The sequence below is a fragment of the Stenotrophomonas sp. 22LJNL06-5-1 genome (assembly GCF_056861455.1).
Genome location: NZ_JBSPUE010000002.1, coordinates 170,693 through 535,579, shown reverse-complemented (window position 1 = coordinate 535,579; position 364,887 = coordinate 170,693). Strand labels below are relative to the sequence as shown.

Annotated in this window: 321 protein-coding genes and 2 tRNA genes (1 of these 323 running past the window's edge); 156 read left to right on the top strand and 167 right to left on the bottom strand. The window is 67.2% G+C overall.

Annotation, left to right across the window (positions count from 1 at the left end):
• Positions 1-247: 247 nt before the first annotated feature.
• The 3 genes from AC13GF_RS08045 to AC13GF_RS08035 all read right to left on the bottom strand — a co-directional run bounded on the left by AC13GF_RS08045 (position 248) and on the right by AC13GF_RS08035 (position 949).
• Positions 248-323 (bottom strand) — tRNA-Glu (locus AC13GF_RS08045).
• 47 nt (positions 324-370) lie between these two features.
• A tRNA-Ala gene (locus tag AC13GF_RS08040) sits at positions 371-446 on the bottom strand.
• An 89-nt stretch (positions 447-535) separates the two neighbouring features.
• Positions 536-949: a heavy metal-responsive transcriptional regulator gene (locus AC13GF_RS08035; RefSeq protein ID WP_483004253.1), complete on the bottom strand. Its 414-nt coding sequence runs from the start codon at positions 947-949 to the stop codon at positions 536-538.
• A 186-nt stretch (positions 950-1,135) separates the two neighbouring features.
• Between AC13GF_RS08035 and AC13GF_RS08030 the strand changes: the two genes are divergently transcribed.
• The 8 genes from AC13GF_RS08030 (at position 1,136) to AC13GF_RS07995 (ending at position 11,192) form a co-directional block, all read left to right on the top strand.
• The gene (locus AC13GF_RS08030; protein ID WP_019336511.1) at positions 1,136-2,203 is read left to right on the top strand and encodes a GlxA family transcriptional regulator; all 1,068 of its coding nucleotides are present in this window, start codon (positions 1,136-1,138) and stop codon (positions 2,201-2,203) included.
• Positions 2,204-2,283: 80 nt separating this feature from the next.
• Positions 2,284-3,087 (top strand): redoxin family protein, encoded by an 804-nt coding sequence (locus tag AC13GF_RS08025; protein ID WP_483004252.1) that lies wholly within the window; start codon positions 2,284-2,286, stop codon positions 3,085-3,087.
• Between the two features lie 30 nt (positions 3,088-3,117).
• Positions 3,118-3,960, top strand: a complete 843-nt coding sequence (dsbG, locus tag AC13GF_RS08020; protein WP_483004251.1) for a thiol:disulfide interchange protein DsbG — start codon at positions 3,118-3,120, stop codon at positions 3,958-3,960.
• 514 nt (positions 3,961-4,474) lie between these two features.
• On the top strand, positions 4,475-5,908 hold the full coding sequence (locus AC13GF_RS08015; RefSeq protein ID WP_483004250.1) for a DcaP family trimeric outer membrane transporter: 1,434 nt from the start codon (positions 4,475-4,477) through the stop codon (positions 5,906-5,908).
• A gap of 76 nt (positions 5,909-5,984) precedes the next feature.
• The gene (adiC, locus tag AC13GF_RS08010; protein WP_012511406.1) at positions 5,985-7,337 is read left to right on the top strand and encodes an arginine/agmatine antiporter; all 1,353 of its coding nucleotides are present in this window, start codon (positions 5,985-5,987) and stop codon (positions 7,335-7,337) included.
• Between the two features lie 20 nt (positions 7,338-7,357).
• A complete protein-coding gene (locus tag AC13GF_RS08005) occupies positions 7,358-9,646 on the top strand; it encodes an Orn/Lys/Arg family decarboxylase (protein WP_483004249.1) in 2,289 nt (762 codons plus the stop codon).
• A 28-nt stretch (positions 9,647-9,674) separates the two neighbouring features.
• A complete protein-coding gene (locus tag AC13GF_RS08000; RefSeq protein ID WP_483004248.1) occupies positions 9,675-10,577 on the top strand; it encodes a cation diffusion facilitator family transporter in 903 nt (300 codons plus the stop codon).
• A 180-nt stretch (positions 10,578-10,757) separates the two neighbouring features.
• On the top strand, positions 10,758-11,192 hold the full coding sequence (locus AC13GF_RS07995; protein WP_483004247.1) for a RidA family protein: 435 nt from the start codon (positions 10,758-10,760) through the stop codon (positions 11,190-11,192).
• Here AC13GF_RS07995 and AC13GF_RS07990 read toward each other — a convergent pair.
• From AC13GF_RS07990 to AC13GF_RS07950, 9 genes are all read right to left on the bottom strand, one after another.
• Positions 11,189-11,902 (bottom strand): energy transducer TonB family protein, encoded by a 714-nt coding sequence (locus AC13GF_RS07990; RefSeq protein ID WP_483004246.1) that lies wholly within the window; start codon positions 11,900-11,902, stop codon positions 11,189-11,191. The two genes, AC13GF_RS07995 and AC13GF_RS07990, sit on opposite strands and share 4 nt — an antisense overlap.
• A complete protein-coding gene (locus AC13GF_RS07985) occupies positions 11,895-12,695 on the bottom strand; it encodes a ChaN family lipoprotein (RefSeq protein WP_483004296.1) in 801 nt (266 codons plus the stop codon). The genes AC13GF_RS07990 and AC13GF_RS07985 overlap by 8 nt, the downstream gene beginning before the upstream one ends.
• Positions 12,682-15,153 (bottom strand): TonB-dependent receptor, encoded by a 2,472-nt coding sequence (locus tag AC13GF_RS07980; protein ID WP_483004245.1) that lies wholly within the window; start codon positions 15,151-15,153, stop codon positions 12,682-12,684. Before AC13GF_RS07980 ends, AC13GF_RS07985 begins: the two co-directional genes overlap by 14 nt.
• Before the next feature lie 64 nt (positions 15,154-15,217).
• Entirely contained in the window at positions 15,218-16,144 is a 927-nt protein-coding gene (locus tag AC13GF_RS07975; protein WP_483004244.1) for a FecR family protein, read from the bottom strand.
• Entirely contained in the window at positions 16,141-16,650 is a 510-nt protein-coding gene (locus AC13GF_RS07970; RefSeq protein ID WP_033833924.1) for an RNA polymerase sigma factor, read from the bottom strand. The genes AC13GF_RS07975 and AC13GF_RS07970 overlap by 4 nt, the downstream gene beginning before the upstream one ends.
• A gap of 124 nt (positions 16,651-16,774) precedes the next feature.
• Positions 16,775-17,281, bottom strand: a complete 507-nt coding sequence (locus AC13GF_RS07965) for a hypothetical protein (RefSeq protein ID WP_483004243.1) — start codon at positions 17,279-17,281, stop codon at positions 16,775-16,777.
• Positions 17,282-17,378: 97 nt separating this feature from the next.
• Positions 17,379-17,603: a hypothetical protein gene (locus AC13GF_RS07960; protein ID WP_483004242.1), complete on the bottom strand. Its 225-nt coding sequence runs from the start codon at positions 17,601-17,603 to the stop codon at positions 17,379-17,381.
• The gene (locus AC13GF_RS07955) at positions 17,600-18,301 is read right to left on the bottom strand and encodes a glutamine amidotransferase (RefSeq protein ID WP_483004241.1); all 702 of its coding nucleotides are present in this window, start codon (positions 18,299-18,301) and stop codon (positions 17,600-17,602) included. Before AC13GF_RS07955 ends, AC13GF_RS07960 begins: the two co-directional genes overlap by 4 nt.
• On the bottom strand, positions 18,298-19,071 hold the full coding sequence (locus tag AC13GF_RS07950) for a YggS family pyridoxal phosphate-dependent enzyme (RefSeq protein WP_483004240.1): 774 nt from the start codon (positions 19,069-19,071) through the stop codon (positions 18,298-18,300). Before AC13GF_RS07950 ends, AC13GF_RS07955 begins: the two co-directional genes overlap by 4 nt.
• A gap of 76 nt (positions 19,072-19,147) precedes the next feature.
• Here AC13GF_RS07950 and ptsJ point away from each other — a divergent pair, with 76 nt between their 5' ends.
• Positions 19,148-20,434, top strand: coding sequence for a MocR-like B6 salvage transcription factor PtsJ (gene ptsJ, locus AC13GF_RS07945; protein WP_483004239.1), 1,287 nt, complete (start codon positions 19,148-19,150; stop codon positions 20,432-20,434).
• Between the two features lie 102 nt (positions 20,435-20,536).
• On the opposite strand, the gene AC13GF_RS07940 is transcribed toward ptsJ, so the two are convergent.
• From AC13GF_RS07940 to AC13GF_RS07910, 7 genes are all read right to left on the bottom strand, one after another.
• Positions 20,537-21,043: a hypothetical protein gene (locus AC13GF_RS07940; protein WP_483004238.1), complete on the bottom strand. Its 507-nt coding sequence runs from the start codon at positions 21,041-21,043 to the stop codon at positions 20,537-20,539.
• Positions 21,044-21,124: 81 nt separating this feature from the next.
• Positions 21,125-24,235, bottom strand: a complete 3,111-nt coding sequence (locus tag AC13GF_RS07935; protein ID WP_483004237.1) for an error-prone DNA polymerase — start codon at positions 24,233-24,235, stop codon at positions 21,125-21,127.
• Positions 24,236-24,241: 6 nt separating this feature from the next.
• Complete coding sequence (locus tag AC13GF_RS07930; protein ID WP_483004236.1) at positions 24,242-25,651, bottom strand: Y-family DNA polymerase; 1,410 nt, start codon at positions 25,649-25,651, stop codon at positions 24,242-24,244.
• 9 nt (positions 25,652-25,660) lie between these two features.
• Positions 25,661-26,275 carry a translesion DNA synthesis-associated protein ImuA gene (gene imuA / locus AC13GF_RS07925; protein WP_483004235.1) on the bottom strand — a complete coding sequence of 205 codons (615 nt, stop codon included), beginning with the start codon at positions 26,273-26,275 and terminating at the stop codon, positions 25,661-25,663.
• A gap of 391 nt (positions 26,276-26,666) precedes the next feature.
• Positions 26,667-27,674, bottom strand: a complete 1,008-nt coding sequence (locus AC13GF_RS07920) for a cyclase family protein (protein ID WP_005410050.1) — start codon at positions 27,672-27,674, stop codon at positions 26,667-26,669.
• Between the two features lie 35 nt (positions 27,675-27,709).
• The gene (locus tag AC13GF_RS07915) at positions 27,710-28,360 is read right to left on the bottom strand and encodes a DsbA family oxidoreductase (protein ID WP_483004234.1); all 651 of its coding nucleotides are present in this window, start codon (positions 28,358-28,360) and stop codon (positions 27,710-27,712) included.
• A gap of 92 nt (positions 28,361-28,452) precedes the next feature.
• Entirely contained in the window at positions 28,453-29,403 is a 951-nt protein-coding gene (locus tag AC13GF_RS07910; RefSeq protein ID WP_483004233.1) for a LysR family transcriptional regulator, read from the bottom strand.
• 142 nt (positions 29,404-29,545) lie between these two features.
• Between AC13GF_RS07910 and AC13GF_RS07905 the strand changes: the two genes are divergently transcribed.
• On the top strand, positions 29,546-30,424 hold the full coding sequence (locus AC13GF_RS07905; protein ID WP_483004232.1) for a sterol desaturase family protein: 879 nt from the start codon (positions 29,546-29,548) through the stop codon (positions 30,422-30,424).
• 9 nt (positions 30,425-30,433) lie between these two features.
• Here the strand turns inward: AC13GF_RS07905 and AC13GF_RS07900 are convergent, their stop codons facing one another.
• Both AC13GF_RS07900 and AC13GF_RS07895 read right to left on the bottom strand, forming a co-directional pair.
• Positions 30,434-31,138 carry a helix-turn-helix transcriptional regulator gene (locus tag AC13GF_RS07900; RefSeq protein WP_483004231.1) on the bottom strand — a complete coding sequence of 235 codons (705 nt, stop codon included), beginning with the start codon at positions 31,136-31,138 and terminating at the stop codon, positions 30,434-30,436.
• Positions 31,139-31,442: 304 nt separating this feature from the next.
• Positions 31,443-31,877 (bottom strand): VOC family protein, encoded by a 435-nt coding sequence (locus tag AC13GF_RS07895; RefSeq protein ID WP_021204492.1) that lies wholly within the window; start codon positions 31,875-31,877, stop codon positions 31,443-31,445.
• Positions 31,878-32,214: 337 nt separating this feature from the next.
• Here AC13GF_RS07895 and AC13GF_RS07890 point away from each other — a divergent pair, with 337 nt between their 5' ends.
• Positions 32,215-35,010, top strand: coding sequence for a beta-glucosidase family protein (locus tag AC13GF_RS07890; RefSeq protein WP_483004230.1), 2,796 nt, complete (start codon positions 32,215-32,217; stop codon positions 35,008-35,010).
• 100 nt (positions 35,011-35,110) lie between these two features.
• Here the strand turns inward: AC13GF_RS07890 and AC13GF_RS07885 are convergent, their stop codons facing one another.
• Positions 35,111-36,007: a LysR family transcriptional regulator gene (locus AC13GF_RS07885; protein WP_483004229.1), complete on the bottom strand. Its 897-nt coding sequence runs from the start codon at positions 36,005-36,007 to the stop codon at positions 35,111-35,113.
• Positions 36,008-36,112: 105 nt separating this feature from the next.
• Between AC13GF_RS07885 and AC13GF_RS07880 the strand changes: the two genes are divergently transcribed.
• The 3 genes from AC13GF_RS07880 (at position 36,113) to AC13GF_RS07870 (ending at position 39,988) form a co-directional block, all read left to right on the top strand.
• Positions 36,113-37,471 carry an MFS transporter gene (locus AC13GF_RS07880; protein ID WP_483004228.1) on the top strand — a complete coding sequence of 453 codons (1,359 nt, stop codon included), beginning with the start codon at positions 36,113-36,115 and terminating at the stop codon, positions 37,469-37,471.
• Positions 37,471-37,857 (top strand): DUF4440 domain-containing protein, encoded by a 387-nt coding sequence (locus AC13GF_RS07875; protein ID WP_483004227.1) that lies wholly within the window; start codon positions 37,471-37,473, stop codon positions 37,855-37,857. The genes AC13GF_RS07880 and AC13GF_RS07875 overlap by 1 nt, the downstream gene beginning before the upstream one ends.
• Positions 37,858-38,077: 220 nt before the next feature.
• Positions 38,078-39,988, top strand: a complete 1,911-nt coding sequence (locus AC13GF_RS07870; protein WP_483004226.1) for a CocE/NonD family hydrolase — start codon at positions 38,078-38,080, stop codon at positions 39,986-39,988.
• Between the two features lie 535 nt (positions 39,989-40,523).
• Here AC13GF_RS07870 and AC13GF_RS07865 read toward each other — a convergent pair.
• Positions 40,524-41,477: a helix-turn-helix transcriptional regulator gene (locus tag AC13GF_RS07865; protein WP_483004225.1), complete on the bottom strand. Its 954-nt coding sequence runs from the start codon at positions 41,475-41,477 to the stop codon at positions 40,524-40,526.
• Between the two features lie 448 nt (positions 41,478-41,925).
• Here AC13GF_RS07865 and AC13GF_RS07860 point away from each other — a divergent pair, with 448 nt between their 5' ends.
• From AC13GF_RS07860 to AC13GF_RS07830, 7 genes are all read left to right on the top strand, one after another.
• Entirely contained in the window at positions 41,926-42,684 is a 759-nt protein-coding gene (locus AC13GF_RS07860; RefSeq protein ID WP_126929522.1) for an SDR family NAD(P)-dependent oxidoreductase, read from the top strand.
• A gap of 126 nt (positions 42,685-42,810) precedes the next feature.
• Positions 42,811-43,263 (top strand): MgtC/SapB family protein, encoded by a 453-nt coding sequence (locus AC13GF_RS07855; RefSeq protein WP_005410036.1) that lies wholly within the window; start codon positions 42,811-42,813, stop codon positions 43,261-43,263.
• Between the two features lie 224 nt (positions 43,264-43,487).
• Positions 43,488-45,146, top strand: coding sequence for an L-lactate permease (gene lldP / locus AC13GF_RS07850; RefSeq protein WP_483004224.1), 1,659 nt, complete (start codon positions 43,488-43,490; stop codon positions 45,144-45,146).
• 53 nt (positions 45,147-45,199) lie between these two features.
• Positions 45,200-45,964 carry a transcriptional regulator LldR gene (gene lldR / locus AC13GF_RS07845; RefSeq protein ID WP_483004223.1) on the top strand — a complete coding sequence of 255 codons (765 nt, stop codon included), beginning with the start codon at positions 45,200-45,202 and terminating at the stop codon, positions 45,962-45,964.
• Positions 45,965-45,968: 4 nt separating this feature from the next.
• Entirely contained in the window at positions 45,969-47,108 is a 1,140-nt protein-coding gene (lldD, locus tag AC13GF_RS07840) for an FMN-dependent L-lactate dehydrogenase LldD (RefSeq protein WP_010485059.1), read from the top strand.
• Complete coding sequence (dld, locus tag AC13GF_RS07835) at positions 47,105-48,811, top strand: D-lactate dehydrogenase (protein WP_483004222.1); 1,707 nt, start codon at positions 47,105-47,107, stop codon at positions 48,809-48,811. The genes lldD and dld overlap by 4 nt, the downstream gene beginning before the upstream one ends.
• A gap of 162 nt (positions 48,812-48,973) precedes the next feature.
• On the top strand, positions 48,974-49,858 hold the full coding sequence (locus AC13GF_RS07830) for a hypothetical protein (protein WP_483004221.1): 885 nt from the start codon (positions 48,974-48,976) through the stop codon (positions 49,856-49,858).
• A 117-nt stretch (positions 49,859-49,975) separates the two neighbouring features.
• Here the strand turns inward: AC13GF_RS07830 and AC13GF_RS07825 are convergent, their stop codons facing one another.
• Positions 49,976-50,272 carry a hypothetical protein gene (locus AC13GF_RS07825; RefSeq protein WP_005413768.1) on the bottom strand — a complete coding sequence of 99 codons (297 nt, stop codon included), beginning with the start codon at positions 50,270-50,272 and terminating at the stop codon, positions 49,976-49,978.
• Positions 50,273-50,443: 171 nt separating this feature from the next.
• Here AC13GF_RS07825 and AC13GF_RS07820 point away from each other — a divergent pair, with 171 nt between their 5' ends.
• Both AC13GF_RS07820 and AC13GF_RS07815 read left to right on the top strand, forming a co-directional pair.
• Positions 50,444-51,100, top strand: a complete 657-nt coding sequence (locus tag AC13GF_RS07820; RefSeq protein ID WP_111150824.1) for a decarboxylase — start codon at positions 50,444-50,446, stop codon at positions 51,098-51,100.
• Positions 51,101-51,168: 68 nt separating this feature from the next.
• Entirely contained in the window at positions 51,169-51,945 is a 777-nt protein-coding gene (locus tag AC13GF_RS07815) for a CDP-diacylglycerol diphosphatase (protein ID WP_483004220.1), read from the top strand.
• Here the strand turns inward: AC13GF_RS07815 and AC13GF_RS07810 are convergent.
• Complete coding sequence (locus tag AC13GF_RS07810; protein WP_126929517.1) at positions 51,942-52,541, bottom strand: GNAT family N-acetyltransferase; 600 nt, start codon at positions 52,539-52,541, stop codon at positions 51,942-51,944. The two genes, AC13GF_RS07815 and AC13GF_RS07810, sit on opposite strands and share 4 nt — an antisense overlap.
• A 217-nt stretch (positions 52,542-52,758) precedes the next feature.
• On the opposite strand from AC13GF_RS07810, the gene AC13GF_RS07805 reads away from it, so the two are divergent.
• Both AC13GF_RS07805 and AC13GF_RS07800 read left to right on the top strand, forming a co-directional pair.
• On the top strand, positions 52,759-55,485 hold the full coding sequence (locus AC13GF_RS07805) for a TonB-dependent receptor plug domain-containing protein (protein ID WP_483004219.1): 2,727 nt from the start codon (positions 52,759-52,761) through the stop codon (positions 55,483-55,485).
• 110 nt (positions 55,486-55,595) lie between these two features.
• A complete protein-coding gene (locus AC13GF_RS07800) occupies positions 55,596-56,237 on the top strand; it encodes a hypothetical protein (RefSeq protein ID WP_483004218.1) in 642 nt (213 codons plus the stop codon).
• Between the two features lie 9 nt (positions 56,238-56,246).
• Here AC13GF_RS07800 and AC13GF_RS07795 read toward each other — a convergent pair whose 3' ends face one another.
• Positions 56,247-56,888, bottom strand: a complete 642-nt coding sequence (locus AC13GF_RS07795; protein ID WP_483004217.1) for a hypothetical protein — start codon at positions 56,886-56,888, stop codon at positions 56,247-56,249.
• Positions 56,889-57,071: 183 nt separating this feature from the next.
• On the opposite strand from AC13GF_RS07795, the gene AC13GF_RS07790 reads away from it, so the two are divergent.
• Positions 57,072-58,232: an amidohydrolase family protein gene (locus AC13GF_RS07790; protein ID WP_483004216.1), complete on the top strand. Its 1,161-nt coding sequence runs from the start codon at positions 57,072-57,074 to the stop codon at positions 58,230-58,232.
• A gap of 77 nt (positions 58,233-58,309) precedes the next feature.
• Here the strand turns inward: AC13GF_RS07790 and AC13GF_RS07785 are convergent, their stop codons facing one another.
• Both AC13GF_RS07785 and AC13GF_RS07780 read right to left on the bottom strand, forming a co-directional pair.
• Positions 58,310-58,747, bottom strand: a complete 438-nt coding sequence (locus tag AC13GF_RS07785; RefSeq protein ID WP_483004215.1) for a DUF3806 domain-containing protein — start codon at positions 58,745-58,747, stop codon at positions 58,310-58,312.
• A gap of 131 nt (positions 58,748-58,878) precedes the next feature.
• Positions 58,879-59,760 carry a LysR substrate-binding domain-containing protein gene (locus AC13GF_RS07780; protein ID WP_024957553.1) on the bottom strand — a complete coding sequence of 294 codons (882 nt, stop codon included), beginning with the start codon at positions 59,758-59,760 and terminating at the stop codon, positions 58,879-58,881.
• Positions 59,761-59,882: 122 nt separating this feature from the next.
• On the opposite strand from AC13GF_RS07780, the gene AC13GF_RS07775 reads away from it, so the two are divergent.
• Positions 59,883-60,584 carry an ankyrin repeat domain-containing protein gene (locus tag AC13GF_RS07775; RefSeq protein WP_483004295.1) on the top strand — a complete coding sequence of 234 codons (702 nt, stop codon included), beginning with the start codon at positions 59,883-59,885 and terminating at the stop codon, positions 60,582-60,584.
• 51 nt (positions 60,585-60,635) lie between these two features.
• Positions 60,636-62,093, top strand: a complete 1,458-nt coding sequence (locus AC13GF_RS07770; RefSeq protein WP_483004214.1) for an amidohydrolase family protein — start codon at positions 60,636-60,638, stop codon at positions 62,091-62,093.
• Between the two features lie 90 nt (positions 62,094-62,183).
• Here AC13GF_RS07770 and AC13GF_RS07765 read toward each other — a convergent pair whose 3' ends face one another.
• Positions 62,184-63,113, bottom strand: a complete 930-nt coding sequence (locus AC13GF_RS07765) for a LysR family transcriptional regulator (RefSeq protein ID WP_483004213.1) — start codon at positions 63,111-63,113, stop codon at positions 62,184-62,186.
• Positions 63,114-63,206: 93 nt separating this feature from the next.
• Between AC13GF_RS07765 and AC13GF_RS07760 the strand changes: the two genes are divergently transcribed.
• On the top strand, positions 63,207-64,409 hold the full coding sequence (locus tag AC13GF_RS07760; RefSeq protein WP_483004212.1) for an MFS transporter: 1,203 nt from the start codon (positions 63,207-63,209) through the stop codon (positions 64,407-64,409).
• 536 nt (positions 64,410-64,945) lie between these two features.
• On the opposite strand, the gene AC13GF_RS07755 is transcribed toward AC13GF_RS07760, so the two are convergent.
• A complete protein-coding gene (locus tag AC13GF_RS07755; protein WP_483004211.1) occupies positions 64,946-65,599 on the bottom strand; it encodes a response regulator in 654 nt (217 codons plus the stop codon).
• On the bottom strand, positions 65,592-68,621 hold the full coding sequence (locus AC13GF_RS07750) for a sensor histidine kinase (RefSeq protein ID WP_483004210.1): 3,030 nt from the start codon (positions 68,619-68,621) through the stop codon (positions 65,592-65,594). Before AC13GF_RS07750 ends, AC13GF_RS07755 begins: the two co-directional genes overlap by 8 nt.
• A gap of 96 nt (positions 68,622-68,717) precedes the next feature.
• On the opposite strand from AC13GF_RS07750, the gene AC13GF_RS07745 reads away from it, so the two are divergent.
• The 7 genes from AC13GF_RS07745 (at position 68,718) to AC13GF_RS07715 (ending at position 75,497) form a co-directional block, all read left to right on the top strand.
• Positions 68,718-69,050, top strand: a complete 333-nt coding sequence (locus AC13GF_RS07745; RefSeq protein WP_024956237.1) for a hypothetical protein — start codon at positions 68,718-68,720, stop codon at positions 69,048-69,050.
• 50 nt (positions 69,051-69,100) lie between these two features.
• Positions 69,101-69,544, top strand: a complete 444-nt coding sequence (locus tag AC13GF_RS07740; protein WP_050426933.1) for a helix-turn-helix transcriptional regulator — start codon at positions 69,101-69,103, stop codon at positions 69,542-69,544.
• Positions 69,541-70,197 carry a hydrolase gene (locus AC13GF_RS07735; protein WP_483004209.1) on the top strand — a complete coding sequence of 219 codons (657 nt, stop codon included), beginning with the start codon at positions 69,541-69,543 and terminating at the stop codon, positions 70,195-70,197. Before AC13GF_RS07740 ends, AC13GF_RS07735 begins: the two co-directional genes overlap by 4 nt.
• 2 nt (positions 70,198-70,199) lie before the next feature.
• Complete coding sequence (locus AC13GF_RS07730; protein ID WP_483004208.1) at positions 70,200-70,625, top strand: DoxX family protein; 426 nt, start codon at positions 70,200-70,202, stop codon at positions 70,623-70,625.
• Positions 70,626-70,744: 119 nt separating this feature from the next.
• Positions 70,745-72,592 carry an amidohydrolase gene (locus AC13GF_RS07725; RefSeq protein WP_483004294.1) on the top strand — a complete coding sequence of 616 codons (1,848 nt, stop codon included), beginning with the start codon at positions 70,745-70,747 and terminating at the stop codon, positions 72,590-72,592.
• Entirely contained in the window at positions 72,571-73,854 is a 1,284-nt protein-coding gene (locus AC13GF_RS07720; RefSeq protein ID WP_483004207.1) for an alginate export family protein, read from the top strand. The genes AC13GF_RS07725 and AC13GF_RS07720 overlap by 22 nt, the downstream gene beginning before the upstream one ends.
• On the top strand, positions 73,848-75,497 hold the full coding sequence (locus AC13GF_RS07715) for an MFS transporter (protein ID WP_483004206.1): 1,650 nt from the start codon (positions 73,848-73,850) through the stop codon (positions 75,495-75,497). The genes AC13GF_RS07720 and AC13GF_RS07715 overlap by 7 nt, the downstream gene beginning before the upstream one ends.
• 113 nt (positions 75,498-75,610) lie before the next feature.
• Here AC13GF_RS07715 and AC13GF_RS07710 read toward each other — a convergent pair whose 3' ends face one another.
• On the bottom strand, positions 75,611-76,435 hold the full coding sequence (locus AC13GF_RS07710) for an alpha/beta fold hydrolase (RefSeq protein WP_483004205.1): 825 nt from the start codon (positions 76,433-76,435) through the stop codon (positions 75,611-75,613).
• Positions 76,436-76,621: 186 nt separating this feature from the next.
• On the opposite strand from AC13GF_RS07710, the gene AC13GF_RS07705 reads away from it, so the two are divergent.
• The gene (locus AC13GF_RS07705; RefSeq protein WP_483004204.1) at positions 76,622-77,008 is read left to right on the top strand and encodes a hypothetical protein; all 387 of its coding nucleotides are present in this window, start codon (positions 76,622-76,624) and stop codon (positions 77,006-77,008) included.
• A 69-nt stretch (positions 77,009-77,077) separates the two neighbouring features.
• On the opposite strand, the gene AC13GF_RS07700 is transcribed toward AC13GF_RS07705, so the two are convergent.
• From AC13GF_RS07700 to AC13GF_RS07640, 13 genes are all read right to left on the bottom strand, one after another.
• Positions 77,078-77,791: a DUF2968 domain-containing protein gene (locus AC13GF_RS07700; RefSeq protein WP_483004203.1), complete on the bottom strand. Its 714-nt coding sequence runs from the start codon at positions 77,789-77,791 to the stop codon at positions 77,078-77,080.
• A 99-nt stretch (positions 77,792-77,890) separates the two neighbouring features.
• Complete coding sequence (locus AC13GF_RS07695) at positions 77,891-80,056, bottom strand: TadG family pilus assembly protein (protein ID WP_483004202.1); 2,166 nt, start codon at positions 80,054-80,056, stop codon at positions 77,891-77,893.
• A gap of 8 nt (positions 80,057-80,064) precedes the next feature.
• The gene (locus AC13GF_RS07690; protein ID WP_483004201.1) at positions 80,065-80,523 is read right to left on the bottom strand and encodes a DUF3613 domain-containing protein; all 459 of its coding nucleotides are present in this window, start codon (positions 80,521-80,523) and stop codon (positions 80,065-80,067) included.
• Positions 80,520-81,416 carry a tetratricopeptide repeat protein gene (locus AC13GF_RS07685; protein WP_483004200.1) on the bottom strand — a complete coding sequence of 299 codons (897 nt, stop codon included), beginning with the start codon at positions 81,414-81,416 and terminating at the stop codon, positions 80,520-80,522. The genes AC13GF_RS07690 and AC13GF_RS07685 overlap by 4 nt, the downstream gene beginning before the upstream one ends.
• On the bottom strand, positions 81,416-82,351 hold the full coding sequence (locus AC13GF_RS07680; RefSeq protein WP_483004199.1) for a type II secretion system F family protein: 936 nt from the start codon (positions 82,349-82,351) through the stop codon (positions 81,416-81,418). Before AC13GF_RS07680 ends, AC13GF_RS07685 begins: the two co-directional genes overlap by 1 nt.
• A 28-nt stretch (positions 82,352-82,379) precedes the next feature.
• Positions 82,380-83,336: a type II secretion system F family protein gene (locus tag AC13GF_RS07675; RefSeq protein WP_483004198.1), complete on the bottom strand. Its 957-nt coding sequence runs from the start codon at positions 83,334-83,336 to the stop codon at positions 82,380-82,382.
• Positions 83,337-83,338: 2 nt separating this feature from the next.
• Positions 83,339-84,688, bottom strand: a complete 1,350-nt coding sequence (locus AC13GF_RS07670; protein ID WP_483004197.1) for a TadA family conjugal transfer-associated ATPase — start codon at positions 84,686-84,688, stop codon at positions 83,339-83,341.
• On the bottom strand, positions 84,673-85,929 hold the full coding sequence (locus AC13GF_RS07665; RefSeq protein WP_483004196.1) for a CpaE/TadZ family protein: 1,257 nt from the start codon (positions 85,927-85,929) through the stop codon (positions 84,673-84,675). The genes AC13GF_RS07670 and AC13GF_RS07665 overlap by 16 nt, the downstream gene beginning before the upstream one ends.
• 27 nt (positions 85,930-85,956) lie before the next feature.
• Complete coding sequence (locus AC13GF_RS07660; RefSeq protein ID WP_483004195.1) at positions 85,957-87,315, bottom strand: type II and III secretion system protein family protein; 1,359 nt, start codon at positions 87,313-87,315, stop codon at positions 85,957-85,959.
• Between the two features lie 18 nt (positions 87,316-87,333).
• Complete coding sequence (gene cpaB / locus AC13GF_RS07655; RefSeq protein ID WP_483004194.1) at positions 87,334-88,371, bottom strand: Flp pilus assembly protein CpaB; 1,038 nt, start codon at positions 88,369-88,371, stop codon at positions 87,334-87,336.
• Positions 88,372-88,394: 23 nt separating this feature from the next.
• Positions 88,395-88,871, bottom strand: a complete 477-nt coding sequence (locus AC13GF_RS07650) for a TadE/TadG family type IV pilus assembly protein (protein WP_483004193.1) — start codon at positions 88,869-88,871, stop codon at positions 88,395-88,397.
• Positions 88,868-89,413, bottom strand: a complete 546-nt coding sequence (locus AC13GF_RS07645) for an A24 family peptidase (RefSeq protein WP_483004192.1) — start codon at positions 89,411-89,413, stop codon at positions 88,868-88,870. Before AC13GF_RS07645 ends, AC13GF_RS07650 begins: the two co-directional genes overlap by 4 nt.
• A gap of 66 nt (positions 89,414-89,479) precedes the next feature.
• Positions 89,480-89,671: a Flp family type IVb pilin gene (locus AC13GF_RS07640; RefSeq protein ID WP_010485145.1), complete on the bottom strand. Its 192-nt coding sequence runs from the start codon at positions 89,669-89,671 to the stop codon at positions 89,480-89,482.
• 685 nt (positions 89,672-90,356) lie between these two features.
• Between AC13GF_RS07640 and AC13GF_RS07635 the strand changes: the two genes are divergently transcribed.
• From AC13GF_RS07635 to AC13GF_RS07620, 4 genes are all read left to right on the top strand, one after another.
• Complete coding sequence (locus AC13GF_RS07635) at positions 90,357-91,337, top strand: AraC family transcriptional regulator (RefSeq protein WP_483004191.1); 981 nt, start codon at positions 90,357-90,359, stop codon at positions 91,335-91,337.
• A gap of 235 nt (positions 91,338-91,572) precedes the next feature.
• Positions 91,573-96,723, top strand: a complete 5,151-nt coding sequence (locus AC13GF_RS07630; protein WP_483004190.1) for an ESPR-type extended signal peptide-containing protein — start codon at positions 91,573-91,575, stop codon at positions 96,721-96,723.
• 61 nt (positions 96,724-96,784) lie between these two features.
• Positions 96,785-97,621, top strand: a complete 837-nt coding sequence (locus tag AC13GF_RS07625; protein ID WP_483004189.1) for an outer membrane protein assembly factor BamE — start codon at positions 96,785-96,787, stop codon at positions 97,619-97,621.
• Positions 97,622-97,769: 148 nt separating this feature from the next.
• A complete protein-coding gene (locus AC13GF_RS07620) occupies positions 97,770-98,033 on the top strand; it encodes a DUF6959 family protein (RefSeq protein WP_006450485.1) in 264 nt (87 codons plus the stop codon).
• A 79-nt stretch (positions 98,034-98,112) separates the two neighbouring features.
• Here AC13GF_RS07620 and AC13GF_RS07615 read toward each other — a convergent pair whose 3' ends face one another.
• Positions 98,113-98,940 (bottom strand): class I SAM-dependent methyltransferase, encoded by an 828-nt coding sequence (locus tag AC13GF_RS07615; RefSeq protein WP_483004188.1) that lies wholly within the window; start codon positions 98,938-98,940, stop codon positions 98,113-98,115.
• 63 nt (positions 98,941-99,003) lie between these two features.
• On the opposite strand from AC13GF_RS07615, the gene AC13GF_RS07610 reads away from it, so the two are divergent.
• A complete protein-coding gene (locus tag AC13GF_RS07610) occupies positions 99,004-99,411 on the top strand; it encodes a MerR family transcriptional regulator (protein WP_049437693.1) in 408 nt (135 codons plus the stop codon).
• A 31-nt stretch (positions 99,412-99,442) separates the two neighbouring features.
• Here AC13GF_RS07610 and AC13GF_RS07605 read toward each other — a convergent pair whose 3' ends face one another.
• The 3 genes from AC13GF_RS07605 to AC13GF_RS07595 all read right to left on the bottom strand — a co-directional run bounded on the left by AC13GF_RS07605 (position 99,443) and on the right by AC13GF_RS07595 (position 104,177).
• The gene (locus AC13GF_RS07605; RefSeq protein WP_483004187.1) at positions 99,443-100,159 is read right to left on the bottom strand and encodes an MgtC/SapB family protein; all 717 of its coding nucleotides are present in this window, start codon (positions 100,157-100,159) and stop codon (positions 99,443-99,445) included.
• A gap of 101 nt (positions 100,160-100,260) precedes the next feature.
• Positions 100,261-102,033, bottom strand: a complete 1,773-nt coding sequence (locus AC13GF_RS07600; RefSeq protein WP_483004186.1) for a chloride channel protein — start codon at positions 102,031-102,033, stop codon at positions 100,261-100,263.
• Positions 102,034-102,095: 62 nt separating this feature from the next.
• Entirely contained in the window at positions 102,096-104,177 is a 2,082-nt protein-coding gene (locus AC13GF_RS07595; protein WP_483004185.1) for a TonB-dependent receptor family protein, read from the bottom strand.
• Positions 104,178-104,308: 131 nt separating this feature from the next.
• Between AC13GF_RS07595 and AC13GF_RS07590 the strand changes: the two genes are divergently transcribed.
• Entirely contained in the window at positions 104,309-105,229 is a 921-nt protein-coding gene (locus AC13GF_RS07590; protein ID WP_483004184.1) for a M14 family metallopeptidase, read from the top strand.
• A 73-nt stretch (positions 105,230-105,302) separates the two neighbouring features.
• Here AC13GF_RS07590 and AC13GF_RS07585 read toward each other — a convergent pair whose 3' ends face one another.
• A complete protein-coding gene (locus AC13GF_RS07585; RefSeq protein ID WP_111189340.1) occupies positions 105,303-106,154 on the bottom strand; it encodes a LysR family transcriptional regulator in 852 nt (283 codons plus the stop codon).
• Positions 106,155-106,314: 160 nt separating this feature from the next.
• Here AC13GF_RS07585 and AC13GF_RS07580 point away from each other — a divergent pair, with 160 nt between their 5' ends.
• Positions 106,315-106,668 (top strand): SMR family transporter, encoded by a 354-nt coding sequence (locus tag AC13GF_RS07580; RefSeq protein ID WP_010485170.1) that lies wholly within the window; start codon positions 106,315-106,317, stop codon positions 106,666-106,668.
• Positions 106,668-106,991: a DMT family transporter gene (locus AC13GF_RS07575; RefSeq protein ID WP_053494475.1), complete on the top strand. Its 324-nt coding sequence runs from the start codon at positions 106,668-106,670 to the stop codon at positions 106,989-106,991. Before AC13GF_RS07580 ends, AC13GF_RS07575 begins: the two co-directional genes overlap by 1 nt.
• Before the next feature lie 175 nt (positions 106,992-107,166).
• Here AC13GF_RS07575 and AC13GF_RS07570 read toward each other — a convergent pair whose 3' ends face one another.
• The 3 genes from AC13GF_RS07570 to AC13GF_RS07560 all read right to left on the bottom strand — a co-directional run bounded on the left by AC13GF_RS07570 (position 107,167) and on the right by AC13GF_RS07560 (position 111,641).
• Entirely contained in the window at positions 107,167-110,112 is a 2,946-nt protein-coding gene (locus AC13GF_RS07570; RefSeq protein ID WP_483004183.1) for a TonB-dependent receptor, read from the bottom strand.
• A 69-nt stretch (positions 110,113-110,181) separates the two neighbouring features.
• The gene (locus AC13GF_RS07565) at positions 110,182-111,126 is read right to left on the bottom strand and encodes a FecR family protein (protein WP_483004182.1); all 945 of its coding nucleotides are present in this window, start codon (positions 111,124-111,126) and stop codon (positions 110,182-110,184) included.
• Positions 111,123-111,641 carry a sigma-70 family RNA polymerase sigma factor gene (locus AC13GF_RS07560; RefSeq protein WP_014037503.1) on the bottom strand — a complete coding sequence of 173 codons (519 nt, stop codon included), beginning with the start codon at positions 111,639-111,641 and terminating at the stop codon, positions 111,123-111,125. The genes AC13GF_RS07565 and AC13GF_RS07560 overlap by 4 nt, the downstream gene beginning before the upstream one ends.
• Before the next feature lie 150 nt (positions 111,642-111,791).
• Between AC13GF_RS07560 and AC13GF_RS07555 the strand changes: the two genes are divergently transcribed.
• Positions 111,792-112,172 carry a VOC family protein gene (locus AC13GF_RS07555; protein ID WP_099523683.1) on the top strand — a complete coding sequence of 127 codons (381 nt, stop codon included), beginning with the start codon at positions 111,792-111,794 and terminating at the stop codon, positions 112,170-112,172.
• A 196-nt stretch (positions 112,173-112,368) separates the two neighbouring features.
• Positions 112,369-114,348: a choline BCCT transporter BetT gene (gene betT, locus AC13GF_RS07550; protein ID WP_099589195.1), complete on the top strand. Its 1,980-nt coding sequence runs from the start codon at positions 112,369-112,371 to the stop codon at positions 114,346-114,348.
• 73 nt (positions 114,349-114,421) lie between these two features.
• Here the strand turns inward: betT and AC13GF_RS07545 are convergent, their stop codons facing one another.
• Both AC13GF_RS07545 and AC13GF_RS07540 read right to left on the bottom strand, forming a co-directional pair.
• A complete protein-coding gene (locus AC13GF_RS07545; RefSeq protein ID WP_483004181.1) occupies positions 114,422-117,049 on the bottom strand; it encodes a TonB-dependent receptor in 2,628 nt (875 codons plus the stop codon).
• A 242-nt stretch (positions 117,050-117,291) separates the two neighbouring features.
• Positions 117,292-118,269, bottom strand: coding sequence for a zinc-binding dehydrogenase (locus AC13GF_RS07540; RefSeq protein WP_483004180.1), 978 nt, complete (start codon positions 118,267-118,269; stop codon positions 117,292-117,294).
• A 430-nt stretch (positions 118,270-118,699) separates the two neighbouring features.
• On the opposite strand from AC13GF_RS07540, the gene AC13GF_RS07535 reads away from it, so the two are divergent.
• From AC13GF_RS07535 to AC13GF_RS07520, 4 genes are all read left to right on the top strand, one after another.
• Positions 118,700-121,063, top strand: a complete 2,364-nt coding sequence (locus AC13GF_RS07535) for a ribonucleoside-diphosphate reductase subunit alpha (protein WP_126927970.1) — start codon at positions 118,700-118,702, stop codon at positions 121,061-121,063.
• A 109-nt stretch (positions 121,064-121,172) separates the two neighbouring features.
• Positions 121,173-122,213, top strand: coding sequence for a ribonucleotide-diphosphate reductase subunit beta (locus tag AC13GF_RS07530; RefSeq protein ID WP_005413719.1), 1,041 nt, complete (start codon positions 121,173-121,175; stop codon positions 122,211-122,213).
• A 25-nt stretch (positions 122,214-122,238) separates the two neighbouring features.
• Positions 122,239-122,706, top strand: a complete 468-nt coding sequence (locus tag AC13GF_RS07525; protein ID WP_483004179.1) for a flavodoxin — start codon at positions 122,239-122,241, stop codon at positions 122,704-122,706.
• Positions 122,678-123,004, top strand: a complete 327-nt coding sequence (locus AC13GF_RS07520) for a thioredoxin family protein (RefSeq protein WP_005409967.1) — start codon at positions 122,678-122,680, stop codon at positions 123,002-123,004. The genes AC13GF_RS07525 and AC13GF_RS07520 overlap by 29 nt, the downstream gene beginning before the upstream one ends.
• A 98-nt stretch (positions 123,005-123,102) precedes the next feature.
• Here AC13GF_RS07520 and AC13GF_RS07515 read toward each other — a convergent pair whose 3' ends face one another.
• Complete coding sequence (locus AC13GF_RS07515; RefSeq protein ID WP_483004178.1) at positions 123,103-124,434, bottom strand: Nramp family divalent metal transporter; 1,332 nt, start codon at positions 124,432-124,434, stop codon at positions 123,103-123,105.
• 117 nt (positions 124,435-124,551) lie between these two features.
• Here AC13GF_RS07515 and mntR point away from each other — a divergent pair, with 117 nt between their 5' ends.
• Positions 124,552-125,016 (top strand): manganese-binding transcriptional regulator MntR, encoded by a 465-nt coding sequence (mntR, locus tag AC13GF_RS07510; protein ID WP_019659934.1) that lies wholly within the window; start codon positions 124,552-124,554, stop codon positions 125,014-125,016.
• 22 nt (positions 125,017-125,038) lie between these two features.
• Here the strand turns inward: mntR and AC13GF_RS07505 are convergent, their stop codons facing one another.
• The 3 genes from AC13GF_RS07505 to fabR form a co-directional block, all read right to left on the bottom strand.
• On the bottom strand, positions 125,039-125,587 hold the full coding sequence (locus tag AC13GF_RS07505; RefSeq protein WP_483004177.1) for a thioredoxin-like domain-containing protein: 549 nt from the start codon (positions 125,585-125,587) through the stop codon (positions 125,039-125,041).
• Complete coding sequence (locus AC13GF_RS07500) at positions 125,577-127,736, bottom strand: TonB-dependent receptor plug domain-containing protein (protein ID WP_483004176.1); 2,160 nt, start codon at positions 127,734-127,736, stop codon at positions 125,577-125,579. The genes AC13GF_RS07505 and AC13GF_RS07500 overlap by 11 nt, the downstream gene beginning before the upstream one ends.
• A 277-nt stretch (positions 127,737-128,013) precedes the next feature.
• Positions 128,014-128,670 (bottom strand): HTH-type transcriptional repressor FabR, encoded by a 657-nt coding sequence (gene fabR, locus AC13GF_RS07495; protein WP_005409961.1) that lies wholly within the window; start codon positions 128,668-128,670, stop codon positions 128,014-128,016.
• Between the two features lie 92 nt (positions 128,671-128,762).
• Here fabR and AC13GF_RS07490 point away from each other — a divergent pair, with 92 nt between their 5' ends.
• Complete coding sequence (locus tag AC13GF_RS07490) at positions 128,763-129,833, top strand: ferredoxin reductase (protein ID WP_483004175.1); 1,071 nt, start codon at positions 128,763-128,765, stop codon at positions 129,831-129,833.
• Between the two features lie 11 nt (positions 129,834-129,844).
• Complete coding sequence (locus AC13GF_RS07485; RefSeq protein ID WP_005413710.1) at positions 129,845-130,993, top strand: fatty acid desaturase family protein; 1,149 nt, start codon at positions 129,845-129,847, stop codon at positions 130,991-130,993.
• Between the two features lie 5 nt (positions 130,994-130,998).
• On the opposite strand, the gene AC13GF_RS07480 is transcribed toward AC13GF_RS07485, so the two are convergent.
• From AC13GF_RS07480 to AC13GF_RS07460, 5 genes are all read right to left on the bottom strand, one after another.
• Entirely contained in the window at positions 130,999-131,334 is a 336-nt protein-coding gene (locus AC13GF_RS07480; protein WP_005409958.1) for a tetratricopeptide repeat protein, read from the bottom strand.
• Positions 131,334-131,909: a flavin reductase family protein gene (locus tag AC13GF_RS07475; RefSeq protein ID WP_483004174.1), complete on the bottom strand. Its 576-nt coding sequence runs from the start codon at positions 131,907-131,909 to the stop codon at positions 131,334-131,336. The genes AC13GF_RS07480 and AC13GF_RS07475 overlap by 1 nt, the downstream gene beginning before the upstream one ends.
• Positions 131,906-132,535 (bottom strand): superoxide dismutase, encoded by a 630-nt coding sequence (locus tag AC13GF_RS07470; protein ID WP_049451607.1) that lies wholly within the window; start codon positions 132,533-132,535, stop codon positions 131,906-131,908. The genes AC13GF_RS07475 and AC13GF_RS07470 overlap by 4 nt, the downstream gene beginning before the upstream one ends.
• A 247-nt stretch (positions 132,536-132,782) precedes the next feature.
• Positions 132,783-134,303, bottom strand: coding sequence for a thioredoxin family protein (locus tag AC13GF_RS07465; protein WP_483004173.1), 1,521 nt, complete (start codon positions 134,301-134,303; stop codon positions 132,783-132,785).
• 129 nt (positions 134,304-134,432) lie between these two features.
• On the bottom strand, positions 134,433-134,882 hold the full coding sequence (locus AC13GF_RS07460; protein ID WP_126927961.1) for a GNAT family N-acetyltransferase: 450 nt from the start codon (positions 134,880-134,882) through the stop codon (positions 134,433-134,435).
• Between the two features lie 66 nt (positions 134,883-134,948).
• Here AC13GF_RS07460 and AC13GF_RS07455 point away from each other — a divergent pair, with 66 nt between their 5' ends.
• From AC13GF_RS07455 to AC13GF_RS07410, 10 genes are all read left to right on the top strand, one after another.
• Positions 134,949-135,884 carry a TIGR03571 family LLM class oxidoreductase gene (locus AC13GF_RS07455; RefSeq protein WP_483004172.1) on the top strand — a complete coding sequence of 312 codons (936 nt, stop codon included), beginning with the start codon at positions 134,949-134,951 and terminating at the stop codon, positions 135,882-135,884.
• Between the two features lie 125 nt (positions 135,885-136,009).
• Positions 136,010-136,321 (top strand): DUF3817 domain-containing protein, encoded by a 312-nt coding sequence (locus tag AC13GF_RS07450; protein ID WP_049403974.1) that lies wholly within the window; start codon positions 136,010-136,012, stop codon positions 136,319-136,321.
• Positions 136,322-136,474: 153 nt separating this feature from the next.
• Entirely contained in the window at positions 136,475-137,671 is a 1,197-nt protein-coding gene (locus AC13GF_RS07445; protein WP_483004171.1) for an MFS transporter, read from the top strand.
• Positions 137,668-138,861 (top strand): isochorismate synthase, encoded by a 1,194-nt coding sequence (locus AC13GF_RS07440; protein ID WP_483004170.1) that lies wholly within the window; start codon positions 137,668-137,670, stop codon positions 138,859-138,861. The genes AC13GF_RS07445 and AC13GF_RS07440 overlap by 4 nt, the downstream gene beginning before the upstream one ends.
• On the top strand, positions 138,858-140,510 hold the full coding sequence (locus AC13GF_RS07435; protein ID WP_483004169.1) for a (2,3-dihydroxybenzoyl)adenylate synthase: 1,653 nt from the start codon (positions 138,858-138,860) through the stop codon (positions 140,508-140,510). The genes AC13GF_RS07440 and AC13GF_RS07435 overlap by 4 nt, the downstream gene beginning before the upstream one ends.
• Positions 140,510-141,142, top strand: coding sequence for an isochorismatase family protein (locus AC13GF_RS07430; RefSeq protein WP_483004168.1), 633 nt, complete (start codon positions 140,510-140,512; stop codon positions 141,140-141,142). Before AC13GF_RS07435 ends, AC13GF_RS07430 begins: the two co-directional genes overlap by 1 nt.
• Positions 141,142-141,399 carry a phosphopantetheine-binding protein gene (locus tag AC13GF_RS07425; RefSeq protein WP_046986169.1) on the top strand — a complete coding sequence of 86 codons (258 nt, stop codon included), beginning with the start codon at positions 141,142-141,144 and terminating at the stop codon, positions 141,397-141,399. The genes AC13GF_RS07430 and AC13GF_RS07425 overlap by 1 nt, the downstream gene beginning before the upstream one ends.
• Positions 141,396-145,286: an amino acid adenylation domain-containing protein gene (locus tag AC13GF_RS07420; RefSeq protein WP_483004167.1), complete on the top strand. Its 3,891-nt coding sequence runs from the start codon at positions 141,396-141,398 to the stop codon at positions 145,284-145,286. Before AC13GF_RS07425 ends, AC13GF_RS07420 begins: the two co-directional genes overlap by 4 nt.
• Positions 145,277-146,035, top strand: a complete 759-nt coding sequence (locus AC13GF_RS07415) for a 2,3-dihydro-2,3-dihydroxybenzoate dehydrogenase (RefSeq protein ID WP_483004166.1) — start codon at positions 145,277-145,279, stop codon at positions 146,033-146,035. The genes AC13GF_RS07420 and AC13GF_RS07415 overlap by 10 nt, the downstream gene beginning before the upstream one ends.
• A 144-nt stretch (positions 146,036-146,179) precedes the next feature.
• Positions 146,180-146,626, top strand: a complete 447-nt coding sequence (locus AC13GF_RS07410) for an REP-associated tyrosine transposase (protein ID WP_483004165.1) — start codon at positions 146,180-146,182, stop codon at positions 146,624-146,626.
• 32 nt (positions 146,627-146,658) lie between these two features.
• On the opposite strand, the gene AC13GF_RS07405 is transcribed toward AC13GF_RS07410, so the two are convergent.
• From AC13GF_RS07405 to AC13GF_RS07380, 6 genes are all read right to left on the bottom strand, one after another.
• Positions 146,659-148,116, bottom strand: coding sequence for an esterase-like activity of phytase family protein (locus AC13GF_RS07405; RefSeq protein WP_483004164.1), 1,458 nt, complete (start codon positions 148,114-148,116; stop codon positions 146,659-146,661).
• A 21-nt stretch (positions 148,117-148,137) separates the two neighbouring features.
• A complete protein-coding gene (locus tag AC13GF_RS07400; RefSeq protein WP_483004163.1) occupies positions 148,138-150,456 on the bottom strand; it encodes a TonB-dependent receptor in 2,319 nt (772 codons plus the stop codon).
• Between the two features lie 225 nt (positions 150,457-150,681).
• Complete coding sequence (locus AC13GF_RS07395; RefSeq protein ID WP_483004162.1) at positions 150,682-151,137, bottom strand: DUF2894 domain-containing protein; 456 nt, start codon at positions 151,135-151,137, stop codon at positions 150,682-150,684.
• Positions 151,055-151,693, bottom strand: coding sequence for an OmpA family protein (locus tag AC13GF_RS07390; RefSeq protein ID WP_006449800.1), 639 nt, complete (start codon positions 151,691-151,693; stop codon positions 151,055-151,057). The genes AC13GF_RS07395 and AC13GF_RS07390 overlap by 83 nt, the downstream gene beginning before the upstream one ends.
• Positions 151,690-153,954 carry a DUF802 domain-containing protein gene (locus AC13GF_RS07385; protein WP_483004161.1) on the bottom strand — a complete coding sequence of 755 codons (2,265 nt, stop codon included), beginning with the start codon at positions 153,952-153,954 and terminating at the stop codon, positions 151,690-151,692. Before AC13GF_RS07385 ends, AC13GF_RS07390 begins: the two co-directional genes overlap by 4 nt.
• Before the next feature lie 10 nt (positions 153,955-153,964).
• Positions 153,965-154,618 (bottom strand): DUF3348 family protein, encoded by a 654-nt coding sequence (locus tag AC13GF_RS07380; protein WP_483004160.1) that lies wholly within the window; start codon positions 154,616-154,618, stop codon positions 153,965-153,967.
• Between the two features lie 144 nt (positions 154,619-154,762).
• Between AC13GF_RS07380 and AC13GF_RS07375 the strand changes: the two genes are divergently transcribed.
• The gene (locus AC13GF_RS07375) at positions 154,763-155,683 is read left to right on the top strand and encodes a M14 family metallopeptidase (protein ID WP_483004159.1); all 921 of its coding nucleotides are present in this window, start codon (positions 154,763-154,765) and stop codon (positions 155,681-155,683) included.
• A gap of 50 nt (positions 155,684-155,733) precedes the next feature.
• Here AC13GF_RS07375 and AC13GF_RS07370 read toward each other — a convergent pair whose 3' ends face one another.
• The 11 genes from AC13GF_RS07370 to AC13GF_RS07320 form a co-directional block, all read right to left on the bottom strand.
• Positions 155,734-156,126, bottom strand: coding sequence for a diacylglycerol kinase (locus AC13GF_RS07370; protein WP_171954415.1), 393 nt, complete (start codon positions 156,124-156,126; stop codon positions 155,734-155,736).
• 82 nt (positions 156,127-156,208) lie between these two features.
• Positions 156,209-156,835 (bottom strand): hypothetical protein, encoded by a 627-nt coding sequence (locus AC13GF_RS07365; RefSeq protein WP_483004158.1) that lies wholly within the window; start codon positions 156,833-156,835, stop codon positions 156,209-156,211.
• 145 nt (positions 156,836-156,980) lie between these two features.
• Positions 156,981-158,204: a multidrug effflux MFS transporter gene (locus AC13GF_RS07360; RefSeq protein ID WP_483004157.1), complete on the bottom strand. Its 1,224-nt coding sequence runs from the start codon at positions 158,202-158,204 to the stop codon at positions 156,981-156,983.
• Positions 158,201-158,800, bottom strand: coding sequence for a TetR/AcrR family transcriptional regulator (locus tag AC13GF_RS07355; protein WP_483004156.1), 600 nt, complete (start codon positions 158,798-158,800; stop codon positions 158,201-158,203). Before AC13GF_RS07355 ends, AC13GF_RS07360 begins: the two co-directional genes overlap by 4 nt.
• 48 nt (positions 158,801-158,848) lie before the next feature.
• Complete coding sequence (locus AC13GF_RS07350; protein ID WP_483004155.1) at positions 158,849-159,583, bottom strand: siderophore-interacting protein; 735 nt, start codon at positions 159,581-159,583, stop codon at positions 158,849-158,851.
• A gap of 141 nt (positions 159,584-159,724) precedes the next feature.
• Complete coding sequence (locus AC13GF_RS07345) at positions 159,725-160,255, bottom strand: Cif family virulence factor (RefSeq protein ID WP_483004154.1); 531 nt, start codon at positions 160,253-160,255, stop codon at positions 159,725-159,727.
• Between the two features lie 94 nt (positions 160,256-160,349).
• The gene (locus AC13GF_RS07340) at positions 160,350-160,931 is read right to left on the bottom strand and encodes a hypothetical protein (protein WP_483004153.1); all 582 of its coding nucleotides are present in this window, start codon (positions 160,929-160,931) and stop codon (positions 160,350-160,352) included.
• A gap of 203 nt (positions 160,932-161,134) precedes the next feature.
• Complete coding sequence (locus AC13GF_RS07335) at positions 161,135-162,571, bottom strand: efflux transporter outer membrane subunit (protein ID WP_483004152.1); 1,437 nt, start codon at positions 162,569-162,571, stop codon at positions 161,135-161,137.
• Complete coding sequence (locus AC13GF_RS07330) at positions 162,568-163,452, bottom strand: HlyD family secretion protein (RefSeq protein ID WP_483004151.1); 885 nt, start codon at positions 163,450-163,452, stop codon at positions 162,568-162,570. Before AC13GF_RS07330 ends, AC13GF_RS07335 begins: the two co-directional genes overlap by 4 nt.
• A gap of 1 nt (position 163,453) precedes the next feature.
• A complete protein-coding gene (locus AC13GF_RS07325) occupies positions 163,454-163,663 on the bottom strand; it encodes a DUF1656 domain-containing protein (protein ID WP_483004150.1) in 210 nt (69 codons plus the stop codon).
• Positions 163,664-163,667: 4 nt separating this feature from the next.
• Positions 163,668-165,542 carry an FUSC family protein gene (locus tag AC13GF_RS07320; RefSeq protein ID WP_483004149.1) on the bottom strand — a complete coding sequence of 625 codons (1,875 nt, stop codon included), beginning with the start codon at positions 165,540-165,542 and terminating at the stop codon, positions 163,668-163,670.
• Positions 165,543-165,708: 166 nt separating this feature from the next.
• On the opposite strand from AC13GF_RS07320, the gene AC13GF_RS07315 reads away from it, so the two are divergent.
• A complete protein-coding gene (locus AC13GF_RS07315) occupies positions 165,709-166,503 on the top strand; it encodes an AraC family transcriptional regulator (protein WP_483004293.1) in 795 nt (264 codons plus the stop codon).
• A gap of 35 nt (positions 166,504-166,538) precedes the next feature.
• Here AC13GF_RS07315 and AC13GF_RS07310 read toward each other — a convergent pair whose 3' ends face one another.
• A complete protein-coding gene (locus tag AC13GF_RS07310) occupies positions 166,539-167,360 on the bottom strand; it encodes an alpha/beta fold hydrolase (RefSeq protein ID WP_483004148.1) in 822 nt (273 codons plus the stop codon).
• Positions 167,361-167,717: 357 nt separating this feature from the next.
• On the opposite strand from AC13GF_RS07310, the gene AC13GF_RS07305 reads away from it, so the two are divergent.
• Positions 167,718-172,442 (top strand): RHS repeat-associated core domain-containing protein, encoded by a 4,725-nt coding sequence (locus tag AC13GF_RS07305; RefSeq protein ID WP_483004147.1) that lies wholly within the window; start codon positions 167,718-167,720, stop codon positions 172,440-172,442.
• A gap of 89 nt (positions 172,443-172,531) precedes the next feature.
• Positions 172,532-172,927 (top strand): hypothetical protein, encoded by a 396-nt coding sequence (locus tag AC13GF_RS07300; RefSeq protein ID WP_111173959.1) that lies wholly within the window; start codon positions 172,532-172,534, stop codon positions 172,925-172,927.
• Between the two features lie 49 nt (positions 172,928-172,976).
• Here the strand turns inward: AC13GF_RS07300 and AC13GF_RS07295 are convergent, their stop codons facing one another.
• A complete protein-coding gene (locus AC13GF_RS07295) occupies positions 172,977-173,351 on the bottom strand; it encodes a hypothetical protein (RefSeq protein ID WP_483004146.1) in 375 nt (124 codons plus the stop codon).
• Positions 173,352-173,923: 572 nt separating this feature from the next.
• Between AC13GF_RS07295 and AC13GF_RS07290 the strand changes: the two genes are divergently transcribed.
• Complete coding sequence (locus AC13GF_RS07290) at positions 173,924-174,253, top strand: hypothetical protein (RefSeq protein WP_005416862.1); 330 nt, start codon at positions 173,924-173,926, stop codon at positions 174,251-174,253.
• Here the strand turns inward: AC13GF_RS07290 and AC13GF_RS07285 are convergent.
• Positions 174,247-174,651 (bottom strand): ribonucleotide reductase subunit alpha, encoded by a 405-nt coding sequence (locus tag AC13GF_RS07285; RefSeq protein WP_111173957.1) that lies wholly within the window; start codon positions 174,649-174,651, stop codon positions 174,247-174,249. The two genes, AC13GF_RS07290 and AC13GF_RS07285, sit on opposite strands and share 7 nt — an antisense overlap.
• A gap of 194 nt (positions 174,652-174,845) precedes the next feature.
• On the opposite strand from AC13GF_RS07285, the gene moaA reads away from it, so the two are divergent.
• From moaA to AC13GF_RS07190, 19 genes are all read left to right on the top strand, one after another.
• Positions 174,846-175,826, top strand: a complete 981-nt coding sequence (gene moaA / locus AC13GF_RS07280) for a GTP 3',8-cyclase MoaA (RefSeq protein WP_054171909.1) — start codon at positions 174,846-174,848, stop codon at positions 175,824-175,826.
• An 8-nt stretch (positions 175,827-175,834) separates the two neighbouring features.
• Positions 175,835-176,830 carry a bifunctional molybdenum cofactor biosynthesis protein MoaC/MoaB gene (gene moaCB, locus AC13GF_RS07275; protein ID WP_483004145.1) on the top strand — a complete coding sequence of 332 codons (996 nt, stop codon included), beginning with the start codon at positions 175,835-175,837 and terminating at the stop codon, positions 176,828-176,830.
• Positions 176,830-178,083, top strand: a complete 1,254-nt coding sequence (locus AC13GF_RS07270) for a molybdopterin molybdotransferase MoeA (protein WP_483004144.1) — start codon at positions 176,830-176,832, stop codon at positions 178,081-178,083. Before moaCB ends, AC13GF_RS07270 begins: the two co-directional genes overlap by 1 nt.
• Complete coding sequence (locus AC13GF_RS07265; protein WP_017354494.1) at positions 178,083-178,343, top strand: MoaD/ThiS family protein; 261 nt, start codon at positions 178,083-178,085, stop codon at positions 178,341-178,343. Before AC13GF_RS07270 ends, AC13GF_RS07265 begins: the two co-directional genes overlap by 1 nt.
• A gap of 3 nt (positions 178,344-178,346) precedes the next feature.
• Positions 178,347-178,847 carry a molybdenum cofactor biosynthesis protein MoaE gene (locus AC13GF_RS07260; protein WP_075677996.1) on the top strand — a complete coding sequence of 167 codons (501 nt, stop codon included), beginning with the start codon at positions 178,347-178,349 and terminating at the stop codon, positions 178,845-178,847.
• Positions 178,848-179,270: 423 nt separating this feature from the next.
• On the top strand, positions 179,271-179,825 hold the full coding sequence (mobA, locus tag AC13GF_RS07255; protein ID WP_483004143.1) for a molybdenum cofactor guanylyltransferase: 555 nt from the start codon (positions 179,271-179,273) through the stop codon (positions 179,823-179,825).
• Entirely contained in the window at positions 179,822-180,187 is a 366-nt protein-coding gene (locus tag AC13GF_RS07250; RefSeq protein WP_423159155.1) for a hypothetical protein, read from the top strand. Before mobA ends, AC13GF_RS07250 begins: the two co-directional genes overlap by 4 nt.
• Positions 180,188-180,332: 145 nt before the next feature.
• The gene (locus tag AC13GF_RS07245; protein WP_012480472.1) at positions 180,333-181,751 is read left to right on the top strand and encodes a NarK family nitrate/nitrite MFS transporter; all 1,419 of its coding nucleotides are present in this window, start codon (positions 180,333-180,335) and stop codon (positions 181,749-181,751) included.
• A gap of 72 nt (positions 181,752-181,823) precedes the next feature.
• Positions 181,824-185,579 carry a nitrate reductase subunit alpha gene (locus AC13GF_RS07240; protein WP_483004142.1) on the top strand — a complete coding sequence of 1,252 codons (3,756 nt, stop codon included), beginning with the start codon at positions 181,824-181,826 and terminating at the stop codon, positions 185,577-185,579.
• Complete coding sequence (gene narH, locus AC13GF_RS07235) at positions 185,579-187,123, top strand: nitrate reductase subunit beta (protein ID WP_032959969.1); 1,545 nt, start codon at positions 185,579-185,581, stop codon at positions 187,121-187,123. The genes AC13GF_RS07240 and narH overlap by 1 nt, the downstream gene beginning before the upstream one ends.
• The gene (gene narJ / locus AC13GF_RS07230; RefSeq protein WP_483004141.1) at positions 187,123-187,803 is read left to right on the top strand and encodes a nitrate reductase molybdenum cofactor assembly chaperone; all 681 of its coding nucleotides are present in this window, start codon (positions 187,123-187,125) and stop codon (positions 187,801-187,803) included. The genes narH and narJ overlap by 1 nt, the downstream gene beginning before the upstream one ends.
• The gene (gene narI / locus AC13GF_RS07225; protein ID WP_010485313.1) at positions 187,800-188,507 is read left to right on the top strand and encodes a respiratory nitrate reductase subunit gamma; all 708 of its coding nucleotides are present in this window, start codon (positions 187,800-187,802) and stop codon (positions 188,505-188,507) included. Before narJ ends, narI begins: the two co-directional genes overlap by 4 nt.
• Positions 188,508-188,510: 3 nt before the next feature.
• The gene (locus tag AC13GF_RS07220; RefSeq protein WP_100445927.1) at positions 188,511-189,410 is read left to right on the top strand and encodes a peptidylprolyl isomerase; all 900 of its coding nucleotides are present in this window, start codon (positions 188,511-188,513) and stop codon (positions 189,408-189,410) included.
• Between the two features lie 23 nt (positions 189,411-189,433).
• Positions 189,434-190,765 (top strand): MFS transporter, encoded by a 1,332-nt coding sequence (locus AC13GF_RS07215; protein ID WP_012480466.1) that lies wholly within the window; start codon positions 189,434-189,436, stop codon positions 190,763-190,765.
• A 142-nt stretch (positions 190,766-190,907) separates the two neighbouring features.
• The gene (locus AC13GF_RS07210) at positions 190,908-192,122 is read left to right on the top strand and encodes an oxygen-independent coproporphyrinogen III oxidase (protein WP_483004140.1); all 1,215 of its coding nucleotides are present in this window, start codon (positions 190,908-190,910) and stop codon (positions 192,120-192,122) included.
• Between the two features lie 11 nt (positions 192,123-192,133).
• Positions 192,134-192,910: a helix-turn-helix domain-containing protein gene (locus tag AC13GF_RS07205; RefSeq protein WP_010485317.1), complete on the top strand. Its 777-nt coding sequence runs from the start codon at positions 192,134-192,136 to the stop codon at positions 192,908-192,910.
• A 19-nt stretch (positions 192,911-192,929) separates the two neighbouring features.
• Positions 192,930-193,673 carry a molybdate ABC transporter substrate-binding protein gene (modA, locus tag AC13GF_RS07200; protein ID WP_483004139.1) on the top strand — a complete coding sequence of 248 codons (744 nt, stop codon included), beginning with the start codon at positions 192,930-192,932 and terminating at the stop codon, positions 193,671-193,673.
• Positions 193,674-193,676: 3 nt separating this feature from the next.
• Positions 193,677-194,360: a molybdate ABC transporter permease subunit gene (gene modB, locus AC13GF_RS07195; protein ID WP_005413347.1), complete on the top strand. Its 684-nt coding sequence runs from the start codon at positions 193,677-193,679 to the stop codon at positions 194,358-194,360.
• Positions 194,350-195,018: a sulfate/molybdate ABC transporter ATP-binding protein gene (locus AC13GF_RS07190; protein ID WP_483004138.1), complete on the top strand. Its 669-nt coding sequence runs from the start codon at positions 194,350-194,352 to the stop codon at positions 195,016-195,018. The genes modB and AC13GF_RS07190 overlap by 11 nt, the downstream gene beginning before the upstream one ends.
• 94 nt (positions 195,019-195,112) lie before the next feature.
• Here AC13GF_RS07190 and AC13GF_RS07185 read toward each other — a convergent pair whose 3' ends face one another.
• The 6 genes from AC13GF_RS07185 to AC13GF_RS07160 are packed head-to-tail and all read right to left on the bottom strand — an operon-like array spanning position 195,113 to position 201,263.
• Positions 195,113-195,913 carry a class I SAM-dependent methyltransferase gene (locus AC13GF_RS07185; protein ID WP_483004137.1) on the bottom strand — a complete coding sequence of 267 codons (801 nt, stop codon included), beginning with the start codon at positions 195,911-195,913 and terminating at the stop codon, positions 195,113-195,115.
• Complete coding sequence (locus AC13GF_RS07180) at positions 195,910-196,686, bottom strand: ABC transporter ATP-binding protein (protein ID WP_483004136.1); 777 nt, start codon at positions 196,684-196,686, stop codon at positions 195,910-195,912. Before AC13GF_RS07180 ends, AC13GF_RS07185 begins: the two co-directional genes overlap by 4 nt.
• Entirely contained in the window at positions 196,683-197,696 is a 1,014-nt protein-coding gene (locus tag AC13GF_RS07175) for a FecCD family ABC transporter permease (protein ID WP_483004135.1), read from the bottom strand. Before AC13GF_RS07175 ends, AC13GF_RS07180 begins: the two co-directional genes overlap by 4 nt.
• Before the next feature lie 2 nt (positions 197,697-197,698).
• The gene (locus AC13GF_RS07170) at positions 197,699-198,736 is read right to left on the bottom strand and encodes an ABC transporter substrate-binding protein (protein ID WP_483004134.1); all 1,038 of its coding nucleotides are present in this window, start codon (positions 198,734-198,736) and stop codon (positions 197,699-197,701) included.
• Entirely contained in the window at positions 198,733-199,275 is a 543-nt protein-coding gene (locus AC13GF_RS07165; protein ID WP_483004133.1) for a DUF2478 domain-containing protein, read from the bottom strand. The genes AC13GF_RS07170 and AC13GF_RS07165 overlap by 4 nt, the downstream gene beginning before the upstream one ends.
• A 2-nt stretch (positions 199,276-199,277) precedes the next feature.
• Positions 199,278-201,263 carry a TonB-dependent receptor plug domain-containing protein gene (locus tag AC13GF_RS07160; protein ID WP_483004132.1) on the bottom strand — a complete coding sequence of 662 codons (1,986 nt, stop codon included), beginning with the start codon at positions 201,261-201,263 and terminating at the stop codon, positions 199,278-199,280.
• 183 nt (positions 201,264-201,446) lie between these two features.
• Here AC13GF_RS07160 and AC13GF_RS07155 point away from each other — a divergent pair, with 183 nt between their 5' ends.
• Complete coding sequence (locus AC13GF_RS07155; protein WP_483004131.1) at positions 201,447-202,253, top strand: TOBE domain-containing protein; 807 nt, start codon at positions 201,447-201,449, stop codon at positions 202,251-202,253.
• Between the two features lie 87 nt (positions 202,254-202,340).
• Here the strand turns inward: AC13GF_RS07155 and AC13GF_RS07150 are convergent, their stop codons facing one another.
• The 4 genes from AC13GF_RS07150 to AC13GF_RS07135 form a co-directional block, all read right to left on the bottom strand.
• A complete protein-coding gene (locus AC13GF_RS07150) occupies positions 202,341-203,870 on the bottom strand; it encodes a diflavin oxidoreductase (protein WP_483004130.1) in 1,530 nt (509 codons plus the stop codon).
• A complete protein-coding gene (locus tag AC13GF_RS07145; RefSeq protein ID WP_032128130.1) occupies positions 203,867-204,295 on the bottom strand; it encodes a PAS domain-containing protein in 429 nt (142 codons plus the stop codon). The genes AC13GF_RS07150 and AC13GF_RS07145 overlap by 4 nt, the downstream gene beginning before the upstream one ends.
• Before the next feature lie 151 nt (positions 204,296-204,446).
• The gene (locus AC13GF_RS07140) at positions 204,447-204,761 is read right to left on the bottom strand and encodes an AzlD family protein (RefSeq protein WP_483004129.1); all 315 of its coding nucleotides are present in this window, start codon (positions 204,759-204,761) and stop codon (positions 204,447-204,449) included.
• On the bottom strand, positions 204,758-205,489 hold the full coding sequence (locus tag AC13GF_RS07135; RefSeq protein ID WP_065177662.1) for an AzlC family ABC transporter permease: 732 nt from the start codon (positions 205,487-205,489) through the stop codon (positions 204,758-204,760). Before AC13GF_RS07135 ends, AC13GF_RS07140 begins: the two co-directional genes overlap by 4 nt.
• Before the next feature lie 127 nt (positions 205,490-205,616).
• On the opposite strand from AC13GF_RS07135, the gene AC13GF_RS07130 reads away from it, so the two are divergent.
• From AC13GF_RS07130 to AC13GF_RS07060, 15 genes are all read left to right on the top strand, one after another.
• On the top strand, positions 205,617-206,081 hold the full coding sequence (locus tag AC13GF_RS07130) for an Lrp/AsnC family transcriptional regulator (RefSeq protein WP_483004128.1): 465 nt from the start codon (positions 205,617-205,619) through the stop codon (positions 206,079-206,081).
• Between the two features lie 619 nt (positions 206,082-206,700).
• Entirely contained in the window at positions 206,701-207,381 is a 681-nt protein-coding gene (locus AC13GF_RS07125; protein WP_483004127.1) for an STN domain-containing protein, read from the top strand.
• A 16-nt stretch (positions 207,382-207,397) separates the two neighbouring features.
• The gene (locus AC13GF_RS07120; protein WP_019337777.1) at positions 207,398-207,928 is read left to right on the top strand and encodes an RNA polymerase sigma factor; all 531 of its coding nucleotides are present in this window, start codon (positions 207,398-207,400) and stop codon (positions 207,926-207,928) included.
• A gap of 69 nt (positions 207,929-207,997) precedes the next feature.
• Complete coding sequence (locus AC13GF_RS07115) at positions 207,998-208,978, top strand: FecR family protein (RefSeq protein WP_483004126.1); 981 nt, start codon at positions 207,998-208,000, stop codon at positions 208,976-208,978.
• Positions 208,979-209,036: 58 nt separating this feature from the next.
• A complete protein-coding gene (locus AC13GF_RS07110) occupies positions 209,037-209,588 on the top strand; it encodes a hypothetical protein (protein ID WP_483004125.1) in 552 nt (183 codons plus the stop codon).
• 144 nt (positions 209,589-209,732) lie between these two features.
• Entirely contained in the window at positions 209,733-210,293 is a 561-nt protein-coding gene (locus AC13GF_RS07105; protein ID WP_483004124.1) for a hypothetical protein, read from the top strand.
• A 57-nt stretch (positions 210,294-210,350) separates the two neighbouring features.
• Complete coding sequence (gene gspG / locus AC13GF_RS07100) at positions 210,351-210,788, top strand: type II secretion system major pseudopilin GspG (protein ID WP_483004123.1); 438 nt, start codon at positions 210,351-210,353, stop codon at positions 210,786-210,788.
• A gap of 9 nt (positions 210,789-210,797) precedes the next feature.
• The gene (gspK, locus tag AC13GF_RS07095; protein ID WP_483004122.1) at positions 210,798-211,703 is read left to right on the top strand and encodes a type II secretion system minor pseudopilin GspK; all 906 of its coding nucleotides are present in this window, start codon (positions 210,798-210,800) and stop codon (positions 211,701-211,703) included.
• A complete protein-coding gene (gene gspL / locus AC13GF_RS07090) occupies positions 211,700-212,863 on the top strand; it encodes a type II secretion system protein GspL (RefSeq protein ID WP_483004121.1) in 1,164 nt (387 codons plus the stop codon). The genes gspK and gspL overlap by 4 nt, the downstream gene beginning before the upstream one ends.
• Positions 212,860-213,387 (top strand): type II secretion system protein GspM, encoded by a 528-nt coding sequence (gspM, locus tag AC13GF_RS07085; RefSeq protein WP_483004120.1) that lies wholly within the window; start codon positions 212,860-212,862, stop codon positions 213,385-213,387. Before gspL ends, gspM begins: the two co-directional genes overlap by 4 nt.
• Positions 213,384-215,765 carry a type II secretion system secretin GspD gene (gene gspD / locus AC13GF_RS07080; protein ID WP_483004119.1) on the top strand — a complete coding sequence of 794 codons (2,382 nt, stop codon included), beginning with the start codon at positions 213,384-213,386 and terminating at the stop codon, positions 215,763-215,765. The genes gspM and gspD overlap by 4 nt, the downstream gene beginning before the upstream one ends.
• On the top strand, positions 215,762-217,195 hold the full coding sequence (gspE, locus tag AC13GF_RS07075) for a type II secretion system ATPase GspE (RefSeq protein WP_483004118.1): 1,434 nt from the start codon (positions 215,762-215,764) through the stop codon (positions 217,193-217,195). Before gspD ends, gspE begins: the two co-directional genes overlap by 4 nt.
• 7 nt (positions 217,196-217,202) lie before the next feature.
• Complete coding sequence (gene gspF / locus AC13GF_RS07070) at positions 217,203-218,402, top strand: type II secretion system inner membrane protein GspF (RefSeq protein ID WP_483004117.1); 1,200 nt, start codon at positions 217,203-217,205, stop codon at positions 218,400-218,402.
• A 271-nt stretch (positions 218,403-218,673) separates the two neighbouring features.
• Complete coding sequence (locus AC13GF_RS07065; RefSeq protein ID WP_483004116.1) at positions 218,674-219,864, top strand: substrate-binding domain-containing protein; 1,191 nt, start codon at positions 218,674-218,676, stop codon at positions 219,862-219,864.
• Between the two features lie 206 nt (positions 219,865-220,070).
• Positions 220,071-232,463 (top strand): filamentous haemagglutinin family protein, encoded by a 12,393-nt coding sequence (locus AC13GF_RS07060; RefSeq protein WP_483004115.1) that lies wholly within the window; start codon positions 220,071-220,073, stop codon positions 232,461-232,463.
• A gap of 460 nt (positions 232,464-232,923) precedes the next feature.
• On the opposite strand, the gene AC13GF_RS07055 is transcribed toward AC13GF_RS07060, so the two are convergent.
• From AC13GF_RS07055 to gspH, 3 genes are read right to left on the bottom strand one after another with little or no spacing between them, the layout of a single operon-like run.
• Complete coding sequence (locus tag AC13GF_RS07055; RefSeq protein ID WP_483004114.1) at positions 232,924-233,538, bottom strand: prepilin-type N-terminal cleavage/methylation domain-containing protein; 615 nt, start codon at positions 233,536-233,538, stop codon at positions 232,924-232,926.
• A complete protein-coding gene (gspI, locus tag AC13GF_RS07050; RefSeq protein ID WP_483004113.1) occupies positions 233,535-233,897 on the bottom strand; it encodes a type II secretion system minor pseudopilin GspI in 363 nt (120 codons plus the stop codon). The genes AC13GF_RS07055 and gspI overlap by 4 nt, the downstream gene beginning before the upstream one ends.
• Entirely contained in the window at positions 233,894-234,340 is a 447-nt protein-coding gene (gspH, locus tag AC13GF_RS07045; RefSeq protein ID WP_461291993.1) for a type II secretion system minor pseudopilin GspH, read from the bottom strand. The genes gspI and gspH overlap by 4 nt, the downstream gene beginning before the upstream one ends.
• Positions 234,341-234,455: 115 nt before the next feature.
• Between gspH and AC13GF_RS07040 the strand changes: the two genes are divergently transcribed.
• Positions 234,456-234,905 (top strand): hypothetical protein, encoded by a 450-nt coding sequence (locus tag AC13GF_RS07040; protein WP_483004112.1) that lies wholly within the window; start codon positions 234,456-234,458, stop codon positions 234,903-234,905.
• Between the two features lie 43 nt (positions 234,906-234,948).
• Here AC13GF_RS07040 and AC13GF_RS07035 read toward each other — a convergent pair whose 3' ends face one another.
• A complete protein-coding gene (locus tag AC13GF_RS07035; RefSeq protein WP_483004111.1) occupies positions 234,949-235,284 on the bottom strand; it encodes a hypothetical protein in 336 nt (111 codons plus the stop codon).
• Positions 235,285-235,485: 201 nt separating this feature from the next.
• Between AC13GF_RS07035 and AC13GF_RS07030 the strand changes: the two genes are divergently transcribed.
• The 6 genes from AC13GF_RS07030 (at position 235,486) to AC13GF_RS07005 (ending at position 242,269) form a co-directional block, all read left to right on the top strand.
• Positions 235,486-237,102, top strand: coding sequence for a ShlB/FhaC/HecB family hemolysin secretion/activation protein (locus AC13GF_RS07030; RefSeq protein ID WP_483004110.1), 1,617 nt, complete (start codon positions 235,486-235,488; stop codon positions 237,100-237,102).
• A 38-nt stretch (positions 237,103-237,140) separates the two neighbouring features.
• Positions 237,141-238,925 (top strand): DUF2341 domain-containing protein, encoded by a 1,785-nt coding sequence (locus AC13GF_RS07025; RefSeq protein WP_483004109.1) that lies wholly within the window; start codon positions 237,141-237,143, stop codon positions 238,923-238,925.
• Between the two features lie 10 nt (positions 238,926-238,935).
• Positions 238,936-239,349, top strand: coding sequence for an ExbD/TolR family protein (locus AC13GF_RS07020; protein ID WP_005409874.1), 414 nt, complete (start codon positions 238,936-238,938; stop codon positions 239,347-239,349).
• 39 nt (positions 239,350-239,388) lie between these two features.
• Positions 239,389-240,054 carry a TonB family protein gene (locus tag AC13GF_RS07015; protein WP_483004108.1) on the top strand — a complete coding sequence of 222 codons (666 nt, stop codon included), beginning with the start codon at positions 239,389-239,391 and terminating at the stop codon, positions 240,052-240,054.
• A gap of 42 nt (positions 240,055-240,096) precedes the next feature.
• Positions 240,097-241,842 carry a putative porin gene (locus AC13GF_RS07010; protein ID WP_483004107.1) on the top strand — a complete coding sequence of 582 codons (1,746 nt, stop codon included), beginning with the start codon at positions 240,097-240,099 and terminating at the stop codon, positions 241,840-241,842.
• Between the two features lie 97 nt (positions 241,843-241,939).
• The gene (locus tag AC13GF_RS07005; protein ID WP_005409871.1) at positions 241,940-242,269 is read left to right on the top strand and encodes a hypothetical protein; all 330 of its coding nucleotides are present in this window, start codon (positions 241,940-241,942) and stop codon (positions 242,267-242,269) included.
• Positions 242,270-242,324: 55 nt separating this feature from the next.
• Here the strand turns inward: AC13GF_RS07005 and AC13GF_RS07000 are convergent, their stop codons facing one another.
• The 6 genes from AC13GF_RS07000 to AC13GF_RS06975 form a co-directional block, all read right to left on the bottom strand.
• Positions 242,325-242,723 carry an OsmC family protein gene (locus AC13GF_RS07000; protein WP_483004292.1) on the bottom strand — a complete coding sequence of 133 codons (399 nt, stop codon included), beginning with the start codon at positions 242,721-242,723 and terminating at the stop codon, positions 242,325-242,327.
• Positions 242,724-242,807: 84 nt separating this feature from the next.
• Positions 242,808-243,449 carry a hydrolase gene (locus AC13GF_RS06995; RefSeq protein WP_483004106.1) on the bottom strand — a complete coding sequence of 214 codons (642 nt, stop codon included), beginning with the start codon at positions 243,447-243,449 and terminating at the stop codon, positions 242,808-242,810.
• 136 nt (positions 243,450-243,585) lie between these two features.
• Complete coding sequence (locus tag AC13GF_RS06990) at positions 243,586-245,247, bottom strand: amidohydrolase (protein WP_483004104.1); 1,662 nt, start codon at positions 245,245-245,247, stop codon at positions 243,586-243,588.
• A 31-nt stretch (positions 245,248-245,278) separates the two neighbouring features.
• Positions 245,279-246,700 (bottom strand): alginate export family protein, encoded by a 1,422-nt coding sequence (locus tag AC13GF_RS06985; protein ID WP_483004102.1) that lies wholly within the window; start codon positions 246,698-246,700, stop codon positions 245,279-245,281.
• 77 nt (positions 246,701-246,777) lie between these two features.
• A complete protein-coding gene (locus AC13GF_RS06980; RefSeq protein WP_142806106.1) occupies positions 246,778-247,458 on the bottom strand; it encodes a hydrolase in 681 nt (226 codons plus the stop codon).
• Between the two features lie 72 nt (positions 247,459-247,530).
• Positions 247,531-248,397 carry a pirin family protein gene (locus AC13GF_RS06975; RefSeq protein ID WP_483004100.1) on the bottom strand — a complete coding sequence of 289 codons (867 nt, stop codon included), beginning with the start codon at positions 248,395-248,397 and terminating at the stop codon, positions 247,531-247,533.
• 150 nt (positions 248,398-248,547) lie between these two features.
• Between AC13GF_RS06975 and AC13GF_RS06970 the strand changes: the two genes are divergently transcribed.
• On the top strand, positions 248,548-249,474 hold the full coding sequence (locus tag AC13GF_RS06970; RefSeq protein WP_483004098.1) for a LysR family transcriptional regulator: 927 nt from the start codon (positions 248,548-248,550) through the stop codon (positions 249,472-249,474).
• A 26-nt stretch (positions 249,475-249,500) separates the two neighbouring features.
• On the opposite strand, the gene AC13GF_RS06965 is transcribed toward AC13GF_RS06970, so the two are convergent.
• Genes AC13GF_RS06965 through AC13GF_RS06950 form a run of 4 tightly spaced genes read right to left on the bottom strand, consistent with a single transcriptional unit; the run spans position 249,501 to position 256,151 of the window.
• On the bottom strand, positions 249,501-249,824 hold the full coding sequence (locus AC13GF_RS06965; RefSeq protein ID WP_049437532.1) for a DUF2149 domain-containing protein: 324 nt from the start codon (positions 249,822-249,824) through the stop codon (positions 249,501-249,503).
• Positions 249,824-250,300 (bottom strand): MotA/TolQ/ExbB proton channel family protein, encoded by a 477-nt coding sequence (locus AC13GF_RS06960; protein WP_483004096.1) that lies wholly within the window; start codon positions 250,298-250,300, stop codon positions 249,824-249,826. The genes AC13GF_RS06965 and AC13GF_RS06960 overlap by 1 nt, the downstream gene beginning before the upstream one ends.
• On the bottom strand, positions 250,297-254,205 hold the full coding sequence (cobN, locus tag AC13GF_RS06955; protein ID WP_483004094.1) for a cobaltochelatase subunit CobN: 3,909 nt from the start codon (positions 254,203-254,205) through the stop codon (positions 250,297-250,299). The genes AC13GF_RS06960 and cobN overlap by 4 nt, the downstream gene beginning before the upstream one ends.
• Positions 254,206-254,207: 2 nt before the next feature.
• Positions 254,208-256,151, bottom strand: a complete 1,944-nt coding sequence (locus tag AC13GF_RS06950) for a TonB-dependent receptor domain-containing protein (protein WP_483004092.1) — start codon at positions 256,149-256,151, stop codon at positions 254,208-254,210.
• A 185-nt stretch (positions 256,152-256,336) separates the two neighbouring features.
• Between AC13GF_RS06950 and AC13GF_RS06945 the strand changes: the two genes are divergently transcribed.
• From AC13GF_RS06945 to AC13GF_RS06905, 9 genes are all read left to right on the top strand, one after another.
• A complete protein-coding gene (locus tag AC13GF_RS06945; protein WP_483004090.1) occupies positions 256,337-256,840 on the top strand; it encodes an RNA polymerase sigma factor in 504 nt (167 codons plus the stop codon).
• Positions 256,841-256,922: 82 nt separating this feature from the next.
• Positions 256,923-257,882, top strand: a complete 960-nt coding sequence (locus AC13GF_RS06940) for a FecR family protein (RefSeq protein WP_483004088.1) — start codon at positions 256,923-256,925, stop codon at positions 257,880-257,882.
• Positions 257,883-258,064: 182 nt separating this feature from the next.
• Complete coding sequence (locus tag AC13GF_RS06935; protein WP_483004086.1) at positions 258,065-261,187, top strand: TonB-dependent receptor; 3,123 nt, start codon at positions 258,065-258,067, stop codon at positions 261,185-261,187.
• 53 nt (positions 261,188-261,240) lie between these two features.
• Positions 261,241-262,005 (top strand): Slam-dependent surface lipoprotein, encoded by a 765-nt coding sequence (locus AC13GF_RS06930; RefSeq protein ID WP_483004084.1) that lies wholly within the window; start codon positions 261,241-261,243, stop codon positions 262,003-262,005.
• Between the two features lie 90 nt (positions 262,006-262,095).
• Entirely contained in the window at positions 262,096-263,550 is a 1,455-nt protein-coding gene (locus tag AC13GF_RS06925) for a surface lipoprotein assembly modifier (RefSeq protein ID WP_483004082.1), read from the top strand.
• Between the two features lie 136 nt (positions 263,551-263,686).
• Positions 263,687-264,091 (top strand): response regulator, encoded by a 405-nt coding sequence (locus AC13GF_RS06920; protein ID WP_019337750.1) that lies wholly within the window; start codon positions 263,687-263,689, stop codon positions 264,089-264,091.
• 9 nt (positions 264,092-264,100) lie between these two features.
• Positions 264,101-265,696 (top strand): sensor histidine kinase, encoded by a 1,596-nt coding sequence (locus AC13GF_RS06915; RefSeq protein ID WP_483004080.1) that lies wholly within the window; start codon positions 264,101-264,103, stop codon positions 265,694-265,696.
• Between the two features lie 70 nt (positions 265,697-265,766).
• Positions 265,767-266,108 carry a type II toxin-antitoxin system prevent-host-death family antitoxin gene (locus AC13GF_RS06910; protein WP_005413623.1) on the top strand — a complete coding sequence of 114 codons (342 nt, stop codon included), beginning with the start codon at positions 265,767-265,769 and terminating at the stop codon, positions 266,106-266,108.
• A 3-nt stretch (positions 266,109-266,111) separates the two neighbouring features.
• Entirely contained in the window at positions 266,112-266,771 is a 660-nt protein-coding gene (locus AC13GF_RS06905; protein WP_483004078.1) for an ATPase, read from the top strand.
• Positions 266,772-266,807: 36 nt separating this feature from the next.
• On the opposite strand, the gene proP is transcribed toward AC13GF_RS06905, so the two are convergent.
• From proP to AC13GF_RS06890, 3 genes are all read right to left on the bottom strand, one after another.
• Complete coding sequence (gene proP, locus AC13GF_RS06900) at positions 266,808-268,295, bottom strand: glycine betaine/L-proline transporter ProP (protein WP_483004076.1); 1,488 nt, start codon at positions 268,293-268,295, stop codon at positions 266,808-266,810.
• Positions 268,296-268,557: 262 nt separating this feature from the next.
• On the bottom strand, positions 268,558-268,686 hold the full coding sequence (locus AC13GF_RS06895; RefSeq protein ID WP_254919678.1) for a hypothetical protein: 129 nt from the start codon (positions 268,684-268,686) through the stop codon (positions 268,558-268,560).
• An 85-nt stretch (positions 268,687-268,771) separates the two neighbouring features.
• Entirely contained in the window at positions 268,772-268,999 is a 228-nt protein-coding gene (locus tag AC13GF_RS06890) for a hypothetical protein (RefSeq protein WP_097047700.1), read from the bottom strand.
• 162 nt (positions 269,000-269,161) lie between these two features.
• Between AC13GF_RS06890 and AC13GF_RS06885 the strand changes: the two genes are divergently transcribed.
• From AC13GF_RS06885 to AC13GF_RS06875, 3 genes are all read left to right on the top strand, one after another.
• Positions 269,162-269,578: a baeRF12 domain-containing protein gene (locus tag AC13GF_RS06885; RefSeq protein WP_483004074.1), complete on the top strand. Its 417-nt coding sequence runs from the start codon at positions 269,162-269,164 to the stop codon at positions 269,576-269,578.
• Between the two features lie 5 nt (positions 269,579-269,583).
• Positions 269,584-269,907 (top strand): thioredoxin family protein, encoded by a 324-nt coding sequence (locus tag AC13GF_RS06880; RefSeq protein WP_483004072.1) that lies wholly within the window; start codon positions 269,584-269,586, stop codon positions 269,905-269,907.
• 96 nt (positions 269,908-270,003) lie between these two features.
• Positions 270,004-272,355: a GH92 family glycosyl hydrolase gene (locus AC13GF_RS06875; protein ID WP_483004070.1), complete on the top strand. Its 2,352-nt coding sequence runs from the start codon at positions 270,004-270,006 to the stop codon at positions 272,353-272,355.
• A gap of 148 nt (positions 272,356-272,503) precedes the next feature.
• Here the strand turns inward: AC13GF_RS06875 and AC13GF_RS06870 are convergent, their stop codons facing one another.
• Both AC13GF_RS06870 and AC13GF_RS06865 read right to left on the bottom strand, forming a co-directional pair.
• Entirely contained in the window at positions 272,504-273,886 is a 1,383-nt protein-coding gene (locus AC13GF_RS06870; RefSeq protein ID WP_483004068.1) for a sensor histidine kinase, read from the bottom strand.
• Positions 273,879-274,553 carry a response regulator gene (locus AC13GF_RS06865; protein ID WP_005413615.1) on the bottom strand — a complete coding sequence of 225 codons (675 nt, stop codon included), beginning with the start codon at positions 274,551-274,553 and terminating at the stop codon, positions 273,879-273,881. The genes AC13GF_RS06870 and AC13GF_RS06865 overlap by 8 nt, the downstream gene beginning before the upstream one ends.
• A gap of 62 nt (positions 274,554-274,615) precedes the next feature.
• Here AC13GF_RS06865 and AC13GF_RS06860 point away from each other — a divergent pair, with 62 nt between their 5' ends.
• The 3 genes from AC13GF_RS06860 to AC13GF_RS06850 are packed head-to-tail and all read left to right on the top strand — an operon-like array spanning position 274,616 to position 280,106.
• The gene (locus AC13GF_RS06860; protein ID WP_483004066.1) at positions 274,616-275,863 is read left to right on the top strand and encodes a TolC family protein; all 1,248 of its coding nucleotides are present in this window, start codon (positions 274,616-274,618) and stop codon (positions 275,861-275,863) included.
• Positions 275,860-277,032, top strand: a complete 1,173-nt coding sequence (locus AC13GF_RS06855) for an efflux RND transporter periplasmic adaptor subunit (RefSeq protein WP_483004064.1) — start codon at positions 275,860-275,862, stop codon at positions 277,030-277,032. Before AC13GF_RS06860 ends, AC13GF_RS06855 begins: the two co-directional genes overlap by 4 nt.
• A complete protein-coding gene (locus tag AC13GF_RS06850) occupies positions 277,029-280,106 on the top strand; it encodes an efflux RND transporter permease subunit (protein WP_483004062.1) in 3,078 nt (1,025 codons plus the stop codon). The genes AC13GF_RS06855 and AC13GF_RS06850 overlap by 4 nt, the downstream gene beginning before the upstream one ends.
• Positions 280,107-280,225: 119 nt before the next feature.
• On the opposite strand, the gene AC13GF_RS06845 is transcribed toward AC13GF_RS06850, so the two are convergent.
• Positions 280,226-280,573 (bottom strand): hypothetical protein, encoded by a 348-nt coding sequence (locus AC13GF_RS06845; protein WP_483004060.1) that lies wholly within the window; start codon positions 280,571-280,573, stop codon positions 280,226-280,228.
• Between the two features lie 46 nt (positions 280,574-280,619).
• Positions 280,620-281,363: an SDR family oxidoreductase gene (locus tag AC13GF_RS06840; protein ID WP_483004058.1), complete on the bottom strand. Its 744-nt coding sequence runs from the start codon at positions 281,361-281,363 to the stop codon at positions 280,620-280,622.
• 106 nt (positions 281,364-281,469) lie between these two features.
• Here AC13GF_RS06840 and AC13GF_RS06835 point away from each other — a divergent pair, with 106 nt between their 5' ends.
• Entirely contained in the window at positions 281,470-282,402 is a 933-nt protein-coding gene (locus tag AC13GF_RS06835) for a LysR family transcriptional regulator (protein ID WP_483004056.1), read from the top strand.
• Positions 282,403-282,422: 20 nt separating this feature from the next.
• On the opposite strand, the gene AC13GF_RS06830 is transcribed toward AC13GF_RS06835, so the two are convergent.
• From AC13GF_RS06830 to dkgB, 8 genes are all read right to left on the bottom strand, one after another.
• Positions 282,423-283,790 carry a heavy metal sensor histidine kinase gene (locus AC13GF_RS06830; protein ID WP_483004054.1) on the bottom strand — a complete coding sequence of 456 codons (1,368 nt, stop codon included), beginning with the start codon at positions 283,788-283,790 and terminating at the stop codon, positions 282,423-282,425.
• Entirely contained in the window at positions 283,787-284,485 is a 699-nt protein-coding gene (locus AC13GF_RS06825; protein ID WP_483004052.1) for a heavy metal response regulator transcription factor, read from the bottom strand. The genes AC13GF_RS06830 and AC13GF_RS06825 overlap by 4 nt, the downstream gene beginning before the upstream one ends.
• 45 nt (positions 284,486-284,530) lie before the next feature.
• Complete coding sequence (gene copD, locus AC13GF_RS06820; protein ID WP_483004050.1) at positions 284,531-285,415, bottom strand: copper homeostasis membrane protein CopD; 885 nt, start codon at positions 285,413-285,415, stop codon at positions 284,531-284,533.
• Positions 285,416-285,425: 10 nt separating this feature from the next.
• On the bottom strand, positions 285,426-285,803 hold the full coding sequence (gene copC, locus AC13GF_RS06815; RefSeq protein ID WP_483004048.1) for a copper homeostasis periplasmic binding protein CopC: 378 nt from the start codon (positions 285,801-285,803) through the stop codon (positions 285,426-285,428).
• Positions 285,804-285,929: 126 nt separating this feature from the next.
• Positions 285,930-286,253, bottom strand: a complete 324-nt coding sequence (locus tag AC13GF_RS06810; protein ID WP_126928965.1) for a MoaF-related domain-containing protein — start codon at positions 286,251-286,253, stop codon at positions 285,930-285,932.
• Entirely contained in the window at positions 286,250-287,188 is a 939-nt protein-coding gene (locus AC13GF_RS06805; RefSeq protein ID WP_483004046.1) for a cyclase family protein, read from the bottom strand. The genes AC13GF_RS06810 and AC13GF_RS06805 overlap by 4 nt, the downstream gene beginning before the upstream one ends.
• Before the next feature lie 19 nt (positions 287,189-287,207).
• Positions 287,208-288,182 carry a TIGR03571 family LLM class oxidoreductase gene (locus AC13GF_RS06800; RefSeq protein WP_483004044.1) on the bottom strand — a complete coding sequence of 325 codons (975 nt, stop codon included), beginning with the start codon at positions 288,180-288,182 and terminating at the stop codon, positions 287,208-287,210.
• An 11-nt stretch (positions 288,183-288,193) separates the two neighbouring features.
• Complete coding sequence (gene dkgB, locus AC13GF_RS06795; RefSeq protein WP_483004042.1) at positions 288,194-288,997, bottom strand: 2,5-didehydrogluconate reductase DkgB; 804 nt, start codon at positions 288,995-288,997, stop codon at positions 288,194-288,196.
• A 118-nt stretch (positions 288,998-289,115) separates the two neighbouring features.
• Between dkgB and AC13GF_RS06790 the strand changes: the two genes are divergently transcribed.
• Positions 289,116-290,018 carry a LysR substrate-binding domain-containing protein gene (locus AC13GF_RS06790; protein WP_483004040.1) on the top strand — a complete coding sequence of 301 codons (903 nt, stop codon included), beginning with the start codon at positions 289,116-289,118 and terminating at the stop codon, positions 290,016-290,018.
• Between the two features lie 30 nt (positions 290,019-290,048).
• Here the strand turns inward: AC13GF_RS06790 and AC13GF_RS06785 are convergent, their stop codons facing one another.
• Positions 290,049-290,924 (bottom strand): helix-turn-helix domain-containing protein, encoded by an 876-nt coding sequence (locus AC13GF_RS06785; protein ID WP_483004039.1) that lies wholly within the window; start codon positions 290,922-290,924, stop codon positions 290,049-290,051.
• A 128-nt stretch (positions 290,925-291,052) separates the two neighbouring features.
• Here AC13GF_RS06785 and AC13GF_RS06780 point away from each other — a divergent pair, with 128 nt between their 5' ends.
• Entirely contained in the window at positions 291,053-293,242 is a 2,190-nt protein-coding gene (locus AC13GF_RS06780) for a TonB-dependent receptor (protein ID WP_483004037.1), read from the top strand.
• Between the two features lie 31 nt (positions 293,243-293,273).
• Here the strand turns inward: AC13GF_RS06780 and AC13GF_RS06775 are convergent, their stop codons facing one another.
• Positions 293,274-293,750, bottom strand: coding sequence for a MerC domain-containing protein (locus AC13GF_RS06775; protein WP_483004036.1), 477 nt, complete (start codon positions 293,748-293,750; stop codon positions 293,274-293,276).
• 33 nt (positions 293,751-293,783) lie between these two features.
• On the opposite strand from AC13GF_RS06775, the gene AC13GF_RS06770 reads away from it, so the two are divergent.
• From AC13GF_RS06770 to AC13GF_RS06735, 8 genes are all read left to right on the top strand, one after another.
• On the top strand, positions 293,784-294,317 hold the full coding sequence (locus AC13GF_RS06770; protein WP_171953028.1) for a ZrgA family zinc uptake protein: 534 nt from the start codon (positions 293,784-293,786) through the stop codon (positions 294,315-294,317).
• Positions 294,314-295,009: an ATP-binding cassette domain-containing protein gene (locus AC13GF_RS06765; protein ID WP_483004034.1), complete on the top strand. Its 696-nt coding sequence runs from the start codon at positions 294,314-294,316 to the stop codon at positions 295,007-295,009. Before AC13GF_RS06770 ends, AC13GF_RS06765 begins: the two co-directional genes overlap by 4 nt.
• Positions 295,002-296,255, top strand: coding sequence for an ABC transporter permease (locus AC13GF_RS06760; RefSeq protein WP_483004032.1), 1,254 nt, complete (start codon positions 295,002-295,004; stop codon positions 296,253-296,255). The genes AC13GF_RS06765 and AC13GF_RS06760 overlap by 8 nt, the downstream gene beginning before the upstream one ends.
• A gap of 2 nt (positions 296,256-296,257) precedes the next feature.
• The gene (locus AC13GF_RS06755; protein ID WP_476714004.1) at positions 296,258-296,809 is read left to right on the top strand and encodes a DUF3299 domain-containing protein; all 552 of its coding nucleotides are present in this window, start codon (positions 296,258-296,260) and stop codon (positions 296,807-296,809) included.
• Complete coding sequence (locus AC13GF_RS06750; RefSeq protein WP_483004030.1) at positions 296,799-297,419, top strand: DUF3299 domain-containing protein; 621 nt, start codon at positions 296,799-296,801, stop codon at positions 297,417-297,419. The genes AC13GF_RS06755 and AC13GF_RS06750 overlap by 11 nt, the downstream gene beginning before the upstream one ends.
• Entirely contained in the window at positions 297,419-298,165 is a 747-nt protein-coding gene (locus AC13GF_RS06745) for a hypothetical protein (protein ID WP_483004029.1), read from the top strand. The genes AC13GF_RS06750 and AC13GF_RS06745 overlap by 1 nt, the downstream gene beginning before the upstream one ends.
• A gap of 212 nt (positions 298,166-298,377) precedes the next feature.
• On the top strand, positions 298,378-299,910 hold the full coding sequence (locus AC13GF_RS06740; protein WP_483004027.1) for an MFS transporter: 1,533 nt from the start codon (positions 298,378-298,380) through the stop codon (positions 299,908-299,910).
• A 4-nt stretch (positions 299,911-299,914) separates the two neighbouring features.
• Positions 299,915-300,475: a TetR/AcrR family transcriptional regulator gene (locus AC13GF_RS06735; protein ID WP_483004026.1), complete on the top strand. Its 561-nt coding sequence runs from the start codon at positions 299,915-299,917 to the stop codon at positions 300,473-300,475.
• A gap of 129 nt (positions 300,476-300,604) precedes the next feature.
• Here AC13GF_RS06735 and AC13GF_RS06730 read toward each other — a convergent pair whose 3' ends face one another.
• Positions 300,605-301,480: an AraC family transcriptional regulator gene (locus AC13GF_RS06730; RefSeq protein ID WP_483004024.1), complete on the bottom strand. Its 876-nt coding sequence runs from the start codon at positions 301,478-301,480 to the stop codon at positions 300,605-300,607.
• Positions 301,481-301,592: 112 nt separating this feature from the next.
• Here AC13GF_RS06730 and AC13GF_RS06725 point away from each other — a divergent pair, with 112 nt between their 5' ends.
• Complete coding sequence (locus tag AC13GF_RS06725) at positions 301,593-302,129, top strand: carboxymuconolactone decarboxylase family protein (protein ID WP_049396107.1); 537 nt, start codon at positions 301,593-301,595, stop codon at positions 302,127-302,129.
• Positions 302,130-302,200: 71 nt separating this feature from the next.
• Here AC13GF_RS06725 and fdhD read toward each other — a convergent pair whose 3' ends face one another.
• Complete coding sequence (gene fdhD / locus AC13GF_RS06720) at positions 302,201-303,040, bottom strand: formate dehydrogenase accessory sulfurtransferase FdhD (RefSeq protein WP_483004022.1); 840 nt, start codon at positions 303,038-303,040, stop codon at positions 302,201-302,203.
• Positions 303,041-303,284: 244 nt separating this feature from the next.
• Here fdhD and AC13GF_RS06715 point away from each other — a divergent pair, with 244 nt between their 5' ends.
• The gene (locus AC13GF_RS06715) at positions 303,285-305,570 is read left to right on the top strand and encodes an FdhF/YdeP family oxidoreductase (RefSeq protein WP_483004020.1); all 2,286 of its coding nucleotides are present in this window, start codon (positions 303,285-303,287) and stop codon (positions 305,568-305,570) included.
• Positions 305,571-306,052: 482 nt separating this feature from the next.
• Entirely contained in the window at positions 306,053-306,589 is a 537-nt protein-coding gene (locus AC13GF_RS06710; RefSeq protein ID WP_483004018.1) for a DUF411 domain-containing protein, read from the top strand.
• Between the two features lie 120 nt (positions 306,590-306,709).
• Here AC13GF_RS06710 and blaL1 read toward each other — a convergent pair whose 3' ends face one another.
• The 4 genes from blaL1 to AC13GF_RS06690 form a co-directional block, all read right to left on the bottom strand.
• The gene (gene blaL1 / locus AC13GF_RS06705; protein ID WP_483004017.1) at positions 306,710-307,582 is read right to left on the bottom strand and encodes a L1 family subclass B3 metallo-beta-lactamase; all 873 of its coding nucleotides are present in this window, start codon (positions 307,580-307,582) and stop codon (positions 306,710-306,712) included.
• Positions 307,583-307,677: 95 nt separating this feature from the next.
• A complete protein-coding gene (locus tag AC13GF_RS06700) occupies positions 307,678-310,107 on the bottom strand; it encodes a TonB-dependent receptor (protein ID WP_483004016.1) in 2,430 nt (809 codons plus the stop codon).
• Between the two features lie 71 nt (positions 310,108-310,178).
• A complete protein-coding gene (locus tag AC13GF_RS06695) occupies positions 310,179-311,015 on the bottom strand; it encodes a FecR family protein (RefSeq protein ID WP_483004015.1) in 837 nt (278 codons plus the stop codon).
• The gene (locus AC13GF_RS06690; RefSeq protein WP_049450831.1) at positions 311,012-311,536 is read right to left on the bottom strand and encodes an RNA polymerase sigma factor; all 525 of its coding nucleotides are present in this window, start codon (positions 311,534-311,536) and stop codon (positions 311,012-311,014) included. The genes AC13GF_RS06695 and AC13GF_RS06690 overlap by 4 nt, the downstream gene beginning before the upstream one ends.
• A 202-nt stretch (positions 311,537-311,738) precedes the next feature.
• Here AC13GF_RS06690 and AC13GF_RS06685 point away from each other — a divergent pair, with 202 nt between their 5' ends.
• Both AC13GF_RS06685 and AC13GF_RS06680 read left to right on the top strand, forming a co-directional pair.
• Positions 311,739-312,005: a hypothetical protein gene (locus AC13GF_RS06685; RefSeq protein ID WP_483004013.1), complete on the top strand. Its 267-nt coding sequence runs from the start codon at positions 311,739-311,741 to the stop codon at positions 312,003-312,005.
• 9 nt (positions 312,006-312,014) lie between these two features.
• Positions 312,015-313,193, top strand: a complete 1,179-nt coding sequence (locus tag AC13GF_RS06680; protein WP_483004012.1) for a low temperature requirement protein A — start codon at positions 312,015-312,017, stop codon at positions 313,191-313,193.
• On the opposite strand, the gene AC13GF_RS06675 is transcribed toward AC13GF_RS06680, so the two are convergent.
• Genes AC13GF_RS06675 through AC13GF_RS06665 form a run of 3 tightly spaced genes read right to left on the bottom strand, consistent with a single transcriptional unit; the run spans position 313,190 to position 317,337 of the window.
• Positions 313,190-314,623 (bottom strand): hypothetical protein, encoded by a 1,434-nt coding sequence (locus AC13GF_RS06675; protein ID WP_483004010.1) that lies wholly within the window; start codon positions 314,621-314,623, stop codon positions 313,190-313,192. The two genes, AC13GF_RS06680 and AC13GF_RS06675, sit on opposite strands and share 4 nt — an antisense overlap.
• A gap of 16 nt (positions 314,624-314,639) precedes the next feature.
• Positions 314,640-316,127, bottom strand: coding sequence for a DUF6384 family protein (locus AC13GF_RS06670; RefSeq protein WP_483004008.1), 1,488 nt, complete (start codon positions 316,125-316,127; stop codon positions 314,640-314,642).
• Between the two features lie 13 nt (positions 316,128-316,140).
• Positions 316,141-317,337: a cell surface protein gene (locus tag AC13GF_RS06665; protein WP_483004006.1), complete on the bottom strand. Its 1,197-nt coding sequence runs from the start codon at positions 317,335-317,337 to the stop codon at positions 316,141-316,143.
• Positions 317,338-317,639: 302 nt separating this feature from the next.
• On the opposite strand from AC13GF_RS06665, the gene AC13GF_RS06660 reads away from it, so the two are divergent.
• Positions 317,640-318,074: an EamA family transporter gene (locus tag AC13GF_RS06660; RefSeq protein ID WP_049450824.1), complete on the top strand. Its 435-nt coding sequence runs from the start codon at positions 317,640-317,642 to the stop codon at positions 318,072-318,074.
• Positions 318,075-318,107: 33 nt separating this feature from the next.
• Complete coding sequence (locus AC13GF_RS06655; protein WP_483004004.1) at positions 318,108-318,500, top strand: DUF3224 domain-containing protein; 393 nt, start codon at positions 318,108-318,110, stop codon at positions 318,498-318,500.
• A gap of 13 nt (positions 318,501-318,513) precedes the next feature.
• On the opposite strand, the gene AC13GF_RS06650 is transcribed toward AC13GF_RS06655, so the two are convergent.
• From AC13GF_RS06650 to pip, 7 genes are all read right to left on the bottom strand, one after another.
• A complete protein-coding gene (locus AC13GF_RS06650) occupies positions 318,514-319,155 on the bottom strand; it encodes a response regulator transcription factor (RefSeq protein ID WP_483004002.1) in 642 nt (213 codons plus the stop codon).
• The gene (locus AC13GF_RS06645) at positions 319,148-320,203 is read right to left on the bottom strand and encodes a sensor histidine kinase (RefSeq protein ID WP_483004000.1); all 1,056 of its coding nucleotides are present in this window, start codon (positions 320,201-320,203) and stop codon (positions 319,148-319,150) included. The genes AC13GF_RS06650 and AC13GF_RS06645 overlap by 8 nt, the downstream gene beginning before the upstream one ends.
• A 295-nt stretch (positions 320,204-320,498) precedes the next feature.
• The gene (locus AC13GF_RS06640) at positions 320,499-321,236 is read right to left on the bottom strand and encodes an MgtC/SapB family protein (RefSeq protein ID WP_483003998.1); all 738 of its coding nucleotides are present in this window, start codon (positions 321,234-321,236) and stop codon (positions 320,499-320,501) included.
• A gap of 31 nt (positions 321,237-321,267) precedes the next feature.
• Positions 321,268-324,027 (bottom strand): magnesium-translocating P-type ATPase, encoded by a 2,760-nt coding sequence (mgtA, locus tag AC13GF_RS06635; protein WP_483003997.1) that lies wholly within the window; start codon positions 324,025-324,027, stop codon positions 321,268-321,270.
• A gap of 63 nt (positions 324,028-324,090) precedes the next feature.
• Entirely contained in the window at positions 324,091-324,390 is a 300-nt protein-coding gene (locus AC13GF_RS06630) for a hypothetical protein (protein WP_483003996.1), read from the bottom strand.
• Between the two features lie 293 nt (positions 324,391-324,683).
• Positions 324,684-324,995: an EF-hand domain-containing protein gene (locus AC13GF_RS06625; RefSeq protein WP_483003995.1), complete on the bottom strand. Its 312-nt coding sequence runs from the start codon at positions 324,993-324,995 to the stop codon at positions 324,684-324,686.
• Between the two features lie 208 nt (positions 324,996-325,203).
• Positions 325,204-326,151, bottom strand: coding sequence for a prolyl aminopeptidase (pip, locus tag AC13GF_RS06620; protein WP_483003994.1), 948 nt, complete (start codon positions 326,149-326,151; stop codon positions 325,204-325,206).
• Between the two features lie 114 nt (positions 326,152-326,265).
• Between pip and AC13GF_RS06615 the strand changes: the two genes are divergently transcribed.
• Both AC13GF_RS06615 and AC13GF_RS06610 read left to right on the top strand, forming a co-directional pair.
• Entirely contained in the window at positions 326,266-326,931 is a 666-nt protein-coding gene (locus AC13GF_RS06615) for a TraX family protein (protein ID WP_483003993.1), read from the top strand.
• A gap of 463 nt (positions 326,932-327,394) precedes the next feature.
• The gene (locus tag AC13GF_RS06610; RefSeq protein WP_483003991.1) at positions 327,395-327,751 is read left to right on the top strand and encodes a hypothetical protein; all 357 of its coding nucleotides are present in this window, start codon (positions 327,395-327,397) and stop codon (positions 327,749-327,751) included.
• A gap of 120 nt (positions 327,752-327,871) precedes the next feature.
• Here the strand turns inward: AC13GF_RS06610 and AC13GF_RS06605 are convergent, their stop codons facing one another.
• Positions 327,872-330,067, bottom strand: coding sequence for a TonB-dependent receptor (locus tag AC13GF_RS06605; RefSeq protein ID WP_483003990.1), 2,196 nt, complete (start codon positions 330,065-330,067; stop codon positions 327,872-327,874).
• Between the two features lie 229 nt (positions 330,068-330,296).
• On the opposite strand from AC13GF_RS06605, the gene AC13GF_RS06600 reads away from it, so the two are divergent.
• From AC13GF_RS06600 to AC13GF_RS06590, 3 genes are all read left to right on the top strand, one after another.
• Positions 330,297-330,881, top strand: coding sequence for a TetR/AcrR family transcriptional regulator (locus AC13GF_RS06600; RefSeq protein ID WP_483003989.1), 585 nt, complete (start codon positions 330,297-330,299; stop codon positions 330,879-330,881).
• Positions 330,882-330,934: 53 nt separating this feature from the next.
• A complete protein-coding gene (locus tag AC13GF_RS06595; RefSeq protein ID WP_483003987.1) occupies positions 330,935-332,047 on the top strand; it encodes a DNA glycosylase AlkZ-like family protein in 1,113 nt (370 codons plus the stop codon).
• Between the two features lie 211 nt (positions 332,048-332,258).
• A complete protein-coding gene (locus tag AC13GF_RS06590) occupies positions 332,259-332,936 on the top strand; it encodes an alanyl-tRNA editing protein (RefSeq protein WP_483003985.1) in 678 nt (225 codons plus the stop codon).
• Positions 332,937-332,988: 52 nt separating this feature from the next.
• Here the strand turns inward: AC13GF_RS06590 and AC13GF_RS06585 are convergent, their stop codons facing one another.
• The 5 genes from AC13GF_RS06585 to AC13GF_RS06565 all read right to left on the bottom strand — a co-directional run bounded on the left by AC13GF_RS06585 (position 332,989) and on the right by AC13GF_RS06565 (position 338,429).
• The gene (locus tag AC13GF_RS06585) at positions 332,989-333,267 is read right to left on the bottom strand and encodes a DUF3325 domain-containing protein (protein WP_483003983.1); all 279 of its coding nucleotides are present in this window, start codon (positions 333,265-333,267) and stop codon (positions 332,989-332,991) included.
• Positions 333,264-334,874 (bottom strand): PepSY-associated TM helix domain-containing protein, encoded by a 1,611-nt coding sequence (locus AC13GF_RS06580; protein ID WP_483003981.1) that lies wholly within the window; start codon positions 334,872-334,874, stop codon positions 333,264-333,266. The genes AC13GF_RS06585 and AC13GF_RS06580 overlap by 4 nt, the downstream gene beginning before the upstream one ends.
• Positions 334,871-335,170: a DUF3649 domain-containing protein gene (locus tag AC13GF_RS06575; RefSeq protein ID WP_483003979.1), complete on the bottom strand. Its 300-nt coding sequence runs from the start codon at positions 335,168-335,170 to the stop codon at positions 334,871-334,873. The genes AC13GF_RS06580 and AC13GF_RS06575 overlap by 4 nt, the downstream gene beginning before the upstream one ends.
• A 52-nt stretch (positions 335,171-335,222) precedes the next feature.
• Complete coding sequence (locus AC13GF_RS06570) at positions 335,223-337,400, bottom strand: TonB-dependent receptor (RefSeq protein WP_483003977.1); 2,178 nt, start codon at positions 337,398-337,400, stop codon at positions 335,223-335,225.
• A 192-nt stretch (positions 337,401-337,592) separates the two neighbouring features.
• Positions 337,593-338,429, bottom strand: a complete 837-nt coding sequence (locus AC13GF_RS06565; RefSeq protein WP_483003975.1) for a siderophore-interacting protein — start codon at positions 338,427-338,429, stop codon at positions 337,593-337,595.
• A gap of 169 nt (positions 338,430-338,598) precedes the next feature.
• Here AC13GF_RS06565 and AC13GF_RS06560 point away from each other — a divergent pair, with 169 nt between their 5' ends.
• Positions 338,599-339,213 carry a TetR/AcrR family transcriptional regulator gene (locus AC13GF_RS06560; RefSeq protein WP_483004291.1) on the top strand — a complete coding sequence of 205 codons (615 nt, stop codon included), beginning with the start codon at positions 338,599-338,601 and terminating at the stop codon, positions 339,211-339,213.
• Positions 339,214-339,272: 59 nt separating this feature from the next.
• On the opposite strand, the gene AC13GF_RS06555 is transcribed toward AC13GF_RS06560, so the two are convergent.
• From AC13GF_RS06555 to AC13GF_RS06540, 4 genes are all read right to left on the bottom strand, one after another.
• Positions 339,273-340,199 carry an ABC transporter six-transmembrane domain-containing protein gene (locus AC13GF_RS06555; RefSeq protein ID WP_483003974.1) on the bottom strand — a complete coding sequence of 309 codons (927 nt, stop codon included), beginning with the start codon at positions 340,197-340,199 and terminating at the stop codon, positions 339,273-339,275.
• A 209-nt stretch (positions 340,200-340,408) separates the two neighbouring features.
• The gene (locus tag AC13GF_RS06550; protein WP_483003972.1) at positions 340,409-341,485 is read right to left on the bottom strand and encodes an ATP-binding protein; all 1,077 of its coding nucleotides are present in this window, start codon (positions 341,483-341,485) and stop codon (positions 340,409-340,411) included.
• A 4-nt stretch (positions 341,486-341,489) separates the two neighbouring features.
• A complete protein-coding gene (locus AC13GF_RS06545; RefSeq protein ID WP_483003970.1) occupies positions 341,490-342,206 on the bottom strand; it encodes a response regulator in 717 nt (238 codons plus the stop codon).
• A 47-nt stretch (positions 342,207-342,253) separates the two neighbouring features.
• Positions 342,254-342,811, bottom strand: coding sequence for a hypothetical protein (locus AC13GF_RS06540; RefSeq protein WP_483003969.1), 558 nt, complete (start codon positions 342,809-342,811; stop codon positions 342,254-342,256).
• Between the two features lie 236 nt (positions 342,812-343,047).
• Between AC13GF_RS06540 and AC13GF_RS06535 the strand changes: the two genes are divergently transcribed.
• Together AC13GF_RS06535 and AC13GF_RS06530 are read left to right on the top strand one after the other, a co-directional pair.
• On the top strand, positions 343,048-344,229 hold the full coding sequence (locus tag AC13GF_RS06535; protein ID WP_483003967.1) for an efflux RND transporter periplasmic adaptor subunit: 1,182 nt from the start codon (positions 343,048-343,050) through the stop codon (positions 344,227-344,229).
• Positions 344,230-344,231: 2 nt separating this feature from the next.
• A complete protein-coding gene (locus AC13GF_RS06530; RefSeq protein WP_483003966.1) occupies positions 344,232-346,175 on the top strand; it encodes a MacB family efflux pump subunit in 1,944 nt (647 codons plus the stop codon).
• Positions 346,176-346,200: 25 nt separating this feature from the next.
• On the opposite strand, the gene AC13GF_RS06525 is transcribed toward AC13GF_RS06530, so the two are convergent.
• The 4 genes from AC13GF_RS06525 to AC13GF_RS06510 form a co-directional block, all read right to left on the bottom strand.
• Complete coding sequence (locus AC13GF_RS06525; RefSeq protein WP_483003964.1) at positions 346,201-347,910, bottom strand: sensor domain-containing diguanylate cyclase; 1,710 nt, start codon at positions 347,908-347,910, stop codon at positions 346,201-346,203.
• Between the two features lie 210 nt (positions 347,911-348,120).
• Entirely contained in the window at positions 348,121-349,305 is a 1,185-nt protein-coding gene (locus AC13GF_RS06520; RefSeq protein WP_483003962.1) for a M23 family metallopeptidase, read from the bottom strand.
• 1 nt (position 349,306) lies between these two features.
• Positions 349,307-349,891 (bottom strand): AprI/Inh family metalloprotease inhibitor, encoded by a 585-nt coding sequence (locus tag AC13GF_RS06515; RefSeq protein WP_483003961.1) that lies wholly within the window; start codon positions 349,889-349,891, stop codon positions 349,307-349,309.
• Positions 349,892-349,961: 70 nt separating this feature from the next.
• Positions 349,962-350,606, bottom strand: coding sequence for a TetR/AcrR family transcriptional regulator (locus AC13GF_RS06510; RefSeq protein ID WP_483003959.1), 645 nt, complete (start codon positions 350,604-350,606; stop codon positions 349,962-349,964).
• 114 nt (positions 350,607-350,720) lie between these two features.
• Between AC13GF_RS06510 and AC13GF_RS06505 the strand changes: the two genes are divergently transcribed.
• Together AC13GF_RS06505 and AC13GF_RS06500 are read left to right on the top strand one after the other, a co-directional pair.
• Positions 350,721-353,018, top strand: a complete 2,298-nt coding sequence (locus AC13GF_RS06505) for a TonB-dependent receptor (RefSeq protein WP_483003958.1) — start codon at positions 350,721-350,723, stop codon at positions 353,016-353,018.
• Between the two features lie 17 nt (positions 353,019-353,035).
• Complete coding sequence (locus AC13GF_RS06500) at positions 353,036-353,932, top strand: tyrosine-protein phosphatase (protein WP_483003957.1); 897 nt, start codon at positions 353,036-353,038, stop codon at positions 353,930-353,932.
• 53 nt (positions 353,933-353,985) lie between these two features.
• On the opposite strand, the gene AC13GF_RS06495 is transcribed toward AC13GF_RS06500, so the two are convergent.
• The 5 genes from AC13GF_RS06495 to AC13GF_RS06475 all read right to left on the bottom strand — a co-directional run bounded on the left by AC13GF_RS06495 (position 353,986) and on the right by AC13GF_RS06475 (position 359,716).
• A complete protein-coding gene (locus tag AC13GF_RS06495; protein ID WP_483003955.1) occupies positions 353,986-355,650 on the bottom strand; it encodes a tyrosinase family protein in 1,665 nt (554 codons plus the stop codon).
• A 312-nt stretch (positions 355,651-355,962) separates the two neighbouring features.
• Positions 355,963-356,220, bottom strand: coding sequence for a hypothetical protein (locus AC13GF_RS06490; RefSeq protein WP_049409605.1), 258 nt, complete (start codon positions 356,218-356,220; stop codon positions 355,963-355,965).
• A complete protein-coding gene (locus tag AC13GF_RS06485) occupies positions 356,217-357,569 on the bottom strand; it encodes a hypothetical protein (protein WP_100445822.1) in 1,353 nt (450 codons plus the stop codon). The genes AC13GF_RS06490 and AC13GF_RS06485 overlap by 4 nt, the downstream gene beginning before the upstream one ends.
• 21 nt (positions 357,570-357,590) lie before the next feature.
• Positions 357,591-358,730 carry an SPFH domain-containing protein gene (locus AC13GF_RS06480; RefSeq protein ID WP_483003954.1) on the bottom strand — a complete coding sequence of 380 codons (1,140 nt, stop codon included), beginning with the start codon at positions 358,728-358,730 and terminating at the stop codon, positions 357,591-357,593.
• 101 nt (positions 358,731-358,831) lie between these two features.
• A complete protein-coding gene (locus AC13GF_RS06475) occupies positions 358,832-359,716 on the bottom strand; it encodes an NAD(P)-dependent oxidoreductase (protein ID WP_483003952.1) in 885 nt (294 codons plus the stop codon).
• Between the two features lie 416 nt (positions 359,717-360,132).
• On the opposite strand from AC13GF_RS06475, the gene AC13GF_RS06470 reads away from it, so the two are divergent.
• On the top strand, positions 360,133-361,626 hold the full coding sequence (locus tag AC13GF_RS06470; protein WP_483003950.1) for a helix-turn-helix domain-containing protein: 1,494 nt from the start codon (positions 360,133-360,135) through the stop codon (positions 361,624-361,626).
• 59 nt (positions 361,627-361,685) lie between these two features.
• On the opposite strand, the gene AC13GF_RS06465 is transcribed toward AC13GF_RS06470, so the two are convergent.
• The 7 genes from AC13GF_RS06465 to AC13GF_RS06435 all read right to left on the bottom strand — a co-directional run.
• A complete protein-coding gene (locus tag AC13GF_RS06465; RefSeq protein ID WP_483003949.1) occupies positions 361,686-362,132 on the bottom strand; it encodes a hypothetical protein in 447 nt (148 codons plus the stop codon).
• Positions 362,129-363,208 (bottom strand): hypothetical protein, encoded by a 1,080-nt coding sequence (locus AC13GF_RS06460; RefSeq protein ID WP_483003947.1) that lies wholly within the window; start codon positions 363,206-363,208, stop codon positions 362,129-362,131. The genes AC13GF_RS06465 and AC13GF_RS06460 overlap by 4 nt, the downstream gene beginning before the upstream one ends.
• Positions 363,209-363,228: 20 nt before the next feature.
• The gene (locus tag AC13GF_RS06455; RefSeq protein WP_014037265.1) at positions 363,229-363,576 is read right to left on the bottom strand and encodes a hypothetical protein; all 348 of its coding nucleotides are present in this window, start codon (positions 363,574-363,576) and stop codon (positions 363,229-363,231) included.
• Positions 363,577-363,623: 47 nt separating this feature from the next.
• On the bottom strand, positions 363,624-364,208 hold the full coding sequence (locus tag AC13GF_RS06450; protein WP_483003945.1) for a RebB family R body protein: 585 nt from the start codon (positions 364,206-364,208) through the stop codon (positions 363,624-363,626).
• Positions 364,205-364,441, bottom strand: a complete 237-nt coding sequence (locus AC13GF_RS06445) for a RebB family R body protein (protein WP_483003944.1) — start codon at positions 364,439-364,441, stop codon at positions 364,205-364,207. The genes AC13GF_RS06450 and AC13GF_RS06445 overlap by 4 nt, the downstream gene beginning before the upstream one ends.
• 70 nt (positions 364,442-364,511) lie before the next feature.
• Positions 364,512-364,784 carry a RebB family R body protein gene (locus AC13GF_RS06440; RefSeq protein ID WP_005416651.1) on the bottom strand — a complete coding sequence of 91 codons (273 nt, stop codon included), beginning with the start codon at positions 364,782-364,784 and terminating at the stop codon, positions 364,512-364,514.
• Positions 364,785-364,844: 60 nt separating this feature from the next.
• Positions 364,845-364,887: the 3' portion of a RebB family R body protein gene (locus AC13GF_RS06435; RefSeq protein WP_006446865.1), read on the bottom strand. It continues 224 nt past the right edge of the window; only the last 43 of its 267 coding nucleotides appear in the window; its start codon lies beyond the right edge, outside the window — the gene reads right to left on this strand; the stop codon is at positions 364,845-364,847.

Genomic DNA, 364,887 nt, shown 5'->3' with positions numbered 1-364,887 from the left:
CGGGATCGAACCGCTGACCTCCTGCATGCCATGCAGGCGCTCTCCCAGCTGAGCTATGGCCCCGTGTTACCGAGCCGCCTATCATACCTGCGTGTTCACGTTTGTGGAAGCTTTTTTTGAGCTTTTTTCGTTCCGGTTCAACCGCGACCACGAGGGCAGGGGAACCGCAACGCCACAACCTGAATGCCGGTAGGCGGTGAACAAAAAAGACCCGGTTATCGGCCGGGTCCTCGTTGTTCGTGATGAGTGGCGTCCCCACGGGGATTCGAACCCCGGTCGCCACCGTGAAAGGGTGATGTCCTAGGCCTCTAGACGATGGGGACGCACGAAAACTTCAAGTTGTAGATTCTTCGACGGCCTAATGTCGAAGTGGTGGAGCCAAGCGGGATCGAACCGCTGACCTCCTGCATGCCATGCAGGCGCTCTCCCAGCTGAGCTATGGCCCCACGTCGCTGAGGAGCGAAATAATAGCCTTGCCCCAGGGGGTTGGCAAGCATTTGTTGCACTTTTCTTCACGTGCGTTGCGAAGCCGATGTCAGTCGCCGTTCGCCTGTGCAGCGTCGTCGGTCAGTGCCGCCAGGATCGGGCACTGGTCCAGCGTGCCGTGACCGGGGCAGGCGTCGACCAGCTGCGAAAGTGCGGTGTGCATGCGCTGCAGTTCCGCCATCCGTTGTGCGATGTCCTGCAGGCGCGCCTGCGCGGTGTCGCGCACGCTACCCATGTCCTGCGAGTGGCAATCGCTCAGTGCGAGCAGCTCGCTGATCTCTTCCAGGCTGAAGCCCAGCGCCTTGGCGCGGCGGATGAATCGCAGCCGGCGCAGATCCTGCTCGCCGAAGATGCGGTAACCACCCGCCGAGCGGGCCGCGGTCGGCAGCAGCTGCTGTCGTTCGTAGTAGCGCACCGTATCGATCGGCACGCCCGCCTGGCGGGCCAGTTGTCCAATGTTCATGGCGGATTCCTGCGGATGCTGCCGGCCATTGTGAAGCCTGGAGTCTGGTCGAGAGTCAAGGCTTGGCCCGGGTGCGCGCATTCAGCGCACTTTGCAACTTTCTTCATAGCCCCGCCGATGGGCCAGTTCCTACCCTTCGCCTGAACCGGCCGTTCGATGGCCTGCAACGAACCGAGGAGGTGGTCTGTGGAAGGATTCAGGAACGAAGGATTCGTCGAGATCGCGGTGGTCGAGTACCCGGGAGGTGATCCGTCTGCCGCCTCGGTGCTGGCCGAAATGGCGCACGTTGCCAATCGCCTTGCCCAGCAGCAGCGTCGGCCGTTCAAGCGGGTGCTGGTCACCCGCTGGATCGTGCCGGCCAGCCAGACCGGTGTGCATCGTATTGCGGGTGCGGAAATGCTCGATGCGGCCATCCCGGCTGTGATTGCCGTTCCGGGCCAGATCAGTGCCGGTGCGTGCCTGCGCGCGGATGAGGTCCTGCTGGACTGGCTGCGCGCGCACTATGACGGTGGCAGCCTGCTGGCCGCCGCCAGTGATGGCGTCAGTGTGCTCGCACGGGCCGGATTGCTGGCCGGACGTACGGTCAGTGGCCCCGATCTCGGGCGCCATCCAGGCCTGCAGGCGCAGGCCGCGAGCTGGGTGCCGAGCGAGCGGGCACTGGTGGATGACGGTGACCTGCTGACGGTCGGCGGGGGCCAGGCCTGGCGCTTCCTGGGCCTGCGGCTGCTGTACCGGCTGCATGGGCAGGGCGTGGCCAGTGCGGTCGCGCAGCAACTGGGCATCACCGTGCCCGCCACGATCCAGCAGGATCTGGAGCGCTTCAGTGCCAACTTCGCACATGGCGATCGTGATGTGTTGAAGGCGCAGCGCTGGTTGCACACCACGGCGGCACGCGGCGCCACCCTTGCCGCGATCTGCGAAGTCTCCGGGCTGGAGCCGCGCACACTGCAGCGGCGGTTCCTCAAGGCCACCGGCCTGCGGCCGATCGAATACTGCCAACGGCTGCGCATCGCCAAGGCGCAGACCCTGTTGCAGCAGGGGGCGGGTATCGATGAGGTCGCCTGGGGCGTCGGCTACGCTGATCAGAGTGCATTTCGCCGGTTGTTCCTGCGCATCGTTGGCATGACGCCGGCCAACTATCGGCGTCACGTCAGCAGCAAGCGCCGCGAGCGGCCCTTGATGCCGTCGGTGGCGGGCAGCCTGCGCGGGCTGCAATCGCCTTCGGTGATGCAACTGGGGCGCAGCGCGGCCTGATGCGGGCAACATCGGTGCGCTTGCAACCGGAGCGCGACACTTCGACCATGCAGTCAGTGGACGATTGAACAGGTGGTCTGATGTCGAGTGTTGGGCCGGTGCCGATGCCGGTGATGTTGATTCTCGTGTGCGTAGTGCTGGCGATGGCCGTGGCGCGTCTGTGGCCACGCAGGAAGGACGGCATGCCGCTGCCTTCTGCACCCAGCATGGTTCTGGACATGCTGCTGGTGGGCCTGCTGTGTGGTCGCATCAGCTTCGTGGCCTTGAACTTCGCGCTGTATCGCGAGGCGCCGTGGAGCATTCTGCAGATTGCCGATGGTGGCTACCACCTGGTGGTGGTCCTGGTTGCGGGATTGGCATGGGGACTGTGGCGGTTGCGCCCATGGCGGGCGTTGCGCGCCCCGGTGCTGGGCGCGGCGTTGGCAGGTGTGCTGCTATGGGCGGGCGGCAGTCAGATGCTGTCCGCCTGGCAGGAGCGGCAGATGCCCTTGCCGGTACTGCAGGTTGCCGATCTGCAAGGGGGCAGGGTGGATCTGCAGCAGTTCCGTGGCAAGCCACTGGTGCTGAACCTGTGGGCCAGCTGGTGCGGGCCCTGCCGGCGCGAGATGCCGGTCTTGGCAGCGGCGCAGCAGGCACATGCGGATGTGCAGTTCGTGTTCCTCAACCAGGGTGAAACCCTTGAGGAAGTCCAGGGTTTTGTTGCGCGCGAACGACTCCTGCTGGGCAACGTATTGCTGGACGATGACGCTGCGGCATCCACGGTGCTGGGCGTGCAGGCCTATCCCTCGACCCTGTTCTTCGACGCCGAAGGGCGCCTGCGTGAACTGCACCTCGGCGAACTGACGGCAGCCGGTCTTGAACACAAACTGCGCCGGCTGCGGTAGCCTGCGCGGGCATCTCACTACGGAGTTCCCATGTTGTCGACTTCCCTGCGCACCGCCCCGGCGGTGCTGTTGCTGCCGGTCCTGCTGGCATTGGCCGCCTGCAGCCAGGCACAGACGCCGCCGGGCAAGACCGCCGCGGCACCGGCAGCGAGCGCCACAGCCGCTGCCAACAAGGGCGATCGCCCTGCGGTGCTGAAGGGCATCGAGAAGCATGGGTTCGAGGTCGTCGCCGAATTCGATGCTCCCGGTGGCCTGCGAGGCTTCGCCGGCGTGGTCGGCGGCCAGCAGCCGGCAGCGGCCTATGTCACTGCTGATGGTAAGAACGTACTGGTCGGCAGCCTGTTCGATGCGGAGGGCAACGATGTAGCCGCTGAGGCCGTTGAGAAGCTGGTGGCCTCGCCGATGTCGGCCAAGATGTGGACCAAACTGGAAGCCAGCGCCTGGGTGCGTGACGGCAAGGCCGATGCGCCGCGCGTGGTCTATACCTTCAGCGATGCCAACTGCCCCTACTGCCACAAGTTTTGGGAAGCCGCGCGTCCGTGGGTGGATGCCGGCAAGGTGCAGCTGCGTCACATCATGGTCGGCGTCATCCGTGAGGACAGCCCGGCCAAAGCGGCGGCCATCCTCGCTGCCCGTGACCCGAGCGCGGCGCTGCTGCAGAACGAGCACGACTTTGATCGCGGTGGCATCAAGGCGCTGCCGAACATCAGCCGCGAGATTGCGGGCAAGCTCGATGCCAATCAGGTACTGATGATCGAAATGGGCTTCCAGGGCACCCCGGGCATCCTGTTCCAGGACGCACAGGGGCAGGTACAGCGTCGTGCAGGCCTGCCGCAGGGTGCCGATCTGCAGACGGTGCTTGGCCCACGCTGAGTAGCGCCAGCCTCATGAAACACTGCACAGGCCCGCATGGCAGCATGCGGGCCTGTCGCATTCTGCGGTGAGCCTTCCGATTGCAGGCCTGCGCAACGTTGGATCATCGTCACGTCTGAATCGTGACTGACATCAAGCATCGTGCCTTGATTCCAATCAAGGCCAAAAACGACAGGCGGATTAGCCTGTGACGCATGGAATACAGCGTCAATGCGCGATGGATGCCGCGCTCGCCACGCCCTGATCAGGGTCGGCCGGCACAGCCATTCACGACACTCTCACTCCGTGCTTGTTACCCAGACCGCTGCGGTCGCCACCTCTCTGGCAGCGCGGCCTTGATGGAGTCGGCATCGGTGCGGGCAGGGCAATGTCATCGTCCTGTTGCCTGCAATGCGCAGGCTGGCCGCTGCCGTCGACGCAGTATCCGCATTTCCAGCAACGGCAACGTGGGGCCGGAGCCGCGCATGCGTGCGTTCGGCCTGCGCGATGAACATGGACGTCCAGGGAGGATGCAATGCGCGTGGCGGTACTGAGTCTGGCCTGTTTGACCGCATTGGCGATCACGCCGGCATATGCACAGGCTGATGACAAGGAGGACGCGCAGGCGCTGCGCCGTGAGATCGCGGCCATGCGTCAGGCACTGGAAGGAATGCAGCAGCGCCTGGATCGGCTTGAGCAGCGCGATGGCGCGGTTGCGCCTGCCATCGCCCAGGCACCTGCGCCCGCGATCGCACCTGTGGGCAATACCCCTATGCTGCATCCCACCCAGGTGCCGGGCGTGGCACAACCGGTGCTGCCGCAGCGTGAATCGGTGGCCGATCCATCCACCGCGGCATCGCGACCGGACAGTGCGGCCGGCCCAACCGACCCGGATCTGAAGGGTTTCTTCGCCATTCCCGGCACCGATACGGTGATCCGCATCGGCGGCTACGCCAAGCTCGATGCCATCGCCGATTCGCGCGCGGCGGGCGATGAGGATCAGTTCATTCCTTCGTCGATGCCGGTGGGCGGCCGCCATCGTGACGTGTCCAATTTCAACATCCATGCCAAGCAGACCCGCTTCAGTTTCGAGGCGCGGCGCCCGACCACGCACGGCAACCTGCGCTTCTACCTGGAGAACGACTTCTTCGGCAGCAGCGATGGCTACGAATTCCGCCTGCGCCATGCCTATGGCCAGCTTGGCAATACCTATGCCGGCTACGGCTATTCCAGTTTCATGGATCCGGACAGCCTGCCCGACACCTTGGACTTCGCTGGCCCCGGTGGCGCCGGTTACCTGCTGGTGGCCGGCATCCACCACAGCTTTGCGATGGGCAAGGGCAACACCCTGACCGTCGCCGCCGAAGATCCGAAGACCGAACTTGCCGGTGCCAGCGATGAGCGCGCCGCAGTGAACCGGCTGCCGGATGTGACGGTGACGGCGCGCATGGAGCGCGACTGGGGTCACGTGCAACTGGGCGCGGTGGCACGCAGCTTGGCCTATGACGGCGACGATGAGCGCGACCGGCGCATGGCCGGTGGCCTGCAGTTGAGCGGCTCGGCCTCGGTGGGCGAGCGCGACCTGTTGCTGTTCGGTGCGCTGGGTGGCCGCGGCCTCAGCCGTTACACCGCCGACCTGACCGGCTCCGGACTGGACGCGGTGGTCGGTGCCGACGGCCGTCTCGACGCGCTGGACCTGCACGGCGGCTTCGTGGGCTACACGCATTACTGGTCCGAGCTGTGGCGATCGAACCTGATCTTCGGCCAGCTGACTCTGGAGCGGAATGCTGCACTGGCGGCCGACGCATTCCGTCTGAGCCGCTACGGCGTGTTCAACCTGATCTGGAGCCCGGCACCGTCGTGGACGATGGGCATGGAGCTGCTGTACGGCCGCCTGGAACAGCAGGGTGGCGCGCGTGGCGACACCGTCCGGGTGCAGGGCAGCCTGCAATACAACTTCATCAGATAGGCGCCAGCGGTCGTACGCCAGCGTAACCGTCCCCACGCCCGGTTGCACCGGGCTCATGCCAGTACAGGAGATTGTCATGGCAGAAGCAAAGAAAATCGGGGTGGTCGGAGCCACCTTCCTCGTCGCCGGCAACATGATGGGCTCAGGCGTGTTCCTGCTGCCCTCCAGCCTGGCCAAGATTGGTACCGCCTCGATCTGGGGCTGGCTGATCACTACCGCGGGCGCGCTGCTGCTGGCCTTCGTGTTCGCCAAGCTGGGCAAACTGGCGCCCAAGGCGGGCGGCCCCTATGCCTATGCACGTGACTGGTTCGGGCCCTATATGGGCTTCCAGACCAATACCATCTACTGGTTCGCCAACTGGATCGGCAACGTCGCCATCCCGATCGCGGCGGTCGGTTATTTCAGCTACTTCTTCCCGATCCTGTCCGAGCCGCTGGTGCGCTGCATCGCGGTGCTGATCCTGGTGTGGGCGCTGAGCTTCGCCAACATGATCGGCCCGGCCTTTGTCAGCCGCGTGCAGACGGTCACCACCAGTTTCGCGCTGGTGCCGATCCTGGGCATCGCCATCTTCGGCTGGTTCTTCTTCGATGCCGACATCTTCAAGGGCGCCTACAACGTGTCCGGTGAGTCCAACTTCGGCGCGATCTCCAGCGCTGCGGCACTGACCCTGTGGGCCTTCATCGGTGTCGAATCCGCTTCGGTCACGGCGGGCGTGGTCGAGAACCCGGAAAAGAACGTGGCCCGCGCCACCCTGGCCGGTGTGTTCCTGGCCGCCATCGCCTACATCGCCAGTTCCTCGGTGATCATGGGCATGGTGCCCAATGGCGAGCTGCAGACCTCCGATGCGCCGTTTGCGCTGGCCGCTGCCAAGGCCGTCGGTGGCTGGGGTGGTGCACTGGTCAGCCTGTGCGCCTTCATCGGCGCTGCCGGTTCGCTGGGCGGTTGGATCCTGCTGACTGCACAGAGTGCCAAGGCAGCCTCCGATGATGGCCTGTTCCCGAGCATCTTCAGCAAGACCAACAAGGATGACGTGCCGGTCAAGGGCGTGCTGATCGTGGCGGTGCTGATGACCCTGGCGGTGCTGGTCACCTCCACCTCGGAAACCGCGTCGGCACAGTTCGACGTCATCACGTCGGCCGCCGTGGTACTGACCCTGCTGCCCTACATCTACTCATGCGTGGCCTGCTACTTCGTGGTCGAGCGTTCGCACACCCTGGTCCACACCGGTGCGTTCTGGACCCTGACCAGCCTGACCGTCGTGTACTGCCTGTGGGCGATCTACGGCTCGTCGGGAACCATCGTGCAGTACGCCTTCCTGTTCGTTCTGTTCATCACCGTGTTCTATCCCTTCTTCAGCGAGGAGCGCCGCCAGCAGCGGCAGCGCGCCCGCGAGGCATCGGCGATCAGTGCCGGCGCCCAGCGTTCCTGAGTTAGACAAGGAGAATCAACGTGTACTTCAAGTCCCTGGACTATCCGGTCATTGTCATCGACAACGACTACGAGTCGCCGCGCATCGGCGGCATCCTGATCCGTGCCCTGGTGGAAGAGCTGCGCAGCAACGACCAGCGCGTGCTGTGCGGCCTGAACCTGGATGATGCCCGCGCCGGTGCCCGCACCTACGTGGCGGCTTCGGCAGTGCTGATCTCGATCGACGGCAGCGAAGAGGTGGATGGCGAGTTCCAGCGCCTGACTGCCTTCCTGCGCGAGCAGAGTGCTCGCCGTGCCAATCTGCCGGTGTTCCTGTACGGCGAGCGCCGCACCATCGAGAAGGTGCCGAGCAAGCTGCTCAAGTACATCCACGGCTTCATCTTCCTGTTTGAAGACACCAAGAGCTTCATCTCGCGACAGGTGATGCGCGCGGCCGAAGACTACATGAAGAACCTGCTGCCGCCGTTCTTCAAGGCGCTGATCCATCATGCGGCCGAGTCGAACTATTCCTGGCATACGCCTGGCCATGCCGGCGGCGTGGCGTTCACCAAGTCGCCGGTCGGCCGTGCGTTCCATCAGTTCTACGGCGAGAACACTCTGCGCAGCGATCTGTCGATCTCGGTGCCGGAGCTGGGTTCGCTGCTTGACCATACCGGTCCGATCAAGGACGCCGAGAACGAGGCCGCACGCAACTTCGGTGCCGACCATACCTTCTTCGTCACCAACGGTACGTCCACCGCCAACAAGATCGTCTGGCACGGCACGGTGGCGCGCGGCGACGTGGTGTTCGTCGACCGCAACTGCCACAAGTCGCTGCTGCATGCGCTGATCATGACCGGTGCGGTGCCGGTGTACTTCACCCCCAGCCGCAACGCGCACGGCATCATCGGCCCGATCAGCCTGGATCAGTTCACGCCGGAGTCGCTGCAGCAGCGCATTGCCGCAAATCCGCTGGCCAGCCAGGCCTACAAGGCCGGTTCCAAGCCGCGCATCGCGGTGGTCACCAACTCAACCTACGACGGCCTCTGCTACAACGCCGAGAAGATCGCCGACGAGATCGGAAGTGCGGTCGATTTCCTGCACTTTGACGAAGCGTGGTACGCCTACGCGGCGTTCCACCCGTTCTACGAGAACCACTACGGCATGGCCAAGGGCAAGCCGCGCGAGCAGGATGCGATCATCTTCACCACGCATTCGACCCACAAGCTGCTGGCGGCGTTCTCGCAGGCGTCGATGATCCACGTGCGCAACTCGGCACAGCGCAATCTGGATGCCGAGCGTTTCAATGAGTCGTTCATGATGCACACCTCGACCAGCCCGCATTACGGGGTGATCGCGGCCTGTGACGTGGCCTCGAAGATGATGGAAGGCGATGCCGGCCGCTCGCTGGTGCAGGAAATGCATGACGAGGCCATCGCCTTCCGCCGAGCGATGCTGCACGTCCGCGACGACCTGGGCCGCGACGACTGGTGGTTCAGCGTGTGGCAGCCGACCCAGGTCGAGCGCAGCCTGGACAAGGGAGATACGCCGGCACCGCTGGTGGCCAAGCGCGAGGAGTGGTACCTGCAGCCGGACGCCCACTGGCACGGCTTCGAGAACCTGGTTGACGACTATGTACTGATCGATCCGATCAAGGTGACCCTGCTGACTCCGGGCCTGGCGATGGACGGCAGCATGGGCAAGCTGGGCATCCCGGCGGCGGTGCTGAGCAAGTTCCTGTGGGGCCGCGGCATTACCGTGGAAAAGACCAACCTGTACTCGGTGCTGTTCCTGTTCTCGATGGGCATCACCAAGGGCAAGTGGAGCACCCTGGTCACCGAGCTGATGGCATTCAAGGAGCTGTACGACCGCAACGCGCCGTTGAGCCAGGCACTGCCGACGCTGGCCGCCGATTATCCGAACGCCTATGCCGGCTGGGGCCTGCGTGACCTGTGTGACGCGCTGCATGCGTTCAACCAGGAATTCGCGGTGGCCAAGGTGATGCGCGAGATGTACGTGGATCTGCCGACCCCGGTGATGACTCCGGCCGATGCCTACAACCATCTGGTGAAGGGCGAGATCGAGCGGGTCGACATCGAGCAGATCAGTGGCCGCATCGCTGCGACCATGCTGGTGCCGTACCCGCCGGGCATTCCGACCATCATGCCGGGCGAGCGTTTCGGCGACAGCGACGAGCCGATCATCCAGTCGCTGCGCATCGCCCGCGAGCAGAATGCCCGTTTCCCGGGCTTTGAATCGGACGTGCATGGGCTCATCATCGAGCACGATGGCGATGTGCCGTCGTACAAGGTGGAGGTGCTGAAGGCCTGACCGGCAACGGTCGGCCCTTCGGCGAACGATGGATACCGCGCGCGAGCAACGCATCCTGAAGTTCTCGATCGGGGTCACCATCGCGGTGAGCGCGGTCGGCTTCAGCGGTGGCCTGCTGGTGGGATCGCAGGCCATCCTGTTCGACGGCGTGTACAGCCTGGTCGACGTCGCGTTGACCCTGGTGTCGTTGTCGGTGCTGCGGCTGGTGGCGCGGGAACAGAGCCCGCGCTTCCAGTACGGCTACTGGCACCTGGAGCCGATGGTCGAGGCACTCGGTGGGGTGATCCTGTCGCTGGCCTGCGTGTATGCGCTGGCCAACGCGGTGATTGGTTTGACCACGGGCGGGCACGAAGTGAAATTCGGGCCCGCGCTGTGGTGGGCGGCGCTGCTGAGTGGCAGCAACCTGGCGATGGCGGCGTTTGTCGCCCAGCGGGCGCGGCATCTGCGCTCGGCGCTGCTGTGGCTGGATGTGCGCGGCTGGCTGCTGGGTGGATTGATGAGCCTGGCGGTGGTGCTGGCCTTCGTGCTGGCGCTGGTCCTGCACGGTGGTGAGTGGCACCACTGGGTGCCGTACCTGGATTCGATCGTGCTGGCGTTGATCAGCCTGGCGGTGTTGCCGGTGCCCGCGCGCAGTGCGTGGAAGGCCATGCGCGAAGTACTGCAGGTGGCGCCAGACGATCTGGACCGGCGCGTGCAGCAGGTGATGCAGGCGTTCGTGGCCGAGCGTGGCTATGCCGGTTTCACCAGTCACGTGGCGAAGATGGGGCGGATGCGCTTCATCGAGATCCATGTACTGGCCGACCCGGCCATGCCGCTGGGCTCGGTGGGTGAAGTCGATGCGATGCGCGACGAGATCGCGGTGCGGCTGGATGCGCGCGGCAGCACGTTCTGGCTGACCATCGATTTCACGGCGGATCCGGCGTGGACGTGACCACGCTTCTGTAGAGTCGAGCTTGCTCGACTGCTTTTCGTCAGCGGAAGTCGAGCAGGCTCGAGTCCACGGGAACGCGTGATCGTTGCGCGTGGCAGACCGGTCTGTTGCACCGGATCCGTTTGACCTCAACCCGGGTTGAGGTCACAGACTGCCGGCAACCCCCACGAGGCGCGCGGCATGAACCTGCTGACCACACCGGACCTCAGCCATGGCCTGCTGGAGCTGTTCAATCCACCGGGCCTCTACGATCCTTCGGCCAACGGCTACTCACACGTGGCGGTGGTGCGCCTGCCAGCACGGGTGATCCACGTGGCCGGGCAGGGCGGTGAAGATGCGCAGGGCCGTCTCTCGCCCAGCTTCGAAGACCAGGTCGGGCAGGCGCTGGACAACCTGCAGACCGCGCTGCGCTCGGCACACGCAAGCCTGGCCGACGTGGCGCGGTTGCGCATCCTGGTGGTCGGCCACGATGAGGACCGGCTGGGCATCATTGCCCACCAGGTGCGGCGGCGCTGGCCGAACCGCGCGGCGCCCACCTGCACGCTGATCCCGGTGCCGCGGCTGGCGCTGGACGGCATGTTGTTCGAGATCGAGGCGGAGGCCTATGCCGCCTAGCGCAGGTAGTACTCCACCGGCACCACCAGCTCCTGCGGTGCCTTCATTTCCATGGGAATGGGCGGTAGCGGTTGTGCACGACGGAAGGTCTGCAGCGCTGCGTCATTCAGCATCGGCTGGCCACTTGACTGCTCCAACCGCAGGGCCAGCAGGCGGCCCTCACGGTCGATGCTGGCCCTGACCCAGGCGGTGCCCTGCTGCCGGCGCGAGCGCGCGGCGGCAGGGTAATAGCGATAGCGCTCCAGCCGCGCCATCAGGCGGGCTTCCCACTGGTCGCTGGCGGCGCCGGCCTGGAAGTCTGCCGGTGGCGCGTCTGGAGCGGGCGGCGCGGCCGTGATCGATGCCGGTGCGGGACTTGCATCGGTCGCGGCCGCGGGCGGGGCGACCGGCAGTGGCTTTCGACCCGTCCCGCCCGTTTCGCTGGCGGCCAACTCGCCCTCGCGCGCGGCGGTGGGCTTCGGTGGCGGGGGCGACTTTGTCGGTTGCGATGCGCGCGCCTGCTGCGCCTGGCTGGGGGTGTCGGCCTGGTGCTCCTCTACGGGCTGTGGCGGCGTGGCCGGTGCCAGCAGGCGCAGGCTGATGCGCACGTCCTGCTCCGGCGGCGGCAGCATCGGCGGCACAGCGACCCAGTGCACCAACAGCAGCAGGGGCAGCAGGTGCAGGACGACGGTGATCGCGATCGCCTGCCAGTGTTGGCCGCGTTCACTCATCGCCCGGCACCCACAGCAGATCGGCATCCGCCGCATCGACGGTTTCACCCGGCGAAGCCAATGCGATCACCAGCGCAGGCGTAGCCGGTGACAGGTAGCCCGGTACCCCGGTACCGCGCAGTACATGCCAGCGACCCGCGACCAGCAGCGCCGGCGCGGGCGCATCAAACAGCACCTGCGCCATGCGCGTGTCGCGGGCCCGCTGCACGGCCAGCATCCCTTCCAGCATGGGGGCCGCGTCTGCGTGCTGGGCCAGCACTACCGCCGACAGGCGCTGGCGGGCAGCGGCCACCGGGAACCGCACCGCCTCGCTCGAGGCGAGCAGCGCGTTGACCTCGGCACGCGACAGATTGCCGCCGAACAACGGCGTGCCTGCATCGGCAGCATCCCGTACCAGCCCGCCATACGCGGCCCACGGCCAGCGCGTATCCCAGTCCAGCAGTTCCTGCAGGCGTGCACCTTCGGCCTGGTTGCCCTTGGCCAGCCAGCGCTGCACCCGCTGCAGGCGTGGCTGGCGCTCACTGGCGATCATTTCCAGCACCAGTGAACCCTGCGGGCGCCGCCGCTGCAGGGCCTGCAGCAGCCAGCGCTGGGCGGCATGGTCTCCGGGGAGATCATGCCGTTCACCCAGCAGCAGTCGCTGGGCGTCCGCCGCACGCGTCACGAATGCGGCTTCGTCCAGGCGCTGGCCGTTGGCCAGGTCGATCACCGTGCCAGGCATCGGCTGCGCGCTGGCCACGCCCGCCAGGGCCAGCAGGCACAGCGGCAGCCAGCGACGGCTAGAACGCCATATTGACGCCCATCGAGACGGTACGGCCACGGCCGTTGCCGCGGTCCAGGATCGGGCTGAAGATGCTGTCGATCGAGGCATTGTTGTCATAGGCCTTGTTCTGCAGGTTTTCGATGTTCAGCCACAGCGTAGTGTTGGCCTGGGGCTTGAAGCTCGCGTAGAAGTCCAGCAGCACGCCGGTGCCGCCGGTCTTGCGGGTCTGGAAGAAGTCGTAGCCTTCCTCGGTCGGGCCGGAGTACTCGGCGCGCAGGCCGGCCTGCACGCGCTGCTGCCACCAGCGGCCGCCCACGTCCAGCGTCCAGTAGCGGTCGGGCAGGGCGGTGATGTCTTCCAGGTTGACGAACTCGATGGCCGGCGCACTGGTGCGCGAGCGGGTCCAGCTCAGTGTGGCGTGGTAGTGCTCGCTGGCGTAATGCGCTTCCAGCTCGATGCCACGCATGCGCACCACGCCGGGGTGATTCATCCAGCGCGTGGTGGCACTGAAGTCGTCGGCGTCCAGCACATCGGTCCAGCCAGTGAGCTGCGGATCGCTGTCGATCGGCACCACGAACGGCTCTACTTCCGGCGGATGCACGATCAGCAGGTACTGCGGCTTGATGTAGTCGCGGATGCGGTTGTCGAAGCGGGTGACCCGCAGCTGGACCAGGTCACCGTCGACCAGCAGCGAATCGGTGCTGAGGTTGGCGCCGAACTGCAGGTTGCGCGAGCGCTCGCGACGCAGGAACGGATTGGCACCGATGCCGTCGGCGATGCTGGCGTCCTCCAGCGGGATCTTCTCGAAGAACATCTCCTGTACGCGTGGTGGCCGGGAGGTACGCGAAACCTCGGCGAACAGCTGCAGCCAGTCGGTGGCCTGCAATGAAACCGCCAGGCTCGGACTGAGTGCGCGCTCGGTGCGACGCACGTCGATGTCGCCGCCATTTATCTCGGTGCACTGGCCCGGCACGTCCGAGCACACCGGGATGTGGCCACGGATGCCGAAGCGATCCTGGCGCAGACCGGCGGTCAGGGCGTAGATGTCGTACTGCAGCTCCAGCGTGCTGAACACGCTGTCCAGCTGGCTGCGACCCTGCGGGTTGGCACCGCGCAGAATGGGCGTATCGGCCACATAGATGTCCGATTGGTGCTTGATGCCGGTGTTCCAGCGCGCCTGCAGCGCGCCGATATCGAAGCGGCTGGTGTTGTCCACGGTCCAGCTGCTCAGGCTGCTGTGGGTGCGGCGGCCGATGTAGCTGGACGCCTCCACCGGCGGATAGAACAGCCGGGTCTTGTTGCTGGCAAAGGTCGCGCGCAGGTCGATCCACGGCGAATAGGGCGTGTAGTGGTAACTGGCGCGCTGGTTGCGCGCGGAAATCTGCCACGGATAGTTGTGGTAGAAGTCGTTTTCGTAACGCATGTGGCTCAGGTCCAGCCGGTGCTGGTCGCTGGGCTGCAGGCGTGCTTTCAACAGCCAGCTGCTGGGCTGCTGGCTGCCCGGGTCGGCGTTGTTCTTCTGCCCGCGCGCGGTCGCGTACTCGCTGCTGCGGCTGCTGCTGGCAGCGGCCAGCAGGCCGAACTGGCGGTCGCCACCCTCTTCGCTGTGGCGCCAGGCACCGGCGAAGGTGCGGCCACTGCCGTAGCCGTTGTTGCCGTGGCGGTAGCCCGCGCGCAGGCCCCAGTCGCGCCCCTCACCGAGCAGGTCGTCGATATCCAGCGTGCGGAAGTTGGCACTGCCGGCCAGCGTGCCGGCGCCATCGCCACCGGCGACTGCACCGCGCTGCACGTCCACGCCGGCCAGCAGGAAGGGGTCGACATAGGCGAACGGGCCGCCCGAGCCATGCCCGGCATTGTTGCGGAAGGTCTGGGTGACACCGTCGATCATGGTGTTGACCCGGCCGGCACCCGTCATGCCGCGGATGTTGACCTGCAGGCCCGGCTGGCTGCGCGAATGGAAGCTGTGGGTGCCGGGCATCGAGCGCAGCAGGCTGTTGCCGTCCTGGCGTTCGGCCATCGCCACGCGCTCGCTGCCGACCGAGGGCGCAAAGCCATCGCGGGTGGCCGGTACATATTGGCTGGCGCCGGCACCCGGTGCCTGGCCGTGTGCGGTAGTACCCTGCACCCGCAGCGGGCCGGTGCGGCGGCTGCCATCGGCGCGTTCGGCCGGCGCCGGTTCCAGGGCGGCACGACGCGCATCCACGAAGCGCGGGCGCAGGCCGCTGCCTGCCAGCAGGCGCGTCAGGGCCTGCGCATCGTCGAAGTCACCGCGCAGCGCAGGCGCCGAATGACCTGGGGGCAGGGCCGCGCCGATCACCAGATCGACTCCGGTCAGCCGGCTGTAGGCGTCCAGCGCGGCCGCCAGTGGCTGGGCGGGCAGATCGTAGCTTCGAGTGGCGGCCTGCGCGTGGGCGCTGTTTGGCAGCAGTGGAACGGTGCTGGCACAGGCCAGCGACAGGGCGAGGACAAGGGGGCGGGGGCACAGCATCGGGGGCTCCAGGGGCTGACGCAGAGCGTCGTCATCCTGGGTAGACGCAGCCGCAGGCCGGATGTCAGGGTCCATCACGCTGTTCCCTGCGTGGCGGCAGCCACACCTGTATGCCGGCGCCGAGGCGCAGCACGCGCACCTGCAACTGAGTGGCCAACTGGTCGCGGTTGCTGGCTGCACCGTCGGCACTGCCAAGCAGGGTGACCGGCTGCTGGCGCAGCTGCTCGCCGACGACCCACGTGTGCCCACCGTGCCAGCGGTCCAGGCCCTGCGTGACGTCGGCCAGCGGGGCCGAGACCCAGTGCAGGCGCCGCTCGCGCCAGGCCAGTGTTCCGGGTGCGGCGGTTGTTGCATGGGTTGTTGCCTGCCCATCGAAGCGCAGCTGCTCGCCGTCGTTGGCCAGCATGCTGACGTTGCCGCTGTCCACGCGCACGCGATGCTCGGTAACGGTGACCACGCTGCTGTTGCCCTGCACGGCAAGATCGAATGCGGTCCCCAGTGCAGTAACGGTGCCCTGTGGGGTGTGTACCTGGAAGGGCCGGTCGGCATCGGCGGCGACCTGGAACCAGGCCTGGCCACGCTGCAGCTGGAGCTGGCGGCGCTGCCCATCGATGCGCACCTTCACTTCACTGCCGGGTGACAGCAGGACATGCGAGCCATCCGCAAGGGTCTCCTCGCGGATCTCGCCAGCGGCCGTACGCAGTACCTGCGCCACCGGCGGCGAGGCATGGCGGCTGTAGAGACCCAGCACGCACAGCAACAGAACCGCAATGCCAGCTTCGCGCAGGCGACGGCGTTGCCTGCGCTGCTGTTGCCGCTGCAGGCTGGGCAGCGTCGCGCCTGCCTGCCACAGGTGCTGCAGATGCTGGTACTGCGCGGCATGGCGGGGGTCGGCCTGGTACCACTGGTCGAACGCATTCTCGTCGCGGTCACCGTCGTGCCCGTCCAGCCACCAGCGTGCGGCTTCGCGCGCGATCGCGTCCTGGCTCATGCGCCGGGCACCTGCTGCAGGGCGACGAGGGCGCGCAGCAGATGGCCGTGCGCGGTCTGCCGGCTGATGCCGAGCTGGCGCCCGATCTCGGCCAGCGCCAATTGTTCAACCCGCGCCAGCAGGAACACCTGGCGCGAGCGTGGTGGCAGCGCGGCGATGATCGCGTCGAGGTGGCGCAGCTGTTCGGCGTCGAGCAGTCGCTGCTCGGGCAGTGGTGCAGGATCGGCGATGGCCTGCAACTGCGTGTCATCCAGTACCTCTTCGCGACGGCGCTGGCGCTGCCGGTAGTGATCCGCGATCAGGTTGTGGGCGACGCGGTACAGATAGGCGCGGCCATTGCTCAGCAGGCCACTGGCGGCGACTTTGACGACACGCAGCCAGGTTTCCTGGACGACGTCATCGGCGTCGCTGCGTTGCGGGAGTTTGCGGCGGACATGGGCGTGCAGCGGCCGGTAATGGGCCGCGCACAGCTGCGCGACATCCGTCGGTTCGACAGGCGTGGACACGGGGCGGGCGACAACTGGGAAAGGGAACAGCCCGCGGCGGCAAGGGCAGCGGCTGCACCTTACAGCAAAAGAGAATCATTTGCATCTATGGCGCAAGGCACAGCACGCATGGGTCACCGCGGCGTCAGCGCGGGCGATAGTCGCAGTGGATCTGCAGGGCTTCGGTGGCGTTGTGATGCAGCTCGAAGCCGCAGTGCTGCAGGCTGCGCTTCACCCGCGTGACCGCTTCGGCATGGTGGGCGACGCGACGATCCTGCCAGCGTGGTGGGGTGAACACGCCCAGGGGCAGCAGCCGCAGCCGCTTGCCGTGCAGTACCAGTGAAACATCGATATGACGGCCATCGATGTCGTGGCCGTTGGCACCGAAGATGGCATCGATCTCATCGCGGCGCTGTGGATAGCAGGTGCGGAATACTGCAATACCGAGCCATCGCACCGCGCGGCGGAAACCACCGAGGCGGCTGTGGCTGGGTTCGAAGCCACGGGTAAGCAGCAGGCGCAGCCCGGCAGGCAGCATTGCCTGCGCGTCGAGCAGGCGTTGCAGTACCTCTTCTTCCAGTTGGATGCGGGTGGAGGGCCAGCGCGGGGCGATGAGCAGTCCGTGGTGGTTGCCGCGTTGCAGGGTCAGCATGGTGGAAGATTGGCATGCCGGAATACCGTCGGGTAGTGCCGGCCGCTGGCCGGCAGATCCGGATGCCGGCCTGCGGCCGGCACTACCGTGACGATCGTCAGATGTCGCGGTACTGGACCTGCGAGGCCAGTACCCGCAGGCCATCGGCATTGCTGGACAGGATGCGCTCTTCGCCGACACCTTTCTGCCGCTTCAACTGGAAGCCCTGATCGGCAGGCAGCTGTGCGGCAATGGCGTCCATGCGTTGCAGGGCATCGGGGCCGCTGCAGTCGAAGTGGCCCCAGTGGGCGCCATCGCGGTGGATCTGCAATCGGTAGTTCATTGCGGTGTCTCCGGCAGGTCCTGCAGCCAATGGTCGAACATCGCGGTGGCGGCCGCAGCCAGCGGTGCGCCATAGCGACGCGCCTGCGCACGCAGTTCGTTGGGATCGATGCCGGCCTGGGCCAGCTCCAGCGTGTGGCCGATCAGCCAGCGCTCGAACTGGCGGGCGTCCAGTTCCGGATGGCATTGCAGGGCCAGTGCGTGGCTGCCGATGGCGAACGCCTGGTGACGGCAGGCCGGCGTACTGGCCAGGCGGCGTGCACCGGCCGGAAGTTCGAACGTCTCACCATGCCAATGCAGTACCGGAATGCCCTGCAGGGACTGCAGCGGCGAACGCTGGCCTTCATCGGTCAGCAGCAGTGGCGCAAAGCCGATTTCCTTGCCGCCACTGGGAGCAACGCTGGCACCGAGTGCCCGCGCCATCAGCTGTGCACCCAGGCAGATGCCGAGGGTCGGCCGCTGCTGCTGCAGCCGGCGCTGCAGCAGGGTGATGCTGTCGTTGACGAAGGGATAGGTCCCTGTGTCATTGGCACTGATGGGACCGCCCAGCACGACCAGCAGGTCGGCGGTTTCGGCCGGATCGAGCACATCGACGCCGGCCTGCAGCAGCTGCAGCTGCCAGCCTTGCGCCAACAGCAGTGGCTGCAGGGTGCCAAGGTCTTCAAAGCCAACGTGTTGCAGGACAACCGCGTGCTTCATGCCGGGGCTCCGCTGTTCGGCCAGTAGAAGCTGTCCGGGGTGGCGCGGGCGCCGAAAATGGCCTGGCCGACGCGGACCACGGTGGCACCTTCCTCGATGGCCACTTCGAAATCACCGGACATGCCCATCGACAGCTGCGACAGGTCCAGGCCGGGCGGGGCGGTGCGTTGCAGCTGGTCGCGCAGTTCGCGCAGGCGCACGAAGCAGGCGCGCACGCGCTCGACGTCGGGGGTGAAGATGGCCAGGGTCATCAGGCCGCGCACGCGCAGGCGATCGAACGCGGGCAGCTGCTGCACGAAGGCCTCGACCGCGTCGGGTTCCAGTCCGTACTTGCTGGGTTCGGCCGAGGTGTTGACCTGCACGAACACATCCAGCGTGCGCTCTTCCAGTTGCAGGCGCTGCTGCAGGGCCTCGGCCACGCGCAGGCTGTCCAGTGCCTGGAACTCGCTGGCAAAGCGCGCCACGTAGCGCGCCTTGTTGGTCTGCAGATGGCCGATCACCGACCAGTGCACGCCCAGGTCGGCCATCGTTTCGGCCTTGCGCTGCGCTTCCTGCACCTTGTTCTCGCCCAGTTCGTGGCAGCCTGCGGCCACCGCCATGCGGATGCGGGCGTCATCGACGGTCTTGCTGACCGGCAGCAGGCGCACGCTGGCCGGGTCCCGGCCGACGCGGGCGCAGGCATCGGCGATGCGTTGGCGCACCGTGACCAGGTTGGCGGCGATCTGTTCTACGGACTGGGCAACGGGCCAGTCGGCAGCGGCAAGGGGCATGCGGGCACCTCCAATGCAGGGCGGCCAGGGTGGGATACACTGGCACAGGACAAGAGATATTTTGGCATAGGACAAAATGAAAATCACCGGGCATAGCGCCGAGTCGATCTTCGACAGCATCCGCGACGGCATTGGCAAGGGCCGCCTGCCGGCCGGCAGCGTGCTGCCGCCGGTGCGTGAACTGGCCGAGCAGCTGGGGGTGAACCGCAACACCGTGGCCGCTGCCTACAAGCGCCTGGACGCGGCGGGCCTGGCCAGTACGGCCGGTCGCCGCGGCACGGTGGTGCGTGGCCTGCCGCCGACGCTGGCGCGCGAGGGCAGTACGCCCGGGCTTGCCCTGCAGGATCTGGCCGGTGGCAACCCGGATCCGCGCCTGCTGCCGAACCTGCGCCTGGTCCCGGCTGCACCACGGCTGTATGGCGTGGGCACGGTCGACCCGAGATTGCAGGCGCTGGCGCGCGCCTCGCTGGATGCGGACTGCCCGGAGGGCTATGCGCTGGAGCTGACCCATGGCGCGGTCGATGGCATCGAGCGCCTGCTGGCGGCGTGGCTGCTGCCGGGGGATCGCATCGCGGTGGAGGACCCGTGCTTCCTCGGCAGCCTCAACGTGCTCAATGCCGTGGGCCACGCGCCGTTGCCGGTGGCGGTGGACGCGCATGGCATGCAGGTCGAGTCGCTGCGGCAGGCACTGGAGGCCGGCGCACGTGCGGTGTTGCTGACGCCGCGGGCACACAACCCGACCGGGGCCAGTCTGGATGCGAAGCGGGCGCGGGCGTTGCGGCAGTTGCTGGCGGCCTACCCGCAGGTGGCGGTGCTGGTCGACGACCATTACGCGCTGCTTTCGCAGCAGGCCTATCACTCGGTGCTGCCGCTGGATGGCCGGCGCTGGGCGTTGCTGCGTTCGTTGTCCAAACCGCTCGGCCCGGACCTGCGGCTGGCCTGGCTGGCCTGCGATGAAGAAACCGCGATGCGGTTGCGGCTGCGATTGGCGTCCGGTACCGGCTGGGTCAGTCACCTGCTGCAGGATGCGGCGACCTCGGTGCTGGCGTCGGCAACGCAGCGGGCGAAGATCGCCTCGGCAGGTGAGCGTTACCAGCAGCGCCTGCAGTCGCTGCAGGAGCTGCTGCGGGCGCGTGGCATGCCGACGCCGCAGCCGATGGAGGGGTTGAACCTGTGGCTGCCGTTGCAGGCCGACAGCCATCCGCAGGTGCTGGCGCTGGCTTCGCGCGGATGGCATGTGCGTGCAGGCGAGGTGTTCGCGGTGGCTGCACCGGGGCATGGCCTGCGCATCACCTGCGCGGCACTGGGGCCGGCGCAACTGCGGCAGCTGGCCGATGACCTGGCGGCGGTGTGCGGTCTGTAGCGTTGAGCCATGCTCGACTTTGCTTCGCCTTTGTAGAGCCGAGCCATGCTCGGCTGCTGTTGGTAGATGCAGTCGAGCATGGCTCGACGCTACAGAAGCAGATCAGGGCGCGGCAGTGGCGCCGGGGCGCACGTAGTAGGACTGGCCGCTGTCATCGACGAACATCAGCTCTGGCTTGCCCTGCCAGGAGGTGAGCATGGCGCCGGTGTTGTTCTGGTGCTTGACCATCAGGCTGGCGCCGCGGTCCGGGTTGGCGACGACCTTGAATACTTCCGTGGTGCCGGTGGCATCGTCGAGGGTGAGCAGGGCTTCGCCACCACGGTCGCTGGTAGCGTAACCGCCGCGTTCGGTGCCATCCGGGCCGAGCAGGATCAGGCCGGACAGGGCGGTGGCGCGCGGCCCCTGGGTGCGGCCCTGGCTGAGCGGATCGGGAACCGGTGCGCCGAGGATCACCCGCGGCTGGCCGCTTGCATCGTGGATGACCAGCCCGCGTGCCTCGATGATGCGCTGTGGCGATTGGCTGCGATGCAGGCTCCAGGCGGTCCAGCCGGAAACAAGCAGGGCGAGGGTCGAGACCACCAGGGTGGTCAGCAGCAGCGCACGGGACATCGGGTCGTCCTTCCTTGGATCTGCCGACGATAGCGGATGCGGACCGGCAATGGCCAGTTCGTTGTGTGACGTTGTGTATCGTCAGTGGAAATCGCGACTGTGGCTGCGCAGTCCCTGCAGCAGTTCATCCAGGCAGTGCATGCGCTGCACGATGACGTGCTGCACGCCATCGACGCGTTCCAGGCGGCCATCGATCTGCATCAGCTGGGTATCGACCAGCACCCGGTGCTGGCGATCTGCCAGGTGCCGCCAGACCACGGCGTTGACCATGCCGGTCTCGTCTTCAAGGGTGAGGAAGGTGACCCCACTGGCGGTCTGCGGGCGCTGGCGCATGCGCACCAGGCCGGCGATGCGCACGCGACGGCCATGGCCATGCCCGGCCAGTTGTGCAGCGTCCAGACAGCCGCGGCTGCGCAGCTGCACGCGCAGGAACGAGATCGGGTGGCGGCCGAGGGTGGTGCCGGTGCTGCGGTAATCGGCCTGCATGTCCTCCCAGACGCTGGGCAGGGGCAACGGCACGCGGGCTTCGGCGGTGGCACGGGCCTGGTCGAACAGTGGCAGCCGGTTTTCCACGCCAGAGATATCCCAGCGTGCACGATGGCGATGGCCGCTGAGCCCACGCAGTGCACCGGCATCGGCCAGCAGGCCCTGTTGGCGGCGGTCCAGAGCGGTGCGCTGGCACAGGTCACCCACATCGTCGAACGGGCGCCGCGCACGTTCGCGCATGATGGCCTGAACGGCCGCTTCGTTGCAGCCATCGACCAGGCGCAGGCCGAGCCGGATCGCCGCCGCGCCCTTGCTGTAATCCAGCGTGCAGTCCCAGTCGCTGTGGCGCACGTCCACCGGCAGCACGCGGATGCCGTGCCGGCGCGCGTCCTGAAGGAGCTGGTCGGGGCTGTAGAAGCCCAGTGGCTGGCTGTTGATCAGGCTGGCGGTGAACGCGGCCGGGTGATGGCACTTCAGCCAGCAGCTGGCATAGGTCAGCAGGGCGAAACTGGCAGCATGGCTTTCCGGGAAGCCGTAATCGCCGAATCCCTTGATCTGCTCGAACAGATGCTCGCCGTATTCGCGGCTGAAGTTGTTTCTCAGCATGCCGGACAGCAGCTTCTCGCGGTGCGGCTCCAGACCGCCGCGGCGCTTCCAGGCCGCCATCGAACGGCGCAGGGCATCGGCCTCGCCGGGGGTGTAGCCGGCTGCATCCACCGCCAGCTGCATCACCTGTTCCTGGAACAGCGGCACGCCCAGGGTGCGCGCGAACACGCGCTCCAGCTGCGGCGGGTACAGTGGCTCCTCCAGGTTGTCCAACGCCTCTGGACCCTGTTCGCGCAGCAGCCGGCGTCGCTCCAGGTAGGGGTGCACCATGTCGCCCTGGATCGGGCCGGGGCGCACGATCGCGACTTCGATCACCAGATCGTAGAAATTGCGCGGCTGCATGCGGGGCAGCATCGCCATCTGTGCGCGCGACTCGATCTGGAACACGCCGATGGTATCGGCGGCGCTGATCATGTCGTAGGTCGGGGTGTCCTCGTCGGGGATCGCATCCATGCGCCCGCTGTGCAGGCCATGTTGCTGCAGCATGGCCAGGCACTTGCGGATGGCGGTGAGCATGCCCAGCGCCAGGCAGTCGACCTTCATCAGGCCGGTGGCATCGAGATCGTCCTTGTCCCATTGGATGACGGTGCGATCGGCCATCGCCGCGTTTTCCACCGGTACCAGCGTCGATAGCGGGTGCTCGGAGATCACGAAACCGCCCGGGTGCTGCGACAGGTGGCGCGGGAAGTCGATCAACTCGGCGGTCAGCGCCAGCAACCGCCGCATCAGCGGTGTTTCCGGATCGAAGCCGCGCTCGCGCAGGGTCTCCGGCAGTGGTACGTGCCCGCCCCAGTGGTCCATTGCCGCGCCCAGTTCGTTGATCTGGTCCATCGGCAGGCCGAGTGCACGGGCCACATCGCGGATCGCGCTGCGGCCACGGTAACTGATTGCCACCGCAGTCAAGGCGGCGCGTTCGCGGCCATAGCGCTTGAACACGTACTGCAGTACTTCTTCGCGGCGCTCGTGCTCGAAATCGATGTCGATATCCGGTGGTTCATCGCGCTCAGCGGAGATGAAGCGCTCGAACAGCAGGTTGCTGCGTGCCGGGTCGATCTCGGTTACGCCCAGCACGAAGCACACCGCGGAGTTGGCCGCCGAGCCGCGGCCCTGGCAGAGGATGTCCTGGCTGCGCGCGAAGCGCACGATGTCCTGCACGGTGAGGAAGTAGGAGGCGTAGTTCTTCTGCCGGATCAGCGCCAGTTCGTGTTCGATCTGCGTGCGCTGCGCTGGTTCGATGCCGCCTTTCCAGCGCCACGGGATGCCGCGCTCGACCAGCACGCGCAGCCAGCTGTCCGGATCGTGGCCCTCCGGCACCAGCTCGCGCGGATAGGTGTACTGCAGCTGCTCCAGGGTGAAATGGCAGCGCTCGGCGATGTGCAGGGTCTCGGCCAGCAGTTCGGCGGGATACAGCTGGGCCAGTGCGGTGCGCGGGCGCAGGTGGCGCTCGCCGTTGGGAAACAGGCGCCAGCCGGCTTCGGCCACGCTGCAACGGTGGCGGATCGCGGTCAGCGTGTCCTGCAGGGCGCGACGGCGTCGCACGTGCATGTGCACATCGCCACTGGCGACCAGCGGCAGGCGATGGCGTTCACCGAACGCCTGCAGCTGCTGCAGGCGGCGTGCGTCGTCGTGTTCGTGGTGCAGTTCCACCGCCAGCCACAGGCGATCGCCGAAGCCGGCGCGCAGCAGTTCCAGATCGGTGGCCGCCGGTTGCCGGTCCAGCCACAGGCACAGCAGGCCGTCGGGCAGGCCGAGCAGGTCCTCGCGCAGGCAGCGGTACTCGCCCTTGGCCGCGCGCCGCCGGCAGGTGGTGATCAACTGGCAGAGCCCCGCATAGGCGGCCTGGTCGGTGCACAGCAGGGCCAGCTTGGGTCCGTCCTCGACCTGGAATTCGGCGCCGACGATCAGCGCCACGCCATGCGTCTTCGCCGCCTGCCAGGCACGCACGATGCCGGCCAGCGAGCATTCGTCGGTGATCGCCAATGCGCGGTAGCCCTGGCCGGCGGCGCGCGCGAACAGTTCTTCGGCGATCGAAGCACCGCGCTGGAAACTGAAGGCCGACAGGCAGTGCAGTTCGGCGTAGCCGGGCAGTTCGCTGTGCATGGTGGCTCAGCCGAACCAGCCGTGCAGCATCCACGGCGCATGCGGGTCGTTGCGGTCACGGAAAGCCCAGCCGCGCTGGCCGTGTGCGGTTTCCACCACGTAGTAGTCGCGGCGCGCGTCGGCCTGGTCCCACCAGCCCGATTCGATCCGCTCCGGTCCGGTGACGATGCGCAGCCGTGGATCACGCAGCGGTTGCGGGGTGCCCAGCAGCCAGCCGGGGCGCAGCGGCCAGTACGACGGAGGCTTGGCCGGTGGCTGGATGCCACTGGCGCGTTCGGGGCGATGGTCGGCCTGCACTGCCAGCGGCTGCACGGCGTCATCGCCCAGCCGCGCGCGCAGGCGCTCGCGCAGCTGGTTCCAGGGCATCGCCTGCGCCGGCCGGGTATCGAACAGGTCACGCGCGGCGGGCACGAACGGTGGCAGCTGCTCGGCCTGCAGGCGCAGTGCACGGCTGCCGGCGGGCAGGGCGAAGGCTTCCATGCGGTTGCGTGCGATCTCGAACAGCAGCGCGGGATCGCGTTCAGGCGCCAGCAGGCCGATGGTCAGCACGCTGGCCGGCAGCAGGTCGTGCTCGAAATGCAGGTCGAAACGCTGCACGCCGCCATCGCGCGAACACAGGAACGCGGCCAGGTCCAGCAGCAGGCGGCGCAGCGGGAACAGCAGGGCCTGGCTGGATTCGATCTCGTACTCGAATTCGATGCGTGCATCGAAACGGTCCGGTGGCTGGTAGTAGCGCAGTGGCGCGGTAGGTAGCCCACGCAGCGCATCCAGCTGCTGCAGTACCTCCGGTGCGAAGCGCCGGGCCAGGCTGTCGCGAGGGAGTTCGAGCACCGCACCCAGTGTGCGCAGGCCGGAACGGCCGAGCACGGTCACCGCGTCGCTGGGCAGGCCACAGCGTGGCAACGGCAGCTGCGCCAGTGCCGCTGGCAGCTGCTGCGCATCGATGCCAAGGCCGTCGTGGACGTTGGCCAGCACGCGCGCGGCATGCGCGGTGGGCGCGGCCACCAGGCGATGGCGGAAACCGAGCTCATGCAGTTCGTTGCGCAGGCGCTTTTCGATCGTCAGCCAGTCACCGAACAGGGCACGGCTGGCGCCGATCTCCATGACCAGCGCGTGCGGAAAATCGAGGCTGACCTGCGAGCTGTAGGCGTAGGCCCAGCTGGCCAGCAGCTGCCGGGTCTGCTGTTCGGCGTCCGGGTCGTAGTCGTGCAGGTGCATGTCCTGCACCAGTACCTGCGCAGCCGACAGCAGCATGCCCGGGCGCAGCCCCGCTGCGCGTGCCGACGGGCTGACCGCACGCAGTACGCGACGCTGTGCTGGCCCCTGCAGCAGCACCAGTGGCCGCTGCGGATCCGGCTGCAGGCGCAGCACGCTGTCCAGCGCCAGCTGCGGCAACAACAGGCAGGCCCAGTGCATGGCGCGGCCTCAGTGGGCGATGGCCAGCGGCAACGGTTGCGCCGGCGGCAGGCCGCCACGGCACTTCAGTACCCGCACCTGGCCGTGGTCGAGCTGCAGGCGCAGGCTGGCCGGAGAGGGATTACGCGCCGCCTGCGCCTCGCGGAACACGAAGCCCAGGCACTGGCCACTGTCGGCAGCCACCTGCAGCCGACGCAGGGCGCGGTCGTCGGCCTGGTGTGGCCAGCACAGCACCGCGGCACAGGCCGCAGAACGCAGGCATTGTTCGGTGGCCCACAGCGCCTGTTTTGGTGCGGCGTGGATGATCTGCAGCTGGGCCAGGTCCAGCCCGGCGGCCGCCCAGGCCGGGGCATGCGGGCGATAGGGCGGGGCGACCAGCACGATCGGCCGGCCGCGCTGGCTCAGCTTGGCCAGTGCCGGCCAGACCAGCGCCAGCTCACCCACCCCTGGCGCCGCCTGCAGTACCTCGCACAGCCCGCTGGCCGGCCAGCCACCGCCGGGCAGGCGCGCGTCCAGTGCCGGGTGGCCGCTGGCCAGGTGGTCGCTGGCCGGCCCCTGGCGGGCCGGGCCGCGCCACAGCTGGCGCCCGTCCAGCAGCCGGTCGAGGGCGACGACGGCACCCATCAGCCGGTCCTCCAGGGGAGGCGCCGGGTGGGCTGGAAGCGGCAGGAATGGGCGGAAACGGCGGGCATGGCGCGAGTATCGACGGGCCGGTATCAGGGGCTGAGACCGGACATGCTACTCGCGTTGTGAGTAGAATTACTAATGAAATCGCAGGGTCGGGTTTCAGGTTGCTGAAGGGGTAAAGCATCCACGCATGGCGTGGATCTACTGAAGAGAGCCCCGGCAAATCCATGCCGCAGCCTGGTAGATCCACGCCATGCGTGGATAGCGGTAAAGCGCGGTGCCGACCAAGGTCGGCACCCACCCGGCATGGGACGGAATGCCGACCCAGGTCGGCACCCACCCGGCATGGGACGGAATGCCGACCCAGGTCGGCACCCACAGGCCCCGGTTAGGGGCGGACCGGCAACGCCACCGGGCGCAGCGGCGCGGCATCGCCACCGCGGATCTTCAGCGGGCCGCCGATGAAAGCGAACTCGTAGACCTTGTCGCGGGCCAGTTCGTCCAGCGCCACCAGCTCGATGATCGGCGCGCCCTGCTGGGCCAGCAGGTAGGTGTGCAGCGGCACGTAGTCGTCGGACACCTCCGAGGGGAAGGTCTCGAAGCTCAGGTTGTCGGCGCCGACGATCATCGCGCCGCTGTCCTCAACCAGGAAGCGCGCCGCGTCCAGGCCCATGCCCGGCGGGTTGGCCATGTAGGCCTTGGGCTGTTCGAACAGGCGCATGCGGCCGGTGCGGATCAGCACCACGTCGCCCTGCTGCAGTTTCACCTTCTGGCGTGCCAGCGCATCCTTCAGGTCCTGGCGGGTGACGCGGTAGCTGTCCGGCAGCATGTCCACGCCCTTGGCGGCGGCCACGTCGATCAGCACGCCACGCGCGATCAACGGCGGGAACTTCTCGATGCCGGTGACATTCCAGCCACGGTCGCCGAGGTGCTTGTCGGCCTCGAAGCCGTTCCAGATCTTTCCATGGATGCCGAAGTGGTTCAGCGCATCGATGTGGGTGCCGGTGTGGCTGTACATCGAGAACGCGGTGCCGGTGTAGCTGCGGGTGAGGTTCATGGTTTCGCCCACGCCCATCGGATCATCCATCACCGTGCCGCGCGGGGTGTGGGTCATCCAGAACTGGTAGTGCGGGTCGCCGGCATCCTGCCAGCTGGGCATGCCGACGTAGTATTCGGTGGCCAGGTCATAGGCCTTGCCGCCGCTGACCCGCGACAGGATCGCCGCACGCGAGGCCTCGGTGATCAGGTTGAGGCGACCGATCTCGTCCTTCGGCCCCCAGGGGCTGGTGCCGACCTGCTGGCCGGAGGGAACGCGTTCGTGCGCGGACACGGTGGTGGAAGCGGCGGTGCCGGCCAGCAGCAGGGCCAGCGCGGTGGCCAGGGTACGTGGGGTCATGGGAAATCTCCTTGCAGGGTGGGGGATGGTGCGGCTCAGGCCGCGACCAGGTGCGCCAGGGCCTGGCGCAGTTGCGGCAGCGGCAGGGTCTGCAGGCGCAGGCCGTTGCCGCCGATCACGGTGGGTATGGAACGAATGCCGAGGGCAGCGGCTTCGGCACGATCGGCCTGCACGTGCTGGCGTACCGCGTCGCTGCGCATGTGGTCAGCGAAGGCGCCACGTGGATGGCCCAGCGATTCGGCGATATCCAGCAGTACTTCGGCATCGCCGATGTTGCGGTGCTGGTGCAGGTGCGCCCACTGCACGGCATCGAACATCGCGCCATGGGCGTCGTTGCCATCAAGCATGCCGGCGGCCTGGCAGGCCAGTGCGCCGAGCCAACCGGATGGATACTCGAAGTCCTGTGCGCGCATGCCTTCGATATCGATGCGCGCGGTGTCTTCATGCGCGGCGCAGTCGGTCCAGTGGCGCAGGATGATCGCCTTGGCGCGCTCCATCGAGCCGAACACCTCGACCATCTGCGCGCGCGAGTCCTGCAGCACGAAGCTGCGGTGGCGCACCTGGATGCCGAGTTCGGCCGAGACCTGCTGCAGGCGCGGGGCCAGCACGAAGCACCAGCCGCAGACCACGTCGTGGAAGAAATCGACCACCGGCGCTGCGGTGGCGGGGGAAGGAACGGAAGACATCTGCCTGCCATCGGTGAGAGGGGAGGCGGCAGATTAGGCAGCGCGGCGTGGCCGAAACAGCACGCCGCGGGCAGCTCAGTTTTCGCTGGCGGTTACGAATCCAGGCCAGCGCAGCCGGGCAGCTCGGCGTGCAGGAAATCGATGAAGGCACGCACCTTGGGCTGCAGGTGGCGCGACGTGGGGTAGACCGCATGCACGAAGCGTGGCGGATAGCGGTGGTCGGGCAGCACCTGCTGCAGTTCGCCACGGGCCAGCGCCGGTGCCGCCAGGAACGAGGGCAGGGCGCCGATGCCCATGCCCGCCACCAGCAGGTCGCGCAGCAGCAGGCTGTTGTTGACGGTGACGCGCGCCGGCAGGGTGATCGTTACCTGGCCATCGGGGCCGAGCAGCGGCCAGCTGCCGGGCGAGTCGGACAGGCTGTAGGCCAGCACGCTGTGCGCCTGCAGGTCATCCACCGCCTGCGGTGCCGGATGCTGCTGCAGGTAGGATGGCGCTGCGCACAGCACCTGCTGCAGCGAGGCCAGGCGCCGTGCCACCAGCCGCGAGTCATCCAGTTCGGCACGCAGCCGCAGCGATACATCGAAACCTTCGCCGACCGCATCGAGCAGGCGGTCTTCCATCACCAGGTCCAACGACAGCTGCGGATGCTGCTGCAGGAAGCGTGGCAACAGCGGTGACAGCGTGCTCAGCGCGAACGACTGCGGTGCATTCACGCGCAGGCGTCCGGCCACGTCGCCGCGCTGTTCGGCGATGCCGCGTTCCAGCGCGTCCAGCTCGTCGAGCAGGCGGCAGCATTCGCGGTAATAGGCGTGGCCGGTCTCGGTCAGGCTCATGCGCCGCGTGGTCCGCTGCAGCAGTACCACGCCCAGATGCGCTTCCAGCGTGCGCAGCTGTTTGCTGAGCCCGGCGGGCGACATGCCCAGGTCTTCGGCAGCGCGGGCCAGCCCGCCGCGTTCGACGATGCGGCGGAAGGCACGCATCAGGTTGAAGGAATCCATGCCGGCCCCGGGCGCGATGAGGGCGCCATTGTAGATCCACGCCATGCGCGGATGTGGGAAACGCGGCGCCGATCAAGGTCGGCGTCTACCAGGTGCGCGCGGGTTGCGCCGTTTGTTCAAGCCAGCACCCCATACGCGGCGCCAGCATGCAGGCCCCTCACTTCCCGGGTTGCCCATGAAGCACTGGATGCTCCGCCTGTATGCCCCGCTGTTCCTGCTTGGTTTCGTCTCTGCCGCCATCGTCTGGGTGGGGCACCGCCACGGTGATCCGTTGTGGCTGCTGGCCTTGCTGGCGGCTGCCATCGCGGTCTCGTTCGCCGCCGAGCGTGCCTGGCCGTACGACCCCGCGTTCAACCACGACCACGGCGACAGCCTGCGTGACACCCTGCATGCACTGGTCAACGAAAGCCTGAACCTGCTGTCGATCGCCGCGGTGCCGCTGCTGGCGGCAATCATTCCGTGGCAGGCCTGGCCCGTGCAGTGGCCGTTCGCGTTGCAGGTGCTGCTGGCCATCGTCTGCGCCGATCTCGGCATCACCCTGGTGCACTACGCCAGCCATCGCATCGGCTGGCTATGGCGCCTGCATGCCGTGCATCACAGCGTCACCCGCATGTACGGTTTCAACGGCCTGATGAAACATCCGTTGCACCAGGCGGCCGAAGCAGTGGGCGGCGTACTGCCGCTGCTGCTGCTGGGCCTGCCGATACCGGTGGCCGCGGTGTTGGCCTTCGCCATTGCCATCCAGCTGCTGCTGCAGCATTCCAACGTGGACATGCGTCCCGGCGTGCTGGGCCGGGTGATGGCCTGGGCGCCGCTGCACCGCTTCCACCACATGCGCTACGGCACCGCCGGCGACGTCAACTTCGGCCTGTTCCTGACCGTCTGGGATCACCTGCTGGGGACCGCCTTCGATGCGCCGGACTATCGCCTGGGGACGCGTGACCTGGGTATCGGCAGCCAGCCGGAGTATCCGCGCGACTATGCGGGACAGCTGCTGGCGCCGTTCCGCGAACTGCCACATGGCGAGGTGCCGGAGCTCCCGGAAGGTCTGCGCAGGCGCGGGTGATCGGCCGTGTCAGGCCGCGTGCAGCTGCAGGCCCTGCAGCTGCGCCGCACCGATGCCGAACATGCGGCGCAGGCTGCGCGACAGATGGGCCAGATCGGCGAATCCAGCGGCATGCGCACTGTCGGTCAGGTTGTGCCCGCGCAGATGATGCATGAGCGCGTTGCGCAGCCGCTGCCACAGCACCCAGCCGCGCAGGGTGACCGCCAGCTCGGACTGGAAACGCCGGTGCAGCTGGCTGGTCGACAGATGCGCGGCTGCGGCAATGTCGGCAGCCGGCACCGGGCCAGGCAAGTGCTGGGCGATACGGGCCAACGCCGCCTGCACGCGGCGGTCCAGCGGTTGCGGGCGGCTCAGTCGTGGAAGCCAGTCGTGCAGTTCCAGCACGTTGCCCGGCAGCGCGTGCAGGTGCTGCTGGATCTGTGCGGGATCGGCATGCGTCGGCTCGAGGAACACCGTGCAGCCCGCTTCCGGCGCGGACCGGATCGCATGCGTCTGGAAGGAGGGCAGCCACAGCCGTTGGCCCTGCTGCTGCACGCCATCGACCTCGACCTGCCAGGGGGCGCCGTCGCTGAGCAGCAGTTGATGGGCGTAGTGCGCATGCGAGGCGCTGTCACCGGCATGACCGTGAAGCACGGCGGCGTGCGCATCCAGCAGCAACGTGCCATTCCAGGGCAGGGCGGGAGAGGACATGGAGGGATTGTAGATCCACGTCATGCGTGGATGAATCTCCATCGAAATCGATTAATTCGACGATTGATCGAAGAGCATCCACGCCTGGCGTGGATCTACTGCAGATTGCGGCGAATTGTCGAAGGCGGGGTGGGTCCGGTTGCGGGGGCGTGAGCGCCATGGATGGCGCGACCGAGCCTCCAGGGACGGATTCACGGCGTCCCCCGCAACCGGACCCACCCCGCCATCCCACAGGAAGCCCGCTTTTGCTTCGGCTGTTGCTTCTGAGGTTGCCGGCCAGCGGCCGGCACTACCGCGGGTGCCGTGCGCAGCCCGGCCGTGCGCACTCTCACCGCCCGTGCGGGTCGGGCCGGTGATGCACGTACTCGACCACCGTCCCATCGGGATGTACCGCGTTGAACGCCGCCCCGGTCGGTACCACCTGCAACGGGAAGATGATCTCGGCGCCAGCCGCGACCAGTTTGTCGTGATAGGGCCGAACGTCATCAACCAGCAGCGTCCCCGTGGTCGAAGTGAACGGCGCCAGCGCCGCCTCGCTGCCCTCGATCAACAGGAACGCCCCGACCATCGCCAGACGCAGCCCGGCCTCCGGAAACGGGAACCCCGCATCGGCCACCACGCCCTGCAGCTGCTCGTAGAAGGCCACGCTGCGCTCCAGCTCACCGGGGGCCACGAACACCCGGATCAGCACGCGCGGCGCGCGCTGGCTGGACGTATCGCAGCGGTCACGCCAGAGATGGTCGAAGTCGCGGTGGACGGTCATGGGCTCGGTTCGTGGCCAGGGATCTCCATTATCAGCAGCCCCGCGCGGCGCACTGATGACCGCCGGTGATGGCCTGATAACCGCTGGCCGGGTTGCCCCTGTGACTTAGGTCCTGTTGACAGGTGTGAACGCCCTCGCACAATCTTCACATGATTGGGCCGCCCTGCGCGGCCCGGACAGGCAGGTTGTCACGCCGGGAGGAGGGTCCCAGGCGCAGACCGGCCCGTCCTTCGGCCTGCGGGACGTTGCCTGGCAACCCCTGCGCGGCATGAACGCTGCACCCTTCGGCGGCACTTTCCCTGGACCGATTGCCTTGGCAACGGAATTACGCCTGCCGATGAAAACGTTTACAAAGCCGTTTGCACTGTCCCTGGCCCTGTCTGCCGCACTGGCCGCCCCGGCCTGGGCCGACCCCGCCGCGTTCACTGTGCTGACCCTGGAACAGGCCCCGACCGCCGAGGCGATGCCGGCCCTGGCCGCCCAGCTGAAGACCCTGCAGGTGGACGCGGTGAGCGTGCGCCAGGTGCAGCGTGGCATCGGCCAGGTCGATCCGCTGCAGGTGCTGGCCGATGGCCTGGGCTACGCGTACCGCTTCATTGCTGCCGGCAAGGACGATGGCCAGACCCAGCGCGGCCAGGCCGTGCTGACCCGGCTGCCGATCGCCGCTGAATCCGGCCCCGACCAGCCGGGCCTGAACTACCTGCGCCTGGACGACGGCCGCCACACCGTGGCGGTCTATACCGATGCCGGTGCAGGTGCCGCGCAGCTGCCGGCGCTGGTCACCCGTTCGCGGCTGGGTGCACCGGCGGTGCTGCTCGGCGCGGTGGCCGGTGAATCGGCCAAGGCCGCAGGCTTCGATCCGGCGCGTGTGGCGCTGGAAGCGGATGCCAGCTATTTCAGCGACGGCTTCCAGGCCGCCAGCAGTGCGCCGTTCAAGGTGGAAGGCAGCACCCTGCGCGCCACCCTGCTGACTCTGGCCTATGCCGCCGACAAGCACGGCGACACGCCGTGGATGGACACCACCCTCAACGCCGATGCACGCGCTGCGCTGCTGCTGAAGGCGATGACCGAGGATGAGAAGTTCCAGATGCTGCACAGCTACTTCGGGCTGGGTAAGGACGGTGGCCCGTTGCCGGAAGGCGCGGTCGGTTCGGCCGGTTTCGTGCCGGGCGTGGCGCGGCTGGGCATTCCGTCGCAGCAGTCGGCCGATGCCGGCGTCGGCGTGACCAATCCGGGCGGCATCCGCCCGGGCGATTTCGCCACGGCGATGCCCTCGGGCCCGTCCACCGCATCGAGCTGGAACCGTGAAGTCGCCTTCGCCGGTGGCGCGACCATGGGCCGCGAGGCGTGGCAGCAGCGCTTCAACATCCTGCTGTCGGGCAGCGTCAACCTGCAGCGCGACCCGCGCAACGGCCGTAATTTTGAATACGCCGGTGAAGATCCGCTGCTGGCCGGTTCGATGGTCGGCGCGCTGATCCAGGGCGTGCAGAGCCAGCACGTGATCTCCTCGATGAAGCACTTCGCGCTGAACGACATGGAGACCCGTCGCAACTTCCACGACGTGCGCATCGGCGAACAGGCCATGCACGAATCGGACCTGCTGGCCTTCGAGATCGCGCTGGACGCCGGCCGCCCGGGTGTGGCGATGTGCTCGTACAACAAGATCAACGGCACCTACGGCTGCGAGAACGGCTACCTGATGAACCAGGTGCTGAAGCAGGAATGGAAGTTCCCCGGTTTCGTGATGTCCGACTGGGGTGGTGTGCACAGTGGTTCTAAGGCGGCGCTGGCCGGCCTCGATCAGCAGTCGGCCGGTGAAGTGTTCGACGCGGCAGTGTTCTTCGACGAACCGCTGCGCCTGGCCGTGCACGGCGGCGTAGTGCCGCAGGCACGCCTGAACGACATGGTGGCGCGGATCCTGCGCACGATGTTCCTGCATGGCAACTTCGACAACCCGCCGCAGCACCAGAAGGTGGATGCCGAGGCCGGCTTCGCCGTTGCCCAGCGCACGGTGGAAGAGGGCAGCGTGCTGCTGCGCAATGAAGGCAACCTGCTGCCGCTGGCCGACAGCGTGAAGCGCATCGTCATCATCGGCGGCCATGCCGACAAGGGCGTGATCGGCGGCGGTGGTTCGTCGATGGTGGGCGTGACCGCCAAGGGCACCAACGCGGTGCCGGGCGTGATGCCGACCACCTGGCCGGGCCCGGTGATCTTCCACCCGTCCTCGCCGCTGGAATCGCTGCGCGCCGCGCGCCCGGACGCGACCATCGAGTACGTGGACGGTACCAACGCCGCCGCTGCGGCCAAGGCGGCAGCACAGGCGGATGTGGCCATCGTGTTTGCCACGCAGTGGGCCGCCGAATCGGTGGACCTGCCGGACATGCAGCTGCCGGACAATCAGGATGCCCTGATCTCGGCAGTGGCCAAGGCCAACCCGAAGACGGTGCTGGTGCTGGAAACCAACGGCCCGGTGCGCACGCCGTGGCTGGCGCAGGTGCCGGCGATGCTGCAGGCCTGGTACCCGGGCATCCGCGGTGGCGAAGGCATTGCCGCGCTGCTGACCGGCCAGGTCAATCCGTCCGGCCGCCTGCCGGTGACCTGGGTGTCGGACGAATCGCAGCTGCCGCGCCCGCACATCGATGGCCTCGGCTTCAAGCCGGCCAAGCCGTTCGGTGATGTGTTCGATTTCGATATCGAAGGCGCCAACGTCGGCTACAAGTGGATGGCGGCCAAGGGCCTGACCCCGACCTTCGCCTTCGGCCACGGCCTGTCCTACACCTCGTTCGCCTATGAGAACCTGAAGGTGAGCGTGGAGGGTTCGCGTCTGGTCGCCAGCGTGGACATCCGCAATACCGGCAAGCGCGCCGGTGCCGACGTGGCCCAGTTGTACCTGAAGCTGCCGGCCGGCAGCACCACGCCGATCCGCCTGATCGGCTATGACAAGGTGAACCTGCAGCCGGGCGAGCAGCGCCGCATCCGCATCGAAGCCGAGCCGAAGACCCTGGCCCACTACGATGCACAGGCGCGTCAGTGGAAGATCGACGGCGGCACCTACCAGGTGCAGCTGTCGCGCAATGCCGCCGAGCCTCTGCAGACGGTGGACGTGCAGCTGGTGGAGCAGGTGCTGCGCTGATGCCTGAAGACACGGCCCGCACAGGGCCGTGTCGGGAAAAGGGGACGGAGGGGATTAAGTCGTTTATGCACAAACGACTTAATCCCCTCCGTCCCCTTTTTCATTTGCCAAACCACCCGCGCAGGAAATCAATCAGCTGCCGTACCTTTGGCGAGGGCTGCGTGCTGTGTGGGTAGACCGCGTAAACGCTCTGCTGCGGGAAGCGGTGCTGGCGCAGTACCGGTCGCAGCCGACCCTGGGCCAGATCGTCCTCGATCAGCCAACGTGGCAGCACGGTGACCCCGGCGCCGGCCACAGCGAAAGCGCGCAGGCTGCTGGCACCATCTACGCGCACCACCGCATTGCCCGGGTTGGTGGCAAACAAGGCGTCGCTGCCATCCGGTGCCACCACTGGCACATCGGCCAGACGCGGGTAGCCCAGGCGGGGCAGGGTTGCCAGCTGTACAGGATCATCGGCCGCCTCGGCGGAGGGCAGGCGTGCGAGCAGGGATGGAGCCGCCACCGCGCACAGTGGGTGGCGCTCCAGTTCGCTGGCATGCAGGCCCGAGTCCGGCAAGCGGCCGAGGCGGATCGCCAGGTCGAAGCGCTCGGGAATCAGGTCGGCCGGTGCCGGTGAGGTCGACAGGTGCAGCTGCAGGGCCGGGTGCCGCGCACGGAACGCCTCCAACGCAGGAATCAAGCGTAGCTGGGCGTACTCCGGCGTGGTGGTCAGGCGCAGCACGCCCTGCAGCTGGTGCTGGTCGCGGCGCGCGGCATCGATCGCTGCCTGTGCGGCGTCCAGCGCCTGCACGCAGTGCTGCAGGAACTGTTCGCCGGCCTCGGTCAGGGCCAGGTGGCGGGTACTGCGCAACAGCAGGGTCACGCCCAGCTCCTGCTCCAGCCGCTTCAGGTTGAAGCTGACCACCGCGCGGCTGAGGCCGAGGCGATCGGCGGCAGCGGTCAGGCTGCCGGCCTCGACCACGGAACGGAAGATATCGAAGCGATCGAGGCTGACCATGGCAGTTCATTGTCAAAGCAAATTTGACAGTGTTGCAGTTGCTGTCGTGTTTTTCCAACAAGGCCCGCACGGCATGCTGGCCGCTTCCCTGCTGGAGCGCCGCCGATGCCGTCCCCCCGCCTGCGCCATGAGGCCATCTTCCTGCTGGTGTTCGCCCTGGATCTGGTCAACATGTTCATCGCCACGGTGGCCTATCCGGCATTGGCAGCGGAACTGCACGCCGATATCAGCACCCTGGCCTGGGTCGGCACCGCCTACATGCTGGGCCTGAGCGTGGTGATTCCGCTGGCACCCTGGCTGGCCGCGCGCTGCGGCGAGTGTCGCCTGCTGCTGATGGCGTTGTTGTTGTTCGCGGTTGCCGCTGCGCTGGCCGGTACCGCACCGGGGATCGGCTGGCTGCTGGGCTGGCGCCTGCTGCAGGGGCTGGCCGGCGGCCTGCTGATTCCGGTGGCGCAGGCGGCGGCCTACCGTCAGTGCACGCCCGAGCAGCGTGGCGCGCTGACCCGGCGCATCCTGCTGGTGGCGCTGCTGGTGCCGGCATTGGCGCCCGCGTTGGGCGGGCTGCTGGTGCAGTGGTTGTCCTGGCGCGGCGTGCTCTGGGCCAGCCTGCCACTGGCCGTGGTGGCGATTGGACTGGTGCTGGCGTGGATGCCGGCCGATGGCGGGCGTAGTGCGCCACGCCTGCAGGGCTATGCGCTGTCCACCGCGATGCTGGCGCTGGGCGCGCTGCTGCTGGCGCTGACCTGGCTGGGCGAGTCTGGACATCGCGGCGCAGGTGCCGTGTTGCTGCTGGTCGCACTGCTGCTGGCGGCGGCCCACCTGCGGCATGCACGTCGGCAGGTGCAGCCACTGCTGCGCTGGTCGCTGTTGTCCCACCGTGGACTGAGGCTGGCGATGCTGGTGTATCTGGCAGTGCCGGGCGTATTCATCGGCAGTCAGCTGGTCAGTACCCTGCAGCTGCACCAGGCCGGTTACAGCGCGGCACGCATCGGCGCGTTGATGCTGCCCTGGGCGCTGGCCTCGGCCATTGCGATCACGGCCAGCAAGCGCCTGCTGGCCCGCTTGGGCCCGGCCACGGTACTGCGCGCCGGCATGCTGCTGCAGGCCAGCGGCCTGCTGCTGATGGCGCTGTTGCCGCAGCCGGCCTTCACCTTGGCCGCGCTGTTGTTCGCGCTGATGGGCGCCGGCGGCAGCCTGTGCAGCAGCACGGCGCAGACGCTCGCCTTCCATGGCGTGGAAGGTGAGGCGCTGGGCGATGCCAGCGCTCTCTGGAATCTCAATCGCCAGCTCAGTTTCTGCCTTGGCACTGCCGCCATTGCGCTGCTGCTGGCGCTAGCCATGCAATGGCTGCCGGCAAACGCTACCCGCGTGGCGCTGGGGTTGGCCGCCGTACTGACCCTGTTGCCGATGGCGTTGCTGCGTCGGCCGCAGAGGATCACCCTTTCGCAACCGGAGAACGCTTGATGGCTACCACCGCAGAACATGAAATCCACCACCTGCATGACAAACTACAGGCCTGGTTCCGGGCCGAGGTGGGTGCGGATGCGCTGGATGATCTGATGGCGCATTTCTGCGCGGACTTCAGCATGGTCGGCATCGCCGGGCGCCGGTTGGATCGGCTGGCTGTGCAGGCGCTGTTCGAGGGCGGCCATGGCGCGCGTCCGGGGCTGCTGATTTCCATCGAGGCCGTGCAGGCGGTCCAGGCGCCGTCACCGCTGGCGGTACTGCGCTATCGCGAAGGGCATTCGGTCGATGGCGGCCAGCCCACATGGCGCGAATCGTTGGCCGTGCTGCGGCAGGAAGAGGGTCGCTGGCGCTGGCTGGCGTTGCATGAAGTGCCGGTGGCCTGACCGGTAGCGCCGGCCGCTGGCCGACAACCGCGTAACGCGCCCAAGGATCATGAAGTTGCCGGCCAGCGGCCGGCACTACCGGTCGTCGGCGAGCGCAGCGGCACCGGGGCACATGTGCCATCAGTCCTGCCCGCATCCACCGCAGAATGCAAAGCCCGCACACACCTCACGGCTCAAGGCAGGAGTAGGCTTGAGGCTTTCCTGCCGGGAGGGGTTGTCCATGCGTGTGCGTGCCGTCGCTGTAGCCATTGCCCTTTGCCTGCCCAGCACCGTGCTGGCCGCCGATACCCCGCCGATGACCCCGGACATCAGCGGAAAGCCCTTCGTTGCCCCCGATGTTGGTCGTGACTACGACAAGCGCGTGGTGATGGTGCCGATGCGTGATGGCACCAAGCTGTATACGGTGATCGTGGTGCCCAAGGGCGCCCGCAACGCACCGATCCTGCTGACCCGCACGCCTTACGACGCTGCTGGTCGCGCCAGCCGCAGTGATTCGCCGCGCATGCGCGACCTGCTGCCGCAGGGCGACGAGGTGTTCGTCGACGGCGGTTACATCCGCGTGTTCCAGGACATCCGTGGCAAGTACGGCTCCGAAGGCGATTACGTGATGACCCGGCCGCTGCGCGGACCGTTGAACAACACCAAGGTAGACCACTCCACCGATGCCTGGGACACCATCGACTGGCTGGTGAAGAACGTGGCCGAGAGCAATGGCAAGGTCGGCATGCTCGGTTCGTCGTACGAGGGCTTCACCGTGGTGATGGCGCTGACCGACCCGCATCCGGCACTGAAAGTGGCCGCACCGCAGAGCCCGATGGTCGATGGCTGGATGGGTGACGACTGGCTCAACTATGGTGCGTTCCGCCAGGTCAACTTCAACTATTTCGCGATGCAGACCGAGAAGCGCGGCAAGGGTACGCCGCTGCCCAGCCTTGGCTACGACGACTACAGCACTTTCCTGCGCATCGGTTCGGCTGGCGACTACGCGCGCTTCACCGGCGTGGACCAGCTGACCTGGTGGAAGAAGCTGGTCGAGCATCCGGCCTATGACGGCTTCTGGCAGGGCCAGGCGCTGGACGCGGTGATGGCGAAGACACCGTTGAAGGTGCCGACCATGTGGCTGCAGGGCCTGTGGGACCAGGAGGACATGTGGGGTGCCAACCACGCCTATCAGGCGATGGAAGGGCGCGACAGTGGCAACAACCGCAATTACCTGGTGATGGGCCCGTGGCGGCACAGCCAGGTGAACTACAGCGGCAGCGAACTGGGCGCGCTGAAGTTCGATGGCGATACCGCGCTGCAGTTCCGCCGCGATGTGCTCAAACCGTTCTTCGACCAGTATTTGGTGGACGGTGCGCCGAAGGCCGACACGCCGCCGGTGCTGATCTACAACACCGGCGAGAACCACTGGGATCGCCTGAAGGGTTGGCCGCGCAGCTGCGACAAGGGCTGTGCTGCCAGTAGCAAGCCACTGTACCTGCGCGCCGGCGGCAAGCTGGCATTCCAGGCGCCGGCGGCGGGCGAGGGTGACTTCGAGGAATACGTGTCCGACCCGGCCAAGCCGGTGCCGTTCGTGCCGCGCCCGGTCCGCTTCGGTGACCGCGACATGTGGACCACCTGGCTGGTCAAGGACCAGCGCTTTGTCGATGGTCGTCCGGACGTGCTGACCTTCATCACCGAACCGCTGACCGCGCCGTTGCGCATCGGCGGCGCGCCGGTGGTGCACCTGCAGGCTTCGACCAGTGGCACCGACAGCGACTGGGTGGTGAAGCTGATCGACGTGTATCCGGACCAGGAAGCGTCGACGCCGGAGATGGGGGGCTACGAGCTGCCGGTGTCGCTGGCGATCTTCCGTGGCCGCTACCGCGAAAGCTTCAGCGATCCGAAGCCGCTGGCGGCGAACCAGGTGCTGCCGTACCGCTTCGACCTGCCCAACGCCAACCACACTTTCCAGAAAGGTCACCGGGTGATGGTGCAGGTGCAGTCCAGCCTGTTCCCGCTGTACGACCGCAACCCGCAGACCTACGTGCCTAACGTCTACCTGGCCAAGCCGGGCGATTACCAGAAGGCTACGCAGCGGGTCTGGCACAGTGCCGCGCAGGCCAGCTACATCGATCTGCCGGTGTATTGAAGCGGAGAGGATGATGCCGGGCATAGCCCGGCAGCACGTGGTAGTGCCGGCCGCTGGCCGGCATCCGCGATGGCGCGAGAGCGTGTCGACCAAGGTCGACACCTACCAAGGCTGGGTCATGGCAGGTCGATTCCAGCGGGTGTGGTAGTGCCGGCCGCTGGCCGGCATCCGCGATGGCGCGAGAGCGTGTCGACCAAGGTCGACACCTACCAAGGCTGGGTCATGGCAGGTCGATTCCAGCGGGTGTGGTAGTGCCGGCCGCTGGCCGGCATCCGCGATGGCGCGAGAGCGTGTCGACCAAGGTCGACACCTACCAGGGCGGGGCCATGGCATGTCGCTCAGGCGGGGGCGGTAGTGCCGGCCGCTGGCCGGCATTCGCGATGGCGTAAGAGCGTGTCGACCAAGGTCGACACCTACCAGAGCTGGGTCATGGCAGGTCGATTCCAGCGGGTGTGGTAGTGCCGGCCGCTGGCCGGCAGCCGCGATGGCGCGAGAGCGTGTCGACCAAGGTCGACACCTACCGGAGCGGGGATCCTCATCCCACCTTCGAGGGGCCCGTACGCCAGCGGCTGGGGACCAGGCCGAAGCGCTTGCGGAACGCGGCGGCGAAGTTGCTGGGGTGGCGGTAGCCGCTGGCGGCGGCGGCCTGCTCAACCGTCCAGCCGTCTTCGCGCAGGCCCTGTTCGGCATGGCGCATGCGCTGTTCGTGCAGGTAGTCGAATACCGAGCAGCCGTACTGCTGGGCGAAATGGCGGCGCAGCGAGCTCGGGCTCATGCAGGCCAGCTGGGCCAGTTCGATCAGGCTGTGGGCGTGGCTGGGGTCGTCATGCAGGTAGGCACGCACGCGCTCCAGGCGCTCGCGCTGGCCGGCCCGCAGCGTTCGTACATGGTCGGTCTGCAGATCCTCGGCCTTCAGGCCAACGGCCAGCAGCTGCAGTGCGACGCCTTCGCGCCACAACGCGTCGATGCCGTCCTCCCATGGGCTGTCGAACAACTGGCCCAGCACCGGCAGCAGGGTATGCGGAATGGCCCAGTGGCGGCATTCCAGGTGGGTGTTGAGCGCGGTCTCCAGCTGCGGCAGATGGAACAGGTCCGGATCGATCTGGCCGGGCACCATCACACTGACGCCGCGCATGCGCGTTTCGCCGGGATGCGCACCGGTCATCTCGACCTGCTCGCGGTGGTGCGCGGTCATCGCCGTGCCAGCACGCAGGGTGAACCCCCCACGTCGCGGAATGCGCACATCGACCTGGCCCTGCAGCATCACGCGGATGGCCAGGCCGGGACTCTGCTGGGCCGTGGCGACATAAGGAAAGCGATTATGGACGTCGGAGGCGATCAGGCTCATGCCGCCGCGCAGGAACTGCTCGTTGACCTCGCCATGGCCGGCCCACTGGTCGTCGCGCAGGTGTTCCGGGTCGGCGCGGTAATCGAAGCCATGACGGTGGCCGAAGCGGCGGTAATCAGCAAAAGTGAAGTATCGGGACATCGCTCGGCACGTGCTTTGGAGGTGGACGCTGGCATTACCTCGCCCACGCACTCTGCAACGCAGATGCAGATCCGGTCGTTACCCGCGCAGGCATGCTGGGAAGCAGTGGCGTGGGCACTCTGGATGGCTGGGGAAACGCCAGGTTGAATGGAATGTGTCGAAGAAACTGGAAACGTTTCCCATTGTCGCCTCGATTCGCGCGCTTTTGATTTCAATATGGTCAAAACGATTGATGATTACGGCCAAAGTGAAAATGCCGCCGAACATACGCCAGCGTTTTGCATGCATATCCGTACGCAATTCCATACATCAACTTGAGTTGAGGTTTCATGGCTGGAACGATCGCCCATGGACGCGGATGTCAGCCAAGCCATCACGGCTGCGCGCGTAGGGTGGGGCGGTTGGCTGTTGCAGGCCACTTCGATACCCCCACTGATGGAGAACACAGATGATTGACTACCAGCTCACCGGCAAGACCGCGATCGTGACCGGCGGCGTGTCCGGTATCGGCCTGGCCGTGGCGCAGACCCTGGCGGCGTCCGGTGCGCGGATCTCGGTCTGGGACCTGAAGCAGGATGCGGTCGATGCCACCGTGGCGCAGTTGCGCGGTGCGGGCGCGCAGGCCATTGGCATCGCGCTGGACGTCACCGACGCTGCTGCGGTGGAGGCGGCAGTGCAGCGCACGATCAAGGAACTCGATGGCCTGCATGTGGCGGTCAACAACGCCGGTATCGGCGGGCCGGCCGCCAGCAGCGGTGACTATCCGATCGATGGCTGGCAGCGCGTGATCGACGTCAACCTCACCAGCGTGTTCCTGTGCCAGCGGGCGCAGATCCAGGCGATGCGAGCCGCTGGAACCGGCGGCAGCATCATCAACATGGCCTCGATCCTGGGCCAGGTGGGCTATGCAGGATCCACTGCGTACGTGGCGGCCAAGCACGGTGTGGTCGGGCTGACCCAGACCGCCGCCTGGGAGCATGCGGCCGACGGCATCCGTGTCAACGCGGTCGGCCCGGGCTTCATCAGTACACCGTTGCTGGAGAAGATGGACCCGAAGGTGCGTGCCACGCTGGAAGGTCGCCACGCGTTGAAGCGGCTGGGCACGGCCGAGGAAGTGGCGGCGCTGGTGGCCTGGCTGGCCAGCGACGATGCCTCGTTCGCGACCGGCGCGTACTACGCCATCGATGGAGGCTACCTCGCGCAGTGAGCGTATGTGGTCAGTAGATCCACGCCATGCGTGGATGAAAGCGTGCGGTGAAGAAGGCGTGCCATCGCCTTCACCCCCGTCCCACGATCGCCACGCGACGCTCCGGGAAACTACCGGAGCTTTCCCATGGAACTCACCCAGGATGTCTCGATCCTGCTGCGCGTGGCCGCAGCCATGTTGTTCGGCGGCGTGCTCGGCGTCGAGCGCGAGATGGGCAAGCACGCTGCCGGCCTGCGCACGCACATGCTGATCGCGGGGGCTGCGGCGTTGATCGTTGGCCTCGGCGATTCGGTGGCCGAACATTTCCAGCAGGAGCGCTACCGCGACCTGCTGCAGGTCGATCCGGTGCGCCTGATCGAAGCGGTGGTGGCCTGTGTCGGCTTTGTTGCCGCCGGCACCATCCTGCGTGGGTCACGCGAGGACCAGGTCAGCGGATTGACCACCGCAAGCTCGCTGATCATGGCGGCGGCCATTGGCATCGCCGTGGGCATCGGCAAGTACGTGATTGCGATCGGCGTCAGCGTGCTGTGCGTGCTGGTGCTGGCGGTGATGCGGCGGTTGGAGAAGCGGATTTCGTAGGGAATCTCGAGTTGCCGGCCAGCGGCCGGCACTACCATGACGATCTTAATGGTCGGACCAATACCGCATCTAGCCCTATGGTCTAATAGGCTCTTCGCCCGAGTGGCGGTTAAATCCGCTGCAAGTGGTCTGATCGAAATCATTATTGGTACGACCAATAATCGATGGCCACGGCGATCCACCGCCTGCGGTGGGGCACCTTCCGCATCCAGTCGAGAGTCTTCATGCAGCCCTGGCAACACCTGTACGACCCCGCCGGCAACCTGTGGCTGTCCAGCCTGATCGCGCTGCTGCCGATCGCGTTCTTCTTCATTGCCCTGGCCGTGCTGCGCATGAAGGGCTGGCTGGCCGGCACGATCACCGTGGCCATCGCGCTTGGCGTGGCCCTGCTGTTCTACCGCATGCCGCTGAGCCAGGCGCTGGGTGCGGCCGGCTTCGGCTTCGTCTACGGCCTGTGGCCGATCGCCTGGATCATCATCGGCGCGGTGTTCCTCTACAAGGTCTCGGTCAAGACCGGGCAGTTCGACATCATCCGCGCTTCGATCCTGTCGGTGACCGAAGACCAGCGCCTGCAGATGCTGATGGTCGGCTTCGCCTTCGGTGCCTTCCTGGAGGGCGCGGCCGGTTTCGGTGCGCCGGTGGCGATCACCGCGGCACTGCTGGTCGGGCTGGGCTTCAAGCCGCTGTATGCCGCCGGCCTGTGCCTGATCGTCAACACTGCGCCGGTGGCGTTCGGTGCAATGGGCATTCCGATCATCGTGGCCGGGCAGGTCACTGGCCTGGATGCGTTCGAGATCGGCCAGATGGCCGGTCGCCAGCTGCCGTTCCTGACCATCATCGTGCTGTTCTGGATCATGGCGATCATGGATGGCTGGCGCGGCATCAAGGAAACCTGGCCGGCGGTGCTGGTTGCGGGTGGCTCGTTCGCCATCGCGCAATACCTGACGTCCAACTTCATCGGCCCGGAGCTGCCGGACATCACCGCGTCGCTGGCGTCGCTGGTGTGCCTGACCCTGTTCCTGCGCCGCTGGAAGCCGGTACGGATCTTCCGCTTCGATACCGAAACCAGCGCCGAGGCGGCCGCACAGGCACTGGAGGCACCACGCTACAGCGTCGGCCAGATCGCCAAGGCGTGGTCGCCGTTCCTGATCCTCACCGCGATGGTCACGCTGTGGAGCATCAAGCCGTTCAAGTCGCTGTTCGCGGCGGGCGGCCCGCTGGAAAACTGGGTGCTGAAGCTCCCGGTGCCGGGCCTGGACCAGATGGTGCAGAAGATGCCGCCGATCGTGGACGCGCCGCTCAGCTACGAGGCGGTCTACAAGTTCGACTGGTTCTCGGCCACCGGCACCTCGATCATCCTCGCGGCGGTGATTGCGATCATCGCGCTGCGCATGCCGGCCCGGTCGGCGCTGCAGACCTTCGGCGAAACCGTGCGTGAGCTGCGCATGCCGATCTACTCGATCGGCATGGTGCTCGCCTTTGCCTTCATCGCCAACTATTCGGGTCTGTCGGCAACGCTGGCGCTGGCATTGGCGCACACCGGCGACGCGTTCCCGTTCTTCTCGCCGTTCCTGGGCTGGCTGGGCGTGTTCCTGACCGGCTCGGATACTTCGTCCAATGCACTGTTCTCGGCGCTGCAGGCGACCACCGCACAGCAGATCGGCGTGTCCGACGTGCTGCTGGTGGCGGCCAACACCACCGGCGGTGTCACCGGCAAGATGATCTCGCCGCAGTCGATCGCCATTGCCTGTGCGGCGGTTGGCCTGGCCGGCAAGGAATCGGACCTGTTCCGCTTCACGGTCAAGCACAGCCTGATCTTCACCACCATGGTCGGCCTGATCACCCTGGCCCAGGCTTACTGGCTGACCTGGATGATTCCCTGAGCCATGCTGCGTGGCCTGACCCTCTGTTACGCGCTTCGGGCCACAATGGCGCCATGAGCACGCAACGTATTTCGGACAAGGTGGCCGCGCAGCTGCGCAGCCTGGTGCAGGAACAGCGGCTGCAGCCGGGCGACCGGCTGCCGGCCGAGCGCGCCCTGGCGGTGCAGCTGGGGGTCTCGCGCACGGCGTTGCGTGAAGCCATCGCGCAGCTGGCCAGCCAGGGCCTGCTGACCGCACGCGTCGGTGGCGGCACCTACGTAGCCGAACCCGCAGCCCGCGCGCGGCAGGCGCTGGATGAACCGCTGGCGCCGTACCTGCCGCTGTTCCAGGGCGACCCGGAATATCGCTTCGACGTGCTGGAGATCCGTCACGCGCTGGAAGGCGCTACCGCCTGGCATGCGGCGCTGCGTGCCACCGACGAGGACCGCACGCGCATCGCGCAGGCCTTCCAGACCATGATGGACGCGCACGGCAAGGACGACCCCACCGGTGAAGCGGAGGCTGACGCGGCCTTCCATCTGTCCATCGCCGAGGCCTCGCACAACCTGGTGCTGCTGCAGGTGATGCGCGGCCTGTTCGAACTGCTGCAGACCAACATCTCGCAGAGCCGCGAAAAGCTCTACACCTCGGCGAGGACCTTCTCGCCATTGTCCGACCAGCACCGCGAGATGATGGACGCGGTGCTGGCAGGCGACCCCGAACGCGCGCGCGCCGCCGCGCATGCCCACCTCGAGTTCGTGCACACCACGCTGCGCACCCTCGATGACAACGAAGCCCGGCGTGCGCGGGCCTCGCGTCTACCTTCCCCACACGGTTGACCCCATGATCATCTCCGCCTCCACCGATTACCGTGCCGCAGCGCAACGCCGGCTGCCGCCGTTCCTGTTCCACTACATCGATGGCGGCGCGTATGCCGAGCACACGCTGAAGCGCAACGTTTCCGACCTGTCCGACATCGCGCTGCGCCAGCGCATCCTGCGCAACATGTCCGACCTGAGCCTGGAAACCGAGCTGTTCGGCGAAAAACTGGCGATGCCGGTGGCGCTGGCGCCGGTCGGCCTGACCGGCATGTATGCCCGGCGCGGTGAAGTACAGGCGGCGCGCGCGGCCGACAGCCGCGGCATCCCGTTCACGCTGTCAACCGTATCGGTGTGCCCGATCGAGGAAGTGGCACCGGCCATCCAGCGGCCGATGTGGTTCCAGCTGTACGTGCTGCGCGACCGTGGCTTCATGCGCAACGCGCTGGAGCGGGCGCAGGCCGCTGGTGTGACCACGCTGGTGTTCACCGTTGACATGCCGGTGCCGGGCGCGCGCTACCGCGATGCACACTCCGGCATGAGCGGCCCGAATGCCTCGCTGCGCCGTATCGGCCAGGCCATCACCCATCCGCACTGGGCCTGGGACGTGGGCCTGTTCGGCCGCCCGCATGATCTGGGCAACATCTCCACCTACCGTGGCAACCCGACCGGGCTGGAGGATTACATCGGCTGGCTGGGCAGCAACTTCGATCCCTCCATTTCGTGGAAGGACCTGGAGTGGATCCGCGAATTCTGGAAGGGCCCGATGGTGATCAAGGGCATCCTCGACCCGGATGACGCGCGTGATGCGGTCAAGTTCGGCGCCGATGGCATCGTGGTCTCCAACCACGGTGGCCGCCAGCTGGATGGCGTGCTGTCCACCGCACGCGCACTGCCGGCGATTGCCGATGCGGTACAGGGCGACCTGAAGATCCTCGCCGATTCCGGCATCCGCACCGGCCTGGACGTGGTGCGCATGCTGGCACTGGGTGCCGATACCGTGCTGCTGGGCCGTGCCTTCGTCTATGCGCTGGCCGCGCAGGGCGAGGCCGGCGTGGCCAACCTGCTGGACCTGATCGCCAAGGAAATGCGCGTGGCGATGACACTGACCGGCGCGCGTCGCATCGCTGACATCGGCCGCGATTCGCTGGTCAGCCTGCCATGAGCGGCCACGATGCGGTGCTGGCACAGTTTCGCGATGCGGTCGGCAGCCACCATGTACTGACCGGCGACAAGGCCACGCGCCGCTTCCGCCGTGGCTACCGATTCGGCGACGGCCCGGTGCTGGCGGTGGTGCGCCCGGGTACCTTGCTGGAACTGTGGCGCGTGCTGCAGGCAGCGGTGCAGGGTGGGGCGGCGATCATCCTGCAGGCGGCCAATACCGGCCTGACCGGCGGCTCGACCCCGGATGGCAACGACTATGGGCGGCCGATCGTGCTTGTCAGCACGCTGCGCCTGACCGGCATCCAGCTGTTGAACGAAGGCCGCCAGGTGCTGTGCCTGCCCGGCGCCACGCTCGACCGACTGGAGCAGACGCTGGCACCGCTGGGCCGCGAACCGCATTCGGTGATCGGCTCGTCCTGCATCGGCGCCTCGGTGCTGGGCGGCATCTGCAACAACTCCGGCGGCGCGCTGGTGCGCCGTGGCCCGGCCTACACCGAGCTGGCGCTGTACGCGCAGGTCGATGCGCAGGGCCAGTTGCAGCTGGTCAACCATCTGGGCATCGCGCTGGGTGATACACCCGAGCAGATCCTGCAGCGCCTGCAGGCCGGCAACTATGCTGCTGGCGACGTGGGTGACGGTGATGGCCGCGCCGCCTCCGATCCACGCTATGCCGAAGAAGTGCGCCGGATCGACGCCGATACCCCGGCGCGCTTCAACGCTGACCCCAGCCGCCACTACGAAGCCGCCGGTTCGGCCGGCAAGCTGGCGGTGTTCGCGGTGCGCCTGGATACCTTCGAAAAGGAGGCCGCAGAAGTCTTCTACATCGGCAGCAACCGCACCGACAGCCTCACGGCGATCCGGCGCCAGCTGCTGACCGGCTTCGAGCGCCTGCCGATTGCCGGTGAGTACATCCACCGCGATGCCTATGACATCGGCGAGCGCTACGGCAAGGACAGCTTCCTGCTGATCGACCGCCTCGGCACTTCCCGTGTGCCCGCGGCGTTCGCACTGAAGAGCCGTGTCGATGGCTGGTTTGAACGGCTGGGCCTGCGTGGGGTGACCGACCGGGTGATGCAGGTGCTGACCGGCCTGCTGCCCTCGCACCTGCCCAAGCGCATGGGCGAGTTCCGCCAGCGCTACGAGCATCATCTGTTGCTGAAGGTCTCCGCGCAGGACGCAGCAGAAACCGAGGCCTGGCTGCGCGGCTTCTTCGCCGGGCACGAAGGCGGCTTTTTCCACTGCACGGCGGAGGAGGGGCGCAAGGCGTTCCTGCATCGCTTCGCCGTGGCCGGTGCCGCGGTGCGCTACCGCGAAGTGCATCGCGAGCAGGTGCAGGACATCGTGGCGCTGGACATTGCCCTGCGCCGAGATGATGCCGATTGGTTCGAGCAGTTGCCGGCCGATATCGACGACCGCCTGCTGCACAAGCTGTATTACGGGCACTTCCTGTGCCACGTGTTCCACCAGGACTACATCGCGCGCAAGGGCGAAGACCCGATGGCGATCGAGCATGCGATGTGGGCACTGTTGGACCAGCGCGGCGCCGAGTATCCGGCCGAGCACAACGTCGGCCACCTGTACCCGGCCAAGCCGGCGCTGGCCGGGTTCTACAAGCAGCTGGATCCGAGCAATACGTTCAACCCCGGTATCGGCCAGACGTCGAAGGCGAAGGAGTGGGGTGGCTGCGACTGCAGTGGGCATTGACGGATACAACGCGTCTTTACTGTAGAGCCGAGCCTATGCTCGGCTGCTCTTCCCGACAGACAGCAGTCGAGCATGGCTCGACGCTACAAAGGCAAATGTCGAGCAGGCTCGCCGCCGCCCGGGCAACGGTTACCATCGGAAGCCCAGCCACAGGAGCCATCCATGCCCATCGCTGCCGCTCGTGCCACCCTGTGCGTAGTAGTGCTGGCAACCCCGCTGCTGGTGCTGGCCCAAGGCTCGATCCTGCCGCAGCAGCGCGACGCCGCCGGCAACGTGATGGAGCCGCTGGGACAGGTGCTGATCGCGAGTGAGACTGGACCGTCGGGGCTTTATGACTGCACGCGGGACGGAAACTGGTGCGTGCGCGTGCAGCCGGTCGCCGAGGAGGGGGACCGGCCGACCGTGCTGGAAGTGCTTGAGAAGGCACCGGGCCAGGGCAAGCCGCACACCTACCACGTGAGCATCGACGTGCCGCAGGAAAGCGAGCTGTCGCTGTGGCCATGGATCGTGCGGCTGGCCCCTGGCGTGGGCAGCGATGGACCAGTGACCGACCCGCAGCAGCGCGCCCGCCAGAATGTGCTGGTGGGCGGCATCGTCAAGTTCAGCGCCATGTACTCCGGTGGAGGGGCCGACGCGTCCACGCTGCAGCTGGCACGCATACGTCACCTGCAGGACGACATCCAGGTGGACGACGACGTGCTGACCGTGCCATGGCTGGGCAATGCGATGATCCGCGCTTGTTTCAGCGAGCAGGACATCAAGCAGCGCGCAGGTGCCTGCCACGACGAATACGGCTTCTCGGCGAAGCTGGCGCTGGGTACGGCTGCCGTGGGCATGCCGGTGCTGCGCTACCAGACCGTGGCGACCCGGTTCCCGGCCGGCGTTTCACGCTTCGAGGATTCGCTGGCCAAAGGCCCGCTGAAGAAGAAGGATCTGCGCAGCGAGCAGGACCCGGCGTGCACCTACACGCGGCTGTTCCGCTTCGGGGAGGGGATGTTCCATCCTGACCAGGCGCTGCCGGACTGTGCCGGCTATACCGAACCCTGAGCCCTGTAGAGTCGAGCCATGCTCGACTCGCGTTTTCTACAGAGCCGAGCCCACGCTCGGCTGCCACGGAAGAGCAGCCGAGCGTGGGTTCGGCTCTACAGAAGCCTGTGGCGGTGCTTACTCGCAGCGGGTGGACGTGATGATGTTGTCCTTGTCCACGAACACGCGCAGGCGGTCCTGGCGGATGTCCTTGGTGGTGATGGTGCTGGGGCCGATCGGGTTGACCAGGCCCGCACCGCTCTCGCGGGACAGGCGGCGGATGTTGGGCTCATTGGCCGGCTGGCCGATCGCCCAGCCCAGCTGGCTGGCGTCGCAGCGGCCGCTGCCTTTGACTTCCGGGCCAGGGGTGCTGACACAGGCCGACAGCAGCAGGGCAGAGGCCGGCAGCAACAGGGACAGACGGAATGCAGACATGCGAGCGCTCCTGCGCAGGGGAAGATGGCGGGAACGATAGCACCGAGCGTGCGAAAGGCGTCAGCGCCCCGGTCATTGCCGGCACAGCGTGGTCATTGCATAGTGGGAGGAATGGCTGGCAGTACGCCAGCGGGCAGTCCGGGCCTTTCCGGCGCAGGTGTTGGATACGGTATGACGGCAGGCAGTTTCCGCGGCAAGGACAAGACGATGACGGCGCTGGTGTTGTCGTTGCTGGGCGTGGCGTTTGCCGCCTCCGCTGCCGATCCGGAACCCGCGCCGGTCGAAACCCCGGTATTCGGCGCCTGGCGCAACCTGCAGACCGAATCCGGCTACGCGCCGGCCCAGCGTAACCTGGCCTTCGCCATGCTGCCGCAGGCGGCCACCCGCGGTGACCGTTTCGCCATCCTCGACCGTGAGGGCAAGCGGGCGGTGTGCTGCCTGCAGGTGGCCAGTCCCTCGCTGGGCGTGGCCGCGCTGCGCGAGCAGTACCACCTGCCGCAGGCCTGGGTGACCGACCTGAGCAATGGCCGCAGCCCCGCACGTCCCTATGTACCGCACGTCTATGCGATGCAGCGGGTGGACGAGCTGGCCGACTACAGCTTTGCCGATGTTCCTGGCGCGTACAGCGACCTGGGCGGGCTGCTGATTCCGGAAGGCGCCGCGCTGGAGGCCGACGGCAGCGCCGTGCGCCTGGGGGACACCCGCTACCCGCTGCATTTCCAGCGCCAGCCGCACGCCGATGACGACGGCGCGCTGGACCGCTACAGCCTGCAGGCCGGCGAGGGTGCCGCCCCGATCGTGGTTGAAGTGCCGTTCGGCACCTACTGATTGCCGCATTGCACTGGCTAGAATGCAGCGCGGCGCTGTCTGCCGTGCCTGCTCCGTGAGTCGTTTCCGTGTCCTTGCGCCCCTTCCTGCTGTCGTCCCTGCTGCTGTTGTCCGCCTGTGCCAGCGCGCCACCGCCGCCGGCCCATTCCGATGCGTTGTGGCGATTGATCGAACGTGACTGCCGGGGCGCCGAAGGCCCACGCGGCGACTGCCTGCGCGTGGAGACGGCCGCGGACCGCCGCGATGTGCTGGTCAAGGACGCGCACGGCGACTACCAGTTCCTGCTGATGCCGCTGGACAAGGTCAGCGGTATCGAGAACCGCAGCCTGTACCAGCGCGGTGCACCGAACTACTTCGCTGCGGCCTGGCAGGCGCGCAGCCACACCGAACAGGCCTTGCGGCAACCGCTGCCGCGCAACGTCGCGAGCCTGGCATTGAACTCGCCGCACGGCCGTTCGCAGCACCAGCTGCATATCCATGTGGATTGCCTGCGTGCCGACGTGCTGCAGGCGCTGGACACGCATGCTGCCGCCCTCGGCAGCCGCTGGGCACCGTTGCCGGTGCTGCTGCGCGGCCATCAGTACCAGGCCCGCCTGCTGCCGGGTGCGGAACTGACCGCCAATCCGCTCAATCTGCTGGCCTATGACCTCGCTGGCGTGGACGACGTGGGCCAGTGGAGCCTGGTCGTGGCCGGCCGGGACGCCGTGCAGGGCGGCCCGGGCTTCATTCTGCTGGCGACCCGTGTGGACGCCGGCACCGGCAACGAGGCCAGCGCCGAAGAGCTGCAGGACCACGCCTGCTCGGTGTTGACCGGCGCAGGCGACTCGCTGGAGCGGGTCCGCTAACCCTGGGGCTGCTGGCGGCTGCGCCAGACCGGTGCGGTCAGCGCCAGCAACTGGCGATCCTGCCAGCCATCCAGATCCAGATGATGGTCGCGCAGCAGGCCTTCGTGCTCGAAGCCGAAGGCGTGCAGCGCAGTTGCGAACGGGTCACTGCAGTCCGGTGGCAGCATCACGAACAGGCGGTGCACGCCCACATCCTCGAACAGGAACGGGCACAGCGCGCGCAGCGCTGCATCCACGTGCGGGTGCCAATGCTGCAGCGACAGCAGCTCGGCGCAGCGCGTATGCAGGGACTGCAGGCGGACATGCAGCTGGTCCAGGACAGTGCCGTGCTCGTCATCGAATACACCCAGCAGCAGCTGGTCGTTGTCCTGCTCCAGCCGCGAGCGATGCATGTGGGCAAGGAAGCGGGCTTCTTCGTCGATACCGGCCGGATGGCGGCGGCCGCGTCGGCGGCGGTCATCGAACAGGCGCCAGCGCGGCAGGTCGGTACGCTGGAACGGGCGCAGGGTGACCGGTGCGGCCTGCAGCTGCAGCAGGTGACGGCGCAGCACCGGGCGCAACGGGGGGAGGAGGGAGGTGGGATACGGGGTCATCATCCCCGGCACGATGGCCGTGCCCGCAGCGCCACACCATTCAAAACATTGCAAAAGTGTGGCGAATGGCACTGCGGGTCTGATTCGGTTCAGGCATAAGGCCATCAGGCCTGGTCATTTCCGTTGAAACCCCCCATTCAGGACACTTTCGTTACGGGATCGTTATGTGCCGCTCAGGCCGCTGCCCCGTACCACCACCCGCCCAATTCCCAGGAAGCCCATGTCCGCCTCCCACAAGGCGCTGCGCCCGCGTCCGCTGGTGCTCGCACTGTCGTCCCTGATGCTGGTCTCGCTGCCGGCCTTCGCGCAGGAAAGCGCACCCACCACATTGCAGGAAGTAAAGGTCACCGGCTCGCGTATTCCGCGTGCCAGTGTCGAGGGGCCCTCGCCGGTGACGGTGATCAGCCGCGAGCAGATCGATGCGCAGGGCTACCGCAATGCCTTCGATGCGCTGAGCGCGCTGACCGAGAACACCGGCAACGTGCAGGGCGAGGACTTCGGCAACACCTTCACCCCGGCCGCCAACACCATCAACCTGCGCGGGCTGGGCCCGAACCGCACGCTGGTGCTGGTCAACGGCCGCCGCCAGGCCGATTACCCGCTGGCCTACGAGGGCTCGGTGAACGTGGTCAACCTGGCCAACATTCCCAGTGCGCTGATCGAGCGCATCGAGGTCCTGGCGGCCGGTGCGTCGGCGGTGTATGGCTCCGACGCCATCGCCGGTGTGGTCAACATCATCCTCAAGGACCGCTTTGAGGGTGTGGACGTGAACGTGCGTGCCGGCGGCACCCAGCAGGGCGGTGGCGACAGCCAGCGCGCGCAGGTGGTTGGTGGCAGTTCCGGCGAGCGCTGGGACGCGCTGTTCGGCTTCGAGTTCGATGTACGCAAGGCGATCCACGCGCGCCAGCGCGACTTCATGGACTCGCTCGATGATGACCCGGCCGGCAAGGCGCCGCAGGCGACCGCGATCGCCTATCGCCGCAATGCTGCTACCGGCCGCAACATCGATCCGGGCGTCAACGGCTGCGACGGGGCGTCTGACATCTATGGCGGCAGCGTGTTCCGCGCCTTCAACCCGCGCCAGGGCTGGTACTGCGGCAGCAACGAGGCAGCGGCCAGCTACTGGACCGTGCAGACCCAGAAGCGCAACCTCAATGGCTATGGCCTGCTGACCTTCCACGTCAACGAGACCACCGACCTGTTCGCCGATCTGGCCGTGGGCAGCGCGCGCATCTACAACAACACGCGTGCACCGACCTGGACCTCGGCCCGCAACTACTTCTACAACCAGACCACCGGCAACCTGGAAAGCTGGTACCGCCGCTTCGCGCCGGAGGAAATCGGCGGCCTGCCGCGCAATGCCAACCGCTTCCTGGAAAACTCGTGGTCGTTCAACGTCGGTGCACGTGGCCAGATCGGCGACAGTGGCTGGGACTATGAGGCGGTCTACAGCCGCTCGCGTTACGAGAACCGCACCCGCCGCCCGGTGCTGCTGGCCGGCATCAACGAATACCTGCTCGGCCCGAAGCTGGGCGTACGCAATGGCGTGGAGGTCTACGCGCCCGACCCGGCACGCCTGTTCAAACCGTTGACCCCGAACGAATACGAGGGCCTGTCCGACTACCAGGAAAGCCGCAATGCGGCATGGCTGCAGACCTTCAGCGCCAGCGTCAATGGCCGCCTGTTCGCATTGCCTGGCGGCGATGCGGCGTTGGCGGCGGTGGTCGAGGCCGGCAGCCAGGGCTATCGCAACCGGCCGGACCCGCGCCTGGGCAGTGGCGAGTTCTGGAATACCAGTGCAGGCGTCGGTGCCGGTGGCGAGCGTGACCGCTACGCCGCAGGTGTGGAGCTGCAGTTGCCGCTGCTGCAGTCGCTGACCACCACGCTGGCCGGCCGTTACGATCAGTACCGTGCGGGTGGCGAGCACATCGGCAAGGCGACCTGGAGCTTCGGCGTCGAGTTCCGCCCGATTGAGAGCCTGCTGATCCGCGGTACGGCGGCGACCAGTTTCCGGGCGCCGGACATGAACTACGTGTTCGCCACCGAAACCCGCGGCTACAACCCGGGCATGACCGATTACTGGCGCTGCCGCACGGCGGGCCAGTCGTACGACAACTGCGACTACAACGGCCTGTCGATCGATTACAGCAACCGCGCCAATGCACAGCTGCAGCCGGAATCTGCCAAGTCGTATGGCTTCGGCGTGGTCTGGTCGCCGCTGTCCGGCCTGGATTTCAGCGCCGACTACTACGACATCCGCATCGACAACGAGGTGACCAGCCTCGATACCAGCCGCATCCTGCGTGATGAGGCCGATTGCCGCCTGGGCCGGACGCTGGGTGGCGAAGCGCGCGATATCGGTTCGCCGCTGTGCCAGGACGCGCTGTCGCGGGTGATCCGCAACCCGTCCAATGCAACCGTGCAGCCGGACCAGGTGACCCGCGTGCTGATCAATCCGATCAACGCGGCCTCCGAATCGGTTCGCGGGCTGGACCTGAAGGGCAACTGGCGTTTCGATGCCGGCCGCTACGGCCGCTTCACCACGCGCCTGGCCTATACCGTGGTGCTGGAACACAAATACCGGCAGTTCTCCGATGATCCGGAGCGTGACATCCGCAATTCGCTGGACGACTACCAGTGGCGCAGCAAGGCCAACGGCAGCATCACCTGGAACCAGGGTGACTGGACCACCACGCTGTACGGCAACCGCTTCGGCTCGCTGCCGAAGACCGACGGCAGTGGCCGCATCGCGCCGTACATGACGTACAACGCCAGCGTGTTCCGCCAGTTCGGCGAGAACCTGTCGGTGGGTGTGATCGTCAACAACCTGCGTGACAGCCGCCCGCCAGCGGACAAGAACGGTGGCGGCTGGCCGTTCTACCCGGTCGGCAACTACGACCCGTATGGCCGCCAGTACTGGGTGCAGCTGGACTACCGGTTCCGCTGATCCGGCAGGCGAACGAAAGGCCCGGCATTGCCGGGCTTTTCTTTGTGCAGCGCATCCGTGCTGCCGTCGCGCACGTGGCATGCTGTGGCGATACATGGAGGAGGATGCGCATGGATGTCAGGATATGGAGTGTGATTGCCGTACTGGCCGTTGCCGGTTGCAGCAGCGAGCGGGCGGCCAGCGTGGACGAGGCTGCGGACGCGACCAGTGCCGCGCCCGTGCCGTCCCAGCTCAACGCAACAGCCGATGCGGGCTCAACGCACGGGCAAACGGCATCGATGCGGGTGGCGCCCAAGCAGGGGCCTGCGGATGCGGAGGGTCACTTCCTCGAGGGCGAGCGCATGCTGTTGACCGAAGGCGCACTGTCCGCAGAAAAGAGCGACGTGATACTTGGCTCGGACAAGGCCTTTGCGCAGGCGATCAGCCAGTTCGAGCGGGGTGCGGTGGGCCACCCGGAAGTGCAGGACCTGACCCGGCTTTACAGGACGGCCGCGACCCGGCTCATCGGCAGCGACGGCACGCTGGTGTCTTTTGCCTGTGGCTACAGCCTGTGTGTCGGCGAGATACGAAGCCGTACCGATGAGGATTTCAGTGCCTGGTCCGAGGCGATCGGCATGGACAAGGCGGCCCCGGTCTACAGCCTGGCCACTGCGCCGATGACGTGGGGCAGGGACCAGCATGGTGGGCGCTTCGTATTCTCGGTGGATCCGGCATCCAACAGCATTACCGCGCAGTGGGGCCCTGACCGGTGACACATGCAGCTAGGGCAGCGCCTGTTGCAGGTACGACTCGATGACGTAGCTGAAAGGCTGCTGCTGGCGGTCGCGGAGCAGGGCCCGAACTTCCAGGATGACGCCCTGGTCGCCTTCACCGCGTGGCGGCCAGAAGGTCTGATCGGCCAGCGTCTGGCGCTTGAAGCCGAGCGGGCCGACCACCCGGCCGAAGGGTTCATCGGTGGTATCGAGCACCTGGTTCATGGCCGGACTGAGGTGGTCGGGCAGGTACCAGTTATCGGCTTCTGACAGCACGCGGCTGCCACAGGCCAACTGCACGCGGCGGTAGCGCAGGGGCGTGCCCGGTTCTGCGGCCAGCGCCTGCAGCACTTCGGTCGGGGCCGGTTTGTCGGTATCGCGCACGCGCACGGCGCGGACCCGGGCCTGCTCAGCCAGGCCATGTTCGGCGCACCAGGTTTCGAGCGTGGCGGTGGCGCTCTGGCCGGCCAGCACGCGCTGATGCAGCATTTCCACCAGGGCGGCCGAGGCGATGCGTTGCTGGCCCGGTGGCGCCTGCGGCGGGGTGCTGGCCCCGGCATCGGTGGCGGACAGGCTGGCGATCGGGGCGGCGGCAAGCAGGGAGGCGGCCTGCCAGCGGCGGAGACGATCGTGGCGGTCGGACGGGCCCATGCGGCATCACAGCGTAAACAGGCGCCCATGTTACCCGTTCAGGGGTGTGCACGGCGTGCCTGCGACCGGTTGTCGCAGGGGTAATCATCTCTCTGGTGAATGCGTGCCATCCAGATATTTCGTTGGCCGATGGCTGTGGCGAGGCGCACGATGGCGCCATTCTTGGCTTTCCGGGAGTTCCCGATGACCCTCCAGTTCGTCCATGGCGGTGTCGACCGCGACGGTGCGCCACTGCATTTCCATATCCGTGATGGCCGCATCAGCGGGCTCAATGGCGAGACCGCGCCGGCCGAAGGGGCGGAATGCGTCGACCTGCAGGGCTTCGCGGTGCTGCCCGGGCTGGTCGACGGCCACATTCACCTCGACAAGAGCTTCGTCGGCGACCATTGGCACCCGCACCAGCCGGTGAACAGCCTGCGTGAGCGGCTGGCGGTGGAGAAGGCGGCGGTGGCGGGTGCGGCACCGATGGTGGACCGTGCCGAGGCGCTGATCCGCCAGTGCAGTGCGTTCGGTACGGTGGCGATGCGCTGCCATGTCGATATCGACGCCAGCACCGGTCTCGGCCATCTCGAAGCGGTGCGCGAGGCGGCGCTGCGCTGCGCCGACATCATGCGGATCCAGCTGGTGGCGTTTCCGCAGGCCGGGGTGATGTCCTGTCCCGGCACCGCCGCCGTACTGGAGCAGGCGCTTGCCGCGGGCGTGGAAGTGCTCGGCGGCATCGATCCCACCACGCTCGATGGTGATCCCGAAGGCCAGCTGGCGCTGCTGTTCGCGCTGGCCGAGCGCTATGGCGTGCAGCTGGACATCCATCTGCATGAGCCCGGCGAAACCGGCCTGGCGCAGCTGCTGCGCATCGCTGCGCGTACCCGGGCCGCCGGCCTGCAGGGGCGGGTTGCGGTCAGCCATGCCTATGCGCTGGGCGAGGTGCCGCTGGCGCGTGCGCTGCAGGTGGGCGAGGCGCTGGCCACGGCGGGTGTGGCGATCATGAGCAACGCGCCGGGCGATCATCCATTTCCGCCGCTGCGCGCGCTGCATGATGCCGGCGTGCGCGTGTTCGCAGGCAATGACAACATCCGCGACTGCTGGTGGCCATATGGCAATGGCGACCTGCTGCAACGGGCGATGTTGCTGGGCTACCGTTCCGGCTTCTACACCGACGCCGATCTGATGCTGGCGCTGGACATGGTCACCACCCATGCCGCGCAGGTGATCGGCCTGCCGCAGCATGGCATTGCCGAAGGCCGGCCGGCGACGTTCGTGGCCGTGCGTGCCGACCACGGCCCGGCCGCTGTGGCGGGGGTGCCGGTGGAGCGCCGGGTGGTGGTCGACGGCCGCTGGCTGTAGATCCACGTCATGCCTGGCTGGCACCATCGCGTGGTCTCATTCATCCACGCATGGCGTGGATCTCCCCCGATGTGCCGTCAGGCGTAATCGTCGGCACGGGTGGCGACGAATTCCTCAAGCCACGCAAGCAGGTGGGCAATGTCGATGATCTCGCCCTGCTCGACGCGCTTGAGCAGGAGCGTGCTGGCGCCGATCTGCAGGCTGCTGTCGGCATAGCGCAGCACCGCGTCGATGCCCCAGGCATCGGTGACCTGTATCCAGGCCAGGCCCGGCACGCGCTGGGCCAGGGTGTCACCGAACGCCACGCCCAGCGCTTCCCAGCCATCGCAGTCGTCACGGTCGATCAGCTCGGCATCGACCACGCGCTGCAGCGTGGTGGCCGCCAGCGGCCACTGCACCGGCAGCGTCGGGAAGCCGGCGGCCACGCGCGCGGCGATCAGCGAACGCTGGTGCTGCAGATGCGTCTGCAGGGCAGCGGGCAGGGGATCGAAGCGGGTGGGGATTTCGTCGGACATGGCAAGGCGCCGTGGAGCACGGAAACAACAGGCACTCTACGAGGCGATGTTGCCCGCCGTACGGCCGGAGTGACCATGTTTCGATGCGTGATGCGCGAAAGGCATCCACGCATGGCGTGGATCTACTGTGGTCAATCCGGTTCGCGCTGCACCTGACGCCACAGCTCGCTGGCCAGCGCACGCACCGCATCGTCGGCATCGGCACGGTGCAGCAGGCCGATTTCGTAGTTGTCGATCACCGGCAGCTCACGCTCGCCATCGATGATGCGGTGCTCGCGGCTGACCGCGCGGCGCGGCAGCAGGCTGATGCCGATGCCATCGGCCACCGCGCCCTGGATGCCGCTCAGCGACGAACTGGTGAAGGCGATGCGCCAGCGCAGGCCCAGCGCTTCCACGGCGTGGATCATCTCGTCGCGGTACAGCCCCCGCGGCGGGAAGGTGACCAGCGGCAGCGGGTCCTGCTGCAGGCAGCTGCTGCGCAGGCTGTCGATCCAGTGCATCGGCTCGCGCCGGCAATGCACCGCCTGGCGGCTGTTGCGGCGCTGCTTGACCAGCACCAGGTCCAGCTCGCCGTGGTCGAAGCCCTGCGCCAGGTCGCGGCTGAGGCCGCTGCTGATCTCCAGCTTCACCTGCGGGTGGCGGCGGCTGAAGGCGGCCAGCATGCGCGTGGTCTGCGGGTTGACGAAGTCCTCGGGAACACCGATGCGGACCGCGGTCTCCACCGTCGCACCGGCCAGCGCCTGGGCCATTTCCTCGTTCAGGTCGAGCATGCGCCGCGCGTAGCCGAGCAGGGTGTGGCCGGCGTCGGTGGGGTGCACGTCGCGGTGGCCGCGTTCGAGCAGGCGATGCCCGGCCAGTTCCTCCAGCCGGCGTACCTTCTGGCTGACCGTGGACTGGGTCGAATGCAGGCGCGTGGCCGCCGTAGTGAAGCTGCCGCAGTCGGCCACCATCACCAGCGCCCGCAGCAGGTCCAGTTCGAACAGGGTTCTATTCGATTTGGCACTGTCTTGCATTTGAACATTTCACTTCTGGATACCCAGGCCGACTTCTACCATGCAGGGCAGGGGCCGGCAATGCCCGGCTGTTGCTACCGTCGCACGGCGTTCCGTGGCGACGGACATGAGGAGACACTGTCATACGCGTCCATCATTCCCCTGGCTGGCCTGCGCCGTTCGCGCGCGTGCTGCTGTTGTGCCTGCTGGCCATGGTCACCCCGGCCTGCACGGCAACGTCCAAAGCCGACGTCGATGGCCGCCTGCGTGATGCCGCCAGCCGCGGCGACGCCGATGCGGTGCGACAGGCGATCGAGGATGGGGCCACGCTGGAGGCGCGCGATGGCCAGGGCCGCACCGCGCTGCTGCTGGCCACGCACGGCAACAACGTGGATGCCGCGCGTGAGCTGATCGAAGCCGGCGCCGACGTCAATGCCAAGGATGCGTTGCAGGACAGCGCCTACCTGTATGCCGGTGCGCGCGGCCTGGACGAGATCCTGGCGATGACCCTGGCGCATGGCGCCGATCTGCGCAGCACCAACCGCTATGGCGGCACCGCGCTGATTCCGGCCGCCGAGCGCGGCCACGTCGCCACCGTGCGCACGCTGCTGCGGGCCGGTGTGGCGGTGGACCATGTCAACCGGCTGCACTGGACCGCGCTGCTGGAAGCGATCCTGCTCGGCGATGGCGGTGCGCGTCACGTGCAGATCGTGCAGCTGCTGCTGGAGGCCGGCGCCGACCCGGAGCTGGCCGACGGCGACGGCGTGACGCCGCTGGCGCACGCGCGCCAGCGCGGCTATACCGGAATTGAAACCCTGCTGCGCCAGCACGGCGCGGTGCGCTGAATGCAAACCTCTTCCACCCGCACGCTGGGCGTGCCCACCAGGATGCTGTCCATGTTCCGTTCCCGTCCTTTGTCCCTTGCCATCCTCCTTGCGGTAGCACCTCTGTCGGCGTCTGCCACCGAGCGCGCCGACCTGCTGATCCGCAATGCCACCGTGGTCGATGTCGAGCACGCCAGCACCCTGGCCGGGCAGAGCGTGGTGATCCGTGGCGAGGACATCGTCGCCGTCGGCCCGGACGCACAGCTGCGCAGCCAGTGGAGTGCGGCCCGCCAGATCGATGCCAAGGGCAAGTACCTGATCCCGGGCCTGTGGGACATGCACGTGCACTTCGGTGGTGGCCCGGCGCTGATCGAAGAGAACAAGGCGCTGCTGCCGCTGTACATCGCGCATGGCATCACCACGGTGCGTGACTGTTCCGGCGATCTGCCCGAGCAGGTGCTGCAGTGGCGGGGCGAGATCTCCAAGGGCACCCTGTTCGGCCCACGCCTGCTCAGTTCGGGCGCGAAGATCGAAGGCATCAAGCCGGTCTGGAAGGGCACGATCGAAGTGGGCAGCGAGGCCGACGCCGACAAGGCGATCGCCCGCCTGCAGCACGACAAGGTTGATTTCGTGAAGATCACCGACAGCACGCTGAAGCCGGAGCTGTTCCTGTACTCGGCCAGTGCTGCGCGCAAGGCCGGCTTCAAGGCCTCGGGCCACATTCCGATGGCGCTGACCGTGGAGCAGGCGGTCGATGCCGGCCTGGCTTCGATCGAGCACCTGGACTACGCATTCAAGGCCGGCAGCAAGGACGAAGCGAAGATCGCCGCCGACTTCGGTGCCGGCCGCATCGACCGCGCCGAAGCCAACCGCCGCCTCGACGCCAGCTTCGACCGTGACACTGCGATGCACGCCTACCGTGATTTCGCCAAGCGCGGCGTATTCGTAACCCCGACCCTCAACGGTGGCCGCATCCTCGACTTCCTTGACCAGGATGACCACGCCAACGACCCGTACCTGGCCTACATCGGCCCTGGCCTGCGTGCGACCTACCAGTGGCGCGTGGACCGCGCGGCGAAGGCCACGCCGGCGCAGATCGAAGCGCGCCACGCGCAGTTCCACCAGGTCGCTGCAGTGCTGCCGATGCTGCAGGAGGCCGGCGTGACGATCATCGCCGGTACCGATGCGGGCTTCCTCAACTCGTTCAACTTCCCGGGCATCGCCCTGCACCAGGAGCTGCAGCTGTTCGTGAAGGAGGGCCTGAGCGCACCGCAGGCGCTGTCGGCCGCAACCCGTTCCGGCCCGGCCTGGTTCGGCCAGATGGACCGTTACGGTGGTGTTGCACAAGGCAAGGCGGCCGATCTGGTGCTGCTGACCGCCAACCCATTGCAGGACATTGCCGCCACCGAAAAGATCGACAGCGTGATCCTGCGTGGCAACGTGTATGACCGCGCCGCGCTGGACAAGATGCTGGCCGACACCAAGGCTAAGGTGGCGGCGTGGAATGCAGAGGCGGGCAAGTCCAACTGATTGCCGGGTCGGGGCGGAATCCACGCATGGCGTGGATCTACCCGTACCCTCAGTAGATCCACGCCATGCGTGGATGATGCGGCCGATGACCTAACGCGGCGCCGGCCGCATTCCATGCAATTGCGGCAGCGCGGCCTTCATCGCATCGATGAAGGCGCGCAGCCGCGGCGGCTGCTGGCGCGCGGCGGGAAACACCATGTGTACCGGTAGTGCCGGCGCCTGCCAGTCCGGCAGCAGCTGCACCAGCCGACCCTGTGCGAGGTCCTCGGCTACCAGCCAGGCAGAGACCACCGCTGCACCCAGCCCCGCACATGCGGCCTGTTGCACGACGAACAGGTTGTCGCTGAGCAGGCGCGGGCTGATCGACAGCGTATGCGCGCGGCCCTGCGCGTCATGCAGCAGCAGGCGTTCGCGGTAATAGGTGACCAGCGAGATCCACGGCAGTGACTGCGCCTGTTCCGGCGTACTGACTGCCGTGGCGTCCACCAGCGAGGGCGCCGCCACGACGATGCGCGGCACTTCGGCGAGCGGCAGTGCGACCATGCGCGGTTCGTCGACCGGTCCCACCCGCACCGCGCAGTCGATGCCTTCCGCGATGAAATCCGGGCGCCGATCTTCCAGGATCCACTCCAGGCTCAGCTGCGGATGCTGGGCGAGGAATGCCAGCATGGTCGGCAGCAGCTGCGCCTGGCCGAACGCGTGCGGCACCATCACCCGCAGGCGTCCGCGCAGCGTTTCCGGTTCGCCGTGCAGTTCGGCCTGCAGCGACTCCCATTCGTCGACCACGCGTTGCGCATGGCGCTGGCAGCGCAGGCCGTCTTCGGTCAGCTGCAACCCATGGGTGGAGCGCTGCAGCAGGCGCAGGCCGAGCTGCCGCTCCAGTGCCTGCAGGCGACGACTGACCGTCGGCTGGGTGGTGCCCAGCTGCACGGCAGCAGCAGACAGGCTGCCGGCATCGACGATGCGCAGGAAGGTGCGCAGCAGATCCAGGCGATCCGCACCGGTAGCGAGGTCATTCATGCGTAATGCGTATGAAGGATATGTAATGAAGCCTACTACAGACGTTTGGCGAATACCGGCAGGATACGCCCACTTCCTCTACCGGACTCCCCGATGTCTACCCCCTCGCTGTCTGTCGCCGCCGCACCCGCGACCGCACCCTCCACGCCGCTGGTGCTGGCAATGGCGGCTGGCGCCGGCTTCTCGGTCGCCTCGCTGTACTACAGCCAGCCGATGCTGGGCCTGATCGCCCAGGACCTTGGCGCCGGTGAGCGCGCCGCCGGCCTGGTACCGACCTTGACCCAGCTCGGCTATGCGCTGGGCATCCTGCTGCTGGCGCCGTTGGGCGACCGGTTCGACCGCCGCAACCTGATCCTGTTGAAGTCCGCGTTGCTGGCATTGGCACTGGGCGCCGCAGCGATGGCCGGGCACCTGCCGGGCCTGCTGATGGCCAGCCTGCTGGTCGGGCTGATGGCTACGCTGGCGCAGGACATCGTGCCGGCAGCTGCGGTGCTGGCGCCGGATGCACAACGCGGACAGATCGTCGGCCGGGTGATGACCGGCCTGCTGCTCGGCATCCTGCTGTCGCGCGTGGTCAGTGGCGTGGTGGCTGAAGCATGGGGTTGGCGCACCCAGTTCGTGCTGGCCGCGGTATCGGTGGCGGCGATGGGCGCGGTGATGGCGCGTGCGCTGCCGCGTTTCGCACCGACCAGCACGCTGCGCTATCCGGCGTTGTTGGGTTCGTTGCTGGCGTTGTGGCGCGAGCAGCCGCAGCTGCGCCGTGCGGTGGCCAGCCAGTCGTTGCTGGCGGTCGGCTTCAGCGCGTTCTGGTCGACGCTGGCGCTGATGCTGCATGCACGTCTGGGCCTGGGCAGTGCGGCGGCGGGGGCGTTCGGTATTGCCGGTGCAGCCGGTGCAGCCGGTGCGCTGGCCGCGCCTTTCGCCGGCCGTTTCGCCGATCGGCTGGGATGCCATGCAGTGGCGCGGCTGGCGATCGCGGTGGCACTGCTGGGCTTCGGTCTGCTGCTGGCTGAAGCCTGGTTGCCGGCCGCTGCGCTGCTGCCGCTGCTGGTGGTGAGCGCGCTGCTGTTCGACTTCGGTTTCCAGTCGGCGCTGGTGGCGCACCAGACGCTGGTCTACGGCCTGGTGCCGCCAGCACGCAGCCGGCTCAATGCATTGCTGTTCACGGGCATGTTCATCGGCATGGCCGCCGGTGGTGCGCTGGGCAGCCTGGCGCTGGCGCAGTGGGGGTGGCACGGCGTGGCCTGGCTGGCGGTGGTGTGTGCGGGCGGCAGCCTGCTGCTGCGATTGAAGTAAGGGGGGTGTTCGGCAGGGCTTGCAGCCCTGCACCCACGGTAGTGCCGGCCGCTGGCCGGCAACAGCACAAACAGCGGGTTTCCTGTAGGCAGACGGGGTGGGTCCGGTTGCGGGGGACGCCGTAAACCCCGCTCCGCGGTCCGGCCCACCCGCCTTCGACAGATTTCCGCGATCTGCAGTAGATCCACGCCATGCGTGGATGAATCTCCATCGGAATCGAATATTTCGAATTGGAATCCAAAAGCATCCACGCATGGCGTGGATCTACCGTGTCGACCAAGGTCGACACCTACCAACAGCCGCCGGAATCTGTCATAGGCGGGGCGGTGTCGGAGTGCGGGGTGTCAGCCGCATGGATGCGGCTGCCAAGCTTACAGGGACGTACTTGCAGCGTCCCCGCACTCCGACACCGCCCCGCCATCCCACGGAATCCATGCTGTTGTTGTTGCCGTTGCCGTTGCCGTTGCTGTTGAGGTTGCCGGCCAGCGGCCAGCACTACCGTGGGTGCAGGGCTGCAAGCCCTGCCGAACAACCCCCTAATCGTGACCGCTGTCGTCCAGGCTGATGATGCCGCGCCGCAGCGCCTGGGTCACCGCATGCGTGCGATCGCCCACGCCCAGCTTGTCCATCAGGCTCTTCATGTGCGCCTTCACCGTCTGCTCGGAAATCTGCATGCACTCGCCGATGCGCTTGTTCGACAGACCCCCGGCCACGTGCCGCAGCACTTCGGTTTCGCGCGGCGACAAGCGGTCTTCCACCACATGTGCGGCGATGCTCGCCGCCACTGCCGGGGGAATCGGTGCGCGGCGGCCGCCAGCGACCATGCGGATCGTGTCGACCAGCTCGTGGCGCAGCATGTCCTTCAGCAGATAGGCGCTGGCGCCGGCCTGCAGCGCCCGCACCGCACGTACGTCACCGCGGTAGGTGGTCAGCACGATGATGCGCGCGCGCGGATCCATCGCGCGGATCCGCACGATGGCTTCCACACCATCCAGGCGGGGCATCTGCAGGTCCATCAGCACTACGTCCGGCTGCAGCTGCTGGTAGCGCGCGATGGCTTCCTCGCCATCGGCGGCCTCGCCGAGTAGGCGCAGGTCGGGTTGCGCGCCCAGCAGGGCGGCCAGGCCGTCACGCAGCAGCGGGTGATCATCGACCACCAGTACGCCGATCGCGGCAGGGGATTCAGTCATGGCTCGTTCTACTCCAGGGCCAGCGCCAACGCGATGGCCGGCGGTGATACAGGCGCCGCGCGGGGACCGCCAGCGCGACTTCGGTGCCCAGCCCGGCACGGGTCCACAGCTGCAGTTCCGCACCGAGGCGCTGCGCGCGTTCGCGCATGCCCTGCAGGCCCCAATGGCCGTTGCCGGCATTCTCGTCGGCGATGCCGACGCCATCGTCGCGCACGTGCAGCAGGAAACACCGCGTGCCGTACGACAGCTCCACTTCGATGGCACTGGCATTGGCATGACGCAACGCATTGCGGATTGCCTCACGACCTATCAGGAACACCTCTTCGGCTGCGTCGGCCTGCAGCGGTGGCGTCGCGCCTTCCACGGTCAGGCGCAGTGGGTTCGTGCCGTGACCGGCGTACTCGGCGTGCACATCGGCCAGTGCCGAAGCGAGGTCGCGGCCAGCAAACGGTCCCTCACGCAGGGCATTGACCCGCTCGCGGCCCTCGGCCAGGTTGCGCTCGGCCAATTGCATCGCTGACTCCAGCTGGCCGCGTACCGGCTCCGGGGTCTGGGGTGACTGGCTGATTGCGTGCAGGCGCAGGATCAGGCCCTGGCTGCCCTGCAGCAGGGTGTCGTGCAGGTCGCGTGCGATGCGTTCGCGTTCGCCATTGCGTTCCTGCAGGCGAGCACGGAACAGCGCAGCCAGCTGCCCGCTGCGGATGCGCACTGCCAGCACCAGCAGCGCGAGTATCGCGGCTGCGCACAGCAACTTGAACCACACGGTCTGCATGAAGGTGGGGGCGATGCGGAAGCTGCGGCTGGCCGGTGCGGTGCTCCAGATACCGTCTTCGTTGGCGGCTTCCACTTCGAACCGGTAGTTGCCCGGCGCCAGGTTGGTGTAATACGCGCGGGTGCTGCTGCCTGCGTCCTGCCAGCCATCGTCGACGCCGGAGAGGCGATAGCGGTAGCGGTTGCGCTCCGGGCGCGCCAGCGACAGCGCTACGTAGTCGATCTGCAGCTGGCTGGTGCCGGCGGGAAGGCGCAGTCCATCGCGTAGCGGCTCGTGCTTGCTGCCATACAGCACCTCGCCGATGCGCACGCTGGGGGCCATCGAATTGACATGGGAGCGGGTGGTGTCCAGCCAGGCCAGGCCCTGGTTGGTGGCCAGCCATAGCAGGCCGTCGTCGGCCAGTGTCGCGGTTGCGATTGGTCCACTCTGCAGGGCAATGCCAGGCATGCCGTCGATCGCGTCGAACAGGCGTGGCGTGACCGGTAGTCCGCTGCGCAGGGCTCGGCGCAGCTGCCCGCTTTCCATCCGCACCAGGCCACGGCTGCCATTGAACCAGATGTGTCCGTTCGGATCGGCGACCATCCCGGTGATGCCTTCCAGGACACCGGCCATGTCGGTGCGCACCGGGGCGAAACGACCGTTACCAACGCGCGCAGCCAGCCCGGCTTCGCCGGCGACCAGCAGCAGGTCCTGGTGATGCAGCATTGCGGTGATCGGCCCCACCGACAGGCCCTGGCTGGCATCGAAGCTCTCGATGCGGTTCGCACTCTTCCGGCGCAGGCGGCCGTCGGCATAGCCAAGCAGCAGCTGGCCTTGGGCATCCAGCGCCAGCGACGAGCAGGCCTGCTCGGGCAGGCGGACCTCGCGCTGCCACTGGCCGTGCTGGTGGTGCAGGACGCCGCGTTCGCCGGTGCACACCCAGGCCTGCGCGTCGTCGGGGAACAGCAGCGCATGCAGCGGTTGCCCGGTGAACGGGGCCGGCAGCGGGATCAACGAGGTGTGGCCGGCGACCGTGCGCGCAAGATTGACCCAGTCGAACTGCCAGATTGGCGTGGGTGCCTGGCGTGCGGCGGACTGCAACTGCGTGGCGCTGCCATCCAGCAGCGTGCGCCGCAGATCGTAGGGCTTGAGGTCTTCGCCATAGCCATATACGCGGCCATCGCTGGCACGCACCAGCGAGCGGTAGGGATCGCTCGGGCCGACCAGCAGGGTGTGCACGCTGCGCGCGCGGAAGCGGTTGAGGCCGAGATTGGTACCGACCCAGAGATTGCCTTCGCGATCGACGATGATCGGCACCGCCGAGGTGGCGGTCAGTCCGTGCGGCGAATCGAAGCGCTCCATGCGTACGGCCCGGGTGCCGTCGAAGGTGATACGGGCAACGCCGCCGTGCGGGCTCATCGTGGCCCACAGCGCGCCATCGGCAGTGAACTGCAGGCGCGCAGCAACCAGTTCCGGAAGACGCCGCGCTTCACGTTCGCTGGCCGCCAACAGGCCCTGCGCGTTGGCCAGGGGCAAGGTGCCGCGCACCCGGTCGGCCAGCCACACTTCGCCCTGCGGGCTTTCGGCCAGCGTCGCCATCTGCGAGACCGCGATGCCGGTGTCTTCGAACGCGGCCTGGCCGGCCGCACGCATCCAGACCTTCAGATCGGCCAGGACCCAGAACGTGTCCCGGCTGTCGTGCAGCAGCCACTGCACACGGCGCTCCGGCAGCCCTGCATTGGCCGGCAGTGACTGCCAGCGTTGTCCATCAAAGCGGCGCAGCCCGCCATTGATCGCCGCCCACAGCTGGCCCCCGCGATCCTGGCTGAAGTGCGGGACCACACCGACCGGCACTCCCTGTTCGCGGCCATAGCTGTGCAGCCGCCCCTGCGCGAACCGGCTGATGCCGGCCTGGAAGTAGCCGATCCACAGGGCGCCATCGCGGCCCTGTGCCAGCGTGACCATGTTGGTGGACGGGAACTGGCTGCCGACGGGCGCCGCCTGCCGTTCGAAACGACGGCCATCGAAGCGGTACAGGCCCGAGCCCGTGGCCAGCCACAACAGGCCGTCGCGGTCCTGGGCAATGTCCCAGATATCGCCGGGCGCGCCCTGGCCGACCCGCCAGGCAGTGTGCTCGAAATCGGGCAACCCGCCGCTCACCGGCGGGCGCTGCACGGCAAGGGCGGGCAGGGCGGTCAACAACAGCAGGCACGTCAGCAGCGTCGGCAAGCGACACAGGAACGGGAAGGGGCGGCCTCGCATGGCGCGCATTCTGGCAGGTGTGGGGCAGCCCGGGGTGACCCGAACGGGGTAGGCGGCATGCGCCGACGTCGGCTATCACGCCGGCATGTCCCCTGGAGCCCCGCCATGCAGCGCCTGTTCGTGATGTTCCCCGACCGCGGTCCGGGCATCGGCCTGCTGTGGCTGCGGCTGTGCCTGGCCGCCGCGCTGTGCACCTCTGGCCCGCATGCGGGCGGGTGGTCGGCGCTGTGCCTGCTGGCGGCGGCCATGCTCATGCTGGGCGTGTTGACGCCACTGGCAGTGCTGCTGGCGGCCGTGGGCATGTTCGCGCAGCAGGCACCTTGGCCGCTGGTGGCGTTGCCGCCGGCGCTGCTGATGGTGGGGCCGGGGGCCTATTCACTGGATGCGCGCTTGTTCGGGCGCCGCCTGCTTGGCCGTCGGCCTCCCCCATTCGGGTAGGTGCTGGCCTCGACCGACGGGGGTAGGGCATCGCGCAGCGGCCACGCACCATGGGGCACCCCCTCGCGGCGTCCCGCATGGCCACCGTTTTCCCGCCTGATCCGCCCGCCGCATCACTGGCACCGCAGCAGGCTGCCGCGTTGCAGCGCGCCCTGCGCTATGTCGATGCGCACCTGTCGCAACCGCTGCGGGTGACCGAACTGGCGGCAGCCGCCTGCGTCAGCCGCTTCCATCTGGTGCGCCTGTTCCGCACCGGTACCGGCGCCAGCCCGCTGCGCTATGTGCGCCGGCGCCGCATCGAGCGTGCGCGCCAGTTGCTGCCGGGTGCGCAGCTGCCGATGGCCTGCCTGGCCCAGCAGTTGGGCTTCTTCGACCAGAGCCACTTCGTCCGCAGCTTCCGCGCGGAGACCGGCTGCAGCCCCGGCCAGTACCTTGCCGGCGATGCGGCCCTGTTGCTTCCCCTTGATCGTGTTTCCAACGGAGTCCACCCATGAGCCTTGCCACCGCTACTCCCGCCCCGGCGCTGCTGTCGCCGACCGACCATGCCCTGGTGCTGATCGACTTCCAGTCGCAGATGGCGTTTGCCACCCACACCATCGACATCTCTGCGCTGCGCAACAACGTGTCGCTGATCAGCAAGGGTGCCAAGGGCTTCAACGTGCCGGTGGTGCTGACCACCGTCGCCGAAACGTCGTTCTCCGGCCCGATGTTCCCCGAACTGCCGCAGATTTTCCCGGGCCAGACGGTGTTCGACCGCACCTCGATGAACACCTGGGAAGACCAGCCGGTGATCGATGAGATCAACCGCATCGGCAGGCGTCGTCTGGTTGTTGCTGGCCTGTGGACCAGCGTCTGCATCGTCGGGCCGGCGCTGTCGGCGTTGGCGCAGGGCTTCGAGGTGTATGTGATTACCGATGCCTGTGGCGATGTCAGCGAAGAGGCGCACGAGCGTGCGATCACCCGCATGGTGCAGGCCGGCGCGGTGCCGATGACCAGCGTGCAGTACCTGCTTGAGCTGCAGCGCGACTGGGCACGCGGTGAAACCTACGATCTGACCACTGGCATCGCCCGCGACCATGCCGGCGGCTACGGCATCGGCATCCAGTACGCCAAGAGCATGTTCGGCGCGCAGGAAGGCGGGCACTGAGCATGCTGGCTGGCCATGGCCTCGACCTGGCCCTGCTGATGCTGCGCGTGGCGGCAGGAGGCTTCCTGCTGCCGCACGCGCTGGGCAAGCTGTTCGGCTGGTTCGGTGGGCCGGGGCTGTCCGGTTTCGCTACCGAGCTGCGCAGCTTCGGGCTGCCAGCGGTGGCACCGTTGCCGCTGTTGCTGGCCCTGCTGCAGGTGCTGTCCGGGATGGCTGTGCTGCTGGGATGGCAGACCCGCATCGCCGCGCTTGCAGCGGCCGCTTTCATCGGCTTCACCGTCCTGTTGGCCCTGCCCAAGGGCTGGTTCTGGATGCGCGGTGGCAGTGAGTACTCGTTGATGTGGACCACGGTACTGCTGGTCATCGCGCTGGCCGGGCCCGGCACCTGGGCACTGGACGTCCACCGTCTTCCGGGAGACCTCGCATGAGTCACGATCCACTCGATCACGGCCGCCGCAACGTGGTGCTGGCCAGCGGCGCTGCCGTAGCGCTCGGCCTGGCCGGCCGCGCCGGTGCCGCACTCGATTCCACTTCCAAGGAGCGTCGCATGAGCACGCTGGTCATCCGCAATGCCCGCATCACCACGCTCGACCCGCAGCAGCCGCATGCGCAGGCGCTGGTCGTGCAGGAAGGACGCATCGTTGCCGTCGGCAGCGATGAGGAGATCATGCGCGGCTGGGGCAATGAAGCGACCCTGATCGACGCCCAGGGGCGGCGCCTGCTGCCCGGCCTCAACGACAGCCATACCCACCTGATCCGTGGTGGCCTGAACTACAACCTGGAGCTGCGCTGGGACGGCCTGCGATCGCTCGGCGACGCGCTGGACATGCTGAAGGCCCAGGTCGACCGCACGCCCGCACCGCAGTGGGTACGCGTGGTCGGTGGCTTCACTGCCGCGCAGTTCAACGAGAAGCGCCTGCCGACGCTGCAGGAGCTCAACGACATCGCGCCGGATACGCCGGTGTTCCTGCTGCACCTGTACGACCGCGCGCTGCTCAACCGTGCCGCGCTGCGCGCCTGCGGCTACACCAAGGACACGCCGGATCCGCCGGGCGGGCAGATCGTGCGTGATTCGCTGGGCAACCCGACCGGACTGCTGCTGGCCAAGCCGAATGCGCTGATCCTCTACGCGACGCTGGCCAAGGGCCCGCGCCTGCCGATCGAGTATCAGGCCAACTCGACGCGTCACTTCATGCGTGAACTGAACCGTCTCGGCATCACCTCGGTGATCGATGCCGGCGGTGGCTTCCAGAACTATCCTGAGGACTACCAGGTCATCGAGCAGTTGCATCGCGATGACCAGCTGACAGTGCGCATTGCCTACAACCTGTTCACCCAGAACAAGGGCAGGGAAGTGGACGACTTCCGTGGCTGGAGCGAGATCCTGCAGCCGCGCCAGGGCGATGACCTGCTGCGCCACAACGGTGCCGGCGAGATGCTGGTGTTCTCAGCGGCCGACTTTGAACTGTTCAACGAGCCACGTCCGGAACTGCCGCCGGAGCTTGAGCCCGAACTGCGCGACGTGGTGAAGCTGCTGGTCGAGAAGCGCTGGCCGTTCCGCATCCACGCCACCTACGACGAGAGCATCACGCGCATTCTCGATGTCTACGAACAGGTCAACCGCGAGGTGCCGTTCGATGGCCTGCACTGGTTCATCGATCACGCCGAGACCATCACCCCACGCAACATCGAGCGCATCCGTGCGCTGGGCGGCGGCATCGCCGTGCAGCACCGCATGGCCTACCAGGGCGAAGCCTTTGTCGAGCGCTATGGCGTGCAGGCCGCGCGGCATACACCGCCGGTCAAGCGCATGCTGGCCGAAGGCGTGCCGGTCGGTGCCGGTACCGACGCCACCCGCGTGGCCAGCTACAACCCGTGGGTGGCGTTGTCCTGGCTGGTGACCGGGCGCACCGTGGGCGGGCTGGCCCTGTATGGCGATGAGAACCTGCTCGAACGCGAGCAGGCGCTGCGCCTGTGGACCCAGGGCAGCGCCTGGTTCTCCGGCGACGAAGCGGTGAAGGGCACGCTGAAAGCCGGTCAGCTGGCTGATTTCATCCTGCTTTCGGCCGACTTCTTCCGCGTGGATGACGCGCAGATCGCCGACATCACCAGCGTGCTGACCGTGGTCGGCGGGCGCATCGTGCATGCAGATGCCGACTATGCAGGGCTCGCGCCGCAGCTGCCGCCGGCGATGCCGGACTGGTCGCCGGTCAACCGGTTCGGTGGCTACCACGTCGGCGGTGCTGCTACCGGATTGGCCGCCGCCCATCGCCACCATCACGGTGTGGCCTGCAGTACGCATGGCGCTCACGGTCATGCCGCGCAGCATGCGGCGCCCACCGATGACCTGACCGCGTTCTGGGGCGCGATGGGATGCTCGTGCTTCGCGTTCTGAGCCTGGCGCTGCTGGCCATGCCCTCGCTGGCGCTGGCCTGCGATGGGGGCCGCTGCAGTGATGCTGGCAACGGTCAGCTGCAGCTGGACGCGTCGCTGCGCCTACGTGGCCTGTACTACGACCCGACCCGGTTCGGCATCGGTGGCAGTGAAGATGGCTACGGCCTGCTGCGCGCGCTGGCCTCGGCCACCTATGCGGAGGACAGCTGGCAGGCGAAGCTGCAGCTGGGCGTGCATGCCGAGAATGGCAAGGCAGGCGGCCCGGGCCGCACCGACCGTGGCGCGTTGGACGTGCAGCAGGCGTACTGGCGCTGGCAGCGCAGCGGCTTCCACCTGCAACTCGGTCGGCAGGAAGCCGGCTACGGAAGCTCACGGCTGTTGTCGGTGCGCGATGGGCCGAACATCCGCCTGGCCTTCGACGGTGTGCGCCTGGGCTGGAAGAGCCGCCTCGGCACGCTTGATCTGATGGCACTGCGACCGGTGGAGAACCGGCCGGGTGCCTTTGATGATCGCGGCGAACACGGTGCCCACCTGTGGGGTGCCTATGCCACCACGGCACGCGGGCAGGGCGCGGGACAGTGGGATCTGTATCTGCTGGACTACCGCCGCGAAGGCGCACGCTTCGCGGCAGGTTCCGGCACCGAGAGGCGGCAGACCGTGGGTGCACGCTGGTTCGGCCAGGCCGGTGCACTGGACTGGAACAGCGAGCTGGTGGCGCAGGGCGGTGAACTGCGAACGGCCGTCGACACGCTCGATATCCGCGCCTGGACGCTGGCCACCGATACGGGTTGGCGCTGGACGGACCTGCCGTTGCAACCGCGGTTGGGGCTGAAGGCGGACATCGCCAGTGGCGATGGCAATCCGCGAGACGGCCGCCTGGGGACCTTCAATGCACTGTTCCCGAAATCGGCCTATTTCAGCGAGGCCAGCCTGCTGGCCCCGGCCAACCTGATGGACATCCAGCCCACCCTGACCCTGCGCCTGCACGACGCGGTGACGACGGAGCTGGGCGTACAGATGGCGTGGAAGCATCGGCGTGCCGATGCGGTCTACACCACGCCGGCACCGCTGGTGGCATTGCCGGGCAGCGCCGGTGGCGCGCGCCGCATTGGTAATCAGTACAAATCCGAAACCCGCTGGCAGGCCAGCGAACACTGGCAATGGCAGCTGCAGCTGGCCTGGGTCGACGCAGGTCCTGCACTGAAGCAGGCCGGTGGCCAGGACACGCTGTTCGCCTCGATCGTTGGAGCATGGCAATGGTGAACGCAACCGCGTCGCAACCCCCCGCACAGGCCGCAGGTGCCTGGTCCCCGCTGAAGATCCGGATGTTCCGTTCGATCTGGCTGGCGATCCTGGCCAGCAACATCGGCACCTGGGTCAACGACGTGGCCGCCGCCTGGGTGATGGCCGAGCGTACCGGCTCGCCGTTGATGGTGGCCCTGGTGCAGTCGGCCACCACCGTGCCGATCGTGCTGCTGGCGCTGGCCGCAGGCACGCTGGCCGACATCGTTGATCGCCGCAGGTACCTGTTGGCGACCCAGGGCTGGATGCTGCTGGTCGCCGCCGTGATGGCGACGCTGACCGCGAAGGACCTGCTGACCCCGCAGCTGCTGGTACTGCTGATCTTCTGCATGGGCTGCGGTGCAGCGATGGCGATGCCGGCGCAGGCCGCGATCGTGTCCGAGCTGGTGCCGCAGCCGATGCTGGCTTCGGCGGTGGCGCTGAACTCGATCGGCATCAACATCGCCCGCTCGATCGGCCCTGCCATCGGCGGTGTGATCGTCGCCCAGCTCGGTGCGGTCTGGGCGTTCGGCTTCAACGCCATCACGTTCGCCGCGATGCTGTTCGTGGTGTGGGGCTGGAAGCGCGACCCGAAGCAGTCCAGCCTGCCGCCGGAAGGCTTCGGCGCCGGCCTGAAGGCGGGCCTGCGCTATGCCAGCCGTGCCGGGCGGCTGCAGGCCGTGCTGATCAAGTCGGTGGGCTTCTTCTTCTTTGCTGCGGCGATGAATGCACTGCTGCCGGTGGTGGTACGCGGCCAGATGCAGGGTGGGGCGGGGCAGTACGGCATGCTGCTGGGCTGCATCGGTATCGGTGCAGTGGGCGGGGCCTTGCTGCTGCCGAAGCTGCGCGCGCAGTTGGATCGCGACCTGCTGGTGCTGCTGGCCACGCTGTCGCTGGCGCTCAGCCTGGTCGGGCTGGCGCTGACCCGCAGCTGGTACGTGCTGCCATTGGTGATGCTGATCAACGGTTTTGCGTGGATCACCGTGCTGTCGTCGCTGCAGATTGCGGCGCAGACCGCAGTGCCAGCGTGGGTACGCGCGCGTGCACTGGCGCTTTACATCATGGTGTTCTCTGCCGGCATGGCGGCCGGTGGCCTGAGCTGGGGCGCGCTGGCACAGCGCACCTCGCCGGAGCTGGCGTTGCTGGTGGCTGCCGCAGGCGCGGTGATCGGGGGGCTGCTGGTGTGGCGCGTGCGCATTGCTGGCACCGAGGATCTGAACCTGCAACCAGCCGGGCACTGGCCGGCGCCGGAGCTGTCGGTGCCGGTGTCGAACGATCGCGGCCCGGTGCTGGTCACCATCGAGTACCGAATCGACGATGCTGATCGTGCCGCGTTCCAGGCGCAGGTGCGCGCGCTGGGCACGATCCGCCGCCGCGATGGCGCGGTGGTCTGGGGCGTGGTCGAGGACGTGGCCAGCCCAGGCATCCACCTGGAGTATTTCGTGACCCCGTCGTGGCTGGAGCACTTGCGCCAACACGAGCGCATCACCGCCGACGACAAGGCGATCCAGGAAGTGCTGCGGGAGCTGCATCGCGGTGAGCGTGCACCGGTGGTACGCCACTTCGTGGGTGGGCATGACCCGCTGCCGAAGGCCGGGGTCCCGCACCACCACAGCGACATCTGACAAAAAAGGGGACGGAGGGGATTAAGTCGTTTGTGCACAAGCGACTTAATCCCCTCCGTCCCCTTTTTGCGACCGAAGGGGCGGCGGCACCGTTACGGCGCCGCCGCGGCACATCAGCTTCGTGCGAACGCGAGCAGGTCGGCGTTGAACTGGTCGGCGTGGGTGACGGTCAGGCCGTGCGGCGCACCGGGGTACACCTTCAACTCGGCGTCCTTGATGATCTGCGAGGACAGCCTGGCTGAGGCATCGAACGGCACGATCTGGTCGTCATCACCGTGCACGACCAGCGCCGGGACGTCGATCTTCTTCAGGTCCTCGGTGTAGTCCACTTCCGAGAACTCGTGCACGCAGTCGTACTGGCCCTTGACGCCACCGAGCATGCCCTGCAGCCAGAACGAATCACGCATGCCCTGGGTAACGGTGTTGCCGTCGCGGTTCGCACCGAAGAACGGTGTGGTCAGGTCCTTGAAGAACTGCGAACGGTCGCCGCCGGTACCGTTGCGGATACCGTCGAAGACCTCCAGCGGGGTGCCGGCCGGGTTGCCGGCGGTCTTCAGCATCAGCGGCGGAACGGCGCCGACCAGCACCACCTTGGACACGCGCTTGCTGCCGTGGCGGCCGATGTAATGGGCCACTTCGCCGCCGCCGGTGGAATGGCCGACCAGGATCGCGTCCTTCAGGTCCAGCGTCTCGATCATCGCGGCCAGGTCATCGGCGTAGGTGTCCATGTTGTTGCCGTCCCAGGTCTGGCTGGAGCGGCCGTGGCTGCGACGGTCGTGAGCGATCACGCGGAAGCCGTTCTGGCCCATGAACAGCATCTGCGGGTCCCAGGCATCGGACGACAGCGGCCAGCCGTGGGCGAACACGATCGGCTGGCCGGTACCCCAATCCTTGTAGAAGATGCGGGCGCCGTCGGCGACGGTGACGAAGTTGCTCATTGCGGTTTCCTTGGCGGAAGGGAGGGAAGGCACTGGCGTGGATGCCGGTGCCGCCGGCAGTACAGCGCAGCGCCAGACCGGCGACTTGCACGGGTGTGCTGGATTACGTCGGATGTGACGCGTATCGCTCTGGCACGAAGCCGTTCCGGCATTGAGGATGGAGGTAGCCCTGCCGAGGAGCCTGCAATGTCGAATGCGTGTTGGAGTGTGTTGTTGTGCCTGCTGCTGGCCACGGGGGCCAACGCTCAGACCAACGTCTACAAATGCGTGGACGGGGCGCATCCGGTCTATCAGCAGACGCCGTGCCAGGGGCGTGCCGAATGGCGCTGGGAGGTGCCGGCGGAGCTGCCCTCAACAGGTGCGACCGCGGCCAAGGCAGCGAGCCCGGCCTCAAGCCGTCCGCGTGTGGTGCAGCAGGGCCGTGCGCGGGCTGCACTGATACCGATCAGCGCGGATCCCGCCGCCTGTGAGCGTGCGCGGCAGCAACGCGGGAAGGTGCTGGCCAATGGCAAGCGCATGGACTTCGTGCAGCGCCGGCAACTGGACGATGCCGTGCACGAGGCGTGCCGTTGAAATGGAATGGTGCCGGAAACGACAACGGCGCCCGTGGGCGCCGTTGGACAGGATGCAAGGTGCTGGACCTCAGCGACCGTCGCTGGCCGCCGCCGGTGCCGGCGAGGGCACGCTGTCCGGCTTGGGCAGGCTCAGTTCCGGGTTGCCCTGTTCGGCCTGCAGTATCTGGATGCGGCGCTGCAGGGAATCCAGCTGGCTGTTGGTGCTCTGCACGTCGCTGCTCAGGCTGACCGCCTGCTGCTGGGCCTGCTGCAGGGCAGCGCTGACCTGGGCCGACTGTGCCTGCTGCTGTTCCATTTCCTGCTGCAGGGTGCGCAGGCGTTCCTCGTTGTAGGCCACCAGGCGCTCGGTATAGCGCTTGCCGGCTTCCAGGCGGGTGGTGTCGATGTAGACCTGGGCCAGTTGCTCGGACTGCTGCGCGAAGGTGCGGTAGACACGCTCGGCGTTGTCGACGGCATCGGTCTTGATCACCCGCCAGAAGTTCTTCTCCTGGAACAGGGCGACGTAGTAGGTCAGGGTGCTGGCATTGAACAGCAGGCTGGCGCCGTAGTTGCCGTTGTAGGTGGTGCGCAGCTCGGTCAGCTGGCGGGCATCCATCAGCTGCTTGAGCTCGTCAACGGTGTTGCGCACCACCGGTGCGGTACGTGCGGCCGGCTCTGCGGCTGCCTCGCGGTCGCCACGGGCAGCCATTGCCGCCGGTGCCACCAGCATCATGGCCACGGCCAGCAGTGCCGCGCCGCGCGCGTGCCGGGCGAAGACCGCGCCCCCTGAAGTTTCTCGCATGTCTAGACCATCCACGGATGAGTGTGGGTTGAGATGAAGGTGGTTCCCCGCCGGGAGTCTAGCATGTGCACGGGCGCCGCCAAGGGCGCCCGTCACGGGTCAGTAGACCAGTTGTGCGGGCGTGCACTGGATGGACTGGACATGCACATCCGTACGGCCCAGTTCCAGGCCCAGCACCTGGGCCAGCAGCGAGCGCAGCAGCGAGCCGACGCTGTTGAGCAGTGGCTTCAGGACATCCAGGGCGGGCTTCAGCAGGAAGCACAGCAGTCCCGAACAGCTGACCGGGCCATTGCCGGGGGCGGTGACGCCGTCGCCGGCGAACTGGTCCAGGAAGCCGTCCTGGGCGGTCTGCAGGTAAGACGCGAGGTTCTGCGTCATGCAGTTGTTGTAGGCCTGGTCGCTCAAGGAAATCAGCAGGCTTGCACAACGGTTGACGGTCAGTCCGCCGAGCAGGCTACCCAGCAGTGCCGGCAGCACGCCCAGCCCTTCGCCAGTCACGGCCGTGCGATAGCCTTTCCAGACCGAGCCATCCTCCCAGCATGTGAGCAGGCCCACCAGGCAGGGTTTTGGAACACCCTTGGGTACATTCCACGCGCCCAATGGCTTCAGCCCCCGTGTCTGGTCGCCAAGTTCCAGCAGCTTGATCGACGCATCGACGTCATAGCGATTGCGACCAACGTTGGCTGCTTTCAGGTAGCGATCGGCCAACTGCGCTGCGGTCGAGCCCTGGCTCATGCCATCGTCGCGCGGATCGAGCACGCCGGACAGTACGCGCAGCAGTTCGCTGACCAGTTCGGACACGGCGGTGCCCACCTCCAGGGAGTTGACCTGGGTTGAACCGGTCGCGCCGGCGGGGAGGGTGAGGCTTTGAGTGTCGGTCAGCGTATTGACCTTGATGCTGTCATTGATCAACGGAGCGCCGAGCAGCGTCAGCATCTGTTCCTTCTGCAGGGTGTCGCCACAGACATTCTGCTTGGAGAACCGCTCGCTGTCGGCCACCTTGCCGACGCAGGCGCGCAGTACGGAGGACTCGACCTTGATCGTCGCGGTGGGAGGCGTGCTGCCACATTGGAGGCTGGTCAGGGTCGCCATTGCATTGGTCACGTCTGCATGGACCGGCAGCTTCAGGCGGATGCCCAGCAGTGAAAGCACGCCGCCTGCAACGGGAATGTTGTTGGTGTCGATGTCGAGGAAGACGCGGATCTGCGCGTTGTAGGCGCGCGAGCCAATGCCACCGATGGCGATCGACGGCGGTTCCACCACGGCGGCTTTCGCATTGACCAGGCCCAGCAGGTTGAGTTCATTGACCGAAACTGCACGGCCGCCATTGGCGATGCTGATGCTGGTGCCGATCAGGTCCAGCACATTGACATCGGCCTGCAGCGCGCTGGAAATCGTTCCATCCGGCGCGACCACGCGTGCGAACAAGCCGCCGCCGCTGTCATCGGAGCCGAGTTTCACCTCCAGCTGCTTGAGGTCGATGCCCTTCACGACCAGGGCATTCTCCAGTGCACTCAGGTCCACGTGGGCAACGCCCTGCTGGCTCAGCAGGTCAACGGTCGCCTGAAGGATCTTGCCCAGCTTGACCGTGCGGCCAGCCAGCAGATTGTTGAACTCCGCCACGCCCATGTTGACGTCGATCGGAATGCCCAGTGCCTGCAGCAAGCCATTCGGGGTGATGTGCGCCTGTGCAAGGCCGTCGTAGCCGAGCAGGGTGGTCTTGTCGAGGTCGGCACCCACCAGTTTCAGGACATTTCCCAGTGGCGTGTTGCCGTTGATGCGCAGCAGTTGCGAGCCGACACTGAAAGCTGCCGTAGGCTCTGCACGGCGCGCCACGGCCTGCGCGGTCACGGTCGGCAGGCTGCTGTTCTGCCCGAAGAAGGGAAGCACCGCGCGGCGGGTGATGACACGGACGGCGTTGCGTTGATTCGCTGCATCGACGACCGGACTGAAGTGCCCCTCGGTGGCCCGGGTCACGTTCCAGTTTCCGCAACGGATTTCCAGGCTTCCGGCGAACTTGTTCTGGGTGAGTGCACTCTGCCGCGCAGCACTGTTGTCGCTGTTGTCCGAGGTGCACAGCTCCAGTCGTTGCGCTCCAGCCAGTGCGGCCAGATCAGCGGCTTTCTGCGCATCGCGCTTGGCCCAGAACAGGTAACCGATCTCGATCAGGCCCAGCATCGCCAGCAACGCCAGCATGACCAGCATCATGGTGATCGACATGCCGCCCCGTGGGCGGCTGAAACTGAACTGGCGTGGGCGTTTCATGGCCTACCTCAGCGTCCGGATGAGGATGATCCCTTGGACTTGGCGACATCGGTTTCAAAGAAGTCCGGGATCTCGTGTTCGAAGCTCTTCATGTAGCGGGCGTAGCTCAGCGTCGCCTGGTCGCCAAGGATCGGCAGGTGCTGCCCGGCCTGTTGCCCCGATGCCTGCAGGCGGAACAGGTTGCGCGTGGTATCGCCGATCTGGCTGCGGCCGGGTCGCGCGGCCGCAGCGCTGCCGTCGGTGATGGCCACCGCTGCAGGCGCCGCCTGCGGCACCGGTGCTGGCGGGGTCGCCAGGTCCACGGTGGCCAGTGATTCGGACTGCAGCGGTTGCGAAGCCGGCGCAGCCGGCGTGCTGCCGCCAAGCATCTGCCCGGTCAGCGGCTGTTGCTGCGCCTGCACGGCGGCGGCCGGTAACAGGCAGATCAGAACGGGCAGCAGGCGTCGGGTCAGGGGCGTCGCGGTCATGGTGTGTTCCCGTTCGGGTGGTCGGAGGCGCTGAAGCGTTCCAGCATCGAGGGCGGCAGGCGCTGCGGATCGCGCTCATCGTGGCTGTCGCGGCGTGGTTCCGCCGCCAATCGCGTGGCGCCGGGCGGGTTGCTGGCGGCATCGCTGGCGGGAGCACGCGCAAGGGCCGGCACGACTGCGGCAGCTGCCGCTGCGGCCTGGCGCTGCTGCAGGCGGGCACGGATCTGTGCCGCCTGCTGCTGGATGCTGAGCCGGGTGTCCTCATTGAGGTTGGCCTGCTGGGCGAGGCGTTCGGCGGTGGCGGTGTCGCCACGCAGCACCGCCCACAGGGCGAGGTTGGCGGTGGCCTTGGCATTGCCTGGCGACAGCTCCAGCGCCTTGGCCAAGGGTTCGCGTGCGCGCTCGAACTGCCCGGCGCGCAGCCGCGCATAGCCGAGGTCACCGAGATAGCTTGTATTCAAGGGCTGCAGTTCGGTCGCCCGCGCCAGTGCCTGCTCACTGCCGGCGTCGTCGTCGCGGCGCGCGGCAATCAGGCCCAGGCCATGGGCGGCCGCGGCGGCCTGGGGGCCACCGGAAAGATCGCGGTACAGGGGGATCGCCGCATCGGCCTGGCCGGTCTCGCGTAGCGCGTCGGCCTGCAGCAGGCGCAATGCCGGCGGATCGCCGTAGCGCTGGCGGAAGGCGTCGACGTGAGCGAGCGAGGCATACCATGCGCCTTGCTGCTGCATGCGCTCGATCAGTTCCAGGTAGGCATTGCGGCTGTCCTGTGGCGCCGGTTCGGGCGCGGCCAGGCTGGGCGCGCGCAGGTACTTCGGCGTGGTCGATGCACAGCCGCTGGCGCCGGCAACGGCGGCCAGGGCAACAATCAGGCAGGAAGTGCGCAGGGCAGGCATCAGGGGGACCCCATCTTGGACATGGTGGTGGCCAGCGCGACCAGCGCCGGGCCGGCAAGGACCAGCATCAGCGCTGGCAGCAGGGTCAGCATCATCACCACGGTCATCTTCACCGAGAGCTTGCCGACCTTTTCCTTCAGCGTGTTGCGACGCTGTTCGCGCAGGCGGACGCTGAACTGCCGCAGCGGCTCCTGTACCGCGCCGCCATGGGCGTGCACCTGCAGGATCAGCTGCATCAGACTGGTCAGGTCATCGTCGGCATAGACCTCGCTCAGCCGGCGCAGCGACTGCGCGCGCGTGCGGCCATGGGTATAGGCGACGTTGGCCTCCTGCAGCTCGCCGCCGAGGACCGGCAATGCATCGCGCAGCTTGTCGCCGAGCGTCTGCAGGCTCTGGTCCATGCTGAAACCCACGCCCTGCAGCAGGCGCAGCAGGTCGATCAGCAGCGGCAGCTCGTTGTCGACCGCGCGCCGGCGCCGCTTCACCCAGGAGGAGAGAATGAACTTGGGCAGCAGCAGGCCGGCGGCCAGGGCGCCGATGATCACCATGATCCTGGCCAGACCCGTGACGCTGCTGAATGTCAGCACCAGTGCCAGCACCAGCACGGCCAGCAGCAGGCGCAGGCCGAGGTAGATGGCCGTACCGCGGCGGGTGTTCCACCCGGCCAGATCCAACAGCAGTCGGTCTTCGTTGGCCAGCAATGCCGTTTCCAGGCGGCCGCCGCTCAGGGCACGGCCGAAGCGTTCGAGCCAGCCCAGTGAATCGTGCCGTGCAGGTTCGGTGTCACGGGACTCCTCGCGCGGCTGCAGGGCGGTCTTCAAGGTGGCCGTTGTACGCTGCTCACGATGGCTGCGTACCCAGCCGCCGATACCGAGCAGGGCGATACCGGCAGCCAGCACGAGCAGGGAGAGGGCGAACCAGGCGCTGGCGCTCATCGGTCATCTCCGGCGGGGCGGGGGTGGCTCATAGTGATTTGGCCAGGCGATACAGCAGGAAGCCACCGACAAGCTCCATGCCCAGTGCAAGCAGCAGGATCTTGTGGCCGAGCGGATCGTGCAGCACCGGCTGGAAGAAATCCGGGCTGGCGATCGCCATCAATACCGCGCAGGCCGGGGGCAACAGGCCCAGCACCCACGCTGACATCCGCGTCTCCGAGGTCGTCGCTGCAAGCTCCTGCTGGGCCTGTTCCAGATCGCGCATGAAATCGCCCATGCGCTGCAGGATCTGGTCGGAGCGGCCGCCGATGCGCACGCTGACACCGATCACCACCGACAATACCTTCAGTACATCCATGCGATAGGGATGCGAGGACTGTGCGAGTGCACGGTCCAGCTCCATGCCGCTGCGCGCAAAGCGCACCGTGGTGTCCAGCAGCCCGCGCAACGGCGCACTGGTCTGCATCGATGCAACCTGGAACGCAGCCTGCAGGCTGTTGCCCAGTGCAGTCAGCCGCACAAGGTTGTCGAGGAAGTCCGGCAGTTGATGCAGCAGTTGCGCACGCAGCTTCGTGGTCCGCCGCATCACCCACAGCCAGCAGCCAAGCAGGTACAGCAGCAGGGTCAGAGGAAACATCCACGCGGTGCCCAGCCGCAGCATCGCGACCACCGACAGTACCAGCCCCGGCACCAGCAGCATGATCGGAATTTTCCAGCCGGTCTGCAGGCCGGCGCGCTGCAGCAGGCCATCCAGCGGCAGCACGCGGCGCCCGCCGCCGGCAGGCCGTGCCGGGTCGTTGGCCGCGGTGACGGACGGCCCGGCGGGTGCTCCGCCCGTGGCGCTTCCACGCGAAAGCTGCTGCTCGGCGTGGCGCAATGAAACCTGTCGTTGTTCACGGCTGCTGGCCGTGCCCCACAGCCACGCCGCCAGCGCCAGCAGCACCGCGATGATGCTCAACACGCCCAGCAGCGCGCCGGTGCCCATGCTCAGAAGTCTCCGTAAAGCGATTCACGCAGCTGCTGGCGGAACGGCTCCAGCTTGTGCGAGTGCGGGTGGAAGCCCAGCCCGATCCAGCGATCGGTTTCCTTGCCGTTGCCGTCGATCTGCAGTTCGTGGCGGAACATTTCCTGGGTGGTGATCAGGTTGTCGCTGACACCGGTGATCTCGGTGATCGAGACCAGCACGCGGCGGCCGCTGCCCAGGCGCGAGATCTGCACGATGAAGTCGATGGCACTGGCGATCTGCCGGCGCAGGCTGTCCTCGCTGCCCTGGAAGCCGGCAAAGCCGGCCAGCATCTCGATCCGGTACAGGCAGTCGCGCGGTGAGTTGGCGTGGATGGTCGCCATCGAGCCGTCGTGGCCGGTGTTCATCGCCTGCAGCATTTCCAGCACCTCGGCGCCGCGCACCTCGCCGACCACGATGCGGTCGGGGCGCATGCGCAGGCTGTTGCGGACCAGATCGCGGATGCTGACCGCACCGTGGCCTTCGGCGCCACCGATACGGCTTTCCAGACGAACCACATGCGGGTGGTTGAGCGAGAGTTCGGCGGTGTCCTCGACGGTGATCACGCGCTCGTTCGCGGGGACGTAGCTGGCCAGGGCGTTCAGCAGCGAGGTCTTGCCCGAGCTGGTGCCGCCGGACACCAGGATGTTGCAGCGGCCCAGCACCATCGCCTTCAGCAGGGCCTGCATCGGCGCATCGAAGGTGCCCTTGGCCAGCAGTTCATCGGGCGTGAACGGATCCTTGCGGAACTTGCGGATGGACACCATCGGTCCGTCCACCGCCAGTGGCGAGATGATCGCGTTGAGGCGGCCGCCGTTGGGCAGGCGCGCATCGACCATCGGATTGGAATCATCCAGCCGGCGCCCAAGCGGGGCGAGGATGCGGCGCAGGATGCGCAGCAGATGCGTATCGTCGGTGAAGCGCTGGGTGGCCCGCTTGAGCTGGCCGCCCTGGGACACGTGCACATCCTTGAAACCGTTGATCAGGATGTCTTCGATGGACGGGTCGTGCAGCAGGTCGTCCAGCGGGCCGAAGCCGGTCAGCTCCTTGACCAGGCCGTCGGCGACCACCTGCATTTCCTCTTCGTTGATCGGGATGCGCCACTCCTGGATGAAGCCCACCGTCTGCACCTGCACCCAGCGGGCGATGGTGTCGGGGGCCCAGGAATCGATGTCGATCCGCTCGTCCTCGATGCTGTTGAGCAGGTGCTCATGTGCGGCCGACAGCACCTTCTGGTACTGCTCGGTCTGCGCGAACGGTTGGTGGCCCGGCGCGCTTTCGGGCAGCACCGGCCGGGCAACGGCATGCGGGAACGGGGTTACCTTGTCTTCCATTGCGATCCACCCAGGGCAAGGGAGAGTCTTTCCCGCAGGCCCTGCGCCTGGACCGGGCAGGCAGCCGGATCCAGGCGCGAAACCAGCGGGGCGAGGGCACGCAGGTAGGGGTCGCGCGGCGCATCCTGCAGCAGCAGGTGGCCCTGGCTGGCAGCCAGGCGCACGCGCGGTCGTTCGGGAAGCGTGGCCAGCAGGGGTACCTCGAAGCGGCGCGCGATCTGCTCCGGGCTCATGCCGCTGCTGTCATCGTGGCGGTTGATCACCAGCTGCAGTCGCTTCTCGCGCTCGCGCTGCCCGGCAAGGTGCTTCAGTGCCTGGTCGAGCGACACCAGCGTGGCGATGGAGGCATCGGTGACCAGCCAGATCTCGTCGGCCTGGTCCAGCAGCAACGGCGGCAGCTGACGCAGCGGGCAGCCACCGGCATCACACAGCACGCTGGCGAACACAGTGCGCAAGCGCTGCAGCAGGGCACCCGGATCGGACGGCGGCACCGCATCGCTGCCGCTGGCGCGGTCCAGCAGCACCAGCCCGGAATCGTGACGGGCCATGGCCGTGCGGGCGAGCGTGGCGTCGATGCGGCTGGCGTTGCGCAGCGCGTCTTCGTAGTGGAAGCGGCTGTCCAGGTTGAGGTACAGCGCGAGGTCACCCGAAGGCTGGGCCAGCTCCATCAGCAGGCCGTCCTGCAGCAGTGCCTCGCCCTGTGCCAGCGCACGGGTCTGCTGAGCCAGCACCGAAAGATGTGCGGCCAGCGTACTGGTGCCGACCCCGGCGCGCACGCCCAGCAGCACGATCAGGCGCGCCTTGTGCGCGTGTTGCGCGGCGGCAGCCGGTCGTGGCGACAGGGCGCGACGCAGCGCGGCCTCGATGCCGACGTTGTCGCTGTCCAGGTCCAGCACATCACGCAGGCCCGCCCGCAATGCGATGACGACGCCTTCCACCTGGCCGGCACTGGTGGCACCGACGGCAACCAATGCTAGGTCCGGCTCTGTCTGTTGCAGTTGCTGCGCCAGCACGCTGGAGGCGGCAGCATGTTCGGGGCGGAAGTCGAGCAGCACAAGGCTCTGCGGCCCGCGTTGCAGGTCCTGGGCGGAGGTCGGCATGCTGCTGTCCTGCCAGTGCAGGGTGGTGGTCGGCGGCAGTTTGGCCGCCAGCCGGGGCAGCAGTTCGCGATCCATTCCGTACAGGACCAGGTTCATCGGCGGTCCTTGCGGATGCAGCGGCTGGGCAGTGGCGTAGGGCATGGGCGTGGTATCGCAGGCATCATGGAATCAGCGTGAGAAGCCGGGCACCGGGTCCTGGCTGATCGGACCCAGCAGCCAGGCGCCCCATTCGGGCATGTGCGGCTTGGCTTCGCGGTCGCCGGGCAGTGGCAGCTCGGTGTTGCGTGCCAGCGGCTTCACCAGGCGTGGTGTGACGATGATCACCAGTTCCTTGTCCTGGCGCTTGTAGTCGAAGTTGCGGAAGAACGAGCCGATGATCGGCAGGTCACCCAGCAGCGGAATCTTGCCGACGCTGGAAACCACGTTGGAACTGACCAGGCCGCCGATCACGAAGCTCTCGCCATCGCCCAGCTCGACCGTGGTGTCGGCGCGGCGGGTGGTGATCGAGGGAATCTGCACGCCGTTGAGCGCGATGGCGTTGCTGTAGTCCAGGTCGCTGGCTTCCGGAGCGACTTTCAGGGCGATGCGGTTCGGCGCCAGTACCGTTGGTGTCACCGTCAGGCCGATGCCGAAGGGCTTGTAGGTGATCGTAGTGGTGCCCAGCCCCTGCGGTTCCAGGATCGGCAGCTCGCCGCCGGCCAGGAAACTGGCGCTCTGCCCGGACAACGCGACCAGTGTCGGCTCGGCCAGCACACGGGCCATGCCATTGCTCTGCAGCAGGTCGACGTCGGCATTCCACAGGCCCTTGGTCGAGCCGAATACCAGGCGGAAGGCCGAAGAAATGGGCGATTCGGCTTCGTTGCCGGAGTTGCCTTCCTTCATGCCGGGCAGGATGCCGGTGTTGCCCGGCAGCTGGCCACCCGGTCGGGCGAAGCCGTAGGCGAAGTTGCCATTGCGGTTCTGGAAGCTGATGCCGATCTGCTTCAGTGCGGTCTTGTTGAATTCGACCACCTTGACCTCGACCTGGACCACGCCGCCGCTGCTCACCGTGGATGCGTCGGCAAGCAGGCCATCCTTGCCCAGGGCCATGGCGGCAGTCTTCTGCTCCTGCATGTGCGAAAGCACACTGTCAGTGCTTCCCTGCAGCAGGCCCTGATTGTCCTGCTGGGTGAATACCAGTCCGTTCGCGCCGGCATCGGCCGCACCCTGCACCGCGCTTTGTACCCGCACCTGCAGGCGCTGTGGCTCGGCCTGCTTGCGGTGCCAGAGCAGGAGCGTGGTGGTGCCCGGCGCCTTGCCGACCAGCAATGCCTGGCGCTGGCCGCGCAGCATCACGATATCGGCCACGCCCGGATCGGCAATCGCAACCCGCTCCAGATCACCCGGCAGAGTCCAGGGGCGTTGCTCACGTGCCTGCAGCACCAGGTCGTCGGCGGCCACGCTCGTCGCCGGTGCCAGCAGCACCAGCAGCAGGGCCAGCCAGCGCTGGCGGGGGGAAGGGCGTGGACTGCGGCGACGTTCGGTCATGGATGCGCTCGATGCAGGTCAAAGGGAACCACGGGGGGCGGAGCTGTCACCTCGGATGATCTCGATGCCCGATGCGCGCGGGGCGCTGCGCCGCGGTGCGGGTGCACGTGCCGGGGCATCCTGGGTGCTGCGCGCCGGCGTGTTGCTGCGGCCGGCCAATGCATCGCCGTCGATGCCGGCAAAGGCGTGATTCTCTGGCCGCTGCAGCGCGAGCTGCTGTTCCGCATCCAGGCCGCGCAGCGGATCGATCACGCCGCGTGCCTGCGGGAACAGCGCCAGATCGGGCTGGCCGGAATCGGCAGGGTTGCGCAGGGCAAGGAACAGCTTGCCCTGCTGTGCACCCAGCAGCAGCCGGTTGGCATCGGCCACCGGCACCGCCAGTACCGCGCTGCGTGCGGGCTGGGCGGTCTCGCTGCCCGTGCTCTGGGTGCTGCTGCTTCCAGTGATGTCGGCGGCGCGTGGATCGTTGCGGACATCAGCCTCACTGCTGGCAACAGCGTCATGGTTGGCCGGGGCGATGTCCTGCTGGCCATAGCTGAGCACGCGCAGGCGCGACAACAGCAGGCGCGTCTGTGCCGCCTCGGCCGGGCCGCTGGGGTTGGATTGGGCAGTGCGCAGGTTGAGGAACACGTCGACGAAATCACCCGGCAGGATGCGGTTGCCGGCACCCACCAGCTCGTCGACCGGGACCGCGAGTGCGCGTTCTCCGGGGCGCAGCTGCAGCGAGAATCCCTGCGCGAGTGCATTGCTGCTGATCGCCGTGCCTTCGGCGATGTCCTGCACCGGCACCTTTCCGACTACGGCGGAAATGCTGGTGGCGGCGCCGGCAACCGGGGCGCTGCGCTGTGCGAGACGCAATCCATTGGCAGAGATCGGTTCGCCGGCCGGCAGTCGTGCCACCGCCTCCACCACGGTGATCGCCTGGGCATCGCTCCGCGCGACCGGGGCAACCGTGGCCGGCGCGGCCTGCTTGCGCCCGATCATCAAGGCGATCACCGCCAGCAGCACGGCCAGCCCGATCAGGGCGACGGCAGCGATGCGGGTCAACTTGAGCATGGAACCGTCTCCTGTACCGAACGTCAGTTGCCGCTGCCGAGGTCGAGCTGAGCGACCGCGACGCTGCGGATGGGAGCCCGCATCACCCACTTGTAAAGCGTGGCGGTGCCGGGCAGGAAGGGATGGCTTGCGTAGTCGTAGCTGACTGTCACGGTCATGCACTGGGCGCTGGCCAGTCCGGCGCAGGGGGCCTGCGCGGAGACCAGAATGGCGTTGCTTCCGCCATTGCTGCAGTCGACCGGCTGACCCGAGAAGTTCAGCAGCCACTGCATCGAACTGCGTGCCGCAACGCAGGCGGCCGTACGGCGTTCGTTGGCGCTGCCATAGCGCAGCGATGCACGCGCACCCTCGGCCGAGGCGGTTGCCAGCGTCTGCTGGGCCGCCATGATCATCACGCCTGAGAACGTGAACAGCAGCAGTGGCAGCAGGCCCAGCATCAACATCAGCGCGAACTCGATGCTGGCCACGCCGCGTTGCCGGCGTGGGTTGTGGATGTTCATGCCACACCTCCGTACGTGCTGATGAGGATCCAGGCGATGGCGGATACCGCCAGGTAGGCGGCGTAGGGAATACCTTGGCGTCCCTGGCGGGCGCTCTGCATCCCGCGCAGCGCCGGGTGCGAATGCCATTGCGAACTTGCCCGATGCATATGGGCTTGAAGACCGATGGGCAGTACTGGACCCAGCCGGCGTGACACCAGCACCAGTGCGGCATGTGCGCCTGCTGCGAGGCTGGCCGCGATCCAGATCGGCAGCAGTGCCTGCCAACCCAGCATCAATCCCAGTACCGAAAAGAACTTGACATCGCCGGCGCCCATCCAGCGCACCGCATGGAAAGGCAGCAATGCGACCAGGCCGAGCGCCGCGCCGGCAACGTGGGAAGCCCACGGCAGGCGCGGCGCGTTGAACTGTCCGGCGATAAGCACGACAGCGGTGATCGCGCATGCGGACAGCAGCCAGGCGTTGGGCACCCGACGGGCGTACAGATCGCTGATCGCGATCCGCAGGCACACACCGATGGCCAACAATCCCAGCAGTGTCATCGCACCCTCCATTGTCCGTCAGTGGACGCTCAGCAGTTGCTGTCCCTGATCAGCCTGGGACGCGGCTCAGGCCGGCGGGTTGCCCGATGCCTTGTCGGCAAGCTTGGTGAGATTCTCAAAGAGCGTTTCGAAGAAATCCTTGATCTGCGTGCTGCCCAGTGCGATCAGGACACCCGCAATCACAGCGGCCAGCAGGCCGTACTCGAGTGCGGTGACGCCATCTTCTTCCTTCAGGAACTTGCGGATCGATGCGTTCATGACGTTTGTCTCCCTCTACCTGTCTGCTACAGGACACCTGTTGGGCGGTGGCCCGGCTCCGCCGGGATCGTCCGTGGACCTCCGCACGTCCTGGCGGAGGAGGCACGGCGGGATGGACCCGCTGTGCTCAAGCAGGGTGATCGTTTCCAGGCGGGACGCCGTTCGCACAACCGCGACCGCGCGGCGCGGGGCCGGTGGTCGACGTGTCGAGCGATACGTGCATGGTCATGCTGTCCCCCTGGGTGCGGTCATTATCAAAGACCGGATCACCGTGTTATCGACTTTGCCTGAATGGCGGCCGGCTGCAACCGGAACCTATATGCAAATTCGGCAGAATCCCTTCGCTCCTTAATTTTTAAGCCGAGTTCTGTGACGGAAATCCGTTCGCTCGCACAACGATTCATCGACGTGCAGATAATGTGATTTGAGTTTTCAGCCGCATGCGAAAACTGTGCCAAAAGCGACAACCTGATTTTCACTTCTGTATCCATCTTATTCAGCGCGGTGCAGATGTTTACCTCGTTGAATTATCGGGCATACTCGTATTCAAGTACTCGCGTTTCTTTGGGGTGCGCACGTTGGCGGCGCGCATCCCGGTGATGGAAGAGATTCCATGAGAGGTGCGCGCCCTGTCAGGCAGTGGGGGCCGTATCGCACGACGGATAATCGGGGGGACGACACTGTCATGGTCGATGGTGGGGTAGGAGACAGCGACGACAGCGGCCTGCGGTCGATCGACCTGGCGACGCTGAGCGGCGTGCTTCGTGTATGTGATGTCGAACTGCTTCTGCTCGATGGCAATGGGCCGCGGGCGGCCTTCGCTTCACGCGTGCACGAGGAGGCGTTGTTCTGCAGCATCAGCTGTGGATTCCATTGCCGTGGACGTTTCATGCTGCCGCCGGACTGGGCGATGCTGGGGTATCTGCATGCGACCGATGAAACCCTGAGCTGGTGCCATGGCGTACCGCTTGCACCTGGGATGGCGTTGACCGTGATGCCCGAGGGCATCAGCGAGTTCACCCTGAGCCCGGGCACGCACATGACCCTGATGCTGGTACCGGTAGCACGGGTGCAGCGCAAGCTGACCGAACTGAGCCTGCGCAGCACGCCGCCGGCCGGACAGGCGCTTTCACTGTTCAACCTCGCCAGCGAGGCCGCCCCGCTGGCACAGCACTACCAGCAGCTGCACCTGCAGCTGGGCCAGGGCACAGGCCTGCAGCCGGAAGAAACCGAGCGGCTGCTGCACGAACACGTGCAGGCACTGCTGGGCGCGGGTTCCGCCGATCGCCCGGGTTGCAGCCGTGCGCGGCGCACGCATTATCTGATCGCGCAGCGGGCGGAAAACTTCATGCGCCTCAACCTGCGCCGCAATATCTACATGAATGAGATCTGCGATGCGGCCGGTGTCAGCGAGCGCGGACTGCGCTACGCGTTCGAGGATCTGTTCGGTACGTCGCCCAATCGTTACCTGTCGATGCTGCGACTGTGCGCGGCCTGCCGCAGCCTGTCGATGGCCGATTCCAGCCGCCGTTCGGTCAAGGCCATCGCCCTCAGTTGCGGCCTGTGGGACCTGTCGCGTTTCGCCGATAACTACCGCAAGGTCTTCGGCGAACTGCCGCGCGACACCCTGATGCGCGCGCCCGCGCAGATCGGCCAGCCCGCCTGATCCAGGCCCCGTAAGGGTTTCCCGGCAGTTCCTGCCGGAATTGCATATCCGCTTGCCGATATGGTTGCCGCTTCTGCATAACCGGCTGCCGATTCCGACCGTGGATTTGCCGGAATGCGCGATTGCCGTGCCGGAATGAAGTGCGCAGCCGCCGTTGCAAACGCTGAAATGTCAGTCACCTGCCTAACGGCAAGTCCACTGACATTCCAGTTGTTCGCCTACGGGGGAAATGCTCATGAACCGCATCTACCGGCGTGTATGGAACCGCCAGCTCAATGCTCTGGTTGTGGCCTCGGAACTGGCCACCGGCGACAGCGGCGGCAGCGCCGCCCGCGATCCCCGCAGTGCCCTGCTAATGCCGACCGCACTGGCCCTGGCCCTGCTGTGCGCGCTGGCCAGCGGGCATGCAGGAGCATCCGAATCCAATCAGTCTCTACGTGACCTGCAGGCACTGGCCGCAAAGTACGCGCAGCCGATGCCGGTCAAGGTCGACGCGGAAGTGGCGCTGGCCGCCGCATCGCGCCAGGCGCAGAGCAGTCCGGCGATCAGCGCTGATGCGCGTGTCGGCCTGCAGCTGAGTACCAACGCGCTGCCGATCGTGCGCGACGTGCTGCCGGCCACCGTGCAGGTGAAGCTGGCGGCAAATGCCGCGCCGAAGCAGGTCGCGGTTCCTGCGCTGGCTGCCGATGTCCGCGCCGATGTCGGGTTGGGGCACGCAGCGTCCAATGTGGCGAAGATTGATGCCTCGCTGGCGGCCAACGTTGCGCCGTCCGCGCATGCGCCGCTCGGTGTGGCTGCGGATGTGCAGGCGAAGGCCGGGGTTGGCATCGCCGGTGCCCAGGTGGCCTCGATCAACACCGGTGCCAAGGCGGCCGCCGCTGTTGCTGGCGCATCCGCTGGCGCGCTGTCCGGCCTCAAGGCGTCCGTTGACGGCAAGGTGGATTCGCAGCTGAAGCTGGCGGGCCACCAGATCGACGGCCAAGGGCAGGTCAAGGCGACGGCGGCGGTCACGCTGCCGGCCAAGGAGGAGCTGCCGGGCGAGACCCATGATCGCGCGATCACCGCAGCCTTCGATACCGGTGTTGCCGGCAAGGTGCGCGTGCAGGCGCCGGATGGCCAGGAAGTCGTGGCCGACCGCAATCTGAAGCTGGCCGGGCAAGCGACCGTGGCAGCGCAGAACAGCGCGTTGGGCGTCGGTGGCCTGGTGGGCGGCGTTGTCGGCGCGGCAGGTGGCGCCGTGGGTGGCGTGCTTGATGGCACCGTAGGCAACACGGTCGATGCGGTCGGCGGCGCCGTGCACGGTACCGTTGGAACGGTGGGCGGCGCAGTGGGCAGCACGCTCAACGGCGCAGTTGGCACGGTTGGTGGTGTTGTAGGCGGCGCGCTCAACGGCACTGTTGGAACTGTTGGTAGCGCAGTCGGCGGCGTACTCAACGGTGCAGTTGGCACGGTTGGCGCAGTCGGCGGCACCGTGGGTGGTGCACTCAACGGCACGGTCGGTTCGGCCGGCAGCGCAGTGGGCGGCGCACTCAATGGTGCAGTTGGCACGGTGGGTGCAGTCGGCGGCACCGTGGGTGGTGCACTCAACGGCACGGTCGGTTCGGTCGGCAGCACAGTCGGCGGCGCACTCAACGGTGCGGTTGGCACGGTGGGTGCAGTTGGTGGCGCCGTGGGCGGCACGCTCAACACTACAGTGGGTGCGGTGGGCAGCACCGTCGGCGGTGTACTCAATGGCGCTACAGGTGGCAGCACCGGTGGCCTCGGTGGCCTGCTGGGCGATACGCTTGGCAATGTCGGCGGCGCCGTCGGCAACCTGCTCAATGGCAACCTCAATGGCACCATCGGCAATCTCGGCAGTGCCGTGGGCGGCCTGGTCGGTGGCACGCTCGGCGGCCTCGGCCTGACCAAGCCCTCGGCGATCCCGCCGACCAGCCCGAAGGCGCCGGCTCCGGCCGACCCGAATGCGGGCCTGATCATCGGCACTGGCGGCCTGGTCGGCAATGTCGGCCAGCTGATCGGCCCGACCACCACCAGCCTGTTCGGTGGCAACGGCTACCTGAGCAACGGCAACCTCAAGCTCAGCAACGCCAACGTGATGCAGACCTACTCGACGGTCAATGTGCTGGGCCTGCCGGTGGTCAACCTGTCGCCGGTCGGCAGCACCCTCAATGGCCTCGGCGGCGCCGTCACCGGCGGCAGCTCGCACCTGACCCTGATCGGTGGCGTCACCTCCGACAGCTACATCTACAACATCAACAACGGCAATCCCGGCGGCCTGCTCGGGCTGCTGCTGCCGAAGGACTCGCCGGCATGGGCCGCCAAGTGCCTGGACATCGTTCTGGCTGACATCTCCTGCTGGGCCGTCAATGCGGCGCAGGACTACCAGGTGCTGATGGGCGACGGTGCCTTCGCCAATGGTTCGAAGGAGGTGGTGATCGGTGCCAATGCACGGCACGAACTGCCGAAGGTCGATGCCAACGTCGCCTTCCCGGGTGCAGGCACCAATGACCCGAGCAACCCCACTGGCGTGCCGACCGCCGACTACGCTGCGCGCATGGGCCATTCGGTGATCGTTGGTGACAGCGCGGTGGGTACCGCCAACGGGCAGACCCTGCTCGGTGCCGAGGCCACCTCGAACCAGGCCAACTCGGTCGCACTGGGCTACCGCTCGGCCGCGCTGCGCGGTGCCCAGGCCAGCTACAGCGCCTATGGCCTCACCGCGCCGCAGGTCTCTGCCGGTGAAGTGTCGGTGGGCACCGCCGGTGGCGGCGAGCGCCAGATCACCAACGTCGCGGCGGGTAGTGTCAATACCGATGCGGTCAACGTGGCCCAGTTGAAGGGCGCCATCAGCCTGATCGATGATGTGGCGGCCGCTGCGGTGACCTACGACCTGGACGGCGCCGGCAATCCGAACTATCGCCGTGTCACGCTCGGGGCGGGCACCGGCACCACCACCATCGGCAACCTGGCCGGCGGCGCAGTCACGGCCGGCAGTCTGGAAGCGGTCAATGGCGGCCAGCTGTCCACGACCAACGCTGCCATCGCCGGCTTCTTCGGTGGTCGCGCGGCGTTCGACCCGGCCAGCGGTGCCTTCACCGCACCCCTGTTCGAGATCAGCACCATCTCCACCGGCGGCGCCATCGCCAAGGGCCTGTATGAGAACGCCACCGATGCCTTCGCTGCGGTGGACGGTTCGCTGGTCAACCTCAACACGCAGATCACCGACATCCGTAACGGTGGCACCAAGTACCTGCGGGTGAACTCGACCGGTACCGAGGCACTGGCCAGCGGCGCCGACTCGATTGCGGTCGGTACCAACGCCCGCGCAACCGCCGCCAACAGCATCGCGGTTGGCGCCGGCAGCCTGGCTGACCGTGCCAACAGCGTGTCCATCGGTGCCGCCGGTGCCGAGCGCCAGGTCACCAACCTGGCGGCCGGTACCGCAGCGACCGACGCGGTCAACCTGGGCCAGCTGCAGGCCTCTGAGCAGGGCGCTCTGCGCTATGACCTCAACGGCGACGGCAGCGTCAACTACGCCAGTGCCACGCTCGGCCAGACCGGCACCGCCACCACGCTGCGCAACCTCGGCCCGGGCCAGGTCAGTGCCACCAGCAGCGAGGCCATCAACGGAGCCCAGCTGTTTGCTGCCAACCAGGCCGTGGCCACTCATCTGGGTGGTGGCGCGGCGGTCAACGCCAGCGGCGTACTGACCGCACCGACGTACTCGATCAACAACGTCGCCGCCAACGGCACCGTGACCAAGGGCAGCTACAACGACGTCGGTACCGCCTTCGATGCGGTCAGCAACTCGCTGGCCAACGTCGCCGACCAGACCGGCGAGATCGACAAGCTTGCCGTGAAGTACGACGTCGACGGCAGCGGCAACGTGCTCAACAGCGTGACGCTGACGGGCACCGGCACCGGCGCGGTGAAGATCACCAACGTCGCCGCCGGCAGCATCCTGGCCGGCAGCAGCGATGCCATCACCGGCGACCAGCTGTTCAACACGAACAGCACCATCGCCAACTACTTCGGTGGCACGACCGCCTACAACGGCACCACCAACGTGTGGACCGCGCCGAAGTTCAGCATCTCCAGCATCGCCACCGATGGCACCTTCACCAGCGGCGACTACAACAACGTCACCGCCGCCTTCACTGCAGTGGACGGCTCGCTGAAGGTCCTCAACCAGCGCATCACCAACGGTGGCGGTGGCAGTGCCTACCTGGCGGTGAACTCGACGGCAGCGGCTGCAACGGCTGCCGGTGCGGAAGCGGTGGCGGTCGGGCCGCAGGCCAGTGCAGCCGGTGCCAACAGCGTGGCGGTCGGCAACGGCGCCAGCGCCAGCGCCGGCAACAGCGTGGCGCTGGGTGCCGGTTCGGTGGCCAGCGTTGGCGCCCAGAGCGGCTATACCGGCGCGTACGGGCAGACCGGCGCCAGCAACTCGGCCGGTGAGGTGTCCATCGGCAGCACTGGCAGCGAGCGCAAGATCACCCATGTCGCCGACGGCTCCGATACGTACGACGCAACCAATGTCGGCCAGCTGAAGAACGGCGTGAACTACGCCATCGACGAATCGAAGAAGTACACCGACCAGAAGATCCAGAACATCACCAACGTGGCCGGCAGCTTCCGCGCCAACAACACCAACAACCTGGCCGATCCGTCCGCCAGCGGTGCCAACTCGGCCGCAGGTGGCGCAGGCTCCACTGCCGCCGGTGCCAACTCGACCGCGCTGGGCAATGGTTCGCAGGCGCAGGCCGACAACTCGGTGGCGCTGGGTGCGGGTTCGGTGGCGAATCGGGCCAACACGGTCTCGGTGGGTGCCGCCGGTGCCGAACGCCAGGTGGTCAACGTGGCCGACGGTTCGCAGGCCACCGATGCGGTCAACGTGCGCCAGCTGCAGGCCTCGCAGCAGGGCACGATCCGCTACGACACCACGGTGAACGGTGCGACCAACTACAACAGCGTCACCTTGGGCAGCACCAACAGCGGCCCGACCACGGTGCGCAACGTCGCCGCCGGCACCGCCGGTACCGACGCGGTCAACGTGGACCAGCTGAAGTCGGGCATGGCGCAGACCCTGGATTGGTCGAAGGCCTACACCGACGAGCGCATGGGTGGCTTCGAGCGCGACCTGCGCAAGACCGACAACCGCGCTTCGGCCGGTATCGCCTCGGCGATGGCCACCGCAGCCCTGCCGCAGCCCAGCGAAGCGGGTCGCAGCATGGCCTCGGTCGCCGCCGGCAGCTACAACGGCGAGTCGGGCGTGGCAGTCGGTATCTCCGGTGTCTCCGAGGGAGGGCGCTGGATCTACAAGTTCAGCGGCTCCACCAACAGCCGTGGCGAGGCCGGTGTGGCCGTCGGTGCCGGCATCCAGTGGTGATCCCCGCCGCCGGGCCGCATGCGCGGCCCGGCATCGCGGAAACGTCCAAAGGGGGAATGACATGAAACAGCATCGCATCGCCCGCACCGGCCAGATGGCCGCAGTGCTGGGCCTGGTCCTGGGAATGGGCCTGTTGGCCGCCTGCCGCAGCCATGCGCCGGCCGCCGAGGGTCCTGCCGAAACCACCGCCGTGCAGTTCCCGGAGGCCTCGAAGGCCTCGTTGAAGGAAGGCATCTATCCCGACGTCGCCGACCTGCGCCGCTTCGCGCCGGGCATGAGCAAGCGGCAGCTGTATACCTTGCTGGGCACGCCGCACTTCAACGAAGGCATGTGGGGCGTGCGCGAGTGGAACTACCTCTTCAACTTCCGCACCGCGCAGGGCGCGGAGTATTTCACCTGCCAGTTCCAGGTGCGCTTCGACAGCAAGGGCATCGCCCAGGGTGGCTACTGGAAGCCTGAATCATGTGCGGCGGTGCTCGACCCGCCGCGGCCGCCGGCGCCGCCTGCACCGGCGCCGCTGCCGGAGCAGCCGCTGCGATTGTCGGCCGACGCGCTGTTCGGCTTCGACAGCGCGGTGCTCAGTGCCGAAGGCCAGCAGGCCGTCCAGGGTGTGCTGGCGCAGGTGCGCGAGGCCAGCCAAGTGCAGTCGATCCGGGTGACCGGGTACACCGACCGTATCGGCAGTGCCAGCTACAACCAGACCCTGTCGCAGCGACGGGCCGAGGCCGTGCGCAGCGCGCTGGTGCAGGGTGGGGTGCCTGCGGCCAGCATCAGCGCCGAAGGGCGGGGCGCAGCCGAGCCGATCGTGCAGTGCGAGCAGCGCAACCGTCGCGAGCTGATCGCCTGCCTGGCGCCGAACCGTCGCGTGCAGATCGCCGGGATGGCCCAGCTGCGCTGAGAGTCCCGCACCGGGGCCATGCCCCGGTATCCCGAGTCCCCCCTGACCGTCGGCAGGACGTGGTTACGTCTCCCCCGTTGACCACGCCTGCTGGCGGCTCAGGTTTTCCCTGGTGCACGCGATGAACGCTCAATTCCTGCCTCTTTCCATGAAGACGGAAACCACACTCAGCGTGTACGGCCAGCTCGGCAACCATGCGGTGGTGCGCATTCCCGGGCGGCGCCTGCCGGGGTTGATCCTGCAGGCGGACACCGTGGCCGGCTTCCTTGCCCAGTTGCAGGAAGCCCAGGCTTGCCTGCGCAGTGGCCGCGCACAGCGCACCGACGCCGAACTGGACATGCTGATTGACGTGCTGCAGCAGTGGTATGCGCTGATTGAATCGCGCCTGGCCGACGCTGGCGAGGCGCTGTAGAAGAAAAAGGGGACGGAGGGGATTAAGTCGTTCTTGCCCCGGCTGTGCCGGAAACGACTTAATCCCCTCCGTCCCCTTTTTAGGCGCAGGCGCGGACCAGCCAGCAGGCGGCATCGACGCGCACACGGTCGCCCTCGATGAATGGGTTGAATGCCGCCAGCGCCGTGTTGCGGAGCGAGGTGGCCCGTTCTTCAGGCAGGTTGCGCAGCGCCAAGCCCAGTGGGCCCAGCTGTCCCACGTAGGTCGGCAGCGCATCGCGTGCGATCGAACACGGAAGGTCCACCGCAACCACCTCCACATCCTTCCAGCCGGCGGCCTGCAACAGGCGCTGCACGCGCTGGCCATCGGCAAAGGCGAACTGGCCGGGTGCTCCTGGCGCGCGTGGGGGTAGATCGAGTTCATCGCCAATGGCGCGTTCGGCCGTTGTCATGAACGGGTTCTCCGCTGCGCTGCGCCAGGCGATGAAACGCAGGCCGGCACCTGGCCGCGCGGCGCGGTGCAGGTTGGCGAAGGCCGCTTCGGTATCCTCGAAGAACATCACGCCCAAACGAGATTGGATCCAGTCGAAGTGCGCGGTGGGCAACGGATGCTGCTGTGCGTCGGCGACGATGAAGTCTGCGTCCAGTCCTGCCGCCTCGGCGCGTTCACGGGCCAGCGCCAGCATCGGCGCGGAGATGTCCAGGCCGGTGCAGTGCGCCGACGGGCGTGCGGCGGCTGATGCCAGCAGGCTGGCACCGGTACCGCAGCCTACATCCAGCAGTTGCGTGACGGTGTCGGGCAGTTCGTCGACCAGCAGGTCGGCCAGGGGTTGGAACAGACCGTCGAGGATGGCCTGCTGCGCAACCCAGATCTGGCCGCCGGGGCCGTTCCACAGGGCGTTCTGATCAACGGGGGGTGTACTGGTCATGGTCTTGCCTTGCGGGGAAGTCGCCCATAGGTTGGCGCTTGAAGGTCACTTGAGGTCAAGCCCGTGCGTGAACTGGATATCGGCGAGGTGGTCAAGCGCAGTGGCGTGCCGGCCTCGACCCTGCGCTACTACGAACAGCTTGGGCTGCTGCAGGCACTGGGCCGTCGCGGCCTGCGCCGGCAGTACGACGAGCAGGTGCTGGAACGGCTGGCGCTGATCGGTCTTGGCCAGGCGGCCGGGCTGTCACTGCAGCAGATCGGGGCATCGCTGCCGCCGCAGCGTGGATGTATCTCGCTGGACCGTGAGGCACTGCTGGCACAGGCCGATGTGCTGCAGCGGCAGATCACCCAGTTGCAGCGGGTGCGCCGGCACCTGCAGCGCGCGGCGGCCTGCCCGGAAGCGCAGGATGCGCGGCAGTGCGGTTCATTCCGCAAGCTGCTGCGGGCACAGCAGCGCATGGCGGGTGGGTGAGAGAAGCGCATCCACGCCATGCGTGGATGAATCAATCGCGGGTACTCACTTCCCACGTGGCGTGCAGCACGCCCGGCACGTGCTCCATCCGCGCCAGCACCACGTCCAGCTCGTCGGCGCTGACCGCGGTACTGACCAGCACCGCGATCACATCGGTGGGCGAATCGGCATGCTCGACCACCTGCACATCACCGACCGGATACTGCGCCGCTTCCAGCGCATCGACCAGGCGCTCGCGCACCCGCGGCACGGCTTCGGCATCCACGCTCAGGCGCACTTCGTAGGTGGCTTCGGTCGCCGCCTCGTTGATCGGGATGCGGTTGATCGCATTCACCAGCGGCCGCAGCAGGGTGTTGCCGGCGATGATCAGCACGGTCAGCAGCACGCCTTCGGCCAGCATGTCCGCGCCGGTGCAGCTGCCCACCGCCGCCGAGCACCACAGGGTGGCGGCGGTGTTCAGGCCGCGCACGTTCATGCCTTCCTTCATGATCACGCCGGCGCCGAGGAAGCCGACGCCGGAGACCACGTAGGAGATCACCCGCACCGCCTCGGCGCTGCCGGCGATGCGCATGCCCAGGTCGACGAAGGCGGCGGCGCCGACGGCCACCAGCACGTTGGTGCGCAGGCCGGCGGTGCGTTGCCGGTACTGGCGCTCGGCGCCGATCAGCGTGCCCAGCACGAAGGCGGCCAGCAGGCTCACCACGGTGTCGGCGAAAGGACCGGCCTGGAAGGTCTCAATGAAGCGCATGGCCGGAGTCTACCCGGTCGAGGTGACAGTAGATCCACGCCATGCGTGGATTTCGAAGGTGCCAGAAACGACTTAATCCCCTCCGTCCCCTTTTCGCAGGGTCAGTCGGTGTCCTCGACGCGCTCGCCCATCAGTTCGCGCTGGCGCTTGTCCAGTTCCTCGGCGTAGCGCTTGCGTACGAAGGCTTCGGAAACCACGCCCAGCACCTGGCCGTCGGCGGCGACCACGGCCAGTTCGTCGGCCTGGGTCTGGTCGAAGCGCTGCATCACGCTGACCACGTCCGAGGCAGGGGACAGCGACACATCACGGTTCTCGGCCAGCTCGCCGATCATGGTTTCCGGCTTCACGCCGTCGCCGTAGACGCGCGGAATCTGCACGATGCCGGCGTAGTGGCCTTCGCTGTCGATCAGGATCACCCGGCTGCCCGAGCCCAGCGGGAAGCGCTGGCGGAACGCGGCGGCATCGAGATCGGCCGGGGCGGTGGCCACGCCCTTGCGCATCAGCCGGCCGGCGTTGAGGTTCTGCACCCAGCCCACGTCGCGGGCGCTCTTGATGGTCTCGCCGCGCAGGTGCATGCGCCAGGTCGAGAACGAGTAGCCGAACCACTGCCGTACCAGCGTGCTGGACACCAGCACCGCGCTCATCACCACGCTGGTCAGCAGGAAGTCGTGGGTGCCTTCCAGCACCAGCATGGCCATGGTCATCGGCGCGCCGACCACCGCCGCGGCCAGTGCCGCCATGCCGGCCAGTGCGGCCGAGGTGGCGTCGATCACCGGCACGCCGGTGGCCATCGCCAGCAGCCCGGCGAACAACGCGCCGACCAGGGTGCCCATGAACAGCGAGGCGAAGAACAGGCCGCCACGGAAGCCGAAGCCCAGTGAGATGCCCGAGGCCAGGCACTTGAGAGTCAACAGGCCGCCGATCCAGATCAGCGGCAGGTGCGTGGTCAGGTCCAGGTGCAGGGCGCCATGGCCGGACGACAGCACCTGCGGGCTGGACAGGGCCAGCGGAATCAGAAGCAGGCCGCCCACCACCGGCCGGCCCCACAGCGGCAACGGACTGCGCTTGACCGTGCCTTCGATCGAGGCGATCAGCCGCATCACCGCGATGCCGACCATCGCGCAGCAGCAGCCGAGCAGGCCGTAGATGGCGTAGTCGGCGGCGCGGACATCAATCGTCGAGGCGGCGGGCAGCAGGTAGGCCTCGATCCCGGCCTGGTCGGCCACGAACGCGCCGGCCAACGCGGCCACGGCCACCGGCGCCAGAGCGGCCGGGGTGTAGGCGCCGATGACGATCTCGAAGGCGTAGAACGCACCGGCCAAGGGCGCACCGAAGGCGGCGGCGATGGCACCGGCGGCACCGGCGCCGACCAGGATGCGCACGTCGTTGCGGCGCAGGCGCATCACCCGGCCCAGCTGGGAACCGCTGCCGGCGCCCATCTGCGTATACGAAGCCTCCAGCCCGACCGAGGCGCCGCAGCCATTGGACAGCAGGGTCTGGGTCAGCACGATCAGGTTGTCGCGCATCGACATGCGGCCGCCATGCAGGGCATTGGCTTCCACCGCATCGAGCAGGGGGCGTTTGCGCCGGGTCGCGGCCAGGCTGACCAGGCCCACCAGCAGGCCACCCAACGGCAGCACCAGCAGCGCAGTCCAGGTCAGCGAGGGCAGGGAGCTGAGGCGCATGCCTTCATCCAGCCCGTACAGGGTGCCCTGCAGCCAGCGAGCGATGCCGGACTGCAGCAGGGTCAGGTAGCCGGCGATCAGGCCGACCAGCAGGGCAAGCGCGATGAACCACAGATCACTGCCGCGCAGCCGCAGGCGCAGGCCCTGGAAGGCCGAATGCAGGCGCGATGGCGAAACAGGCAGTGACATGGTGGCGGCATGATACGCCGCCACCGTGATCGCCACCGTCACTGCATCGGGCGGTTACCGCCTCAGAAGCGGTAGCGGCCCTGCACGTAGAAGGTGCGCGGCGCGGCCACCATGCGGCCGGCATTGCCATCAACGTTGCGGGTGTACCAGCGCTTGTCGGCCAGGTTGTTCACGCCCAGTGCGATCTCGCTGTCGCCCAGGCCTGGCACCTGCCAGGCGACCTGTGCATTCCACAGGCGCACGCCCGGCACGCGGCCCACGCGCGCATCGGCGCTCTCGGCCCAGGTGTTGGCGGCGTCGGCGTACTGGCCGCTCTGGTGGGTGCTGGAGACATTGAAGGTCCAGCCGGCCAGCGCGTAGCGGGCGCCGACGCTGTCGGTGTCGCGCGAGTAGAACGGCACGTCCAGGCCACGGTTGTCGCCGGACTGCTGGATCGCCTTGGTCCAGGTGTAGTTGGCGTACAGCTCCAGCCCCGTCAGTGCGCTGTCCTCGGCGAAGCGGTACTCCAGTGCACTCTCCACACCCTTGTGGTCGGTGGCGCCGATGTTCTGGAAGGTCGGCGGGGTGATGCCCGGCACCTGCAGGATCTGGTTGTCGAAGCGCATCTTGAACACGGTCACTTCCGCGCGCAGTGCACCGTCCTGCCAGCGCGCACCGAGTTCGGTGGTTTTGGCGATTTCCGGGTTCAGCGGATTGCTGGCGGTCTGCGAGTTCAGTTGGATGTTCTGCACCGGCCCGAACGAGGTGGTGTAGTTGCCGAACACGGTCAGCTGCGGGGTCAGCAGGTAGGCGATGTTGAGCGAGGGCAGGGCCTTGTCGTTGCGGCTGCTGAAGGTCGCCGTGCCACCGGCCTGGCGGCGGTCCATGTCGATCCATTCCATGCGCACGCCCGGGGTGATCCGCCACTGGCCGATCGCAATGCGGTCGTCGATGTAGAACGCGTGGGCGTCGGTGGCGTTGTCGAAGCGGTTGGTGGCGCTGGCCACGCCGGTGCGGCGGGTGACGGTGTAGCTGCGGTCGTTGCCGCGCTCGCGCAGGAAGCGGTAGCCGGCGGTGATGTCGTGCACGCTGGCGCCCCAGTGCAGCCGCTGGGTGTAGCGCGGTTCGATGCCGAGCACGCGGTAGTCGCGCGGCTGCACGGTCAACTGGGTATTGGCGGCATTGATCAGCGAACTGGCACGGCTGCTTTCGTTGTAATAGGCCAGCACCTCGAACTCGCTGTTGGCCGACAGCGTGTTGGTGTAGCCCAGGTCGATGCCGGTGCGGTGGCCCTTCCAGAAATCGGTAGGGCGGGTGTTCTGGAACGGATCGGCCTCGTACTGCGCGCGGGTCAGGCCGCCCGGGGTCAGCGAACGCACATCGTAGTAGGACAGTTTGGCGCGCAGTTCCTGCTGTTCGTCGATGGCATAGGCGAACTTCAGGGCGAGGTCGTTGAAGCGGTCATCGCTGCCCTGGCGCCAGCCACGCCCGTCCTGGCCGGAGTACAGCAGGGCCGCGCCCAGGCCGTTGTCGCCGGTGCCGCCCAGGAAGGCGTTGTACTGGGTGCTGTCACCGCCGCCATGGTCGTAGGCGGTGTAGCGCACACCCGCTTCGCCGTGCAGGCCCGCGCCGGTCGGAATGGCGCGGGTGCTGAAGTTGATGATGCCGCCCACGTTCTGTGGGCCGTAGCGCACCGCGCCGCCGCCGCGCACCACGTCGATCGATTCGATGTTGGACAGGCTGGTCGGCGCGAATGACAGCTGTGGCTGGCCATACGGCGCCACCGCCAGCGGTACACCGTCCAGCAGTACCGTCGAGCGCGGCGAGTAGCGCCCGGTCAGGCCGCGCACGCCGATGTTCAGCGAGACCGAGCTGCCGGCGGTGCCGGAGTTGTCGGTGACCTGCACGCCGGGGATGCGGCGCATGGCATCGCCGATGCTGGCCGCGCCGCTGGCCTCGATGCGCTGGCGGTCGACCACCGTGCGTGCGCCGGCAAAGCTCTTGACGCTGTCATGCAGGCCGGTGCCCAGCCAGCTGCCGGAAACCTGGATGCTGTCCAGCGTGGTGGCGCTGTCCTGGGCGAAGGCGCCGGCGGCCGGAAGCAGGCACAGGGCGAGGGCGGCGGCCAGGGGCAAGCGGGCCGGTTGCAGGGCGTGGATGGGCATCGGTGCGGGCTGTGGAAGGTCGTAAATGAGAATTATTGCTGATTCCATTCGCTATTGGAATGCATCCCGGGTTCATGCCGATGCCCCGGTGATAAAGTGTCCGATTGCTTCCTGACTCGCTGAGATCCGCCATGTCCCAAGCCGCCTTCTACCCCGTCGGAACCCCTGGCCAGCCGTGGGGAGCGGCGGAACGGGACCTGTGGCGTGGCCGCCAGCAGCGCCTGCGTCGCTATGACGAGGAGGTACTGCCGCGCATCGAGGCGCTGGCCTCGCGCTTCGACAGGGTGGCCTACGGCCAGCTCGACTACGCTGGCGAGACCTACACCCTGTTCGCCCTGCGCAGCCGCGACTGGAACCCGGCGCTGCCCGCCGCCCTGGTCACCGGTGGCGTGCACGGCTATGAGACCAGCGGCGTGATGGGCGCGCTGGAATTCCTCGAAAAGCACGCCGCCGACTACGCCGGCAAGGCCAACCTGCTGGTGGCACCGTGCGTGAATCCGTGGGGCTTCGAGCGCATCAACCGCTGGAACTTTGATGCGATCGACCCGAACCGCAATTTCCGCGCCGGCGGCCCGGCCCGTGAATCGACCGCCGTCATCGAACTGATCGCGCCGTACAAGGGCCAGTTCGTGCTGCACATCGACCTGCACGAAACCACCGACAGCGACGAGAGCGAGTTCCGCCCGGCGCTGGCTGCGCGTGACGGCAAGCCGTTCGAGCCGGGCCTGATTCCGGATGGCTTCTATCTGGTGGACGACAGCGAGAACCCGCAGGCGGCGTTCCAGCAGGCGGTGATCGCCGCGGTGGAGAAGGTCACCCACATCGCGCCGGCTGACGACAAGGGCGAGATCATCGGTTCGCCGGTGGTGGCCCATGGTGTGATCGAGTACCCGCTGGTGAAGCTGGGCCTGTGCGCCGGCATTACCGGTGCGAAGTACACCACCACCACCGAGGTCTACCCGGACAGCCCACGGGCGACCCCGCAGCAGTGCAACGACGCGCAGGTGGCAGCGGTGTGCTCGGCGCTGGATTACGCGCTCGCCCATCGTTGATCGGTAGTGCCGGCCGCTGGCCGGCAACCACGGGACACTGGGATTGCCGGCCAGCGGCCGGCACTACCTCACCTCATCCAAGTGCGTCGGCCCACCACAGTGCGGCCGGTCCCGGCGGCGTGTCGCGGCGCCACAGCAGGTCGCTGTGGATGCGCCGCGGCCAACCGGGCAGCACCAGTTCCACCAGTCGCCCACGGTCGTAGCGCTGCACCAGCGCCCGCGGCAATTCAGCCCAGCCGATGCCGTCCTCGGCCATCTCCATCACCATCAGGTAGTCGGTGGCGGTCCAGGCCAGGCCGGTGACCACGCGGGACTGATCGACTTCCGCGCTCAGGCGCACCTGCCGATGCCGCGCCAGTTGTGCGGCGGCGCGACGCCCGGCGCTGGCCAGCGGATGTTCGCGCGCCACGTACACCGACAGTTCGCTGTGGTGGGCCAGCGGCCGGGCCGTCAGTTCATCGGGATAGCGCTCCTGCCTGGGCAGCAGGCCCAGCGCGGCGCGACCACTGCCGACCAGCTCCAGCACGTCCTCACCCTCGGCATCCAGCCATTCCAGTTCGATCTCCGGGAACGCCTCGGCGAAGCGCTGCAGGATCCGTTGCTCTGGATCGAGCTGGTAGACATCGGAAAACACCACGGTCAGGCGCGGCTCGACCGGTGCGGCCAGGCGCACGCTCAACTGTTGCAGGCGCGCATCGGCAGCCAGGATCTCCTGCGCGTGGCCCAATACCTGTCGCCCGGCCTCGGTCAGCTGCGGGTAGCGCCCGCTGCGATCGAACAGGCTCACGCCCAGGTCGGTTTCCAGGTGGGCAATGGCGGTACTGACTGTCGACTGGGTCTTGCGCAGGCGTCGCGCCGCCGCCGAGAACGAGCCCAGCGCCGCGGCTTCCACGAAGGCCTGCAGGGATTCAGGGGAGTACGGCATTGATCCATCGCTCCTTTCGATGGAATCCATTTTGATCCCACCGTAAAAGGCGATGATACTGGTCGCCGTCGCCCCTGTCTGCGGGGCGTTCCGGACCCTCCACGCATGCCGTGGATCTATTGATGAGGCGGTGCGGTCCCCGTCCTGCAAGGAGTTTCACATGTCCCGTACTGTTCCCGCCCGTGGCGCGCTGGTCGCCTGGGCCTGCCTGACCGTGGCGATCGTCGCCGAAGTGGTCGGCACCTCGTTCATGGCCCATGCCGCCCGCGATGGCGGCTGGACCGGCTACCTGATCATGGCCGGCGCACTGGCGCTGTCCTACTTCTTCCTGGCGCAGTCGGTGCGCCGCATCGCCGTGGGCGTGGCCTACGCAGTGTGGGAAGGCCTGGGCCTGACCCTGCTGACCGTAGTCGGCCTCACCGTGTTCGGTGAGAGCCTGTCGCTGCAGCAGCTGGCCGGCCTGGTGCTGGCGGTGGTCGGCATCGTCTGCGTCACCCTCGGGGAGGCGCACTGATGAACACCCTGGCTCTGTTTTTCGTGATCTGTTCGGCGCTGATCGACGTCGCCGCCAACATGATGGTGGCCAAGTCGGAGGGGTTCCGTCGTTGGCGCTGGGGCGTCGGTGCGATCGTCATGGTCTGGATCGCCTTTGCCCTGCTGGGCCAGGCCGTGCGCTACATGGACCTGGCCACCGCGTATGCGATGTGGGGAGCCATCGGTGTGATCGGCACCGCCACCTGCGGTCGCCTGTTGTTCGGCAACCGCCTGCGTCCGATCGGCTGGATCGGCATCGGTCTGGTCACTGTTGCGGTGCTGTTGCTGAGTACTGCGAAGTAACGCGTCGCCGTGCCAACCAAGGTTGGCACCTACCAGTGCTGAGCCGCTGTGCCAACCAAGGTTGGCACCTACCGGTGCTGAGTCGCTGTGCCAGTTGGCACCTGCCAGAGCGTGAGCCGCCGCAAGCAAGCGCCCCGGAAATGATCTCCCCGGGGCGTTGCTGTTCCTGCCGCAGTTAGAAACGTGCGGTGAAGTTCAGCCGCGTGGTGCGGCCCGGGCCCGGCATCAGGCTCATCGCCAGCGTGTCCATGTAGTAGGTGTTGCGCAGGTTGCTGACCACCAGTTCCACTTCGGCCTTCGGGGTGAACTGCCAGCGCGCATAGAAGTCATAGATCGCGGTCGGCAGGTAGATGTTCTGCAGGCCGGTCGAGCCGGTGGTGTTCCAGGGCTTGTCCAGTTCATGGGTGGGGCCGCTGTTGTAGGTGCGGCGGATGCCGGTATCCAGTCGCTTGTCGAACAGGCGGAAGCCCAGCGTGCTGTGGATCGAGTACTTCGGCGGGTTCTGCGCGTTGACGAACGAGGTGCCGAAGCCGCCGTCCACGCAGTCCGGCGTGGTGTCCAGCTTGCTCCACTTCGCATACGGGTCTTCGCGCATGCGCTTGGCGGTGGCCGCATCGCAGGTGCGCGCGCGCTGGTAGTAGCTGGCCGACAGGTCCAGGTAGGCAATGCCGGCGTCATAACCGGACTGCAGCTCGTAGCCGGACACCGTGTAGTTGTCGACATTGTCGACGTAGAAGGCCCAGTTGCTGGAATCGAAGCGGCGGGTGATGGCGTTGTCGATATCGTTCTTGAACCAGGCCACCTTGAACGCCAGGCGATCACCGTCACGCCACAGGTCTTGCTTGAGCAGGCTGAAGCCGATGTCCCAGGAACGGTTCTTCTCCGGCTTCAGGTCGGCCACCGGGGCCGAGGTGCTGTTGCCCAGCGTCGATTCGAACAGGCTGGGCATCTTCCAGCCCTGCGCGTACTTCACGTAGAAGAACATGTCCGCATCGAGGTTGAAGCGCGCCTCGGCATACGGCGCGAAGCCGTGGCCGGAGCGCCGGATCGCCGGCTTGTAGCCCCAGGCGGTGGGAATCTGCTTGGTATAGAAGCCATTGGCACCACGCGGGTCGCGGATGAAACCGTCGAAATCGTAGGTCTGGCCCAGCGTGCTGTCGCCATACGGCGTGGCGCGCAGCGAGTCGTAGGTGTAGTTGCCCTGTGCATCCGGGTACCACTCCTTGTACCAGCCCGGCAGCAGCTGGCCGCCCTTGCTCAGGCGCGCGAAGGTGTAGCGCAGGTCGCGCGATTCACTGACGAAGGCCACGCGGTTACGGTCGCGGGTGCGGTAGTCGATGAAGCGGCCGCCTGCGGTCAGCGACAGCCAGTCCCACGGCTGCCATTGCAACGACGCCACCACGCTGGCCTCGCGGCGCGTTCCCGAGCGCAGGTAACGGTTGTTGTTGTAGTCCACCGGCAGCACCGGCGAGTTGGGTGCGGTGTCTTCATGCTGGAAGGACGCGCCATAGCGCAGCGTCCAGTCGCCCAGATCATTGCTGAAGCGGGTGGTGTTGCTGCTGTCCAGGCCCCAGCGCTGGGTCTTCACATCCGACTGCAGGCCCGGGCCATAGGTCTCGCCCAGCGTGTCGGGCATCTGGTCGGAGGCCATTTCCTTGAACAGCGGCGTGTTGGCGATATTGCTGTTGAACATGCGGCTGGTGGCCGTGGTGAACCACAGCGTGCTGCTCAGGTCCAGCCACGGGTGCGCCTCGGGGCGGTAGCGATGGCGTAGGGACGTGGCGTTGACCCGCATCTTCCCGGGCTCGAACTGGAACATGGTGTTGGCCTTGTCCACGTAGGTCACCCATTCGTTGGACTCGCCCACGCGGCCGATCGCCGACGGCATGATTTCGCCGAAGCTGGAGTTGAAGAAGCGGTGGCTCAGCTCCAGGCGCTGGTCCGGGTTGGGCGTCCAGGTGAATTTCAGCAACGCCGATTCGTTGTCGGTGTGGGTGTTCAGGACTTCATCGCCCGGGTGGTACAGCTTGGAAACGGCCTGGCTGGACATGCCGGTACCGCCGCTGGACAGATGCTGGTCGTCGTAGCGATGCGCGCCGTTGCTGCCGGCGAAGTAGTTGCCCTGGCGGCGCCGTGCGTAGGCCGCGACCAGCTGCCAGTCTTCGCCGCGCTGGGCGAAGGCCACGCTGCCGTTCCAGTCGCGCGGGTCGCGCAGGCTGTTGCGGTTGTCGCTGCCACGCGCGATCTGCTTGAACGTACGGGTGCGGTCGATGCTGTTGTCGGCCACGCCGCCACGCACGCGCAGTCCCCAGGCCTGGCCGTCGTCGAGTATGTCCTCGGCCTTCAGCGTTTCCATGTAGACCACGCCACCGATCGCGCTGGCGGCATTGGCGGCCAGGCTCGGTCCCTTTTCGATGCTGATCGCGCTGATCAGGTCCGGGTCCAGGTAGCTGCGCTGCTGTACGCCGGCATAGCCGCGATAGACATCGATGGCCTGTTGGCCACCATCAATGATCACCGGCACCCGGTTCTGGCCCTGCAGGCCGCGGATGTTGACGTCCAGCGCACCACCATTGCGTACGTCTCCGGTGTGCACGCCGACTGCGCCGGCCAGCACATCGCCGATCGACTGGCCGCGGAAGCGTTCCAGCTGCTGGTGGTCCAGATGAACGCGCGAGCCGCTGTCGCGATAGACGGCGTCGGCATCGGCCAGCCCCCACGGCGAAGCGCCGTCGCCGGCCTGGCCGGCCACACGCAGGGTGCCGATCTGGCGCACGCCGGCATCGGTGGCGGGGGCGGCCTGCAGCACCACGCCGCTGGCATCACGCTGGAACGAAAGGCCGGTGCCGGAGAGCAGCTGTGCCAGCGCGGCCTCGGTGTTGAGCGAGGCCTGCACGCCACCGCTGTGGCGGCCGCGGGTCAGACGCGCATCGGCAGCGATGGACAGGCCCGACTGCTGACCGAATGTGGTCAAGGCCTGGTCGAGCGGTCCGGCCGGGATCTGCCAGCGGACGGCAGCGGCATCCTGTGCGTGGGCGGCGGCCGGAAACAGGCATGGCGTGGCCAGGGCCAGGCACAGCGCGATGGCAAGCGGGCGAGGAGAAGGGCAGGGTAGTTTCATGGGGGCGGCGACATCCGCAATGGGTTCCCTTGTAGGGCCCGCCGAGCGCGCAGAAAGGGAACCGCGATTTCAACGCGGACGCACAACGGTCCACCATGGCCAGCGCTGCTCGATGCGGATCGGCAGGGCGCGCGCCAGCAGTTTCAGGGCCTGCAGGCTGTCCAGGCGCGGCAATACCGCGGTGACATTCAGTGCGGACAGTGCCGGATCACAGCCCAGATAGCCCCGATGGTGACGGGCCAGTTCGTCGATCACCCGGATCAGTTGCGTGTCCTGCACCTGCAGGCGTCCGTCCTGCCAGTCGCCGCGCAGAGGATCGGCAGCGCCCGCTGTGAGTCCCCCCATCGGTCCGATCTGCAGCGCACTTCCTGCAGGCACATCCAGCGCCGCGCCGAACATCGGCAGGCACCGCACCACGCCCTCGAACACGTCCAACCGGCTGTCCTGGGCCTCGCGGCCGACCGCGAAGCGGGTGCCGATCGGCTGCAGGCGCGCCCCGGGTACATGCACGCTCAGGGGCAACCCGGTGAATGCGGGGTGGTGGCCGGTCTGCAGCAGCAGTTCGCCGCGCAGCAGATGCAGGGCGCGGTTGCCGTTGCCGATGTCGACGGTCACTTCGCTGCCGGCGTTGAGCCACAACTGGCTGCCATCGGCCAGCGTCCAATGACCGGTGCGCCCGGCAGCGGTGCGTTGCGTCTGCAGGTGGCGCTGCGCCTGCAGCCCGTGCAGGCCGAGAAGCGAGACCGCACCGATGCCGAGCGCGCCGCCGAGACTGCGAAGCGCGCGGCGGCGGCGATGGCCGGCGGCATCGAGCGCCGTTGCAGCCGCCGGTGCCGACAGCGGGGCGAACGACTGCCAGACCGCCTCGACCCGGCGCCAGGCGTCGGCGTGACCGGCGTCGGCGTGCAGCCACGCGCGCCAGTGTTGCTGGTCGTCGTCGCTCCAGCCCTGTTGGCGCAGCGCGAACCACTCTGCCGCCTGCTCCAGCGCCGGGCCGGCCACCGCCGCGCTCATGCCGCCGCGTCGCCGGACAGGCGCAGGCAATGCAGCATCGCCTGCGCCATGTACTTCTTGACCATGCGCTCGGACACGCCCAGTTGTTGGCCGATCTCCGCATAGCCCAGTCCGGACAGCCGGGCCAGCAGGAAGGCACGCCGTGGCCGCTCGGCCAGGCCGGACAGCATGTCAGCGATGGCATGCAGCAGCTGCAGCGCCTGCGTACGCTCCTCCGCAGAGGGATGCACCGGCTCGGGTTGTGCGGCCAGCGCGGCCAGATAGGCGCGCTCCAGGTCCGCGCGCTGCCAGTGGTTGACCAGCAGTGCGTGCGCGATGGTGCTGAGGTAGGCGCGCGGCAGGCGCAGTTCGGATGGATCGACGCGACGGCTGAGCAGGCGCAGGAAGGTGTCCTGGGTCAGGTCGGCGGCGCAGTCGGCGTTGTGCGTACGGCGGCGCAGCCAGCCGAGCAGCCAGCCATGGTGTTCGCGGTAGAACCCCGCCAGCGCAGTGCTGGAGGCGGCGGGCACGGCCATCGGTATGGGCCATTAATGAGAATGATTCCCATTATAGAGTGATCGGGAGGCGCACGACAAACCCTGCGCATGCCGCAGCGGGGGAGATCGCCGGATTTGCGATGCCCGGCGTGCTCGCCGACACTGCGGCTTTCCACAAGGAGTGCCCGCATGTTCAGCCACATCACCGTTGGAACGAACGACATGGACGTCGCGCATCGCTTCTACGATGCCCTGTTCACCGCTCTGGGTGCACGTCCGGGAGTGTTCGATGACAAGGGCCGGCTGGTGTACTTCAAGGACGGCCGCATGTTCATCGTCACCGCACCGATCGACGGCCAGCCCGCATGCCATGCCAACGGCGGCACGATTGGTTTCACCCTCGACAGCGCCGAGGCCGTGCGCGGTTGGCAGGACGCCGGTGTCGCCCACGGTGGTACCGCCATCGAAGATCCGGCCGGCATCCGCAGCATGGCCGGGCGCCAGTTGTTCCTGGCCTACCTGCGCGACCCGGACGGCAACAAGCTGTGCGCGGTGCATGTGATGTCGTGATCGGATGGAAACGCGCGGGCCGCGATCAACGTGGCCCGTGCGGTGCCATCAGGCGCAGGTACGCAGCAGCGCGCGCGTGATAACACGGAATCGCAGGATGGGCCTGTGACCGCAGGCCGCAACTTCATGCTCTGTCCACTGCGGTTCAGCCAGAATCGGTCGGCTAACCCTTTGATCTACCGGAGAACGCCGCCCCATGGATGTACTGGAGCCGCAACAATCCCCGGTGCGCACCCTTCGGCCTGTGTTCGCCTTCGCGGCGATCGTTGTCGTGGCGTTCGCGCTGTTCGTCAGCCTGTTCCCGCTCGGTGCGGGCCGCCTTCTGGTCAAGGCGCAGGACTGGGCCGCACTCAATGTCGGCTGGTACTACCTGCTGGCGATGACCCTCTACCTTGTGTTCGTGGTGGGGGTGGCGCTGTCCAAGTACGGTGGCATCAAGCTGGGTGCCGACCATGACGAGCCGGAGTTCAGCTACCTCTCCTGGGCCGGCATGCTGTTCGCCGCCGGCATCAGCATCACCCTGTTCTTCTTCTGCGTTTCCGAACCGCTGACCCACTACCTGCAACCGCCGCAGGGCGATGCGGCCGCGGGCGAGGCTGGCGCGCGCCAGGCCATGCAGCTGCTGTTCCTGCACTGGGGCCTGCATGGTTGGGGCGTGTTCGCGCTTGCAGCGATGGCGATGGCCTATTTCGCCTACCGTCACAACCTGCCACTGGCCCTGCGCTCGGCGCTGTACCCGCTCATCGGCAAACGCATCAACGGCCCGATCGGCTACACCGTGGACGCGCTGGGCATTGTCGCCACCGTGTTCGGCATCGGTGCCGACATGGGCTTCGGCGTGCTGCACCTCAACGCGGGCCTGTCGCACCTGTTCAACATCCCGCACTCCAACCTGGTGCAGATCATCCTGGTGGTCAGCATGATGGGCGCGGCGGTGGCCGTGGCGGTTTCCGGCGTGGAGAAGGGCGTGCGCTGGATGGCCAACATCAACATGCTGCTGGCAATCGCGCTGGTGCTGTTCATGCTCTGCGCCGGGCCGACCCAGTACCTGCTCAGCACGCTGATGCAGAACCTCGGCGACTACCTGGGCAGCGTGGTCGGCAAGAGTTTCGATGTGTACGCCTATGGCGGCCGGCCGGAATGGCTGGGTGGCTGGACGGTGTTCTACTGGGCCTGGTGGATCGGCTGGGCACCGTTCGTCGGCCTGTTCATCGCGCGCATCTCGCGTGGCCGCACCATCCGCGAATTCGTGTTCGGCGTGCTGCTGATTCCGCTGGGCTTCACCCTGGCCTGGCTGTCGATCTTCGGCAACAGTGCCCTGGACCAGGTGCTGCACCACGGCCAGCAGCAGTTGGCACAGCTGGCAGTGGATGATCCACCGACGGTGCTGTATGCACTGCTCGATGGCTACCCGTGGAGCCGCACGGTGATTGCGGTGACGGTGCTGGTCAGCTTCATCTTCTTTGTGACGTCGGCCGACTCGGGGGCAGTGGTGTTGTCCACGCTGTCCTCGCACGGCGGTGCGCCGGAGGATGATGGTCCGCGTTGGCTGCGCGTGTTCTGGGGCACGGTGATCGCGGTGCTGACCGCCGGGCTGCTGCTGGCCGGCAGCATCGATGCACTGAAATCGGCGGTGGTATTGGCCTCGTTGCCGTTCTCGGCGGTACTGCTGCTGATGATGTGGGGCCTGACCCGCGCCTTCAGTGATGAATCGCACCGCAAGCGCGCGCTGCAGTACCGGCCATCGCCGCTGATCGGCGACGATCGCCATCACCAGGGCTGGCGCCAGCGCCTGAGCCAGGCCATGCACTTCCCGGTGCGCGACCAGGTCTACCGCTTCATGGACGACACGGTGAAGCCGGCGATGGAAGCGGTGGCCGAACAGCTGCGCGGGCAGGGTTGGGATGTATCCACCCGCTTCGAGGCCGGCGACATGGAGCTGACGGTGAACCACGGCGAGCAGCAGGACTTCCTGTACCGGGTGATCCTGAGCGGCTACCTGACCCCGTCGTTCGCCGCACAGCAGCTGCGCAACCAGCGCTACTACCGCGCCGAGGTGCACCTGTTCGAAGGCAGCCAGGACTATGACCTGGTGGGCTACAGCCGCAAGCAGATCATCAACGACATCATCAGCCAGTACGAACGGCACCTGCAGTTCCTGCACCTGAGCCGGTGATGCGGTGGGTGCGGACCGTTGGTCCGCACACCCCTGTAGAGCCGAGCCCATGCTCGGCTCTACAGGGGGCCCATCAGAACCGGTAGCGCGCCCCCAGCGAGACGAACTGCCCGCGCAGGTTGTACTGGCTGATGTCGAAGCCGTTGGAGCCACCGGCCGGGTCGAACGGCGGATCCTTGTCGGTCAGGTTCAGCACCGACAGCGACAGCGTGGTGTTGGGAATGCCTTCGTACGCCACGTACAGGTCCAGCTGGTGATACGGCTTGATGCGGTCGCGCAGGCCCGGGTTGCTGGTCGCCGTCGCCACGCGCTGGTCGTAGCCGCTCACGTACTGCAGGCTCAGCGTGCTGCTCCAGTCGCCCACCGCCCAGTTCAGCGAGGTGGTGCCGCGGGTGCGCGGTAGTGCGCCGTGGCGGTTGTTGCCTGCCCCGTCATAGGGCGCCTGGCCGGCCACCAGCGGCTGCTTGAAGCTGAGCAGGTGGGTCCAGCTGCCGGCCACGGTGAAGTTGCCCCAGCCCTCGGTGCGGAAGGTGTGGTTGGCGTCCAGGTCCAGCCCCGAGGTGGTCAGTTCGCCCTGGTTGGCGTACTGGTTGGTGATGAACTGGATGCGTCCCTGTGCATCACGCTGCACGCGGCCGGGGAACAGCGTCGGGTTGTCGACGATGAACTGCGCGCTGTCCGGCTTGACCAGGTTGTCCTGCTCGATGCGGTACCAGTCCAGGCCGATGCTGGTGTCGCCATCCGGCGACCACACCGCACCCACGTTGAAGTTGCGCGAGCGCTCGGCCTTCAGGTCCGGGTTGCCGGTACGGATGTTGGTCACGCCACGGCTGCCGCCGGGCTGCAGCGGGTCCAGCGGATCGATCACCGAGCCATAGCTGACGGTCTGGCCCGGCGCGATTTCCGGCAGCGACGGGGCGCGGAAACCACGCGAGAACGAGCCGCGCAGCAGCAGGCTGTCCAGCGGCTGCCAGCGCAGCGCCACCTTCGGCGAGAACGCGTTGCCGAAGTCGTCATAGTGATCGCCGCGACCGGCCACCTGCAGCTCCAACGTGCGGTGCAGTGGCACGCTCAGTTCGGCATAGGCGGCGCTGACCTGACGCTCGCCGTTGACCACGTTGATGGCCGGGCGCAGTTCGGTGCCCGACAGCACCTGCGCGCTGGTGCGCGCGTCCAGCGATTCCTTGCGGAACTCCGCACCCCAGGCAAAGCCGACCGTACCGGCGGGCATCTCCCACAGCGAGGTCGAGGCCTTCAGGTTCAACGAGTGCAGCTTGTACCAGCCTGGTCGCTTGGTCTGCAGGCGCAGTGCATCCAGCGCGCCCGGCGTGGCGGACGGGTTGAGGAAGTTGTAACTGCCATCGCGCAGGATCTGTTCGAACGCGTAGCGATTGACGAAATTGTCCACGTACTCGCGCTGCGCGCTCTGCGAGGTCAGCGCTGCCACTTCCCAGTCCCAGCGCTCGCCACTGCCACGCACGCCGGCCAAGGCACGGTAGAACACCTGCGTGTTGTCCTTCAGCCGCGGGCCGAGATCGAAGAAGGTGTACTCGAACGGCAGCGGCGCGCTGCCCGGGTTGTTCGGGTGGCCGACCGGCAGCACCGCCGGCACGTCGATCAGGGTGCCGGTGGCCGGGTTGTAGGCGCGCAGGCCGGGGCCGACGGTCAGCGGCGCGCTGAAGATCTGGTCGGCCTTGTTGTGGCTGTACAGCACGTCGGCGAAGGCTTCGACGCTGTCGTTGAAGCGGTAGGTCGCGCTCAACGACGCCTGCAGGCGCTCGGCGCCGGGCTGCAGGGTCTTGAACGGCTGCGCGTTGAAGGCGCAGGCCTGACCGGGCAGGGTGCTGCCGAAGTCGCTGTATGGGCGCAGCTGGCTGCCGTCGGGGCAGTTGGCGAACGGCTGCGGCGCGCGTGGGTTGGACAGCCAGTTGCCACCGGCAGTGGACCAGCCGGCCAGGCGGCCACCGGGCTTGTCGCGGAAATCGCCGCTGCGGGTATAGGCGCGGTCGTCGCCATCGAGGCGGTCGCGCTTGAGCAGGTCCAGCCCGAACAGCACGTTCCAGCCCTGCTGTTCGAGGTCACCGAAGCCGGCCAGCAGGTTGGCCTTGCGTTCGTCCAGGCCGCCCTGTGTGGCGGTACCGAAACCGCCGCCCACTTCCACGCCCTGGAAGTTCCTGCGCAGGATGATGTTGATGACACCGGCGATGGCGTCGGAGCCATACACCGCCGAGGCGCCGTCCTTCAGCACTTCGATGCGTTCGACCGCGCTGATCGGCAGCGCGTTGAGGTCGACGAAGGTGTCCTGGGTGTTGAGCGCGAAGCCGAAGTTGGAGACGCGGTAGCCGTTGACCAGCACCAGCGTGTTCTTCGGCGACAGGCCACGCAGGCCGATCGAGGCCGAGCCGGCGGCGAAGCTGCCGGTGTACTGTTCGTCGAAGCTGTTGCCGGCATTGGCCGACAGGTTGCGCAGCACGTCGGTGAGGGTGGAGCGGCCGGTCTGCTCGATCTGTTCGCGGCTGACGATCTGCACCGGGTTCGGCCCGGCGGTATCGCTGCGCTTGATGTTGGAACCGGTCACCAGCACGGCGCCGAGGGTGGTGCTGTCCTTGCCGGTGTCGGCGGATTCAGCGGCGCCGGCAGCGCCGGCGGTGAGGCCCAGCGCGATCGCGCCGGCAAGCAGGTTCAGGGTGGTGCGGTACATGGAAGCGACAACGCCGAACGGGGGAGGAGCCGTCAGTACCGCACGCAGGCATATGCGCCTTCCAATGACGAAAGCGCATTCAGTTATACATCACAGGTTCTTAACGAAAGTCGGTGCGTCCGCTGAAGCAGACCAACTCGGTGGGTGCGGGACCGATCTCTGGTGGGTGCGGACCGTTGGTCCGCACACCCCTGCAGGGTCAGTGCCCTTTCCTTGTGGAAAGGGATCCGACCCGGAGACCCTCAAGGCCGCAGCAGCACCTTGCCGTTACGGCCCGAACCGGCGCCAGCCTCCGCTGCCTGGGCAATGTCGTCCAGTGCGAAGATCTGCTCCACCGGCAGCGTCAGTTCGCCGCTCGCCGCACGCTTCAGCAGTTCGCCAACCAGCCGGCGCTTGTCCTCCACCGCCATCGCCTGGCTGACCTTGCTGCCCCAGAAGCCCTTCACCGTGGCTTCCTTGTAGATCAGGCCGCCGGCGGGAATGCGCATCGGTTCGCCGCTCATCACACCGAACGACACCAGGGTGCCGTGGTGGCCGAGCAGGTCGACCAGGTCACCGCTGGCGTCGCCGCCGATGGAATCCACCGCGGCCGCGGCCTGTGCTTCGCCGGTCGCTTCACGCACGCGATCCTTCCAACCATCCACCGAGGTGTCGAACACATGATCGATGCCCAGCGCCTGCAACTGCGCGACCGCATCGGCATTGCGCACCAGGTTGGCCACATGCACGCCACGCGCCCGCGCCAGCATCGCCAGCGACTTGCCCACCGCGCCATTGGCGGTGTTCTGCACGATCCACTGGCCCGCTTCGACGTGCAGGAATTCCAGCAGCATCAGCGCGCTCAGCGGCATGGCGATCAGCTGTGCGGCCATCTCGTCCGGGATCTCCTCCGGCATCGGAATCACCATGCGTGCCGGTGCGATGAACGCTTCGGCCCAGGTGCCGTGCACCGAGGCGGCGGCAACCCGCTGGCCGATCTGCAGGCCGTCGACACCGTCGCCGAGTGCATCGACCACGCCCAGTGCTTCACTGCCACCGATCGCCGGCAGCGTCGGCTTGTAGCCGTAGAGGCCACGCACGGTCAGCAGGTCGTGGTTGTGGATCGAGGCCAGTACGGTGCGGATGCGCACCTCGCCGGGGCCGGGCTCAGGCAGCGGCGCATCGGCAATGGCAAGGACGTCGGTTGGGTCGCCGAAGGAGGGGTACTGGGCAGCGCGCATGGGCGGTGTTCCGGGGAAAGTTGATGTTGTACCGAACTGGGGACGCAGGCGCTGTCGACAAGGCGCCGCAGGTGCAACACGGCATCCTGCGACTGATCGTCGCGACATGTGCTGATTACCGCATCTTGTGTTGACGAGTTCGGATATCCCCACTATGTTGTGTCCGTCACTCCCGGTCAGCCGCCGCCGCCGGACATGCAGCAAACGTCCCGCGGCCCGCCCCTGAGGCTTGCCGTGTCGACGCGGCCGCCATCGTGCGGACGCAGGTCGCCCCCACGGCCCGGATACCGGCCGCAGGCGCAGGCAGATGCCGACGACCTACGTTCCCGTGCCCTGGCAATCCACCCGTTCGCCCCGTGCGCCGGTATCGCGTGCAGGGCCGCCATGGCATCGACCGCCAACGCGCGTGCGAGCCTGGAGTTTCACCACCATGACCGACAGTACCTTCCGCGTGGCCGATCTGGCCGGCGCTGGCGACGCCTTGCGCGCCGGTGGCGAGCGCGTGCCGACCTGGATCACCAAGGAGGCCGGCAACCGCCGCCTGCCGTTCGAGGCCGAACGCCTGCAGCGCAGCATCGATGCGGTGCATGCCGAGTTCCCGCAGCTGGACGTGAGCGACTATCGCCGCGTAGTGCAGTCGATGGTCGAACGCAAACCGAGCATCAGCGCCGATGACCTGGTCGATCTGCTGATCCGCGAGGCCGAGTCGCGGGTGGACCTGGTTGCACCCGAGTGGGAACAGTTTGCCGCACGCATCTACCTGCGCCGCCTGTACAAGCGCGCCAGCCGCAACCGCTTCTACGACGTCGGCCTGAAGTACGGCTCGTATGTGGGCCTGCAGGAAAGCCTGGCCGACCGCGGCATCTACAGCAACGACATCCTGCGCTGCTACTCGAAGGAAGAATTGCAGCAGGCCGGCGAGATGATCGATCCGGAGCGCGACCGGCTGTTCGCCTACAACGGCCTGTATCTGCTGGCCACACGCTATCTGGCCAGCGACCGCAGCCGCGAAGTCTACGAGCTGCCGCAGGAGCGTTGGCTGACCATCGCGCTGTACCTCATGCAGGAAGAAAAACCGCGTGAGCGGCGCATGCAGCTGGTCGGCGAGGCGTACTGGGCGCTGTCCAACCTGTACATGACGGTCGCCACACCGACGTTGGCCAATGCCGGCAAGGTGGGGGGGCAACTGTCCAGCTGCTTCATCGATACGGTGGACGACAGCCTGCAGGGCATCTATGACTCCAACACCGATATCGCCCGCGTGTCCAAGCATGGCGGCGGCGTTGGCGCCTACCTGGGCTATGTGCGCAGCAGTGGCGCACCGATCCGTGGCGTGGCCAATTCCTCCGGCGGCGTGGTGCCGTGGATCAAGCAGCTCAACAACACCGCAGTGTCGGTCGACCAGCTTGGCCAGCGCAAGGGCGCGGTGGCGGTGTACCTGGACATCTGGCACCGCGACATCGAAGCGTTCATGGACCTGCGCCTCAACAACGGCGACCAGCGCCTGCGCGCACACGATGTGTTCACCTCGGTGTGCGTGCCCGACCTGTTCATGGAAGCGGTGGAGCGCCGCGCCGACTGGTACCTGTTCGACCCGCACGAGGTGAAGCAGGCCAAGGGCTGGTACCTGCAGGACTTCTACGACGAGAAGCGCGGCTCAGGCAGCTTCCGCGACCGCTACGCCGAACTGGTGGCCGATGAGCGCATCAGCCGCCGCACGGTGAAGGCCATCGATCTGTTCAAGCGGATCATGCTCAGCCAGCTGGAAACCGGCAACCCGTTCCTGTTCTACCGCGACGAGGTCAATCGCCGGAACCCGAACAAGCACGCGGGCATGATCTATTCCAGCAACCTGTGCACCGAGATCCTGCAGAACATGAGCCCGACGCGGATGATCCAGGAGATCGTCAGCGGCGACCAGATCGTCACCACACGCCGCGCCGGTGACTTCGTGGTCTGCAACCTGTCCTCGATCAACCTCGGCCGGGCGATCAGTGCGCCGGATGACCTGCTGGCCACCGACGTGCTGGAGCGCCTGATCCCGATCCAGGTGCGCATGCTCGACAACGTGATCGATCTCAATGCGCTGCCGGTGCCGCAGGCCACGATCACCAACCGCAAGTACCGCGCCATCGGCCTGGGCACGTTCGGTTGGCACCACCTGCTGGCGCAGCAGGCGATCCAGTGGGAATCACCGGATGCTGAAGCGCTGGCCGACCGCCTGTACGAGCGCATCAACTTCCTGACCATCCAGGCCAGCGCGCAGCTGGCGAAGGAGAAGGGCAGCTACCCGATGTTCGCTGGCAGTGACTGGCACAACGGGCGTTACTTCCGCGACCGCGACTACAGTGGCGCCGCATGGGACAGCCTGGCCCGCGAAGTGGCCACGCACGGCCTGCGCAACGGCTGGCTGCTGGCGGTGGCGCCGAACATGAGTACCGCGCAGATTGCAGGCTCCACGGCCTCGATCGACCCGATCTACAGCGCGTTCTACTACGAGGAAAAGAAAGACTTCCGGCGGCCGGTGGCGGCGCCGGGCCTGTCGCTGGAAACCTGGCCGTACTACGAGAAGGGCGCCTACAAGGTCGACCAGTTCGCCAGCGTGCGCCAGAACGCGCGCCGCCAGCGCCATGTCGACCAGTCGATCAGCTTCAACCTGTACGTGCCCAGCACGATCCGCGCCAGCACGCTGCTGGAGCTGCACCTGAGCGCCTGGCGCGAAGGCCTGAAGACCACCTACTACGTGCGCTCCAACGACATCGACATCAGCGAATGCGAATGGTGCTCCAGCTGATCACCGGCGACCCACGGTAGTGCCGGCCGCTGGCCGGCAACCCCGCGATCTTCGGTAGTGCCGGCCGCTGGCCGGCAACACGATAGAAAGAGAACGAAGGCAGAAACCCATGGCAACCCCCCTCGACCGCATCAAGATCCTCGAACCGCGCCATCCCAACCGCAGCACCGGCATCATCAATGGCCAGACCAGCGGCATCCTCAACTGGAACGACATTCCGTACCCGTCGTTCTATCGGGCCTACAAGGAGCTGTCGACCAACTTCTGGATTCCCGACGAGGTTGACATGAAGCTGGACGCGCGCCAGTACGGCGAGCTCAACGCGCGCGAGAAGAACGCCTACGACTCGATCATCGGCCTGCTCGCCACGCTCGACTCACCGCAGACCCGCTTCATCTACAACGTGGCCGAGTACATCACCGACCCGGCCGCGCACGCCAATGCGGCGATCATCGGGCAGCAGGAGGTGATCCACAACGAGAGCTACAGCTACGTGCTGGCCTCGATCACCGACCTGCCGAACCAGAACCGCATCTTCGAGATTGCCCGTACCCACCCGACCATCATCAAGCGCAATGCCCCGATCATGGGCGCGTATGACGACTTCATGCGCGAGAAGACCGCCGAGACCCTGCTCAAGTCGTTGATCCAGTCCTCGATCCTGGAGGGCATCAACTTCTATTCCGGGTTCGCGTACTTCTACAACATGGTGCGGCAGAACCGCATGAACGGCACCGGCAAGATCATCAGCTTCATCAACCGCGACGAGCTGGCGCATACCAAATTCATCAGCGAGCTGATCCGCGCCATCATCGGCGAGAACCCGGAGCTGCAGACCAACGAGTTGACTGCCTACGTGCATCAATCGTTCGAGCACGCCATCGAGCTGGAGACGCAGTGGTCGTCGGAGGTGCTGGACGGCATCGACGGCATCGACGTGGACGAGATGGTGCGCTACGTGAAGTACCGCGCCAACAAGATGGCCGGCATGCTCGGCATCGAGCGCCTGTACAGCGACACCACCGACAACGTGATGCCGTGGATCAAGGCCTACGCCGACAACTTCACCGAAACCAAGACCGACTTCTTCGAGATGCGCAATGCAAGTTACAAGAAGACCAACGTCGACAACGGCTTCGACGACCTCTGAGCCCAGCGCCGCGCTGAGCATCCTGGTGGTGGTCGCCTCCTTGAGCGGCAACACCCGCGAACTCGGCCGGCAGATCGCCGAGCGCTGCCGCACTGCCGGCCATGCGGTGCACTGGCAGGAGGCGGACGACCTGCGCCAAGCGCCGCCGCTGGCGGCCGATGAGGCCGACCTGGTGCTGCTGGGCTGCTGGACTGACAACGCAGGCCGCACACCGGCGGAGATGAAGGCATGGGTGGCCGGCATCGCCGAGCGCGGCGAGCAGCCACGGCAGCTGGCGGTGTTCGGCACCGGCGAAACGCAGTGGGGGCAGGAGTATTACTGCGGCGCCGTGCACCGCCTGATCCGCTACTTCCACAGCGACTATCCGCCGCTGGAAATCGAACAGATGCCGCATGGTGAACGCCATGCCGGGGCCATTGAGGCCTGGACCGATGCGGTCCTGGCCCATTACTGGAGCAACACCGATGCAGATCATCGACGCCACCACGCCTGAGCAGTTCCAGCAGCTGCTGGCCGAACACCCGCGGGTGCTGGTGGATTTCCACAAGGACCAGTGCCCGGGGTGCCGGATGCTGGAGATGTCGTTGCACCGGGTGGCCAACAGCGTGGCGGGGCAGGGCACGACCCTGTTGCGCGTGCAGCTGGAAGTGCTGGGCGAGGCGTTCTTCAGGGAGCTGGGGCTGCGGCAGACGCCAACGCTGTCCCTGTTCCGTGACGGTGATGAGCGCACGCGCCTGGCCGGGTTCCAGTCGCCGCAGCAGATCGAGGCCGCGATCGCGCTGCATCTGTAGTCCGCGATCCCGGCTTTTGTAGAGTCGAGCATGGCTCGACTCTACAAAAGCATCCACGCATGGCGTGGATCTACTGGGTCCACCCCCTGGATCTGGCATCACCCGCCGCTGAAGGTATCCACCAGCAGCTTCACGTTCAACACCACGATCACCACGGCGATCACCCAGGCGATCGCGCCCAGCCAGCGCGGCGCTACCAACGCCCCCATCGTCACCTTGTCGGTCACGATCCGTACCAGTGGAATGATCGCGAACGGCAGTTGCATCGACAGCACCACCTGGCTCAGCACCAGTAGCTTCACCGCGCCCTGGTCGCCGAACAGCATGATCACCACCACCACCGGAATGATTGCCAGTGCGCGCGTGATCAGTCGACGCAGCCATGGCGGCAGTCGCAGATGCAGGAAGCCCTCCATCACAATCTGGCCGGCCAGCGTAGCGGTCACCGTTGAATTCAGGCCCGAGGCCAACAGGGCAATCGCAAACAGTGTCGCCGCCGCGCCCACGCCCAGCATCGGCGCCAGCAGCTGGTGCGCCTGCTCGATGTCTTCCACATCGAACCGGCCGTTGGCATGGAACACTGCCGCGGCCAGGATCAGGATGCTGGCGTTGATGAACAATGCCAGGGTCAGCGCGAGAGTGCTGTCGGTCACTGCCCAGCGCAGGGCACTGCGACGGCCCTCGTCGGTACGCGGATACGCGCGGGTCTGCACGATGGACGAATGCAGATAGAGATTGTGCGGCATCACCGTGGCACCAATGATGCCGATGGCGATGTACAGCGCGTGCGGATCAGTTACCACCTGGGCGCGCGGGATGAATCCGCCCAGCACGTCCATCACCGGCGGTGCAGCCAGCGCGATCTGCACCATGAAGCAGCCGAAGATCACCATCAGCAGCGCGATCACGAACGCTTCCAGCGCCCGGAAGCCGCGGTTCATCAGCAGCAGTACCAGCAGCGTGTCCAGCGCAGTGATCACCGCGCCCCACAGCAGCGGCAGGTCGAACAGCAGCTTCAATGCGATCGCGGTGCCGATCACCTCGGCCAGGTCACAGGCGATGATCGCCGCCTCGCACAGCGCCCACAGCGCCAGATTCACCGGCTTCGGGTACCGCGCGCGGCAGGCCTGGGCCAGGTCCATGCCGGTGGCGATACCGAGCCGCGCCGACAGCGCCTGCAGGATCACCGCCATCAGGTTGGAAATGAGGATGACCGACAACAACAGGTAGCCGAAGCGCGAACCGCCGGCGAGGTCGGTGGCCCAGTTGCCCGGGTCCATGTAGCCGACCGAGATCATGTAGCCCGGGCCGAGGAAGGCCAGCAGGCGGAACCACCAGTGACCCTTGTCGGGCACCGCCACCGAGGCGTTGAGCGCACCCAGGCTGGCCGCAGTGGAGGCCGAAGGGTCGCGGGGCGCCAAGGTGTTCATGGGTCCGAATATAGCTCCTGCTATAGTCATTAGCAATGTGAAACAATCGTCTTTATCGCGTTACTGGTCCAGAATTCAGGTTCAACACCGGATCACCCCGGAAGGACAGGCGCAGGCGTGGGCAAGACCGACGATTCGACATCGCTGAAAAGCACCCCCTTGATCGAGGCCGAGCGCCAGGTCGAGAGCTTCCGGCAAGTGCGCGAGGCGCACCGGATGGAGCTGGTGGAGGACTATGTCGAGCTGATCTCGGACCTGCTGGCCGACGGCGGCGAGGCCCGCCAGGTCGATATCGCCACCCGCCTGGGCGTGGCCCAGCCCACCGTGGCGAAGATGCTGCGGCGCCTGGCCCGCGATGGTTGGGTGGTGCAGCGGCCGTACCGCGGCGTGTTCCTGACTCCGGAAGGCGAGGCGCTGGCCCATGCCAGCCGCCAGCGCCACCAGACCGTGGAGCGATTCCTGCTGGCGCTGGGCGTGGACCCGGATACCGCACGGCGCGATGCCGAGGGCATCGAGCACCATGTGAGCGAGCAGACGCTGGCGTTGTTTGAAGCGTTCGTGCGCAAGGCCGAGGGCGGCTGAATCTGCTTTTGTTCCCGCGACTCTAGAATGCGGGCGGGCAGCGCGCTTGCTGCTGCGCGCACGCGCGTTTCGTCCATTCCTTCAACACTGGCTGCAAGCCATCGTAGCGGCGCCCGTGCCAGCCATTGGCAAGTACATTCCCGTCGGCATCGATCAGCACCAGGTTCGGCGGAGCCAGCCCGGCCATTGCCTGCAGTGCCGGCATGCGCGCGGCACGGCGCGGGTCCAGCACCGGCCACGGCATGTCCTGTGCGTGCATGTAGCGGCGCAGAGCGCTCTCACTCTCATCCAGGCTGACGTACACCACTTCGGTATCGGCGCCGGCCTCGCGCAACGCGTCGCGCACGCTGCGCAACGTGGGTACGAAGGCGTGGCACGGTGCACACCAGTCGGCGCCGAAGTACAGCGCCACCAGTTTCGGCGGCGGCGACCACTGCATCGGCCGCAGCGAGCGCTGTTCCGGCCGCATCAGCGAGGCCGAAACCTGCGCGTGCAGGTCCGCAGCCATCGCCGGTGCGGCCAGCAACACGGCACAGGCCAGCAACAACGCTCGCTGCAGCTCAGAACGCATAGCGCAGGTTGACGTACCACGAACGTGCGAAACGCGGCCCGTAGACATAGTCGCTGTCTCGCAGCGCGCCCACTTCCAGGTCCTTCTGGCGCTGGTCGAACACGTTCTTGACGCCTGCGGCTACCGACACTTCCTGCTGCGCCTGCGCGCCCAGGTGGCGGTGCCAGCGCGCACCGAGGTCGGTGACCAAGAATGACCGCGTGCGGTGCAGCTCGCCCAGCCGGTTGTTCAGCACCGACATCGGCCCGGTATGGCGCAGCGCGACGAAGGTTTCCCACGGTTCGGCCGGCATCCAGCTGAGCTGGGCCAGGCCGGTCCAGCGTGGGGTCTTCAGGTAGTCGCGGCTTTCGATCACGGTGTCGCCACCGTCGCCGGTATCGTCGAAGATGCGCTGCGGTTCGCGGAAGCGCGAGCGATACCACGAAGCACCGGCGGTCAGGCGCCATTGCGGCGAGGGTTGCCAGCCCAGGTTGGTTTCCGCGCCCAGCACGTTCGAGCCGGAGGCGTTGTAGCGCAGCTGGCTCAGCTGGCCGTCATCGCCGCGCTGGATCTCGCCCAGCGCGAAGGTATCGCGGATGCGTGCATAGGACGCAGTGGCATCCCAGCTCCACACCGGATTGGCCGGGTCCGACCGCCAATCGAAGCCGAACAGGGTGGTCAACGCGCGCTCTTCCTTCAGGCCATCGGTATTGCGCACGCGCACCTGTTCGCCACCCAGCGTGTCGACGTGCACATCCTCGACGAAGATCTCCGGTGCACGGAAGCCGGTGGCAATGCCCGCTCGCCATTTCAGGTTTGGCGTGGCCTGCCAGGCCAGCGCGATGCGCGGCGAGAACACCGCGTTGTCCAACTCCGAGCTCTTGTCCACGCGTGCACCCAGCACCACGTCGACGTTGTCGCGCAGGCTCCACTCGTCCTGGATGAAGGCGCCCAGGTTGTGGAAGGTCGCATCCTCCAGCACGGCAAGACGCTGGCCGTCACCGGTGCGATTGTCGTCGCGCAGCGCCTCGTGCTTGTACTGCACGCCGAAGGCCAGCGCGTGCGCGCCCAGCCGCCAGTTCAACTGGCTGTCGATGTAGTGCAGCGGGTTGTGGGTGCGGCCGTACTGGCGCCACGAACGCGAGGCCGCGCTGCCGGCCACGTTGGGGTCCAGCTGCGAGGGGTCATAGCCGGGCGCTGACGGATCGGTAACGACGTCGCCAAGACCGCCATAGAAGCTGTCGCGATCGATGTCTGCGAAGGCGTAGGCCAGGCGGAAATCGACGTCGGCGTTGATTTCTTGGTCCCACGACACGCTGCCGCGGCGGTATTTCGTATCCAGCGATTCGGCGATGTTGGCCAGGTATTCCGGCTGGTCCAGGCGGTTGCCGCCACGCCGGGTTTCATCGGTCACCTGCAGGTCCAGGCGCAGCCGCGTACCCGGCGTGGGCGCGTACCAGGCCTGCAGCCCGCCGACCTTGAGGTTCTTGCGGGTGATCTCGGTGTAGCCGTCACCGTTGTAGTCGATGCCGCTGTTCCAGTTGCGCTGGGCAATCACCGACAGGCCGGCGTCTGCTTCCTTGGCCACCAGGTCCAGCCGCACATCGGCGTTCTTCTGCGGCGTACCTTTCAATACATCCACGCCGGCCTGGACATGCCCACCGCTGCGCGCCGGCAGCGGCGGAATCAGGTTGATCACACCGGCAACCGCACCCGGCCCATACAGCGCCGAACCACCGCCCTTGACCACTTCGATGCGGTCGACGAATCCGGCAGGAATCTGTTCCAGGCCGTACACGCTGCCCAGCGTGGACAGCAGCGGGATGCCATCGAACAACAGCTGGTTGTAGGCGCCGGGCAGGCCCAGCAGCTGTACTTCGCTGGTGTTGCAGTTCTGGCAGTTGCTCTCCACGCGCAGGCCGTTGATCAGCTCGGCGGCACGCGAGAAGTCGGTGGCCGCGCGCAGCGCGATGTCTTCCTTGCGCAGCACTTCGGTGCGGATCGGGACATCGGACAGCAGGCGTTCGCTGCGGGTGGCGGTGCTGACCTTGACCTGCACGCGGTCCAGCTCGGTTGGCTTCGGTGTGGCGGCCAGTGCGGGCAGCGGCAGGGTCAGGGCGATGGCGGCGGCCAGGGGCAGCCGATGGAAGAGGGGGGTGGCAACGGGCATGAGGGCGTCGTCCTTGGGGGAAGAAAGGCGGCGAGGGCGACCTGGCTGACGCATATGAAAGCAGTGGCTTATCAATATAGCAAGTGCTATATAACGAAGCCGCAGCAATTCCGAGTGAGCGCCGGCCGAGTCAGATCATGGTGGTGTTATAACATTACATTATCGGGTCGCAACCCTGCCGGTGGTCATGCGCGGCGGTTGGAGTTGCCGTGTGGGCGGGGAGGTTGGGGTCAGAGCCCTTTCCCTTGGAAAGGGATCCGACCCTCGGGGGCGATCGTCAGCCGCGGCGGAATGCGGCGGGCGTGCGGGCGCCGACGATGATCATGCGGATCATCGTGGAGATCTGCTCGACCAGTTCCGGATCCTTCTCCGGCGGCAGGTCCATGGCGGTCGCGCCCATCGCGAACACCAGCCGGGTGATGGCCTTGGCCACCAGTTCCGGGGCATGCAGTACGGCGCCATCCAGTGCGGCCAGTCGCACCAGGTCGTGCTGCAACTCTTCTTCGAAGTAGTGCAGCTCGCGTTCGACCGCGTGCTTGAAGTCGTCCGAGCCGACCGCGCCTTCACGCAGCAGCACGTGCAGCAGCTTGTCGTCGGCGCGCAGCTGCTCCATGAAGGTCTCCACCGAGACCCGCACCACGCTGGTGGCGGTGGAGGTGGCGCGCTGGCGGGCCTCGCCGATGATGGTGCGCAGCGAGCGGCCAGCGGCATCGATCAGCGCCACGGCCAGTTCATCCATGTCGCGGAACTGCCGGTAGAAGCTGTTCGGCGCGATGCCGGCCTCACGTGCCACTTCGCGCAGGCTGAGCGTGGACAGGCTGCGGTGCGGCCCGATCAGTTTCAGGGCGGCGGCCAGCAGATCCTCGCGGCTCACCGTACGGCGGGCCGGGCTGTTGGCATCTTCGGGCGTCGACAAGGCGGTGGCGGCGGCCATGGGGGTTCCGGTGGGGCGAGGCTGAATCATACCCAATCCGGTTCAATATACACATGTATACACAGGTGTATGTGCGCCCGTATAGTTCGCTCATGAGCGCTGTCGTCCGTCCGTCCCTGTTCTCTCCGTACCGCTGGGTCTCGCCGTCGCTGTTCGACTTCTGGGCGGGCCAGCTCAATCCCCTGTGGACCCTGCGCGAGCCGGTGGCCCGCCTGGTCCGGCGTGAGTCGGCGGGCGAGGGCGCGGCGACCCTGGTCCTGCGCACCAACCGGCACTGGGCCGGCATGCGCGCTGGCCAGCACGTCACCCTCGGCGTCGAGATTGAAGGACGCCTGTGGCAGCGCAGCTACAGCCCCACCGCACTGGGGCGGCGCGAGCTGGCGATCACCGTCAAGGCGATCGACGGCGGCCGGGTCAGCCAGCATCTGGTCAACCACGCGCAGCCGGGCGAACTGTTCCGCCTCGATGCCGCCTTCGGCGAGTTCCATATGCCGGCCGCGGCGCCGGTGCTGCTGCTGGCTGCCGGCAGCGGCATCACGCCGATGCGCAGCCTGTTGCGCGACGCCTGCCAGCGCCCGCTGGCGGCGCCGGTGGACCTGTTCTACTGGGAGCGCACCGCCGCCCATCTGCAGTTCCGTGATGAACTGCAGGCGCTGGCCGCAGCGCATCCGAACCTGCGCGTACACCTGCTGACCACCCGCGAGGGTGAGGTGCCGGCCGCGCGAATCGATACCCATGATCTGCAGGTGGCCGGTGATGACACGCCGCTTGCGCAGCGCCATGTGCTGGCCTGCGGCCCGGACGGCTTCGTTGCCGCTGCGCGCGAACGCCTGGCACACCAGGTGGCTGGCTTCCAGGCCGAAGCCTTTACCCCGCCGGCGCCGCTGCGCGATGCCAGCAGCGAAGGCGAGGTGTCGCTGACGCTTGCGCGCAGTGGCCGCCAGCTGAGCGTGCCGCGTGGCCGCTCGCTGCTGGAAAGCCTCGAAGCCCATGGCATCAAGCCCAAGCATGGTTGCCGCATGGGCATCTGCAACAGCTGCAGCTGTGACCGCGTCAGCGGCGCCACCCGCCACCTACGCACCGGCGACCTGCAGTCCGAATCGGCACAGCCGGTGCGGATCTGCGTGAGCGCACCGACTACCGACCTGACCCTGGATCTCTGAGGACGCCTGCCATGACCCGCGCTACCGACCGTGCCCTGAGCACCGCCGAGATGCATGCCTTCGGTGAGGAACTCGATGCGATCCGCGACCGTGTGATCGGCAGCCTCGGCGCCTCCGATACACGCTACATCCGCCGCGTGGCTGCCGCCGTGCGCTGGTTCGGCGTGGGTGGCCGCGGCCTGCTGTTCCTGGCGGCATTCTCGCCGCTGTTCTGGATGCCGCTGCTGTGGCCGGCTGCGATCACCGGCACGCTGCTGCTGGCGCTGTCGAAGATCCTGGAGAACATGGAGCTGGGCCACAACGTCATGCATGGCCAGTTCGACTGGACCGGCGACCCCAAGCTCAATGGCAACACCTACGAGTGGGACATCGTTGCCACCGCCGACAACTGGCGCAAGACCCACAATTTCCGCCACCACACCTACACCAACGTGCGTGGCATGGACGATGACATCGGCTACGGCCTGCTGCGCATCTTCCCGGAACAGCGCTGGAAGCCGTTCTACCTGCTGCAGCCGATCATCGCGCCGATCTTCGCGCTGCTGTTCCAGTGGGGCGTGGCCGCGCAGGACCTGCGCCTGGGCCGTTGGCTGAAGGGCCGCATCAGCGGCCGTGCGATGTGGATGCAGACCCGCCCGGTGGCGCGGAAAATGGCCCGCCAGGTGCTGAAGGACTACGTGTTCTTCCCGCTGCTGGCCGGCCCGTTCTTCCTCACCGTGATGCTGGGCAACATGGTGGCCAACGGCCTGCGCAACATCTGGACCTACGTGATCATCTTCTGCGGCCACTTCACCGCCGAATCGGAAACCTTCCCGAAGGAATGCCTGCGCAATGAATCGCGCGGTCACTGGTACCTGCGCCAGCTGCGGGGTTCGTCCAACATCAGCGGCGGCTTCCTGATCAACGTGCTGTCGGGCAACCTCAGCCACCAGATCGAGCACCACTTCTACCCGGACCTGCCGGCCAACCGCTATGCGGCCATTGCCAAGGAAGTGAAGGACATCTGCCGCCGTTACGGCCAGCACTACAACAACGGCTCGCTGCCGCGCCAGTTCGGCCAGGTGGTCTGGCGCATCCTGCGTCACGCGTTCCCGAGCAAGCCGCGCCGCCTGCCGATGTCGGACATCATGTCCGCACCGGCATCGGCCAACGCGGGCTGATCGACTCAGCCCGCTTTCGCCAGGTCCGCCTGCTCGCGGTCCAGGCGTCGCAGGAACACCTGCATTTCCTTGCGTGCCTGCTGGTCGCCCTTGCTGCCGGCCACGCTCAGGCCGCGTTGCCATGCTTCGCGCGCCGCCTGCGGCTGGCCACTGGCCAGCCAGGCCTTGCCCAGCAGCTTCCACGCCGCTGAGTACTGCGGATCAAGCACCACGCAACGGCCCAGATGGGTGGCCGCGCGCACCGGGTTGCCGGCATCCAGCCAGCCCTTGCCCAGGCCGAAGCGCAGCAGCGCGCCGTCCTTGCCGGCGGCAAGCATGCATTCCAGAGCTTCAATGTTCATCAGCGCACCTCCACCAGCAGCTCGGCCGGACCGGGCTGGAAGCGGCCCCGATGGAACAGCAGCGGCGCGCCGCCGTTCTCGTGCACTTCGATGATGCGGCCGGCCAGCAGCAGATGATCGCCCACCGGCCACTGTGCGTGGCGGGTACAGCTGAGATGCGCTACCGCACCGGCGATGCGTGGCGGGGCGTCCTCGTCGTCATCCAGCAATGCGAGGCCGTCGAAGCGGTTGCGTACCTGCGGATCGGCAAAGCGCCGGGCCAGCGCTTCCTGGTCGGCCGCCAGCACGCTGATCGCAAAGCGGGTGGCGCGCTGGAAGGTGGACAGGCTCTGCGCGTGCAACGCCAGGTTCCACAGCACCAGCGGCGGCTGCAATGACACCGGCACGAACGAATTGATGGTCAGGCCGATGGGTATGCCCTGCGCATCACGTGCGCAGACGATGGCCACGCCGGTAGGAAAGTGGCCGAGCAGCCGCCGCAGTGCACGCGGCGGCATCTCGACCGACGGCACCGGGGCCGGGGCGGGGAAGACCCCCGCCCACGGCCCGGCGTACGGCAGTGTTTCGCCGCTCATGAGGCCCTGGCCTGGCGGTAGCGCCGGCCGACCTCGGCCCAGTTGATGATGTTGAAGAACGCACCGATGTAGTCCGGGCGACGATTCTGGTAGTGCAGGTAGTAGGCGTGTTCCCAGACATCCAGTGCGAGGATCGGGGTGTTGCCGGACAGGCCCACGGCTGCACCCATCAGCGGGCTGTCCTGGTTGGCGCTGCTTTCCACCTGCAGGCGGCCATCGCGATCGCTGGTCAGCCAGGCCCAGCCGCTGCCGAAGCGGGTCTGCGCCGCCTTGGTGAAGGCGTCCTTGAAGGCATCGAAGCCGCCAAGATCGCGGTCGATGGCGGCGGCCAGCTCATCATCGGGTGCACCACCGTGGGTGCTGAGTACGGTCCAGAACAGGCTGTGGTTGGCGTGGCCACCGCCGTTGTTGCGGACTGCGCCACGCTGCGCCTCGGGCACGGCATCGAGGTTGGCGATCAGCGCCTCGACCGGCTGCTCGGCGATGCCGGCCTGCTCGATGGCGGCGTTGAGGTTGTTGACGTAGGTCTGGTGGTGCTTGCTGTGGTGGATCTCCATCGTGCGCGCATCGAAATGCGGCTCAAGGGCGTCGTAGGCGTAGGGGAGCGGGGGAAGCGAGTACGACATCGAATCAGTCTCCGTGGGGAAGGCCAGGGGGCTGGCCGTGGGGAGACTGTTATCGCACCTCAACATTGGTTGAGGTCAAGGGGAAGGATTGAAATGCGTGAAAGGGAGCAAGAGCGGCATGGTAGTGCCGGCCGCTGGCCGGCAATCAGCGAAGGTCGGGTTGCCGGCCAGCGGCCGGCACTACCAGAACCCGCTTTTCGAACCTCACCGGCGCGCTGACGTGCCCGCTGCCAGCGTTTTCATCAACTCAACTCAACCAGTCCTTGCACGCACCATCCACCTGGTCACCGCATGCCTGCTGCATCCGCTGCTGCAGCCGCGCCAGTGTCTCCGCACCCTGGTGCTTGCCACTCCACGTCTTCAACTGCCCGGCCAGCCGCTCGAAGCGCTGGCGGGTGCGCTGGTGGTAGCCCGACGGCTGCGCTTCCAGTTCGGCGATCAGCGAGGTGGTGGCCTGCTCGATGCGTGGTGCATCGTCCGGCGCCAGCTTCAGCAGGCCCTCCACGTACAGCACGCCCCATTGCACGCGGGTGGCCGGGCCCTGGGCACCGTCGTAGGCACGCTTCAGCCACTCCAGCGCACCGGCGGTGTCGCCGCGCTGCTCGGCCAGTTCGGCCAGCTCGGGCATGTAGTAGTAGGGCTGTTCGCTGCGCTTCAGCTCGGCCAGCAACAGCGCCTCGGCACCCGCGTCGTCGCCGACCTCACGCAGGGCATAGACCGCGCTGCTGATTGTGGCCTGGCGCGCATGCGCATCGGTGGCGGCGGCATCGGCAGCGGCCACGCGCTGCTTGACCCGCTCAACCAGGGCCGCGGGCAGTGCGCCCTTCGGCTGCTGCTGGCGGGCCAGCGATACTTCGGTCAGCGCACGCGACAACGCGTCGTCCGCGCGATCACCGCGCTCGGCATCTGCGCGCTCCAGTGCGACCAGCAGCTGCTGTCCCAGCGTGTTGCTGGTGGCCGGCCCGGCACTGGCCTGCTTGACCAGCTGCACGCCTGCATAGCCCAGCAACTCACGGTTGCGGCGTACTTCTGCCGGTTGCGCCAGCACTGCCTGCAGCAGCTCGCGTACTTCGGTGGGCGAGGCATCGGGTTTTTCGGCCGTTGCCAAGGCAAGCAGAGCGAAGCGGCGCTGCAGGGCGGCATCCGGTGCGGCCTTGGATAACTGGCGCAGTACGTCCTGGCTCCTGCGCTCGCCGGCCAGGCGGTTTGCGTCCACTTCCCAGCCGTAGTCGCCCAGTACCTGCCAGTCTTCGGTGGCCAGTCGGTCCGGCGTTGCCAACGCGGTGGCCAGGGTGGCGGCAACAGCACTGCGGCGGCCTGCGGCAACGGTCAGTGCCCGGGTCAGTTCGGCGGCGTCATTGCCGCCGGCCACGCGGGTGATTTCGTTGCGCTGTGGGTCCAGCACGATCAGGGTCGGATAGCCGCGTACGCCGAAGCGTTCGCCCCAGGCCTGCGCACCTTCCTCGTCGCCATCCAGGTAGACGGGCACGAATTTGCTGGTCAACGCGATGAAGGCCGGGTCCTTGAACAGGCCCGCCTTGAGCTGGTTGCACGGTGGGCACCAGACCGCGCCCCAGTACAGCAGCACCGGCTTGCCGCTGTCGACGGCTTCGGCGAAGGCATCGTCCACATCGCCCTGGCGCCAGGCAATGGCGGACGCCGGCGCGGGTGCCTCGGCGGAGTTGGCGGTGGAAACCGGGGCCGGGGTGCAGGCGCTCAGCGCCGAAGCCAGCAGCAACACGGAAAGCGCGACGCGCATCGGCAGCATCTCGAAGGGCAGGGTGACAGGCCATTGTAGGAACCGCCGGGGAGCCCGCTGATTCAGTTTGCTTATGACGGGCGTGCTGCAGGGCATGACGCCCACCGGGCATTGCCGGGCAACGCCGGGCGGATGCCTTCAGGCCGCTGCCCGCACCATCTGCTGATACACCAACCCATTGAACTCGCCGACGTCACCGTCCAGCGCAAAGCCATAGCGCAGGTAGGTCGGTACTGCATTGAGCGAGGCGCGCACGGTCATGACCGGCTCGCGCACCTGTGGAAGCACCGCCTCGAACAAAGCATGGCCGATGCCCTGGCCCTGGCAGGCGGGATCGACGAACAGCATCGCAAGGTGCCGGCCCTCCTTCAGTTCGATCACGCCGACGACACGGCCGTCCTGCTCGGCCACCAGGATGTGGTTGTCGCCCTGCAGGCGCGCGCCGAACGCTTCGGCAGCGGCGACACTGCCGAAGGTGGCGATGCCGGCCGCGCTGAGCGAAGGCGCGACCGCCGCAGTGAACGCGGCCAGGCACACCGTGCTGATCGCAGGCAGGTCATCGACGTGGGCAGGGCGGATCGTCGGCATGCAGTGTTCTTCCGGTGGTGGGCGGCGCGTCATCGTTGCCGCAGGCCTGCACGCTAAGCTGGCGGCATGAGTGATTTCAATCCTGCTTACGCTGCCTTGTTTCCGCAACAGGGCCTGAGCCTGGGCCTGATGACGCCTGTCGCCGCACATGGGCTGGCCGATCCGCACGAGGCGCGGCGCATTGCGCGACTGGCCGATGATCTGGGCTTTGCCGCGTTGTGGACGCGTGATGTCCCGCTGATGGTGCCGCAGGGGCCGGACGCGACAGCGAGCGCGCTGGATGACCCGTTCCTGTGGCTGGGTATGCTGGCCGCTGCGACCGAGCGCATCGTGGTCGGCAGCGCGGCCATCGTGCTGCCATTGCGGCAGCCGCTGCAGGTGGCGAAGTCGGCCTTGAGCCTGGACCGGATCAGCGGCGGACGGTTCGCGCTGGGCCTGGGTTCGGGTGACCGCCCGGAAGAATTCGCCGCCTTCGGCGAGGACCTGGAGGGCAGGGCGGCGACGTTCCGTGAGCGCTGGACCTTGTTGCGCGCGGCGCTGTCACCGGAGGCCGATGAGCGGACCGCCGTACTGCAGGCGACCGGTGGCTTCGACGTGCTGCCGGCCCCGGCAACCCGCATCCCGATGCTGGTGGTGGGTACCGCGCGGCAGAGCCTGCAGTGGATCGCGCGCGCGGCCGAAGGCTGGGCCACCTATCACCGCGAGGAGGCCGCGCAGGAGGGGCGCATCGGCCTGTGGCAACAGGCGCTGGTGCAGCGTGGTGGGCCAGGCAAACCGTTCGTGCAGTCGATGCTGCTGGATCTGCAGGCAGATCCGCAGGCGCCAGCCGAGCCGCTGCCGCTGGGCCTGAAGGTCGGCCGCGATGGCCTGCGTGACTATCTGCTGCGCGTGCATGCGCAGGGCGTGGCACACGTGATGTTCAACCTGGTCGACAACGGGCGGTCGATAGACGGGGTGCTGCGTGAGATCGGGGAGCAGGTTCTGCCATACACGCTCCGGTAGGTGTCCACCTTGGTGGACACGCTCCAGCAGTCGAGCACGGCTCGACTCTACATGGGGTTCGCATCTGCGTATCATTCGCATTTGATATCCCGATGCCGGAGCCCCGCGTGACCCAACGTTCCCCCATGCACCCGACCGGACGCCTGTTTGCCGCAGTCGCTTTCATCGAGGCCGTGACCTGGGCCGGCCTGCTCATCGGCATGTGGATGAAGTACGGCCCGATGGCCAACGTGGCACTGGTGAAGGTGTTCGGGCCCCTGCACGGCGTGGCCTTCCTGGTCTATGTGGCAGTCACCCTGTTTGCGGCGGTGCGCCTGCGCTGGCCGTGGTGGGCCAGTGCCCTGGCCCTGCTGGCGGCCATCCCGCCGCTGGTGACGCTGCCGCTGGAGTGGTGGTTCAAGCGCCGTGGTCTGCTGGGCCTGCGTGCAATGCGCTGAACCCACTGTTGCATGCCCATTCAAGAGAATGGGTATCAAATGCAAATACGAGCCGTTATCATTTAAGGGTGGTGTCTGGTCCTGAGCAGGGCCGGTGCCGGGTGGGGCGCGCAGGTGCGCCCGCCCATCCTTTCCTGTTACGGCTGGTGTTCCATGCATGCACGTCCCGTCGTTCCCGGCTTGCCGGCGCTGGTGTTGGCTGCCCTGATCGGCACCATGGCGATGATGTCCTTCGTCGCTGTGATCGGCCCGGTGGTCCGCATGCTCGGCTTGTCCGAGTGGCATGCCGGCCTGTCGGTCACCGCCGCAGGCGTGTTGTGGATGCTGGCCGCGCGCCCCTGGGGCCAGCTCAGCGACCGCATCGGCCGCAAGCGCGTGCTGATGCTGGCGATGAGTGCCTACACCGTGGTCTACATCGCGCTGGCGGTGTTCATCGACGTCGCCCTGCAGGCGGTGCCGCCGGTGCTGGTGTCAGTGCTGGTGCTGGTCGGTGCGCGTGGCCTGATCGGCCTGTTCTACGCCGCCGTGCCTCCTACCGCAGCCGCGCTCATCGCCGACAAGGCACCGACCGGCCAACGTGCGAAATTCCTCGCCCGCCTGGGCAGCGCCAACGCGCTGGGTATGGTGCTCGGCCCGGCCGCCGCGGGCTGGCTGGCCTATACGAACCTGTCGTTGGCGCTGTACGTGGCCGCGCTGCTGCCGTTGCTGGCACTGGCGTTGCTGGCTTGGCGGCTGCCGGCCACGCCGCCCGTGGTGGGTGCGTCCGCACAGCGCCGCACGCCGATGAGTCGCCTCGACACGCGCCTGCGCCTGCCGCAGCTGGCAGCGTTCATCGCCATGGTCTCGGTGACCATCGCGCAGGTGACGGTCGGCTTCTTCGCGATTGATCGCCTGGGCCTGGATGCCGCGGCTGGTGCACGCATGGCCGGCATCGCACTCACCGCCGTTGGTGTCGGCCTGATCCTGGCGCAGGCGCTGGTGATGAAGCTGGAGGTCCATCCACGCCGCTGGATCGTCCTTGGCGCCCTCATTTCCGGCATCGGCTTTGCTTCGGTGGCGGGCGTGCAGCAGGCCTGGCAGTTGCCGGCGGCGTATGCGCTGGCCGCGTTTGGCATGGGCTTCGTATTCCCCTCGTTCCAGGCGCTGGCCGCCGATGCGGTGGAGGCGCACGAGCAGGGCACCGCCGCCGGCACCGTCGCTGCTGCGCAGGGGCTGGGCATGGTGGCCGGGCCGATGCTCGGCACGCTGTTGTATCGCGGCGGGCCAAGCCTGCCTTATCTGCTGGTCGGTGCGCTGCTGCTGTTGCTGTGCGCGCTGGCTGCAGCGCATCGGATGAAGGAGACCCCATGAACGATTCCCTGATGCAGCGCGCGTGGCCGGAGGCCGCGCCAGCGCCGCAGGAGAGCACCGACGACGCGTCGCTGTTCCTGCTGCAGCATGCGGGCCAGCATGTGCACGCACGCGGTTGCCGCGCCGCGCTGCCGTCCGGTGCACTGGCGACATTGGCAGAACGCGTCTCGGAATTTTTTGCCCAGCAGCGTGGCGGCCCGGGCCTGCTGGTTGGCGCAGTGCCGTTCGAACCGCGTGCGGACGATGCGTTGTACCAGCCCGAGCGCCTGCTGCCGGCGCTGGCACTGCAGCCGCAGGCCGCACCGCCGATGGACGGCGCTCTGCGGGCCGAGCCTGCGCCGGATGCGTACGCGGCGTCGGTGGCTGCTGCGGTGCAGGTACTGCGCGCGCCCGAACTGAGCCTGCAGAAGGTGGTGCTGGCGCGCAGCCTGCTGGCACATACCCGCCAGGCGCTGTCTCCGGATGTGCTGCTGGCACGTCTGGGTGCGGATCCGTCGGTGGCGACCTATGCGGTGCCGTTGCCGGTGGAGCTGGGCCAAGCGCCGGCCTGGCTGGTGGGCGCGACGCCGGAACTGCTGCTGCGCAAGCGCGGCGCCGAGCTGCTGTCGCATCCGCTGGCGGGTTCCGCGCGGCGCAGTGCCGATGCCGCCGAGGACGAGCGTGCGGCGCAGGCGCTGCTGGCCTCGACCAAGGACCACGACGAGCACCGCCATGTGGTCGAGGCCATCGTCGAGGGCCTGGCACCGTACTGCAGCCATGTCGATGCACAGCCGCGGCCGGTGCTGCATGCCACCGCCAGCATGTGGCATCTGGGCACCCGCATCCACGCCACGCTGAAGGATCCGCAGACGTCTGCCGCCGAACTGCTGGCGCAGCTGCACCCCACGCCGGCCGTATGCGGGACACCGATGCTGGCGGCATTGCAGCGCATCCGCGAGCTGGAATCGGTCCCGCGTGGCTTCTATGCCGGCGCCGTGGGTTGGTTGGACGCGCAGGGTGACGGCGACTGGTATGTGGCGATCCGCTGCGCGCGTCTGCAGGGCACGCAGCTGCGCCTGTATGCCGGTGCCGGCATCGTCGCCGAGTCGCAACCGGAGGCCGAGGTGGCCGAAACCGCAGCGAAGTTCGCTGCCCTGTTGAACGCGCTGGGTGTCCATGAATCCGCGCCCGCCATCGAGCCTGCCGCATGAGTACCTCCACTGACTCTTCCCGCCTGCCGCTGCAGCAGGTGTGGCCCGACGCGCTGGTGGCGCGCTATCGCGAAGCCGGTCATTGGCGTGGCGAGACCTTCCCGGCGTTTCTGCGCGAACGTGCAGAACGCTATGCCGATGACATCGCGGTGGTCGCCGGTGATGTCCGCCTGAGCTACGCGCAGCTGTGGCACGAGGCCGGGCGGATTGGTGCCGGCCTGCTGGCGCTCGGCCTGCAGCCCGGAGAACGGGTGCTGGTGCAGCTGGGCAACACGGCAGGCTTCATGACCACGGTCTGTGGACTGTTCCGCGCCGGGCTGGTGCCGGTGTACGCGTTGCCGGCGCACCGCATCACCGAGCTGGTCCACTTCGCCAACAAGGCTGAAGCCAGTGCCTACATCACCACCGCATTGCACGATGGCTTCGATCATCGCGGGCTGGCGCGGGCGCTGCAGGCCGAAATGCCGGCCGTGCGCCATGTGGTGATCGACGGCGAGGCGGCGGAGTTCATCGCGCTGGAGGCGCTGCAGGGCGATCGCAGCCAGCTGCCGGCCGATCCGGATCCGCAGTCGGTGGCGTTCCTGCAGATTTCCGGAGGCAGCACCGGGCTGTCCAAGCTGATTCCGCGCACCCACGACGACTACATCTATTCGTTCCGTGCCAGCAATGACCTCTGCGGCATCGACCGCGACAGCGTCTACCTGGTCGCGTTGCCGGCCGCGCACAATTTTCCGATGAGCTCGCCTGGTTTCTTCGGCGCGCTGTATGCCGGTGCCCGCGTGGTGCTCAGCCCCGGCCCCGGGCCGGATGCGGCCTTCCCGCTGATCGCCCGCGAACAGGTGACCTGCTGCGGGCTGGTGCCGCCGCTGGCGCTGCTGTGGGCACAGGCCGCCGCCACCAGCAAGCATGACCTGTCCAGCCTGCAGGTACTGCAGGTGGGCGGTGCCAAACTGGTGCCGGAAGCCGCACGACGGGTGATCGACGGCCTGGGCTGCACGCTGCAGCAGGTGTTCGGCATGGCCGAAGGCCTGGTCAACTACACGCGGCTGGATGATCCGGAGGAACTGATCGTGGCCTGCCAGGGCCGGCCGATCAGTCCGGACGACGAAGTGCGCGTGGTCGATGACCATGACCAGCCGGTGGCCGAAGGCGAGGTGGGGCATCTGCTCACCCGTGGCCCGTACACCATCCGTGGCTACCACAACGATGCGGTGGCCAATGCGCGCTCGTTCACCGACGACGGCTTCTATCGCACCGGCGACCGTGTGCAGCAGCTGCCCGGAGGCTACCTGGTGGTGCAGGGCCGCGCGGGTGACCACATCAACCGAGCCGGCGAGAAGATCTCCGCCGAAGAGATTGAAGATCATCTGCTGGCCCACCCCGGCGTGTTCGACGCCGCCGTGGTCTCCATTCCCGATGAGTATCTGGGTGAGCGCAGCTGCGCCTTCGTGATTCCGCAGGGCGAACCGTTCAAGGCGCCGGCTCTGAAATCCTGGATGCGCGGGCGCGGCCTGGCGGCGTTCAAGGTGCCGGACCAGATCGTGTTCGTCGACAGCTTCGATACCACCGCGGTCGGCAAGATCAGCCGCCGCGAACTGCGCGCGCAGCTGCGTGCGCGTCATCTGCAACAGACAGGAGGAACGCGCTGATGGCGCTGCCCCGTATCACCGATTACCCCTTGCCGACCGCCGCTGAACTCCCGCAGGCGCGTGGCCCGTGGCGCCCCCAGCGCGATCGCATTGCGCTGCTGGTGCACGACATGCAACGTTACTTCCTGGCCGCATTCGACGCTGGCAACGCGCCGCTGCGGCCGGCCGTGGACAACATCGCACGCTTGTTGGCGCATTGCCGCGCGCACGGCATTCCGGTGTTCTACACCGCCCAGCATGGCGACCAGGATCGCCGTGACCGTGGCCTGCAGGCCGACCTGTGGGGGCCGGGCATGCGCCGCAGCGCCGATCACGAACCGATCATCGAGGCGCTGGCACCCCAGCCGGGCGAGCACGTGCTGGTGAAGCACCGCTACAGCGCGTTCCAGCGCAGCAACCTGGAGACGCTGATGCGGGTACGTGGGCGCGACCAGCTGCTGGTGACCGGCGTGTACGCCCATATCGGCTGCACCGCGACCGTGGTCGAAGCCTTCCAGCGTGATATCGAGGCCTTCATCGCCGCCGATGCGGTGGCGGACTTCTCGCGCGCCGATCACGATCAGGCGCTGCACTGGATCGCGCGTACCAGCGGGGTGCCGATGACCACCGACCAGCTGCTGGAGGTGCTGTGATGGCTGCCACCGGTGAGGTGCTGGATCTGGAGCGGATGCGTGCCGATGTGGCGCGCGTGTTGGAGTGCACGCCGGCCGAGATCGGTGACGACGACAACCTGATCGACCTGGACCTGGATTCGATGCGCATGCTCGGCCTGGTCCTGGCCTGGGGCAACACGGGCCTGCCGCTGGAGTTCTCGCAGTTGGCCGAACACACCACGCTGCGCCAGTGGTGGAACGTGGTGCAGACGCTGCAGGCCGCGCAGAACGCATGAACGCCGTCGCGCTGGCCACGCCGGTGGCATTGACCGAGGCCCAGGCTGGACTGTGGTTCGCACAGCGGCTGGCACCGGACAACCCGTCATTCAATACCGCGCACGCGGTGTGGATCGACGGCCCGCTGGACGTGGCCGCGTTCGTCGCAGCGGCAGACCAGGCTGCGGGCGAGGCCGAGGCCTTTGCACTGCGCTTTGCCGAAGGGGCCGATGGCCAGCCGCTGCAGTGGCATGACCCGGCACACGTGCCGCTGCTTTCGGTGCGTGATGTTTCCGCCGAGGCGGACGCTGCTGCTGCGGCACGCAGCCTGATGCACGCCGACCGGATGAGCCCGGTCGACCCCACCCGCGACCGGATCAGCCAGCAGGTGCTGCTTGAGCTGGGCGGGCAGCGCTGGGTCTGGTACCTGCGCGTGCATCATCTGGCCACCGATGGTTACGGCATGGCGCTGTTCACTGATCGCGTGTGCGCGTTGTATGCCGGTCGTACGGGTGAGCCACTGCCGGGGCTGGCGGGCGTGCTGGCCGATGATGCCGCCTATCGTGCCGACCCGCGCCGCACGCAGGCCGGGCAATGGTGGCGCGAGCACATGCAGGGCGCACCGGCGGGCGTGGGCCTGGCCGGCACGCTCGCGGCCAGCGACGACGCGCTGCGTTGGGTGCAACCGCTCGATGCGGCATTTCGTGAGCAGCTGCTGCAGGCCTCGGTACGTTGGTTGCAGGCCTGGCCCGACGTTCTGGCGGCGTTGTCGGCCGAGTACCTGCGGCGGATGAGCGCTGCCGATGAAGTGGTGCTGGGCGTGCCCTACATGGGGCGGCTCGGCAACGCGTCGGCGCGGGTGCCGGCGATGGTGATGAACGTGTTGCCGCTGCGCGTGGCGGCCGGCGAGGGCAGCGTCGAGGCCTTTACGCGCGGCCTGGGTCGCCAGCTCAGCCAGGGCCGCAAGCATGGCCGCTATCGCGGCGAGCAGCTGCGCCGGGACCTGGGCCTGGTCGGCGCGCAGCAGCGCCTGCACGGTCCGCTGGTGAACGTGCAGCCGTTCTACAAGCCGCTGGCGCTGACCGGCGTGCAGGCGACGCTGGAGGTGCTGTGCACCGGGCCGGTGGATGATCTGACGCTGGGCTTCCGTGGCGACGGCCAGCACCTGCTGGACCTGGAGATCGAGGCCAATCCCGCGCTGTACAGTCGCGAGGATGTCGAAGCGCACGCGGCGCGGCTGCTGCATTTCGTGTCGGCGGCGCTGCAGGCTGACGATATCGCAGCCGTGCCTCTGGCGACGCCCGCGGAGGCGCAGCAGGTGCTGCAGGACTTCAATGCCACCGCGCACGCGCTGCCGGAGACGACCCTGGTCGAGCTGCTGCAGCAGGGCATGGATCGGGATCCGCACGTGCCGGCGCTGGTGTTCGGCGACGCTGTCTTGGATTACGCAACGCTGGAAGCGCGCAGTTTCGCGCTGGCGGCACAGCTGCGGGCGATGGACATCGGCCCGGGCCGCGTGGTGGCGGTGGCATTGCCGCGCTCACTGGACCTGGTGCTCGCGCTGGTCGCAGTGCTGCGCGCAGGCGCGGCCTATCTTCCGCTGGACCTTGCCCACCCCGACGAGCGGCTGGCGCGTATCCTCGCCTCGGCGCAGCCGGTGTGCGTACTGGCTGCGACGGACGTATCGGCGCGCATGGCCGGTGTGCCGGTGCTTGCGCCGGAGCAGTGGACTGCGCTGAGTTTCGCCGCGCCATGGGCCGATCCTGCGCCCAGCGATGCGGCTTATGTGATCTATACCTCCGGTTCGACCGGCGAGCCGAAGGGAGTGGTCGTCGAACATCGTGCCATCGTCAACCGCCTGCTGTGGATGCGCGAGCACTACGGCATCCGTGCCGACGACCGCGTGCTGCAGAAGACCCCGGCCACCTTCGATGTCTCGGTCTGGGAATTCTTCCTGCCGCTGCTGTGCGGGGCCACGCTGGTGGTCGCCGGGCCCGATGCACACCGCGATCCCACTGAACTGGCGCGCTTGATCCGTGGGCATGGCATCACCACGGCGCATTTCGTGCCGTCGATGCTCGATGCCTTCCTGGCTGCGCCGGCCTCGGCGGGGCTGCAGCTGCGCCGGGTCTTCACCAGTGGCGAAGCGCTGGATGCCGCGTTGCGCGACCGCTTCCACGCGCGTGTGCACGCAGAACTGCATAACCTGTATGGCCCGACCGAAGCTGCGGTGGATGTCAGCTACTGGCCGGCGTCGGCGCAGGATCGTTCGCGGCCGGTGCCGATCGGGTTCCCGGTCTGGAACACCCGCCTGTACGTGCTGGACGCCCGGATGCAGCCGGTGCCGGTCGGTGTGGCCGGTGACCTGTACCTGGGCGGGGTGCAGCTGGCACGCGGCTACCTCGGTCGCGATGATCTCACTGCGGAGCGCTTTCTCGCGGATCCTTTCCTGCCGGGCGAGCGCATCTACCGCACCGGTGATGTGGCGCGCTGGCGCCACGATGGTGCCGTTGAGTATCTCGGCCGCAGTGACCATCAGGTAAAACTACGCGGCCTGCGTATCGAGCTGGGCGAGATCGAGGCGGCACTGCGCGAGCTGCCTGGCATGGAGCGCGTGGAAGTGCTGCTGCGCCAGGACGCGCCGGGTGATGCCCGGCTGGTGGCCTATGTGCCAGCGGCGCTTGCCGATGCCGTGACGCTGCGCAGCCACCTGGCCACGCGCGTGCCGGACTATATGGTGCCCTCGGCATTCGTCGGCGTGGACCACTGGCCGGTGACCGCCAACGGCAAGCTCGACCGCAACGCGTTGCCGAAACCAACACAATTTGAAATTGCCGGCTTGGCGCCGCGCACTCCGTTGGAACAGGAACTGGCGTTGCTGTTTGCCCAGGCACTCGGGCGTGAAGTGCCAGTTGCGGTGGATGCGGATTTCTTCAGTCTCGGCGGTGACTCGCTGTCGGCGGTGCACCTGCTGCTGGCCATCGAGCAGCGCTGGCGCTGCGATCTGGGTCTGGGTGCCTTGTTCGCGCAGCCCACCGTGGCCGCGCTGGCGGTTCGCATTGCCGAGCCGCCGGCGCTGGCCGATCACGCACTGGGGCCAGTGATCGCGCTGGCCGCGACCGACGCTGCCGGGCCCACGCCGCTGTTCGTGCTGCATCCGGCCGGTGGCATCGCCTGGAACTACCGCACCCTGGCCCGGGCACTGCAGCCGGCACGCCCGGTGTACGGCCTGCAGTCGCCGGCACTGGACGCGCGGCAGCCGCTGCCGAGCAGCATCGAGGCGATGGCCAACGACTACGTGCAGCGCGTGGTCGCATTGCAGCCGAAGGGGCCGGTGCATCTGCTGGGCTGGTCGGTGGGTGGCATCCTCGCCCAGGCGATGGCGGTGCGCCTGCATGAGATCGGCCGCGAGGTCGGCGAGCTGGTGTTGCTGGACGCTTATCCCAGCGAGTGCTGGCGGGCCGAGCCGGAACCCGATGCCATCGCTGCATTGCGGGCACTGCTGGCGATTGCCGGCCACGATCCGGATGCGCATCCGGAACTGGACAGCCGTGAACGCATTCTGGCGTTCCTGCGACGTGGCGGTAGTGCACTCGGCAGCCTGCCGGATGTGGTGCTCGATGGCGTGGTGCGCGCAGTGACCGGCACCAATCGGCTGATCCGCGAACACATCCACCAACCGTTCGACGGCACGCTGGTGCACGTCCGCGCTGGCCGGGATCATCAGGCGCGGCCACAGCTGCAGTCGGCGTTGTGGCGGACCCACGCGCGCAAGGTGCAGGCGCTGGAACTGCCGTTCCTGCACGCCGAACTGACCGGCCGCGATGCGGTGGCGCAGCTGGCGCCGTGGCTGTCGGCGCGACTGCGCCAATGGGACGAGCAAGAGGAGATCGCAACATGCAGTTGACCGGTTTTGATGGCCGCGTGGCATTGGTGACCGGTGCCTCCGGTGGCATCGGAGAGGCGCTGGTACGGCTGTTGGCCGAGGCCGGCTGCACGGTGGTGGCGACCGATCGCGAGGTACCGCGCATGGCCGATACCCGGGTCAGGTCGTTCGCACTCGATGTGACCGACAGCGCCGCGGTGGACGGCTTGGTGGATCAGGTCGAGTCCAGTATCGGGCCGATCATGCTGGCCGCCAGCGTGGCCGGCGTACTGCATGTGGGCAGTGTCACCGAAACCGGCGACGATGACTGGCGCCGGGTGTTCGCGGTCAATGCCGATGGCGTGTTCCATGTCGGTCGTGCGCTGGCGCGGGTGATGTCGCCGCGCGGGCAGGGCGCGATGGTTACCGTCAGCTCGAATGCGGCCGGCGTGCCGCGGCATGGCATGGCCGCCTACGCCGCATCCAAGGCCGCCGCCACGATGTTCACCCGCTGCCTCGGGCTGGAACTGGCGCCGCTGGGCATCCGCTGTAACATCGTCGCCCCGGGATCGACGCTGACCCCGATGCAGACCGGCATGTGGCAGGACGAGCGCGGTGCCGAGCGCGTGATCGCCGGCAATCTGGAGACCTACAAGGCCGGCATTCCGCTGCGCAAGCTGGCCACCCCCGAGGACATCGCGCACTCGGTGATGTTCCTGCTCTCCGAACAGGCCGGACATGTGGCGATGAGTGACCTGTACGTGGACGGCGGCGCCACCCTGCGCGGTTGAGCTCCAACAGCCGCTGGCCGGCAATGCATGATCCCTGGTAGTGCCGGCCGCTGGCCGGCAACCTCATTCAACTTCAGACATCTCCCGACCCCCATCGAGGCATGGCCTGACAGCCAACGCCCAATGATCGACCCACCATGGCGCATGAGCAGCCATCGCCTCCGCCTGGGCCGTCACTCGATCATCGGCCAGTCCTACGTTCTGACAACCACGACACACCAGCGCCGCCGGCTCCTTGAAAGCGAAGCTTCAGCAGCATGTGTAATCGACCAGTTCCACTACATCGAACAGCGCGGGCTCGTACAGTCACACGCATGGGTAGTCATGCCGGATCACGTCCACTGGATGCTCGAGCTGCGCGCAGCTCACCTTCCAGACATCGCACGCCGGATGAAATCGTCGAGCGCGCTTGCGCTGAATCGCTTGGTGGGGCGTCGATGTACGGTCTGGCAGCCTGGTTACTTCGACCATGCCGTGAGGGCCGAGGAGTCGCTGGCGGGGCAAGCGCTGTACATCCTGGGGAATCCGGTACGCGCTGGTATTACTGGGCAGATTGGTGAGTATCCGTATGCGTGGTCGTGCTGCTTGTGATGCCGGCCAGCGGCCGGCACTACCCATTGCAGTCAGGGCAGGGTCAGGCGGTACACCAGCACACGGTTGTCGTTGTCGTACGCGCTGTCGCAGGCCTGGCCCTGCATGCGGCAGTGGCGGGCGATGAAGTCGTTGTCGTTGCCGATCAGCAGCAGTACGTCGTTCGGGTGCTGCGGGTCCAGTGCCGGCAGCACGTCCATGGCTTCCCACTTCTCCGAGAGCAGTCCGGCATGCGGGCCGCGCTTGGTGTCCAGATCCAGCCCGGCACGGGCCAGCTGCGGGCGGTCCAGCAGGTTCAGCAGTTCGTCGCTGCGTGCGGGCACGATGCCGTCCTTCAACACGGTGTCCGCCGGGTTGGCCAACACCGAGGCCGTACCGGATTCATGGTTGCTTCCCGCCAGATTGCTGGCATCGGCCACATCCACCAGCAGCACCGACTTGAAGACGATCGGGTCATCGCCGTCCTTGCCCAGCCCGTTGCCGTCGCGGGCCAGCAACAGGAAGCGATGGTCGTCCAGCGCGCGCAGCTCGCTCTGCGCGGCGGTGCGGTCCAGCTTGCCCTTGCCGTCATGCGCGTAGGCGGGCAGGGCCATCACGTAATGGCCGATTGGTTGCTGTGGCGTCGGCGAGGCCGTCACGTCGTAGACCAGTACGCGGGTGTTGATGCGGCCCGCCGCGTTCCCCTGCGCACTGTCCTGCAGCGTGGCGCTCTGCAGAGCGACGAACAGGCGGGTGCCGTCGGGTGACAGGCCCATGCCTTCCACGCCCTGGTTGTTGCGTCGGCCGGTCTGCGGTGGCGCCAGTGAACCGAACGCCGGTTTGCCTTCGCGCTGTGGACGGATCGCAGGCGGTGCCACGATCACACCCTGCAGCTGGCCCCGCGCATCGAAGTAGTAGACGTTGGCGCTGTACTCGTCGCCGACGTAGAAGTGGCCATCTGCGGTGAACTGCAGTGACTCGGCATCCAGCGAGACCTTGCCCGCACCAGCGCCGCTGGCGGGCGAGGGCAGCACCACCTGGCGCTGGGTGACCGTGTGGTCACCCGGGTCGGCACCGGTGAACGGCTGCCCGTTGAAATCCTTCAGTACCACGCCCTTGTCGGGCACCATCGTCAGCGTGCCAAGCTCGGACTTGCCCGGGGAAATGTCGATGCGCAGCTGCATGCGCTCCACGCGGCCGGTGTAGTCGTAGAACAGGCCGGCCTCGGGATCATTGCGGCCGCGGTCGGGCAGGGTCCACAGCACGCCTTCATAGCCGCTGGCGGTGCGCTTCCAGGTGCCGGGCTGCACCGCCAGCGACGAGAACGAGCCGAGCGTATCGCCCAGGAAGTCCACCGTGCCCGCGGGTAGCCGCCCGGCGGCGACCAGGCCTTTGTCCACATAGGTGCGACCGCCCAGCTGCAGGGTGCGCGGCGGTGCGCCCGTCGCCTCATGCGGAGCGGAGTATCCGCTGGCGGTGAGGGTGGCCAGCAGCAGCGTGGTCGCGAGCATCAGTGGACTCCAGGCGGTCAATCAGAAGCGAAGGTCGATCGTACCGAACACCTGGCGCGGTGCCGAGGCATGGAACACGTACAGCTTGCCGGCCGGGTCACTGGGTGCGAACACGCTCGAATCCAGGTTGCTGGCGTAGCGCTTGTTGGTCAGGTTGGTCACGTTGAACGACAGGCGCATGCCCTTGGCGAAGCCGACCTGGCCGAAGTCATAGCCACCGGCCAGATCGAACACGGTAAAGCCGCCGAAGCCCTGGTCGTTGGTGTAGGTGTAGAAACGTTCACCGGTGTACTTGCCGCGCAGGCTGGCGAACCAGCCGTTGTCGCGCCAGGTGATCTCGGTGGCCAGCAGCTGCTTGGGTGTGTCGGTCTGGATCTTGCCCTTGATCTGCTGCTCGACACCGGCCTGCACGTAGTTGGAGGCGTACGTGGAACGGTTCAGCGAGGCCGAGGTGTACCAGCTGAAGTGCTCGTTCGGGGTCCACAGCACGGTCAGCTCGGCGCCGCGGCTGTCGACGCCGCCCACGTTGTAGAAGCGGTTGCCGCAGGTCGGGCCGACCGGCTGGCGCGAGTCACAGGGGTTGTACTGCAGCAGGCGGTTGTCGAAGCGCACGCTGTAGGCGGCGATCGAGGCCTGCAGGGTATCGGTGACGAAGCGGTAGCCGGCTTCGAGCGAGCGCGATTCCTCCGGCTTCAGGTTGCCCTGCGCATTCCAGGTGGCCTGGCTGACCGCCTGCGGGCCCAGCTTGAACCCGCCCTGGAACATGGCGATGTTCTCGGCGTAGCTGGCGAAGATCTCGTGGTGCTCGGCCAGGCGGAAGTTGGCGCCGATGCTGGGCAGGAAATTCTTGCTGGCCTTCAGTGAACCGGTGGCGAACTGGTTGTTCGAGGTCGGCGAGATCGGCGTCTTCGCGTCGCCCGGTAGTGCTTGTGCATCGGAGGTGGCATGCGGGCTCTTGGCACCGAACTCCAGCGTCAGGCGATCATCAAGCAGGCGCCAGGTGTCTTTCAGGAAGAACTGATGGGTCTTCCAGCGCGTGCGCTGGGCGAACACGCCGACGTCGGAGGGCAGGGTATTCATGCCACTCAGGTCGCGCGGGCCATCCACGGCGGTCTGGTAGCGCTCGGCGCTGCTGGTGTTGCGCTCGTACCAGACGCCGCCTTCGATGCGATGTGCACCCAGCTCCCAGTCGAACGACAGCGTGCCGCCATCGCGGTCGATGGTGTAGATGGTGTTGCGGAAGATGATCGGAATCTCCTGCGCCGTGCCCTTGTTCGACCACGCGCCACTGTTCCAGTTGTGGCCTTCGCCGCGGTCATCATGGTGGTAGGCCAGGGCGCGCAGGCTGAAGCCATCGGCCAGGAAGAAATCGCCGGCCAGGTAGTACAGGTTGTCGTCGCGCAGGATCTGCCCGGCGGTGAAGGCACCATCGGCATCCTTGTCCGTGCCGCTGTTGTCGCACTTCTTCGCGTTGAGGCTGGCGGTATTGCAGTAGGCCTTGGCCACCGCCTTGTTCCAGTCCGGCGCGTAGCCGCCCCAGTCCCAACCGAGGCCACGCGACATCTCGTCCTTGGACAGGTAGAAGTAGTCAGCCTGCGTGGTCCGCGAGGTATCGACGAAACCGGTGATCTGGCCGCGGTCGAAGTTCCACACGCCCTTGGCATTGAACTGCTTGGTGGTGGATTTGTTGTAGGCGGTCTGGTCGTTCCACAGATCGGAGACGGCATTCATGCCGGAGACGTAGCCGGAGAAGCCGTTGTACTCGCCGCTGTCCACGCGCACGAAGGTGCGGCGGTTGGCATCGCTGCCGAAGGTCTGCACCACGCGGCCACCCAGCTCCTGGGCCGGGCGGTCGGAGGTATAGGAGATGGTACCGCCGAGGTTGCTGGTGGACGGCGTGCCGAGGCTGCCGATACCCACCGCCAGCTCGGCGCCGGCCATGTTCTCGCTGATCAACGCGCGATTGATGGTCAGGCCGTTGTAGTTGTTGTACGCACCGTCGCCCAGCGGCACGCCGTCGAGCGTGTAGCCGAGGCGGGTGGAGTTGAAGCCGCGCAGGCTGAGCGTCATCGACTGCTCGTTGGTGCCCAGCGCATCGGCCGACTGCGCGTTGACGCCCGGCAGCAGGTTCAGGGTTTTCTGCAGGCTGGTGCCCGGCGGCAGGATGTCGAGGTTCTCGCGGGTGATGCGCTGCACCTGGCGCGCTTCACCGCTTCCGATCACCGAGACCGCATCGAGGGTGGTGGCGGAGGGCGTGCTGGAGGTCGGGGCAGCATCCTGCGCCCAGGCCGCGGGTGCGAGCGCGATCGACAGCGCGGCGGCCAACAAAGTTTTCGTCATGTTACGGACACTCAGGCAGGCACGAGCCACCGCATGGGCGCGGAGCTCATGGAGTTTGAAAGGGGAGACAACAGAGGTGACTGCGGACGCTGCAGGCGCCGTGGGTCAACGTGAAAATGGTGCGCTAGACAGATGACTGTCTGGTGACATGTTCAGTTGTTGTGAGGTGGTAGTGCCGGCCGCTGGCCGGCAGCCCATCAATCCGTTGCCGGCCAGCGGCCGGCACTACCCCTTTGGTGTCTGGCGCGGCTTGCGCGTGCGCTTCGGCTTCGCGGTATCTGCACCGCTGGCGGCGCCATCCTGCAGCGCCTGCAGCCACGACAACGTATCCACATAATCGATGAAGTGGCGCAGGTAACCGGGGCTGGTCGCCTGCATCGTGTCCAGCATGCGCTGCACCAGCACCGCCGAGTTCAGCGGGCCGCCATCGGCGGGAGCCTCGGTGCGCAGCGAGCGGCGTACCTGCAGTTCGCTGCGCAGCTCGGACCACTCGCGCTGCACCTGCTGCAGCATCGGCACCTGCGGGTAATGCGGCAGCGAGCGCGACCCCGCATCAAGGTCGCGCACCAGTGCGCGCAGGCCTTCGAGCACTGGTGGCTTACTTGGCATCCGGAGCCTTGGGCTTGGGAATCGGCGCGATCTCCACGCGGCGGTTGCGTGCGCGGCCGTCTTCGCTTGCATTGGAGCTGACCGGCTGCTCGCTGCCGAACGCGGCGGCGAACACGGCGTCGGCCGGTACGCCATCGGCGATCAGGGTGCGGGTTACGGTCAGCGATCGCTGCGCGGACAGCTCCCAGTTGTCGGCAAAGCGGCGGTTGCCTTCGCGCACCGGCGCGTCATCGGTGAAGCCGCTGACCATCAGGATCTCTTCGCGGCTGCCCAGGTAGGCGGCCAGCGGTGCGGCCAGGCTGCGCAGCAGCTCCTGGCCTTCCGGCTGCAGCTGGTCGGAGTTCAGCGCGAACAGCACGCTGCCGCTGATGCCGATGCGGCCGTCGACCAGGGTCACGCGACCGGCCGCCAACGGGCCCGCCAGCGCCTGTTCCAGCGTCTGCAGGCGCTTGGCTTCGGCCTGGCGCTGCTTCACCTCCTGGTCCAGCCGCTGCGACAGCTCCAGCTGCACGGCGACCACGCCGACCAGGATCAGCACGAACGCACCCAGCAGCACCGACATCAGGTCGCCAAAGGCGGCCCAGATCGGGGCGTGTGAGCCGCCGTCGACCTCCAGCTCGTCGCTCATGCGCTACCGGCCTTGCTGCGGCGCGCGGCCAGCTGCTGCAGTTCTTCCATCACCTGCTTCTGCGACAGCAGGCTGAGGTCGACCACCTCGCGCGCCTGCGCCACGTAGTAGGCCAGCTGCTCATCGCTGCGGGCCAGCGAGGCATCCAGTGCGCCGCCAATCTGTTCCAGGCGGCCGGACAGCTCGGTGGAGGCGCTGCCGAACTGCGCGACCGCCTCACCAAAGGTGCCGGCCAGCTGGCCGACTTCACCGGCGCTGCCGTTGAGCGCTGCGGCAATGCCATCCAGCTTGCCGGTCTCGGCGGCGATATGGTCGGTGAAGCGGTTGCCGACGCGTTCCAACAGCTCGGCCGAACCGCCGACCAGCGCGTCCACGGCGGTGCGCTGTTCGTGCGAAGCATGATTGATCGCGTCCAGCAGGGTCTGCACGGTGGCCAGCAGGCGGCCGCGTTCTTCCAGCATCGCGTTGTCACGCACCAGGCTTTCAGAGAGCGTGCTGCGCAGCTCGTTGATGACGTCGGCAGCAGCCTTCGGCGCGGCGGCGGCAGTCTGCAGCAGGGTAGACACTTCGGCCAGCGTGGCGCTGGCCTGCGCGCGACCGTTCTCGCCGATCTGCTGTGCGGTCTCGGCCAGCGTGTCGCAGACCTGCTGCTGCTGCGCGGCCAGGCGTTCGCCGTTGGCCTGCAGGCGCTCGGCCAGGTCGGTGGAAACGTGCTGCAAGGCATCGCTCCAGCGTTGCAGGCGCTGTTCGTCGCCGGCCTGCAGCTGCGCCTGCAGCGTGGCGTGGGCCTGCTGCAGCTCGGCGCTGACCGCGTCCCAGCGCGCCTGGCGCTGCTGCTCGCGGCTGTCCAGGCTGGCCTGCAGTTCGGCATGCGCGGTTGCGGCGGCGGTCTGCGCGGCCTGCCAATCCTGCGAGCGCTGCTGTTCGTGGTCCTGCAGCAGCGACTGGCTGGCGCTGTGGCGCTGCTCCAGTGCCTGCAGCAACGCCTGCGCGTGCTCGTCCAGCTGCTGACCGGCTGCGAGCAGCGCCTGCTGCTGGCGTTCGACCAGCGCGCTGTTCAGGGCCTGCTGCTGTTCGGCGGCGGCACGCAAGGCCTCCGCATTGCCCTGTGCATCGGCTTGCAGGCGCTCGCCGATACGTGTGACCAGCGCTTCGGCATGCGTGCCCTGGCCATCGCTGAAGGCCTGCAGGTGCTGGCGCAGATCGCCAACCAGTGCCTGCTGTGCCTGGGTCTGTTCACTCACCACCTTGGCCCAGCTGGCCTCGGTTGCAACGCGGCTGCGCTCGAAACCGTCGCTCAGGCCGGCCAGCTGCTGCTGCACGGCCTGCTCGACGCGGGCGTGCAGTGCCTCGCCGTGACGGGCCAGGCCAACCAGCGTGGTCTCGGCCATCGGCTGCAGCGCGCCACCGATGGCGGCGGCGCTGGCTTCGGCGCCTTCGCGCAGCGACTGCTGCAGCGACACCGCCAGGCGTTCCTGCAGGGCCTGGCTCTGGGTCAGGAACTCGGCCTGGCCGGCGAGCAGGCGCTCATTGGCAGCCGAACTGTGTTGTTCGAACGCGCTGGTCATCGCCTGCAGGCGGTCGACCAGCGCCGGCAGCGCCGCAGACTGTGCCTGCAGCAGGCGCAGCGATTCGGCGCGCTGCCAGGCCTGCGAGTACGGATGCAGGTCGCCGGCAATGGCGCGGTCCAGCTGCTGCACGGCCTGCAGGCGGTCGCGGCGCAGCAGCGCTGCCAGCAGGCCGAGCATGGCCGAGCTGGCCACACCGGCGATCGAGGTCCCAAATGCCACCGCCAGGCCTTGCACCGGCGACGCCAGCGAGCCGCGGATGGCGGCCATGTCGGTCGCGCTCTGCAGGGCCAGGCCGGTGCCGCGCAGCGTGTCCATCATGCCCAGCAGGGTGCCGAGCATGCCCAGCAGCACCAGCAGGCCAACCAGGTACGGGGTCAGCACCGGTGCGGGCAGGGCGGTGCGCTCGCCTTCCACGCGCAGGCGCACGGCGTTGCGCAGGCCCACCGGCACGCGCTCCAGCCAGGGGGCGAGGCTTTCCTTCGCGCTGGACAGGTCACTTAGTGCGTTGCGCAGGCCGTTGCTGGCCTGGCGGTAGCGGTACAGCTCCACGCCACCGGCGATGTAGCAGGCCGCGATGATCGCCGCCACCGCTGCACCCAGCGGATGCACCGAAACGTAGCCAATGCCGATCCAGCACACGGCCAGCAGGCCGACAAGGAAAACAACGACATGGAAAGCAGTTCTGGACATGGTGTTCCGGTCAGTGGGAGCGCAGGGCGTCTTGCAGCCCTTCGATCGGGTGGAAGCGCAGCTGCAGCTCGGCGAGCAGCAGCGTGCGCATGTCATGGCGGAAGGCCGTGCGCCAGCCAGGTTGGCCATGCACGCGTTCAAATCGGGCCCCGAGCACTGCCGGCGCGGTGGCCAGCAGGCTGTGCTCGCGCGGGGTGAGGGTCTGTTCCATCACCGCATCGACCTCGGCCAGCCGCGCCAGCTCGGGCGAAACCTGCACCAGCTGGTCGCGCAGGCGGCCGCGAAGGCGCCCGGTGGCGGTCTGGATGGCCTGCTGCAGCACCCGGTAGCGCTGGCGCAGCGAGGCGAAGTTGGGTGCAGCGGCAGCTTCGGCCAGGTCCAGCAGGCGCTCGGCCTCGGCATCCTCACGGATCGAGGCCAACAGGCTGGCGTGCGCCTGGGCGCAGTCGGCCAGCACATCCTCGACCGCTTCGGCGGCTTCACCGGGCTCGGGCAGGCGTCCGCCGAGCGCCCCGGACAGGGCCACGGCACGGCTCCAGTCCACCCACTGGCCGAGGCGATCGGTCAGGGCGGGACTGCTGGCCGGCATCGCGCCGTCGCTGAGACGGGCGAGCAGGCGGAGGAACTCCGGTCCACCCAGGACCGGCTGCGCTGCGTTCGCCATCAAGGGGTGAGGGGCCAAAAACCGTTGATTTTACAACCAGATGACCCGGCCTGGATGAAGGCGGGGCCGGGGGAGGCGACCCGCAGGCGCGACAAGGCTTAGAATGACCGGCTGCACCCATCCGTTCGACCCTTGGAGTACCCAATGACTGTTGCGCAGTTCTACCCGATCGGCACCCCCGGACAGCCCTGGGGCGACGCGGAACGCGCACAGTGGCGGGCCCGACAGCAGCGCCAGCGCAGCTATCACGATGACGTGGTGGCTGCCCTTGAGCGCCTGGACGACAGCTTCGACGTGATCCAGTACGGCCAGCTGGACTATGCGCCGGACCATTACCCGCTGTTCGCCGTGGTCAACCACGACTGGAACCCGGCGCTGCCGGCCGCGCTGATCACCGGTGGCGTGCATGGCTACGAGACCAGCGGCGTGCACGGCGCCCTGCAGTTCCTGGAACAGCAGGCCGAGCGTTACCTGGGCCGCCTGAACCTGATCGTGGCGCCGTGCGTCAGCCCGTGGGGTTACGAGCGCATCCAGCGCTGGAACCCGGACGCCATCGACCCCAACCGCAGCTTCCGTGACGGCGGCCAGATCGAGGAAGCGGCTGCGCTGATGCGCTGGGTTGCCGAGCGCAAGCCGAACCTGCTGGTGCACCTGGACCTGCACGAGACCACCGACAGCGACCTGCAGGAGTTCGATCCGGCCCGCTGCGCCCGCGACGGCAAGCCGTTCGAGCGCGACACCATTCCGGATGGTTTCTACGTGATCGGCAACAGCGAAGATCCGCAGGCCGAATTCCAGAAGGCATTGATCACCGCCGTCGCCCCGGTCACCCATATCGCCCCGGCCGACGCCGAGGGCAACCTGGTCGGCCTGCCGCTGCAGTCGCCAGGCGTGGTCTGGGGCGAGTCGCGTTCGATCGGCGCCTGCGCCGGCTTCACCGACGCGCGCTTTGCCACCACCACCGAGGTCTACCCGGACAGCCCGCGCACCAACCCGCAGGAATGCAACGACGCCCAGGTAGCGGCGGTGTGTGCGGGCCTGGATTTCGCCCTGGCGGCGCAGTAACGAATCAGCACAGGGTAGCGCCGGGTCACGCCCGGCGGGTCGGGCGTGAGCTAGCCCAGCAGGATCACGCCCCACACTGTGCCGACCATCAGCAGCGCGGTGGTCTGTGCGGCGCTGCCCATGTCCTTGGCGTTCTTGGACAGTGGGTGATGGTCAAGCGAGATGCGGTCGACCACCGCTTCGATGGCCGAGTTGAGCAGCTCCACCAGCAGGCTGATGAAGCAGACTGCCAGCACCACGGCACGTTCGACCCTGCTGATGTCCAGCAGGAAGGCGGTGGCGATCAGCAATGCATGCAGCAGCAACAGCTGCCGGAAGGCTGCTTCGCCACGGAAGGTGGCAATGAAGCCATCGCGCGAATGGATCAGCGTATGGAAGATGCGGCGAAGCCCGGTCTTGCCGTGCGGATACTTGCCGCTGTCCCTGGGGTGAGGTGGCTGCATGCCGGTCCTGCCATGAATTGACCTCACGACAGCATGTGCAGGCGGGCGTCGGGAAAGCGTCGGACGCCCGTTGAATTTTCCTTCAGCCGCCCTGGCGCTGTGCCTGGATGGCCTGGTCGAGGGTGTCCAGCTCATCCGTCGGCGAGGCCAGCCATGCCGGGTACGCCTCGGTCTCGACGAAGGCGGAAGATCGCAGCACATCGTCGAACGCCGGATTGTCCTTCTCCGCATGGCGCAGCAGGCCGGACATCAACCCGCAGATACGGACGGCCGCCTGGAAGGCGCCCTGCAGCGATCCGGCTGGCTCGGTGACCGTGTTGAGGAAGGCCGCATAGGCCGGCCCATCGAAGACGAAGTCCTCGCGCTGCTGGAAGGCATCGCCGCTGAGGTTGGCTTCGCCGGAGACGTGCCGCGAGAATCCCCAGGACCAGATGTCGAGGAAACGCAGGTCATCCAGCATCCGGCGCGCATCGTCATTCAGCGCGACCGCGCCGGACAAAGCGTGCTCCAGCGTGGCTGCTGCGAACGGTTCGGTGCCTTCGTGGGCCAGGAAATCGCTCAGACAGCGCAGCGCACCGGGATGGTGCGGGTCCAGTTGCAGCGCCCGGTAGATCACCCGTGCGCCTTCCACGTGACGGCCCTGGGCGATGAAGATGTTGAGGGCATGGTGCGCGAGCTGGTCGGCGCTGAGGTCGGCAATGCGGGTCATCGTGGTTCCATCTGGTTGCGAAGGGCCTGCGGTGACACCGCCACCAACGGACCGGGGGCTGATCATTGCAGAACCACCAGTGTCCTGCCAGGAAGCCATGGGCTGACGGCCGTGCCCTGGCGTCGGCGCCGATGGTGCAGGAGGACTACTTTCCAGCCTCCAGGCGCCGGGCAAGGTGGCAAAGAAGTGCAGCCGCCGCCGCGCAGGATGCAATGGCCAATGGCAGTAGTGCGGGCCCCTGGGTCGTGAAGCTGGCGGCATAGCCGATGATCGCGGACAGCAGATAGTGCAATGTGCCCATCAAAGCCGACGCAACGCCGACCTGGCGGCCTGCACTTGCCATCGTCAACGCAGTCAGGTTGCCGAAGACCAGACCAAGCGCTCCGATGGCCACGGCCAGCAGTAGCGCATAGAGCCATAGCCCGGCGATGCCGCTCTTCACCGACAGGAGCAAGGCAATTCCCGCAAGACCATGCGCGGCGATGCCGAGGAGCATCGCTCTCTGCGGGTGTACACCCCGCGCCAGCATTCGGTTGCCGATCTGTCCGCCCAGCACCAGGCCAATGGAGTTGCCCGCGAACAGATAGCTGAACTGCAGTGGTGTCAGTGCGAAATGCTGTGTGAAGACGAACGCCGAGCTGCTGATGTAGAGGAACAGCGAGCCCAGGATGAATCCACCGGCGAGGGTGTAGGCAACGAACACGGCGCTGCCCAGCTGCCGCGCGTAGGCGCGCAGCACGCCTGTGAAGTGGATCGGCACCCGTTCGTGGCGGGGCAGGGAGTCCTGCAGTGCAAGCAGGCACCAACCGAGACCCGCCGCGCCCAGCGCCGACAGCGTCCAGAAGATGAAGCGCCAGCCACCGTGGCCGAGCAGGAAGCCTCCCAGCAAGGGAGCAAGAATCGGTGCGATCATCATCACCTGCATCAGCAGGGAGAAGATGCGCGCCGCCGCAGCCGTGTTGCAGCGGTCGGCGACGATGGCACGAGGGGCGACCAGGCCGCCAGCGGCACCCAGTGCCTGCAGCAGGCGTGCGACCAGCAGCCATTCGATTGAAGGGGCCAGCGCGGCGAGGATCGACCCCAGCACGAACAGCACGAGGCCTGCCAGCAGTGGCAGCCGGCGGCCATAGCGATCCAGCAGTGGGCCATACAGGGCTTGCCCGATCGCCAGCCCCGCCAGGAATACTGATAGCGTCTGCTGCACACGCCCTGCATCGACGCCGAATTCACCGGCGATGGCCGGCATGGCCGGCAGGTACATGTCGATGGCCATCGCGTCCAGCGCGGTAAGCAGGGCCAGCAGCACGATGAGTGTTGGACCAATAGCCACTGCGGAGTGTGCGGGGATTCTTTCCTGCGTATTGTTCATGGTCCTGCGGCCGCCTGCAGCGAGTCGGAGAGAAGGCGCTGCATGGCCTTGAGCCGGTCGTTGACCTGACGCCCATTGGTGTAGATCAGCTTGACGTGCAGGCTGTCGACGATGGCCAGATAGGCGTTGCCGTAGAGCGCGATATCGGCTCTGGAGATTCGTCCGTCCACGGCATGCGACTGAAGCAGCTTGTGCTCGAAATTGTCGGACAGGGTCGCGAGATAGCGGATGTATCCTTCGTCGATCTGTTCGACCAGTGCCTGCGGCGGGATATAGGCCGTACGCAGCAGGAAGCGCAGATGCTGGGATTGGAGATAGCGCTTGGCCAGGCGTTCGCAGTACAGCGAGCCTGGCTGCGCGGTGGTGCGTTCATCGGCAAAGCACTGTTGCGCGAAGTGCATTTCCTGCGTCAGCGCATCGGCATAGACCTCAAGGAACAGGGCGTCCTTCCCGGAGAAATGCGCATACAGCGACGCTTTCCGTATGCCAACGGCTTCAGCGATTTCATTGAGCGATGAGCCGTCATAACCACGTTCGGCGAAATGGATGACGGCGGCATCGCAGATTCTCTGGACTGCTGGCGAACGCGTTGTCATGGAGGTGTTCCTCGATAGGGTAGGGATGGCGCTGGTCGTCAGGCGGAGCTATTCGCGATGGTCGGCGCTGCCGGCTTTCCAGTAGCCCATGGCGCTGAGCCGTCGTTGATCGATCGCATGCTCCTTCTTTAGATGAAGGCGCAGCGCGCGCACGGACGTTGATTCGCCGGCGATCCAGACGTAGCCCGGGCCAAGAGGAAGCGAGAGGTTCAGTACGGCGTGCTGCAATGAGATGCCCGGACTGGCTCCCTCCTCGATCCAGTTGACCAGGACGCCGGAAGGGGCCTCGATCGGTTGCCGGTCCGCCGCCGAAGGAATCTCCACGTAGGCACGCACATCGATGCCAATGGGCAGAGTTGCGGCAATGGCCTGCATTGCCGGAAGCGCCGTCGCATCGCCGGCCAGAATCACCCAGCGCGCATCCTCGGGCAAAGCCCACTCACCGCTACGAGGGCCGGCAATGCCAATCTCATCGCCCATCCTGGCCTGCTCGGCCCAGCTGGAGAGTGGTCCGGTTGCGTTGCCGTGGCTGTGGAGAACGAAGTCCAGGTCGATTTCAGCCTGCTGTCGATCGATACGCCGGAGCGTGTAAGCGCGCCCTTCGCCGGTCGGCAGGAACACCTTCACCCATGCGGCCGGATGCTCGACGCCCGGAGTCATCAGGAATGCCGCAGCGCCCGGCCCGGTTACCGTGATCCGCCGCATATGGGGCGAGAGCGCTTCAATCGACTTCACCTGGACGGTGAACAGTTCCGCGTGTTTTGAGTTCGTGTGACGGTTCATGCAGCTGCGCCTTCCGTGCCTTGGGGCGCCACGGGGCGGCACCCTATGGCGTGGGCGTCACTATAGCCTACCGACCGGTAGGTAGCAAGTCACGGGTGCTGGAGGTTCAGCTTCAAGCAGCCAGTCAGGCGACTGATCCCATCAGTCCGCGGGGCTGCGTGAATCGCGGACCGAATAGACCACCGAGAAGATCTTCCAGCCCTGCTCTGTGCGGATCAGCTGCCACATTTCCTTGCCCCAGTTGGTCTTCACCCCATCGTCGTGGAAGCTGTAGTCGAACGACACCGAAGCCACATCGCCATCCGTCTCGATCTTGGTGTTGGAGAATGTCTCCTCCTTCGGCTTGGGCGAGGCCACCGCCCCGTCGATCAGCGCGATGAAGTTGTTGGTGGGAATCTGCCGTGCCTTGATCGCATCGGGCTTGGCCTTGCGGATGTCCTGCAGGCGCACGTCCTCGGAAACGAACTGCCAGCCGATATCTTCTGGTTTGTCCGAGAAGAACAGGCTCATGTAAGTCGGCTTGTCCTTGTTGATCAGCGAGGTGCGGAACGATTCGACCACCTGTTCGATCGCCTTGACGTCGGCGGGTGTGTTCTTTGCAGCGTAGGCTGGCAAGCACGCCGGAAGGAAGAGGGCGAGGGCGGTGAAGCGTGCACGTGCGTTGGGCATCATGGGTTCCTGATGAGGAGTGAGGTGGCGCTGGCGCATCACCCTGCGCAGGCGGGTGGAAACATCGTCCTTGCGGCCCCGTGGGATGCAGTCCGACCTATCGGGTCAGGGCGTCGAACAGGCGATTGCGATCCGCGTCGCTCATCGACCAGCTCTGACCGAGCGGGGCCATGCGCACGGATTCAGTCCGACCGCAGGCCCGGTACTGCCAGATTTCCGAACCATCGGGTTGGGCTGTCACGTCGATGCCCTCCAGACGAGCGCACTGCAACCGGGCCAGCGCCATCGGCGCGAAGTGCAGCATGTAGTGCTGCATCCGGTCGGCCGGCATTGCCGTGCCGGCAGGCAGCGGATGGGGTGGGCCGTACTCGGCGAGCAGGCCAACGCAGGTCGCTGCCGCGGACAGGGGGTTGCGACCGAAGGCCCGGGAGGCATCCTGCTCTACACCCTTTTCCAGAGCCTTGCCTTCCTTGCTGCTGGCATAGGTCTCGGCGGCCTGCAGTTGCGCGGCGTCGAGTGTCGACAGCCAGTGCTGGCGGCCCTCCCGCAACTGCAGTTTCAGGCCGGGCAGGGTCTTCTGGCAGCGCGCTGCGATGGCCTGTGTCTGCACGAAGTCCTGCCCACGATCACCGGGCGTCGCCGTCGCTGTTGCCGCAGCTGAGGCAACAACCAGGGCCATGCCTGCGATTACCAGGTCCCGTCCCATTCCATTGCGCATCCTGCACCTCATGGCGAGTTTGACGGCGCACGCTAGCACGGATGCCGGGCACCGCAACAGGCCGGTTTGACGTCGGGTTGAAGAAGGTCTGCGTGGATGATGCGCGGACGCGCGGCGCAGGATTGGCTCGTTCCGGTTGTGCAGATCGCCGCCACAACACTGCCTCAGCGCGCCACACCCTCGGCCGGACTGCTCGCGGCCCAGCCACCACCCAACGACAGGAAAAGATCCATCTGCCGGTCAATGCGCTGCGCGCGCGAGGCGGCCAACGCGGACTCCGCATCTGCCAGCGCGGCCTGCGCCGAAAGCACGTCGAGAAAATCGATCCTGCCGAAACGGTAGAGCTGCTGTGCCTGTCCAGCGGCCCGCGCTGCGTCCCCACGCGCCTGCGCCAGGCTGCGCTCGCGTTCAAGCTCCTGCGTGCAGGCAGAAAGCGCGGTCTCGGTCTGGCGCAGTGCCTGCAGCACGATGCCGTCAAAGGAAGCGAGAGCAGTATCCGCATTGGCACCCGCCGCTGCGATGCGGGCCTTGGCAGCGCGGCGGTTGGGCCAGTGCCATAACAGCACGGGGCCGATGCTCGCACCGAAGCTGTCGGCTGACAGCAGATGCGCCGGTGTGCCAGCCACGCCCGAAGAGGCGCCCAGAGTGATCTGCGGATAGAGCCCCGCCGTCTCGACACCGATCATTGCAGTCGCGGCGGCCAGGCTGCGTTCGGCTGCGCGTACGTCAGGGCGCCGCTGGAGCAGCTGCCAGCCGTCACCGACCGGCAATGCTCGCTCCAGCTCAGGGGGCTGTGGGCACCCTTCTGCTTCCCTGGGATAGTCTGCCGGGACTTTGCCCATCAGTGCGGCCAGTTCGAACAGTGAGGCCTGCCGTTCCGCCAGCAGGTGCGGTATCGCGGCCGCGCTGCGATTGGCGGCGGCACCGGCACGGCTGACATCGAAGTCCGTTCCGCGCCCGCCTGCAGCCAGGCGTCGGGTTGCCTCCAGCGTGGCGCGCTGTATCGCCAGCACCTGCCGGGTTGCAGCGAGCGTGTGATTGCTTGTGCACACCTGGAGATAGGCGCGGGTGACGGCAGCAGCGACGACCACGCGGACCTGGTCCCGTGCCGCAGCAACCGCCTCCGCGTTCGCGTTGGCGGCTTCGATGCCGCGGCGGATGCCGCCTGCGAGGTCCAGCGGATAGGAGAGGTGAAGACCCAGCGCATAGGACTGCGGCGCGGCCGACGCCTGGGTGTAACCACCGGCATGGGCGAGCGTGCCCGATGCATCCACGTCGGCCTGCACGGCACCGCGTGCGCGATACTCCAGCACGGTTGCGCTGGCGCGCCGAAGGTTGGCATCGGCGGCGCGCAGGTCGGTATTGGCCGCCAGTGCTTCGCGTACGTAGGCGTCAAGCTGGGGGTCGCCATACAGTTGCCACCATCGATCCGGTGGCGCGTCGTGGCTGAACGATGCCTCCTGGCCCGAGACGAACGCCCGCGCCGCCCGGGGGGAGGCTGCGACGGCATTCGCAGGCAGGTGATAGTCGGGGCCGGACACGCAGGCCGTCATGGGCAGCAGCAGGGCAAGCAGCCCACCTCGCACTGTTCGCAAGCTCACTTGCAGGCTCCCTGTGCCGAGGGCGTGATGGTCACATTTGCAGTGCGACCCACGATCAGACGCGTATCCGGTGGAGCATCATCGATACGGATGCGTACCGGGATGCGCTGTGCCAGCCTCACCCAGGTATAGGTCGGCGCCACGGCGGGCAGCAGGTTGTGTGTGCTTGAGCGCTGATCGTCGGCAATGCCGGCGGCGATGGTGTCCACGTGTCCGCGGACGTCGTGGTTGTCGCCCATCAGCCGGGCCACGGCGGCATCGCCCTCGGTGATGCAGCCCAGTTTGGTTTCCTCGAAGTAGCCCTCGATACGCAGGCTGCGGGTGTCGATCAGCGCCAGCGCCTGCGCACCGGGTTGCAGGTAGTCGCCCGCGTGCAGGTCCAGGTTGGTGATGATGCCATCGGTGGTCGCGCGTACCTCGGTGCGTTGCACGTTGAGCTGGGCTACACGCTGTTCGGTCCGTGCCTGCGCCAGCGCGGCCAGCTCGGTATCGACCTTGGCGGCATTGCGTTCGCGTGTTTCCGAGGCGACCAGGTTGCCAAGTGCGTTGTCCCGCGTCGATTCGCGGCGGGCCAGCGCCAGCGTCGCGCGTGCGCTGCTGACCGCTGCATCGGCCTTCTCAAGCGCGGCAGCGAAGCGCGGTTGATCCAGCACCAGCAGCAGTTGTCCGGCGCTGACCCGCTGGTTGTCGTGCACCAGCACCTGGGTGACCAGTCCCCCCATGTCCGACGCAACGCGTACCACATCGGCGCGCACCCGCCCATCCCGCGTCCATGGGCGCATTTCGTAACGATTCCAGAGGGAGAGCGCGGCAATGGCGGCGAGCGCACACACGGCCAGCGTTGCGCTCCAGCGTCCGATGACAGCAAGCAGGTGTTTCATTTCATTTCTCGAGCAGGGGCGAGAGCCGGATCATCAGCTCCGCCAGGATCACGAACAGGGACAGGCCCACCAAGGGCCGCGCGGCGAACAACCGGTACAGGCCGAGGCTGGCGAACAGACGTGAGGTCAGCATCGACAGCACCAGCGCGGCGGCGGCCACGGCGAGCAGGCCGGGGATCAGCACGCCATCAATGGAAAGGTCAGAAAACATGAGGTCAGTGCCGATGGGTAAGCGGGGATGCCAGCAGGTCACGGCGCAACCCGCAGAGCAGGTAGGACAGATGCCTCTGATCAGCCCCGCTGCTGGCCGCCGCTGCCTCGCGCATGCGGTCCAGCAGTTCCAGAAGATGGATGTCGACACTGCGTGCCGAATGGGCGCGAACCCTGAAATGTGCAGCGATGCGTTCGATCAGCCCCGCATGAAGCGCCCGAACCTGCGGGTTGTGCAGCCGCTTTTCCAGCGCGCGGAGTTGGCTGGATGCACGTGCCGCACGAACGTCCGCAAACAATGCCCGCAGGTCGTGCGCGGCGCTGGAACGGCCCTGCAACCTGGGAGCGAGCAGCCCGATTCGATCCAGCATGCGGCTGAGCCAGGCGCGGGTCACATCACCTTGTCCGGCGGCGTGTCGTGCGATGTCCCGACGGATGGAACGCTCCAACCGTGCGCGGTTGCGGCCCGCATCGGCGGTCTGGAACAACTGCATGCTGCACAGTGCCATTGCCGTACCGACGAACAACGCAACGCTGTTGTTGAGTGCGCCGACGATGTTGACCGTATTGGTCGCACCCAGGCCTGCGATGAGCGGGAAGGTCAGCACCACGCCCAGGGCGGCCATGATGAAGGGCGGTCGGGCCAGGAACGATCCGCACAGCAGCAGCACCGGCGCGAGCGCGGCAATCAGGCCGACGAAATCGGACAGCGCCGGGAAGATCAGCAGACCGTAGAGCAGGCCGACGGCAACGCCGATGCACGATCCCACCAGATAGCGCGTGACGTGTGGTGCCGGTGCTTCGAGGGTGCCGAACAGGACGCATGCAGTGCCGATGATGGACACCGCCGTGGCGCCGTCCGACCAGCCCGTAATGATCCACAGCACGCAGCTCAGCAGGATGCCTACGAACGCCCCCAGTGCGCTGCGCGCGGCGTTCCTGTGATCCCGGTGAATCACTGCGCCCTGCACATTCCGCGCAAGACGGTCAGGTACCTGCAGGCGCCAGCCGGGGCGGGCAGTGTGCAGTTGTGCCTGCAGCACGCGGCAGTCGGCGTGGGCGAGGTCGAGCTCGGCCTGTTGCGCGACCAGGCCGGCCCGCAGCAGATCGCGCCAGCCCGTTGCATCCATCGCGCCGGCCTGTGGTGAACGCAGCCGGGCGAAGGAATCTTCCACCGCGCTGGACAGCATCAGTACGTCCAGCATCCGGTCATGCAGGGCACGCAGGATCTGCACCTGGGCCACGCCGTGGGCGCTGTCGAAGGGCAGGTGGATCGACAGCACATGCAGCTCGAGCAGGTCGGCTGCTACTTTTGAGCGGTCCGTCGCCAGCACCGTGTCCGATGCACTGGCGCGCATGTCGCGTGTCCATCGTTCCGCATCTTCCAGTACGGCAGCAACCCGTGCGTGCACGCGCATCGAGACCCGGCGCGGTAGCACCAGCCCATGTACCAGCGTTGCGGCCAGGATGCCGATGGCGATTTCCTGCACGCGCGTGATGGCGATGGTGAACACGTCTCCCGGCACCATCACCGCGGGAAACCCGATCAGGCTGGTGGTATAGCCGGCCAGCAGGAACGCGTACGCACGTGGCGTGCGGTCGAGCATCGCCAGGTACAGGCACAGCGCCATCCACGTGGCGAGTGCGGCGCTCAGCACCAGGGGCGCATTGGCGAAGCGTGGCACCAACGCGACGGTGGCGATGGCCCCGCCGACGGTACCGAGCAGGCGGAACAGGCCGCGGCTCAGTGTTGCCCCGGAAAAGGGCTGCGACACCAGATAGACCGTGCCGATCACCCAGAACGGGCGGTTCAAGCCGATCCGTAGAGAGACATACAGCCCAAGCGATGCGGCGAGCAGGCATTTGAGCGAGAACAGCACCGCCTCCTGGTCGGTCCTGAGGGCGGGGCATTTCAACCGGGCAAATGCCTGGAGCACATGGGGGCGGAGTGGGCTGGGGGAGTGCATGCGGCTCATGCTAGTGATCGGCCGGCATGGCGAATTTCGCTACAATGACAACCAATCGCTAAAACCGGTCAATGTGAGAATGGCTCGCATTTCGCTCCCCGGCTTTGACCTGGACCCGGACGAGACCGATCGCCCGGCGGTCGCCAGCCGCCTCCAGGTGGCCGAGCACGACGCAGAAATTCCCGTACATGAGCACCGCAAGGGCCAGCTCATTCTCGCGTTGCATGGGGCGGTGACCTGCGAAGTGGCCAATGCGTTGTGGATCGTGCCGCCCCAGTGTGGCGTCTGGATTCCGGGTGGCATGGCGCACAGCAATCGCGCCACCGCCAACGCGCGCCTGTGCTACCTGTTCGTCGAGCCTGGCATCGTCGAACTGCCAGCGCAGTGCGTGACGCTGGCGATCTCCCCGATGCTGCGCGAGATGATCCTGCACCTGGCCGATGCGCCACTGGACTACCCGCATGGCAGCCACATCGATCGGCTGGCGCGGGTGCTGCTGGACGAACTGGTGCAGATGCCGGCCGAGCACCTCTCCCTGCCGGTCAGCCATCACCCGAAGGTGCGGGCGTTGGCTGCGTCGCTGTCGGCTGATCCGGCAGACCGCAGCACCATCAGCCAGTGGGCTGTGCGCCTGGCCCTGGGCGAGCGCACGTTGACCCGGCTCATCGAACGGGAAACGGGCTTGTCCTTCGGGCGCTGGCGGCAGCAGCTGCATCTGCTCATCGCCATTCGTGAACTCGCCGGTGGTGCACCAGTACAACGCGTTTCCGAGACGCTGGGCTATGAGTCAGTGACGGCTTTCATCACGATGTTCAAGAAGGCGCTTGGCCTTTCCCCGGCGCGGTATTTTGCGGTGCGCCTGCGTGGGCAGTAGCAGGGAACAACCCGGAAAGCCGTTGCCTGGAATGGCTACTTCAAGGTGTCGGAGACTGATTGAATCGCGGCCACCACCGCAGCAGGATCCTCGCGCTGGAGGGTGTGGCCGGTTGCCAGGTAGCGGTGCGAGCCGCGCGTGAATCCCGAGAAGAGCAGGGCGTGCTGTGCCTTCCAGAGTGCCTTGCCCGCTGCGGTTTCTTCGAAGAACAGCGGTTCGGCAGCCAGCTTCGTTGCAGTCAGCAACGCCACCGGCACATCCGGCATCGTGCGCGGGGTCTGCGCACCGGGTGCATCCAGTTGTTCGGTCAGCACGGCGTAGTCGGCGGCCATGGCTGGCGGCAGCATTGCCCGCAGCTGGGCATCATCTGCCTGCACGCGTGCACTGTCGGCCTGCCTGAAGGCATGGCGCTGCCCCATCGTGGCCGGATCCACCAGCACCAGGCCCCGCAGGCGCTCCGGATGGCGGCGTGCAAACTCCGTGGCCAGCAGGCCGCCATAGGAATGACCCACCAGCACAACGCGGCGACCGGGTGCGAGCGTATCAATCACGGCCGTGAGGTCGGCCAGATGCGCATCAATGCGCTTGGCGTGACCGTCGCTGCCGGACTTGCCGAGTCCTGCACGGGCGTAGGTGATGCTGTGGTAGTCGCGCCCGAGACCGGCAACCACCTCTTGCCAGGCGCCCGCGCCCTGGCCGAAACCGGATTCAAAGACCACGGTGATCGGGCCGGCCCCCGTCTCTTCGGCCTGCAGTGCATAAGCGCCCCGATCCACCTGGATCTCCCCGGCGTGGACGGTGCCTGCTGCGGCCATCACCGCGGCCAGCACGCACAACGTTAGTCGGCTGCTCTTCATTGCCATTCCCCCGGGCCGTGCCGCGTGCCAGCCCTTCCGATGGGTCAGGTCTGCAGCGGAGTGCCACAGCCTGCCGACCTCGCGACAGTTCGTGCTGGGAATGTAGTGATGTATAACACTAACTCCCTGTGCAGGAAGTCATGGGAACAGAGGGGCAGTCCGCTGAATGGCGCTGGATACTTGAATCTGTGACCGCTTACGCGACTCCACACTTGAATGTGCAAGCGTCATCAACGATAAAGGCGGTATGTGGCACTGCCGCATTCCGGACCAGGGACGATCCGAAGCATGACGCGGGGCACAGCTCCGCGTTCTCGTTCCCGCCGGCGCTGTGTTCGTCCAGGAAGGAGAACAGGGATGTTGGAACGACTGAAGACCATTTCGTGTGCCATGCTGGCGATCGTTGCCGTCGGCGGCTTCGCCCCTGCCGTGGTACAGGCGCAGGAAAGCAGGATCACCTGGCGTATTTCGCAGCCCGGCGGCGATGCGACCCAATACAAGACCCAGCAGGCGGCGGTGGCTGCCATCAAGAACCTGCCCGCACCCAGCCCGTTCCCGCCGGAGTTCCAGTTCGGCTGGCAGTACGTCGACAAGATCAAGTCGAAAGTCGTGGACTTGAACGGCAACACGTCGATCACCTACTGGATGGGGAAGGCGCAACCCTCCGATCCAGACTGGACCTATCTGAGTACAGAAGAGTTTTCGACGGAAGAGGCGATGGTTGCGAGCTTCCTCGCGGAAGTCCAGGCAAGCAACCCTGTCTGTCCGGGTGCTGCTGTCACACCTCAAGGCGACTGGTTCTCTGGTACGCCGGAAACGGAAGGCGTTGTGGAGTCGAGGTTCTATCAGATCACTCATATGATCGGGCAGAACACGGCCGAATCGCCTTGCGCTCCCTACGTGAGCCAGATGGCCTTCGGACGCAAACGCCGCCTTGATTGCCCTGTTCCTCTTACGCAGTGGTCCAACACGCATAACGCCTGCGTCAGCGAAGAGTTCGTTGCCACCATCACTTCCAAGTCGCAGAAGTGCGACAAGGACGGTGGCAATGGTAGTTGCCCTTTGACGGGCAGAGATAATGCTTCTGAGTCCGGCATGGATATGAGCCCAGTTGCCCGAAATGAGCCGGAAACGGATGGTGGCGCCTGCGACGGCAATGTCGGCAACCCCTGCGATGTCAAGACCGGTGAAAAGTATGAGATCGCGCGGGACTTCGAGCTTGGCTGGATCGCACTGACGCGTTTCTATCACTCCGGCATCTCCACGTCCTCCGGTGGCTTCGGTCATGGCTGGACCCATTCGCTGGGCGCCCACCTGGCACTGGATGGTGTTGACAGTGTTGGCATCATTGAAAGTACCGGTTTCCAAAGGGCATTCAAGAAAATCGGGCAAGCCTATGAGGCGGACGACGACAGTGGTGATCGTCTCGTCCAGAACGGCAACTGGACACTGTATTCGGCGGGCTCCATCTCGATCTTCGGCGCGGACGGGCGTCTGACCGCCAAGCGCTTCCCGGATGGCACGTCTCTGACCTACATCTACGACGACAGCGACCGCCTTGCGGCCGTCACCCACAGCAGTGGCCGCACACTGGAGTTCGTCTATCAGTCCAACGACTATGAGGCGCTGATCAGTTCGGTGCTGGTCGAAGGCATTCCGCTCGCCACCTATACCTACACGCCGCAGAACCAGGTTGCTACGGTGACCTATGCGGGTGGCGGCGTGCGCACGTATCACTATGAGAACCAGGATTTCCCCCAGCACCTGACCGGCATTACGGCGGAAGATGGGCGTCGCTACAGCACCTTTGTCTATGATTCCGACGGTCGTGTCATTTCCAGTCAACACGCTGGCGGTGCCGATGGTGTGACACTGGCCTACAGCCCCAATGGCGGTGCGGTGGTGACCGACGCGCTGGGGCGGCAGACCGACTACACCCTGACACCCGGCGGCGATAGCGCTCCGTCGCGCAAGGTGACCGGCCTGACGGATTCGCAGGGAACCGTCAGCCGAACCTACTACGACCAGAGTGTCGACTTCCGCCGACGCCTGGATACCTACACCGATCGCCGCGGTATCCAGACCAAGCACACCTATGCGCAGGACACCGATCCGGTGAGCAGTCGCGCCGTCAGCATCCATACCGTGACCGAAGCGGTCGGCCTGCCCGAACAGCGTGTGGTGACCACCGCGCGCGACATCGAAACCAATGCGGTACTGACCACCCGGATTGGCAGCCGCGAAACCCGCACGGCCTTCAATGCCCGGCGCCAGCCAACGACCAACACGGTAACCGACACCGCGTCCGGCCAGACGCGCATTACCAGCTATACCTACTGCGAAGCCGCGGACGTGGCTGCCGCAGGCAGCTGCCCCGTGGAAGGGTTGCTGAAGAGCGTGGATGGCCCGCGCACGGATGTGGTTGATGCCGTTACCTACGCCTACTACCCGGCGGATGATGCGGGATGCGCGGCCAATGGCGCCTGCAGCTATCGCAAGGGCGACCTGCGCAGCGTGACTAATGCGCTGGGCCAGACGGTCGAGACCTTGGCCTACGACGCGTTCGGGCGGCCGTTGTCGGTCAAGGACGCCAACGGCGTGGTCACCGACTACACCTACCATGCCCGCGGCTGGCCGACTTCGATCACCGTACGCGGTGCCAGCATGGCCGAGGACCGCGTTACCCAGCTGAGCTACTGGCCAACCGGCCAGGTGCAGAAAATCACCGAGCCGGATGGCAGTAGCGTTTCCTACGTCTACGATGCTGCCCTGCGCTTGACTGACATCGAGGACAACGTAGGCAACACGATTCACTACACGCTGGACAACGCCGGCAACCGCCTCAAGGAAGACACGCTGGATACCGGCGGCACCCTGCGTCGCACCCTGGCAAGGACGTTCAACACGCTCGGCCAGCTGACCACGCTGAAGGACGCAGGCAATCACGCCACCGGCTTTGCGTACGATGCCAACGGCAACCCGCAGACCGTGACCGACGCCCTGCAGCGCGTGACCAGCCAGCAGTTCGATCCGCTGAACCGCCTGGCCCAGACCCTGCAGGACCTCGGCGGCGTGGCGGCGGAGATCCGCAGCCAGTACAACGCGCTGGACCAAGTCACCCAGATCACCGACCCGAAGGGACTGCACACCACCTACGCCTACAACGGTTTCGGTAATCTGACCGGGCAGGTCAGCCCGGACAGTGGCGCCAGCAGCTTCACCGTCGATGCGGCAGGCAACCGCAAGACAGCTACCGATGCACGCGGCGTCACCGCCACCTATCACTACGATGCACTCAACCGCCTGATCGGCATCGCCTATCCAGACCCAAATCTGGATGTGGGCTACAGCTATGACGTGGCGCCAGCAGCCTGCGCCGCAGACGAGCGCTTCGCCAAGGGGCGTCTGGGGCAGGTGCTGCACGCCAATGGCAGCACCCAGTACTGCCATGACCGCTTCGGGCAGGTCACCCGCAAGGTGCAGACCGTTAATGGTGTCGCCAGCACGCTGCGCTATGCCTACAGCAAGTCGGGTCGCCTGACCGCGTTGACCTACCCCGACGGCACCGTGGCCGACTACGTGCGCGATATTCAGGGCCGCATCAGCCAGGTCGGCCTGACCCGAACCGGCCAGGCGCGCCAGATCGTGGTGAACAACGTGACCTACGCGGCCTTCGGCCCGGCCACTGGCTGGACCTACGGCAATGGCCGCCAGTTGCAGCGTCCGCTGGATCTGGACTATCGCCCGCAGGCGGTGCATGACCCGGCCGCAGGCGGCCTGTCGCTGAGTTTTAACTATGACCCAGTCGGTTCGATCACCGAACTGAAGAACGGCACAGGCTCGACGGTGCTGGCCAAGTACGCCTACGACACGCTGGGCCGCCTGACCCAGACCCAGGACGGTACGACCGGCACGCCGATCGAAACCTATGCCTACGACACCACGGGTAATCGCACTTCGCTGACCACTTCGGCGGGCACTGCCAGCTACACCTATCCAGCAACCAGTCATCGCCTGACTGCGGTGGATGGCGAAGCACGCAACCATGACGCAGCGGGCAACACCACCAGCATCGGCAGCAAGGCGTTCACCTACAACGATGCCAACCGCATGAACGCGGTGAAGCAGGGCAATGCCGTACTTGAAAGCTACGCCTACAACCATCGTGGGGAGCGCGTGCTGCGCACCCCGACCGGTGGAACTGCCCAGATCACGCTGTACGACGAAGCAGGGCAGTGGCTGGGCAACTACTCAGCCACTGGCCAGGCGCAGCAGCAGGCCATCTGGCTGGACAACTACCCGGTGGCGCTGATCAATGTGCCGAGTACCGGCGTGCCGGAGCTGGCCTACGTCCAGCCGGATCATCTGGGTACGCCACGTGTAGTGATTGATCCGGTGCGGGATGTCACGATGTGGGAGTGGAGCAACAAGAGCGAAGTATTCGGCAACCAGATTCCGAGTGCTGACCCGGATGGTGACGGTGTGGCGTTCGAGCTGGCGCTGCGCTTCGCCGGGCAGCAGGCGACGGATGCGAGTGGGCTGTTCTACAACTACCAGCGCGAGTATGACCCCGCAGTGGGGCGGTACTCGCAGAGCGACCCACTCGGGCTGAGCGCGGGGATGACGACTTACGCATACGTATCGTCGGGTCCGCTTGGTGCTGCTGATCCGTTTGGTCTGTGCGAGGATGATCACGTCTACCGCATTGATCGATTCAGTCTCTGCTCTCCGCAGTCCGCATTCAGAGCTGCGAGAGTGGTAAGTGCTCCAGGTGCGCCGCCGGCCCGAGAGGGGTTCACTCCGGACGTTGAGCTTGTCGGGAACGGTGGACGAAACCACATTACTCAGTGGGTGGACTCAAAGAACATGACGATCGTAAATTCAACCCGTCCGGGCCATCAGTTCCATCCGGGTACGGTATCGTGGAAGGTGGCGCCTGGGCCGCTGGGAATCGGGTCGCAGATCACAATCGTGGGCGAAGGATCCGGGCCCAATCCGATACTCAACGATGCGCTTGGTTTCCTGATTTTTGGTCCGGCGGCGACATTGGCCGCAACGCTTTGCATCGTTGGGCCACGTTGATGGTAAAGCTCCTGACAGTGGTACTTCTGATTGGAGTGGGATTTGGATTATCCGATGGCGCTTGCGCCATCGGAAAACGGCCCTTCAAGATGATCCAGTTCTGCGTGCACGACCAAGAGGGCTTGGATCTGTTCAAGCAGACCCTCAGCGCTATCGCCAAGGACGAAAGAATGCAGTTCTTTGATGGCAGTGCTGAACTGGATCGGCAGCTTGCCAAGTCAAAGGTCGACGTGAAGCGTCCTGTCGTCTACGTCGGAGTCAAGCGGGAAGATGGCTCCGGACTGGAGGCGGGGAACCTCGGATTGGATCGCTTCGAAATAGCCATCGGCTTCTCTGAAGGGAGGATGCCTGCCGAGGCCCAGTCATTTTCTGTCCGTGTTGAACGCACCTTGGCCGAGCGCTGGAATGTACTCGCGATTCCACCGGACAAGGGCGCTACGCCGCTGGCATGTCGGGCGGGAAGGCCGCAATCGGTTGGGTCATGAAGGAGTCAATGTCGGATGATGGAAGGAGCAGTCTGATCGTCCACTGCCATCACGGGTCGACCTGCAACCGCCCCACCGCCTGCGCGCACAACGACTGGCAGGCCATGACCAATCCCTCCATCACCCGGTCGCCCACGTACTCTTCCGGTTCGCCGTTCTGGCGGGTGCGCTCCGCCGCCAGCAGCATCTCCAGCACCACCCGCAACCCGTTCAACGCACAATCGGCATCGGCCAGGGCCAAGCAGCGGCCGGGCAGTTGATGCCGCTCCGGCCAGGGCTGTCCATCGGCCGCCGCACCGGAGCCGATGCGGTTGAGGTTGGCAATGAAGGTGTTTCTGTCCACTGTTGGCGCAGCCTGTGGCGAACCGTCGTCGCCGGCGGTGCTGCGGTAGGCGTGCAGATGCGGGAAGTCCGATTCGTTCATGGCAAGGCTCCGTGCAGGGCAATCGGTAGCCGCCACCCATAAAAGTGGCGGACGGTACGTGGTTCGAATCCGGGTTGGTCCCAAGCCGGTGGGCGCGAACGCCCCCACGCACCGCCCGCCATAGCCGGCAGACGGATTGCCAGCCGGCGCCACGCTAAGGTGGCGCCGACTGGCAAGCGCAATCACTCAGGACCAACTCGGGATTCGAAACCCGGCCACCCTTTTCCGGTGGCACGCCATCTGAGCCCGTGGCGCTGTGCAATGCCAATCAGAAGAGTTGCAAACATCACTCGATTGGAGACGCTTTCGGCATTCTCCCACGCTGTTAAGCACCGCCAGCGCTGGCTGGCGCGGTGGTCCGCCCGCACCGTGCAATCTGCGACAGGTGTCGAGGTTGGGGGGCGTTAGGGAACAAGGGGGGAGGGGCGATGACGACAGGCTCTGAAGGGAAGGGCCTGAGTCGAGCATGGCCCGCCGCTACAGGCGTCAAAGCGTGATGTGCGACTCGGGTTGACGTTCCCAGCCGCCAAGCGCAGGCTTGTTCAGCACGTTTCCTAAACAGAAGGAGACTTATGACCGCGACCGCTTCGCTGCACCCAACCCCCGACACCCAGGGCCGTTCCCGCCTGTGGAGTGTGTTCTGGCTGCAGGGCGTCATTCCCAGCAACATTCTGTGGGCGGTAGCCCTCTGGGCCCTGGCCAACCAGCGCACCACGCTGCTGCTGGGGGTATTTGCCGTGCTGCTGCTCTATACCGGCTGGATCATCCCGGCGGTCTGGCGGGCGGCGCCCACCGCGCACAACCCCAACCTGGGCGTGGCGGCGCGCGGGCTGACCGTGGCCTGGGGGCTGAACACCGTGCTGGTGATCTTCTTCCTGACCCTGCAGCTGGTGGCTCAATAGAACTGAACGGGCTCGCCGCCACGGTCGAAGGCGGCGAAGCGGCCGATCTGACCGTCATGGATGGCGTTGACCATCAGCTTCAGCGGGCGCGCGGCTTCGTCGCTGTTGGGTGCGAAACCGCCTCTGCCATCCAGCGCCGCCACGAACACCAGGTCCCAGTCGATGCCGGTGGTGGTCGATTCGGTCGCCAGCGCCTGGAAGCTGGGCACCTCGGCTGGCAGCTTGTCCACGCACAGCACCGGCGACAGGGTGCCGCCCTCGCGGCGGTCATGCCGGTCACGCTGGTCGCTGGTGGGCGATTCGGGCAGCTCGGCGCGCACGAATACGAACAGCAGGCGTTGCGGTTCAGCCTGCTCGCCGGCGGCATGCAGCAGTTGCTGGAAATCGTTCATCATCATGAGGGTTGTCACACGCCCGCTGCACGGAAAGCCGCATGCTGCCACAACGCCTGCCGCGCGGGGCCGAACGCAATTGATTTAAGTCATGCCCATGAAACTGAAGGCCGCGTACTCTGGCAATTGTTCCAGCAGGCGAGGGTATCCGGGCCGTTCCGGGCACAGGCAAGACGGTGGAGCAACAAGGTGGACCAGCCATGAGCCAACTCACCGACGGTTTCGGACGCAGCTTTCCGTACCTGCGCCTGTCGTTGACCGAAGCCTGCAACTTCCGTTGCAGCTACTGCCTGCCCGACGGCTACCAGGCCGATGGTCGCCCGCGCTTCCTGCAGGTGGATGAAATCGCGCGCCTGGTGCGTGCGTTTGCCGCGCTGGGCATGAGCAAGATCCGCCTGACCGGCGGCGAGCCCAGCCTGCGCAAGGACCTGGACGAGATCATCGCCACCGTGGCGGCGGTGCCGGGCATCCGCAAGGTGGCCATCACCACCAATGGCACGTTGCTGCCGCGGCGCCTGCCGGGGTGGCACCGGGCCGGCCTGACTGCGCTGAACGTGAGCATGGACAGCCTGCAGCGCGAACGCTTCAAGACCATCACCGGGCACGACCGCCTGCCGGAGATCGAACAGGGCCTGGCCCTGGCGCAGGCGCTGGGCCTGCCGGCGATCAAGCTCAACGCGGTGCTGCTGCGTGGCCTGAACGACGACGAGCTGCCGCAGTGGATGGACTACCTGCGTGACCGCCCCTTCAGCGTGCGCTTCATCGAACTGATGCGCACCGGCGACAACGAAGCCTATTTTCAGCGCCACCACCTGCGTGCCGATGTGGTGATCGAGCAGCTGCTGGCCGCTGGCTGGCACGAGCGGCCGCGCGCGGCCGACGCCGGCCCGGCGCGCGAGTTCGGCCACCCCGACCATCGCGGCAGCATCGGCATCATCGCCCCGTATTCGCGTGACTTCTGCAAGGGCTGCAACCGCCTGCGGGTGACCGCCAAGGGCGACCTGCGGCTGTGCCTGTTCGGCGAGTTCGGCGTGCCGCTGCGCCCGCTGCTGCAGAGCGACGACGACCATGACGCGCTGCTGGCACGCATCACCACACAGCTTGGCCTGAAAGCGGCCGGGCATGGACTGCACCAGGGCCAGACCGGGCTGACCCCGCACCTGGCCTCCATCGGAGGATGAGCAACACGATGAGTGGGGAATTGAATGCGGCCTTCCATATGGCCGATGTCCGCGACAAGCGCATCACCCGCCGCCGTGCGGTTGCGGTGGGCGAGCTGCATGCCGGTCCAGTGGCCTATCCGCTGATCGTCGAGCGCCGCCTGCCCAAGGGCGATGCGCTGGTGATGGCCGAGATTGCCGGCCTGCAGGGCGCCAAGATGGCCTCGATGCTGATGCCGCTGTGCCATCCGCTGCCGCTGGAGCTGGTGCAGGTGTTCTGCGCGCCGGTGCCGGAACGGCAGGCGATCCGCGTGTGGTGCGAGTGCGCCAGCGAGGCGCGCACCGGCGTGGAGATGGAGGCACTGGCCGGCGTCAACGCGGCGCTGCTGACCCTGTACGACCTGAGCAAGCCGGTGGAGCCGGCCCTGCGCATCGAAGGCATCCGCCTGCTGTTCAAGGAAGGCGGCAAGCGCGGTGTCTGGCTGCACCCCGACGGCATGGACGATGCCGAGCGCGCGCGTTTCAAGCCGCGTGCGCCGAAGAGCCTGGAGGGCGCGGCCTGCGCGGTGATCACGCTGAGCGATCGCGCCAGCGAGGGCACCTATGACGATATCTCTGGCCCGACCCTGGTGACCGGCCTGAAAAAGCTGGGCGGCGACGTAGTGGTCGCCGAGGTGTTACCTGATGGCATCGAGCCATTGGCGGGCCGCCTGCAGGCCTTGGCCGCCGAGGGCGTGCGCCTGTGCCTGTGTACCGGTGGTACCGGGCTGGGCCCGCGTGACCTGACGCCGGAGGCGCTGCGTTCCTTGAACGCGCGGCCGGTGCATGGCCTGGCTCAGATGGTGCGGGCACTGAGTGCACAGCACACGCCGATGGCCTGGTTGAGCCGCGCCGAGGTGGTGCAGCTGGGCAACATGCTGGTGTTTGCATTGCCTGGCAGCCCGAAGGCGGCGGCGCAGTGCCTCGACATCCTGGCGCCGGTACTGGGCCACGCCCTGGCGATGGTCGAGGGTGGTGGCCACTGATGATTGCCTATAGCGAAGCCTTGCAGCACCTGCTGGACGCGGCCGCGCCGCTGCCGGCCGAGCGCCTGCCGCTGCATGAGGCCGGCGGCCGTACCTTGGCCAGTGACATCCACAGCGGGCAGTCGTTGCCGCCGTTCCACAATTCGGCGATGGACGGCTTCGCGCTGTGCGCCAACGGCGCGGCGTTCGACGCCGGTACCGAATTCGCGGTGCAGGGCTGGCAGGCAGCAGGCGATGCCGGCGCCGAAGGCGGCGAGGGTGCCTGGGAAATCATGACCGGCGCGCGCATGCCGTCGGGGCTGGATACGGTGGTACCGGTCGAGAACGTGGACATCCTCGCCAGCGAGGAGGGACGCCCGACCCGCATCGCCCTGAAGGCATCGGTGAAGCCGGGCCAGCATGTGCGCCTGCGCGGCCAGGACGTGAGTGAAGGCGAGCGCGTGCTGCAGGCCGGGCAGGTGCTGGATATCAATGCGCGCACCCTGCTGCATGCCATCGGCGTGGGGCAGGTGGCGGTGGTGGCACGGCCGAAGGCGGCGGTGATCGCCACCGGCAAGGAGCTGGTGACTGAAGCTGCGCAGACGCTGGAATCCGGGCAGATCCGAGACAGCAACCGGCCGTACCTGGTCGGCCGCCTGCAGGCCGCCGGTGCCGAGGTGGTCTGGCAGGGCACGGTGGGCGACGACGTGGCCGCGTTCAATGCGGTGCTGGATGAAGCGCTGGCCGCGGGCGCGCAGGTGCTGATCAGCACCGGCGCGGTGTCGGCCGGGCGCTACGATTTCGTTCCCGATGCGCTGCGCGGCCGTGGTGCGCGCATCGTGTTCCACAAGGTGGCGATCCGCCCGGGCAAGCCGCTGCTGTTCGCGGTGCTGCCCAATGGTGCGCTGTACTTCGGCCTACCGGGCAACCCGGTCTCCGCTGCCGTGGGCCAGCGTTTCTTCGTCGAGCCGGTGCTGCGCCGCCTGTTGGGGCTGGCGCCGGAAGTCATGTTGCAGCTGCCGCTGCAGGCCGACGTACGCAAGCCGCCGGGCCTGCGCTTCCACGCGCGTGCGCGGGTGGAAATGGACGGGCAGGGCCGCCTGAGTGCGCGCGTGCTGTCCGGGCAGGAGTCGTTCCGTTTGATGTCCATGCTGCAGGCCAACGCCTGGGTGGTGCTTGAGGCCGAGGGAGACCTGGCCAGCGCTGGCACCTACGTGCGCGTGCAGGGCTGGGGTCACCACGAACCGGTGCAGCTGGTGAGCCAGGAGTCATGATGAAACAGGTGAATCTGCAGTTGTTCGGTGCGTTTTCCGATCTGGATGCCAGCCGCGAGATCGCCGTGGATGTGGCCGGTGGCACCGTGGCCGATCTGCGCCAGGCGCTGCGCGAGCTGCTGCCGGTGCGTTGGCCGGGATTCCGTGCCGGCCTGCTGGATTATTCGGCGTTCGCCGACCAGCAACGCGTGCTGCGCGACCACGAGGCGCTGCCCGACGATGGCCGGGTGGCGATCCTGCCGCCGGTGAGCGGGGGCTGAGCGATGAGCGAGAAGATCATCGCGAAGGTGGTGGACCGCGCGCAGGCGGCGATCGATCCGGCCGAGGGCATCGCTGCGGTCTCTGATCCGGGCTTCGGCGGCATCGACGTGTTCATCGGCAAGGTGCGCGACGTCAACATCGGCCGGCCGGTGACCGGGATCACCTACGACCTGTTCGAGCCGCTGGTGTTGAACGAGTTCAAGCGCCTGGCCGCCGAGGTCGAGGCCACGTTCGGTCCGAAGCTGAAGCTGTATGTGGCCCACGCCAAGGGGCGGTTGGGCATCGGCGATGTGGCTGTGGTGGTGGCTGCGGGCAGCCCGCACCGTGACGAGGCGTTCCGCGCATGCCGGCAGTTGATCGAGGTGGTCAAGCACCAGTGCCCGATCTGGAAGCAGGAACATTACGAGGACGGCGACAGCGAGTGGAGCGAGGGTTGCAGTCTGTGCCATGCGGACAGCGAACCCGCACATGCCCATGATCATGCGCACGACCACGGGCATTGACCCCACCCTTCAGGGCGGCGCGGGATGCAGTAGATCCACGCCATGCGTGGATGAGGTCCTTTCCGCGCATCCGGCCGGCGCAGCCACGCATGGCGTGGCTCTACTGCGGGGCATTCGGGCGGCCTTGGGATTCAGTAGATCCACGCCATGCGTGGATGAGGCCTTTCCCGTGCACCCGGCCGGCGCAGCCACGCATGGCGTGGCTCTACTGCGGGGCGCTCGGGCGGCCTTTGGATTCAGTAGATCCACGCCATGCGTGGATGAGGCCTTTCCCGTGCACCCGGCCGGCGCAGCCACGCATGGCGTGGCTCTACTGCGGGGCGCTCGGGCGGCCTTTGGATTCAGTAGATCCACGCCATGCGTGGATGAGCCCTTTCCCGCGCATCCGGCCGGCGCAGCCACGCATGGCGTCGCTCTACTGCGATGAGCATCAACGGCATCGTGCTGGCCGGTGGCCTGTCCACCCGGATGGGCCGCGACAAGGCACTGCTGCCGTGGCAGGGCCGCACGCTGCTGGAACACATGCGGGGCCTGTTGATGCAGGCTGGCGCACGCGAGGTCTGGGTCAGCGGAAATTACCCGGCGTTCGGCGGCGTGCCGGACCGCGTGGCACGTTGCGGGCCGCTTGGCGGGCTCTACAGCGTGGCGATGCGCATGCCCGATGGCCCGGCCTGGGTGGTGCCGGTGGATACGCCGCTGCTGCCGCCGCGATTGCTGCAGCAATTGCTGCAGCAATTGCGTGACGGCCATCGCGGTCCATGCACGATCTTTGCCGGCCACCCCCTGCCCATGCTGGTGGATATAGACGATGCTTGTCGCAACGTACTTGGATCGATGCTGGATGACCCGGACGGTCCGCGCTCGCTGCAGGCCCTGCAGCGTCGTCTTGGCGTGAACACCGTGGCGCTGGCGCCGGTTGACGAGGCCGGGCTGGTCAACTGCAATACCCCCGAACAATGGGAGGATGTTGCGTCATGAAAGTGCAGTTGCAGGACCAATCGGTACGGCTTCGCCTGGACGAGGCCGAACTGGCGCGCCTGCTGGCCGGTGAATCGGTCGAGAACATGACCCGCTTTGGCGGTATCGAGGGCTGGGGCATGGCGGTGTCGCTGCATGGCGGCGAGCAGCCGGTGCTGCTCGATGGTGGCACCTTCTGTCGCCTGGTACTGCCGCGCCCGGCAGTCGAGGCCTTGGCGGGACGGCTGCCGTGCCGCGATGGCCTGCCATTCGAGATTGCCCTGGAAGATGGCAGCCAGCTTCAGCTGCAGTTCGATGTGGACGTGCGCGACAGCGTGCGCCAGCGCGGGGTGACCCGCCGCAGCACCGCTTCATCGGTTTGACATTTGTCAGGGGCAGGGTGGAAACCGGCCCCTGATTGATCCAGATCAACTCCGTCGTCCGTGCTGCACGGCCTAATGGCTGCATGACGACGGGTCACAACTTGAAACGCAGTACCCACGTCATTCCACAGCCTTGGAGCCATGTATGACCGTCGGTAGCGATCCTGTTGTCCGCAGCACTGCCAGTCCCGGTCGCGTCATCAGCGACTGGACGCCGGAGGATCCCGGCTATTGGGAGCGCACCGGCAAGCGGGTCGCCACCCGCAACCTGGTCATTTCGATTCCCTCGCTGCTGCTGGCCTTCTCGGTCTGGGTGCTGTTCTCGGCGGTGTCGATCAGCCTTCCGAAGATCGGCTTCAACTTCAGCACCGACCAGCTGTTCTGGCTGGTGGCGCTGCCCAGCCTGTCCGGCGCGACCCTGCGCATCTTCTATTCGTTCGTGATCCCGATCTTCGGCGGCCGCCGCTGGACCGCGCTGTCCACCGCCTCGCTGCTGGCGCCGACGCTCTGGCTCGGCTTTGCGGTGCAGAACCCGGCCACGCCGTACTGGGTGTTCGTGGCCATCGCGATCCTGTGTGGCTTCGGTGGCGCGAACTTCTCGTCGTCGATGTCCAACATCTCCTTCTTCTACCCCAAGCAGAAGCAGGGCCTGGCGCTGGGCCTGAATGCCGGCCTGGGCAATGTGGGTGTGTCGGTGGCGCAGGCGGTGATCCCGCTGGTCATCACCGTGGGCGTGTTCGGTGCGCTGGGTGGTGCACCGCAGCCCGCGGTGGAGGGTGGGGCACCGCTGTTCCTGCAGAACGCCGGTTTCATCTGGGTGCCGGCCATCGCGCTGTGCGCCATCGCGGCCTGGTTCGGCATGAATGACCTGACCAGCGCCCGCTCGTCGTTCTCCGAGCAGGCGGTGATCTTCCGCCGCAAGCACAACTGGCTGATGTGCTGGTTGTACATCGGCACCTTCGGTTCCTACATCGGTTTCTCGGCCGGCTTCCCGATGCTGGTGAAGAGCCAGTTCCCGGACGTGAACCCGCTGGCCTACGCCTTCATCGGCCCGCTGCTGGGCGCGCTGATGCGCTCGGTGGGTGGCAGCATGGCCGACCGCTGGGGCGGCGCACGCCTGACCTTCTGGGTGTTCGCGCTGATGATCGCGGCAGTGTTCGGCGTACTGCACTTCCTGCCCAGCGATGGCCAGGGCGGCAACTTCTACGGCTTCCTGCTCAGCTTCATGGCGCTGTTCGTGCTCAGTGGCATCGGCAACGGCACCACCTTCCGCATGATCCCGGTGATCTTCCGCACCCTGCATGAGCGCTGGTCGGCCAACGACAACGCCGAGGGCAAGGCCACGGCCGCGCACCAGGCCAGCATCGAGTCGGCCGCGGTGGTCGGCTTCTCCGGTGCGATCGGCGCCTACGGCGGCTTCTTCATTCCCAAGAGCTACGGCTCGTCCATTACGTTGACCGGCAGCCCCGACATGGCGCTGTACGGATTCGTTGTTTTCTATGTCACCTGCCTGGCCGTGACCTGGTGGTGGTACTACCGGCGCGGTGCCGAGACACCCTGCTGACGACATGAAAACGCACCGCAGCCAGATGACACACACAGCCACGATGCCGATGTCCGCAAAGGGAGATCCCCGATGAGTTATTTCCTCGATCGCTTGCAGTTCTTCAAGCGTGACCCCCAGACCTTTGCCGATGGCCATGGATTTGCCAAGAGCGAGGGCCGCGACTGGGAAAACAGTTACCGCGCCCGTTGGCAGTACGACAAGATCGTACGATCCACCCACGGCGTGAACTGCACCGGCTCCTGCAGCTGGAAGATCTACGTCAAGAACGGCCTGGTCACTTGGGAAACCCAGCAGACCGACTACCCGCGCACGCGCCCGGACCTGCCCAACCATGAACCGCGTGGCTGCCCGCGTGGCGCCAGCTATTCCTGGTACCTGTACAGCGCCAACCGGCTGAAGTACCCGCTGATCCGCGGCACGCTGCTGCGCCTGTGGCGCGAAGCACGCAAGAGCAAGGCCCCGGTCGATGCGTGGGCCAGCATCGTGGAGGACAAGGAGAAGGCGCGTTCGTACAAGACCCGCCGCGGCATGGGCGGCTTCGTGCGCCTGCAGTGGGAGGAGGCCAACGAGATCATCGCCGCCTCCAACCTGTATACGGTGAAGCAGTACGGCCCGGACCGCGTGGTCGGGTTCTCGCCGATTCCGGCGATGTCGATGGTGTCCTACGCCGCCGGTGCGCGATATTTGTCGCTGCTGGGTGGCGCCTGCCTGTCCTTCTACGACTGGTACTGCGACCTGCCGCCGGCCTCGCCGCAGATCTGGGGCGAGCAGACCGACGTGCCCGAATCGGCCGACTGGTACAACAGTCGCTACATCATCGCCTGGGGCTCGAACGTGCCGCAGACGCGTACGCCCGATGCACATTTCTTCACCGAGGCGCGCTACAACGGCACCAAGACGGTGGCGATCTGCCCGGACTATTCCGAGCTGGCCAAGCTGACCGACCACTGGCTGCACCCCAAGCAGGGCACCGACGCGGCGCTGGCCTTTGCCTTCGGCCATGTGATCCTGCGCGAGTTCCATGTTGATTCGCCCTCGCAGTATTTCCAGGACTACTGCCGCCAGTACTCGGACATGCCGATGCTGGTGCGCCTGGAGCGTCGCGACGATGGCCGCCTGGTGGCGGGCCGCTTCCTGCGTGCCAGTGAGCTGGGCGGGCTGGGTGAAGCCAACAACCCGGACTGGAAGACCCTGGCCTACGACGAGAACAGCGGCCAGATCGTGGTGCCCAACGGCTCGATCGGTTTCCGCTGGGGCGAGAAGGGTCGTTGGAACATCGAAGAGAAGGCCAGCAACGGCGCCGACACACGCCTGCGCCTGAGCTTGTCCGAGGCCAACGACGGCATCGAGGCGGTGAGCTTCCCGTACTTCGGTGGCATTGAAAGCGATGGCTGGACCGCTGCACCGGCCGAAGAAGTACTGGACCGCAACATTCCGGTGCGCCGGCTGGCCACGGCCGATGGCGGCGAGACGCTGGTGGCCACGGTCTACGACCTGCTGCTGGCTCAGTACGGCGTGGACCGTGGCTTTGGCGGCGGCAACGTGGCATCGAGCTTCGATGACATGGTGCCGGGCACGCCGGCGTGGCAGGAACGCATCACCGGCGTGTCGCGCGCCGAGGTGATCGAGATCGCCCGCGAGTTCGCGCGTACCGCCGACAAGACCCACGGCCGATCGATGATCATCGTCGGCGCGGGCATGAACCACTGGTTCCACAACGACATGAACTACCGCGGCCTGATCAACATGCTGATCATGTGCGGTTGCGTGGGCCAGACCGGTGGCGGCTGGGCGCATTACGTGGGCCAGGAAAAGCTGCGCCCGCAGACCGGCTGGCAGCCGCTCGCATTCGGCCTGGACTGGAGCAAGCCGCCGCGCCACATGAACGGCACCTCGTTCTTCTACTTCAACACCGGGCAGTGGCGCTACGAGAAGCTGCAGGTGGACGAGCTGCTGTCACCGCTGGCTGATGCCAGCAAGTACAGCGGCAGCCTGGCTGACCTGAACCTGCGCGCGGTGCGCATGGGCTGGCTGCCGAGCACCCCGCAGCTGGACCGTAACCCGCTGCAGCTGGTACGCGAGGCCGAAGCGGCCGGCGTGGCCCCGGCGGACTACGCGCTGGGCAAGTTCAAGGATGGCTCGCTGGACTTCGCCTTCGCCGACCCGGACGCCAGCCAGAACCACCCGCGCATGATGTTCATCTGGCGCTCGAACCTGCTCGGTTCCTCGGGCAAGGGCCATGAGTACATGCTGCGGCACCTGCTGGGTACGCGCCACGGGCTGCAGGGCAAGGACCTGGGCGAAATGGGCGCAGTGAAGCCGCAGGAGGTGAAGTGGCGCGACGAGGCGCCGGAAGGCAAGCTGGACCTGCTGGTCACGCTTGACTTCCGCATGTGCACCACCGCGCTGTACTCGGACATCGTGCTGCCGACGGCAACCTGGTACGAGAAGGACGACCTCAACACCTCGGACATGCACCCCTTCATCCACCCGCTGTCGAAGGCGGTGGACCCTGCGTGGGAATCGCGCAGTGACTGGGACATCTTCAAGGAGGTGGCCCGCACCGTGAGCGAGATGGCGCCGGGCGTGCTGGGTGTGGAGAAGGACCTGGTGCTGGTGCCGACCCTGCACGACACCCCCAACGAGCTGGGCATGCCGTTCGGCGTGGCCGACTGGAAGAAGGGCGAGTGCGAGGCCATCCCGGGCCAGACCATGCCGTCGATGACGGTGGTGGAGCGTGACTACCCGAACCTGTACCGCAAGTTCACCTCGCTCGGCCCACTGCTGGACAAGCAGGGCAACGGTGGCAAGGGCATGAGCTGGGACACGAAGCACGAGGTCGAGTTCCTCGGCAAGTTGAACCACACCGTGCACGAAGAAGGCGTAAGCCAGGGCCGCCCGGCCATCTCGACCGCGATCGACGCGGCCGAAGTGATCCTGCACCTGGCGCCGGAAACCAACGGCCACGTGGCGGTGAAGGCCTGGGAATCGCTGGGCACCTTCACCGGTCGCGAGCATACGCATCTGGCGGTGGGCAAGGAACACGAAGCAATCCGTTTCCGTGACATCCAGGCGCAGCCGCGCAAGATCATCTCTTCGCCGATCTGGTCGGGTCTGGAAGACGACAACGTCAGCTACAACGCCGGCTATACCAACGTGCACGAGCTGATTCCGTGGCGCACGGTGACCGGTCGCCAGCAGTTCTACCAGGACCATGAGTGGATGATCGACTTCGGCGAGGCCTTCATGAGCTACCGGCCGCCGGTCAACACGCGCACGGTGGAGCCGCTGCTGAACCAGCGCCCGAACGGCAACAAGGAGATCGTGCTGAACTGGATCACCCCGCACCAGAAGTGGGGCATCCACAGCACCTACAGCGACAACCTGATCATGCAGACACTGTCGCGCGGTGGCCCGATCGTGTGGATCAGCGAGGACGACGCGCGCAGCGCCGGCATCGTCGACAACGACTGGATCGAGCTGTTCAACGTCAACGGTGCGATCGCCGCGCGTGCGGTGGTCAGCCAGCGCGTGATGCCGGGCATGGCGATGATGTACCACGCCCAGGAACGCATCATCAACGTGCCGGGCTCGGAGATCTCCGGCACCCGCGGCGGCATCCACAACTCGGTGACCCGCATCGTGCTCAAGCCCACCCACATGATCGGCGGCTACGCGCAGCTGGCCTATGGCTTCAACTACTACGGCACCTGCGGTACCAACCGCGACGAGTTCGTGATCGTACGCAAGATGGACAAGATCGATTGGTTGGACGATGAGCAGCCCGCTGGTGCTTCGGCATCGGCCAGCAAGGAGGTGGTGTGATGAAGGTCCGTGCACAGATCGCGATGGTGCTGAATCTGGACAAGTGCATCGGCTGCCATACCTGCTCGATCACCTGCAAGAACGTCTGGACATCGCGCGAGGGCGTCGAGTACGCCTGGTTCAACAACGTGGAAACCAAGCCGGGCATCGGCTACCCGAAGGAATGGGAGAACCAGGACAAGTGGAACGGCGGCTGGGTGCGCACCCGCGCCGGCAAGCTGGTGCCACGCGCGGGTGGCCGCTGGCGCATGCTGGCCAAGATCTTCGCCAACCCGGACCTGCCGCAGATCGACGACTACTACGAGCCGTTCGATTTCGACTACCAGAACCTGCACACCGCCAAGGACAGCCAGCACCAGCCCACCGCGCGGCCGCGTTCGCTGATCAGTGGCGAGCGCATGCAGAAGATCGAGTGGGGCCCGAACTGGGAGGAGATCCTCGGTTCGGAGTTCAGCAAGCGCTCGCGCGACTACAACTTCGACCAGGTGCAGAAGGAGATCTACGGCGCCTTCGAGAAGACCTTCATGATGTACCTGCCGCGCCTGTGCGAGCACTGCCTGAACCCGGCGTGCGTGTCGGCGTGCCCCTCGGGCGCGATCTACAAGCGCGAGGAAGATGGCATCGTGCTGATCGACCAGGACAAGTGCCGCGGCTGGCGCATGTGCGTGTCGGCCTGCCCGTACAAGAAGATCTACTACAACTGGAAGAGCGGCAAGTCGGAGAAGTGCATCTTCTGCTACCCGCGCATCGAGATGGGTGAGCCGACCGTGTGCTCGGAAACCTGCGTGGGCCGCATCCGCTACCTGGGGGTGATGCTGTACGACGCCGACCGCATTGCCGAGGCCGCTTCGGTGGCCGCCGAGAAGGATCTTTACCAGGCCCACCTGGACATCTTCCTGGACCCGAACGATCCGGCGGTGATCGCCGCCGCGCGCAAGGAGGGCATCCCGGACAGCTGGCTGGAGTCGGCCAAGCAGTCGCCGGTGTACAAGCTGGCGATCGACTGGAAGCTGGCGCTGCCGCTGCACCCGGAATACCGCACGCTGCCGATGGTCTGGTACGTGCCGCCGCTGTCGCCGATCCAGTCCGCCGCCGAGCGTGGCCGCGTGGGCATGAGCGGCGAGCTGCCGGACGTGGCGTCGCTGCGCATTCCGATGCGCTACCTGGCCAACCTGCTGACGGCCGGTGACGAGGCGCCGGTGGTACGCGCGCTGGAGCGGCTGATGGCGATGCGTGCCTGGCGCCGGGCCAAGAACGTGGACGGCGTGGAAGATACCGCCGTGCTGGAACAGACCGGGCTGAGCATCGCCCAGGTGGAAGAGATGTACCGCTACTTGGCCATCGCCAACTACGAGGACCGTTTCGTGATTCCGACCGGCCACCGCGAGTACGCCAACGACGCCTTCGGCGAGCGCGGCGGCTGCGGCTTCACCTTCGGCAACGGCTGCAATGGTGACAGCCCGGCCGACCTGTTCGGCCAGCGCAAGACCACCACCTTCGTGGTGGACAAGGGCCCGAACCACCGCCGCAAGGAGGTGGTGTGATGAGCGTGCTCAAGCTGGTCGGGGTGTTGCTGGACTACCCCCGCGAAGAACTGTGGCAGCACGGCGAGGAACTGCTCACCGCCTGCGACGACCCGGCGCTGAATGCCGCCCGCCGCCAGCAGCTGCGCAGCTTCGTGCAGCAGCTGCTGGCCACCGACGCGCTGGATGCGCAGGCGGCGTGGCTGGCCAGTTTCGACCGCGGCCGCTCGATGAGCCTGCTGCTGTTCGAGCACATCCATGGCGAGTCGCGCGACCGCGGCCAGGCCATGGTCGATCTGGTCGAAACCTACCGCCGCAACGGGTTCGAACTGGATGCACGCGAGCTGCCGGATTACCTGCCGCTGCTGCTGGAGTTCCTGGCCCATCGCCCCGGCAGCGAGGCCCGCGAGTGGCTGCACCACATCGGCCATATCGCCGGGATGCTGGCGGCACGTGCTGCCGAGCGTGAGCTGCCGCACCGGGTGCTTTTCGAGATCCTGGTCGAAGCCGGTGACGGCAAGGCCGATCTGCAGGCGCTGCGCCAGCGTGCCAGCGAGGAAGTCCGCGACGATACCGCCGAGGCCATGGACCGCTTGTGGGAGGAGGAGGCGGTGCGCTTCGGTGCCGAAGCCCCCGCCGAAGACTGCAAGCCGCCCGTGCGTTCGCCGGCCCGTCCTTCGCATCGAGAGGTCCAGCCATGAGTTATTCCCTGCATCAATTCGCCTTCCAGTACTACCCGTACATCGCCGTGGCGGTGCTGCTGATCGGCAGCTGGGCCCGCTATGACAAGGCCATGTACACCTGGCGCACCGGCTCCAGCCAGATGTTGTCGGACAAGGGCATGCGGATCGGCAGCAACTGCTTCCACATCGGCATCCTGGCCATCCTTGGTGGCCACCTGGTCGGCCTGCTGACCCCGCACGCGGTGTACGAGCACTTCATCACCTCCTCGCAGAAGCAGATGCTGGCGATGGTGGTCGGTGGTGTGTTCGGCGCACTGTGCTTCATCGGCATCAGCATCCTGCTGGTACGACGCCTGTTCAATGCGCGTGTTCGGGCTACCGGCAGCTTCGGTGACACCCTGGTACTGGTGCTGCTGTTCGCGCAGCTGTGCCTGGGCCTGTACAGCATCCGCATCTCGTCCGGGCACCTGGACGGCGGGGTGATGGTGCAGCTGGCCGAGTGGGCGCAGCACATCGTGACCTTCCGTGCCGGTGCTGCTGATTACATCGAAGGCGTCAGCTGGGTCTACAAGATGCATATCTTCCTGGGCCTGACCCTGTTCCTGATCGCGCCGTTCACCCGCCTGGTGCACGTGTGGAGCATTCCGATCAGCTACCTGTGGAGGCCCTACCAGGTGGTGCGCCGCCGCCAGGCCACGCTGCGCTACGGTCCGCGGGAGTAAGCCATGGGCAGCCTGCCGAAATTCCTGCCGATCACCGTGATCGACTCCGCTGCGCCGGTTCCCGCCGAGGCGCATTCGCACCACCATGACGCGGCAGCGCAGGGGCCGCGCTCGCTCGGGCAGCCGGCACCGTGCCGGCTGTTCGTGGACGAGACCGCGATCAGCGAGGCCGACATCGCCCGCGAGATGCAGCACCACCGGGCGATGCGCCCGGAACAGTCACGTGCCGAAGCGGCACGTGCACTGGTGGTGCGCGAGCTGCTGCGCCTGGAAGCGCAGCGGCTTGGCCTGCAGGCACCGGAGGGCAACCGGGTAAGCGATGAGGAAGTGCTGATCCAGCAACTGCTGGAAGACGCGATCGAAGACCGCGTGCCGACCGATGCAGACTGCCGCCGCTACTTCGAGCAGAACCCGGAGCGCTTCCGCTCGCCCGACCGCGTGCGCCTGCGCCATATCCTGCTGGCCGCGCCGGCCGACGACGTGGCTGGGCGCTTCGCCGCACGTACCGAGGGCGAGCGGCTGGTCGGGCTGCTGAAGGAGTCGCCGCACCTGTTCGCCGATTTCGCCTTGCGCCATTCGCGTTGCCCATCCAGCAGCGAAGGCGGCGACCTGGGCTGGCTACAGCGCGGGCAGACCACGCCGGAGTTCGACCGCCAGGTGTTCCGCCTGCGCGAGGGCCTGGCCGGTTTCCCGGTGGAATCACGCTGGGGCTACCACGTGGTCTGCGTCGATGCCCGCGAGGAAGGCCAGCCGCAGCCGTTCGAGGCGGTGCTGCCGCAGCTGCGTGACTACCTGGAACTGCAGGTGCGCCAGCGTGAAGTGCAGGCCTACCTGCTGCAGCTGCAGGAGCGCTACCCGGTGCGCGGGCTGGATGAGATCGAAGCCGAAGCGGATATCGGCTGAAACCCCATGAACGAGGAGAATTCATGAACCAGGCCCTTGCCCCCGCCAGCGCCGGGCAGCAGCAACGTGCACTGTGGCTGAGCACGTTTGCCTTCACCGTGTGCTTTGCGGTGTGGATGATCTTTTCGATCATCGGCATCCAGATCAGTCAACAGCTCGGCTTGAATGACACCCAGTTCGGCCTGTTGATCGCCACGCCGGTGCTGACCGGTTCGGTCAGCCGCGTCTTCCTCGGCATCTGGTCCGACCAGTTCGGTGGCCGCAAGGTGATGGTGCTGGTGATGCTGTGTGGCGCAGTGGCCACCTGGATGCTGACCTACGCGCAGACCTACACCCAGTTCCTGATTGCCGCGCTGTGCGTGGGCATCGCCGGCGGCAACTTCTCGGTGGGCGTGGCCTACGTCTCGAAGTGGTTCCCGGCCAGCAAGCAGGGCACCGCGCTGGGGATCTTCGGTGCCGGCAACATCGGCTCGGCGGTGACCAAGCTGCTGGCGCCGCTGGTGATGGTGGCGGCCGGCTGGACCATGGTCGCCAAGGTCTGGGCCGTTGCGCTGGCTGTCACTGCGGTGCTGTTCTTCCTCTTCAGTAAGGAAGACCCGTCGCTGGAGCAGCGCCGCCGTGAAGGCGTGAAGCCGGTGCCGTTCGCCGAGCAGATGGCACCGCTGAAGAACCTGCAGGTCTGGCGGTTCTCGCTGTACTACTTCTTCGTGTTTGGCGGCTTCGTGGCGCTGGCGTTGTGGCTGCCGCACTACCTGGTGGGCGCCTATGGCATGGACGTGGGCCACGCCGGCATGCTGGCGGCGTGCTATTCGATCCCGGCCAGCCTGTTCCGTGTGGTCGGTGGCTGGATGTCGGACCGGATGGGCGCGCGCCGGGTGATGTACTGGACCTTCGGCGTGTCGGCCATCTGCACCTTCCTGCTGGCCTACCCGGATACCGAGTATGTGGTGAAGGGCATCCATGGCCCGATCCACTTCCATCTGGCCATCGGCGTGGTGATGTTCACCGTGCTGGTGTTCGTGCTGGGCTTCTTCATGTCGCTGGGCAAGGCCGCGGTCTACAAGCACATTCCGGTGTACTACCCCAAGCATGTGGGTGCCGTGGGCGGCGTGGTCGGCATGATCGGTGGCCTGGGTGGCTTCATCCTGCCGATCGTGTTTGGCGCGCTGAATGACGCGGTGGGCATCTGGAGCAGCTGCTTCATGCTGCTGTTCGTGCTGGTGGCGGCTGCACTGGCGTGGATGCACTTTGCGATCCGTCGCATGGAACGCCGCCACTTCCCGCAGATCGACCGCGAAACCGATCTGCCCGAAGCCATCGATGCGGCCGCCGCCGAGCGGGTGCGCGGCGGGTGAAGGTGTTTGCCGGCCAGCGGCCGGCACTACCAAATGGTGGGTGAAGGGGTAGTGCCGGCCGCTGGCCGGCAGCAACCATCAGATGCGCCGCGCTTGATTTCAATCAGGGCCACGCGAAGAGGAACGCCCGAAGATGTCTGCCATGAGCTTCCACGTTGACGAGAGCGAGGACACTGCGCTGCAGGCGGCATTGCTGCGGCAGCCCCGGCACGTGCTGTTTCCGCCGGCTGACCAGTTCAGCACCGGCTTTGGCGAAAGCGGGTGGCGCGCCGCCGTGCGCGCCAGCAACGAGCACCTGATTCCGCGTGGCTTGACGCTCGGCTTCCAGGCCGGCCGTGGCGGACGCGATGCGCCACCGCAGGCGTATCTGGATACCCTGCTGCTGGCGCTGCGGCTGCAGGCCGACGCGCTGGCCGAGGACCGTGAAGTGGTGGCGATGGTACTGCAGCTGGGGCTGGCCGAGACGTTGCCGCCGCCGCAGCTGGGCCAGCTGCTGGATGCGGTGCCGCAGCACCTGCGCACCGTGGCGCGGCCCCAGGTGGAGGTGCGGCTGGACGCAGGCAGCGCGCTGGCGCCGGCGCAGCTGCGTGCGGTGGGCTGCACCCGCTTGAACGTGATCGATCGTGCCGATGCACCGGGGCCGACCCTGCTGGCACAGGCGCGACAGGTGGGCTTCACCGCGCGCTACTACCAGTTGCGGGTACCCGGCAGTGATGACACCGGCTTCATCGAACGGCTGCACGAGGTGCTGGCCGAAGCACCGGAGCGCATCCTGCTGCCGGCGCCGTGTGCGCTGCCGGAACACCCCTCGGCCGTCCATTGGCTGCAGGCCTGGCGCCTGCTGCGCGCTGCGGGTTACGAACCGATTGGTGGCGATCACTATCAGCGCGGCGATCTGCCGAACCCGCACGGTCCGGGCGATGGCCAGCGCCATTGCGATCTTGCCGGTGTGCCACGCCGCGACCGCAGCGATTTCATCGGCCTTGGGCTGTCCGCCTGCAGCCAGATCGGCGAGGTGTTCTACCGGCTGGAGGACGAACTGGGCGAATGGCGTGCGCGGCTGCAGGCCGGGCACATGGGCGTGTCTGCCGGGTTGATCCTGTCCGAGGACGAGCGGTTGGTGGCCGAAGTGGCGCAGAGCATCGCCTGTGACCACGCCCTCGATGCGGCTGCCTTCGAGTGGCGCAACGATGAACCGTTCGAGGAATGTTTTGCCGAACAGCTGCCCGCGTTGTCGCCGTTGCTGGCACGCGGCTGGGCGCAGTGGGATGCGCGCGTACTGCGCCTGGCCGAAGAAGGGCGCCTGCTGTGGCGTATGATGGCCGCATGCTTCCGGCCGGCGGCCGCCATCGCTTGAGTCTTGCCCCGATGTCTTCAATTCCGCCTTCGCAGGGCCGTCTCGGCCGGGCCACACCCAACCCCGCCGCCGCCGATGATGGCGACGCACTGCACTTCTGCAGCACCTGTGCGTTCTCCGACGCATGCATGTCGCAGGGTTACGACAAGACAGCACTGGGCGATCTGCACGTGCTGGTGGACCATGTCGGTCCGTTCCATGCGGGTGACTACATTTTCCGCGCTGGCGAATCGTTCGATTCGATTGCTGCGGTGCGCGCTGGCATGGTCAAGACCTTCGTCGATGACAGCCAGGGCAACGAGCAGGTGCTGGGCTTCAGCCTGCCGGGTGAAGTGATCGGCCTCAACGCGATCCACGGTTCACGCTTTCCCTGCAATGCGGTGGCGCTGGACACCGTGCACCTGTGCCGCATCTCGTTCCCCAAGCTCAGCCTGTTGGCCACCCGCATGCCGGGGCTGCAGGCCAAGCTGTTCAGCCTGCTCAGCGCGGAGATCGGCAAGGTCGCGACCCTGGCCGCCAACCACCGTACCGAAGAACGCATGGCTGCGTTCCTGCTGGACATGTCCGAGCGCTACGCGCGGCGCGGCTTTTCCGCCACGCGCTTCAACCTGACGATGGCGCGTACCGAGATCGCCAATTACCTGCGGATGGCGCCGGAAACCGCCAGCCGCGTGCTGCGCCGCCTGAGCGATGATGGGATCATCGCGGTGAAGCAGCGCGAGATCCTGTTGCTGCAGCCCGAGCGCCTGGCAGCGCTGGCGGTGGCCGACGAATCCGATCCGAACTGAACCTGGCCGGGAGCCGACGATGAAGCGAGCTGGACTGTTGTTGCTGGGCCTGCTGGCCACGGTGCCGGCCTGGGCGGCCGAGCTGACGGTGTCGGGGGCATCAAGCCTGACCGAGAGCTTCCGCGAACTGGGCGCCGCCTATGAGAAGGCGCACCCGGGGACCAAGGTGGATTTCAACTTCGCCGCGTCCGGCGTGCTGCTGCAGCAGATCAGCCGTGGCGCACCGGTGGATGTGTTCGCGTCGGCCGACGAAACCACGATGGACCAGGCCCAGCAGCAGGACCTGCTGGCGGCCGGTACCCGCGAGGTGTTCGCGGTGAATGCGCTGTGGGTGGTGGTGCCGCCGCAGGCCAAGGCTGCGCCGCGTACCCTGAAGGATCTGTCCGGTGCCGGCGTGCAGCGCATCGCACTGGGCAACCCGGACAGCGTGCCGGTCGGTCGCTATGCCAAGGGTGCGCTGGAAGCGGCGGGCCTGTGGCCGTCGGTGCAGGGCAAGACCATCACCACGCAGAACGTACGCCAGTCGCTGGATTACGTGGCGCGCGGTGAAGTGGACGCCGGCTTCGTCTATGCCACCGATGCACAGGCGATGCCCGACCGCGTGCGCCGAGCCTTCGCGGTGCCGGTGGCGGGGCGCATTGCCTATCCGCTGGCGGTGACCAAGGCCAGCGCGCAGCCCGCCGAAGCCAAGCGCTTCACCGCCTTCGTACGTTCGGCACAGGGCCAGGCGATCCTGGCCAAGCACGGGTTCGGCAAGCCCTGAGGCATGGATCTCGACTGGAGCGCACTGTGGTTGTCGCTGAAGGTGGCCGGCTGGGCCACCGCGATCAATCTGGTGCTGGGCGTGGCACTGGGCGCGCTGCTGGCGCGTCGGCGCTTTCCTGGCCGTGAGCTGCTGGATTCACTGCTGACCCTGCCGATGGTGCTGCCACCGACGGTGCTGGGCTATTACCTGCTGGTGCTGATCGGTCGCAACGGCCCGATCGGCGCGTGGCTGCAGTCCTGGTTCGGCATCAACCTGGTGTTCACCTGGCAGGCCGCGGTGATCGCCGCGGCGGTGGCTTCGCTGCCACTGGTATTCAAGCCGGCACGCGCGGCATTCGAGGAAGTGGACGGTCAGCTGGAGCAGGCCGCGCGCACGCTGGGAGTGTCCGAAGCAGCGGTGTTCTTCCGCATCACGTTGCCGCTGGCCTGGCGCGGCATCCTCGCCGGGCTGCTGCTGGCGTTTGCGCGCGCGATGGGTGAGTTCGGCGCGACGCTGATGGTGGCTGGCAGCATTCCGGGTCGCACGCAGACGCTGTCGATCGCCATCTACGAGGCGGTGCAGGCCGGACAGGATGGCAAGGCCAATGCGCTGGTCATCCTGACCTCGGTGGTCTGCATCGTGATCCTGTTGCTGGCCGCGCGGCTGGTGGGCGGGCGTCGACGGGAGCTGCGCGATGTGGCTTGACCTGCAGGCGCAGCGCCGCCTGCAGGCGGCCGGCCAGGATTTCGTGTTGGACGTATCGCTGCAGTGCACGCAACGCCAGGTGGTGCTGTTCGGACCCTCGGGCGCGGGCAAGAGCCTGACCTTGAAGGCGGTGGCCGGGCTGCTGCGGCCGGGCCAGGGCCATGTGCGCCTGCAGGGGCAGACCCTGTTCGATGCGGCCACCGGCGTGGATCTGCCGCCGCAGCGTCGCCGGCTGGGCTACGTGTTCCAGGATTACGCGTTGTTCCCGCACCTGAGCGTGCGCCAGAACGTGGCGTTCGGTCTGCAGAAGGGGTGGTTGAATCCGCGGATCGGCCAGCGCTTCGACGCGGTGGAGCAGTGGTTGCACGCATTCCGCATCGACACGGTGGGCGATCTTCTGCCCTCGCAGGTATCCGGTGGCCAGCGCCAGCGCACTGCATTGGCGCGCGCCCTGGTGACGCAGCCGCAGGCGTTGCTGCTGGATGAGCCGTTCTCTGCGCTGGACCATGACCTGCGCCAGCACCTGCGGCAGGAGCTGGAGGCCGTGCTGGACAAGACCGGCATCCCGTTGTTGTTGATCAGCCACGATCCACAGGATGTGGCCGTGTTCGGCCAGCAGGTCGCGCGCGTGGTGGACGGCCGCATCGTCGGCAGTTGACCGGTGACTGTAGAGCCGAGCCCATGCTCGGCTGCTTGCCGCGTTGCCACCCGCGGCAGCCGAGCGTGGGCTCGGCTCTACAGAAGCGAGGACATCAGGGGTTCGTCGCCCATTGGATGAACGCCCAGCGCCGCGTCGGTGCCATGCCGAAACGATGCTGCGGCGAACGTGCATGCCATGCACGTACGCGTGCTTCCTCATCCGCATCCAACGCACCGAACAGCTCCACTGCCTGGCGCACCAGGCCGTCGGCATCCTGCGTGACGTCGCGCACCGATTCGGGCAGGTAGTCCACCTGCGGTTCGCGGCCCATGTCCAGCAGCATGTTGATCGGGTAGCGGTGGTCGGGCATGGGCACCCAGTCACGACCGAGCAGCTCGGCCAGCTCCGGTACGCCGGCACGGGGGCCGGTGGCGAAAGTAATGCAGGCACGCTGGCGAGCGTGCGCATCCAACCTGCGCAGCGCGGCCTCCAGATCCGCCACCATCAGCGAGCGCGAGGCAATGGCCAGATCACAGCGCGGCACGTCGTGCCAGTCGTCGGTCCACGACAGTGCCCACGGTGTGACGTTGGAAACGCCGTCGCGGGCGATTGCGGCGCGCAGGCCGTCGAGCATGCCGGTGCTGTAGTCGAGCGCGTGCACATGGCCGACCTGCGCGGCAATCGGCAGGCTCAGCAGGCCGGGGCCACAGCCCACGTCGAGCACGGTGGCCACGCCGGAAAGATCAAGCCGGGCGAGGAATGCCTCGCTATAGTCGTCGTGACGGCGCTTCCAGCTGGACTGTGCGGCACGCGCATCCCAGGCACTGGCCGGCTTTGCCTGGAAGCCACAGGCCTGCAGGTGTTGGCGATAACGTGCCCTGTGATCGATCGGGGTGGGTAGGGGTGTACTCATGTAGAAATTCCAGAAGCGGGCAGGGCGGCGGCGACGCGTGCGGCATCGACGCCATACAGGGTGGCGAGGCGTTCGGGCGTTGCGACCTGGCGGGCAGGACCGAGCGCCTGCAGGCTGCCGGCGGACATCAATGCAATGCGGTCGGCCACCTGCAGCGCGTGCTGCGGTTGATGGGTGGACAGCAGCACACCGATGCCACGGTCGGCCAGGCGGCGCACGGTATCGAGGATGCGCAACTGGTTGCCAAAGTCGAGGCTGGCGGTGGGCTCATCCATCACCAGCAACTGCGCCTGCTGGGCCAGTGCGCGCGCGATCAGCACCAGCTGGCGCTCACCACCACTGAGCGTGGTGACGGTGCGGTCGGCCAGCGCCTGCAGGCCCAGTTCGTGCAGGCAGTCATCGGCGATGGCTTCATCAGCGCGACCGGGTGCCGCCAGCAGGCCCAGGTGCGCGGCGCGACCCATCGAGACCACCTCGCGCACGCGCCAGGCAAAGGGCAGCGGCGCGGCCTGCGGCACATAGCCCATGCGGCGGGCGCGGGCGGCGCGATCATGCGCGCGCAACGGCGAGCCCTGCAGGTCCACCTCGCCGTGCACTGCAGGCAGCAGGCCGAGCAGCGTACGAAACAGGGTGGTCTTGCCACAGCCGTTGGGGCCAAGCAGGCACAGCACCTCGCCAGGCTGTACCGACAGCGCGAACGGCGCGCCCAGTGCTACGCCGGCATGGCCGATGGCCAATCCGCGTGCTTCCAGCAGCGGTGAGGCGGTGCTCATGGGCGACGCTCGCTGCGCGCCAGGACCAGCAAAAAGCACGGCACACCGACGAATGCGGTGAGGATGCCGAGCGGCAGCTCGATCGGTGCCAGGGTGCGCGCCAAGGTATCGGCGGCGAGCAGAAAACTGGCGCCGAGCAGCAGGCTGGCCGGCAGCAGGCGGCGGAAATCGGCGCCGACCAGCAGCCGCGCGATGTGCGGAACCACCAACCCGACCCAGCCGATGATGCCGGCCAGTGACACCGCCGCGGCGGTGCATAGCGTAGCGGCGGCGATCAGCGTCCAGCGCAGCGGGGTGACCGCCACGCCCAGCGCGCTGGCCTCTTCATCACCAAGGCCGAGCAGGTTCACCCGCCAGCGCAGCAGCACCAGCGGCAACAGCCCGACCAGCAGCAGCGGCACGGTGACCTTGAGGTCGTCGATGACCACGGCGTTCAAACCACCCAGCAGCCAGAAGGTGATCGACGGCAACTGCGTGTACGGATCGGCCAGCAGCTTCAGCAGCGAGATGCCGGCACCGAGCAGCGCCGACACCGCGACACCGGCCAGTACCAGGACCAGCACTGGATCGTGCCGCCGCACCAGCGCTGCCACCAGACAGACCAGGCCCACCGCACCGAGACCTCCCGCGAAGGCGATGCCCTGCACCAGCAGCATCGGCAGGCCGAGGAACAGGCCCAGCGAAGCGCCAAGACCGGCACCGGCGGAGACGCCGAGGATGTCCGGCGACACCAGCGGATTGCGGAACATGGCCTGGTAGGCCGCGCCGGCCGCCGAAAGCACTGCGCCGATCAGCACGGCGGCCAGCACGCGTGGCAGGCGGATGTGCCAGAGCGTGGCCTGCACCGCAGGCGGGCTGGGTTCGCCGATGCCGAACAGCTGCCAGCCGATGGCGTGCAGCAGCGCTGCAGGGCGCACCGGGAACTGGCCGACCGAGAACGCCAGCAGCAGCATCGCCAGCAGCAGGCTCCAGCCAGCGGCATGCCAGGCCCAACGTGGAAGCGTGCGCATGCTCAGACGTTTGCATCCAGGCTGCGTGCCACCGCGGCGGGCAAGGGTTGGCCCCACAGCAGCTGATGCAGCGCACCGATGCGCGCGCGCAGCGCGGCAGGCGCCAATGCGGGCACTGCACCCGGATGCAGCCTGGACAGCAGCCACGGCAGGCCGGGCAGGCGGTTGACGCCGGGCGGACCATCCAGCCATCCGAACGGCAGTACCGGTGCGCAGTGCAGGCGGCGCTCGCGTACGGCACGCAGGGCGCGCCAGCGCGGATCTTGTGCGGCATGCGCGGCGAACCCGGCATCCTGGGTCAGGATCACGTCCGGATCCCAGGCCAGCAGTTGTTCGAACGACACGCGGGCGAGGCCTCCGGCACCGGCGCTGGCGGCCACGTTGCGGCCGCCACAGAACTCGATGACTTCGGTGTTGATCGAGCCGGACAGGCCACTTTCCAGGCCGTCGCTGCCACGCCCGTAGTACACCGTGGGCCGCGTCGCAGCGGGACGCGTCGCCAGCACCTCACGCACCAGCGCCAACTGCGCCTCGGCCGCCTGCGCCAGCGCTTCGCCGCGTGCGGCAACACCCAGCAGCCGGCCCACGTGGCGCAGCTGCGCCGGATGATCGGGCAGGCGTCCGGCAATCAGTTCGAAGGGAATCGCGGTCTGCTTCCAGACCCGTTCGGCCGAGTCCCGGTAATTGGCATCGAAATCACCGGCATCCAGTACCAGGTCTGGCTGCATCGCCAGCAGGCGCTCGAGACTGACCGTGCTGCCGCGCCCGGCCAGGCGACCGACCACCGGCAACGTACGCAGCATTGCCGGCAGCTGCGCCAGTGCGTCGGGCGAGACCTTCATCGGCCAGCCCAGCAGGCGTTCGGGTGCCACGGCGGCGAGCAAAACCGCAGCCGGCGGACCGGCCGCGAACACGCGCTTGGGCGTGGTCTTGGGCGCACCCAGGCGCAGCACGCGCTGCGCCGGCATCGCCAGCAGCTCGGCACTGGCGACCAGCAGTGGCGCCAGCGCGAACGCCTGCAGCAGGGCGCGCCGCCTCATGCAGCGGCCTCCGGCGCGTTGCGGCAGGCATCCCACCAGGCCTGCAGCGCCGCATCCTCGGCGGGCAGCTCGATGGCCATGCCGCCGGTGAACTGGCGCCACGCGTCGAGGTAGGGCAGCTTCACCGCGGTCAACAACGGGATGCCGGCCAGCATCAGCGCCAGCAGTTCATCGGCCATGCCGCCGCCTTCCGATTCCAGGGTGCCGAAGCGGTTGGCGATGGCCAGCTCGGCGTGGTCCTGCAATGCCCGGCGCAGCACCACGCTTGCATCGGCGATACCGCCCGGGTCCAGGTTGCAGCCGCAGGAGGCCGGACCCAGTGCCTGGCTGATCGGATAGCGCGAGCCGGGATCGGTCACGTCCATCAGTGCCATGCGCTTCTTGCCGTTGGCGGTGGGCTCGTGTGGCAGGTGTACCAGCCCGCGCACGCGGTGGCCGGCGGCCAGCTGGCGTGCGGCGAAGGCGGCCAGCAGGCCATCGGGCTCGCCGCTGTGGTCATGCACGATGGCCGCGATGCGCGGCGGCTGTACAGCGCTCATGCTCAGAACCTCCAGTTGGCATTGGCGAACCAGGTGCGACCCGGCATCGGGTAGCCGTCGGCCAGTTCGTACCATTTGTCACCGATGTTGCGTACACCGAGATCGAAATCCCAGGCATCGCGCGGGCTCCAGCTTGCCTTGAGGCCGGTGATGCCATAGCCGGGCAGGTCACGCACCGGGCGTGCGGCGTCTGCGTAGCTGACCTTGCGGCCCTGTTCGGCTTCCAGCGTGGCCTGCAGCTTCAGCTGCGGCAGCAGCTGCCAGCCGACCGCCATGAACAGCCGTTGGCGCGGGCTGTCGAGCAGGGCCACGCTGCGGTTTTCCAGGTTGGTGCGGCGCAGCCAGGTGTAGCTGGTCTGCAGGTCCCAGTCGTCGCCGATGCGCTGGCGCAGGCCCAGTTCGACACCCTGATGGCGGGCCTTGCCGATGTTCTGCGCCTGGTTGCAGATGCTTCCGCCGCATTCGCGCGAGGCCACCACCGCGTTCTGGATCAGGTCATCGATACGGCTCTGGAAGATCGCCGCCTGCAGCTGGCCGCCTTCCCACCAGCGGCCGCGCAGGCCCACCTCGAAGTGGGTCGCATGCTCGGCTTTCAGGTCCGGGTTGGGCAGGGCGGAGCCCATGCGCGCGGAGTAGCGATCCTTGATGGTCGGGAAACGCGTGCGCCGCGCGGCGCTTGCATACCACTGTTGGTCCGGCGCCAGTTGCTGCACGTACTCCAGCACTGCATTGGTGGCATCGGTGCTGCCGGTCGGCCAGAAGTACACGCGCTTGGCGTCGCGGCGGTCATGGCCGATGCCCACGCGCAGGTGCGAGGTGTCGGTCAGCGCGATGCGGTCCTCGATCGCCACCGACGTGGTCACATCACGGAAGTCCTTGGTGGGCGAGTGCGGGTTGCGCTCGCTGTGCTGGTCTTCCTTGTAGTGGATCGCGAACTGCAGCTCCTGGCGCGGCAGCGCCGTGGTGGCCAGGGTCACCGAGCCGCCCACGGTGCGGTCATCGTAGATGCTGGGGAAGCTGCTGTTGTCCATCGCCACCTGGTAGGTGCCGTCGGTGTAGGCATCCAGTCCGTTGCCATAGGTATCGCGGTAGACGCGGGTGCGCAGCGTGGTGTGCTCGCCCAGGCGGGTATTGCCGATGAAGTACAGGCTGTCCTTGTCCCACCACGGCCAGCGCCAGTAACGGATGCCGCTGCGCGCGGTGCCGGTGTAGACCGGGTTGTCCTTCTCGCCGTCCTGGCGCGCGTAGCCGATCGCGTACTCGTCGCCCTCGCGCGGGGTATAGCCCAGCTTGAACGACAGGCGACGGTCGTCGCGCGAGGCGTTGCGGCGGTCCTTGCCGGTATCGGTGGGCACGCGCTTGTAGTCGACGAAGCCATCCGGCAGCGGGAATTCATCGGCCTTCAGGATCGACGCACCGAGCTGGAAGTACCAGTCGCCACGACGGCCGCCGATATTGACCGCTGCCTTGCGTTCGCCGCCATCGGCGATGCCCAGCCGCACGTCGCCTTCCAGCGCACGTTCCGGGCGGCGGCTGACCAGGTTGATCGCACCGCCGAGGATGTTCGGCCCGTACAACAGCGACGCGCCACCGCTGGCGACCTGGATCTCGGCGAGGTCGAAGGTGGTGAAGCGGCCGAAGTCCACGTAGCCGTCATAGGGCACGTACAGCGGGATGCCGTCGAGGAATACCGGCACCTGGCGTGCGTCGAAGCCGCGCAGGTAGACCATGTCTTCGTTGCGCGAGTTGCGCGCCAGGCTGACGCCCGGCAATACGCTGACCGCATCACCGACCGTATTGCGGTCGAGCTGCTGGATGCGTTCGGCATCGAGGCTGCGTTCGGCGACGGTGGGCGAGGTGCCGCGCTCGGCATGCACGTCGATCGTGCCCAGGGTGAACACCGGGGGCGGCGAGGCCGCGTCGGCGGCGGTGGCGGCAAGCGGCAGCAGCAGGGCAGACAGGGGTAGAACGAAACGACAGGTACGCATCCTCGCGAGTCCTCGGGTTCGTTATATCCAAGATGATATAACGGTTGGCAGGGGTCAACTTGATGACCGACCCGGGGATTCTCGTTGCTGGCCAACTCGGCCACCTTGATCCATATCAAGCCCGGTGCAGGGGGGCGACGCCGTACACTGGCCGTTCGCGCGAAACGCAGGGAAACGAGCACGATGAGCGAGGCCGAACCGCCTTTGGAGCTGCAGGGCAACCTGTGGCTGAGCATTGCCGGGCAGAGTGTGGGCGGTCGTGGCCGCTTCGCGCTGCTGGGGTTGATCGATGCCTGTGGTTCGATCAGCCAGGCCGCCAAGCGCATGGGCATGACCTACAAGAACGCCTGGGACGCGGTGGATGCGATGAACACCGCTGCCGGCGAGCCGTTGGTCGTGCGCAGCGTAGGCGGTCGTGGCGGTGGTGGTGCGCAGTTGACTGAACGTGGCCGCCAGCTGATCACCCGCTTCGAGGACGTCGAGCGTGCGCATCGCACCTTCCTGCAATCGCTGCAGGCCACCCCCGGGCTGGACGAGGATCTGGCCCTGATCCGGAGAATCGGCATGATCACCAGTGCACGCAACCAGTTCCATGGCCGGGTCAGTGCGCTGGCCACCGGTGCCGTCAACGATGAAGTGCAGATCGAAGTGGCGCCGGGCCTGGCGCTGGTCGCCACCATCACCCATGGCAGCGTGGAGTCGCTGGGCCTGGCGGTAGGCGTGCCGGCCTACGCGCTGGTGAAGGCCTCGTCGGTGATCGTGGCGCAGGGCGAGGGTGCGCGTTACTCGGCACGCAACCAGTTCGTCGGCACGGTGGAGCGGATCACCGAGGGCGCGGTGAACGACGAGGTGGTGGTGGATATCGGCCATGGCTGCAGCGTGGTGGCGGTGATCACCCGTGCCAGTACTGCAGCGCTGGAGCTGCAGGAGGGCGCCGCGGCGACGGTGCTGTTCAAGGCGTCGAGCGTGATCGTGGGCGTGCCGATGTAGAGGGGTCCTGGGTAGTGCCGGCCGCTGGCCGGCAGCGCGTGATGCGAAGCGCAGCCGGCCAGCGGCCGGCTCTACCCCATGGACAGGTCAATACAACTCACAGTGCGTGCGGCCTTCACCCCGCAGCGCGTCCCAGTGCCCTTCGCCACCGATGGCATCGATGGCCTCGCGCACCGCGCCTTCCAGGTGGCTCTTGTTGCCGCACAGGTACAGATGCCCACCGCGGGCCAGGACGTCGCGCACTTCGCTGGCGCGCTGCTGCAGCACGTGCTGCACATAGACCTTTTCGGCGCCATCGCGCGAGAACGCGGTATGAAGGCCGGCCAGCACGCCACGCGTGTGCCAGTCCTGCAGCTGGTCGCGATACAGGTAGTCGTGCTGGCGGTGCTTCTCGCCGAACACCAGGTGCACTTCCCGTTCGCAGGCGTTGGCCTGCAGTTCCTGCATCAGGCCCATCAAGGGGGCGATGCCAGTGCCGGTGCCGACCAGCAGCAGCGGTGCCTCGCCGGTATCGGACAAATGGAAACCAGGGTTGGAGCGGCAGTACACACGGGCATGGTCGCCGCCATGCAGCAGGCTGCCGGTGGCAGTGCCGAAGCGTTCGCGGCCGCGCAGGGTGTAGCGTACTTCGCGCACGCACAGGCTCAGCTGGTCGTCGCACGGGTGCGAGGCGATCGAATAGGCGCGCGGCAGCCGCGGTGACAGCAGTTCGCGCAGTCGGGCCAGCGGCACACTGTCCGGCGTGGCGTGGTCCTGCAGCACGTCCAGCAGGTCCAGACCGTGCAGGTAGGCTTCCAGCTCGCGCTTCTGGCTGACCTTCAACAGGCCCTTCAGTACCTCGCTACCGCCGAGCTTGGCCAGTTCGCGCAGCACGCCCTTGCTCAGCAGGCGCAGCTCGCGGTCGTGCAGGGCGGCCACGGCGGCGGTGTCGCCATACCAGGCGGCCAATGCCTGCAGCAGGGCAGGGTCGTTCTCGGGTACTACGTGCAGGGTGTCGCCCGCGCGGTAGGCCATGCCACTGCCGGCAATGTCCAGTTGCAGGTGCCAGGCAGCGGGATCGCTGCTGTTCAAGCGGCGGCGTTCGAGAATGGAGGCGGCAAAGGCATTGTCTTCGCCATAGGCGGTCACCTGCAGGTGCAGGTCCTGGCCGGCACTGAGGTCGCCATCCAGCACCTGGCCGAGCACCGGCTGCCATTGCTGGAAGAACTGCTCGTAGCCCAGGTCGGCATCCACGCGATGCAGCAGCGGCTGCGCCTGGCGCTCGCTCAGCGCCGCATCGAGCGCCTTGGTGAAGCCGCAGAAGCTGGGGTAGCCGGTGTCACCGAGGCCGAACACTGCATAGCGCAGGCCGCTCAGCGTCGGGGTCTGGCGCAGCGTTTCGAAGAACTGCTCGCCATTGGCCGGCGGCTCACCGTCACCGAAGGAACTGGAGATCGCCAGCAGCACATCGCCTTGGCCGAGACTGGCTACGTCGATATCGTTGAATGGAAGCACCTGCGGCCCGTGTGGCTGCAGGTCCGCGCCCAGGCGCTGGGCCAGGGCGCGGGCGTTGCCCGACTCGGACGCGAAACCCACCAGCAGGCGGCTGAAGGGCGTACTGGTCGGGAGGGCGTTCACGCGGCCTCGTAGAAGTCGTCGAACTTTTCCTTGCTGAACTCGACCAGGTCGTAGTTCTGCATCAGGTCATTCACCACGCGGCGGATGCTGATGTACGAGGTGATGTTGCCCTCAGCATCGAACAGCGGCTGCACGGTGGTGTCGACCACATAGAGCACGCCGCCCTTGCCGAGGTTGGGCACGATGCCGGTCCAGGTCTTGCCGGCCTTGATGGTGTCCCACATGTCCTTGTAGACCGCCTTGGGCACATCCGGATGGCGCACGATGCTGTGCGGCTGGCCGATCAGTTCCTCGCGGGCGAAGCCGGTGAGCGTGCAGAACAGGTCGTTGGCGTAGGTGATGTTGCCCTGCAGGTCGGTGGTGGAGATCACCATGACGTTCTGCATGGCGTTCAGAAGCTGGGCGTTGTCGGGGGTGTAGCTCATCGCAGGGTCCTTGTGGATGCCGGTAACGCCGGCGTGTTCGGGTCCTGCATAGAAATACGCCCGCACGGCGGCGGGCGGTTTGATATTGATCAAGTGGGTGGCGCGACGGCCTGCGACCGGGTGTCGCAGGGGCGTGCCCGGCGAAGGCGCGTCAGCCCATCACATAGCGCAGCACACCCGCCGAGACCACGCCGATCAGCACCGTCGGCAGCATCGACAGCCGCGTGGCGGCCAGCAGGGTGATCGCCAGCGCGGCCAGGTCGGCGGGCTTGTCGGCGACGAAGTCCGGGGCGATCACCGAGATCAGCACGCAACCCGGCGCGGCTTCCATCACCGTTACTGCGCGCTTGCTCAACGTGCGGTTGCGCAGCGCGAGGAAGCCGACGATGCGGGTCAGGTAGGTGGCGGCAGCCATCAGCACGATGGTCAGCACAGAGGTCCAGTGGATCAGTCCATTGAAGATCATGCCGCGTCCTCCGCCAGCAGCCAGGCGGCGGCCAGGCCGGCCAGTGCACCGCTGGCCACGTACCACGCACCCGGGATCAGCAGATAGGTGGCGGCGGCCACGACCAGGCTGACCAGCCACGGCCGCGCCGCCTTCATGCCCTGCCACATGCCGCGCAGCAGTACCAGGAACACGGCGGGGAAAGCCATGTCGAAGCCATAGGCATGGATGTCGCCCAGCATCGGGCCGACGATCGCGCCCAGCGCGGTACAGGCCACCCAGACGGTGTACAGGCCTGCCGACACCCCCAGGTAATAGGCCAGGCTGAAGCCGAGCGCACGGCGGCGCGCATCGGCCACGCCCATCGCCCAGCTTTCGTCGCACATGAAGAACAGCGCCGGCAGCACCCGGCGGCGCGGCAGGTGCTGCAGCAGCGGGGCCAGGCTGGCGCCCATCAGCAGGTGGCGGCTGTTGACCAGCGCGGTGATCGCCACGATCAGGGCGATGTGTGGCGGCGAGGTCCACAGTTCGACGGCGGCGAACTCCGAGCCGCCAGCGAAGTTGAGGCCGGTCATCAGCGGCACTTCCAGTGCGCTCAGGCCCTTCTGGGCTGCCTGCGCGCCAAGCACCAGGGCGAACGGAATGAAGCCGATCATCACCGGCACGGCGGCACGCAGGCCGCGCAGGAATTCGGCACGCGGGGCGGTATCGCAGGTGTCGGGCAGGGGGAGGGTGGTACGGGCGTCCATGAAACGGCACAACGATGTGGGGGTGGCCCATGCTAGCGGTCTGACTACGAAATCGGGTTGCGTTGATGCCACTGGATTCTGGATGATTGATATTCCATGCGGCTGAAGGCGACAAGGGTGAAATTCCATGCAGTACCAGATCGACAACCTCGATCGGCGCATCCTCGACGCCCTGCAGCGCGACGGCCGCCTGCAGAACCTGGAGCTGGCTCGCCTGGTCGGGCTGTCGCCGTCGGCCTGCCTGCGCCGGGTGCGGTTGCTGGAGGAGGGCGGCTACATCGACCGCTATGTGGCCTTGTTGAACGAGGCCAAGGTGGGTCGTGGCTTCACCGTGTTCGTGCGGGTGTGGCTGCGCGGGCAGGATGAGGACACCACCAACCACTTCATCAACAGCATCAAGTCTTTCCCGGAAGTGCTTGAATGCCATCTGATGGCCGGTGACTGCGATTTCCTGCTGCGGGTGGCGGTGGCCGACCTTGATGCCTACCGGCAGTTCCAGATGCAGCACCTGAACCGGATTGCCGGGGTGCAGAACACCAAGACCGAGATTCCGATGCAGCGGATCAAGCAGACGACCCAGCTGCCGCTTTGAGGGATGGGGTTGCGGCCGGGTTGCACCCGGCACCCGCGGGTAGTGCCGGTCGCTGGCCGGCAACCTCAACAGCAACAGCAACAGCAACAGCGGGCCTGCTGAGGGATGGCGGGGTGGGTCCGGTTGCGGGGGGCGCTGCAAGTACGCCCATGTAAGCTCGGTCGCCGCTTGCTCGTGTGCGCTGTCCTGCGCACACGGCAAGACCGGGGTTGGGCGTCCTGCCCAACCCGCCCGAGGCATGCCTCGGGCCCATGCGGCTCACGCACCCGCAACCGGACCCACCCCGCCTTCGACAGATTTCCACGATCTGCCGGAACGGCTTGAGCTGCTCTTGGTGGGTGTCGACCTTGGTCGACACGTTTGGGTCGGCTCGGGGTCGGATCCCGTTGCTTCGCAACGGGCTCCGACTCCCGTGCGTAGATAGCGCGGTCTGTTCGATTCATTGATTCCTGATGCGTGACTGGCTCCATGGAGCTGCCTCGACACCAGGCCGTGGGCGGCGGTCATCGCAATGACATGTGACCCCGGTACGGTTTGAGCCCGCTTGCTGGTCGCGCGCGGGCCGGGGTTCCGGTCGTGGTGCGCGTCCACTGCAGCTGCTGTCGCTGCCGAGGGTCATGTGTTCTACGTCAGGGGGCTGAATGGACACCATGCGGTCAGAACTTGGAAGGTGGCCATCGCTGCATGGCTGCTGCTGTCCTTTGCCGCTGCCGCACAGGACGCTGTTCATGCCTACGACATCCCCGCGCAGCCGCTGGAACAGGCGGTCGAGCGCTTCAGCGTCATCAGCGGGTGGTCGGTGATGTACCCGGGCGATCTTGCCGCGGACCGCAGCAGCCACGCGCTGCGCGCCAGCCTGGCGCCGCTGCCTGCCTTGCAGGTGCTGTTGCAGGACTCCGGTATCGAGGCCGAGGTGATCGGCGAGCAGCGTGTGGTGCTGCGCCGGGGCACACCCTCGGCCAGCGAAGCCGGTGTTGGCGCCCAACTTCCCGAGGCCGAACGTCGGCGTCGCTATGGCGGGCTGCAGCAGCGGCTGCGTGCGGTGTTCTGTGACGACCCCGGGATTGCGCCCGGCCGCTATGCCGCGACGCTGCGTTTCCATGTCGACAGCGAAGGCCAGGTGCATGCGCCCGAGCTGCTGTCAGGCAGTGGCAGCGCACGCCGCGATGCACGCCTGCTGCAGGCGATGCAGGGCCTGGTGCTGGCGACCGAGGCCGCCGCGCTGCCACAACCGGTGACCCTGCAGATCCGACCTTCCGGCACCGACCACGACTGTGGCCGGCGCGCGCCCCTTCCATGACTTCAAGGATTCGAACATGAGCAACGGTACGGCTGGGGCAGTTGACCTGATGGACCACCTTCTGGGGGCCTACGACGAGTTGAAGCGCCGGCTGGTGCGCAAGCTGGGCTCGGAGGAGCTGGCCGGCGACGCGCTGCAGGACACGTGGATGCGCCTGAGCGCGCGGCGTGATCGCCTGGACGCCGTACAGAACCCCGCGGCCTACCTGCTGCGCATGGCGATGAACACCGTGATCGACCGCCAACGTGCAGATCACCGCCTGCTGAGCCTGGAGGAGGTGGATACGCTGATGGACATGGCCGACCCTGCACCCGGCCCGGCGCAGGCGGCCGAACTCGACTTCGCGCTGGAAGACATGGTCGGCCTGCTGCAGCGCATGCCCGAGCGCCGTCGCCGCATCCTGCTGGCGATCCGTGTCGACGGCCTGCAGCAGCGCGACGTCGCCGATCACCTCGGTGTGTCGCTGCGGCTGGTGCAGCGTGAGCTGAAGGCGGCCCAGGACTACCTGGCCGAGCGCAGCGGGCAGGGGCGCCAGGTGCGGTTCTGATCGACGGCATCCGTCTACACTTTGACGCCGAGCAGAACCCCGCAGCGTGCGGGTCCGGCATGAGCCCCCATGGATCCTGACGATCGCCCACAACGCCCGCTGGATGCCGTCGAGCGTCAGGCCCACGCGTGGGTGGTGCGGCTGACCTCGGGCGAGGCGACCGCCGCCGACGGGCGGCGGTTCCGTGCGTGGTGCGAGTCCGACCCGCGTCATCGTGAAGCGTTTGGCCGTGCGCGTCGGCAATGGGAGCAGGTACGCCTGGCCGGCGAGCAGCTGCCCGCGGCCGCGCGTCAACCGGTTGCGCCGACGCCGGCCCAGCGCTGGAGCCGACGCGCCTTCCTGGGCGCCGCGATTGCCGCGCCGGCCAGCCTGGTAGTGGTGGCGGCGATCCGCCCGCCGCTGGGGCTGTGGCCCTCGGTGACAGCCATGGCGGCCGATTTCCACACCGGCACCGGTGAACGTCTGCAGATCGCGCCCTTGCCACAGCTGAAGATCGAACTGGATACGCAGAGCAGCCTGCGCCGCCGCGCGGACGCGCAGGGCGAAGGCTTCGAGCTGGTGCAGGGCCAGGCCTCGATCGAAACCGGGGCTGGCCTGCGCCTGGCACTGTTCGCGGGCCCGGGTTGCGTGATTGCCGATGAAGGCGCAGTGCGCCTGGATGTGCGCAACACCCACGGCCAGGTACGGGTGACCTGCCTGCAGGGCAGCGCCCGCATCGAGCATCCGCAGGGCCGGCTGCAGCTGCAGGCCGGCCAGCAGACCCACTATGACGAGCGCCTCAGTGGCGTGGTGGCCGAGGCCGTGGCTTCGGAGGTGAGCGCCTGGACCGAAGGCATGCTGGTGTTCCGTCGCGCACCGCTGCGCGAGGTGGTGGAAGAGATCAATCGCTACCGGCGTGGCAAGGTACTGCTGGGCGAATCGGCGTTGGCGCGCGCGCCGGTCAGCGGCCGCTTCCGCATTGATGATCCGGATGCGGCACTGGAGCAGCTGCGACTGACGATGTCGCTGGATCTGCGTCGCTTTCCGGGTGGCATTGCCGTCCTTGGATAGATGAAGACGCTGGCCGTGCGCACCGCGCAGGGCTGTTGCAAGCAAGGAGAAGCCAAGGATGCGCAACGAGACCATCGGTGTGCTGGATCTGCGTCGCAATCTGTCGGCGCTGCTGGAAACCACGCAGCGACGGCCGTTGATGGTGCATCGCTATGGCTCGCCATGGGTGTGCGTGGTGTCCGATGCGCAGTGGCAGCGACAGGCGGTGCTGCTGGATTTCGATCCGCAGTCGCACCCGCTGGCGATGCTGCTGCGGCTGCAGCAGCAGGCGCTGCCCCTGGCTGAAGCCGGGGCGCTGCCGCCCGCGGCGCTTGCACGCGCACTGCTGTTGATGGACATGCATGGCCTTGAGGATCTCGCACAGCTGCACGACCAGGTGCTTCACCATCGCCTTTGGCATTGGTTCGTAGCAGGCACCCATGGTGTGATGGACGGCTGGCAGCTGCCGGCGCTGCGGGTTGCGATGGCGTCATGGTTCGATGACGTGGACATGTCCAATGCGCTGGCAACATTCGCCGCGCGCAGCGACGTGGCGATACTGGCACGCCGTTGTGGAGGCGAAGCGCCGCGGCTGGAGCGCGAAGCCTGCAGGCAGATGACGCTGCGATGACGTTACCGATGAAGCGCCACGCAGTGCACAGAGCTGCATGCGCGCTGTCGCTTCACTTGCCTTGCTGACGTCTTCTCCAGAGTACGACGCACCACGCGTCGCGGAGCACGGGCGGCGCCGATGGCAGACAGTCGCAGGATCAGCATGCTGGAGCTGGATCGTCACCTGAGCCAGTCACTGGAGCAGGCACGGCATACGCCATTGAACGTGCAGCGCTACGGGCACTCCTGGGTCTGGGTGCTGTCCAGTGACGCCTGGGCAGACGCGGCGCGCTGGGCGGCACTGGATGGTAGTGCGCACCCACTGGTGGCGCTGCGAAAAGCCCTCGACCTGCAGCTGCGGCCCTGGCCCGAGGCGGCCATGAGCCCGCTGCCGCTTGATGCAGGCGATGCACGGCTGCTGCAACGCGCGGCCCTGCTGGTGGTCATGCGCGATCTGAACAGTGCCCAGCGCGTGTACGACGACCTGCGCTATCACCAGGCCTATCGGATGTTCATCGGCCTCGATCATGGAACAGCGTGGTCGCCGATGCAGTGCGTGCGCCTGCTGCAGGCCTGTGCGCACCCGTTGCTGCGCGGCTGCATCGACGATGCGCTGGCCAGCGTGCCGCAGCATCTGTTCGAGTCTGCATGTGCACCGGCTGCACGTGTAGCGCCTGCACCGGCACACGCGCAGCGGATTTCCGGCGGATGTTTATCGTACTGACACATGCACCGCTGACCATGGCGCAGCGGTCTCTTCCAGGATGATGAGGGCGGAACAATGGCAAGGCAGGTTCGTGGTCGCAGGGCTCGGCAGCAGGGTTTCAGCCTGATCGAAATCATGGTGGTGGTGGTGATCATCGGCATCCTCGCCGCATTGATCGTGCCGCGGTTGATGGACCGTCCCGACCAGGCGCGCGTGGTGGCAGCGCGCCAGGACATCGCTGCATTGATGCAGGCGTTGAAACTGTTCAAGCTGGACAACGGTCGCTATCCCAGTGCCGAGCAGGGCCTGCAGGCGCTGGTGAAGCCGCCGCAGGGTAGCGGTGCGATGCCGCTCACGCCGTATCTGGATCGCCTGCCCAATGACCCGTGGGGCCATCCGTACCAGTACCAGGTGCCCGGAACCCACGGCGACATCGATGTGTTCTCGCTGGGGGCGGACAGCAAGCCCGGTGGCGACGCCGGGAACGCGGATATCGGCTCCTGGCAGCTGTGAGGCGTGCTGATGACAGCCCGGAGGCGTTCGGTCCCGTGCACCCGTCAACGTGGCATGGCGGTGATTGTCGCCCTGCTGGTGGTGGCACTGGTGGCGGTGATTGCCACTGCACTGTTGACCCGGCAGTCGGCGCAGCTGCGCGCGCTGCGCGGCGACCAGTTGCGCGCGCAGGTGCGCATGGCGGTGGATGCCACGCTGGAGCGTGCGGCGCAGCAGTTGCGTGAGGATGTAAAGGAACAGCTGACCACGGTGCGCAGCGGGCGTTGGGCGCGCCCGTTTAAACTGCAGGCGCCGTTGCCGGTGCAGGTGCAGCTTGTGGATGCGCAGTCGATGTTCAACCTGCGCAACCTGCTGGCGCACGGCAGGCCGGACCCCGAGGCACGGCGCGCGTTCATCGCGTTGTGTGCCGGGCAGGGGCTGGGCCAGGGCGCCTGCGCATCCGCGGCAGACCACATCCAGGCACGCCTGCGCGACGGCGACATCCAGGCGCAGGCGCCGCTGCCACGCGAGTCACTGATCGAACAGGCGCTGCCCGGTGCCGATCCGGTGGCGTTGCAGGCGCTGGCGCGGCGCACCGTGGTGTTGCCGGCGCAGACCCTGGTCAATGCCAACACCAGCGACCTGAGCGTTCTGCGGGCGGTGACGCCTGCGGTCGAGCCGGCACGGCTGCAGGCGCTGCTCGGTGAGCGCGATGCTGGCCATTGGCTGCTCAATCGCGGCGACATCGCCAACCGACTCCAACTGAGCAACGAACAGATGGCCGTGCTTCCCCTGGGTATCCATAGCGAATGGTTCCTGGCCGTCGGCCAGGTGCAGGCTGACGGCAGCGCGGTCGATTTTCGCGCGCTGTTGTGGCGCGAATACCGCGACGATGGGGTGCGTGTGCAACGGGTGTGGACGAGGATCGGCGCATGAACGTGCAGCTTCGGGTGCGCCTGCCGGCGCTGGAGCACCTGCGCGCCGAAAGCGCGGTGGACTGGGCGCAGCTGCACAAGGGCCAGATGCTGGCTCACGGTCGCGACACGCTGGCGGCGCTGGGCCTGCGGCATCCGCAGGCCGCGGTGCATGCCTGCCTCGATCCGAACGACCTGATCCTGCTGGAACTGCAGCTGCCGCCGTTGTCCGGGCGCCGCCTGCAGTCGGCGCTGCAGGGTGAGGTGGAGGCGATGCTGCTGGATGACCTGCAGGAGGTGGCGCTGGCCCACGGCGCCCAGGCGGCAGACGGCACAGTTCCGGTGGCCTGGCTCGGCCAGCAGGCCATCGCGCAGGCGCAGCAACTGCTGGCCTCCTGTGCGCTGCAGCTGCAGGCGCTGTATCCGACGCCGCTGCTGCTGCCGTGGCAGGACAGCCACGCAACGCTGCAGGTCAGCGGTGAGCACCTGCTGGTGCGCAGCGGGCGCGATCGGGCGTTCGTTCAATGGTATGGCGGACGTGACGCCTGTGCGGTGATGCAGGCCCTGGCCGTGCGCCTGCAACAGGCGGGCGTGCAGGCCGTGCAGTGGATCGATAGTGTGCCGCCGACGTGGCCGGGCAGCCTGCCGGCCACCGCCGTCACGCATGAACGGCAGACCTCTGGCCCCTTGCCAGGCTGGTCATTGCCGCTGCCCGGCGCAGGCCGGCAAGCACCGCGACTGGCGATCGGCCTGGCACTGGCAGCAGTGCTGCTGGCTGCACTCGGCCTGCAGCTGCAGGTCTCGCGTTGGCGGATCGAGGGTGAAGCGCTGCAGCAGGACATGGCACGGCAGTTCAGCGCGCGCTTCCCGGAGATCACCGATGTGGTGGACCCGGTGTTGCAGGCAAGGCGAGCACTTGCGGTGCCGCTGCCGGCGCCGCCGTTGCCGGCGCTGCAGCGTCAGGTAGCCGGCACGCTGCAGGCGGTTCCGGAGCTGGCAGGGCAGGTGCGCAGCCTGCATTACCAACCGGGCCAGCTGGACATGGAGCTGGATGCCGATGCCCAGGCATTGGCCGATGATCCACAGCGGCTTGAGCACTGGCAGCAAGCAGTTCAGGCACAGGGCCTGCAGCTGGTGCGCGAAGCCGGTGGACACCTGCGGGTGAGCGGAGCTGGACAGTGACGACCCGCACCCTGCGGTTGGGCGAGGGGCTGACGGGCCTGCAGCAGCGCTGGCAACGCCTGCCACCGCGCGACCGGCTGATGCTGTGGGTGATGGTGGTGGCGCTGCTGGTGGCGGGCCTGTGGTCGTTGTGGCTGGAGCCCCTGCTGAAGCAGCGCACGCACTGGCAGGCCGAGCTACCGCGGCTGCAGGCGCAGTCCCGCCTACTGGCACCGCTGCTGCTCGCCCGTGAGCGCCAGCAGCTGGCGCAGGGCCAGCACCCGACACTGGCCGGGCTGCGCGAAGGCATCAAGACCGCCGGCCTTGCCGACGGACTGCATATTGAAGCGCGCGACGGGCGCTGGCACCTGCAGGTGCAGGCGGTGCCCGCGGATGCGCTATGGAACTGGCTGCTGCCGCTACTGGCCGACCCGGCCATCGAGCTGCAGCAACTGCAACTGACACGCACAGGGGATGCGAACATGCCGGCGGCACGGATTTCCGGAAACATCGTGATGGTGGCCACCGCGGGTGCCCATCCATGAGGGCGATGCGCAGCCTTGCCTGCAGTACCGCACTGGCCCTGATCGTGTGCATGGCCCACGCACCGGCGCCAGTGCTGGCGCAGGACACCCGCGATGAGCCGGTGCAGTTGAACCTGGTCGACACCGATATCGGCGGAGTACTGCGCATGGCGGCGCGCTTCACCGGCCGCCAGTTCCTGGTCGACCCGCGGGTGACCGGCAAGATGACGGTGGTTTCCGATGGCCCGGTCAGCCGTACCCAGGCCTACCAGTTGCTGCTGGGCGCACTGCGCATGCGTGGCTTCGCCGTGGTCGAGAACGGCGGCGTCAGCCGGGTGGTGCCGCAGGCCGATGCCAAGCTGCTCGGTGGTCGCGTTGGCAGCGGCGGTGCGGGGGGCGAGGTCGCCACGCGCACCTTCGCGCTGCGCTACGAGAACGCGGCCGCGCTGGTGGCGGTGCTGCGGCCGATGATCAGCCCGGACAATCCGATCACCGCCAATCCGGGAAACAACACCCTGGTGATCACCGACTATGCCGACAACCTGGAGCGCATCGCGCGGGTGATCGCCAGCGTTGATACACCGGCCGGCATGGACACCGACGTGGTGAAGCTGCAGCAGGGCATTGCCGTTGACGTCGCGGCGATGGTCGCGCCGCTGCTGGATGCGCAGGGCGCCGAGCCCACCCAGAAGGTGGTGGTGATGGCCGACCCGCGCAGCAACAGCGTGCTGCTGCGCTCCAGCAGTCCCGGACGCACCCGTCTGGCGCGGCAGCTGGTGGAGAAGCTGGACCGCGCCCAGGACGAGTCCGGCAACCTGCATGTGGTCTACCTGCGCAATGCCCAGGCCAACCAGCTGGCCGGTGTGCTGCGTGGCGTGGTGGCCGGGCAGAGCGATGCACCAGCTATGGGCAGCAATGAAGGCATCACGCCACTGCCGGGTGACGCCAACCGTTCCACGCCCACGCAGCCTTCGCAGCCGCAGCAGGCCAAGACCGGAGGCAATGCGCTGGAATCGCAGCGTCTGGACCCGAGCCGGCGTGACCCGATCGATGCGGGAAGCACCGGCTTCAGCCAGAACGGCATCTCGGTGCAGGCGGACGTGGCCACCAACACGCTGCTGATCTCGGCACCGGAACCGGTGTACCGCAACCTGCGGCGTGTGATCGACCAGCTCGACCAGCGCCGTGCGCAGGTGCTGGTGGAAAGCCTGATCGTGGAGGTCAACCAGACCGATGCGGCAGAGCTGGGCGTGCAGTGGATGCTGGGCAATGGCCGCACCTTTGGTGGCACCCACTTCGGTGGCGCCACCGGCGGCAGCGGGCTCAATACCGGTGCGCGCACCACCCTGGACGTGCTGCCCAAGGACGGCCTGAAGATCGGTGTGATCGACGGCACCATCAACCTGCCCGGTGTCGGTCAGATCCTCAACATGAAGGCGCTGGCCAACGCGCTGCAGAGCAAGGGCGGCGCGAACATCCTGTCCACGCCGAACCTGATGACGCTGGACAACGAAGCGGCCAGCATCATGGTCGGCCAGACCGTGCCGTTCGTCAGCGGTCGTTACGTGACCGACGGTGGTGGCGGCAGCAACAACCCGTTCCAGACCATCGTGCGCGAGGACGTGGGCCTGAAGCTGCGCGTACGCCCGCAGATTTCCGAGGGCGGCACGGTGAAGCTGGACATCTACCAGGAAGTCAGCAGCATCGATGCGCAGAGTGCCAACAGTGCCGCCGGCATCATCACCAACAAGCGTGCGCTGGATACCAGCGTGCTGTTGGACGATGGCCAGATCATGGTGCTTGGTGGCCTGCTGGAGGACAACGTCAGTCATGGCCGTGATGCAGTGCCGGGGCTGGGCAAGCTGCCGGTGCTGGGGGCGCTGTTCCGCAGTGATACGCGCAAGCGCTCCAAGACCAACCTGATGGTGTTCCTGCGCCCGCACGTGGTGCGCGACCCCGCCGCCGGCCAGCGCCTGACCCGCGACCGCTATGACTACATGCGCAACGCGCAGGCCAGCGCACAGCCGGTACAGAGCTGGGCCTTGCCCGCGCTTTCGGCGCCGCAGCTGCCACCGCAGGACCTGTCTGTGCTCGGTCAGGGCAATGCGCGCGATGGACAGGGCCAGCCGCTGCAGAACACCAGCCTGGCGGCGTTGTATCCGGCCGGTGAGGGCGATGCCCAGCTGGTGCAGTTCGCACAGGGGCTGGACCCGGCGCGTGCCAGCCAGGGCGTGGCGCAGGTGCGGGCACTGGGCCTGCAGGCCTATGCCGAAGCGACGCCCGGCGACAGCGGGCAGCGCCTGCGCGTGCGATTGCCACGCGATCCGGCGACGCTGGACCCGGCACTGCAGCAGCTGCGCGGGCTCGGCTACACGCCGGAACTGGTGATCGGGCCGTGAGCGCCGCCTCGCCGCTGCCGTACGCCTGGGTGCGCAGCCATGGCGTGATGCTGGCCGAGGCGGGCGGCGAGCCCGTGTTGCTGGGTACCGCGGAAACTGCGGCGTGGGCCGTGGCCGAACTGCGCCGCCGGCATGGTCCACTGCCGTTCCAGGCACTGGATGCGGCGACCTGGCAGCAGCGATTGGGTGAGCAGTACCGGGACGGCGGCGATGCCGCTGCCGTAGTGGGTGCCGCCGAAAGCGAAGTCGATCTGGACCGGCTGATGCAGGACATGCCGGAGGTCACCGATCTGCTGGATGCACAGGACGATGCGCCGGTGATCCGCATGATCAATGCACTGCTGGCACAGGCTGCACGCGATGGCGCCAGCGATCTGCATATCGAGCCGTTCGAGACCCATTCGGTGGTGCGCTACCGCGTGGACGGCACGCTGCGCGACATGGTGCAGCCACGGCGCGCACTGCACGCGGCGCTGGTATCACGCATCAAGATCATGGCCCACTTGGATATTGCCGAGAAGCGCCTGCCCCAGGACGGGCGCATCGCGATCCGCGTGGGCGGGCGGCCGCTGGATATCCGTGTCTCCACGGTGCCGACCGGGCATGGCGAACGCGCCGTGCTGCGCCTGCTGGAAAAGGATGCCGGTCGCCTGCAGCTGCAGCGCCTGGGCATGGCCGATGACACTCTGGCCACGTTCACCGGGTTGATCCGTCAGCCGCACGGCATCGTGCTGGTCACCGGGCCGACCGGCAGCGGCAAGACCACGTCGCTGTATGCCGCACTGGGCCAGCTCGACAGCAGCACCAGCAACATCCTCACCGTGGAAGATCCGGTGGAGTACGACTTCGCCGGCATCGGCCAGATCCAGGTCAACGCGCGCATCGGCATGAGCTTTGGTACCGCGCTGCGCGCGATCCTGCGCCAGGACCCGGACACCATCATGATCGGCGAGATCCGCGACCTGGAAACCGCACAGATCGCCGTGCAGTCGTCACTGACCGGGCATGGCGTGCTGGCCTCGCTGCACACCAACGACGCAATCTCGGCGGTGACCCGCCTGGCCGACATGGGCGTGGAGCCCTTCCTGCTGGCCTCGTCGTTGCGCGGCGTGCTGGCGCAGCGGCTGGTGCGGCGGCTGTGTACGCAGTGCCGGCGTGCCGAGGTGGATGGCGAAGGTCGTACCGTATGGCGTGCGGTGGGCTGCGCAGCCTGCGCCAACAGCGGCTATCGCGGGCGCACCGGCATCCATGAGCTGTTCGTGGTCGACGACCGCGTGCGCGCGTTGATCCATGAAGGGCAGGGTGAGCCCGCGCTGCGCGAGGCGGCACGGCGCGCCGGCATGCGGACGTTGCGGCAGGATGGCCAGCGTTGGGTCGACAGCGGGGTGACCACGCTGGAAGAGATCCTGCGCGTCACCGGCGACGATTGAGGCCTGCATGGCACTGTTCGACTACCAGGCTGCCAACGCGCAGGGCCGCATCGAGAAGGGTCAGCTGGATGCCGACAGCCCGCGCGGTGCGCGCCAGCTGCTGCGCGGGCGCGGGCTGACCCCTGTGCAGGTGAGCGCGGCGCGCAGTGCCGGCAGTGGCTGGGGTGCTCGGCGGTTGTCCGCCAGCGAGTTGGCCTGGGCCACCCGCCAGCTGGCCAGCCTGCTGGCGGCCAGCCTGCCGTTGGAAGGCGCATTGAGTGCGGTGATCGAGCAGGCCGAACGCCCGCACGTGGCCCAGGCGCTCACCGCGGTACGCGCCGACGTGCGTGCTGGCCAGCGCCTGACCGTGGCGCTGGCAGCGCGGCCACGCGATTTCCCGCCGATCTATCGGGCGTTGGTGGGAGCAGGCGAAGACTCCGGCGATCTGGCACGGGTGATGGAGCGCCTGGCCGACTACATCGAAGAACGTAATGCGCTGCAGGCCAAGGTGCTGACCGCCTTCATCTATCCAGCGGCGATCAGCCTGGTATCGGTGGCGATCGTGATATTCCTGCTCAGCTACGTGGTGCCGCAGGTGGTGACCGCGTTCGTGCAGGCGCGGCAGACGCTGCCGATGCTGACCCAGGTGATGCTGGCCGCCAGCGCGTTCGTGCGCAGCTGGGGCATGTGGATGGGTCTCGGCATCGCTGCGCTGGTGGTGGCATGGCGGTTGGCCCTGCGCAAGCCCGAGCTGCGCCTGCGATGGGACGCGATGCTGCTGCGGGTCCCGATGGTCGGGCGCTTCGTGCTGGGCGTGAACAGCGCGCGCTTCGCCTCGACATTGGCGATCCTGCTGGATGCGGGCGTGCCGCTGTTGCGCGCACTGGAGGCCGCACGGCAGACCCTGGGCAATGCGTTGCTGGCGCGTTGTGCAGATGATGTGTCCGCGCGCGTGCGCGAAGGTGCCGCGCTTGGCTCTGCGCTGAAGGTGCAGAAGGTGTATCCGCCAATCCTGGTGCATCTGGTGGCCAGTGGCGAGAAGACCGGTTCGCTGGCGCCGCTGCTGGATCGCGCCGCGCAGACGATCTCGCGCGAGATCGAGCGTCGCGCGATGGCACTGACTGCGTTGCTGGAGCCGACCATGATCCTGGTGATGGGTGGCGTGGTGCTGACGATCGTACTGGCGGTGCTGATGCCGATCATGGAAATGAATCAGCTGGTGCAGTAGATCCACGCCATGCGTGGATGGATCAACCGACGCGCACCCTGGGCGGCGCATCCACGCATGGCGTGGATCTACTGAGACCTAGATTTCTCCACACAATCCTCCACACCTTTTTTCGATCTTCCACAGGTTTCTTAAGCGGCCTGTCATCGGCGCAGACCAGCATGGGCACGTCGCCGCAGAGTGGGCTGGGAGGCCCTCGGCGGCAGCAGGCGTGTAGTGACCGTTCCTCCCTTGGTGTTTCCCTTCGCAGTAAACCCTTCAGGAGAAGATCATGAACAAGTACAAGACCCTGGCCGCGCTGGTTGCTACCGCGCTGCTCGCCACCGCCGGTGCCGCTTCGGCGCAGACTGCCGTCACCGGTGGCGGCGCCTCGCTGCCGGCCGACCTCTACAAGGGTTCGGCCGACAGCATCCTGCCGGCCAACTTCAGCTACGCCGTGACCGGGTCGGGCACCGGCAAGAAGGCCTTCCTGGAAAACAACTCGGCGCTGTTCTCCACCACCGGCACCGTGCACTTCGCCGGTAGCGATTCGGTGCTGAGCAGCACCGAGCTGAACACCTACAACAGCACCTACAACGTGTCCGGCGATGCAAACCGCTACGGCGCCCTGGTGCAGATCCCGTCGGTGGCCACCTCGGTCACGATTCCGTTCAACAAGGCCGGTTCGGCCGTTGACCTGTCGGTGACCCAGATCTGCGGCATCTTCTCCGGCAAGATCACCAACTGGTCGAGCATCGACAGCGCCCGCAGCGGTGCCATCCAGGTGGTCTACCGTGGCGAGAGCAGCGGTACCACCGAGCTGCTGGCCCGCTTCCTGACCAGCGCCTGCAAACCGGCCGACGTCTCCGGTACCGCGCTGAAGCTGACCAATGGCGTGCCGGCATTCTCGGTGCAGTCGACCTTCGCCAACCTGTTCACCACGGTTCCGTCGAACTTCGTCGCTGCCCCGGCCACCGGCGGCACCGCGCTGTACAACGCTGTCTATGCCGTTGACGGCCGCGTCGGCTACGTCGGCCCGGACGTCATCCCGAGCCTGACCGATGCCACCAAGGTCGCCAAGGTCAAGGGTTTCTCGCCGGACGAAGTGAGCGTGCAGGCGACTCTGGAAACCGTCGCTCCGCCGATCGATGCCGCCGCTGAGAACCCGGCGAACTGGGTGCCGGTGTTCGGCAACCCGAACGCGGGCTACCCGATCGCGGGCTACACCAACTTCGTGTTCGGCCAGTGCTACAAGAACGGCACCGTGGGCGCCAACATCCGCGGCTTCCTGACCCGCCACTACGGCAGCACGGTGATCAACGGCGTGGAGCAGGGCCCGAACGACGCCGCCATTCGCGCGCACAAGTTCATCCCGCTGACCAAGGCCTGGCGTGATGCGATCCGCACCCGCTTTGCGACCGCCACCAACGCCGGTGCCGTGAACAACCCCAGCACCTGCTCGGGCATCGGCCGTCCGCTGTAACTGCGATTGCTTTGGTAGTTGCAGGAAACGCACAAGGGCGCCGGCAGCAATGCCGGCGCCTTCTGCGTATGTCCGCTGCATGACCGTGATGCGCCTGTCGTCTTCACGCCGCCGCCACCGTCTATGAGGTGCAGGGCGTGCCTCGCGCAGGCCCATCCGTACACACGCCGCCGCCGACGCGGCCCATCAGGTTGACGAGGTCCCCGATGTCGCACCCGCATTCGCCCACCGCCCGTTTCCCTGCTGCCCTGTGGCGCAGCCACCCGATGGCCTGGGCCGTCGCCGTGGCCCTGGGCAGCGTGGTGGCTCCGGCCACTCAGGCCCAACAGGCGTTCAGCCCCGGCTGGTTCGCCGAGCGCGGTGCGGCGCAGGGCGCGGCGGCACAGAGCGGGCGCATGCCCAATGGCGTGCCGATCCAGTTCCAGCTACCCGCGCAGCAGCAGGATGCGGCACGGCAGAAGCTGCAGCAGTCGATCGACAACCTTGGTACGGCCGCGCAGGCCATCGCCCTGCAGCAGCGCCTGCAGGAACAGGCACGGCAGGCGCGCCGCGAGGCGGGCTTCGTGATCGCCGATGGCCTAGGCAAGGATGGCCTGAAGGTCGACGAGAATCCGCTGACCCGCGGCTGGATCAACGCCCGCGAGGCGATCCAGTCGCAGGCCGCCGACGGGCGGGTGCTGGTCAACATCGAGCAGACCGCCGACCAGGCGATCCTGAACTGGGAAACCTTCAACATTGGTGGCAACACCACACTGAATTTCCTGCAGAACCCCGACTGGGCCGTGTTGAACCGGGTCAATGATCCCGCCGCAACGCCCAGCCAGATCCTTGGCCAGCTGAAGGCCAATGGCACGGTGTTCGTGGCCAACCGCAACGGTGTGGTGTTCGGCAACAACAGCCAGGTCAATGTCCGCAACCTGGTGGCGGCGGCCGCGCGCATCAGCGACGCGCAGTTCCGTGAGCAGGGTCTGTACAGTGCCGACGCGAACACCTCGGCGCTGACCGACGCCGTGGGCAAAGTCATGGTCGAACGCGGTGCACGCATCACCACGCACGAACCGACCACGGCAACGCGGGGCGGTGGCTATGTGCTGCTGGCTGGGCACAGCGTGGAGAACGCGGGCCAGATTGAAACCCGCAAGGGACAGACCCAGCTGGCCGCCGGTGACAGTTTCGTGATCCGTCGCGGCATGGGAACCGCCCAGAACACCGCGTCCACCACCCGCGGCAATGAGATTGCCCCGCGCTTCGTCGCTGACAGCACGGCGGGCAGTGTTCGCAACAGTGGTCTGATCCAGGCGCGCGAAGGCGATGTCACGCTGGCCGGCCGCACCGTCGAGCAGGCCGGAGTGGCCGTTGCTACCACCACGTTGAACCAGCGCGGTACGGTGCACCTGTTGAACTCGGCGTCCGATGCGGCCGGCAGCGTGACCCTGGCCGACGGCTCGACCACGGCAGTACTGCTGGAAGACGATGGCAAGAGCACGGCGCTGGACAGCCAGCGCAACGCGCTCATCAAGGAATCGGCCGAGCAGGACAAGCTGCGCGGTTCCAGCAACAGTGGCACCTTCGACAATCTCTCGCGCCTGCAGGACCGCCGTGAGCAATCCCGCATCGAAGTCGTCTCCGGCGGCGATGTGAACTTCCAGGCCGGCTCGCTGGCGGTGGCCACCGGCGGCCAGGTGATCGCCGACGCCCGCCGGCGCAGCTATCTGGATGATGGCGCGCGCGTGGACGTCTCCGGTGCGGTGGGTGTGCAGGTGGCGATGGAAAGCAACAACGTCAAGGTGAAGGTGCAGGGCAATGAGTTGCGCGATTCGCCGGACAACCGTGACAGCGGCAAGCTGATCAGCAGCGAGGTGTGGATCGACCGCCGCCAGTTGACCGAAGTTGCCGCCGGTACCGGCGGTTATGAAGGCACGCGCTGGTATGCCGGCGGCGGCCTGCTGGAAGTGGGTGGCTACCTGGACAATCAGGGGCATTCGATCAGCGAATGGGCGGCGCAGGGCGGCACCGTCCAGCTGGCAGGCAAGGAAGTGGTCAGCCATGCCGGTTCGCGCATCAATCTGGCCGGTGGCAGCCTGGATGTGCAGTCCGGCGTGGTGCAGCAGAGCTGGCTGCGGGGCCGCGACGGGCAGTTGTACCGGCTTGATGATGCACCGGCCGAGATGCTGTACGACGGTCTGTACCAGGGCTATGAAGTGAAGCAGGAACGGTGGGGGGTGACCGAATCGTTCCGCAATCCGCTGGTGGCACCCACCCAGCGTTTCGACAATGGCTATACCGTGGGACGCGATGCTGGCCGCCTGTTGATCTCGGCGCCCACGGCCGTTCTGCAGGGCCAGGTGGATACGGTGGCCTTCCAGGGCGCACAGCAGACGCGCCGGCCCGATCAGGAGCAGGAGGGCTACGCGCAGGCACAGACGGCGGCGGCCCGCAATGCCCAGCTCTGGCTCGGGCGTTTTGACAACACCGGGCGCAGCGCGGTGTTCGACTCGAATGTCCGCATTGGAGCGCTCCAGGCCGACACCCGGCCGTGGACGCTGCAGGCGCCAGTCGGGGAAGCACAGCGCAATACCGTGTGGTTGGACAGTGAGGTGCTGAGCGCCCAGCGATGGGGGCAGGTGGACCTCGCTTCGGCCGGTCGTATCGACCTCGATGGCACGCTCAGGTTGCAGCAGGGCGGCCGGCTTGGACTCACCGCAAGCCGCGTCAACTTTGGTGGAACGGTGCAGATTGCCGGCGGGCAGGTGGAAGCCGGAAATCTGCTTGCGGCGCTTGGCGGGCCCACGGCATTGCTGACGTCCGGACGTGGTGCGGTGGATGTTGCGACCGGCGCACGGATCGATCTTGGCGGCGGTTGGGGCAACGCGCTTGCTGCGCCGGATGGCGGTCCCGCACAGGCGTGGATCGACGGCGGACAGGTGCGCTTCAACAGCAGCCACGACATCCATGTGGGCGAGCGGGCCGCGATTCTGGTCGATGGCGGCGGCGCGATCGATGCCAGTGGCAAGGGGCGCGTAGGCAAGGGTGGCAGTGTCAGTCTGCTCGCGGCCAGCACTGAGGTTGGCACTGACGGCAGCGGACGGATCCGTATCGGCGAGGACGCACGCTTCAGCGCGCTCGGCAATGGCAGCGGCAACTTCACGTTGGCAACAGGCGGTGCAGTGTCCATCGGCGCGCCTGGCACGGATGCATCGGCGTCGTCGTTGCGATTGCAGTCAGCACTGTTCAGGAGTGGCTTCGCCGGCTATGACATCGCCGGTCACAACGGTTTGACGGTTGAAGAAGGTACCCAGCTGCAGGTGGAACGACCGGCGCTGCGCCTGGCCGAGGGCGCACAGCAGGCACTGGCCCGCGAGCAGGGCGTTCAGGCCTGGACGCCGTCGCTGTATGAGGCGGATCCGGCCAGCGGGCGTGTATCTCAGCGCGGCGGCGCGAGTTTGGCACTGCGCGCAGGGCATCTGCTGTCCACGGCTGATCTGCGCGTTGGCAAGGGTGCAAGGATCGAGGTCGATGCCGGCCAGTCGATCGAACTGTTCAGCGCCGGCAACCTGGACGTGGCTGGCGGTCTGAAGGCGGCCGGCGGCCGCATCCGCCTGGACGAGGCATTCGATCCGTCGGGCGTACGCGGCGATGCACGCCGCGAGCGCCAGTGGACAATCGCTGAAGGCGCACTGCTTGACGTAAGTGGCGATAGCGTTTCCCTGCCCGACGCGCGCCGGACATTGCGCGGACAGGTGCGCAAGGGTGGAACGATCGAGATCGGGGGGGCGCTGGACTGGGAAGACCAGGACAACGTACGCCACCTGCCGCCCGATACCTTCGTGGTGGTGGAGCGCGGTGCGCGGCTGGACGCGTCCGGTGCTTCGGCGCTGCTGGACATTGATGGCAGCGGGCGCACCCGGGTGGACAGCGACGGCGGCAGCATCGTACTGCGCGCGGGCAATGCGCTGTACCTGCACGGCGAACTGGACGCGGCGGCGGGCGGCGACGGCGCGCGTGGTGGCACCCTTGGCGTCGCCTTCGGTGGTGGCACCTACGGCAGAACAGCAGTGGGCAAGGACGTGCTGGCACCGCGGGTGATCTCGTTGACCCAGCACGCCGCGCAGACGGCGGACCTGCCTGCACGCCTTGAGTACGGCCACGCGGCTCTGTCGGTGGGGCAGATCGAGGCCGGTGGTTTCGATCACCTGGCCCTGTTCGGCGACATCCGCGCCCAGGGAGATGTCAATCTGCGCATGGACCAGAGCCTGCGCATCCATGGCATGAATGAGCGCGCCCTGGGGTTTGCGGAAGGCAACAGCGAGGGCAGCCGCCTGTTGCTGAGCGCGCCCTACGTGCGCCTTGCGCAGGGACGCTGGTGGCAGCCGGCGGGGGAGGGCACGCTGCGGCCGGTCGAGGCGCGGTTCGACGAAGGGAAGCAACATCGTTTCGATGTGAAGGCGAACCTGATCGACCTGCGCGACGTTACCTGGCTGGCGGGCTTCGACCAGATCAACCTGGACAGCCGTGGCGACATCCGCCTGCTGGCACCGGGAGCCAGTAGCGCCCAGGAAACTTCGTTGTCGTCCCCGGGTTCGATCGATATCAGTGCAGCCCGTCTGTACCCGGCGGCCCGGGCGCGCGGGCGCATCGTCGCTGGCGTTGCGGACATCGGTCCGTCGGGACAGCCTGCCTGGCAGAACCCGGAAGCTGTATTGCGCATCCACGGCGTTGGCAGTGCCACGCAACCGGCACCGGATTCGGCATTCGGCCGCCTGGAACTGGTCGCGGCGACGGTGGTGCAGGGCGGCAACGTGCAGGCGCCGTGGGGCCGCGTCCAACTGGGTGGCGGTGAAAGAAACACCAATCGCGCCAGCCGCGTCGACCTGCTGGGCGGCAGCGTGACCTCGGTCAGTGGCGCCGGCCTGGCGCTTCCGTTTGGCGGTACCGTGGACGGTGTGACATGGCGCCGGAACGGCGCCGAGTTCGATGTGCTGGTTCCTGGATCGATCGATGCCCCGATCGGTGTGGACATCGTCGCCAACACCTTCAACGGTGCCGCAGGCAGCATCGTGGATGTCTCCGGTGGAGGTGAGTTGACCGGCGCTGCGTTCGTCGCCGGGCGCGGTGGCTCGGTGGATGTCCTGCGGCATTCGTTGGCCGATGCCAATCCACGCTATGGCTTCAGTCGCGCGGGCAATGCGGTCTACGCAATCGTGCCGGGCCGAGCGGACGTGCAGGCGCCGCTGGCGACCGGTGACGGCAGCGTCGATCCCCGTGTCGGCCAAGAGATCGTCATTCCGGACGGCGTGCCTGGGCTCCCGGCGGGAACCTACACGTTGCTGCCGGCGAACTACGCATTGCAGAAGGGAGCATTCCGCGTCGAGATCGGCGCCGAGAGCGCGCAGGGTAACGTCTCGCCGGTGGCGACCGGCACCGGCTCCTGGCGCGTCAGCGGGCACCGCGCGCAGGGCCTGGGCGGGGCGGTGTCGCCGTTGCTCACCGACCTGGTGCTGACCCCGGCGGAAGCGGTTCGCCGCCACGCCGGCTACAACGAAACCTCCTACAACGCGTTCGTGCAGGGCGTGGCCGAGCGGCGTGGCGAAGCGCTGCGCTGGCGGACGGTGGATGCCGGAAGCCTCAGCCTGGTGTTCGGTGAAGGCGCGGGACGGTCGGGTACCCCGGCGGCAACCTTCCACGGCTTGTCCCGCTTTGGCGCCGGCAGCAGTGACGGGCTCGGCGGCACGCTCTCGGTCAATCTGCGTGTCTCCAATGGCGCAACGCTGGAGATCGCCAGCGAGGGCGCCGATGCCGACAGCGGACGCGGCGCTACCGTTTCCGATACCACGCTCAATGCATTCCGTCCGGTAACGATGCTGATCGGCGGCACGCTGCGGCGCGATGCAACCACCTATGCGCTGGAGGGCGGCGCACAGCACATCGTGGTGCGCAACGGCGTCAACCTGACGGCGCAGGAAGTGCTGCTGTCGGCTGCGTTCGGGGGCAAGGGAATCCTGGTCGAGCAGGGCGCTTCGATCGACACGCTGTCCCAGTCGGGCCCGTCGAGCGTGGCGCAGCCCGCGGCGCCCTACTTGGTCGCGGGCGGCCTGCTTGCCGTGTCCAACCAGCGCCTGACGGCGCTCAGCGCACAGGGCGGAAGTGCCGGCGGGCCGGTAGCGATCGACATCGGCGGTTGCGAGGCGGACTGCAGCGGGCAGACCCGGTTGCTGTCGGCGGGCAGCATCAACGTGGTCACCGACGGCGCCTTGAACATGGGTGACTCGCTGAGCTACGGCACGCGCCAGCTCGGCCTGGGCATGTCCGCACTCAACCTGGGCAGCACCGAGGCCATTGCGGTGGCGTCGGCGGCCGGCGGCCTGCCCACGGGCATGACCATGAACCAGGAGGTGCTGCAGCGGTTGCTGCGCGGAAACACCGCCATCGGCGCTCCCGCACTGGAGGCGCTCAGCCTGACCGCGCGTGATGCCATCAACGTGTTCGGCAGTGTCGACCTGGATACGCGCGATGGCGTGACCGGTCGCAGCAGCCTGCGCAATCTGGTGCTGGGTGCGCCGGCCATCCACGGCTATGCTGCCGCCACCGACCGCGCGCGCATCTTCGCCGACACGCTGGTCTGGGATGGGACATTGGCCGGCACCGACCTGCCCGGCGGCGAGCTGGCACAACCGCCCGGCGAGGCGATGGTGGGCCGGCTCGGCCAAGGGCAGCTGGAGATCAATACACGGGTGCTGGAGCTGGGGCGTGCGCCGTTCACCCGCCCCAACTCGTCTGTGGCGGCCGGTCGCCAGGTGCTCGGCTTTGCCGGCGTTACCCTGGCAGCGTCGGAGCGCATGCTGTTCTCGGGCAAGGGCAGCCTCGATGTGTTCCAGCAGCAGGGCGGCTATCTGGCAGGCAGCGGCTGGCAGTTCAGCGGCGGCGCGCTGGATATCGTTACCCCGCTGCTGACCGGCAGCGCGGGCGCGCAGCTGGCAATCCGCAATGGCGGTACGGTGCAGGTGCGCGGTGCTGCGGCAACCGCGGGCAGCGATGCGTTGGGTGCGGAGTTGTCCATCACGGCCGAACGCGTTGTGATCGACAGCCGGGTGGCGCTGGCGTCCGGCCGGTTCGAAGCCAATGCCCGCCAGGGCGTGGCGCTTGGCAGCAATGCAATGCTGGACATGGCGGGGCGGAAGGTAAGCCTGTTCGACGTGGACAAGTACAGCTGGGGCGGCGACGTAGCGCTGTCGAGCCGTGACGGTGACATCGTTGCCGACGCGGCGTCGCGCATCGATCTTTCCGCCCGCAACAACCGCGGCGGCCGCTTGACGGTCGCTGCGCTGGGCCCGCAGGGCGGCCGTGTGGATCTGGCAGGTACGTTGCTTGGCGGAGCCAGCGGCCGCTACGACGCCGGTGGCAGTGAAGTGCCCTACGACGGCGGCGAGCTGGTAGTGCGTGCACGCCAGTTGCAGGACTTCTCCGGCCTGAACACCCGGCTTACCGCCGGTGGCATTACCGGTGGCCGGACCTTCCAGTTGAGCGAAGGCGACCTGGTGATCGGCGATGAAGTGAAGGCACGCAACGTTGATATCAGCGTCGATGGGGGCAGCCTGCAGGTAAACGGCCGCATCGATGCCAGTGGTGAGCAGGTCGGCAGCATCCGTCTCTCCGCCCGCGATCTGCTGCGCGTGGACGGGGCGCTGGATGCGCACGGAAGCGGACTGCGCGTGGACAGCTACGGCAAGATCATCGACAGTCCGAACCGAGCCATGATCGAACTGACCTCGGCCAGTGGCAGCCTGCAGCTGGGCGCGATCTCATCGATGGACCTGCGCGCCGGCACCTCGGTGGCCACGGGTAGCAGCCCGGGTCAGAACGATGGCCGCGCACGCGGCAGCGTCAAGCTCAACGTGCCACGCATGGGCAGCAACGACGCCGCGATCGACGTGGCCAGCGGCATCCGTATCGCCGGTGCCGCCGACCTCCAGGTCAACGCCTTCCGCAGCTATGATTCGGCGCCGCTGGCCAGCGCTCCGGACGTGCATGGCCATCGTCCGCAGGTGATCAACCAGCAGTGGCTGGATACGGTAGTGGACCCGGACAACAGCCAATGGATGAACGCCGCGCTGGCCAATGCAGGATTGCAGCAGCGCACTGCTGCCCTGGGCAGCTACCGCCTGCGCCCCGGCGTGCAGATCGTGGCGCGGACCAGCAGTGACAACCCGCGTGGCGATCTGGTCGTGGCCGGCGATATCGATCTGTCCGGCTACCGCTACGGACCGCAGTCGAACCGGACCGATCCAGCGCGCCGTGGCTTTGGTGAATCGGCAGCGCTGGTGCTGCGCGCCGAAGGCGATATCAACGTCTACGGCAGCATCAACGATGGATTCGCGCCGCCGCCTGCCAATCCCGATGAGGACGGCTGGGTGCTGCTGGAAGGGCGCAGTGCCGGTACGCCCAACACGGCGTTCGGTGGCGACCTGGTCGTGCCCGGCGAAGGTGTACAGCTGCAGCGCGGCACCGAATTCCGTGCTGGCGCGACGCTGAACTATGCACTGCCCTTCGAGGCCGTGACCCTGCCGGCCGGAACCGTGCTGCCCGCGGAAATGCGGTTGTCGGGACCGCTGCTGCTGCCGGCCGGCACCGTGCTGGGCGCAGCAGTGACGACGGCGGGTGGCGAGGTGGTAGCGGCTGGAACCGTGCTGGCCCAGGCATTGACGTTGCAGGCGGGTGCGCGCCTGGGCGCCGGCTTCCGGCTGCGCGCGTCGGCGCCGGTGGCCGCACAGGTGTGGCCGGCCGGCGTCGCGCTGCCGATGGCGATGAAGCTGTCAGGCGCGCTGGACCTGCATGCCGGCGCGATCATCCCGTCGATGACCAAGGTGGAGCTGGCCGGCGATGCGCCGGTGAAACTGCGGCCTGCCGACGCCAGCGGGCGCCAGGGACGCAACTGGGCGCTGGCGGCGATGCTGCCCGAAGGCACCACCTCGTGGGATCTGACTGCAGTGGCCGGTGCCGATACGACCGCTGCCGATCCGCGTACCCGCAGCTGGGGAAGTGACGGCAGCATCGTGCTGGCCGACAGCCACTACAGCACCATCGGGACGGTGACCACGACGACCGAATGGAAGGGCGACCGCGTGATCACCGTGGATGGCTCGCTGAATCTATGGGGCGATGAATCGTGGGCCGGAAAGCCCGTAGCGGATCTCGCTCGGGAGCTTGGCATGACCGAGAGCGATGTCTGTGATTCCGGACCCTACTGCGGTCCGGCCCCGCGCCTGGTCGACAAGGAAGGCTCGCTGGCATGGTGGGGCGATGAATCCTGGGTCGGCCGCCCGGCTACGGAACTGGGCGCCGAGATGGGCATGTCGGAGGAAGAGATCTGCGCGGCAATGGGCTACTGCTATGGCGGTGGCACGCTGACCGAGGTGACCACCTACGGCAAGCGCCTGGGCGCTCCCGCCTGGAGCGTGCTGCGAACCGGCAAGGGAGATCTGACGCTGCTGGCCGCGCAGGATGTGCGCATGAAGTCCGGTTTCGGTGTGTACACCGCAGGTGCGCCGACGGCGCTGGGTGATGGCCGTGACACGCAGTTCAACCCGGGGCGGGCCCCAGTGCCCAGGAACACCGCGCTGCTGGGCCCGGTCCAGGCGTCCGGCCGCTACGATGCCGCCATCGCCACTTACCAGGCGTGGTACCCCGACCAGGGTGGCAATCTGCACGTGCAAGCGGGCCGCGATATCACCGGTGATACCTGGAGCGCGCGCGCAGAGGCGGGCACGCCGCAGCGCGACCAGGCCGGGCATTCCAGCGCCGCGGTGGGCAACTGGTTGTGGCGCCAGGGATCGGGCACGACCGCTGGTGTAGTGCAGAGCGCAACCAGCTGGTGGATCAATTTCGGTACCTACAGCACGGTGGGCCCTGAGCTGGATGCGACGCCTCGCCTGGTCGGCTTTACCGGTTTCGGCACGCTGGGCGGCGGCAATCTGTCCCTGGAAGCAGGCCGCCACTCGGGCGTGATCGCGCCGATGGGCAATGCTCTGGGATTGTTGACGGCGCCCCATTCCAGCGCGATCGTCGCGGCGGTCGGGTCGACCGGACGCGTCAGCAACGGTGAATTGCATCTGACGGGGGGCGGAGACCTGACGCTGCGAAGCGGCGGAGCGGTCAACCCGGGCCTGCGCGCAAGCGCGCAGCAGCCCGAAGGTTTCCAGCAGGATCTGGATCTCAACGGCACCGTGACCAATCTACGCGGCAGCACGCTGCTGCAAGCGGCGCGCATCGGCGGTCTCAGCGCGATACAAAGCAGCTACGGCACGTTGGGCCTGAACAATCCGTTCGTGGCCGACGCACCCGTTGCGATGGCCGGGCCGGTGCTGGTGCTGGGCGATTCCACCGCCCAGGTGCAGGCGCGCGGCGATGTGGTACTGGGTAGTGCCGCCGATCCCGGCCGGGTTCCCGTGGCCAATTTCAACGATATCCTGCTGGAAGGGGGCGGCCACGCGTCGGGCACAAGCTGGTTCTCGCTGTGGACGCCGCGCACCGCGCTCGACCTGTTCTCCGCAGGCGGAAATCTCTCGCCGGGACTGGTTGGCACGCAGCACACGACCGGCAGCAACCAGGGTAGGGAGGTGATCAGGATCAACCCCAGCAATGGCGATGCCTATCTCAACTACTGGTTGTATCCCTCCCGGTTCACGGCCATCGCGGCCTCCGGGAACATAAATCTCGCCAGTCTGCGCAGTGGCAGCGTGCCCGATGCCCAGGACGTCATCGTGCTGGCGCCCTCGGCGTCGGGTCGGCTGGAGGTATTGGCGGGAGGATCGATCCTGGCTACCGACCGGGCCACTCAGATTGTGCGCTCAAGCAGTGATGCCCGTGTCCCCGGCCCATTCAATCCCGGCTTCATCGCGCAAGGCCCCGGAAACGCGGGAACCGTGCGCAGCAATGTACCCGCGGACGGGAACGGCGCCAGTCCTGGCACTACGCTGCCGTACTTTGCCTTCGGTCCCAATACCGCGCTCGGCGTGCTGTTGCCAACCACACCGACCGTGGCCAGCCGGTTCTATGCAGTGGCCGGCGATATCATCGGGCTGGGAAGCGGCGACAGGCGGCAACTGTCGCGCAATGCCGAGAACGGCGCGCGTACCGTATTCGACTGGTACGAAGCGGGCTCGGCGGTACAGCTGCGCGCCGGTCGCGATGTGATCGGCGCGGATGTCACCGCGCTCAACACCAGCGGCACCGATATCAGCGGGATCGAAGCGGGCCGGGACATCATCCGCAGCAACCTGACGGTGGCCGGCCCCGGCAACGTGGAAGTGAGTGCGGGCCGGCAGCTTCGCCAGGAAGAGGCCGGAAGCATCGTGAGCCTGGGCGGCGTCGTGCAAGGCGATGCCCGTCCCGGCGCCAGCATCGCAGTGACTGCCGGCAACCAGGGCATTGATTTCGATGCACTGCGCACGCACTACCTGGATCCGGCCAACCTCGCCGATCCCTCGCAGGCGTTGGCTGCGCAGCCCGGCAAGGCGGTGAAGATCTATGACAAGGAGTTGAAGCAGTGGCTGCAGCAGCGCTTCGGCCTGGCCGCCGACGGCGCCGAGGCGCTGGCGGCGTTCGACCGGTTGCCGAGCGAACAGCAACGGATCTTCCTGCGCCAGGTCTACTACGCTGAGCTGCGCGAAGGTGGCCGCGAGTACAACGATCGGAATGGGCCACGCGTTGGTTCTTACCTGCGCGGCCGCGAGGCCATCGCCACGCTGATGCCGGACAAGGATGCAGCGGGTGCGACGATCCAACGCACCGGCGATATCCTGATGTATGGCGGCTCCGGCGTGCGTACCGAAGCCGGCGGCAACATCGAGCTGATGGCACCGGGCGGACAGATCGTGGTGGGTGTGCAGGGCGTGGTGCCACCGGCCAGTGCCGGGCTGGTGACCCAGGGGCAGGGTGACATCCGGCTGTTCAGCCAGGACAGCGTGCTGCTGGGCTTGTCGCGGGTGATGACGACGTTCGGCGGTGACATCCTGGCCTGGTCGGAGCAGGGCGACATCAATGCCGGTCGCGGTTCGCAGACCACCTTGCTGTACACGCCACCGCGTCGCGTCTATGACGGCTGGGGCAATGTGATCTTGTCGCCGCAGGCCCCGGCCAGTGGTGCAGGCATCGCAACGTTGAACCCCATTGCCGAAGTGCCGCCGGGCGACGTCGACCTGATCGCGCCGCTGGGCACCATCGACGCGGGCGAGGCTGGCATCCGTGTCTCGGGCAACATCAACCTGGCCGCACTGCAGGTGCTGAACGCGGCCAACATCCAGGTGCAGGGCGAGAGCAAGGGCCTGCCGGTGCTGGCCACGGTCAACGTGAATGCGCTGGCTTCGGCCAGTGCGGCAGCGAACAGCGCCAGCCAGGCGGCACAGGATGTGATGCGCAAGAGCCAGGACGATGCACGGCGCAACCAGCCGTCGGTGATCAGCGTGCAGATCCTCGGTTTCGGCAGTGGCACCAGCAGCATTGCGCCGCCGGCACGCGGTACTACTGCCAACAGCGGCTACGACGCCAACAGCGTCTTCCAGTTCCCGCAGGCAAGTCGCGACGAGGGCACGCAGCGCCGATAGGCATTGCATGCCCCGGTAGGTGCCGACCTTGGTCGGCAAGCATTGCCCGGTGCACCGCATCGGGCTGCAGCATCGGGCCAGCCGCCAGGGAGCGGTGGCGGCCCCAGCCAGGACGGCACGGAGGGCAGGGAGCGGCTATCAGCGGTGAGGACCACCGACACAGCGCCGCCGGGTGCAGGAGAGCGCCCGGCGGCAGGAGCGACGCGCGAATGTGTCACGGTAGATAACCGACCTTGGTTGGCAGTAGATCCACGCCATGCGTCGATGGCTTGGCCAGCTTCAGTGCCGACCAAGGTCGGCACCCACCAGAGAAGGCGTGGCAGCAGGCGCCGCTCGGCAGTAGATCCACGCCATGCGTGGATGGCTGGGCCAGCTTCAGTGCCGACCAAGGTCGGCACCCACCAGAGCGGGCTTGGCAGTAGATCCACGCCATGCGTGGATGCGGTGCCACGAACGAAGCCTACAGCTCCAGAACCCGCCGGTAACTCAACGGCCCACGCCCATCGCGCAGGCCCAGCCGCAGTTCCAGCCCGGTGGCCGGCAGCACCTCGCCTTCGCTCGGCAATAGCGCCCACCCGGCACCCGGCTGCCACGCCCGCACCTCGAACCGCTGCACATCCCTGGCCACCGCAATGCCTTTCGACGCCTCCGGTGCGGGCAGGGGATACCGGTCCGTAGCCGCACCACTGGCCCGCCAAAGCGTGTTGCCCTGCCGCCACCAGCGCACCCGCTGCCAGCGCAGCCCATCGCTGCCCACGCTGCGGGTGATCTCCAGCGCGAAGCTGCCATCCGGGTGCCGTTCGCTCACCAGCGACGGCGGCAGCAATCGCTGCAGACGGTCCGCAGGGCGCACCGCGCCATTCATCAGCGCATCGTCTGCGCGCATTTCGATATCACGCTGGAACTGCTGCAGCACGCGCAGCGCCGTCGTGGTCTCGGCATCGGCCTGGCGCAGGCGCTGATCGCTGTTGGTCACGCTGTCGAGCGCCCGCCAGCAGATCAGCGCCAGTACGCCCATGATGGTGATCGCGATCATCACCTCGATCAGGGTGAAACCACGTACTGCGCGCTTCATTGCGCCGTCGTCCACGGCAACTGCATCCGCGCCAGCGATTGCCGGGGAGCATCCTCGGCAACCACACTCAGTTCCAGCTGCGGCTGGCCGTCGCTGCCCGTGCCCAGATGCTGAAGCACCAGGAAGCTGCCGCGCCCCTGCACGCAGCGCTGCCGTGCATCCTGCGGGGGTTGCCCGGCCAGGCGCAGCTCCTGCCAGCGGTCCTGCGCACACATCAGTGCCAGCCGACGGTCGCGCAGGCGCGACTGATCATCGGTCGCCACTGCCACCGAACGCATCACCGCCGCCAGCGCAATCGAAACGATCGCCAGCGCAATCAGTACTTCGATCAGGGTGAACCCGCGCACGTTCCGCTTCACTGCACGACCTGCAACTGTCCGCTGCCATCATCACGAAGACGCAGTTTGCGGCCATCCAACGACAGTCCAAGTTCCCAGGCGATACCGATCCACTCCGGGCTCAGCTCAATGGGGTTGGCGGGCTGCACCGCGATGCCCGTTGCCTGCCACTTCTGCGGACGCAGCAGATCATCGCGTTCAACGATCACCCAGCGGTTGCCCTCGCGGCGGCTGAAGCGGTAGCCGTTGGCATCAGCCTGCCAGCGCAGGGGGCGGCCATCGATGCGCGCCTCGTCGCGCGCCACCTGCAGGCGCTGCGCCAACCGCTCGGCTTCCTGCCGCAGCTGCCGGCCCGGGTCGAGCAGGCTGCCCAGGCCCAGCCCGATTCCGGCCGTGCAGATGCCGATGATCACCAGCACCACCATCAGTTCCAGCAGGGTGAAGCCACGCGGCACGCGCTGCATCGACGTTGCCTCCTGTCCGGGTCGATACCTGCCAGCGTAGGCCGGCATGATGAAACAAAAGCGTCAGCCGCAGCTGCTAGCGTAGGCGGACACGAACGTGGCGGTGGTGCGGAACATGGATGGCAGGCGCTGGGATCGCAATCGCATGTTGACCCTGCTGGCGGCGACGCTGCTGCTGGCCGTGGTGGCCTATTGGAGCGTCACCCTGTCTGCGGTGGCGCCAGCGGCTACGGCCAGCGAAGCGAAAGCCGAGGCGCCGGTGCGGCCCCTGTTCGATGCAGTGGCCAGCCTGCCTCTGGTGCGGCTGCTGTCTCCCGGTGCGGTGCAGACCGAGGTGGTCGTGCTCGGCGTAATGGCCGGCGACCACGCGCCACTGGCCCTGCTCTCGGTGGATGGACGCCCGGCGGAAGCGTATGCGCCCGGCCAACGACTCGGCCCCTGCACGGTGCTGGCCGGCATCAGTCCCAGCGCGGTCGAATTGAACCAGGCCGGGCAATCGCGCAGCCTGCCGGTGCCTGAGCTGCCGCCGGTGCCGACCGATGGCATCGTGCCGGCCGCTCCATAGGAAGGACAGTCGAGCGCTGGCTCGGCTCTACAGCTGTGCAGGCTCAGCGCGCCGGGCGCTGAGGCACCACCGAACGCCCGAAGGCATCACCCATGCGCTGCCGCGTGCCCTCCACGTTGTACTGCATCAGCTGGTTACCGGGCTGCCGCATCAGCCGTTCGGCCTCGGGGAGCGCCGGTGATTTCGCCGCTCTCGATGCCGGCGCAAGTTTGCGCTGCAGGCAGTCCCACGCCGGAATGCGCTCGCCATTGACCTGCACTTCGATGCAGGGCGCAGCGTCTTCCTGCTTCTTAGCCTCGTCGGCTCGAACCGATGGCAGCCCCAGCAGCAGGGCAAGGGCGAAGGCAGCGCGCAGTTCCACCATCAATGATTCACGCATCTCGAATCTCCCGCAGCAATCGACGTTCTGCAATGAAGACGTGTGGCGAAGGCAGGGTCCGCCTGCGTGCGTTGTGGCGCTGTCAAAAGATGACAGTGCTGTCACAAAACTGTTGGCGGTTTTGACGCGACGTACACGTCCTGTTGGTAGACCCACGCGCCGCTCCCTGGCCACTCCCTTCGATACGACGCGATGCCTTCGATGACTCCTGTTCCGTGCCGAGCCGTCCACCTTCCCTTGCGCCTGCATCCGCTGGTGCTGGCTCTGGCCGCGATGCCGCTGCCGTTGTTCGCGCAGGAGGCAGCGCCTGCGCCCAGCGTGAACATCAATGAATACATCGTGCGCGGCAACACCGTGCTCGATCCGCGCCAGATCGAACGTGCGGTGGAGCCGTTCCTCGGACCGGGAAAGACCCTGGGCGATGTCGAGAAGGCACGCGATGCAGTCAATGTGCTGTACCAGCAGGCGGGCTACCAGTCGGTCTACGTGGAGCTGCCCGGGCAGCAGGTCAGCGGTGGCGTGGTGCTGCTGAAGGTACAGCAGACACCGATTGGCCAGCTGCGGGTCGTGGGAACGAAGCACGAATCGCCCGAGCGCATCCGTGAACGCGTGCCGGCACTGGCGGAAGGCAAGGTGCCGGACTTCGACCAGGCGCAGAAGGAACTGACCGCGCTGAACGAAGGTGGCCGCCGCCAGGTGATGCCGCTGGTGCGCGAGGGCCAGGTGCCGGGCACGATGGATGTGGACCTGCAGGTCGAAGAGAAGTCGCCGTGGCGTGCCAGCGCGTCACTCAACAACGACCACAGCGCCGACACCGAGAAGCTGCGCCTGAGTGCGTCGCTGGCCTACGACAACCTGTGGAAGCGGGGGCACAGCGCCAACATCGGCGTGTACCTGGCGCCGGAAGATACAAAGCAGGCCAAGGTGTTCTCTGCCTCGTACACGATGCCGTTCGAAGGCACGCCATGGAGCCTGGAAGCCTCCGGCTACAAGTCCGACAGCCGCGTGCTGAACGCGGGCGGGCAGGTCGGTACCGGCACTGGCACCAATGTGATCGGCAACGGTCATTCGATCGGCATCAAGCTCAATTACCGCCTGGCCGGGAGCAGCCAATGGTGGCGCCAGCTGAGCCTCGGCGTGGACTTCAAGGACACCGAGGAAGACACGCAGATGGGCAAGGAGAGCCTGAAGACGCCGCTGAAGTACGCGCCGATCACCCTGGGGTTTGTCGGTGTGCGCCAGGGCGAGCAGGATCAGTTGAGCATCAATACGCAGCTGGTGGCCGGTACCCGTCGGCTGTTCGGCTATGGCAGCGATGCCATCGGGTTCGGGCAGAAGCGCTACTGGGCAGACCCCAGTTTCGTCGCGTTCAAGGCGGACGTCGCCAACACCCACACGTTCGGCAGCGACTGGCAGTGGTATGCACGCGGCTCGTTGCAGGTGACCGATGCGCCGCTGGTGTCGGCCGAGCAGTTCGCCGCCGGTGGCATGTACACCGTGCGCGGCTATCTGTCGGCCGAGGCGATCGGCGATTACGGCGGCCTGGCCAGCCTGGAATGGCGCACCCCGGCATGGTCGCTGTGGAGCGGCACCGACCTGCGGGTCTACAGCTTTGCTGACGCGGCGTACCTGCGCCTGCGCCAGCCGCTGCCCGAGCAGCGTGACAAGTACAACCTGGCCTCGGTCGGCCTGGGCGCGCAGCTGCGCCTGGGCGAACACCTGCAACTGCGCCTGGACTACGCCTGGCCCTATGCCGACGGCCCGGTCACGCGCAAGGACGATCCGCGCCTGCATTTCAACATCAGCACCAGTTACTGACCCTTCCCTTGAACATGCGTTCTCCGGAGACCCATCGCATGGACCGTTTGCTTTCCCGAGTGTTGCTGCTGCTGGCCGCGCTGGTTGCGTTGCCTGCTGCTGCGGCCGATGCCAATTGGTGGCAGGCCGAATGGAAGTACCGCAAGCCGATCACCGTCGACGCCGGCCCGCAGGGCGCGGGCTTGGCCGGTGACCCGGGCCGCACGCCGCTGCTGCTACGCCTGCATACCGGCAACTTCGGTTTCGACGGCACCCAGGACGCGGGCAACGACCTCCGCTTTGTCTCGGGTGATGGCCGCACCGTGCTGGCCCACCAGATCGAACAGTTCGATCCCAAGCTGGGTCTGGCCCTGGTATGGGTGGACGTGCCGGCGGTCAGCGCTGCGGCACCGCAGACGATCTGGATGTACTACGGCAACGAGAAGGCCCCGGCCAGCGGCAACGGCCAGCAGGTGTTCGATCCGGACTACACGCTGGTCTACCACTTCGCCGAGGCCAATGCGCCGGCACGCGACACCACCGCCTATGGCAACAACGCCGGTGCCGTGGTGCCGCCATCGGAAGGCTCGGTGATCGGCCGCGGCGTTCAGCTGGGCGCAGGCCCGCTGCCGCTGCCGGCCAGCGCATCGCTCGCACAGGAGGCGGGCGCGCCGCTCACCGTTTCGGCCTGGATCAAGCCGGGCAGCAACAATGCGGCTCAGGCGATCTACGCGCGTCGCGACGGCGTGTCCGAGCTGGTGCTGGGCATCGAGAACCGTGTGCCGTTCGTGCAGCTCAATGGCCAGCGCAGCACGCCGGCGCAGCCGATTCCGGAAGGACAGTGGGCGCACGTTGCACTGACTGCAGACAAGGGCGCGTTGCAGCTGTATCTCAATGGGCGCGTAGTTGCCCAGCTGAGCGGCGAGCTGCCGGCGCTGACCACCGCCCCGGTGGTGGGCGCCGATGCGCCGGGCGCGGCGCAGCCGCTCGCCAACTTCGAAGGTGCACTGGATGAGCTGCGTATCTCGCGCGTGGCACGACCGGCGGCACTGCTGCTGGCCGATGCCACCGCCCAGGGCGCTGACTCGCGCCTGATCAGCTACGGCGCCGACGAGCAATCCGCCGGGCAGAGCCACTTCGCCTTCATCCTCAAGGCGATGCCGTTCGACGCCTGGGTGGTGGTCGCCATCCTCGGCCTGATGATGCTGCTGTCGTGGGCGATCATGATTGCCAAGGGGCGGCACTTCGGCCGTACCAGCAAGGCCAATGCGGTGTTCACCGAGAGCTTCGGCAAGCTGTCCGGCGTGCCGCTGCGCACCCTGTCCGACATGGACCGCCAGGGCAAGGCACCCACCGCGATGCACGACGGTTCGCTGTGGCGCATCTACCAGGTGGCCATCGATGAAATGCAGCAGCGCCACCAGCGCGACGGCAACAGTGGTTACCTGAGTGGCGCCACCATCGCCGCGATCCGTGCCTCGATGGATGCGGTGATGGTGCGCGAGCAGGAGGCGATGGCGCGGCGCATGAACTGGCTGTCGACCACCATCGAAGGCGCGCCGTACGTGGGCCTGTTCGGTACCGTGATCGGCATCATGCTGGTGTTCGTGGTCGCGGCGATGGCTGGCGCGGTGGACATCAATTCGGTGGCACCGGGCATGGCCGCGGCGCTGCTGTGTACCGCAGCCGGCCTTGGTGTCGCGATTCCGGCGCTGTTCGGCTACAACTACCTGGGCGCGCGCGCCGAGGCGATCGGCGCGGACATGGCGGTATTCATCGACGAGTTCGCCGCGCGCCTGGCCGAAGAGCAGGACGGGCGCGGCCCGGCCGCGGTCCAGGGCTGAGGGGCGCGCCATGGGCCAGAAGGCGAAGTTCGGCATCAAGAAGCGCGAGAAGGGCATCAACGTGACGCCCTTCGTCGACGTGCTGCTGGTGGTGCTGGTGATCTTCATCCTGACCAGCAACGCCTCCATACCCGGCATCGAGGTCAACCTGCCGAAGGCGAGCAACAGCGTCGCGCTGGAGAAGCCGAAGACCAAGGCGATCACCATCGACCCCAGTGGCCAGGTGTTCCTGGATGCCTACCCGGTGACGATGGCCGAGCTGGAAGATCGCCTGCGCACCGAACGCGCGACCACGCCGGATTTCCCGGTGATCGTGCGCGGTGATGCGCAGGTGCAGTACGCCCGCGTGGTCGAGGTGCTGGACCTGCTGCGGCGGCTGGAGCTGGCCCAGGTCGGCCTGGTCACCGGCAAGGCGCAGGGCTGAGGCATGACGGCCCATCAACCCCCTCGGCCGGAGCCCGGCATGCGCGGTCGCCAGTTGCTGGTGACCGTCGCGCTGGTGCTGGCCGCGTTGCTGGTGCTCGGCATCGCCGTGTGGTGGATGCTGTTCAAGGACACTGCCAGCACCCGTCGGCCGGTGGTGCAGCCGCCGATGCTGGCGCTGCCGCCGCCCCCTCCGCCGCCACCGCCGCCGCCGGAAAGGCCGCCGGAACCGGAAACGCCGCCAGAAGAGACGATGCCCGAACCGGAGCCGCTGGATCAACCGACGCCGGCCGAAGAGCCGACGCCGACGCCGGACAATGCCGATCCGGTGACGATGAACGCCGATGCGCAGGCCGGTGGTGACAACTTCGGTATCCAGTCCGGCAGTGGTGGCGGTTCGTCCGGCGTTGGCCGTGGTGGCGCCGGCAACGCTACCTACGGCCGCTACCTGGGCTACCTGATGCAGCAGGCGATCTCGCGCGACGACAAGGTCAAGCGCCTGGCGTTCCAGCTGCAGGTGAATGTGTGGCTGGCCAACGACGGCCGCCTGGAAAAGGTCGAACTGGTGCGTGGCAGTGGCAACGAGGAGGCCGACGCGGCCGTGCTCGATGCACTGCGTCGCATCGGCAAGGTCGACCAGGCACCCCCAGCGTCGCTTGATTTCCCCGCCCGCGTGCTGATCCAGGGCCGCCGGCCCGGGGCCTGATTCCCGACCTCCGTGATTTCCCTTCTTTCGATGAGAACCGTGATGAACGACCACGTCCGCGCACGAACCGACTCCCGCCGCCCGCGGCCGGCCCGACGGGCGCTGCTGTGCTGCGCCGTGCTGCTCAGCCTGGCCGCCCCGGCCGGTGCGATGGCCGCCGAAACGACCATGGTCAAGCTGATCAAGGGCCTGATCGCCAGCGGCGCGCTGAAGCCCGAAGACGGCCAGGCATTGCTGGTGCAGGTCGAGGCTGAAGCAGCGGCCGCCCAGCGCGGTGCAGCCACCGCACCTTCGGCCGCCAGCGGTGGCGTGGCCCTGGAGGCTGGCGACGTGCGCGTGCCCTACGTGCCGCAGAGCGTGCGCGACGGCATTCGTGACGAAGTGCGCCAGGACGTGATGGCGCAGGCCAAGTCCGAAGGCTGGGCGGCACCGAACGAAGTGGCCGAATGGACCAAGCGCATCAAGGTCACCGGTGACATGCGCGTGCGCAGCGAGTCGCGCTTCTTCTCCGAACGCAACAGCGACATCGTGAGCAACTGGTCGTCGATCAATTCCGGCAACGGCTTCGACACCAACACCAACACCAACCTGCAGCTGCCGCCACTGCTGAACACCCGCCAGGACCGCCGCAACCTGTGGCGCATCCGCGCGCGCCTGGGCATCGAGGCAACCATTGGCCAGCACACCACGGCCGGCGTGCGCCTGGCCAGCGGCAGCAGCAATGGCCCGGTGTCGACCACCGAGCAGCTGGGTGGCGGCCTGAGCAAGAAGGACGTGTGGCTGGACCAGGCCTGGCTGGCCTACAGCCCGGCTGACTGGGTGACGGTGCGTGGCGGCCGCTTCGGCAATCCGTTCTGGACCAGCGACACGCTGTTCTCCAATGACCTGAACTTCGACGGCCTGGCCGCCAACCTGAAATACGACTTCAACGGGGGAGATCTCGACTTGTTCGGCAACCTCGCGGTGGTGCCGCTGGAGTACACCTCCGACGGCTCGCCCAGCCAGAGCCGGGTCAAGACCCCGAACGAGAACAAGTGGTTGTCCGGTGCGCAGGTGGGCGTGAACTGGCGCTTCAATGACGAGAATGCGTTGCGCGCTGCGTTGGGCTACTACGACTTCAAGAACATCAGCGGCCGCCTGTCCTCACCGTGCGCCCTGTACGCGGGTGCGGTGGGCTGTGACACAGACTGGTCGCGTCCGGCGTTCATGCAGAAGGGCAACACCCTGATGCTGATCCGCGACATCGCGCGCAATCCGCTGGACCCGGCCAATACGCCCACCCCGCAGTACGTCGGCCTGGCCTCGGCCTTCCGCCTGGCCACGCTGAACCTGCGCTGGGACACGCAGCTGGCACAGGGCATCGGTCTGCGCCTGGACGGCGACTACATCCGCAACCTGGCCTACGACAAGCAGGCCATGTTCAGCCGCGCCAACAACGGCATCGTCAACAACTACGGTGCCGGTGGCACCGCCAGCATCGATACCTTCCGTAGCGGCGACACCGCGTGGATGGTGCAGGCCACCTTCGGTGCCACCGAGCTGAAGGAGAAGGGTCAGTGGCAGGCGCTGCTGGGCTACAAGCACATCGAGGCCGATGCGCTGCCCGACGCCTACAACGATCCGAACTTCCACCTGGGCGGCACCAACGCCCGCGGCTACTACGTGGGCGGCGCCTACGCGCTGGATGCACGCAGCTGGATCAGCGGCAAGTGGATGGCGGCCAAGGAAGTGTCCGGCGCGCCGCTGTCGATCGACGTGTTCCAGCTGGAGTTCAATACCGGCTTCTGAGTGGCGGCGTGATGCGGATCACGTCGTGCGTGGCGGGGGCGCAGCGATGCGCCCGTCTAAGGAAAGGAGACCACGCGTTGTTCAAAAGGAGGAGTGGATGAGCCGTCGCAAGCTGTTCGAGAGTCCCGAGCCGTCCAGCCAGATGCTGGGTGTTGGGCCGGCCTATGTTTCCGTCGAGGGCCTGCGCCAGCACCTGGCCGAGTTCCTGCTGTATGCGGGCCGGCCGGTGGTGATCATGCGCGGGCGCAGTGAGGTGGGCTATTTCCTGCCGGCGCGCTGCTGGCGCCAGCGTGACGATGATCCGCTGGCGGCCGCCGCCGCCGACCAGCTGCTGGATGCGGCCGGTTTCCAGGCCGAAGACATCCAGCAGGTGGAGCAGGAATTCAACGCCATGCGCCAGCGCACCGTGCTGCATTCACGCCGCTGAGCCTTCTGTAGAGCCCAGTGGCTCTACAGTAGATCCACGCCATGCGTGGATGGGGTTACGCTGCAGCCCCACGCTCACTGGTGATGCGTGCACCCTCGCGCATCACCAGGGTCACCGGGGTCTTTTCCACCACCTCCAGCAACCGCTGCCACTGCGCATCGCTCAGCTCGGCGCTGGCATGCAGTACGCGGTGCACATGGAAGCGACCATCCGCGTCACGTTCCGAGCGCAGCTCGGCATGGAACTCGCCCAGTTCCCAGCCCTTGCGCTGCGCATACATGCGCAGGGTGATGGCGGTGCACGCCGCCAGCGAGGCCAGGTACAGGTCGAACGGTGCGAAACCCTTGCCCTGGCCGCCCAGCGAGGCGGGCTCGTCCGCATCCACAGCGAAGCTGCCGTTGCTGATGTGGTGCAGGTAGTTGTCGGCGGTCGAAACAATGCGTGCGTAGGCCATCAGGTTCTCCATCTGTCTGTGGCGTCGAGCCATGCTCGACTGCTCCGAAAGGCGGCGCCGGCCCGGACCGGCGCCGCCACCCAATCACTCGGTACGATCGTACGAGAACTGGATGCCCGCCGTACCACCGGTTTCAATGAAGAGGTTCATGAAGGCCGGCACCGTTTCCGAGCGGGCCCAGTCGCGCTGCAGCTCGCAGAACAACTGCGGCACGCTGATCAGCTGGCCACCGGCCTGTTCGATGCGGCGCAGCGCCGCATCGTGCGCGGTCAGCGAGGTGCCGCCGACGGCGTCGACCACCACATACACCTCATAGCCTTCCCTCAACGCATCCAGGGCCGGGAAAGTCAAGCACGCCTCGGTCCACAGCGCGGTCATGATCAGCTTGCGGCGGCCGGTGGCTTCCACCGCCTTGCGGAACTCGACGTCCTCCCAGGAGTTGATGGTGGTGCGGTCGTAGGTGGGGTAGTCACCCAGTACCTTGCGCAGCTGCGGAATTGGCGGCTTGTTCAGGCCGGTCTTGACGTTCACCGTCGAATGCACGATCGGCAAACCATAGGCGACGGCGGCCTTGGCGGTGCCGACGATGTTGTTGACCAGCAGCTGGCGGTCCATCGAGGCGATGGAGTTCACCTGCACCGGCTGGTAGTCGATGATGATGAAGGCGGAATTCTGCGGGGTCAGCAGATGATCGCTGGCCGGGTCGCGGATCGGTTCACTGGACATGGTGGGTCTCCATTGCAGGAGCGGCGCGAGGCCGCGGGGGAATGCCCGGGGGCGGGCAGGGGCCGGATGGCAGGGCAGGGGAGGTGAGCAACAGACTGCCGACCGGGTGTTTCAGCGACGTGCGTACGGGACGCGGCTATTCGGCGTCCAGCGTGTCGCTGTCGTGCACGATGCGGCCGCCGACCAGGGTGAGCAGCGAGCGCAGCGAGTGGATGCGACGGGCCGGCATGGTCAGGTAGGGTTGGTCGAGCACAGCAAGATCAGCCAGCTTTCCCGCGGTGAGAGAGCCGCGCTCGTCTTCGGCAAACGACAGCAAGGCCGCATTGCGGGTGAACAGGCGCAGTGCCGCATCGCGGGTGATGAGGTTGTCCTCGCTGCGGCGCACGCCTGCCAGTGGCTGACCGTCAACGTGGTACTGGATGGCCTGCCAGACGCCTGCCACGCCGATGCGGGTGGAGTCGGTGCCACCCGCCACCGGAATGCCGAGCGCCATCGCGGCCCGCACCGGGGCGCTGGACGCCGCAACCTGTGCCGTGTTGGCGGCTTGGATCGCGGTGGTTTCGAAGTACGGCCCCATCTGTACGCTGTAGGCCAGGCCGAGCCGGGCCATGCGCTGCAACGTCCGCTGTGACCCGGTGTTCAGATGCGCGATCGCCCAGCGCAGCGGCCGCAGGTCATGATCGCGCGCCACCACCTCGAAGGCGTCCAGGATGGCATCGGCGGCATCATCGGTGTAAGCGTGGATCTCCAGTGGGATGCGCCGCTCCGCAGCCAGCCGGGCGACCTCGATCAGCTCCTGCCGGGCCTCGGCCGGCGGATCGAAGCCAGGCCCCATCAGAACGCCGTCGTTCATGGCGGTGACCAGGTTTTCACCCAGGCCGAGGAAGGCGATGTCGCCATCGTCGTGCCGGTTCGGACGGAACGCCATCACATTGCGGAACCACTCGGCTTCATCACCGTGGGTGCCGGCCGGGATGCGGTAGCCGGCGCGCAGCGTCAGCCCGCCCTGGTCGCGTAGCTTGAACAGGGGTTCGTAGAACGATGGTGGGCCGGCGGAGGGATCGATGAAACCGGTCACGCCTTGTGCGTTGAGGGCAGCGAAGAAGGTCCGCAGGCTCTTTTCGTGATCGGTGCTGGCACTGATCTGCGCGAACAGTGCATTGAATGGACCGATACCACCGGACAGGCGGCCGGTGGCCTGTCCGTCATTGTCGCGCTCGACGATGATGCCCGGGGGCAGGCGGGGCTGGTCGCCCTGCAGATCAAGCGCTGCGATGCCGGCACGATTGAGCAGGGCGTAGTCGTACAGATGCTGCACGTAGACCGGCCTGTCCGGCAGGGCGGCATCGAGCTCGGCGCGGGTCGGTGCCCGGCCCTCCGCGAACTGTTCGGGATGCCACGCACCGACCACGGCGGCCCATTGCCCGTCAGGCTTGCGTCGTGCATCCCGCTGCAGCCGCTGCAGCGCCTCGGACAGCGTGGGAGCGTCGAACCAGTAGGTTTCGAAGGTGAACGTCTGGCCGCCACGGATCGCGTGGATGTGCGTATCGATCAGGCCCGGAACGACGGTGCGCCGTTGCAGGTCGATGACCCGGGTGCGGGGGCCGATATGGCGTTGCATGGCGCGGTCACTGCCGACCGCCAGGATTCGCTCGCCGCGGATGGCAAGCGCGCTGGCACGTGGCGTAGTGCCGTCCTGGGTCAGCAGCAGGCCATTGCGCAGCACCAGGTCGGCCGGCTCGGCCGCTGCCGCCACGGTTGGCAGCACAAGTATGAAGAGGAGGAGCAGTACGCGCATGGAAGTGTCTCGCTCTGGGGGAGGGGCGGCCTCAGTAGTGCCAGAGCGCCTCAAGGCCGATGAAATGGACGGTGTCGGCGCGCCCGGTGTCCCGGATGAAGCGACCCGGCCCGAAGATCGAATAGGCCGCTTCGACGCTGAGCTGGCGGGAGATCTCGCGCCCCAGCACCAGATCCGCCTGCGTGCCGATGTACCGGGCGCGGCTGTTGCCCGCCGGCCGCAGCAGGTTTCCGGCAACGCCATACAGGCCGTCGCGCACGCTCTGCCGCCAGTAGAAGACGATTGCACTGGCCAATGACCAGCCACCGCCAAGATCCAGTTCCAGCGAAGGGTGCAGGTTGATCAGGTTGCTCGGACCGACCTGGCCGCTTTCGCCGAAGTACTTGCCCTTCGGGAACATCACGTTGAAGGTCTGCAACGCGCGATCGTCGGGGTCACGGTCGCCGCTGATGATGTTGGCCTTCAGGCCGAGCCGTGGCGCCAGCGGCCACGCATCGAAGCGATGGCGCACATCGCTGGCGACTGACCACGCACGTACCGGCGCGCCGGCGAAACTGCCGTACTGGAAGAATCCCTCCAGGTCCCAGCTCCATCCGTTGCGACGACCGAACCAGCGGCTGCCCAGCGTATTGCGGGTTTCGGCACCTTCTCCCTGGTCGTAGCGGGCGCGATCGCTGGACAGGCCCAGGTAGTAGAGATCCAGGCCGGTATCGCGGTGGATTCCGGGGTCCTGGAAGGTGGTGTACACGCCCCACACGCGCCGCTGTGGATCACCACGGTCATTGAAGGAACCCATGGCATTGCGTACCGGGCGCAGCAGGAAGGCTTCGCTACGCGAGTGCGACGTCCGCCACGCGAGCAGGCCACCGTCGAATGTGCGCAGGACATTGGGTCCATAGCGCACCGAAACCAGGCGCTCGCTGCCGTAGGTCACTACCTGCCGGCCCACGCGCAAGGTCGCACCTGCGTCGCGCGAGGGCAGCGAAAGATCGACGAAGCCCTGCAGGACCTCAGCGCCGGTATCGTCCACCGGGCCGATGGTGCTGCCGTCGCGACGCGCATGGGTCAGGTTGAGCTGGGTGAAAACCCTGGCATGCTCGTTGAGCTTCAGATCGGCATACGGCAGCGCACGATAGAGCGCACTGCCGTCGCGCTTGACAGGTGCGTGCCCGAACTCATTACTGGTGTAGTGCTCGTAGCGCGCACGCAGCTCGGCGCCGACGGTCAAGCCGCCGGATGCGCCGAACGGCATCCACTTTCCCTTCTCCCACCAGGCGCCGGAACGGAAGGCCGGATCCTGCAGGTAGCGGTAGTCTTCGCTGTAGCGCCACGGATCGATGGCGGGTGGTGATGGCACGATCTCTTCCGCGCCAGCCGCAGCGGCGAACAGGACGGCAAGCGCGCCCATCGAACGCGCCGCGATGCCTGCTGCAGGGGAACCTGGCCAACGCATGATCGCCTCCTATGCAGGCTGGAAGAAGCAAGGACAAAGCAGGGCGGCGGCGCTGCGGCGCACCGCCCCGCATGGCGTCAGCTGCGCTGCGAATCCAGCTGTTCGTGGTTCTTCTGCACGTCCTGCGCCTTCAGGTAGCTTTCGATCAGCAGCTGGTAGTTCGGGAAGATCTTCGTGTAGACCTCGGCCCACTGCTGGGCATCGTCGCGGTTCCAGGTGCGCTGGATCTCCGAGGCCACCGCGGCGGTGTCCATCGGCACCACGCCGGCCTGCACCACGCGAGCCAGGGTGATCTCCTCGGCCATCTTCGAGTAGGTGCCGGATGCGTCGATGACCGCGAACACCTGGTAACCATCGGCAACGGCGGCGATTGACGGGAAGGCCATGCACACGCTGGTGATGGTGCCGGCAATGATCAGCTGCTTGCGGCCGGTGGCCTTCACTGCGGCAACGAATTCCGGGTTGTCCCAGGCGTTGATCTCACCCTTGCGCGCCACGTACTGGGCATGCGGGGCCGCGTCGTGGATCTCCGGGATCAGCGGGCCGTTCGGGCCCTGCGGAACAGAGGCGGTGGTGATCACCGGCATCTTTGCCAGCGTGGCCATCCTGGCCAGTGCGGTGGCGTGGGCGCGCACGCTGGTGAACGGCATGTCACCGATGGTCTGGAACAGGCCGCTCTGATGGTCGATCAGCAGCATCGCGGCGTTGTCCGGATCGATCACCGGGCGGGCACCGTTGAAGTTGGCGGGGGTACTCATGGTCAGTCTCCTGGAGAAGGTGGGCGATGGCCCGGAAGGTGCGGCGGGCCAATGCCCGCCGCATTGAAACGATCAGTGCGCGATCTGGCCGAAGCGGCCGCTGTTGAAGTCGTTGACCGCCTGCGCGATCTCGGCCTGGCTGTTCATCACGAACGGGCCATAGCCCACCACCGGTTCGTCGATCGGTTCACCGCTGAGCAGCAGCACGGTGGCGTCGCTGTCGGCGTCGACGAACACGTCCTCGCCGCTGCGGTCGAAGGTGACCAGCTGTGCCTCGCCGACCGGCTGGCCGCCGTTGATCCGCACCATGCCCTTCAGCACCACCAGCGCCAGCGTGCGGCCATCGGCCACCGGCAGTTCGGCGTGGTGGCCCTGCCGCAGGCGGATGTCCCAGACATCCATCGGCGTGTGGGTGCGCGCCGGACCGGCGTGGCCGTCGAAGCGACCGGCGATGACACGCACGCGGCCGGCGCCTTCAGGCAGTTCAACCGAGGGGATGTGTGCGTCGAGCAGGGTCTGGTAGCCCGGTGCACCCATCTTGTCCTGCGCCGGCAGGTTCACCCACAGCTGGACCATGTCCAGCGTGCCGCCCCGCTTGCTGAACTCCGGCGTGTGGAACTCCTCGTGGAGGATGCCCGAGGCCGCGGTCATCCACTGCACGTCACCCGGGCCGATGGTGCCGCCGGCGCCCGTTGAATCGCGGTGGGCAACCTCGCCCTCATAGACGATGGTGACGGTCTCGAAACCGCGATGCGGATGCTGGCCGACGCCACGCGGCGTATCGCTGGGGGCGAAGGTGTAAGGGCCGGCATAGTCCAGCAGCAGGAACGGGCTCAGGTGCTGGCCGTGGGTGTTGTAGGAAAACATCGAGCGGGCGGGGAATCCGTCGCCCACCCAGTGCGGGCGGGGGGCGCTGTAGGTACCGGTGACACGCTTCATGGCGATCTCCTGGCCGGGGTTGCCGGCCGCTGTTCTTCGTTGCGAAGACGATATCGCCGCGACAATTGGGCCGGTAGATGCCAATATTTGCCGTCATAGTCCTATCTGGTGAACAATGGTCGCAGGCCATGGGCCGCAGGAGATCGCCCCGTGTTCATCGCAGATATCCGCCGTTGTGACCTCAACGACCTGTTCTACTTCGCCATGGTGGTCGAGCACGGCGGCTTCTCGCAGGCCGGGCGGGCGCTGGCCATGCCGAAGTCGAAACTGAGCCGGCGCATCGCGCTGCTGGAAGAACGGTTGGGCGTGCGACTGATCCAGCGTTCGACCCGGCGCTTCTCGGTCACCGAGGTCGGCCAGGACTACTACCGCCATTGCAAGGCCATGCTGGTCGAGGCCGAAGCGGCCGAAGAAGCGATTGCGATGTCACGCGCCGAGCCGCGCGGCACGATCCGCCTGGCGTGCCCGATCGCGATCCTGCATGCGCGCATCGGCACGATGCTGGCCGATTTCCTCGCCCTGCACCCGCAGGTGACGGTGCAGCTGGATGCCACCAACCGACGCGTCGACGTGGTGGGCGAGGGTGTGGACGTGGCGATCCGCGTGCGGCCGCCGCCACTGGAGGACAGTGATCTGGTGGTACGCGTGCTGGCGCGCCGGGTCTGGTGTACCAGTGCCAGCCCGGCGCTGCTGCAGCGGCTGGGCACGCCGCAGGTGCCGGCCGACCTGGCGATGATGCCGACCGTCGATCTGGCATCGCCCAGCCAGCAGCATGTATGGGAATTCACCGGGCCGGACGACGTGCTGGCCAGCGTGCACCATCGCCCGCGGCTGGTCAGCGATGACATGATCGCGCTGCGCACCGCCGCGGTGGCCGGAGTGGGCCTGCTGATGCTGCCGCGGATGATGATCAGCGACGAACTGGCCAGTGGCGCGCTGGTGCCCGTGCTGCCGGAGTGGCAACCGAAGTACGGGATCGTGCACGCGGTGTTCCCGTCGCGACGCGGCCTGTTGCCGGCGGTGCGTGCCCTGATCGATTACCTCGCCGAACGCTTCGATGCGCTGGAGGAACCCTAGATACGCCATCCACGCATGTCGTGGATCTACCGGGCCGGGGTGGCGCCCTCGGGTACGTACACCATGCGCCCATCCGGTAACCGATAGGTCACGCCGGCCTTGACCCCGCCGCCTTCGCCGATCTCGCCGGTGGACTGGTAGCGGGTCAGTTCTTCACCCTGCTTGACGGTGATTCGCATGTTGGCCTGGCCGGGGTTCTCGATCACGGTCACGTCCTGGCTGGTGAACGGATTGAGCGGATTACGCACGATCACGATCATCAGGATGCCGGTGACCACCAGGAACAGGTCGATCAGGTTCACCACCGACAGGATCGGGTCGTCGGCTTCGTCGTCATCCAGGAAGCGCATCAGTTTGCCTCCTGCAGGCGTTCGAACATGCGCAGTTCCTCCAGCAGCCAGCGCCGGCGCACGGTCAGCACCAGATAGGTCAGGCTGGCGGCCACCAGGGCCAGGATCACCGACGAGAAGGCCACCACCATGTTCTCGCCCACGCCCTGCGCGTCGCTGCGGGTCAGTGCCAGCAGCGCCGGGCCCATCGGGATCATGGTCGCGACCAGGCCAAGCATCGGCGCGGTGCGCGAAACGATGCGCAGGCCTTCCAGGCGCTTGAGGATATGCAGTTCCAGGTCGTCACTGCTGCCACCGTGGCGGGCCTGCCAGGCCAGCAGCTCGGGACGGTGGCGGCCGCGTCGGCGCTGCAGTCCTTCCCACAGGAAGGCGCCGAAGCTGAGGAAGGCAAAGGCCAGCGACAGCAGGATCAGCAGCAGGACCGGAGCGAGGAACAGGTGGGAGAGATCGTAAAGGGTGGATTCAAGCGCGTTCATGCGGAAGCCGTGGTGGAAGGGGAACGGGAAGGGGCGGCGCGCCGAGCGTTGCGCCGCGCCTGCAGTGCGGCGCCTGCGCCAAGCAGGCCCAGCAGCACGGCCAGTGCCCAGTGCGTGGCAGGCGAGTGCGGCGCCGGCGGAGGCACCTGCCGCATCACCTGGCCTCGCACCTTGGGCGCTGGGGGGGCGGCCGGTTCGACGGTGGCGGGTTGTTGGGCGGCGGTGGCGGCAGCATCGGGTGCTGGTGTGGCGGTAACCGCGCGGCCGAGCCCAAAGCCCGCATGTGCCTGCATCGGTGCCGGTTCCTGCGCTGACGAGGCCTGCAGCTGCTGCAGCCGCGCCTGCAACTCCGCACGGGTGCGATCATCGGGTTGCCAGTAGCCGCGCGAGATCGCCTCCTGCAGGCGCTCGATCATCTGCACCTGCGCGCTGGCGTTGCGCTGCTCGAACCACTGGGCCAGGCCCAGCTGCCGGCTGTCGCGCACGAAGGTGTCATGCACCGCTTGCCATTGGTCGGCGCGAACCGTCTCGGGCGCGGTCACCTGCCAGCCGAACAGATTGTCGACGTTCTTCAGTACCTCCAGCGTGCCGGCATAGCCTTCGGCCTGCATCGCACCGATCCATTGCGGGTTGAGCGTCTGCGCGCGCAGCTCATCGGCGAGGAAGCGTGCGGTGCTGCGCGTGCGCGGTGCCGGTTCGCGCAGGTCGGAGACGTACAGTGCCGGGCTGGCACCGTCGAGGTGGCGCACGGCCAGCGCCAGCCCGCCCAGGTACTCGAAGGGATGGTCGGTGCTGAGCAGGCCATGGGTGTTGGAGGAGCGCGACAGCACCGCCGCCTGCACGCCGCGCAGCTGTTCGGCGAACAGGTTGCCGCCGGGCAGGGTGGTCGCCTGGCCATCACTGCCGTAGCCGTGCTGCAGGCGATCCAGGAAGCCGCTGGCCAACGCTGCATCGTCCTTGCCCGCCGTGCCGCTACGCGCCAGCACGGCATGGTTGAGGCCGCTGCCATATTCGCCGGGTGCATTGCTGAAGATGCGCAGGCGCGACAGGCGTTGCGCCTGCTCCGCGGGGACGCCGTCGCGCTGCAGGCGCTGCTGCACGGCCCGTGCATTGCCGGCAATCGGGTTGCCGGGCGAGGCCGGCATCGCCGCCAGCTGCTCGATGGCGCCAGCCAGCAGGCGCAGGAATGGATCGAACTGGTCGCGGTAGACGCTGGTCGCCTGGATCACCACATCGATGCGCGGGCGCTGCAGTTCCGCATCGGGCACGATGTCCAGGGCGATCACCTTGCCACCACTGTCCCAGCGTGGGCGCAGGCCCAGCGCGTGCAGTACCTGCGCCTCCAGCACGCCGAGATGGCGGATGGCCTCGCTCGACCACAGGCTGATGGCGAGCTTGCGGGGCAGCTGCCCATCGTGATCATCACGATAGGCCTGCAACAGCTGCTGCAGGGCGAGCTCGCCGGTGTCGAACGCCGCGCGGGTGGGAATGCGGTCGGGCTCGAACGCGAACAGGTTGCGGCCGCTGCGCAGTTCCGGCGTGCGGATCGGATCGCCGCCGGCGCCGGGCCGCACGAAGCCACCTCCCAGGCCGTGCAGCAGTGATTCGATCTCCTGTGTATCGGCCAGGGCTGCATCCAGTTGTACGGCACGCTGCAGCGCTGCGCGCAGATCCGGGTTGGCGATGCTGCTGATCGGCGCACCTTCGCGCAGATGGTGCAGCAGCGTGCGAAAGCCGAGCCCCTGCTGGATCTGCCGGTAGTCCACCGCAGTGGCCTCCATCGGATCTTCGCCCAGCGCTTTCAGATAGTCCGGCCCCAGCTGCTGCATCACCATCAGCAGGCGGTGCTCGGGCGAGGCCGGCTGGCCGAAGGTATGCAGCCCCAGTGGCAGGTTGCGCCGGGCGAGTTCATGCAGATGGTCATGCAGCACCGGCAGGAAGCTGTCGAAGCGCGCCTGCATGTCCACCGCGCTCCAGCCGAGGTCGGCGGCGATGCCGCTGTCTGTGGCCAGTGTGCGCAGGCGTGCGGCGGTGGCATCACGTACCGGCCCCTGGTCCAGTTGCTGCAGTTCGTGCACCACCGCGTGCAGGTCGCGCAGCTCGTCGTACAGGCCGGACGGTGCGAACGGCGGGGTCTGGTGGCTGACCACCACGGCGCGACCACGGCGCTTGGCCTGGATCGCCTCGCCGACGTTGTCCTGGATGTACGGGTAGAACACCGGCAGTTCGCCCACCGCCAGCCACGGATAGTCGGCGGCCCACAGGCCGCGGTCCTTGCCCGGGGTCCATTCCTGCGTGCCGTGGGTACCGAAGTGGATCAGCGCATCGGCCTTCCACTGCTGGCGCAGGTACAGGTACGCCGCCAGGTAGTAGTGGCTCGGCACCGACGCCGTATCGTGGGTGGCCTCGCCGACGCGGCCCGCGCGTGGCGGCTGCGGCATCAGCAGCAGGTTGCCCAGGCGCAGGCGCGGCAGCACGAACACGGCCTGTCCGTGCCGCTGGCGTACCGCGGGGTGGTGTGCAGGATCGCCCCACTGTGCGCGCAGTTCGTCGCGGCGCGAAGCGGGCAGGGTGGCCAGCCAGCGGCGGTAGTCCGCCACCGGCAGGGTGTCGGCCAACCCGGCATCGAGCAGCGCGTCCAATCGCTCCGGATGGTAGTAGCCCCCCAGCAGCGCCTGCAGCTGTTCGATCATGGTCGTTTCATCCACCGGCTGCGTTGAATACCCGGCCTGTGCCAGCCGCGGCAGCAGCGCCTCGATGCTGCGCGGCACGTTGAGATGCGAGGCGGACAGGTTGCGCTCGCCGTCCGGTGCATTCCAGAACAGCAGCGCCAGGCGCTTGTTGGCCGCGGCGGTGTGGCGCAGCGCGGCCAGCCGCTGCAGCTTGGCGGCCAGCGCATCGATCTGTTCGGGAATCGGCTGCAGTTCGCCACGCGCATTGGCCGAGATCACGATCGGATCACTGGCGCCCCAGGCTTCGGGCACGGCGACGAAGGTCGCCAGCGTGGCCATTGGAATGCCGGTCGTCGCTGCGCGCCAGTCATCAGCATCGCCTTGCCGATGGTTCATTGCCTGCAGTACCGGCACGTCCAGCGCGGAAAATTCGGTGGCACGCGCGCTGCCGTTCTGCAGATGGGTGAGGTTGACCAGCGCATCCACCTCGATGCCGCGCAGCGCCTGCTTCAGGCCGTCGTCGGCGGCGGCATCGAACCAGACCCCGAACAGCGCGACTTTGCGTGCGCGCCCGGCCTCGATCAGCGCGTCCAGCACCTGGGTCTGCATGCCACTGAGCATGCTGCCGGAAACCAGTACGGCCACTTTCGGCCACGACGCCTGGCCATCGCGCTGCCACTGCGCCTGCAATGCCTGCGGACTGTCCAGCCACTGGCTGCCGCGCGTGCTGTAGCCGGTGGCCGGCAGCACCTGCGGCTTCGGCAGTCCATCGGTCCCGGCACCGCTGCGCCAGGCCTGCAGGTAGGCCGCCAGCGTGCGGATGTTGGCCTCGCCACCGTTGCCGTAGTAGCCGGCGATCCTGCGCGCCACCTCGGCGGGCAGGTGGCCGGAGGCCAGTGCACCGCCGCCCACGCGCAGCCACGGCACCTTGCTCTTCTGCAGGGGGCCATCGACCACCGCCATGACCTGTTCGACATCGGTCGGTCGCGGCGTATCCAGCAGCACCAGGTCGGCGCCCGCCGGCCAGTCAGCGGGCAGCGTGGCCGCCGGGTCGACCACGCGTTGCCGGAAGCGCACGCCTGCGGGCGCGCCCAGTGCATCCAGGCGGGCGATCCTGCCGGGTAGCACGAAGCTGCTGCTGACCACCTCCACCCGCAAGGGTTCGGGCTCGGCACGGGCCGATGCGGCAAGCATCAGCCACCCGAGCAGCAGCCATGTCCACCCGCTGCGCATGGTCAGAAGGCCAGTTCGATGCCGGCATGCACGTAGCGGCCGGTTTCCGGGTACGGGTACAGCGCACCGGTTTCGTCCAGCCGCTTGTCGGCCAGGTTGTCGATGCCGACTACCACGCTCACCGCCGCGGTCACGCGCCAGCGCGCATCCAGCGACCACAGCCAGTAGTCGGGCAGGGTCACCTGGCTGCTGCCGGCCACCTGCTGCTGTGGGCCGATGTACTCGCCACGTACCGCAGCCTGCAGCGGTCCGCGCTGCCAGTTCAGCGCAGTTGCACCGCTACGGCGCGGACGCTCTGGCAGCCATTGGTCGGTCTGGCGGTCACGCGGGTCCAGCCAGCTCCAGTTCGCCTCGAACGACAGATGCTCGCTGATCGGTGCGGTACCGGCCAGCTCGAGGCCACGAATGCGCGCACGGGCCACATTGGTGTAGTTGCGCAGTTCGCGACCGCGTACACCGCAGGCACGCACGCAGGTGGTCTGGATCAGATCCTTGAGGTCGTTCTGGAAGGCGGTGGCCTGCAGCGACCAGCGTTGCTGCTGCCAGGCCACCGACAACTCGGCGCTGGTGTTCTGTTCCGGCTTCAACTGTGGGTTTCCGACAATGGTGAAACGCCCACCGCCGCCCACTGCGGAATACTCCGGCGACAGCTGCTTCAGGCTGGGCGCCTTGAAGCCGCTGCCGATGCCGCCCTTGATCGTCAGCGCTTCGGTGGCGTGCCACACCGCATACGCACGCGGGCTGTGGTGCCAGCCGAACTCGGGATGGCGGTCGCCGCGGCTGCCGAACACCAGTGACAGTGCGTCGCTGACCTGGATCTCGTCCTGCACGAACACCGCGCTCTGGTCGGACTGCAGATGGCCGGAGCGCGCACCCGCAGCATCGTCCAGTTCCTGGCGCCGCCATTCCCCGCCGATGCTGACGCGGTGGCGTGCACCCAGCGCTACCGTCGCGCGTGCATCGACGATCTGGTCGGTCAGCTGCTGCGGCCGCGAGGCGTCGCCGCGGTCGCGACGGTTGTCGCGGTCCAGCGTCGCACGGTAGGCACTCACCCGGGTTTGCCCCCAGTCCCAGTCGCCCTGGTGGCTCAACGTGGTCTGGCGGCGACGGATGTCATCGATGGTCTCGTAGACGTAGGGTGCGGCACCGGCCTGCAGCGCATGGCGACGGCGTTCCTCGCTGCCCTGCAGGTGCGACAGGTCGATGCGCTGGTGCGCGTCCGGGGTCCAGGTAAGCACCGCGCGGCCAGTATTGACCCGCCGGCCCTCCTGTTCGTCCAGGCGGTCGTCGGTCGGATCGCGGGTGGCGTCCTTCTGCCGGTGTTCGGCAAACACGCTCAGGCCCAGCGTGCCCGGCAGCAGCGCGCCGCCGGCATAGAAGCCGGCCTGTGCGGTGTTGCCGCCGCGGTTACCGCCAACCACACCGGCGTTGTAGACCAGGTTGCCTTGCCAGTCGTCGGTGGCACGGCGGCTGATCACGTTGACCACGCCGCCCAGCGCCTCCGAGCCGTACAGGGAGGACATCGGACCGCGCACCACCTCGATGCGTTCGATCGCGGCGGCAGGCAGCCAGCCCAGATCGAAATCCGAGTGGGCGATGGCATCGGCCGACGCACTGACGCGCTGGCCGTCCAGCAGCACCAGCGTATAGCCCGGATCCATGCCGCGGATGCGGATGCCGCGGCGACCGAAGCCGACCCCGGCCACGGTCACGCCGGGGCTGCCGCGTAGTGCGTCGGCCAGGTCCAGTACCGGCCGCAGCTGGATCTGCTCGCGGGTGATCACACTGATGGAGGCGGGCGCGTCGCTGGCCAGGCGATCGGTGGCAGTGGCGGTCACCACGATCGGATCCAGCTGCGAAGGGGCGTCGGCCGCCGCTGCCAGTGCGGGGGCCAGGGCAAGGAGGATCGCGCCGGACAGGCGGCGGGCGGGGACGGAACGGGACATGGGAAGGGGTCGCTACGAATGTGACGATATAACATAGCATTGTCTTCACGAAATCTTCATAGGCCGAAGGTCCTGCCTGTGGCGACGTCGCTGAACGGGGGTGCGGTATCGCGGCGGGACGCCTACAATTCCGGCTCGGACCGTCGCCATCACGCCCATCATTCCCCGGTCCGGCCTTGGCACCTATGTCTCCCAATGCCCTGGCGCTGGTCGAGCTGCTGATCCGCGAGCGCCGTGCGTTGTCTCGCTTCATCGCGCGCTATCTCGACCCGGCCAGTACCGAGGACACCCTGCAGAACCTGTACCTGAAGGCCAGCAGCGTGCCCGGCGATCCGCCCATCCTGGAGCCGCGCTGCTATCTGTACCGGATGGCCTACCATCACGCGCTCAACCGCAGCCAGTCCGACGCCCGCGAGCGGCGTGCGATGGCCGAGTACGCCCTCGACATGGCCGAGGCCAGTCGCGATGGCGAGGCGCAGGCGCTGGACCAGGCGCAGCTGCGCGAGATCACCCAGACCATCCTCGCGCTGCCAGCCCAGGTGCGCGAGTGCTTCGTGCTCAACCGCTACCTGGGCCTGAGTGAGCGCGAAATCGCCGCCCGGCTGGGTATTTCCAAGAGCCTGGTGGGCAAGCATGTGCTGCGCGCGGCGCTGTTGATCCAGCAGCACCAGCAGGGAATGCATCGATGAGCGGCGATTGCCGTGGGCAGATCGCGCCCGCCGTTGTCACAACAGGAAGGCGCACCCGTTCGTGGTGCGGCAGGCCACAACCATGACCACGTCCGAACCCTCGCCGCGTCAGGCCAGGCAGGCGTTGCGCTGGGTGATCCAGTGCAGTGCAGGCCCGCTGCCGGAACGCCAGCAACGAACCCTGCAGCGCTGGCTGCAGGCCGACCCTCGCCATGCGCTGGCCTGGCGCCAGCAGCAGGCTTTCTGGCAAGGCTTGGATGCCGCCGGGCCCGACGTGCTGGCCGCGCTGCCCGGGTTGACGGCTGATCGCCAAGGGCTGCGTCCGATCGCGCCTCAGCGCCGCCTGCCGTGGCTGCTGGCCAGCGCAGCTGCGGTGGTGCTGATGGTTGCCGCTGCGCCGCACGCGCTGCTGCTGCTGGCACGCAGTGACCTGCGCAGTAGCGATGCACCGCGCGCGGTGCAACTGGAGGACGGCAGCACCGCCGTACTCGACGCCGGTACCGCACTGGCGGTTGAGTTCGATGGCCAGCGGCGGCACCTGCGCCTGCTGCGCGGGCAGGCCTGGTTCCAGGTAGCACACGAGGCGCGCCCGTTCCAGGTCGAGGCGGCGGGCGGCCAGGTGCGTGATATCGGCACCGCCTTCAGCGTGTCGATGCAGGACACCACGGTCGTGATCCAGGTCAGTGAGGGCGTAGTGGATGTGCGCCTTGGCGATGGCAGCGTACAGCGCCTGCATGCCGGGCAGGCACGGGTGTTCCGTGACGGTCGCTGGCTGCAGCCGCTGCGGCAGGCCGATCCGGATGCCGTGGCGCCGTGGCGTCGGGGCGAGGTGGTGATCGACGATCAGCCAGCCGCGCAGGCCATCGCCGATCTGGCGCGCTACCGCCGTGCTCCGGTGTGGGTGCTGGGCGGGCAGGGCACGGACGTACGGGTCAGTGGCCTGTTCCATCTGCAGCAGCCGGAGACCGCCATTGACGCGGTGGCCGCACAGGCGGGACTACGCGTGCAGCGCTTGCCCGGCGGCGCGCTGGTGGTGTGGTGAGGTGCCTGCGGCGCAGCGCACGGCCCGCCAGATGAAAAAAACATGAAAAAACCGTGGGCACCCGCAGTGCCCCGCTGTCTATAGAGGTATAGCCAGAGCGAAACACCGTTTCTCCTCAAGCCAGACATGCCACCGGCACCGGATGTGCCCGTGGTTCCGCCACGCTTGAGGAGTTCCCGTCCATGCCGTCCACGGCATCCGCCTGTCATCGTCGCGCCACCGCTCTGGCCCTGGCTGTTTCCACCGCATTGCTGCCGCTGGCCTGGGTGCCGGCCGTGCAGGCGCAGCCGGCGATCGTCGCGCCGGTGCGCCAGTACACCATTCCGGAGCAGCCACTGGCTGATGCCGTACGCGCCTTTGGCCGCCAGGCCGATGTGCAGGTGGTGTTCCGCAGCGACCTGGTGGAAGGCCGCCGCTCCAGCGCAGTGAAAGGTGAGTACAGCCAGATGCAGGCGCTGCAGCAGCTGTTGCGCGGCAGCGGCGTGCGTGCACAGCGCGGCATGGACGGTACCTGGAGCCTGCGGGCCGCAGCGGAGGCGGGTGAGGGCGAAGGGGTGCGGGTGACCGAAACACTGGACGTGGCCGGTCGCCTTCAGTCGGAAGGGGGTGAGGCCCGCGATCGGCGTGGCTACGATGATGTGTTCGCGCTGGACCTGACCACGGCGTATTCGGGGCGCGACCGGGTGGAGCGTTACCGTGGCTCCAATCCGGCCGACGTGGTCAAGGATCTGGTCGGTGTGTTCAGTGGCGATGCGCGCAACAGCGGCGCGCTGGACGTCAACATCCGTGGCATCCAGGGGCCCGGGCGGGTACCGGTCAGCATCGACGGCGGCGAACAGGCACTCACGGTCTGGCGTGGCTACAACGGCGTCAGCAACCGCAACTACATCGATCCCAACCTGATTGGTGGCATCCAGGTCATCAAGGGGCCAGGGCTGGTGCGCGATGTGCACAGCGGGATCGGTGGCGCGCTGGTGATCAAGACCATCGACGTCGATGACATCGTCGCTGCCGGCGAGCGCTTCGGCGGGGAGCTGAAGATCGAAGGCAGCAGCAATGCGGTGGCACCGCGCCTGCCGCGGTTGCACACCGGCGAGGATTACCGCACCGTGCCGGGCTTCCCGCAGGGCTCGCCGAACTCACCCTACGACGACCGCACCCTGGTGGTGCCAGTGAAGTCGCGCAGTGGCAACAACCCCTTCGATGGCGAGGACCAGGCCTGGCGCCTTGCGCTGGGCGTGCGTGGCGACAACGTCGACCTGATGGCCGCCTACGCCTGGCGCAAGCGCGGCAACTACTTCTCCGGGACCAAGGGCAGCGCCTACTACGAACAGGACCGGCGCGAGCAGTTCGAGTATCAGGGCATCGACTACATCACCACGCTGGCGCGCTACTTCAAGCCCGGCGATGAAGTGCCCAATACCTCCAGCGAACAGGAGTCCTGGCTGGTCAAGGGCAGCTGGCAGATCAACGATGACCAGCAGTTGAAGGCGACCTGGCGGCGCACGCTGTCGCACTACGGCGAGATCATGCCGTCGCGCATCCTGTCGGCTCCGGACTACGGTCGCATCCAGTGGCCGCTCAGCCGGGTCGATTCGGATGCGTGGAACCTGGAGTACCGTTTCCAGCCCGCCGGCAGTCGTTGGCTGGACCTGTACGCCAACCTGTGGCGCACGGAAACGGAAAGCGATACCTACAGCGCTGGCGGCTTCCCGAACTTCGCGGTGGGTAATCCGGCATGGAATCCGGACGCCAGCCCGATCCTGCGCAACACCGCGCTGGCCAACGCGCGCAATGACCGCACCGGCCTGATCCTGAGCAACCGCTTCGCGCTGCATTCGACCCTGGACCTGACCGTGGGCGGCAACTGGCAGTACGAGAAGCTGGGGTCCCGCGATCCGTACTTCGGCACCACCGATGGCTGGCGCATGTTCCCGCGTGCCGGGCGCCGCCAGGAGGGTGAAGGCTACCTCACCCTGGAGTGGCGGCCGGTCGACTTCCTCACCCTCAATGCAGGCGTGCGCTACAGCCGCTACTGGGCCTTCGACGATTTCCTCGAGGCGCACCCCGAACTGCTGACCAAGGGCGTAGGTGGCAAGGAAGCGCAGTACACCGTGAACGAATTGCCGCCCCGTCCCGCCAATCTGCAGGCCCGCATCGACGCGTTGGAAGCACGCCGCGCCGTATGGGAAAAGCGCGGCATGGGCTGGTTCATCGACGACAGCATCCGTGCGTTGCTGGCACCGTACGAGACGCCGCGTCCGGTCAGGTACACGCGGCCCTGGCTGCCCGATGCCGATGGCAACTACACCCGCGCCGGCAATCCCTGCCTCAATGGCGAAGTGGCGGCCATTCCCGGCGTGCAGCCGGTGTTCGCCGGCAGCGACCAGGTCTGCAACATCGGCAACAGCGTACAGTCGCAGCCGGTCGATGGACGCAACAGCCGCCGCCGCGACCATGCCTGGCTGCCGACCTTCTCGGCCACTGCACACCTGTCCCCGGCCGCCCGTGCCTACGTGCGTTACAGCGAAGCGGTGCGCTTCCCGAGCATGTTCGAAAGCACCATCGCCTTCTCCGGCAGCCTCAATCCGCTGCATGCGCTCAAGCCCGAGCACGCCTACAACTACGAGGTGGGCTACGTGCACAACCTGTCGGCCCTGTTCGGCAACACCGCCGATGCCGACGTCAAGCTGGCGTACTACGTGCACAAGACCCGTGACGTGATCGAACGCGATGGCAACTTCCTGTTCGACAACATCGACAAGCAGACCATCCGTGGCATCGAACTGCAGGCGCGCTTCGACAACCGGCGCTTCTTCACCGACCTGGGCATCACCCGCACGCTGGAAAACGAGGTGTGTGACGAGAGCACGGCGGTGCTCCTGGACGCGAACCGCGGCCTGGTCCCGAACTGCGTGCAGGATGGTTTCGTCGGTGGCTACCTGCTGACCCAGGCCATTCCCAAGCTGTCGATCAACTGGTCGCTGGGCACGCGCCTGTTCGATGAGCGCCTGGAGCTGGGCAGCCGCATCGTGCACTACCAGCGGCACGAGAATCCTGACCTGCAGGCCTACCGTGACCGCCTGCTGAGCGGTGGCAGCGGCCTGCTCTGGCAGAACGTGCCGTTCACCTGGGGAAACATCACCACCGTCGATGCCTATGCGCGCTGGCGCTTCAACGAGCATGCCAGCGTCGAACTGGTCGGCAGCAACCTCGGCAACGGCTACTACGTCGATCCAGCCACGCGGTCCACGCTGCCAGCCCCGGGGCGCACCCTGAAGCTCGGCGTCACCGCGCGTTTCTGATCTCCCACCTTCAAGCGTTGTACCCGTAGTTCCCTCAACCAAGGAGCAATACCATGAAAATGATCTCCCGTTCGGTGCTCGCCGTTGCCGCCTCGCTGGCTCTGGTCGGTGCCGCGCATGCTGCCGATATCGTCGGTGCCGCCAGTGCCAAGACCGATGCCGAGCTGTACGTGGCGGTTGGCGAATCGCAGGTCAATGGCGGCCCGCACCGCGCTGGCAAGGCCGGCATCGGTGTCGGCACCGTGTCCCAGGCCAAGCCGGTGGACTTCCAGGGCCTGAGCGCCTACTCGGCACCGACCACCGTCAATGGCGTGACGGTACGTACCCTGGCCATGCCGATCACCGGCGCACCGGGCAGCCACGCCGGCATGGGCCACTTCAACTTCGTCAAGGTCGGCAGTGGCGATGTCTGGTTCGGCGAATGGTCCAAGGATGGCGCTGCCGGTGGTTTCAACAACCGCCAGGTCTACTTCGTTGGTGACCGCGCCGGTACCACGCTGCCCGCCGGCGTGGCGTCCTACACCGTGGCCGGCCTGAACAAGTTCAACGGCAGCAACCTGCTGAGCGGCACCTTCGACGCCGACTTCGGCGCCGGCACCCTGGATGGTGCGCTGTCCGGCAATGGCCTGACCCTGGCCATCGTTGCCAACATCAACAGTGCCGATGCATCGTTCGCCGGTTCGGCCAACGTCAACGGCAGCGTCAACGGCACCACCCAGGGCCAGTTCTTCGGCGCCAACGCCGCCACCCTGGCCGGCATCGCCACCTTCGCCGGCAACAGCCAGTACGACACCGCCTTCGGCGGCAGCAAGAACTGATTGCCACGCCCCTGACGGGGCAGGGCAGGGACAAGCCGCGATCCGCCAGTCCCTGCTTCGGCCCGCTGCATGCATCACCACGGATCGACCATGCGCCATCCCATCTTCCTTGTGATCCTGTTGCTGGCGGCTGCCGATGTGCGCGCCCAGCAGGATGATCTTCGTCGTGTGCTGGAGCAGGGCAGCGAGCTGCGCCACCAGCAGCAGGACCAGCAGCGCCTGCAGCAGGCCGAGTCGGCGCGACCGACCATCACCATCGACGGCCAGACCCTGCGCGTGGAGCGCACGGTCGACGATCTGGGCCAGGCGCTGTACCTGTCGTTGCAGCATCAGCAATGGGGCGCAGCGCAGCGCTTCCTGGACGAATACATCGAACTGCCCGGCCACGACCCGTTGCTGCGCCACTACGCGCAGGGCGGCCTGGCGCGGGTGGCCGGCAATCACCACCGCGCGGCCAACGAGTACGAAGCACTGCTGGCGGCGCAGCCGGATTTCCTGCCGGCCCGCCTTGAGCTTGCACGTGTCTATGCCGAGGACCAGCGCGACCGCGATGCGGAGGCGTTGTTCGCAGCCATCGCCGGTGGCATCAATGCCGACGACCCCGCCACCGCAGGTGTGCGCGGGCGGGTGGACGCCTACCTGGCTGCGCTGAAGGCGCGCAAGCGCTGGAAAGGAGCGCTGGCAGCCGGCCCGGCATGGAGCGACAACATCAACCGCAGCTCGGCCAGCCGCACCTGCCTGTTCGGAGTGGGCGACACCTGCATCATCCAGCGCAATCTTCCCGATGCCCAGCGCGCCATGGGCCTGGACTACGACGGCAACCTCGAACGTCGCTGGGCACTGGCCGGGCATCACGGCGTCTATGTGCGCGGGCTCGCGTTCGGCCAGGCATGGCGCGGGCACAGCGCCTACAACGAGCTCAATGCGAGCGTGCAGGCGGGCTACAGCTGGCGCAGCGCACGGCATACCCTGCAGATCGCGCCGAGCTATGACTACCAGGGCCTGGGCAACCGGGCCCTGCAGGGCGGCAGCGGGCTGCATGGCGAATGGCAATATGCGTTGGACGCGCGCAGCCTGCTCAAGCTGGAGGCCGACTGGAAGCGCCAGCGCTATCGCCAGCGCGGCCTGGCCAGCAATTACGATGGTGAGCTGGCTGCGGTGTATGCCACCTGGTTCCGTGCGCTCAACCCGCGCTGGACCCTCTTTGCCGGGCTGGACCTGAGTGACAGCCGCGCCGCCAATCCGGCCAACGGTTACCGCCAGCATGGCCTGCGCCTGGGGGCGGCGCGCCAGTGGACGGGCACCACCGCCACCGTATTCGTGTCGTTGCGCGAGCGCGACTACGACGCGTGGAGCCCGCTGCTGGAGGCGCGGCGTGAGGACAGCGAACAGAACCTGATCGCCGTCGTCCGCAGCGAGCGCCTGGCGGTGGCCGGGCTGGTGCCCAGCCTGAGCCTGCGCTATGCGCGCATCGACAGCAACGTCGGCTGGCTGTACAGCCACGACCGCAGCCTGCTCAGCCTGAAATGGGAGCGCGCCTTCTGAACGCGCCGCTGCAACGCTGCGGTGAACGTGCCGTGGCCGCGATCTTCATCCATCATCACGCGCTCTTGTAGCCCGGTTCGCGCATCCTGCGGGCGTTGCGGCAGAGGTGGGCCGCGTGTATCGAGGAGCGCCGGTCGTGCTGGAAGCGGGCAACAAACCAGAGGGCCTGAAAGGGCTGCGTGTACTCGTGGCGGAGGATGAATTCGCCATCGCGATGTTCCTGGTCGACTATCTGGAGCTGAAAGGCGCACAGGTGGTGGGGCCTGCCGGTGACCTGCAGGCGCTGGGGCAGCTGGTCGATACCCATCCCATCGATGTGGCATTGCTGGACATCAACCTGGGCGGTGAGCAGGTCTATCCGCTGGCCGATCGGCTGGCCGAGGCGGGTACGCCCTTCCTGCTGACCTCCGGTTACGACGACAACCTGCCCAGCCGCTTCGCCAGCGCGCCGCGCTGTACCAAGCCTTATCACATCGAAACCCTGGTGCAGCAGCTGGCCGGGCTGGTGGCGGCGCCGCAGGTCTCTGCGGGCATCGCCTGATTGCGCGGCATGTCGCGCCGTCCTGAAGGCATCCACGCCGCCAAGCTGCGTGGCGCGATGCCACCTGCGCCGCGCCTGCATGCGCGCCATGATGGCATGGCCGCGCGCATCGCCCGCCACGACTGGTCATCCACACCATTGGGTGCCTGCGAGCAGTGGCCGCCCCACCTGCGCGCCACCGTCGACCTGATGCTGGCCCATGGCTTCCCGATGATCGTGCTGTGGGGCGAGCAGCTGGTGCAGCTCTACAACGATGGCTATGCCGAGATCCTGGCTGACAAGCATCCCGGTGGACTCGGCCAGCCGACCCGCGAGTGCTGGCCCGAGGTCTGGCACATCAACGGCCCGCTCTACACCCGTGTCTGGCAGGGCGAGACGCTCACCTTCGAGGACAAGCTGTATCCGCTGGTCCGCCGGGGGCGTCTGGAAGACATCTGGTTCACCATCACCTACAGCCCGATCCGCGGCGAGGAAGGGCGCATCAACGGCGTGCTGGTGACCATGTTCGAGACCACCGCCGCGCATCTGGCGCTGGCCGCGCGCGAGCGTGAGGAACTACGGCGGCGCGAGAGCGAGCGACGCCTCGAACTGGCCTTCAGGATGCTGCCGGTGGGCCTGTGCATCGTCGATCTGCAGGGCCGCATGCTGCTGTCCAACGACCAGATGCGTGCCTACCTGCCCAGCGGCAAGGTGCCTTCCACCGATGAGGCCAACCTGCATCGCTGGCGCGGCTGGCATGCGGACGGCAGCGCCATCGGGCCGGAGGATTTCGCCATCGCCCGTGCGATGCGCGGCGAGACCGTGGTACCGGGGCTGGAGTTCCAGTACCTGCATGATGATGGCCGCGCGCGCTGGACCCGGGTCGCGGCCGCGCCCCTGCGTGATGGCGACGGTGAGGTCAGTGGGGTATTCGCCATCGCCGTGGACATCGACGATCTCAAGCGTGCCACCGAGCGCCAGTCTGTATTGCTGGCCGAACTGCAGCACCGGGTGCGCAACATCATGTCGACCATCCATGCCATTGCCTGGCGGACCCGCGAGTCGGTCAGCAGCGTGGATGAATACGCTGAACGGTTGTGCGGGCGACTGATGTCGCTGGCACGCACGCAGAGCCTGCTGACCCGAGGTGCCAATGCCGGGGTCTGCCTGCGTGGCATGCTCGATGAGGAGATCGCGGCGCAGGCGCCGGCAGCGGCCGCCTACCGCCTGCAGGGCGAGGACGTGCTGCTGCCGCCGAAGGCGGCCGAAGTACTGTCCCTGGCGATTCACGAGCTGGCGACCAATGCCCTGCGGCATGGCGCACTGACCCATGAGGATGGCCGGATCGAGGTGACCTGGGATCTGCAGGTTCAGGCCGGCCAGCCATGGCTGGGGCTGCACTGGTGCGAGCGCCATGCCGAGGTGGAGGACTGGGAGCTGCCCCGGCAGCGTGGCCTTGGCCGGGCGCTGATCGAGCAGCGCGTGCCGTACGAGCTGGCCGGCAGTGGCGAGCTGCGCTTTGGCCCGCAAGGCCTGGATGCCTGGATCCGCTTCCCGCTGCGCGAGCGAGACAGCCTCCTGCAGACCGACGCCCCGGGCGCGGCGGCGGATGGTTCCGGCAGGTAAAGGTCCATTTATCCCCAATTGGGCCAAATTGGGCATAATGGCCTCAACTGTCCCCGTCTGGAGCCGTGCCATGACCCTGCCGCTGGATCTGCCTGGCCTCGAAAAGGCCCCCGCGTCGTCGGTGAAGACCCGTGGCTGGCCGAGCCTGATGCGCACCGTGCGCGAGAAGCAGGCGCTGGTCATCACCAACCACAACCACCCCGAAGCGGTGATCGTGGACATCCGCACCTACCAGGAACTGCTGGCCAAGGCCGCTGGCGGCGATGCCGGTGAGCGCAGCGAAGAACTGCTGCGCCTGCGCGGTGAGTTTGACCAGACCCTGGCCAGCCTGCAGCGCGGGGAGGGGCTGGGCAAGGTGCTGGGCCAGCCGATCCGCCGTGGCCGCAAGGTCACCCTCGGCCGTCCGCTCTGACCGATGGGGCGGATCCTGGTGCTGGCCGGCGTCAATGGCGCCGGCAAGAGTTCGCTGCTGGGTACCTGGCTGGCAGCCGAAGGGCTGGGCTGGTTCAACCCTGATTCGTTCACCCGCCGCCTGGTGGAGGCAGGCTGGCCGCTGCCCGACGCCAATGCCGAGGCCTGGCAGGAAGGCACCCGCCGCCTGCGCCAGGCCATGGCCGATGGCACGGACTTCGCCTTCGAGACCACGCTGGGCGGCAACACCATTCCAGGCCTGCTGCGCGAGGCCTGTGAGCAGCATCATGTGGCGGTATGGTTCTGCGGCCTGGCCAGCGTCGAGCTGCACATCGCCCGCGTCGCCGCGCGGGTAGCGGCCGGTGGCCATGACATTCCGGTGGAGAAGATCCACGCCCGCTTCGATTCGGCGCGCGAGAACCTGCTGGAACTGCTGCCACACCTGGCCGAGCTGCATGTCTACGACAACAGCGCGCCCGCCGACGCCGACGGGTGCGCTGAGCCGCTGCCGGTGTTGGCGATGGCGCATGGCCAGCTGCAGTACCCGGTCTCGGTCGCCGAACTGCTGCATACGCCGGACTGGGCCAAACCCATCGTAATGCGTGCGATGGAATTGAACACCCCGGATGTCGCCGGGCATGGCCCGGCGCTACCCGTCCAGTAGATCCACGCCCTGCGTGGATGGCGTTTCGTGCCGGCCTCAGGCCGGCTTCACCTGCTCGGGCTCCGCAACGTCCGGCAGCGACGGCAAGGTCGGGTCCACCGTTACCGGCACATCGCTCTTCAACAGGGCGGCCGCTTCCTTGTCGCTGCCCACTGCCGGGGGTGAACCGCGCAGCGGCAGGCCGGCGGTCTCCTTCACGAACAGCATGGTCACCAGGCCGATCACCGCCGCGCCCATCAGGTAATAAGCCGGCACCAGCGGGTCGCCGGTACGTTCCACCAGCCACGCGGTCACCAGTGGCGTGGTGCCACCGAACAGCGACACCGACACATTGAAGGCGATCGACAGCGCGCTGTAGCGCACCGGGGTGTAGAACAGCGCCGGCAGCGTGGACGGCATCGAGCTGGTGAAGCACACCAGTGCCAGTCCCAGCAGCATCAGGCCGAGGAAGATCAGCCAGTCGTTGCCGCTGCCGATCAGCAGCAGGCAGGGCACGGCCAGCACCAGCAGCGCGATGCAGGCACCGATGATCATCGGGCGGCGGCCAAGCTTGTCACTGAACAATCCGCCGACGATGTTCAGCGGCATCATCACCAGCATCACGATGATGATAAGCAGCAGGCCCTTGCTCTCGGCGTAGTTCATGGTGACGCTGAGGTAGCTGGGCATGTAGGTCAGCAGCATGTAGTCGGTGACGTTGAATACCAGCACCAGGCCCATGCACACCAGCAGCTGGCGGCCATGTACCTGGAACAGAGCGCCCAGCCCCGGACGATCGTGCTCGCGCTTCTCGGCTTCCTCGGCGAAGGCGCGGAAGGCCGGCGTTTCCTCCAGTTTCATGCGCATGTACAGGCCGAGCAGGCCGAGTGGGCCGGCCACCAGGAACGGAATACGCCAACCCCAGTCCAGCATCTGCTCGCTGCTCAGCAGCATGTGCAGCGCGGTCACGGTACCGGCGCCGGCGATGTAGCCGCCCAGCGTGCCGAACTCCAGCCAGCTGCCCATCAACCCACGGTTGCGGTCGGTGGAATACTCGGCGATGAAGGTGGCCGCACCGCCATACTCGCCGCCGGTGGAGAACCCCTGTACCACGCGCGCCAGCAGCAACAGTACCGGCGCCCAGATGCCGATGCGCTCATAGGAGGGAATCAGGCCGATCGCAAACGTGCCCAGCGCCATCAGGATCATGGTGAACGCCAGTACTTTCTGGCGCCCATAACGGTCGCCGAGCGGGCCGAACACCAGGCCGCCGAGCGGCCGCACCAGGAATGCCACGGTAAAGGTGGCGAAGGCAGCGATCACCTGTGCGGTGGGGTTGCTGGACGGGAAGAACACCTGGCCGATGGTGACGGCGAGATAGCCATAGACACCGAAGTCGAACCACTCCATGGCATTGCCGAGTGCGGCGGCGCCGACGGCGCGCTTGAGCATGGGCTTGTCGACGACGGTGATCTCATCGACCTTCAGGTGGCGGCGGCGTTTGAACCAGCCGAAATGGGCATGTGCCTCGGGCGTATCCTGCATGGGGTCTCCCTTGTAGGTATGGAATAGGGGAATGGGCGGTGTGGTGTGTCCCGGAAATCGGAAACGGCGATGCGGGCGCAAGTGGCGCGGGGGCATCGATGGGTGGCGTGGGGGCCGGGAAATGTGTGCAGGCGCAACGCCACGCGCACGGCAAAGCACCGCCGCAGGGGCGGAGACGCGACAACGGGATCACAACGACCGCGCAGTCAGCGGCCGGGTATCACATCAGCGTAGGGGGTGCAGGCAAGAGGGCCTGCGGGCGTCATCCGCCGGGATCCAGCGCAAGGCGATGGAAATGCAGGGCGGGAGCATTCGTGGCAAGCGAAGCGCCGGTCGGCAGTGCTTCCCACGTAACAGGTGCGCCCGTCACGTAGTGGGTCTTGTCGATCATTGATTCATCATAACGGCATCGGCGTGAGCGTGCAGCGAAGCGGACTGATCTGCACGCTGTGTTCCACGCTGCCTGTTCAGATGCCTCAGGCCGATTTCGCCATCAACCCGAACACGGTGCAGGCCATGGCCAGCGCGCCGGGCAGCGCCAGCCGGCGCGTGACCAGGGCGGCGCCGATCATCGTCAGCACGGAGAACATGATGGCCAATGCGAACAGCGGTTGGCCCAACAGGAACTGATGGATGCAACCTGCGCAGCCGGCGATCGCCAGGCTGGTGGCAAAGCAGACGTGGAACAGTGAGCCAGCGTACACAGAGGTTCCTCGCGATGATGGAGGCCATAGCGGCAGGCATCCGGACAAATTTAGCGCTGATTGCAGATTGCGATGACGGGATCACATCCTGTACGCGCTCTGGTGACATCGGCGTGCATAAGGTGGAGCGCACACCCACTTTTCGGATTGATGGAGGATGCAATGGCGCGGACGATTCCCGAAGGAACGCTGATCGTGGTAGCCGACGGTGGTTCGGCACGGGTGTTCACCAACGTGGGCAGCAACCACCAGTTGACCCTGAAGCAGGAAGGCGAACTGCGCCTGCAGGACCTCAGCGAGCAGGGTGTATCCGGGCAGGGGCCTGCGGGTGCAGTACCGAAGGACATGTCGGTCTCGCAGCTCAATGAGGCCACGTTCGCCAAGCAGGTGGCGGAACAGCTCAATGAGGATGCGTTGAAGAACCGCTATGCACATCTGGTGCTGATCGCGGATCCGACCACGCTGGGGCGCATCCGTCCGCTGCTGCACAAGGAAACCCAGGCCCGCCTGCTGGGCGACATCGCCAAGGACCTGACCAACGCGCCGTTGGCCGATATCCAGAAGGCGCTGGCGGCGTAGCGCGGATGCCTTTCATGCGCGATCACCTGTCGGCGGAGCCCGGTCGCCCGGATGTGGAGGCACAGGTCGGCTGGCAGCTCCTTGAGTTCGGTGCACCCTGGTGTGGCCATTGCCAGGCCGCGCAGCCCGCGTTGCAGGCCTTTGTCGAAGCGAACGATCTGCCGCACTGGAAGGTCGAGGATGGCAAGGGAAGGCCATTGGGGCGAGCGTTCAAGGTGAAGCTGTGGCCGACGGTGGTGCTGCTGCACGATGGAGAAGAGGTCGCGCGGGTGGTAAGGCCGCTGGACAGCGCGGACCTCATGGCGTTGCAGAGCGCGCTTCCCGATTGAAGATTGAACCGGGCGTGGGACGCGGGGAAGTCGCACTGCAGCATGCGGCGTGACAGGCCCGGTGCTAGCATCCGACTACCATCTGAATCGATCCAAATGCCGATGCCCACGCTGGACCGTCGTCTCCTGATCGCTGTCGCCGCCACGGCGATGCTCGCTTCCGGCCTGGCTTCGGCCGCGCCAGCCAGAACTGCCGCCGACAAGGCCTATGCCTCGGTCGACCCGTTCATCGGCACCGGTGGGGAAGGCCACACCTATCCGGGTGCAACGGTGCCGTTCGGCATGGTCCAGCTCAGCCCGGACACGCGCATCCAGCCGCGCGAAAAGGCCTATGGCTGGGCGGCCGGCTACCGTTACGACGACACCAGCATCGTCGGCTTCTCGCACACGCATTTTTCCGGCACCGGCCATTCCGATCTGGGCGACATCCTGCTGATGCCGTTCACCGGTAATCCCGGCCTGGAGCGGGGCGATCCGGAGAAGCCCCGCAGCGGCTATGCATCAAGGTTCCGCCATGCTGACGAGAAGGCCGAGCCGGGCTATTACGCGGTCACCCTGGACGACTACAAGGTGCGCGCCGAGCTGACCACCAGTGCGCGCGTGGGCGTGCATCGCTACGCCTTCCCCAAGGGCGCCGACGCCAAGGTGCTGCTGGACATGCGCACCAGCATGTACGACTACCCGGGCAAGGTGTTGTGGTCGCGGGTGCGGCTGCGTGCTGACGGCACGGTCACCGGCTTCCGCGAAACCCGCGGCTGGGCGCCGGGCCGCCAGCTGTACTTCGCGATGCGTTTCTCGCGCCCGCTGGCCGGGCATGAATTGCACAACACCGAGCAGGACATCGTCTACAAGGGCTTCCCGCCGCCGGGCGAGAAGGATCCCTCCCAGCGCGCACAGATCGAGGGCCGTCAGCTGGTCGGTACCTTCGCATTCGGCAAGCTGGATGCACCGCTGGTGGTCAAGGTTGCCATCTCGCCGGTCAGCGAGGCCGGCGCCATTGCCAACCTCGACGCAGAAGTGGCCGACTTCGATTTCGACCGCGTGCGTGCGCAGGCGAAACAGGAATGGACGCAGGCGCTGTCGGTGCTCGATATCGATGCACCCGAGCACGCTCGCCGCAGTGCCTATACCGCGCTGTACCACACTCTGTTGGGACCGACGCTGTTCATGGATGCCGATGGCCAGTACCGCGGCTCGGACAATGCCGTGCACAAGGCCGATGGCTTCACGAACTATTCCACGTTCTCGCTGTGGGACACCTACCGCGCACTGCATCCGTTGCTGACGCTGGTGCAGCCGGAGAAGCGCAACAGCGACTTCGTCAATTCGATGTTGGCCCACCATGAGCACAGCCCCTACGGCATGCTGCCGGTATGGTCGTTCCATGGCCTGGAAGACTGGTGCATGATCGGCTACCACGCCGTGCCGGTGATCGCCGACGCCTACGTGAAGGGCATTCGTGGCTTCGACGCCGACAAGGCATTGAAGGCGATGGTCGAGACCGCCAACTACGGCCCCTATGACGGTATCGCGCAGTACCGCGAGCTGGGCTACGTGCCGATCGACGAGGAAGGTGAAGCGGCCAGCAAGACGCTGGAGTACGCCTTCGACGACTGGACCATCGCACGCATGGCGCAGGCGATGGGCAAGGGCGATATCGCGGCGGCCTTCGACAAGCGCGCGGGTAACTGGCGCAACGCGTTCGACAAGGACACCGGCTTCATGCGCGCGCGCAAGCGCGACGGCAGCTTCCGCACGCCGTTCGACCCCAGCGCCAGCGGCTACGGTACCGACTACACCGAGGGCAACGCCTGGCAGTATTCGTGGTACGTGCCGCAGGACGTCGCCGGCCTGGCGGCAGCGCACGGTGGCAGCGACAAGCTGCTCGCACGCCTGGACGAGGTGTTCAACGCCAAGGTCGATCCGTCCATCTTCGAGCACATGGAAGACATCACCGGGCTGATCGGCTGGTATGCACATGGCAACGAACCCAGCCACCATGTGGCCTACCTGTACTCGTACGCTGGCCAGCCGTGGCGCACCCAGGCGCGCCTGAAGCAGATCATGGACACCCAGTACGCCGACCGTCCGGATGGCCTGGCCGGCAACGATGACGTCGGCCAGATGTCGGCGTGGTATGTGTTCACCGCGCTGGGCTTCTACCCCGTGGCACCGGGCTCGGGCGAGTACATCCTCGGCCGCCCGTTCCTGCCGAAGACCGCGATGCGCCTGCCCAACGGCAAGACGTTCACCATCGTGGCCGAAGGCCTGGATGACAAGCACACCTATGTGGGCAGCGTGAGCCTCAACGGCAAGCCGCTGCAGCGCACCTTCCTGCGCCACGACGAGATCCTGGCCGGTGGCGAGCTGCGCTTCAGCATGCAGGCCGGGCCGAACAAGGACTGGCCGGGGCAGGGCGCGCAGGCGCCGTACTCGATGAGCCGGTGATGCAGGGCGGCGTCGCATTGCCGCCGTCATTGCCCCGCACTTGGTTGGCATGCAGGACATCAACGGCGCCCACCAAGATGGGCGACTACCGAAATCCGCCGGCCGGGGTGCCTTGGGTGGGTGCCAACCTTGGTTGGCACGCGGCACGTCAGTGGGAACGGAACCTCAACTCCACCCGCGCGCCACCGATCGGAGCGGTATCAATCATCAGGGTCGCGCCATGCCGCTGCGCGATCTCGGCCACGATCGCCAGACCCAGCCCACAACCATCCCCCTCGCTGCTGGCCCGGTAGAAGCGTTCCGTGACGCGCGTGCGTTCGGCTTCGGCAATGCCGGCGCCGTCATCGTCAACCCATGCCCGCACGCTTTCGGCCTCCTGCCGAACGCCGAGGGTAATCTCACCGGGCACGGCGCCGTAGTGCAGCGCGTTGTCCAGCAGGTTGCCCAACGCCTCGCGCAGCAGCTGCGGATCGCCCTGAACCTGCGCGCCGTCGTCTGGCCCCTCGTAGCCCAGGTCCACGCCCGCCTCCAGCGCACGGTCGGCGTAGCGCTCCACCACGCCGCGTGCCAACGCAGCCAGGTCCACCGGTTGCAGTGGCAGTGCACTGCCATGCGGATCTTCCGAGCGGCTGAGCATCAGCAGCTGGTTGACCAGATGCTGCAAGCGGGCCAGCCCGGCCAGTGTGCCGGACAGCGCCAGCTGCTGGGCCTGCGGGTCGTGCTGGCGCAATGAACTCTCCAGTTCCACCTGCATCGCCGCCAAGGGCGTGCGCAGCTGGTGCGCGGCATTACTGACAAAGCGCCGCTGCGCATCCTGCATCGCGTCCAGACGCTGCAGCAGCGCGTTGTAGGCCTGCACCGCCGGCCACAGTTCGCGCGGCGCCTCCTGCGCGGGGTCCAACGGTGCCAACGGATCCGGTCGCGGGCTGGCCAGCTTCCGCGCAACCAGGTTGGCATGGCGCGCGGCAGCGCCGGTACCGGACCAGGCCAGCCACGCCGCCAGTGCCAGGATCGCAGCCTGGAACGGAACGCTGGTCAGCAGCAGCTTGCGCTCCAGCCGATGGCGCTTGCGCAGCGTCTCGGCCACGCGCAGCCGGATGTCATGGCCCGGTCCGGCGCTGACCACCACTTCGACCATGCGCACCGGTTGCCCACGCAGGCGCGCGTCGTAGTAGACGGCGTCGTCATCATTTCCCGCTGCGATTGCGGGGCGTGGCAGGGCTTCGGGCAGGTCGCCATACAAACGCGCACCTGCAGCGTCGACCACCTCGCCATGCACTTCGTCGGCGGTGTCCCAGGTGAACATGCGCGAGACCGCCGGGGTGATCTCGATCGAAGCGCGACCCTCCTGCACCGTCACCAGCTCGGACAACGACATCGCCGAGTCCAGCAGCCAGCGGTCGTAGACCTGGCCGGCATAGAACCGGGCCAGCGCAAATGAACCCACTGCGCTGCACAGCAGCAGTACCAGCAGTGGCAGCCACAGGCGCCTAAGCAGCAGGCCATGCAGGCTGTGCACGCGCTCAGTCACCCACGGCCTCCAGCCGGTATCCAAGCCCACGCAGCATGCGGATGCCGACGCCGGCACGCGCCTGTTCCAGCTTGCGGCGCAGGCGGCTGACATGCACTTCGATCACCGACAGGTTGGCCTCGTGATCCCAGCTGTACAGCGCGTCGAACAAGCGCTGCTTGGTAACCGTGCGGCCGGGATGCTGCATCAGTGCCTCGACCAGCGACAGCTCGCGCGCGGTCAGCTCGATGCGCTGGCCTTCAACCTGCACTTCATTGCGGATGCTGTCGAAGCACAACCGGCCCAGCCGTTTCTGCGCCGGTGCATCGCTGCGGCGGCGCGACAGTGCACGCAGGCGGGCTTCCAGCTCACCGAGTGCGAACGGCTTGGCCAGGTAATCATCGCCACCCCGGTCAAGACCGAGGATACGGTCCTCCACACCATCGCGTGCGGTGAGGATCAGCACCGGCAGGGTGGCGCCGTCGTTGCGCAGGCGCGAGAGCAGGTCCAGGCCATCGACGTCGGGCAATGAAAGGTCGAGCACCATCACGTCATACGGCGCGCTGGCCAGTGCAGCGGGCGCGTGCAGCCCGCGCGAAAGGTGGTCGCACAGATGGCCGGCACCCTGCAGGGCGCGGATCAGTCCATCGGCCAGAGCGGCGTCGTCTTCGATCAGCAGGATTCGCATTGCAAGCTTCGTGCAAGGTTGGGGCAAGTTTGGCGCAAGTGCGTCACCTTACCGTGACGTGCATGAATTTCTCCCCTCGTCTTGCGGCCGTGTTGGCCGCCCTCCTGTGCGCACCCGTAGCATCGGCGCTGTCCCTGCAGGATGCGCAGCGCGCGATGGAAGCACATAACCCGGACCTGCGCGCGGCGGCGCTGGAGTTGCGCGGGGTACAGGGCGATGCGCAGACAGCGGCGTTGCGCCCGGCCACCGAACTGTCGATCGGCACCAGCAAGATCAGCCCCAAGCATGGCATGGGCCCTGGGCGCTGGCAGGACAAGCGGGTGGACAGCACCGTGGGCCTGGGCTGGACCTGGGAGCGCGGTGGCAAGCGCGCGTTGCGCATCCGCCAGGCCGATGCGTTGCTGGAAGTGGCCGGGCTGGAGATGCTTGATGCGCGGCGCCGCCAGCAGGTGGCGTTGCATGAAACCTATTTCGGCCTGAAGGGCGCCCAGGAGCGGGCGCAGATTGCCGATGCCAACCGCCAGAGTTCGGCCGAGCAGATGGCGGCGGCGGACAAGCAGGTTGCGACAGGGGCGATGGCGCCGGTCGACCGCGCGCGGCTGGCGGTGGACGACCTGGCGGTGGCCGATGCGGCGCGCGAGGCGGCGCTGGATCTGCGCGATGCGCGGCATGCCTTGGGACTGCTGCTCGGCCGCGACGACAGCCATGACCTCAGCGCCGATGATCCGTGGCCAGACCCCGCGGGCAGCGCCGATGTGCGTGCGTTCGATCCGCAGCAGCGCGCCGATCTACGCGCGGCACGTTCGCGCCTGGCCGCGGCCGACGCCGGTGTGGCACTGGCGCGCAGTGAGCGCCACCGCGACATCCAGTTGGGCGTGGAGGCCGAGCGCGAGCCGACCGACATCAGCGGCGTCACCTGGGGTGTGTCATTGACCATTCCGCTCGGCGGCCCGTTACGTGCACGCGGCGCGATCCAGCGTGCCGAGGCCGACCGTGACAATGCCGCGCTGGAGCTGCAGGTGCGGCAGCGCGAAGCACGCGTCGAACTGGACCAGCTGCAGGCCAGCGCGCAGTCCGCCGCGCAGCGCCGCAGCGACTACGAAGGGCTGCAGTCCGACGCTGCACGCAAGGCAGTGCAGGGCATCGAACTGGCCTACCGCCGCGGCGCCGCCAGCCTGACCGATCTGCTGGATGCGCGCCGCAGCTGGCGCGAGTTCGAGACCGCGCTGATCGATGCGCGTGCCGACCATGCCATTGCCCTGGCGCGCTGGGAAGCGGCCACATCCGTTGCTGAAGGAGAGTCCCGATGAAGTCCACCGTCGCCCATCGCCCGCGGGCGCGACACGCCGTGCTGCCGGCCTTGCTGGCGCTGGCCCTGCTGGGCGGCTGTGGCCGCGAGCCGGCGTCCTACACCGAGGATGCGCCGCAGATCAGTGCTGGCCAGATCCAGTTTCCTGCCGGCAGCCGGCAGTTGGACGTGCTGCGCAGCGAGGCGGTGGCCGCCGGCGCCAGCGCCAGCCTGCAGCTGCCGGGCCGGGTGGTCTGGGACGAGACGCGCTCCAGCGCGCTGCGCACGCCGCTGGCGGGGCAGGTGGCGCGCATCGAGGCGCAGCCGGGGCAGAAAGTGAAGGCTGGCCAGGTGATCGCCTGGATCACCTCGCCCGAATTTGGCCAGGCCCAGGCCGACGGCGTGCGCGGCCGCGCCGAGCTGCAGCAGGCGCGAAAGGAGCTGGAGCGCACCCGCGAGCTGCATGCGGCGGGTGTGGCGTCGGGCCGCGAACTGGACGAGGCCGAGGCCAACTTCGCCGGCAGTCAGGCCGATCATGCGCGTGCAACCGCCTTCGCCAAGGCGTATGGCAATGGCCAGCACGTCGACCAGCGCCTGCCGCTGCGCGCGCCGATCGATGGCGTGTTGGTGGAGCGGCGGATGAGCCCGGGCATGGCGGTCAGCCCCGACAGCGAACAGCCGCTGGCGGTGATTGGCGATCCGGACCGCCTGTGGCTGCTGCTGGATGTGCCGGAGAGCCTGGCCGGACGCATGAAGACGGGCATGCAGGTGAGCGTACCCGGTGCCGATGGCCAACTGCTGCAGACGACCCTGCAGCACGTGGATGACTTCGTCGACAGCGAACGCCGCGTGGTGCAGGCGCGCGCCGAGCTGGACAACCGCGCACGCGGCTTCAAGGCGGGACAGTACGTGCGCGCCCAGGTGGCGTTGCCGGCCGAGGGTGGTGTCTCGCTGCCCGATGCGGCCGTGTTGTTGATCGACGGCAAGCAGGTGGTGTTCGTGGAGGAGGGCAAGGGCCGCTTCGTGCGCCACGCCGTGCGCGCCGAGGAACTGGGCGATGGCCGGCTGTGGGTGCGTGAGGGCCTGGCCGCAGGCGCCAGGGTGGTGGTCGAGGGCGGCCTGCTGCTGCAGCAGCTGGTGGACAGCGCACCGGCCGCCGCCAGTACCGGCACGGGGCACGCCGCCCCATGATCGATCGCCTGATTGCCTATTGCCTGCGCCAGCCGCTGATGGTGATGCTGGCACTGCTGCTGTTCATCGGTGCTGGCATTGCCGCGTTCCGCGTGCTGCCGGTGGAAGCCTTCCCGGATGTGTCCGACACCCAGGTGACAGTGGTGTCGCTGCACCCGGGCCGGGCCGCCGAAGAGGTCGAGCGCGAGGTGACGATGCCGCTGGAAGTGGCACTGTCCGGCATCCCGCATTCGGTGCGGGTGTTCTCGCATACGCAGTTCGGCCTGTCGATGATCATCCTGACCTTCGACGACAAGGCCGATGACTACTTCGCGCGCCAGCAGGTGCTGGAGCGCCTGCAGGGCGTGGAGCTGCCGGAAGGGGTGACCCCGGAACTGGAGGCGATGAGCTCGGCGGTAGGTGAGATCTACCGTTATGTGCTGAAAGGCCCGCACATGACGCCAACCCAGCTGCGCACCGTGCAGGAATGGACGATGGAGCGCAGCCTGCGCACCGTACCCGGGGTGGCTGATGTGATCAGCTTCGGCGGCTTCGCGCGCACCTTCCAGGTCAAGCCGGACCTGGACAAGCTGCGTGACCGCGGCATCAGCCTGGGTGAGTTCGCCGAGGCGCTGGAAAAGGGCAGCTCGAATGCGGGCGGCGGCTACGTGGAGCGTGGCCAGCAGCAGTTCCTGATCCGCGGTGTGGGCCTGATGCGTTCGCCGGCCGACATCGGCAACGTGGTGGTGGCGCAGCGCGGGGGCACGCCGATCCTGGTGCGCGACCTCGCCGGCATCGCCGATACCGGCCTGCCGCGTCAGGGCCTGGTCGGCCAGGATGACAATGACGATGCGGTGTTCGGCATGGTGCTGATGCGCAAGGGCGAAAATCCGTCCGACGTGCTGGACGCCCTGCATGCACGCATCGCCGAGATCGAAGCGAACCAGCTGCCGGCCGGGGTCAGCATCGAGCCGTTCTACGACCGCTCGTGGCTGGTCACGACCACGCTGAAGACGGTCTTCCGCAACCTGCTGGAAGGCGCAGTGCTGGTGTTCCTGGTGCTGTGGCTGTTCCTGTACAACGCCCGCGCCGCGCTGATCGTGGCGGCGATGATGCCGCTGGCGCTGCTGTCGACCTTCCTCGGCCTGCATCTGTGGGGCGTGCCGGCGAACCTGCTGTCGTTGGGTGCGATGGACTTCGGCATCATCATCGATGGCGCGGTGATCGTTACCGAGCACATCGTCTCGCGATTGTCGAAGCTGCCCCCTACGGCAGACCGGAAGACACGCTTCTCGACCATTCTTTCGGCTGCATCGGAAGTGGGTCGGCCGACGTTCTTCTCGATGCTGATCATCATCGCCGCACACATCCCGATCTTCACCCTGCAGCGCCAGGAGGGCCGCATGTTCGCGCCGATGGCGTACTCGGTGACCTCGGCGTTGATCGGTGCATTGATCCTGGCACTGACCGTGGTGCCACTGTTCTGCTACTGGTGGCTGCGCCGCGACCGCATGCGCGACGGCAATCCGCTGATGGACCGCCTGACCGGCTGGTACCGGCCGATCTTGGAGCGCGCATTGGCCCGCCCGCGTGCGGTGGTACTGACCGCGGTTGCGCTGCTGGTCGGCACGTTGGCGCTGGGCACGCGGCTGGGTTCGGAGTTCCTGCCCGAGCTGGACGAAGGCTCGATCTGGCTGACCGCCACGCTCGACCCGAGCACCAGCCTGGCCGAGGCGCAGCAGCAGTCGCGGCGCATCCGTGAGCTGGTCGGCACCTTCCCGCAGGTGTCGACGGTGGTGGCCAAGCTGGGGCGCCCGGAAGACGGCTCCGATGCCAAGGGCGCCAATCAGATCGAGGCGCTGGTGGCGTTGAAGCCCGAGAAGGAGTGGCCGAAGGGCGTGGACAAGCGGCAGCTGGTCAGCGACCTGCAGCGCACGCTGGAGCAGCGCATTCCGGGGCCGGAGTTCTCGATCTCGCAGCCGGTGCGCGACAACATCCTGGAGAGCATCTCGCAGATCAAGGGCCAGGTGGTGATCAAGGTCAGCGGCTCGGATCTGGACGTGCTCAACCAGCAGGCACAGGCGATCCTGGGCCAGGTACGTGGCGTGGAGGGCGTGGAAAGCGCCTTCATCGACCGCGACGGCTCATTGCCGCAGCTGCAGATCGAAATCGATCGCGACCGTGCTGCGCGCTATGGCTTGAACGTGCGCGACATCGACGAGGTGATCGAGACCGCACTGGGCGGGCGCCAGGTCGGCGAACTGTGGGAGGGCGACCGCAGGTTCCCGATCACGCTGCGCCTGGACGACGCCGACCGTGACCTGCAGCGGCTGCGCACGGTGCCGGTGGGCATCGGCGATGGCCACACGGTGACACTGTCCGACGTGGCCGACTTCCGCATGGCCAGCGGCGCGATCAACATCTCGCGCGAGAACGCGCAGCGGGTCAAGGCGGTGAGCATTTTCATCGCCGGGCGTGACATGGGCAGCGTGGTGGCCGACATGCGCAAGCGCGTGGATGCCAGCGTGCAGCTGCCGGAAGGCTACCGGCTGGAATGGTCCGGCGAGTTCGAGAACCAGCAGCGTGCGATGAAGCGGCTCGGATGGGTGATTCCGCTGTCGGTGCTGATCATCTTCGTGCTGCTGTTCGATGCCTTCAAGGACATCAGCAGTGCCGCACTGATCCTGGCCAATGTGCCACTGGCGATGATCGGCGGCATCCTCGCCCTGTGGCTCACCGGCATCCCGCTGTCGGTGTCTGCGGCGATCGGCTTCATTGCCTTGTTCGGGCAAGCGGTGCTGAACGGGGTGGTTATGCTCAGTCGCTTCGCGCAGCTGCGAGAGCAGGGCATGGACCTGCTGCAGTCGGTGATACAGGGCTCGCTGCAGCGCCTGCGCACGGTGCTCATGACCGCGCTGCTGGCGATGTTTGGCCTGCTGCCGATGGCCACCTCACATGCGATCGGTGCCGAGACCCAGAAACCGCTGGCGGTGGTGGTGATTGGTGGCCTGCTGTCGGCGATGCTGCTGACCTTGCTGGTACTGCCCACGCTGTATTACTGGGTACACCGGCGCCGCGAGGCTCGCGCCGACTGACGGCACTGTAGAGCCGAGCCCATGCTCGGCTGCTTCTGGCTTCTGGCTTCTGCGCGAAGAGCAGCCGAGCATGGGCTCGGCTCTACAGGGGCTCCACGTCTTGCGTGGAGCCCGCGTCCTTACCCTCCCGAACCCTGCCAGGCGATCATCATCGGTACGATCAACATACCTAGACAGCTCAGGCACAGCACCGTGGTGGAGATGTGGCAGAGCCAGAAAACGCGCGGCCTGTCCGCACGCCAGACTTTCCTGCCGTGGTTGACACCCCAGATCGTAAAGCCATCGGTGATGCCACCCAGAAAGAAGCAAAGGGTGGCCAGTGCCCATAGCACCCAGATCAGCGCCATCGCCAGGTTGCGTACGTCGCCACGCAGCGAGGCCCACAGCACAAGCGTCGCCAGCGCCAACAGGCCTCCCAGCAGAAACGTGATCATCCAGAGTCGATACCAGATGCCCGGCTTTTCCATGCGCGTGCCCCGTTCGTTTGGCCGAGCATAGCCAGTCCGGTGGTCCTTACACCATCCCGCCATTGGCGCGCAGCACCTGGCCATTGATCCACCCGCCATCGGTGCCTGCCAGGAACGCAACCGCACCGGCGATGTCATCCGGCGTACCCAGCCGCTCCAGGGGGTTCATCTTCGCCAGCCGCTCGATCAGTTCCGGTGACTTGCCGTCCAGGAACAGGTCGGTGGCTGTCGGGCCGGGGGCCACTGCGTTCACGGTGATGTTGCGCCCGCGCAGCTCCTTGCTGAGGATCGCGCCCATCGTCTCCACCGCTGCCTTGCTGGCCGCGTACACGCTGTAGTTCTCCAGCTTGATGCCAACCACGCTGGTGGACAGGGTGATCAGCCGGCCACCGTCGCGGACCCGTGGCGCGCTTTCGCGCAGCACGTTGAAGGCGCCCTTGAGGTTGATGCCGATCACCCGATCGAACAGGGCGTCGTCGCTGTCGGCCAGCGGCGCCAGCTGCAGTACGCCGGCGCTGTTGACCACCACGTCGATGCCGCCGAAACGGGCCTCGATGGCGTCGAACAGCTGGTGGACCGCCTGTGAATCGGCCACATCGGCCTGCAGCGCGATGGCCTGCGCGCCGGCTGCGTTGAGTTCGGCCGCCAAGGCTTCGGCGTCATCGCGGCGCCCCGCATAGTTGATCGCGACCGCGTGGCCATCGGCAGCGAGCCGGCGGGAGATGGCGGCGCCGATGCCACGGGAGCCGCCGGTGACCAGGGCGACAGAGCGGGCGGGGGAGAGGGTCATGGTGGCTTCCAGCAGGGCACGCCGGAGTGGCGCAGAGCCATCTTCGCCACATCGGTGTTCCGGATAATCATGCATAATCCGCCAACATCATCCGGGTAGCCGAACAATGGATCGCTTCACGGCCATGCGCGCCTTCGTCCGTATCGTCGAGCGCCGCAGCTTCACCCGGGCTTCCGAGGACCTGGGCCTGCCGCGGGCCACGGTGACCGACGCGATCAAGGCGCTGGAACAGCGGCTGGGCGTGCGCCTGCTGCACCGGACCACGCGGGTGGTGGTGCCAACGCTGGAAGGCGAGGCCTTCTATGGCCGTTGCCTGCGCTTGATCGCCGACATGGATGATGCCGAGGCTGCGTTCCGTGACGCGCCGCCTCGCGGTCCCTTGCGCATTGAAGTGCACGGCACGCTGGGCCGGCACCTGCTGTTTCCGCACCTGGCGGACTTCCTGCAGCGCTACCCGGAGATCGAGCTGGACGTCAGCGAAGGCGACCGCTATGTCGACCTGCTGCGCGAAGGCGTGGATGCGGCGTTGCGGGTGGGGACGCTGGCCGACAGCGATCTGGCGGCGCGCCGGTTGGCGATGCTGCGCGAGGTCACGGTGGCCGCGCCGGGTTATGTGCAGGCGCACGGCCTGCCCGACACCATTGAATCGCTGGAGGAAGGACATCAGATGGTCGGCTACCGCTCCAGCGCCACCGGCCAGCTGATTCCTCTGGAGTTCCAGCAGGGCGGGCAGGTGCGCTACGTGCCGCTGCCGGCGCGGGTGCGTGTTTCCGGTGCGGACGCGTTCCTTGGTGCCGCGCTGGCGGGCCTCGGCATCATCCAGGCGCCGCGCTACCGGATGGACCCGTACATTGCGCGCGGGCAGTTGGTGGAACTGTTGCCCGAGACGCCGCCGACGCCGAGTCCACTGAGCCTGGTCTACCCGCGCAACCGCACGCCGTCGCCACGGTTGCGGGTGTTCATCGACTGGGTGGCCGGGGTGTTTGACCAGACAGGGGTTGCCGGCCAGCGGCCGGCACTACCGAAGCAGCGCTCCTGAGACGCGGTGACCGGCCGGCACTACCGGGCGGCTGCGCTCGGCAGCACCAGCTCGAACAGGGTGCCGGTGTCATCCGACACAACGCTCACGCTGCCGCCGTGTGCCTGTGCAATCGCGCGGGTGATCGCCAGGCCCAGTCCGGCACCTTCGTGGCGGCCACGTTCGCCGCGGTAGAAACGATCGAACAGGCGCGGCAGCGCCTCGCTGGCAATCGGTGTGCCGAGGTTGTGCACACTGACCCTGCACACGCCATCGGCCTCGAGCAGCCGCACCCGCACTTCGCTGCCCACGGCTGCGTGCTTCAACGCGTTGGACAGCAGGTTGGCGATCGCACGGTGCAGCATCAAGCGATTGCCCTCGACGCGTGCGGTGCCGTCGCGGCGCAGGGTCAACTGCCGATCTTCGGCCAGCAGGTCGTAGAACTCGAGCAGCGAATCCACCACCCCATCCAGCGCCACCGGCTCGCGCGAGGGCAGCGCGCCCGGCGCCTCGGCCTGCGCCAGGTACAGCAGGTCGCCCACGGTCTGTGCCAGTTGCTGCAGTTCCTCGGCACACGACGCCAGCGTCTCGCGGTAGGCCTCGTTGCTGCGCGGGTGCGCCAGCACCACCTGCACCTGGGTCAGCATATTGGTGATCGGCGTGCGCAGCTCGTGGGCGAGATCACCGGAGAACTCGGTCAGCCGCGCGAAGTCCTGCTGCAGGCGTGCCAGCATGCCGTTGAGGGTCTGCGCCAACTGCTCCAGTTCGGCCGGTGCACTGCGCGCGCTCAGGCGGCGCTGCAACCGGCCAGCGGTGATCTGCCGGGCCTCATCGGCCAGCGTGCGCAGCGGCCGCAGTGTTCGCCGCACCACATAGCCGCCGAGCAGGCTGCTGGCCACCGCGGCACCAATGATGGCGATCGCCAGCAGGTGGCGGAAGCGCTGCAGGAAGTCGGCATGGCGGTTGTCATTGATGGCCAGCAGGGTGACCAGCTGGCTGCCGTCGGCCAGCGTCTGGCGCAGGTGCAGGGCATGCATACAGCGGCCATCCGTGAGGATCCAGTCGTGCCGCCGTGGCGCGGCGTCGATGGGCTGGCTGCGTGCATGCTCGCGCAGCAGTGCCGGTGCGGTGGAGAACAGCACCGCGCCTCTCCCATCAACAATGTGGAAGGCGATATCCGGATGGTGGCCCAGCGCCTCTGCCAACCGCTGCCCGCGTGCGGGCGCAGGTCCGTTATCGGCCAGGTCACGGATCAACGCGACCTTGTTCTCCAGTTCGACGAAGTCCTGGGCGACCAGGTCGTGGCGGGCACTGACATAGATCGTCACGCCCAACGCGGCCAGCACCAGCGTGGCCACGATGGCGAACAGCAGCGTCAGCCGTACCGCGATGGAACGGCGCAGGTTCATCCGTTGCCCACAGCGCCGTCGTCCGGTGCTTCGAGCACGTAGCCCATGCCGCGCACGGTGACGATCAGCTTTGCATCGAAGTCATCGTCGATCTTCGCGCGCAGGCGGCGGATGGCCACGTCGATCACGTTGGTGTCGCTGTCGAAGTTCATGTCCCACACCTGCGAAGCGATCAACGAGCGCGGCAGCACTTCGCCGCGTCGGCGCGCCAGCAGCTCCAGCAGGGTGTATTCCTTCTGGCTGAGGGTGATGCGCTGGCCGCCGCGTTCGACCCGGCGGCGCAGGGTATCCACCACCAGGTCGGCGATGACGATGCGCTCGGCCTGCGGCAGCGCCTGGCCACGACGCAGCAGGGTGCGCACGCGCGCCAGCAGCTCTGCGAAGGCGAATGGTTTGGCCAGGTAGTCATCTGCGCCCAGCTCCAGGCCCTGCACGCGGTCGGCGATGCTGCTGCGCGCGGTCAGGAACAGCACCGGCACCTGCCATCCGGCCTCGCGCAGCCGCGACAGCACGTTCCACCCATCCAGGCCGGGCAGCATCACATCGAGAATGACCAGCTGGTACTCACCGCTGCCGGCCAGGTGCAGCCCGTCGATGCCGTTGCAGGCGAGATCGACCACGTAGCCGGCCTCGATCAGGCCCTGGCGCAGGTAGTTGCCGGTCTTGGGTTCGTCTTCGACGATCAGCAGTTTCATGATGCGCCCATCATCGCAGCTTGCGCGTGGGCTGGCTGCGCAGACTCATGTCAGCGGATCCAGCGTGCCAAGCACGGCCACGCAGGCCAGCACCAGCACGGCCAGTACCGATTCGAAGGCCAGGCTGTGGCGCAGGGAGCGCAGCGGCCGCGGTTGCCAGCCGCCGCGGATGGAGCTGGCCAGCGCAGGTACCAGCCGCCAGCGATGCAGGGCCGCCAGCCCCAGCATGCCACCGACCAGGGCGAGTTTGAGCAGCAGCCAGCGTCCGTGCGCGGTGCCGATGAGGGTCTGCACGGAACCGCCAAGATCGACATAGGTGTAGGTCCCGGTCATCGCCAGGGTGGCGACGATGACCGTGCCGGGCAGGGCGAAGCTGTGGGCGGCCTGCCACAGCTCGCGGGTGCGTTCGCGCAGGCGCAGGCCCTGCGGTCGCGCCGCCAACTGCAGGATGGCGGCGATCGCGCCGACCCAGGCGCCGGCGGCCAGCAGGTGCACGATGCCGGCCACCAGCCGCAAGGTGCCACCGAATCCATCTCCGGCGGCGGCATGGCCGTTCCAGGACAGGCTGGCCAGGGCGGTGGTGGACAACGCGAGCAGCGCCAGGCGGCGTAGGCCCCGCAGCGGCGTAACGGATGCCAGCAGGGGCAGCATTGCCAGCACCGCCACGGTGCGCAGCAGGCCGGCCTTACCCACCGGCGTGCCGGTGAGGAACCAGTGCGCCGTTGCTGGGTCGATGTCGGCTGCCGGGATGCCAAGCACGCCGGACAACCGGTTCACGGCATCGATGACGACCAGGATGAGCGCAACCACGGCGAGCGTCAGCGAGATGCTGCGCGGCAGTCCGGGGCGGACGAACAGCAGCCGCCCGAACAGCAGCATCAGCACCAGGTACAGCGCCAGCCGCAGCGCATACGGCGAGAGCTCGGCCACGGCGGTGGCCTTACTTCACGGTGAAGCGGTAGTTGCCGGTGATCGGGTGGCTGTCCTGGCCGACCGCGCGCCATTGCAGTGCGTAGCTGCCGGCCGGCAGCGGCTTGGCGAAGCGCGCACGCAGCGTGTGCCCATCTTCGGAGAGGTCCTGCGCGGTGGTGGGCATGGCCATCTTCATGCGGCCATGGTCCATGCTCAGTTCGATGCGGGTGGCACGCGGCATCACCTTCTCACTGAACTGCAGCGTGATCTCGGTCGCCGGGGCAATGGTGGCGTCGGCGGCCGGCGTCGAACGCACCAGGCTGGGATGGGCCAGGGCCAGCGGCGCAACCGCGAGGCCGGACAGGAGAAGCGCCAGGGAGGCGGAGCGGCGAAGGGAACGGATCATGTGCGGGACACCTGTTGAAGACGTGGCGCACAGGGTGGAGGGCAGCGCCTTTCGCCGCCCTGACCCGAACATTACCGATCTGTAATGTTTCGTCCACTCACCGGTGGTGCCGGCCGCTGGCCGGCATCACAGCACTGCCAACGGCCCCTGCATGCGATGGAAACTGCCATCGGTGGCGGTGAACCAGGCCAGTGAACGCCCGCCGACGAAGTCATCGACATGCACGACCGTTGCGCCATCGGCTTCCTGCCACGAAATTGCATAGACCCCTTCGCTGATCTGCTGCCACTCGCAGGCGGCTTCGCCCTGCGCACCGGCATAGGCGCCGGAGACGATGGCGTACTGCACGTGGCGGCCATCGGCGCTGTAGACATTGTCGGCGGCCAGCCCGTCATAGCTGACGCGGAAGCGGCGGCCGGCGAACAACGGCAAGGCGGGAGCAGTGTTCATCGGATCGCCACCGGGTTGATGTTGACCTGGGTCGAGCCGACGTAGAGCGGCTGGCCGAGCACGAACAGGAATTCCCAGGCCTTGTCGCGCACCAGGGCACGGCTGTCGATCAGCTCCAGGTTGTAGATGCCGCGCTTGGCCAGCATGTACTGGTTGATCGGGAACTCCTCGGCACCGTTCGGGTTCGGGTAGACCTCCGAGGCCCAGGTGTCGCCACCGAAGGCGACAATGCCCTGGTCGGCCAGCCACTTCGCGGCCTCCATGCCGATACCTGGCTCCACTTCCAGGAACTGCGTGTCGTCCTTGCCGATCAGTTCCAGCCAGCCGGTGTTGAACAGCACCACGTCGCCCTTGCGCAGGCTCAGGCCCTGCTTCTTCAGCACGGCCTGGATGTCGGCCACGGTGAACTCGATGCCGCCGGGCACGATCGCCTTGCCGTAGTACGCGGTCATGTCCAGCACGACGCCGCGGGTGACCATCGGCGGCACCTTCTCGACGCCGAGCTTGCGTACGCCGTCCACGGTGACGAAGTCGGCGGCCTTGTTGCCGTTGTAGTAGACATTGTCGATGCCGATATGGCCGATGCCGTTGAGCTGGGTGCCAACGCCGGTCCAGGCGTTCACCAGTTCATCGTTGAAGGTGAACTTGTTGGGGCCCAGCGACTTGCCGGCCTGCTGGCCGACCTGCACGTTGTACAGGCGGAAGCTGCGGTGGCGGAACGCGGGCAGGTTCTTGTCCACCGGCACCGCCAACGGATAGGTCTTGCCGGTCCTGACCAGCGATACCGCGTGCTTGACCACGTCCGCGGTGAGCAGGTTGGCCGCGCCGATCTCGTCGTTGGCACCGTAGGCAGAGGGATACCAGTCCTCGGCGGTGGCCTGGAAGGACAGCGGCAGGGTGGCCAGCGCAAGCGCGGCCAGGGTCTTCATTTTCATGGCAAAGCTCCGGTAACTGTCAGGCCGTCGCGGGGGCGGCAAGCGGGGCATGCGACGCAGCGGCGCCGGCATGGGCCGGGAAGCGCGGCAGCACGTACTCGGCGATTTCGTGGAAGGTTTCGGCCAGCGGCCGTTCGTTGCGGCGGAACTGCAGGCCGATGTGGTCGACACCGGCCGCCTGCATGGCGTGCAGCTCGGCCAGCAGGGCGTTGCGGCCGCCGCGCAGGCCGAAGCGCCAGCGCTGCAGGGGGGCATCGGCATCGGCCACCAGGTCCAGGTGGATGAAGCTGGCATACGGCTTGTTGCCGGCCACGGCGCGCCAGGCCGCCACGCGTTGTACATGGTCCTGCGGCGTGCCCGGATAGGCCAGGCAACCATCCATGTGCTGGCCGATCCATGCCGGTTGCTGCTGGGCCAGTCCGGCCACGAACAACGGCAGGGCCGGGCCATCCGCGGGCAGCACCTCCAGGCCCTGCGGCAGGTGCGCGGTGGCGCCTTCGCGCAGCAATGCGATCTGCTCGCGGAAACGGCTGCCACGGCTGTCGAAGTCGCGGCCGAATAGCGGGTATTCCACCGGGCGGTCGCCACTGGCCACACCCAGCAACAGGCGGTCGCCGCTGAGCCGCTGCACGCTGCGCGCCGACTTCAGGGTCAGCAACGGCTCACGGATCGGCAGCACCACCGCACCGGTGCCCAGCAGGATGTCATTGGTGATGCCGGCCAGGTAGCCGAGGTAACTGAATACCTCGAACACCTGCGCCGCATCGCCGAAGGCCGGGTCGTACACCGGCACGTCGCGTACCCACAGCGCACGGAAGCCGAGGCAGTCGGCCAACCGTGCCAGTTCTGCATGGCGCTGCAGGTCCGGTTCGCCGGGCAGGCGTCGCGCGGCGCGTCGTGCCTGTTCGCCCAGCGGCGTCCAGTCATTGTCCAGCGGTGCTTCGATGCCGATGCTGAAACCACCGGCCTGCAGCCGCGTCAGCGCACTGCCCATGGCGAGGCTCCTCAGTCCCAGGCCGGGGCCAGGCCCGGCGGATCGACTTCGCGGCCGTTGCGGTCAAGCGCGGCGATTGCGGCCATGTCATCGGCATCCAGGTGCAGGTCCTGGGCGAGCAGGTTGCTGGCCAGGTTCTCGCGCTTGGTCGAGGACGGGATGACCGAGTAACCCCGTTGCAGTGCCCACGCCAGCGCGACCTGGGCCACGGTGGCCTGGTGCTTGTCGGCGATGGCGGCCAGCACCGGATCCTTCAGCACCTTGCCGTAGGCCAGGGTCATGTAGGAGGTGACGGTGATGCCCTGGTCCTGCAGGAACGCGGTCAGTGCCGGGTTCTGCAGGTAGGGGCTCAGTTCGATCTGGTTGGTGGCGATCTCGCCGGCGCCGACCACCTCGATGGCCTGCCGGGTCAGCTCGATGTTGAAGTTGGACACACCGATCTGGCGGGTCAGGCCCTGCGCCTTGGCGTCGACCAGCGCGGCCATGTACTCGCGCAGTTCAACGCCATTGCCCGGCGCCGGCCAGTGGATCAGCAGCAGGTCCACGTAGTCGGTGCGCAGCTTGGCCAGGCTGTCGCGCAGGCTCGGGATCAGCTTGTCAGCGGCGTAGTTGTCCACCCAGATCTTGGTGGTCAGGAACAGCTGGTCGCGTGCTACGCCGGATTCGGCGATGGCTTGGCCGACTTCGGCTTCGTTGCCATAGATCTGCGCGGTATCGACCGCACGGTAGCCGACCTCGAGGGCGTTGCGCACCGAGTCGATGACGGTCTGGCCGGTCAGGCGGAAGGTGCCGACGCCAAAGGAAGGAACGCTCATGATGGACTCCAGGGACTTCGTTGAGAGCCGGTGGGCTCGGGACAGCGCGAAGTGTGGGCGCTTTACATTTGTCGATTAAGCTGTGTATACGGGAAATGCTTTTGCGCCGAGGTAAAAAATGAAAACCACCCTGGATGAGCTGAAGGCCTTCGTGGCCGTGGTCGACAGCGGTTCGATCACGGCGGCGGCCGAGGCGCTGGAACTGACCATCTCGGCCACCAGCCGCACCCTGGCGCGGCTGGAGGACAAGCTGCAGACCACGCTGCTGCGGCGGACCACGCGGCGGCTGGAACTGACCGAGGAAGGTGCGGCGTTCCTGGAGTACGCGCGCACGATCCTGGCCACGGTGGACGAGGCCGAGGAACAAATGGCCGCGCGGCGGCTGCAGCCGGTCGGGCGCCTGCGCGTGGATGCGGCCACGCCGTTCATGCTGCACGTGATCGTGCCGTTGCTGGAGGGCTTCCGCGAGCGCTACCCGCAGGTGGAGCTGGAGCTGAATTCCAATGAAGGCATCACCGACCTGATCGAGAAGCGCACCGACGTGGCGTTCCGCATCGGTGTGCTGCGCGATTCCACCCTGCATGCGCGGCCGATCGGCCACAGTCGCATCCGCGTGGTGGCCAGCCCCGAATACCTGCGCCGGCATGGCACGCCCACGCGGGTGGACCAGCTGCGCGAGCATGACCTGCTGGGCTTCACCCAGCCCAGTTCGTTGAACGAATGGCCGCTGCACGATGCCGATGGCGGGCCTTTCGTGATCGAGCCGGCGATCGCTTCATCCAGTGGCGAGACGCTGCGGCAGATGGCGGTGGCCGGGCTGGGCATCGCCTGCCTGTCCGACTTCCTGACCCGCCAGGACCGGCGTGATGGCCGCCTGGTGCAGCTGTTCGCCAGGCAGACGCAGGAAGTGCGGCAGCCGATCAACGCGGTGTACTACCGCAACACCGCGCTGGCTGCACGCATCACCTGTTTCGTGGACCACGTGACGCAGACGCTGGGGCAGCGACCGTTCGACGAGTGAGGGGCATGGTTTGCTGGGCAGGGCCCGGCGCTACCACGGGCTGCGGTGCTGCGTGGCCCACGCAGACGGTGAGCAGCCGACTACGCGCCGGAAGGCCGCGCTGAACTTGCTGGGGTTGGCGTAGCCACAGGCCAATGCAACCTCGGTGACGTTGCGCCCCTGCACAAGCTGCGCGCGCGCCCACTGCATGCGGCGCTGGGTCAGGAAGGCATAGGGTGGCAGCCCGGTGGCTGCACGCAGCGCACGGCTGAACGTCGATGGGTCCATCTGCAGTGCCGCCGCCAGCTGTGCAACCGCCAGCGGTTGGCCGTACTGCGTGTCGATGTACTCCTGCAGGCGCTGCAGTTGCCGCACGGACAGCGCGGGGCCCCTCGGCGGCGTCGCTCGCGCATGTCCGGCGAGCTGCTGCAGGCGGTGCAGCAGCACCTGCGCACCGTGCTCGAGAAATCCGGGAAGGCAGGCATCGGCCTGCGCGCTGCACCACAACGCCTGCAGCACCGAGGTGACCACCGGGTCGCGCTGCAGGCGCGCCGCCAGTGGTTGCAGGACATGCAGCTGGCGCGTTTCCAGCGGATGGTGGCCGGTATCGATGGCAAGGCCGAGCACCTTCACTGCAGGGCTGGCATAGGTGCCGATGTCACCAGGCAGGACCACGTTGAATTGACCAGGTTGCCAGACGCCCTGCAGCAGGCCGCTCTGGCTGCGCTGCTGCAGGCGCCCGCCGCCATCGACGGCCATGCCCAGGCGCAGCTGGTGTGGATGGCCCAGGCTGCCTTCGCTCGGTTCGAAGCGGTGGCGCAGCAGCACCACCGCACCGTCGTCACTGGTCACCATCGCGGGCGGTTGTGGGCCGGTTTCCTGCAGCAGCTGGTCGGCGAGGGCTCGCATCAGGAAAGCACGCGTCATGGATCCGGAAACGGAGCAGGGCTGCCAGGAATGGAGTGGCGGCACTGAGCGAATGTTACAGGATAACACTCTTGTCCTGCGCTGCCGCCGCCCGCGCGTCCGCCACCCCATCCGTCGAGGTTCCCGCTTTGAAGTCGTCCACGCCTGCTGCCGCGTTCATCGCGGCATCCCTGCTCATTCCCGCCATCCCAGCTCTGGCCCAACAGGCCGACCCGGCCACGCTCGACGGCGTCCGGGTCACCGGCTCCAAGCGCGACACTCCGTACCTGAAGAGCGACCTGTCGGTGACGGTACTGGACCGGCAAGCGCTGAAGGAGGCGGGTGTCACCGAGTTCCGTGACCTCGACAAGCTCGCGCCCAACGTGAAATTCAATGCGATGGGCCAGCTCAGCAACATGTTCATCTCGATCCGCGGCATCGAGTCCAATCCGTTCCTGGTCAATCGTGCCTCGGTCTACATCGATGGCATCCCGTTCCGGGAGTTGAGCAACGCAGTGCTCAACCAGGTCGAGTCGGTGGAAGTGCTGCGCGGGCCGCAGGGCACGCTGTACGGTGCCAACAGCGAGTCGGGGCTGGTGCTGGTGCGCACACGCGGCCCGGCCGATGCGCGAGAGGGCGAGGTCAATGTGCGCAGCACCTGGTTCGGCAACGGCAATGGCACCGCTCTCGATGGCTTCCTGGCTGGGCCGTTGAACAAGACGGGCAGCCTGTCCGGCTCGGTGGCGTTCATGGGCTCGGATGATGACGCCTACCTGAAGAACCTCACGCCGTCCGGCGCGCGCGGCAGGGTGGGCGAAGGCTATCTGCAGGGCAAACTGCGCTGGCGGCCAAGCGACTATGTCTCGGTGAACGCGCTGGCCTATCACCTGCGTACCCGAGCGCCCGGCATGTTCGAGTACGAGTACCTGCCGCTGGATACCGGCCTGTACAACCGCACCTACGGCACGTCGCTCAACGGAGGCCGCCGTGCCAGTGACTTCACCTACATCAACGACGCACCCAAGCGCACCGAGAAGGACGAGTCGGTTGCGGGCCTGAGCGCGCAATGGCAGCTGCAGGCCGGCACGCTGGACGTGGCCGCCTCCTGGCGCAGCGAGGAAGTGACCTCCGCCGGCTATGACTTCGATATGACCCAAAGCCCGGCACTGGCAGGCCGCATCTACGACCGGAAGCGGGAGTGGACGGCCGAGGCGCGCTTCAGTTCGCCCAGCGACCAGGCCCTGACCTGGATGGCGGGTGTGTCCACCTACCGCAACAGCAAGGATTCGATCCTTGGCACGTTCGTCGGCCCGGTGCTGCATGGGCTGGACAGTTACAACCTGGCGCCGCGGCAGACCTCGAAGGGCGAGGACTACAGCGTGTTCGCTACCGCCAGCTACACCTTCCCCGCGCTGCCCAAGCTGACCGCCAGTGCCGGCCTGCGCCATGAGCAGGCGCGGCGCTCCACTGAACAGCGTGCCGGTGCGCTGGACCTGGGTGCCGGTGGCCGCGTGCTGTACCGCGATGCCGCGCTGGCGCGCACCTTCTCGGCCACGCTGCCGCGGGTGTCGCTGCGCTACGACGCCACCGACGACCTGTCCTTCTATGCCGCTTCGGCCAAGGGCTACATTCCAGGTGGCTTCAACCTGGCCGCAGCGCAGAGCGACGTGGTCAACGACAAGGTGCTGCGCTACGAATCCGAACGCATGTGGAGCCACGAGCTGGGGTTCAAGATGAATCTGGCGGGCGGTCGTGGCCACATCGGCGGCGCGCTGTTCCACATTACCTCGGACAACTGGCAGGAGATCCAGGTGGCCACCGATGCCAACGGCCGCCCGATTTCGTCGGACTACGTGGGATCGGACGCCTCGATCCGGTCACGGGGTGCAGAACTGGAGGGTGTGTTCGAAGTAGTGCCTGGTTTCACGCTGATGGCGAATGTGGGCTACGTCGACGCGGAGTACACCAAGCTGTGGGTCAGCGTGGACCAGAACCTGGATGGCAAGCGGGTCAAACTGACCCCGCATTACACCGGCTACCTGGCCGCACGCTACCAGTTCGAATCCGGACTTTACGCGCGGCTGGAGTCGCAGTTCACCGGCTCCAGCGCACTGGACGAGCGCAACCGCGCCTTCCAGCCGGCAGTCGCGGTGCTGGGTGCACAGCTGGGCTACGAAACCGGGCCGTGGAGCGCACGGGTCTTCGTGCAGAACCTGACCAACAAGCGTCGCATCAACGGCCTGATCTTCGACAACCTGGCGTTCGGCCGTGATGGCAACTACTACGGCCCGGTCGACAGCCCGCGCATCTTCGGCGCGGAAGTCGGCTATCACTTCTGACCATAGGTAGTGCCGGCCGCTGGCCGGCATCTTAGGGGCGCCGGCGCAGCGCGCGCCGGTTGCCGATGTGCGCCGCCGCCAGCAGCACGCCACCACATGCCGTGGCCACGCCATGCCAGAGCAGCGATTCCTTCAGCGGCAGATACAGCGAGGCTGACAGCAGCAGGATGGCGCCGGTGCAGGCCAGCTGCACAGGCCGCCAGCGCCCATGCCGGTGCACCCCGGCCGAGGTACTCGCCAAGGCCAGCGAGGAGGCCAGCAGCGCGAACAGCCACTCCCAGCGCGACATCATCAGCAGCAATGTCATCGCGCCATGGCCGGGATGCTGGAACGAGCGCAGCGCCATCATCGCTGCCGGCACGAAGGCCAGCAGCAGGGGCAGGGCGATGCAGTGGGCGGCGCAGGCCAGGGACAGCCAGGCACCGGCAAGATCGAAGCGGGGGTGCCAGCGTGCTGAAGTTGGCGGCTGGGCCAGGGCCCTTGCGGGCGTCGTGGGGATATGGTCCATAATGTTACATAGTAACAATTGGAGACTCCCCCCATGAAGCTTCCTGCTGCTCTTTTCCTGCTGCTGGCTGCCAGCGCCGCACAGGCCCATGACATCCGCCAGCACGCACCGCACGTGCATGGCCAGGCGACCGTTGATGTTGCGCTTGACCAGCAAACTCTGGAATTCGCCCTTCAGGCCCCCGGCATAGGCATCCTCGATTACGAGCGGCCGCCGGCCAATGCAGCCGAGCAGGCCGCGCTGGCACGGGCGACGTCGTTGCTGAAGGGCGGCAACTGGGTCACCTTGCCCACCGCTGCAGAGTGCCGTCTGGCCACCAGTAAAGCCGATGCAGAGGGCTTCGACGCGACGGCCGCCGCGCCGCCGCCGGGACAGCACCGGCACGCAGGTTTCAGCGCAACGCTGCAGTACCACTGTGCCAAACCTGCCGAGCTGCGGGCGATCGTCGTGCGCCTGCCTGTGCTGTTCCCCGGCCTGCACGAAGTCATCGTCAACAGCGCAACCGCCAATGGCCAGAATCGCAGCGTGCTCACGCCCGACAACCTGCGTGTGGTGCTGGCACCGTGAGCGCGGCACCGGTGATCTCGCTGGAAAACGTGCAGTTCGGATACGGCATGCAGCTGGTGCTGGATATCCCGCGGTTGTGGGTCGAGCAGGGCAGCAGCGTGTTGCTGCGCGGAATCAGCGGTGGCGGCAAAAGTACCCTGCTGGGACTGTTGGCCGGTGTGCTGCTGCCCGGCAAAGGCCGTGTCGAGGTGGCCGGGCAGGTGCTGCAGGACATGGGAGGTGCGGCGCGGGATCGTTTCCGCGCCGACCACCTGGGCGTGATCTTCCAGCAGTTCAACCTGCTGCCGTTCCTCAGCGTGCGCGACAACATTGCACTGGGCCTGCGCTTCTCACGCCTGCGCAGCGCACGCATCAGCGGCCCGCTGGATGCCGAGATCGCCCGCCTGCTGCAGGCCCTGCAGCTGGACCCGGCGCTGATGCAGCGGCGCGCAGGCACGCTCAGTGTTGGCCAGCAGCAGCGCGTGGCGGCGGCACGCGCCCTGATCGGCCGCCCAGCGTTGCTGCTGGCCGATGAGCCCACCTCGGCGCTCGACCGCGAAGCGGCGACCGCCTTCCTGCAGCTGATGTCCGCGCAGTGCCAGGCGGCTGGCACCACGGTGCTGGTGGTCAGCCATGACGACAGCCTGCAGCCCTTGTTCGACCGCACCATTTCACTGTCCGAGATCAACCAGGCAGGTGCCGGCCATGCTTGAGCTTGCCTGGGCCAGCCTGCGCAGCCGTGCGTTGAGTGTCGGCCTGACCGTGCTGGTCATCACTCTCAGCGTGGTGCTGCTGCTGGGCGTCGAGCGTGTACGCACGCAGGCACACGAGGGGTTCGCCAGCACCGTATCGGGCACCGACCTGATCGTCGGTGCGCGTTCGGGACCGGTGAACCTGCTGCTGTACTCGGTGTTCCATATCGGCGACCCGACCAACAACGTGTCCTGGCAGTCCTACCAGGAGCTGTCCGCATTGCCGCAGGTGACGTGGTCGGTGCCACTGTCGCTGGGCGATTCCTGGCGCGGCTACCGTGTAGTGGGTACCACTGGCGGCTACTTTGAACACTATCGCTATGGTTCCGGTCACGAGCTGGCCTTTGCACAGGGGCGGCCCTTTGATGATCTGTACGACGCGGTAATCGGCGCGGAGGTGGCACGCGCGCAGAAGGTCGGCCTCGGCGATGAGATCGTGCTGGCGCACGGCACCGGCGCGGTCACGCTGGCCACGCATGCCGACAAGCCGTTCCGCGTTGCGGGCATCCTGCAGCGCACCGGCACGCCGGTGGATTCGTCGCTGCTGGTCTCGCTGCCAGCCATCGAGGCGATCCATGTCGACTGGCGATCGGGCGTGCAGCTGCGCAGCCAGAGCGTCAGCGCCGAGCAGGCGCGCCACCTGGACCTGACCCCGACCAGCATCACCGCCTTCATGCTCGGCCTGAATTCGCGCATCGCCACGTTCTCGGTACAGCGCAGGATCAACGAGTATCCGGACGAGGCGATGCTGGCGATCCTGCCCGGCGTGACCCTGCAGCAGCTGTGGCAGTCACTGGGCACCGCCGAGCGGGCGTTGCAGCTGATCAGTGCGATGGTGGTGCTGCTGGGCATGGTCTCGCTGGTGGCGCTGCTGGTCTCGACCCTGCAGGAGCGGCGGCGTGAGATGGCCATCCTGCGTGCCACCGGCGCACGGCCGGGTTACATCGCTGGCCTGCTGGTGGTGGAGGCGGTGGCGACCAGTGCGGTGGCCTGCGTGCTGGCCCTGTCGCTGCTGGTGGTCGCCAGCATTGCCGGGCGCGGCTGGGTACTGGCCACCTTCGGCCTGTCGATCACCCATGTCTGGCCGGATGGCCGCGAGCTGGCGTGGGTGGCAGGCGTGCTGGCGATCAGTGCGGTGGCTGGGCTGGTGCCGGCATTGCTGGCCTACCGGCGAACGCTGGCCGATGGCCTGTCGCCGGGAGGCTGAGCATGCGCTGGATGCTGTCGCTGCCGATGGTACTGGCCCTGGTTGCCTGCGAGCGGCCGGTGGATACCGGTGTGCAGGCCTTGCCACCCGCGCCGGTTGTCGACCGCGCTGACGCTGCGGATGCGGCAGAGCAGGAACTGGACTGGCTGCAGATGATGCCAAAGGACGAGCTGGCCGCGTTGGAACGCGGCGAGGGCCCGGAAGTCGAGCACAACGGCAACCGGCGCATGCCGCAGTTCGGCACCTTCCGCACCGTGGACACGGTACTGCAGCGGCCGGTGCGCCTGCCGGGCTACGTGGTACCACTGGCCAACGCGCAGGACGGGCGGTTGACCGAGTTCCTGTTCGTGCCGTACTACGGCGCCTGCATCCACGTGCCACCACCGCCGCCGAACCAGATCGTGCACGTGGTGCTGCCGCGCCCGATCGAGATGCCGGACATGTATTCGCCGTTCTTCCTGGCCGGCACCCTGCGGGCCGAACGCTTGGACGACGATCTGGCCGGTTCGGCCTACACCATGCGTGACGCACAGCTGAGGCCCTATGAACCGTAGTCACCTGTTACTGGCGTTGGGATGCCTGTGGTTGGCGGGCTGTACGGCGCCGGGCGGCGATGCGGTGGTGGTCACGCCGCAGGACAAACCGGCGCCCTCTGCCACCGCCGAAGCCCCCATCGACCGTTGGGACGCGTTGCGGCCCGACGAAGTGACCTACCAGCGACCGCCGCCGCAGATCGGCCTGTCACGCAATGGCATGGACGGCGTGGGTGGCCTGATCGACGACACCGGCTCGGGCACGCCACCGGGGGTGGAGATCGACCATTCCAGCCCGGACCGCGCCAAGCAGTTCGGCTCTTCGCGCGTGGTCGATGCTGTCGATGGTCGCGCGGTGGATCTGGATGGCTACGTGGTGCCGCTCGGTACCAACGATGCAGGATTGGTGGATGAACTGCTGTTCGTGCCGTTCTACGGCGCCTGCATCCATGTGCCACCACCGCCGCCAAACCAGATCATCCACGTGACCCTGGCCACACCGATCGCACTGGGCGATCTGTGGGATCCATACCGGCTTGCCGGCCGCCTGCAGGTGAAGCGTTTCGACGCGGACATCGCCAGCGCGTCCTACGATGCCGCGGCGGCCACGCTGACGGCGATCCGCAACTGATGCGCCGGCGCTGGATCATGGTTGCCGGGGTGCTGCTGGGTGCAGTGGCGCTGCTGGTGTGGTGGCAGCAGCAGCGCGCACCCATCGCGCCGCCGGCGGTCGCGTTTCCGGCACCGGCGTCCGACGCCAGCCAGCGCATCGAACAGCGCCTGGGTGACGATCACGCGTTCCGCAACGACGTGCTGTTCCTGCTCGCGGCAACATTGCGCGACCGCTGCCAGCCATCGCAGGCGGGGCTGCTGGCGCGCATGGCCAATCGTGCGTCACTGCCGGTGCTGGCGGCGGTGAGTGCGGTGACCCAGCAGGATCCCTCGCTGGACCGGCCGATCTACCAGTACATCCAGCACCGCGCCGACGCGACGCAGTGCGGCCAGCCGCTGCAGATGCCGTTGGCCGATGGGCGCCACATGGCGGTGGACATCGAACAGTACGCGCGCACGTTCCCGGACAGCTACTTCGACCCGCAACGCAGCAGCGAACCGCGGGATTTCGCTGGACTGTCGCTGCAGCAGCGCGCCGGCAACGCCTGCAACAGCGTGGTGTACTCGGTGCTGCCGCTGGGCGGCACCGATTGGCGGTGCAGCAGCCTGCGCGCGAATGCCCGTGCGCGGGTGCGCGGGCTGTGCGAGGACGAGCTGCGGCGCCAGCATGGGGCAACGGGCGGGGAGCTGGACATGGCCGTAGGGCAGGGTATGCAGCCGGCCGTTGTATCGGCCATCGCCGCGCTGCCGGAAGACTGCCGGTAAACGTTCACCAGCAGAGCCAGGCCACCGCAGGCCCGTTTCAGTAGAGCCAGGCCACGCCTGGCCTGGACAAGTAGAGCCAGGCCATGCCTGGCTGGCGGTTCAGCCGAGCAAGCCAGCCTCTACAAAAGCTGAACCGGTTGGTTCCGACGGCCATAACTATACAGGACATCCGGTATAGTTATGGCGGTACTCCACCCCCATCAGGTTCTCCCATGGCTTTGTCCCAGCCCTTGGCCGGTGCTCCGGCCCTGTCGCGTGCCCGTCGCTGGGCACTGTTGTTCACCGTCGCCGCTGGCCTGCTGCTGGTCACGCTCGACAACTCCGTGCTCTACACCGCACTGCCCACCCTGACCGAGGAACTCTCGGCCAGTGCCGGCCAGGCGCTGTGGATCATCAACGCCTATCCGCTGGTGATGGCCGGCCTGCTGCTGGGTGCGGGCACGCTGGGCGATCGCATCGGCCACCGCCGCATGTTCCTGATCGGCCTGGTGGTGTTCGGCGTCGCCTCGCTGGCAGCGGCGTTCGCCGACACCGCAGCGCAGCTGATTGCAGCGCGTGCATTCTTGGCGATCGGCGCGGCCGCGATGATGCCGGCCACGCTGGCGCTGATCGGCCTGAGCTTCCACGAAGAACGCGAACGCAACATCGCCATCGCGATCTGGGGTTCGGTGGCCATCGTCGGTGCGGCGCTCGGCCCGATCATTGGCGGCTGGCTGCTGCAGCACTTCTGGTGGGGCTCGGTGTTCCTGATCAACGTGCCGGTGGTGGTGGTCGCGTTCGTGGCCACGCTGCTGCTGGCGCCGGAAGGCCAGCGCGACACCTCGCGGCCGTGGGACCTGGTGTCTTCAGTTCTGGCATTGGCTGCACTGTCCGGCCTGGTGCTGGCGATCAAGTCGTTAATCGCTACGCCGCCGTCGTATTCGCTGGGCGCAGGTGCGCTGCTGTTGGCCGTCATCAGCGGTGCGGCGTTCGCGCGCCGCCAGCAGCAGCTGCCGTACCCGCTGCTGGACTTCGCGATCTTCCGCAATCCTGCGTTCCTGGCCGGCACGCTGTCGGCGGTGTTCACCCTGTTCGCGATGGCCGGCCTGCAGCTGGTCACCACCCAGCGCTTCCAGCTGGTGGCAGGTTTCACGCCGCTGCAGGCGGGCCTGCTGGTCTCGGTGGCGGCACTGGGCAGCCTGCCCAGCGCGCTGCTGGGCGGCAGCATCCTGCACCGGGTGGGCCTGCGCCCGCTGATCTGTGGCGGCCTGGCCGCAGGTGCGCTGGGCGTCGGCGTGGTGGCGTTCGGCTTCCCGCACGGCCTTGGTTGGGTGGTGGCTGGTATGGCCATCACCGGCTTCGGCATGGGTTCGGCCATCTCGGTGGCGTCCACTGCCATCCTCAATAACGTGCCCGCGCACCGCGCGGGCATGGCCTCGTCGGTGGAAGAAGTGTCCTATGAGTTCGGCGGCCTGCTGGCGGTGGCGATGCTGGGCAGCCTGAGCGCCGCGATGTACAGCGCGTTCCTGCCGGTCTCGGCCGATATGCCGGCGCTTGCCCGCGAGGGTTTCACCCAGGCGCTGCATGCCGCGCGCGCGAGCGGGCAGGGTGAGTGGTTCGCACTGGCTGCGGCCGCGTATGACCGTGGCTACCAGATCGTGCTGCTGGTGATCGCCGCTGTGCTGGCGCTGGGCGCGACGATCCTGGCGCGCCTGCTGCGGGGCCGCGTCGGCAGCCGCGAGGGCGCGGCCGATCGCGTAAAATGAAGCGATGAGAACCAGCAAGCGCGACCGCATCCTCGACGCCGCCGTCAACGTGATCAATCGTGACGGCGTGCGTGCGGTGACCTTCGAGTCGGTGGCGGCCGAGGCCAAGCTGACCCGCGGCGGCCTGCTGTACCACTTCCCGTCGCGCGAGGCACTGCTGCGCGGCATCGACGAGCACCTGGTGCAGGCCTGGGAAACGTCGATGGAAACGCTGCTGGGCAAGCGCGCGGACGAAGCGACGGCACTGGAGCGCTACCAGACCTTCGTGCGTGTCTCGGCGCAGAGTGCCACCCGTGCCGAACTGATGTTCATGCTCGAATCGGCCGACCCGGACGCCGATGAACGTCCGTGGGGACCGGCGGTGCGGCGCTGGGCACCGCTGCCGCCGGAGGCGGGTACAGGGGAGGACACTGCTGCGCTCGACAATTTCGTGGCGCGGCTGGCCGCCGATGGCCTGTGGATCTACGAGGCGATGTACGAAGGCCAGCTGGACGAAGGCGTGCGCGCCCGTGTTGCCGAGCGCATCGCCGGGCTGCTGGCGAAGTCTGATGGAACGTCCAGATGAGCGGCCAGCCGGCGCGCAGACATCACCCGTGGTAGAGCCGACCGCTGGTCGGCTGCTCTTCGGTCAGACCACGAAAACCCCGCGCGTCGCGCGATAGTCGACCAGCGGTCGACTCTACCCATCATCCATCTACCCAGCCTGCGCGGCGCTCGCGGCCAGCCACGCCCTCGGCGAGGCCCCCAACCGCTTGCGGAACGCCTTCGACAGCGAGGCGGTATCGGCAAACCCCACCTCGATCGCCACCTGCTTGACCGCCACGCCGGCCCGCAGCTGCGCGCAGGCCAGGCTCAGCCGCCAGTCCAGCAGGTAGCTGGCGGGCGTTGCCTGCATCACGTCCTTGAACACTGCCGCGAATGCGCTGCGCGACATGCCGGCAGTCGCAGCCATGCGCGGCAGCGTCCATTCGTCCTGGGGCGCCTGCTGCATCGCCACCAGCGTACGGGCCAGCCGCGCATCCGACAGCCCGCGCATCAACCCATGGCTGACGCCGGCCGCATCCGGGTGGTCCACCACCCAGCGCAGGACCTGGATCAGCGCCACCTCGAACAGGCGGTTGGTCAGCAGCCGTGACCCGCAGCGCTGGCGATCGGCCTCGGCGAACAGCAGGTGCAGGGTGTCATCCAGTTCGCCGATCGCCGCCAGCGGCACCACCATCACCGGCGGCAGCGACTGCACGATCGGATTGCGCGCGCCGCCATCGAAGTCCAGCGTGGCGCAGGTGAAATCCGGGCCATCCAGCGGTGCGTTGAAGAACACATGGTGCAGTGGCTGCGGATACAGCAGCAGGCTGGGTGTGTCGATCTTCAACCGGGGCAGCGCGATATCGCCCCCGGGATGACGGACTTCCATTTCACCCTGGCGCAGGATGTGCAGGAACGCACGACCGGGCTGCGGCTCGAAGACATGGCGCCCGCACAGCGGACCGCTGTGAAACAGCGCGGCCTGCACCCGGAAACGTTCCAGCAGGGAGGAGAGGCGGTCGGGTGCGGAGGTGTCGGCGGGCATGATCGTGGACGAATGGACAATATGTGTGGCTGATTAAGCCTGATGCGTCCACGGAGTCTACCTAGGATGAGCGGGTCGTCCAATCCCGGGCGCTTTCCCAAGGAGATCCACCATGTCCCGTGTCCCCCTGATCGATGCTGCCAACACCACCGCCGACCGCCAGGCCCTGCTGGGCCAGGTCCACGCCGCCTTCGGTGCCACCCCGGCCATGTTCCGTGCCGTGGCCAACTCGCCAGCCGCCCTGCAGAGCATGTGGGGTTCGTTCGGCGCGCTGGGCGGCGGTCGCCTGTCGCCGCTGCTGGGCGAGCAGATCGCCGTCGCCATCGCCAACCGCAACGCCTGCGAATACTGCCTGGCCGCGCACACCGCGCTGGGCCGCAAGGCCGGTGCCAGCAGCGAGCAGATGGCCGCCGCGCAGATCGGCCAGTCCAGCGATCCGGCCACCTCGGCGGCATTGGACTTCGCGCTGAAGGTGGTCGAGCAGCGTGCGCAGATTGCCGATGGCGATGTGCAGGCGCTGCGTGCGGCTGGCTTCGATGATGAGCAGATCGTTGAGATCCTCGCCCACGTGGCGCTCAACCTGTTCACCAACTACGTCAACGTAGCGTTTGACGTGCCGGTGGACTTCCCGAAGGTCGCGCTGCGCTGAGATGCGGCCTGGCCCGGGTGGCAGTGGGCCGCCCGGGCCGGTCCGAAGGGTGCAGCCGGGGTGGGGCGGCTCTAGCTGCCGTCTGCCTGCAACCGCTCGGGATGGGTATACACATTGAACCCGCTCTCCCGCGCGAACCCGACCAGGCACAGGCCTGCACTGCGGGCCAGGTCGATCGCCAGCGCGGTCGGTGCAGAGACAGCAGCCAGTACGCTGACGCCGGCCCGTACAGCTTTGCTGACCATTTCGTAGCTGGCGCGGCTGGAAATCACCAGCAGCCCACCCTCGATCGTGTGTTCATTGTGATGCAGGGCGCCGATCAGCTTGTCCAGCGCGTTGTGGCGGCCGACGTCTTCGCGCACCCAGCCGATGCGACCGCTGGCATCGGCCCAGGCCGCGGCATGGGTCGAGCCGCTCACCGCGTTCATCGGCTGATGCTGCGCCAGCGTGGCCAGCGCCCGTTGCAGGGCCGCCGGTGGGTAGGTCCGCCGTTCGCGCACCTCGGGCAGTGGCCGCAGCACCTCCTCCAGCTGGCGCGTGCCACACAAGCCACAACCGCCGCGGCCGGGCAGCAGGCGCCCGTTGGCCGGATCGAGGTCGGCGCCGGGTGCATCCTCGGTCACGGTCATCTGCAGCTCGATGCCTTCCAGTTGCGGTCGTACCTCGATGGCCAGCAGTTGGGCAGGCGTAGCGATCAATCCCTCGCTGAGCGAGAAGCCCAGCGCAAAGTCCTCCAGGTCGCAGGGCGTGGCCATCATCACCGCGAATGCGGCGCCGTTGTAACGCAGCGCCACCGGCACTTCCTCAGCCACCACGTCGACCTGCGGCTGATGCCCCTCGCTGCGCCAGCGCTGCAACGGGCGCTGGGCCGTGCCGGCAGGCGGGGTGTGCGGTGGGGTCGAATCAGGCATGCAGCGCGTCCGGACAAGGGAGATACGCAGGTGGTGGACCACCCACGCCATCGAGAATAGCGCAGTGGCCATGCGCTGACGCAGGTGTAACCATTGTCATGGCAGGCTGCGCTGAAAACAGCGCGCACCCACTGGCGAAGCCGTGCAGGCCGTGTTTGACTGTGGGGCTGGCTGTGCGTTCGAAAGCGCCGCCGGACCGCGTTGTGCCCATTGTTGCCGCGTTCCTCCCGTCAGGTTCCCGAACATGTCCGAGCAGAAGCCGCCGCGTTACAAGCCCTACAACCAGCCCGCCGGTGGCTGGGGCGCCGCCGGCGCCACGGCCAAGGTGCTGCTGCAGCAGAGCGTGATCGGCAAGGGGTCGAAGGCGTTGCTGGCGATGAACCAGCCCGGCGGTTTCAAGTGCCCCAGCTGCGCGTTCCCCGACGCCGACGAACGCAAGAAGCTGGAGTTCTGCGAGAACGGCGCGAAGGCACTGGCCTGGGAAGCCACGCAGTTCCGTGCCGGTCGTGAGCTGTTCGCCCAGCACACCGTGACCGAACTGATGGCGCAGACCGACTACTGGCTGGAGATGCAGGGCCGGCTGACCGAGCCGATGCGCTACGACGCGGCGACTGACCACTATGTGCCGTGCAGCTGGGACGATGCCTTCGCGTTGATCGGCCGCCACCTGCAGGCGCTGGACAGCCCGCACCAGGCCGAGTTCTACACGTCCGGCCGAACGCCCAACGAAGCCGCGTTCCTGTATTCGATCTTCGTGCGCGAGTTCGGCACCAACAACTTCCCGGACTGCTCGAACATGTGCCACGAGCCGACCAGCCGTGGCCTGCCGCCGGCGATCGGGGTGGGCAAGGGCACCATCGTGCTGCAGGATTTCGAGCACGCCGAGGCGATCTTCGTGATTGGCCAGAACACCGGCACCAATTCACCGCGGATGATGAGCAACCTGGTCGAGGCGCGCAAACGCGGCATTCCGATCGTGGCGGTCAACCCGATGCCCGAGCGCGCGCTGATCCGCTTCGCCGAGCCGCAGGACATGGTGCAGATGGCCACGTTCGGTTCGACCGAGATCACCAGCGAGTTCGTGCACATCCGCATCGGCGGCGACCTGGCCCTCATCAAGGGCATGATGAAGGTGATGTTCGAGCGCGAGGCGCAGGGTGAGCGTGTGCTCGACCATGCGTTCCTGTCAGAACATACGGTGGGCCTGGAGGCGCTGCGCGAAGACGTGATGGCGCAGGACTGGGACCAGATCGTGCAGGTGTCCGGCATTTCGCAGGCGCAGATCCGTCGCTGTGCGGAGATCTACATCCGCTCCAATGCCACCGTGATCTGCTACGGCATGGGGCTGACCCAGCACCAGTACGGCTCGCGCCTGCTGCAGCAGGTCGCCAACCTGCTGTTGCTGCGTGGCAACTTCGGCAAGCCCGGTGCTGGCATCGGGCCGATCCGTGGCCATTCCAATGTGCAGGGCGACCGCACCGTCGGCATCGACGAGAAGCCCAAGCCGGCCTATCTGGACCGCGTGCAGCAGGTGTTCGGCTTCGATCCGCCGCGTGAGCACGGCCATCATGTGGTCGAGTCGATCGAGGCGATGCTGGAGGGTAGTGCCAAGCTGTTCATCGGCCTGGGTGGCAACTTCATCCACGCGGTGCCCGATACGCCTCGCGCGTACGAAGCGATGCGTGGGCTGGACCTGACCGTGGGCATCGCCACCAAGCTCAACCGCGGTCATCTGGTTCATGGCCGCGATGCGCTGATCCTGCCGGTGGTGGCGCGCTCGGAGCGCATCGTCACGCCGGCCGGCGAGCAGTTCGTCACCATCGAGGACGCGATGTCCAATGTAACCGCCTCGCGCGGCGTGCTCGAACCGGTCAGCGCCGATGTGTTGCCCGAGGTCGAGATTGTTTGCCGCATGGCGATGGCCGCGCTGCCGCACAGCAAGGTCGACTGGGCAGGCTGCATGCACGATTACGTACCCATCCGTGAGCTGATCGCGGCCGTGTACCCGGAGATCTACGCCGGTTTCAACGAGCGCATCCAGCAGCCGCACGGCTTCCATCTGGACATTCCACCGCGCCGCCGCGTCTGGCCCACGCCGAACGGCAAGGCCAACATCCTGGTGATGCCCGGCCTGGACGTGGACGATCCTGTGCATGATCCGGACATGCTGCGATTGGCCACCGTGCGTTCGCACGATCAGTACAACACGACTATCTACAGCTACAACGACCGCTATCGCGGCGTGTACAACGATCGCATGGTGCTGTTCATGAACATCGAGGACCGGCTGGCGCGCGGGCTGGACAAGGAAGCGCTGGTCAGCCTGGAGACGATCAGCGGCGATGGTGTGCAGCGGCGCATCGAAGGCCTGACCGTGCTGGACTACCCGATGCCGCGCGGCGCGCTGGCCGGCTACTACCCCGAACTGAACCCGTTGCTGCCGCTGGACTACTACGACCGGATCAGCGGTACGCCCGCCGCCAAGTCGATCCCGGTGCGGGTGCGGGCGATGGCGGCGGCGATTGCGTAGCACGCGCATCGGCTATCATCGGCGTGTGAACCTGCCTGGCCTGCTGCTGCGATGGACGTTGCTTGTCGCCCTGGTGCTGAATGCACCAGCGCTGGCGCTCGCCGCGTCTTCGTACAGCGGCCCGTCCAGCCAGGACCATTGCGCTGCACCGCACTCGGCCGCGATGGCTGCAGCCGGCTGCTGCGATGATGTAGCCCCGGCGGCCTGCCAGAGTGGCGAGTGCGAATGCCCACCGGCCTGTCTTGGCATGCTGGCGACATTGAGCGGAACGCCGGCCTCGCCCTGGCGCGAAGCGCCTGTTCCGGCCAATACCCAGCAACGCGCACCGCCGCCGATACTGGACCCGCTGCGGCCCCCCATCGCGTGATTCCCTGCAGGCCTCAAGCGCCTGCCGTAGCTGCTCGACTTTTTCTCGACTCTGCCCGCGCCTTCGATGCGCGGGCGGCGGGCTACGTTGCCCGCCTCTGCAAAGGAATCACTCAATGAACCGTACTCTCTCCCTCGGCCTGCTGCTGGGCACCGTGCTGGCCGCCACCGCCTGCGCTCGTGCCGCCGAAGAATCCTCCGCGGCGCCGGTCGCCAGCGAAGCACCGGCACCGGCCCAGGCCAGCCCGGCCAAGGTCGATCCGGCCTTACCGGTGGCCATCGTGCACAAGACCGCCAGCTGCGGTTGCTGCGGCATCTGGGTCGACCATCTGAAGGCCGCCGGCTTCCAGGTGGACGTGCGCGACACCGATGACATGAACCCGATCAAGGTCCGCCTGGGTGTACCGGTCGGCAAGGCGTCCTGCCATACCGCCGAGATCGGCGGTTATGTGGTCGAGGGCCATATTCCGGCTGAGGACATCAAGCGCCTGCTGGCCGAACGACCGGCGGCGCGCGGGCTGGTGCTGCCCGGCATGCCGGCCGGTTCGCCGGGCATGGAAATGCCGGACGGCTACGTGCAGCCGTATACCGTCGAGCTGGTGCGCACCGACGGCAGCACCGAGCCGTTTGCCCAGCACGGGCAGGGTGGCTGATAGACGGTGGGTGCCGGTCGGTCTGACCGGCACCTTTCCACGCGGCCGACCTGCTCTTTGTAGAGTCGAGCCGTGCTCGACTGCTCTGTGCTTCAGTCGAGCAAGCTCGACGCTACAGAATCAGCGGGTTGCGGCCGTTTCCTTGGCCAACTGCGCGTCGAACTTCTTCTCGGCCGCATCCGCGTAGGCGTTGCAGGTCAGTACCTTGGCGCTGGCCTGGCTGCCGGCGGCATAGTTCCAGTTGCTGGCGCCCGGATGCGGGGTCAGCAGCAGATCGCAGGGCAGCGCCCGCACCGTTGCGAAGCTGCGCTTGTAGTCCTCGATCAGGCGCGTATAACGGGGATTGCCCTTCAGCTGGTAACCCGGTGCACTCAGGCTGTCGGCGTAGGCGATGCGCACCGGCTTGCCATCGCGGGTGTCGGTCCAGGTCCAGGCGGTGCTGCCCGGGGTGTGCCCTGGCATGAAGTGCGCGGTGAATGCGATGCCGCCCACCGTGACCACTTCGCCATCCATGATGATGCGGTCGGCGCTGGCCGGCGGATAGGTGATGCCATCACCGAAGTGCAGGTCATCGCTGCCGCCGCGCGCCAGCAGCACTGCCGTTTCGGCGTTGGCCGCCACATGCGCACCGGTACGGCGCTTCAGTTCCGCCACCGGGCCTGCATGGTCGGCATGCGCATGGCTGAGCAGGATCAATCGCAGGTCCTGCGGGGCCACGCCGCGCACCTTCATGTTGCTGATGAGGTGGCTGGCCATCTGTGGCATGCCGCCATCCAGCAGTACTGCGCCCTCGGCGGTCTGCACCAGCAACGCGGTCAGGTCCTCGGTGCCGATCTGCCAGGTGTGGTCGGCAATCTGCAGCGGCGCCATCGGCTGCAGCCAGGACGCATCCACGGTATAGGCCCGCAGTTGTGGCAGCGGTGCCTCGGCGGCACTGGCGTGGGCGGCCGGAAGAGCGACAGCCAGGGCGAAGGCGAGCAGGGTAAAGCGCATGATTCACGTCCGCTTGAAGGAGGCCCAGAAACTAGCATGGGCCTCCTTCATCGCGTCTCGCATAGATTTCATGGCTCCCATAAGGACGCCATGGATCAGTACCGGTACTGCCACCCCAGCGTCAGCACCCGGCCGCGACCGGAGAAATAGCTCGGGTTCGACGGCGTGGTCTGCGAGTAGTAGCTGATGTACTGCTTGTCTGCCAGGTTCTGCACGCCCAGCGTGAAGGCATGCTTGTCCAGCGTATAGCGCGCGACCAGATCCAAAGTGGTGTAACCCTTGAACTCGGCCACCCGCGCACCACGCAGGTCGAAGTCGCGGTCGAAGGCATGGCTGGCCTGCAGGCGGGTGCTCAGCTGCGGCGTCCAGCTCTGTTCCCAGAACGCGGTCAGCCGGTTCGGGGCGATGTTCACGCCAGCCAGGTCGCTGTCGAGGCGGCCGTCAACGTCGGCATCGTAGCGGCCGTTGGCGCGCGCATAGCCCAGGCCAAGTCGGCTGTCGCCCAGCCGCAGGCGCAGGTTGCTTTCAAAGCCTTCCACGCGGGTGGCCTGGCGCTGCACCGCATAGGCATCGATGCCCGGATCGTAGATCAGTACCGAGCCGAGCTTGGATTCGGAGGTGTAGTAGGCAATGTCACCGCTGAAGCGGCCATCGTCGTATTCCAGTCCGATCTCGCGGTTGTCCGACACCACCGGTGACAGGTCGATGAGGCTGTCCACGCGCTGGCCGTCGCGGTTGATCGCGCGCAGCACGCGGCCGACGTCGGCCACGGTGTAGCCTTCCGAGTACGAGGCATAGGCGTTCAGGCGATCGTTGATGTACCAGACCGCGCCGAAGTTGGGCAGGGTCTCGCTCATCGTCGGTTTGCCACCGGCCACCTTGCGTGCGCCGTAACGGGGCAGGGTGGTGTAGTCACCCACTTCCAGCTCGCCCTTTTCGTAACGCAGGCCGCCGGACAGCATCAGGTGATCGGTCGGCCACCAGTGCAGCTGCAGCAGCGGTGACAGGCTCTGGTAGGTGGTCTGCGGCACCCAGTTCATGCCACTGGCCAGCAGCACCTGGTGGGTGCGGTCGCGCAGGCCGTCCAGGCCCAGGGTCACGTCCAGCGTGGTGTCGGCGATGCGGCTCCAGCTCTGGGTCAGCTTGAAGCCGCGCTTGTCCGATTCGTTCTGGGTCTGGTCCCAGGCGGCATTGGCACCGGTGTTGCCCCACGGATCCCACTGGCTGGCACCGTAGCGGCCTTCGAAATCCACCGCGAAGGCCTGCGCCTGGAAACGGCCACCGAGCAGGTCGGCGGCGCTGTAGTCCACCGTCAGCGAACGCGAGCGGTTCATCGGCGGATCGAGTGGCGTGTCGCCGGGGACCGAAATGGTCGGGCGACCGGTGCGGTAGTCACCGTTGATGGCCAGGTAGTTGTCCAGCCCGCGCAGTTCGTAGCGGTTGGCCATCACCTGCAGGCGGTGGCCCTCGGCAATGTTCCAGCCCAGCTTGGCGAATACGTTCGATGAGGTCGAGTCCATCAGCTCGCCCTGCGCGTTGGTGCCGATCGATCGGCCCTCGCCGTCGTGGTACAGGCCCTGCTTCTCATAGGCCAGGCCGGCGACCAGGTCGAACTGCTCGCCGCGCACGCCCACCAGGGCCGAGCCGCGTTGGCCGTTGTCATCGTGGCGGCTGGGCAGGGCAGCGCTGTAGCTGAGGTTGGTGTCGAGCAGGAACGCGCCTGGCTCACTGGGCGCACTGCGGGTGATGATGTTGACGATGCCGCCGGTACCGCCGATGCCCTGCAGCGCGTTGGCGCCGTGGATGACCTCGATGCGTTCGATCATCGCCGGGTCGATGGTGTGCGAATCACGCGAGCCATCGCGCAGCGGCGTGGACTGCGGCACGCCGTCGACCATGTACAGGATGCCGCGGCCGCGCATGGTCTCGCCGTAGTTGGACATCTTTTCGCGCGCCGGGGCAAACGCCGGGATCTGTGACGACAGCACCCGCGACACATCTGAACCCAACGCCAGCTGCTGGGCGATGTCCTCGCGGGTCAGCACCGTGATGGTATTGGGCATGGCGGTCTCGCCCTGCGGCATGCGTGCGGTCGAGGCCGAGACCGTGACGCGGGCCAGCGCCGTCGTTGTGGCGGATGACGGCGCCGATGATGCGGCCCGGGCCGGGGTGCGCGGCTTCGCCGGCGCTGGCGCGGCACTCACCACGAACACCCCTGGCGAACGTTCCTGCAGGGCCAGGCCCTGGCCTGCCAGCAGCCGTTGCAGGGCCTCACGCGGGGTGTAGCGACCATCAACAGCCGGGGCGCTGCGGCCGCTCACGCTGTCGGCGGCGAACAACAGCTGGATGCCACTCTGCCGCGCCAGCGAATTGAGCGAGACCTGCAGCGGGCCGGCCGGCAGGTGCAGCTCGACGGGCGCGGACGCAGCGGTCTGTGCCGTGGCCGGCAGGGCCGCACACAGGCAGGCAGCGAGCAGGGTGGGGGCCAGCCGGCGCAGGGTGGCAGGCGGAACAGGGCGGGTCATGCGGGGGTCCTTCGGAAGGGTTCAAGCACTTGCCGGATGGGACGGCGCGCAACCCACCCTCGGTGTGGCATTCAATCGCGGGCGCGCAGATGCAGGCTGCCATCGGAAGCGGTGTGCACCTGTACCGGCAGGATCTCGGGCAGCAGCGCGAGTACGGTCTCGGCGCGGTCGGCGTCGAATACACCCGACACCTGCAGCGGCCCCAGTGTCGGGTCGTCCAGCACGATGGGACGGTCGTGATAACGCTGCAGGATGCGCAGGACCTCGCTCAGTGGCATGCGGTCGAACTGCAGGCGCCCGCTGGTCCAGTCCGCCTGCTCTGGATCGATGGCCTCCGGGGGTGACAGCGAACCGCGTTGTGCCAGCAGGCGCTGCCCTGGCTTCAGCCGCTGTTCGCTGCCGCCCTCGTCGACGCGCACGCCGACCTCGCCGCGCCACAGTGTCACCTCGCTCAGTTCACCCTGGCGGTCGACGTCGAACACCGTGCCGTAGTTGCGCACGTGGACCGCGCCGGCATCCACCTCGAAGCGCCGCCAGGCCGAGTGCTGCACCTTGAAGCGTGCCCGCCCTTGGTCCAGCAGTACCTGCCGGGAGCGCAGATGGCGGCGCACCTGCACGTGGGTGCCCGCATCCAGTTGTACCCGACTGCCATCGGCCAGGACGAGTTCGCGGCGTTCGCCCACGCCGGTCTGGTAGTCGCGGACCTGCCAGGCCGGGTCGGCCACGAATACGGCACCGGCCAGCACCAGCAACACGGGCAGGACCCGCTTCGTGCCGCCACCGCGGCGGCGCAGCGTTTCCGGCTCGGGCAGCGGGAAGCGTTGCTTCAGGGCGTCCCGATGCTGGTCCAGGACCTGGTCGGTGGTGGGGACCTCGGGCGGCGGTGGTGGTGCAGGTGCATCGCTCACTGCGGCGTGCCCTGCTGGCGGCAATCGGCCATGGCAAGCCGCAGGTGACGCTCCACCGCCTTCAGACCGATGCCCATGCGCTGCGCGACGTCGGCCTGCGGCAGCTCGTGGATCTTGTGCAGGATGAAGACCTGCTGGCGCCGGCAGGGCATGCGCTCGATGGTAGCGCTCAGGCGTTGCAAGGCCTGCTGTCCCTGCGCCTGCTGCTCGGGGCCCGGGCGTGGGCAGGCGTCATCGGGCAATTCGGCACGCGCCTCCACCCAGTGCCGGCGCAGATCCTCGGCGCGGCAGCGGTCCACCGCCGCATCATGGGCGATGCGCCGCAGCAGCGCGATGGGTTGCCGAGCATCGTAGGCGGCTGGACGTTCCAGCAGCCGCACGCAGACATCGTGCACCACTTCACGGGCCAGCCCTGGCGACCGGAACCGGCAGCGCAGGTACTCCACCAGTTCCTCGTAGTGGCGCACCAGCGAGGACACCAGCGGCAGCGCAGGAGGGGGTAGGGAAGGCAGCTGGGACATCCGGACTGGAAGCAAGGGCAAGGGGCGGGCGCGGGGAGGGCATCCCTGCGCGATGACGCAATACTAATGGGAACCGTTCGCGTTTGCTATGTGGCGCGGGGATCGGGATTGTTCGACGGGGCTGGAAAGTGAAACCACGATCATCGTCTGGAGCGCAGAATCGGCCGCGGCTAGCCTGCCAGCAGGCTCAAGGAGATGGACCATGCACGTGCTTATGGTGATGGTGGGTGGTGTGGTGCTGCTGGGCGTGTTCCTGCTGTTCGGGCGGCTGTGGAGCGTAGGCCAGTCACAGCTGCCCACGGCCCTGATCGCGTTCATCGCCACCTGGTTGCTGGTGACGGTGGCCAACATGTGGGTGGGCGTGAGCAAGGCCGGTTACGCCGTCCGGGAGGAACTGCCGATCCTGCTTCTGGTGTTCACCGTGCCGGCGTTGCTGGCTGGTCTGCTGTACTGGCGCCTGGCGCGCTGAAGAACGGCCATGAGCACACGACTGAAACTGCCTGCCCTGCGCCAGCGCGATGGCCACCACGCCCGCGTGACCTACGAAGAGCTGTTCTTCGACCTCGTCTACGTCTTTGCGGTAACCCAGCTCAGCCACCATCTGCTGCATCACCTGGACCTGGTCGGGGTGATGCAGACGCTGGTGCTGTGGTTCGCGGTCTGGTTGGGCTGGCAGTACGCCTGCTGGGTCAGCAACTGGTTCGATCCGGAGGCGCCACGCATCCGCAGCCTGCTGTTCGTCACCATGCTGCTGGCGCTGCTGATGTCCTCGTCCATTCCCGAGGCCTTCGCTGAACGCGCCTGGGTCTTCGCGGGGGCCTACGCCACCATGCAGGTCGGGCGCACGGTGTTCGTGCTGCTGGAGGTCGGTCGCAGCCATCCGCTGGCGCCCAACTTCCGCCGCATGCTGGCGTGGGTAAGTGTATCGGCCTGTTTCTGGCTGGCCGGCGCTGCGGCCGAGGGCAATCTGCGGCTGGCACTGTGGGCGATGGCGGTGGCCTGCGAATACATCTCGCCGATGTTCGGCTTCGCGTTCCCGGGCATGGGCCGGTCGCACACCCGTGACTGGACCATCGAAGGCGGGCACCTGGCCGAGCGTTGCCAGTTGTTCGTCATCGTCGCCCTGGGTGAGACGCTGCTGGCCACTGGCGGCGTTCTCAGCGAGGTCGAGCATTGGAGCGGCGATGTGGTCTCGGCGGTGCTCGCCACCTTCGCCGGCACCATCGCCATGTGGTGGCTGTATTTCGGTATCTCCAGCCGCGACGCCACTGCGGCGATCACCCATTCCGAGGACCCCGGGCGGATGGGCGCCAACTTCCACTACGTGCATGCGCTGCTGATCGCCGGCATCATCGCCACCGCGGTCGGCAACGATCTGGTCATGGACCATCCTGGCGCAGCGGTGACCCCGGTCTACGCCACGGTGCTGGTAGCGGGGCCGTTGATCTACCTGCTGGGCAGTGCCCTCTACAAGCGCGTGGTCTATGGGCATGCGCCGCGCTCGCACCTGCTGGGTGCGGTGGCGCTGCTGGTACTGGGCCTGATGCTGCCGCACATGCACCTGCTGGCCGCCGGGTGGCTGACCAGCCTGGTGCTGCTGGGCGTGGGGCTGCTGGATACGTGGCTGAAGCGGCGCACCCGGCCGTTGCCGGGCTAGAACCCGCCGCCGGTCTTGAAGCCACCGCCACCGCTGATGCCGCCGCCGCTGTGGAAGCTGCTGCCGCTGGAACTCGAACTGGAACTCGAGCGCGAACTGGAACTGGAACTGGAACTTGAACGCGAGCTGGAACTGCTGGAACCGCTCAAAAGCAGGTCGAACAGGCTGCCAGAGGAGTGGGTGGCGCTTCGGCTGCTGGTGGTGCTGAAGAAGGACGCGGCGACTGTGGCCGGTGCGGCGGCCCGGTAGCTTGGCGCCTCGTAGGCTTGGCGTTCGCTGTCTGCTGCCGCCTGGTAGCTCCTGCGCGCAGCCTGCAGGCTGTCCAGGCGCTTCTTCAGCACGGCCATTTCACGGGTGTGCTCAGCCACCATGCCGTCGATCTCGCCCAGGCGCAGGCGACTGCCATGGATCCGTTCGAGCACGGCATCGTCCTCGCCGGAGGCGGTGGCGGCGACGCGGCGGTACAGGTCGTCCATGCTCTTGGCCGACAGCGTGCGCGCCAGCGCGGTGAGCAGGGTGCGGCCTTCGGCATCGGTCCAGCTGTGGAAGCCGTCGATCTGTGCCTGCTTGGCATCCACGGTCTGCCGATGCAGCTGCTCGGCCAACAGCGCCTGCGCCAATGCGCCCTGTGCCGTCTGCAGCTGCTGGCGCAGCGGGTCGCCACCGGCGTGGGCGAGGGCGGCATCGCGGGCCTGCTGTACCGGCTGGCGGGCAGCCTCGGCGTCGTCGCGGGCGCGTCCGGCATGTTCCTGTAGATAGGGCGGAAGTTCGACCAGCGTTGCGTACTCGCGACGGGCACGGTCGAAGCCGCACAGTTCGGCCAGCCAGCCGTCGACGGTGCGCACCAGCGGCCAGCCGCGGTAGGCCGTGCTGCCGTAGTTGCGCCGGTGCAGGTACATGAAGATCGGGTCGGCCTGGTAGGCGCCGGCCTTGGCGTCATGCTCCGACTGCGCAGAGGTGGCCATGCGCTCGACCGTGTCGGCGCGCGCCACGGCCAGCTGCAGGTCGTCCTGCAGCGCCCTGTAGGTGGGTTCCGCTTCCAGCGTGGTGTCCACCTGGTCCTGCAGGGCCTGCCAGCGTCCGCCGGCGGCGTCGCGTGCGGCAACGGCCTCCTGCGACCGCTGCTGCAGCGACTGCTCGATGTCCAGCAGCGCCTGCAGCTCGCCTGCCAGCGCCGCCGCTTTGCGATCACGGCGCTGCAGATCGGCGCTGGTCTGCTGCAGCAGGTCCCGGGCAAGCATCGGCGGCGCATCGGTGGCAGCCTCGGCCTGCAGGCGGGCCAGCGCGTTGAAGTCGTCGTGGACCCGCCCGTGCAGTGCTTCCTGTTCCTTGATCAGTTCCCGGCACTGGTCGCCACGCGCGGCCAGTTGTGCCTGCGCCTGGCCGATATCGGTTGTGACATCGGCAATCGCGTCGTTCAGATCTCTCATGTCAGTTCCTTACCCATCACCATTGGGTGATGTAGCCGCCGGTGGTGGGCATGCGGAACCGAGGCGACAGGCTGCCGCGCGGCTTGCTGCCGATCTGGTCGTCTTCGATGATGCCGTTGTCCTGCTTGTCGGCGGCAACCCGGTTGTAGGTGGCCTCGGGCACACGTACGGCAAACACAGAAACCCGTTCGTCCTTGCCGGTCTCCTCGTTGCGGATCGGCAGTTCGGCAGCGTTGCCGGCCTCGTCCAGCGCTTCGGTCACCAGGTAGTAGTTGCGGCCACCATTGGCCTTTTCGTTGTAGCGCCAGACGCCGGTGCGTTCATCGTCACGGTTGACGATGCGGTAGACCAGTGTCTGCGACAGCAGCCCCACCAGCTCGCTGACCTCGTCCACGGCCGGCCCGGCTTCGGCCAGCGTCTCTATCCGGATCAGGCGGGCGGCCTGCTCCAGCGCACGCTCGAAGCGCTTGCGGTCTTCGCCGGTGACGCCGGTGGCGAGGCCGTCGGTCTTGAGCTGGGCCAACCGCTCGTTGAGCGCGGCCAGCTTGTCGGCGCTGCCGATCAGGTCCTTCAGGGTCGCTACCGCCTGGCCGGCCGCGGCCATGTCGCCTGCGCGCAGTGCCACGTCGCCGCCGGTGTAGGCGCGTGCGCGCACCTGCTCTGCATCCGGCGCGAGGCGAGCGGCCTTTGCAGCGGCGTTGGTGGTGTCCAGCAGCTCGCTGGCCTCGATGGCCTGGCTGAGGGTATTCACCCGCTCGGTGAGCGCGGGCAGGGTTTCCCTGGCCTGCGCCAGCAGCTGCGCGGTTGCCAGCCGGTGCTGCTCAACCTGCGCGGCCGCCTGCGCGCCGGTGGCAGTGCCACCACTGCTGAGCCGGGTGAGCTTGTCTTTGCGCACAAGAGTCGGCTGTGCGGCCAGTGCGGCGGGAACCTCGGCGAAGCGGCGCTGTGCTTCGGCCAGCGCGACCTGTGCGCCTTCGGTCAGCGGCTGCAGGCGCTCACCGCTGGCGGTGGCACGTGGCAGCAACCCCTGCAGGGCCTGTACCTGTGCGGCCAGCAGGGCGCGCGCTGCAGCAGCCGCCTGTTGCTGCGCGGCCACCTTGTCGTTCAGCACCTGTACGTTCTTCTGCACGTTGCTCTCGTGCACGAACGCGCCGAAGCTGCGCGCCATCGCCAGCAGAACACCAAGCATCAGCAGCACCAGGGCCACGATCAGCGCCCACTTCAGCAGCCGGCTGCGATCGATCCAACGCCGGGCCAGCCACGCCTTCCAGCCACGTGGCGCGACGTAGAGGTAACGCTGCTCACGCTGGGCCGCGATGCCGGCCTCGAGGATCTCGTCGGAGACCTCGATGCCCTGCGAGCGGTACAGTTCAAGCAGGCGCTGCTTCAGCGTCGCCTTGTCATGGCCGCTGTCGGCCAGCGCCTTCATTTCGGCATTGCGGTAACGCAGCTGGTCGACCACATCCATGGTCAGCAGCGCATCCTGCAGCTCGGCAGGGGCCATCGTCGCACTCACCTCAACGCGACTCCGGGCTCGGCGGTGTCTGCAGCAGGGCAGCGAAACGCTGCTTGCCCTGTTCGACATACTCGGCGATCTCCGCCGAGTCGCGGGTGGCCTGGCCGCGCAGCTGCTCGATCTCTTGCAGCGAGGTCTCCTGGAAGCGCACCACCGCATCGACCAGCTTGCGCACCGAATCGACGCCGATGGTGGCGCCGTAGCCCGCCTTCAGGCCCTCGTGCAGCACGTCGTCGCCAATGTTGGCCACCGCTTCCAGGCCCTTGGAGGTGCCCTCGGTCATCGCGTTGAGCGCCTGCGTGGACTCATGCAGCCCCATCTGCGTGGTGAACGCCAGGTTCAAGGCGGTGAAGCTGGTTTCATTGGTGGAGAAGAACACCACCGAACGCTCGTTGACGCGGCGCTTGACCTCGTGCGACTGGTGCACGCGCAGCATGATCGCCTCGGACGTGGCGTAGTTCACCTGCAGGTTCTCGGCCAGGTCCTTGGCCAGCTGGTAGCGTGATTCCTCGGCCTGGTTGTTGCGCAGGGCCTCGTCGCGGGCCATGACCAGGCGACCGGTGTCGGCGGCATCGGCGGCCGGGTCGGCCGACTCCACGCGCTGCTGCGCCTGCTTCAGTGCCTCGCGTGCATCGGCCAGCGCCTGCTCCTGCAGCTTCAGCAGTTCATGTGCCTGGATCTCGGCATCCTTGATCGACAGGCGGAAGTCGCCGTACATCTCCAGCACGCGCGACTCGCGCTGCAGCTGCTCGGCCGAATCGCGGCTGACTTCCAGGAACGTACGGCGGATCTTCTCGAACCGGCTCGGGATGTCACCGCGGGTGACCTTCATCCACAGGTTCTGCAGGCGCTCGCCCATGTCGATCTTGCCATCGCGGACCTGCTCGACCATGGTGCTGGCATCGTCACGGATGCTGTCGAAGGCGCGGATGATCTCGGTATAGCGGTCAGACACCTTTGCCGAGCTGATTTCATCACGCATCACGGCATTGAAATGGCCGGACTGCTGCAGCACGCGGGCAATGGCCACCACGCGGCCCTGGTCGAGGGTAGACAGCTGCGACACCAGCGCGATAGCCGGCGCGTTGTTGTCCTGGGGGGCGGCCAGGCCCAGGCTGCGCAACGTGGCCATGGCGCGGTCGAGATACTTGATCGGCGCGGTAGCAGCCGGCGTGGCAAGGAGGGTGTTCTCGGACATTTCGACGGCTCCGGTCAGGGCAAGCGATGAGGAACCTGCTGCGTGGAACGGGCAGGTTGCTGCGAAACGAAGGGGAAGGGGAGCGGCCGCCGTGCGGCGCACGGCAGGCTGGCCCGGTCAAGGACCGCGGGCCCGGTATGGGCAAGGGTGGTGTCCTGTTCAAGCATGGCGCTTTCCCTGCAGATCGCCCCCTGGCGATTCCTGGCCCATTGTAGCGGTGGTGATGGGCAGGTGAAGCCCCACCGATGGCAGGGTGGAGTAGCGTTGGCGCTCGCTCATCCGTTCCGGCCAGCGAGGGCTTCGTGCAGAACATACCGCAGTGGTTGATCTGGGCCGGATTGTCTGCCGTGTTCGCAGCGCTGACCGCGCTGTTCGCCAAGGTTGGGGTCAAGGGCGTCGACTCGGACCTGGCCATGGCGATCCGCACCCTGGTGGTGGCCGCGGTGATCCTGCCGCTGGTGGTGATCACCGGCAAATGGTCCAATCCGTTGCTGCTGCCGGGCCGCACCCAGCTGTTCCTGGTGCTGTCGGCATTGGCCACCGGCGCTTCGTGGCTGTTCTACTTCCGCGCGCTGCAGAGTGGTGAGCTGGCCAAGGTCGCAGTGGTCGACAAATTCAGTGTGGTGCTGGTGATCGTGCTGGCCTACCTGCTGCTGGGCGAACGTCCGACCCTGCGGGAATGGAGCGGCATCGGCCTGGTGCTGGCCGGGGTGATCGTACTGGCGACGAGGAAGTAGCAGCGTTCAAACCCATCGACGAGGGAGAGCAGGATGCAGGGCGAAGCGCGCGGAACCTTTGAAGTGAACCTGCTGCCGATCAGTGGCAACGACGGCCCGATCGGGGTGATGTCGATCGACAAGGTCTTCCATGGTGACCTGCAGGGCAGCAGTGTCGGCCAGATGCTGGCCTTCCGCAGCCCGGTGCAGGGCTCGGCGGGTTACGTGGCGATGGAACGGGTAACGGCCACGCTGGCGGGGCGCCAGGGTGCTTTCACCTTGCAGCACAACGGGTTGATGACCCGTGGCACGCCGTTGCTGAGCGTGGTGGTGGTACCCGATTCGGGCAGTGAAGAACTGCTCGGTCTGAGCGGCACACTGGAGATCACCATCAGTGAAGGCCGCCACGACTACCGGTTGGTCTACGCGCTGCCGGAGCCGGAATAGGCGGCTTGCGGGTTCAAGCGCTGCCCGCCTGCAAGCGATCATACATCCGCACCAGATCGACCAGGGTGCGCGCGCCCATCTTGCGCATCACCTGCGCGCGGCGCACCTTCACCGTGATCTCGCTGACGCCGAGGTCACCGGCGATCTGCTTGTTGAGCCGGCCGCGTACCACGCCGTCGACCACCTCGCGTTCGCCGGCATTGAGGGTGTCCCAACGCAGCTGCAGAGCGCCGAGTGCCTCGCCGTCGCGGCGGCGCTGGCGGTCGATCTCGATGCCCTTGTGGATGGCGTCCAGCAGTTCCTGGTCGCGGAAGGGTTTGGTCAGGAACTCGATGGCGCCGTCCTTGATCGCGTTGACGCCCATCGCAATATCGCCGTGGCCGGTGATGAACACCACCGGCAGCTGCAGGCCGTGGCTGCCCATCGTGCGATGGAACTCCAGCCCACTCTGGCCGGGCATGCGTACGTCCAGCACCAGGCAGGCCGGCGCATCTTCCAGGTCGTGTTCGAGGAACGCCTGGGTGGAGGCGAAGGCCCGCACCTGCAGGCCCATCGAGGCCAGCAGGTCCTCCAGTGCGGCGCGCACCGACGGATCGTCGTCGATCACGTAGACGATGGGTGCTGGATCGATGGCAGGGGCAGCGGGCTTACGCATGTTGAACGTCCGTGGCAATGGGCAGATCGAACATGAAGCAGGCACCGCCGCCTGCCGGTCGTTCGGCGCGGATCTGGCCGTCGTTGGCTTCGATCATCGAACGGCTCAGGCTGAGGCCCAGCCCCAGCCCGTGTGATTTGGTGGTCCAGAAGGCATCGAAGACGCGCTCGGGATGATCGGCGGGCAGGCCGACACCACGGTCGCGGACGCTGAGGCTGACCCGCGCACCGTCACGCCGGGTCAGCAGTGACAGGCGACGGTCGGCAGTGGGCACCGCTTCCATTGCGTCCACCGCATTGAGGATCAGGTTGCCGATCACCTGCTGAATCTGCACGCGGTCGGCCTGCACCGGCGGCAGGTCGGCGTCCAGCAGCAGCGCCACGGCCACGCCGTGCTGGTCCAGCTCGCTGCGCGACAGCGCCAGCATTTCCTCCACCGCCTGGTTCAGGTCGAAGGCGCGTCGTTCCGGTGCCGCGCCCTGGGTCAGGCCGCGGATGCGGGCGATTACGTCACCGGCGCGGTGCGCGTCGGCCAGGATGCGGGCCACGGTCTGCCGGGCCTTGTCCACGTTCGGCGGGTCCTGTGCCAGCCAGCGCTGGCAGGCTTCGGCGCTGCTGGCGATGGCCGCCAGCGGTTGATTCACTTCATGCGCGATGGAGGTGGTCAGCTCGCCCACGGTGGAGGCGCGCGCCACCCGCAGCAGGCGGCCCTGCGCTTCCTGCACGGCGGCCTTGGCCGCTTCCATGTTCAGGGCGAGGTAGGTGGTGATGCCGATCACCAGCATGCCGATGACCGAATTGACCAGGCCGATGCGGTAGGTGCCGAAGCGGGTCAGGAAGAAGCTCAGCCCGGTCAGTGCGAAGCAGGCGATGGCCAGGGTGATGAGCCCACGCGCGCCCAGCACGCGCGACGCGGCGAGGATGACCGCGGCGTAGAAGCAGGCAGCGGCAACCGCGTAATCGGTGACGGTGTCGATCAGGAAGATCGCCGCCATCACGATGATCAGGGCCAGCAACACCAGCGGGCGGCGAGGCGACAGCGATGGCATCGGGACAGCTCCCTGGCGTGGGCGGAAAGGATAGCAAAGCCGGCATTGGTGGATGCTGACCTTGGTCGGCGTGCTCTCGTGGGGCGGGTGCCGACCGTTGGTCGGCACAAGCCAAAACGATGCCTGGTAGTGCCGGCCGCTGGCCGGCAACTGCACGGTGTTGCCGGGGTTCATGAGGTTGCCGGCCAGCGGCCGGCACTACCGCAGGGATGGACACGGTCTCTGAAGGTTCTGTGCCGACCAACGGTCGGCACCTATCAAAGCGGAGCACGGTGTTGCCGGCCAGCGGCTGGCACTACTCCTCCAGGCTGGCGTTCCAGAACCCCTGCAGGACACCGGGTGTGGTCGCCAGCGTGGCCAGTACCGCATCCAGTTCGCCGGCATCGACGGTGGTGGCATACAGCACCGCTTCGATCTCCACGTCGCGCTCGCCAAACGGGCGCTGGTCCACCGCGCGCACCGGGTACTGCGCCTGCTCGAGCAGCAGCAACAGCTGGTCCAGCACCTCGGCCTGCTGTTCGCGCTGGCAGACCACGTTGATCGCATAGGTCGCCTCGCTGAACGCTTCCGGCAGCGGCTGCCGCTGGATGCGGTTCACCACCGGCCGCAGCAGGGTGTTGGTGGCCAGCACGAATACAGCCGCCAGTACCGCCTCCGGCAGCAGCTTGATACCGGCACACGCACCCACCGCCGCCGATCCCCACAGGGTGGCGGCGGTGTTCAGGCCGGACACCTGGGCGCCGTCCTTCATGATCGCGCCGGCACCGAGGAAGCCGACGCCGGAGATCACATACGCAACCACATGCAGCGGTGACGGTGGGCCGCCGTACAGGTCATGGAAGCGCACCGCCAGATCGACGAACACTGCCGCACCCACCGCCACCAGCGTGTTGGTGCGCAGGCCGGCAGTGCGTTGCCGCAGTTGCCGCTCCAGGCCGATGACCGTGCCCAGCACGAACGCCACCGACAGGCTGATCAGCGAGCTGAGCGTGGCGCCGGCGTTGAACGCCGGCAGGTTCGGATTGATGTCCATTGTGTTTCTCCCTGGACAAAGCGGCGGGCGCTTACTGCCAGCCGTAACGACGGATGTAGAACCGCTTCAGCGCAGTGGTCAGCACCGCATAGCCGAACAGGATCGCCACCAGGAACGGCCAGTAGCCGGCCGGCAGCGCCTGCAGCTTGAAGTAGCCGGCCAGCGGGCTCATCGGCAGGGCCACGCCGATTGCCATGATCAGGCCGGTCATCAGCAGCAGTGGCGGAGCCGCGATGCTCTGCAGGAACGGCACCTTCGGCGTGCGGATCATGTGCACGATCAAGGTCTGGGTCAGCAGGCCGACCACGAACCAGCCGGACTGGAACAGGCCCTGGTCGGCCGGCGTGCGTGCATCGAACACGTACCACATCAGCGCGAAGCAGGTCAGGTCGAAGATCGAGCTGATCGGCCCGAAGAACACCATGAAGCGGCCGATGTCCGCCGGGTTCCACTTCAGTGGCTTGCGCACCAGCTCCTCGTCCACGTTGTCGAACGGGATGGCGATCTGCGAGATGTCGTACAGCAGGTTCTGCACCAGCAGCTGCAGCGGCAGCATCGGCAGGAACGGCAGGAAGGCCGAGGCCACCAGCACCGAGAACACGTTGCCGAAGTTGGAGCTGGCGGTCATACGGATGTACTTCAACATGTTGTTGAACGTGCGCCGGCCCTGGATGACGCCTTCCTCCAGCACCATCAGGTTCTTTTCAAGAAGGATGATGTCGGCGGCCTCCTTGGCGATGTCCACCGCGCTGTCCACGCTGATGCCGATATCGGCCGCACGCAGCGCCGGTGCATCGTTGATGCCGTCGCCGAGGAAGCCGACAACCTTGCCCTGCGCGCGCAGCTCGCGCACCAGGCGCTCCTTGTGCAGCGGCGTCAGCCGGGCGAACACGCGGTGGTGGTGCAGCGCCCGCGACAGCGCGCCGTCATCCATGCGCTCGATCTGTGGGCCGGTCAGGATGGTGTCGGCGTCCAGCCCCACCTGTGCGCAGACACGGGCGGTCACCAGCTCGTTGTCGCCGGTGAAGACCTTGACCTCCACGCCATGCGCGGCCAGCGCCTGCAGCGCCTGCGCTGCCGATTCCTTCGGCGGGTCCAGGAAGGCCACGTAGCCGACCAGGGTCAGGCCGCACTCGTCGGCCTGCGAGTAGACGGTCTGGCTGGCGGCGGTCTCCTTCATCGCCACCGCCACCACGCGCAGGCCCTGTTCGTTCAGTTCCTCGGTGGTCTGCCGCACGCGGGCCAGGCGGCGCTCGTCCAGCGGCATGTCCTGGCCGTTCTCGCGCACGGTGCTGCACACCGCCAGCATCTCTTCCACCGCGCCCTTGCAGATCAGCTCATGGTGGTCCTCGCGCTCGGAGACCACCACCGACATGCGGCGGCGCTCGAAATCGAACGGGATCTCATCGACCTTGTGATAGTCCTGCGACAGCCGCAGCGAACTCTGCAGCTCCACGTGCTCCAGCACCGCGCGGTCCAGCAGGTTGATCAGCCCGGTCTGGAAGTGGCTGTTGAGGTAAGCGAACTTCAGCACGTCTTCCGAATCGTGACCGAACACATCGGTGTGACGCTCCAGCGCGATCTTGTCCTGGGTGAGGGTGCCGGTCTTGTCGGTGCACAGCACTTCCATCGCGCCGAAGTTCTGGATCGCATCCAGACGCTTGACGATCACCTTGCGCCGCGACAGCAGTACCGCACCCTTGGCCAGGGTGGAGGTGACGATCATCGGCAGCATCTCCGGCGTCAGGCCCACCGCCACCGACAGCGCGAACAGGAACGCCTCGGTCCAGTCACCCTTGGTCCAGCCGTTGATCAGCAGCACGAACGGCACCATCACCAGCGCGAAGCGGATCAGCAGCCAGCTGACACTGTTGACGCCAGCCTGGAATGCGGTCGGTGCACGGTCGGTGGCGGTGCTGCGCTGGGCCAGCGTGCCGAAGTAGGTGCGGTTGCCGGTGGCCAGCACAACAGCCGTGGCCGTGCCGGACACCACATTGGTGCCCATGAACAGCAGGTTGTGTTGTTCCAGCAGGCCTGCCAGGCCATCGCCGGGGTGCGCGAACTTTTCCACCGGCAGCGATTCGCCGGTCATCGCAGCCTGCGCCACGAACAGGTCCTTGGCGGTCAGCACGCGGCAGTCGGCCGGAATCATGTCGCCGGCCGACAGCACGATGTGGTCGCCGGGCACCAGTTCGCGGATCGGCAGGTCGAGCAGGCGTGCCGGGCGGCGGCTGTGCAGGTGCGCACCGAAGTACTGGTCGGCCACATCGGCGGCCTCGGTACCCGGATTGCGGCGCAGCACGCGTGCGGTATTACCGACCAGCGCCTTCAGCCGTTCGGCGGCACGGTTTGAGCGGCCTTCCTGCACGAAGCGGATCAGCGTGGACAGCAGCACCATCGCAGCGATCACCACGGTGGCCTTGATGTCCTCGGTCAGCCAGGACACCGCCGCCAGCACGGTCAGCAGCAGGTTGAACGGATTGCGGTAGCACTGCCACAGATGGCGCCACCAGGGCAGCGGCTTTTCGTGATCTACCTCGTTGGGGCCGAGCGTGGCCAGCCGTTCCTCGGCCTCGTGCGGGCTGAGGCCATCGGCATGCGATTCCAGCGTGGCCAGCAGTTCGGCTTCGTCCTGCTGGGCGAGGGTGACCAGGCCGGTGGTGAGCGCGAACGGCGCTGCTTCGGCGCTGCCCGGGCCAAATCCGGCTTCGGGCATCGCACGGCGGCGGAACAGGTTGCCTGCGCGACGGCTGCGCAGGAAGGCGTTGAACCAGGCGTTGAGCAGGCTCATGGGACTCTCCTCGAATGTCAGAGCCGGCCGCGGCCGGAACACGAACGGAACGGTTGGAACAGGTCAGGCGTGGCGCATCGCCAGCACTGTCGGCGACCACGGCTGCATGCGCAGCCGCTTGCTTCCGCCGATGCACAGCGGCTTCATCGCATCGCGCAGGGGATAGGGCAGGTGGCGCAGCACATTGATGCGCTCGCTGATTGGCAGCAGCGACAGCGCGTCGGCCACCACGCGTGGGGAACCGAGCGACAGCGAACGGGCGAACATGACCGGGCCGTGCTGCAGCAGCTGGCTGCGCAGGGCGGCGACATCGCGCTCGCCGATCAGGCGGCGCAGGGTGATGTAGAGGATCTTGTAGGACATGGGGGTGCTCTCCAGGCAAACGGCGCCTGGCGGCCCCCCGTCACTCAGGCAGGCAGGGACCGGCGGGCAGGCGCCAGGAACGGGCAACAAGCGGTCATCCGGGGCGCGGTGCGCCCGGCAGGGTCGGGGTCCATCTGCGTCTCCATGAGGGGAGGGTGCCGGCCAGGGTTGCCCTGGCCAGTGGCGCTATTGTCCGCCCCTGAATGGGGCAGGCCTAGAGGCTCGTGGGTTAGCCCGGCTATACCTTGGTATAGCCGGGTACCCGTAGCGCCAATCGAGGGTTCAGTGATGGATCAATGCGAAGCGCTGGTCTGCTTGCACACGTCGTACTCGCCACGGCTCAGCGTCTTGTTGCGGTCTGTGTCGCAGGCGTGCAGTCGTTCGGCCCAGTCCGGTGCCACGGCATCCACCTCGGCCAGCGTGACGATGCCGTCCTTGTCCTTGTCCTTGTCCTTGTCCAGCGATTCGTAGGCAGGGATGAGCCTTACTTCGGTCACGTCCTCGGCGGCCGTTGCCTTGCTGGCCTCCTGGGTCTTGGAACAGGCGCCCAGCAGCATGCCCGCACACAGCGAGAGAGCGATGGGAAGGCAGCGGTAACCGGTCATGGCGTGCTCCTGGGGAAAGGGCGAACCACCGGTGCGGTGGCCACGGCCGGATCTTCGGCGCGGGGCTGTAAGCGGGCTGCGAAGAATGAGGCCCATGGACCGCTGCCGGTGGGCCGCCATTCACCGGGCTGCGCAGCGGCGATTGCGCAGAGTCGACTCTACCGTCGAACGGTGGGATGCCGGCCAGCAGCCGGCACTACCCATCTGCTCAAAAGCGGTCGGCAAAGGCGTCCGTGGCCCGGACCAGCGCATCGACCGTGGCCGGCTCGTTGGCGCTGTGGCCGGAGGTCACCATCTCCAGCCGCGCTTCCGGCCAGGCCTTGGCCAGGTCCCACGCGCTGCGCGCCGGGCAGATGATGTCGTAGCGCCCCTGCACGATCACACCCGGGAGGTGGCGGATGCGATCGATATCGCGCAGCAGCTGGTCGGGTTCCAGGAAGATGCCGTTGCGGAAGTAGTGCGCTTCAATACGGGCCTTCGCCAGCGTATCCAGCGGATCATCGGTGGATTCGGCATCCACGTCGTGCTGCAGGGTGGCGGCGTTGTCTTCCCAGCCCAGCCAGGCCTGCGCGGCTTCGATGCGGGTCGCTTCATCCGGGCCATCCATGCGCGTCCAGTAGGCCGCAATCATGTCGCCACGTTCGGCGTGCGGAATGTAGGCCTCATAGCGGTCCCAGCGCTCCGGGAAGATCCAGCGCGCACCACCATGGGCCTCGGCGAACCAGCGGTTCTCCATTTCGCGGCCGAGGAACACGCCACGCACGATCAAGCCGGTGGCGCGCTCGGGATGTGCCTGCGCGTAGGCCAGTGACAGGGTCGAACCCCAGGAGCCGCCATAGACCAGCCAGCGCTCGATGCCCAGGTGCTCACGCACCTTCTCGATGTCGGCCACCAGGTCCTGCGTGGTGTTGTCGCGCAGTTCGCCGAACGGCGTGGAGCGGCCGCTGCCGCGCTGGTCGATCAGCACGATGCGGTAGCGCGCCGGGTCGAAGAAGCGGCGATGGGTCGGTGAGATGCCGGCGCCAGGGCCGCCATGCAGGTACACCACCGGAATGCCCTCTGGCGTGCCGCACTCTTCGATGTGCAGGGTATGCAGATCGCTCACCGGCAGGGTGAACTCGCGATAGGGCTCGATGGCGGGGTACAGGGTACGCATGGCAAGCGTCTCACAAGCAGGGGCGGCCAGCATAGCGCCGGCGCCTGCCGCCTGCAGCGGCGGGCTCCTGCGCGGCGCTGGAAATGGGCTGGCCGATGCGCATAAGCTTCCGCGATGCAAGCGACCACGACCGGGACGTCCACCTTCAACCTCACTCTCGGCAGCGGCGCGCGCGAGCTGTTGAAGTGGGTCGCACTGCTGGCCATGACCGGCGATCATGTGGCCAAGGTGGTCTTCGGCGGCTACGTGCCGGTGGTCAGCGAACTGGGGCGTATCGCGTTCCCGCTGTTCGCGCTGGTGATGGCCTGCAACCTGGCCCAGCCCGGAGCCGTCCTGCGCAAATCGATACGCCGGCTCGCGCTATGGGGGCTGATCGCGCAGCCATTGCACGCACTCGCGTTCGGTTCCTGGCTGCCGCTCAACATCCTGCTCACCTTCTCTGTGGCGGCGGTGGCCGTGCATGCGCTGGCGAACAATCGGCCGGTGCTGCTGTTGCTGGCTGCCGGCGTGCTGCCGATGTTGGTGGACTACCAGTGGGCCGGTGTTGGCTCCGTGCTGCTGGCCTGGATCGCGTTCCGGCATCGGACGTGGTGGCTGCTGCTGGTCGCGCTTGCAGCGGTGTGCTGGGCCAACCACAACGGCTGGGCACTGCTGGCTGTTCCGGTGGTCGCGCTGGCGACACGGGTGCCGTGGCAACTGCCGCGCTGGCGCTGGGCGTTCTATGGGTACTACGTGGGGCATCTGGCGGTGCTGGCATTGGTTGCCCATCTGCTTGCGTAATGTCGGAACTGGCATGTGGCATGTCCTGAATGCCGGATGCGGTCAAGGAATGCGCGGTGCCGATGCGGGTGAAGCATGCCGCCATCGGCATGGTGCAAGTTATTGAATTTTCGGCGCGATTGTCGATATGCGACAATGCTGCCATTGCGTGAACGCCGCTGTCATTGCACTTGGGTTGTTGGCGCCTGCCACCCCGTTGTGCACATGATGGGTTGCCACCGGATATGGGTGGCCGGGGCCTGGAAACCCCGTTGAGTAAGTGCTGTTTACGCTTGCCAGCCGGCGTCGCCTTGCGCGGCGTCGGCTGGCATTCCGTCCGCGTTCCATGGCGGGCGGTGCGTGGAGGTGGGCGCAAGCCCACCGCCCGGGTATAGCACTGACTCACGGGATTTCCAGCCACGTACCGTCCGCCGCCTTGATTGTTAAGGGCGGTGGTCCCGCATGCCTTGCACGGAGACCTGCCATGAACGCATCGGAGTTCCCCCATCAGCACGCCCCGGCCAATGCCGATGAAGGGTACGGCATTCCATTCGACCCCAACAGCCTGATGACCCTGCTGCATCGCATCGGGCTGGGCGCTGCCGCCGACGGCCAGCCTTGGCCCGAGCGCCATCAGCTACCGGGCCGTTGCCTGGCGTTGGCTGATGCTGATGGTGCACTGGCCGGGCTGCGCATCGCGCAGGAAATCCTGCTGGCGGCCGAGCGCGCCCGTCAGAATTGCGGCCCGGACCAGTACGTGGGCGATCGCGTGATGGAAGGGCTGAAGCTGGCTGCATTGGCGTTGACCAGCCATGCCATCTATTGCCTGCACCCGGAATGAAACGTAGATCCACGCCATGCGTGTATGGCCGGAGGGCTCCTTTGTAGAGTCGAGCCATGCTCGACTCAGCGGGCGAAGGGAGCCGAGCGTGGCTCGGCTCTACAGGGGCTCCACGTGTGCTCAGAAATCCATCGTGGCCGACACCAGCACCGTCCTCGGAGCACCCAGCGCCAGGCTCGACAACAACGGCATGCCCCAGTACGCCTTGTTGGTCAGGTTGTTCACGCTGGCCCGCAGCGCAAGCGGTCGACCCGCCACGGTGGTGCTGTAGCGCGCCCCCACATCGAACAACGTGCGCCCCGGCACAGACAGGCTGTTGTCGGCACTGATGTACTGCTTCGACATCGCCGTGGCATTGCCGGTCAGGGTGAGGCCCTGCAAGGTCGGCACATCCCATTCCACACCCAGCTTGGCCTGCCGTTGCGCTACGGCAGTGGCGATACGCCCCTCATTCACACCGCCTGCCGTGCGGGTCAGCTTTGGTTGCACGTAGGCCACGCCACCCAGCAAACGCACGCCATCCAGCGGCGCACCGAAGAAGCCCCATTCCACGCCACGGTTACGTTGTTCGCCGCCAAACGAGAAGATATTCGTGATCGGGTCGGTGTAGCTGCTCGGTCGCTTGATCTCGTACACGCTCAAGGTGTGCGCGAAGCTGCCCAGGTCCAGCTTCAGGCCCAGCTCCTTCTGCTTGGTACGGAACGGTGCGAACACATCACCGGCATTGGCAGCGGTCATCGGCGCGGTGGCGCCCTGGCTGAGGCCTTCGATGTAGTTGGTATAGAGGGAGACCGTGTCGGTGGCCTTCACCAGCAGGGCCGCGGCCGGCGTTGTGGCGCTCTCGTCGTAGCGCGAGGTGCGCGCACCACTGGCGACATTGAAGGTCTCACTGACCACCTGCTGGCGCCGCACGCCCAGCGTCAACTGCACGCGGTCATCGGCGAAGGCGAGGGTGTCGGCGAAACCGAGGCTGTCCAGCTTCAGTTCGGTATGCGAAATATGCGGCGCGACGAACGGTGCCGCCGGGCCCCATACCGGGTTATACAGATTGGTGGTCCAGTCCCAGCCCGGTACGCTGCGGCGGCCGTAGTCGTTCTGGGTGTGCTGGTAGTGGGTTACGTTGGCGGCCCACTGGTGGCCGACGCTGCCGGTTTGGAACGAGCCGCGCAGGCCGGCATCTGCGGATTGCTTCTTGATATCGAAGGCGAGCTGGCCGATCACCGTGCTGAAGTCGCCGGCCGGATTGAGGATCTGCGCGCTGATCGAACCGTTGTAGCGGTAGTCGGTCTTGCTGGTGCCGTAGGCCAGGTAAGCCATCAGGCTGTCGTTGATGTCCAGTTCGCCGCGCAGCATCGCGCCCTTGTCCTGGCTGTCCACGTCGGCCCAGTCCGGGTTGATCAGCGTATCGCCGCGTGGCGGCCGCGGAATGGCGACGCCCGGTGCCAGGCCGACGCCACGCGCGGGGCCGTCCACGCGGTCATCGGCGCTGTACAGATCGGCCGACAGCCGCGCACGTTCGCCGCGCCAGTCCAATGCCAGCGAACCGAGCTGTACCTTCTTGCTCTGCTTGCCCACGGCGCCATCTCCGTCACGGTACGCGCCGTTGAAGCGGATGCCGAACTGCTTGTCGGCGCCCAGGCGACGGCCCATATCCACATGGGTGCCGAACTGCGCATCGGAGGCAAAGTTGGCACTGACGCGCAGCAGCGGTTGATCGCCGGCACGCTTGGGGACCAGGTTGACGCTGCCACCAACCGAACCGCCCGGCGGCATGCCGTTGAGCAGCGCGGAGGGACCCTTCAGCACCTCGATGCGTTCGAACATCTCCGGGGAAGTGCGGTAGTACGGCGCCATGCCGCTGAGGCCATTGAAGGTGGTGTCGCTGGTGTTGGAGGCGAAGCCGCGGATCGCGTAGTTCTCGCTCCACGAACCGGTGACGCCATTGCTGAACACCGTGGGGTCGGTGGCGGCGATGACGTCGGTCAGGTCCTTGGCCTGGCGGTCGCGGATGAACGACTCGGTGTAGCTGACCGTGCTGAACGGCGTGTCCATGAAGTCCTTGTCGCCGAGCAGGCCGACGCGGCTGCCGGCGGCCACTTGCCCGCCCGCATAGTCCGCAGTGACCCGGCGCTGTTCCTGCACCTGCACCGAGGGCAGGGTGGACGGTGCGGTGTCGGCCAGCGCGGCAAACGAGGCCAGCAGCCCCAGCGCGAGGGCTGACATCCGGTAGCGCCGGGCCATGCCCGGCGGGTGTATCAGGCCGGAGGATGCGACGGCAGCACGATGCTGTGCAGAAGTGAAGTTGTAAACGGTCATGCCAGAGTCCTGTGAATCGCAGGCGCGAGCGCGCCTGGCGCGCTGCCGACGGCGAGCACGGGGAGAGGGCGCTGCGCAGGGTTGTTGGCTGGGTGGGGACCTGGCGGGAGGTGAGCCATGGGCTCGGCTACGGGCAGCGTGCTGGACGCATTCCGAATTAGTTGAGTAAATTAAACTAAATCAATCGAAGCGGACAAGAGGGTCCCTTTGCTGGCACCCTCAGCAGGGTATGAGCACGCACCCCGATCCAACGGCGCCGACCCGTGGCCGCCCGCCCACCATCACCCCGGAGCGCTTGGCCGACATCGGCATCCGCCTGGGCCTGCCCAACCTGACCATGGCCAACGTGGCCGCCGAACTGGCGGTGACCCAGGCGGCGCTGTACAAGCGCGTGGCCAACCTTGAGGCGTTGAAGCGCCTGGTGGCGGAGGCGGTGTTCCAGCGCTGGCAGATTCCGCGCGCGTCGGTCGATGCAGCGGGTGGGCTGGAGGCCTACCTGATGGGGTTCGTGGAGTCACTGTGCGAAGTGGTGAAGGCACACCCCGGGCTGCCGCCGTATCTGCTGCGGCGCACGGTGGCGACCGCGCCGATGCTGGAAAAGATCGCCTCGCACCAGGCGCACGTGGCCGAGGTGTTCGGCCTGCCGGTGGACAAGGCACGCTGGCTGCTGGCCACGATCGCCTTCTACTGCATAGCCGGCGCCGACACGATCTACGCGATTGCGGACGATGAAGAAGGGCAGGTGATCACCGAGTTCAAGCAGGGCATGCGGGCGCTGGTGATCGGTTCGCTGGAGGTATCGGCGCTTCGGTAGATCCACGCCATGCGTGGATGCCGTTGCACGGTTCGCCACGGCCCCATCTACGCATGGCGTGGATCTACAATGCGGCCATGCCTGCCACGCCTACTCTCGATGACCTTCGTCGCTACGCGGTGGCGCGCACCCTGTTCAAGCCGACCACGCTGCTGACCGCGATACGACGGCTGGGCTTCGTGCAGGCCGACCCGATCCGGGCACCCGCTCGTGCGCAGGACCTGACCCTGCGCCACCGGGTGAAGGACTACCGCGCAGGCGATCTTGAGCGGCGCTACACGCGTCTGCCGGTGGAAGAGGATTGCCTGGTGAATTACGGCTTCCTGCCGCGTGAGCATCTGGCACTGATGCACCCGCGCGTGTCCAAGCGCGAGTGGGACGCCGAGACCCATCGGCGCGCGGCCGACGTGCTGGCCTTCGTTCGCGAGCGCGGCAGCGTGCACCCACGCGAGGTCGACCAGGCGTTCGCGCATGGGCGGGTGACCAACTACTGGGGCGGCACCAGCAACGCCAGCACGCATCTACTGGATGGCATGCACTACCGCGGCCTGTTGCGGGTGCAGCGGCGCGATAGCGGCACGCGCATCTACGCCGTGGCCGATCATGCCGAGCCCGATTCCAGCGAACAGGCGCAGATCGAGCGCGCCGCTGCCCTGGTCGATCTGGTGGTGCGCAAGTACGCACCGCTGCCCTCGGCCAGCCTGACCTATCTGGTGCGCCTGCTGGGCTATGGCGCTCCACATCTGGCCGAGCAGACCCGGCAGGCATTGGCGTTGGCCAAGCAACAACTGGCCCGCTGCACGTTGGAGGGCACCACCTGGTACTGGCCGGCAGACGAGAACCCGCATTCGCGCCGCCATGCACCGGACGAACAGGTGCGCCTGCTGGCGCCGTTCGATCCGGTGGTGTGGGACCGCCGCCGCTTCGAGCTGTTGTGGGGATGGGTGTACAAGTTCGAGGCCTACACGCCTGCACCGAAGCGCCAATACGGCTACTACGCGCTGCCGGTGCTGTGGCACGACCAGGTGGTGGGCTGGGCCAATCTCAGCGTGCGCGACGGTGAGTTGGTGTCGAACGTGGGTTATGCCGGCAAGTCGCTGGCTCGCGACAAGGTATTTCGTGGCGCGCTGGACGACGAGCTGCAGCGCATGGCGGAGTTCCTGTAGCGCTAAGCGGCGCATGGGTATCTATCGATCCCGGTAGCCGCCAACCTTGGTTGGCGCTGGCTTGCACCGGTGCCCACCAAGGTGGGCAGCTACCAGAGCTGAAGCCGCCGATGGTTTGCCGCCATGTTGATCATCACGCACGGGCATTCGCGCTCCAGCCAATGCGTTCGTGCGCCTGTACCGTGCTAGCGTCCATGGATTGGAGGTCACGATGACGATCAAGGCATTCTGGGACGATCCCTATCGGCTGCGCCATGAGGCGCGGGTCGGCGCTGCCTTGGGTGATGAGATCCGGTTGGACGAGACCATCTTCTTCGCGTTCTCCGGCGGCCAGGAAAGCGACGCCGGCTCCATCGGCGGCCATCCGGTGCTGGAAGCGCGCAAGGATGGACTGGACATCGCCTATCGATTGTCAGAGGGGCATGGCCTGGGGGTAGGCGATGCGGTCTCGGTCGAGATTGATGGCATGCGCCGCTACGGCTTGATGCGCCACCATTTCGCGGCGGAAATGATCCTGCAGCTGATGTATGCGCTGGAGCCGGGCATCGACAAGGTGGGTGCGCATATCGGGCCCGCCAAGGCCCGCATCGATTTCGCGCGGGAAGGCAGCATTTCGGTGCTGTTTGATGCGCTGCAGGCCCAGTCCGCAGCACTGGTTGCGGCCGACCTGCCGATCATCACCGCGTTCTGCGACGAGGCCAACCACCGCCGTTTCTGGAAGGTGGAAGGCTTCGCGCAGATGGGGTGTGGCGGCACCCATCCACGCCGTACCGGGGAGATCGGTACGCTCTCGCTGAAACGGAAGAACCAGGGCAAGGGAGTGGAGCGCATCGAGATCACCCTGGACGCCCGGCCGTTGCCGCCATCGTGCGGTACGTCGCCCGGGTAGCCGCCAACCTTGGTCGCCACCGCACGGTGTTGGTGCCCGCCAAGGTGGGCAGCTACCGATTCAGCCGCCCATGCGCCACCATCGCCAACACCACCACCCCGGCGGCGACGCTGGTGTGACCGGACAGCGCTGCCAGGCCAAAACCTACGCCCAACCCGCGCATCGCGAACACGGTGCTGAATACCAGCAGCGCCCATCCGACCGCGCGCAGCTGCTGCGTCGTAGCAAGGCTCAACACGCGATGCAGCATGTCCCGCTGATGGCGTTCCATTGCCAGTGCCAGGCAGGTGAACGCGGCCAGAGACAACACGAACAGAATGACGTGAATCATGCGCTGGCCTCCGGTACGGCCGTGCGTGTTGCAGCAGGCGCGCGTGCGCGCTTCACCTTCGGTGCGTGCTTCCAGGTGCGCCACGCCAGCACTGCATGCAGGACGGCCAATGCCAGCAGGGTCAGGTCGGTACCGGCAAAGGCCCAATCACCTGCGGCCAAGGTGCGCCACAACGGATGTGCCGTCGTCATCGCCGTCAGCAAAGGCAGCAGCGCAAGCATCATCGCCCCCAGCACGAACTGTTCGATCCACGCACGCTTGGGTGTGCGCAACGTGGCATGAGCGAACATCGCCACCCACGCCAGGAAGAACACATGCACCTCCCACGCCGCGCGCCCGTCCATGCCGGCGGGCAGCAGGCGGTTCGCCCACAGATAGGCCGCCATCGCCACCGACAGGCCAGCAACCGTAGCGATGTTGAGCCGCTCCACCAACCGGAAGCCGAAGTAGGGCCGTTGCGGGTCGGGCAGCTGGGTACGGCGCTTCACGGTCCACAGCACCAGTCCGGTGCCGACCATGGCGGTGCCCGCGAGGCTGACGATGAAGTACAGCCAGCGCAGCGTGGCGTCGGCAAAGCGCCCCAGATGCAGGCCGTACAGCACGCCCTGGGTATCAGCGGCGACGCCCGAGTGCTCCTTGATCTGCAGCAGCTGCCCGCCGCTGCCATCGAACAGCAGGTAGTTCGGCGTGGTCGAAACGCGGCTGGACTGCGCGCGCACCACCGCCACGCGTGCGTTCTCGTCGCCCGGGTTCTGCACCTGCACGCTGCCTACCGTGCCGGTTCCCCAGCGCTGTTCGGCCTGTCGCACCAGTGCGCCGATGTCAGTTAGTGGAGCGGCGTGACCGGCGGCCTTCTGCGGCGGCAGGAACAGCCGCATCTCGCTGACCACCTCGGCCTGCTGGCGCTTGTCCGGCAGTTTGGCCAGTCCCCACGGCATGTACAGCACCGCCAGCATCACCAGGCCACTCCAGGTGATCATGAAATGGAAGGGCAGGCCGAGTACCGACAGCGCCGCGTGACCATCCAGCCACGAGCGCTGGCCCTTGCCCCAGCGGAAGGTGAAGAAGTCGGCGAAGATCTTCTTGTGGGTGATCACGCCGCTGACGATGGCCACCAGCATGAACATCGCGCAGACGCCGACGATCCAGCGACCCCACATGGCTGGCATGTAGTGCAGATTGAAATGGAACGCATAGAAGAAGTCGCCACCGCCGGTATCCCGCGCCTGCAAGGGCGCACCCGTGCTGGCATCGAGCAGGCCAGAATCGAAGCCATGTCGGCCGCGCCCACCCGGGCTGGCCCACATCGCCGACACCCAGGGCATGCGCGTACTTGGCAGGCTCAGGTTGATCTGGCTGGCTGCCGGTGTCTCGGCAATGATGCTGGAGACCGTGCGCTGCGCGACCCTCGCCGCCTCCGGCAACGCGGAGGGCGTGGCGATTTCAGGGCGTGTGTAGCGCGAGAGCTCGTCGCGGAAATAGCTGGCGGTGCCGGTGAGGAACATCGCGTACAGAATCCAGCCTGCGAGCAGGCCGACCCAGATATGCAGGTCGGACATGGTCTGGCGGATCCCGCGTGGCTTCGAAGTGCGATCGGCCTTGCTCATGCGCCCGCTCCCTGGCCGACCGATTGCGCGATCAGCCACAGTGGCAGGGCGATCACGATCAGGCCGATCCATGCGCGCCACGCCGAGCGCACCGCGAACACCCAGACCACAGCGCCGGCATACAGCAGGAAGCTGGCCAGCATGCCGGTGAACACGGCCTGGCGGCCATCAATGGGCAGCGCCAGCGCGGCGATGCTGCACAGCGCGGCCAGCACATAGCCGCCGAACAACGCGGCGATGATGCGTGCGACCAAGGGCAGCCAGGCCAGCACGGAAGCGGTACGGGAAACGGTCAAGGCACTTCTCCAGGGCACCACGCGACATGGCGTGGTGCCCTTGAAACGAGGATCAGAAGTCGACGGTGGCCGACAGCAGGGCGGTGCGCGGCGTGCCCAGGCCGGAGCCGAGGCTGCCCGCCCAGTACGCCTTGTTGGTCACGTTCTGCACGATGGCGCGCAGTACCAGCGGATGGCCGCCTGCCTGCGTTGCATAGCGGGCACCGAGATCGAACACGGTGCGGCCTGCCACCCACTGGCTGTTGTCTGCATTGATGTAGCCCTTGGACAGGCTGACCGCGTTACCGGTGAGGGTGAGGCCGGCCACGGTTGGCACGTCCCATTCGACGCCCAGCTTGCCTTGCCATTGCGGGGTGGCCGTGGCCAGCCGGCCTTCGTTGATGCCGCCCTGGGTGCGGGTCAGCTTCGGCTGCAGCCAGCCGATGCCGCCCAGCACGCGCAGCTGTTCGGTGGCCTGGCCGAACACGGTCCATTCCACGCCGCGGTTGCGCTGCTGGCCGCCGAACGAGAACACATTGGTGGCCGGGTCGGTATAGGAGCTCGGCTTTTCGATCTCGTACACGCTCAATGCGCTGGCCAGGCGGCCGAAGTCGAACTTGGCACCCACCTCGCGCTGGCGCGTCTTGTACGGCGGGAACACGTCGCCCGCGTTGGCGGCGGTGGCCGGGGCGGTGCTGCCCTGGCTCAGGCCTTCAATGTAGTTGGCGTACAGCGAAAGGCGATCGCTGGCCTTGAACAGCAGTGCACCGGCCGGGGTGTTGGCGCTGGCGTCGTAGCGTGCGGTGCGCTTGCCGGTGCTGCCGTCGAAGGTGTCGCTGAGCACGGTCTGGTGGCGGATGCCCACGGTCAGCTGCACGCGGTCGTCGATGAAGGACAGCGTGTCGGCGATGCCGAAGCTGGTGGTACGCACTTCCGCAGTCTTCGGCAGTGACGCATCGCTGAAGCTGCGATCAATGGCCGGGCCCCACTGTGGGTCGTACAGGTTGGTCACCCAGTCGCGGGCCAGCAGATTGCGCTTGAAGCCGAACTTCTGGTCGTGCTGGTACCAGGCGGCACTGATCGCCAGTGCGTGATCGACCGCGCCGGTGCGGAAGCGCGCCGAGAGGCCGGCTTCGGCGGTGTCCTTGCTGTAGATGAAGCGCTGGTGGGCGAAGTTGTTGCGGAAATCGCCGGCGGTGTTGGTGATCAGCGTGGTGGCACTGGCGATGGAGTCGAAATCGGTATGGCCGTGGCCGTAGCTGGCATGCGCCTGCAGGTGGTCATTGATGTCGAACGACCAGCGCAGCGCGGCGGCCGAGTCCTTGACGTTGCTGAAGGTCCAATCCGGTGCGAACAGGGTGCTGGCCTTCGGCGGGCGGGGCACGGCCAGGCCGGGTGCCAGCGAAACGCCACGATTGAGGCCATCCACATGGTCACGGCTGCTGAACAGGTCCAGCGAGACCTGCGAGCGTTCACCCCGCCAGTCCAGGCCCAGCGACGCCAGCTGCGTCTTGTGCTGCTGGTGGTCGGTGGCGGTGTCGCCATCGCGATGCATGGCATTGAGGCGCACACCGAACTGCTGTTGCGCGCCGAAGCGCCGGCCCACATCCAGATGACCGCCGAACTGCGCATCGCTGCTGTAGCTGGTCGTGAAGCGGGTCAACGGTGTATCACCTGCGCGCTTGGGCACCAGGTTCACCGCACCGCCCACCGAGCCACCCGGAGGCATGCCGTTGAGCAGTGCCGATGGCCCCTTGAGCACTTCAATGCTCTCGGCCAGTTCGGGGGTGACGCGGTAGTAGGGGATCAGACCGTAGAGGCCGCCGAATCCGATATCCGACGAGGCGACGCTGAAGCCGCGGATGTTGAAGTAATCGGTGATGCCGCCGCTGGAGCCACTGCTGTAGACGCTGGGGTCGGTCAGCGCGATCACCCGTACCAGATCCGGTGCCTGGATGTTCTCGATGAATCCGGCGGTGTAGCGCGTGGTGTTGAACGGGGTGTCCATGAAGTCGAGCTCGCCGAGCAGGCCGACGCCACCGCCGCGGGCGACCTGCCCGCCGGCATAGGCATCGGTAGGCGCGGTCTTGTCGGCGCGCACGTTGACCGTGGGCAACTGGCGGGCACCGTCGGGCGCGTCGTCGGCATGGGCGGCGGCGGCGATCAGCAGGGTGGGCAGCAACGCGGCACGTGCGGCCAGGGACAGCGCGGAGCGGCGTGGGAGGGGCAGGGCTCGAAGGGGGAGGGACATGGCAGTTCTCGTGTGATGGGTCGTGCGATCGGCCAGCACGGCGCCGTCGATGACCTGCACGGGCAGGACGACGCGGGCTGTGGAATGGCTGGCAGAGGGCACGGCACTACCGCTGGGGCAGGCTGCACGCGAGGTGCTTCGGCGATCTGTGGCTGGGTGGAGCGGACGCGGGTGCGGGTGTTGCGAGGTGGATCAGATGTCGTCGGCGAGGTCGTCGAGGTCCTGCAGTCCGCCGCCACGCGCCAGCACGCGCTCGTAGTTGCGGCGGCGTCGCTGGTCGGTTTCGCTGGTGGTCTCGCCACGCTTCCAGTAGCCGGCAACGGCGACGTCGGTGCGCGGCAGACCGACCGTGTCGATGAAGTGGCGGCGCAGGGCGCGCATTTCCTCGCGCTCGCCCGCCGCCCAGACCGTGCAGCAGGGTTCCGGGTGCAATTGGCGCGCCTGCTGCAGCAAGGGCGCGTCACCGGTGGCGAGGCGATGCAGGCAGACGCCCTCGACGACGGGCAGTTCGTCTACCGGGAAGGGGTCATCCGAAGCGATCCAGGCCTGCGCGCGAAGGCCGCTGGGCCACTGCTGCAGCAAGGCGAAAAGTGCAGGGATGGCGCTCTGATCGGCGAACAGCAGGGCGACGGCACCCTCGCGATGCGGCACCTGCAGATGCGGGCGCGGACCGGTGAGATCGAAGGCGTCGCCGGGCTGCAGAGCATGGACCCAGGCCAGCATCGGCCCCGGTGCCTCATGCAGGACCACGTCCAGGGTGAACTGGCGGGTGGCCGTATCGACGCTGCGCACGGTGTAGATCCGTGACACATCGGCAAACGCGGTACCCAGCTGGATGCGCACGGCGGTGTTGGCGCGCTGCCAGGGGGCCTGCTCAGCCTGTGGCGGCAACTGTACGACCAGCCGAAGCAGGCTGATGCAGGGCTGCGTGACGCCAACCACGTGGACGCGCAGCGCCTGCAGGCCACGGTCGTGGTCGGCGCCGCGCAGTGGCCCGGCCGGGGTGGTGGAAAGGGTAGGCGCGGACATCGACAACGATCCAGAGGGCTGCGAATGCTAATTAGTTACATCATAGTAAACTAAATTGATCGACCCGCAACCCGGGCCTGCTGGAGGCGTATGCAGCGCGTTGACCATTGCGTTGCCGCAGACCACCATGACAGGCCTTGCCAGCGCGCCGCGCAGGAACCGCAACAGCATGGCTGCACCGAAGAAGACCGTTGCCCGTGGGCGCCCGCCCAGCATCACCCGCGAGCGCATTGCCGACGCTGGCATTGCGATGACGTTGCCGAGGCTGAGCTTCGTGGGCGTGGCAGCAGCGCTGGGGGTCAGCCACATCGCGCTGTACAAGCATGTGGCGAATCTGGCGGCGCTGCGCGAGCTGGTGGCTGAAGCGATCTTCGAGCGTTGGCAGGCACCTGCGCTGGATGCCACTGGGCGCCGCAGCATCGAGGAGGATCTGTGCGCGTTCCAGCGTTCATTGCGGATGCTCGTGGACGAGAATCCTGGTCTGGCACCGTTCCTGGTCAGCCACGGCGCGAAGACCCCGGAGATGCTGGCACGCATCCAGCGCCACCATGCCGAGTTCAGTCGCGTGCATGGCCTGCCGCTGGAACAGGCCGCGTGGTTGTTGTCGACCGTGGCCTATCACGCCGTGGCATTGGCCGATACCGTGTACTCGCGGCACGCCGTGGCGGACACCACGCGCCGACCGCTGGATCGGAAAGCACAGGAGGCCGAGTTCAACCGCAGCATGCAGGCATTGATCATCGGTGCTTTGGCGATGTGCGGGCGTCCCGTCGCCGCGAGGTAGTCGCCCACCTTGGTTGGCGCCGCGATACATCGTTGCCCACCAAGGTGGGCGTTTACCGGTCAAGCGGCGTCCTTGTGCTCCGCGTCATCCATCCCGGGGCTGACTCGACGGCCGATGTCCTTCAGCCGCGCAAGCTGATCCACCATCGACGGTGCATCATCCAGGCTGCCGGCGAACGTCCACAGATAGGTCATCACCGCATAGACGTGACCGGGGGTAACGCCATCGGTGGTGGCAAGGCGGCCGATGGTCAGTGCGAACAGGGCTGCTGCCGTCGCGCCAACCGCCAGCACGGCGCCGGCTTCGCGATCGGACAGCAGGATGCGCAGGCGCGACAGCGTGGTGTAGTGACGGCGCAGCACCGAGGGACTGACCCGATCCACCAGGCGGATTTCCTGTTCCAGGCGGTTGTTGAGGCGCCCATGCAACTGCTCGTTGCGACGCGCGAACGACGGCAGCAGCAGGAGAGCACCGAACAGCGCGAGGAGAGCGGCTCCACCGACCAGCGGTTCAATTGCGAGCAGCATGACTGCTGCACCGAACATGGATACCAGGGCGGTGGCGATGATCGGCACGTGCTTTTCGAAGAAGTCGACGAACTCGCGGGCCAGCACGACGCGGGCCGCCGAAGTGGAGGTGGCCTGGCCCAAACGGCGCTGCGCCTGCACCACGTTCACCGCCAGATCGGCATAGATGCGGGTGAACGTTCGGGTATCGACCGCACGGCGGGCGGCACCGACCAACCAGAACAGGAGCACCACGCCGGCGTAGGAGATGGCATGGCCGATGTCGCCGCGGATGATCGCGTCCACCGCGAAGCCGGCGAACAGCGGATAGGCCAGCAGCAGCGCGTTCTCCAGTGCGACCAGCGAGAACGTGCCGGTGAGCTGCCAGGGGTAGGTGCGCAGGATGGCCTTCAGGGTGGCGGCCGCATTCTGCTGGCCGATGCTGCCGGCGGCGGCCGCTGGATCGTGGGGGTGTTTCATGGGATGCCTGGGTGGGTCGGGGACAGGGCAGGGGACGGATGCCTGCCATCTCCCGGGTCGTGCCCAGTATCTGCAGCCCTTTGGAGCGGGCATGGAGGGACGATGGAGATTGCGTGGAGAAGCCGGCGCCGTTCAGCGACGCCGATGCCCGCCAAGGAGAGCAACTACCAGAGCAGCGGTAGTCGCCAACCTTGGCTGCCGCCGCACTCTCAACGACGCGCGTGCACCGGCCAGCGGATTTCGAAGGCACTGCCGCCACGTTCGGTCGCCCTGCACTGCGCCGTTCCGTGATGGGCAACGGCAATCGCGCGCACCACCGCCAGGCCAAGCCCGGAGCCACCACTCTGTCGCGAGCGCGACACATCGGTGCGCTGGAAGGCTTCGAAGATGCTGTCGCGCAGGTCGTCCGGCACACCGGGGCCGCCATCCTCAACGGTCACGGTGCAATGGCCTTCGGCCAGCGTCACGTGTACTCGCAGCGGGCAGGGAATGGCATGGCGGCGTGCGTTTTCCAGCAGCGCCAGCACCGCCTGGCGGATGCGTGCCGGATCGCAGTCGGCCAGCGACGGCCGCGCGTCCAAGGTCACTGAGAAACCACTCTCGGTCAGCGCCTCGGACATCGCTTCGACCACCGCCGCCACCTGCACGCTGACATCACTGCGTTGCAACCGCAGATCAAGGTGACCGCTTTCGGCCAGGCTGACCACGCGCAGGTCTTCGATGATGCGGGTCAGGCCCTCCAGCTGGGTGAGCATGCTGTTGAACTGCTCCGGCCCCGGCTCGAACACGCCTTCGGCGATGCCCTGCAGGCGGCCACGCAGGATGGTCATTGGTGTGCGCAGTTCGTGTGCGATCGCCGCGTTCCAGAACACGCGGTTCTCCGACATCCGGCTCAATCGCTCGGCCATCGAATTGAAGTCGCTGACCAGTGTGGCGGCCTCGGTCATCGAGGTGTCGCCGCCGCGCGCACGCGCCTCCAGATCACCGCTGGCCACGCGACGCAGGCTTTCGGCCACCGAGTTCAGTGGGGTGATGATGCGCCGGGTCAGGCGCGAGGCGATCAATGTGGCCAGCGCAACGACGACGGTTGCGGTCAGGCCGATCCACAGCCATTCCAGGCCCGACGGCATGATGGTTTCCGGTTCGTCGTACCAGCGGGGATAGAACACCTCCATCAGGTAGTAGAACAGGTAGAAGCCACTGATCGACAGTACGGTTGAACACAGCGACGCGACCGTGATGGACAGCGTGATCTGGCGCCCGATGCTCTTGCCTTTGGGGTTCATCGGTTCAGTCCAGGAAGCGGTAGCCGACACCGCGGATGGTGGCGGGAATGCCGATGACGCCGACTTCCTCCAGCTTGCGGCGCAGCTTGCTGACGTGGCTGTCCACGGTGCGCTCCTGCGCATCGCCTTCCGGCAGGCAGCTCTGGAGCAGATCCAGCCGGCTGTGCACCATGCGCGGTGCGCGCGCCATGTGCACCAGCAGACGGAACTCGGTGAGCGTGAAGCTCAAAGCATGCACGTGGTCATGGGTGCGTACGGTGACCTCATGGCTGCGCAGGTCGATCTCGAATGGCCCCTGCCGGATCAGCCCGTTGGGTTCTTCTGCCATGGGCTTCGCGCTACGGCGCAGCACCGCCTGGATACGGGCGACGATCTCGGCCGGATTGAAGGGCTTGGCCACATAGTCGTCGGCGCCGACGCGCAGGCCAGTGAGCTTGTCCACGTCCTGGTCCAGTGCGGTGAGCATGATTACCGGGGTGTTGCCGCGCCGGCGCAACTCGCTCAGCACCTGCCAGCCGTCCATCTTCGGCATCTGCACGTCCAGCAGCACCAGGTCGGGGCGCAGCTGGCGGTGGCTGGTGAGGGCGGCTTCGCCGTCGGCGGCGCGGGCGCTGCGCAGCCCGGAGCGGGCCAGGTAGGCGCCGAGAATGTCGGCAATTTCGCCTTCATCTTCGGCAATCAGCACCAGAGGCGCCTGGCGTGTGCGGGCATCGGATTTCATTGCATGCTGCGGTTTCAAGTGAGGAATGGGTAACGCCGCCGACGGTGTCATCTTGGCCGTTCCAGGGTCTGCGCTTCTTCGTGGGCGGCCCACGCGAGCGTGGCCAGCACCAGCGTGTGCTGCAGGGCGGGCGCCAGTGTTGCGGTCCCGCGCAGGTGCTGTGCGAGCAGGGTCGATACGGCCGCCGGCAGCTTGTTCCACCGTGATTCCATGCCCGTCGCGTCCACCCGGTCCTGCAGGCGGCGGGCCATGCGGACCAGGGCCCGAAGGCGCAGGGCAAGCAACGCAGCCACCAGGGCAGCCGCTATCCCTGCAGGCATGAGGCTCACGTCCGCGCTGGAGGCGGACCAGGCCGCGAGGCCAATCAGCGCCAGCGACGCCAGGGTGCCCGTGCGCGCCGAATGGCCGGGGCCATCGCTGCGGAACCACAGCAGCGCGGCGGCACCGGCACCCGCCAGCAGGGGCGGCGCCGGGTTCGCGCTGGCAAGCATCCAGGCGCTGGTCGACGCCAGTACCAGTGCAAGCAGCCACGGTGAAGGCGCGCACCAGGCAAGGTAGGCGCGGCGGACATCGATGGGAGGCAGGTCTGGCAACGGGAGGGACACGGCGGGGATGCAGTCGGCGAGGCCGACAAGGCTAGGGGCCGTTGATGGAGACTTGGTCGAGATTGTGTCGAGATTTCGTGGACGCGATCCATGCCGTTCAGGAGCGGGCCCCGTGCCTGAACGGATGTGCGGCCTCCATGCAATCTCCACAGTGGCTCCAAGAAACATCCACCACCACCTTCCAGACTGCGGATTCTGCGGTCACATCCGGTGGCTGCGTGCATGCGAGCCCTCCGATGAACAACCGCAGGACCTGGATCATTGCCGCAATCGTTGCGCTTCTTGCAGGCGGCACTGGCTGGTGGCTGTTTGCCGAGGGTGATGATGCCGCGCTGATCACGGCCCCGGCAAGGCTGGCGGACCTGGAAAAGACCGTGCAGGCCGTTGGCCGGGTCAACCCCAAGGAACTGGTGGCGGTGGGCGCGCAGGTGTCGGGCCAGGTCAAGCGCCTGCATGTGGTGCTGGGCCAGCGTGTGCACGCTGGCGACCTGATTGCCGAAGTGGATTCGCAGCCGCAGCGCATCGCCCTGCGCAGCGCCGAAGCCGCTACCAACATGCTGCGGGCCCAACATGCGGCCAGCCAGGCGCGCTATGCCCAGGCCATCCGCGTGCATGAGCGCCAGGCGCAGCTGGTGGCGTCGCGGCTGGTTTCGCAGGAAGGTTTCGAGACCGCACGGGTGGCGCGCGAAGCGGCGCGCTCGGACGTCGCAGCGCTGCAGGCCCAGATCGACCAGGCGGTGACCCAGGTGGAAACCGCGCGGATCAACCTGGGCTACACCCGCATCGTCTCACCTTCCGACGGCTACATCGTGGCCATCGTCACCAAGGCCGGGCAGACGTTGAACTCGATGCAGACCACGCCGACCATCGTGATGCTGGCACAGATGGACACGATGACGGTTCGCACCGAGATCGCGGAGGCCGATGTCGAACTGATCGCGCCTGGCCAACCCCTGTGGTTCTCCACGCTGGGGCCGGGCGGACGCCGCTACGAATCGCATCTGCAGCAGCTTGAACCTGCACCATCGTCGATTGCCGACGTGGCCACCGGCAATACCGGCGGATCGGCGCAGACGCCGAAGGCGGTGTACTACGCCGGGCTGTTTGACGTACCCAATCCGGGCCTGAAACTGAAGCCGTCGATGACGGTGAAGGTGACGATCCAGCTGGCGCGCGCCGCCAATGCACTGCAGGTGCCGTTGACGGCAGTGTCCGAGAGCGACGACAAGGCGAGCAACCGCGCGACCGTACAGGTGATCGATGCCAAGGGCAGTGTCCACGAGCGCGCGGTGACGACCGGCCTGCGCACCGCTACTGCGGTGCAGATCCTGTCCGGCCTTAAGGCGGGCGAGAACGTGGTGGTCGGGCAGGCGCCCAGCGGCGCGGAAGCCGAGCCCACCAGCCTGCTGGGGATGTGAGCATGGCCGACGCGCTGCTGGAACTGCATGGCGTATCGCGCGCCTATCGCTCTGCCGCCGGCGAGGTTGTGGTGCTGAAGGAGGTCTCGCTGCGCATCGACGCCGGTGAGTTCATCGCCATCATCGGCCCCTCGGGCTCGGGCAAGTCCACCCTGATGAACATCCTGGGTTGTCTGGATCGGCCGACTGAAGGCAGCTACCGCGTGGATGGGGCAGCGACAGAGCAGATGTCGCCTGACCAGCTTGCACGATTGCGCCGCGAGCATTTCGGCTTCATCTTCCAGCGCTACAACCTGATGGAGAATCTGAGCGCCACGGAAAATGTGGCACTACCGGCGGTCTACGCCGGCGTGGATGCCGATGCGCGCACCGCCCGTGCGCACATGCTGCTGGAAACATTGGGGCTGGGTGAGCGCACCACGAACCGGCCCAGTCAGCTGTCCGGCGGCCAGCAGCAGCGCGTTTCCATTGCGCGTTCGCTGATGAACGGGGGCGCGATCGTGCTGGCCGACGAGCCGACCGGTGCGCTGGACCATGCCAGTGGCCAGCAGGTGATGGCCGAGCTGAAGCGCCTGCACGGGCAGGGCCATACCGTGATCCTGGTGACACACGACGCGGCGATTGCTGCCCATGCATCGCGTGTGATCGAGATCGCCGATGGACGCGTGGTGGCCGATCGCCAGGAGCGAGACCCGTCAGTGCTGCAGCATGCAGACGCGCCCGAGCGCACACCCGTGGCGGCCGCCGAACGGCGCGCGCGCATCGATGCCATGCGCGAGGCGACGCGGATGGCCGTGCGTTCGATGCTGGCCCATCGCCTGCGCACGTTGCTGACCATGCTCGGCATCATCATCGGCGTGGCTGCGGTGGTGACCGTGGTTGCGCTGGGAAAGGGCGCGCAGGCGCAGGTCGAGTCACAGATCAACGAGCTGGGCGCGAGCACGCTGGAGATATTTCCGGGTACCGATTTCGGTGACCCGCGTTCGGCGGAAATCGAAACGCTGGTGGTAGGCGATGCGGATCACTTGGCCGCACTGAGCTATGTCGACAGTGTCAGCCCCAACCTGAGCGGTTCGGTGGCAGCACTGCAGGGCGGCCGGCGCGCCAACACACAGGTGCTGGGGGCCGGTGCCGATCTGCCGCGCGTGCGCGGGCTGCGCCTGAAGGCCGGCCGGTTCTTCACCGTTGCCGAGGTGGATGCGCATCGGGCGGTGGGCGTGGTCGACCAGAAGGCGGCGAAGGCGCTGTTCACTGGCAATCCCATCGGCAGCACGGTGCTGCTGGGCGGCATGCCGGTCGAAGTGATCGGCGTGGTCGGCCCCAATGCATTCGCCGGCGGGGCCACGCCAACCGTCTACGTTCCCTATACGTCTGCTGCCTCACGGCTGTTGGGCAGCCAGCGGCTGGAAAGCATCACGGTGCGCGTGCGCGACGACCTACCGACCACCGCCGCCGAAGCGTCGCTGGGAGCAGAACTGCAGCGGCTGCACGGGCGCCGCGATTTCTTCATCTACAACGCGGACCAGATCCGCAAGGCGGTGATGAAATCCAGCCAGACCATGGCGGCGCTGGTTTCGGCGATCGCGGCGGTGGCGCTGGTGGTCGGCGGCGTGGGCGTGATGAACATCATGCTGGTGTCGGTAAAGGAGCGCGTGCGGGAGATTGGCGTGCGGCTGGCGGTGGGGGCGCGGCAGAACGACATCCTGCGCCAGTTCCTGATCGAGGCGGTGCTGATCTGCCTGTTTGGCGGCGTGCTGGGCGTGCTGTTGGCGTTCGGTGTGGGCGCGCTGTCCAGCCTGCTGTCGCTGGGTGTGCCATTCCTGTTCACTGCAGGGCCGGTGCTCGCCGCGCTGGCGTGTTCGTCTGCAATCGGGCTCGGTTTCGGCTACTTCCCGGCGCGCAGTGCCGCACAGCTGGATCCGATCCAGGCGTTGGCGGCGGAGTAGGGTCACGCCCGCTGCGGAGAGAGTCTCAGGTTGCAGGCCGCGGGTGCGTGCGCACGCGTGCGCGCTCGCGGTACAGCCGGCTGTCGGCACGCTGGAGGGTATCGGCCACCGACTCGCCCGGCGCATGGTGGGTCGCACCCAGCGAGAAAGGCGTAGGCGAGCGGCCGGCTTGTTGCGCATACCACTGTTCCAGCGCGGCCAACCGCCCCGGCGGCGGTGAGGTCAACACCACCATGAACTCGTCGCCGCCCATGCGTACCACGTGCTCTGCGGTGCCCAGCGGGGCACGCAGGAACGCGGCAAATTCCGCCAGCACGGTGTCGCCACGGGCGTGACCCTGGGTGTCGTTGATCTGCTTGAAGTGGTCGAGATCGAACATCAGGCAGGCCCATGGCTGGTCGGCCAGTTCGTCCAGGCGAGGCAGGAAGCGGCGGTTGTAGCTCTGGGTGAGGGGATCCTTGAACGACATCTCGCGCAGTTGCTGTTCCTGCATCCGCAGCGCCGTCACGTCCTGCGCATGGCCCAGCACGTAGGGGGGATTAGCCTCGCTGTCGAGCACGTTGTGATAGGCCCAGAAGTGGCGGGTGCCATCAGCGGCCATCAGTTCGATCACGCCGGCATCGGTGTGGTTGACCGCGATGCGTGCGAGATACGCCTTGAAGGCGGCATGCTTCTCCGCTGGCATCAGGTCGCACAGGCTGCGCCCGATCATCTGGCCCTCTTCAAAGCCCAGCGACTGCACAGCCGCCGGGTTTACCGAGGTCAGCACGCCTTCCAGCGTATGCGTGCAGATCAGGCCCAGGCTGTAGTGGAACAGCCGCCGGTAGCGGGTCTCGCTGGCCTCCAGGGCATCCAGTGCGGCGCGTTCCTCGGTGATGTCCTGGATGGCGCCGACCAGCCGCGGGCGACCGTCCACCTGCTGCCTGCTGCCGACCACGCGGGTCCAGATCGCGCGATCATCGGCGGTAGTCATCGGCAGCTGTACTTCCCAGGACGTTCCCTCATCGATGCAGCGCTGCACGGCCGTGCGGATGATGGCGCGGCTGTCTTCGCGATAGAACGACAGGGCTGTTTCCAGCGTGGGCTGGTAGTTGGCACGCACGCCGTGGATCAGTTTGGTCTCGCGGGTCCAGCGCACCTCGTTGCCGACCAGGTCCAGCTCCCAGCCGCCGACGCGTGCGGCACGGTTGGTGCGCTCCAGGAAATCCTCGCTGCGCTTCAGCTCGCGGTGCAGGGCCTTGGCCTGGCCGACCTGTGCCAGCAGCGTGCTGCGCTGTTCCAGCACCTGGGTGGTGACCCGGGCCAGGTGCACCATCAGCTCGCGCTGCGACGGCGACAGCACACCCGGCATGGCATCGAGCAGGCACAGCGTGCCGATGCGCGCCCCATGCGCCGAGCCCAGCGAAATGCCGGCGTAGTGGCGAATGCGTGGGCCGCCGGTCACCAGCGGATTGGCGGAGAAGCGAGGATCCTGGCGCGCGTCGGGAATCTCGAACAGCTCGTCCTGACGGATCGCATGGGTGCAGAACGAGATCTCGCGGGCCGTCTCGCTGACGCCCTCCAGCCCGATGTTGGCCTTGAACCACTGGCGCTCGTCGGCCACGACCGAGATCAGCGCCATGGTCATGCCGGTCGCTGCGCGGGCCGCGGCGACGATCGCATCGAACACCGGCTCGGGCGGCGTATCGAGCAGGTTGAGTCTGTCGATTTCAAGCAGTCGGTCGGCTTCGTCCATGGCGCATGGCGTGGCTGGGGGCGAGGGCGGTAACGGCTGGCGTCGGCATCAGGCTACGTCAGCAGGTGTTATCTATCGCCACGGAAGGGTGATGTGGGTGTGAGTCCTGGCAAGTCCTGATCAGCGCTGTGATAGGACTCACACATTGCCGATGGCGGACGTTGCCGGATCGCGGTCGCGCAGTGCCGGCGAGAGCATATCCGTGGGCTTTCAGAAGCCGATCACCACATCGTTGAGTGGCAGTTGCTGCTGGCGTAGCTCTGCGGGCAGCGCGGTCCAGCGCTCACCCTGGCCGAACAGCTGCGCCTCGGTTTCCGGGCCGAAATGCTGGAACCGATCGAAGACGTAGGGAATGCCCTCCGAGCCTTCGAAGCGGACGCCGTTGGACAGCTGGAAGTGCAGGTGGGGCGCCGCGGAGTTGCCCGACTGGCCCAGCGCGCCCAGCGCCTGCCCGCGCTGCACGCGCTGGCCGGGCTTGACCTTGATGCTGCCCGTGCGCAGGTGGGCATAGCTGGCGAACACCCCCGGCGAAATTTCCAGCACCACGTAGTTACCGAACAAGCCGTGGCTGGTCAGTGATGCTGGTTCGGGTGGCGGGGTCAGGGGAGGATGCTCCGGCTCGCCGTCGCGCACATCGCGGACCACGCCGTCCGCCACGGCAATCACCGGCGCGGCATAGCCCACCCAATCCGGGTGGCGCGTCTTCTGCAGGCGCTCGGGAGCTGCATGGACTGCGCGGCCCTGTGCATCCACGCCGACCAGATCGAGCGCGAACCGCTGCGGGATGGTCAGCGCGCCATTCACCGCCACCAGGCTGCCCCAATGGTGTGACTGCGCGGCGCCAGGGCCTTCATGCGCGAGCCATCGGCCGCCCTTCAGCGGTGGCCCGAGCACCGGCAGCGCCGATGTGGCGACGTCGACTGCGGCGCCATCAAGCGTGGTGATTCCGGCGTTTTCCGTGGCGAAATCGATGTGGTGGCGGAGCACGTGGGGAAGCGGTGCATCGGCTGGCAGTGTCAGCCACACGAACAGGACCAGGCGCTTGCCGGCAGCGATGGAAGGCGGCGCACCGTCGGCAGCGGCGGGGCGCACCCATGCGGACAGTGCACTGGCGTCCATGTTCAACAGTGGCGAGGGAGAGCTGTCCGCGAACACCTGCAGCCCCTGCGGCCGCAGCGTGCCGGTGTCGCCGTAGAAATTACTGAGGTGCAGCTCGTAGGCCAGATGGCGTGCACCGTCACTGCCGGTGAACGGTGCGGGCGCAAACGGTACGCGGGCCTCGACAGGTGCCAGCGGCGGCGATGCCGCGATGGCTGCGTTGACCACCGCACCGGGCAGCAGTACAGCCAGCAGCAGCCAGCTGCCGATGCCAAGTGCGTTGCGTGGACAGCGCACTTCATCGCCCCTTGGGATTGAGATACAAGCGCGCGCCATCCGATTCACGGTACCCCGTCCAGCGCCCGCCGCCCGACGCACGGAAGCGCCCGAATACGGTGTTGCTGGTATCGGTCAGCAGCAGCTGGTTGCCCGACAGCACCCAGCGGTTGGCCGAGAAGAAGCCATCCGGGCAGCCGGCAGGCACATAGGCACTGTAGCCACCGAACCACTCCATGTTCTTCAGCTCGATGGTGCAGTTGCTGCCGTTCTCCTGGCCCAGTGTCCAGCTGCCGAACAGATCGCTGTCGCGTACATCGCGGTCATCGCGGCGGCGGTCATGGCCCCAGTCGTCGTTGTTGTCGTGGAAGCCGAAGCCCACGTCGATGCCTTTGCTTTCGCTACGCGACTCGGATTGCGAGCTGCCACTGGTGGTGGTCTGCGTGGTCATCGAGCCACTGTTCTGAGTCTCAGTGCTGCTCGATTGGGTGGTCTGATCGGTGCGGGTGGTCTGTTGGCCGAAGCCGAACGAGGCATCCTGGGCCAGGGCGGGCAGGGCCACGCAGCACAGCGCGGACAGGCAGGTACGGGCAAGCACGGCAGCCATCGCAGGATCCTCGGGAGGGTGGACCGCGCGAGTATCGAACCGGTGGGGCGGGAGACGGTGTGAGGGTGGTTCAATCGGCCATTACCCGCCCGATGGCATCGGCCAGCAGGGCGCGCACCCGCGCCGGCGGAAGATCCGGATCGCGTACCGCGCGCATCGCCAGGCCCTCCACCAGCAACCGCAGCAACAGGGTGCGGCCGGCAATCTGTTCTTCGTCCAGAGCCCGGCCGAGGCGCGCATCGCGCTGGCGCAGCCAGGCCTGGATGGCAGCGCTGGTCTGCTTGTCATGGGTACGCAGCACACCGGCCAGCTCCGGATCGCGATGGGCCTCGGCATTGATCTCCGCATACAGCGCCACGCTGGCGATGGCGTTGCCATGGATCGGCAGCACCTCTCCACGCGCCCACTGCTGGTAGCACTCCAGCAGCCCGTCGACCAGGTCGGAGGCTGCCGGCATCTCGCTGATCGAGGCCTGGTCGTGGCGCAACTGGCGCTCGATCAGGGCCAGGATCAAGGCGCGCTTGTTGGCAAAGTAGCGGTACATCAGCCCTTGGCTGATCTCGGCCTCGGCGGCGATGTCGCCGATGGAACCGGCATGGAATCCGCGGGTGATGAAGCACTTCTGGGCGGCGTCCAGAATGCGCCGTCGCTGTGCCTCGGCATGGGCTGCAGCAGGATCTTCGGCGGTCGGGGCTACGGCGGATTTCGGCGTCATTGCGTGTGGTCAGGGCGTCCAGGGGCGGGATAGTACGTCACAAAAGGTGTGAATGAACGGTCATTCATTTGTAATTCCCGCCTCCCAGACTGCGCCGGCCTTCTCCTTCCGCGAATGAGTCCGATGCGCCACGCCACGTTGCACCGCCCGTTGCTCACCCTCGCCATCGCCGCCGCTCTGCCGGTGCTGGCCCATGCCGAAGACAGTCCGGGCGCCGACGCCAGCGCGTCCGCCGATGCCGCACGTACCGTGGTCGCCCTCGACCAGGTGATGGTGACCGCCCAGAAGCGCGCTACCAACCTGCAGGAGACGCCGATCTCGGTGTCGGTGGTCGATGCCGAAGCGCTGAAGGATCGCAGTGCGATTTCGCTCGGCAGCCTGTCCGATGGCTCCATCCCATCGCTGCGGGTTACGCCGTTTGCCACCCGCAGTTCCGCACTGAATATCGGCATCCGTGGCATCGGCGCCTCCGGCGACGCCAACCAGCCGGCGCGCGATGCCGGCGTCGGCATCTACGTCGATGGCGTGTTCATGGGCCGCGCGCAGGGCCTGGGCAGCATGCTCTACGACGTGGAGCGCATCGAAGTGCTGAAGGGCCCGCAGGGCACGCTGTTCGGCCGCAATACCGAAGGCGGCGCGGTGAGCATCGTGACCAAGGCGCCGACCGGCGAGTTTGGTGGCAGCGTCAGCGCGGGGGTGTCCAACTTCAGTGGGTACAACAGTGCGCTGCACCTGGACCTGCCCAAGGTGGGCGATGTCAGCTTCAAGATCGACGCCATACAGGCCAAACGCGGCGGCACCACCGACAATCCCATGCGCGGCGAGCGCGATTTCAACAGCTACGACAAGCGTGGCGCACGCCTGAGCGCGCTGTGGCAGCCGAGCGATGACTTCTCGCTGCTGTACGCGTTTGATCGCTCCTACGACGCCACCACGCCGTACCACACCCAGGTGCTGGTGCCAGGCGCCTACCTCAGCCCGCTGCAGAAGGCCGGTGCCAGCCAGGACCGCCGCGCCAGCGCCATCCTGGGCGGGCCGCAGGAAGACAACATCGGCCGCACCAGTGGCCACCTGTTGAACCTGTCGTGGGTGTTGAGTGACACCCTGGAACTGAAATCGATCAGTTCCTACCGCGAGCTGACCCAGGGCCAGTTCGACATGGGCCTGGTCGATGCGATTTCGGCCTATGGTGGCGCCGGCACGCCGTTCGGGCGTTACAGCCTGGCGCAGGTCTACCAGCACCAGTACAGCCAGGAATTCCAGCTGATCGGAAACACCTCCCAGGTACAGTTCCTTGGCGGTGCGTTCTACTACCACGAGACCGCTGGCGACAATGCACAAACCCCGAACATGCTGGTGTGGGGGCCGGGTGGCAACAGCTACACGGTGAACCCCGCGACCAATCCGCTGGATCTTTCCCGGGTGCGTATCGACCGTGCCAGCAAGGCGTGGACTGACAGCCTGGGCGTGTTCGGCCAGGCCACGTGGACACCGGAAGCACTGCAGCGCCTGCACCTGACTGCCGGCGGTCGCTACACCCGTGATGACAAGAAGGGCAACCTGTACATCGTCAACGGTGCCGCCACCAACCTTGCGTTCAAGGACCGTTGGAGCCGCTTCGACCCCATGGTCAACATTGCCTACGACCTTGGCGAACACGCCATGGTCTATGCCAAGTACAGCACCGGCTTCAAGGCGGGTGGCGCCAACTCACGTTCGACCAACTACACCGCCTTTGGTCCGGAGGAAGTGACGGCCTATGAGCTCGGCTTCAAGTCACAGTTCTGGGACAACCGCGCGCGCTTGAACCTGGCGGTGTTCGATTCGACCATCGCGCACAAGCAGATGGACTTCTCGCTGCCGTTCGACCCGAACAGCGGTGAAACCCGCACCACCATGGTCACCACCAACGCACTGAGCGATGGCAAGTCCCGGGGTGCGGAGCTGGAACTCAACGTGATGCCAGTGGACAACCTCACCCTCGGCCTCAACTACGCCTATACGAAGATCGATGCGCAGACAGCAACCGACCCGTTCGGCGCTGGCGTGCAGGTGACCGTGCAGCCGCTGCTGGCACCGAAGAATGCGGGCAGCCTGTCGGCCGACTATCTGGTGCCGTTCGCCAACTTCTCGGCGCTGAAGTTCCATGTGGACGGCAACTGGTCCGACGGCTACTACACCAGCGAGTACGACCAGATGCTCACCGACAGCTCGTTCGTGGTGAATGCACGGGTGGCATTGGTGGATGTGCCGGTCAACAGCACCGGCACCACGATGTCGTTCTCGCTGTGGGCACGCAACCTGCTGGATGAGCAGCACCTGTTCTACAAGATCAACAGCGCGGCGCTGGGCCAGAGCGGCATCTTCAACGACCCGCGCACCTTCGGCCTGGATGTGGCCGTCAACTTCTGATTCGAACGGAGAACCCCATGAAGACCCGCCATACCGAACTCGCGCTGGCCCTGATGCTGAGCCTGCCGCTGGCCGCGACGGCTGTTGCCGCTGATGCGCCACAGGCCGTCGCCGCGAAGGCGCCTGCCGCCGCCAATGTGAAGCCCATCGCTGCCGATGCACAACGGGTGATTCCGCTGCAGGGCGCCTGGAACGCGCGTACGTTCGCCGGCCTGCAAGGCCGCCACGGCCCGATTCCAGCCGATGCGTTCGTGCGTACCGCCGACCTCGGCCGCTTGACCGAAGCCGACCGTGACGCTTTGGTTGCCGCTGGTGTGAAGCTGGACATCGACCTGCGCACCGCCGATGAGCAGGCGCAGTCGCCGGACCTGCTGGCCAGGGACGACCGCTTCGACTACCAGCGCATCTCGCTGATGGGTACGGAGAAGATGGATCTGCAGAAGATGATGACCAGTTTTCCGGATTCGCTGGGCGAAGCCTATGTGCAGTGGCTGGGCCACAGCCAGCCGCAGTTCAAGCAGGTGTTCCAGCGCATTGCCGCGCAGCAGGACGGTGCGGTGCTGTTCCATTGCACGGCCGGCAAGGACCGCACCGGCATCATCGCCGGGCTGCTGCTGGACCTGGCCGGCGTGCCGAAGGCCGAGATCGTGCACAACTACGCGATCTCCGCGCACTACCTGGAAGGGCAGCCGAAGGACAGCGCGATGAACGCGCAGATCATGGCGCTGGTCAAGCAGAATCCGGAGATCGGCCGCAAGATGGCGGGCATGGCCGGTACCGCGCCGGACAACATGGAGCAGTTCCTGGCAGCGCTGCACAGCCAGTACGGTGGTGCGGAAGGGTACCTGAAGTCGATCGGGGTGAGCGACCAGGAGATCCAGCGGTTGAAGGTGCGGCTGGGCCAGGCCGGCTGAAACCGGCCAGGCCGAGGGCAGGTGCCGGACAGACCGGCACCTGCCGTGCATCATCACGGCTGCAGCGGCGTCACCAGGATGGCGGCGTCGAGCACCGGGAACGTCTGCGCTGCCTGGCCGGAGGATGCGACCAGGCGGATCTCCAGCGTGGTCGTTCCACCATCGGCGGCATTGAGTGCCTGCAGGGCCCCCAGCTTCTGCGGCAGCGGCACCGCGAACGTGGTGGGATGGCTGTGGTCCATCCCGGCCATGGTCGGCCCGAAGAACGATACGGTGCCGGCGTAGTACGGGCTGTCGGCGGCCACGGACGCGGTGCCGGCCGGTGCGTTGATCAGCACGTCGAACTCACGCGTATTGTTCAAGCCACGTGGTCGCTCCAGGGTCACTTCGGCAATCAACTGGCGCGGCCCCGATGTGGCCAGGTGTGCGCGCACCGCCTCATTGGGCACGGCCACGCGGACGGCGCCATCGGAACGCGTGCCGCGCACCAGCCGCACCGCACCGGTCGCCGCCGGCTGCGCGGCCGCCTTCAGCAGGTCGTTGCGGCCCCCGTAGACGTAGTCGTAGTCGAAGGCTGTGGTGGAGAAGAACGCGCTGGCCGGACGCTCGCCCACGGGCTTGCCCTGTGCATCGACGAAGAACCGGAACGGTTCGTTCATGAACTGACGCCGCTGGTCGACGTTGATGGGCATGATCGGCTTGCCGCGGGATTGCTGCAGCTGGTTCCACACGTCCCACAGGCGGTCCATGTTGGCGTGGTGCAGGTAGAAGATCGGATCGAGTGGCGACAGGAAGTTGGTCATGTTGCCGTAGGGGCCGGGATCGACCGCGCCGACGCCACCAATGCAGTTGTGCACCTTGTTGTGCGGGAAGCCCTCGAGTACCGAGAATTTCGTGGCGCCGTCCGGTTGCACCACATGCGAGGCCGTGCGCGAGCTGGTGAAGCTGCGACTCACATCGTCGTTGTAGAACTCGACCGGCGACAGCCCCGCGTGAATGGTATCGGGAGACACGGCCGAAGCGGTCTTTGCATCGATACCTGGATTCTCGCGCCACAGATAGCGGGCGCCGCAGGTGATCGCATAGGCAGCATTGCCCGAAATGCCGGTCTTTTCCGCGACGCTGTAGCCGGTCACATCGTTCCAGACGTCGTCCGCGCTGAGATAGCCGCGGAACTTGAGTTGCTCGCGCTGGCCTGCATTCAGCCTGTCCCAGTAGCGCTGCAGTGCCGGCCGCATGAACCGGGTGAAGACCGCCAGGTTGCGCGTGTACGGCGCATAGGCGCTGTCGGTGGGCGTCAGCAGGCCGTCGAACATCGCCGGGGGAATCCGTGGCAGCTCGGTCCAATCCCAGTAGGGCATGGCGAACTGCGGATCACCGCTGAGCGTGCGGATGGTCTGTTCGAAGTAGCCGACATAGCCCCGGTGCCAGACATAGAACCACCAGTTGCCGTGCGGACAGTCCATCAGGTGCACGAAGGCGTTGCGGAACCAGTTGCGTGGATCGTCTGCCGGCAGTGCCAGCATGGCCTTGATGCCGCGCGCGTAGCTGGCCAGCATGCGCTGGCCTTCGGGGCTGGTGACGTTGTAGCGGTGGTAGCGTGCCTGCATGGCCTTGTCGGCCGGTGCAGCGCCACTTGCCCAGGCCCCGGGTGCGACCAAGGACGCCAATGAAGCGGTGGCGGTGGTGGCAAGAAAATCACGACGTGTGTAGCGCATAGCCTTCCCCCTGGTGATTGGTTGAACCGCATCGGGTTACAAATCACTGGCAGGGCCGGCGGCAGCGTGGCGGCCGGCCCGGCGGGGACATCCAGCCCCGCCGCTTCCACCGGCAGGTGCAACGATGGCCGGGGTGGAAGCGGCGGTAGTATAGGCATGGCAAACAGAGCTGATCTGCGAAGCAGCCCACAGTCGCAGATGCGTACACATCTGCCCGGCTGAAGCTGTTCACCGTCGTCGTGGCGGCGTTGCCGATCAGCCAGGCATGGCCTGGCTCAACTCATCGGGTTTTCAGCCAGGCATGGCCTGGCTCTACTGATCGGGTTTCACCCTGACCACCCGTTTCCGGTACTCATACACGTTGTCACCGCGGATGCGCTTGTCCTCGGTGCCAGTGATCCGGTCGACCTTCTGGTCCGAACCGGTCACGGGCTGCGCCTCGATTTCGGTCTCGTGCTCGAAGGAGTGCGATTTGTCGGTGTTGCGGTAATAGCGGTACAGCGCCCAGTACAGCGCGGTTGCGCCGGCCGGACCTGCCGCCAACAGCCAGAGGCCACTGTCGTCGCTCATGTCGATGCCACCAGGAAGGCAATTGCGAGGGCTTCAATGACGGTGCCGGTGGCCAGTGCCGCCAGCAGCATCTTCCATTGCTGCACGGGCACGCTGCCCATGGTTTCGCCGGTACGGCCGTTCACCGCGATGTAGTGCAGCATGCCGCCGTTCTTTCCGGGCTGGTGGTACGAGTACAACCACACCGGCAGGTACATCGACACCCAGCGGGTGCCATGCACCTCCAGCTGTTCCTGCTCCCAGCGCACGCCACGGTTGTAGCGCTTCACCGAACCTTCCACCTGTGCGCGGGCAATTGACAGCAGCTGGTCCTCCAGCCGCGGCCGTAGCTTTTCCACATCCAGGTTGCGCTTCTCCGAAGTGAAGCCGGCCAGGTACGAGGCGTTCCACTTCACTGCGTTCTTGGTATCGAACGGCAGGATGGTGTTGATGATGTTGTTGGTGTTGGCGCGGGTGTCCAGATTGCCGCGCTCGGCCGAGGACTCCAGTGGCAGGTCATCCACGGTGAAATCGACCTGGCGTTCGACCTGGTAGACATCGGCGTCATACAGGGTGCGCTTGTTCTTCTCGCTACCGACCGTGTACTGCCGGGTCTGGATCTCGCCCTTGCCAGCCACGGCCGCGCTGACATTGCTGTCGACGATCATGTAGGGCAGGAACACGCCCACCACGTTTTCCGGGGTGAACTGATCCTTGAATGCCTTCAGCGCGAACATGCGGCGCTTGTCGACGAACTGGCGGATGCGCGCGACCGCATCGTCTTTCTTGATATGGAAGGGCAGCACCGCATCGGGCACCGCGCCATTGGCAATCTGCTCGTTGACGCCGAAGACGTGGCGGCACCAGTGGCAGCGCGCCGTCATCGTACTCTCGGTATTGACCGTGACTTCGGCGCCGCACCCGGTGCATTTGAACGTCATCAAAGCCGATGTGTCGGCATCGATGTCGCGTGCACCAGAGGCGATGACCGTGCCGCGCAGCTGGTCGATGGCCTCGCCCAGCCCGAATTCCTCCTCGACGCGTGCGCCATGCCATTCGTGACGGCAGTACAGGCAGACGAGGATGTCGGTGCCGGCCTTGGGCCGGATGTCGGTGGCGCCGCACTTCGGGCAGCGGTTGAGGCCGTCCTTCAGCTCGCTGGCCGAGGTATCGATGGCCACAGGATCGGGCGCTTCCACTTCATCGCGGATGGCCTGTGGCAGCTTCGAGGTGTCCAGCGGGAAGCTGCCGGGCAGGGGAGGGACGTCCTGCGGCGAACCGGGCCCATCCAACGACGCCGCCGGCAAGGGCGGCGGCGTCGCGGGCGCGGATCCGGGCAGCGGCGGTGGGCCGTTTCGGGGATCGGACATGTTGGGTGTGCGTCCTGCCGGTTACAGGCCCAGTGCCTTGGCCTTGAGCGCGTCGTAATCGCTCTGGGTGATCAAGCCCAGATCGAGCATTTCCTTGGCCTTCTTCAGCTTGGCGACCGGATCGTCGGCCGCCGGGGTGGCCGGCTGCTGCATGCCGCCGACACCGAACATGCCGGACGCCATGCCGACACCGACCAGGCCTGCCGCACCGCCGTTCTCGCCGGCCGACTGGATGCCCTGGGCGACGCTGGCCTGCAGGTTGGAATTGCCGCGCGAACCGGACAGCGCATCGGCGCGCTGCACGGTCTTCAGCAGTTCGCGGGTGTTGGCGTCGTACTCGATCGAGACGATGGCGGTCTTGACGATGGCCAGGCCGCGGTCGGACTTCCACTGGTAACCCTGCTCGACGGCGGCCGACAGGCTCTGCGCGAAGCCCAGCGAGTCCTGCTGCAGCTTGGTGATGCGGTTGCCCTTGCCCGGATCGTTGGTATACAGGCTGAAGGCCGGCGCCAGCGAACCGACCACTTCATTGAACAGCTGGCTTGCGGCGGCGTTGTCCAGATCGGTGAAGTCGAACACCTGGCCCGGCTGCAGGTAGCTGGCCGGCACGAAGTTCTTCACGAACAGAATCGGGTCGACAATCTTCAGCGTGTACGAACCACGGGTGACCGCGCCGACCTGGGTGTTGAGGAAACCGTCGTCCCAGTAGATTTCCGACTGGGTGCCGAAGCGGTTGTCCGGCAGTTCCTTCAGCGAAACGAAATAGGCCGCCTGCTGCGAACCCGGCTGGCCGCCGAACTTGAAGCGCTCCCAGCTCTGCTTGATGAAGGTGCTGACCAGGCCGTCGCCAGCGAATATCGACTGCGAGTTCAGATCGTCCGAGCGCCACTCGTAGCCACCCGGTTCGGCGACGAACGCGGTGATCGCGCCGTCCTGGAACAGCAGCAGGCCGTAGCCCTCCGGCACGATGATCTTCGAGCCGTTGGTGATGATGTTGGACGAGCCGCTGGTATTGGAGCCGCGGCCGGCATTGGTGCCCTGCGGCACCGCCGCGAACAGGGCGGCCGTGGACGGCAGGCCCGCCGGCACGGTGTAGAAGTCCTTCCACTGGTCGGCCAGCACACCGCCAACCGCACCCTTCACCGCCTGTACCAGACCCATGACCAACTCCCTGTGATTCGAGGGCAGGCACCATGCCTGCCGAGCTGGGCTGAATATAGCAGTGGGCAGGGACCGCTGTGGTGCCGGAAGATGAATCCGGATCAGGCTCCACTGGTGGCCTGTGGGCCGCCCCGGATCGCCTGGAGTACCGCCGCCATGTCCAGCCCTCCCAGCCCCATCCGCTGCGCCCGCGCGATCAGTGCATCGCTGGCGTCGATCAGGGGCGCCTGCATGCCCGCCTCGCGCGCGGCACCGGCCACCAGGCCGCTGTTCTTCAGAACATCGGTGATCGAGGCCTGGACCGCGAAGTCCTCGCGGATCATCTTGTCCAGCTTGATCCGCGATACCTCACTGGCCATCGGCCCAGCGTTGAGTACTTCGGCGAAGCGCTCCAGGGCAATGCCGTGGACCTCGGCGAAGTGCACTGCCTCGCCCAGTGCGGTGACCAGCGTGATCAGATACAGGTTCACCGCCAGTTTCATGCGCAGCGCCGCTGGCACCTGGCCGCATACGACGCACTGCCGGCCGAGGGGCGCAAGCAGGTGCGAGGCTTCTGCCACGTCAGCTGCGTCGCCGGCCAGCATGATGACCAGTTGCGCGGATTCCGCCTGCACCCGCGAGCCGGAGACCGGCGCTTCCACGTAACGTCCGCCTGCCGCGCGGATCTGTTCGCCCAGCGTCTGGGAATAGGTTGCCGAGCTGGTGCCCATGTTGATCACCAGGCGGCCTTCGACGCGGGCCGGGAAGGCCGGCGTGTTCCGATCCAGCACGCTGTCGATGGCCTCATCATTGGCCAGCATGAGCAGGATTGTCCCGCATGCGTCGAACACGTCCTGCCGTTGCGCGATGGGCTGCACGCCGGCGATGCGTGCCGCCTCGTGGTTTCGGCCGGAGCGGGACCAGCCCAGTACGGTGTGCCCGGCCCGCGCCAGGTGACCTGACATCGGCATCCCCATCACGCCCAGACCGATGAATCCCAATGGCATGGCAGGCTCCCGATCATGGCAAGGCGTCCATCATGCCGCAGATCGGCAACACGCATGCGGTCGGCAGGGCGCGAGGGCCGGCATCCCTCGCGCTGCATCCCTGGCAAAGATAATCCCCGATATTCACGTGATTATCATCACGATTTTCTCGAAACTCGCTTTCGATAATCCTGGGGCCGAATGCGCGTATCTGCGCTCGAGGCGCCGGGATCCGTCCGACGTCCGCATCGTCGACCTACCGACGGCAACCTCCTGGGGGCATGGGGGCGGACAGTGTGCACGTTCACCTGCGTGTGCTGTGGCTGGCGCGAGGCGCGGCGGGGACGTCGCAGCATCACGCAATGAAGCCGCACGGTACCCATTGCGCGATCACCCGCTGCAACGGCAGCGGGTTGCCATTCGAAAGGGGAGTTTCAATGCACAGGCAAGTCAGTGAGATGTTGCAGCGCGCCTATCGACCCCACCGGTCCTTGCCCGACCTGTTGGGCGCGTTCGTGAAGGAGTTCTCGCAACACCACGCATTGCGTGGCGGCAGCGTCCATCTGCGCGGTTCCAGTGCTGGCCATCCGGACGTGACTACGGTGGCGGTACCGGGCGACAAGACTGCCGCCCGTCAGCGTTTGCCGATCCGCTATGGCAGCGAGGTACTGGGTGAGCTGCATCTGGAGGGTGAAGAGGGCCGGCTGGATGGCAGTGCCCTGGCACTGGGGGAACAGTTTGCCCAGCGCTGTGCACACCTGATCAAGCGCTACGAAGCCAAGGCCTGGGCCGAACAGGCGCTGAGCCGGCCGCTGCTGCTGGTTGGCGCCGGTGAGGCGTTGAAGCAGATGGACGAGTTCGTCGAACGCGCGGCGGCCAGTCCGCTGCCGGTACTGCTGCGTGGCGAGTTCGGTACCGAGAAAATGGAACTGGCCGCCGCCCTGCACAGTGGCGGCCGATACCGGCAAGGCCCGTTTGTCGAGGTGAACTGTGTTCATCCACAGGGCGAAGCCTGTGACTGGTTCGCGCGCGCGCAGGGCGGAACGCTGTACTTCCATGAAGTGGACGAACTGCCGGTGTCGTTGCAGGGTCAGCTGTCACACCGCATGCGCGGGTTGCCCGCCGCGCATGCCGAAGCGCAGGCGGCCGGTCCGACTCGGGTGATCGCCTCGACCAGCGCGGACCTGGAACAACGGGTGAGGGAGAAGCAGTTCTCGCGCGCCCTGCTGGCCGGACTGGAGTTCCTGACCGTGGATATTCCGCCGCTGCGCGAACGGGTGGAGGACATCGCCGCGCTGGCGGCGCGTTCGCTGGAGCTGCATGGGTTCAATCCCCATGTGCTGGGTGACGATGTGCTGGAAGTATTGTGTGCGCATGACTGGCCCGGCAACCTGCTGGAGATGGAGCGGGTAGTGGTGCGGTTGGCGGTGATGACCGGTGGCCGCTGCATCCGTCGCGATGATCTGGCACGCCACGCGCCGGATCTGGCAGCGGGCAATGTCGCCATTGATGCCGGTCGCACGCCGGAACTACCGCCCAGGGTTGAGGAGATTGCCGCTCCCGAACCTGCACGGCAGGACGCACCGCAGGCTGCGCATGAAGGCCTGCACGATGGCCTGAAGCGCGCCCTGGCTTATCTGAAGGACCACGCTGCGGAGCCGCTCACGCTGGGCGACCTCGCCCGCCAGGCGCATGTCAGTCAGTCACACCTGGGCTTCCTGTTCCGCAGCGAGCTGGGCACGACGTTCAAGCTGCTGCTGCAGCAACTGCGCATCGAGCATGCCAAGCAGCTGCTGCGGGATGGGCAACGCCTGCGCATTACCGACGTCGCACTGCAGGTTGGTTTCGGTGACCTGAGCCACTTCGAAAAGAGCTTCCGGCGCGCGGTGGGGGTCAGCCCGCGCAGCTACCGGCGTACGCCGGAACAGTAAATCAAACGCCCCGGTGCAGGCGCGGGCCTGCCCGGGGCGCTGGGATGGCAGATCAGGCGTTACCGTGCGTTTGCTTCAGCAGCGCGCTGCACGGCCTGCTCGGCGGCTTCGTCCGCGCGGCGTGCCGCTTCGGCGGCGGCCTCGACCGCGCGTTGCGAAACCTCCATTGCGGCGCGGATGCCTTCTTCACTGGCAATCATCGCGGCGTCCGCCAGCTCCTGGGCGATTTCCATGGGGGTTTTTCCCGCCGGATGGGCGGGAGTGGGCTTGCCGGGAAGCGGGGTCGGGAAGGTCATCGTCGGTGCTCCTGCTGGGGATGAGGGGGGAACACTGTCGCCGCGTTCCCCCAGGATGTGGCGCAATGCCGCCTGGGCATCGGCCAGGATCTTCTGCGCTTGTTGCTGGGCCGCCAGGCGTCCGGCAGCAACGGCCGCGCCGGCCGCCGAAGCGAGGGCCTCCGCCGCTGCCTGCACGCCATCGCCACCCGGTGCCGGAGGCGGGCTCACCCCGCATCCGCCTGGTAACCCACTTGCGCCTCATCGCCCAGGTAGCGGCGGGTTCGGCGGTAGTCCTGCAGGGTGATCACATTGTCCTCCACCTGCACCAGCGCCTGCGCTCTGGAGCCATCGATCGCGAACTGCACGCTGGCACCATCCTGGCCGAGCTGGCCACGGGAGACCGGATGTTCGTTGAGGAATTCCTGCGCATCGCGCAGCTGCCATCGCACGACCTCGCGCAGGCGGCTGTCCTCCAGCAGCTGGTCGGAATCGTTGTCGAAGCACGCCGCCATCTGCTGGGCAGCCAACGAAATGCGGGCATAGCCGATCTGCCGGTTCGCGGCCAGGCTTGCGGCGAGCGCCTCGCGCACTTGCTCCGGCGACGGCAGCTGTGGCAGCTGCGGCCCGTCCAGGAAACCGAACAGGATCGGCAGCACCTGCTGCAACGCACGGGTGGCGCGCGTCAGCCGATGCTCGCGGCTGCCGCCACCTGCGCTCACCCGCTGGTAGAAACGGAAGTAGTCGGCAAACTCGATGGGTCTGCGCGCGTGCAGCAGCGCGAAGCTGGCGGCGTCGGCGAGATCGTCGCGCCCCGTGGTGGACATTCCCACCTCTCCGGCCAACTGGTGAAGCGCCACCGATTCACGAAAGTCCAGCTGCTGCAGCAGCGGAGCATCGGCCGCGCCGATCGAGGTCAGGAACGCGCGCGAGGCGCCGAGTTCGGTGTTGGTCAGCATCCGGTGTCGTGCCAGTACTCCCTGCGCCTCGCTGTGCGACAAGCGTGTTTCCTCGCCCAGCTCGATGTGAAGCAGAGCATCGAGGTCGCTGCTGCCGAGGCTGAGCAGCTTGATCGGGCCGATCTGCAACCCGATGCGCGGCAACCATGTCATGCGTGAACCGTGCAGACCCTGCTGCACCCCATCAAGCATCGTGCCCTCGTCGGAGAAGGCGTAACGGTGCTCATGCGATTCAACGGCCCACTTCATCCAGTCCTCGCCGCCGTCGATGAGCCGAAGAACGCGCCTGCTGGATTGACTGAGCAGGTTGGCCTGGGGAATGGAACGACCGGCAATGAAAACGCTCATGCGTGGCTCTCCTGGCGGCCTCACTGGGCCGGAAAATCCTTGAGGACGGTCGCAGCGGCACTGCCGACCCGGGTGAAGTCGTCGGTGGCTCCCTGCATCATGGTCTGCGCCTGCGTGAGCACCCTTGCATACTTCTCGTCCCCCGTCGCCAGGTACTGGGCCATGGCCACGCCGGCCGCGGTGGTCGCGATGGTTGAGACATTGCGCAGGGCGTCGGCGGCATCCTGCACGGCGATCGCTGCAGACTGGGCCACCGACTGGTAGGCCTTGCCGGCACCACTGGTCTTCACCACGGTCGCGGACATGGTGGCCGTCTGCACCTGGTTGATCACATCGATGACCTGGGCGTTGACGTTGCTCGGGTCCATACGGGCTCCTTGATGGGCGGGTGCGGCCGCAGGCGGCCTGCGTGGTGTCAGGCCCCGGCGTCAGTGTTGTCTGTGGCCGGGGAAGACGGGGTGTCTGGCGCGGAATCCTGGGCGGGACCTGCGGCCGGATCCGGACCGGACGAGGGGTCGGGCGCAGGACCGGGCGCGGGCGCTGCTGCATTGCCTGCAAGCGCTTCGAGTACATGCAGGCTGCTGGTAGCGGCCGCAGCGTCGGCAGTGGCACCGTGGGTCTGTGCCTGCAGGACGCTGATGGCGGTCTTTCCTTCTGCGGTGGCCGCGGCGATCACGGCCGCAGGCGAAGGGGGGGCCGGCACCGGGCCGGGCAGGGGGATGACCTGCGGCGGTGGCGGCGGAGGGGGTTCCGGAGCGGGCGGCGGCACCGGCCAGGGGGCATTGATCATCTTCGCGCAGGTTGCGGTGACCGCTGCGTTGCTGACCATGCCCGCACCCTGCTGGCGCGCGACGGCGTTGTGCATGGCGGTGCCCAGCGTCTCCAGCATCACCATGTCCAGCATGCTGAAGGACTGCGCCGGCCCCTGGGCCACCAGCAGGGTCGAGGCGGCGCTGACGCTGTCGACGATCTGGCTGTTGACGGTGTTCTCACTGCTCATAACGGAACGGCTCCCTTCTGGATGATCAGGGCCAGGACCTGGGCCAGGCTTGCGCCGGCGGTCACCTGGCCGCGTTGCTGGTTGGCCACCGCGTTCTGCATTGCCAGGCCGAGGCTGTCGGCCATTGCCAGGTACGTGGCGGACATCGCGAACGAGGGGGCGAGGGCGATCGCCACACCGGATCCGGTGCTGGTTGCAGCCAGCAGGTAGCCGGTGGCGGGCGATTCGGCCATCGATCAGGGGCCCGGCGTGACGCCGCCCTGAGCGGGGGCGCGGCGGTTGGCGTCACGCCGGGCCGACACGTCAGCGCAGACCCAGGATTTCGCGGGTGGCCACGCCGTTGGAGGCGGTGTCGATCGCATACAGCGTGGACACCCCCTGGGTGGTCGACGCCTGCATGGTCACGTAGGACTGCTGCTGGTTGTTGGTGGCGTTGTGCGCGGCGTTGGACAGCGCCTGGCTGGTGGCCACGAACAGGTTGCCCATTGCGATGGCCGGCGCATCACCAAGCACCTTGGTGTTGACCTGCGAGACCGAATCGGTGATCTGGCTGTTGACGGCGGTGGGAAATGCCATGGTGGAAGCTCCTAGGGTGGACAGCACTACAGGAACGGAGATTGCCGGCACTCAATGGAATCAGCCGAGAATCTTCCGGGTGGCGGCGCCGGTGGCGCCGGTA

Coding starts and splice junctions, on each gene's coding strand:
- AC13GF_RS08035 (WP_483004253.1), bottom strand. CDS start 949: ATGAACATTGGACAACTGGCCCGCCAGGCGGGCGTGCCGATCGATACG.
- AC13GF_RS08025 (WP_483004252.1), top strand. CDS start 2,284: ATGTCGAGTGTTGGGCCGGTGCCGATGCCGGTGATGTTGATTCTCGTG.
- dsbG (WP_483004251.1), top strand. CDS start 3,118: ATGTTGTCGACTTCCCTGCGCACCGCCCCGGCGGTGCTGTTGCTGCCG.
- AC13GF_RS08015 (WP_483004250.1), top strand. CDS start 4,475: ATGCGCGTGGCGGTACTGAGTCTGGCCTGTTTGACCGCATTGGCGATC.
- adiC (WP_012511406.1), top strand. CDS start 5,985: ATGGCAGAAGCAAAGAAAATCGGGGTGGTCGGAGCCACCTTCCTCGTC.
- AC13GF_RS08000 (WP_483004248.1), top strand. CDS start 9,675: ATGGATACCGCGCGCGAGCAACGCATCCTGAAGTTCTCGATCGGGGTC.
- AC13GF_RS07995 (WP_483004247.1), top strand. CDS start 10,758: ATGAACCTGCTGACCACACCGGACCTCAGCCATGGCCTGCTGGAGCTG.
- AC13GF_RS07990 (WP_483004246.1), bottom strand. CDS start 11,902: ATGAGTGAACGCGGCCAACACTGGCAGGCGATCGCGATCACCGTCGTC.
- AC13GF_RS07980 (WP_483004245.1), bottom strand. CDS start 15,153: ATGCTGTGCCCCCGCCCCCTTGTCCTCGCCCTGTCGCTGGCCTGTGCC.
- AC13GF_RS07975 (WP_483004244.1), bottom strand. CDS start 16,144: ATGAGCCAGGACGCGATCGCGCGCGAAGCCGCACGCTGGTGGCTGGAC.
- AC13GF_RS07965 (WP_483004243.1), bottom strand. CDS start 17,281: ATGCTGACCCTGCAACGCGGCAACCACCACGGACTGCTCATCGCCCCG.
- AC13GF_RS07960 (WP_483004242.1), bottom strand. CDS start 17,603: ATGAACTACCGATTGCAGATCCACCGCGATGGCGCCCACTGGGGCCAC.
- AC13GF_RS07955 (WP_483004241.1), bottom strand. CDS start 18,301: ATGAAGCACGCGGTTGTCCTGCAACACGTTGGCTTTGAAGACCTTGGC.
- AC13GF_RS07950 (WP_483004240.1), bottom strand. CDS start 19,071: ATGCCCCTTGCCGCTGCCGACTGGCCCGTTGCCCAGTCCGTAGAACAG.
- ptsJ (WP_483004239.1), top strand. CDS start 19,148: ATGAAAATCACCGGGCATAGCGCCGAGTCGATCTTCGACAGCATCCGC.
- AC13GF_RS07940 (WP_483004238.1), bottom strand. CDS start 21,043: ATGTCCCGTGCGCTGCTGCTGACCACCCTGGTGGTCTCGACCCTCGCC.
- AC13GF_RS07935 (WP_483004237.1), bottom strand. CDS start 24,235: ATGCACAGCGAACTGCCCGGCTACGCCGAACTGCACTGCCTGTCGGCC.
- AC13GF_RS07930 (WP_483004236.1), bottom strand. CDS start 25,651: ATGCACTGGGCCTGCCTGTTGTTGCCGCAGCTGGCGCTGGACAGCGTG.
- imuA (WP_483004235.1), bottom strand. CDS start 26,275: ATGGGTGCCGTCGTCGCCCTCGACCGGCTGCTGGACGGGCGCCAGCTG.
- AC13GF_RS07920 (WP_005410050.1), bottom strand. CDS start 27,674: ATGACCCCACGTACCCTGGCCACCGCGCTGGCCCTGCTGCTGGCCGGC.
- AC13GF_RS07915 (WP_483004234.1), bottom strand. CDS start 28,360: ATGTCTTCCGTTCCTTCCCCCGCCACCGCAGCGCCGGTGGTCGATTTC.
- AC13GF_RS07910 (WP_483004233.1), bottom strand. CDS start 29,403: ATGGCGTGGATCTACAATGGCGCCCTCATCGCGCCCGGGGCCGGCATG.
- AC13GF_RS07905 (WP_483004232.1), top strand. CDS start 29,546: ATGCTCCGCCTGTATGCCCCGCTGTTCCTGCTTGGTTTCGTCTCTGCC.
- AC13GF_RS07900 (WP_483004231.1), bottom strand. CDS start 31,138: ATGACGTGGATCTACAATCCCTCCATGTCCTCTCCCGCCCTGCCCTGG.
- AC13GF_RS07895 (WP_021204492.1), bottom strand. CDS start 31,877: ATGACCGTCCACCGCGACTTCGACCATCTCTGGCGTGACCGCTGCGAT.
- AC13GF_RS07890 (WP_483004230.1), top strand. CDS start 32,215: ATGAAAACGTTTACAAAGCCGTTTGCACTGTCCCTGGCCCTGTCTGCC.
- AC13GF_RS07885 (WP_483004229.1), bottom strand. CDS start 36,007: ATGGTCAGCCTCGATCGCTTCGATATCTTCCGTTCCGTGGTCGAGGCC.
- AC13GF_RS07880 (WP_483004228.1), top strand. CDS start 36,113: ATGCCGTCCCCCCGCCTGCGCCATGAGGCCATCTTCCTGCTGGTGTTC.
- AC13GF_RS07875 (WP_483004227.1), top strand. CDS start 37,471: ATGGCTACCACCGCAGAACATGAAATCCACCACCTGCATGACAAACTA.
- AC13GF_RS07870 (WP_483004226.1), top strand. CDS start 38,078: ATGCGTGTGCGTGCCGTCGCTGTAGCCATTGCCCTTTGCCTGCCCAGC.
- AC13GF_RS07865 (WP_483004225.1), bottom strand. CDS start 41,477: ATGTCCCGATACTTCACTTTTGCTGATTACCGCCGCTTCGGCCACCGT.
- AC13GF_RS07860 (WP_126929522.1), top strand. CDS start 41,926: ATGATTGACTACCAGCTCACCGGCAAGACCGCGATCGTGACCGGCGGC.
- AC13GF_RS07855 (WP_005410036.1), top strand. CDS start 42,811: ATGGAACTCACCCAGGATGTCTCGATCCTGCTGCGCGTGGCCGCAGCC.
- lldP (WP_483004224.1), top strand. CDS start 43,488: ATGCAGCCCTGGCAACACCTGTACGACCCCGCCGGCAACCTGTGGCTG.
- lldR (WP_483004223.1), top strand. CDS start 45,200: ATGAGCACGCAACGTATTTCGGACAAGGTGGCCGCGCAGCTGCGCAGC.
- lldD (WP_010485059.1), top strand. CDS start 45,969: ATGATCATCTCCGCCTCCACCGATTACCGTGCCGCAGCGCAACGCCGG.
- dld (WP_483004222.1), top strand. CDS start 47,105: ATGAGCGGCCACGATGCGGTGCTGGCACAGTTTCGCGATGCGGTCGGC.
- AC13GF_RS07830 (WP_483004221.1), top strand. CDS start 48,974: ATGCCCATCGCTGCCGCTCGTGCCACCCTGTGCGTAGTAGTGCTGGCA.
- AC13GF_RS07825 (WP_005413768.1), bottom strand. CDS start 50,272: ATGTCTGCATTCCGTCTGTCCCTGTTGCTGCCGGCCTCTGCCCTGCTG.
- AC13GF_RS07820 (WP_111150824.1), top strand. CDS start 50,444: ATGACGGCAGGCAGTTTCCGCGGCAAGGACAAGACGATGACGGCGCTG.
- AC13GF_RS07810 (WP_126929517.1), bottom strand. CDS start 52,541: ATGATGACCCCGTATCCCACCTCCCTCCTCCCCCCGTTGCGCCCGGTG.
- AC13GF_RS07805 (WP_483004219.1), top strand. CDS start 52,759: ATGTCCGCCTCCCACAAGGCGCTGCGCCCGCGTCCGCTGGTGCTCGCA.
- AC13GF_RS07800 (WP_483004218.1), top strand. CDS start 55,596: ATGGATGTCAGGATATGGAGTGTGATTGCCGTACTGGCCGTTGCCGGT.
- AC13GF_RS07795 (WP_483004217.1), bottom strand. CDS start 56,888: ATGGGCCCGTCCGACCGCCACGATCGTCTCCGCCGCTGGCAGGCCGCC.
- AC13GF_RS07790 (WP_483004216.1), top strand. CDS start 57,072: ATGACCCTCCAGTTCGTCCATGGCGGTGTCGACCGCGACGGTGCGCCA.
- AC13GF_RS07785 (WP_483004215.1), bottom strand. CDS start 58,747: ATGTCCGACGAAATCCCCACCCGCTTCGATCCCCTGCCCGCTGCCCTG.
- AC13GF_RS07780 (WP_024957553.1), bottom strand. CDS start 59,760: ATGCAAGACAGTGCCAAATCGAATAGAACCCTGTTCGAACTGGACCTG.
- AC13GF_RS07770 (WP_483004214.1), top strand. CDS start 60,636: ATGTTCCGTTCCCGTCCTTTGTCCCTTGCCATCCTCCTTGCGGTAGCA.
- AC13GF_RS07765 (WP_483004213.1), bottom strand. CDS start 63,113: ATGAATGACCTCGCTACCGGTGCGGATCGCCTGGATCTGCTGCGCACC.
- AC13GF_RS07760 (WP_483004212.1), top strand. CDS start 63,207: ATGTCTACCCCCTCGCTGTCTGTCGCCGCCGCACCCGCGACCGCACCC.
- AC13GF_RS07755 (WP_483004211.1), bottom strand. CDS start 65,599: ATGACTGAATCCCCTGCCGCGATCGGCGTACTGGTGGTCGATGATCAC.
- AC13GF_RS07750 (WP_483004210.1), bottom strand. CDS start 68,621: ATGCGCGCCATGCGAGGCCGCCCCTTCCCGTTCCTGTGTCGCTTGCCG.
- AC13GF_RS07745 (WP_024956237.1), top strand. CDS start 68,718: ATGCAGCGCCTGTTCGTGATGTTCCCCGACCGCGGTCCGGGCATCGGC.
- AC13GF_RS07740 (WP_050426933.1), top strand. CDS start 69,101: ATGGGGCACCCCCTCGCGGCGTCCCGCATGGCCACCGTTTTCCCGCCT.
- AC13GF_RS07735 (WP_483004209.1), top strand. CDS start 69,541: ATGAGCCTTGCCACCGCTACTCCCGCCCCGGCGCTGCTGTCGCCGACC.
- AC13GF_RS07730 (WP_483004208.1), top strand. CDS start 70,200: ATGCTGGCTGGCCATGGCCTCGACCTGGCCCTGCTGATGCTGCGCGTG.
- AC13GF_RS07725 (WP_483004294.1), top strand. CDS start 70,745: ATGAGCACGCTGGTCATCCGCAATGCCCGCATCACCACGCTCGACCCG.
- AC13GF_RS07720 (WP_483004207.1), top strand. CDS start 72,571: ATGCTCGTGCTTCGCGTTCTGAGCCTGGCGCTGCTGGCCATGCCCTCG.
- AC13GF_RS07715 (WP_483004206.1), top strand. CDS start 73,848: ATGGTGAACGCAACCGCGTCGCAACCCCCCGCACAGGCCGCAGGTGCC.
- AC13GF_RS07710 (WP_483004205.1), bottom strand. CDS start 76,435: ATGAGCAACTTCGTCACCGTCGCCGACGGCGCCCGCATCTTCTACAAG.
- AC13GF_RS07705 (WP_483004204.1), top strand. CDS start 76,622: ATGTCGAATGCGTGTTGGAGTGTGTTGTTGTGCCTGCTGCTGGCCACG.
- AC13GF_RS07700 (WP_483004203.1), bottom strand. CDS start 77,791: ATGCGAGAAACTTCAGGGGGCGCGGTCTTCGCCCGGCACGCGCGCGGC.
- AC13GF_RS07695 (WP_483004202.1), bottom strand. CDS start 80,056: ATGAAACGCCCACGCCAGTTCAGTTTCAGCCGCCCACGGGGCGGCATG.
- AC13GF_RS07690 (WP_483004201.1), bottom strand. CDS start 80,523: ATGACCGCGACGCCCCTGACCCGACGCCTGCTGCCCGTTCTGATCTGC.
- AC13GF_RS07685 (WP_483004200.1), bottom strand. CDS start 81,416: ATGCCTGCCCTGCGCACTTCCTGCCTGATTGTTGCCCTGGCCGCCGTT.
- AC13GF_RS07680 (WP_483004199.1), bottom strand. CDS start 82,351: ATGAGCGCCAGCGCCTGGTTCGCCCTCTCCCTGCTCGTGCTGGCTGCC.
- AC13GF_RS07675 (WP_483004198.1), bottom strand. CDS start 83,336: ATGGGCACCGGCGCGCTGCTGGGCGTGTTGAGCATCATCGCGGTGCTG.
- AC13GF_RS07670 (WP_483004197.1), bottom strand. CDS start 84,688: ATGGAAGACAAGGTAACCCCGTTCCCGCATGCCGTTGCCCGGCCGGTG.
- AC13GF_RS07665 (WP_483004196.1), bottom strand. CDS start 85,929: ATGCCCTACGCCACTGCCCAGCCGCTGCATCCGCAAGGACCGCCGATG.
- AC13GF_RS07660 (WP_483004195.1), bottom strand. CDS start 87,315: ATGACCGAACGTCGCCGCAGTCCACGCCCTTCCCCCCGCCAGCGCTGG.
- cpaB (WP_483004194.1), bottom strand. CDS start 88,371: ATGCTCAAGTTGACCCGCATCGCTGCCGTCGCCCTGATCGGGCTGGCC.
- AC13GF_RS07650 (WP_483004193.1), bottom strand. CDS start 88,871: ATGAACATCCACAACCCACGCCGGCAACGCGGCGTGGCCAGCATCGAG.
- AC13GF_RS07645 (WP_483004192.1), bottom strand. CDS start 89,413: ATGACACTGCTGGGATTGTTGGCCATCGGTGTGTGCCTGCGGATCGCG.
- AC13GF_RS07640 (WP_010485145.1), bottom strand. CDS start 89,671: ATGAACGCATCGATCCGCAAGTTCCTGAAGGAAGAAGATGGCGTCACC.
- AC13GF_RS07635 (WP_483004191.1), top strand. CDS start 90,357: ATGGTCGATGGTGGGGTAGGAGACAGCGACGACAGCGGCCTGCGGTCG.
- AC13GF_RS07630 (WP_483004190.1), top strand. CDS start 91,573: ATGAACCGCATCTACCGGCGTGTATGGAACCGCCAGCTCAATGCTCTG.
- AC13GF_RS07625 (WP_483004189.1), top strand. CDS start 96,785: ATGAAACAGCATCGCATCGCCCGCACCGGCCAGATGGCCGCAGTGCTG.
- AC13GF_RS07620 (WP_006450485.1), top strand. CDS start 97,770: ATGAAGACGGAAACCACACTCAGCGTGTACGGCCAGCTCGGCAACCAT.
- AC13GF_RS07615 (WP_483004188.1), bottom strand. CDS start 98,940: ATGACCAGTACACCCCCCGTTGATCAGAACGCCCTGTGGAACGGCCCC.
- AC13GF_RS07605 (WP_483004187.1), bottom strand. CDS start 100,159: ATGCGCTTCATTGAGACCTTCCAGGCCGGTCCTTTCGCCGACACCGTG.
- AC13GF_RS07600 (WP_483004186.1), bottom strand. CDS start 102,033: ATGTCACTGCCTGTTTCGCCATCGCGCCTGCATTCGGCCTTCCAGGGC.
- AC13GF_RS07595 (WP_483004185.1), bottom strand. CDS start 104,177: ATGCCCATCCACGCCCTGCAACCGGCCCGCTTGCCCCTGGCCGCCGCC.
- AC13GF_RS07590 (WP_483004184.1), top strand. CDS start 104,309: ATGTCCCAAGCCGCCTTCTACCCCGTCGGAACCCCTGGCCAGCCGTGG.
- AC13GF_RS07585 (WP_111189340.1), bottom strand. CDS start 106,154: ATGCCGTACTCCCCTGAATCCCTGCAGGCCTTCGTGGAAGCCGCGGCG.
- AC13GF_RS07580 (WP_010485170.1), top strand. CDS start 106,315: ATGTCCCGTACTGTTCCCGCCCGTGGCGCGCTGGTCGCCTGGGCCTGC.
- AC13GF_RS07575 (WP_053494475.1), top strand. CDS start 106,668: ATGAACACCCTGGCTCTGTTTTTCGTGATCTGTTCGGCGCTGATCGAC.
- AC13GF_RS07570 (WP_483004183.1), bottom strand. CDS start 110,112: ATGAAACTACCCTGCCCTTCTCCTCGCCCGCTTGCCATCGCGCTGTGC.
- AC13GF_RS07565 (WP_483004182.1), bottom strand. CDS start 111,126: ATGAGCGCGGCGGTGGCCGGCCCGGCGCTGGAGCAGGCGGCAGAGTGG.
- AC13GF_RS07560 (WP_014037503.1), bottom strand. CDS start 111,641: ATGGCCGTGCCCGCCGCCTCCAGCACTGCGCTGGCGGGGTTCTACCGC.
- AC13GF_RS07555 (WP_099523683.1), top strand. CDS start 111,792: ATGTTCAGCCACATCACCGTTGGAACGAACGACATGGACGTCGCGCAT.
- betT (WP_099589195.1), top strand. CDS start 112,369: ATGGATGTACTGGAGCCGCAACAATCCCCGGTGCGCACCCTTCGGCCT.
- AC13GF_RS07545 (WP_483004181.1), bottom strand. CDS start 117,049: ATGTACCGCACCACCCTGAACCTGCTTGCCGGCGCGATCGCGCTGGGC.
- AC13GF_RS07540 (WP_483004180.1), bottom strand. CDS start 118,269: ATGCGCGCTGCCCAGTACCCCTCCTTCGGCGACCCAACCGACGTCCTT.
- AC13GF_RS07535 (WP_126927970.1), top strand. CDS start 118,700: ATGACCGACAGTACCTTCCGCGTGGCCGATCTGGCCGGCGCTGGCGAC.
- AC13GF_RS07530 (WP_005413719.1), top strand. CDS start 121,173: ATGGCAACCCCCCTCGACCGCATCAAGATCCTCGAACCGCGCCATCCC.
- AC13GF_RS07520 (WP_005409967.1), top strand. CDS start 122,678: ATGCAGATCATCGACGCCACCACGCCTGAGCAGTTCCAGCAGCTGCTG.
- AC13GF_RS07515 (WP_483004178.1), bottom strand. CDS start 124,434: ATGAACACCTTGGCGCCCCGCGACCCTTCGGCCTCCACTGCGGCCAGC.
- AC13GF_RS07505 (WP_483004177.1), bottom strand. CDS start 125,587: ATGCGTTCTGAGCTGCAGCGAGCGTTGTTGCTGGCCTGTGCCGTGTTG.
- AC13GF_RS07500 (WP_483004176.1), bottom strand. CDS start 127,736: ATGCCCGTTGCCACCCCCCTCTTCCATCGGCTGCCCCTGGCCGCCGCC.
- fabR (WP_005409961.1), bottom strand. CDS start 128,670: ATGGCCGCCGCCACCGCCTTGTCGACGCCCGAAGATGCCAACAGCCCG.
- AC13GF_RS07490 (WP_483004175.1), top strand. CDS start 128,763: ATGAGCGCTGTCGTCCGTCCGTCCCTGTTCTCTCCGTACCGCTGGGTC.
- AC13GF_RS07485 (WP_005413710.1), top strand. CDS start 129,845: ATGACCCGCGCTACCGACCGTGCCCTGAGCACCGCCGAGATGCATGCC.
- AC13GF_RS07480 (WP_005409958.1), bottom strand. CDS start 131,334: ATGAACATTGAAGCTCTGGAATGCATGCTTGCCGCCGGCAAGGACGGC.
- AC13GF_RS07475 (WP_483004174.1), bottom strand. CDS start 131,909: ATGAGCGGCGAAACACTGCCGTACGCCGGGCCGTGGGCGGGGGTCTTC.
- AC13GF_RS07470 (WP_049451607.1), bottom strand. CDS start 132,535: ATGTCGTACTCGCTTCCCCCGCTCCCCTACGCCTACGACGCCCTTGAG.
- AC13GF_RS07465 (WP_483004173.1), bottom strand. CDS start 134,303: ATGCTGCCGATGCGCGTCGCGCTTTCCGTGTTGCTGCTGGCTTCGGCG.
- AC13GF_RS07460 (WP_126927961.1), bottom strand. CDS start 134,882: ATGCCGACGATCCGCCCTGCCCACGTCGATGACCTGCCTGCGATCAGC.
- AC13GF_RS07455 (WP_483004172.1), top strand. CDS start 134,949: ATGAGTGATTTCAATCCTGCTTACGCTGCCTTGTTTCCGCAACAGGGC.
- AC13GF_RS07450 (WP_049403974.1), top strand. CDS start 136,010: ATGCACCCGACCGGACGCCTGTTTGCCGCAGTCGCTTTCATCGAGGCC.
- AC13GF_RS07445 (WP_483004171.1), top strand. CDS start 136,475: ATGCATGCACGTCCCGTCGTTCCCGGCTTGCCGGCGCTGGTGTTGGCT.
- AC13GF_RS07440 (WP_483004170.1), top strand. CDS start 137,668: ATGAACGATTCCCTGATGCAGCGCGCGTGGCCGGAGGCCGCGCCAGCG.
- AC13GF_RS07435 (WP_483004169.1), top strand. CDS start 138,858: ATGAGTACCTCCACTGACTCTTCCCGCCTGCCGCTGCAGCAGGTGTGG.
- AC13GF_RS07430 (WP_483004168.1), top strand. CDS start 140,510: ATGGCGCTGCCCCGTATCACCGATTACCCCTTGCCGACCGCCGCTGAA.
- AC13GF_RS07425 (WP_046986169.1), top strand. CDS start 141,142: ATGGCTGCCACCGGTGAGGTGCTGGATCTGGAGCGGATGCGTGCCGAT.
- AC13GF_RS07420 (WP_483004167.1), top strand. CDS start 141,396: ATGAACGCCGTCGCGCTGGCCACGCCGGTGGCATTGACCGAGGCCCAG.
- AC13GF_RS07415 (WP_483004166.1), top strand. CDS start 145,277: ATGCAGTTGACCGGTTTTGATGGCCGCGTGGCATTGGTGACCGGTGCC.
- AC13GF_RS07410 (WP_483004165.1), top strand. CDS start 146,180: ATGAGCAGCCATCGCCTCCGCCTGGGCCGTCACTCGATCATCGGCCAG.
- AC13GF_RS07405 (WP_483004164.1), bottom strand. CDS start 148,116: ATGCTCGCGACCACGCTGCTGCTGGCCACCCTCACCGCCAGCGGATAC.
- AC13GF_RS07400 (WP_483004163.1), bottom strand. CDS start 150,456: ATGACGAAAACTTTGTTGGCCGCCGCGCTGTCGATCGCGCTCGCACCC.
- AC13GF_RS07395 (WP_483004162.1), bottom strand. CDS start 151,137: ATGCAAGCGAAGACGGCCGCGCACGCAACCGCCGCGTGGAGATCGCGC.
- AC13GF_RS07390 (WP_006449800.1), bottom strand. CDS start 151,693: ATGAGCGACGAGCTGGAGGTCGACGGCGGCTCACACGCCCCGATCTGG.
- AC13GF_RS07385 (WP_483004161.1), bottom strand. CDS start 153,954: ATGTCCAGAACTGCTTTCCATGTCGTTGTTTTCCTTGTCGGCCTGCTG.
- AC13GF_RS07380 (WP_483004160.1), bottom strand. CDS start 154,618: ATGGCGAACGCAGCGCAGCCGGTCCTGGGTGGACCGGAGTTCCTCCGC.
- AC13GF_RS07375 (WP_483004159.1), top strand. CDS start 154,763: ATGACTGTTGCGCAGTTCTACCCGATCGGCACCCCCGGACAGCCCTGG.
- AC13GF_RS07370 (WP_171954415.1), bottom strand. CDS start 156,126: ATGCAGCCACCTCACCCCAGGGACAGCGGCAAGTATCCGCACGGCAAG.
- AC13GF_RS07365 (WP_483004158.1), bottom strand. CDS start 156,835: ATGACCCGCATTGCCGACCTCAGCGCCGACCAGCTCGCGCACCATGCC.
- AC13GF_RS07360 (WP_483004157.1), bottom strand. CDS start 158,204: ATGAACAATACGCAGGAAAGAATCCCCGCACACTCCGCAGTGGCTATT.
- AC13GF_RS07355 (WP_483004156.1), bottom strand. CDS start 158,800: ATGACAACGCGTTCGCCAGCAGTCCAGAGAATCTGCGATGCCGCCGTC.
- AC13GF_RS07350 (WP_483004155.1), bottom strand. CDS start 159,583: ATGAACCGTCACACGAACTCAAAACACGCGGAACTGTTCACCGTCCAG.
- AC13GF_RS07345 (WP_483004154.1), bottom strand. CDS start 160,255: ATGATGCCCAACGCACGTGCACGCTTCACCGCCCTCGCCCTCTTCCTT.
- AC13GF_RS07340 (WP_483004153.1), bottom strand. CDS start 160,931: ATGGCCCTGGTTGTTGCCTCAGCTGCGGCAACAGCGACGGCGACGCCC.
- AC13GF_RS07330 (WP_483004151.1), bottom strand. CDS start 163,452: ATGAAACACCTGCTTGCTGTCATCGGACGCTGGAGCGCAACGCTGGCC.
- AC13GF_RS07325 (WP_483004150.1), bottom strand. CDS start 163,663: ATGTTTTCTGACCTTTCCATTGATGGCGTGCTGATCCCCGGCCTGCTC.
- AC13GF_RS07315 (WP_483004293.1), top strand. CDS start 165,709: ATGGCTCGCATTTCGCTCCCCGGCTTTGACCTGGACCCGGACGAGACC.
- AC13GF_RS07310 (WP_483004148.1), bottom strand. CDS start 167,360: ATGAAGAGCAGCCGACTAACGTTGTGCGTGCTGGCCGCGGTGATGGCC.
- AC13GF_RS07305 (WP_483004147.1), top strand. CDS start 167,718: ATGTTGGAACGACTGAAGACCATTTCGTGTGCCATGCTGGCGATCGTT.
- AC13GF_RS07300 (WP_111173959.1), top strand. CDS start 172,532: ATGATCCAGTTCTGCGTGCACGACCAAGAGGGCTTGGATCTGTTCAAG.
- AC13GF_RS07295 (WP_483004146.1), bottom strand. CDS start 173,351: ATGAACGAATCGGACTTCCCGCATCTGCACGCCTACCGCAGCACCGCC.
- AC13GF_RS07290 (WP_005416862.1), top strand. CDS start 173,924: ATGACCGCGACCGCTTCGCTGCACCCAACCCCCGACACCCAGGGCCGT.
- AC13GF_RS07285 (WP_111173957.1), bottom strand. CDS start 174,651: ATGATGATGAACGATTTCCAGCAACTGCTGCATGCCGCCGGCGAGCAG.
- moaA (WP_054171909.1), top strand. CDS start 174,846: ATGAGCCAACTCACCGACGGTTTCGGACGCAGCTTTCCGTACCTGCGC.
- moaCB (WP_483004145.1), top strand. CDS start 175,835: ATGAGTGGGGAATTGAATGCGGCCTTCCATATGGCCGATGTCCGCGAC.
- AC13GF_RS07270 (WP_483004144.1), top strand. CDS start 176,830: ATGATTGCCTATAGCGAAGCCTTGCAGCACCTGCTGGACGCGGCCGCG.
- AC13GF_RS07265 (WP_017354494.1), top strand. CDS start 178,083: ATGAAACAGGTGAATCTGCAGTTGTTCGGTGCGTTTTCCGATCTGGAT.
- AC13GF_RS07260 (WP_075677996.1), top strand. CDS start 178,347: ATGAGCGAGAAGATCATCGCGAAGGTGGTGGACCGCGCGCAGGCGGCG.
- mobA (WP_483004143.1), top strand. CDS start 179,271: ATGAGCATCAACGGCATCGTGCTGGCCGGTGGCCTGTCCACCCGGATG.
- AC13GF_RS07250 (WP_423159155.1), top strand. CDS start 179,822: ATGAAAGTGCAGTTGCAGGACCAATCGGTACGGCTTCGCCTGGACGAG.
- AC13GF_RS07245 (WP_012480472.1), top strand. CDS start 180,333: ATGACCGTCGGTAGCGATCCTGTTGTCCGCAGCACTGCCAGTCCCGGT.
- AC13GF_RS07240 (WP_483004142.1), top strand. CDS start 181,824: ATGAGTTATTTCCTCGATCGCTTGCAGTTCTTCAAGCGTGACCCCCAG.
- narH (WP_032959969.1), top strand. CDS start 185,579: ATGAAGGTCCGTGCACAGATCGCGATGGTGCTGAATCTGGACAAGTGC.
- narJ (WP_483004141.1), top strand. CDS start 187,123: ATGAGCGTGCTCAAGCTGGTCGGGGTGTTGCTGGACTACCCCCGCGAA.
- narI (WP_010485313.1), top strand. CDS start 187,800: ATGAGTTATTCCCTGCATCAATTCGCCTTCCAGTACTACCCGTACATC.
- AC13GF_RS07220 (WP_100445927.1), top strand. CDS start 188,511: ATGGGCAGCCTGCCGAAATTCCTGCCGATCACCGTGATCGACTCCGCT.
- AC13GF_RS07215 (WP_012480466.1), top strand. CDS start 189,434: ATGAACCAGGCCCTTGCCCCCGCCAGCGCCGGGCAGCAGCAACGTGCA.
- AC13GF_RS07210 (WP_483004140.1), top strand. CDS start 190,908: ATGAGCTTCCACGTTGACGAGAGCGAGGACACTGCGCTGCAGGCGGCA.
- AC13GF_RS07205 (WP_010485317.1), top strand. CDS start 192,134: ATGTCTTCAATTCCGCCTTCGCAGGGCCGTCTCGGCCGGGCCACACCC.
- modA (WP_483004139.1), top strand. CDS start 192,930: ATGAAGCGAGCTGGACTGTTGTTGCTGGGCCTGCTGGCCACGGTGCCG.
- modB (WP_005413347.1), top strand. CDS start 193,677: ATGGATCTCGACTGGAGCGCACTGTGGTTGTCGCTGAAGGTGGCCGGC.
- AC13GF_RS07190 (WP_483004138.1), top strand. CDS start 194,350: ATGTGGCTTGACCTGCAGGCGCAGCGCCGCCTGCAGGCGGCCGGCCAG.
- AC13GF_RS07185 (WP_483004137.1), bottom strand. CDS start 195,913: ATGAGTACACCCCTACCCACCCCGATCGATCACAGGGCACGTTATCGC.
- AC13GF_RS07180 (WP_483004136.1), bottom strand. CDS start 196,686: ATGAGCACCGCCTCACCGCTGCTGGAAGCACGCGGATTGGCCATCGGC.
- AC13GF_RS07175 (WP_483004135.1), bottom strand. CDS start 197,696: ATGCGCACGCTTCCACGTTGGGCCTGGCATGCCGCTGGCTGGAGCCTG.
- AC13GF_RS07170 (WP_483004134.1), bottom strand. CDS start 198,736: ATGAGGCGGCGCGCCCTGCTGCAGGCGTTCGCGCTGGCGCCACTGCTG.
- AC13GF_RS07165 (WP_483004133.1), bottom strand. CDS start 199,275: ATGAGCGCTGTACAGCCGCCGCGCATCGCGGCCATCGTGCATGACCAC.
- AC13GF_RS07160 (WP_483004132.1), bottom strand. CDS start 201,263: ATGCGTACCTGTCGTTTCGTTCTACCCCTGTCTGCCCTGCTGCTGCCG.
- AC13GF_RS07155 (WP_483004131.1), top strand. CDS start 201,447: ATGAGCGAGGCCGAACCGCCTTTGGAGCTGCAGGGCAACCTGTGGCTG.
- AC13GF_RS07145 (WP_032128130.1), bottom strand. CDS start 204,295: ATGAGCTACACCCCCGACAACGCCCAGCTTCTGAACGCCATGCAGAAC.
- AC13GF_RS07140 (WP_483004129.1), bottom strand. CDS start 204,761: ATGATCTTCAATGGACTGATCCACTGGACCTCTGTGCTGACCATCGTG.
- AC13GF_RS07135 (WP_065177662.1), bottom strand. CDS start 205,489: ATGGACGCCCGTACCACCCTCCCCCTGCCCGACACCTGCGATACCGCC.
- AC13GF_RS07130 (WP_483004128.1), top strand. CDS start 205,617: ATGCAGTACCAGATCGACAACCTCGATCGGCGCATCCTCGACGCCCTG.
- AC13GF_RS07120 (WP_019337777.1), top strand. CDS start 207,398: ATGAGCAACGGTACGGCTGGGGCAGTTGACCTGATGGACCACCTTCTG.
- AC13GF_RS07115 (WP_483004126.1), top strand. CDS start 207,998: ATGGATCCTGACGATCGCCCACAACGCCCGCTGGATGCCGTCGAGCGT.
- AC13GF_RS07110 (WP_483004125.1), top strand. CDS start 209,037: ATGCGCAACGAGACCATCGGTGTGCTGGATCTGCGTCGCAATCTGTCG.
- AC13GF_RS07105 (WP_483004124.1), top strand. CDS start 209,733: ATGCTGGAGCTGGATCGTCACCTGAGCCAGTCACTGGAGCAGGCACGG.
- gspG (WP_483004123.1), top strand. CDS start 210,351: ATGGCAAGGCAGGTTCGTGGTCGCAGGGCTCGGCAGCAGGGTTTCAGC.
- gspK (WP_483004122.1), top strand. CDS start 210,798: ATGACAGCCCGGAGGCGTTCGGTCCCGTGCACCCGTCAACGTGGCATG.
- gspL (WP_483004121.1), top strand. CDS start 211,700: ATGAACGTGCAGCTTCGGGTGCGCCTGCCGGCGCTGGAGCACCTGCGC.
- gspD (WP_483004119.1), top strand. CDS start 213,384: ATGAGGGCGATGCGCAGCCTTGCCTGCAGTACCGCACTGGCCCTGATC.
- gspF (WP_483004117.1), top strand. CDS start 217,203: ATGGCACTGTTCGACTACCAGGCTGCCAACGCGCAGGGCCGCATCGAG.
- AC13GF_RS07065 (WP_483004116.1), top strand. CDS start 218,674: ATGAACAAGTACAAGACCCTGGCCGCGCTGGTTGCTACCGCGCTGCTC.
- AC13GF_RS07060 (WP_483004115.1), top strand. CDS start 220,071: ATGTCGCACCCGCATTCGCCCACCGCCCGTTTCCCTGCTGCCCTGTGG.
- AC13GF_RS07055 (WP_483004114.1), bottom strand. CDS start 233,538: ATGAAGCGCGCAGTACGTGGTTTCACCCTGATCGAGGTGATGATCGCG.
- gspH (WP_461291993.1), bottom strand. CDS start 234,340: ATGCAGCGCGTGCCGCGTGGCTTCACCCTGCTGGAACTGATGGTGGTG.
- AC13GF_RS07040 (WP_483004112.1), top strand. CDS start 234,456: ATGGATGGCAGGCGCTGGGATCGCAATCGCATGTTGACCCTGCTGGCG.
- AC13GF_RS07035 (WP_483004111.1), bottom strand. CDS start 235,284: ATGCGTGAATCATTGATGGTGGAACTGCGCGCTGCCTTCGCCCTTGCC.
- AC13GF_RS07030 (WP_483004110.1), top strand. CDS start 235,486: ATGACTCCTGTTCCGTGCCGAGCCGTCCACCTTCCCTTGCGCCTGCAT.
- AC13GF_RS07025 (WP_483004109.1), top strand. CDS start 237,141: ATGGACCGTTTGCTTTCCCGAGTGTTGCTGCTGCTGGCCGCGCTGGTT.
- AC13GF_RS07020 (WP_005409874.1), top strand. CDS start 238,936: ATGGGCCAGAAGGCGAAGTTCGGCATCAAGAAGCGCGAGAAGGGCATC.
- AC13GF_RS07015 (WP_483004108.1), top strand. CDS start 239,389: ATGCGCGGTCGCCAGTTGCTGGTGACCGTCGCGCTGGTGCTGGCCGCG.
- AC13GF_RS07010 (WP_483004107.1), top strand. CDS start 240,097: ATGAACGACCACGTCCGCGCACGAACCGACTCCCGCCGCCCGCGGCCG.
- AC13GF_RS07005 (WP_005409871.1), top strand. CDS start 241,940: ATGAGCCGTCGCAAGCTGTTCGAGAGTCCCGAGCCGTCCAGCCAGATG.
- AC13GF_RS07000 (WP_483004292.1), bottom strand. CDS start 242,723: ATGGCCTACGCACGCATTGTTTCGACCGCCGACAACTACCTGCACCAC.
- AC13GF_RS06995 (WP_483004106.1), bottom strand. CDS start 243,449: ATGTCCAGTGAACCGATCCGCGACCCGGCCAGCGATCATCTGCTGACC.
- AC13GF_RS06990 (WP_483004104.1), bottom strand. CDS start 245,247: ATGCGCGTACTGCTCCTCCTCTTCATACTTGTGCTGCCAACCGTGGCG.
- AC13GF_RS06985 (WP_483004102.1), bottom strand. CDS start 246,700: ATGCGTTGGCCAGGTTCCCCTGCAGCAGGCATCGCGGCGCGTTCGATG.
- AC13GF_RS06980 (WP_142806106.1), bottom strand. CDS start 247,458: ATGAGTACCCCCGCCAACTTCAACGGTGCCCGCCCGGTGATCGATCCG.
- AC13GF_RS06975 (WP_483004100.1), bottom strand. CDS start 248,397: ATGAAGCGTGTCACCGGTACCTACAGCGCCCCCCGCCCGCACTGGGTG.
- AC13GF_RS06965 (WP_049437532.1), bottom strand. CDS start 249,824: ATGCGCTTCCTGGATGACGACGAAGCCGACGACCCGATCCTGTCGGTG.
- AC13GF_RS06960 (WP_483004096.1), bottom strand. CDS start 250,300: ATGAACGCGCTTGAATCCACCCTTTACGATCTCTCCCACCTGTTCCTC.
- cobN (WP_483004094.1), bottom strand. CDS start 254,205: ATGCGCAGCGGGTGGACATGGCTGCTGCTCGGGTGGCTGATGCTTGCC.
- AC13GF_RS06950 (WP_483004092.1), bottom strand. CDS start 256,151: ATGTCCCGTTCCGTCCCCGCCCGCCGCCTGTCCGGCGCGATCCTCCTT.
- AC13GF_RS06945 (WP_483004090.1), top strand. CDS start 256,337: ATGTCTCCCAATGCCCTGGCGCTGGTCGAGCTGCTGATCCGCGAGCGC.
- AC13GF_RS06940 (WP_483004088.1), top strand. CDS start 256,923: ATGACCACGTCCGAACCCTCGCCGCGTCAGGCCAGGCAGGCGTTGCGC.
- AC13GF_RS06935 (WP_483004086.1), top strand. CDS start 258,065: ATGCCGTCCACGGCATCCGCCTGTCATCGTCGCGCCACCGCTCTGGCC.
- AC13GF_RS06930 (WP_483004084.1), top strand. CDS start 261,241: ATGAAAATGATCTCCCGTTCGGTGCTCGCCGTTGCCGCCTCGCTGGCT.
- AC13GF_RS06925 (WP_483004082.1), top strand. CDS start 262,096: ATGCGCCATCCCATCTTCCTTGTGATCCTGTTGCTGGCGGCTGCCGAT.
- AC13GF_RS06915 (WP_483004080.1), top strand. CDS start 264,101: ATGTCGCGCCGTCCTGAAGGCATCCACGCCGCCAAGCTGCGTGGCGCG.
- AC13GF_RS06910 (WP_005413623.1), top strand. CDS start 265,767: ATGACCCTGCCGCTGGATCTGCCTGGCCTCGAAAAGGCCCCCGCGTCG.
- AC13GF_RS06905 (WP_483004078.1), top strand. CDS start 266,112: ATGGGGCGGATCCTGGTGCTGGCCGGCGTCAATGGCGCCGGCAAGAGT.
- proP (WP_483004076.1), bottom strand. CDS start 268,295: ATGCAGGATACGCCCGAGGCACATGCCCATTTCGGCTGGTTCAAACGC.
- AC13GF_RS06895 (WP_254919678.1), bottom strand. CDS start 268,686: ATGATCGACAAGACCCACTACGTGACGGGCGCACCTGTTACGTGGGAA.
- AC13GF_RS06885 (WP_483004074.1), top strand. CDS start 269,162: ATGGCGCGGACGATTCCCGAAGGAACGCTGATCGTGGTAGCCGACGGT.
- AC13GF_RS06880 (WP_483004072.1), top strand. CDS start 269,584: ATGCCTTTCATGCGCGATCACCTGTCGGCGGAGCCCGGTCGCCCGGAT.
- AC13GF_RS06875 (WP_483004070.1), top strand. CDS start 270,004: ATGCCGATGCCCACGCTGGACCGTCGTCTCCTGATCGCTGTCGCCGCC.
- AC13GF_RS06865 (WP_005413615.1), bottom strand. CDS start 274,553: ATGCGAATCCTGCTGATCGAAGACGACGCCGCTCTGGCCGATGGACTG.
- AC13GF_RS06860 (WP_483004066.1), top strand. CDS start 274,616: ATGAATTTCTCCCCTCGTCTTGCGGCCGTGTTGGCCGCCCTCCTGTGC.
- AC13GF_RS06855 (WP_483004064.1), top strand. CDS start 275,860: ATGAAGTCCACCGTCGCCCATCGCCCGCGGGCGCGACACGCCGTGCTG.
- AC13GF_RS06850 (WP_483004062.1), top strand. CDS start 277,029: ATGATCGATCGCCTGATTGCCTATTGCCTGCGCCAGCCGCTGATGGTG.
- AC13GF_RS06845 (WP_483004060.1), bottom strand. CDS start 280,573: ATGGAAAAGCCGGGCATCTGGTATCGACTCTGGATGATCACGTTTCTG.
- AC13GF_RS06840 (WP_483004058.1), bottom strand. CDS start 281,363: ATGACCCTCTCCCCCGCCCGCTCTGTCGCCCTGGTCACCGGCGGCTCC.
- AC13GF_RS06835 (WP_483004056.1), top strand. CDS start 281,470: ATGGATCGCTTCACGGCCATGCGCGCCTTCGTCCGTATCGTCGAGCGC.
- AC13GF_RS06830 (WP_483004054.1), bottom strand. CDS start 283,790: ATGAACCTGCGCCGTTCCATCGCGGTACGGCTGACGCTGCTGTTCGCC.
- AC13GF_RS06825 (WP_483004052.1), bottom strand. CDS start 284,485: ATGAAACTGCTGATCGTCGAAGACGAACCCAAGACCGGCAACTACCTG.
- copC (WP_483004048.1), bottom strand. CDS start 285,803: ATGATCCGTTCCCTTCGCCGCTCCGCCTCCCTGGCGCTTCTCCTGTCC.
- AC13GF_RS06810 (WP_126928965.1), bottom strand. CDS start 286,253: ATGAACACTGCTCCCGCCTTGCCGTTGTTCGCCGGCCGCCGCTTCCGC.
- AC13GF_RS06805 (WP_483004046.1), bottom strand. CDS start 287,188: ATGAAAATGAAGACCCTGGCCGCGCTTGCGCTGGCCACCCTGCCGCTG.
- AC13GF_RS06800 (WP_483004044.1), bottom strand. CDS start 288,182: ATGGGCAGTGCGCTGACGCGGCTGCAGGCCGGTGGTTTCAGCATCGGC.
- dkgB (WP_483004042.1), bottom strand. CDS start 288,997: ATGAGCGTTCCTTCCTTTGGCGTCGGCACCTTCCGCCTGACCGGCCAG.
- AC13GF_RS06790 (WP_483004040.1), top strand. CDS start 289,116: ATGAAAACCACCCTGGATGAGCTGAAGGCCTTCGTGGCCGTGGTCGAC.
- AC13GF_RS06785 (WP_483004039.1), bottom strand. CDS start 290,924: ATGACGCGTGCTTTCCTGATGCGAGCCCTCGCCGACCAGCTGCTGCAG.
- AC13GF_RS06775 (WP_483004036.1), bottom strand. CDS start 293,750: ATGGACCATATCCCCACGACGCCCGCAAGGGCCCTGGCCCAGCCGCCA.
- AC13GF_RS06770 (WP_171953028.1), top strand. CDS start 293,784: ATGAAGCTTCCTGCTGCTCTTTTCCTGCTGCTGGCTGCCAGCGCCGCA.
- AC13GF_RS06760 (WP_483004032.1), top strand. CDS start 295,002: ATGCTTGAGCTTGCCTGGGCCAGCCTGCGCAGCCGTGCGTTGAGTGTC.
- AC13GF_RS06755 (WP_476714004.1), top strand. CDS start 296,258: ATGCGCTGGATGCTGTCGCTGCCGATGGTACTGGCCCTGGTTGCCTGC.
- AC13GF_RS06750 (WP_483004030.1), top strand. CDS start 296,799: ATGAACCGTAGTCACCTGTTACTGGCGTTGGGATGCCTGTGGTTGGCG.
- AC13GF_RS06745 (WP_483004029.1), top strand. CDS start 297,419: ATGCGCCGGCGCTGGATCATGGTTGCCGGGGTGCTGCTGGGTGCAGTG.
- AC13GF_RS06740 (WP_483004027.1), top strand. CDS start 298,378: ATGGCTTTGTCCCAGCCCTTGGCCGGTGCTCCGGCCCTGTCGCGTGCC.
- AC13GF_RS06735 (WP_483004026.1), top strand. CDS start 299,915: ATGAGAACCAGCAAGCGCGACCGCATCCTCGACGCCGCCGTCAACGTG.
- AC13GF_RS06730 (WP_483004024.1), bottom strand. CDS start 301,480: ATGCCCGCCGACACCTCCGCACCCGACCGCCTCTCCTCCCTGCTGGAA.
- AC13GF_RS06725 (WP_049396107.1), top strand. CDS start 301,593: ATGTCCCGTGTCCCCCTGATCGATGCTGCCAACACCACCGCCGACCGC.
- fdhD (WP_483004022.1), bottom strand. CDS start 303,040: ATGCCTGATTCGACCCCACCGCACACCCCGCCTGCCGGCACGGCCCAG.
- AC13GF_RS06715 (WP_483004020.1), top strand. CDS start 303,285: ATGTCCGAGCAGAAGCCGCCGCGTTACAAGCCCTACAACCAGCCCGCC.
- AC13GF_RS06710 (WP_483004018.1), top strand. CDS start 306,053: ATGAACCGTACTCTCTCCCTCGGCCTGCTGCTGGGCACCGTGCTGGCC.
- blaL1 (WP_483004017.1), bottom strand. CDS start 307,582: ATGCGCTTTACCCTGCTCGCCTTCGCCCTGGCTGTCGCTCTTCCGGCC.
- AC13GF_RS06700 (WP_483004016.1), bottom strand. CDS start 310,107: ATGACCCGCCCTGTTCCGCCTGCCACCCTGCGCCGGCTGGCCCCCACC.
- AC13GF_RS06690 (WP_049450831.1), bottom strand. CDS start 311,536: ATGTCCCAGCTGCCTTCCCTACCCCCTCCTGCGCTGCCGCTGGTGTCC.
- AC13GF_RS06685 (WP_483004013.1), top strand. CDS start 311,739: ATGCACGTGCTTATGGTGATGGTGGGTGGTGTGGTGCTGCTGGGCGTG.
- AC13GF_RS06680 (WP_483004012.1), top strand. CDS start 312,015: ATGAGCACACGACTGAAACTGCCTGCCCTGCGCCAGCGCGATGGCCAC.
- AC13GF_RS06675 (WP_483004010.1), bottom strand. CDS start 314,623: ATGAGAGATCTGAACGACGCGATTGCCGATGTCACAACCGATATCGGC.
- AC13GF_RS06670 (WP_483004008.1), bottom strand. CDS start 316,127: ATGGCCCCTGCCGAGCTGCAGGATGCGCTGCTGACCATGGATGTGGTC.
- AC13GF_RS06665 (WP_483004006.1), bottom strand. CDS start 317,337: ATGTCCGAGAACACCCTCCTTGCCACGCCGGCTGCTACCGCGCCGATC.
- AC13GF_RS06655 (WP_483004004.1), top strand. CDS start 318,108: ATGCAGGGCGAAGCGCGCGGAACCTTTGAAGTGAACCTGCTGCCGATC.
- AC13GF_RS06650 (WP_483004002.1), bottom strand. CDS start 319,155: ATGCGTAAGCCCGCTGCCCCTGCCATCGATCCAGCACCCATCGTCTAC.
- AC13GF_RS06645 (WP_483004000.1), bottom strand. CDS start 320,203: ATGCCATCGCTGTCGCCTCGCCGCCCGCTGGTGTTGCTGGCCCTGATC.
- AC13GF_RS06640 (WP_483003998.1), bottom strand. CDS start 321,236: ATGGACATCAATCCGAACCTGCCGGCGTTCAACGCCGGCGCCACGCTC.
- mgtA (WP_483003997.1), bottom strand. CDS start 324,027: ATGAGCCTGCTCAACGCCTGGTTCAACGCCTTCCTGCGCAGCCGTCGC.
- AC13GF_RS06630 (WP_483003996.1), bottom strand. CDS start 324,390: ATGTCCTACAAGATCCTCTACATCACCCTGCGCCGCCTGATCGGCGAG.
- AC13GF_RS06625 (WP_483003995.1), bottom strand. CDS start 324,995: ATGACCGGTTACCGCTGCCTTCCCATCGCTCTCTCGCTGTGTGCGGGC.
- pip (WP_483003994.1), bottom strand. CDS start 326,151: ATGCGTACCCTGTACCCCGCCATCGAGCCCTATCGCGAGTTCACCCTG.
- AC13GF_RS06615 (WP_483003993.1), top strand. CDS start 326,266: ATGCAAGCGACCACGACCGGGACGTCCACCTTCAACCTCACTCTCGGC.
- AC13GF_RS06610 (WP_483003991.1), top strand. CDS start 327,395: ATGAACGCATCGGAGTTCCCCCATCAGCACGCCCCGGCCAATGCCGAT.
- AC13GF_RS06605 (WP_483003990.1), bottom strand. CDS start 330,067: ATGACCGTTTACAACTTCACTTCTGCACAGCATCGTGCTGCCGTCGCA.
- AC13GF_RS06600 (WP_483003989.1), top strand. CDS start 330,297: ATGAGCACGCACCCCGATCCAACGGCGCCGACCCGTGGCCGCCCGCCC.
- AC13GF_RS06595 (WP_483003987.1), top strand. CDS start 330,935: ATGGCGTGGATCTACAATGCGGCCATGCCTGCCACGCCTACTCTCGAT.
- AC13GF_RS06590 (WP_483003985.1), top strand. CDS start 332,259: ATGACGATCAAGGCATTCTGGGACGATCCCTATCGGCTGCGCCATGAG.
- AC13GF_RS06585 (WP_483003983.1), bottom strand. CDS start 333,267: ATGATTCACGTCATTCTGTTCGTGTTGTCTCTGGCCGCGTTCACCTGC.
- AC13GF_RS06580 (WP_483003981.1), bottom strand. CDS start 334,874: ATGAGCAAGGCCGATCGCACTTCGAAGCCACGCGGGATCCGCCAGACC.
- AC13GF_RS06570 (WP_483003977.1), bottom strand. CDS start 337,400: ATGTCCCTCCCCCTTCGAGCCCTGCCCCTCCCACGCCGCTCCGCGCTG.
- AC13GF_RS06565 (WP_483003975.1), bottom strand. CDS start 338,429: ATGTCCGCGCCTACCCTTTCCACCACCCCGGCCGGGCCACTGCGCGGC.
- AC13GF_RS06560 (WP_483004291.1), top strand. CDS start 338,599: ATGGCTGCACCGAAGAAGACCGTTGCCCGTGGGCGCCCGCCCAGCATC.
- AC13GF_RS06555 (WP_483003974.1), bottom strand. CDS start 340,199: ATGAAACACCCCCACGATCCAGCGGCCGCCGCCGGCAGCATCGGCCAG.
- AC13GF_RS06550 (WP_483003972.1), bottom strand. CDS start 341,485: ATGAACCCCAAAGGCAAGAGCATCGGGCGCCAGATCACGCTGTCCATC.
- AC13GF_RS06545 (WP_483003970.1), bottom strand. CDS start 342,206: ATGAAATCCGATGCCCGCACACGCCAGGCGCCTCTGGTGCTGATTGCC.
- AC13GF_RS06535 (WP_483003967.1), top strand. CDS start 343,048: ATGAACAACCGCAGGACCTGGATCATTGCCGCAATCGTTGCGCTTCTT.
- AC13GF_RS06530 (WP_483003966.1), top strand. CDS start 344,232: ATGGCCGACGCGCTGCTGGAACTGCATGGCGTATCGCGCGCCTATCGC.
- AC13GF_RS06525 (WP_483003964.1), bottom strand. CDS start 347,910: ATGGACGAAGCCGACCGACTGCTTGAAATCGACAGACTCAACCTGCTC.
- AC13GF_RS06515 (WP_483003961.1), bottom strand. CDS start 349,891: ATGGCTGCCGTGCTTGCCCGTACCTGCCTGTCCGCGCTGTGCTGCGTG.
- AC13GF_RS06510 (WP_483003959.1), bottom strand. CDS start 350,606: ATGACGCCGAAATCCGCCGTAGCCCCGACCGCCGAAGATCCTGCTGCA.
- AC13GF_RS06505 (WP_483003958.1), top strand. CDS start 350,721: ATGAGTCCGATGCGCCACGCCACGTTGCACCGCCCGTTGCTCACCCTC.
- AC13GF_RS06500 (WP_483003957.1), top strand. CDS start 353,036: ATGAAGACCCGCCATACCGAACTCGCGCTGGCCCTGATGCTGAGCCTG.
- AC13GF_RS06495 (WP_483003955.1), bottom strand. CDS start 355,650: ATGCGCTACACACGTCGTGATTTTCTTGCCACCACCGCCACCGCTTCA.
- AC13GF_RS06490 (WP_049409605.1), bottom strand. CDS start 356,220: ATGAGCGACGACAGTGGCCTCTGGCTGTTGGCGGCAGGTCCGGCCGGC.
- AC13GF_RS06485 (WP_100445822.1), bottom strand. CDS start 357,569: ATGTCCGATCCCCGAAACGGCCCACCGCCGCTGCCCGGATCCGCGCCC.
- AC13GF_RS06480 (WP_483003954.1), bottom strand. CDS start 358,730: ATGGGTCTGGTACAGGCGGTGAAGGGTGCGGTTGGCGGTGTGCTGGCC.
- AC13GF_RS06475 (WP_483003952.1), bottom strand. CDS start 359,716: ATGCCATTGGGATTCATCGGTCTGGGCGTGATGGGGATGCCGATGTCA.
- AC13GF_RS06470 (WP_483003950.1), top strand. CDS start 360,133: ATGCACAGGCAAGTCAGTGAGATGTTGCAGCGCGCCTATCGACCCCAC.
- AC13GF_RS06460 (WP_483003947.1), bottom strand. CDS start 363,208: ATGAGCGTTTTCATTGCCGGTCGTTCCATTCCCCAGGCCAACCTGCTC.
- AC13GF_RS06455 (WP_014037265.1), bottom strand. CDS start 363,576: ATGGACCCGAGCAACGTCAACGCCCAGGTCATCGATGTGATCAACCAG.
- AC13GF_RS06450 (WP_483003945.1), bottom strand. CDS start 364,208: ATGAGCAGTGAGAACACCGTCAACAGCCAGATCGTCGACAGCGTCAGC.
- AC13GF_RS06445 (WP_483003944.1), bottom strand. CDS start 364,441: ATGGCCGAATCGCCCGCCACCGGCTACCTGCTGGCTGCAACCAGCACC.
- AC13GF_RS06440 (WP_005416651.1), bottom strand. CDS start 364,784: ATGGCATTTCCCACCGCCGTCAACAGCCAGATCACCGATTCGGTCTCG.